This is a genomic window from Franconibacter pulveris (assembly GCF_056780215.1).
This window is the reverse complement of record NZ_CM165555.1, coordinates 2,221,840-2,676,245: the sequence shown is the minus strand read 5'-3', so window position 1 is coordinate 2,676,245 and position 454,406 is coordinate 2,221,840. Positions and strand designations below refer to the sequence as shown.

The 454,406-nt window shown below is 57.6% G+C and carries 410 protein-coding genes, 2 tRNA genes, 3 other RNA genes, 9 pseudogenes and 1 other annotated feature (1 of these 425 running past the window's edge); of the genes and pseudogenes, 210 read left to right on the top strand and 214 right to left on the bottom strand.

Annotation, left to right across the window (positions count from 1 at the left end):
* Positions 1–16: 16 nt before the first annotated feature.
* Positions 17–2,320 carry a patatin-like phospholipase family protein gene (locus ACU4F7_RS12655; RefSeq protein WP_481637051.1) on the bottom strand — a complete coding sequence of 768 codons (2,304 nt, stop codon included), beginning with the start codon at positions 2,318–2,320 and terminating at the stop codon, positions 17–19.
* Between the two features lie 363 nt (positions 2,321–2,683).
* Here ACU4F7_RS12655 and ACU4F7_RS12650 point away from each other — a divergent pair, with 363 nt between their 5' ends.
* From ACU4F7_RS12650 to narI, 4 genes are read left to right on the top strand one after another with little or no spacing between them, the layout of a single operon-like run.
* Positions 2,684–6,430: a nitrate reductase subunit alpha gene (locus tag ACU4F7_RS12650; protein ID WP_481637050.1), complete on the top strand. Its 3,747-nt coding sequence runs from the start codon at positions 2,684–2,686 to the stop codon at positions 6,428–6,430.
* Positions 6,427–7,959, top strand: coding sequence for a nitrate reductase subunit beta (gene narH, locus ACU4F7_RS12645; protein WP_481637049.1), 1,533 nt, complete (start codon positions 6,427–6,429; stop codon positions 7,957–7,959). The genes ACU4F7_RS12650 and narH overlap by 4 nt, the downstream gene beginning before the upstream one ends.
* On the top strand, positions 7,959–8,666 hold the full coding sequence (narJ, locus tag ACU4F7_RS12640; RefSeq protein WP_481637048.1) for a nitrate reductase molybdenum cofactor assembly chaperone: 708 nt from the start codon (positions 7,959–7,961) through the stop codon (positions 8,664–8,666). The genes narH and narJ overlap by 1 nt, the downstream gene beginning before the upstream one ends.
* On the top strand, positions 8,666–9,343 hold the full coding sequence (gene narI, locus ACU4F7_RS12635) for a respiratory nitrate reductase subunit gamma (protein ID WP_481637047.1): 678 nt from the start codon (positions 8,666–8,668) through the stop codon (positions 9,341–9,343). The genes narJ and narI overlap by 1 nt, the downstream gene beginning before the upstream one ends.
* Before the next feature lie 134 nt (positions 9,344–9,477).
* On the opposite strand, the gene ACU4F7_RS12630 is transcribed toward narI, so the two are convergent.
* Entirely contained in the window at positions 9,478–10,371 is an 894-nt protein-coding gene (locus ACU4F7_RS12630; protein ID WP_481637046.1) for a DMT family transporter, read from the bottom strand.
* Positions 10,372–10,474: 103 nt separating this feature from the next.
* On the opposite strand from ACU4F7_RS12630, the gene ACU4F7_RS12625 reads away from it, so the two are divergent.
* Positions 10,475–10,921, top strand: coding sequence for an Lrp/AsnC family transcriptional regulator (locus ACU4F7_RS12625; RefSeq protein ID WP_024556081.1), 447 nt, complete (start codon positions 10,475–10,477; stop codon positions 10,919–10,921).
* Positions 10,922–11,063: 142 nt separating this feature from the next.
* Here the strand turns inward: ACU4F7_RS12625 and ACU4F7_RS12620 are convergent.
* From ACU4F7_RS12620 to ACU4F7_RS12590, 7 genes are all read right to left on the bottom strand, one after another.
* A non-coding RNA gene (locus ACU4F7_RS12620) (RtT sRNA) lies at positions 11,064–11,194 on the bottom strand.
* Positions 11,195–11,240: 46 nt separating this feature from the next.
* Positions 11,241–11,371, bottom strand: a non-coding RNA gene (locus tag ACU4F7_RS12615) — RtT sRNA.
* Between the two features lie 47 nt (positions 11,372–11,418).
* Positions 11,419–11,503 (bottom strand) — tRNA-Tyr (locus ACU4F7_RS12610).
* A 70-nt stretch (positions 11,504–11,573) separates the two neighbouring features.
* Positions 11,574–11,658: transfer RNA gene (locus ACU4F7_RS12605), tRNA-Tyr, on the bottom strand.
* 24 nt (positions 11,659–11,682) lie between these two features.
* A non-coding RNA gene (locus ACU4F7_RS12600) (RtT sRNA) lies at positions 11,683–11,824 on the bottom strand.
* Between the two features lie 168 nt (positions 11,825–11,992).
* Entirely contained in the window at positions 11,993–12,835 is an 843-nt protein-coding gene (gene purU / locus ACU4F7_RS12595; protein WP_029591509.1) for a formyltetrahydrofolate deformylase, read from the bottom strand.
* Between the two features lie 52 nt (positions 12,836–12,887).
* The gene (locus tag ACU4F7_RS12590; protein ID WP_481637045.1) at positions 12,888–13,346 is read right to left on the bottom strand and encodes a YchJ family protein; all 459 of its coding nucleotides are present in this window, start codon (positions 13,344–13,346) and stop codon (positions 12,888–12,890) included.
* Positions 13,347–13,462: 116 nt separating this feature from the next.
* Here ACU4F7_RS12590 and ACU4F7_RS12585 point away from each other — a divergent pair, with 116 nt between their 5' ends.
* The 5 genes from ACU4F7_RS12585 to ACU4F7_RS12565 all read left to right on the top strand — a co-directional run bounded on the left by ACU4F7_RS12585 (position 13,463) and on the right by ACU4F7_RS12565 (position 18,331).
* The gene (locus ACU4F7_RS12585) at positions 13,463–13,819 is read left to right on the top strand and encodes a hypothetical protein (protein WP_029591511.1); all 357 of its coding nucleotides are present in this window, start codon (positions 13,463–13,465) and stop codon (positions 13,817–13,819) included.
* Positions 13,816–14,829 (top strand): two-component system response regulator RssB, encoded by a 1,014-nt coding sequence (gene rssB, locus ACU4F7_RS12580; RefSeq protein WP_029591512.1) that lies wholly within the window; start codon positions 13,816–13,818, stop codon positions 14,827–14,829. The genes ACU4F7_RS12585 and rssB overlap by 4 nt, the downstream gene beginning before the upstream one ends.
* Positions 14,830–15,031: 202 nt before the next feature.
* Positions 15,032–15,940: a UTP--glucose-1-phosphate uridylyltransferase GalU gene (galU, locus tag ACU4F7_RS12575; protein ID WP_029591513.1), complete on the top strand. Its 909-nt coding sequence runs from the start codon at positions 15,032–15,034 to the stop codon at positions 15,938–15,940.
* A 22-nt stretch (positions 15,941–15,962) separates the two neighbouring features.
* Complete coding sequence (locus ACU4F7_RS12570) at positions 15,963–17,303, top strand: UDP-glucose dehydrogenase family protein (RefSeq protein ID WP_029591514.1); 1,341 nt, start codon at positions 15,963–15,965, stop codon at positions 17,301–17,303.
* 14 nt (positions 17,304–17,317) lie between these two features.
* Complete coding sequence (locus ACU4F7_RS12565) at positions 17,318–18,331, top strand: NAD-dependent epimerase (RefSeq protein WP_029591515.1); 1,014 nt, start codon at positions 17,318–17,320, stop codon at positions 18,329–18,331.
* Between the two features lie 60 nt (positions 18,332–18,391).
* On the opposite strand, the gene hns is transcribed toward ACU4F7_RS12565, so the two are convergent.
* Positions 18,392–18,802: a histone-like nucleoid-structuring protein H-NS gene (gene hns / locus ACU4F7_RS12560; protein WP_024553058.1), complete on the bottom strand. Its 411-nt coding sequence runs from the start codon at positions 18,800–18,802 to the stop codon at positions 18,392–18,394.
* A gap of 555 nt (positions 18,803–19,357) precedes the next feature.
* On the opposite strand from hns, the gene tdk reads away from it, so the two are divergent.
* Positions 19,358–19,972, top strand: coding sequence for a thymidine kinase (gene tdk / locus ACU4F7_RS12555; RefSeq protein WP_029591516.1), 615 nt, complete (start codon positions 19,358–19,360; stop codon positions 19,970–19,972).
* 137 nt (positions 19,973–20,109) lie between these two features.
* Here the strand turns inward: tdk and adhE are convergent, their stop codons facing one another.
* Complete coding sequence (adhE, locus tag ACU4F7_RS12550) at positions 20,110–22,788, bottom strand: bifunctional acetaldehyde-CoA/alcohol dehydrogenase (RefSeq protein WP_481637044.1); 2,679 nt, start codon at positions 22,786–22,788, stop codon at positions 20,110–20,112.
* 492 nt (positions 22,789–23,280) lie between these two features.
* On the opposite strand from adhE, the gene ACU4F7_RS12545 reads away from it, so the two are divergent.
* From ACU4F7_RS12545 to ACU4F7_RS12515, 7 genes and pseudogenes are all read left to right on the top strand, one after another.
* Complete coding sequence (locus ACU4F7_RS12545; protein ID WP_024556091.1) at positions 23,281–23,907, top strand: YchE family NAAT transporter; 627 nt, start codon at positions 23,281–23,283, stop codon at positions 23,905–23,907.
* A gap of 798 nt (positions 23,908–24,705) precedes the next feature.
* Positions 24,706–26,334, top strand: a complete 1,629-nt coding sequence (gene oppA / locus ACU4F7_RS12540; RefSeq protein WP_481637043.1) for an oligopeptide ABC transporter substrate-binding protein OppA — start codon at positions 24,706–24,708, stop codon at positions 26,332–26,334.
* A 196-nt stretch (positions 26,335–26,530) separates the two neighbouring features.
* Positions 26,531–27,451 carry an oligopeptide ABC transporter permease OppB gene (oppB, locus tag ACU4F7_RS12535; protein ID WP_024556093.1) on the top strand — a complete coding sequence of 307 codons (921 nt, stop codon included), beginning with the start codon at positions 26,531–26,533 and terminating at the stop codon, positions 27,449–27,451.
* 13 nt (positions 27,452–27,464) lie between these two features.
* Positions 27,465–28,373, top strand: coding sequence for an oligopeptide ABC transporter permease OppC (gene oppC / locus ACU4F7_RS12530; protein WP_024556094.1), 909 nt, complete (start codon positions 27,465–27,467; stop codon positions 28,371–28,373).
* Positions 28,374–28,384: 11 nt separating this feature from the next.
* A complete protein-coding gene (gene oppD / locus ACU4F7_RS12525) occupies positions 28,385–29,398 on the top strand; it encodes an ABC transporter ATP-binding protein (RefSeq protein ID WP_024556095.1) in 1,014 nt (337 codons plus the stop codon).
* Complete coding sequence (gene oppF, locus ACU4F7_RS12520; protein ID WP_029591519.1) at positions 29,395–30,399, top strand: murein tripeptide/oligopeptide ABC transporter ATP binding protein OppF; 1,005 nt, start codon at positions 29,395–29,397, stop codon at positions 30,397–30,399. The genes oppD and oppF overlap by 4 nt, the downstream gene beginning before the upstream one ends.
* Positions 30,400–30,448: 49 nt before the next feature.
* Positions 30,449–31,276, top strand: a pseudogene (locus ACU4F7_RS12515) (ion transporter); the annotation flags it as partial.
* A 30-nt stretch (positions 31,277–31,306) separates the two neighbouring features.
* Here ACU4F7_RS12515 and ACU4F7_RS12510 read toward each other — a convergent pair.
* On the bottom strand, positions 31,307–31,636 hold the full coding sequence (locus ACU4F7_RS12510; RefSeq protein WP_024553069.1) for an HI1450 family dsDNA-mimic protein: 330 nt from the start codon (positions 31,634–31,636) through the stop codon (positions 31,307–31,309).
* 33 nt (positions 31,637–31,669) lie between these two features.
* Positions 31,670–33,130 (bottom strand): cardiolipin synthase, encoded by a 1,461-nt coding sequence (gene cls, locus ACU4F7_RS12505; RefSeq protein WP_481637042.1) that lies wholly within the window; start codon positions 33,128–33,130, stop codon positions 31,670–31,672.
* Positions 33,131–33,264: 134 nt separating this feature from the next.
* On the opposite strand from cls, the gene ACU4F7_RS12500 reads away from it, so the two are divergent.
* Positions 33,265–33,438 carry a YciY family protein gene (locus ACU4F7_RS12500; protein ID WP_125454196.1) on the top strand — a complete coding sequence of 58 codons (174 nt, stop codon included), beginning with the start codon at positions 33,265–33,267 and terminating at the stop codon, positions 33,436–33,438.
* Positions 33,439–34,077: 639 nt separating this feature from the next.
* Here ACU4F7_RS12500 and ACU4F7_RS12495 read toward each other — a convergent pair.
* The 4 genes and pseudogenes from ACU4F7_RS12495 to ACU4F7_RS12480 all read right to left on the bottom strand — a co-directional run.
* A pseudogene (locus tag ACU4F7_RS12495) lies at positions 34,078–34,763 on the bottom strand (transposase); the annotation flags it as partial.
* A 244-nt stretch (positions 34,764–35,007) separates the two neighbouring features.
* Positions 35,008–36,480, bottom strand: coding sequence for a glucosyltransferase domain-containing protein (locus tag ACU4F7_RS12490; RefSeq protein ID WP_481637041.1), 1,473 nt, complete (start codon positions 36,478–36,480; stop codon positions 35,008–35,010).
* The gene (locus ACU4F7_RS12485; RefSeq protein ID WP_481637040.1) at positions 36,470–37,396 is read right to left on the bottom strand and encodes a glycosyltransferase family 2 protein; all 927 of its coding nucleotides are present in this window, start codon (positions 37,394–37,396) and stop codon (positions 36,470–36,472) included. The genes ACU4F7_RS12490 and ACU4F7_RS12485 overlap by 11 nt, the downstream gene beginning before the upstream one ends.
* Complete coding sequence (locus ACU4F7_RS12480; protein WP_481638728.1) at positions 37,393–37,755, bottom strand: GtrA family protein; 363 nt, start codon at positions 37,753–37,755, stop codon at positions 37,393–37,395. The genes ACU4F7_RS12485 and ACU4F7_RS12480 overlap by 4 nt, the downstream gene beginning before the upstream one ends.
* A gap of 546 nt (positions 37,756–38,301) precedes the next feature.
* On the opposite strand from ACU4F7_RS12480, the gene ACU4F7_RS12475 reads away from it, so the two are divergent.
* Positions 38,302–39,414 carry an acyltransferase family protein gene (locus ACU4F7_RS12475; RefSeq protein WP_481637039.1) on the top strand — a complete coding sequence of 371 codons (1,113 nt, stop codon included), beginning with the start codon at positions 38,302–38,304 and terminating at the stop codon, positions 39,412–39,414.
* Between the two features lie 182 nt (positions 39,415–39,596).
* Here the strand turns inward: ACU4F7_RS12475 and ACU4F7_RS12470 are convergent, their stop codons facing one another.
* Positions 39,597–39,893, bottom strand: a complete 297-nt coding sequence (locus ACU4F7_RS12470; protein WP_024556099.1) for a YciI family protein — start codon at positions 39,891–39,893, stop codon at positions 39,597–39,599.
* A 224-nt stretch (positions 39,894–40,117) separates the two neighbouring features.
* Between ACU4F7_RS12470 and tonB the strand changes: the two genes are divergently transcribed.
* Positions 40,118–40,846 (top strand): TonB system transport protein TonB, encoded by a 729-nt coding sequence (gene tonB, locus ACU4F7_RS12465; protein ID WP_029591522.1) that lies wholly within the window; start codon positions 40,118–40,120, stop codon positions 40,844–40,846.
* A gap of 33 nt (positions 40,847–40,879) precedes the next feature.
* Here the strand turns inward: tonB and yciA are convergent, their stop codons facing one another.
* From yciA to ACU4F7_RS12445, 4 genes are all read right to left on the bottom strand, one after another.
* A complete protein-coding gene (gene yciA, locus ACU4F7_RS12460; protein ID WP_024556101.1) occupies positions 40,880–41,281 on the bottom strand; it encodes an acyl-CoA thioester hydrolase YciA in 402 nt (133 codons plus the stop codon).
* Between the two features lie 615 nt (positions 41,282–41,896).
* Entirely contained in the window at positions 41,897–42,433 is a 537-nt protein-coding gene (locus ACU4F7_RS12455) for a septation protein A (RefSeq protein WP_024556102.1), read from the bottom strand.
* A 60-nt stretch (positions 42,434–42,493) separates the two neighbouring features.
* Positions 42,494–43,237 carry a YciC family protein gene (locus tag ACU4F7_RS12450; protein WP_024556103.1) on the bottom strand — a complete coding sequence of 248 codons (744 nt, stop codon included), beginning with the start codon at positions 43,235–43,237 and terminating at the stop codon, positions 42,494–42,496.
* A gap of 25 nt (positions 43,238–43,262) precedes the next feature.
* A complete protein-coding gene (locus ACU4F7_RS12445) occupies positions 43,263–43,670 on the bottom strand; it encodes a YkgJ family cysteine cluster protein (protein ID WP_481637038.1) in 408 nt (135 codons plus the stop codon).
* 281 nt (positions 43,671–43,951) lie between these two features.
* On the opposite strand from ACU4F7_RS12445, the gene ompW reads away from it, so the two are divergent.
* The gene (ompW, locus tag ACU4F7_RS12440; protein ID WP_029591524.1) at positions 43,952–44,584 is read left to right on the top strand and encodes an outer membrane protein OmpW; all 633 of its coding nucleotides are present in this window, start codon (positions 43,952–43,954) and stop codon (positions 44,582–44,584) included.
* 64 nt (positions 44,585–44,648) lie between these two features.
* Here the strand turns inward: ompW and trpA are convergent, their stop codons facing one another.
* From trpA to ACU4F7_RS12415, 5 genes are read right to left on the bottom strand one after another with little or no spacing between them, the layout of a single operon-like run.
* Entirely contained in the window at positions 44,649–45,458 is an 810-nt protein-coding gene (gene trpA / locus ACU4F7_RS12435; protein ID WP_481637037.1) for a tryptophan synthase subunit alpha, read from the bottom strand.
* Entirely contained in the window at positions 45,458–46,651 is a 1,194-nt protein-coding gene (gene trpB / locus ACU4F7_RS12430; RefSeq protein WP_029591525.1) for a tryptophan synthase subunit beta, read from the bottom strand. Before trpB ends, trpA begins: the two co-directional genes overlap by 1 nt.
* Before the next feature lie 11 nt (positions 46,652–46,662).
* The gene (trpCF, locus tag ACU4F7_RS12425) at positions 46,663–48,021 is read right to left on the bottom strand and encodes a bifunctional indole-3-glycerol-phosphate synthase TrpC/phosphoribosylanthranilate isomerase TrpF (protein WP_481637036.1); all 1,359 of its coding nucleotides are present in this window, start codon (positions 48,019–48,021) and stop codon (positions 46,663–46,665) included.
* A gap of 3 nt (positions 48,022–48,024) precedes the next feature.
* Entirely contained in the window at positions 48,025–49,620 is a 1,596-nt protein-coding gene (trpD, locus tag ACU4F7_RS12420; RefSeq protein WP_029591527.1) for a bifunctional anthranilate synthase glutamate amidotransferase component TrpG/anthranilate phosphoribosyltransferase TrpD, read from the bottom strand.
* On the bottom strand, positions 49,620–51,182 hold the full coding sequence (locus ACU4F7_RS12415) for an anthranilate synthase component 1 (RefSeq protein ID WP_481637035.1): 1,563 nt from the start codon (positions 51,180–51,182) through the stop codon (positions 49,620–49,622). Before ACU4F7_RS12415 ends, trpD begins: the two co-directional genes overlap by 1 nt.
* Positions 51,183–51,207: 25 nt before the next feature.
* Positions 51,208–51,300 (bottom strand) — a sequence feature (Trp leader region).
* 158 nt (positions 51,301–51,458) lie between these two features.
* Between ACU4F7_RS12415 and rnm the strand changes: the two genes are divergently transcribed.
* The 3 genes from rnm (at position 51,459) to rluB (ending at position 53,929) form a co-directional block, all read left to right on the top strand.
* Positions 51,459–52,340 (top strand): RNase RNM, encoded by an 882-nt coding sequence (gene rnm / locus ACU4F7_RS12410; RefSeq protein ID WP_029591529.1) that lies wholly within the window; start codon positions 51,459–51,461, stop codon positions 52,338–52,340.
* A complete protein-coding gene (locus tag ACU4F7_RS12405; protein WP_029591530.1) occupies positions 52,337–52,957 on the top strand; it encodes an L-threonylcarbamoyladenylate synthase in 621 nt (206 codons plus the stop codon). Before rnm ends, ACU4F7_RS12405 begins: the two co-directional genes overlap by 4 nt.
* A gap of 96 nt (positions 52,958–53,053) precedes the next feature.
* Positions 53,054–53,929 carry a 23S rRNA pseudouridine(2605) synthase RluB gene (gene rluB, locus ACU4F7_RS12400; RefSeq protein ID WP_029591534.1) on the top strand — a complete coding sequence of 292 codons (876 nt, stop codon included), beginning with the start codon at positions 53,054–53,056 and terminating at the stop codon, positions 53,927–53,929.
* A 57-nt stretch (positions 53,930–53,986) separates the two neighbouring features.
* Here the strand turns inward: rluB and cobO are convergent, their stop codons facing one another.
* On the bottom strand, positions 53,987–54,577 hold the full coding sequence (gene cobO / locus ACU4F7_RS12395) for a cob(I)yrinic acid a,c-diamide adenosyltransferase (protein WP_481637034.1): 591 nt from the start codon (positions 54,575–54,577) through the stop codon (positions 53,987–53,989).
* The gene (locus ACU4F7_RS12390) at positions 54,574–55,329 is read right to left on the bottom strand and encodes a YciK family oxidoreductase (RefSeq protein WP_481637033.1); all 756 of its coding nucleotides are present in this window, start codon (positions 55,327–55,329) and stop codon (positions 54,574–54,576) included. Before ACU4F7_RS12390 ends, cobO begins: the two co-directional genes overlap by 4 nt.
* Positions 55,330–55,585: 256 nt before the next feature.
* On the opposite strand from ACU4F7_RS12390, the gene sohB reads away from it, so the two are divergent.
* The gene (sohB, locus tag ACU4F7_RS12385) at positions 55,586–56,635 is read left to right on the top strand and encodes a protease SohB (RefSeq protein ID WP_029591537.1); all 1,050 of its coding nucleotides are present in this window, start codon (positions 55,586–55,588) and stop codon (positions 56,633–56,635) included.
* 30 nt (positions 56,636–56,665) lie between these two features.
* On the opposite strand, the gene ACU4F7_RS12380 is transcribed toward sohB, so the two are convergent.
* On the bottom strand, positions 56,666–56,917 hold the full coding sequence (locus ACU4F7_RS12380; protein ID WP_029591538.1) for a YciN family protein: 252 nt from the start codon (positions 56,915–56,917) through the stop codon (positions 56,666–56,668).
* Positions 56,918–57,318: 401 nt separating this feature from the next.
* Here ACU4F7_RS12380 and topA point away from each other — a divergent pair, with 401 nt between their 5' ends.
* From topA to acnA, 6 genes are all read left to right on the top strand, one after another.
* Positions 57,319–59,919 carry a type I DNA topoisomerase gene (gene topA, locus ACU4F7_RS12375; RefSeq protein WP_481638727.1) on the top strand — a complete coding sequence of 867 codons (2,601 nt, stop codon included), beginning with the start codon at positions 57,319–57,321 and terminating at the stop codon, positions 59,917–59,919.
* A gap of 182 nt (positions 59,920–60,101) precedes the next feature.
* Positions 60,102–61,076 carry an HTH-type transcriptional regulator CysB gene (gene cysB, locus ACU4F7_RS12370; protein ID WP_024556118.1) on the top strand — a complete coding sequence of 325 codons (975 nt, stop codon included), beginning with the start codon at positions 60,102–60,104 and terminating at the stop codon, positions 61,074–61,076.
* A 339-nt stretch (positions 61,077–61,415) separates the two neighbouring features.
* Entirely contained in the window at positions 61,416–61,556 is a 141-nt protein-coding gene (locus ACU4F7_RS12365; protein WP_235470166.1) for a YmiA family putative membrane protein, read from the top strand.
* Between the two features lie 2 nt (positions 61,557–61,558).
* Positions 61,559–61,738: a hypothetical protein gene (locus ACU4F7_RS12360; RefSeq protein ID WP_481637032.1), complete on the top strand. Its 180-nt coding sequence runs from the start codon at positions 61,559–61,561 to the stop codon at positions 61,736–61,738.
* Positions 61,739–61,882: 144 nt separating this feature from the next.
* Positions 61,883–61,981: a small membrane protein YmiC gene (ymiC, locus tag ACU4F7_RS12355; protein WP_229701815.1), complete on the top strand. Its 99-nt coding sequence runs from the start codon at positions 61,883–61,885 to the stop codon at positions 61,979–61,981.
* Between the two features lie 168 nt (positions 61,982–62,149).
* Entirely contained in the window at positions 62,150–64,825 is a 2,676-nt protein-coding gene (acnA, locus tag ACU4F7_RS12350) for an aconitate hydratase AcnA (protein WP_481637031.1), read from the top strand.
* 54 nt (positions 64,826–64,879) lie between these two features.
* Here acnA and ribA read toward each other — a convergent pair whose 3' ends face one another.
* A complete protein-coding gene (ribA, locus tag ACU4F7_RS12345; RefSeq protein ID WP_029591540.1) occupies positions 64,880–65,467 on the bottom strand; it encodes a GTP cyclohydrolase II in 588 nt (195 codons plus the stop codon).
* A gap of 199 nt (positions 65,468–65,666) precedes the next feature.
* On the opposite strand from ribA, the gene pgpB reads away from it, so the two are divergent.
* From pgpB to yciH, 5 genes are all read left to right on the top strand, one after another.
* Positions 65,667–66,434, top strand: coding sequence for a phosphatidylglycerophosphatase B (gene pgpB, locus ACU4F7_RS12340; RefSeq protein ID WP_029591541.1), 768 nt, complete (start codon positions 65,667–65,669; stop codon positions 66,432–66,434).
* Between the two features lie 150 nt (positions 66,435–66,584).
* Positions 66,585–66,893 (top strand): LapA family protein, encoded by a 309-nt coding sequence (locus ACU4F7_RS12335; protein WP_029591542.1) that lies wholly within the window; start codon positions 66,585–66,587, stop codon positions 66,891–66,893.
* Positions 66,894–66,899: 6 nt separating this feature from the next.
* Complete coding sequence (gene lapB, locus ACU4F7_RS12330; RefSeq protein ID WP_029591543.1) at positions 66,900–68,069, top strand: lipopolysaccharide assembly protein LapB; 1,170 nt, start codon at positions 66,900–66,902, stop codon at positions 68,067–68,069.
* 194 nt (positions 68,070–68,263) lie between these two features.
* Positions 68,264–68,998 (top strand): orotidine-5'-phosphate decarboxylase, encoded by a 735-nt coding sequence (gene pyrF, locus ACU4F7_RS12325; protein WP_481637030.1) that lies wholly within the window; start codon positions 68,264–68,266, stop codon positions 68,996–68,998.
* Entirely contained in the window at positions 68,998–69,324 is a 327-nt protein-coding gene (yciH, locus tag ACU4F7_RS12320; RefSeq protein ID WP_481637029.1) for a stress response translation initiation inhibitor YciH, read from the top strand. Before pyrF ends, yciH begins: the two co-directional genes overlap by 1 nt.
* Positions 69,325–69,448: 124 nt before the next feature.
* On the opposite strand, the gene osmB is transcribed toward yciH, so the two are convergent.
* The 4 genes from osmB to ACU4F7_RS12300 form a co-directional block, all read right to left on the bottom strand.
* A complete protein-coding gene (gene osmB, locus ACU4F7_RS12315) occupies positions 69,449–69,664 on the bottom strand; it encodes an osmotically-inducible lipoprotein OsmB (protein ID WP_007681389.1) in 216 nt (71 codons plus the stop codon).
* Positions 69,665–69,923: 259 nt separating this feature from the next.
* A complete protein-coding gene (gene yciT / locus ACU4F7_RS12310) occupies positions 69,924–70,682 on the bottom strand; it encodes a DNA-binding transcriptional regulator YciT (protein ID WP_029591546.1) in 759 nt (252 codons plus the stop codon).
* Between the two features lie 42 nt (positions 70,683–70,724).
* On the bottom strand, positions 70,725–73,157 hold the full coding sequence (locus ACU4F7_RS12305; RefSeq protein ID WP_481637028.1) for a formate C-acetyltransferase/glycerol dehydratase family glycyl radical enzyme: 2,433 nt from the start codon (positions 73,155–73,157) through the stop codon (positions 70,725–70,727).
* A gap of 5 nt (positions 73,158–73,162) precedes the next feature.
* A complete protein-coding gene (locus tag ACU4F7_RS12300) occupies positions 73,163–74,062 on the bottom strand; it encodes a glycyl-radical enzyme activating protein (RefSeq protein WP_481637027.1) in 900 nt (299 codons plus the stop codon).
* A 134-nt stretch (positions 74,063–74,196) separates the two neighbouring features.
* On the opposite strand from ACU4F7_RS12300, the gene fsa reads away from it, so the two are divergent.
* Entirely contained in the window at positions 74,197–74,859 is a 663-nt protein-coding gene (fsa, locus tag ACU4F7_RS12295; protein WP_029591549.1) for a fructose-6-phosphate aldolase, read from the top strand.
* Positions 74,860–74,886: 27 nt separating this feature from the next.
* Here fsa and yciZ read toward each other — a convergent pair whose 3' ends face one another.
* Positions 74,887–75,069 carry a protein YciZ/DeoL gene (yciZ, locus tag ACU4F7_RS12290; RefSeq protein ID WP_029591550.1) on the bottom strand — a complete coding sequence of 61 codons (183 nt, stop codon included), beginning with the start codon at positions 75,067–75,069 and terminating at the stop codon, positions 74,887–74,889.
* Positions 75,070–75,282: 213 nt separating this feature from the next.
* Between yciZ and ACU4F7_RS12285 the strand changes: the two genes are divergently transcribed.
* Positions 75,283–76,152: a crotonase/enoyl-CoA hydratase family protein gene (locus ACU4F7_RS12285; protein WP_024556131.1), complete on the top strand. Its 870-nt coding sequence runs from the start codon at positions 75,283–75,285 to the stop codon at positions 76,150–76,152.
* Positions 76,153–76,231: 79 nt separating this feature from the next.
* On the opposite strand, the gene pdeR is transcribed toward ACU4F7_RS12285, so the two are convergent.
* The 11 genes from pdeR to pspF form a co-directional block, all read right to left on the bottom strand.
* Positions 76,232–78,223, bottom strand: coding sequence for a cyclic di-GMP phosphodiesterase (gene pdeR, locus ACU4F7_RS12280; RefSeq protein WP_481637026.1), 1,992 nt, complete (start codon positions 78,221–78,223; stop codon positions 76,232–76,234).
* Between the two features lie 316 nt (positions 78,224–78,539).
* Positions 78,540–80,474 (bottom strand): exoribonuclease II, encoded by a 1,935-nt coding sequence (locus ACU4F7_RS12275; protein ID WP_481637025.1) that lies wholly within the window; start codon positions 80,472–80,474, stop codon positions 78,540–78,542.
* A gap of 99 nt (positions 80,475–80,573) precedes the next feature.
* Complete coding sequence (locus ACU4F7_RS12270) at positions 80,574–81,728, bottom strand: CMD domain-containing protein (RefSeq protein WP_481637024.1); 1,155 nt, start codon at positions 81,726–81,728, stop codon at positions 80,574–80,576.
* Positions 81,729–81,917: 189 nt separating this feature from the next.
* Entirely contained in the window at positions 81,918–82,706 is a 789-nt protein-coding gene (gene fabI / locus ACU4F7_RS12265; protein WP_024556135.1) for an enoyl-ACP reductase FabI, read from the bottom strand.
* 388 nt (positions 82,707–83,094) lie between these two features.
* On the bottom strand, positions 83,095–85,530 hold the full coding sequence (locus ACU4F7_RS12260; protein ID WP_481637023.1) for a glucose/quinate/shikimate family membrane-bound PQQ-dependent dehydrogenase: 2,436 nt from the start codon (positions 85,528–85,530) through the stop codon (positions 83,095–83,097).
* Positions 85,531–85,791: 261 nt separating this feature from the next.
* Positions 85,792–86,598, bottom strand: coding sequence for a putrescine export ABC transporter ATP-binding protein SapF (gene sapF, locus ACU4F7_RS12255; protein WP_029591555.1), 807 nt, complete (start codon positions 86,596–86,598; stop codon positions 85,792–85,794).
* A gap of 1 nt (position 86,599) precedes the next feature.
* Positions 86,600–87,592 (bottom strand): putrescine export ABC transporter ATP-binding protein SapD, encoded by a 993-nt coding sequence (gene sapD / locus ACU4F7_RS12250; RefSeq protein WP_481637022.1) that lies wholly within the window; start codon positions 87,590–87,592, stop codon positions 86,600–86,602.
* Complete coding sequence (sapC, locus tag ACU4F7_RS12245) at positions 87,592–88,482, bottom strand: putrescine export ABC transporter permease SapC (protein ID WP_029591556.1); 891 nt, start codon at positions 88,480–88,482, stop codon at positions 87,592–87,594. The genes sapD and sapC overlap by 1 nt, the downstream gene beginning before the upstream one ends.
* Entirely contained in the window at positions 88,469–89,434 is a 966-nt protein-coding gene (gene sapB, locus ACU4F7_RS12240) for a putrescine export ABC transporter permease SapB (RefSeq protein WP_024556140.1), read from the bottom strand. Before sapB ends, sapC begins: the two co-directional genes overlap by 14 nt.
* Positions 89,431–91,068, bottom strand: a complete 1,638-nt coding sequence (gene sapA, locus ACU4F7_RS12235; protein WP_029591557.1) for an ABC transporter substrate-binding protein SapA — start codon at positions 91,066–91,068, stop codon at positions 89,431–89,433. Before sapA ends, sapB begins: the two co-directional genes overlap by 4 nt.
* A gap of 87 nt (positions 91,069–91,155) precedes the next feature.
* The gene (gene pspF, locus ACU4F7_RS12230; protein ID WP_481637021.1) at positions 91,156–92,133 is read right to left on the bottom strand and encodes a phage shock protein operon transcriptional activator; all 978 of its coding nucleotides are present in this window, start codon (positions 92,131–92,133) and stop codon (positions 91,156–91,158) included.
* Between the two features lie 176 nt (positions 92,134–92,309).
* On the opposite strand from pspF, the gene pspA reads away from it, so the two are divergent.
* From pspA to ACU4F7_RS12160, 14 genes are all read left to right on the top strand, one after another.
* Positions 92,310–92,978 (top strand): phage shock protein PspA, encoded by a 669-nt coding sequence (gene pspA, locus ACU4F7_RS12225; RefSeq protein WP_481637020.1) that lies wholly within the window; start codon positions 92,310–92,312, stop codon positions 92,976–92,978.
* Positions 92,979–93,037: 59 nt separating this feature from the next.
* Complete coding sequence (gene pspB / locus ACU4F7_RS12220; protein ID WP_024556144.1) at positions 93,038–93,259, top strand: envelope stress response membrane protein PspB; 222 nt, start codon at positions 93,038–93,040, stop codon at positions 93,257–93,259.
* Complete coding sequence (gene pspC, locus ACU4F7_RS12215; protein WP_029591559.1) at positions 93,259–93,618, top strand: envelope stress response membrane protein PspC; 360 nt, start codon at positions 93,259–93,261, stop codon at positions 93,616–93,618. Before pspB ends, pspC begins: the two co-directional genes overlap by 1 nt.
* Positions 93,619–93,649: 31 nt before the next feature.
* Positions 93,650–93,892: a phage shock protein PspD gene (pspD, locus tag ACU4F7_RS12210; protein ID WP_024556146.1), complete on the top strand. Its 243-nt coding sequence runs from the start codon at positions 93,650–93,652 to the stop codon at positions 93,890–93,892.
* A gap of 187 nt (positions 93,893–94,079) precedes the next feature.
* Positions 94,080–95,762, top strand: coding sequence for an alpha-amylase family glycosyl hydrolase (locus tag ACU4F7_RS12205; protein WP_481637019.1), 1,683 nt, complete (start codon positions 94,080–94,082; stop codon positions 95,760–95,762).
* Between the two features lie 12 nt (positions 95,763–95,774).
* On the top strand, positions 95,775–97,064 hold the full coding sequence (locus tag ACU4F7_RS12200) for an ABC transporter substrate-binding protein (protein WP_481637018.1): 1,290 nt from the start codon (positions 95,775–95,777) through the stop codon (positions 97,062–97,064).
* A gap of 24 nt (positions 97,065–97,088) precedes the next feature.
* The gene (locus tag ACU4F7_RS12195; RefSeq protein ID WP_029591562.1) at positions 97,089–97,970 is read left to right on the top strand and encodes a carbohydrate ABC transporter permease; all 882 of its coding nucleotides are present in this window, start codon (positions 97,089–97,091) and stop codon (positions 97,968–97,970) included.
* Positions 97,957–98,799, top strand: coding sequence for a carbohydrate ABC transporter permease (locus tag ACU4F7_RS12190; protein ID WP_481637017.1), 843 nt, complete (start codon positions 97,957–97,959; stop codon positions 98,797–98,799). The genes ACU4F7_RS12195 and ACU4F7_RS12190 overlap by 14 nt, the downstream gene beginning before the upstream one ends.
* Before the next feature lie 28 nt (positions 98,800–98,827).
* Positions 98,828–99,892 (top strand): D-guloside 3-dehydrogenase, encoded by a 1,065-nt coding sequence (gene ycjQ, locus ACU4F7_RS12185; protein WP_481637016.1) that lies wholly within the window; start codon positions 98,828–98,830, stop codon positions 99,890–99,892.
* Positions 99,893–99,899: 7 nt separating this feature from the next.
* Positions 99,900–100,688, top strand: coding sequence for a 3-dehydro-D-guloside 4-epimerase (ycjR, locus tag ACU4F7_RS12180; protein ID WP_481637015.1), 789 nt, complete (start codon positions 99,900–99,902; stop codon positions 100,686–100,688).
* A gap of 15 nt (positions 100,689–100,703) precedes the next feature.
* A complete protein-coding gene (gene ycjS / locus ACU4F7_RS12175) occupies positions 100,704–101,756 on the top strand; it encodes a D-glucoside 3-dehydrogenase (RefSeq protein WP_029591566.1) in 1,053 nt (350 codons plus the stop codon).
* Positions 101,753–104,008, top strand: a complete 2,256-nt coding sequence (locus ACU4F7_RS12170; protein ID WP_481637014.1) for a glycoside hydrolase family 65 protein — start codon at positions 101,753–101,755, stop codon at positions 104,006–104,008. The genes ycjS and ACU4F7_RS12170 overlap by 4 nt, the downstream gene beginning before the upstream one ends.
* The gene (gene pgmB, locus ACU4F7_RS12165; protein ID WP_481637013.1) at positions 104,005–104,688 is read left to right on the top strand and encodes a beta-phosphoglucomutase; all 684 of its coding nucleotides are present in this window, start codon (positions 104,005–104,007) and stop codon (positions 104,686–104,688) included. The genes ACU4F7_RS12170 and pgmB overlap by 4 nt, the downstream gene beginning before the upstream one ends.
* A 9-nt stretch (positions 104,689–104,697) precedes the next feature.
* Positions 104,698–105,780, top strand: a complete 1,083-nt coding sequence (locus ACU4F7_RS12160) for an ABC transporter ATP-binding protein (protein ID WP_481637012.1) — start codon at positions 104,698–104,700, stop codon at positions 105,778–105,780.
* A 54-nt stretch (positions 105,781–105,834) separates the two neighbouring features.
* Here ACU4F7_RS12160 and ACU4F7_RS12155 read toward each other — a convergent pair whose 3' ends face one another.
* Together ACU4F7_RS12155 and ACU4F7_RS12150 are read right to left on the bottom strand one after the other, a co-directional pair.
* Positions 105,835–106,854, bottom strand: coding sequence for a LacI family DNA-binding transcriptional regulator (locus tag ACU4F7_RS12155; RefSeq protein ID WP_481637011.1), 1,020 nt, complete (start codon positions 106,852–106,854; stop codon positions 105,835–105,837).
* A 142-nt stretch (positions 106,855–106,996) separates the two neighbouring features.
* Positions 106,997–107,878: an alpha/beta fold hydrolase gene (locus ACU4F7_RS12150; RefSeq protein ID WP_481637010.1), complete on the bottom strand. Its 882-nt coding sequence runs from the start codon at positions 107,876–107,878 to the stop codon at positions 106,997–106,999.
* 274 nt (positions 107,879–108,152) lie between these two features.
* On the opposite strand from ACU4F7_RS12150, the gene ACU4F7_RS12145 reads away from it, so the two are divergent.
* The 4 genes from ACU4F7_RS12145 to tyrR all read left to right on the top strand — a co-directional run bounded on the left by ACU4F7_RS12145 (position 108,153) and on the right by tyrR (position 112,983).
* Positions 108,153–108,743, top strand: coding sequence for a CGNR zinc finger domain-containing protein (locus tag ACU4F7_RS12145; RefSeq protein WP_029591572.1), 591 nt, complete (start codon positions 108,153–108,155; stop codon positions 108,741–108,743).
* A gap of 99 nt (positions 108,744–108,842) precedes the next feature.
* Positions 108,843–110,240, top strand: coding sequence for a YcjX family GTP-binding protein (locus ACU4F7_RS12140; protein ID WP_481638726.1), 1,398 nt, complete (start codon positions 108,843–108,845; stop codon positions 110,238–110,240).
* Positions 110,237–111,289: a YcjF family protein gene (locus ACU4F7_RS12135; protein ID WP_029591574.1), complete on the top strand. Its 1,053-nt coding sequence runs from the start codon at positions 110,237–110,239 to the stop codon at positions 111,287–111,289. The genes ACU4F7_RS12140 and ACU4F7_RS12135 overlap by 4 nt, the downstream gene beginning before the upstream one ends.
* 131 nt (positions 111,290–111,420) lie before the next feature.
* Positions 111,421–112,983 (top strand): transcriptional regulator TyrR, encoded by a 1,563-nt coding sequence (gene tyrR / locus ACU4F7_RS12130; RefSeq protein WP_029591575.1) that lies wholly within the window; start codon positions 111,421–111,423, stop codon positions 112,981–112,983.
* Between the two features lie 64 nt (positions 112,984–113,047).
* On the opposite strand, the gene tpx is transcribed toward tyrR, so the two are convergent.
* On the bottom strand, positions 113,048–113,554 hold the full coding sequence (gene tpx / locus ACU4F7_RS12125) for a thiol peroxidase (protein WP_024561294.1): 507 nt from the start codon (positions 113,552–113,554) through the stop codon (positions 113,048–113,050).
* A 135-nt stretch (positions 113,555–113,689) separates the two neighbouring features.
* Between tpx and ycjG the strand changes: the two genes are divergently transcribed.
* On the top strand, positions 113,690–114,655 hold the full coding sequence (gene ycjG / locus ACU4F7_RS12120) for an L-Ala-D/L-Glu epimerase (protein ID WP_029591576.1): 966 nt from the start codon (positions 113,690–113,692) through the stop codon (positions 114,653–114,655).
* On the opposite strand, the gene mpaA is transcribed toward ycjG, so the two are convergent.
* The gene (gene mpaA, locus ACU4F7_RS12115; protein ID WP_481637009.1) at positions 114,646–115,359 is read right to left on the bottom strand and encodes a murein tripeptide amidase MpaA; all 714 of its coding nucleotides are present in this window, start codon (positions 115,357–115,359) and stop codon (positions 114,646–114,648) included. The genes ycjG and mpaA overlap by 10 nt on opposite strands.
* A gap of 200 nt (positions 115,360–115,559) precedes the next feature.
* On the opposite strand from mpaA, the gene ACU4F7_RS12110 reads away from it, so the two are divergent.
* Positions 115,560–117,179 (top strand): peptide ABC transporter substrate-binding protein, encoded by a 1,620-nt coding sequence (locus ACU4F7_RS12110; protein ID WP_029591578.1) that lies wholly within the window; start codon positions 115,560–115,562, stop codon positions 117,177–117,179.
* Positions 117,180–117,398: 219 nt separating this feature from the next.
* Here the strand turns inward: ACU4F7_RS12110 and ACU4F7_RS12105 are convergent, their stop codons facing one another.
* Positions 117,399–118,334, bottom strand: a complete 936-nt coding sequence (locus ACU4F7_RS12105) for an AraC family transcriptional regulator (protein ID WP_481637008.1) — start codon at positions 118,332–118,334, stop codon at positions 117,399–117,401.
* 98 nt (positions 118,335–118,432) lie between these two features.
* Here ACU4F7_RS12105 and ACU4F7_RS12100 point away from each other — a divergent pair, with 98 nt between their 5' ends.
* Positions 118,433–119,176 carry an SDR family oxidoreductase gene (locus ACU4F7_RS12100; RefSeq protein ID WP_481637007.1) on the top strand — a complete coding sequence of 248 codons (744 nt, stop codon included), beginning with the start codon at positions 118,433–118,435 and terminating at the stop codon, positions 119,174–119,176.
* A gap of 106 nt (positions 119,177–119,282) precedes the next feature.
* On the opposite strand, the gene ACU4F7_RS12095 is transcribed toward ACU4F7_RS12100, so the two are convergent.
* Complete coding sequence (locus ACU4F7_RS12095; protein WP_481637006.1) at positions 119,283–119,501, bottom strand: KTSC domain-containing protein; 219 nt, start codon at positions 119,499–119,501, stop codon at positions 119,283–119,285.
* A 236-nt stretch (positions 119,502–119,737) separates the two neighbouring features.
* Here ACU4F7_RS12095 and ACU4F7_RS12090 point away from each other — a divergent pair, with 236 nt between their 5' ends.
* The 4 genes from ACU4F7_RS12090 to ynaL all read left to right on the top strand — a co-directional run bounded on the left by ACU4F7_RS12090 (position 119,738) and on the right by ynaL (position 122,150).
* Positions 119,738–119,923: a hypothetical protein gene (locus tag ACU4F7_RS12090; RefSeq protein ID WP_024557710.1), complete on the top strand. Its 186-nt coding sequence runs from the start codon at positions 119,738–119,740 to the stop codon at positions 119,921–119,923.
* A 295-nt stretch (positions 119,924–120,218) separates the two neighbouring features.
* On the top strand, positions 120,219–120,392 hold the full coding sequence (locus tag ACU4F7_RS12085) for a GhoT/OrtT family toxin (RefSeq protein ID WP_481637005.1): 174 nt from the start codon (positions 120,219–120,221) through the stop codon (positions 120,390–120,392).
* 343 nt (positions 120,393–120,735) lie between these two features.
* A complete protein-coding gene (gene zntB, locus ACU4F7_RS12080) occupies positions 120,736–121,719 on the top strand; it encodes a zinc transporter ZntB (protein WP_481637004.1) in 984 nt (327 codons plus the stop codon).
* A 278-nt stretch (positions 121,720–121,997) separates the two neighbouring features.
* Positions 121,998–122,150: a proline-rich small protein YnaL gene (gene ynaL / locus ACU4F7_RS12075; protein ID WP_162531810.1), complete on the top strand. Its 153-nt coding sequence runs from the start codon at positions 121,998–122,000 to the stop codon at positions 122,148–122,150.
* 49 nt (positions 122,151–122,199) lie between these two features.
* Here the strand turns inward: ynaL and ttcA are convergent, their stop codons facing one another.
* Positions 122,200–123,135, bottom strand: a complete 936-nt coding sequence (ttcA, locus tag ACU4F7_RS12070) for a tRNA 2-thiocytidine(32) synthetase TtcA (protein ID WP_481637003.1) — start codon at positions 123,133–123,135, stop codon at positions 122,200–122,202.
* 518 nt (positions 123,136–123,653) lie between these two features.
* Here ttcA and cspE point away from each other — a divergent pair.
* The 3 genes and pseudogenes from cspE to dbpA all read left to right on the top strand — a co-directional run bounded on the left by cspE (position 123,654) and on the right by dbpA (position 125,643).
* Entirely contained in the window at positions 123,654–123,866 is a 213-nt protein-coding gene (cspE, locus tag ACU4F7_RS12065; RefSeq protein ID WP_024557707.1) for a transcription antiterminator/RNA stability regulator CspE, read from the top strand.
* Positions 123,817–123,993, top strand: a pseudogene (gene ymcF, locus ACU4F7_RS12060) (cold shock small protein YmcF); the annotation flags it as partial. The gene cspE and the pseudogene ymcF, both read left to right, overlap by 50 nt.
* A 270-nt stretch (positions 123,994–124,263) precedes the next feature.
* Positions 124,264–125,643: an ATP-dependent RNA helicase DbpA gene (gene dbpA / locus ACU4F7_RS12055; protein WP_481637002.1), complete on the top strand. Its 1,380-nt coding sequence runs from the start codon at positions 124,264–124,266 to the stop codon at positions 125,641–125,643.
* A 41-nt stretch (positions 125,644–125,684) separates the two neighbouring features.
* On the opposite strand, the gene nifJ is transcribed toward dbpA, so the two are convergent.
* Both nifJ and fumD read right to left on the bottom strand, forming a co-directional pair.
* Positions 125,685–129,215, bottom strand: a complete 3,531-nt coding sequence (gene nifJ / locus ACU4F7_RS12050; protein ID WP_481637001.1) for a pyruvate:ferredoxin (flavodoxin) oxidoreductase — start codon at positions 129,213–129,215, stop codon at positions 125,685–125,687.
* 170 nt (positions 129,216–129,385) lie between these two features.
* Positions 129,386–129,601 carry a fumarate hydratase FumD gene (gene fumD / locus ACU4F7_RS12045; RefSeq protein WP_029591585.1) on the bottom strand — a complete coding sequence of 72 codons (216 nt, stop codon included), beginning with the start codon at positions 129,599–129,601 and terminating at the stop codon, positions 129,386–129,388.
* Between the two features lie 281 nt (positions 129,602–129,882).
* On the opposite strand from fumD, the gene ACU4F7_RS12040 reads away from it, so the two are divergent.
* On the top strand, positions 129,883–130,149 hold the full coding sequence (locus ACU4F7_RS12040) for a putative hemolysin (RefSeq protein ID WP_029591586.1): 267 nt from the start codon (positions 129,883–129,885) through the stop codon (positions 130,147–130,149).
* On the opposite strand, the gene hslJ is transcribed toward ACU4F7_RS12040, so the two are convergent.
* Positions 130,150–130,575: a heat shock protein HslJ gene (hslJ, locus tag ACU4F7_RS12035; RefSeq protein ID WP_481637000.1), complete on the bottom strand. Its 426-nt coding sequence runs from the start codon at positions 130,573–130,575 to the stop codon at positions 130,150–130,152.
* A gap of 86 nt (positions 130,576–130,661) precedes the next feature.
* Complete coding sequence (locus ACU4F7_RS12030; RefSeq protein ID WP_481636999.1) at positions 130,662–131,651, bottom strand: 2-hydroxyacid dehydrogenase; 990 nt, start codon at positions 131,649–131,651, stop codon at positions 130,662–130,664.
* Between the two features lie 212 nt (positions 131,652–131,863).
* On the opposite strand from ACU4F7_RS12030, the gene ACU4F7_RS12025 reads away from it, so the two are divergent.
* From ACU4F7_RS12025 to ACU4F7_RS12005, 5 genes are all read left to right on the top strand, one after another.
* Positions 131,864–134,506: a YdbH family protein gene (locus tag ACU4F7_RS12025; RefSeq protein ID WP_481636998.1), complete on the top strand. Its 2,643-nt coding sequence runs from the start codon at positions 131,864–131,866 to the stop codon at positions 134,504–134,506.
* Complete coding sequence (locus ACU4F7_RS12020) at positions 134,503–134,688, top strand: YnbE family lipoprotein (protein ID WP_024557699.1); 186 nt, start codon at positions 134,503–134,505, stop codon at positions 134,686–134,688. Before ACU4F7_RS12025 ends, ACU4F7_RS12020 begins: the two co-directional genes overlap by 4 nt.
* A 9-nt stretch (positions 134,689–134,697) precedes the next feature.
* Positions 134,698–135,018 carry a YdbL family probable chaperone protein gene (locus ACU4F7_RS12015; RefSeq protein WP_481636997.1) on the top strand — a complete coding sequence of 107 codons (321 nt, stop codon included), beginning with the start codon at positions 134,698–134,700 and terminating at the stop codon, positions 135,016–135,018.
* A gap of 74 nt (positions 135,019–135,092) precedes the next feature.
* Entirely contained in the window at positions 135,093–135,422 is a 330-nt protein-coding gene (locus ACU4F7_RS12010) for a hypothetical protein (protein WP_024557697.1), read from the top strand.
* A gap of 439 nt (positions 135,423–135,861) precedes the next feature.
* Entirely contained in the window at positions 135,862–136,836 is a 975-nt protein-coding gene (locus tag ACU4F7_RS12005; protein ID WP_481636996.1) for an endonuclease domain-containing protein, read from the top strand.
* Positions 136,837–137,084: 248 nt separating this feature from the next.
* On the opposite strand, the gene ACU4F7_RS12000 is transcribed toward ACU4F7_RS12005, so the two are convergent.
* Positions 137,085–138,269 (bottom strand): hypothetical protein, encoded by a 1,185-nt coding sequence (locus ACU4F7_RS12000; protein ID WP_481636995.1) that lies wholly within the window; start codon positions 138,267–138,269, stop codon positions 137,085–137,087.
* 234 nt (positions 138,270–138,503) lie between these two features.
* Positions 138,504–139,292 carry a sulfite exporter TauE/SafE family protein gene (locus ACU4F7_RS11995; protein WP_048887568.1) on the bottom strand — a complete coding sequence of 263 codons (789 nt, stop codon included), beginning with the start codon at positions 139,290–139,292 and terminating at the stop codon, positions 138,504–138,506.
* A 109-nt stretch (positions 139,293–139,401) separates the two neighbouring features.
* On the opposite strand from ACU4F7_RS11995, the gene ACU4F7_RS11990 reads away from it, so the two are divergent.
* Positions 139,402–140,169: an AraC family transcriptional regulator gene (locus ACU4F7_RS11990; RefSeq protein ID WP_048887482.1), complete on the top strand. Its 768-nt coding sequence runs from the start codon at positions 139,402–139,404 to the stop codon at positions 140,167–140,169.
* Between the two features lie 269 nt (positions 140,170–140,438).
* Positions 140,439–141,242, top strand: coding sequence for a DUF4225 domain-containing protein (locus tag ACU4F7_RS11985; protein ID WP_024557485.1), 804 nt, complete (start codon positions 140,439–140,441; stop codon positions 141,240–141,242).
* On the opposite strand, the gene ACU4F7_RS11980 is transcribed toward ACU4F7_RS11985, so the two are convergent.
* Complete coding sequence (locus ACU4F7_RS11980; RefSeq protein ID WP_029591602.1) at positions 141,220–141,543, bottom strand: hypothetical protein; 324 nt, start codon at positions 141,541–141,543, stop codon at positions 141,220–141,222. The two genes, ACU4F7_RS11985 and ACU4F7_RS11980, sit on opposite strands and share 23 nt — an antisense overlap.
* Positions 141,544–141,964: 421 nt before the next feature.
* The gene (azoR, locus tag ACU4F7_RS11975) at positions 141,965–142,570 is read right to left on the bottom strand and encodes an FMN-dependent NADH-azoreductase (RefSeq protein WP_024557488.1); all 606 of its coding nucleotides are present in this window, start codon (positions 142,568–142,570) and stop codon (positions 141,965–141,967) included.
* 208 nt (positions 142,571–142,778) lie between these two features.
* On the opposite strand from azoR, the gene hrpA reads away from it, so the two are divergent.
* Together hrpA and ACU4F7_RS11965 are read left to right on the top strand one after the other, a co-directional pair.
* Positions 142,779–146,681 carry an ATP-dependent RNA helicase HrpA gene (gene hrpA / locus ACU4F7_RS11970; RefSeq protein WP_481636994.1) on the top strand — a complete coding sequence of 1,301 codons (3,903 nt, stop codon included), beginning with the start codon at positions 142,779–142,781 and terminating at the stop codon, positions 146,679–146,681.
* A gap of 157 nt (positions 146,682–146,838) precedes the next feature.
* Positions 146,839–147,666: a hypothetical protein gene (locus tag ACU4F7_RS11965; RefSeq protein WP_481636993.1), complete on the top strand. Its 828-nt coding sequence runs from the start codon at positions 146,839–146,841 to the stop codon at positions 147,664–147,666.
* Positions 147,667–147,758: 92 nt separating this feature from the next.
* Here ACU4F7_RS11965 and ACU4F7_RS11960 read toward each other — a convergent pair whose 3' ends face one another.
* From ACU4F7_RS11960 to ACU4F7_RS11930, 7 genes are all read right to left on the bottom strand, one after another.
* Positions 147,759–148,412, bottom strand: a complete 654-nt coding sequence (locus ACU4F7_RS11960) for an O-methyltransferase (RefSeq protein ID WP_481636992.1) — start codon at positions 148,410–148,412, stop codon at positions 147,759–147,761.
* Positions 148,413–148,537: 125 nt separating this feature from the next.
* Positions 148,538–149,920: an efflux transporter outer membrane subunit gene (locus ACU4F7_RS11955; protein ID WP_481636991.1), complete on the bottom strand. Its 1,383-nt coding sequence runs from the start codon at positions 149,918–149,920 to the stop codon at positions 148,538–148,540.
* Positions 149,920–151,002 carry an HlyD family secretion protein gene (locus tag ACU4F7_RS11950; RefSeq protein ID WP_029591608.1) on the bottom strand — a complete coding sequence of 361 codons (1,083 nt, stop codon included), beginning with the start codon at positions 151,000–151,002 and terminating at the stop codon, positions 149,920–149,922. The genes ACU4F7_RS11955 and ACU4F7_RS11950 overlap by 1 nt, the downstream gene beginning before the upstream one ends.
* A 22-nt stretch (positions 151,003–151,024) precedes the next feature.
* Positions 151,025–152,695, bottom strand: a complete 1,671-nt coding sequence (locus ACU4F7_RS11945; protein ID WP_029591609.1) for an MFS transporter — start codon at positions 152,693–152,695, stop codon at positions 151,025–151,027.
* Entirely contained in the window at positions 152,695–153,123 is a 429-nt protein-coding gene (locus ACU4F7_RS11940; RefSeq protein ID WP_481636990.1) for a MarR family winged helix-turn-helix transcriptional regulator, read from the bottom strand. Before ACU4F7_RS11940 ends, ACU4F7_RS11945 begins: the two co-directional genes overlap by 1 nt.
* Positions 153,124–153,263: 140 nt before the next feature.
* Entirely contained in the window at positions 153,264–153,803 is a 540-nt protein-coding gene (locus tag ACU4F7_RS11935) for a hypothetical protein (protein ID WP_481636989.1), read from the bottom strand.
* On the bottom strand, positions 153,804–155,162 hold the full coding sequence (locus ACU4F7_RS11930; RefSeq protein WP_481636988.1) for a carotenoid oxygenase family protein: 1,359 nt from the start codon (positions 155,160–155,162) through the stop codon (positions 153,804–153,806). It lies immediately after the preceding gene.
* A 149-nt stretch (positions 155,163–155,311) separates the two neighbouring features.
* Here ACU4F7_RS11930 and ACU4F7_RS11925 point away from each other — a divergent pair, with 149 nt between their 5' ends.
* The 6 genes from ACU4F7_RS11925 (at position 155,312) to aldA (ending at position 160,020) form a co-directional block, all read left to right on the top strand.
* Positions 155,312–155,977 (top strand): TetR/AcrR family transcriptional regulator, encoded by a 666-nt coding sequence (locus ACU4F7_RS11925; protein ID WP_481636987.1) that lies wholly within the window; start codon positions 155,312–155,314, stop codon positions 155,975–155,977.
* 64 nt (positions 155,978–156,041) lie between these two features.
* The gene (locus tag ACU4F7_RS11920) at positions 156,042–156,524 is read left to right on the top strand and encodes a GNAT family N-acetyltransferase (RefSeq protein WP_029591614.1); all 483 of its coding nucleotides are present in this window, start codon (positions 156,042–156,044) and stop codon (positions 156,522–156,524) included.
* Positions 156,508–156,915, top strand: coding sequence for a fosfomycin resistance glutathione transferase (gene fos / locus ACU4F7_RS11915; protein WP_481636986.1), 408 nt, complete (start codon positions 156,508–156,510; stop codon positions 156,913–156,915). Before ACU4F7_RS11920 ends, fos begins: the two co-directional genes overlap by 17 nt.
* A gap of 199 nt (positions 156,916–157,114) precedes the next feature.
* Positions 157,115–157,423 carry a hypothetical protein gene (locus tag ACU4F7_RS11910; protein ID WP_481636985.1) on the top strand — a complete coding sequence of 103 codons (309 nt, stop codon included), beginning with the start codon at positions 157,115–157,117 and terminating at the stop codon, positions 157,421–157,423.
* Between the two features lie 153 nt (positions 157,424–157,576).
* Entirely contained in the window at positions 157,577–158,380 is an 804-nt protein-coding gene (locus ACU4F7_RS11905) for a YdcF family protein (protein ID WP_481636984.1), read from the top strand.
* 200 nt (positions 158,381–158,580) lie between these two features.
* Positions 158,581–160,020, top strand: coding sequence for an aldehyde dehydrogenase (gene aldA / locus ACU4F7_RS11900; RefSeq protein ID WP_029591618.1), 1,440 nt, complete (start codon positions 158,581–158,583; stop codon positions 160,018–160,020).
* A 20-nt stretch (positions 160,021–160,040) separates the two neighbouring features.
* Here the strand turns inward: aldA and ACU4F7_RS11895 are convergent, their stop codons facing one another.
* The 3 genes and pseudogenes from ACU4F7_RS11895 to ACU4F7_RS11885 form a co-directional block, all read right to left on the bottom strand.
* Entirely contained in the window at positions 160,041–160,961 is a 921-nt protein-coding gene (locus tag ACU4F7_RS11895) for an alpha/beta hydrolase (protein WP_481636983.1), read from the bottom strand.
* A 90-nt stretch (positions 160,962–161,051) separates the two neighbouring features.
* Positions 161,052–161,153: pseudogene (locus tag ACU4F7_RS11890) on the bottom strand (PsiF family protein); the annotation flags it as partial.
* A gap of 36 nt (positions 161,154–161,189) precedes the next feature.
* Positions 161,190–161,504: pseudogene (locus tag ACU4F7_RS11885) on the bottom strand (PsiF family protein); the annotation flags it as partial.
* A 239-nt stretch (positions 161,505–161,743) separates the two neighbouring features.
* On the opposite strand from ACU4F7_RS11885, the gene cybB reads away from it, so the two are divergent.
* From cybB to ACU4F7_RS11855, 6 genes are all read left to right on the top strand, one after another.
* A complete protein-coding gene (gene cybB, locus ACU4F7_RS11880) occupies positions 161,744–162,277 on the top strand; it encodes a cytochrome b561 (RefSeq protein ID WP_481636982.1) in 534 nt (177 codons plus the stop codon).
* Positions 162,278–162,412: 135 nt separating this feature from the next.
* Positions 162,413–163,738, top strand: coding sequence for an MFS transporter (locus ACU4F7_RS11875; protein WP_481636981.1), 1,326 nt, complete (start codon positions 162,413–162,415; stop codon positions 163,736–163,738).
* Positions 163,739–163,949: 211 nt separating this feature from the next.
* A complete protein-coding gene (locus ACU4F7_RS11870; RefSeq protein ID WP_024557506.1) occupies positions 163,950–164,225 on the top strand; it encodes a metal/formaldehyde-sensitive transcriptional repressor in 276 nt (91 codons plus the stop codon).
* A 34-nt stretch (positions 164,226–164,259) separates the two neighbouring features.
* On the top strand, positions 164,260–165,378 hold the full coding sequence (locus ACU4F7_RS11865) for an S-(hydroxymethyl)glutathione dehydrogenase/class III alcohol dehydrogenase (protein WP_481636980.1): 1,119 nt from the start codon (positions 164,260–164,262) through the stop codon (positions 165,376–165,378).
* A 172-nt stretch (positions 165,379–165,550) separates the two neighbouring features.
* On the top strand, positions 165,551–167,239 hold the full coding sequence (locus ACU4F7_RS11860) for a methyl-accepting chemotaxis protein (RefSeq protein ID WP_481636979.1): 1,689 nt from the start codon (positions 165,551–165,553) through the stop codon (positions 167,237–167,239).
* A gap of 194 nt (positions 167,240–167,433) precedes the next feature.
* Positions 167,434–167,931, top strand: coding sequence for a YciE/YciF ferroxidase family protein (locus tag ACU4F7_RS11855; RefSeq protein ID WP_029591625.1), 498 nt, complete (start codon positions 167,434–167,436; stop codon positions 167,929–167,931).
* Positions 167,932–168,012: 81 nt separating this feature from the next.
* On the opposite strand, the gene ACU4F7_RS11850 is transcribed toward ACU4F7_RS11855, so the two are convergent.
* The 4 genes from ACU4F7_RS11850 to pcaH all read right to left on the bottom strand — a co-directional run bounded on the left by ACU4F7_RS11850 (position 168,013) and on the right by pcaH (position 171,657).
* A complete protein-coding gene (locus ACU4F7_RS11850) occupies positions 168,013–169,068 on the bottom strand; it encodes an alkene reductase (protein WP_029591626.1) in 1,056 nt (351 codons plus the stop codon).
* A 121-nt stretch (positions 169,069–169,189) separates the two neighbouring features.
* Positions 169,190–170,113, bottom strand: a complete 924-nt coding sequence (locus ACU4F7_RS11845) for a LysR substrate-binding domain-containing protein (RefSeq protein WP_024560761.1) — start codon at positions 170,111–170,113, stop codon at positions 169,190–169,192.
* Between the two features lie 186 nt (positions 170,114–170,299).
* Entirely contained in the window at positions 170,300–170,920 is a 621-nt protein-coding gene (gene pcaG / locus ACU4F7_RS11840) for a protocatechuate 3,4-dioxygenase subunit alpha (protein WP_481636978.1), read from the bottom strand.
* Positions 170,917–171,657: a protocatechuate 3,4-dioxygenase subunit beta gene (pcaH, locus tag ACU4F7_RS11835; RefSeq protein WP_024560763.1), complete on the bottom strand. Its 741-nt coding sequence runs from the start codon at positions 171,655–171,657 to the stop codon at positions 170,917–170,919. The genes pcaG and pcaH overlap by 4 nt, the downstream gene beginning before the upstream one ends.
* 244 nt (positions 171,658–171,901) lie before the next feature.
* On the opposite strand from pcaH, the gene hglS reads away from it, so the two are divergent.
* Entirely contained in the window at positions 171,902–173,245 is a 1,344-nt protein-coding gene (gene hglS / locus ACU4F7_RS11830) for a 2-oxoadipate dioxygenase/decarboxylase HglS (protein ID WP_481636977.1), read from the top strand.
* 42 nt (positions 173,246–173,287) lie between these two features.
* Entirely contained in the window at positions 173,288–174,784 is a 1,497-nt protein-coding gene (locus ACU4F7_RS11825; RefSeq protein ID WP_481636976.1) for a carboxylesterase/lipase family protein, read from the top strand.
* Here ACU4F7_RS11825 and ACU4F7_RS11820 read toward each other — a convergent pair.
* Positions 174,771–175,631: a LysR substrate-binding domain-containing protein gene (locus tag ACU4F7_RS11820; RefSeq protein ID WP_481636975.1), complete on the bottom strand. Its 861-nt coding sequence runs from the start codon at positions 175,629–175,631 to the stop codon at positions 174,771–174,773. The genes ACU4F7_RS11825 and ACU4F7_RS11820 overlap by 14 nt on opposite strands.
* A gap of 108 nt (positions 175,632–175,739) precedes the next feature.
* Here ACU4F7_RS11820 and ACU4F7_RS11815 point away from each other — a divergent pair, with 108 nt between their 5' ends.
* The 3 genes from ACU4F7_RS11815 (at position 175,740) to ACU4F7_RS11805 (ending at position 179,957) form a co-directional block, all read left to right on the top strand.
* Positions 175,740–176,909: a pyridoxal phosphate-dependent aminotransferase gene (locus ACU4F7_RS11815; RefSeq protein ID WP_029591631.1), complete on the top strand. Its 1,170-nt coding sequence runs from the start codon at positions 175,740–175,742 to the stop codon at positions 176,907–176,909.
* Positions 176,910–176,921: 12 nt separating this feature from the next.
* A complete protein-coding gene (locus ACU4F7_RS11810; RefSeq protein WP_481636974.1) occupies positions 176,922–177,695 on the top strand; it encodes an ABC transporter substrate-binding protein in 774 nt (257 codons plus the stop codon).
* A gap of 606 nt (positions 177,696–178,301) precedes the next feature.
* Positions 178,302–179,957, top strand: a complete 1,656-nt coding sequence (locus tag ACU4F7_RS11805) for a glucan biosynthesis protein D (protein ID WP_029591633.1) — start codon at positions 178,302–178,304, stop codon at positions 179,955–179,957.
* A 58-nt stretch (positions 179,958–180,015) separates the two neighbouring features.
* Here ACU4F7_RS11805 and ACU4F7_RS11800 read toward each other — a convergent pair whose 3' ends face one another.
* The 3 genes from ACU4F7_RS11800 to hpxO form a co-directional block, all read right to left on the bottom strand.
* Positions 180,016–180,375, bottom strand: a complete 360-nt coding sequence (locus tag ACU4F7_RS11800; RefSeq protein ID WP_481636973.1) for a type II toxin-antitoxin system HicB family antitoxin — start codon at positions 180,373–180,375, stop codon at positions 180,016–180,018.
* Positions 180,372–180,647, bottom strand: a complete 276-nt coding sequence (locus ACU4F7_RS11795) for a type II toxin-antitoxin system HicA family toxin (RefSeq protein WP_481636972.1) — start codon at positions 180,645–180,647, stop codon at positions 180,372–180,374. The genes ACU4F7_RS11800 and ACU4F7_RS11795 overlap by 4 nt, the downstream gene beginning before the upstream one ends.
* Before the next feature lie 119 nt (positions 180,648–180,766).
* Entirely contained in the window at positions 180,767–181,924 is a 1,158-nt protein-coding gene (hpxO, locus tag ACU4F7_RS11790; RefSeq protein WP_481636971.1) for an FAD-dependent urate hydroxylase HpxO, read from the bottom strand.
* A 228-nt stretch (positions 181,925–182,152) separates the two neighbouring features.
* Between hpxO and rimL the strand changes: the two genes are divergently transcribed.
* Positions 182,153–182,716: a 50S ribosomal protein L7/L12-serine acetyltransferase gene (gene rimL, locus ACU4F7_RS11785; protein WP_481636970.1), complete on the top strand. Its 564-nt coding sequence runs from the start codon at positions 182,153–182,155 to the stop codon at positions 182,714–182,716.
* On the opposite strand, the gene ydcK is transcribed toward rimL, so the two are convergent.
* Positions 182,713–183,693, bottom strand: coding sequence for a YdcK family protein (ydcK, locus tag ACU4F7_RS11780; protein ID WP_481636969.1), 981 nt, complete (start codon positions 183,691–183,693; stop codon positions 182,713–182,715). The genes rimL and ydcK overlap by 4 nt on opposite strands.
* A gap of 124 nt (positions 183,694–183,817) precedes the next feature.
* On the opposite strand from ydcK, the gene tehB reads away from it, so the two are divergent.
* Positions 183,818–184,411 carry a tellurite resistance methyltransferase TehB gene (gene tehB / locus ACU4F7_RS11775; RefSeq protein ID WP_481636968.1) on the top strand — a complete coding sequence of 198 codons (594 nt, stop codon included), beginning with the start codon at positions 183,818–183,820 and terminating at the stop codon, positions 184,409–184,411.
* A gap of 200 nt (positions 184,412–184,611) precedes the next feature.
* Complete coding sequence (locus tag ACU4F7_RS11770) at positions 184,612–185,289, top strand: DUF3313 domain-containing protein (protein WP_481636967.1); 678 nt, start codon at positions 184,612–184,614, stop codon at positions 185,287–185,289.
* A 27-nt stretch (positions 185,290–185,316) separates the two neighbouring features.
* On the opposite strand, the gene ACU4F7_RS11765 is transcribed toward ACU4F7_RS11770, so the two are convergent.
* Together ACU4F7_RS11765 and ACU4F7_RS11760 are read right to left on the bottom strand one after the other, a co-directional pair.
* On the bottom strand, positions 185,317–186,510 hold the full coding sequence (locus tag ACU4F7_RS11765; protein ID WP_481636966.1) for a benzoate/H(+) symporter BenE family transporter: 1,194 nt from the start codon (positions 186,508–186,510) through the stop codon (positions 185,317–185,319).
* Positions 186,511–186,761: 251 nt separating this feature from the next.
* Positions 186,762–186,950, bottom strand: a complete 189-nt coding sequence (locus ACU4F7_RS11760) for a hypothetical protein (RefSeq protein WP_029591642.1) — start codon at positions 186,948–186,950, stop codon at positions 186,762–186,764.
* 364 nt (positions 186,951–187,314) lie between these two features.
* Here ACU4F7_RS11760 and ACU4F7_RS11755 point away from each other — a divergent pair, with 364 nt between their 5' ends.
* Positions 187,315–187,851: a helix-turn-helix domain-containing protein gene (locus tag ACU4F7_RS11755; RefSeq protein ID WP_481638725.1), complete on the top strand. Its 537-nt coding sequence runs from the start codon at positions 187,315–187,317 to the stop codon at positions 187,849–187,851.
* 246 nt (positions 187,852–188,097) lie between these two features.
* Positions 188,098–190,062: a peptidase U32 family protein gene (locus tag ACU4F7_RS11750; RefSeq protein ID WP_481636965.1), complete on the top strand. Its 1,965-nt coding sequence runs from the start codon at positions 188,098–188,100 to the stop codon at positions 190,060–190,062.
* Between the two features lie 27 nt (positions 190,063–190,089).
* Here ACU4F7_RS11750 and ACU4F7_RS11745 read toward each other — a convergent pair whose 3' ends face one another.
* The gene (locus ACU4F7_RS11745; RefSeq protein WP_029591644.1) at positions 190,090–190,320 is read right to left on the bottom strand and encodes a DUF2554 family protein; all 231 of its coding nucleotides are present in this window, start codon (positions 190,318–190,320) and stop codon (positions 190,090–190,092) included.
* A gap of 156 nt (positions 190,321–190,476) precedes the next feature.
* Positions 190,477–190,806, bottom strand: coding sequence for a DMT family transporter (locus ACU4F7_RS11740; RefSeq protein WP_029591645.1), 330 nt, complete (start codon positions 190,804–190,806; stop codon positions 190,477–190,479).
* Between the two features lie 184 nt (positions 190,807–190,990).
* On the opposite strand from ACU4F7_RS11740, the gene ACU4F7_RS11735 reads away from it, so the two are divergent.
* Both ACU4F7_RS11735 and ACU4F7_RS11730 read left to right on the top strand, forming a co-directional pair.
* Positions 190,991–192,685: an AAA family ATPase gene (locus ACU4F7_RS11735; RefSeq protein ID WP_481636964.1), complete on the top strand. Its 1,695-nt coding sequence runs from the start codon at positions 190,991–190,993 to the stop codon at positions 192,683–192,685.
* Positions 192,669–193,610: an HNH endonuclease signature motif containing protein gene (locus tag ACU4F7_RS11730; RefSeq protein ID WP_481636963.1), complete on the top strand. Its 942-nt coding sequence runs from the start codon at positions 192,669–192,671 to the stop codon at positions 193,608–193,610. Before ACU4F7_RS11735 ends, ACU4F7_RS11730 begins: the two co-directional genes overlap by 17 nt.
* 58 nt (positions 193,611–193,668) lie before the next feature.
* Here the strand turns inward: ACU4F7_RS11730 and ACU4F7_RS11725 are convergent, their stop codons facing one another.
* From ACU4F7_RS11725 to ACU4F7_RS11715, 3 genes are read right to left on the bottom strand one after another with little or no spacing between them, the layout of a single operon-like run.
* Entirely contained in the window at positions 193,669–193,803 is a 135-nt protein-coding gene (locus tag ACU4F7_RS11725) for a DUF2474 domain-containing protein (RefSeq protein WP_071788478.1), read from the bottom strand.
* The gene (gene cydB / locus ACU4F7_RS11720; protein WP_481636962.1) at positions 193,803–194,813 is read right to left on the bottom strand and encodes a cytochrome d ubiquinol oxidase subunit II; all 1,011 of its coding nucleotides are present in this window, start codon (positions 194,811–194,813) and stop codon (positions 193,803–193,805) included. The genes ACU4F7_RS11725 and cydB overlap by 1 nt, the downstream gene beginning before the upstream one ends.
* A complete protein-coding gene (locus ACU4F7_RS11715; RefSeq protein WP_481636961.1) occupies positions 194,813–196,216 on the bottom strand; it encodes a cytochrome ubiquinol oxidase subunit I in 1,404 nt (467 codons plus the stop codon). The genes cydB and ACU4F7_RS11715 overlap by 1 nt, the downstream gene beginning before the upstream one ends.
* A gap of 202 nt (positions 196,217–196,418) precedes the next feature.
* Between ACU4F7_RS11715 and ACU4F7_RS11710 the strand changes: the two genes are divergently transcribed.
* The 7 genes from ACU4F7_RS11710 (at position 196,419) to ACU4F7_RS11680 (ending at position 204,498) form a co-directional block, all read left to right on the top strand.
* Positions 196,419–197,849, top strand: coding sequence for an aminotransferase-like domain-containing protein (locus ACU4F7_RS11710; RefSeq protein WP_481636960.1), 1,431 nt, complete (start codon positions 196,419–196,421; stop codon positions 197,847–197,849).
* A gap of 397 nt (positions 197,850–198,246) precedes the next feature.
* Complete coding sequence (gene ydcS / locus ACU4F7_RS11705) at positions 198,247–199,392, top strand: putative ABC transporter substrate-binding protein YdcS (RefSeq protein WP_024557537.1); 1,146 nt, start codon at positions 198,247–198,249, stop codon at positions 199,390–199,392.
* A gap of 14 nt (positions 199,393–199,406) precedes the next feature.
* Positions 199,407–200,420 carry an ABC transporter ATP-binding protein gene (locus ACU4F7_RS11700; protein ID WP_029591652.1) on the top strand — a complete coding sequence of 338 codons (1,014 nt, stop codon included), beginning with the start codon at positions 199,407–199,409 and terminating at the stop codon, positions 200,418–200,420.
* Position 200,421: 1 nt separating this feature from the next.
* Positions 200,422–201,366, top strand: coding sequence for an ABC transporter permease (locus ACU4F7_RS11695; RefSeq protein WP_029591653.1), 945 nt, complete (start codon positions 200,422–200,424; stop codon positions 201,364–201,366).
* A complete protein-coding gene (locus ACU4F7_RS11690; RefSeq protein ID WP_029591654.1) occupies positions 201,356–202,162 on the top strand; it encodes an ABC transporter permease in 807 nt (268 codons plus the stop codon). The genes ACU4F7_RS11695 and ACU4F7_RS11690 overlap by 11 nt, the downstream gene beginning before the upstream one ends.
* 23 nt (positions 202,163–202,185) lie before the next feature.
* Positions 202,186–203,610 carry an aminobutyraldehyde dehydrogenase gene (gene patD, locus ACU4F7_RS11685; protein ID WP_481636959.1) on the top strand — a complete coding sequence of 475 codons (1,425 nt, stop codon included), beginning with the start codon at positions 202,186–202,188 and terminating at the stop codon, positions 203,608–203,610.
* Positions 203,611–203,829: 219 nt separating this feature from the next.
* Positions 203,830–204,498, top strand: a complete 669-nt coding sequence (locus ACU4F7_RS11680; RefSeq protein WP_481636958.1) for a DUF3313 domain-containing protein — start codon at positions 203,830–203,832, stop codon at positions 204,496–204,498.
* 153 nt (positions 204,499–204,651) lie between these two features.
* Here the strand turns inward: ACU4F7_RS11680 and ACU4F7_RS11675 are convergent, their stop codons facing one another.
* From ACU4F7_RS11675 to ACU4F7_RS11665, 3 genes are all read right to left on the bottom strand, one after another.
* Complete coding sequence (locus tag ACU4F7_RS11675; protein WP_481636957.1) at positions 204,652–205,788, bottom strand: HlyD family secretion protein; 1,137 nt, start codon at positions 205,786–205,788, stop codon at positions 204,652–204,654.
* Between the two features lie 3 nt (positions 205,789–205,791).
* Positions 205,792–206,118: a DUF3302 domain-containing protein gene (locus tag ACU4F7_RS11670; protein WP_024557544.1), complete on the bottom strand. Its 327-nt coding sequence runs from the start codon at positions 206,116–206,118 to the stop codon at positions 205,792–205,794.
* Positions 206,119–206,832: 714 nt separating this feature from the next.
* Entirely contained in the window at positions 206,833–207,027 is a 195-nt protein-coding gene (locus ACU4F7_RS11665; protein WP_481636956.1) for a glycogen synthesis protein GlgS, read from the bottom strand.
* A 382-nt stretch (positions 207,028–207,409) separates the two neighbouring features.
* Here ACU4F7_RS11665 and ACU4F7_RS11660 point away from each other — a divergent pair, with 382 nt between their 5' ends.
* From ACU4F7_RS11660 to ACU4F7_RS11645, 4 genes are all read left to right on the top strand, one after another.
* Positions 207,410–207,748, top strand: a complete 339-nt coding sequence (locus ACU4F7_RS11660) for an FxLYD domain-containing protein (protein WP_029591659.1) — start codon at positions 207,410–207,412, stop codon at positions 207,746–207,748.
* A gap of 123 nt (positions 207,749–207,871) precedes the next feature.
* A complete protein-coding gene (locus ACU4F7_RS11655) occupies positions 207,872–208,072 on the top strand; it encodes a hypothetical protein (RefSeq protein WP_029591660.1) in 201 nt (66 codons plus the stop codon).
* Positions 208,073–208,144: 72 nt separating this feature from the next.
* Positions 208,145–208,339, top strand: coding sequence for a hypothetical protein (locus ACU4F7_RS11650; protein ID WP_481636955.1), 195 nt, complete (start codon positions 208,145–208,147; stop codon positions 208,337–208,339).
* 171 nt (positions 208,340–208,510) lie between these two features.
* On the top strand, positions 208,511–209,866 hold the full coding sequence (locus ACU4F7_RS11645) for an esterase-like activity of phytase family protein (RefSeq protein WP_029591662.1): 1,356 nt from the start codon (positions 208,511–208,513) through the stop codon (positions 209,864–209,866).
* A gap of 87 nt (positions 209,867–209,953) precedes the next feature.
* Here ACU4F7_RS11645 and ACU4F7_RS11640 read toward each other — a convergent pair whose 3' ends face one another.
* Positions 209,954–210,775 (bottom strand): GNAT family N-acetyltransferase, encoded by an 822-nt coding sequence (locus ACU4F7_RS11640; RefSeq protein ID WP_481636954.1) that lies wholly within the window; start codon positions 210,773–210,775, stop codon positions 209,954–209,956.
* A 121-nt stretch (positions 210,776–210,896) separates the two neighbouring features.
* Positions 210,897–212,432, bottom strand: coding sequence for a methyl-accepting chemotaxis protein (locus ACU4F7_RS11635; RefSeq protein WP_029591664.1), 1,536 nt, complete (start codon positions 212,430–212,432; stop codon positions 210,897–210,899).
* A gap of 232 nt (positions 212,433–212,664) precedes the next feature.
* Here ACU4F7_RS11635 and ACU4F7_RS11630 point away from each other — a divergent pair, with 232 nt between their 5' ends.
* Positions 212,665–213,735, top strand: a complete 1,071-nt coding sequence (locus tag ACU4F7_RS11630) for a sugar phosphate isomerase/epimerase family protein (RefSeq protein WP_481636953.1) — start codon at positions 212,665–212,667, stop codon at positions 213,733–213,735.
* Positions 213,736–213,783: 48 nt separating this feature from the next.
* Here the strand turns inward: ACU4F7_RS11630 and ACU4F7_RS11625 are convergent, their stop codons facing one another.
* A complete protein-coding gene (locus ACU4F7_RS11625; protein ID WP_481636952.1) occupies positions 213,784–214,299 on the bottom strand; it encodes an anti-virulence regulator CigR family protein in 516 nt (171 codons plus the stop codon).
* Positions 214,300–214,490: 191 nt separating this feature from the next.
* Here ACU4F7_RS11625 and ACU4F7_RS11620 point away from each other — a divergent pair, with 191 nt between their 5' ends.
* The gene (locus ACU4F7_RS11620) at positions 214,491–215,267 is read left to right on the top strand and encodes an alpha/beta fold hydrolase (RefSeq protein ID WP_481636951.1); all 777 of its coding nucleotides are present in this window, start codon (positions 214,491–214,493) and stop codon (positions 215,265–215,267) included.
* A gap of 266 nt (positions 215,268–215,533) precedes the next feature.
* The gene (gene copM / locus ACU4F7_RS11615; protein ID WP_481636950.1) at positions 215,534–215,884 is read left to right on the top strand and encodes a CopM family metallochaperone; all 351 of its coding nucleotides are present in this window, start codon (positions 215,534–215,536) and stop codon (positions 215,882–215,884) included.
* A gap of 152 nt (positions 215,885–216,036) precedes the next feature.
* Here copM and ACU4F7_RS11610 read toward each other — a convergent pair whose 3' ends face one another.
* The 4 genes from ACU4F7_RS11610 to ACU4F7_RS11595 all read right to left on the bottom strand — a co-directional run bounded on the left by ACU4F7_RS11610 (position 216,037) and on the right by ACU4F7_RS11595 (position 224,166).
* Positions 216,037–217,500 (bottom strand): aldehyde dehydrogenase, encoded by a 1,464-nt coding sequence (locus ACU4F7_RS11610; RefSeq protein ID WP_481636949.1) that lies wholly within the window; start codon positions 217,498–217,500, stop codon positions 216,037–216,039.
* A gap of 144 nt (positions 217,501–217,644) precedes the next feature.
* Positions 217,645–219,804 (bottom strand): virulence factor SrfC family protein, encoded by a 2,160-nt coding sequence (locus tag ACU4F7_RS11605; RefSeq protein ID WP_481636948.1) that lies wholly within the window; start codon positions 219,802–219,804, stop codon positions 217,645–217,647.
* Complete coding sequence (locus tag ACU4F7_RS11600) at positions 219,801–222,788, bottom strand: virulence factor SrfB (protein WP_481636947.1); 2,988 nt, start codon at positions 222,786–222,788, stop codon at positions 219,801–219,803. The genes ACU4F7_RS11605 and ACU4F7_RS11600 overlap by 4 nt, the downstream gene beginning before the upstream one ends.
* Before the next feature lie 4 nt (positions 222,789–222,792).
* Complete coding sequence (locus ACU4F7_RS11595; RefSeq protein WP_481636946.1) at positions 222,793–224,166, bottom strand: SrfA family protein; 1,374 nt, start codon at positions 224,164–224,166, stop codon at positions 222,793–222,795.
* 326 nt (positions 224,167–224,492) lie between these two features.
* On the opposite strand from ACU4F7_RS11595, the gene ACU4F7_RS11590 reads away from it, so the two are divergent.
* From ACU4F7_RS11590 to ACU4F7_RS11570, 5 genes are all read left to right on the top strand, one after another.
* Entirely contained in the window at positions 224,493–226,091 is a 1,599-nt protein-coding gene (locus tag ACU4F7_RS11590; protein ID WP_481636945.1) for an ABC transporter substrate-binding protein, read from the top strand.
* A gap of 45 nt (positions 226,092–226,136) precedes the next feature.
* Positions 226,137–226,382 (top strand): DUF2526 family protein, encoded by a 246-nt coding sequence (locus ACU4F7_RS11585; RefSeq protein ID WP_029591674.1) that lies wholly within the window; start codon positions 226,137–226,139, stop codon positions 226,380–226,382.
* Positions 226,383–226,392: 10 nt separating this feature from the next.
* Positions 226,393–227,268, top strand: coding sequence for an NAD(P)-dependent oxidoreductase (locus tag ACU4F7_RS11580; RefSeq protein ID WP_029591675.1), 876 nt, complete (start codon positions 226,393–226,395; stop codon positions 227,266–227,268).
* Positions 227,269–227,452: 184 nt separating this feature from the next.
* The gene (locus ACU4F7_RS11575; RefSeq protein ID WP_481636944.1) at positions 227,453–227,995 is read left to right on the top strand and encodes a hypothetical protein; all 543 of its coding nucleotides are present in this window, start codon (positions 227,453–227,455) and stop codon (positions 227,993–227,995) included.
* Positions 227,961–228,176 (top strand): hypothetical protein, encoded by a 216-nt coding sequence (locus ACU4F7_RS11570; RefSeq protein WP_481636943.1) that lies wholly within the window; start codon positions 227,961–227,963, stop codon positions 228,174–228,176. Before ACU4F7_RS11575 ends, ACU4F7_RS11570 begins: the two co-directional genes overlap by 35 nt.
* Positions 228,177–228,227: 51 nt before the next feature.
* Here the strand turns inward: ACU4F7_RS11570 and ACU4F7_RS11565 are convergent, their stop codons facing one another.
* Both ACU4F7_RS11565 and ACU4F7_RS11560 read right to left on the bottom strand, forming a co-directional pair.
* Positions 228,228–228,677: a DMT family transporter gene (locus ACU4F7_RS11565; RefSeq protein ID WP_029591678.1), complete on the bottom strand. Its 450-nt coding sequence runs from the start codon at positions 228,675–228,677 to the stop codon at positions 228,228–228,230.
* A complete protein-coding gene (locus ACU4F7_RS11560) occupies positions 228,674–229,192 on the bottom strand; it encodes a GNAT family N-acetyltransferase (protein WP_247365292.1) in 519 nt (172 codons plus the stop codon). The genes ACU4F7_RS11565 and ACU4F7_RS11560 overlap by 4 nt, the downstream gene beginning before the upstream one ends.
* Positions 229,193–229,230: 38 nt before the next feature.
* On the opposite strand from ACU4F7_RS11560, the gene ACU4F7_RS11555 reads away from it, so the two are divergent.
* Both ACU4F7_RS11555 and ACU4F7_RS11550 read left to right on the top strand, forming a co-directional pair.
* Positions 229,231–229,806, top strand: a complete 576-nt coding sequence (locus ACU4F7_RS11555; protein ID WP_029591680.1) for a helix-turn-helix domain-containing protein — start codon at positions 229,231–229,233, stop codon at positions 229,804–229,806.
* Between the two features lie 44 nt (positions 229,807–229,850).
* Positions 229,851–230,885 (top strand): NADP-dependent oxidoreductase, encoded by a 1,035-nt coding sequence (locus ACU4F7_RS11550; protein WP_029591681.1) that lies wholly within the window; start codon positions 229,851–229,853, stop codon positions 230,883–230,885.
* Between the two features lie 47 nt (positions 230,886–230,932).
* Here ACU4F7_RS11550 and ACU4F7_RS11545 read toward each other — a convergent pair whose 3' ends face one another.
* Entirely contained in the window at positions 230,933–232,270 is a 1,338-nt protein-coding gene (locus ACU4F7_RS11545; protein ID WP_029591682.1) for a M20/M25/M40 family metallo-hydrolase, read from the bottom strand.
* Between the two features lie 728 nt (positions 232,271–232,998).
* Between ACU4F7_RS11545 and ACU4F7_RS11540 the strand changes: the two genes are divergently transcribed.
* The 4 genes from ACU4F7_RS11540 to ACU4F7_RS11525 all read left to right on the top strand — a co-directional run bounded on the left by ACU4F7_RS11540 (position 232,999) and on the right by ACU4F7_RS11525 (position 237,232).
* Complete coding sequence (locus ACU4F7_RS11540; protein ID WP_481636942.1) at positions 232,999–233,658, top strand: GntR family transcriptional regulator; 660 nt, start codon at positions 232,999–233,001, stop codon at positions 233,656–233,658.
* Between the two features lie 109 nt (positions 233,659–233,767).
* Complete coding sequence (locus ACU4F7_RS11535) at positions 233,768–233,953, top strand: hypothetical protein (protein WP_029591684.1); 186 nt, start codon at positions 233,768–233,770, stop codon at positions 233,951–233,953.
* 208 nt (positions 233,954–234,161) lie between these two features.
* Positions 234,162–236,105 (top strand): methyl-accepting chemotaxis protein, encoded by a 1,944-nt coding sequence (locus ACU4F7_RS11530; RefSeq protein WP_481636941.1) that lies wholly within the window; start codon positions 234,162–234,164, stop codon positions 236,103–236,105.
* A 137-nt stretch (positions 236,106–236,242) separates the two neighbouring features.
* On the top strand, positions 236,243–237,232 hold the full coding sequence (locus ACU4F7_RS11525) for an SDR family oxidoreductase (RefSeq protein ID WP_481636940.1): 990 nt from the start codon (positions 236,243–236,245) through the stop codon (positions 237,230–237,232).
* A gap of 1 nt (position 237,233) precedes the next feature.
* Here the strand turns inward: ACU4F7_RS11525 and ACU4F7_RS11520 are convergent, their stop codons facing one another.
* Complete coding sequence (locus ACU4F7_RS11520; protein ID WP_481636939.1) at positions 237,234–238,835, bottom strand: alpha-amylase family protein; 1,602 nt, start codon at positions 238,833–238,835, stop codon at positions 237,234–237,236.
* A gap of 250 nt (positions 238,836–239,085) precedes the next feature.
* Here ACU4F7_RS11520 and ACU4F7_RS11515 point away from each other — a divergent pair, with 250 nt between their 5' ends.
* The 3 genes from ACU4F7_RS11515 to ACU4F7_RS11505 all read left to right on the top strand — a co-directional run bounded on the left by ACU4F7_RS11515 (position 239,086) and on the right by ACU4F7_RS11505 (position 243,221).
* Positions 239,086–240,942 (top strand): bifunctional sugar phosphate isomerase/epimerase/4-hydroxyphenylpyruvate dioxygenase family protein, encoded by a 1,857-nt coding sequence (locus tag ACU4F7_RS11515; protein WP_481636938.1) that lies wholly within the window; start codon positions 239,086–239,088, stop codon positions 240,940–240,942.
* A 93-nt stretch (positions 240,943–241,035) separates the two neighbouring features.
* Complete coding sequence (locus tag ACU4F7_RS11510) at positions 241,036–242,346, top strand: MFS transporter (protein WP_029591689.1); 1,311 nt, start codon at positions 241,036–241,038, stop codon at positions 242,344–242,346.
* A gap of 41 nt (positions 242,347–242,387) precedes the next feature.
* A complete protein-coding gene (locus ACU4F7_RS11505; RefSeq protein WP_481636937.1) occupies positions 242,388–243,221 on the top strand; it encodes a shikimate dehydrogenase family protein in 834 nt (277 codons plus the stop codon).
* Between the two features lie 61 nt (positions 243,222–243,282).
* On the opposite strand, the gene ACU4F7_RS11500 is transcribed toward ACU4F7_RS11505, so the two are convergent.
* A complete protein-coding gene (locus tag ACU4F7_RS11500; protein ID WP_481636936.1) occupies positions 243,283–243,804 on the bottom strand; it encodes an SRPBCC family protein in 522 nt (173 codons plus the stop codon).
* A gap of 117 nt (positions 243,805–243,921) precedes the next feature.
* Between ACU4F7_RS11500 and ACU4F7_RS11495 the strand changes: the two genes are divergently transcribed.
* On the top strand, positions 243,922–244,824 hold the full coding sequence (locus tag ACU4F7_RS11495) for a LysR family transcriptional regulator (protein ID WP_481636935.1): 903 nt from the start codon (positions 243,922–243,924) through the stop codon (positions 244,822–244,824).
* Between the two features lie 50 nt (positions 244,825–244,874).
* Here ACU4F7_RS11495 and pqqU read toward each other — a convergent pair whose 3' ends face one another.
* The gene (pqqU, locus tag ACU4F7_RS11490) at positions 244,875–246,998 is read right to left on the bottom strand and encodes a TonB-dependent receptor PqqU (protein ID WP_481636934.1); all 2,124 of its coding nucleotides are present in this window, start codon (positions 246,996–246,998) and stop codon (positions 244,875–244,877) included.
* Positions 246,999–247,319: 321 nt separating this feature from the next.
* Here pqqU and yncE point away from each other — a divergent pair, with 321 nt between their 5' ends.
* Positions 247,320–248,375: a 7-bladed beta-propeller protein YncE gene (gene yncE / locus ACU4F7_RS11485; protein ID WP_481636933.1), complete on the top strand. Its 1,056-nt coding sequence runs from the start codon at positions 247,320–247,322 to the stop codon at positions 248,373–248,375.
* 95 nt (positions 248,376–248,470) lie between these two features.
* Here the strand turns inward: yncE and ACU4F7_RS11480 are convergent, their stop codons facing one another.
* The 4 genes from ACU4F7_RS11480 to ACU4F7_RS11465 all read right to left on the bottom strand — a co-directional run bounded on the left by ACU4F7_RS11480 (position 248,471) and on the right by ACU4F7_RS11465 (position 251,848).
* Positions 248,471–249,589 carry an MFS transporter gene (locus ACU4F7_RS11480; protein ID WP_481636932.1) on the bottom strand — a complete coding sequence of 373 codons (1,119 nt, stop codon included), beginning with the start codon at positions 249,587–249,589 and terminating at the stop codon, positions 248,471–248,473.
* A gap of 89 nt (positions 249,590–249,678) precedes the next feature.
* Complete coding sequence (gene arsC, locus ACU4F7_RS11475) at positions 249,679–250,107, bottom strand: glutaredoxin-dependent arsenate reductase (protein ID WP_481636931.1); 429 nt, start codon at positions 250,105–250,107, stop codon at positions 249,679–249,681.
* 35 nt (positions 250,108–250,142) lie between these two features.
* A complete protein-coding gene (locus ACU4F7_RS11470) occupies positions 250,143–251,423 on the bottom strand; it encodes an arsenic transporter (protein WP_481636930.1) in 1,281 nt (426 codons plus the stop codon).
* Between the two features lie 71 nt (positions 251,424–251,494).
* Positions 251,495–251,848, bottom strand: coding sequence for a metalloregulator ArsR/SmtB family transcription factor (locus ACU4F7_RS11465; protein WP_029591698.1), 354 nt, complete (start codon positions 251,846–251,848; stop codon positions 251,495–251,497).
* 179 nt (positions 251,849–252,027) lie between these two features.
* Between ACU4F7_RS11465 and ACU4F7_RS11460 the strand changes: the two genes are divergently transcribed.
* The gene (locus tag ACU4F7_RS11460) at positions 252,028–253,362 is read left to right on the top strand and encodes an HdeD family acid-resistance protein (RefSeq protein ID WP_481636929.1); all 1,335 of its coding nucleotides are present in this window, start codon (positions 252,028–252,030) and stop codon (positions 253,360–253,362) included.
* On the opposite strand, the gene ACU4F7_RS11455 is transcribed toward ACU4F7_RS11460, so the two are convergent.
* The 6 genes from ACU4F7_RS11455 to nfsB form a co-directional block, all read right to left on the bottom strand.
* The gene (locus tag ACU4F7_RS11455; RefSeq protein WP_481636928.1) at positions 253,359–254,225 is read right to left on the bottom strand and encodes an ABC transporter permease; all 867 of its coding nucleotides are present in this window, start codon (positions 254,223–254,225) and stop codon (positions 253,359–253,361) included. The genes ACU4F7_RS11460 and ACU4F7_RS11455 overlap by 4 nt on opposite strands.
* On the bottom strand, positions 254,185–255,039 hold the full coding sequence (locus ACU4F7_RS11450; RefSeq protein ID WP_481636927.1) for an ABC transporter ATP-binding protein: 855 nt from the start codon (positions 255,037–255,039) through the stop codon (positions 254,185–254,187). Before ACU4F7_RS11450 ends, ACU4F7_RS11455 begins: the two co-directional genes overlap by 41 nt.
* Before the next feature lie 11 nt (positions 255,040–255,050).
* Positions 255,051–255,932 (bottom strand): TauD/TfdA dioxygenase family protein, encoded by an 882-nt coding sequence (locus ACU4F7_RS11445; protein WP_481636926.1) that lies wholly within the window; start codon positions 255,930–255,932, stop codon positions 255,051–255,053.
* Positions 255,933–255,953: 21 nt separating this feature from the next.
* The gene (locus tag ACU4F7_RS11440; RefSeq protein WP_029591703.1) at positions 255,954–256,952 is read right to left on the bottom strand and encodes an ABC transporter substrate-binding protein; all 999 of its coding nucleotides are present in this window, start codon (positions 256,950–256,952) and stop codon (positions 255,954–255,956) included.
* 353 nt (positions 256,953–257,305) lie between these two features.
* Positions 257,306–258,799, bottom strand: a complete 1,494-nt coding sequence (gene ansP / locus ACU4F7_RS11435) for an L-asparagine permease (RefSeq protein ID WP_024557590.1) — start codon at positions 258,797–258,799, stop codon at positions 257,306–257,308.
* 269 nt (positions 258,800–259,068) lie between these two features.
* Positions 259,069–259,713, bottom strand: a complete 645-nt coding sequence (gene nfsB / locus ACU4F7_RS11430; protein ID WP_481636925.1) for an oxygen-insensitive NAD(P)H nitroreductase — start codon at positions 259,711–259,713, stop codon at positions 259,069–259,071.
* Positions 259,714–260,122: 409 nt separating this feature from the next.
* Between nfsB and ACU4F7_RS11425 the strand changes: the two genes are divergently transcribed.
* The 7 genes and pseudogenes from ACU4F7_RS11425 (at position 260,123) to ACU4F7_RS11395 (ending at position 267,724) form a co-directional block, all read left to right on the top strand.
* Complete coding sequence (locus ACU4F7_RS11425; RefSeq protein ID WP_481636924.1) at positions 260,123–261,121, top strand: LLM class flavin-dependent oxidoreductase; 999 nt, start codon at positions 260,123–260,125, stop codon at positions 261,119–261,121.
* A complete protein-coding gene (locus ACU4F7_RS11420; protein WP_029591706.1) occupies positions 261,118–262,251 on the top strand; it encodes an amidohydrolase in 1,134 nt (377 codons plus the stop codon). The genes ACU4F7_RS11425 and ACU4F7_RS11420 overlap by 4 nt, the downstream gene beginning before the upstream one ends.
* Before the next feature lie 77 nt (positions 262,252–262,328).
* Positions 262,329–264,600, top strand: a pseudogene (locus ACU4F7_RS11415) (NtaA/DmoA family FMN-dependent monooxygenase).
* Between the two features lie 9 nt (positions 264,601–264,609).
* Entirely contained in the window at positions 264,610–265,119 is a 510-nt protein-coding gene (locus tag ACU4F7_RS11410; protein WP_029591709.1) for a GNAT family N-acetyltransferase, read from the top strand.
* Positions 265,120–265,128: 9 nt separating this feature from the next.
* The gene (locus tag ACU4F7_RS11405; RefSeq protein WP_029591710.1) at positions 265,129–266,061 is read left to right on the top strand and encodes an amino acid ABC transporter permease; all 933 of its coding nucleotides are present in this window, start codon (positions 265,129–265,131) and stop codon (positions 266,059–266,061) included.
* On the top strand, positions 266,045–266,821 hold the full coding sequence (locus ACU4F7_RS11400) for an amino acid ABC transporter ATP-binding protein (RefSeq protein WP_029591711.1): 777 nt from the start codon (positions 266,045–266,047) through the stop codon (positions 266,819–266,821). Before ACU4F7_RS11405 ends, ACU4F7_RS11400 begins: the two co-directional genes overlap by 17 nt.
* A 57-nt stretch (positions 266,822–266,878) precedes the next feature.
* Positions 266,879–267,724 (top strand): transporter substrate-binding domain-containing protein, encoded by an 846-nt coding sequence (locus tag ACU4F7_RS11395; protein WP_235470168.1) that lies wholly within the window; start codon positions 266,879–266,881, stop codon positions 267,722–267,724.
* A 157-nt stretch (positions 267,725–267,881) separates the two neighbouring features.
* Here the strand turns inward: ACU4F7_RS11395 and ACU4F7_RS11390 are convergent, their stop codons facing one another.
* Complete coding sequence (locus ACU4F7_RS11390; RefSeq protein WP_029591713.1) at positions 267,882–268,778, bottom strand: dihydrodipicolinate synthase family protein; 897 nt, start codon at positions 268,776–268,778, stop codon at positions 267,882–267,884.
* Between the two features lie 115 nt (positions 268,779–268,893).
* Here ACU4F7_RS11390 and ACU4F7_RS11385 point away from each other — a divergent pair, with 115 nt between their 5' ends.
* Positions 268,894–269,445: a shikimate kinase gene (locus ACU4F7_RS11385; protein WP_029591714.1), complete on the top strand. Its 552-nt coding sequence runs from the start codon at positions 268,894–268,896 to the stop codon at positions 269,443–269,445.
* A 7-nt stretch (positions 269,446–269,452) separates the two neighbouring features.
* Here ACU4F7_RS11385 and pmrB read toward each other — a convergent pair whose 3' ends face one another.
* From pmrB to eptA, 3 genes are read right to left on the bottom strand one after another with little or no spacing between them, the layout of a single operon-like run.
* Complete coding sequence (gene pmrB / locus ACU4F7_RS11380) at positions 269,453–270,535, bottom strand: two-component system sensor histidine kinase PmrB (RefSeq protein ID WP_029591715.1); 1,083 nt, start codon at positions 270,533–270,535, stop codon at positions 269,453–269,455.
* The gene (gene pmrA, locus ACU4F7_RS11375; RefSeq protein WP_029591716.1) at positions 270,532–271,206 is read right to left on the bottom strand and encodes a two-component system response regulator PmrA; all 675 of its coding nucleotides are present in this window, start codon (positions 271,204–271,206) and stop codon (positions 270,532–270,534) included. Before pmrA ends, pmrB begins: the two co-directional genes overlap by 4 nt.
* Positions 271,206–272,843 (bottom strand): phosphoethanolamine transferase EptA, encoded by a 1,638-nt coding sequence (eptA, locus tag ACU4F7_RS11370; RefSeq protein WP_481636923.1) that lies wholly within the window; start codon positions 272,841–272,843, stop codon positions 271,206–271,208. Before eptA ends, pmrA begins: the two co-directional genes overlap by 1 nt.
* Before the next feature lie 135 nt (positions 272,844–272,978).
* Here eptA and ACU4F7_RS11365 point away from each other — a divergent pair, with 135 nt between their 5' ends.
* The 3 genes from ACU4F7_RS11365 to norR all read left to right on the top strand — a co-directional run bounded on the left by ACU4F7_RS11365 (position 272,979) and on the right by norR (position 275,523).
* Entirely contained in the window at positions 272,979–273,596 is a 618-nt protein-coding gene (locus tag ACU4F7_RS11365) for a glutathione S-transferase family protein (protein ID WP_481636922.1), read from the top strand.
* Between the two features lie 55 nt (positions 273,597–273,651).
* Positions 273,652–273,882, top strand: coding sequence for a tautomerase PptA (gene pptA, locus ACU4F7_RS11360; RefSeq protein WP_024557606.1), 231 nt, complete (start codon positions 273,652–273,654; stop codon positions 273,880–273,882).
* Positions 273,883–273,996: 114 nt separating this feature from the next.
* Positions 273,997–275,523: a nitric oxide reductase transcriptional regulator NorR gene (gene norR / locus ACU4F7_RS11355; protein ID WP_481636921.1), complete on the top strand. Its 1,527-nt coding sequence runs from the start codon at positions 273,997–273,999 to the stop codon at positions 275,521–275,523.
* An 18-nt stretch (positions 275,524–275,541) separates the two neighbouring features.
* Here the strand turns inward: norR and ACU4F7_RS11350 are convergent, their stop codons facing one another.
* From ACU4F7_RS11350 to ACU4F7_RS11335, 4 genes are read right to left on the bottom strand one after another with little or no spacing between them, the layout of a single operon-like run.
* Positions 275,542–276,966 (bottom strand): amidohydrolase family protein, encoded by a 1,425-nt coding sequence (locus ACU4F7_RS11350; RefSeq protein ID WP_481636920.1) that lies wholly within the window; start codon positions 276,964–276,966, stop codon positions 275,542–275,544.
* Positions 276,967–276,975: 9 nt separating this feature from the next.
* Entirely contained in the window at positions 276,976–277,770 is a 795-nt protein-coding gene (locus tag ACU4F7_RS11345) for an ABC transporter permease (protein WP_029591721.1), read from the bottom strand.
* Complete coding sequence (locus tag ACU4F7_RS11340; RefSeq protein ID WP_029591722.1) at positions 277,763–278,584, bottom strand: ABC transporter ATP-binding protein; 822 nt, start codon at positions 278,582–278,584, stop codon at positions 277,763–277,765. Before ACU4F7_RS11340 ends, ACU4F7_RS11345 begins: the two co-directional genes overlap by 8 nt.
* A 26-nt stretch (positions 278,585–278,610) precedes the next feature.
* Complete coding sequence (locus ACU4F7_RS11335; RefSeq protein ID WP_029591723.1) at positions 278,611–279,576, bottom strand: ABC transporter substrate-binding protein; 966 nt, start codon at positions 279,574–279,576, stop codon at positions 278,611–278,613.
* Positions 279,577–280,120: 544 nt separating this feature from the next.
* On the opposite strand from ACU4F7_RS11335, the gene ACU4F7_RS11330 reads away from it, so the two are divergent.
* Positions 280,121–281,104 carry an isopenicillin N synthase family dioxygenase gene (locus ACU4F7_RS11330; protein ID WP_029591724.1) on the top strand — a complete coding sequence of 328 codons (984 nt, stop codon included), beginning with the start codon at positions 280,121–280,123 and terminating at the stop codon, positions 281,102–281,104.
* Between the two features lie 47 nt (positions 281,105–281,151).
* Here the strand turns inward: ACU4F7_RS11330 and ACU4F7_RS11325 are convergent, their stop codons facing one another.
* Both ACU4F7_RS11325 and ACU4F7_RS11320 read right to left on the bottom strand, forming a co-directional pair.
* The gene (locus ACU4F7_RS11325; RefSeq protein ID WP_024557613.1) at positions 281,152–282,057 is read right to left on the bottom strand and encodes a manganese catalase family protein; all 906 of its coding nucleotides are present in this window, start codon (positions 282,055–282,057) and stop codon (positions 281,152–281,154) included.
* 66 nt (positions 282,058–282,123) lie between these two features.
* A complete protein-coding gene (locus ACU4F7_RS11320; protein WP_024557614.1) occupies positions 282,124–282,636 on the bottom strand; it encodes a ferritin-like domain-containing protein in 513 nt (170 codons plus the stop codon).
* Between the two features lie 506 nt (positions 282,637–283,142).
* Here ACU4F7_RS11320 and ACU4F7_RS11315 point away from each other — a divergent pair.
* Entirely contained in the window at positions 283,143–283,985 is an 843-nt protein-coding gene (locus tag ACU4F7_RS11315) for an arylamine N-acetyltransferase family protein (protein ID WP_029591726.1), read from the top strand.
* A 2,233-nt stretch (positions 283,986–286,218) separates the two neighbouring features.
* Here ACU4F7_RS11315 and ACU4F7_RS11310 read toward each other — a convergent pair.
* The 7 genes from ACU4F7_RS11310 to ACU4F7_RS11280 are packed head-to-tail and all read right to left on the bottom strand — an operon-like array spanning position 286,219 to position 292,676.
* Complete coding sequence (locus ACU4F7_RS11310; RefSeq protein ID WP_035888389.1) at positions 286,219–287,454, bottom strand: Zn-dependent hydrolase; 1,236 nt, start codon at positions 287,452–287,454, stop codon at positions 286,219–286,221.
* A complete protein-coding gene (locus ACU4F7_RS11305; RefSeq protein ID WP_024561822.1) occupies positions 287,451–287,939 on the bottom strand; it encodes an L-2-amino-thiazoline-4-carboxylic acid hydrolase in 489 nt (162 codons plus the stop codon). The genes ACU4F7_RS11310 and ACU4F7_RS11305 overlap by 4 nt, the downstream gene beginning before the upstream one ends.
* 17 nt (positions 287,940–287,956) lie before the next feature.
* Positions 287,957–289,114 (bottom strand): branched-chain amino acid ABC transporter substrate-binding protein, encoded by a 1,158-nt coding sequence (locus tag ACU4F7_RS11300; RefSeq protein ID WP_481636919.1) that lies wholly within the window; start codon positions 289,112–289,114, stop codon positions 287,957–287,959.
* Between the two features lie 19 nt (positions 289,115–289,133).
* Positions 289,134–289,856 (bottom strand): ABC transporter ATP-binding protein, encoded by a 723-nt coding sequence (locus tag ACU4F7_RS11295; protein WP_481636918.1) that lies wholly within the window; start codon positions 289,854–289,856, stop codon positions 289,134–289,136.
* A complete protein-coding gene (locus tag ACU4F7_RS11290; protein ID WP_481636917.1) occupies positions 289,849–290,616 on the bottom strand; it encodes an ABC transporter ATP-binding protein in 768 nt (255 codons plus the stop codon). The genes ACU4F7_RS11295 and ACU4F7_RS11290 overlap by 8 nt, the downstream gene beginning before the upstream one ends.
* Before the next feature lie 2 nt (positions 290,617–290,618).
* Positions 290,619–291,716, bottom strand: coding sequence for a branched-chain amino acid ABC transporter permease (locus tag ACU4F7_RS11285; protein WP_048888844.1), 1,098 nt, complete (start codon positions 291,714–291,716; stop codon positions 290,619–290,621).
* 9 nt (positions 291,717–291,725) lie between these two features.
* Positions 291,726–292,676: a branched-chain amino acid ABC transporter permease gene (locus tag ACU4F7_RS11280; RefSeq protein WP_024561869.1), complete on the bottom strand. Its 951-nt coding sequence runs from the start codon at positions 292,674–292,676 to the stop codon at positions 291,726–291,728.
* A 168-nt stretch (positions 292,677–292,844) separates the two neighbouring features.
* Between ACU4F7_RS11280 and ACU4F7_RS11275 the strand changes: the two genes are divergently transcribed.
* Entirely contained in the window at positions 292,845–293,777 is a 933-nt protein-coding gene (locus tag ACU4F7_RS11275) for a LysR substrate-binding domain-containing protein (protein WP_024561870.1), read from the top strand.
* Between the two features lie 5 nt (positions 293,778–293,782).
* Here ACU4F7_RS11275 and ACU4F7_RS11270 read toward each other — a convergent pair whose 3' ends face one another.
* Entirely contained in the window at positions 293,783–294,691 is a 909-nt protein-coding gene (locus tag ACU4F7_RS11270; RefSeq protein WP_188723513.1) for an AraC family transcriptional regulator, read from the bottom strand.
* Positions 294,692–294,814: 123 nt separating this feature from the next.
* Between ACU4F7_RS11270 and ACU4F7_RS11265 the strand changes: the two genes are divergently transcribed.
* The 7 genes from ACU4F7_RS11265 (at position 294,815) to ACU4F7_RS11235 (ending at position 300,855) form a co-directional block, all read left to right on the top strand.
* Positions 294,815–295,351, top strand: a complete 537-nt coding sequence (locus ACU4F7_RS11265; protein WP_481636916.1) for a carboxymuconolactone decarboxylase family protein — start codon at positions 294,815–294,817, stop codon at positions 295,349–295,351.
* A gap of 1,021 nt (positions 295,352–296,372) precedes the next feature.
* A complete protein-coding gene (locus tag ACU4F7_RS11260) occupies positions 296,373–296,768 on the top strand; it encodes a (R)-mandelonitrile lyase (RefSeq protein ID WP_481636915.1) in 396 nt (131 codons plus the stop codon).
* A gap of 46 nt (positions 296,769–296,814) precedes the next feature.
* Entirely contained in the window at positions 296,815–297,873 is a 1,059-nt protein-coding gene (locus ACU4F7_RS11255; protein WP_481636914.1) for an NAD(P)-dependent alcohol dehydrogenase, read from the top strand.
* Between the two features lie 154 nt (positions 297,874–298,027).
* Positions 298,028–298,351 (top strand): four-helix bundle copper-binding protein, encoded by a 324-nt coding sequence (locus ACU4F7_RS11250; RefSeq protein WP_029593043.1) that lies wholly within the window; start codon positions 298,028–298,030, stop codon positions 298,349–298,351.
* Between the two features lie 232 nt (positions 298,352–298,583).
* On the top strand, positions 298,584–299,000 hold the full coding sequence (locus ACU4F7_RS11245) for a hypothetical protein (protein WP_029593042.1): 417 nt from the start codon (positions 298,584–298,586) through the stop codon (positions 298,998–299,000).
* A 124-nt stretch (positions 299,001–299,124) separates the two neighbouring features.
* Entirely contained in the window at positions 299,125–299,547 is a 423-nt protein-coding gene (locus tag ACU4F7_RS11240; RefSeq protein ID WP_481636913.1) for a DUF2231 domain-containing protein, read from the top strand.
* A gap of 9 nt (positions 299,548–299,556) precedes the next feature.
* Positions 299,557–300,855, top strand: a complete 1,299-nt coding sequence (locus tag ACU4F7_RS11235; protein WP_481638724.1) for a PQQ-dependent sugar dehydrogenase — start codon at positions 299,557–299,559, stop codon at positions 300,853–300,855.
* A 151-nt stretch (positions 300,856–301,006) separates the two neighbouring features.
* Here ACU4F7_RS11235 and tyrP read toward each other — a convergent pair whose 3' ends face one another.
* The 5 genes from tyrP to ACU4F7_RS11210 all read right to left on the bottom strand — a co-directional run bounded on the left by tyrP (position 301,007) and on the right by ACU4F7_RS11210 (position 306,762).
* Positions 301,007–302,218: a tyrosine transporter TyrP gene (gene tyrP / locus ACU4F7_RS11230; protein ID WP_481636912.1), complete on the bottom strand. Its 1,212-nt coding sequence runs from the start codon at positions 302,216–302,218 to the stop codon at positions 301,007–301,009.
* 525 nt (positions 302,219–302,743) lie between these two features.
* Positions 302,744–304,138 (bottom strand): alpha,alpha-trehalose-phosphate synthase (UDP-forming), encoded by a 1,395-nt coding sequence (locus tag ACU4F7_RS11225; RefSeq protein WP_481636911.1) that lies wholly within the window; start codon positions 304,136–304,138, stop codon positions 302,744–302,746.
* A gap of 41 nt (positions 304,139–304,179) precedes the next feature.
* Positions 304,180–305,526 (bottom strand): glutamine synthetase family protein, encoded by a 1,347-nt coding sequence (locus tag ACU4F7_RS11220; RefSeq protein WP_481636910.1) that lies wholly within the window; start codon positions 305,524–305,526, stop codon positions 304,180–304,182.
* A gap of 257 nt (positions 305,527–305,783) precedes the next feature.
* The gene (locus ACU4F7_RS11215; protein WP_029593034.1) at positions 305,784–306,563 is read right to left on the bottom strand and encodes a hypothetical protein; all 780 of its coding nucleotides are present in this window, start codon (positions 306,561–306,563) and stop codon (positions 305,784–305,786) included.
* 1 nt (position 306,564) lies between these two features.
* The gene (locus tag ACU4F7_RS11210; RefSeq protein WP_024555644.1) at positions 306,565–306,762 is read right to left on the bottom strand and encodes a hypothetical protein; all 198 of its coding nucleotides are present in this window, start codon (positions 306,760–306,762) and stop codon (positions 306,565–306,567) included.
* A 259-nt stretch (positions 306,763–307,021) separates the two neighbouring features.
* Here ACU4F7_RS11210 and ACU4F7_RS11205 point away from each other — a divergent pair, with 259 nt between their 5' ends.
* Both ACU4F7_RS11205 and ACU4F7_RS11200 read left to right on the top strand, forming a co-directional pair.
* The gene (locus ACU4F7_RS11205; protein ID WP_481638723.1) at positions 307,022–308,098 is read left to right on the top strand and encodes a YncE family protein; all 1,077 of its coding nucleotides are present in this window, start codon (positions 307,022–307,024) and stop codon (positions 308,096–308,098) included.
* Positions 308,099–308,164: 66 nt separating this feature from the next.
* A complete protein-coding gene (locus ACU4F7_RS11200; RefSeq protein WP_481636909.1) occupies positions 308,165–310,351 on the top strand; it encodes a TonB-dependent receptor in 2,187 nt (728 codons plus the stop codon).
* An 83-nt stretch (positions 310,352–310,434) separates the two neighbouring features.
* Here the strand turns inward: ACU4F7_RS11200 and ACU4F7_RS11195 are convergent, their stop codons facing one another.
* Genes ACU4F7_RS11195 through ACU4F7_RS11185 form a run of 3 tightly spaced genes read right to left on the bottom strand, consistent with a single transcriptional unit; the run spans position 310,435 to position 313,687 of the window.
* Entirely contained in the window at positions 310,435–311,871 is a 1,437-nt protein-coding gene (locus tag ACU4F7_RS11195) for an L-fucose/L-arabinose isomerase family protein (RefSeq protein WP_481636908.1), read from the bottom strand.
* Positions 311,872–311,910: 39 nt separating this feature from the next.
* Entirely contained in the window at positions 311,911–312,864 is a 954-nt protein-coding gene (locus ACU4F7_RS11190; RefSeq protein ID WP_481636907.1) for a transketolase family protein, read from the bottom strand.
* On the bottom strand, positions 312,857–313,687 hold the full coding sequence (locus tag ACU4F7_RS11185) for a transketolase (RefSeq protein WP_029593028.1): 831 nt from the start codon (positions 313,685–313,687) through the stop codon (positions 312,857–312,859). Before ACU4F7_RS11185 ends, ACU4F7_RS11190 begins: the two co-directional genes overlap by 8 nt.
* 345 nt (positions 313,688–314,032) lie before the next feature.
* Here ACU4F7_RS11185 and ACU4F7_RS11180 point away from each other — a divergent pair, with 345 nt between their 5' ends.
* The gene (locus tag ACU4F7_RS11180) at positions 314,033–314,989 is read left to right on the top strand and encodes a sugar-binding transcriptional regulator (protein WP_481636906.1); all 957 of its coding nucleotides are present in this window, start codon (positions 314,033–314,035) and stop codon (positions 314,987–314,989) included.
* 310 nt (positions 314,990–315,299) lie between these two features.
* Here the strand turns inward: ACU4F7_RS11180 and ACU4F7_RS11175 are convergent, their stop codons facing one another.
* Genes ACU4F7_RS11175 through ACU4F7_RS11155 form a run of 5 tightly spaced genes read right to left on the bottom strand, consistent with a single transcriptional unit; the run spans position 315,300 to position 321,049 of the window.
* Positions 315,300–316,808, bottom strand: coding sequence for an FGGY family carbohydrate kinase (locus ACU4F7_RS11175; RefSeq protein WP_481636905.1), 1,509 nt, complete (start codon positions 316,806–316,808; stop codon positions 315,300–315,302).
* A gap of 57 nt (positions 316,809–316,865) precedes the next feature.
* Positions 316,866–317,960 carry an ABC transporter permease gene (locus tag ACU4F7_RS11170; protein WP_481636904.1) on the bottom strand — a complete coding sequence of 365 codons (1,095 nt, stop codon included), beginning with the start codon at positions 317,958–317,960 and terminating at the stop codon, positions 316,866–316,868.
* Between the two features lies 1 nt (position 317,961).
* The gene (locus tag ACU4F7_RS11165; RefSeq protein WP_029593020.1) at positions 317,962–319,488 is read right to left on the bottom strand and encodes a sugar ABC transporter ATP-binding protein; all 1,527 of its coding nucleotides are present in this window, start codon (positions 319,486–319,488) and stop codon (positions 317,962–317,964) included.
* On the bottom strand, positions 319,488–320,099 hold the full coding sequence (locus tag ACU4F7_RS11160) for a DUF2291 family protein (RefSeq protein WP_481636903.1): 612 nt from the start codon (positions 320,097–320,099) through the stop codon (positions 319,488–319,490). Before ACU4F7_RS11160 ends, ACU4F7_RS11165 begins: the two co-directional genes overlap by 1 nt.
* A gap of 11 nt (positions 320,100–320,110) precedes the next feature.
* Positions 320,111–321,049 carry a D-ribose ABC transporter substrate-binding protein gene (locus ACU4F7_RS11155; protein WP_029593018.1) on the bottom strand — a complete coding sequence of 313 codons (939 nt, stop codon included), beginning with the start codon at positions 321,047–321,049 and terminating at the stop codon, positions 320,111–320,113.
* A 643-nt stretch (positions 321,050–321,692) separates the two neighbouring features.
* On the opposite strand from ACU4F7_RS11155, the gene bcsO reads away from it, so the two are divergent.
* Genes bcsO through ACU4F7_RS11120 form a run of 7 tightly spaced genes read left to right on the top strand, consistent with a single transcriptional unit; the run spans position 321,693 to position 333,160 of the window.
* Positions 321,693–322,271, top strand: a complete 579-nt coding sequence (gene bcsO, locus ACU4F7_RS11150) for a cellulose biosynthesis protein BcsO (RefSeq protein WP_481636902.1) — start codon at positions 321,693–321,695, stop codon at positions 322,269–322,271.
* A complete protein-coding gene (gene bcsQ, locus ACU4F7_RS11145) occupies positions 322,262–323,062 on the top strand; it encodes a cellulose biosynthesis protein BcsQ (protein ID WP_481636901.1) in 801 nt (266 codons plus the stop codon). The genes bcsO and bcsQ overlap by 10 nt, the downstream gene beginning before the upstream one ends.
* Positions 323,063–323,078: 16 nt before the next feature.
* A complete protein-coding gene (bcsA, locus tag ACU4F7_RS11140) occupies positions 323,079–325,172 on the top strand; it encodes a UDP-forming cellulose synthase catalytic subunit (RefSeq protein ID WP_029593015.1) in 2,094 nt (697 codons plus the stop codon).
* Entirely contained in the window at positions 325,169–327,604 is a 2,436-nt protein-coding gene (gene bcsB / locus ACU4F7_RS11135; RefSeq protein ID WP_481636900.1) for a cellulose biosynthesis cyclic di-GMP-binding regulatory protein BcsB, read from the top strand. The genes bcsA and bcsB overlap by 4 nt, the downstream gene beginning before the upstream one ends.
* Positions 327,601–331,674: a cellulose biosynthesis protein BcsC gene (locus ACU4F7_RS11130; RefSeq protein WP_481636899.1), complete on the top strand. Its 4,074-nt coding sequence runs from the start codon at positions 327,601–327,603 to the stop codon at positions 331,672–331,674. Before bcsB ends, ACU4F7_RS11130 begins: the two co-directional genes overlap by 4 nt.
* Positions 331,675–331,676: 2 nt before the next feature.
* On the top strand, positions 331,677–332,156 hold the full coding sequence (bcsD, locus tag ACU4F7_RS11125) for a cellulose biosynthesis protein BcsD (RefSeq protein ID WP_481636898.1): 480 nt from the start codon (positions 331,677–331,679) through the stop codon (positions 332,154–332,156).
* Positions 332,157–332,164: 8 nt separating this feature from the next.
* Entirely contained in the window at positions 332,165–333,160 is a 996-nt protein-coding gene (locus tag ACU4F7_RS11120; RefSeq protein ID WP_481636897.1) for a family 8 glycosyl hydrolase, read from the top strand.
* Positions 333,161–333,197: 37 nt separating this feature from the next.
* On the opposite strand, the gene ACU4F7_RS11115 is transcribed toward ACU4F7_RS11120, so the two are convergent.
* The 3 genes from ACU4F7_RS11115 to ACU4F7_RS11105 form a co-directional block, all read right to left on the bottom strand.
* Positions 333,198–334,202 (bottom strand): alpha/beta fold hydrolase, encoded by a 1,005-nt coding sequence (locus ACU4F7_RS11115; RefSeq protein WP_481638682.1) that lies wholly within the window; start codon positions 334,200–334,202, stop codon positions 333,198–333,200.
* 103 nt (positions 334,203–334,305) lie between these two features.
* Entirely contained in the window at positions 334,306–334,887 is a 582-nt protein-coding gene (locus ACU4F7_RS11110; RefSeq protein WP_481638681.1) for a flavin reductase family protein, read from the bottom strand.
* A 74-nt stretch (positions 334,888–334,961) separates the two neighbouring features.
* A complete protein-coding gene (locus ACU4F7_RS11105; RefSeq protein ID WP_481638680.1) occupies positions 334,962–335,453 on the bottom strand; it encodes a DUF2938 domain-containing protein in 492 nt (163 codons plus the stop codon).
* Between the two features lie 73 nt (positions 335,454–335,526).
* On the opposite strand from ACU4F7_RS11105, the gene ACU4F7_RS11100 reads away from it, so the two are divergent.
* Positions 335,527–335,916 carry a helix-turn-helix domain-containing protein gene (locus ACU4F7_RS11100; RefSeq protein WP_481638679.1) on the top strand — a complete coding sequence of 130 codons (390 nt, stop codon included), beginning with the start codon at positions 335,527–335,529 and terminating at the stop codon, positions 335,914–335,916.
* A 52-nt stretch (positions 335,917–335,968) separates the two neighbouring features.
* Here the strand turns inward: ACU4F7_RS11100 and ACU4F7_RS11095 are convergent, their stop codons facing one another.
* Together ACU4F7_RS11095 and hprR are read right to left on the bottom strand one after the other, a co-directional pair.
* Complete coding sequence (locus ACU4F7_RS11095) at positions 335,969–337,357, bottom strand: heavy metal sensor histidine kinase (RefSeq protein WP_481638678.1); 1,389 nt, start codon at positions 337,355–337,357, stop codon at positions 335,969–335,971.
* Position 337,358: 1 nt separating this feature from the next.
* Complete coding sequence (gene hprR, locus ACU4F7_RS11090; RefSeq protein ID WP_481638677.1) at positions 337,359–338,030, bottom strand: response regulator transcription factor HprR; 672 nt, start codon at positions 338,028–338,030, stop codon at positions 337,359–337,361.
* 135 nt (positions 338,031–338,165) lie between these two features.
* On the opposite strand from hprR, the gene uraH reads away from it, so the two are divergent.
* The 5 genes from uraH to ACU4F7_RS11065 all read left to right on the top strand — a co-directional run bounded on the left by uraH (position 338,166) and on the right by ACU4F7_RS11065 (position 346,814).
* Positions 338,166–338,582 (top strand): hydroxyisourate hydrolase, encoded by a 417-nt coding sequence (uraH, locus tag ACU4F7_RS11085; RefSeq protein ID WP_481638676.1) that lies wholly within the window; start codon positions 338,166–338,168, stop codon positions 338,580–338,582.
* Positions 338,583–338,909: 327 nt separating this feature from the next.
* Positions 338,910–340,694, top strand: a complete 1,785-nt coding sequence (gene treZ / locus ACU4F7_RS11080) for a malto-oligosyltrehalose trehalohydrolase (RefSeq protein ID WP_481638675.1) — start codon at positions 338,910–338,912, stop codon at positions 340,692–340,694.
* Positions 340,691–343,222, top strand: coding sequence for a malto-oligosyltrehalose synthase (gene treY / locus ACU4F7_RS11075; protein ID WP_481638674.1), 2,532 nt, complete (start codon positions 340,691–340,693; stop codon positions 343,220–343,222). The genes treZ and treY overlap by 4 nt, the downstream gene beginning before the upstream one ends.
* A 72-nt stretch (positions 343,223–343,294) precedes the next feature.
* Positions 343,295–345,370, top strand: a complete 2,076-nt coding sequence (gene glgX, locus ACU4F7_RS11070) for a glycogen debranching protein GlgX (protein ID WP_481638673.1) — start codon at positions 343,295–343,297, stop codon at positions 345,368–345,370.
* 406 nt (positions 345,371–345,776) lie between these two features.
* Entirely contained in the window at positions 345,777–346,814 is a 1,038-nt protein-coding gene (locus ACU4F7_RS11065; protein WP_481638672.1) for a TIGR04086 family membrane protein, read from the top strand.
* Positions 346,815–347,025: 211 nt separating this feature from the next.
* Here ACU4F7_RS11065 and ACU4F7_RS11060 read toward each other — a convergent pair whose 3' ends face one another.
* Positions 347,026–347,739: a DsbA family protein gene (locus tag ACU4F7_RS11060; protein ID WP_481638671.1), complete on the bottom strand. Its 714-nt coding sequence runs from the start codon at positions 347,737–347,739 to the stop codon at positions 347,026–347,028.
* A gap of 93 nt (positions 347,740–347,832) precedes the next feature.
* Positions 347,833–348,414: a TetR/AcrR family transcriptional regulator gene (locus ACU4F7_RS11055; RefSeq protein ID WP_481638670.1), complete on the bottom strand. Its 582-nt coding sequence runs from the start codon at positions 348,412–348,414 to the stop codon at positions 347,833–347,835.
* Positions 348,415–348,559: 145 nt separating this feature from the next.
* Between ACU4F7_RS11055 and ACU4F7_RS11050 the strand changes: the two genes are divergently transcribed.
* On the top strand, positions 348,560–349,318 hold the full coding sequence (locus tag ACU4F7_RS11050; RefSeq protein ID WP_029592987.1) for an SDR family NAD(P)-dependent oxidoreductase: 759 nt from the start codon (positions 348,560–348,562) through the stop codon (positions 349,316–349,318).
* Between the two features lie 35 nt (positions 349,319–349,353).
* Here ACU4F7_RS11050 and ACU4F7_RS11045 read toward each other — a convergent pair whose 3' ends face one another.
* A complete protein-coding gene (locus ACU4F7_RS11045; protein ID WP_481638669.1) occupies positions 349,354–350,688 on the bottom strand; it encodes an aminotransferase-like domain-containing protein in 1,335 nt (444 codons plus the stop codon).
* A gap of 88 nt (positions 350,689–350,776) precedes the next feature.
* Between ACU4F7_RS11045 and ACU4F7_RS11040 the strand changes: the two genes are divergently transcribed.
* Positions 350,777–351,649, top strand: a complete 873-nt coding sequence (locus tag ACU4F7_RS11040) for a DMT family transporter (protein ID WP_481638668.1) — start codon at positions 350,777–350,779, stop codon at positions 351,647–351,649.
* Here the strand turns inward: ACU4F7_RS11040 and ACU4F7_RS11035 are convergent, their stop codons facing one another.
* Positions 351,650–352,189, bottom strand: coding sequence for a DUF924 family protein (locus tag ACU4F7_RS11035; RefSeq protein ID WP_481638667.1), 540 nt, complete (start codon positions 352,187–352,189; stop codon positions 351,650–351,652). It abuts the gene before it with no gap.
* Between the two features lie 185 nt (positions 352,190–352,374).
* Between ACU4F7_RS11035 and ACU4F7_RS11030 the strand changes: the two genes are divergently transcribed.
* Complete coding sequence (locus tag ACU4F7_RS11030; RefSeq protein WP_481638666.1) at positions 352,375–354,072, top strand: NAD-dependent malic enzyme; 1,698 nt, start codon at positions 352,375–352,377, stop codon at positions 354,070–354,072.
* Positions 354,073–354,117: 45 nt separating this feature from the next.
* Here ACU4F7_RS11030 and ACU4F7_RS11025 read toward each other — a convergent pair whose 3' ends face one another.
* The 3 genes from ACU4F7_RS11025 to ACU4F7_RS11015 all read right to left on the bottom strand — a co-directional run bounded on the left by ACU4F7_RS11025 (position 354,118) and on the right by ACU4F7_RS11015 (position 356,109).
* The gene (locus ACU4F7_RS11025; protein WP_029592980.1) at positions 354,118–354,396 is read right to left on the bottom strand and encodes a VF530 family protein; all 279 of its coding nucleotides are present in this window, start codon (positions 354,394–354,396) and stop codon (positions 354,118–354,120) included.
* Positions 354,397–354,523: 127 nt separating this feature from the next.
* Positions 354,524–354,952 (bottom strand): OsmC family protein, encoded by a 429-nt coding sequence (locus ACU4F7_RS11020; RefSeq protein ID WP_029592979.1) that lies wholly within the window; start codon positions 354,950–354,952, stop codon positions 354,524–354,526.
* Between the two features lie 71 nt (positions 354,953–355,023).
* Positions 355,024–356,109 (bottom strand): NADH:flavin oxidoreductase/NADH oxidase, encoded by a 1,086-nt coding sequence (locus ACU4F7_RS11015; protein ID WP_481638665.1) that lies wholly within the window; start codon positions 356,107–356,109, stop codon positions 355,024–355,026.
* Between the two features lie 458 nt (positions 356,110–356,567).
* Here ACU4F7_RS11015 and ACU4F7_RS11010 point away from each other — a divergent pair, with 458 nt between their 5' ends.
* Positions 356,568–358,217 carry an alpha,alpha-trehalase gene (locus ACU4F7_RS11010; protein WP_029592977.1) on the top strand — a complete coding sequence of 550 codons (1,650 nt, stop codon included), beginning with the start codon at positions 356,568–356,570 and terminating at the stop codon, positions 358,215–358,217.
* Positions 358,218–358,269: 52 nt separating this feature from the next.
* On the opposite strand, the gene ACU4F7_RS11005 is transcribed toward ACU4F7_RS11010, so the two are convergent.
* From ACU4F7_RS11005 to sad, 10 genes are all read right to left on the bottom strand, one after another.
* A complete protein-coding gene (locus tag ACU4F7_RS11005) occupies positions 358,270–360,255 on the bottom strand; it encodes an autotransporter outer membrane beta-barrel domain-containing protein (protein WP_481638664.1) in 1,986 nt (661 codons plus the stop codon).
* Between the two features lie 361 nt (positions 360,256–360,616).
* Entirely contained in the window at positions 360,617–362,068 is a 1,452-nt protein-coding gene (locus ACU4F7_RS11000) for a tagaturonate reductase (protein ID WP_481638663.1), read from the bottom strand.
* 120 nt (positions 362,069–362,188) lie between these two features.
* Complete coding sequence (locus ACU4F7_RS10995) at positions 362,189–362,716, bottom strand: GNAT family N-acetyltransferase (protein WP_029592974.1); 528 nt, start codon at positions 362,714–362,716, stop codon at positions 362,189–362,191.
* Between the two features lie 110 nt (positions 362,717–362,826).
* On the bottom strand, positions 362,827–363,792 hold the full coding sequence (locus tag ACU4F7_RS10990) for a GGDEF domain-containing protein (protein WP_481638662.1): 966 nt from the start codon (positions 363,790–363,792) through the stop codon (positions 362,827–362,829).
* A gap of 72 nt (positions 363,793–363,864) precedes the next feature.
* A complete protein-coding gene (locus ACU4F7_RS10985) occupies positions 363,865–364,857 on the bottom strand; it encodes a diguanylate cyclase (RefSeq protein WP_481638661.1) in 993 nt (330 codons plus the stop codon).
* Between the two features lie 217 nt (positions 364,858–365,074).
* Positions 365,075–366,511, bottom strand: a complete 1,437-nt coding sequence (locus ACU4F7_RS10980; RefSeq protein WP_481638660.1) for a GGDEF domain-containing protein — start codon at positions 366,509–366,511, stop codon at positions 365,075–365,077.
* A gap of 105 nt (positions 366,512–366,616) precedes the next feature.
* Entirely contained in the window at positions 366,617–366,979 is a 363-nt protein-coding gene (locus ACU4F7_RS10975; RefSeq protein ID WP_481638659.1) for a DUF4186 domain-containing protein, read from the bottom strand.
* Between the two features lie 102 nt (positions 366,980–367,081).
* Positions 367,082–367,999 (bottom strand): glutaminase B, encoded by a 918-nt coding sequence (gene glsB, locus ACU4F7_RS10970; protein WP_373289682.1) that lies wholly within the window; start codon positions 367,997–367,999, stop codon positions 367,082–367,084.
* 56 nt (positions 368,000–368,055) lie between these two features.
* Entirely contained in the window at positions 368,056–369,645 is a 1,590-nt protein-coding gene (locus ACU4F7_RS10965; RefSeq protein WP_481638658.1) for a methyl-accepting chemotaxis protein, read from the bottom strand.
* Positions 369,646–370,871: 1,226 nt separating this feature from the next.
* The gene (gene sad, locus ACU4F7_RS10960) at positions 370,872–372,260 is read right to left on the bottom strand and encodes a succinate-semialdehyde dehydrogenase (protein ID WP_029592941.1); all 1,389 of its coding nucleotides are present in this window, start codon (positions 372,258–372,260) and stop codon (positions 370,872–370,874) included.
* 102 nt (positions 372,261–372,362) lie between these two features.
* Between sad and ptrR the strand changes: the two genes are divergently transcribed.
* Positions 372,363–373,223 carry a putrescine utilization regulator PtrR gene (gene ptrR / locus ACU4F7_RS10955; protein ID WP_029592940.1) on the top strand — a complete coding sequence of 287 codons (861 nt, stop codon included), beginning with the start codon at positions 372,363–372,365 and terminating at the stop codon, positions 373,221–373,223.
* Here the strand turns inward: ptrR and ACU4F7_RS10950 are convergent.
* A complete protein-coding gene (locus ACU4F7_RS10950) occupies positions 373,195–373,668 on the bottom strand; it encodes a GNAT family N-acetyltransferase (protein WP_481638657.1) in 474 nt (157 codons plus the stop codon). The two genes, ptrR and ACU4F7_RS10950, sit on opposite strands and share 29 nt — an antisense overlap.
* Before the next feature lie 168 nt (positions 373,669–373,836).
* Between ACU4F7_RS10950 and ACU4F7_RS10945 the strand changes: the two genes are divergently transcribed.
* A complete protein-coding gene (locus ACU4F7_RS10945) occupies positions 373,837–374,781 on the top strand; it encodes an L-lactate dehydrogenase (RefSeq protein WP_029592938.1) in 945 nt (314 codons plus the stop codon).
* Positions 374,782–374,814: 33 nt separating this feature from the next.
* Here the strand turns inward: ACU4F7_RS10945 and ACU4F7_RS10940 are convergent, their stop codons facing one another.
* Positions 374,815–375,606: a PhzF family phenazine biosynthesis protein gene (locus ACU4F7_RS10940; protein WP_481638656.1), complete on the bottom strand. Its 792-nt coding sequence runs from the start codon at positions 375,604–375,606 to the stop codon at positions 374,815–374,817.
* Positions 375,607–375,832: 226 nt separating this feature from the next.
* Here ACU4F7_RS10940 and ACU4F7_RS10935 point away from each other — a divergent pair, with 226 nt between their 5' ends.
* On the top strand, positions 375,833–377,059 hold the full coding sequence (locus ACU4F7_RS10935; protein WP_481638655.1) for a sugar transporter: 1,227 nt from the start codon (positions 375,833–375,835) through the stop codon (positions 377,057–377,059).
* A gap of 251 nt (positions 377,060–377,310) precedes the next feature.
* Here the strand turns inward: ACU4F7_RS10935 and ACU4F7_RS10930 are convergent, their stop codons facing one another.
* Positions 377,311–377,976 carry a MarC family NAAT transporter gene (locus ACU4F7_RS10930; RefSeq protein ID WP_029592935.1) on the bottom strand — a complete coding sequence of 222 codons (666 nt, stop codon included), beginning with the start codon at positions 377,974–377,976 and terminating at the stop codon, positions 377,311–377,313.
* Between the two features lie 307 nt (positions 377,977–378,283).
* Between ACU4F7_RS10930 and marR the strand changes: the two genes are divergently transcribed.
* From marR to marB, 3 genes are all read left to right on the top strand, one after another.
* A complete protein-coding gene (gene marR, locus ACU4F7_RS10925) occupies positions 378,284–378,718 on the top strand; it encodes a multiple antibiotic resistance transcriptional regulator MarR (RefSeq protein WP_024558376.1) in 435 nt (144 codons plus the stop codon).
* Positions 378,719–378,736: 18 nt separating this feature from the next.
* Entirely contained in the window at positions 378,737–379,111 is a 375-nt protein-coding gene (gene marA / locus ACU4F7_RS10920) for an MDR efflux pump AcrAB transcriptional activator MarA (protein ID WP_024555053.1), read from the top strand.
* A gap of 64 nt (positions 379,112–379,175) precedes the next feature.
* Complete coding sequence (marB, locus tag ACU4F7_RS10915; RefSeq protein ID WP_024558375.1) at positions 379,176–379,391, top strand: multiple antibiotic resistance protein MarB; 216 nt, start codon at positions 379,176–379,178, stop codon at positions 379,389–379,391.
* A gap of 36 nt (positions 379,392–379,427) precedes the next feature.
* Here marB and eamA read toward each other — a convergent pair whose 3' ends face one another.
* Complete coding sequence (gene eamA, locus ACU4F7_RS10910) at positions 379,428–380,321, bottom strand: O-acetylserine/cysteine exporter (RefSeq protein WP_029592934.1); 894 nt, start codon at positions 380,319–380,321, stop codon at positions 379,428–379,430.
* Positions 380,322–380,529: 208 nt separating this feature from the next.
* Here eamA and ydeE point away from each other — a divergent pair, with 208 nt between their 5' ends.
* Positions 380,530–381,723, top strand: a complete 1,194-nt coding sequence (ydeE, locus tag ACU4F7_RS10905) for an efflux MFS transporter YdeE (RefSeq protein ID WP_481638654.1) — start codon at positions 380,530–380,532, stop codon at positions 381,721–381,723.
* On the opposite strand, the gene ACU4F7_RS10900 is transcribed toward ydeE, so the two are convergent.
* From ACU4F7_RS10900 to ACU4F7_RS10840, 13 genes are all read right to left on the bottom strand, one after another.
* Positions 381,720–382,004, bottom strand: a complete 285-nt coding sequence (locus tag ACU4F7_RS10900; RefSeq protein WP_481638653.1) for a type II toxin-antitoxin system RelE family toxin — start codon at positions 382,002–382,004, stop codon at positions 381,720–381,722. The two genes, ydeE and ACU4F7_RS10900, sit on opposite strands and share 4 nt — an antisense overlap.
* Positions 381,994–382,242: a type II toxin-antitoxin system Phd/YefM family antitoxin gene (locus tag ACU4F7_RS10895; protein WP_481638652.1), complete on the bottom strand. Its 249-nt coding sequence runs from the start codon at positions 382,240–382,242 to the stop codon at positions 381,994–381,996. Before ACU4F7_RS10895 ends, ACU4F7_RS10900 begins: the two co-directional genes overlap by 11 nt.
* Positions 382,243–382,303: 61 nt before the next feature.
* Positions 382,304–383,002 carry an urea ABC transporter ATP-binding subunit UrtE gene (urtE, locus tag ACU4F7_RS10890; RefSeq protein WP_048887877.1) on the bottom strand — a complete coding sequence of 233 codons (699 nt, stop codon included), beginning with the start codon at positions 383,000–383,002 and terminating at the stop codon, positions 382,304–382,306.
* A gap of 9 nt (positions 383,003–383,011) precedes the next feature.
* Positions 383,012–383,809, bottom strand: a complete 798-nt coding sequence (gene urtD, locus ACU4F7_RS10885) for an urea ABC transporter ATP-binding protein UrtD (protein ID WP_029592929.1) — start codon at positions 383,807–383,809, stop codon at positions 383,012–383,014.
* Positions 383,809–384,882 (bottom strand): urea ABC transporter permease subunit UrtC, encoded by a 1,074-nt coding sequence (urtC, locus tag ACU4F7_RS10880; protein WP_029592928.1) that lies wholly within the window; start codon positions 384,880–384,882, stop codon positions 383,809–383,811. Before urtC ends, urtD begins: the two co-directional genes overlap by 1 nt.
* Positions 384,882–386,447: an urea ABC transporter permease subunit UrtB gene (gene urtB, locus ACU4F7_RS10875; protein ID WP_481638651.1), complete on the bottom strand. Its 1,566-nt coding sequence runs from the start codon at positions 386,445–386,447 to the stop codon at positions 384,882–384,884. Before urtB ends, urtC begins: the two co-directional genes overlap by 1 nt.
* A 234-nt stretch (positions 386,448–386,681) precedes the next feature.
* Entirely contained in the window at positions 386,682–387,953 is a 1,272-nt protein-coding gene (gene urtA / locus ACU4F7_RS10870; RefSeq protein ID WP_481638650.1) for an urea ABC transporter substrate-binding protein, read from the bottom strand.
* Between the two features lie 35 nt (positions 387,954–387,988).
* Complete coding sequence (locus tag ACU4F7_RS10865) at positions 387,989–388,702, bottom strand: GntR family transcriptional regulator (RefSeq protein WP_029592924.1); 714 nt, start codon at positions 388,700–388,702, stop codon at positions 387,989–387,991.
* Between the two features lie 76 nt (positions 388,703–388,778).
* Complete coding sequence (gene uca / locus ACU4F7_RS10860; RefSeq protein WP_029592922.1) at positions 388,779–392,402, bottom strand: urea carboxylase; 3,624 nt, start codon at positions 392,400–392,402, stop codon at positions 388,779–388,781.
* A gap of 9 nt (positions 392,403–392,411) precedes the next feature.
* Entirely contained in the window at positions 392,412–394,229 is a 1,818-nt protein-coding gene (gene atzF, locus ACU4F7_RS10855; protein ID WP_481638649.1) for an allophanate hydrolase, read from the bottom strand.
* Between the two features lie 1,117 nt (positions 394,230–395,346).
* Positions 395,347–396,450, bottom strand: a complete 1,104-nt coding sequence (locus tag ACU4F7_RS10850; protein ID WP_481638648.1) for a cobalamin-independent methionine synthase II family protein — start codon at positions 396,448–396,450, stop codon at positions 395,347–395,349.
* 204 nt (positions 396,451–396,654) lie between these two features.
* Positions 396,655–397,422 carry an OBAP family protein gene (locus tag ACU4F7_RS10845; protein WP_481638647.1) on the bottom strand — a complete coding sequence of 256 codons (768 nt, stop codon included), beginning with the start codon at positions 397,420–397,422 and terminating at the stop codon, positions 396,655–396,657.
* Positions 397,423–397,528: 106 nt separating this feature from the next.
* Positions 397,529–397,699: a con-10 family general stress protein gene (locus ACU4F7_RS10840; protein WP_024554979.1), complete on the bottom strand. Its 171-nt coding sequence runs from the start codon at positions 397,697–397,699 to the stop codon at positions 397,529–397,531.
* 309 nt (positions 397,700–398,008) lie between these two features.
* Here ACU4F7_RS10840 and ACU4F7_RS10835 point away from each other — a divergent pair, with 309 nt between their 5' ends.
* From ACU4F7_RS10835 to ACU4F7_RS10825, 3 genes are all read left to right on the top strand, one after another.
* Complete coding sequence (locus ACU4F7_RS10835) at positions 398,009–398,173, top strand: hypothetical protein (protein WP_167541511.1); 165 nt, start codon at positions 398,009–398,011, stop codon at positions 398,171–398,173.
* 90 nt (positions 398,174–398,263) lie between these two features.
* Positions 398,264–399,181, top strand: coding sequence for a bestrophin family protein (locus tag ACU4F7_RS10830; protein WP_481638646.1), 918 nt, complete (start codon positions 398,264–398,266; stop codon positions 399,179–399,181).
* A 178-nt stretch (positions 399,182–399,359) separates the two neighbouring features.
* Positions 399,360–400,160 carry a MerR family transcriptional regulator gene (locus ACU4F7_RS10825; protein WP_481638645.1) on the top strand — a complete coding sequence of 267 codons (801 nt, stop codon included), beginning with the start codon at positions 399,360–399,362 and terminating at the stop codon, positions 400,158–400,160.
* Here ACU4F7_RS10825 and ACU4F7_RS10820 read toward each other — a convergent pair.
* On the bottom strand, positions 400,146–400,562 hold the full coding sequence (locus ACU4F7_RS10820; RefSeq protein WP_481638644.1) for a rhodanese-like domain-containing protein: 417 nt from the start codon (positions 400,560–400,562) through the stop codon (positions 400,146–400,148). The two genes, ACU4F7_RS10825 and ACU4F7_RS10820, sit on opposite strands and share 15 nt — an antisense overlap.
* A gap of 98 nt (positions 400,563–400,660) precedes the next feature.
* On the opposite strand from ACU4F7_RS10820, the gene ftrA reads away from it, so the two are divergent.
* Together ftrA and tam are read left to right on the top strand one after the other, a co-directional pair.
* The gene (gene ftrA / locus ACU4F7_RS10815) at positions 400,661–401,629 is read left to right on the top strand and encodes a transcriptional regulator FtrA (RefSeq protein ID WP_051237842.1); all 969 of its coding nucleotides are present in this window, start codon (positions 400,661–400,663) and stop codon (positions 401,627–401,629) included.
* Positions 401,630–401,795: 166 nt separating this feature from the next.
* Complete coding sequence (gene tam, locus ACU4F7_RS10810; RefSeq protein ID WP_481638643.1) at positions 401,796–402,554, top strand: trans-aconitate 2-methyltransferase; 759 nt, start codon at positions 401,796–401,798, stop codon at positions 402,552–402,554.
* Positions 402,555–402,651: 97 nt separating this feature from the next.
* Here tam and ACU4F7_RS10805 read toward each other — a convergent pair whose 3' ends face one another.
* Positions 402,652–402,813, bottom strand: a complete 162-nt coding sequence (locus ACU4F7_RS10805; RefSeq protein WP_162531812.1) for a hypothetical protein — start codon at positions 402,811–402,813, stop codon at positions 402,652–402,654.
* A gap of 105 nt (positions 402,814–402,918) precedes the next feature.
* Positions 402,919–403,797, bottom strand: coding sequence for a manganese catalase family protein (locus ACU4F7_RS10800; protein ID WP_481638642.1), 879 nt, complete (start codon positions 403,795–403,797; stop codon positions 402,919–402,921).
* A 479-nt stretch (positions 403,798–404,276) separates the two neighbouring features.
* Here ACU4F7_RS10800 and ACU4F7_RS10795 point away from each other — a divergent pair, with 479 nt between their 5' ends.
* Positions 404,277–404,402 (top strand): hypothetical protein, encoded by a 126-nt coding sequence (locus tag ACU4F7_RS10795; protein ID WP_268761139.1) that lies wholly within the window; start codon positions 404,277–404,279, stop codon positions 404,400–404,402.
* 602 nt (positions 404,403–405,004) lie between these two features.
* On the opposite strand, the gene ACU4F7_RS10790 is transcribed toward ACU4F7_RS10795, so the two are convergent.
* Entirely contained in the window at positions 405,005–405,178 is a 174-nt protein-coding gene (locus ACU4F7_RS10790; RefSeq protein ID WP_029592910.1) for a GnsA/GnsB family addiction module toxin, read from the bottom strand.
* 339 nt (positions 405,179–405,517) lie between these two features.
* Between ACU4F7_RS10790 and ACU4F7_RS10785 the strand changes: the two genes are divergently transcribed.
* Positions 405,518–405,721 (top strand): glycogen synthesis protein GlgS, encoded by a 204-nt coding sequence (locus tag ACU4F7_RS10785; protein WP_071788501.1) that lies wholly within the window; start codon positions 405,518–405,520, stop codon positions 405,719–405,721.
* A gap of 47 nt (positions 405,722–405,768) precedes the next feature.
* On the opposite strand, the gene ACU4F7_RS10780 is transcribed toward ACU4F7_RS10785, so the two are convergent.
* The 8 genes and pseudogenes from ACU4F7_RS10780 to guaD all read right to left on the bottom strand — a co-directional run bounded on the left by ACU4F7_RS10780 (position 405,769) and on the right by guaD (position 415,628).
* Positions 405,769–406,044 carry a hypothetical protein gene (locus tag ACU4F7_RS10780; RefSeq protein WP_481638641.1) on the bottom strand — a complete coding sequence of 92 codons (276 nt, stop codon included), beginning with the start codon at positions 406,042–406,044 and terminating at the stop codon, positions 405,769–405,771.
* 56 nt (positions 406,045–406,100) lie between these two features.
* Entirely contained in the window at positions 406,101–406,331 is a 231-nt protein-coding gene (locus ACU4F7_RS10775) for a DUF551 domain-containing protein (protein WP_152977135.1), read from the bottom strand.
* A 440-nt stretch (positions 406,332–406,771) separates the two neighbouring features.
* Positions 406,772–407,221 carry a hypothetical protein gene (locus tag ACU4F7_RS10770; protein WP_481638640.1) on the bottom strand — a complete coding sequence of 150 codons (450 nt, stop codon included), beginning with the start codon at positions 407,219–407,221 and terminating at the stop codon, positions 406,772–406,774.
* A 444-nt stretch (positions 407,222–407,665) separates the two neighbouring features.
* Positions 407,666–409,711: a peptidyl-dipeptidase Dcp gene (dcp, locus tag ACU4F7_RS10765; protein ID WP_481638639.1), complete on the bottom strand. Its 2,046-nt coding sequence runs from the start codon at positions 409,709–409,711 to the stop codon at positions 407,666–407,668.
* A gap of 36 nt (positions 409,712–409,747) precedes the next feature.
* Entirely contained in the window at positions 409,748–410,521 is a 774-nt protein-coding gene (gene xdhC / locus ACU4F7_RS10760; protein WP_029592905.1) for a xanthine dehydrogenase accessory protein XdhC, read from the bottom strand.
* Positions 410,511–412,874, bottom strand: coding sequence for a xanthine dehydrogenase molybdopterin binding subunit (gene xdhB, locus ACU4F7_RS10755; RefSeq protein WP_481638638.1), 2,364 nt, complete (start codon positions 412,872–412,874; stop codon positions 410,511–410,513). Before xdhB ends, xdhC begins: the two co-directional genes overlap by 11 nt.
* Positions 412,864–414,300: pseudogene (gene xdhA, locus ACU4F7_RS10750) on the bottom strand (xanthine dehydrogenase small subunit). Before xdhA ends, xdhB begins: the two are co-directional and overlap by 11 nt.
* Positions 414,297–415,628: a guanine deaminase gene (gene guaD, locus ACU4F7_RS10745; protein WP_481638637.1), complete on the bottom strand. Its 1,332-nt coding sequence runs from the start codon at positions 415,626–415,628 to the stop codon at positions 414,297–414,299. Before guaD ends, xdhA begins: the two are co-directional and overlap by 4 nt.
* A gap of 357 nt (positions 415,629–415,985) precedes the next feature.
* Between guaD and ydfG the strand changes: the two genes are divergently transcribed.
* From ydfG to ydfZ, 3 genes are all read left to right on the top strand, one after another.
* Positions 415,986–416,735, top strand: a complete 750-nt coding sequence (gene ydfG / locus ACU4F7_RS10740; protein ID WP_029592901.1) for a bifunctional NADP-dependent 3-hydroxy acid dehydrogenase/3-hydroxypropionate dehydrogenase YdfG — start codon at positions 415,986–415,988, stop codon at positions 416,733–416,735.
* Positions 416,736–416,830: 95 nt separating this feature from the next.
* On the top strand, positions 416,831–417,517 hold the full coding sequence (locus ACU4F7_RS10735) for a GntR family transcriptional regulator (RefSeq protein WP_024557089.1): 687 nt from the start codon (positions 416,831–416,833) through the stop codon (positions 417,515–417,517).
* A gap of 120 nt (positions 417,518–417,637) precedes the next feature.
* Complete coding sequence (gene ydfZ, locus ACU4F7_RS10730) at positions 417,638–417,841, top strand: putative selenium delivery protein YdfZ (protein WP_024557090.1); 204 nt, start codon at positions 417,638–417,640, stop codon at positions 417,839–417,841.
* A gap of 160 nt (positions 417,842–418,001) precedes the next feature.
* On the opposite strand, the gene ACU4F7_RS10725 is transcribed toward ydfZ, so the two are convergent.
* The 5 genes from ACU4F7_RS10725 to ACU4F7_RS10705 form a co-directional block, all read right to left on the bottom strand.
* Positions 418,002–419,468: a mannitol dehydrogenase family protein gene (locus ACU4F7_RS10725; protein ID WP_481638636.1), complete on the bottom strand. Its 1,467-nt coding sequence runs from the start codon at positions 419,466–419,468 to the stop codon at positions 418,002–418,004.
* Between the two features lie 162 nt (positions 419,469–419,630).
* Complete coding sequence (locus ACU4F7_RS10720; RefSeq protein ID WP_029592899.1) at positions 419,631–421,022, bottom strand: MFS transporter; 1,392 nt, start codon at positions 421,020–421,022, stop codon at positions 419,631–419,633.
* A gap of 53 nt (positions 421,023–421,075) precedes the next feature.
* The gene (locus tag ACU4F7_RS10715; RefSeq protein WP_481638635.1) at positions 421,076–422,095 is read right to left on the bottom strand and encodes a Zn-dependent oxidoreductase; all 1,020 of its coding nucleotides are present in this window, start codon (positions 422,093–422,095) and stop codon (positions 421,076–421,078) included.
* An 11-nt stretch (positions 422,096–422,106) separates the two neighbouring features.
* Positions 422,107–423,321: a D-mannonate dehydratase ManD gene (gene manD / locus ACU4F7_RS10710; RefSeq protein ID WP_024561095.1), complete on the bottom strand. Its 1,215-nt coding sequence runs from the start codon at positions 423,319–423,321 to the stop codon at positions 422,107–422,109.
* Between the two features lie 158 nt (positions 423,322–423,479).
* Entirely contained in the window at positions 423,480–423,806 is a 327-nt protein-coding gene (locus ACU4F7_RS10705) for a YnfA family protein (protein WP_024557094.1), read from the bottom strand.
* 121 nt (positions 423,807–423,927) lie between these two features.
* Here ACU4F7_RS10705 and ACU4F7_RS10700 point away from each other — a divergent pair, with 121 nt between their 5' ends.
* Positions 423,928–424,263 (top strand): DUF1283 family protein, encoded by a 336-nt coding sequence (locus ACU4F7_RS10700; protein WP_029592896.1) that lies wholly within the window; start codon positions 423,928–423,930, stop codon positions 424,261–424,263.
* Between the two features lie 57 nt (positions 424,264–424,320).
* Entirely contained in the window at positions 424,321–424,878 is a 558-nt protein-coding gene (speG, locus tag ACU4F7_RS10695) for a spermidine N1-acetyltransferase (protein WP_024557096.1), read from the top strand.
* 99 nt (positions 424,879–424,977) lie between these two features.
* Here the strand turns inward: speG and ACU4F7_RS10690 are convergent, their stop codons facing one another.
* Complete coding sequence (locus ACU4F7_RS10690) at positions 424,978–425,697, bottom strand: YnfC family lipoprotein (protein WP_481638634.1); 720 nt, start codon at positions 425,695–425,697, stop codon at positions 424,978–424,980.
* A 94-nt stretch (positions 425,698–425,791) separates the two neighbouring features.
* Here ACU4F7_RS10690 and ACU4F7_RS10685 point away from each other — a divergent pair, with 94 nt between their 5' ends.
* The 5 genes from ACU4F7_RS10685 (at position 425,792) to dmsD (ending at position 430,839) form a co-directional block, all read left to right on the top strand.
* Positions 425,792–426,091 carry a DUF1161 domain-containing protein gene (locus ACU4F7_RS10685; RefSeq protein ID WP_029592894.1) on the top strand — a complete coding sequence of 100 codons (300 nt, stop codon included), beginning with the start codon at positions 425,792–425,794 and terminating at the stop codon, positions 426,089–426,091.
* Positions 426,092–426,269: 178 nt separating this feature from the next.
* On the top strand, positions 426,270–428,702 hold the full coding sequence (gene dmsA, locus ACU4F7_RS10680; RefSeq protein ID WP_481638633.1) for a dimethylsulfoxide reductase subunit A: 2,433 nt from the start codon (positions 426,270–426,272) through the stop codon (positions 428,700–428,702).
* Positions 428,703–428,712: 10 nt separating this feature from the next.
* The gene (locus ACU4F7_RS10675) at positions 428,713–429,330 is read left to right on the top strand and encodes a DMSO/selenate family reductase complex B subunit (protein WP_029592892.1); all 618 of its coding nucleotides are present in this window, start codon (positions 428,713–428,715) and stop codon (positions 429,328–429,330) included.
* A gap of 1 nt (position 429,331) precedes the next feature.
* Positions 429,332–430,189 carry a DmsC/YnfH family molybdoenzyme membrane anchor subunit gene (locus ACU4F7_RS10670; protein ID WP_029592891.1) on the top strand — a complete coding sequence of 286 codons (858 nt, stop codon included), beginning with the start codon at positions 429,332–429,334 and terminating at the stop codon, positions 430,187–430,189.
* A gap of 44 nt (positions 430,190–430,233) precedes the next feature.
* The gene (dmsD, locus tag ACU4F7_RS10665; protein WP_481638632.1) at positions 430,234–430,839 is read left to right on the top strand and encodes a Tat proofreading chaperone DmsD; all 606 of its coding nucleotides are present in this window, start codon (positions 430,234–430,236) and stop codon (positions 430,837–430,839) included.
* A gap of 18 nt (positions 430,840–430,857) precedes the next feature.
* Here dmsD and ACU4F7_RS10660 read toward each other — a convergent pair whose 3' ends face one another.
* Complete coding sequence (locus ACU4F7_RS10660) at positions 430,858–431,193, bottom strand: GlpM family protein (RefSeq protein ID WP_481638631.1); 336 nt, start codon at positions 431,191–431,193, stop codon at positions 430,858–430,860.
* A gap of 400 nt (positions 431,194–431,593) precedes the next feature.
* Between ACU4F7_RS10660 and ACU4F7_RS10655 the strand changes: the two genes are divergently transcribed.
* From ACU4F7_RS10655 to osmV, 4 genes are read left to right on the top strand one after another with little or no spacing between them, the layout of a single operon-like run.
* Positions 431,594–432,307 (top strand): ABC transporter permease, encoded by a 714-nt coding sequence (locus ACU4F7_RS10655; protein ID WP_029592888.1) that lies wholly within the window; start codon positions 431,594–431,596, stop codon positions 432,305–432,307.
* A gap of 16 nt (positions 432,308–432,323) precedes the next feature.
* Positions 432,324–433,226, top strand: a complete 903-nt coding sequence (gene osmX, locus ACU4F7_RS10650) for an osmoprotectant ABC transporter substrate-binding protein OsmX (protein ID WP_481638630.1) — start codon at positions 432,324–432,326, stop codon at positions 433,224–433,226.
* Positions 433,227–433,235: 9 nt separating this feature from the next.
* Positions 433,236–433,883 (top strand): osmoprotectant ABC transporter permease OsmW, encoded by a 648-nt coding sequence (osmW, locus tag ACU4F7_RS10645; protein ID WP_029592887.1) that lies wholly within the window; start codon positions 433,236–433,238, stop codon positions 433,881–433,883.
* Positions 433,883–435,028, top strand: coding sequence for an osmoprotectant ABC transporter ATP-binding protein OsmV (gene osmV / locus ACU4F7_RS10640; RefSeq protein ID WP_029592886.1), 1,146 nt, complete (start codon positions 433,883–433,885; stop codon positions 435,026–435,028). Before osmW ends, osmV begins: the two co-directional genes overlap by 1 nt.
* Positions 435,029–435,089: 61 nt before the next feature.
* Here osmV and bioD read toward each other — a convergent pair whose 3' ends face one another.
* The 3 genes from bioD to ACU4F7_RS10625 all read right to left on the bottom strand — a co-directional run bounded on the left by bioD (position 435,090) and on the right by ACU4F7_RS10625 (position 438,147).
* Complete coding sequence (gene bioD, locus ACU4F7_RS10635) at positions 435,090–435,779, bottom strand: dethiobiotin synthase (protein ID WP_029592885.1); 690 nt, start codon at positions 435,777–435,779, stop codon at positions 435,090–435,092.
* 123 nt (positions 435,780–435,902) lie between these two features.
* On the bottom strand, positions 435,903–437,120 hold the full coding sequence (mlc, locus tag ACU4F7_RS10630) for a sugar metabolism global transcriptional regulator Mlc (protein ID WP_481638629.1): 1,218 nt from the start codon (positions 437,118–437,120) through the stop codon (positions 435,903–435,905).
* A 94-nt stretch (positions 437,121–437,214) separates the two neighbouring features.
* Entirely contained in the window at positions 437,215–438,147 is a 933-nt protein-coding gene (locus ACU4F7_RS10625; RefSeq protein WP_029592882.1) for a LysR family transcriptional regulator, read from the bottom strand.
* Between the two features lie 121 nt (positions 438,148–438,268).
* On the opposite strand from ACU4F7_RS10625, the gene ACU4F7_RS10620 reads away from it, so the two are divergent.
* Together ACU4F7_RS10620 and ACU4F7_RS10615 are read left to right on the top strand one after the other, a co-directional pair.
* On the top strand, positions 438,269–439,519 hold the full coding sequence (locus ACU4F7_RS10620) for an MFS transporter (protein ID WP_481638628.1): 1,251 nt from the start codon (positions 438,269–438,271) through the stop codon (positions 439,517–439,519).
* 72 nt (positions 439,520–439,591) lie between these two features.
* Positions 439,592–441,076, top strand: a complete 1,485-nt coding sequence (locus ACU4F7_RS10615) for a carboxypeptidase M32 (protein WP_481638627.1) — start codon at positions 439,592–439,594, stop codon at positions 441,074–441,076.
* Between the two features lie 156 nt (positions 441,077–441,232).
* Here the strand turns inward: ACU4F7_RS10615 and ACU4F7_RS10610 are convergent, their stop codons facing one another.
* A complete protein-coding gene (locus tag ACU4F7_RS10610) occupies positions 441,233–442,645 on the bottom strand; it encodes an MFS transporter (protein WP_481638722.1) in 1,413 nt (470 codons plus the stop codon).
* 227 nt (positions 442,646–442,872) lie between these two features.
* Here ACU4F7_RS10610 and ACU4F7_RS10605 point away from each other — a divergent pair, with 227 nt between their 5' ends.
* Complete coding sequence (locus tag ACU4F7_RS10605) at positions 442,873–443,742, top strand: LysR family transcriptional regulator (protein WP_481638626.1); 870 nt, start codon at positions 442,873–442,875, stop codon at positions 443,740–443,742.
* Between the two features lie 46 nt (positions 443,743–443,788).
* Here the strand turns inward: ACU4F7_RS10605 and ACU4F7_RS10600 are convergent, their stop codons facing one another.
* On the bottom strand, positions 443,789–444,520 hold the full coding sequence (locus ACU4F7_RS10600) for an SDR family NAD(P)-dependent oxidoreductase (RefSeq protein WP_481638625.1): 732 nt from the start codon (positions 444,518–444,520) through the stop codon (positions 443,789–443,791).
* 99 nt (positions 444,521–444,619) lie between these two features.
* Between ACU4F7_RS10600 and ACU4F7_RS10595 the strand changes: the two genes are divergently transcribed.
* A complete protein-coding gene (locus ACU4F7_RS10595) occupies positions 444,620–445,015 on the top strand; it encodes a winged helix-turn-helix transcriptional regulator (RefSeq protein ID WP_481638624.1) in 396 nt (131 codons plus the stop codon).
* Positions 445,016–445,475: 460 nt separating this feature from the next.
* On the opposite strand, the gene ACU4F7_RS10590 is transcribed toward ACU4F7_RS10595, so the two are convergent.
* Positions 445,476–446,054: a DUF4142 domain-containing protein gene (locus ACU4F7_RS10590; RefSeq protein ID WP_029592874.1), complete on the bottom strand. Its 579-nt coding sequence runs from the start codon at positions 446,052–446,054 to the stop codon at positions 445,476–445,478.
* Between the two features lie 348 nt (positions 446,055–446,402).
* On the opposite strand from ACU4F7_RS10590, the gene ACU4F7_RS10585 reads away from it, so the two are divergent.
* Positions 446,403–446,624: a YnfU family zinc-binding protein gene (locus tag ACU4F7_RS10585; RefSeq protein ID WP_321164467.1), complete on the top strand. Its 222-nt coding sequence runs from the start codon at positions 446,403–446,405 to the stop codon at positions 446,622–446,624.
* A gap of 325 nt (positions 446,625–446,949) precedes the next feature.
* Here the strand turns inward: ACU4F7_RS10585 and pgaB are convergent, their stop codons facing one another.
* Both pgaB and ACU4F7_RS10575 read right to left on the bottom strand, forming a co-directional pair.
* Complete coding sequence (gene pgaB, locus ACU4F7_RS10580; protein ID WP_481638623.1) at positions 446,950–448,986, bottom strand: poly-beta-1,6-N-acetyl-D-glucosamine N-deacetylase PgaB; 2,037 nt, start codon at positions 448,984–448,986, stop codon at positions 446,950–446,952.
* Positions 448,987–449,644: 658 nt separating this feature from the next.
* Complete coding sequence (locus tag ACU4F7_RS10575; protein ID WP_481638622.1) at positions 449,645–450,382, bottom strand: alpha/beta fold hydrolase; 738 nt, start codon at positions 450,380–450,382, stop codon at positions 449,645–449,647.
* Positions 450,383–450,427: 45 nt separating this feature from the next.
* On the opposite strand from ACU4F7_RS10575, the pseudogene ACU4F7_RS10570 reads away from it, so the two are divergent.
* From ACU4F7_RS10570 to ACU4F7_RS10560, 3 genes and pseudogenes are all read left to right on the top strand, one after another.
* A pseudogene (locus ACU4F7_RS10570) lies at positions 450,428–450,679 on the top strand (EamA family transporter); the annotation flags it as partial.
* A 20-nt stretch (positions 450,680–450,699) separates the two neighbouring features.
* On the top strand, positions 450,700–451,587 hold the full coding sequence (locus ACU4F7_RS10565; protein WP_481638621.1) for an oxidoreductase: 888 nt from the start codon (positions 450,700–450,702) through the stop codon (positions 451,585–451,587).
* Between the two features lie 91 nt (positions 451,588–451,678).
* A complete protein-coding gene (locus tag ACU4F7_RS10560) occupies positions 451,679–452,206 on the top strand; it encodes a hypothetical protein (RefSeq protein WP_481638620.1) in 528 nt (175 codons plus the stop codon).
* A 133-nt stretch (positions 452,207–452,339) separates the two neighbouring features.
* Here the strand turns inward: ACU4F7_RS10560 and ACU4F7_RS10555 are convergent, their stop codons facing one another.
* From ACU4F7_RS10555 to ACU4F7_RS10545, 3 genes are all read right to left on the bottom strand, one after another.
* Positions 452,340–452,750 carry a hypothetical protein gene (locus ACU4F7_RS10555; RefSeq protein WP_029592868.1) on the bottom strand — a complete coding sequence of 137 codons (411 nt, stop codon included), beginning with the start codon at positions 452,748–452,750 and terminating at the stop codon, positions 452,340–452,342.
* Positions 452,751–452,924: 174 nt separating this feature from the next.
* Positions 452,925–453,326: a hypothetical protein gene (locus tag ACU4F7_RS10550; RefSeq protein ID WP_024559266.1), complete on the bottom strand. Its 402-nt coding sequence runs from the start codon at positions 453,324–453,326 to the stop codon at positions 452,925–452,927.
* Positions 453,323–453,889: a hypothetical protein gene (locus ACU4F7_RS10545; protein ID WP_481638619.1), complete on the bottom strand. Its 567-nt coding sequence runs from the start codon at positions 453,887–453,889 to the stop codon at positions 453,323–453,325. The genes ACU4F7_RS10550 and ACU4F7_RS10545 overlap by 4 nt, the downstream gene beginning before the upstream one ends.
* 299 nt (positions 453,890–454,188) lie before the next feature.
* Here ACU4F7_RS10545 and ACU4F7_RS10540 point away from each other — a divergent pair.
* Positions 454,189–454,406, top strand: a pseudogene (locus tag ACU4F7_RS10540) (efflux RND transporter periplasmic adaptor subunit); its annotated part runs 223 nt beyond the window's last position; the annotation flags it as partial.

Below are 454,406 nucleotides of genomic sequence, written 5' to 3'. Positions count from 1 at the left end.
CGCGCTTTTTTTCTTCTCACAGGCCGCGAACGTATTTCAGCGCCGCCTCAAGCAACGCGTCATCGACTAACTCACCCGCCGCTAACCCGCACTGGTGATAAGCCTCCCACTGCTCCTCATCAAATAAAGGCCAGGTTGTGCTCTGAAAAGGAAAGCCGCGGTCGCGCTCGCTCCAGGCTACGGTATCTGGCGTGGCGTTTTTCAGACGACGAGGTTTGACCACGATAAGCGCGCCTGTTTCGCCCTGTGGATAGCGCAGGCGCGCCAGCAGCAGCGGCGAACCCGGCTCCCGGGAAAAATGCGCAGGCGTAACGAAGGGCGCGGGCGGATCGTCGTCAAACGTAATCTCCGTGTGAAGATCGATTCGCGCCTTGCGCACCAGGTTTTCCAGATCGTCCCATACAAAGTCCGGGTCCGCGCCGCACTCCGCCAGCACAATCAGGGGCAGACGGCGCTTTAAGAGCGCATAGACGCCGGTATTTTCCACATGACCGCCGTCGGAAAGAAAAGCGTAGCGCTTATCGGGACCCGGAAAGCGCGCCAGCATTTCGCCCGCCAGATAGCCGGGCGGCGCGGCGAGCGCGCGAAACACCCGACAGAGCGCGTTTTCGCGGCGCTTGCGATGCGCAGACGCGTTACGCTGCCAGTAGCCAAGCCTGGCGCCGAAGAGAAAAATCAAGAACGCCGCGCCTGGCGCGGTGCGTGAGCCTGTCCCGGCGCTGACCGCCGCGCCGGATACCGCGAGCCAGTGCGAAAGCGCGCCTGGCGGCGCATTCCCTTCAGGCTCTGCGCCGCCGCGCTCCATCCCGAGGCTGCTCACCGTCAGCACCCTGCCTTTACGATCGGCCACATAGCCGCCGGTCCGGTCGTCCAGGGTCTGGTTCAGGCAGCAGTTGATAAGATGGATGGGACCGCCGTGGCGGTGCGGTTGGTAGTCCTGAAGCGCGATATCGTCTCCCTCGAGCGCGCGGGTGACTTTCTTCACCTTAAGCGCCTTTTCCTCAGCGTAGCTATCCAGCGGGTCGCTTTCGAAACGCTGCCGGTTGCCAGGCGAAAGCCAGGCCCGCTCAAGCCGCGCGCGATAAAAATGGTGCAACGAGGCGAGGTTAAGCAGTTCCGGCATGACGCGCAGGCAGCAAAGCGTGAGCAAGGCGCAGCACCAGACCAGAAGCATCCAGGCTTCGTTGGCAAGCGACCCGAGAGCGGGCGGCAGCGCATGGAGCGCTGGGGTGAGAAGCCCGCTTTCCCCCAGGGCCAGCAGCCAGTTGGCGACCAGCGTCAGCAGCGTCGCCAGTATGAAAACGCCCGTGAGATTAAGCCAGGAGCGCCGGTTGACACTAAGGCGAATCAACAACCCTTTTTTAACCGGCAGCTTCGCGAGCAGCCCTGCCAACAGAAGAAGCTTGCCGCCTGCGAGCAGCGCTAACAGCCAGACCGTGCTCTGCCAGAGCGTTGGCAGATAGCCATGCGCCTCGCGAGCGAGCGCGCCGAGCGCCCAGAGCAGCGCCAGCAACAGCGCGCACATCAGCCAGAACCGCAGGTGAAGCGTCAGTCCCAGCCGCCAGCGGGAGGGCGAACCCCAACAGCGCCCGGCATAAGCCATCAGCAGCAGGCTGTAAAGCGTCATCGCCGCAAGCAGCCCCACGCCCGGCGACGGCGTGATAGTGGCCGGAAAACCGAGACGGTATAACCCGTATCCGCCAGCCATCAGCAGCGCCGCGCCCGCTAAAAAATAGCCGCGCAGGCTTACCGACATCCAGTAATGCAGCGACGCAACGCCTGCGGCGCTCAGGCAGATGTACATAAGATCATGAAAAAGCGTCGCGCCGCCGCCTTTTTGCGTCACCATCAGCGCGGGCAGGGTGACCAGCAGCGCAAGCCAGATGACCAGCAGCGCGTTAAGCGCAAATGCGCGCAGCATGCTCGCGCCCGCTATTTGCAGATCCCGCGAACCGACGGGTACCAGGTAACGCCCGTGGTTGCGAAGCCACCACAACAGGAGGGAGTCCTCCGCCGCCAGCCTCTCTTCAACCCTTTTCGCGTTATTTTCGTGGTAGAGCCGTCCCAGCATGCCGCCGACATAGCCGCCGCCCGAGACGGTGGAGAGATAGTCAAAGCGCGTCAGGAGACGGTTTTTGGCCAGGGCGCGAATCAGCCCCAGCGAGAAAGTGGCGCTGCGCAGGCCACCCCCGGAGAAGGCGAGCCCGCAGCGCGGAGCGGTGGGCTCAACGCCCGCTAACGCCCGTCGCGCCGCAACCCTTTGCGCCTCGTCAGGAATAGCCGAATCGGGCTTGTCAGGGCTGGGTACGTTGCGGGGCATTACGGCCCTCCTTAGGGCGACGTCAACGGCGAGATAGTATTACTGTAGAAAACCTGTCGCTTGCCGTCGTTCCTCATTTCAGCGGGCAGGCTCGCTTATCCGCTCTCTACCCCTTAATACCCACCCCGGCAAAAAAGGGCGGTCAATTTCTGCGCTATACAAATAATTTGCTTTTCAAACAACGAATTAAACGAAAGTCTCGCCTCCTACTTTGGGGGTAGTTCGCTTTTTGCGCGCCTTCTCTGCGCCGGGTCGGCTTGATCGCCGTCAATTCTGCTTATCTTACGCGGCGTTACCGTGCCGCCATTCCAGCAATGTCGATTTACCAGAAGAGCCTTAAGGCTCCCTACAGGAGAAACGCTGATGAGCAAATTTTTGGACCGGTTTCGCTACTTCAAACAGAAGGGCGACACCTTTGCCAATGGGCACGGCCAGCTTCTTGAAACAAACCGCGACTGGGAGGAGAGTTACCGGAGCCGCTGGCAGCACGACAAGATCGTGCGTTCGACTCATGGCGTAAACTGCACTGGCTCCTGTAGCTGGAAAATCTACGTGAAAAATGGTCTGGTTACCTGGGAAACCCAGCAGACCGACTACCCGCGCACCCGCCCGGACATGCCGAACCACGAGCCCCGCGGCTGCCCGCGCGGCGCGAGCTACTCCTGGTATCTCTACAGCGCCAACCGCCTGAAATATCCGCTGATGCGCAAGCGTCTGATCAAACTCTGGCGTGAGGCTAAAGCGCGTCACAGCGACCCGGTAAACGCCTGGGCCTCTATTATTGAAGACAGCGAAAAAGCGAAAAGCTACAAGCAGGCGCGCGGGCGCGGCGGCTTCGTTCGCTCCTCCTGGCAGGAGGTGAACGAACTTATCGCGGCGGCAAACGTTTATACCGCCAAAACCTTTGGCCCGGACCGTATCGCCGGCTTTTCGCCCATTCCGGCGATGTCGATGGTCTCTTACGCCTCTGGCGCGCGCTATCTCTCGCTGATTGGCGGCACCTGCCTGAGCTTCTATGACTGGTATTGCGACCTGCCGCCCGCCTCGCCCATGACCTGGGGCGAGCAGACCGACGTGCCGGAATCTGCCGACTGGTACAACTCCAGCTACATCATCGCCTGGGGCTCCAACGTGCCGCAGACCCGCACGCCGGACGCCCACTTCTTTACCGAGGTGCGCTACAAAGGCACGAAGACCGTCGCCGTCACCCCGGACTACGCGGAAATCGCCAAGCTGTGCGACCTGTGGCTGGCGCCGAAGCAGGGCACCGACAGCGCGATGGCGCTGGCGATGGGCCACGTGATGCTGCGCGAATTCCACCTCGACAAACCGAGCCAGTATTTCACCGACTACGTGCGCCGCTACACCGACATGCCGATGCTGGTGATGCTCGAAGCGCGCGACGGCTTCTATGCCGCAGGCCGCATGCTGCGCGCCGCCGATCTGGTGGATGCGCTGGGCCAGCAGAATAACCCTGAGTGGAAAACCGTCGCGTTCGATAACCGCAATGGCGAACTGACGGCGCCGAATGGCTCCATCGGCTTCCGCTGGGGCGAGAAGGGCAAGTGGAACCTGGAGCAGCGCGACGGCGCCTCCGGCGAAGAGACCGAACTGCGCCTGTCGTTGCTGGGCCACCAGGATGAGGTTGCCGAGGTCGGCTTCCCGTACTTTGGCGGTGACAGCAGCGAACATTTCAATAAGGTGAAGCTGGAAAACATCCTGCTGCATAAGCTGCCGGTAAAACGCCTGACCCTTGCTGACGGCAGCCAGGCGCTGGTGGCCACGGTGTATGACCTGACGCTTGCCAACTATGGCCTCGATCGCGGCCTGGACGACGCCAACTGCGCCGCCAGCTACGATGACGTGAAAGCGTACTCCCCGGCCTGGGCGGAGCAGATTACCGGCGTGCCGCGCGCGCAGATTATTCGCACCGCCCGCGAGTTTGCCGACAATGCCGATAAAACGCATGGCCGCTCGATGATAATCGTCGGCGCGGGTCTGAACCACTGGTACCACATGGACATGAACTACCGTGGGCTTATCAATATGCTGGTGTTCTGCGGCTGCGTCGGCCAGAGCGGCGGCGGCTGGGCGCACTATGTCGGCCAGGAGAAACTGCGCCCGCAAACCGGCTGGACGCCGCTGGCCTTCGCGCTGGACTGGAACCGTCCGCCGCGCCATATGAACAGCACCTCGTTCTTCTATAACCACTCCAGCCAGTGGCGTTATGAATCCCTGACGACGGAAGACCTGCTGTCGCCGCTGGCGGATAAATCGCGCTACAGCGGCCATCTTATCGACTTCAACGTGCGCGCCGAGCGTATGGGCTGGCTGCCTTCTGCGCCGCAGCTTGGCGTTAACCCGCTGCGCATCAAGGCGGCGGCGGATAAAGCGGGCATGAGCCCGGTGGATTACACCGTGAAGGCGCTGAAATCGGGCGAGATCCGCTTCGCCGCCGAAGAGCCGGAGAACGGTAAAAACCATCCGCGTAACCTGTTCGTCTGGCGCTCGAACCTGCTGGGCTCCTCCGGTAAGGGGCATGAGTACATGCTCAAATACCTGCTCGGCACCGAAAACGGCATTCAGGGCAAAGATCTCGGCCAGCAGGGCGGCGTGAAGCCCGAAGAGATTGAATGGCAGGATAACGGCCTTGACGGCAAGCTGGACCTGGTGGTCACCCTCGACTTTCGTCTCTCCAGCACCTGTCTTTACTCCGACATCGTGCTGCCGACCGCCACCTGGTATGAAAAAGACGACATGAATACCTCGGATATGCATCCGTTTATTCATCCGCTTTCCGCCGCCGTGGACCCGGCCTGGGAATCGAAAAGTGACTGGGAAATCTACAAAGGCATCGCGAAGAAATTCTCGGAAGTCTGCGTGGGCCACCTGGGCAAAGAAACCGATGTGGTTACGCTGCCGATTCAGCATGACTCCGCCGCCGAGCTGGCGCAGCCGCTGGAGGTGAAAGAGTGGAAAAAAGGCGAGTGCGAGCTGATTCCAGGCAAAACCGCGCCGCACATTATTGCCGTTGAGCGCGACTACCCGGCGACATATGAGCGTTTCACCTCCATCGGCCCGCTGATGGAGAAAATCGGCAACGGCGGCAAGGGCATCGCCTGGAATACCCAGAGCGAGATGGATCTGCTGCGTAAGCTCAATTACACCAAACAAGACGGCCCGGCCAAAGGCCAGCCGATGCTGAACACCGCCATTGACGCCGCCGAGATGATCTTAACCCTTGCGCCGGAAACCAACGGCCAGGTGGCAGTAAAAGCCTGGGCGGCGCTGAGCGAGTTTACCGGCCGCGACCATACGCATCTGGCGCTGAATAAAGAAGAAGAGAAGATTCGCTTTCGCGATATCCAGGCGCAGCCGCGCAAAATTATCTCCAGCCCCACCTGGTCCGGGCTTGAAGATGAGCATGTCTCTTATAACGCCGGTTATACCAACGTACATGAGCTGATCCCGTGGCGCACGCTCTCTGGCCGCCAGCAGCTGTATCAGGATCACCCGTGGATGCGCGACTTCGGCGAGAGCCTGTTGGTCTATCGCCCGCCTATCGACACCCGTTCGGTGAAAGCGGTGATGGGCAAGAAGTCTAACGGCAACCCGGAGAAGGCGCTGAACTTCCTGACGCCGCACCAGAAATGGGGCATTCACTCCACCTACAGCGACAACCTGCTGATGCTGACGCTTTCCCGCGGCGGCCCGATTGTCTGGATGAGCGAAGAGGACGCCCGCGACCTTGGCATTGCGGATAACGACTGGATAGAAGTGTTTAACGCCAACGGCGCGCTGACCGCCCGTGCGGTGGTGAGCCAGCGCGTGCCGGCTGGCATGACCATGATGTACCACGCCCAGGAGCGCATCGTGAATATTCCGGGGTCGGAAATCACCGGCCAGCGCGGCGGCATTCACAACTCGGTCACCCGCATCAGCCCGAAACCGACCCATATGATCGGCGGCTATGCGCAACTGGCCTACGGCTTTAACTACTACGGCACCGTGGGCTCTAACCGCGATGAGTTTGTGGTGGTGCGTAAGATGAAGAACATTGACTGGTTGGACGGCGAAGGCAACGACCAGAAACAGGAGAGCGTAAAATGAAAATTCGTTCACAAGTCGGCATGGTGCTGAACCTTGATAAATGCATCGGCTGCCACACCTGTTCGGTGACCTGTAAAAATGTCTGGACCAGCCGCGAGGGCATGGAGTACGCCTGGTTCAACAACGTCGAAAGCAAGCCGGGCGTCGGCTTCCCCAACGACTGGGAAAACCAGGAGAAGTGGAAAGGCGGCTGGGTGCGCAAAATCAACGGCAAGCTGCAGCCCCGCATGGGCGGGCGCGGCATGCTGTTGGGTAAAATTTTCGCCAACCCGCATCTGCCGGGCATTGACGATTACTACGAACCGTTCGACTTCGATTATCAGCACCTGCACAACGCGCCGGAAGGCAAGCATCAGCCGATAGCGCGCCCACGCTCGAAAATCACCGGCCAACGGATGAATAAAGTCGAAGCGGGCCCGAACTGGGAGGAGATCCTGGGCGGCGAGTTTGAAAAGCGCTCGCAGGATAAAAATTTCGACAACATGCAGAAGGCGATGTACGGCCAGTTCGAAAACACCTTCATGATGTATCTGCCGCGCCTGTGCGAGCACTGCCTGAACCCGGCGTGCGTGGCCACCTGCCCGAGCGGCGCGATTTACAAGCGTGAAGAAGACGGCATCGTGCTGATTGACCAGGACAAATGCCGCGGCTGGCGCATGTGCGTGACCGGCTGCCCGTACAAAAAAATCTACTTCAACTGGAAGAGCGGCAAATCTGAGAAGTGCATTTTCTGCTATCCGCGTATTGAAGCGGGGATGCCGACGGTGTGTTCAGAGACCTGCGTGGGCCGCATTCGCTATCTTGGCGTGCTGCTGTATGACGCGGACGCCATCGAGCAGGCGGCGAGCACCGAGCATGAGACCGATCTCTATCAGCGCCAACTGGACGTGTTCCTCGACCCGAATGACCCGAAAGTGATTGAGCAGGCGTTGAAAGATGGCGTGCCGCAGAGCGTGATTGACGCCGCGCAGCAGTCGCCGGTGTGGAAGCTGGCGATGGAGTGGAAGCTGGCGCTGCCGCTGCACCCGGAATACCGCACGCTGCCGATGGTCTGGTACGTGCCGCCGCTGTCGCCGATTCAGTCCGCCGCCGATGCGGGCGAGCTTGGCCGCAATGGCATTCTGCCGGATGTGGAAAGCCTGCGCATTCCGGTGCAATACCTGGCGAACCTGCTCACCGCAGGGGACACCGCCCCGGTATTACTGGCCCTGAAACGCATGCTGGCGATGCGTCATTACAAGCGCGCCGAAACGGTGGATGGCGTGACCGATACCCGCGCGCTGGAAGAGGTCGGGCTGACGCAAGTGGAAGCGCAGGAGATGTACCGCTATCTGGCTATCGCGAATTATGAAGACCGCTTCGTTATTCCTTCCAGCCACCGCGAACTGGCGCGTGACGCGTTTCCAGAGCGCAACGGCTGCGGCTTTAGCTTCGGCGACGGTTGCCACGGCTCTGACAGCAAATTCAACCTGTTCAACAGCCGCCGCATCGACGCCGTCGATGTGACCGTGAAAGGGGAGCATCTGTAATGGAACTGCTTATTCTCTCGCGCCTGCTGGAGTACCCCGACGCCGCGCTCTGGCAGCACCAGCAGGCGCTGTTCGACGCGCTGGCGGAAACCGCGCATCTCTCGCTTAAGGATGCCCACCAGTTGGGCGTCTTTATCCGCGACTTGCTAAGCGAGGATTTGCTGGACGCGCAGGCAAGCTACAGCGAACTGTTTGACCGCGGACGCGCCACTTCACTGCTGCTTTTCGAACATGTGCATGGCGAATCCCGCGACCGCGGGCAGGCGATGGTCGACCTGCTTGCGCAGTACGAGCGCGCCGGGCTTGAACTCAGCAGCCGCGAACTGCCGGACCATTTGCCGCTGTATCTGGAATACCTCGCGCAGTTGCCGCATGACGACGCGGTGGACGGGCTTAAAGACATCGCGCCGATCCTGGCGTTGCTCGGCGCTCGCCTTAAGCAGCGCGAAAGCCGCTACGCCGTGATTTTCGACCTGCTGCTGGCGCTCGCTGAAAGCCGGGTGGATGAACAAAAAGTGCAGGCGCAACTGGCTGGCGAAGCCCGTGACGATACGCCGCAGGCGCTGGACGCCGTCTGGGAAGAAGAGCAGGTGAAGTTTTTCGCCGAAAAGGGGTGCGGCGAGTCTGACATTGCCGCCCACCAGCGCCGCTTCGCCGGGGCGGTTGCCCCGCAGTATCTGACTATCTCTACCGGAGGACAGCACTAATGCACTTCCTGAATATGTTCTTCTTTAGTATCTATCCCTATATAGCGGGAACCGTGTTTCTGGCAGGAAGCTGGCTGCGTTATGACTATGGCCAGTATACCTGGCGCGCCGCCTCGAGCCAGATGCTCGACCGCAAGGGGATGAACCTGGCCTCTAACCTGTTCCATATCGGCATTCTCGGGATTTTCTTCGGCCACCTGTTCGGCATGTTGACGCCGCACTGGATGTACGAGTGGTTCCTGCCGGTGGCCGTTAAGCAGCAGCTGGCGATGGTCGCAGGCGGCATCTGCGGCGTGCTGACGCTGGTGGGCGGGCTGCTGCTGCTTAAGCGTCGTCTGTTTAACCCACGGGTGCGCGCGACATCGACCAGCGCTGATATCCTGATCCTGGCGCTGCTGATGGCGCAGTGTACGCTGGGGCTGTTGACTATTCCGTTCTCTGCGCAGCATATGGACGGCAGTGAGATGATGAAGCTGGTGGGCTGGGCGCAACACATCGTGACCTTCCGCAGCGGCGCGGCGGAGCAGCTTGACGGCGTGGCGTTTATCTTCCGCGTTCACCTTGTGCTTGGCATGACGCTGTTCCTGCTTTTCCCGTTCACCCGACTGGTGCACGTGTGGAGCGCGCCAGTGGAATACCTGACGCGCAGATACCAGGTGGTGCGCGCGCGCCGCTGAATAGCAGGCGATATGACAAACCCGGCTGCCGCCGGGTTTTTTGTTGGCGAAATGGTGAAGAATTTTTCTCCGGCGGGGAGCGTGCGGATTTCGTTTTGGCTGACTATCGCAGGGAGGCCGTTCGGGAAAGGGCGTTAACGACTCGCCGCTTGCGCAGGCGCTTTTGCCTTTTCTCCCCAGCCCAGATTATTCCCCGCCGCGGCAAGGAGGATCAGCGCGCCGCCTGCCAGCTGGTGCAGGCTCAAACTATGCCCGAAGACCCACTGATCCGCGGCAATCGCCACCAGCGGATAAATAAATGAAAGGGACCCGGTCACCGGCGTCGGCAGCTTTTGTATTGCGCCATAAAGCAGTTGATACATGACCCCGGTGTGTAACACGCCAAGCAAAACCAAAATGCTCCACTGAAACGGCGTCGGTGAGAGGCTGAAATGCGCGACAGGCAGCAGCATCAGCACGCCCACGCTCACTTGCACCAGCGCGATTTGCTGAGGCGGCACCCCTTTTAGCCGACGGGTGATGAGTGCGGTAAGGGCGTAAAAGAACGCCGCGCCAAGCGCCATGGCGATACCCAACAGCCAGCCGTCATGAGGCGACCCCGTTAACTGGCCCGCCAGCACCAGTGCCATCCCGCCAAAAGCGGCCAGCAGCCAATACCATTTCGCCCGTGTGACTTTCTCGCCCAGGAAAAGCATGCTCATCAGCACCAGCATCAGCGGCTGCGTGTTGTAAACCAGCGTGGCGAGGCCAATGGAAAGACGGGAGTAGGCGGCAAACAGCAGCAGCCAGTTAAGCACCAGCGCCACGCCGCCCAGCGCGGCGACAACGATGACCTTCAAAGTAAGATGGCTGCGCCAGTCGCCGCTAAGGCGCGTCAGGATAAATAGGGTGAGGGCGCCGACCAGGCAGCGCCAGAACACCACATCCGTCACGGGTTGCCCGCTCAGCAGCACAAAAACGCCGATTGAGCCTGAAATCAGCATGGCGGCTGTCATTTGCCAGACGCCGGTTTTGTAGTCGTTGCTCATGTTGCCCTCCTTTTGTGTTGGTCTATTTTCGACGTTTCCTGCCAGATGCGGTATAGAATTAATCAGGAGCGATGTATCTTTTGCCTTTTTTTATGAGGTCTATATGGAAAATTACTTTCTGGATAACACTGACCGGCAGATTCTGGCTTATCTGACAGAAGACGCCAGGTTATCGCTGAAAGTGCTGAGCGGCAAAATTGGCCTTTCTTCGCCCAGCACGGCGGAGCGTATCCGACGGCTGGAGGAGCGCGGCATCATTGAAGGTTATGGCGCGCGGGTAAACCTCCCGGCGGTGGGTTACGGGATGCAGGCGCTGGTGCGCGTTAAGCCGCTGCCGGGCATGTTGCATAAAGTCGAAAAGATGATTCAGGCGATGCCGGAATGTATTGAGTGCGACAAGGTCACGGGTGAGGATTGTTTCGTGATGCGCCTGGCGTTTCACTCCATCGGCCAGCTTGACGACCTGCTTGATGGCCTGGCGGACTACGCGCAGTCGAACACCTCCATTGTGAAGAGTTCTCCGGTGAAGAGAAGATTACCGCCGTTGTAAATGACAAACAGGGCGTCGTCTGCGGCAACGTTGTCTCGCTTCGCTCGGCCCGAATCTTAGTCGAAGCTTCTCATCCTTCCCCGCGTAAATGGCGTATGGAAAGTGATGGCTGATGGCAGAAGGGAGCTTGATATAAAAGGGATGGTGGTGGGGGAAGGATTACTCGGCGCGTTGCGCCTCGCCCTGCGGGCCGTTGCCTGCGGCAACGTTGTCTCGCTTCGCTCGGCCCGAACCTTAGTCGAAGCTTCTCATTCTTCCCCGCGCAGAAGCGATATGGAAGGCAGTCGGGTTGCTTAAAGGTGATTTTTATCTGAAGAGATGGTGGTGGGGGAAGGATTACTCGGCGCGTTGCGCCTCGCCCTGCGGGCCGTTGCCTGCGGCAACGTTGTCTCGCTTCGCTCGGCCCGAACCTTAATCGAAGGTTCTCATCCTTCCCCGCGTAAATGGCGTATGGAAAGTGATGGCTGATGGCAGAAGGGAGCTTGATATAAAGGGGATGGTGGTGGGGGAAGGATTCGAACCTTCGAAGTCTGTGACGGCAGATTTACAGTCTGCTCCCTTTGGCCGCTCGGGAACCCCACCAGGGGTATTCATATTGTCTGGATGATAAGCCAGCGACTTATCAGGTTAACCACATCGCTGTGGTTGAAGATGGTGGTGGGGGAAGGATTCGAACCTTCGAAGTCTGTGACGGCAGATTTACAGTCTGCTCCCTTTGGCCGCTCGGGAACCCCACCACGGGGTAAAACGTGTTACAAACATCGCGGTAAGAAGAAGGATTATTCGGAGCTGCGCTCCTCACCCTTCGGGCCGTTGCCTTCGGCAACGTTCTCTCACTGCGTTCGAGTCGAACCTTCAAGTCGGTGACGGCAGATTTGCAGTCAACTCCCTTATGTACGCTCGGGAACCCCGCCACGGGGTAATGCTTTTACTGGCCTGCTTCCGTCTCGGGAAGCGGGGCGCATCATATCAAATGAAGCGCCCCTGTAAAGCCTTACGTTATGAGAAATGTATCGTTTGCGTACTTTTTACACGTAACGCTTTAAAGCTAAGCAATTCATTTTACCCGTATTACAGGATAATCGTCCGGTTGCCATAAACGAATACGCGCTGGGCAAGAACCTGATAAAGCGCGCGGCTAAGGACATTTTTTTCAACGTCACGGCCCGCGCGCATCATATCTTCAGCGGTATAGTTATGATCAACGTGAATCACATCCTGCATGATGATCGGGCCTTCATCCAGATTGTCGTTCACGTAATGCGCAGTCGCGCCGATAATCTTTACGCCGCGCTCATAAGCCTGATGGTAAGGACGCGCGCCAATAAAGGCCGGCAGGAATGAGTGGTGAATATTAATAATTTTGTTCGGAAAACGGGCAACGAAATCGGGCGTCAGCACGCGCATATATTTCGCCAGCACTACGTAATCCGGTTCGTAATGCTCAATGGCCTGCGCCATCAGTTGATCGTGCTCTTCGCGCGTTAAACCTTCATGGCTTACCAACTGGAATGGAATATCAAAGCGCTCGACAAGCGATCGCAGCGTTTCGTGGTTGCCGATAACCGCAGCGATGTCGACATCCAGCCCGCCATAGTTGGCTTTCATCAGCAGGTCGCCCAGGCAGTGCGCTTCTTTGGTGACGAGAATGACGATACGGCGGCGTCCAGCCGGGTTGAGTTCGCGTACGGAACCTTCCGGCAGCGCGCTATCAAGATCGGCAAGCAGTGTCGCATCGTTAAAAATGCCTTCCAGTTCGGTACGCATAAAAAAGCGGCCGGTGCGGTGATCGACAAACTCATTGTTCTGGACGATATTCAGTTCGTGCTTGTAGCAAATATTGGTAATACGTGCGATCAGGCCTTTCTGATCGGGACAAATAGTGCGAAGTACTTTGCGTTGTAATGCTTGCATTGCAGGGAAGATCCTGTTGAGTGTTTGTCATTCAGCGTTGTCAAAAGGCGGTTTATTGCCCGCAACACTTTTTAAATTTTTTACCGGAACCACAGGGGCAGGGGTCATTACGACCAATTACCGGACGAGCGCCGTCAATATAATACCAGCGTCCGTGCTCTTTTAAGAACCGGGAACGTTCAATGATAGCGCCAGGTTTGCCCCGCTCGCTATAGCGCGCCACAAAACTTACGAAGCCTTCTTCTTCATTTTGCCCCGGCGCCTCTTCAAAAATAGTCAGCCCCAGCCATTCAGTATGGGCAAAGCCCGCCTCGATATCAGCCCGAAAGGCGTTTGCCTGACACGCTGGATGCCACGTATCGACAAGATAATTCGCGTCTTTCATCACAAAAGCGCAATAGCGAGACCGCATGAGATGTGACGGAACGGGCGCCGCCTTGTCGCCAGACAGATAAGGCTGGCAACATAGGCTATACTCCTGTGCGCTGCCACAAGGACAAAGTTGCGACAAAGTTGCTCCTTGAATAAAACAGGTAACGGCGTTTCGACGCCACGGCGGCATTATGTTAACCGAGCAGTGGCGATGACGCCACGGGATGTCATACCGGGGACTTCAACCGAGGCGTAATGAAAGAGCAAACAGACGGGCTGATGCGGGAAGAAAAATTCGCCATTATTAACGCCCTGCTGGACATCGACACAATTTTAGGTTTTTTTAGAATGCTATCCATGGCCGGGGTCTTTTTGATCGTAACGGCGTTACACACAGCCAGGCACTATCGCAAAGAATATATTGATAATGTGGTTTTTATTTTGTGCAAATTATGTCCCGCTTGCTGGACTTTTATCATTTATCCCGCTTTTTACCGGGCGCAATGTAACCAGAGTTCCCCCAGTGCGAGCATTCTTCAGGCGATTCTGACAGGCAGCCGTCGCTTGAACATGCCACTATTAAGTTGTCATTTGTCAGGGGGAAGAAGATGACGCAACCTTTAGCCGGAAAACAGATCCTTATCGTCGAAGACGAACCCGTTTTCCGCTCAATGCTGGATGCCTGGCTCACTGGAATGGGCGCGGAAACCGCCGTTGCGTGGGATGGGGTAGAAGCGCTGGAAAAAATGGCCCAACAGACTCCGGATTTGCTGATTTGCGATCTGGAAATGCCCCGTATGAATGGGTTGCAGCTGGTGGAGCATATCCGCAACGAAGGGGATCAAACGCCTATCCTTGTCATTTCCGCTACGGAAAACATGGCGGATATCGCTAAGGCGCTGCGTCTTGGCGTACAGGATGTCTTGCTAAAGCCAGTTAAAGATTTAAACCGCCTGCGTGAAACCGTTTTCGCCTGCCTTTACCCAAACATGTTTAACTCGCGCGTCGAGGAAGAAGAGCGCTTGTTCCAGGACTGGGATGCGCTGGTGAACAACCCGCAGGCGGCGGCAAAGCTGCTGCAGGAGTTGCAGCCCCCGGTTCAGCAGGTCATCTCTCACTGTCGCATTAATTATCGCCAGCTGGTCTCTGCCGATGAGCCGGGCCTGGTGTTGGATATCGCCCCCCTTTCTGAACAAGATCTCGCCTTTTACTGTCTCGACGTTACCCGTGCCGGCGATAACGGCGTATTGGCTGCGTTGTTGTTACGCGCGCTTTTTAATGGGTTATTGCAGGAGCAGCTTTCTCAGCAGCGACAGCGCCTGCCCGAGCTGGGGAATTTACTTAAACAAGTTAACCAATTGTTACGCCAGGCAAATCTGGTTGGGCAATTTCCGCTTATGGTTGGGTATTACCACAGCGGTTTAAAAAATCTTATTCTGGTTTCCGCTGGTCTTAACGCGACGTTAAATACTGGCGACCATCAAATTCAGGTAAGTAATGGTGTGCCTTTAGGTACGCTGGGTAATACTTACTTAAATCAAATTAGCCAGCGTTGCGAATCCTGGCAGTGTCAGATTTGGGGCGCTGGCGGCCGTTTAAGGCTGATGTTGTCTGCGGAATGAGCGTTCAGCGGGGATAAAGCAAGATAGCTTTATCCGCACGCTCTTTGCTGGTGCTAATATCACGTTGGTTTTCTTCGTATTAGTCCTAAAGTGCCGGGGCACCGCGTATTCAGCCGCTTAATACAAATCTATGCTGATATACTCGAACGCGTTTTTAATTGACGAACAAGTGTCAAACTTGAACAGTCCAGGAGAATATTCAATGGCTGCCATTAATTCGAAAGTAAGAAAAGCAGTAATCCCGGTTGCGGGATTAGGGACCAGGATGTTGCCGGCCACTAAGGCGATTCCAAAAGAGATGCTGCCGCTGGTTGATAAGCCGTTAATTCAGTATGTCGTTAACGAATGTATCGCCGCTGGCATTACTGAGATTGTTCTGGTCACTCACTCCTCCAAAAACTCTATCGAAAACCATTTCGACACCAGTTTTGAACTTGAAGCCATGCTGGAAAAACGCGTCAAGCGCCAGCTGCTGGAAGAAGTGCAATCTATCTGCCCGCCGCATGTCACCATCATGCAGGTTCGTCAGGGCCTGGCGAAAGGCCTCGGCCACGCTGTGATGTGCGCGCACCCGGTTGTCGGTGACGAGCCGGTCGCCGTCATTCTTCCGGACGTCATTCTGGATGAGTTTGAATCTGACCTCTCCCAGGAAAACCTGGCCGAGATGATTAAGCGCTTCGATGAAACCGGCAACAGCCAGATCATGGTTGAGCCTGTAGAAGATGTTACCGCGTATGGCGTGGTCGATTGTAAAGGCGTTGCGCTGAAGCCTGGCGACAGCGTGCCGATGGTCGGCATCGTTGAAAAACCGAAGGCGAACGTCGCGCCGTCCAACCTGGCTGTAGTAGGCCGCTATGTGCTCAGCGCCGATATTTGGCCGCTGCTGGCCAAAACGCCTCCGGGAGCGGGTGATGAAATCCAGCTCACCGACTCTATCGCTATGTTGATGGATAAAGAGACAGTGGAAGCCTACCACATGAAAGGCAAGAGCCACGACTGCGGCAACAAACTCGGTTACATGCAGGCGTTCGTAGAATATGGGATCCGCCACAACACGCTCGGTGAGGAATTTAAAGCCTGGCTGAACGAAACCGTGGGCGATAAGAAGTAACCTATTCAGGCAGGACAAGGCAATGAAAGTAACCGTTTTTGGTATTGGCTACGTCGGTCTGGTTCAGGCCGCGGTGCTGGCGGAAGTCGGCCACGATGTCATGTGTATCGACGTTGATGAAAATAAAGTCGAGAACCTGAAAAAAGGCGTCATCCCGATTTATGAACCGGGTCTGACCCCGCTTGTGAAGAAAAATTATGAAGAGGGGCGGCTGCATTTCAGCACAAACGCGCAGGAGGGCGTTGAGCATGGCGTAATGCAGTTTATCGCGGTCGGCACCCCGCCGGATGAAGACGGCTCTGCGGATCTGAAATACGTCACCGCTGTGGCGCGGACTATCGCTCAGCATATGACCGGCCACAAAGTGGTGCTGGATAAATCAACCGTGCCAGTGGGCACGGCGGACAAAGTCCGTAAAGTGATGAGCGAAACGCTGCAGGCGCGCGGCGTGGATATCCCCTTTGATGTGGTTTCTAACCCGGAATTCCTGAAAGAAGGGGCGGCGGTATCGGATTGTATGCGCCCTGAGCGTATCGTGGTGGGAACAGACAACGACGATGTCGTTGAACTGCTGCGTGAACTCTATGAGCCGTTTAACCGCAATCATGACCGCATGATCCTGATGGATATCCGCAGCGCAGAACTGACCAAGTATGCCGCCAACTGCATGCTGGCCACTAAGATAAGCTTTATGAACGAGATCTCGAACCTGGCGGAGCGTCTGGGCGCGGATATCGAAAAAGTGCGTCAGGGCATCGGTTCAGACTCGCGTATCGGCTATCACTTTATCTATCCTGGCTGTGGTTACGGCGGCTCCTGCTTCCCGAAAGATGTGCAGGCGTTAATCCGTACCTCTGAACAGATTGGCTATGTGCCGCGTCTGCTTAAAGCCGTAGAAGACGTTAACCACGATCAAAAGCAGAAGCTGCCAGAGTTCATTCGTCGTCATTTCGGCGAAGATCTAAGCGGTAAAACGTTCGCGCTGTGGGGACTTTCGTTTAAACCCAACACTGACGATATGCGCGAAGCGTCAAGCCGTGTACTGATGGAAGAACTCTGGAAGCGTGGAGCGACGGTTCAGGCCTACGATCCGGAAGCGATGGATGAAACGCAGCGCATTTATGGTCACCGTGACGACTTACGTTTGATGGGAACCAAAGAGGCCGCGTTGCATGGGGCAGATGCGTTAGTTATCTGTACCGAATGGCAGGCTTTCCGCGCGCCGGACTTTGACATCATTAAAAATTCCCTTAAACAGCCGGTTATCTTTGACGGTCGTAACCTGTATGATCCAGGCAGGCTCAGCAAACGCGGCTTTGTTTATTATGCAATCGGCCGCGGAGCATCCATTAACATTGCATAATAAATGAGGGTTGTATGAAATTTCTGGTAACCGGCGCAGCAGGCTTTATTGGTTTTCACGTCAGCGAGCGTCTGCTGGCAGCCGGTCACCAGGTTATCGGTATCGATAACCTGAATGACTATTATGATGTCAACCTCAAATACGCTCGCCTTAACCTTATAGAAAATCACCCCAATTTCCGTTTTCAAAAGCTTGACCTCGCCGACCGTCAGGGAATGGCGGATTTATTTGCTACAGAAAAACCTCAACGCGTTATTCATCTTGCCGCACAGGCTGGCGTTCGTTATTCACTGGAAAACCCGCATGCTTATGCGGACGCTAATCTGGTAGGGCATTTAAATGTGCTTGAGGGGTGCCGCCATCATCAGGTTGAGCATTTATTATACGCGTCTTCCAGTTCCGTTTATGGCCTGAACCGTAAAATGCCGTTTTCTACCGATGACAGTGTCGATCATCCCGTTTCTTTATACGCGGCGACGAAAAAAGCCAATGAGTTGATGTCGCATACCTATTCCCATCTTTATGGTTTGCCGACTACCGGGTTACGCTTTTTTACAGTTTATGGTCCCTGGGGCCGCCCTGATATGGCGTTATTTAAATTTACTAAAGCGATCGTGGAAGATAAGCGCATCGATGTTTATAACCATGGCAAAATGCGCCGTGATTTTACTTATATCGATGATATTGCCGAGGCGATTGTTCGTTTGCAGGACGTTATTCCACAGGCGGACCCGAAGTGGACAGTGGAAACCGGATCGCCGGCCACCAGCTCCGCTCCGTATCGTGTATATAATATTGGCAACAGCTCTCCTGTCGAGCTGATGGATTATATTTCCGCGCTTGAAAAAGCGCTGGGTAAAGAAGCGCAGAAAAACATGATGCCGATACAGCCTGGCGATGTGCTTGAAACCAGCGCGGACACAACGGCCCTGTATGACGCGATTGGCTTTAAGCCGCATACCTCAGTAGACGAGGGCGTTAAGCGCTTTGTAGAGTGGTATAAGGCGTTTTATCAGGTCGCCGGTTGATTATGTCTTATCCTCTTTAAAACAAAAAACCCGCCGAAGCGGGTTTTTTATTAAAGCGCATTAGTCTTTAATCAGGAAATCGTCCAGCTGTTTGCCTTCATCGATAGCTTTTTTGATAACTGCCGGCGTACGACCCTGGCCTGTCCAGGTTTTGCTTTCGCCGTTTTCATCAATGTAGCTATATTTCGCCGGGCGAGCAGCGCGTTTGGCTTTAGTGCCAGTTTTAGCAGCAGACATACTGTTCAGCAATTCGTTCGGGTCGATACCATCCGCGATCAACATTTCACGATACTGCTGTAATTTACGAGTACGCTCTTCGATTTCAGCTGCTGCAGCGCTTTCTTCTTCACGGCGCTCATTAACAACAACTTCTAATTTTTCCAGCATTTCTTCAAGCGTTTCAAGGGTGCATTCTCTTGCCTGCGCACGAAGAGTACGGATGTTGTTCAGAATTTTAAGTGCTTCGCTCATTGTAGTAATCTCAAACTTATATTGGGGGTGGTTTGTTGACCTAATAATAGAGCCTTAATTTCACTTCTGCAATAGGTGAGAATGTAAGGAATTCAAAATATCGGCTTATTTTGGACGTTATTAAAAAAAGCAAAGTTAAATCTACCTTTAAGAACCGTACAAAAAAAGCGGGCTTATTGCGGGCGCGACAACGATTTTATAGAGGGCACGAGATGAAACATAAGCAATGTTTTATAACGCGGGCAGGGGCGGTTGTATAAATATCATTCTTTCGCATGAACTCCGATACTCCCCGCGTGAGGGGCATTATTCTTTTATTTTTCAGTAATTTTATCAGTCTGGATAAGGGGTTAGTTAACCAGGGTTAATAATGGCAGCCGCTATTTACTGGTTCGCTTATATGGTCGTAAATGCATTATTACCGTGCGGGTAAATATAAAGCACTCTGACGCTAAATGCGCTTCGTGGATTAACGCAGCGCCTGCAGGCATGCGGTACTGGCAGGTTATGGTACAATCACGCCTATTCCGTTTCATACCATGGGGCTTGCCGCCAATGGCGCAACTTTATTTTTACTATTCTGCAATGAACGCGGGTAAATCTACCGCTTTGCTTCAGTCTTCCTATAACTACCAGGAAAGAGGGATGCGAACGGTCGTCTATACGGCGGAAATCGACGATCGCTTCGGCGCCGGGAAAGTGAGTTCACGCATCGGTCTCTCATCGCCTGCGAAACTTTTTAATCAGAGCACATCGTTATTTACGGACATTCGCGAAGAACATGAGCGTAACCCAGTACATTGCGTGCTGGTGGACGAGAGCCAGTTCCTGACGCGTCAGCAGGTTTATGAACTTGCCGGGGTAGTGGACGAGTTAGATATTCCGGTGCTTTGTTACGGGTTGCGTACGGATTTTCGCGGCGAGCTATTTATCGGCAGCCAGTATTTACTGGCATGGTCCGATAAGCTGGTCGAACTGAAAACTATCTGTTTCTGCGGACGCAAAGCGAGCATGGTGCTGCGGCTGGATCAAAACGGTCAGCCTTATAATGAAGGGGAGCAGGTCGTTATCGGTGGTAACGAACGCTATGTCTCCGTTTGCCGTAAACATTATAAAGAGGCGCTTGCCAAAGGCTCTTTACAGGCCGTACAGCAGCGTAAAGAGTGCTAGTCATAGGGGAGGCTTGGGAGGCATATAAAAACGCTGCTATGGCTTTTAAAATGCGGTCATGCTAGTTCTATAGTTACCCTTATTTTCATAATAAAAAACCCGCCATCAGACGGGTTTTTTTATCGGCTATTAACCTGTCAGGCAGGTTTTTTCGCTTTCTTGTCAGCCTTCACTACCTGAGCGACTTCTTTAGCAGCTGCCGCACCGCCTTCGGTGTATTCGCGGCCATAGAAGCTATCCAACAGGATCTGTTTCAGCTCAGAAATCAGCGGGTAGCGCGGGTTAGCACCGGTACACTGATCGTCAAAGGCGTCTTCAGACAGCTTATCAACATGCGCCAGGAAGTCCGCTTCCTGAACGCCCGCTTCACGGATAGATTTCGGAATGCCCAGTTCAGCTTTGATGCTGTCCAGCCATACCAGCAGCTTCTCAATTTTCGCTGCGGTGCGGTCGCCCGGTGCGGAAAGACCAAGGTGGTCAGCAATTTCCGCATAACGGCGGCGAGCCTGCGGACGGTCGTACTGGCTGAATGCAGTCTGTTTCGTCGGGTTATCGTTCGCGTTATAGCGGATAACGTTGGAAATCAGCAGGGCGTTAGCCAGACCGTGCGGGATATGGAACTGCGAACCCAGTTTGTGCGCCATGGAGTGGCACACGCCGAGGAAGGCGTTCGCAAAGGCGATACCCGCGATAGTCGCGGCGCTGTGAACACGCTCGCGTGCAACCGGGTTTTTAGCGCCTTCATGGTAAGAAGCTGGCAGGTTTTCTTTCAGCAGTTTCAGCGCCTGCAGAGCCTGACCATCGGAAAACTCGCTTGCCAGAACAGAGACATAAGCTTCCAGGGCGTGAGTTACCGCATCCAGACCACCGAACGCGCAGAGTGACTTCGGCATATCCATCACCAGGTTTGCGTCGACGATCGCCATGTCCGGAGTCAGCGCGTAGTCTGCCAGCGGATATTTCTGACCTGTTGCGTCATCAGTAACCACGGCGAACGGAGTTACTTCAGAACCGGTACCGGAAGTGGTGGTGACGGCGATCATTTTCGCTTTCACACCCATTTTCGGGAATTTGTAGATGCGTTTACGGATATCCATAAAGCGCAGCGCCAGTTCTTCGAAATGGGTTTCCGGATGCTCATACATCACCCACATGATCTTCGCGGCGTCCATCGGAGAACCGCCACCCAGTGCGATGATAACGTCCGGCTTGAAGGAGTTAGCCAGTTCAGCGCCTTTACGAACAACGCTCAGGGTCGGATCCGCTTCAACTTCAAAGAACACTTCGGTTTCGACGCCTGCTGCTTTCAGCACGGAGGTTATCTGATCAGCGTAACCATTGTTGAACAGGAAGCGGTCAGTCACGATCATGGCGCGTTTGTGACCATCAGTAATCACTTCATCCAGCGCGATAGGCAGAGAGCCGCGGCGGAAGTAGATAGATTTCGGAAGTTTATGCCACAACATGTTCTCAGCTCGCTTGGCAACGGTTTTCTTGTTGATCAGGTGCTTCGGACCCACGTTTTCAGAGATGGAGTTACCGCCCCAGGAACCGCAACCCAGCGTCAAAGAAGGCGCCAGCTTGAAGTTATAGAGGTCACCGATACCGCCCTGCGACGCCGGGGTATTAATGAGAATACGCGCGGTTTTCATCATTTGACCAAAGTGCGCGACACGTTGCGGCTGGTTATCCTGGTCGGTGTACAGGCAGGAGGTATGACCGATACCGCCCATCGCAACCAGTTTTTCCGCTTTCACTACAGCGTCTTCGAAGTCTCTCGCGCGGTACATGGCGAGGGTCGGGGAGAGCTTCTCGTGGGCGAACGGTTCGCTTTCATCCACGAGGGTTACTTCGCCGATCAAAATCTTAGTGCCAGCCGGTACGATGATGCCTGCCATTTCAGCAATCTTGGTGGCAGGCTGGCCTACGATAGCCGCGTTCAGGCCGCCATTTTTCAGGATGATATCCTGAACGGCTTTCAGCTCTTTGCCCTGAAGCAGATAGCCGCCATGGGTGGCGAAACGTTCGCGCACAGCGTCATACACAGAATCAACAACGACAACGGACTGTTCAGATGCGCAGATAACGCCGTTATCGAAGGTTTTGGACATCAGGATGGACGCCACGGCACGTTTGATATCGGCGGTTTCGTCGATAACGACTGGCGTGTTGCCAGCGCCTACGCCGATTGCCGGTTTGCCTGAGCTGTATGCGGCTTTCACCATACCCGGGCCACCGGTGGCGAGGATAAGGTTGATATCCGGGTGGTGCATCAGTTGGTTAGAAAGCTCAACTGAAGGCTCGTCGATCCAGCCGATAATGTCTTTTGGCGCACCAGCAGCAATTGCCGCCTGAAGCACGATATCGGCTGCTTTATTGGTGGCGTTTTTCGCACGCGGGTGCGGAGAGAAAATGATAGCGTTGCGCGTTTTAAGGCTAATGAGCGCTTTAAAAATTGCGGTGGATGTCGGGTTAGTCGTTGGAACGATACCGCAGATGATGCCAGTGGGTTCGGCGATAGTGATAGTGCCGAAGGTATCGTCTTCTTCCAGGATGCCGCAGGTTTTCTCGTCTTTGTAGGCGTTGTAGATATATTCTGAAGCGAAGTGGTTTTTAATCACTTTATCTTCGACGATACCCATGCCGGATTCGGCAACGGCCATTTTAGCGAGGGGGATGCGAGCATCTGCGGCGGCCAGAGCGGCTGCGCGGAAGATTTTATCGACCTGTTCTTGAGTAAAGTTGGCGTATTCACGCTGGGCTTTTTTTACGCGCTCGACGAGGGCGTTAAGTTCAGCGACATTAGTAACGGCCATAATGCTCTCCTGATAATGTTAAACTCTTTTAGTAAACCAGCTGTTCGAAGCGCTTATAGAGCAAGACCAAACAGCACGCGTAACAGACAGGATGTGACAACGCAATAGCAAATGACACCACGCTGATTTACTAAAAGAGCCTTACCCTCACAGCACTAAAGGTCGCTGTTATTTCCCTGGCGGCGTAATCAGGTTACTCACTTCTGAGTAGGCAAAACGTGATCAGGATCAATTTATATCCATGCTGACTCCTTTCAGCAGGCCATATTTCAGTATTACAGCATTGTGTAATAGCTTAGCTACAGCGTATATAAATTACGTTACCATAATTACAACAAATAAATAACAAGAGCGGTTCGTTTTCCTGAAAAAGGAATAAGAAGAATATTGCCCTGCGGATCAGCGTAGCGTACGTGGGCCTTTTCCTTTACATTACGCGAGTCTTTTGCATGGCTCATTTCTGGAGTTCTTGTGGCCCACTCTTTCTTAGATATGCCAACCTACTTTAAGTTCTTTATCGGGCTCTTTGCGCTGGTTAACCCGGTTGGGATTATCCCCGTCTTTATTAGCATGACCAGTTACCAAACCGCGGTGGCCCGTAATAAGACGAACCTTACTGCCAACCTCTCTGTCGCCATCATTCTGTGGACGTCGCTTTTTCTGGGCGATGCCATCCTGCAATTGTTCGGTATTTCTATAGATTCCTTCCGTATCGCGGGCGGCATACTGGTTGTCACTATCGCTATGTCGATGATTAGCGGCAAACTGGGCGAGGATAAGCAAAACAAACAAGAGAAATCAGAAACCGCGATTCGTGAGAGCGTGGGCGTTGTGCCGCTGGCGCTTCCTTTGATGGCCGGACCGGGCGCGATCAGTTCAACTATCGTCTGGGGAACGCGTTATCACAGCCTGGGTTATATGGTGGGGTTTTCACTGGCCATCGCTGTTTTTGCCCTCTGCTGTTGGGGCGTTTTCCGTCTGGCTCCGTGGCTTGTGCGCTTGCTTGGTCAGACCGGAATTAACGTGATAACACGTATTATGGGGCTGTTGCTCATGGCCCTTGGCATCGAATTTATTGTGACGGGTTTGAAAGCTATCTTTCCAGGTTTGCTTAATTAAATCGCTTTCATTTGAAAAAGCGGAGCTCCGGCTCCGCTTTTTTTTGCGACTTCATTAGCATTTCGTCTTGTTTTCGACCAAATGCAACATCGTCATAGCAAAAAAGAATGCATAAGGTTAATTATTTAAAATCAATGCCTTATTAATAATTACTCTTAACTGGCGTGCAGAAACAGAGCAAAAGGTTTGTTATTTTTCTCACATGATACTCTTGTCCTTGCTGACGGATAACTGAAATGTTATTAGTAATTTCATTCGCAAAGCAGATGAATGTGCTAAAAAATAGACAAATGTTAATTTTATGTGATTTTGCGTGACAGGGTTCAAAATGCGTAACCGCAAGCCCGTTCTTGATGTTTAACGCATTGATTATTAATATTTTTAGTGGGATTTAACTTCTCATAAAGTAGTGCTGAATATCGTTTTAGGCCTCTTTAAAAGAGAAATGGTTAACAAATTTGTAAATTCTATTGGCGCAGGATTGTCGCTTTTGATACCTTCCGGCCAAAACATTCGGCTGCAAATTATTAGTTAATGAGAATGCTTTTCGTCTGAAAGCGTTTTCTGGCGGCAGGTTCGCCATCCTCTCGCTTCTCTTCAGACAGGGGAAGAGAAGCCAGGAATCGACGTAAAGACCGCCGTACGAGTGGTCGTTATAAATAAAGTCGGTGATAGCAAGCAGTAAAAAAAAGAAAAACCTGACAGCGGCAAATCGCTCCTGCGCTGTACAGGCGCCCAAAAGGGCAGCAAGAGGCTGGCTTCAGGGCCAGTAATTATAATGAGTGGAGTATTATCACAATGACCATCATCACAAAAAAAAGTCTGGTAGCGGCGGGAATTCTTTCTGCGCTAATCGCAGGTAACGCAATGGCTGCGAATGTACCTGCAGGTGTGCAACTGGCGGAAAAACAGACGCTGGTGCGCAACAATGGTTCTGAAGTGCAATCCCTCGATCCGCACAAAATTGAAGGCGTGCCGGAATCCAATATCAACCGCGACCTGTTTGAAGGCCTGCTGGTGACTGATGTGGACGGACACCCGAGCGCGGGCGTGGCGGAAAAGTGGGAAAATAAAGATTTCAAAGTCTGGACGTTCCATCTGCGTAAAGATGCGAAGTGGTCCAACGGCGAGCCGGTAACGGCGCACGATTTCGTGTACAGCTGGCAGCGTCTGGCCGATCCGAACACGGCTTCGCCTTATGAAAGCTACCTGCAATATGGTCATATCGCGAATATCGACGACATTATCGCCGGTAAAAAGAAGCCGACCGAACTTGGCGTTAAAGCGATCGATGATAATACTCTCGAAGTCACTCTGACCGAACCGGTTCCTTATTTCTATAAGCTGCTGGTGCACTCTTCCATGTCACCGGTGCCTAAAGCCGTCGTAGAGAAATTTGGCGACAAATGGACGCAGCCTGCCAATATCGTTTCGAACGGCGCTTATAAGCTCAAAGATTGGGTGGTGAACGAGCGCATCGTGCTTGAGCGCAATACCAATTACTGGGATAACGCGAAAACCGTTATCAATCAGGTGACTTACCTGCCTATCTCTTCTGAAGTAACAGACGTAAACCGCTACCGCAGCGGTGAAATCGACATGACTTATAACAACATGCCGATTGAACTCTTCCAGAAGCTGAAAAAAGAGATTCCTAAAGAGGTGCACGTTGACCCGTACCTGTGCACCTACTATTACGAAATCAACAACCAGAAGCCGCCGTTTAACGATCCGCGCGTTCGCGCCGCGCTGAAACTGGGCCTGGATCGCGATATTATCGTAAATAAAGTGAAAAACCAGGGCGACCTGCCGGCTTACAGCTACACCCCGCCTTACACCGACGGCGCGAAGCTGACCGAACCCGCCTGGTTCAAAATGACCCAGGAACAGCGTAACGCGGAAGCGAAAAAGCTGCTGGCGGAAGCAGGTTACACGGCGGATAAGCCGCTGACGTTCGACCTGCTGTACAACACGTCAGATCTGCACAAGAAACTGGCTATCGCCGTCTCTTCTATCTGGAAGAAAAACCTCGGCGTGAACGTGAAGCTGGAAAACCAGGAGTGGAAAACCTTCCTGGATACCCGTCATCAGGGCAACTTCGACGTAGCGCGTGCGGGCTGGTGTGCGGATTACAACGAACCGACTTCCTTCCTGAACACCATGCTCTCTGACAGCTCTAACAACACCGCGCACTATAAGAGCGAAGCGTTCGATAAGATTATCGGCGATACGCTGAAGGTGACGGATGAAGGGCAGCGCACCGCGCTTTATCAGAAAGCTGAAGAACAGCTTGATAAAGACTCCGCGATCGTGCCGGTTTATTACTACGTGAATGCCCGTCTGGTGAAACCGTGGGTGGGTGGTTATACCGGTAAAGACCCGATGGATAATCTCTACGTTAAGAACCTTTATATTATCAAGCACTAATGGCAATGCGTGGGGCGAAGCGATTTCTCTTCTCGCTGCGGTAAAATTTTCCGCCGCATAACCTGCGGCGGAAATAAACGCCGTCGCGTGAATAAGAAAGTTGCACTCGCGCCACTGTGCCCTGGAGCCTCAAAGCCGTCTGGCGCAGGCTCCTTTTTCATCTTTACTTAAAGGCACATGCCAGAAGGTACGGGCAATGTTGAAATTTATACTACGTCGCTGTCTGGAAGCGATTCCGACACTCTTTATCCTTATCACGATTTCCTTCTTTATGATGCGTCTGGCGCCGGGCAGCCCCTTTACCGGTGAGCGCGCGCTGCCGCCAGAAGTCATGGCGAATATCGAGGCGAAATACCATTTAAACGATCCGATTCTGACTCAGTATTTCAGTTACCTGAAACAGCTGGCTCACGGAGATTTCGGACCGTCATTCAAATATAAAGATTATTCCGTTAACGACCTGGTGGCCTCTTCGTTTCCGGTTTCCGCGAAACTCGGCGCTGCGGCCTTTTTGCTGGCGGTCATTCTGGGCGTAACGGCGGGCGTGATTGCGGCACTTAAACAAAATACCAAATGGGATTACACGGTAATGGGCATTGCGATGACCGGGGTAGTGATACCGAGTTTCGTCGTAGCCCCGCTACTGGTCATGATATTCGCCATCACGCTACAGTGGCTTCCCGGCGGCGGCTGGAATGGCGGAGCGTTAAAATTTATGATCCTGCCGATGGTGGCGCTCTCCCTTGCCTATATCGCCAGTATCGCGCGTATTACGCGCGGTTCGATGATTGAAGTGCTGCACTCTAACTTCATCCGTACCGCGCGGGCGAAAGGGCTGCCGATGCGTCGGATTATCCTTCGTCATGCGCTGAAACCGGCGCTGCTGCCGGTGCTCTCTTATATGGGCCCGGCGTTTGTCGGCATTATCACCGGCTCGATGGTTATTGAAACTATCTATGGACTGCCGGGTATCGGCCAGCTTTTCGTTAACGGAGCGCTGAACCGCGACTATTCGCTGGTGCTGAGCCTGACTATCCTGGTCGGCGCGCTGACCATCCTTTTTAACGCCATTGTCGATGTGCTTTATGCCGTCATCGACCCAAAAATCCGTTACTGACGCTGGAGTCGCCATGATGTTGAGTAAGAAAAACAGCGAGGCGCTGGAAAACTTCAGTGAAAAACTGGAAGTCGAAGGGCGCAGCCTCTGGCAGGACGCGCGTCGTCGCTTTGTGCATAACCGCGCAGCGGTCGCGAGCCTGGTCGTACTGGCGTTGATTGCGCTGTTCGTCACGCTCGCGCCGATGCTTTCGCAATTTAGTTACTTCGATACTGACTGGGGAATGATGTCGAGCCCGCCGGATACCGAATCCGGACACTGGTTCGGGACCGATTCTTCCGGCCGCGATCTGCTGGTGCGCGTGGCGATAGGCGGGCGCATTTCGCTGATGGTGGGCGTGGCGGCGGCGCTGGTGGCGGTCATCGTCGGCACGCTTTACGGTTCGCTTTCCGGCTACCTCGGCGGCAAAGTGGATTCCGTTATGATGCGTCTGCTGGAGATCCTGAACTCCTTCCCGTTCATGTTCTTCGTTATCCTGCTGGTCACCTTTTTTGGTCAGAACATCCTGCTCATCTTTGTGGCCATTGGCATGGTATCCTGGCTGGATATGGCGCGTATCGTGCGCGGCCAGACGCTCAGCCTTAAGCGCAAAGAGTTTATCGAAGCAGCCCAGGTAGGCGGGGTTTCTACCGCCAGCATTGTGGTTCGGCATATCGTGCCAAACGTGCTGGGCGTGGTGGTGGTTTACGCCTCGCTGCTGGTGCCAAGCATGATCCTGTTTGAATCCTTCCTGAGCTTCCTGGGCCTCGGCACGCAGGAGCCGTTGAGTTCCTGGGGGGCGCTGCTGAGTGACGGCGCCAACTCCATGGAAGTGTCGCCCTGGCTGCTGCTCTTTCCGGCAGGATTCCTCGTGGTCACCCTGTTTTGTTTTAACTTTATCGGCGATGGCCTGCGTGATGCCCTCGACCCGAAAGATCGTTAAGGAGTGCCGCCATGAGCACGATTGAAATTACCGATATCACCCGCGCTGGCACGCAAACGCCATCACTGCTGGAAGTGAAAGACTTGCGGGTGACGTTTGCCACGCCTGATGGCGATGTCACGGCGGTTAACGACCTGAACTTTAGCCTGCGCGCCGGTGAAACGCTGGGCATCGTGGGGGAATCCGGCTCCGGCAAATCCCAGACGGCGTTCGCGTTAATGGGGCTGCTTGCCGCCAACGGCCGCATCGGCGGTTCGGCGACGTTTGATGGCAGACAGATCCTTAATCTGCCGGAGAAAGCGCTGAACCAGCTGCGCGCTGAACAGATTTCCATGATTTTCCAGGATCCGATGACCTCGTTGAACCCCTACATGCGCGTAGGCGAACAACTCATGGAAGTGCTTATGCTACATAAAAGCATGAGCAAAGCGGAGGCGTTTGAAGAGTCCGTTCGCATGCTGGATGCAGTCAAAATGCCGGAGGCGCGTAAGCGCATGCGCATGTATCCGCATGAGTTTTCCGGCGGTATGCGCCAGCGGGTGATGATTGCGATGGCGCTGCTGTGCCGCCCGAAACTGCTGATTGCCGACGAACCGACCACCGCGCTCGACGTTACCGTTCAGGCGCAGATCATGACGCTGCTTAACGAACTCAAGCGTGAGTTCAACACCGCGATTATCATGATTACCCATGACTTAGGCGTTGTGGCGGGCATCTGCGATAAAGTGCTGGTGATGTATGCCGGACGCACGATGGAATATGGCCGCGCGCGCGATGTTTTCTATCATCCGGCGCATCCTTACTCCATTGGCCTGCTGAACGCGGTGCCGCGCCTGGATGCGGAAGGGGAGTCGCTGCTTACTATTCCGGGCAACCCGCCAAACCTGTTGAAGCTGCCGAAGGGGTGTCCGTTCCAGCCTCGTTGCCCGCATGCGATGGAAATCTGTAATAGCGCGCCGCCGTTGATGGAGTTCGCGCCAGGGCGTTTACGCGCCTGCTATAAGCCGGTGGAGGAGTTAGCATGAGCGCCGTTGCTGAAGAGAAAAAAGTGTTGCTCGAAATTGCCGATCTGAAAGTGCACTTTGATATCAAAGACGGCAAACAGTGGTTCTGGCAGCCGCCTAAAACCCTGAAAGCGGTAGATGGCGTTACGCTGCGCCTTTATGAAGGCGAAACGCTGGGCGTGGTGGGGGAGTCTGGTTGCGGGAAATCCACCTTCGCGCGGGCCATCATCGGCCTGGTGAAAGCCACCAGCGGCCGGGTGGCATGGCTTGGCAAGGATTTGCTCGGCATGAAGCCGCAAGAGTGGCGCGACGTTCGCAGCGATATTCAGATGATTTTCCAGGACCCGCTGGCCTCCCTGAACCCGCGAATGACGATCGGCGAAATCATTGCCGAACCGCTTCGCACTTATTATCCGCAAATGCCGCGCCAGGACGTTCGCGACCGCGTGAAGGCGATGATGATGAAGGTGGGGCTGCTGCCGAACCTCGTCAATCGTTATCCTCACGAGTTTTCCGGCGGACAATGCCAGCGTATCGGCATTGCCCGCGCGCTTATCCTGGAACCTAAGCTGATTATCTGCGACGAACCGGTGTCCGCGCTGGACGTTTCGATTCAGGCTCAGGTGGTCAATCTGCTGCAAAAACTGCAGCGCGAAATGGGGCTGTCGCTTATTTTTATCGCCCACGACCTGGCGGTAGTAAAACATATCTCCGATCGCGTTCTGGTGATGTATCTGGGACATGCGGTGGAGCTTGGCACCTATGATGAGGTATATAATAACCCGCTGCACCCGTATACGCGGGCGCTGATGTCAGCGGTGCCTATCCCGGACCCGGATCTGGAGAAGAATAAGACTATCCAACTGCTGGAAGGCGAGCTTCCGTCGCCTATTAATCCCCCTTCGGGCTGCGTGTTTCGCACCCGCTGCCCGATGGCCGGGCCGGAGTGCGCGAAAACGCGTCCGGTACTGGAGGGGAGCTTTCGGCATGCCGTCTCCTGTCTGAAGGTGGACCCGCTTTAAGCGCAAGGGCTGACATCATGTCAGCCCTTTTTTATTCCGGAGGCCACAGATGACAAGGACGCATTTATCATTTCGCCGCGCGCTCTGGCGCTTTTTGTTTGATCAGCACACTCGCAGCGGGCGTTATGTCGAAGCGCTTTGCGGGTTGCTCGCTTTGCTGAGCGTAGTAGTGGTGTTTATCGAATCGGGCATCGGCACCCAGTATCATCTGAACTACAGCCAGTGGCGGCTGTTTGTGTTGCTCGAAACGGCGTTTACCCTGGCGTTCACCCTGGAATATTTACTGCGGGTTTTTACCTGGCCGCAGCCTGCGCGCTATGTTTTCAGCTTCTGGGGGATTATCGATCTCGCGACGCTGTTGCCGCTTTACATTATGTGGCTGTGGCCTGAATTCACCTTCAGCTACTTTTTCGCCTGGCGCGCCCTGCGGGCTATTCGCGTACTGCGTATTCTAAAACTGCTGCGCTTTATGCCCGCGCTCGACAGCATCTGGCGCGCCATCATAAATGCCCGGCATCAGTTGATTCTCTTTTACGCGTTTATTGGCATCGTCATGGTCGTGGCGGGCGCGCTGATGTATGGCATTGAGGGCGCCGACAGCGGCTTTACGACTCTTGGCACCTCGGTATATTGGGCGGTCGTCACGGTGACGACGGTAGGCTATGGCGATATTACGCCGCATACCGCTTCGGGACGGCTTATCGCTTCGGCGCTGATTCTGATTGGCTACTCGGTCATCGCTATCCCTACGGGAATATTAACGTCGCAGATGACGGCCGATTTACAAAGCAAACGCCACAAAAGACGATGCCCGGGCTGTCACGCAACCGGGCATGAAGATACAGCGAAGTACTGTAAAGCATGCGGCGAGCGGTTGGGGAGAAGTAGCGCGGCCAGGCCGCGCCGCTTATTCACGCCAGAGGATATGGCAAATTTTGTGATCTTTTTCGCGGCACAGCAGCACGCGGGCGAAAATATCGTTGATTTCGCCGCCGTCGGTATCAGCAAGGCCAATCACCACTTCCGAGAAGAAGTCCGGGTTTAAGTCAAAGTCGACGTGCTCGCTCCAGTCTTCAGCAGGATCAAACAACTCTGCGCCGCCGCGCTCTTCAAATTGCAGGTTAAACAGGATGATATCCGCCGGGTCGAGGTTATCTCCCGCCAGCTCCAGAAAAATATCGTAGGCCTGCTCAAGCGTTTCGTCTTCCGTAAGACGGTTGTTCAGATCCATTTCCATTGTGATACCCCACTCAATAACGTTGCGCACGTTTTACAGCAATGGACTGAAGAAGTAAAACAGTCGCTCCACGACGCGCTGCCACAGCGGCCTTTTGTTCCAGCGCGCCACATCAAGCAGCCGCGAGCGGGAGATATAGTCATCCTGCACGGCCGCCAGATCGCCGCCAAAACCAGCGTCGTCTATTACCAGTGTAATCTCGAAATTGAGCCACAGACTGCGCATATCCAGATTCACGGTGCCGACCAGGCTTAATTCGCCATCCACCAGCACGCTCTTGGTATGCAGCAAACCGCCTTCAAACTGGTAAATCTTTACGCCTGCCGCGAGGAGCTCGGTAAAAAAGGCGCGGCTCGCCCAGCCTACCAACAGCGAATCATTCTTGCGCGGTAAAATGATGCTGACATCGACGCCGCGTTGCGCGGCGGTACAAATAGCGTGTAGCAAATCATCGCTGGGCACGAAATAGGGCGTGGTCATGATGAGATATTCACGCGCAGCATAAACCGCCGTCAGCAACGCCTGATGAATCAAATCTTCCGGGAAGCCGGGCCCGGAAGCGATAGTATGAATGGTATGGCCGCTTGCCTGCTCGAAAGGCATGATATTGACATCCGGCGGCGGCGGCAGGATGCGCTTGCCGGTTTCAATTTCCCAGTCGCAAGAGTAAACCACGCCCATGGCCGTTGCCACCGGGCCTTCCATGCGCGCCATTAAGTCTACCCACTGGCCAACGCCCGCGTCCTGTTTGAAAAAGCGCGGATCGACCAGATTCATGCTGCCAGTGTAAGCGATGTAATTATCGATCATGACCATCTTGCGGTGCTGGCGTAAATCCATACGGCGCAGAAAAACACGCATCAGGTTAACTTTAAGCGCTTCCACCACTTCCACGCCCGCGTTGCGCATCATGCCCGCCCACGGGCTGCGAAAGAAGGTAACGCTGCCTGCGGAATCAAGCATCAGGCGGCAGTGTATGCCGCGCCGCGCCGCGGCCATCAGCGACTCCGCTACCTGATCCGCCAGGCCGCCCGGCTGCCAGATGTAAAAAACCATCTCAATGTTGTGTCGGGCGAGCTGGATATCGCGGATAAGCGCCTGCATGACATCATCGGAGTCGGTCAGCAGCTGGAGCTGGTTGCCTTTCACGCCCGCAATGCCCTGGCGGCGCTCACACAGCTGGAACAGCGAGGCGGCGACGGGGCTGTTCTCTTCAGCAAAAATATGCTTGCAGGCTTTTAAATCGTTAAGCCATTTGGCGGTGGAGGGCCACATCGCTTGCGCGCGCTCGGCCCGGCGCTTGCCCAGATGCAGTTCGCCGAAAGAAAGATAGGCGATGATCCCGACCAGCGGCAGGATGTAGATAACCAACAGCCACGCCATAGCGGAAGGAACCGCACGGCGCTTCATCAGGATGCGCAACGTCACGCCCGCAATCAGTAACCAGTAGCCTATAACGACCAGCCAACTCACCACGGTGTAGAAGGTTGTCATAGTTAATTAATCCTTTAAAATCCGCGTTGTAGTGAGTGTACGCAGAACCGGGCCGTCCTCAAACAGAAAAGCGCTGGTCTGGCGATGCGAAGGGGCTATAATGGCCGCTCTGTTATAAGTCAAGAGTAGTTGAAATGAGGCGTAGTAGAACGGAAGTTGGACGCTGGCGTATGCTGCGGCAGTCTCAACGGCGTAAGGCGCGCTGGCTGGAAGCGCAATCGCGACGCAATATGCGTATTCACGCCATTCGCAAATGCACTATCAATCGCCAGCGTAATGCTTTGCTGTTTGCCATTCATGACAGATAAGCCAAAGAGAAGGGCACCGTCCTGCGGTGCCCGAAAACGTTCTCATCTCATTTTCCCCTAACGCCAACAACCTGGCGGCATGCCGAGCGACGCGCCTTCAGCCTGAATGCGACAAAAAATGTATGGCTTAGCAGAAGGTCATCTTCCTTAAAATCCCTTATTCCCCACTCGACGACATTTTATAAAAGGCAGCGCGAACCAGGAACAGCTATAAAGCGCGCCAGGATTGAGCCGATAAATCCTGTACCTATACAGCATCAGCGGTTGCGCCATTAACAAAGAATCCGTCTGTTTCTATGGCGAGACGAGAAATGATGCCGGGATTTAAAGATATCTTCAGGAGAGTGCGTTGTGACGCTGGAAAAGAGTTACCAGATCGGTTGGCTGTTTCTGCTGGCCGTGATTTTCATCCGTGACTGGCTAACTTCTCGCAAGAAGAAGATTAGCGATAAGCCTGACCGTAAATAAGTGTGGCTCCTGCGCCGCGTCAAAACGGTGCGAACAGAATCACCTCGGCCGAGCCAGGTCATGGGTGCGAAAGCAAGTATTAAAGAAGGGCACAGACAGATTTTTGCTATGCTGTGCCCGTTCAATTCATCGGAAATTAAAAAATCATTTTTACTGTCATCCGGTTTTTAGGATGAGTTCCATACCAAAAAAAACTGCTACGCTAAAACCATGACGACTATAGATCAGGGCATCATGCATATAATTGACAGACCCGCTCTGGTTCTGCGCCTCCTTAGTGCCAGCGACGAGGGATTACGCACCGGGAGCAGTTATTTGCCCTTACGGCGATAATTTAGCTTCAGCAGAGAGTAAATACGGTAGATCCTTTTGTGGATCCACAAGTATCTCTGTCTCCGCGGAACATGAAAAAGCATCGGAAAATTTCCTGTTCTGCCGCCGTGTGCAATGCGGTGATAACAGGGACGTCACATATGATATGCGCACGGTAATGGTAAACCGTTCTGCTCAGATTGAGACTGCGGCAGGCCTGACGGATACTGAGTCCGAATGTGGTTATCAGATGTGACCAGTTCATGTTTAAAGTCTAGTTTTAAGGTTTTTTTCGATAACGACTTTAGCACCCAATCATAAAGGCTCAGGCCGGCAAACATCTGTTTGAGACGTTAGTTCCCTTCATCAAAATCCATGATTTTTTTAATATCAGAAGCTTTCATGCCGCCTTATTTGGACTTCCTGTTGGAGTGAATAGCTTCAGAGACACCGGTCTCCCGGCAGACATCTTTAACAGTTCGTTCGGCTTCAACCGACTTAATTACGCGTATGAGTTTATGCTCTGTAAAACGAGCTTTAGGCATACCGTTCTTCTTCATTGGCAGATAGCTTATGTCGGATAGTCGCTAAATGTGAATGACAGGATTGTGTGGCATACTTAAACAGTCATCAAATAGGTTTAAACTCTGTTTTGAAAAACGTCCGGTGCTGGATAGAAGCCAAGCTCTGTGGTAAGTGGGGCTTTCTACAATGTTCTTTAGGATAAGAGGCGGGAAACCGCCTCATTTCTTTTTTAATCTGTACGCTAAAGCTCGTACTGGATTTCTCTTACTTACATTCTCTGAACGCAAAGGAAACAACCAAATCTCCGTTGCTAAAGTATGTCTTGTACAGGCCAGCATCAGTGATTAACTGCATCTCACATATTCCAGCAACTATTTCATTTTGCCGTGCAGGCGCTGGTTGTTCTTTTCCCGAGTAAATCTCAGTCATCTTAACTATGCCCCATGCCAGCGGGCCATCAAAATAAGAAGGAATGATTTGCTTCATTAGAGGGGATTTTTGTATGGCCTTATCGGCAATAGGCGAGTAAAGCGATTTCCCGTCTATAGTAATCGTTTTGATGTTATTGTAGCCAATTTTTACGATATCATTCGTCACTCCATAAACGATCCTATCCGCCAATTTGTCCTGAGATTTCATGGCGTTCGTGAATGTGGCCATGTATGAGAATGAAACAACTGCGAGAAGGCAATAAATAACATTAAGCTTGCATTGATGTCTCGTTGAAATGAAAGAGATTAACGCCAGTAAGGTTGAAATGAAGAAACCAAAACCTACAAAAACTCTCGGACCTATAGGCATCGACTTAAGGGCTAACCCCGGGCCTGGAATACATGCCAAAATTACTGCCAGGCTTGCAATAATAAGCAGTAAGCTGACCGCTTTTCTCCCATTTGATAATGTTGATTTAGATGTAATTGTCAATAACTTTATGAGTCCAAGAGTAGCCAACAAACCAATAACGATGAATACAATCGCTATTGTGCCAGTAAAAAATGAACTCAATACGTTTATCGTCACCGATATATTGTTATACAACTCTGCGACACTACTAATTATTTGATTATAGCCATTAGCATAATCACTGGTTACAAAGAAGGGTACTATTACTTGAGAGTATATTATGTATCCAGTAACCATCCCTAAAGCTGCTATGGAAGCGTCAGCCAATATATTGTAAGGGTCTGAGCCTTTTTTAATAGAGAAAAGGGTGTACAAGCAAACTGCTGCCATAAATACGCTGAGCGAGGCCTGATACAACGACAAAGATGTAAAGGCACAGAGGGCGGAAACCGCGAATAGTTTTGCCTTTGTTTTACGCATAAAGAAAAGTGGTAAGGCTGCTATCGCCACTGACAAAGACATAGTCAGCGAGTCAAATCTGAATGCAAGATTTTGAATAAAAAACGGGCTCAGAAAAATTGGCGTGAATACCAACCACCCTAGACTATGCTCCGGGTTAAGATATCTATGAATAAAATAACACAGGGTGGTCATTATAAGTATGGCTAAAATCTGCGGGAATGGCGCAATGTCCGTTGCTGGCGACCCGAGGTCTATAGTTTCAAAGATTATATCAGAAAAAGGCCTGCCATCTATTCCCCATGAGAAATAGCCATAAACTGATCTGCCAATGTCATCATAATAAGGGCTATTTGTAATCAGTAACGGCAGTATATATATAAAGCCTATTATCCATAAATGATAAATTGGTTTAAGATCAACTTTATTTGGCATTTTTTCTTTCCTTGAGTAGATATTTTGGCCTTTGCTTTGTTTCCACATAAATCCTGCCTATATACTCACCCAGTACACCTATTCCTATAAGCTGCACGCCGCCAAGAAAAAGGATTGAAACTAGCAGAGATGGATATCCTCGCACAGGATTACCGAATGCTAGTGTATCTATGATCATCCATGCGCCGTATAAAAAAGACAAGCTTGCAACAAACAGTCCGATATAGGTCCACATCCGAAGTGGGAAAGTTGAAAAGCTAGTTATTCCTTCAAGTGCCAGGTTCCACAGCTTCCACCCATTAAATTTAGTGCTACCAGCAACCCGTTCTGCACGTATGTATTCGACAACATCAGTCTTGCCACCAACCCATGAAAGTACGCCTTTCATGAATAAGTTACGCTCAGGCAACTGCTTGATATTTTCTACCACCTCGCGACTCATGAGCCGAAAGTCACCAACATTTTCTTCAATTTTGGGATTGCTTATTTTGTTGTGGAGTTTGTAGAACCATTCAGCAGTTTTACGCTTCAGGCGCCCATCAGTTGACCGGTCAGCGCGTTTACCAAGGATCACATCCGCACCCTCCCGCCATTTATTAATCATTGGTGGGATCGCTTCAATTGGGTCCTGTAGGTCTACATCAATTGGGATTATTGCGTCTCCGGACGCATGGTCCAGACCCGCAAAAAGAGCGGGCTCTTTGCCAAAGTTTCTTGTGAAGGAAAGGGGGATAACAAGTGGGTCTGAAACAGCAAGAGCGTTTATAATAGACTCCGTTGCATCTTTGCTGCCGTCGTTTATAAAAACTATTTCTACATCATATTCCTGAAAAGCTTCATATTCACGAACAGCTGTATAAAAAATAGGTATCGAGTCCTCTTCATTGAAGACAGGAACAACCAAAGAGATTTTCATTTTTCTTCCCTAAACACGATGAACTTAGAGTAAATGAACCCGCACACCAGGCTGATTGCGGAAAACACGATTAACGTGATGATAGGGGCCATACCTGATTTGTCTGCACACCAACCGACAATGGCGCTAAGAGTTCCCATGAAGCCTGCATAGAGCATGTATCGCATGGTTGTAGTCGATGATTTGAATGTGAACCTGGCATTGGCGAAGAAGCTGAATGATACAGCCACAACGAACCCGGCGAAGTTACCGAGAGCCTGTCCTGTGTGGAATACATAGATGCAAAAAGCGAATACCACCCAGTGAATGAGCGTGTTAATGACACCTATCGACGTGTACTTGGCGAATAACTTTAACATTATAAAAATCAGCGAATTCGGAAAGGGCAGCAGTGTAGCATTACAACGGATATTGATCGACAGAACCAAAAGTAAGATGCACGCTCCGGTGGATTTTTTGCGCGCAATACCTCGCAAGTCTCCCTCTCGGTGACTGATATGTGATCGCTTTTTGATAAGTTCGCGCAATCAGCTATGGAAAGAGAATAGTGATGGGCATGATGCTGTTTGGCCTCACGGTGAAGGACGGAATGAAGGGCTTTCTCCACGAACGTGAAGGTGTTTCGCAGATCTCCATTCCCCGCTGGCTGCTCACTGAGTCTTCTCCACGTACGTGGAGGTGTTTCTGTCGAGACTGGAGTATAAACCCTGTAGCGCCAAACCCTACTGCTCCCAAAGCAAGCGGCAGTGTACTTAAAGTAAAACTGATAGGTGTTAAGGGATCGCCGACACCTAAGTTGAGTATTTCAGCAAGCGCAGACGTGCAAGAGTTTTAACTAATGTGGCGTTGACATAACCTTTCTATGAAACTAATCTGCCAGAAATATCTTATGCTCTGGCAGTGTCATGTCAAAAAATAACAATGTAATTCATAGTCTTACATCCCTTAGGATGTTCGCCGCGCTTGGGGTTTTTTTGAGCCACTTAGGGATTCTTTCGCAATCTTCCATTCCGCAATTTAACGAGACATCTAAGTACTTCTTTAATGGGTATGTAGGCGTAACTTTCTTCTATATCCTCTCCGGATTTATTATCAATTACAGTTTTAGCAGGCATTTATCCGAGGGGGGATTTAGCAACAAAGACTTTATTGTTTATCGTTTGGCTAGACTATTCCCTGTCCATATTGTCTCGCTGGTATGTGTTCTGCTTTTATTCGGTTACACAAAAAATTGGGAAGCGACAAACAAAGAAGCTTTACTCTATAATACGTTCCTGCTTCAATCTTTCATACCTGATGCGTGCTATTACTTTTCGTTTAATCCTGTATCATGGAGCATTTCATGCGAGATGTTCTTCTATCTTTGCTTTTGTCTGCTTGTTAAATGCAAAACTAAACACCTATTGTTCACCTTCTCCGCCGTTCAGGCAATCAACATTTATTTCCTTGTGTATCCACCTTCAGGAGTTTCACTCCACTGGTTGTTCTATATAAACCCCATTTTTAGGATTAGTGACTTCATGCTTGGAATTATCATATGTAGAGCATTTCTTGCAAAGCCAGTTACTCCAAAAGTCGTGGTTTGTAGCGCAATGGAGATGGGGTCGCTTTTGTTTCTGGCATTAACAATTTATGTAGCAACAAACCATGTGGCTAATATGAATGTTAAATATGACATTTTGTATATCCCTTGCATGACTTCTATCGTTATCGCGTTTGCGTTTAATGGCGGGATTATCTCTCGCATCCTTGCAAACAGATATTTAATACTCCTTGGTGAAGCGTCATTCTCTTTCTACATGTTCCACTGGATGATTGTTTCCAAGCTGATTGAAATAATGCACCCAGGTAAGGATAACCCTATTGAAGTGCTCATATACATCCTTTCATGCTTGGTACTGGCGATAGTGGTTTCAGTCTTGTCGTTTAAGCTGGTTGAGATGCCAGCTAACAGGCTTCTCAGGAGTGCCTGGGCAGCATTTAAAACTCGGGGCAAGGCAAAAGAGCATACAGCCTGAATCAGATAATCAATAGGCCGCTCCGTCTTGACCTCCACGCGCGTGGAGGCGTTTCTCTGCCAGCCATCAGTTTCAGGAATGGGCACAATTAATATCTTGTATACTCAATTGTGCCCTTAACCTGGTTATCGTTACGCTTTATCTATGATAACGCAATGTATATAAAGGGAATTACTTTAATCCTAGAAAACCTTTTTATACGGCTTTACAGCGACGGTTTTATAAACGCCTGCGGCGATATAAGGATCTGCTTGCGCCCAGGCCTGCGCGGCTTCCAGCGACTCAAACTCGGCAATGACCGTTGAGCCGGTAAAGCCCGCCTTTCCCGGATCGTTGCTATCTACTGCGGGCATGGGGCCTGCGGTAAGCAGACGGCCTTCATCATGCAGCAGTTGCAGGCGCGCCAGGTGCGCCGGGCGAACCGATAATCTTTTTTCCAGCGAATCCGCGACATCTTCAGCGTAAATAACATAAAGCACGGGCATAACTCCTAAGCAGAAATCCAGAAGAAAATTACGTTATGTGAAACCGGGCCTTACTGCAACGCAAAGTTAATAACCCCTGAAAGGCCATAACAACATTGCGGATAAAACAGGCGGTTAAACATTCCTTGCGAGCGAAGTCAGGATGCGTTGTTGAATATGATTGCTATTTGCATTTAAAATTGAGGCTTCATTCATTCACTGAAACGATTATGACTTCAATGGCCCTTGATTTACCTCGTCGCTTTCCATGGCCGACTCTGCTCTCTGTCGCTATCCATGGCGCCGTAGTGGCGGGGTTGCTGTATACCTCGGTACATCAGGTTGTTGAATTGCCTGCTCCTTCTCAGCCTATTTCGGTCACGATGGTAACGCCTGCTGAACTGGAGCCTCCACAGCCGGAGGTCGTGCAGCCGCCGCCACAGCCGGTTGCTGAACCTGAACCCGAGCCGGAGCCGGTACCGGAGCCGCCAAAAGAGGCGCCGGTGGTCATCCATAAACCAGAACCGAAACCCAAGCCAAAGCCAAAACCGAAGCCGGTGAAAAAGGTGCAGGAGCAGCCTAAGCGTGAAGTGAAGCCCGCCGAGCCGCGCCCGGCATCGCCATTTGAAAATAACGCGCCGAGCCGTCCGGTTACGGCTTCGCGACCTGCTCAGGCCGCACCAGCTAAAGCTGCGCCGAGCGGTCCGCGCGCCGTGAGCCGCAATCAGCCGCAGTACCCGGCCCGCGCCTATGCATTACGTATGGAAGGTCAGGTCCGCGTGAAATTCGACGTCGCGGCGGACGGCAGCGTGGAAAATATTCAGGTCCTCTCCGCGAAACCTGCCAACATGTTTGAACGCGAAGTGAAGACCGCCATGCGCAGGTGGCGCTATGAGCCAGGTAAACCGGGACAGGGATTGATAGTGAATATTGTCTTTCGCATGAATGGCGGAGCGACGATGCAGTAAAAAAACCTCCCTTCGGGGAGGTTTTTTATTGGCTTAACTGGCTTGCGGTAGCGGGCGGGGCTTGCCCTCCTGATCCACTGCGACATAAATGAACAGCGCTTCTGTTGCGCGATAACGCTGGCCGATAGGCTCCGACGACACCTTCTTGACCCACACTTCAACATTAATCGTTACTGACGTATTGCCCCGTTTTACACAACGCGCGTAACAGCAAACCACATCGCCCACCGCGACGGGGCGCAGAAAGGTCATGCCGTCAACCCGTACCGTCACCACGCGCCCCTGGGCTATCTCTTTTGCGAGGATCGCGCCGCCCATATCCATCTGCGACATCAGCCAGCCGCCAAAAATATCGCCGTTGGCATTGGTGTCGGCAGGCATAGCCAGCGTTCTTAAAACCAGTTCACCCTGTGGCGCTTCGGATTGTGTCGTCATTGCTCTTCTTCCGTTCGATGGCTTATCAATTTTTATTTTCAGAAGGGGCGGCGAGGCCATGCCGGTAACCGTCCTTGCGGCATCATAACATTGCGCGACGAAAAGAGGATAAAGGTGGGAAAAACAAAGAGGCGATGCGCGCCTCTGAAAATAATTAGAAAGAAAAGGGTAACGCCTGCGTAATAAGTACGATCCGCTTAGCGGCTAAAAAGGGCTTAAAGCGCAATGAATTTTTTACGAGGCGCACTACCCGCGCCGATATTACGCACCACGCGCTATGGTCATGGGCAGGCATAAGAGAATTGATAACGATGACGCCACAGAACCAGCCTTCCGCATCGGCTACGAGGGTATGCCTGTAAATATCGTCGCCCTGAAGCGTTTCCCGCAGTTTTGCGGGTTGGTAGCATAACCGAGTCGTCTGGCGGTGAGCCGAGCCGTTTTGCGAGAAGCTCGCGCTAACAGATCTCTGGACTGCAGTTCAGATTCAACGGAAAGCAATCCCCGAAAAAGGGATGAAAAAAAGCACGCTTCGTTTTTGGTAAGTGAAAGCGTGCTTTAATCATTTTTTTATGCGCTTATCTTCTTGAAGAAAAAGAGGATAAGCAGCAAGGATTATTTCTCTTCAGCAGGCATGTGGCGATACATATATACGCCGCTTAACAGGGTAAAAATCAGCGTCAGGACGGTAAGGCCGAAGACTTTAAAGTTCATCCATACGCTCTCCGGCAGCCAGAAAGCGACATAAATATTGAGCAGGCCGCAGGCGATAAAAAAGGCTGCCCAGGCGAGGTTCAGGCGCGCCCAGACGCTTTCGGGCAAGGTTATCTCTTTACCGAGCATGCTCTGGATCAGCGGCTTCTTCATAACCCACTGGCCTATCAACAGCGCACCGGCAAACAGCGCATAAATGATGGTTACTTTCCACTTAATGAATTCAGAATTGTGGAAATAAATAGTTAAACCGCCGAACACCGCAACCAACACAAAGGTCACCAGCGTCATTTTTTCGAGTTTGCGGAACTTATACCAGCTGTAAACCAGCGCAATAGCGGTCGCCACAATCAACGCGCCGGAGGCCACGAAAATATCGTAGAGCTTGTAAAAAACGAAAAAGACAATCAGGGGTAAAAAGTCGAGTAACTGCTTCATACTTCGGTTCCGTAAAAGGCGACCTCCCGACTATAACGCGCAAGCCGGGAGGGCGGAAGTTTATTGACGAATAAGCATATATAAACGGAAGAGGTAGATGAGCAACAGGGCGGAGATAAGGTTGCTCAGCGTATTGGCGATAATCGCGCCGATGTTAGGCGTCAGCGCGGCGAAAGCCGGCGCGATAAACAGCAGAAACGTTTTCGCCATCAACCAGCCGATAACCGCGGGCGCCACCAGACGCATATTCCGCCAGGCCAGGCTCATGCTGCTGCGCATGGCGGCGAAAACGCCCATTTTATCCTGCACCAGCATGACTGGCGCGAAAGCCAGCACAATCGCCAGCAATACGCCAGGCACAACCACCAGCATAATCCCCATTTGCACAAGGAAAGTCGTCAGAAAGATAAGGATAAACAGGCGCGGCAGCACCGGCGCGGCGGCGCCAATCGCCCGCAGCGCGCTGACGCGCTGGCCTGCGGAAACTAACTGGATAGCCAGCAGCACGCCGCCTGCGAGTATCGCATTGCCAAACAGCCCGGCGAACGTCGATGCCGCCGAAGTTTTCAACAGCACCTGCTGTTGCTCCGGCGTCATATTGCGCACCAGTTCAAACAAGCTGGCGCTGCCCGCCAGATTATCCCCCTCGCTCAGCACAGAGAGTTCTTCTTCGCTGGGCGTAAAAACGTGCCCGATAATCAGGGTGATAAAGGCACAGAGCAGAGCAATCAGCAGCAAAGTAACAAACTGATTACGAAAAAAATTCCCCGTGTCACGGTAAACGGACTTTGCCGTGATAGACATGCACTCTCCTTGAGTTTTGCGGATGTTAATCTGCGGGCAATTGTACCCTGGATGACTCCGCAGTGGCAGCATTGAGAGGTAAGCCGGAAAGGGACGATGTTTCGCCAAGCGGCGGCAAACCCCATGCGGCGCGTGCGCGGTTACAGGCATCGTTAACCACGCCGTTTTCGCCAGACATGGCGAATTCACGACAGGGGGTTGGCCGGTTTTCGTAAATCGTGCATCTGACCGATTCGCCAGGCGCGCCTTCCAGCGCCACGCACCGACAGGGTTTGTGCAAGGTGCCGCTCATGCAGCGTAAAAAAGGAGTAACCTGCTCGGTCAAATGGGAAGGCACGATGCCGCCGGCATCATCGCCTTCGGCCCAATAGAAAGAAACTCTAAACCAGGCGCAGCAAGCGCCACACGTCATGCACGGATTCAACTCGCTCATTTCTCACCCGCAAACACATCACGCAAATAGCCATATGGAGGAAGCAGCTAAATTAGCCAGCGCCATCACCAGCAGCAAGTGAGCACTGTCACAATTTTTTGTTAATTTTTGTTTGCCGATTACCTGCAAATCAAAAATTCGTTATCAGCGGATAACCTGGAAATTAATGCAGATCAATGAATGTTAAATTACCGCTTCGAATGTGATCTGCGGCAGATCACTTTATAACTCAATCTGGGTATATTCACCGCGCCAATAAAACCACAACAAGGGAGCGGGATATGAAAAAGTTTGCAGTGGCGTTGATTGCGTTGAGCTGTTTATCGGGCGTGGCGTCGGCGCATGAGGCGGGGGAGTTTTTTGTGCGTGCCGGTAGCGCGACCGTTCGTCCTACAGAAGGGTCTGATAATGTGCTGGGTATGGGCGGCTTTAATGTTAATAACAATACCCAGCTCGGCGTGACCTTAACCTATATGGCTACGGACAACGTAGGCGTCGAACTGCTTGCCGCCACGCCGTTTCGTCATCGCGTTGGGTTAGGGGCGACGGGGGATATCGCGACTGTGCACCATCTGCCGCCGACGTTAATGGCGCAGTGGTACTTCGGTGACGCTCAGAGCAAAGTGCGCCCTTACATCGGCGCGGGCATTAACTACACCACTTTCTTTAATGAAGATTTTAACGATACGGGCAAAGCGGCGGGCCTGAGCGATTTAAGCCTGAAGGATTCCTGGGGCGCGGCAGGCCAGGTCGGTCTTGATTATCTTATTAACCGCGACTGGCTGTTGAACATGTCCGTCTGGTATATGGATATTGATACGGAAGTGAAATTTAAGGCGGGCGGCGAACAGCAAAATATCAATACCCGTCTCGATCCGTGGGTATTCATGTTCTCGGCCGGTTATCGCTTCTAAGCATCGGCACTACCGACAAAAAGAAAAAAGGCGCGAACGTCGCGCCTTTTGCTTGTCTGGATAGTTAAGCAGGGCGGCTGGCCGCTTTCATCTGCTGCACAAACGCTTTTAGTTCATCCAGCATCGCGTTGTGGTTGTTGATATTCCGCTCAATGATTTTTACCGTGGCGGAGCCGGAAATCGCGCCGGCGGCGCCCGCCTCGACAGCGGCTTTCACCTGCGTCGGTTCGGAAATGCCGAAGCCCTGCAGCGGCGGCGCGGCGTGGTACTCAGTCAGTTTCTCAATCAGATGATGCAGCGGCAGCGCGGCGCGGTTCTCCGCGCCTGTCACCCCGGCGCGGGAAAGCAGGTAAGTGTAACCGCGGCCATAAGAGGCAATCTGGCGCAACAGGTCATCATCGGCATTCGGCGGGCAGATAAAAATCGGCGCTACGTTGTGACGCATCGCCGCCTGACGAAACGGCGCCGATTCTTCCACCGGGACGTCCGCCACCAGCACCGAATCCACGCCCACTTTTTCGCACTGAGCATAAAACGCATCGATACCGCGGCTGAAAACGAGGTTGGCATACATCAGCAGACCAATCGGGATGGTCGGGTGCTTCTGGCGAATGGCGGCCAGCATCTCAAAACACTGCCCTGGCGTAACGCCTGCGGCAAAAGCGCGCAGCGTGGCGTCCTGAATCGTTGGGCCGTCTGCCAGCGGGTCGGAGAAGGGAATGCCCAGCTCCAGCGCGTCGGCGCCCGCTTCAATCAGCGCGTCAATGATTTTCAACGACTGTTCCGGCGACGGATCGCCAAGCGTGACGAAGGGGACAAAAGCGCCTTCCTTGCGGGCTTTAAGGCGTGCGAAAAGCTGATCGTAGCGTTCCATTACATTTCCCCTCGTGCTTTGAAAATATCGTGAACGGTAAAGATATCTTTATCTCCGCGACCGGACAGATTCACTACCAGCAACTGCTCTTTCTCCGGGTTTTCGCGCATCATTTTTAACGCATGCGCCAGCGCGTGAGAGGACTCCAGCGCCGGGATAATCCCTTCGCTGCGGCAAAGCGCTTTAAACGCGTCCAGCGCTTCGTCATCGGTAATAGAGACATAGTCGGCGCGTCCGGTGCTGTTGAGATAAGCATGCTGCGGTCCGACCGACGGGAAATCGAGCCCGGCGGAAATGGAATAGGACTCCTCAATCTGCCCTTCGTCGGTCTGCATCATCGGCGCTTTCATACCGAAATAGATGCCGACACGACCATGCTTAAGCGGCGCGCCGTGCTCGCCGGTCTCGATGCCGTGGCCCGCAGGCTCCACGCCAATCAGTCCCACGTTGGTTTCATCGATAAAATCGGCAAACATGCCGATAGCGTTTGAGCCGCCGCCCACGCAGGCGATAACCGCGTCGGGCAGGCGTCCCTCTTTTTCCAGAATTTGCGCTTTGGTCTCTTCGCCGATCATACGCTGGAATTCGCGAACAATAGTCGGGAAGGGGTGCGGACCGGCGGCGGTGCCCAGCATATAGTGCGCTTTCTCATAGCTGCCGGACCAGTCGCGAAGCGCCTCGTTGCAGGCGTCCTTCAGCGTGGCGGAGCCGCTATGCACCGGGATAACCTCTGCGCCCATCAGCTTCATGCGAAACACGTTCGGCGATTGACGCTCAACGTCTTTCGCACCCATATAGATGCGGCATTTCAGACCGAGCAGGGCGCTGGCGAGCGCCGAGGCGACGCCGTGCTGGCCCGCGCCGGTTTCAGCGATAATCTCGGTTTTGCCCATGCGTTTGGCAAGCAGCGCCTGGCCTAATACCTGGTTCGTTTTATGCGCGCCGCCGTGCAGCAGGTCTTCACGCTTAAGATAAAGGGTGGTTTTCGTGCCCGCTGTCAGGTTCTGACATTTGGTTAACGCAGTAGGGCGACCCGCGTAATTTTTCAACAGGTCGGTAAACTGCGCCTGAAATTCCGGGTCGCTCTGGGCGCTGACAAAAGCCGCTTCCAGCTGGCGCAGCGCGGGCATCAGGATCTGCGGGACATACATACCGCCAAATTCACCAAAATAGGGGTTCAGTAAAGTCGTCATTCGTCGCTTCCTTAATAAGCCCGCAGCGTTCTGAAGACCGCCGCCAGCTTGTTGGCATCTTTGATTCCCGGCTCGCTTTCCACGCCGGAGTTAAAATCGAGTCCCACACAGCCAAGCTTCGCCGCTTCCACACAGTTGTCGGCGCCAAGGCCGCCCGCGAGGATGACATTATCGAGTTTTTCACCCGCCAGCAGCGACCAGTCGAAGCGCTGACCGCTGCCGCCCTGGCCGTTATCCAGCACATATTTCGCTACGTGATTAAGGTTACGCGGCGGGAGAGCCTGCGCCACGCTCAAGGCTTTCCAGATTTCCACGTTCGCCGGCAGCGCGGCGCGCAGGGTGTCGATATAGGCCTGGTCTTCGCTGCCGTGGAGTTGAACGGCAGCGAGCTTAAGCGCATTGACCGTTTCCACCACCTCATCCTGAAGGGCGTTGCGAAAGACGCCGACATAGCGCAGCGGCGCGGCGTTCTTCACAGCTTTCGCCTGTTCAATTGTCACCGCGCGAGGCGAGGAGGAGACAAAAATCAGCCCGCCGTAGATGGCGCCCGCGTCGTGGGCCGCCTGCGCGTCTTCAGAGCGCGTCAGCCCGCACACTTTGTTTGCGCCAAGCAGCACGCGCTGTACGGCTGCCGCCAGATCGTCCTCTTCCATCAGGGCGGAACCAATCAGGAAACCGTTGGCGAAATGGCTCAGTTCGCGCACCTGCGCATAAGTATTGATGCCGGATTCGCTGATAACCGTCACGCCCGGGCCAAGGCGCGGCGCAAGCTCGCGGGTGCGGTTGAGATCGATTGAGAGATCCCGCAGGTCGCGGTTATTAATGCCGACCACTTTGGCTTCCAGACGGATAGCGCGCTCCAGCTCCTCTTCGTTGCTCACCTCGGTCAGCACGCCCATGCTCAGGCTGTGCGCCACGGCGGCGAGCTGACGATACTGTTCATCATCCAGCACCGAGAGCATCAGCAGGCAAGCGTCCGCCTGATAAAAACGCGCCAGGTAAATCTGGTAAGCGTCGATAATAAAGTCTTTGCACAGCACCGGCTGTGTGACGATGCCGCTGACCACTGGCAGGAAATCGAAGCTGCCCTGGAAATATTTCTCATCCGTCAGGACAGAGATAGCCGAAGCGTGATGCTTATAAACAGATGCAATGCGCGCCGGGTCGAAGTCCTCACGGATCACCCCTTTTGACGGAGAGGCTTTCTTACATTCAAGGATGAACGCGGTGCGCGCGCCCTGCAGCGCGTCGTAAAAACTGCGCGCGCTCGGCTTAACGTCATTCTGAAAGCTCGCCAGCGGTTGCTGCTGCTTGCGGGTTTCCACCCAAATCGCCTTATCTGCGACGATTTTCGCTAAAACGGTTTCCATGCCTTACCCTCTTGCTGCCAGTGCGGTAACACGGTCATAAGCGCTGCCGCTGCGTAATACGTCAATCACCCGCCGGGCATTGGTTTTTAAATCTTCTTCGCCGTGCAGACGCATCAGCATCGCGACGTTGGCGGCGACGGCCGCCTCATGCGCAGTCTCTCCTTTACCTTGTAACAGGCGGGTGAGAATGTCACGGTTTTCTTCCGGCGTGCCGCCTGCGAGGTCCGCTTTCTCATAAGGGGATAAGCCAAAATCGTCGGCGGTCAGCTGATAGCTTTTAATCTCGCCATTATTGAGCTCCGCAACCAGCGTCGGGGCGTGAAGGGAGACTTCATCCATTCCCCCGCTATGCACGACGGCCGCGCGCTGGTAGCCAAGCACGCGCAGCGTTTCGGCAATCGGCAGCACCAGCTCCGGGCTGTATACGCCAATCAGCGCCAGCGGTGGGTGAGCCGGGTTAATCAACGGCCCCAGCACGTTAAAGAGCGTGCGGGTTTTCAACTGCTGGCGTACCGGCATGGCGTGACGAAAGCCGGTGTGGTACTTCGGCGCGAACAGGAAACAGACGCCAAGATCATCCAGCGCCTGGCGCGATGCTTGCGCGTTCATCTCCAGATTAATACCGAAAGCAGCCAGCAGGTCGGAAGAGCCCGAGCGGCTGGAGACGCTGCGGTTGCCATGTTTTGCGACCTTCAGCCCCACCGCGGCGGCGACAAATGCGCTGGCGGTGGAGATATTAATGCTGTTGCTGCCGTCGCCGCCGGTGCCGACGATATCGGCAAACAGGTAGTCCGGGCGCGGGAAGGGCGCGGCGTCTTCCAGCAGCGCGGAAGCGGCGCCGGCAATTTCATTCGGGTGTTCGCCGCGCACTTTCATGCTGACCAGCACGGCCGCCAGTTGCTCAGGTTTCAGCTCGCCGCGGACAATCGCGGAGAAGAGCTGGTGGCTCTCTTCACGGCTCAGCGTTTGCGCCTGATAAAGCTTTTCCAGAATCGGCTGCAGCGAGTTTTTCTGCTCAACCTGGGTTTGCGCCCAGGCAAGCGTCTGCTCCAGCAGGCGCGCGCCCTGCGTCGTCAGGATAGATTCCGGGTGGAACTGAAAACCGCATACGCGGTCTGCGTCATGACGCACCGCCATGACCATGCCATCGAAATGGGCGTTCACGGTCAACCCTGCCGGAATGTTGCTGCCGACCAGCGAATGATAGCGGGCGACCGGCAACGGGTTCATTAACCCGGCGAACATCCCCTGGCCGTCATGCTCGATGCTTGAAGCCTTGCCATGCAAAATTTCTCCGGCCTGGCCAACGTAGCCGCCGTAGGCTTCCACTATCGCCTGGTGGCCCAGGCAGATGCCGATAATCGGCAGCTTGCCGCGCATCCGGGTCAGAAGCTCAGGCATGCAGCCCGCTTCCGAAGGCGTGCCGGGGCCAGGCGAGAGCATCAATACCGGGTTATCCATGGTCGCCAGACGGTCAATCAAGGTCTGCGCCGGGACATGGTTGCGGTAGATAACCACGTTATGGCCGCTTGCCCGCAGCTGATCCGCCAGGTTGTAAGTGAAGGAGTCGATATTATCGAGCAGCAGAATGTCGGCCATCAGAAAATCTCCTGTGCATGATGCGCCTGGGCGATTGCGCGCAATACCGCGCGGGCTTTATTACGGGTTTCGTCCGCTTCGGACTGCGGCACGGAGTCGAGCACCACGCCAGCCCCCGCCTGGACGGTGGCGATGCCATCTTCCACATAGGCTGAGCGAATAACGATGCAGGTATCAAGGTCGCCGTGAGCGGTAAAATAGCCCACCGCGCCGCCGTAGCTGCCCCGGCGCTCGCCCTCGGCGGCGGCGATAAGCTGCATGGCGCGGACCTTCGGCGCGCCGCTCAGGGTGCCCATGTTCATGCAGGCGCGGTAAGCGTGCAGTACGTCGAGGTCCTGTCGCAGCTCGCCAACCACGCGGGAGACGAGATGCATCACAAAAGAGTACCGGTCTACTTTGGTCAGATCTGCGACATAGCGGCTGCCCGGCGTGCAGATGCGCGCCAGATCGTTACGCGCCAGATCAACCAGCATCAGGTGCTCAGAAAGCTCTTTATGGTCGGTGCGCATCTCCAGCTCAATGCGGCTGTCAAGATCGCGGTCCAGCGTGCCGTCGGCGCGGCGTCCGCGCGGGCGGGTGCCGGCGATGGGGTAGATCTCAATCTGGCGCGATGCGGCGTCATACTTCAGCGAGCTCTCCGGCGAGGCGCCAAACAGCGTGAAGTCGCTATCCTGCATAAAAAACATGTATGGGCTTGGGTTGCTCTTTTTCAGCGTATCGTAGGCGGCCAGCGGCGACGGGCAGGGCAGCGTGAAGCGACGCGAAGGCACGACCTGGAAAATCTCCCCGGCGCGAATCGCTTTCTGCATTTCGCGCACGACGGCGCCATACTCTTCATCGCTCTGGTTGCATTCGCAACGCATGCTTGCCACTTCCTGTACCGGCAACGGCGCGGCAGCCTGAGTCAGTTGCTGCTTAATCTGCTCAATGCGCGTCTGCAGGCGCTGTTTCTCCAGCGGCTGCGGCGTAAAGAGGCTCGCCTGAATGCGGCTGCTTTTTTTCTGATGGTCGATAACCAGCAGCGTTTCAGCAAGATAGAAACAGTAATCCGGGCAACGATTCGACGCTTTAAGGTCTGGCAAGTCTTCAAAGCCCGCCACCAGGTCATAAGCGAACAGACCGCCGAAAAACATCGCTTCTCGCTCATTTTCCGGTACGTCAACCAGCGTTTGCAGCAGGCGGAAGGTATCGAATACGGAAACCGAACAGAGACGGGCGTCTTCATCCAGCAACTGGCTTACCGGTGGGAAGCGAAGCACGCGGGTCTGGGGCTGACGTGTGTTCTCCACGCCGGCAGGCAAGACGCCATCCAGCAGGGCGAGCAGTGCCGCGCCGTTATCCGTTAAGGCAGATATCGTGACAGTGTCACCGATTGCGGTAATGCGCAACGCGCTATCAACCAGCAGCAGGCTTTTAAGATCGTTTTTACTGTCGATGTCCGCCGACTCAAGCAGCAGAGTCGCAGGACGCGCGCCGCAGAGTTGGTTAAACAGCGCCGTTGGGTTTTCACGGTAAACCCCTTCGCTGCTGAGTAGTTCAAGTGCTGGTTTAGCTGTTTGCATTCTCGGCTTCCCGTCTGTTCTGTTCAAAAAAAAGCCCGCTTTAAGCGGGCCGGGTATCTGATTGCGTTACGCATGCGTGAAGACACCGCCCGATTCAGGAGGTACGCCACCAGCCGCGAAGAGTCAATGTTGCTTTCATTTTCAGATACCTTTTGCAGTGAACTTGCGTACTAGTTAACTGGTTCATGACCAAATTGTCAACCCTGATTTCAGAAAAACATCAGGAATCGTTATGATGGGCGGCCTAATGCGTATTACTAACCGAGTGGAGCCGTTTTGAGCGAACCTGATTCCGCAGTCATTTACGATCTGCATAGCCATACAACGGCATCCGACGGGCTATTAACGCCCGCGCAACTGGTCCATCGCGCCGCCGGGATGCAAATCCATACGCTTGCGATTACCGACCATGACACCACGGCGGGCATTGCGCCGGCGCAGGCGGAAATCGACCGCGCAGGCCTGGCGCTGCGCCTGGTGGCTGGCGTGGAAATTTCTACCGTGTGGGAAAACCATGAGATCCACATTGTCGGCCTCGGCATCGACATTCAACATCCTGCGATGATCGCGTTCCTGGCCGAACAGGGAGAGCGGCGTATTCAGCGCGCGCGGATGATAGCGGAACGCCTTGAAAAGGCGCGTATTCCCGGCGCCTGGGAAGGGGCGCAGCGTTTTGCCGAAGGCGGGATGATAACCCGCGGGCATTTTGCTCGCTTTCTGGTGGAGGCGGGGCGCGCCACCGAGCCGGCGAAGGTGTTTAAGCATTATCTGGCGCGGGGGAAAATCGGCTATGTTCCGCCGCAGTGGTGTACAATAAAACAAGCTATTGATGTGATTCATCATTCTGGCGGCCAGGCGGTTGTGGCCCATCCCGGGCGTTATGACCTGAGCGCAAAATGGCTTAAGCGGCTGCTTCATCACTTTGCCGAGACAGGCGGAGAGGCGATGGAGGTCGCGCAGTGCCAGCAGGCGCCGAATGAGCGTACGCAACTGGCGAATTATGCGGCGCAGTTTGGCTTGCTCGCATCCCAGGGCTCCGATTTTCATCAGCCCTCGCCGTGGATTGAGCTGGGCCGCAAGCTGTGGCTGCCTGCTGGCGTTACGCCCGTCTGGGCGAGCTGGACATCGCCGGAAGAACGAAAAGAGAGGGCAGTATGAGTCAGTTTTTTTATATTCATCCGGATAACCCGCAGCCGCGACTGGTTAACCAGGCGGTAGAGATCATCCGTAAAGGCGGGGTTATTGTTTATCCCACCGATTCCGGCTATGCGCTGGGTTGTAAGCTGGAAGATAAGAGCGCGATGGAGCGGATTTGCCGGATCCGTCAGTTGCCCGACGGTCACAACTTTACCCTGATGTGCCGCGATCTCTCTGAGCTTTCCACTTACTCCTATGTCGATAACGTGGCGTTCCGGCTTATCAAAAACAACACGCCGGGCAACTACACCTTTATTCTCAAAGGCACTAAAGAGGTGCCGCGTCGCCTGCTGCAGGAGAAGCGTAAGACGATTGGCCTGCGCGTCCCCTCTAATCCTATCGCGCTGGCGCTGCTGGAGACGCTGAACGAGCCAATGCTCTCCACCTCGCTGATGCTGCCGGGCAGCGATTTTACCGAGTCCGATCCGGATGAAATTAAAGACCGACTGGAGAAGCAGGTCGATTTGATTATTCACGGCGGGTATCTGGGGCAGCAGCCCACTACGGTGGTTGACCTGACCGACGATGCGCCAGTGGTATTGCGTGAAGGGGTGGGCGACGTTAAGCCTTTCTTATAATATTGTGCAAGGCTATACTACGCCCCCAAAAATCGGGGCGCCATGCGCCCCGAATCCTGTCCGACGCCTGGGAAGGCGACACCTGAAGGAAGCTCAATGAGCGAGAAATTACAGAAAGTGCTGGCGCGCGCCGGCCACGGTTCGCGCCGTGAAATCGAAACCATGATTACCGCAGGACGCGTCAGCGTGGATGGCAAAATCGCCACCCTCGGCGACCGTGTGGAAGTCACGCCAGCACTGAAAATTCGTATTGATGGACACCTTGTTTCGGTAAAAGAGTCGGTAGAGCAGATCTGCCGCGTGCTGGCTTACTATAAGCCGGAAGGCGAGCTTTGCACCCGCAACGATCCGGAAGGCCGTCCTACCGTGTTCGACCGTCTGCCCAAGCTGCGCGGCGCGCGCTGGATTGCGGTGGGCCGTCTTGATGTCAACACCTGCGGTTTGCTGCTCTTTACGACTGACGGCGAGCTGGCGAATCGCCTGATGCACCCGAGTCGGGAAGTAGAACGCGAATACGCGGTACGCGTCTTTGGCCAGATTGACGATGCGAAAGTGCGTGAACTGGCGCGGGGCGTACAGCTGGAAGATGGTCCGGCGGCGTTTAAAACTATCCGCTTCAGCGGCGGCGAAGGCATTAATCAGTGGTACAACGTTACCCTCACGGAGGGGCGCAACCGTGAAGTGCGTCGCCTGTGGGAAGCGGTAGGCGTACAGGTAAGCCGCCTGATTCGCGTGCGCTATGGCGATATCCCTCTGCCGAAAGGTTTGCCGCGCGGCGGCTGGACGGAGCTTGATCTGGCGCAGACCAACTACCTGCGCGAACTGGTGGGCTTGCCCGCGGAGACCTCCAGCAAAGTGGCGGTTGAAAAAGACAGACGCCGTATGAAGGCGAACCAGATTCGCCGGGCAGTAAAACGCCACAGCCAGGTGAGCGGCAACCGTCGCAGCGGCGGTGGACGCAGCGGCAGCTAAATAAAAACGCCCTCGAATGAGGGCGTTTTGCTTACTGCGCCGGGATAACGCCGACGGCTAGTAGTCAATGCCGATTTGCGCCTTAATGCCTGCGTCAAAGGCATGTTTAACCGGACGCAGTTCGCTTACGGTATCGGCATAATCAAGAATATCGCGGTGACAGCCGCGGCCGGTGATGATGACCGTCTGGTGCGCCGGACGGTTTCGCAGCGCCTGCATAACCGTTTCCAGCGGCAGATAATCGTAAGCCACCATGTAAGTCAGCTCGTCCAGAATCACCATATCAAGCGCGTTGTCGGCCAGCATGCGCTCGGCATGCCGCCAAACGTCAAGGCAAGCGGCCGTATCGCTCTCGCGGTTTTGCGTATCCCAGGTAAAACCCGTTGCCATGACCTGAAATTCTACCCCGTGCGGTTCCAGCAGGTTACGTTCGCCATTCGGCCAGGTGCCTTTAATGAACTGGATAACGCCCACTTTTTTACCGTGGCCGACAGCGCGGGTGGCTGTGCCGAAGGCGGCGGTGGTTTTGCCTTTGCCGTTGCCGGTAAAAACGAGGGTGATGCCGCGCTCCTGCTGTGCGGCGGCCACGCGGGCATCGACCTTATCTTTTATTTTCTGCTGGCGTTGCTGATAGCGATCTTCGTTCATTCGGCTATTCCCGGTTTGCGGCCTGGCTGGGCATCAAAGCTCATGCCGGTTTTGCGGCGGCTGTCGTCGCCCATCAGCCAGAGGTAAAGCGGCATTAAATCCGCCGGTGTCTTGAGTTTATCGGCATCTTCCGTCGGGAAGGCGCTGGCGCGCATTTTGGTTCGCGTGCCGCCAGGGTTGATACAGTTGACCCGCAACGATTTATATTCGTCCGCAAGCACCTGCATCATGCCTTCCGTTGCGAATTTGGACACGGCGTAAGCGCCCCATTGCGCCCGCCCCTGACGGCCCACGCTTGAGGTGGTGAAGACCAGCGAGCCTGCTTCCGCCTTCAACAGCAGCGGCAACAGCGCCTGGGTTAAAAAGAAGGTGGTATTGACGTTAACCTGCATGACTTCACGCCAGCTTTCCGGCGTCTGCTCCATCATCGGCGCGATTTCACCCAGTACGCCAGCATTGTGTAACAAACCGTCCAGGCGAGGAACCTGAGCGGCGATTTCCCTCGCCACGCGCTGGCAATCTTCAACCGTAGCGCTTGCGTAATCGAGCAAAAACAGGCTGGCCGGGATGGCGCCCAGACGAGCGATGTCAGCAGCGGCCTGGCGTAATTTTTCTTCGCTGCGGCCCAATAAAAGCACCTGCGCTCCGTAACGCGCATAGGTCAATGCCGCCTCGCGGCCAATGCCGTCGCTGGCGCCTGTGACTAAAATTATGCGGTTTTGCAGCAGGTTAGTTTGCGGTTGATAGTGCACGGGCAACTCCTCGGCGCAAGCGGCGGGCAAAAGCCGACGCTTCATTTTGCATAAAAGCGCTTTATGCCTTAATCCGCTCGCTATTTCAATCGGCCGGGGGGCGATAACAACCTGAACGTAACATTTTGCAAATATTTCATCGCACAAGGAAAAATCAGGAACCTGACTCGCATGAACGAGACTAATCGCGAGACGCGCGATGAAGCGTCGGGTAGACTAACGCCGTTTTTCGAGCGTAAAGACAGAGGCGGAAACTGTGGATTTAGTTTATGAATATGGCCTGTTTTTGGCCAAAATCGCGACGGTAGTCGTGGCGTTAGTTATCGTCATCTCGCTGATTTCGAATGTCGCCCAGCGCAAGAAACATCAGCGCGGCGAGCTTCGCGTGACCCGTCTGAATGAACAATACAAAACGATGCAGGAAGAGATAGCGGTTGCGCTGCTCGACACACATCAGCAGAAACAGTGGCATAAGGAACAAAAGAAGAAAGAGAAACAGGAAGCGAAAGCGGCTAAAGCGCGGGCAAAGCGTGGTGAAAACGCGCCGTCCGGCAAGGCAACGCTTTACGTGCTGGACTTCAAAGGCAGCATGGACGCCCATGAGGTCGCTTCGCTGCGCGAAGAGATTACCGCCGTGCTGGCCGTGGCGAAGCCGCAGGATGAAGTATTACTGCGTCTGGAGAGCCCCGGCGGGGTGGTGCATGGCTACGGTCTTGCTTCATCCCAGCTTCAGCGTTTACGCGATCGTAATATTCCTTTAACCGTTGCGGTAGATAAAGTCGCGGCAAGCGGGGGGTACATGATGGCTTGCGTGGCCAACCGGATTGTAGCGGCGCCTTTCGCCATTGTCGGCTCGATAGGGGTCGTCGCTCAGGTGCCTAACTTCAATCGCCTGCTTAAGCGCAACGATATCGATATTGAACTTCACACCGCTGGACAATACAAACGCACCCTGACCCTGTTCGGCGAGAATACCGAGGAAGGGCGGGAGAAGTTTCGTGAAGATCTCAACGAAACCCATCAACTCTTCAAGCAGTTTGTGCAGACCATGCGCCCTTCATTAGATATTAATGAGGTCGCAACGGGGGAGCACTGGTACGGTCTGCAGGCGCAGGAAAAAGGGTTAGTGGATGAAATTCGCACCAGCGACGATTTGATTTTGCAGCAAATGCCGCAAAAAGAGGTGGTGAGCGTACGCTACACGCGTCGTAAAAAGCTAATGGATAAATTTACCGGCAGCGCGGCCCAGAGTCTGGACCGCCTGCTGCTCCGCTGGTGGCAGCGAGGAGAAAAACCGCTGCTGTAACCTGGAAAACGAGGCTGCGCGCCTCGTTTTTCAATCCTGCAGGTGATATTTCTCGGAAAGCTGGTGGGCGAGGTGTTTGAACATATTGAACACCGCTGTGCTTTTCGCGGTAGGTAAGCCTTGCTCGTCAAGAAAATAGTTGCCCTGAAACACCAGCACGCCATTTTTTTGCTCGACATGCGTCGCTTCCATACCCGCCAGGTAATCCTCATGCTCGCGAATGAGCTTATTGGCATGAGCTAGCAACGTTTCACGATCGATAGGCTGAGTTTTTGCTTGCATAATCCTCTCCTTAAAGACTGCGCGTAGTGTACGCCTCACAGAGGAAAGGTGGCAAATTTTCCCTGTTGCCGACAGGGGGATTAGGGGCTTTTACGTGGTAGCGTGAAACGCTTTTGCATGCTAATAAAGTTGCGTAACGAATTTTATCAGGTAGAGTGTGACCCTTTCGCAAATCTGGCAACAGAATTGCTTGACATTCAACCTGAAGTTCGTCGTGCTGGTTCAACCTGTACGAAAACCCTGTGGTCTCAACCACCTGACGCGTTTTGGGTCTCTGCGGGCTTAAGCGATTTAAGGGTTGATATCCATCGACGCTGCCGCAATATAAAAGGCTCGTCGCCAGTGGAAGGTGCAGCAACGTGCGACGTATTCTGGAAGAATCCAATCAGGTAAAGGTGAATATGGGTAAAGCTCTCGTTATCGTTGAGTCCCCGGCAAAAGCCAAAACGATTAACAAATATCTCGGTAAAGACTACGTGGTGAAATCCAGCGTAGGCCACATCCGTGATTTGCCGACCAGTGGCTCCGTCCCTAAGAAAAGCGCTGACTCCGCCTCCACCAAAAAAGCGGCCGGCAAGGCCAAAAAAGATGAACGTGGTGCGCTCGTCAGCCGTATGGGCATCGACCCCTGGCACAACTGGGAAGCACAGTATGAAGTGCTGCCGGGTAAAGAAAAGGTGGTTTCCGAGCTCAAGTCGCTCGCGGAAAAAGCCGATCATATCTATCTCGCAACCGACCTTGACCGCGAAGGGGAGGCTATCGCCTGGCACCTGCGGGAAGTGATCGGCGGCGATGACAAACGCTACAGTCGCGTTGTCTTCAACGAAATTACCAAGAACGCCATTCGTCAGGCATTTGAAAAGCCGGGCGAGTTGAATCTCGATCGCGTAAATGCTCAACAGGCGCGCCGCTTCATGGACCGCGTGGTGGGCTATATGGTTTCCCCGCTGCTGTGGAAGAAGATAGCGCGTGGGCTTTCCGCAGGCCGCGTTCAGTCAGTCGCGGTGCGTTTAGTGGTGGAGCGCGAGCGCGAAATTAAAGCCTTTGTTCCGGAAGAGTATTGGGAAGTTGACGCCTCGCTTACCACGCCTTCCAGCGAAGCGCTGTCCGTCCAGGTTACGCATCAGCATGACAAGCCATTCCGTCCTGTCAGCCGTGATGAAACCATGGCGGCGGTGGAGTTGCTCAAGGGCGCGCAATATAAAGTTATAGAGCGTGAAGACAAACCCACCAGCAGCAAGCCTGGCGCTCCCTTTATTACGTCTACCCTGCAACAGGCTGCAAGCACTCGTCTTGGCTTTGGCGTGAAGAAAACCATGATGATGGCGCAGCGTCTTTATGAAGCCGGGCACATTACCTATATGCGTACTGACTCCACCAACCTGAGTCAGGATGCGGTGAGCATGGTTCGCGGCTACATTGACAGCAATTTCGGTAAAAAATATCTGCCGGACGCGCCGAATCAGTACGCCAGTAAAGAAAACTCGCAGGAAGCGCACGAAGCCATTCGTCCTTCAGATGTAAGCGTGCTTGCGGAATCGTTGAAGGATATGGAAGCGGACGCGCAGAAGCTCTATCAGCTTATTTGGCGCCAGTTCGTGGCCTGCCAGATGACGCCTGCGCAGTATGATTCCACTACGCTCACGGTAGCGGCAGGCGATTTTCGCCTCAAAGCGCGCGGACGCACCTTGCGCTTCGACGGCTGGACGAAAGTCATGCCGGCGCTGCGTAAAAACGATGAAGATCGCACGCTGCCAGCGGTAAACGAAGGCGATACGCTTTCATTAATTGAATTGACGCCGGCTCAGCACTTTACCAAGCCGCCGGCACGCTTTAGCGAAGCGTCGCTGGTTAAAGAACTTGAGAAGCGCGGAATTGGCCGCCCGTCTACTTATGCATCCATCATTTCCACTATTCAGGACCGTGGTTACGTGCGTGTGGAAAACCGCCGTTTCTATGCTGAAAAAATGGGTGAAATCGTCACCGATCGCCTGGAAGAGAATTTCCGCGATTTGATGAACTATGATTTTACCGCGCAGATGGAAGACAGCCTTGACCGGGTAGCGAACCATGAAGCTGAATGGCGCGGCGTTCTGGACAGCTTCTTTAATGATTTTAACAAGCAGCTTGATACGGCTGAGAAAGATCCGGAAGAGGGCGGCATGCGCCCGAACCAGATGGTGTTGACCAGCATCGACTGCCCGACCTGCGGCCGCAAGATGGGGATTCGCACCGCCAGCACTGGCGTATTCCTCGGCTGTTCCGGCTATGCGCTACCGCCGAAAGAACGCTGCAAAACTACCATCAACCTCGTGCCGGAAAATGAAGTGCTGAACGTGCTGGAAGGTGACGATGCGGAAACCAACGCGCTTCGCGCCCGCCGTCGTTGCGTCAAATGCGGCACGGCGATGGACAGCTACCTCATCGACCCGAAACGTAAGATTCATATCTGCGGTAATAACCCGACCTGCGACGGTTATGAGATTGAGGAAGGCGAGTTCCGCATTAAAGGCTACGATGGCCCGGTGGTGGAGTGCGAGAAATGCGGTTCTGAAATGCACCTGAAAATGGGGCGTTTTGGCAAGTACATGGCCTGTACCAACGAAGAGTGCAAAAACACCCGTAAAATTCTGCGTAACGGTGAAGTAGCGCCGCCGAAGGAAGATCCGGTGCCGCTGCCTGAGTTGCCATGCGAGAAATCGGATGCGTATTTTGTGCTTCGCGATGGCGCGGCGGGAGTTTTCCTTGCAGCGAACACCTTCCCGAAATCGCGTGAAACGCGCGCGCCGCTGGTTGAAGAGTTACATCGCTTCCGCGATCGTCTGCCGGAAAAACTGCGCTACCTCGCTGACGCGCCGCAGGAAGATCCTGAAGGCAACAAAACGATGGTGCGTTTTAGCCGTAAGACCAAACAGCAATATGTCGCGTCTGAAAAGGATGGCAAGGCGACTAACTGGTCTGCCTTTTACGTCGACGGCAAATGGGTCGAAGGCAAGAAATAAAATATAATTAATAGCTTAAGGCCGACTCCAGTCGGCCTTTTCTTTTTATAACGCTGTTATTATTTTTTTTACATATCTATACACTAAAGCTATTAGTGATATAGTAGTTATAGCTTTCCCCTTTCTTATTATGAAATCGTCTTAAGCCTGCTTGCCGCGGGTGCAACCCTGGATGGTCAGACATGAAACTACAACAGTTGCGCTATATCGTTGAGGTGGTTAACCACAACCTGAATGTTTCCTCTACGGCGGAAGGCCTTTATACCTCGCAGCCAGGCATTAGTAAGCAGGTTCGTATGCTTGAGGATGAACTGGGCATACAAATTTTTGCGCGCAGCGGCAAGCATCTTACTCAGGTCACGCCAGCCGGTCAGGAAATTATTCGTATCGCCCGGGAAGTGCTTTCTAAAGTCGATGCCATTAAATCGGTTGCAGGCGAACACACCTGGCCTGATAAAGGGTCGCTTTATGTGGCGACAACCCACACTCAGGCACGCTATGCCTTACCGAGCGTGATTAAAGGGTTTATTGAGCGTTACCCGCGCGTTTCCCTGCATATGCACCAGGGATCGCCAACGCAGATTGCCGAAGCGGTATCAAAAGGCAATGCTGATTTCGCTATCGCGACGGAAGCGCTGCACCTGTATGACGACCTTGTCATGCTGCCTTGCTATCACTGGAACCGGTCAATTGTGGTCACGCCCGATCATCCGCTGGCTTCGAAAGAAAAGGTCAATATTGAAGAGCTGGCTCAGTATCCGCTGGTCACCTATACCTTTGGTTTTACCGGACGCTCAGAGCTGGATACGGCTTTTAACCGCGCGGGCTTGTCGCCGCGCATTGTTTTCACCGCGACCGATGCCGATGTTATCAAAACTTACGTGCGCCTGGGGTTGGGGGTAGGGGTGATTGCCAGCATGGCGGTAGATCCAATATCCGATCCCGATTTGGTAAGAATTGATGCAGATGGCATTTTCAGTCACAGCACCACGAAGATCGGTTTTCGCCGCAGTACATTCTTACGTAGCTATATGTATGACTTTATCCAACGCTTTGCGCCGCATTTGACGCGTGACGTTGTCGATGCCGCCGTTGCGCTACGCTCGAATGAAGATATTGAAGAGATGTTTAAAGATATCAAACTGCCTGCCAAATAATCACTTCAGGCATCCTCAGCGAAGCGGGGATGCCTTTATTTTCTCCCCACGTAATTGAAATAAGAAAGAGAATCATCCGCGACTTTATGCCGCCCTGCGACTTTCTCCTTATATTTCGCGTGGGTACTGTCACCAATTAGCGACAAAAATAGAAAATAATAAGCCTTAACGCAAATTCGCCACTTCAATAATTTATTTCACGTCAAAAGATTAATTATTCGATAGCAAAATGATCGTAAAGATGCTGGCTTTTCGGCTAAAGTTTATTTAGGATTTATCTCATCTGATGATTACTTGTACCAATTGTTTGGTGTAAACATGATAAGCGATGTCGATTGTATGAGGTTAGCAATGCCATCAGGAAGTGAAGAGCCGCGTAGAGATCCGGATCTGAAGCGCAAAGCGTGGATGGCCGTCTTTCTTGGCTCAGCGCTGTTCTGGGTTGTGGTTGCGCTCCTTATCTGGCGTTTTTGGGGCTAAAAATGGCTGTACGTTTACAAAGCTCAGCAGCTAAACGGAGATGTCAGCTTCGTGACAACCGTACTCGTGAGCAAGACCACAAAAATATGCCCACGGATGAGGTGTACGGACCTTGGGAATTAACAGAACAGCAGCAGGCTTTTATCGCTCTGTTTACTGAAGAAGATCACAAAAAACATTAAACGACACTTTGTGAACCTGTTTCAGGCTGTCAATTATGCATTCTTTTCATTTCTCCGGTTGAGAGAATAAACCTACACAGCAATAAGGCCGACAGATTAAACATGGTGTCGGGATGAATGGTTTATTTTATTGGTGTGATAGCTATGAATAATCAACGTACCCTTAAATACTGGTCATGGTTCGGCGCTTTTTCTGTCTCAGCGCTCTTCTGGAGCCAGATGGTCTGGATCTGCCTTCGCTAATCCCCATAATGCCCGGCCCAGCCGGGCATTTTGCTTTTTTCCTTTCTGTTTTCCTGCCGTTTAGCTTTTTGGGTTGTTATCAAATCGTTACGACATGTTTGTGTTATCTTTAAATACAGACCCTGACGGTTGTCAGGGTATCGCTATCCGAGGATTACAGGAGGAGCTATGTCGTCAACCCTACGCGAAGCCAGTAAGGACACGCTGCAGGCGCTGGATAAAACCTATCATTACTACAGCTTGCCACTGGCGGCCAGGGAACTTGGAGATATCACCCGGCTACCCAAATCTTTAAAAGTTTTACTCGAAAACATGCTGCGCTGGCAGGATAACGATACGGTTACCGTCGACGATTTGCATGCGCTGGCCGGCTGGCTGAAAAACGCCCATGCCGACCGGGAGATTGCCTATCGTCCTGCCCGCGTGCTGATGCAGGATTTCACCGGCGTGCCGGCGGTAGTGGATCTGGCCGCCATGCGAGAAGCGGTAAAACGTCTGGGCGGTGATGTTTCAAAAGTAAACCCGCTTTCCCCGGTCGATCTGGTTATCGACCATTCCGTAACCGTGGACCATTTTGGCGATGACGATGCGTTTGAAGAAAACGTACGTCTCGAAATGGAACGCAACCACGAACGCTATGTATTCCTGCGCTGGGGACAGCAAGCCTTCAGCCGCTTTAGCGTCGTCCCGCCGGGCACCGGCATTTGTCATCAGGTTAACCTTGAATATTTAGGCAAAGCCGTCTGGAGCGAATTACAGGATGGCGTCATGGTCGCTTATCCCGATACGCTCGTCGGCACTGACTCCCATACGACGATGATTAACGGTCTCGGCGTGCTGGGCTGGGGGGTAGGAGGTATTGAGGCGGAAGCGGCGATGCTCGGTCAGCCCGTCTCTATGCTTATCCCCGATGTCGTGGGTTTCCGCCTTACCGGCAAGCTCCGTGAAGGCATCACGGCGACCGATCTGGTATTGACGGTGACGCAAATGCTGCGCAAGCATGGCGTGGTAGGCAAGTTTGTTGAGTTTTTTGGCGACGGGCTGGATTCGTTGCCGCTCGCCGATCGCGCCACTATCGCTAACATGGCGCCGGAATATGGCGCGACCTGCGGCTTCTTTCCTGTCGATGAGGTGACGCTCGGTTATATGCGCCTCAGCGGGCGCAGCGAAGAGCAAGTGGCGCTGGTGGAGGCTTACACTAAAGCGCAGGGGCTATGGCGAAACCCTGGCGATGAGCCTGTGTTTACCAGTGTACTTGAACTTGACATGGGGGATGTTGAGGCGAGTCTGGCTGGCCCGAAACGGCCGCAGGATCGCGTGGCGCTGGGCGATGTGCCGAAAGCCTTCGCGGCCAGTACCGAGCTCGAGCTTAATACCGCCCAGAAAGACAAGCAGCCTGTCACGTATACCCTGAGCGGGCATCAATATGAGCTTCCGGACGGCGCCGTGGTGATTTCGGCGATTACCTCTTGTACTAATACGTCAAACCCAAGCGTATTAATGGCGGCCGGGCTGCTCGCCAAAAAAGCGGTGACGCTGGGGCTTAAACGTCAGCCATGGGTAAAAGCCTCGCTGGCGCCTGGCTCAAAAGTGGTTTCCGACTACCTTGCCCGGGCTAAACTGACGCCTTATCTGGACGAACTGGGTTTTAATCTGGTTGGGTACGGGTGTACCACCTGTATCGGTAACTCTGGTCCGCTACCAGAGCCTATTGAACAGGCGATTAAAAAAGGCGATCTGACGGTTGGCGCCGTGCTGTCCGGCAACCGTAACTTTGAAGGTCGTATTCATCCTCTGGTGAAAACCAACTGGCTCGCCTCGCCGCCGCTGGTAGTGGCTTATGCGCTTGCCGGCAACATGAACATCAACCTCGAAACCGAGCCGCTGGGACACGATCGTAAAGGCGACCCGGTCTATCTGAAAGATATCTGGCCTTCGACAAGCGAAATTGCCCGTGCGATGGAGCAAGTTTCCACGGAAATGTTCCGTAAAGAATATGCGGAAGTGTTTGAAGGCACGGACGACTGGAAAGCTATCAACGTTGAGGCTTCGGATACCTACGACTGGCAGTCAGATTCAACCTACATTCGCCTGTCGCCTTTCTTTGACGAGATGCTGGCGGAACCCGCGCCGGTGCAGGATATCCATGGCGCGCGCATTCTCGCCATGTTGGGCGATTCGGTAACGACTGACCACATTTCCCCTGCGGGCAGCATCAAGCTCGATAGCCCGGCCGGGCGCTATTTGCTGAGCCATGGCGTAGAGCGTAACGACTTCAACTCCTACGGTTCGCGTCGTGGCAACCATGAAGTAATGATGCGCGGCACTTTCGCGAATATTCGCATTCGCAACGAAATGGTGCCGGGTGTGGAAGGGGGGATGACCCGCCTGTTGCCGGGCGATGAAGTGATGTCTATCTATGATGCCGCGATGCGTTACCAGGAGAAAGGCACGCCGCTGGCGGTTATTGCCGGTAAAGAGTATGGCTCAGGCTCCAGCCGCGACTGGGCGGCAAAAGGGCCTCGTCTGTTGGGCGTTCGCGTGGTTATCGCCGAATCGTTCGAACGTATCCACCGCTCGAACCTCATCGGGATGGGCATACTGCCGCTGGAATTCCCGCAAGGCGTAACGCGTAAGACATTGGGACTCACGGGGGAAGAGCGGATTGATATTAGCGATCTGGCGAATATTACGCCTGCCGCCACCGTGCCGGTTACGTTGACCCGCGCAGATGGCGCGACTGAAGTGATTGATTGCCGCTGTCGCATTGATACTGGTAATGAGCTGACCTATTACCGCAACGACGGCATTCTGCATTATGTCATTCGCAATATGCTGCGCTGAATCGCTTAGCGTTTAGCGTCATGATAAAAAAGGCCTGCATCAGCAGGCCTTTTTTCAGGGGAGCAGATGGCCCATTTTGGCCGCCTTGGTATCGAGATAATGTTCATTGTTGGGGTTGCGCCCGACGATAAGCGGCACACGCTCGACAATATTGATGCCCGCCTCGGTGAGGATCTCAACCTTACGCGGGTTATTGGTCAGTAAACGGACTTCATCAACGCCGAGCAGTTTAAACATGTCTGCGCAAAGGGTGAAATCTCGCTCATCGGCGGCAAAACCAAGTTGATGGTTGGCTTCTACGGTATCGTAACCCTGGTCCTGCAGCGCGTACGCGCGAATTTTATTCAGCAGACCAATGTTGCGCCCTTCCTGGCGGTGATACAGCAGAATGCCCCGGCCTTCTTCAGCAATGTGCGAAAGCGCTGCTTCAAGCTGAAAACCACAGTCGCAGCGCAGGCTGAATAACGCATCGCCGGTTAAACATTCTGAATGAACGCGAGCCAGAACCGGCTCTTTGCCTGAAATATCCCCAAATACCAGGGCCACATGGTCCTGCCCGGTTGCCAGTTCTTCAAAACCCACCATCAGGAAATCCCCCCATGGGGTTGGCAGTTTGGCTTCTGCCACACGTTTAAGCTGCATGTGATTCTCCAGATTACATGACGCCTCGCGACGTCCGCCAGAACGCTGGCTTTCTGTTATCTTGCTATTTTGCCACAAGGCGGGAGTGTTCGCCTAATCACACTGTCCACGGCTGTTTTTAAGCGCACTAAAGGGTACATTTGCAAGATTGCGTGATTTTTCAGTTATTCTTGAAGGACTTTGCACAAAAGGAGTGACTATGCTGGCCATCGCTCGACGTACCGCCCTTGGCGCGCTTCTACTGCTCATCATGCCGCTGTCGACCTGGGTTTCCGGGTGGCAATGGCAGCCGGGCGACAGCTCTTTATGGCTTAAATTCTTGTTCTGGATGACAGAAACGGTGACGCAGCCCTGGGGAATAATCACCCATGTTTTACTCTGCGCCTGGTTTCTCTGGTGCCTGCGTTTCCGGCTTAAGGCAGCGCTTACGCTGTTTGCGATCCTGGGCATTGCAATTTTGCTGGGACAGTGGAGCAAGTCATTGATTAAAGAACAGGTTCAGGAACCGCGCCCGTTTGTCATCTGGCTTGAAAAAACCCACGCTATCCCGGTTGACGAGTTCTACACTTTAAAGCGCAAGGAACGAAGCGCGTTAGTGAAAGCGCAATTGCAGCATGAAACAAAAATACCGGGCTGGCTGCGCCGGCACTGGCAAAAAGAGACCGGTTTCGCTTTTCCTTCTGGTCATACGATGTTTGCCGCGAGCTGGGCGTTGCTGGGCGTCGGCCTGCTGTGGCCGCGTCGCAGAACATGGACTATTGCGTTGCTGCTGGTCTGGGCGACGGGCGTAATGGGCAGCAGGATGTTGCTGGGAATGCACTGGCCGCGGGATTTGGCGGTCGCCACGCTCATTTCCTGGCTGCTGGTAACGCTTGCGACATGGCTTGCGCAGCGGTTATGCGGGCCGTTAACCCCGCCTGTTGAGGAAAAAGTAGAAATCGACAAGCGTGAACATGACGAGAGCTGAACGGTTGATATTTGATTTTTTAGCCTTATTTAATTGGGATGTCCTGTCGCTTTGAGATTTCGCGAAGGGTGCGAAAATGGTAACTTATAACGCGTTACGCTGAAGCCTGGACTGTTTTTTATACGCACGAAGCCGCATACGGGAAGTCATGTGAAATATTTACTCATTTTTTTACTGGTACTGGCGATTTTTGTTGTTTCGGTCACGCTGGGTGCGCAAAACGATCAGCAGGTTACGTTTAACTACTTACTGGCGCAGGGAGAGTTTCGTATTTCTACGCTTCTCGCCTTTTTGTTTGCCGCAGGTTTTATTATCGGCTGGCTGATTTGCGGCCTGTTCTGGCTGCGCGTAAGGCTGCAGCTGGCTCGCGCCGAGCGTAAAATCAAACGCCTGGAACAGCAGGTCGCGCCTGTGGCCGCGCCTGGCGCAAGCGCTACTACGCCGGCCGTTAAGGATTAATTCGCTATGCTGGAGTTGTTGTTTCTGCTTTTGCCCGTCGCGGCCGCCTATGGCTGGTACATGGGGCGCAGAAGTGCGCAACAGGCAAAAGATCAGGAAACCAACCGGCTTTCTCGGGACTATGTCGCAGGCGTTAACTTCCTGCTCTCCAACCAGCAGGATAAAGCCGTTGAACTCTTTCTCGACATGCTGAAAGAGGATACCGGCACCGTCGAGGCGCACCTTACGCTCGGCAATCTTTTCCGCTCTCGCGGCGAAGTCGATCGCGCCATTCGCATTCATCAGTCATTAATGGAAAGCGCGTCGCTGACTTACGAGCAGCGGCTCCTTGCCGTGCAACAGCTTGGCCGCGATTATATGGCGGCGGGCCTGTATGACCGCGCGGAAGAGATGTTCAAGCAACTGGTGGATGAAACCGATTTTCGCGTTGGCGCGCTGCAACAACTGCTGCAGATTTATCAGGCTACCAGCGACTGGCAGAAAGCCATCGAGGTGGCAGAGCGGCTGGTTAAGCTCGGCAAAGATAAACAGCGTATGGAAATCGCCCATTTTTATTGTGAACTGGCCCTGCAGGCGATGGGCAGTGACGACATGGAACGCGCAATGTCCCTGCTGAAAAAGGGCGCCGCCGCCGATCGCAACAGCGCGCGCATCTCCATCATGATGGGCCGTATCTTTATGGCGCGCGGCGACTATGCCAGCGCGGTAGAGAGCCTGCAAAAAGTCATCGAGCAGGATCATGAACTGGTTAGCGAAACGCTGGAAATGTTGCAGGTTTGCTATCAGCAACTCAATAAGCCTCAGGAATGGGCCGATTTTCTTAAACGCTGCGTAGAAGAAAATACCGGCGCCACGGCTGAACTGATGCTGGCGGAAGTGGTAGACCAGCAGGAAGGGCAGGATACCGCTCAGGTCTATATTACGCGCCAGCTTCAGCGCCACCCGACTATGCGCGTTTTTCATCGTCTGATGGATTACCATCTGCAGGAGGCTGAAGAAGGGCGCGCCAAAGAGAGTCTGATGGTTCTGCGTGACATGGTAGGCGAGCAAGTGCGTACGAAACCGCGCTATCGCTGCCATAAATGCGGCTTTACCGCTTTTACCCTTTACTGGCACTGTCCGTCTTGCCGCGCGTGGTCAACCATCAAGCCGATTCGCGGACTGGATGGTCAATAGAACTCTTTTTTTACCCTTCATTAGTTACAACATACTTATGATGAATTTGACATCATAACCGGCAAACTCAGTTTACTGCCACTTTGCAGCGGGGCCTGCGCGATCGCGCCTGTAAATTTCATGGTTGTGCGGGTAGAATGCTTGCCGTTTATCCATCCGCGCCGCATCGGTGCCCTCTGTCAGAAGGTCTGGTCATGAAGTTAACTGCATCCTCCTCCCGTTCTGTTACTGATTCGCCGATTGTTGTCGCGCTCGATTATGACAATCGCGATAGCGCGCTTGCTTTTGTCGACCGTATCGACCCGCGAGATTGCCGTCTGAAGGTAGGTAAAGAGATGTTCACGCTGTGCGGCCCTCAGTTGATAAGCGATCTACACGAACGCGGGTTCGATGTTTTTCTCGACCTGAAATTTCACGACATCCCCAACACCACCGCGCGCGCTGTCGCAACTGCAGCGGAACTCGGCGTGTGGATGGTCAATGTGCATGCCAGCGGCGGGGCGCGAATGATGCGCGCGGCAAAAGAAGCCCTGGCGCCTTTCGGCGCCGACGCGCCACTGCTGATTGCCGTTACGGTGTTAACAAGCATGGAAGCCAGCGATTTGGCTGATGTCGGCATTACCCTGAGCCCGGCTGACCATGCGGAGCGTCTGGCGCGTCTGACCCAGGAATGCGGCCTTGATGGCGTAGTCTGCTCGGCCCAGGAAGCCGTACGTTTTAAAAATGAACTGGGCGCCGCTTTTAAGCTGGTCACTCCAGGCATTCGTCCGGAAGGGGCCGAAGCAGGCGACCAGCGTCGTATTATGACGCCGCAGCAGGCTCAACTTGCTGGCGTGGACTATATGGTTATTGGACGACCTATTACGCGTGCCGCCGATCCGGCGCAAATGCTGTGTGATATTCTTGCATCGCTTAAACAGGAGGCATAATGGGCGATAACAATAGCCGGCTGGTCTATTCCACTGAAACCGGGCGTATACATGAGCCTGACGCTGCGCCAGAACGTCCAAAAGGCGATGGTATTGTGCGAATTCAGCGCCAGACCAGTGGCAGGAAAGGAAAAGGGGTCTGTCTGATTACCGGTATTGATGCTGATGACGCCACGCTTAAAAAGATAGCTGCGGAACTGAAAGCAAAATGCGGTTGCGGAGGAGCAGTTAAAGAAGGCGTTATCGAAATTCAGGGCGATAAGCGAGATTTAATAAAAAGCTTACTCGAAGCCAAAGGAATGAAAGTAAAACTCGCTGGCGGGTAAATAAATTGGCCACGGCAAATGCCGTGGCCTTTTTGTCAGTTTTAGTCAATTCGCTTCAGCCAGACAGAATTATTTGCACTGTTATAGTTTTGGCATTTTTACATCCGTCCGCACTGGAGCGATATTAATCTACCTGATGGCCAATGATGCCGCCAACGGCTGCGCCGCCCAGCGTACCCAGCGCGCTACCGTCAGTCAGCACGGAGCCGCCAATTGCGCCCGCGCCAGCACCGATCGCGGTATTGCGGTCACGTTTAGACCAGTTTGAACAAGCACTAAGAGAGGTTGCCAGAGTGACTGCCAGCAGCGCTGCGGCCACTTTTTTGTAATTTAACGACATAATACTTTCTCCTGAATAATTGATTCACAGAAAGAAGTTGCTCTTTAAGTATAGTGGCAATCCCGCCGCTTAAAGCTTCTACGTGAAACGGTGTGGCGATACGGATAAAATAAAATCACGCTGGTGACAGTTACTTCCTGTTATATCGCTAAACATAATTTTAATTTCTTTAACGTGATCAGACAGGTAAAAAGTCTTAATTAATGGATGAGAAAACTCTCAGAGGTGGCTGCGCCAGGTTCAGCGCAGCTTAAAAAAATTACAGGGTAGGGTAATGGGGGACAATGTCGACAGTCAGCCCGCTCTGCTTTAACGTTTGATGGGCGCCTGGGTTTAATTTGTCGTCAGTGATAACACGGCTGAATTGCGCAGCGGGACCCAGCGTATAAGGATGAACGGCGCCAAATTTAGAGCTATCAGTGAGAATAATAGCCTCGCTGCCTTTCTCCAGCACGGCGTTAACGACGTCGGCGCGCATCATATCCCGTCCGGTAAAGCCGGTATCCGGTTGCCATCCATCAATACCAATAAACGCTTTACTGAAATGCACCTGCTGGATGTACTGCCTGGTCAGCGGTCCTACCATGCTTTCGCTTTTTTTCTGATAGATGCCGCCCAGTAAAATGACTTCGCAGGAGGTCTCTTTCAACAGGTGGGCAATATAGCTGCTGACCGTAATCAGGGTAATGTTTTTCTGCTCGGCCAGCGTGCGGGCCAGCAGAGCATTGCTACTGCCATTTTCGATGAACACCGTTTCGCCGTCATTGACCAGGCTTGCCGCGAATTCCGCCAGCTGACGTTTAATGGGATAGTTATTCATCATGCGCGTTTCCACGTCATCGCTGTCCAGCGGGACCGCATAGCCATGGGTACGACGAAGGTAGCTTTGTTTTTCAAGAAGGTTAAGATCCTGACGGATTGTCACCTCAGACACGCCAGTCGTTTTGGCGAGTTCGGCCACGCTGACGCGGCCTTGGTCAATTACCATCTGTAAAATAAGTTGTTGTCTGGAATTCATATCTGCCAGTTATAAGCGGTGGCCGAAGCCACCGCATGTCGGTTAGAGCGTATGTTCTGTACGCGCAATAATATCATCCTGAGCGTCAGGGGATAAGGCCGTAAAGAACGCGGAGTAGCCTGCCACACGTACAACCAGGTCACGATACTTATCAGGGTGGGCTTTGGCGTCCAGCAGCGTCTCGCGAGATACGATGTTGTACTGCACATGCCAGCCTTTATGAACCTCAAAGAAGGTGCGCAGCATCATCATCAATTTTTCCCGGTCACGCAGATTATCCAGTGTGGACGGGTTAAGTTTTTGATTCAACAGTACGCCGCCAAGAATTTTATCGGTTGGCAGTTTTCCAACCGAGCTAATCACTGCCGTGGGTCCCAGGCGATCGGTGCCGGAAGAGGGGCTTGCGCCTTCTGCCAGCGGCGTTTTCGCTTTGCGCCCGTCTGGCGTTGCCATTGTCGCCGCGCCAAACGGCACGTTGGCGGAAATAGATGACGTGCCGGCATAGTAGGTGCCCCCGGTCGGTCCGCGGCCATAACGGGTGTTATGGTATTGTTTCAGCTCATCGATATAGGTCTGATAAGCGCGGGAAAGCAGCAGATCGACATCGTCCTCGTCATTGCCATATTTCGGGGCGCTGTTAATCAGCCGCTGGCGCAACTGCTCGCCGGTAAGCCCGTCGAAATCGTTCGCCAGCGCTTCGGCAAGCTGCTGCTGGCCAATAACGCCCTGGTCGAATACCAGTTTACGAACTGCCGCCAGTCCATTGCCGAGGTTGGCGATGCCTACCTGCAGGCCGGATACCCAGTCATATTTTGCGCCGCCCTGTTTAATGCTCTTGCCACGCTCAATGCAGTCGTCCACCAGCGCTGAGCAGAGGATATCGTGGGCGTTTTCTTCCAGCACGGTGTCGACAACGCATTCGATCTCAATAGACTTCTTCGTGTAGTAACGGATTTGATTATCCCAGGCCGTCATCACCTCATCAAAAGCGCGGAAGTTGCCAGCGGAAAGCGCCTGCGTCTGCGGCAGGAAGACTTTGCCGCTGGTGGCGTCACGGCCGCCCTCAAGCGCGGCGAGCATAACGCGCGCAAAGTTAATAAAGCTCATGCCGGTACAGCGATAGCCCCATTTGCCGCCAACGGCCGTTTCGATACAGCCAATCGCGGCATAGTCGTAAGCATCTTCGCGGCTCACGCCAAGTTTGATGAATTCGCTGATAACGATTTCATCGTTATTGAACGCGGGCATGCCGAAACCGCAGCGAATCACCTGCACGCAAGCGTCCAGGAAATCATTGCTCATGCCGGCATGGTAGCGCACGCTAAGGTTTGGTTGAGTGGAACGCAGTCGGCCGCACGATTCCAGCACGGCATAAGAGAGCGGGTTAACCGCGTCCACGGCTTCGCCATTAACCAGCTTCTGGCCGCCAATCGTGACGTTCTGGTAAAGCGGGCTGCCCGCGGAGGCTTTGGAGTGAGAACCAGAGCGGATTTTGTTTACTTCCAGCAGTTTCAGCCAGCAGCTTTGCAGTAGTTCGATAGCCTGTTCGCGCGTTAGCGTCTGCTCCAGCTCTACATCGCGGCGATACCACGGGTACAGATACTGATCGAGGCGGCCGAAGGAAACGGAGTGGCCGTTAGATTCAATTTGCAGAACAAGCTGGACAAAATAGCTGAGCTGTAAAGCCTGCCAGAAGGTGACCGGCGGTTGATGAGCGATATGTTCGCAGTTCTTCGCCATAGCCAATAACTCGTCGCGGCGCGCCTGACGCGTTTCGGTTTGCGCCATTTCACGGGCAAGTGCCGTATAACGCAGAATATGTTCGCTAAGCGCCGCGAAGGTAATATCAATGGCTTTCAGGAACTGCTCTTTATGCAAATCGTCCCAGTCAGTCAGCGCCAGGCGGCTGCGGCGTTCCGCTACTTTTTCGCGCAGGCCGTCGAGCCCTTTTTCAAGCAGCAGCGGGTAGTTGACCGCAAGGTGCGCGTCGCCTGAGGTCATGTTGCCTTCAGCTTTGATAATGCCGGTCGCCAGCAACGCTTTTTGCTCATCGGTGAACATGCCGTAGCAGCGATCCTGCACCGTCTGGCCGCGCCACCACGGGCACACTTCGTGCATTACCGCTTTATCTTCCTGGCTTACGGAAAAGCCTGCGCCCGGACGGTCGCCAAGTTCATCGATTTCGTTCTCTATCCAGTTTACGGTGTATTCAGGAAAGAAAGGGGCGGCGCGCACCTGACTTGCCTGATTGCCCACGATCAGCTCGTCGTGTTTGATCCAGATAGTGCGCTCCGCCAGGTGGTGGGCCAGCGCCAGCGCGCGACGCACCGGCAAGGGTTTATCCTGGTGCTGCTGATAAACCGCGGTGTAGTGACGGGCGCGCTCGGTGCAAACCGGCGGCTTGACGATGTGGATCAACGCCTCTTTATGGGCCTTGATGCGGTTGCTTAAAAAATTGAGGTTGAGTTCGGTCATGGTAGTTATCCTCGAAGCCAGGCCGTCATCCCTTTTTGTCGGGCGTACTGCTCGGCAAAAGCCAGCAGGTCCGGTGCGTCAAGCGGGGTTTGCGCGGCCAGATAGGGTTGATTGAGCAGTCTGTATTTGTTGATGCCCAGGGTGTGGTAGGGAAGAAAATGAATCTCACGCACGCCGATTTCATCGGCGGCGAAGTTAGTGATTGCCCGGATAGAGGCTTCATCAGCATTAAAACCGGGAATGAGCGGTACGCGGACCGTCATCTTCACATTTGCCGCCGCTAAGCGGCGAAAATTATCCATAACGCGCTGCGCGTTGCCGTCGGTCCAGGCATGAAAGCGCTCGCCGTCGACATGTTTCAGGTCAGCCAGCAGAAGGTCGAGCGAGGGCAGGCAGGGCTCGATGTATTTCCATGGCACATGCAGGCACGACTCGACTGCCGTATGAATGCCCGCTTCGCGGCTGCGCTTGAGCAAGTCGCGCGCCAGCGCCGGTTGCATAAAAGGCTCACCGCCAGACAGCGTGATGCCACCGCCGCTGCGTTCATAGAACGGTTTGTCGCGCAACACTCTTTCCATAATGGCTTCTACGGTTTGTTCTTCGCCGCAAACCGTTAACGCTTGCGTAGGACAGCAGTCAACCAGCCGCTGCATGTCTTCGTTACGCAGCTTACCGCGCGCGATAACCAGCCTATCGTTCTGCCTGGTAATGGCATGCGGGCAGGTTGACTGACAAAGTTCACAGCCAGCAAGGCAAAGCCGTTCATCAAAAAGCAGATCACTTTCACGGCTGCGGCTTTCCGGATTCTGACACCAGCGGCAGCCCAGAGAGCAGCCTTTAAGGAAGACCACGGTACGAATGCCTGGGCCGTCGTGAGTGGAATATCGTTGCAGATTGAAAAGCATAAATGCCTCGCCGTAAGTTTCTTTCGTAAATTAAATTACTTTCGAATGAAAGTTTAATTGACGCAGATCAGGTAAACATACGGTGGCGGAATTATGATGACAGCTATGTGATCGACTACGTTTCAGGAGAAATCATGGAGCTTTATCTGGATACGGCTGATGTTGCCGCCGTCAAACGCCTGGCGCGCATACTGCCGCTTCAGGGCGTAACTACCAACCCTTCTATCGTGGCGAAAGGCGGCATACCGCTGTGGGATGTGCTGCCCGCGTTGCAGGAAGCGCTGGGGGGAGAAGGCAAACTTTTCGCTCAGGTGATTGCGCCCCAGGCTGAAGAGATGGTGAAAGAGGCGCAACAACTGTCTGCAAGAGTGCCCGGTCTGGTGGTTAAAGTGCCTACCACCGCTGAAGGGCTGGCGGCGATGAAGCAACTAAAAATACTGGGCATCCCAACGCTCGGCACCGCAGTCTATGGCGCAGCGCAGGGGCTGCTGGCGGCGCTGGCCGGGGCGGAATATGTCGCGCCTTACGTTAATCGTCTTGACGCTCAGGGAGGAGACGGGATAGCGATGGTGCAGGATCTCCAGCAATTGCTGACTTTGCACGCGCCGCACTCAAAAGTACTGGCGGCAAGCTTTCGCACGCCGCATCAAGCGCTCTCGTGCCTGCTCGCTGGCTGCGAAGCCATTACGCTGCCGCTGGATGTCGCTGAACAATTGCTCGGCACGCCAGCCGTCAACGCCGCTATCGCCACGTTTGATAAAGACTGGCAGAGCGCTTTCGGCTCCCTTTCGCTGTAACCGAACTGCTCCTCTCGGGAGGAGCGGTTAAATTTCCCAGGGCGATTTTTCCCCTCCCTCGGCGTTGTTATCTGCGTTTTCGCTCTGCGCCAGCAATTCCGCTTTTAAAATTTCCAGATTATTTATTGCCGAGCTGTAATCGCCCGCGACCAGAATATCCAGAACGGTATCGATGCGCTGCGCCAGAAGGCGGGGATCAAGGGAATTCATAGCACTTTCCTTTTCAATTTTGCTGTAATCGTATGATGCTAAAAAGCATCGGAAAAGAGAAGATTTCATCAGGGTTTCTGGTGAGATAGTACTAACTCCTTTTTATTAAATCATAAAGGAGCCTTATAAAACCGCTTCGCTGAATACAGAGAATAGAGGCTGTGCAGTAGTCTGATTATGCGTCTAACGCATTCACTCACATGAGGAAAGACTATGACAGTATTAAACCAACCAACTTGCAAACTCTTTACCGATACTGCTCGTTTCACCCAGTTGTCTGGTTATTATGAAGAGGAACGCCGCACCGTCTGGATGATGCTGCGCTCGCAACCGCGCCCCTGCTTTAACCATGCGCTGATAGAAGAGATCATGAATCTTGCTTATCTGGTGCAACAAGCCGGATTCCGGGTGGACTTCTGGGTGACCGGCTCGCTGGTCCCCGGCATGTACAACACGGGCGGCGATTTAGGTTTCTTCGTCGATTGCATCCAGAATGGTCGCCGCGAGGCGCTGCGGGCTTATGCCCGCGCCTGTGTGGACTGCGTGCATGCTGCATCGCGCGGTTTCGATACGGGGGCCATTTCGCTGGCGATGGTGGAGGGCAGCGCCCTGGGCGGCGGGTTTGAAGCCGCGCTGGCGCACCATTTTGTTCTGGCTCAGCGGGATGCGCGGCTTGGATTTCCGGAAATCGCCTTTAACCTGTTTCCCGGTATGGGGGGGTATTCGCTGGTGGCGCGTCGCGCAGGCATGAAGCTTGCCGAAGCGCTGATCTATAAAGGCGAATCACATACGGCGGAGTGGTATGAGCAGCATGGGCTGGTCGATGAGTTGTTTGAACCAGGCCAGGGCTACGTCGCCACGCGTACCTTCATCGATACGCTGCAGCCGCGTTTAAATGGCGTCAGAGCCATGCTGCGCGCGCGTCAGCGGGTGCTGCAATTGCCGCGTTCCGAGTTGATGGATATTACCGAGGATTGGGTAGACGCGGCATTTTGCCTGGAGCCTAAAGATATCGCTTATATGGAGCGTCTGGTGCAACTGCAAAACCGTCACACCGCGTCGGTGTTGCGTAAAGTTGGCTAACCTCATAACCCGTTCCGGGTTGCTGTAGAGTGTTAACTGGCAAAGACGTCGTTGTTTGCGACGTCTTTTATGGCGGTAATCACCCCATTTTTCGCGTCTGATAGCGCTTATACCATCGTTCAAAAGCGCTCGCAGGCATGGGCTTGGCAAAGTAAAAGCCCTGACGTTCCGTAACGCCGTTTTTGGTCAGAAAAGCATCTTCTTTAATACTTTCCACCCCTTCGGCAATAACCTGTAAATTCAGCGCCTGCGCCACGGCCACGATGGCCCGAACCAGCGATTGTGAAACGGATTGCTTGTGAATATCGCGCACAAAGCTTTGGTCAAGCTTGATGGCGTCTATAGGAAAGCGCGCCAGCTGAGAAAGAGAAGAGTAACCGGTGCCAAAGTCATCCAGGTGAATTTGCGCGCCCAACTGGCTGAACTGTTCAATCACCGACAGCGCCAGTTCTTCATTTTCAATTAAACAGCTCTCTGTTAATTCGACGTCTATCGGGCAATATTCAAAGCCAAGATCGTGCAGGGCCTGTTTCAGGTCGCTGAATATGGTTTGATCCGCCAGCTGGCGAGCAGATACGTTCACGGCTACCCGTAAATTGATTCCCTTATCGCGCCATTTCGCCACCTGGCGTACCACATCCAGCATCACCCAGCGTCCGAGCGGCACAATCAGCCCGGACTCCTCGGCGTATGAGATGAAATCGAGCGGCGGGATAAGCCCGCGCTCCGGTGACTGCCAGCGCACCAGCGCTTCAAGGCTGCGCACTTCGCCGCGCCAGGTCACTTTGGGCTGGTAGTGAATCACCAGTTGATCGTTATCCAGCGCTTTACGCAGGTTGGTATCAAGCCATAAATATTCAAACACACGCTGGTTCATCTCCGGAGAGAAGACGCAGAATTTGCCGCGTCCGCCTTCTTTTGCGGTATACATCGCGGTGTCGGCGTTACGAATAACGCTTTCCCGGTCAGTGCCGTGTTGCGGCGCCAGCGAAATCCCGAGCGAGCAGCCAGAATAAATCTCAATCAGACCAATGCGGAACGGGTTTTTCAGGCGGGTAAGAATGCGTGACGCCATGGCTTCCAGCGCGCCTTGCGACGTATTGGTCGCAAGCACGATAAATTCGTCGCCGCCAAGGCGCGCCAGCAGTTGCCCATCTTCAAGACAGCTCAGAATGGCCAGCGACACCGCCTGCAAAAGCTGGTCGCCAAACATATGGCCATAGGCGTCGTTCACTTTCTTAAAGTTATCCAGATCGAGATACACCACACCCACCTGGGTTTCGCCCCGCTGGGCGATGGCTTCGGTTATCATGTCATGAATGGCGTTACGATTTGGCAGCCCGGTGATAGTGTCGGTGTTAGCCAATACGCGTAAGCGTTCCTGCGCGCGACGCTCTTCGGTAATATCTGTGCCGGAGCAAATCAGGAATATTTCATTTTTACCGCTGCCGCTGTGCACAAATTTATTTCGGAATAAAAAAAGCCGCTGACCTTTGCGCGTTTTAATCCAGCGCTCTACCTCATAAGAGTTACCATTACGGAAAAAGCCGGAAATATTACGTCTGGAAGCTGCCGCTTCAGTTGGGCTCATAAAGAGTTTAAATACGTTCTGGCCAATAACTTCCTGCTCTTTCATCCCGGTATATTCTTCAGATAGCCGGTTGAAGCGCTGAATATTGCCAAGACGATCGAGAATAACAATGACGGAATTGGCCTCAGAAACAACCTGCTCAGCAAAGGAGAGGCCCTGCACCAGATCGCGGGCGACGGAGGAGGTGTCATGCCAGCTCGAAGCGGTACCCGCCCATTCGCGTTTCGACACTTTGCGTCCCACCAGATGCAGCGGCACTTCGCAGCCAAAAAGGGAAACCGACATCGTGACGCTGGAGGTTATCACTGTCATCGCCCGGATTTGCTCCGCCTGTTCTGGCGTAAGGGTTACAACCTGGCTGATATCGGCGTTTTCGCTTGCGGCCAATTGCAAAGCGTTGCTGTCGGCGGGTAAACGCCAGAACGGGCTGGTTGTCCCTAAATAACGATAAAGCAGGTTTTGCTCCTGTTCGTCTTTCATTCTTTCTCCCGACCCAACCAATAAGCGCACATGTTATTTCCCACAGGCAGGCTCTGGACAGCGAGCGCCTTCAGGAGACGCAAAACAACCTTGTTTTCATAAAAAGATAGTCAAAAAAACGTAATATCCGCAGCGGTTTATTTTACCACTCAGGGTCAATATTCCTTAACCAGACGTGAAGAATACCTCTTATTGTGGGCGTTTTTTGCTTTTTTTGCGTGGTCAGAAAGAGAAAAAGTGCTAATGCTCACGAAGCGGAACTAAGAAGAAGGGCTGAAGAAAGTTTCCCCGGCGAAGCCGGGGAAAAAGGGGGTAATTAAACGGCAGGACGAGCGATAACGCTGCGGGTTTCCATACGCACTTCGGCAATGGTTACGTCGATAACATCCGTCACTTTATAAACGGTTTCGCCTTTGATTTGCACGGTGCCATTTTCCTGGCTGCAAACCAGCTCGTCGCGCACGGCATGCAGGAACGGCGCCGGAATAAACGCTACGGCGCCATTATCAACAAGACGCACGCGCATGCCGCCGCGGCTGACATCGATAATCTCAGCAGCGTAACGGGTATCTGTACCCGCTTTATCATTAAGGAAGCGGGCATAGAGCCAGTCGCCGACGTCACGCTCCGCCATGCGGTTTAAGCGGCGGCGTTCAGCCATCTGTACCGTCACTTCATCCTGCGGGCGCTGCGCCGTTTCACTCTTGATGATGGCTTTTAACAGGCGATGGTTCAGCATGTCGCCATATTTGCGGATAGGCGACGTCCAGGTGGCGTAAGCTTCCAGCCCCAGCCCAAAGTGCGGGCCCGGTTCGGTGCTGATTTCAGCGAACGACTGGAAGCGGCGAATGCGGCTATCGAGGAAACCGGAAGGCTGCGCGTCCAGTTCGCGACGCAGCTTGCAGAAGCCATCCAGCGTGAGCACTTCCTGCGCGTCCACATGCATGCCGTGGCTCTTCAGCAATGCCGCCAGCTGCTCGGTGTTCGCCGGATCAAAGCCTGAATGCACGTTGTAAACGCCAAAGCCCAGCGTGTCGCGCAGTACGCGAGCGGCGCAGACGTTAGCGGCGATCATCGCCTCTTCTACCATGCGGTTGGCGATGCGGCGAGGTTCGGCCACGATATCCAGCACTTCGCCTTTTTCACCAAGAATAAAGCGATAGTCGGGACGATCTTTAAAGACCAGCGCATGGTTATGACGCCACTCGCCGCGGCGCGCGCAGACAGTCTGCAACAGACGGATCTGCTGAGCGATGGCGTCGCTTTCCGGCTGCCAGTCGCCGCTGTTTTCCAGCCAGTTGGAGACATTGTCATACACCAGCTTGGCTTTCGACTCGATAGTGGCGGCGAAGAAGTGGATATCGTCGCCGATAGCGCCATCCGCATCGATGGTCATGCGGCAGGCGAGCACCGGGCGACGCTCATTCGCGCGCAGCGAACAGAGGTCGTCAGAAAGCTCGCGCGGCAGCATCGGGATATTGAAGCCCGGCAGATAGTTGGTAAAGGCGCGAATGCGCGCGGCATTATCAAGCTTGCTGCCTTCGGCAATCCAGGCGGTCGGATCGGCGATAGCCACGGTTAACTGAATGCTGCCGTCCGCCGCTTCTTCTGCAAACAAGGCATCATCCATATCTTCGGTGCTGGCGCTGTCGATAGTGACAAAGTCAAGCGCCGTCAGGTCTTCACGCACCAGGCCTTCGTCGAGCATTTCCGTCGCCACGCCATCCGGCGCTTCGCGCTCAAGGTTATGACGAGCGAGCGTCACCCACCATGGAGCGAAATGATCGTCGCTGAAGGTGATGAAATGCGTCAGCTCAGCGTAGAAGCTGCGGTCCCCTTTCAGCGGATGACGGCGCATCTGGGCGACAGCCCAGTCGCCCTGCTGGAAGTCGTGCTCCACGCCGCGGGCGGCGCGGCAGGGGATAGCGTCTTTCAGTAGCGGATGATCCGGAATGATAGAAAGACGGTCGTCTTTTTTCTGTACCCGGCCAACAAAACGGGTGAGAAAGGGTTCGACAAGCTCTTCCGGCTCAGCGGATTCCTTTTCTTTTTCCGTGTGAATCACGGCGATGATACGGTCGCCATGCATCACTTTCTTCATCTGCGGCGGCGGAATGAAGTAGCTTTTCTGCGCGTCGACTTCGAGGAAGCCGAAGCCTTTATCCGTGGCTTTTACCACCCCTTCGGCGCGAGGCGTTTGGGAGTGAAGTTGCTGTTTAAGCTGCGCAAGCAGCGGGTTATCCTGAAACATAGTATGAATTTTCGTGGCCAAAAGAGCGGCTGACAGTTTTACGCGATTGCGCCCTTCGCGGCAAGCGCTCTTTGGCCTGAACGATGAATGTCTCAGCCCTCAACGGTTGCTGCCAAGCCCCATCCTGAGGCGGTTGATCCAGCCGCACAGTCCGCCCCAGGCGAGCAGGCGCAGCGCGGCTTCGGCGCTGTAACCTTGATCGAGCAGGGGGGTTAACTGCGCGGCGCTAAAGCGATCGGGCGCACGGGTAAGCTGCTGCACCGCCTGGATAATGGCGCGCTCGCGCGGATGATTGTGGCTCCATGCCAGCAACGCGCGTTCGCCGTTGCGTATCGCTTCCGGCAGATTGGGTTCGCCGCGCCAGCGTTGAAGCGTGTCGTTAAAACAGGCGGCGCTGCCGTTGATGCGCGCGGTCAACAACGTTACCAGCGAGCGATCTTCATCATCAAGGCCGTCGCTCAGGCGTTCGCAAAGCTGGCGCAATAAATTCAGAACTTCCGCATCATAAACCAGGGTGTGCGAAAGCTCGCGTAAAGCCAGATGCGGCTGACAGGCGGCCAGCGCTTTCAGCTGGCTTTCGCTGGCATGGCTGATAGCGACAGGCGGCAAATCGGTGCGCCAGTGAGAATCTGACAGACCGAAATGCTCAGGCGCCGCATCCTGCAGCATATCCAGCCCCGGCACCCAGCGCACCGGTTGTCCCTGCAGGGCCTGGAAAATAGCGACCACTCGCGCCTGAAAACCGATAAAGCCGATTATCTGGGTAAACGTAACCCGGTCAAACCCGGAGAGACCCACCTCATCAAGTTGCGCGCGCGCCGCGTCATCAATCACCGTAGGCGAAATGGCGAGCTGGCGGGCGAACTGGGTGATTTGGGTCAGGCGGCGGTTGCTTTCGCGCGAGGAGTCAGGGCCCGGCTGCGGAGCAAGCAGGGCGGCGTAATGGTTACAGAGCCGCTGTACGCCCCATACCTGCGCGACAGTCAACGCGGTGCTCAGACGGTCATAACTGCTCAGGGTATGCAGCCTTGTCACCGCCACGCTTTCAGGGAAGAGCAACGGAATCAGTTTTCTCGCTTCGTTAATCCATTCCAGCTGCGCAAGGGCAGGGGAGTGGGCAAGCGATAAATCAAGCAGCAGACGGTCGTCCACCCAGGCGGCTTCAGGCACCAGCGGGAGCACGTCAGCCGGACAGCGGCTGGACTGGGTTTCATGATACCAGTGGCTTTTGCCGGAAAAACGGCGTGGTTCCATGGTCGTTCCTTGGTCAAAATTGGCGACCCGGAGCACCCTGAAATGCAGCACGCCGGGACAGATCACGCTGACTTATCCTGGCGTAACCGCTGGCGGCGATAAAAGAATGTTCGGTGATAATAAATATCAGAAAGGCATAAATGAAAAGGGCAGGTTAAAAACCTGCCCTTTGCGCGAGTCAGTAGCGGATTATTTCAGTTCCAGCTCGTTCATCGCGGCGATGCTAAAGCCGCCGTCAACGTGAACCACTTCGCCAGTGATGCCGCCGGAAAGGTCGGAGCAGAGGAACGCAGCGCTGTTGCCTACGTCTTCAATGGTGACGGTGCGGCGAATCGGCGTAACCGCTTCGCAATGCGCCAGCATTTTACGGAAGTCTTTGATACCGGAAGCCGCCAGGGTGCGGATCGGGCCGGCGGAGATAGCGTTAACGCGTACGCCTTCCGGACCCATTGCATTCGCCATGTAGCGTACGTTCGCTTCCAGAGACGCTTTCGCCAGACCCATCACGTTATAGTTCGGGATAGCGCGCTCTGCGCCCAGGTAGGAGAGGGTCAGCAGGGCGGAGCCCGGGTTCAGCATCTCGCGGCAGGCTTTCGCCATCGCAACAAAGCTGTAAGCGCTGATGTCGTGGGCGATTTTGAAGCCTTCACGGGTTACGGCGTTAACGTAGTCGCCATCCAGCTGATCCGCCGGAGCGAAGCCGATGGAGTGTACGAAACCGTCAAATTTCGGCCAGACTTTGGCAAGCTCGGTGAACAGCGCGGTGATGCTTTCATCTTCCGCAACGTCACACGGCAGCACAATGCTGGAGTCCAGTTGAGCGGCAAACTCTTCCACGCGGCCTTTCAGCTTATCGTTCTGGTAGGTGAACGCCAGTTCAGCCCCTTCGCGACGCATAGCCTGTGCGATACCGTACGCGATGGACAGTTTGCTGGCAACGCCAGTCACCAGAATGCGCTTACCGGTAAGAAAACCCATAGCTTTAATCCTTATAGTCATTGCTTTTTTGGCTTAACAATCAGCAGGTTAACTCAGTTAAGCCAAAAGTATTCGAAATGAAGGCAAAATTATATCCCACTGAAGCCCTCCTGTGTCACGCTCTTTTTCCGGCGATTTTCGTGACTTAGGCTGAAAACGCGTCATCTTCAGCGCATTTTGTAACCTGTTCGCGCTAAACCAGAGCGGAGCGGACATCCCGGGACCGATAGGACGTTCTGTACAGCGGGGGCAAATAAGGGGCCCCTTGAAAGCTCTCTGCACCCGATAAGTATACCTCAGCCGCGACCGCAGACTGATCCAACCTCAGGGTGATAAAAAAAGCCCCTCGCCGCCGGGCGAAGGGCTTTCAGGGCCAGCGGATAATGCCTTATTTATCCAGGGCGTAAGCGATAACGTAATCGCCACGGTCCGGCGACTGGCGCGCGCCGCCTGCTGAAATCAGGATGTACTGCTTACCGTCTTTCGGTGAAACATAGCTCATCGGGCCGCCCTGGCTGCCGACCGGCAGACGCGCTTTCCACACTTCTTTGCCCGTAGCGCTGTCGAATGCACGCAGGTAGTAATCCTGCGTACCGGCGATAAACACCAGGCCGCCCTGCGTGGCGAGCGTGCCGCCAAGGGTCGGCATGCCTACCGGCATCTGGGCGCGCATTTTGATGCCGAACGGGCCGGTATCCTGCACGGTGCCGACCGGAACCTGCCACACCACTTTTTGGGTTTTCAGGTCAATGGCGGAGAGGGTGCCGAACGGCGGCTCCTGGCAAGGAATGCCAAGCGGTGACATAAAGCGGTTCTTGTTTACGGCATACGGCGTGCCTTTGAGCGGCACCGCGCCCATACCGGTATTGATAGCTTCGCCGCCGTTGCTGCCGCGCGAAATAGCGCTGGTGTCAGCGGGGATCATCTGCACCCACAGGCCCAGACGCATATCGTTAACGAAAATATAATGGCTATTCGGGTCAGTCGAGAGGCTGCCCCAGTTCATGCCGCCGAGTGAACCCGGGAAGCTCAGGGACTTGTCGGTACCCGGAACGGTGAAGAGGCCGTCATAACGCATCTCTTTAAACGCGATGCGGCAGGCGAGCTGGTCAAACGGCGTGGCGCCCCACATATCGGATTCTTTCAGCGTTTGCGCGCCTATCTGCGGCATGCCGACCGAGTGAGGCTGCGTTTTGGTGTACTGCTCGTTCGGGATAGTGCCTTGCTTCATCGGCAGCTCTTTGACCTCCGTCAGCGGCTTGCCGGTCAGGCGATCCAGCACGAAAATCTGGCCCGCTTTGGTGCCGAACACAACCGCAGGCTTGCTGCCGCCCTCTTTTTGCGGGAAATCCAGCAGGGTAGGCTGCATCGGGATGTCGAAGTCCCACAGGTCGTTATGAACGGTCTGGTATACCCACTTCTCTTTGCCGGTGGTGGCGTCAAGCGCGAGGATAGACGCGCCATATTTATGATCAAGCGGGGTGCGGTTGCCGCCCCACAGGTCCACAGACGAACTGCCCATCGGGATAAAGACAGTATTCATGGCCGGGTCGTAAGACATCGGCGCCCAGGAGTTCGGCGTACTGCGAGCGTATTTCTGGCCCGGCATCAGCACCGCGTTGGGGTTATCGTTGCCCGGGTCGAACGCCCAGCGCATTTCACCGGTGATGACGTCGAAACCACGCAACACGCCGCCCGGCATGTCAGTCTGGACGTTATCCGCCACGCGGCCGCCGACAACCACCGTCGTGCCGGCAAGCGTAGGGGCTGAAGTAAGCTGGTATTTAGGATCCTGCGCGTCGCCAAGGCCCGCTTTCAAATCCACCACGCCGTGGTTGCCGAAGCCTTCACAGAACTCGCCGTTATCCGCGTTAATCGCAATCAGGCGCGCATCAATGGTGTTCATCAGAATGCGGCGCTGGCAGCTGGCGTCAGCGGCCATGCTCACGGTTTTAACCGGTGTGGAGCCCGGCACGGTCGGCTGGCTCAGTGGTTTGGTCGCGTCGAAATAAGCAAGCCCGCGGCAGCGGTTCCACACTTCCGCTTGCGCATTGATTTCGCGCTTCCAGAGTTGCTTGCCGCTGTTTGCTTCAACGGCGATAACGTTATTGTGCGGCGTGCAAAGGTACAGCGTGTTGCCGATTTGCAGCGGCGTTTGCTGATCTTCCGCGCCGTTGCCGGTCGGGCTATCCGGAATATCGCCGGTATGCATAGTCCAGGCGACTTTCAGATCTTTAACGTTATCACGCGTGATTTGATCAAGGGCGACAAAACGGCTGCCGCCGGGCGTGTTGCCATAATTGGCCCAGTCAGTCTGCGCGTTGTCTTTCGCAACCGGCACCAGCGGCAGCGGTTCGCCTTTAAAAGCGACGGGAGGATGCGGCAGGAACATCTGCCAGAAAGCAGCCAGCATGCCGAGCAGAATCAGCCCGCTGAAGGACCACGCCGCGCCGCGATGGGCCGGTTTGCCTTCACGCTTGCGAAGCGCAGGCCAGGTGGCGGCGATAAGCAGCATCAAACCTGCCGGCACCATCAGGCGCGACACCAGCGGCCAGAAATCCCAGCCTGCATCGAACAGCGCCCAGATAAGCGTGCCGAAAAAGACCAGCGCGAACAGCGGACCGGCGGAAGACTTACGGCGAAAAAGCTGAATAGCCGCCAGCAGGGTGACTACGCCTGCTACCAGGAAGTAGGCGCTGCCGCCAAGCGACAGCAATTTCCCGCCGCCTATGACAAAGAAAAGGCCGATGGCAAGCAGCACCAGCCCCAGCAAAGCAGACCAGATACCCAGCGCGCGCGACGGCCGGGTGTAATTTTCAGACATAACGTTTCTCCAGATAACGCGCCAGCGGTTGGCCGGGGCGAAGTACAGCGTTGGGATGTGATGGCGAGCAGACGGGCGTCTTCTGACCAGATGAAATAATTATACCACCTGGTTCATTGATGTGAATGGTGTTCGCGAGATTTGTTACGAATGAAAGTTTAAATGTTAAATTTGAAGGGTGGTGTGAACCGATTGGGTAAGGCGAGGGTGTTGACAAAAGATAAAAAAACCCGGCGCGGGGCCGGGCTAAGCGACAGGGAGTTAGCGATCCTTACGCCAGGCGTCGGCGGTCAGCGCCTCGCCGAAATGGCTGGCGATAAGCCGTTTCGTCAGTTCATGCAGCGGCGACGCCAGCACATCCGCCGTCGCGCCGCGCTCCACAACGTCGCCCTGATGCATCACCATCACCTGGTCGCTGATGTGTTTCATCATGCCGATATGCTGCGTCACGTAAATATAAGCGATGCCCTGTTTCTCCTGCAGCTCGAGCATCAGGTTAATCAATTGCGAGCGCATCGACATATCGAGCGAGGCGAGCGCCTCGTCCGCGACAATCACTTTCGGGCGCAGGATCAGCGCGCGCGCCAGCCCCAGGCGTTGTTTCTGGCCGGGCGCAAGCATGTGCGGATAGTAGCTTGCGTGATCTTCCAGCAGCCCGACCATGCGCAGCGTTTCGATGATGCGTTTTTTTCGCGCCTGCGGCTCCAGGTCGGTGTTCAGGCGCAGCGGGAAATCAAGAATCTGCGAAATTCGCTGGCGTGGGTTAAGCGAGGTGGAGGGGTCCTGGAAAATCATCCTGATGCGCTGGCTGCGGAAAGCGTAATCGCCAAAATGCAGCGGATGATCGTCAATCATCATCTCGCCCGTCGTGGGCGCTATCATTCCGGCGAGCATTTTCGCAAGCGTCGATTTGCCCGAGCCGTTTTCGCCGATAATCGCCAGCGTCTGCCTTTCGCGCAGGGTAAAACTCAGCGGCTTTACCGCCTCTATGGTCTGACGATGGAACCAACCGGTACGGTAGCGGAAAGTTTTACTGAGATTACGGATCTGTAAAAGGGTCTCGACCATTTCACTCTTTCTCCATGTTCAGGGGGAAATGGCAGGCGAAATAGTGACCGCGCGGGCCATCGAGCCGCGGCGTTTCGATGCATTTGCGCTGAGCGTACGGGCAGCGAGGACCCAGACGGCAGCCAATCGGTAAATGCTCAAGCAAGGGAATCGCGCCAGGCAGCGTATTGAGGCGGCTTTTATGCGGCATCGGGCTGCCGAAGTCGGGGATAGCCCGGATAAGCGCCTGCGTATAAGGGTGATGCGGCATGGAAATTAAGTCTTCGCTCGGCGCGGTTTCCACCGTCTGCCCGCAGTAAAGCACATTGATGCGGTCCGCCCACTGGCTCAGCATCTGCAGATCATGACTGATAAGCAAAATCGTGGTGTTGTTGTTCTGATTAAGCCGGGTGAGCAAACGGAAAATTTGCGCCTGCGTTGTCGGCTCCATGGCGTTGGTCGGCTCATCGGCAATCAGCAGACGCGGCTGGTTCGCCAGCGCGATGGCTATCATCACCTTCTGGCATTCGCCCTCGGTCAACTCGTAAGGAAAGCTGCGCATAGCGTCTTTGTGATCTTTTATCCCGACGCGGTGCAAAAGCTCAATGGCGCGACGCTTGCGCCAGCCGAAACGTTGCCACCAGCGCCCTTTATAAGTCCAGGCGGGAATGTTTTGCATCAGTTGGCGGCCTACGCGTTCTGAGGGATCAAGACACGACTGCGGCTCCTGAAAAATCATTGATACATTATGGCCCACCAGACGGCGGCGCTCGCGCGGTGACAGGCGCAGCAAGTCAATATCGGCAAAACGCATGCGGTCGGCCGTCACGCGCCAGGAGTCTTTCGTGACGCCGCAGATGGCTTTAGCGATAAGACTCTTCCCTGACCCCGATTCGCCCACCAGCCCGCGGATTTCGCCTTCGACAAGGCTCAGGCTGACGCGGTCCACCGCTTTAACCCAGCCTTCGGCCGTTTTGAGTTCAATCGTCAGGTTACGGATATCAAGTAACGGCATTATTCCACCCCCGCATTGATGGCGCGGCGGATGCCTTCGCCCAGCAGGTTAATCATCAGGACGCTTATCATAATCGCCGCTCCCGGCAGCATGACGGTCCAGGGCGCGACGTAAATCAATTCCAGCGCATCGCCAAGCATCGCGCCCCATTCAGGCGAAGGCAGTTGGGCGCCCAGGTCGAGGAAGCCGAGCGCGGCGATATCAAGGATGGCCATTGAGAACGCGCGGGTGATTTCGGCAACCAGCACCGAGGCGGTATTCGGCAGCACGGCAAACCAGAGGATATTAAAGGTGGTGGCGCCATCGAGACGCGCCGCCACAACATACTCTTTCTCCAGTTCGTCATGCACCATGCCGTAGACCGAGCGAACGATTCGCGGCAGCAAGGCGAGCCAGACGGCGAACATCGCATGCGTCAGGTGCGGCCCGGCGAAAGCGACCACGATTATCGCCAGCAGCAGGGAAGGGATGGAAAGCAGCGTATCCAGAATATGGTTCATCACCGCCGAGCGCAGGCCGTGGGTCGCCCCGGCAAGCACGCCCAGCGCCAGCCCGCATAAGGTGGCGGCGAGCGTCACGACAAACGCGCCGCCCACGGTGGGCGCCGCGCCGCAGAGCAGACGGCTCAGCACGTCGCGCCCCAGGTCGTCAGTGCCAAGGAAAAACGAAACCTCGCCATAGCGCGACCACGACGGCGGCAGCAGTTGATAGCCTAAAAATTGTTGATCAATCCCATAGGGAGCGAAAAGCGAACCAAACAGGCAGAGCAGCACCAGCCCGGCGCAGCCGTAAAGGCCGACCATTGCCGGCGTGTCGCCGTAAAACTTGCGCCACACGGTGCGCAGCGCGCCGGGGGGGCGCTTTTCGCTATAAACATTATCGTAAGGCATACCAGTCCTTATGTTTCAGCGGATTAGCGAGCGCGCCGAGAAGATCGGAGAGCATATTAATCAAAATGACCAGTGAGCCTATTACCATCACGCCCGCTGAAATAGCGGCATAGTCTTGCTGACGAATGGCGTTAACCAGCCACCGCCCAAGGCCGGGCCAGCTGAAGACCATTTCGGTAATCATCGCCAGCGTCAGCATGGTGGAAAATTGCAGACCAAGGCGAGGGATCACCGGCGGCAGCGCGTTATGCAGCACGTGGCGGCGTAAAATGGTGAAACGAGAAAGCCCGCGCGTGGCGGCCGCTTTAATATAGTTTTGCTCAAATACCTCCATGGTGCTGATGCGCATCAGGCGCACCACCTCGGTGGTCGGCGCTACCGCAAGCGTAATCACGGGCAGCACCATATGGCGCAGCGCGCTGACCATCATTTCGTGCCGCCACGGCGAGTCGGAAAGCCAGGCGTCGATAAGCGCAAAACCAGTGACGTTTTTCACTTCATAAAGGAGATCAAACCGTCCTGAAACCGGCAGCCAGCCAAGCGTTAACGAGAAAAAGAGCGTAAAGAGCAGCGCCAGCCAGAAAACCGGAATTGAAAAACCCAGCAAGGCCAGCGCGCTAATAAATTTATCCTGCCATTTGCCGCGCATGACGCCCGCCGCCATCCCCACCGGGATCCCCACCAGCAGCGCCAGGCCGAACGCCAGCAGGCAAAGCTCCATTGTCGCCGGGAAAACTTCACGCAGCTGCGTGGTGATAAGCTGGCCGTTGATGCTCGAGACGCCAAAATCCCAGTGCACGACGCTTTGCAGCCAGAAGAGCCAGGCGTTCCAGAACGAGGCTCCCTGCAACGGGGCGTGCGGCGTGAAATAGCTCAGGCAAAATCCCACCTGGGTAAGAAAAAACAGGGTCACCAGAAGCAGCACAAGACGCCGAATGGTGTAAATAATCATGGTTTTTTTACCTCCGCGTTATCGCGGGATACGCCAGCGAAAGAGGCATTGCCAAAGGGGCTCAGCACCAGGCCTTTCATATCGTAACGGTAAGCCTGCAAACGAAGAGACGAGGCCAGCGGCAGTACCGGCAACTGGTCGGCCAGCATATGCTGCGCGGCGGTATAGGCCTCTATCCTGGAAGCCAACTGCTGCGAAGCCAGCGCTTTTTGCAGTAAGTTGTCAAACGGGCGGTTGCACCAGTGGGCATAGTTAGTTTGCGAATGAATCGCCGCGCAGCTAAGCAGCGGGCGGAAAATACTGTCCGGGTCGTTGCTGTCGGTGGTCCAGCCGGCGAGCGTTAAGTCATGCGTCATATCCATCAGCCGCGCCTCCTGGAAGCGGCCTTCCACCGGCACGATTTTCACCTCAACGCCAACCTGCGCCATATCCGCCTGGATCAGTTCTGCGGTTTTGAGCGGGCTTGGGTTCCAGGCCTGAGAGCTGGTCGGCACCCACAGCTGCAGCGTCAGGTCATGAATGCCCAGTTCGCGCAGCTTTTCCCGCGCGCGACGCGGATTGTACTCGGTCACTTTTGACTCATTGTCATAAGCCCAGGAGGCGCGCGGCAGGATAGAGGAAGCCGTTTCCGCGGTACCGTAGTAAATAGACTGCATCAAACGTTGGTTGTTGATGGCGAGCGCCAGCGCATGCCGTACTTCCGGGTTGTCCAGCGGCGGTTTGCTGGTGTTGAACGCCAGATAAGCGATATTCATGCCGGGACGCAGGTTCAGGCGCAGGCGCGGGTCGTCACGCAGAATAGTGAGCTGGCTGGCGGCGGGCCAGGCAAGCACGTCGCATTCGCCAGTGAGCAGTTTGGAAAGACGCCCGGTGCCGCCGGAGCCTAAATCCACCACCACCTGCGGCATCAGCGGCTGGCCGCGCCAGTAGCCGTCATGACGAACCAGCCGGATATACTGCCCGGCTCTGTATTCGCTCAGTTTAAAGGGGCCGGTGCCGACCGGCTCGCGGTCGAACTGCTCTTGCTTGTCGTTCGCGGTGAGTTTATCAGCGTATTCCGCAGACATGACCGAAGCGTAATGGGTCGCAAGATGCCAGAGGAAAGAAGCATCTGGCTTCGCCAGGCGAAACTCCACCGTGCGGTTATCCAGTTTACGCACGCTTTGCACGCTTTCGGCAAACTGCAGGCTGTCGAAATAGGGATAACTCGCACCGTTAACCGCATGCCAGGGATGATTGCGGTTAAAGATGCGCTGGAAGCTGAAAACCACATCATCCGCATTCAGCGGGCGGGTGGGGGTAAACCAGGCCGTAGACTGAAAGTGAACATTGTTACGCAGGCGGAACCGGTATGTCGCGCCGTTATCCAGCACCTCCCAACTTTCCGCCAGCTCAGGCACCAGGCGATAAGTATAAGGATCGACATCCAGTAAACGGTCATAAAGCTGAGCGGCGAGCGTATCGACAATAAGTCCGCTGCCCGCTTTCTGGGGAGTAAACGTATTGACCTGGCCGTTAACACAATAAACAAACCCGCTTTGACGAATATCGGCGGGCTGTTCAGCAGACGCAGCCAGCGTCTGGCCGCTCAGCATGCCAAGCGTCAAAAGCAAGGGGGGTAAAATTGCACGCATATATTTTTAGGTTATGAAGGCTCTAGCCAAAGTGTATCGCACCTGACATAGCTTCGTAAAAAAAGTCTGACTGCGTAAGCGCGCCGCTCAGGCCGTCTGGTGTTTTTTCATCAGCGCCCGCAGTTGATGGTAGGTCAGGCCGAGCAAGTCGGCGGCCCGCTTCTGGTTATATTTCGCCTGAGCAAGACTCGCTTCCAGCAGCGTCTTCTCCTGGTCGTGCTGCCACTGGCGCAGATCCAGCGGCAGCGCGGGCGCGCCAGGAGAGAGGGTGGGTTCCGGGTCCGGCGCCCGGGTGCGATTGAACGGGTCGAGAACAATATTATCCACCGGCTCTTCGCTGCTGCCGTGGCGGTATACCGACCGCTCCACCACATTTTTCAGCTCGCGAATATTGCCAGGCCAGGCATAGCCCAGCAGCGTATCTTGCGCATCGGGGCTAAAACCGGGGAAGAGCGGCAACCCAAGCTCGCGACACATCTGAATGGCGAATTGCTCCGCCAGCAGCATGATATCGCTGCGCCGCTCGCGCAGGGGAGGGAGGTGGACGACGTCGAAGGCGAGCCTGTCGAGCAGGTCGGCGCGGAATTTATCTTGCGCCACCAGGGCGGGCAGGTCTGCATTGGTGGCGCAAACCAGGCGCACATTCACCTGCAGCGGCTGGCTGCCGCCCACGCGCTCCAGTTCGCCATATTCAATCACGCGCAACAGCTTTTCCTGCACCAGCATCGGCGCGGTGGCCAGCTCGTCAAGAAACAGCGTGCCGCCGTCGGCGCGCTCAAAACGCCCCGGGTGGCGTTTCTGCGCGCCCGTAAAGGCGCCCGCCTCGTGACCGAACAGCTCTGAATCAAGCAGGTTTTCATTCAGCGCGGCGCAATTAAGCGAAATAAGCGGCCCCTGCCAGCGGCGGGAGAGGTAGTGTAGACGGTTAGCGATAAGCTCCTTGCCGGTGCCGCGCTCGCCGATGATCAACACCGGTTTATCAAGCGGCGCCAGCTGTGAAACCTGCTCCAGCACCTCAAGAAAACTATTCGCCTCGCCAATCAAATTATCTTTGTATTCTGCCATGATGAATTTCACCATTTGTTGGTGGATATCACCACTGTAGCCTGGTTTGCCGATGCGGTAAAATAATCCATATCAAGAGAAATCAAAGAGTTGTCAAGCTGGCACGCTAATTGAATTAAGCAAACCAGCAGGGCGACCGACGCCTCAATGCCTGAAAAATGAAAGAGGATTATGTTATGGGTATTTTTTCTCGTTTTGCCGACATCGTGAACGCCAACATCAACTCGCTGCTGGAGAAAGCGGAAGATCCGCAAAAACTGGTGCGCCTGATGATTCAGGAAATGGAAGATACGCTGGTTGAGGTGCGCTCTACGTCCGCCCGCGCGCTGGCGGAAAAGAAACAGCTGGCTCGTCGCATTGAGCAAGCTACCGCGCAGCAGAACGAATGGCAGGAAAAGGCCGAGCTGGCGCTGCGTAAGGATAAAGACGATCTGGCGCGCGCCGCCCTTATCGAAAAACAGAAGCTGACTGACCTTATCGCCGTGCTGGAAGAGGAAGTCACTCTGGTGGACGAAACCCTGGAGCGCATGAAGAAAGAGATTGGCGAGCTTGAGAATAAACTGAGCGAAACCCGCGCGCGCCAGCAGGCGTTAACGCTGCGCCATCAGGCAGCCTCATCTTCCCGCGACGTCCGCCGTCAGCTGGATACCGGCAAAATTGATGAAGCCATGGCGCGTTTTGAATCTTTCGAGCGCCGTATCGACCAGATGGAGGCGGAAGCGGAAAGCCACCGCTTTGGTAAACAGAAATCGCTCGACCAACAGTTCTCTGACCTGAAAGCGGATGATGAAATCAGCGCGCAGCTGGCGACGCTTAAAGCCAGAGTCCAGCGCGACGAGCAGTAAAATAACAAAAAGGGCTGCGGCAGTGAGCTGCCGCAGCGACTCACCTGTAAGGAGTACACATGAGCGCACTTTTTCTCGCCATCCCGCTGACTATTTTCGTCTTGTTCGTGGCCCCTGTCTGGCTGTGGCTGCACTACAGCAACCGCTCTACAGGGAATCTGAACGCTAACGAACGCCAGCGGCTGGTACAGTTAACGGAAGAGTCCCGCCGGATGCGCGAGCGTATCCAGGCGCTGGAACAGATCCTGGACGCCGAAAACCCCAACTGGAGAAACAGCTAATGACGAGTGCATTTAACGGCCGCAAGCTCTGGCGCATTCCGCAGCAGGGCATGCTTAAGGGAGTCTGCGCCGGGCTTGCCCACTACCTTAATGTGCCGGTTAAGCTGGTGCGGTTGATTGTTGTGCTGTCGCTCTTTTTCGGGCTCGCGTTTTTTACGGTAGTGGCTTACATCATCATGACTTTCGCGCTGGATCCCATGCCAGCCGACGCGATTGATAACGAAGCGCAGGCTACCAGCAGCGAACTGCTTGACGCCGTGGACGCCGAGCTAGCCGCAGGGGAGAAGCGGCTGCGGGAGATGGAGCGCTACGTCACCTCCGACGCCTTTACCCTGCGCGGCAGATTCCGTCAGCTATAGTATTAACAGAAGGGCTATACGAGGAGGGCCGATGAACGAGACATCCCGATGGCAAAGACTTTCGCGCTCGGCGAAGCCGGGTCTGAAGCTCGCCACTAAACTTGTAGCGCTTACGGCGCTGCGCTACGGCCCGGCAGGCATTGCCGGCTGGGCGGTAAAATCGGTTGCCCGCCGTCCCGCTAAGATGCTGCTTGCTTTTGCTCTGGAGCCGCTGCTGCGGCGCGCGGCAAATAAAATTTCTTCGCGCTACGTTGATAAACCCCGCCGCAAATAGCGGCGGTTTTTTTTCGTCAATTATTTCCTGCCTGCAATACGCCAGTAATTTGGCGTATTTCACATTTATCACCTTTTTCTTTTTTTATTTAGGTCTTATTCCGAAAATGCGGCGGAAGGCGTGTTGACAGCTAATAAGGCCGGGAGTAGGCTCACTTTCCGTGGGACCGCTACCATGGAAAAGAAAAATGGATGCCATAAAAAACTCTCTCGCCGCGATATACGGTGAAAAATTTAAAGAAGAACACTGCCTTCGCTTATCAGGAAATATGAATAACGCTCGCCGGGAAATCAACGTTTCTCGTAAAAGAGGGTGGGATGAAAGCGATGTGGTATTGATTACTTATGCCGACCAGTTCCGTTCTCCGGGCGAAAGTCGACTCGCCACGTTTAAACGTTTTTTTGATAATTATTTACGCTCGACTTTCTCGCATGTACACCTTCTGCCTTTTTATCCTTGGTCTTCGGACGACGGTTTTTCGGTTATTGACTATCACCAGGTCGACCCGATTAATGGCGACTGGGATGACGTAGCCCGCCTCGGAGAAAGCGCCCGCCTGATGTTTGATTTTGTCTGCAACCATATGTCGGCGAAAAGCGAATGGTTTCGCAATTATCTGCACCAAAAGCCAGGCTATGAAGAGTATTTTATTGCGATGGACCCGTCGACCGATCTTTCCGCCGTCACGCGCCCGCGCGCGCTCCCTTTGCTGACGCCTTTTACGTTTGCCGACGGCCAGGTCAGACACCTCTGGACGACCTTCAGCGACGATCAGATAGACCTTAATTTCGCGAGTCCAGAAGTGCTGCTGGCGATGGTGGACGTGCTGCTGCACTACCTCAAAGAGGGGGCGCAGTATGTCCGGCTCGACGCGGTCGGTTTTATGTGGAAGACGCCAGGCACCAGTTGCATTCACCTCGAAAAAACGCATCTGCTGGTGAAGCTCTTTCGCGCTATTGTGGACTATGTTGCGCCTGGTACCGTCATCATCACCGAAACAAACGTCCCGCATAAAGACAATATTTCCTACCTGGGCAACGGGCATGACGAAGCGCAGATGGTTTATCAATTCCCGCTGCCGCCGCTGGTGCTGCATGCTATTCATACGCGTAGCGCCCGCACGCTTTGCGACTGGGCCAACAGCCTTGATGCCAGCGGCGGCGACACCACCTGGTTTAATTTTCTTGCCTCCCACGACGGCATCGGACTCAATCCGCTGCGCGGCATTCTGCCGGAGGCGGAAATCCTGGCGCTGGTGGAAGACTTACAGGCCGAGGGCGCGCGGGTTAACTGGAAAAATAATCCGGACGGCAGCCGCAGCCCTTATGAAGTGAACGTCACGTATATGGATGCGCTTAACACCCGCGGCTGTAGCGACGCAACAAGGCTGTCACGTTTTCTTCTGGCTCACGCTATTTTGCTGAGCTTCCCGGGCGTGCCGGCGGTTTATATTCAAAGCATCCTGGGTTCGCGCAATGATGAAGAGGGCGTGAAGCGACTGGGTTATAATCGCGCAATCAACCGTCAAAAATATACTGAGGCTGAAATAGCGCAAGCGCTAAACAGCAAAGGCAATTTACGTCATGAAACCTGGCGGCAATTAAGTCATTTAATTAATGTTCGTCGTAATCACGCCGCATTTCATCCGGACAGTGAATTTCATGCGGAATTACTCAGTGAGCAGCTTTTCGTTATTGTTCGTCGTGCCTTAAATGGTGAAGAAATTAAGGCGATATTTAATCTGGGAAATACGGCGCAGACGGTGTTATTAACGGAAGATTGGCGTCGTGAATTAATAAGTGATGCCGTAATTAACGAGCCGGAAATTACCCTCAACCCCTGGCAGGCAATGTGGCTTAGCAAAGCATAAAAGGAACGCATTATGTGGAAAAATAAACGCGTGCTGTTATCAGCACTGGTGGCGTGCGCCCTGATTTCAGGTTGTAAGCAAGAGGATAACGCCACCACCATTGAATTTATGCACTCCTCCGTTGAACAGGAGCGCCAGGCGGTAATTAATCAACTCATCGCGGAGTTTGAAAAAGAGAATCCCGGCATCAAGGTTAAACCGGTGCCGGTGGAAGAGGACGCCTATAACACCAAGGTGACGACTCTCGCGCGTTCAGGCTCCCTGCCTGAAGTTATCGAGATAAGCCATGACTACGCCAAGGTGATGGATAAGGAACAGCTTATCGATCGCGATGCGGTGCAGCAGGTTATTGCCGGGATCGGTGAAGGCATGTTCTATGACGGCGTATTGCGCATCGTTCGTACCGAAGATGGCAAAGCCTGGACGGGGGTGCCGATGAGCTCCTGGCTGCAGGGCGTCTGGTATCGTAAATCAGCGCTCGCCGGGGCGGGGCTGAGCGAGCCGACTGGCTGGGACTCGCTGCTGAGCGCCGCCGCCAGGCTTGCTAATCCGGCGCAAAAAAAATATGGCATTGCGCTGCCCACGGCGGAAAGCGTAATGACCGAACAGGCTTTTTCCCAGTTCGCCCTTTCTAACGGCGCCAATGTGTTTAATGCCCAGGGGGAGATAACGCTCGACACGCCGGAAATGCGCGAGGCGCTCAATTATTACGGCAAACTCGCTGCGCTCTCGATGCCCGGCTCTAATGACGTTATGGAAATTAAAGACGCTTTCATGAACGGCACGGCGCCGATGGCTATTTACTCCACCTACATCCTGCCCGCCGTCTTTAAAGAAAGCGACCCGAAAGATCTCGGCTTTATCGTGCCCACGCAAAAATCCTCCGCCGTTTACGGCATGGTCACCTCTCTGACCATTACCGCCGGGCAAAGCGAGGAGGAGACCGACGCCGCGGAAAAATTTATCGCTTTTATGGAGCAAGCGCCTCACGCTGCGCAGTGGGTGCTGATGTCTCCCGGCGCGGCGCTGCCAGTGAACAAAGCGGTCGTCGAAACGCCCGCGTATAAAGAGAACCCGGTCATCCAGGCCTTTAGCGTGCTGACCAATGAACTGATCGCCCAGTATCCCAACGTGCAAGTCTTCGGCTCGGTCGGCGATAAGAACTTTACCCGTATGGGCGACGTAACGGGCTCCGGGGTCATCAACGAAGTGGTAAATGGCGTAACGGTCGGCAAACAGGAGCCGCAACCGGCGCTCGCGAAGGGGCAGAAGCGCCTCGTTGAACTGGTGCAGCAGCACTAATTTTCTGCACAGGAAGTGACGCTCATGAAGAAAGTGCTTTCCGGCCGTTCAGATATGCCGTTCGCCATGTTCCTCCTCGCACCCAGCCTGCTGTTGCTGGGGGGGCTGGTCGCCTGGCCAATGCTATCGAATATTGAAATCAGTTTTCTGCGCCTGCCGCTGAACCCAAGGTTAGTCTCGCGGTTCGTTGGCCTGGATAATTACATCAAAATACTTACCGATGCCGCGTTCTGGCATTCGCTGTGGGTGACGTTCTGGTACACCGCGCTGGTGGTGCTTGGCAGTACGACGCTTGGGCTGGCGGTCGCGATTTTCTTTAACCGGGAATTCCGGCTGCGCAAAACGGCCCGTTCGCTCGTGATCCTCTCCTATGTTACGCCGTCGATTTCTCTGGTATTCGCCTGGAAATATATGTTCAACAACGGCTATGGCGTAGTGAACTGGATCGCAGGCGACTTGCTGCACCTCTATGACGAGGCGCCGCTCTGGTTCGATAACCCCGGCAGCAGTTTTGTGCTGGTGGTGCTGTTCGCCATCTGGCGTTATTTCCCGTACGCCTTTATCTCGTTTCTCGCCATTCTTCAGACTATCGACAAATCGCTCTACGAGGCGGCGGAGATGGACGGGGCCAACGCCTGGCAACGTTTTCGCATCGTCACGCTGCCCGCCATTATGCCTGTGCTGGCGACAGTACTGACGCTTCGCACCATCTGGATGTTTTACATGTTCGCCGATGTCTACCTGTTGACGACGAAAGTCGACATTCTGGGCGTCTATCTCTACAAAACCGCCTTCGCGTTTAATGACCTCGGTAAAGCCTCGGCGATTTCAGTAGTGCTCTTCATCATCATTTTCGCTGTCATCCTCATTACCAGAAAACGGGTGAATCTCCATGGCAACAAGTAAACGTACGCTTCGCCGCGCTGGCTTTTACATCGGGCTGGCGCTCTTTCTTATCTTCACGTTGTTTCCTTTCTTCGTGATGTTGATGACCTCGTTCAAAAGCCCGAAAGAGGCGATATCGCTGCACCCGACGCTGTTTCCGCAGCACTGGACGCTGGAGCATTACGTCGACATTTTTAACCCGCTGATCTTTCCGTTTGTTACCTATTTTCGTAACAGCCTGGTGGTTTCTGTAACGGCCTCCGGCGTGGCGGTGTTTATCGGCATACTGGGCGCGTACGCGCTCTCAAAGCTGCGCTTTAAAGGGCGTATGACCATCAACGCCAGCTTTTACACGGTCTATATGTTCTCGGGCATTCTGCTGGTCGTGCCCTTATTTAAAATCATTACTGCGCTTGGCATTTACGATACGCAACTTGCCATCATCCTCACCATGGTGACGCAAACCCTGCCTACCGCGGTATTTATGCTGAAAAGCTACTTCGACACCATTCCGGATGAGATTGAAGAAGCGGCGATGATGGACGGTCTTAACCGTCTGCAAATTATCTTCTATATCACGGTGCCGCTCGCGGTATCCGGTCTGATATCGGTCTTTGTCTACTGCTTTATGGTGGCCTGGAACGATTACCTGTTCGCGTCCATTTTCCTTTCCAGCGCTGGCAATTTCACGTTGCCGGTGGGACTGAATGCGCTCTTCAGCACGCCTGATTATATCTGGGGACGCATGATGGCGGCATCGCTGGTCACCGCCTTGCCGGTGGTCGTGATGTACGCGCTTTCTGAACGTTTTATTAAAAGCGGTTCGACTGACGGTGGCGTGAAGGGCTAACCGGGTCATTTTTAATACGGAGATTGAAATGAAGAAATTGATTGCTAAAGCGCCCCGCGTTGCGGCGCTGGTGGAATACGAAGACCGCCCGGTAGCGGCCAATGAAGTAAAAATCCGCGTGCGCTATGGCGCGCCGAAACACGGCACCGAAGTGGTGGACTTTCGCGCCGCCAGCCCGTTTATCGATGAGGCGTTTTCCGCCGAGTGGCAACTGTTCGTGCCGCGCCCTGAAGGGGCTGCGCGAGGCATTGAGTTCGGCAATTTCCAGCTTGGCAACATGGTGGTCGGCGAGATAGTCGAGCGCGGTGCTGAGGTGACGGATTACGCCCTCGGCGACCAGGTCTGCACCTACGGCCCGCTGATGGAGACGGTTATCGTCAACGCGGTGAACAACTACAAACTTCGCAAGATGCCGCAAGGCGCATCGTGGAAAAACGCGGTCTGCTACGACCCGGCTCAGTTCGCCATGAGCGGCGTGCGCGACGCGAACGTCCGCGTGGGTGATTTCGTGGTGGTGGTGGGCCTGGGTGCGATAGGCCAGATAGCTATCCAGCTGGCGAAAAAAGCGGGCGCATCCGTGGTCATCGGCGTCGACCCGATTGCGCATCGCTGCGAGATTGCCCGCCGTCACGGCGCCGACCATTGTTTAAACCCGGTGGGAACCGATATCGGGCTTGAGATCAAAAAGCTGACCGGCAAGCAGGGCGCTGACGTGATTATTGAAACCAGCGGTCACGCCGATGCGCTGCAGGCGGCGCTGCGCGGCATCGCTTATGGCGGCACCATCTCTTATGTCGCCTTCGCCAAGCCGTTCCCGGCGGGGTTCAATCTGGGGCGCGAGGCGCACTTTAACAACGCGAAAATTGTGTTTTCCCGCGCCGGCAGCGAGCCGAACCCGGACTACCCGCGCTGGAGCCGCAAACGCATTGAAGAAACCTGTTGGGAATTGTTGATGAACGGTTATCTCAACTGCGAGGACCTGATAGACCCGGTCGTCACCTTCCAGCAGAGCGCTGACAGCTATATGAAGTTTGTCGACCAGCACCCGGAGCTGAGCATCAAAATGGGCGTCACTTTTTTAATTCATGGATGAACACACAATGAAAATCGCTACGCAAAACCAGGCCTTCTTTCCGCAGAATATTTTAGAAAAGTTTCGCTATATCAAAGCAATGGGGTTCGATGGCTTTGAGATAGACGGCAAATTGCTGGTTGATAACCTCAAAGCGGTGAAATCCGCCATTGTTGAAACCGGGCTGCCGGTGACCACCGCCTGCGGCGGCTACGACGGCTGGATCGGTGACTTTATTGAAGAGCGTCGCCTCAATGGTCTTAAGCAGATAGCCGGCATTCTGGAAGCGCTGGCGGAAGTGGGGGGCAAAGGCATTATCGTGCCCGCGGCGTGGGGCATGTTCACCTTCCGCCTGCCGCCGATGACGTCGCCCAGGAGCCTTGAAGGGGACCGCAAAGCGGTGAGCGACTCCCTGCGCTACCTGGACGGCGTCGCGGCGCGTACCGGCACTACCGTTTTCCTCGAGCCGCTTAACCGCTATCAGGATCACATGATTAACACCCTGGCGGACGCGCGCCGCTATATCGTGGAGGGCGACTTACAGCATGTAAAAATTATTGGCGATTTTTATCATATGAATATCGAAGAAGACGATATTAGCGCCGCCTTTCACGACAACCGCGACCTGCTCGGCCATGTGCATATCGCCGATAACCACCGCTATCAGCCGGGCAGCGGCGCTATCGATTTCAAAAAGCACTTTGATCAACTGCGGGCGGATGGCTATGACGGTTACGTCGTCTATGAATGCCGCATTCGCGCGCAAGACGCCGCGGCGGCGTACCAGCAGTCGCTGAACTTTCTGCGTCAGTGTTAAGAGGCGGCGCGCAAGATGAGTGCTAACAATCCTTTGCCGCTGCGGGTCGCCATTATCGGCGCCGGTCAGGTGGCGGATAAAGTCCACGCCTCGTTTTATAGCGCGCGTAAAGAGGTGCAACTGGTTGCTGTCTGTGACAGCAACCAGCAACAGGCGCAGGCGTTCGCCGAACGCTACGCCGTTGAACACGTCTTTACCGATGCGCAGACGCTGCTGCGAGAATGTCGCCCCGATGTCGTGAGTGTCTGTTCACCGAACCGCTTTCATTACGAGCATGTCATGCAGGCGCTGGCGGCAGGCTGTCACGTCATGTGCGAAAAACCGCCCGCCATGACGCCGCAGGAAGCAGACGAGATGCGTAAGGCGGCGCGCCAGGCAGGCAGAGTGCTGGCCTACGATTTTCATCATCGTTTCGCCCTGGATTGCCAGCTGTTGCGCGAGCGCGTGGCGGCAGGGGAGCTGGGCGAGGTCTACGTCACTAACGCCCGCGCGCTCCGCCGCTGCGGCGTGCCGGGATGGGGCGTTTTTACCAATAAAGCGTTGCAGGGCGGCGGGCCGCTTATCGATATCGGCATCCATATGCTTGACGCCGCGCTGTTTGTGCTGGGCTTCCCGCAGGTGCGTCGCGTAACAGCGCATGCCTATCAAAAACTCGGCACCCGTAAAAACAGCGGCCAGTTTGGCTACTGGGATCCGTCGGCTTATACGGTGGAAGACGCTGTGTTCGCCACCCTGGAGTTCGCTCATGGCGGCATTCTGCGCCTCGAAACCTCTTTTGCGCTGAATATCATCCCGCAGTCCGTCATGAACGTAGAGTTCTGCGGCGATAAAGCGGGTGCCACCCTCTTTCCGGCGCATATTTATGAAGATGTGGATGGCGACCTGGTGACGCTGTTACAGCGCGAAAAGGCGGATGACAAACGGCATCAGCGCAGCATGACGGCCTTTCTGGAAGCCGTACAGGGCAAACCGGCGCCCATCGCCGACGCTGAGCAGGGATATCTTATTCAACAACTTGTCGCCGCCATTTATCAGGCAGCGGAAACAGGGATGTGTGTGGAATTATGAGGGACATAAGTTCGCTGGTCGAAGCACGCTTCGACCCGCAGCGGCACAACAAGTACGCCACGCTGATGGCGGCAGGCAACGGCTACCTCGGCATTCGCGCCACGCATGAAGAGGGCTATACCACCCAAACGCGCGGTATGTTTCTCGCCGGGCTTTATCATCGCGCCGGGGAAGAGGAGCCGCGCGAGCTGGTGAATCTGCCGGATGTGGTGGGCATGCATATTGAGATTGACGGCGAGATAGTCAACCTGCTTGCCGGCAAGCTGCTGAGCTATCGTCGCGAGCTGCGCTTTGCCACAGGTGAACTGCGCCGCGAGGCGGTCTGGGAATCAGTGAGCGGTCAGCGTTATACGCTGCTCTGCGAGCGATTTCTTTCCAGCCACAATAAAGCGCTTTTTTGCCAGCGCATTTCGATTACGCCGCACAACAGCGAATGTTGCATCAGCATTGCAACGGGTATCGACGCCACGCAAACCAACGCTGGCCGCCAGCATCTGGATGAAACTCAGGTTCGCGTATTCGATCAGCAGACCATGCAGGCGATTTACCGCACCCGCAGCAAGGACGCGCACGTCGCTATCACCTGCGCCTGCCTGGTATCGCCCCGCGCTCAGGTGAGCTTTTCCGCTAAAAACCGTCGGCTGCAACAGCATAGCTTTTGCGAACTGAAGCCAGGCGAGACGCTAACGCTTAATAAGTATTGCCTGATCGAGCGGTGGCTGGATGGCGAGATGCCCAACGAGGCGGGCCAGACAAGCCTTGCGCAGCTTAGCGCCTGCATGGAGCAGGGGTATGAGGCATTACTTGGCGCCTCTGCCGCCGTATGGCAGGCATGGTGGCGTCACTGCCGGGTGAGGGTGCAGAGCGCGACGCCAGACGATCAACGCGCGCTGGATTTCGCGCTTTATCATCTGGCGGCCATGACGCCGGTTCATGATGAGCGCAGCAGCATCGGGGCGAAGGGGCTGACGGGAGAAGGTTACAAAGGGCATGTTTTCTGGGATACGGAGGTCTTTCTGCTGCCTGTCCATCTGCATACGCAGCCGGAAATCGCTCGCCAGCTTCTGCGCTACCGCTGGTTGAACCTCGCCGGGGCCCACAAAAAAGCGCAGCAGAACGGTTTTGCCGGCGCATTGTTTCCCTGGGAAAGCGGACGCACTGGCGAAGAGGAAACCCCTGCCTGGGCTGCAATTAATATCCGTACCGGGCTGCGGCAAAAAGTGGCGTCAGCGCTGGCGGAGCATCACCTTGTGGCGGATATCGCCTGGGCCGTCGTGGCGTATTATCAGGCAACCGGCGATGAGGCCTTCATGGCGAAAGAGGGTGTGGAGCTGCTGAAAGAAACCGCGCGCTTCTGGTTAAGCCGGGCGACTGAGGTCAACGGCGCGCTCGAACTGTATGATGTCATCGGCCCGGATGAATACACGGAGCATGTAAATAACAACGCCTATACCAACTATCTCGCCTGCTACAACGTGGCGATGGCCCGCCATTTCGGCAAGCGTTTTTCCCAACTCGATGAGGCTTTCAGCAACCAGCTGGACGATTTTCTCGCTCGCCTGCGGCTGCCGCAGCCACGGCCTGACGGCGTGATCCCACAGGACGATACGTTTTTCAGTAAACCGACTATCGATCTCACGCGCTATAAAGCGAACGCCGGCAGCCAGTCGGTACTGCTGGACTATTCGCGCGCCGAAGTTAACGAAATGCAGATCCTGAAGCAGGCGGACGTGGTGATGCTGCTGTACATGCTGCCCTGGCTGTACGGCGAGCCGGTGTTGCGGGCAAATCTGGATTATTACGAACCGCGCACCATTCACGACTCCTCGCTCAGTAAGGCGATACACGGGATTGTCGCTGCGCGCTGCCATGAGCCTGAGCAGGCGTACCGCTTCTGGCGTGAAGGGTGCCAGATAGATCTCGGCGACGCGCCGCACAGCAGCGACGACGGCATTCATGCCGCCGCCAGCGGCGCTATCTGGCTTGGCGCGGTACAGGGGTTTGCGGGCGTTGTGGCAATGCAGGATGAACTGCACATTAACCCGGCGCTGCCAAAGGCGTGGACCAGCGTGGCGTTTCCCTGCTGCTGGCGCGGCCGCAAGCTTTACATCACCCTGACGCATCAGCAGTTAAGCGTAGAAAGTGATGGGCCGGTCACGCTGCATGTGCACGGCAAAACGGTTGAGGTGGACGGCAGAGCCGATTTTTTTATCCCGGCGTCCGGGAGCGGTACCAGCCAGGAGGGCATATGAAACCGCAGGCAATCATTTTCGATCTCGATGGCGTTATTACCGACACGGCGCACCTGCATTTTGTCGCCTGGCGCAACGTGGCGGCGGAAGTGGGCATTATGATCGATGAAAAATTCAATGCTGAACTGAAAGGCATCAGCCGTATGGCTTCGCTTGAGCGCATTTTGCGCCATGGCGGCAAAGACGCGGCGTTCGACCTGGCGGCCCGCGAGGCGCTGGCAAGGCGCAAAAACGCGCTTTACGTCGATTCGCTTGCACAGCTTACCCCGCAATCCGTGCTGCCGGGCATGACCTCGCTGTTGCATACGTTAAAAGCGCAGGGGATTAAAACGGGTTTGGCTTCGGTGTCGCTCAATGCGCCAGCAATCCTGACCGCGCTGGGTCTGCAATCGCATTTCGATTTTTGCGCCGACGCAAGCAGGCTTAAACGCTCCAAGCCAGACCCGGAAATTTTTCTCGCCGCCTGCGAGGGGCTAAAGGTCGAGCCGGCACGCTGTATCGGAATAGAAGACGCGCAGGCGGGCATTGAGGCGATTAACGCCAGCGGCATGCTTTCCGTGGGTATCGGCGTTGGGCTAAAACAGGCGGATCTGCTGCTGGACAATACTGAGCAGCTTACCTGGCCGCGGCTACAGGCTTTCTGGGATCAACAACAGCGCGCTCGCGCGTCCAGCCACTGAGGGATAACTATGGCTCAGCTCTCCTTACAACATATCCAAAAAATTTATGACAACCAGGTTCATGTAGTAAAAGATTTCAACCTGGAGATTGCCGATAAAGAGTTCATTGTCTTTGTCGGCCCTTCTGGCTGCGGCAAGTCCACCACGCTTCGCATGATAGCCGGGCTGGAAGAGATTAGCGGCGGCGACTTGCTTATTGACGGTGTGAGAATGAACGATGTGCCCGCCAAGGCGCGCAACATCGCCATGGTGTTTCAGAACTACGCGCTGTACCCGCATATGACGGTTTACGACAACATGGCGTTCGGCCTGAAAATGCAAAAGATCGACCCGCAAGAAATTGACGGGCGAGTCATGTGGGCGGCGCAGGTTCTTGGGTTGAAAGAGTATCTCAAGCGCAAACCCGGCGCGCTTTCCGGCGGCCAGCGCCAACGCGTGGCGCTCGGACGGGCGATTGTGCGTGAGGCGGGCGTTTTTTTAATGGATGAACCGCTCTCAAACCTCGACGCCAAGCTCCGCGTTCAGATGCGCGCGGAGATCAGCAAGCTGCACCAGAAGCTCAATACCACCATGATTTATGTCACCCATGACCAGACCGAAGCGATGACCATGGCGACACGCATCGTCATTATGAAAGAGGGCATCGTGCAGCAGGTTGGGGCGCCGAAAGAAGTTTATAATCATCCGGCAAATATGTTTGTGGCGGGGTTTATTGGCTCGCCAGCCATGAACTTTATCCGCGGCGCGATTGACGGCGATGGCTTTGTCACCGAAACGCTTAAGCTGCAGGTGCCGCCGCATTTACTGAAAACGCTCAACGATCGCGGCTATCAGCGAAAAGCCGTGATGCTTGGCATTCGTCCGGAAGATATTCTGACGCAGCCCGGCAATGGGCAGCCTATCTCAGCGCATATCAGCGTGGCGGAATTAACCGGGGCGGAGTTTATGCTTTATTGCACCGTCGGCGGTCATGAACTGGTGGTGCGCGCCAGCGCAGAAAAAGATTATCAGGCGGGGGAGACGATTCCGCTGTGGTTTGATATGCAAAAAAGCCACTTCTTCGATGTTGAAACAGAATGCGTGATTAGCTAAAACCGGGCCGGGATATACCCGGCCTTTTTTAGCGCACTTCAACAGACAAATAAGTTAATTCTCACCTCTGACCGATCCGGTAAGCGTTATGCAGGTGGGAATAATCACTTCGGGCTGCGCTTTTCGTCCGGCAATAATATCAAACAGCACTTCGCTGCTTTTTTCCCCTAACGACTGCGTCGGCACGTTAATGCCGCCCGGTTCAGGCGTTAACGTAAGGGAAAGCATCTCATTGCCGTAACCAATAACGGAAAGCTGCTGCGCGATGACGATATTTTTCATCGCTGCCGCGCGATAGACGCCGACCATTTTCAGGCTGTCGGCGACAAAAATCGCGTCGGGCGGCGAGGGAAGCGAAAGCAGCGTTTCAGCCGCCGCCAGCGCGCTCTGCTGGGTATAGCCGCCATCAATCATAAGCCGGGGGTCGCAATCCAGATTGTGCTTTTCCAGCGCGGCCTTAAAGCCCGCCAGCCGATCAACGCCGACGTGGTGGTCGAGCGGCGCGTGAAGGCAGGCGAGCCGTCGATGGCCCCGAGCAATGAGCGCTTCGGTAAGCTTCAGGCTGTCGCCGAAATTATCGGTATCGACAGAATAAATATTGCGATACTCGCCCGCGACTTTACCAATTACCACCACAGGAACGGCGCATTTCTCCAGCTCGCTGTAAAAGGTGTCGTCCATGGGCGAGCTCAACATAATAATGCCTTTGATCATCTTCTGGCGGATCTTAAGCAAACATTTATTCAGCGCTTCATGGGGGTCTTTCGATGTTTGTAAAATAACGTCGAAACCTTCCTTCTCCGCCCGGGCGGTTATGGCGTGAAGCACTTCTGAGAAAAAAGGATTACCCGCTGTTGTTTTGGTTGAGCGCGTAGTGATAACCAGAATGGCATCGAAGCCTGCCGATGAAAGGGCGCGGGCCATAATATTTGGCTGATAGTTTAATTCTTCTATCGCTTTTAAAACGCGCTCTCGCGCCTGTGGAGAAATATTGGTTTGATTATTCAGCACGCGGGAGACGGTGGATTTAGAGACCTTCGCCACGCGGGCAATATCATAAATAGTGGGGGACATTGTCGACCGTGCTCCGTCACTTCGTCAAAACGGGAACATCTTACGTAAGCGTATAAAAGATGTCCATTCGCAAAGCGGACTGCCGGCAGGCAACGCGAGACATGAGGCAATAGCCGCTACGCGGGAGCGGCTATTTTGAGGTTTACCGTTGTTCGCCGCCAATCACTTCGCGAATGCGGCTGGCTATCTGCCCGACGTGCGTTTCCAGTGCGAAATGACCGGTATCCAGCAGTTCCACCACGGCGTTTGGGTTATCGCGTTGATACGCGTGCGCGCCCGGGGGAATGAAAAAGGGATCGTGCTCGCCCCAGATTATCAGGGAAGGAAGCTGGCGCTGGCGGAAAAAAGCCTGGAAATCAGGATAGCGTTTAAGGTTGTTGGCATAATCCAGAAACAGATCGAGCTGAATCTCTTTATTCCCTGGGCGCTCAAGCAGCAGGGCGTCCAGCTGCCAGGTTTCCGGCGCCACGCGTTCCGGGTTCTTCACGCCATGCAGATATTGCCAGCGGATCCCTTCCAGATTCAGCACGGCGTCATGCACAAGCTGGCGATTCTCCGCCGACGGCGTATCCCAATAAGCGCGAATCGGCGCCCAGGCGTCTCCCAGCCCTTCAAGGTAAGCGTTGCCGTTTTGTGAAACCAGACCGGTTACCCGCTCCGGGTAAGTCAGCGCCAGGCGCAACCCGGCAGGCGCGCCGTAATCAAACACATAAAGGGCATAACGTTTCAGCCCCAGCGCGTCCACGAATGCGGTAAGCGTCTCGCCGAAGGCGTCAAAGGTGTAGCGATAATTCCGCTCTGTCGGCACTTCCGTAAACCCGAAGCCAGGAAGATCGGGGGCGACCAGATGAAATTTGTCAGCCAGCAGCGGGATCAGCTCACGAAACTGATGCGATGAACTGGCGAAACCGTGGAGCAACAACAGCGTTGGGTTAGAAGGCGCACCGGCTTCTCGATAGAACACGCGAATGCCGTCTGCTTCAGTGAATTGATAACGTACCGGGTAATGGTGGTTCATCGTCATGGCCTCTTCTGTAACTGTTAAAAATCAGTTTAGTGGTTACTCAATTTCAGTATGACGAACCTTTGTAACCAGTCAAATGAATTTTTAAGGGTTTCAAAGAGGGGCCTGGCCTTATCCGGCAATAAACCAACCTGCGGCCTTACTTTTTCAGCGTGCTAATTGTTTGATACTGAACGATGTCTGGCGGGTAAAACGCCTGCGGAATATCTTGTAACTGCTAAACCAGTTTTTTGGGGTTACAATTGCCCTTTATCTATTTCGCAGGAGGTTGGCCGTGAATGCTCTTTTTCCCGCGCCGTTCGCTAACGGACCGCTCTTTCTGGCGGATCACGGCGCGCTGGATTTTCTTAATACGGTAGCGCTGGCGGAGGGGCAACGGCATGACTTCTGGCAGCGTGACGACGATGTCAAAGCCTGGCTGGCGCAATCCGGGCTGGTCGCGCTGCCGGATAAACCCCCTTTCGAACCCGGTGCGCTTTTGCATGAGGCGCGCGAGCTGCGCGAAACAATCAGAACGCTGGTGGCGCGGAAAAAGGCGGGTGAGACGGTCGATCCGGCGCCGCTTAATCGCTATCTGGCTTCAGCCAATAGTCATCAGCAACTGGTGACGGGAGAGGATGGCGCGCTGCGCATTGAGCGGATCTATGCCAGCCAGACGCCTGCGCAATTACTCGCGCCTGTCGCGGAGCTGGCGGCGTCGCTGCTGGCTGAGCCCCATTTCGAGCTGGTTCGGGAATGTGAGCATCCTGAGTGCTGCCTGTGGTTTTATGACAGAACGAAATCCCACCGCCGCCGCTGGTGCAGCATGGCGCTCTGCGGCAACCGGGCGAAGGTGGCCAGGTTCAGGCAGCAAAAGCGAGGCTAGGGCGGAACGCTGTGCGCAGCGGCGCTGAAGCGGGTTTATAACGGCCTTAGCTGTTAATATTACAGCCATTCCTGAGTATTTGCGGACGCCATAACAATGATGCAGCGATTCAGAAACGAAATGCAGTCTCTGGTTAACCGCGGCGTGGATCGCCATTTGCGGCTGGCCGTCACCGGCCTTAGCCGTAGCGGTAAAACCGCTTTTATCACCTCGCTGGTGAATCAACTCTTGTCAGTCAACAGCGGAGCCAGGCTGCCGCTCTTCAGCGCCGTGCGCGAAGAGCGCCTGCTCGGCGTAAAGCGCGTGCCGCAACGGGATCTCGGCGTGCCGCGTTTTGCCTATGACGAAGGCCTGGCGCAGCTTTACGGCGAGCCGCCCGCCTGGCCGACACCTACCCGCGGCGTCAGTGAAATGCGTCTGGCGCTGCGCTTTCGCTCGCGGGAATCTCTGCTGCGCCATTTCAAAGAAACCTCGACGCTTTATCTGGAAATTGTCGACTATCCCGGCGAGTGGCTGCTCGATTTGCCAATGCTGGCGCAGGATTACCTCAGCTGGTCGCGGCAAATGACCGGGCTGCTTAAAGGCGACCGTGAACTCTGGTCTCGCCGCTGGCGCACGCTGTGCGAAGGGCTGGACCCGCTGGCGCAGGCGGATGAAAACCGGCTGGCGGAAATTTCACAGGCGTGGACGGACTATTTGCTGGCCTGCAAGCGCGAAGGGCTGCACTTCATTCAGCCGGGGCGCTTCGTGCTGCCAGGCGACATGGCGGGCGCGCCAGCGCTGCAGTTTTTTCCCTGGCCCGACGTGGACGCCGTGGGAGAGTCAAAGCTGGCGCAGGCGGATAAATCGACCAACATCGGGATGCTGCGCGAGCGCTTCAACTATTACTGTGAGAAAGTGGTGAAGGGGTTCTATAAAAACCATTTTTTACGCTTCGATCGCCAGATTGTGCTGGTGGATTGTTTGCAGCCGCTTAACAGCGGGCCGCAGGCCTTCAACGACATGCGCCTTGCGCTAACGCAACTGATGCAGAGTTTTCACTACGGCCAGCGCACCCTGTTTCGCCGCCTCTTTTCGCCCGTGATTGATAAGCTGCTGTTCGCCGCCACCAAGGCGGATCACGTTACGGTAGACCAGCACGCTAACCTGGTGTCGCTACTGCAACAGCTGGTGCAGGATGCCTGGCAAAACGCCGCGTTCGAGGGCATCAGCATGGACTGCATGGGGCTTGCCTCCGTGCAGGCGACGCAAAGCGGGCTGGTCGATCATCACGGTGAGAAGATCCCGGCGCTGCGCGGCCACCGCTTGAGCGACGGCGCGCCGCTTACCTTTTATCCCGGAGAGGTGCCGCCGCGCCTGCCTGGCAGCGCATTCTGGGAAAGCCAGGGCTTCCAGTTTGAGAATTTTCGCCCGCAGGCGATGGATGTGGACCAGCCGCTGCCGCACATCCGGCTCGACGCCGCGCTGGAGTTTTTAACAGGAGACAAACTGCGATGAGCGACCCGATTAAACCGCGCATTGATTTTGCGCAGCCGCTGGAAGCCGAGAAGCGCGAACAGCTGAAAGCCGCCCGGGCGTTTAACGAACCGGAAGCGGAGAAATTTATCCCGGCGGCGACCGGCGAAGTGCTGGAAGAGGGGCAGGCAGAGGCGGTGGTGGAAGCCGCATTGCGGCCCCGGCGCAGCATCTGGCGGCGGATGGTGACCGCCGGACTTGCGCTCTTCGGCGCAAGCGTCGTGGCGCAGGGCGTACAGTGGACGATGAACGCCTGGCAAACCCAGGACTGGATAGCGCTTGGCGGCTGTGCCGCAGGCGGACTTATCGTGGCGGCGGGCGTCGGTTCGCTAGCCACCGAGTGGCGCAGGCTGTGGCGATTGCGCCAGCGCGCTGACGAGCGCGACGAAGCGCGGGAACTGCTGCATAGCCAGAGTATGGGCAAAGGGCGCGCCTTCTGCGAGAAGCTTGCCGCGCAGGCGGGGTTGGATCAGGGACACCCGGCGATGCAGCGCTGGTATGCGACGCTTCACGAAACCCATAGCGATCGCGAAGTGGTCACGCTGTATGCCCATCTGGTGCAGCCGGTGCTGGACAGCCAGGCGCGTCGGGAAATCAGCCGCTCGGCGGCGGAATCGACGCTGATGATTGCAGTCAGCCCGCTGGCGCTGGTGGACATGGCGTTTATCGCCTGGCGCAACCTGCGGCTTATCAACCGCCTCGCCGCCATTTACGGCATCGAACTGGGCTACTTTAGCCGCATCCGGCTGTTTCGCCTGGTGCTGCTGAATATCGCCTTCGCCGGCGCGAGCGAACTGGCGCGCGAGGTTGGTATGGACTGGCTTTCGCAGGATCTCGCCGCCCGGCTTTCCGCCAGAGCGGCGCAGGGCATTGGCGCGGGGCTTTTGACCGCCCGGCTTGGCATCAAAACGATGGAGCTTTGCCGCCCGCTGCCCTGGCTTGACGATGACAAACCCCGCCTGGGCGATTTTCGCCGTCAGCTTCTGACGCAGCTCAAAGAGACGATGCAAAAAGGCAAGGGCGGCGCGTAACGCCGCCCCGTTTACAGCCCAGCGCCCGTTTTTCCGTTACTCTGTAAATATTTGTTGACAGAATGTTCCGCACATCCTTCTTCTGAAGTATCATTCAGTTATTCGTTGCCTTTATACGTGTAGGTGCACTGATGCGTCTGGAAGTATTTTGTGAAGACCGCCTTGGTCTGACCCGCGAGCTGCTGGATCTTCTGGTGCTGCGCAATATCGATTTACGCGGGATTGAAATTGACCCTGTCGGGCGGATCTACCTGAATTTCGCCGAGCTGGAGTTTTCCGCCTTCAGCGACCTGATGACGGAAATCCGTCGCATTCCCGGCGTAACGGACGTCAGAAAAGTCCCCTGGATGCCTTCCGAGCGCGAGCACCGCTCGTTAAGCGCGCTGCTGGAAGCGCTGCCGGAACCGGTCTTTTCACTGGATATGAAAAGCAAGCTGGAGCTTGCCAATCCGGCGAGCTGCGCGCTCTTTAACCAGAATGAAGAACGGCTTCGCAACCATAACGCCGCCGCGTTGATTAACGGCTTTAACTTCCAGCGCTGGCTGGACAGCAACCCTGAGGGGTCGCACACCGAGCATGTCGTTATTAACGGCCAAAACTTCCTGATGGAAATCACCCCGGTGCATCTGGATGACGACGGCGGCGGTAGCGTACTGACGGGCGCGGTGGTGATGCTGCGCTCGACGGTGCGCATGGGGCGCCAGTTGCAGAACATTTCAAGCCAGGATCTCAACGCGTTCAGCCATATCATCGCCGTCAGCCCGAAAATGCGTCAGGTGGTGGAGCAGGCGCGCAAAATGGCGATGCTCAACGCGCCGCTGCTGATAGTGGGCGACACGGGGACCGGTAAAGACTTGCTGGCGCACGCCTGCCATCAGGCGAGCCCGCGCGCGGGCAAACCTTACCTCGCGCTTAACTGCGCTTCAATCCCGGAAGATGTGGTGGAAAGCGAGCTGTTTGGCCATGCGCCGGGCGCTTACGCTAACGCCGTGGAAGGGAAAAAAGGCTTTTTTGAGCAGGCTAACGGCGGCTCGGTGCTGCTGGATGAGATAGGCGAGATGTCCCCGCGCATGCAGGCGAAGCTGTTGCGTTTTCTTAACGACGGCACATTTCGCCGGGTGGGCGAAGAGCACGAGGTGCATGTGGACGTGCGCGTCATTTGCGCCACGCAAAAAAACCTGGTGGAGCTGGTGCAGAAAGGGGCGTTCCGCGAAGATCTTTATTACCGGTTGAACGTCCTGACTCTCAATCTGCCGCCGCTGCGCGATCGTCCGCAGGACATCATGCCGCTGACGGAAATGTTCGTTGCCCGCTTTGCCGACGAGCAGGGAATTGCGCGTCCAAAACTGGCGCACGATCTAAGTACGGTGCTGACGCGCTACGGCTGGCCGGGCAACGTTCGCCAGTTGAAAAACGCCGTCTATCGCGGGCTTGCCCAGCTTGAAGGGTATGAACTGCGACCGCAGGATATTTTGCTGCCCGATTTTGACGCCGCCGCGCTGCCGGTGGGCGAAGAGGCGATGGAAGGCTCGCTTGACGATATTACCCGCCGCTTCGAACGGTCGGTGCTGGTCCAGCTTTATCGCACCTATCCCAGCACCCGGAAACTGGCCCGCCGCCTTGGCGTTTCGCATACGGCAATCGCTAACAAGCTGCGCGAATACGGCCTGAGCCAGCGCAAAGGCGAAGAATAAAAAAACCTCCCGCAGGAGGTTTTTCTGATTAAACCCCTCTGCGAGGGGTTTTTTTATGTGGCGATTACGCCTTCAGCGCATCCAGCGCCGCGTCGTAGTTCGGCTCGTGGGTGATTTCATTTACCAGCTCGCTGAAGACCACTTCGTCGTTTTCGTTGATAACCAGCACGGCACGCGCGGTCAGGCCTTTGAGCGCGCCTTCGCTGATGCCCACGCCGTAAGCCTGCTGGAACTCCGGGTTACGCAGGGTGGAGAGGGTGATAACGTTGCTCAGGCCTTCCGCGCCGCAGAAGCGAGACTGGGCGAACGGCAGGTCGGCGGAGATGCACAGCACCACGGTATTCTCCATATCGGTCGCCAGCTGGTTGAACTTGCGTACAGAGGCCGCGCAGACGCCGGTATCAATGCTCGGGAAAATGTTCAGTACTTTGCGCTTACCGGCAAACTGGCTCAACGCGACATCAGACAGATCTTTGGCGACCAGGCTAAACGGCTGAGCCTTGCTGCCTGCCTGCGGGATCTGACCTGCTACGGAAACCGGGTTGCCCTGAAAATAGACGACTTGTGACATGATTATCTTCCTGTTTACATATAGTTAACGTCGCCGCTAGTTTAAGTCATCATTACCGCCTTGAATATAAAAAACTGAACGGCAGGGCAACTTTCTCCTCGCTATACTGAGGCAAAGCCCGATGCGAGGAAAATAATGAGAAGCGTAAAAGTCTATCAGGAAGCCTGGCCCCTGCACTCCCCCTTTGTCATTGCCCGGGGCAGCCGTAATGAGGCGACCGTCGTAGTGGTGGAATTGGTGGAAGAGGGCATTAAAGCCGCAGGGGAATGCACCCCTTACCCGCGTTACGGCGAGAGCGTGGATTCCGTCATGGCGCAGATTATGGCGGTAGGGCCGCAGCTGGAGGCGGGGCTCGACCGCGCTGGGCTGCAAACGCTTCTGCCCGCAGGGGCGGCCCGCAATGCGATAGACAGCGCGCTGTGGGATCTTGAAGCGCGGCGCAGCGGTCAGAACCTGTCTTCGCTGCTGCACATCGCGATGCCGCAGACTATCACCACCGCCCAGACCGTTTCTATCGGTACGCCGGATCAGATGGCGGCGAGCGCGGCGGCGCTGTGGGAGAAAGGGGCGCGGCTGCTGAAAGTGAAACTCGACGATCATCTGCTTACCGAACGTATCGTCGCCATTCGCGAAGCGGCGCCGCAGGCGCTGTTAATCGTCGATGCCAACGAATCCTGGCGCAGCGAGGGGCTGGCGGCCCGCTGCCAGTTGCTGGCGGATCTCGGCGTAGCCATGCTTGAGCAACCTTTGCCGGCGAATGACGATAAGGGGCTGGAAACCTTTATTCATCCCCTGCCCATTTGCGCCGATGAAAGCTGTCACACGCGAGAAAGCCTGCCGGGACTCGCCGGGCGTTACGAGATGGTCAACATTAAGCTTGATAAAACCGGCGGTCTGACGGAAGCGCTGGCGCTGGCGCAGCAGGCGAAAGCGCAGGGGTTCGGTCTCATGCTGGGCTGCATGCTTTGCACTTCCCGGGCCATCAGCGCCGCATTGCCGCTGGCGCCGCTGGTGCGCTTCGCCGACCTCGACGGTCCCACCTGGCTTGCGGTGGATGTCGAGCCATCCCTTAACTTCACGACCGGCACGCTTCATCTTTGAGGTTGCCAGTGCAGCAGCGCTGTCATAGGCGCCAGATAGCGCTCGGTGGCTTCGTCAGCGGAGATAGCCGGAAACTCCGCTGTAATGCAGGGCAGATCCATGTCGGCGCACCAGCTGCCGAACGAGCCTGGCGTTTCGTACCCGACGCTGCCTACCAGCGGCAGGGCGAAGGCGCTGGCAAGCCATTCGCCAAGCGGGCTGCGCGCCGGGTCTTCAATGCAGCCCAGCGGATCGTGAAAGGAGACTATCCACGCGGGTTTGATCTGATGAATAAGCTGACAAAGCGCGGCGGTTTCCGGCTCGGAGGCGGGTTGCTCGCCGGTGGAGAGCGTGACGTCGCGCGCGTCGGCGGCGCTGTTCCAGCGATAAACCGTCTCGCCCGGCTTCCAGTTGGCAGCGGGGAAGTTACGGTTGAGATCCACCCCGCGCGCGTTAGCGCGCAGGCCAAGCTGGCAACCGTCCGGGTTCACCGCCAGCACCACCGAATGCAGACGGTGGCTTGATTCCAGCGTGCGAAGCGCGCAGGAGAGCGTCACCATCGCCGCGTTTTCATCGCCATGCGTGCCGGCAATAATAAGCCCGCTCTGCGCGCTGGGCTGCGTGGCGGGAAACCAGAGCAGCGGAGCGCCGAGCGCGGATGCGCCGTAGCGTTCCGCGCCAGGCGGCAGTGGCCCGCGCTGCGGGCGAGGACGTATAGCGGTCATGGAGTACCTTAATCTGGTGGCGGGGTTTCTGGCAGTGTTGTGCAAAACTGCTGATAATTCAACTTGCTCCTCTATCCGGTTTCGCTTCCAGCGAACGTGCAAAAAGCGCACGCGCGGTTTGCAATTGCTGCCGATAACCCAAATAATTCGCCAACACGAAACCCAATGACGGGTTGCGCTAACTAACGAGAGGGGATCGCATGAAGTTTCCTGTTTATCTTTCCGCAGGCGCGCTCTGGGTGGCCAGTACGCTATCTGTGGCATGGGCTGCACAAGTGCCGCCTGGCGTGAATCTGGCGCAGCGCCAGGAACTGGTGCGCCATATCAAAGATGAACCCGCGACGCTGGACCCGGCAAAGGTCGTCGGTCTGCCGGAAATTCAGGTGCTTCGCGATCTTTTTGAAGGCCTGGTCAACCAGAATGAAAAAGGCGAACTCTCGCCCGGCGTGGCGACAAAGTGGCAGAGCATCGACAACCGAATCTGGACCTTCACCTTAAGAGATAACGCGCGCTGGTCCGATGGCACGCCGGTCACGGCGCAGGATTTCGTCTACAGCTGGCGGCGTCTGGTTGACCCTAAAACGACCTCTTCTTTCGCCTGGCTTGCGGCGCTTGGCGGCATCACCAACGCGCAGGCGATAATCGACGGCAAAATGCCTGCGGATAAGCTCGGCGTCAGCGCGGTGGATGCGCGTACGCTGAAGGTGCAGCTGGATAAGCCGGTGCCTTATTTCCCGAATCTTACCGCCAACGTCGCGCTTTACCCGGTGCCGGGCTCTGTTATCGAAAAGCAGGGCGCTGACTGGACTCGTCCCGGCAGCCTGGTCGGTAACGGCGCCTTTGTGCTGAGTGAACGGGTAGTGAACGAAAAACTGGTGGTCGTTCCTAATAAAAACTACTGGGACAACGGTAACACGGTGTTGAAAAAGGTCACTTTCTTGCCAATAAACCAGGAATCCGCCGCCACCAAACGCTACCTTGCGGGCGATATCGACATTACTGAGTCTTTCCCGAAAAACCTCTACCAGAAACTCTTAAAGCAGATCCCGGGCCAGGTTTATACGCCGCCGCAGCTGGGCACCTATTATTACGCCTTCAATACGCAAAAAGGCCCAACGGCGGACAGGCGCGTTCGTCTGGCGCTGAGCATGAGTATCGATCGCCGACTGATTGCTGAAAAAGTGCTGGGCACCGGCGAAAAACCCGCCTGGCGATTTACGCCGGACGTGACGGCAGGCTTTACGCCCGCGGCTGGCATGATGGAAGAGACCAGCCAGCAGGAGTTAAACCTGCAGGCGAAAACGCTGTTGCAGGCGGCGGGGTACGGCCCGGGGCGTCCGCTTAAGCTGACGCTGCTCTACAACACCTCTGAAAACCATCAGAAAATAGCTATCGCTGTGGCGTCGATGTGGAAGAAGAATCTGGGCGTTGATGTGAAGCTGCAAAACCAGGAGTGGAAAACGTATATCGACAGCCGCAATACCGGTAACTTTGACGTGATTCGCGCCTCGTGGGTAGGGGACTATAATGAACCGTCCACCTTTCTTTCGCTCCTGACCTCAACGCACAGTGGCAACATCGCCCGCTTTAAGGATCCGGCTTACGACAAGGTGCTTGAGCAGGCGAGCCTTGAGAGCGACGCAAAGGCGCGTAATGCAGACTATAACGAGGCGGAAAATATTATCGCCAGCCAGGCTCCGATTGCGCCCATTTATCAATACACCAACGGACGCCTGATTAAGCCCTGGGTAAAAGGTTATCCCATCAATAACCCGGAAGATGTCGCCTACAGCCGTACGATGTACCTTATTAAGCATTAAGCGGCAGCGCTCGAGATGAACCGTTCCTGGTGAAAGCGCCTGGCACAGGTTTGATTTAACCCCTGGCAAAGAAGATAGCGGGGAGCACGAGGGGCGATGACGCCCCTCGCGTATTTATGACGCGGTTATGTTCGCAGTGATATGCGCTTTGTTACCCATTCGCGCCTCAATGATTTTGTATGAAAAGTTCTCCTGCGCCGGAAGCCAGAAAACGCAAAATCAAACGGTAGGCTCTGAGCTGCCAACATCTGTGAGTTTCCCGCTGCGTTGTTGAACATATTTTCCTGGCGGAAGGCCGACATGGCGGGTAAACGCCACGCTGAACGCGCTGGCGGAGCTATAACCGATGCGTTCCGCCACTGCAGAGATACTGACGTCAGACCGGCAAAGCCACTGCATGGCAAGCGTCATTCGCCACGACTGGAGATATCCCATCGGCGTGATGCCCGTCATTGCCGTAAAACGCTCAAACAAGGTTGAGCGCGATAAGGCGCAGCCGCTCGCCAGTTCCTTTACCGTCCACCGGCGGGCCGGCTGCTGGTGTATGAGCCGTATAGCCTGCGCGATGCGGGTATCAGCCAGACCGCGCATCAGGCCAGGCGTGGCAAGGGTTTCTGTTGAGCGGATAGCCTCAATAAAAAGCAATTCAATAATTCGGGCAAGAATGAAATCTTTACCGGAACGCTGCGCCTGCGCCTCATCTCTGAGCAGGGCGACGAGCAGCGCCAGACGCTTTTCATCGCGCGCTAAAACAAACTCTGGCAGAAGCGAAACCAGCAGACCGGCATCCGATGAATCAGACACACAGTGTCCTATCAACGCCAGCATTTGCGCTGGCGCGTGCAGATCCCCAAGCCTGAAATGCCCGTCTGCCACTTTTACCGGGAGCGTGTCTTCAGCATCGGCAGCAGGAGGGACAATGCTGGTCAGCGCGAAATGGTAAGCCGCCGGTATCAAAACAAAATCACCGGCATTCAGCGTGAGCGGGTCATGATTTTCTAACTCAAGCCGACAGGCCCCCTCAAGAACGGCGCAGTAAAACGGCTGCCCCTGCTCTGAACGCCGCACCCTCCAGGCATCTGCACCAGTAATGGTTTTGGAGAGCGACGCCCTGAGCTTAAGCATGGCGATCACTTCCGCTAACGGGTCGGTCATTTCCGGACTCTCGCTAAAGAAACAGGGATTCCTGAATATATATCGTCCAGCGGCAGGCGTCTATTATTCGTACAGGCACATCACTGACTGGAGTACACATGAAAACGGTTATGATTACTGGCTGTTCATCAGGGTTTGGTCTGGAAACAGCACATTATTTTTTAGCGCAAGGCTGGAACGTTATCGCCACCATGCGCGAACCCAGAGAAAACCTTCTCCCCTCGGGCGATCGTTTACGTCTGCTGCGCCTGGACGTGACAAAACAGGAGAGCATCGATCGGGCTATCGCTGAGGCCGGGCATATTGACGTACTGGTAAACAATGCGGGCGTCGGCATGTTAAATGCGCTGGAGGGGGTTTCGGCAGATGCCGTGAGGGAAGTGTTTGAAACCAATACGCTTGGGACAATTGCGATGACCCGCGCCGTACTCCCGCAGTTCAGAGAGCGACGCGCAGGTGTGGTTATCAATGTGACTTCCGCTGTCACCCTCAAGCCGCTGCCCCTGCTTGCGGTTTACTCCGCCAGCAAGGCGGCGGTGAACGCTTTCACCGAATCTCTGGCGATGGAAGTCAGGCCGTTCAATATCCGCGTGGGGCTTATCCTTCCGGGACGCGCGCCAGCGACCCGCTTTGGTGAAAATGCCCAACGCATCATGGGCAATATTCCTGAGGATTACAGGGCGCTGAGCCAGCGTGTGTTTAACGGTATGGAGGAAAACGAAAGGGTGACGCATCCCGCAGATGTCGCAAAAGCAATCTGGCAGATGGCAAACGAGCCTGATACGCCGATGCGCCTGCCGGCAGGAGAGGATGCGCTGGAAATGGCTGGCCTGCTTGCATAAGTTGAGAGCGTTGAAACGGCCTGCCTGCTGTATAAACCGCTACGCAGCGCAGGCTTATCCTGCCGCGAGGTATAGCGCTAACGACAGGCCGCCTGGCGTCGTTTTTTTACCCGCCTTCGACGCGCCGGAAGGGGTATCGCTCCCTGATGGCGCGATCGAAATAGCGCCCTTTTGATGGCGCGCGCATCAGTTGCGCCCAGGTTTGCTGCGGCACATTAAGGTAGTGATAAACGGTGCCGTTGCGAAAGGCGATTTCCAGCACCCGGTTATCCATGTCATAGCCCACGGAATCAAGGCTCGAGGAGACCACATTCTCTCGTAGCAAGGTATTATCTCCAGAGGGGTAATGTAAACAGTATAAATGCAGAAAGAGGTGTCAGAAATTCATCTGGCAGGATAGTGATATGGGGATGAAATAAGCTAAAAAGAAGCGTTTAAAATAAAAAAAGTTCCAGCGTAACGAGAGAGGATTTGCAAAAAATAAATTGGACAACGTCCCGGTAAAATAACGCGCCCTGGCTATACTCAGTGCTCCTGATACAGGTTTTTTTGGGGGTGTGTATGACAGACCGTCCTGATTATGATGAGCCTTTACCGGATGACGAATCCGTACCGCTGGATGATGACGAGCCATTAGACGATCCGCTGGATGAGGATGATGACTATATCGACTCGCCAGAGGATGGCGCGGATGATATCGACCCGCTTGATGATGATGAAGATATCGATGATACGCGCCCGTTATGAGGCTTAAACGCTGAATAATCAGCCGCCTGCGGGCGGCTTTTTCATGTCGCCAGGGAAATGGCTTCCTCCGTGAAGCCGCGATCCCCTGGTGTTGGGATAAGGTCACACTCAGCAAAGTCTGATCACAATTGCGCTTCTGGCAAGCGTAGCCGAACCTTTTAGGATTTGTACCATACGGATGGTCTGAAAATTGACGAATGCAGGCGGGGCGTGGGGAAAGGTCGATAAAAAAGTTGATCTGCGTCATAAAAAGTCGCATAGTTCAGCGCCACAAATGCTTACCTTTTGCAACTCCATGACACTCTATCAACATATGCTTATCTTTTACGCCGTAGTGGCGATGATCGCTGCGGTCATCACGTTTTTCATCGCTAAAGACCGGATGCGCATCAAGCTGCTGAGCGCGGCGCTGGTAGGAGCGACCTGGCCGATGAGTTTTCCTGTCGCGCTGCTGGTAGCGTTATTCTGACCGGGCGACCTTTGCGGTTGCCTGCCGCTGACTTCCTTTTTTGCCTGTCAGTTCATCCTTAATCTCGTCCCCGTTCTCATGCCGCTGCGTAATTCTGCTGCGGTAGGGTAATGCTATTCGAAACGGTATTTTCCCTCTTTCTTTTTCTCGCCTGAATAAGCGAAGCGTAAAACCAGAAGAGTGAGTTAACTTATTTCTCCCGAGGCCTGATTTAATAATCATAAGCAAAAAGAAAGCGCCGAACAGCGTATTGACATGATGTTAAACAGTATCAGACGAAGCGGGTTGCTTCGCGACGCAAGGTGGCTAGACTGAGTGAATTGTTATTGCGTAAGGAGGCAAGGTGGACGCAATTAAAGGATCGGATGTGAATGTGCCGGATGCGGTTTTCGCCTGGATGCTGGACGGCAAGGGCGGCGTAAGGCCGCTCGACGATGATGAAATAATTGATAAAAACCATCCCTGCTGGTTGCACCTTAACTATACCAACCCGGAAAGCGCCCAGTGGCTCGCCACGACGCCCTTGCTGCCGAACGCCGTGCGCGATGCGCTGGCAGGGGAGAGCTTGCGACCGCGAGTCACGCGCATGGGCGAGGGAACGCTTATCACCCTGCGCTGCATCAACGGCAGCACCGATGAACGCCCCGACCAGCTTGTGGCGATGCGCCTGTACATGGACGAACGGCTGATTGTCTCAACGCGCCAGCGCAAAGTCCTGGCGCTGGATGACGTGGTAAATGACCTGAATGAGGGCTCCGGCCCGACGGACGGCGGCAGCTGGCTTGTAGATATTTGCGATGCGCTGACCGATCACGCCAGCGAGTTTATTGAAGAGCTGCACGATAAGATTATCGATCTCGAAGATAATTTGCTCGACCAGCAAGTGCCGCCGCGCGGTCATCTTGCGTTGTTGCGCAAGCAGCTCATCGTGATGAGACGCTACATGACGCCGCAACGCGACGTCTATTCCCGCCTCGCCAGCGAGCGTTTTAACTGGATGAGCGACGACCATCGTCGCCGTATGCAGGATATCTCGGACCGACTTGGCAGGGGGCTTGATGAAATCGACGCCTGTATCGCCCGTACGGCCGTGATGTCTGATGAAATATCCCAGCTGATGCAGGAGTCGCTGGCGCGCCGCAGCTATACCATGTCGCTGATGGCGATGGTGTTTCTGCCCAGCACCTTTTTAACCGGTCTGTTTGGCGTTAACCTCGGCGGCATTCCCGGCGGCGAATGGCATTTCGGCTTTAGCCTGTTCTGTATGCTGTTGGTGGTATTGATAGGCGGCGTTACGTGGTGGTTACATCGTAGTAAATGGCTGTAAATATTAACTATTTTAACAAAATATAAACATGAAAAGGCAGTTTAACTTGAGCCATATCAAAACATGCGCTCTCGTTTCGGGGCATTATCTCTCTCGCAGGTGAATGCAACGTCAAGCGATGGGCGTTGCGCTCCATATTGTCTTACTTCCTTTTTTGAATTACTGCATAGCACAATTGATTCGTACGACGCCGACTGAATAAGTCGGCTTTTTTTTGCCTCTTTATCCTGAGCCACTACGCTTAAAGGGACGGCATCTGCCACTTTCAGGAGGCAAGCATGAACGATGATTTTCCGCGACGCATGAGCGACCCTGTACCCACCGATCCGGTGCCCGTACCCGATCCTATCCCTAAACCGCAGCCCATTCCTGACCCGCCGCTTGAGCCAGACCCGAAACCGATTGTCGATCCGCCGCCCTATATGCGCTAAGGCTTTGAGAAACGTGCCCCGCAGAACGCGGGGCACGAAAGAGAAGAGATTATTTGATTTCGACCACGTCGAGACGCAGGGCAAGCGGATCGTTGTCCTCTTCTTCCGGCTGCCAGCCGGCTGGCTGCATCGGGATCGCTTCACGGTCGAAGGCGAGATCGCCGCCAGCCACCACTTCCGCGCCGTGCTGAAGGCCTTTGAAGTCGAAAAGCGCTGTATCGCACAGGTGTGAAGGCACCACGTTCTGCATCGCGCTGAACATGGTTTCGATGCGGCCCGGATAGCGCTTATCCCAGTCGCGCAGCATATCGGCAATGACCTGGCGCTGCAGATTCGGCTGCGACCCGCAGAGGTTGCACGGAATAATCGGGAAGCCTTTCGCCGTGGAGAACCGCTCAATGTCTTTCTCGCGGCAGTAGGCGAGGGGACGAATAACGATATGTTTGCCGTCATCGCTCATCAGTTTCGGCGGCATGCCTTTCATCTTGCCGCCGTAGAACATATTCAAAAACAGCGTCTGCAGAATATCGTCGCGGTGGTGGCCCAGCGCGATTTTCGTCGCGCCAAGCTCGGTCGCGGTACGGTAGAGAATACCGCGGCGCAGGCGGGAACAGAGTGAACAGGTGGTTTTCCCTTCCGGGATCTTCTCTTTCACGATGCCGTAAGTGTTCTCTTCGACAATTTTGTATTCCACGCCAAGAGAATCAAGGTATTGCGGCAGAATATGCTCCGGGAAGCCTGGCTGTTTCTGGTCAAGGTTCACCGCGACCAGACTAAAATTCACCGGCGCGCTCTGTTGCAGATTGCGCAGGATCTCCAGCATGGTATAGCTGTCTTTGCCGCCAGAGAGGCAAACCATAATGCGGTCGCCTTCTTCAATCATGTTGAAATCGGCGATGGCTTCGCCTACGTTGCGGCGCAGACGCTTCTGAAGCTTGTTGAGGTTATACTGCTCTTTTTTGCTAATTTCTTGATTCTCTGACATTTATTCGTTGTCCACGTTGACAGGTGACGCCAGGATAACAATAGGGCCCAGCGTGCGAGTATGGCGTTAAGCGCAGGTTCAGGCCAGTGGGCTTCACCTTTATAAGGTAAACGCCGGCGGGTTTTCGCGGCGTCCTGCTGCTGCGCTCAGTGTGGCGTGTATGGTACGGATTACGGCGACGAATGCCAGCGCGTTTTGCTGCTTAAGCAACGGCTTGTTGACCGGGAAATCAAAGTCAGCGCTTGGTTTTTTGCCTGGCGGCGGTGGTTGCGGCGAAGAAAAGCATAAAGCGAAGCGCCACAAAACAATTTAAATATAATGCTTGCGTAAAAAAGAAGGGCGTGCGTTAATAGCGTCCTCGGTTTGATATACAGACCCGATCATAAGCAGTTAGTAAAGCAGTTCTCTCTCAGGCGTTATCCTTCGATACCTCTCCTCTTTGAGTCTCCACTTAAGCTCTGATTAAATTCTGTCTCAGACCTCATTCGCCGGAAGGCTACAATCAAAAAGGTAAAATTATGTCTACTAAAATGACTGGTATCGTTAAATGGTTCAACTCCGAGAAAGGCTTTGGCTTTATTTCTCCGGTTGACGGCAGCAAAGACGTTTTCGTGCATTTTTCTGCAATTCAGAGCGACGCATACCGCACGCTGGAAGAAGGTCAGAAAGTTGAGTTCTCTGTTGAGCAAGGCCAGAAAGGCCCGGCAGCAGCGAACGTGGTCGCTCTCTAAGGACGCCACTCAGCTTATGCATTTTAAATGTCCATGCTGCCAGGGATCGCAGTACCGGACGTCGCATTTTGACGTATCGGAAAAGAATCCGTACGGCGCCAAATGTATTTTTTGCAAATCGAATATGCAGGTGAGCATGCAGCCCACGGAATATAAGCGTACTGCAATAATGCAAAACGGTTATCGCGCTGCGCTGTAAATTTATTTGCCGGGAAATAAACTCCACGTTATTTCCGCAAAATAAGTAAACAGCCACCTGTAATAAAACCCGCCCTGCGCGGGTTTTTTGCGTTTATAAAAGACCCTTTCACGTTTGAGTCCAGAGACGATTCAACGCGCAAAGCGCGACGCTTTATGCGAGGATACGCGCTTTACGCTTTCTTATGAGCAGAGATTTATGACCCAGGCTTCGTTTTCATCCCTTAACGCACTTCCCCCCGAGCAGCTTAGCAACCTTGAGGCGCTGGGCTACCATACCATGACGCCGGTTCAGGCGGCCTCGCTGCCGGCGATTCTTGCGGGCAGCGACGTGCGGGCGCAGGCGAAAACGGGTAGCGGTAAAACCGCCGCTTTCGGCCTGGGCGTGCTGGCGCGTATGGACGCCTCGCGTTTTTCCACCCAGTCGCTGATCCTGTGCCCGACGCGCGAGCTGGCGGATCAGGTGGCGAATGCGCTGCGCCGTCTGGCGCGCCATCTGCCGAACGTAAAAGTGCTGACGCTTTGCGGCGGCCAGCCGTTCAATATTCAGCGCGATTCGCTCGCCCATGCGCCGCACATTATTGTCGCCACGCCTGGCCGACTGCTGGAGCATCTGTCAAAAGGCACCGTTAAGCTGGACGAACTCCAGACGCTGGTGCTGGATGAGGCGGACCGCATGCTCGATATGGGCTTTAGCGATGATATTGATGAGGTTATCCGCTTTAGTCCGCAACAGCGCCAGACGCTGCTCTTTTCCGCCACCTGGCCTGCGGCTATCGCCGCGGTGAGCGAAAGGGTACAGCGCAACCCGGTAACGATTGATATCGACAGCGTCGAGGCCTTGCCCGACGTTGAGCAACGTTTCTTCGAAGTGACGGCGCGCGAGAAAATCTCCCTGCTGCAAACGCTGCTCAGCGAACGTCAGCCCGCTTCCTGCGTGGTTTTCTGCAATACCCGTAAAGCCTGCCAGGAGGTGTGCGACGCGCTCAACGCCAGCCAGCAGAGCGCGCTGGCACTGCATGGCGATATGGAGCAGCGCGACCGCGACCAGACGCTGGTGCGCTTTGCCAACGGCAGCAGCCGCGTGCTGGTGGCGACTGACGTGGCGGCCCGCGGCCTGGATATCAAGGCGCTGGAAATGGTTATCAACTTTGAAATTGCCTGGGAGCCGCAGGTGCACGTTCATCGCATCGGCCGCACCGCGCGGGCGGGCGAGCAGGGGCTGGCGGTCAGCTTCTGTGCCCCGGAAGAGATTTCGCGGGCCAACGCGCTGGCGGATATGCTCAAGCTTGATATCGAGTGGCAAACGCCGCCCGCGCGCCGCATCGTGAAGCCGCTGGAAGCGGAAATGGCGACGCTGTGCATCGATGGCGGCAAAAAAGCCAAAATGCGTCCGGGCGACGTGCTCGGCGCGCTGACGGGTGACGTGGGCTTAAGCGCGGCGGATATCGGCAAAATAGACGTTTATCCGATACACGTTTATGTGGCGGTGCGTCAGGCGCTGGCGCGAAAAGCGTACAAGCAACTGCAGCAAGGCAAAATCAAGGGCAAAAGCTGCCGCGTACGCTTCCTGAGTTGATACCTTTCCTATAAAAAAGGCCGCTTTCGCGGCCTTTTTGCTTACTCGGTACCGGCTTTTTCCGCCTTGCCCGCCATCTGCGCCAGGAAGTCGTAGCGCTTTTGCAGGTCGGCGGCGGCATCCTTCCACAGCTGTTCCGCCACCTCGGGCTGCTGGGCGTTCAGGCGGCGGAAGCGTTGCTCGGCAAGCAGCGTTTCCGCCAGCGCATCGGAAGGCGGACGCGAATCGAGCGCCAGCGGCAGCTTGCCCTCCTCAGCGCGGCGCGGGTCGAAGCGGTAGAGCGGCCAGAAGCCGGTCGCGGTGAGCTGGCGCATCTGGTCATGGCTCAGCGCAAGATCGTAGCCGTGCTCTTCGCAGGGGCTGTAAGCGATGATAAGCGAAGGGCCAGGGTACGCCTCCGCTTCCTGTATCGCTTTCACCGTCTGGTTAAGCTGTGCGCCAAGCGAGATTTGCGCCACATAAACGTGGCCGTACATCATCATGCTGACGCCCAGATCCTTACGGGCTTTACGCTTGCCATGCTCGCCAAATTTAGTGACGGCGCCGAGCGGCGTCGCTTTCGACGCCTGGCCGCCGGTATTGGAGTAACACTGGGTATCGAGTACGAGGATATTGACGTTTTCAGTCAGGCTCAGGACATGGTCAAGACCGCCAAAACCGATATCGTACGCCCAGCCATCGCCGCCGATAAGCCAGATTGATTTTTCCACCAGCGCATCGGCATCGGTCAGAAGCTGTTGCGCATCGACGTCATCGACATTCGCCAGCTGCTGGCGCAGCGCGGCTACCTGTTCCCGGCGCACTGGCGGCGTCGCCTCTGCGCGCAGTTGCGCGTTCAGCTCGGGAGTAAGCCTGTCGGCAAACTTATCCAGCAGGCGCATCACCCGCGCTTTGTGCTGGTCTACCGTCAGGCGAAAGCCAAGCCCAAACTCCGCGTTATCTTCAAAGAGCGAATTCGCCCATGCCGGGCCGCGGCCGTTGGCATCGGTGGTGTAAGGCGTGGAGGGCAGGTTGCCGCCGTAAATCGAGGAGCAGCCGGTGGCGTTGGCAATCAGCAAGCGGTCGCCGTACAGCTGAGTCAGCAGCTTAATATAGGGCGTTTCGCCGCAGCCGGAACAGGCGCCGGAGTATTCAAACAGCGGCGTAATAAGCTGCGAGGTACGAATATCGATGCGCTCAAGCGTTGTGCGGTCGATCTCCGGCAGGCTGAGGAAAAAGTCGTAATTCACTTTCTCTTCTTCCACATGCTCAAGGCGAGACATCATGTTGATGGCCTTAACCTCCGGGTTTTCACGATCTTTCGCCGGACACACTTCCACGCAGAGGTTGCAGCCGGTGCAATCTTCAGGCGCAACCTGCAATACATATTTCTGGCCGCGCATATCGCGGGATTTCACATCCAGCGAATTCAGCGAGGCCGGGGCGTCAGCCATCGCTTCAGGGGAAACCACTTTAGCGCGTATCGCCGAATGCGGGCAGGCGGCGACGCAGTGGTTGCACTGGGTGCAAAGTTCAGGTTTCCAGATGGGAATCGCTTCCGCGATATTGCGTTTTTCCCAGCGGGTGGTGCCGAGCGGCCAGGTGCCGTCTGGCGGCAGCGCCGAGACCGGCAACGCGTCGCCAAGGCCCGCCAGCATGGCGGCGGTAACGGTTTTGACAAAATCGGGCGCGGCGTCGGAAACAACCGGCGGACGCAGCGGGCTTTGCGGGTTCACCGCTTCACGGCTGACCTCAAACAGCGATTCGCGGGCCAGCGCCAGCGCCTGCCAGTTGCGCTCCACCAGCTCCTGGCCTTTGCTGCTGTAGCTTTTGGCAATTGCGGCCTGCAGCGCCTGCAGCGCGGCGTCGCCCGGCAGGATCTGCGTGAGGTGGAAAAACGCCATCTGCATAACGGTGTTAATGCGCGCGCCAAGGCCGCACTCGCGGGCGATTTTCGCCGCGTTAACCACGTACACTTTCGCGTGCTTATGGTTCAGTACTGCCTGCACCTCTTGCGGGAGCCGGCGCCACACTTCATCCGGCGCATAAGGCGTATTGATAAGGAAAATGCCGCCGGGTTTCAGCCGTTCGGCCATCTGGTATTTATCGATAAACTGTAGCTGGTGGCAGCCGACAAAATCCGCCTGGCTCACCAGATAGGCGGAGTTGATTGGCCGCTCGCTGACCCGCAGGTGGGAAACCGTCAGGCCGCCCGCTTTTTTCGAGTCGTAGACAAAATAGCCCTGCGCGTAAAATGGCGTGGCGTTACCGATGATCTTAATGTTGTTTTTGGTGGCGGAAACGCTGCCGTCGCTGCCAAGCCCGTAAAACAGCGCCTCCAGCCTTGCGTGAGAAGGCAGCGTGTTTTCCGGCAACGGTAAAGAAAGATGAGTGACGTCATCGTAAATCCCCACCGTAAAGCGCGCTTTCGGCTGCTGCGCCTTCAGCTCGGTAAACACTGCCAGCGCGCACTCCGGGCCGAACTCTTTCGAGGAAAGCCCGTAACGTCCGCCAATAACGCGCGGCAGGGTTTCGCGCTCGCCCGCATTGAACGCTTCGGCAAGCGCCGTCATCACATCAAGGTAAAGCGGCTCCGCCTGCGCGCCAGGCTCTTTGGTGCGATCGAGCACCGCAATGCGCTTCGCGCTTTCCGGCAACGCCGCCAGTAAATGCTTCGCGCTGAAAGGGCGGTAAAGGCGCACTTTCAGCACGCCCACTTTTTCGCCCTGCGTCAGCAGTTCGTCCACCACCTCTTCGCAGGTGCCGATAGCGGAGCCCATTACAACGATAACGCGTTCCGCCTGCGGATGGCCGTAATAATCAAACGGGCGATAGTGACGACCCGTGGCCTGCGCAAAGTCGTTCATCGCCGTGTCGACATGATCGTAAACGGCGTTGTACCACGGGTTGGTCGCTTCGCGGGACTGGAAGTAAGTGTCGGGGTTGGCGGAGGTGCCGCGAATCACCGGATGCTCCGGGTTCAGCGCGCGGGCGCGGTGGGCGTCGATCTCCGCCTGCGGCATCAGGCTGCGGATGGTGTCGTCCGCCAGCGGCACGATTTTGTTGATTTCATGCGAAGTGCGAAAGCCATCGAAGAAATGGATAAACGGCACGCGGCTTTTCAGGGTGGCGACATGGGAAATCAGCGCAAAGTCCTGCGCTTCCTGCACGCTGCTCGCGCAGAGCATCGCGCAGCCGGTCTGGCGTACCGCCATCACATCGGAATGGTCGCCGAAAATAGACAACGCATGGGTCGCGACCGTGCGCGCCGCCACGTGCAGCACGAAAGGGGTAAGCTGGCCCGCAAGCTTATAGAGCGTCGGGATCATCAGCAGCAACCCCTGGGAAGAGGTAAACGAGGTGGAGAGGGCGCCGGTTTGCAGCGCGCCGTGCACCGTGGCGATGGCCCCGGCCTCGGATTGCATCTCCACCACACGCGGCGTATCGCCCCAAACGTTTTTCAGGCCATTGCCCGCCCAGGCGTCCGCCTGCTCCGCCATGGTTGAACTGGGGGTGATGGGGTAAATGGCGATGACTTCACTGGTGCGAAACGCCACCGAAGCAACCGCGCCATTGCCGTCGATTGTGATCATAAGTGACCCTTAGAGTGCGCAAAATTGAGGGATGCGTGATACGGCGACGCACCCTGTCGTAATACCTCAATTTTAGCAAACCGCCAGGCCAGACATTTTCGCTTTTGTGTACTGTGTCAGTCAGATGGTAAAAAAAACCGCAAAATTATCAGGGAAACAAGCACGCCGCGCTAAACCTCATACCCCAACGCGCGGATCACCGCTTCCATCGCCTCTTGCGTCAGCTCAGAGCGTTTCACTTTCTGGTTCGCTAAGGCAGTACGCACGACGCCCGCAATAACAACATGCTTAGGCTCCTGGCCGAGGTCGCGCATCTCCAGCACCACTTTGCCCACCACCCGGCACATTTCCTGATACAGTTCTTCATCTCTACGTATTTTGTCCATATCCGCCTCGTTTTATGGGGGTTTACAGGCAGCATAACATCCGCGACGCGTAAAGCTAAACAGCGAAGAAATCAGCCCGTTGGCGCCTGTTCACCGCCGTGAAAAAGCAGACTCCGCCTCTCGCGCCTTATCTTGCGCGCGTGAACAAGCGAAACGGCGGAAGAAGTAAAATTGCTAAAAAATGTGTTTAAGCGGGCAAAAGCCGCGATCCGAGGCTCGACGCTGGCGGTCAAGGTGGCCTATGATGCTGGAGTTTTTCTGGTCATCGAAAGGGGAGAATCATGCGTGCAGCGTTTTTAGTGGGATGTGCCGCGTTAGTTTTATCGGCATGCAGTAGCGAACCCGAACAGCAGGCGACGGCGGCTCACGTTTCGCCTGGCCTGCGTGCGGCGATGTCCGACTCCGGGCAGGCCAACTGCGCAATGGTGGGCGGGTCGCTCTCCATCGCGCGTCAGTTAGATGGTTCCGCTATCGGCATGTGCGCGCTGCCCAACGGTAAACGCTGTAGTGAAAGCGCCCTGGCCTCAGGCAGCTGCGGCAACTACTGATTAGTTGACCAGATCCGCCAGCTTATAAGTCAGCGTATGCTGGCTGGTTTCCAGCACCAGCGTCTTTTGCGACTGGCTTACTTTGGCGCCCTGCGTCAACATTTCGCCAATCAGCGTATCCAGCTCGTTCAGGCGTGGCTCGGCGCAGAGCATCCGCGTTGAGGCCATGCCTTTCACCTTCAACACATCGCCGTGCAGTTCGCCCTGGCCCATAAAGCGGTTACACATGCTGCCTGAAACATGCAGGCTCTCGCCAAAGCTTATTTCCGGCATGCGGGTAGAGGCGTCGAGCGGCGCGCCATCTACGGTAGAAAGCACGTAGCGGTGGTGAACCAGCTGCTGTGCCGTCACTCTGGCTTTATGGCCTGGCGTCGCGCATCCCGCAAGGACAACGGCAGCCAGTGCAAGCGCAACGTATTTTTTCATATCGCCTCCCTGATATTCACATCATCAATGATTCACGCCAGTCTGCCTGCCAGCTGACGCGAAATCATCGGATATATTCTTAAAAATCAGTACAGCGCGTTTGGACAAGCTTCGCCTTTTTCCAGCTGGCGCAGGTTTTCAAGCGTAGTGCGAGAAATGCTGATTAGCGCCTCTTCGGTTAAAAACGCCTGATGGCCGGTAAACAGGACGTTGTGGCAGGCGGAGAGGCGACGGAACACGTCATCCTGAATCACGTCGTTAGACTTGTCTTCAAAGAAGAGGTCGCGCTCGTTCTCATACACGTCCATGCCCAACGCGCCGATTTTTTGCATCTTCAGCGCTTCGATGGCGGCCTGCGAGTCGATAAGCCCGCCGCGGCTGGTGTTGATGATCATCACGCCATCTTTCATCTTCTCAAACGCGGTGCGATTCAGCAGATGGTAGTTATCTTTGGTGAGCGGACAGTGCAGGGAGATAACATCCGACTGGGAAAACAGCGTATCCACATCGACATACTCCACGCCAAGCTCAAGCGCCGCCGCGCTGGGGAAAGGGTCGGACGCCAGCAGGCGCATGCCGAAACCTTTCAGGATGCGCAGCGCCGCCACGCCGATTTTCCCGGTGCCGATAACCCCCGCGGTTTTGCCGTACATCGTAAAACCGGTGAGTCCTTCCAGCGAGAAGTTAGCGTCGCGCGTGCGCTGATAGGCGCGGTGAATACGACGATTAAGGCACATCATCATGCCGACAGCATGTTCGGCAACCGCTTCAGGCGAGTAGGCCGGTACGCGCACCACCTGCATTCCCAGCTCTTTCGCCGCGTCCAGATCGACATTATTAAAGCCTGCGCAGCGCAGCGCGATAAATTTCACGCCATGCTTTTTCAGCTCTTCCAGCACCGGACGGCTGCCGTCATCGTTAACGAAAATACAGACCCCTTCACAGCCGTTGGCGGTTTTAGCGGTTTTTTCCGTTAACAGGAAGTCGAAAAATTCAATTTCAAAGCCAAACTCTTCGTTAACATGCTGCAAGTACTTTTTATCGTACTGCTTTGTGCTGTAGACGGCCAGTTTCATAAGACTTTCTCCAGTGTTGTACTGCATTCACGGTAGCATAGTTAAAATAATCTTACAAAGTTTAAAAAATAATTAATATTTCAGGCGCTTATCGCTGTTTTAAGCATAATAGTTTAGTTCAATGACGGTCGGCTTCACCTGCAGCGGCTAAACTGACACAATACGGCGCTCTGGCGCGTAATTTTATCAAAGAATCAGGATATTAACGGCCCATGAAGGGTAAATACAGAGCGGCTATCGCCTTAGCGCTATTGCTTATCTTATTACCATTAACGCTGGTGTTTACGGTGGGCTACTGGCTGCCCGGCTTTGCTGGCATCTGGCTGCCGCCGGGCACCCGCATTGCGCTGGAGCAGCCCCCGCGCCTGACCCGCCACGCCATTATCCTTCCCGACCTACGTTACCTTGCAGGCGACTGCGAACTGGCTAAAGTGGATAACGCCATTCTCACGCACCCGAGCCGCTGGCTGCTTAATGTTGATGCCTTAACGCTTAACCCGGAATGCTTCAGCGACATGCCCGCCGGCAATGAAAACCCCGCCGCGCCGCGCACGCTCGCCGAATGGCAGGCGATGCTGCCGATGAGCTGGGTCACTATCAAAAAGCTGACGCTCACGCCCTGGCCGCAGTACGCCGGCGCGCTGGAAGCAAGCCTCACGCCTGAGCGTCAGCGCCTGCGTTTCGCAGGCGATAGCATTGCGTTCGACGCGCAGTTGCAGGGGCAGGCGCTGCGCGTAACAAAACTGAACCTTCACGTGGCGGACGCTATCCCGCCGATTACGCTACTGGGCGATTTTACCCTGCCGCTGGTGCCAGACGGCCTGCCGACCCAGGGGCGCACCGTGGCCCGTCTCCATCTGCCTTTTGCGCCTCAGGAGGCCCAGGCGGAGCTGGAGTGGCAAGATAACCGCGGTCAATTGCTGATAAGCGCGGCAGGCGATGCCGACCCGCTGCTCGACCTCCCCTGGACCCTCACGGCGCAAACGTTCACCCTGAGCGACGGGCGCTGGCGCTGGCCTTACCAGGGGCTCCCGCTAAGCGGCAGGGTGGCGCTTAAGGCGGAAAACTGGCGCGCAGGGCTGGAGGGCGCGCAGCTTAGCGGGCGCATCAACGTGCTGACGGAAGGCGCGGCGGGCAAAGGCAACGCGGTAATGACCTTTGGGCCGGGGCGCTTAAGCATGACGCAGAGCGAGATGCCGCTGCGCATTACCGGCGAAGCCAAGCAGGACGCCATGGTGTTTTACGCGATGTTGCCTGCTGACCTGAGCGGTCCGCTGCTTGCTCCGCAGGTGCGTTTTCAACCCGGCGCGCTGCTGCGCTCACGCGGGCGGGTTATCGATTCGCTGAATATCGACGAAGTGCGCTGGCCTTTAGCGGGCGTAAAGCTTACCCCACAGGGCGTAGACGGCCGTTTGCAGGCTATCCTGCGCGCGCATGAGCAGGCCATGGGAGAGATGGCGCTACACCTGGATGGCCGCGCTGACAATTTCCTGCCGGACGCGGGCGTGTGGCGCTGGCGCTACTGGGGCGAGGGCAATTTCAAACCAATGCGGGCGCGCTGGGATGTGGCCGGGCGGGGCGAGTGGCGAGACAGCGTTATCGAACTCAGCGAGCTTACGACCGGTTTCGACAAGCTGCAGTACGGCGCGATGCTGATGAGCAAACCGCGCCTGCGGCTCACCTCGCCGGTGCGCTGGGAGCGGCAGGACGCCGCCACGGACTTTAGCGGCGCGCTACAGCTTGACGCCGGACCAACAACCTTCAGCGGCGGCAGCGTTTTGCCGCCATCGACCTTAACGTTCAGCGTGAATGGCAGCGGCCCGACTGCGTTTCAGTTCAAAGGCGACCTGCGCGCGCAGTCGATAGGCCCGGTGCGGGTGAATGGCCGCTGGGACGGCGTTCGTCTGCGCGGGCAGGCGTGGTGGCCGGCGCAGCCGCTGGCGGTGTTTCAGCCGCTCATTCCGCCCGACTGGAAAATGGCGCTGCGCGACGGGCAGTTTTACGCCCAGGTCGCGTTCTCCGCCGCGGGCGATCAGGGCTTTGAAGCGGGCGGCCACGGCGTGGTGAAAAAGGGCAGCGCCTGGACCACCGATAACAAAATCAACGGCGTCGATTTTGTGCTGCCCTTTCGCTACCGCGACGCCGTCTGGCAGCTTGGCGCACGCGGCCCGGTGCGGCTGCGCATAGACGACATCGAAAGCCAGGTCACGGCGCGCAACGTCACTGCGGATTTACAGGGCAGCTACCCCTGGAGCGAGGCGCGACCGCTGCTGTTAAGCAACGTCAGCGTCGATATGCTGGGCGGGCAAATCTCGCTACAGCAGTTGCGCATGCCGCAGCACGACGCGGCGCTGCTGCGCCTGCACAATCTTTCCGCCAGCGAATTTATCACCGCCACCAAAGTGAAGCAGGTCGCGCTCTCCGGCGCGGTTAACGGCGCCTTGCCGCTGTGGCTGGAAAACCCGCGATGGATAATCAAGGATGGCTGGCTTACCAGCCCCGGTCCGCTCACGTTGCGCCTCGATAAAGAGATGGCGGACGCAATGGCGAAAGACAACGTGGCGGCGGGCGCGGCGATAAACTGGCTGCGCTACATGGAGATTTCACACTCATGGACGACGCTGACTCTGGATAATCTCGGGGTGCTGTCGATGAGCGCGGAGCTGGAGGGCACCAGCCGCGTGAACGGGAAAAGCAACGCCGTGAGGCTTAATTACCGCCATCAGGAAAACCTCTTTACCCTGTGGCGCAGCCTGCGCTTTGGCGACAATTTACAGACCTGGCTTGAGCAGCACGCGCAGCTTCCCGGCGCGCCGTGTCAGCCAGCGGGTGCGGTATGCGAGGAAGAAAAATGAAAATAATGATGCTGGCGCTGCTGCCCGCAGCGCTTTTAACCGGCTGCACGCCGCGTATTGAGGTGGCGGCGCCTGAAGAGCCCATCACCATCAATATGAACGTTAAAATTGAACATGAGATCCATATCAAGGTGGATAAAGATGTCGAAGCGCTGCTGAAAAACCGCAGCGATCTCTTCTGAGGGGGCGATATGGCCAAAAAAGCGCTACTTCTGCTGGCGATGCTGATGCTCACGCCGCCCGCGTTCGCCCTGACGCTGGAGGAGGCGCGCCAGCAAGGGCGGGTGGGCGAAACGCTGAGCGGCTACCTGGCCCCCATCGCGCAGGACAGCGAAACGCTGACGCTTGTGAAAGACATCAACGCCGCGAGGGCCGAAAGCTACCAGCAGGTGGCGGACAGCAACCATCTGCCGGTGGATGACGTGGCGAAAATGGCAGGCGAGAAGCTGGTCGCCCGCGCGCGGCCTGGCGAGTACGTGCGCGGCCTCAACGGCCAGTGGCTGAAGAAATAGGCCCTTACCCCGCAGGGATAACAGACGTTATCCGCAATCTGTGTCAGGCTGAGGGCAGACAGGAGGAGACAACCATGGCAACGCAAACCTATACCCTGCCGCTTAACGGCGCGGCGGCGAACGACACGGCCTCGCTGGCGCGCTTGCTGCGCGAAAACGCGGCGCTGTTTAACAAGTTTGTCATGTCTGAATACCCGGAAGATATGCGCTATGCCTATCAGCCGGAAACATTCGACGTCACGGCGATGGACGAGCGTCGCTTTACCTTCCGCTGCATGATTCACTATTTTGAACCTTGCTGCGACCGGAACATGCACGACCCGCATACCTACACCGTGCCTTATGAAGTTCGTGATAACGCGCTGGTTTTTACGCTGGATGAAACGCCCTGGACGGTGGTGTAAGGCGGCTACCCGCTAGCAGCAAGCTGCCGCCGTTAAGGCCCAAAATCACGTTTTTACACCGCAAGCGGCGTAAAGCGCGCTCACCGGGTTAGACGGGGTTAGATAAACGTCTTCATTGCGGAACGCGGATTCAGGCTCATCAGGGCGGGGATTGGACAGGCAAAATCTTTGCACTGTAACCGGCCACGCCGGGCGTACGGCGCTTTTTCGCCAAGGCGTGAAAGGCAATATCATCTGGCCCCTGAATGCCTGTTCGTGCAGTACTAAGTAATGTCCGCTTTGTGCCAGGAGCGGACATTAATACTTGTTCCTAAGTTAATTAGGAGTCATTGGGTAAAACTCCAATCGTGATGAAGTCCTGTTATCACAAATCTCTTTTAAATTCATTATTAGTAATATACATTTATCCTGACGAACAATTTTAGGAAACAGAATACACATGGAACCTAACATAGGTAGACCGATAACAGGTGAAGGCCCATCTTGGTATAGAAATAGACCTCCTTCCTATATTGAGGATGAATTTACAAAAGAACTAGGCGATTTTGCTGATTTAATTGAAAATGAAACATGGTTTGGTGATAAAAGTAAGCATTTTCGTTACCGTGTTGATTTTATTTTGATGGATGCGCGCTTGATAATTGAATTGGATGGGCATGATTATCACTCTAGTCCAGAACAACTTGACAAAGATTCTAAAAGACAGAGATATCTTACAAGAGCTGGGTTTACTTTAATTAGGTTTACTGGACGCCAAATTGTTAATGATTGTAATGCATGTGTTTTAGATGTGAGGAACACATACATGGAGATCATGCAAAGAAAACCAGCAAAGTATCGTGTCATGTATATCGACTATCCTTTTATTTGCAGAGAAACTAGTAGCTTTTTGAGGCTACGTAAACAGTTAAAAGAAGATGGAGATGTTCCCAACAGGAATGTTTCGCCTGTTAGCCTTGATGAGCTACTCCCTCATGCCGTTGAATGGCTTCATGAAAAATCGCATATATCTGCATTGGTTTTTTATCCTCCAGAATATGAAGATGAGATTAAACACTTAGACAAAACGACTAAAGAATATGATAAAGGCGAAATCAGCATTAACCTCATTAAAGATGAATTATACTCTTTAACATTAGGCGAGCATATGGTGAATTTTTCTCACCTATTCGATGAGTTTATGTTGGTTGGGGATGACACTGTTTATATCGAACCTTTTCGCTCTGTTCTTCCTTCAACACTTACACTTGAGAAAATTGGGAGCCATGAATTTAAGAGCCTAAAAAATGGTAAGTTACTGCGACGTGGAAATGAAGATACATCATATGTTGGTAGCGAGCTTGTATATGTTCGGTGGCAAGATCTCTATTACATCATAGGTGCATCAATGGGGTTGTGTAATCACGAAATGTAATTTAATCAAGATCCTCGAAAGCTTTCGCGGATCTTATTTAAAACCCTCCAAAATAAATGATTATTAATTTTCCAATCAGAATACAAAAATATATTATGTATATCAGTTGCAGAGCATTTTCGGACTTCCGTTTCTCGCTCATAGCCGCCCTTTAAGCCCTGAGTTGGGCAGCTATGTGTCAGAACCAGCCATCCAGATTGAGCCTTCTCAGGTTTACTATGAATATGCGAATTTCTTCTGTTGGGCCCTCACGCAGATTGAGTCGGAGTAGTGGGTGAATATGGCCTCCTTAGATCGTTAGTCAACAAGTCAAAAATATTGACTTCTTGCTCCGGGGAGAGATGGTCAATGATTTCTCGAAGATAAGTCATGAAATTAGTTGCTGCTTCATTGCTTAGGTTGAATTTCCTTTCCAAGAAATTAATCAATTGCAGATCTTGTTTTTTATCTTTCAAATCGGAATGGCGATAATCGCTCAAAACTCGCTCTAGGATAAAAAGTGCAGTTTCGTCTTCCTGGAAAGAGCAGTATGCCTCCGGAGGCAAACCAGAGATTGAGTCGACAATATTGGTATATATATCAACAAGCTCTCCAGTAAATTCAATAGACTGCACCCAGTCATTGCTTTTAAGCGGCTTGCCAGGCGTCATTGAGAAATTTGTATCGTAGTAATCAACCGAGATGGGTTTTCCATGATGTACACCACCATTGTGAACTGTGTTGCGATGTATTCGGAGGAATTCTATAATCTGATTATCTTTAGAAAGATCTCGTGGATAACTGTTTGGCACAATCATCTTCAAAATAGCATTTAGCTTATCCGGGAAAGATATGTATGTACCGTGAAGTTTCAGCACGCGCTCAACAATTTTATCTTTGCATTGGTCATCTGTAGCCTTTACGTAAGCATCGAGGAGTTTTTTTGCCTTGGCTAACCTGCTATTATAATACCGCTCATCAAGTTCTGATGAGAAGCAGGAATAAAGAGTGCTGATCCATTTTTCAAAAGCCGAAAAAGCCGATATGCTAAAATCATGCATATGGCTCCCGATAATCTGATTCACACGCTCACTCATCAATTTTTGAATGTCAACCAAAGAATAGTTAAAATCCTCCGCACTGATTTTTATATTTTTTTCATTAAAACTCACTGTGTCACTAAGATGATTTTCGACTAAAAGCTCAGACAGTAAGTTTTTGCATAACTGTCCCCGAGTCGCATTAGAAATTTCTTCGTTAATCATAAAAAGGATTGAAAGGTCGCATATATCTCTCATCTCCGAATAAAAGCTATTTGCGTAAACAAATGAGAAGTCGTTACAATTTAAAACATAGAGCTGATAAAAAGTGGCTTTTTCTAGAATGGTGCATTTATTTTTTAATGTCATAAATGCAGATAATATCTTCTTGTGATTCTCATCAAAAACCCCCATTTATAGAGACTCCTATTTTTTAGATGTTTGAAAATGTATCCCAGAGCTTAGTATCGACCTAATTCCCAAGGCTTGGCTAACAATTCTATCTCCGGAGTCAGTGAAGTGACATGATAAACGTCAACTTCCGCTTTTCGCTCATAGCAGACCCGAGGCAGCGCTGCTGGGTGCCAGAAGGAGCGTTTATAGAAAATTGAAGTTATTCGCAGAAGTAGCCGAAATATGTTGATTGCTTCAAAGAAGCATCGCCAGGAATACCAGGCAAAGTAGCAGCACATATATTCGCGCATGCAAAGTATCAGGTACAGCAGGAATAGCCCTGCGACTAAAAACAATACCAGCCCAGCCCGACAGTATTAGAATGCACAGAATTTTCAGACTTATAAACCCTATAAACCCGCTTCCGGGAATAGTGTGCCAACCGATAATTGCATACATCACGGCGCCACACAGCGCCACGGGCAACGAAAGCGGATTGGCTGCGCTGATGCAGTCACGCATCGCGTAACCATGTCGTCGCAGCAGTGGTACTGTCATAACGCTGCCGCCCACGCCAAGTAACGCGGCAATCATGCCGATCGCTATTCCGCCGCCTGTTGTTATAAAAGGCGACAGGCGACGCGGTGCTGTACCACTGAAAAAACCTTTGCGCAGCAGACAATCCCCAATTGTCACTAGCATGTAAAGGATAAACAGCGCGCGAACAAGACCCTCACTCAACATTCCCGCCAGCCAGGAACCTAAAAAAGCGCCGATGGCAATAAACCATAACAACGGGAACAACGTCTGTGATGATAGTTTACCGGCCCGCCAGTTTCGATAGCTGACCCAGCCCGCGTTAAATATCATCACCGCCGTTGAGGTGGCAACAGCGATATGCATCGCGTTTCCTGTCAGTTCAGGCTGGCGCCGCAGCAACTGGTAAACAAAGGGAACCACCACGAAGCCCCCACCAAAGCCAAACAGCACCGTAGTGACGCCGGTAGTGAAGCCTGCCAGCGCAATGATTACGATATCGTTCAAGATAATGTCCCGATCTGAAAAATGAGCCAGCAGCTTATACCGCAAGCGCGTTGCTTCCCATTTGCGCTGCGCTCAATTACCTTTGCAAATCGTTCAGACGGAGGCAGATGTGCGTAACGTAAAAATTGACGAAGTGGATGAGCTCGACCGTGACGTGGTGGCGTTAGGTAATGACTATGCGCAGGGATTTACATTGCCGCCCCATAAACATCGCCGCGCACAGCTGCTGTATGGCGCAACGGGCCTGATGTACGTCTCAACCCGTAACGGAGAGTGGGTGGTTCCGCCACAGCATGCGGTATGGATCCCACCCGACACGACGCACGCCGTCCGGTTTGTGGGCGTCACTACCCGTAGCTTGTATATTGAACCCGCATGCGTGACGGGGTTTATCAAACACCGTCGCTGTGAAGTGATAAGCGTATCGCCATTGTTACGTCAGTTATTGCTTGAAGCAGTTGATTTGCCACCGCTGTATGAAAGCGCACGCGATCGTGCGCTGGTAAATCTGATGTTACTGGAACTGGCGGCAATGCCGGTTCGCGAATTCGATATTCCGCTGCCGCAGCATCCGGCCCTGTTGACGCTATGTCAGGCGTTTTTAATCGCCCCGTCTATCCACGACCCGGCTGAGCGGTGGGCCAGTGCGCTGTTTATGAGCGCCAGTACCTTTCGCCGCCATTTCCTGCGGCAAATCGGTATGTCATTTTCCGCCTGGCGCCAGCGAGCCTGTGTCGTCAGCGCATTGGCGTTGCTGATAACAGGTAAACCAGTGAATGAAGTTGCACTTTTTCTTGGTTACGACAATGCCTCATCCTTCGCAACAATGTTCCGACGCGTTACGGGCCAGCCACCTTCATTTTATCACCCGACTTAATCTCAGAAGCGCTACGCATTCATTACGTACGCTTCTCGCTCAAAGCGGACCAGCAGAGCAGGGGGTAATCGCTACAGGCTGGCGTCTTCGGCGGGTCCCGCCACGCTTTGCCCAGACTTATTTGTTCGGCATAAGCAGGTGACGGAATGCCGCATAGCGGTATTCAGTGGTTCTGTCCGCACACCTCTCTTGCAGTGAACAGACACAGCGAGGTTGTCAATTTTCCGATCGGGAATATGATTAACGAGACAAAAAAGTGAGGAGAAAAAATGGACATACTCCTGTTCCCTGGCCAGAACCAGCGCGCATGGTCAGACACAATGATTAATCTTGAAGCCAGAAAACTCGTTAACACGGCCAATACAGTGGCCGCCATACATCTGCAGGACGGGCTTTCACGTCTGCAATTTGTCGACGAAATTAAGTCCGTCATCATGAGCCAGTTTGAAGCGGCACGACGAGCGAAAACGGATGACGAATGTATGGCCTGCATAAAAGCGCTCCGGGCCGAAAATGACAGCCTTCTTGAACAATCCCGCGCGCTGAAAACAGGATATGCAAAGCTCTATGCCGAGGTAAAAATTGTCCGGGACGAGAATAAAATCGTCGGTTACATCATCTCTGCTGTAGATGTAGTTGTTTCTGGCGTGGCAATCTTTGGCGGAATTGTCATGATGTCTTCCATGAACCCCCTGGGAGTAGTGGCCGGGGCTGTTATTGTCGTTAACGGTTTTAATACTATCTCACGTGCAGTTGCCCGCACCTTCCTTGATGACAGGCAGACAGAAGGAATTTTCGCGGACGGATCGATGGAAGTGGCAGAATTTCTTGGATTCAGCCGTCAGCAGGGGCTGGGTGCCTATAAAGCAGTAACACTCGTCAGTGAAGTATACGGCGCGTATGGCCTGCGTCTTAAACCACAGGCGCAGCGGCTATGGTACTGGACCAGGCCCGATTTTTTCCGCAAGGTTTCCGGCACTCCGCGTCCTGTCATGGCCTTAAAAATTGCAGGATGGGGCATTAATGCCAGAGTGGCGCTCGATTTATTGTCTATCGATCCTGGTGGGAAATAGATTTCTGTAACCGGCTGGCTTTCATGCCAAGAGACGTTGGAAATGTAGCCCAGGTAATAGCCAGAACAATCACTGCGCTTATTCCGCCGGAGATGATATGCGTCCGGTTGCCACTGATGAGCGCAGCTGACATAACCAGAACAAGGGCGACTGTTACCCATACCGAAACCCGGAAACGACGGGAAAGCGCAGTGATCAGATCCTCCATCGTCCCGCCACCCTCGCTCAGCCTGCTACGCAGGTTTTCCATGTCGTGTTCACTGAAACCGGCATTACGTAAATCTATCTCTTTAATGGTCATCTTGCTCTCCCTTTTGTCGCAAAAGTATATACGGGGTTAATGCCCAACGGTACGAATTCAACACAGCATTAACAGACCGCCAGAATAACGGATGATATCGCAGCCGGAGCAACTCAGCTTTCCCGGAGTTCTTTTGCTGCAGATTGCCAGCTTTTGGTCCATTCCTCTTCAGGCGTCTTTCACCCACGATTTTCAGCGCGATGACATACCGTGTGCTTACCCGACAGCCACAGCGCAGGGTTATCGTTTTCGGTGTCAGGAATACCGTCAAGGGCGCGAGTCTTCTATGACTGAGCCTTCGGAAGGGGGGGCTGGTTCACGCTGCTTCACAGGGTGATAGCGAATCACCACACCATGAGATACAGGAAGGGGAGAAAACAAAAACCGCCCCGGGCGGGGCGGTTTTAAGCAGGGTTGCGGCTTATGCGGCAACCAGGCTGTCGATAGCGGTTTTTGCGTCGCTCTGCGCTTTTGCCGCCACTTCCGGGCCGTACGCCACGCCTTCGGCGAAGACAAAGTTAACATCGGTAATGCCGATGAAGCCCAGGAAGAGTTTCAGGTACGGTACCACCAGGTCGGTCGGGGTGTCTTTATGAATGCCGCCGCGGCTGGTGAGGATCACTGCGCGTTTGCCGGTTACCAGGCCTTCCGGACCGTTTTCGGTGTAGCGGAAGGTCACGCCCGCGCGGGCGACCAGATCAAAGTAGTTCTTCAGCTGCGTCGGGATGTTGAAATTGTACATCGGCGCCGCAATAACAATCACATCGTGCGCTTTGAGTTCAGCAATTAGCTCGTCAGAGAGGGCCAGCGCTTCCTGCTGACGCGGAGAAAGCGCCGCATCGCTCGGACGCATCGCGCCTACCAGCTCGCCATCCAGCACCGGGATCGGGTTAGCCGCCAGGTCGCGAACGGTAATCTCATCCGCGCCGTGCTTCTCGCGCCACTGCTCAACAAAATAGTCGGAAAGCTGGTTGGACTGGGAGTAACCTGCCAGAATGCTGGACTTCAGAACGAGTACTTTGCTCATGGGTAGTTCCTTTATTTGATTTGGTTGTCAGGGCCGTTGCCCCCGTTGCTTAAACACAACTCTATTCACAAACCGATTGCAGTGATAGCGCAATATATCGAAGTCTATGTTCGAAATTATTGAACAAGGCGCACCTGAAAGCAGTGTGGTACTCTACGCTTAATGAATTCCTTTGATTTGACAGGCCGTGCACAGGCCGCATAACCCGATGATGGAAAAACAAAATCTGACCCTTTCCGCACTCACGTCTCGTCTGGAGTCGCTGATGCTGCGGGACAAATCACGCTTCTCGCGCCGCCTGCACGGGGCAAAGAAGGTTAAAAATCCTGAATCTCAGCAGGCGCTTTTCGCCGCGCTCGCCCAGGAGATAGACGAAGCAGCAGGGAAAGTCCTGCTGCGCGAAGCGGCGCGCCCGGCCATTACCTACCCGGAAAACCTGCCGGTCAGCCAGAAGAAACAGGCGATCCTTGAGGCGGTACGCGACCACCAGGTGGTTATCGTCGCCGGGGAAACCGGCTCCGGTAAAACCACGCAGCTGCCGAAAATTTGTATGGAGCTTGGCCGCGGCCTGAAAGGGCTTATCGGCCATACCCAGCCGCGCCGTCTCGCCGCGCGTACGGTGGCGAACCGCATCGCCGAAGAGCTGCAAACCGAGCCGGGCGGCTGCGTCGGCTACAAGGTGCGCTTTAGCGACCACGTCAGCGACAACACCATGGTCAAGCTGATGACCGACGGCATCCTGCTGGCGGAAATTCAGCAGGACCGCCTGCTGATGCAGTACGACACCATCATCATCGACGAAGCGCACGAGCGCAGCCTGAACATTGACTTCCTGCTCGGTTACCTGCGCGAGCTGCTGCCGCGCCGCCCGGATTTAAAAGTCATTATTACCTCGGCGACCATCGACCCGGAGCGTTTCTCGCGCCACTTTAATAACGCGCCGATTATCGAAGTCTCCGGCCGCACCTACCCGGTGGAGGTGCGCTATCGGCCGATTGTTGAAGAGGCGGATGACACCGAGCGCGACCAGCTGCAGGCCATTTTCGACGCCGTGGAAGAGCTGGGGCAGGAAGGGCCGGGGGATATTCTCATCTTTATGAGCGGCGAGCGCGAAATTCGCGACACCGCCGACGGCCTGACGAAGCTCAATCTGCCGCATACTGAGGTGCTGCCGCTCTATGCCCGCCTCTCTAACAGCGAGCAGAACCGCGTGTTCCAGCCGCATACCGGGCGGCGCATCGTGCTGGCGACCAACGTGGCGGAAACGTCGCTCACCGTGCCTGGGATCAAATATGTCATTGACCCGGGTACGGCGCGCATCAGCCGCTACAGCTACCGCACCAAAGTGCAGCGCCTGCCGATTGAGCCGGTTTCTCAGGCTTCCGCCAACCAGCGTAAAGGGCGCTGCGGACGCGTTTCCGAAGGCATTTGCATCCGGCTTTATTCAGAAGATGATTTCCTCTCGCGCCCGGAATTTACCGACCCGGAAATTCTGCGCACCAACCTGGCTTCCGTCATTCTGCAAATGACCGCGCTGGGCCTTGGCGATATCGCCGCGTTTCCGTTCGTCGAAGCGCCGGATAAGCGCAACATCCAGGACGGCGTGCGCCTGCTGGAAGAGCTGGGCGCGATCACGACCGATGAACAGGCTTCGGTTTATAAGCTCACCCCGCTTGGCCGTCAGCTTTCCCAGCTGCCGGTGGACCCGCGCCTGGCGCGCATGGTGCTGGAAGCGCAAAAACATGGCTGCGTGCGCGAGGCGATGATTATCACCTCGGCGCTCTCCATTCAGGACCCGCGCGAACGCCCGATGGACAAGCAGCAGGCCTCTGATGAGAAGCACCGCCGCTTCCACGACAAAGAGTCCGACTTCCTGGCGTTTGTGAACCTGTGGAACTACCTTGGCGAGCAGCAAAAAGCGCTCTCCTCGAACCAGTTCCGCCGCCTGTGCCGCACCGATTATTTGAACTACCTGCGCGTGCGCGAATGGCAGGACATCTATACCCAACTGCGCCAGGTGGTGAAAGAGCTTGGCATTCCGGTTAACAGCGAGCCGGCAGATTACCGCGCCGTACACACTGCGCTGCTCACCGGTTTGCTTTCGCATATCGGCATGAAAGACGCCGATAAGCAGGAATACACCGGCGCGCGCAATGCCCGTTTCGCCATCTTCCCAGGGTCCGGTCTGTTTAAAAAGCCGCCCAAATGGACGATGGTCGCAGAGCTGGTGGAAACCAGCCGCCTGTGGGGGCGCATCGCCGCGCGCATCGAGCCGGAATGGATAGAGCCGGTGGCCGGGCACTTGATTAAGCGCTCGTATAGCGAGCCGCACTGGGAGCGGGCGCAGGGCGCGGTGATGGCGAGCGAGAAAGTGACGCTCTACGGCCTGCCGATCGTGGCGGCGCGTAAAGTTAACTACAGCCAGATAGACCCGGCGCTCAGCCGCGAGCTGTTTATTCGCCATGCGCTGGTGGAAGGCGACTGGCAGACCCGTCACGCTTTCTTTCGCGAGAACCAGAAGCTGCGCGCGGAAGTGGAAGAGCTGGAGCATAAATCCCGCCGCCGCGACATTCTTGTCGATGACGACACGCTGTTTGAGTTTTACGACCAGCGCATCAGCCATGAGGCGATTTCCGCCCGCCACTTCGACAGCTGGTGGAAAAAGGCGAGCCGTGAAACGCCGGATCTGCTCAACTTTGAAAAGAGCATGCTCATCAAGGAAGGGGCAGAGCAAGTCAGCAAGCTCGACTACCCTAACTTCTGGCATCAGGGCAACCTGAAGCTGCGCCTGACCTATCAGTTTGAGCCGGGCGCCGACGCCGACGGCGTAACGGTGCACATTCCGCTACCGCTGTTAAACCAGGTGGAAGAGGCGGGCTTTGAGTGGCAGGTGCCGGGCATGCGCCGCGAGCTGGTGGTAGCGCTGATTAAGTCGCTGCCAAAGCCAGTGCGGCGTAATTTCGTTCCCGCGCCTAACTACGCCGAGGCGTTTTTAGGCCGCGCCACGCCGCTTGAGCTGCCGCTGCTGGAAAGCCTTGAGCGCGAGTTCCGCCGCATGACCGGCGTGACCATCGACCGCGATGACTGGCAGTGGGATCAGGTGCCCGATCACCTGAAAATGACCTTCCGGGTGGTGGATGAAAATAATAAGAAGCTGCGGGAAGGGCGCTCGCTTGAGGCGCTAAAAACCGGGCTGAAAGAGAAAGTGCAGGAGACGCTCTCCGCCGTGGCGGATGACGGCATCGAGCAGAGCAACCTGCATATCTGGAGCTTCGGCCAGTTGCCGGAAAGCTACGAGCAAAAACGCGGCAACTACCGCGTCAAGGCGTGGCCGGCGCTGGTGGATGAGCGCGACAGCGTGGCGATTAAGCTTTTTGATAACCCGCTCGAGCAGCAAACCAACATGTGGCGCGGCCTGCGCCGCCTGCTGCTGCTGAATATTCCGTCGCCTATCAAATATCTGCACGAGAAGCTGCCGAACAAGGCGAAGCTTGGGCTTTACTTCAACCCTTACGGCAAAGTGCTTGATCTTATCGACGACTGCATCTCCTGCGGCGTGGATAAGCTGATTGCCGAAAACGGCGGGCCGGTGTGGACGGAAGAAGGGTTCGCGGCGCTGCACGATAAAGTGCGCGCAGAGCTCAACGACACGGTAGTCGACATCGCAAAGCAGGTAGAGCAGATCCTCACCACCGTGTTTAACATCAACAAGCGGTTGAAAGGGCGCGTGGATATGACGATGGCGCTGGGGCTGTCCGATATCAAAGCGCAAATGAGCGGGCTGGTTTATCGCGGTTTTGTCACCGGCAACGGTTATAACCGTCTGGGCGACACCCTGCGTTATTTGCAGGCGATTGAACGACGTCTTGAGAAGATGGCTGTCGACCCGCACCGCGATCGCGCGCAGATGCTGAAAGTGGACGCCGTGCAGCAGGCCTGGCAGCAGTGGCTTAACAAGCTGCCGCCAGCGCGGCGCGAGGATGAGGATGTCAAGGCGATCCGCTGGATGATAGAAGAGCTTCGCGTGAGCTACTTCGCCCAGCAGCTCGGCACCCCGTATCCGGTTTCCGACAAGCGCGTATTGCAGGCGATGGAGCAGATAAGCGGCTAGCATAGTCCGCGGTTCTGGCTTTACGGGTGGGTGGCGCTGCGCTTACCCATCCCTGCAAAACGCCCCTTAAATCGGTAAAGATTTTTCCCGCCGCGCCGATGTCACCCTGACTGGCCCTGGGAAGCGGGTTCCCGGACGGGGTCTAAAAGGAATGACTATGAACAATCGTCGCGTCCTGCTGTGGACGCTGGTGGGATGGGCTGGCATTGCGTTACAGGCCAGAGCGGAGCCTGCCTGCGATAAAACCCAGTATGCCATTAACAGCGCTAACGCTTTCATCCTCACCAATAACGCCTTCTCGCCGGACGATGTGGAAATCGCGTCGTGGGTGGTAAAAGGCAAAGGCGAGGATATTAACGCGCAAATCGAGGCGGAAATGACCTTCGAGCGCTGCAATGTGCTGACGCATACCATGGCTGACGTGCGCCGCGACGACGGCACGACGCAAATGGCCGAGCATACCGAAACCGCGTACAACGCAGGCGACTGGCAGCAAACGCAAATAACAAAGCTGGAGTTAAAAGGAAAAATATTGACCCAGGGGTCCAGCACGAAGCGGTTTATCCGGGACGAACGGGGGCGTATTACCGATGCCGTAGAGCAGTTCACGCTTGACGAACGTCCGGGCGAAACGCGAGCGCACTTTGACTATGACGATGCCAACCGGGTTGTGCGTTCCGTTGCTCACAGCACGCTGCAATTCTTTGAAGAAACCATTGAATATCAGTACGACGAGAAGGGGCGGCTGGTTCGCGCCGCCAGCGGTAAAGAAATCAGAAAAACCATCTGGGATGAAAAAGGGCTCTGGCTGCGGTCAGAGAAAGAAACCAATCACCCCTACAGCGTGCTGTTCACGGTAGATACGTGCAAAAAATGGGATGAGCAGCAAAACTGTCTCTCCGGCATCAGCCAGGAGACAGAAAAGTACCCTAAAAAGACCACGCAATACCATACGGCTTACCAGAACGAATACCGCTACTACTGAGCGCGTCGTTACAACGGCTTTCAGGGCAGGGAAGCGTCAGTGCTAAAGCAAGGCGCGACCTGCCGTTTTCAAGTGTGGCATTCGTTACAACGTCACTTTACTCTCGCCAGCGTAAACCCGTCCCACCCCTTGCTGCCCACGGTTTGCAGGGCAGTGACGGTCAGGCGAGAGTCATGGCCGAGCATCTCAATAAACTTCCGCACGCCCTGAACCCGCTCGTCCGGGCTTTCAGGGTTAGTTACTTCGCCATCGCGCACCACGTTATCGCCAATTATCAGCGTACCGGAACGGCTGTATTTCAGCGCCCATTCAAGATAGAGCGGGTTATTCGGTTTATCCGCATCGATAAAAATCAGGTCAAAGGGGGCAAGCGCGGCAAGGTCGGGCAGCGTATCCGCAGCCGGTCCCACGCGAATCTCGACGTTGTTAAGCCCGGCGCTGCGAATATTTTCCTGCGCCACGCGGGCATGATGCGCGTCCGCCTCAAGCGTCACGACGCAGCCGTCCTCTGGCAGCGCTCGCGCCATCCAGACGGTGCTATAGCCGCCCAGCGTGCCTATCTCCAGCACCTTGCGCGCGCCCGAAATTTGCACCAGCAACGCCAGCAGTTGCCCCTGATTAGGCGCGACGTCGATGGGAGGAAGACTGGATTGCTGATTGTGCAACAGAAGGTTATCTAAAACCGGATCGGCAGGTAGGAGGGTATTAACCAGGTACTCATCAACAGCAGACCATTTGGCGTGCATCGTCAGGCTCCTCGGTTGTGAATTAACAAAATCATAACATCGAAGCGGCGGAATAAGGCGCTGAAAAAAGGGGCTGCGTGTCAGGCGCGGCGAAGAATACGCGCTTCGCCGCGCCTGATGGAAAATTACGACGTCGCAAGCCCGCCCCAGCCGCCACCGAGGGAACGATACAGATCGACCTGCGCCTGCAGCAGGTTGTTTTTCACCTGCGCCAGGTTTAGCTCAGCCGAAAAGAGCGTGCGCTGGGCGTCCAGCACGTCAAGAAAAGAGGAGTAGCCATTGCTGTAGCGGTTCTGCGCGATGCGCAGCGTCTCCTGCGCCACGTCAACCTGGCCCTGCAGTTCCGTCATCTGCTCCCGGTAGCGACGAATGGCGTCGAGACTGTCGTTCACCTCCCGGAAAGCGTTGCGCACCGTCGATTCATAGCTGTAAAGCGCCTGATTGCGTTGCGACATCGCCACATCCACCCCCGCGTTAAGCGTTTCACGGTTCAGCAGCGGCGCCAGAATGCTGCCGCCGATGCTCCACAGCCGCAGCGGGTTATCAAGCAGGCCCGCCAGGGTATCGTCCTGCAGGCTGCCGCTGGCGGTCAGGTTAATGGAGGGCAGCAGTCTGGCGCGCTGCGCGGCGAGCGAGGCGTCCGCCGCCACCAGCGTTCGCTCCGCCTGGACGATATCGGGGCGGCGATTCAGCAGCGTGGAGGGCAGTTGACCAGGCAGCGCAAGCGGCGTCAGCGTGTTGATATCGCCGCCGCGCGCCACCGCGCCCGGGTTAGCGCCCAGCAGCACGCTGAGCGCATTTTCCTGGCTTGCTATCTGGTGCTGTAACGGCGGGATTTGCGCCCGGGTGGCGCGCCGCTCGGAATCGGTCTGCATCAGCTCAAGGCGCGACGTATAGCCAGTCTCATATTGCCGCTTCGCGAGCCGAAACGCCTCATCCCACGCCTTCAGCGTCTCCTCTGTGACGCGCAACTGCTCGTCCAGCGCCAGCAGGGTGAGATAGCCGGAAGCGACCGAGGAGGCGACGGTTAAATCCGCCGCCGCCGCCGCGGCTCTTTGCGCCTCAAGGCTTGCCTGGGCGGCGTCGCTCGCCCGACGGTTCGCTCCCCAGAGGTCCACATCGTAGCTCGCCGTCAGGCTGCCCCGCCAGAGCGTGCTGTGCGTCGGCAGGCCGGTGGCGGCAGACTGCGAGCGGCTGCGCGTGCCGCCCAGCTCTGCGCTGAGCGTCGGCCAGAGCGCGCTGTCGGCGGCGTTCAGCCGCGCCTGATATTCGTTCACCCGCTCGCGGGCGGTCAGCACGTCGCTGTTATAGCGCAGCGCCTGGTCCACGTAGCGGTTAAGGGCGACATCGTGGAAATTTCGCCACCAGAACCCTTCGGCGGAGGAGGATGGCCCAACGGCATCGCGCCACTGGGCCGGGATGTGCAGCGACGGCGTAGCCTGCTGCACTTCAGGGCTCTGGCACCCCGCCAGCAGAAGCGCGAGCGCAACCTGTGAGAGACGACGCATTACTCCGCCTCCTCGCCGGTGTTGATATGCACCTGTACCGACATGCCGGGGCGCAGCCGCTGGCGTTGTTCATTGTTGCCAAGCACTTCAATGCGCACCGGAATGCGCTGGGCGATTTTTACGAAGTTGCCGGTGGCGTTATCCGGCGTGATGGCGCTGAACTCCACGCCTGTTGCTGGCGAGATACTCTGTACGCGCCCCTGGAATTTCTCGCCGTGCAGCGCGTCCACGCTGAAGGTGACAGGCTGGCCGATGCGCAGGTTCGCCAGCTGCGTCTCTTTGATATTGGCGATAACCCAGTTCTGCGGCGGCACCAGCGACGTCAGATGCGTGCCGGCGGTAACATAGGCGCCAAGGCGCACGGCTATCTGCCCAAGCTGGCCGTCGCGCGGCGCGATAATCCGCGTGTTTTGCAAATCGATTTGCGCCAGCTCCAGCGCCGCTTTGGCGTTTTCCACATCCGCCTCCAGCGCGGCGCGGTTGACAATCACGCTCTGCAAATTCTGCCGTGAAACGTCGAGCTGCGCCCGGGCTTGTTCAACCCCCGCATTGCCCTGCGCGGCGCTCGCAAGCGACGCGTCGCGCTCGCGCACCGAAAGCGAGCCATCGGACGCCAGCTCCTGAACGCGGCGCAAATCCGCCTGGTTGCGTTTGTACTGCGCCTGGGCGTTAAGCAGCGTCGCTTTATTCTGGGCGATAGTCGCCTCAGCGCTGCGGCGCTGCTGAACGTTATTCGCAAGCGCCGCTTCGCGCATGGCGAGGGTCGCCTGCGCCTGATGCACGCGCTGGCTGTAGATGCGATCGTCAATGGTCATCAGCACATCTCCCTTTTTGACGACCGCGAAATCCTGCACGTTCACGGCGGTGATATAGCCATTCACCTGCGGGCTGATAAAGGTCGTCATGCCTCGCACGTAGGCGTTATCGGTAAACTCCACGTTGCGGGTGAAAGGGGGCAATTTCCAGGCGTAGAGGATAATCAACACGCCAAGAATGCCGATAGCGGCGGCGGCGAAAAAGGAAACCACGCGTAAATTGTTGCGTTCCGGGGTTTGAGCGGGCGTAGCGTCTTGCTGGCTCATAACTGCTCCATACAGGTGAACATTATGGGTTCTTCTCTTCAGGTTTAGCGGACATCGCCTGCTTCAGGGCCTTGCGCGCGGCGATGCGCAGGCGGATAAGCCGCCAGAAAATCCACAGCAGCGTTGACGCGGCGATAGTGGCGGTCAGCAGATAGGTATCGTTATAGGCAAGGATAGTCGCCTCCGTGGTGCTGACCGTCTGCAACTGCTGCGCAGCCTGTACGCTTAACAGCGCCGGGTCATTAATGCGGCTTTGAAAAAGCTGGCTGTAAAGCTGTAACCGTTCGGTCACCAGGGGGTTGAGCGTGGTGAGCTGATCGGCAAGCAGGTTTGAATGGTACTTTTCGCGCCAGGTCTGGAAAGTGCCGAGCAGCGCCGAGCCAATCAGCCCGCCCAGGTTCTGGCTCATGCCGAACAGCACCGAAAAGCTCACCAGGTTGCGCGGGTCCGCGATGACGCCGCCAATCGCTGCCAGCGTCGCGGGCCCTAAGAAAAAGGCGCTGCTGAAGCCGAACAGGAACTGGCTAATCAGCAGTTGATTCGGGCGGGTAAGGCTTGTGGAGTGGCTGTCCATCAGCGAGGCGATGACCATCAACACCAGCGACGTGACGATAGGCCAGGCGGTTTTTTGCGGATTAATAGTCAGCGCGCTTATCACGATGCCGCAAACTGTGCCGGCGAGAATAGAGAGCGCGAGCGTCGTCATCTGCTCATTCTGCAAGCCGACATACTGCAGCCAGCCGATAGCGCCGGTGTTCTGCTCCGCCAGCGCAATGCGAATCAGCACCATCACCAGCCCGAGCCGCACAATACTGCCGCTGGAGAGCCAGCGCGTGTTCAGCAGCGGGTTCGTGCGGTTATGTTCAAAGGTGATGGCGGCGATAATCAACACCACGGCGCCCGCCAGCGTCCAGCCAAGCCACGGCGTTTCAAACCACCACTCAATACGGCCTAGTGAAAGCACCGCGCAGAGCATCGCCATGCCCGGCGCCAGCAGAAAGAAGGTGAGAAAATCTTTTTTCTCAAAGACCTTGCGCCGGTCGCCTGGCGGCAGCTTCAGCGCGATAACGCAGGCGAGCGAAATCAGCGCAAGCCCCAGCTCGAAGAGATAAAGCCCGCGCCACTCGTCAAGCTCCAGCAGTTCGGAGGAGAAGAGCCGGGCGATGGGAATCGCCAGTTGCGAACCGGTGATACCAATGGTCAACGCCTTCAGGCGGTGCTTCGCGGGCCAGGCCTGGATTTGGTAGTAAATGCCAAGCGAACTCAGGGCCGCTCCCACCATGCCGTGGGCGGCGCGCACCATGAGCGCTGAGGAGAGATCGTTTACAAACAGATGGAAGAAGGTGACCAGCACGTAGAGCACCAGAAAACCTTCGGTAAACGCCCGCAGCCCGTACTGCTGGCGAAACTTCACCAGCAACAGGTTAATGGAAATATTGGTCATCACATAGACGGCGGGAAGCCAGGCTATCTCCGTCGACCAGGCGGCGAAGGTTCCCTGTAAATTTTGCAGGTTCGCCGTCACCATGGCGTTGCCAAGGCCGCCGGTCAGGCAGACCAGCAGACCAACGATGCCGTAAGCGATGCGTCTGGGCATCGGATGTACAGGCGTTGAGGGAGAGCCGAGCAGCATCGGCTTTTCGTGCGGTTGCCACTCGCGCGGCGCGTACGGGTCTGATTTCGGCAAACGCATTACTGTTTTTCCACTTCCTGCAGCAGGCGGCTCAGCACGCGGCGCGTGACGGCCTGGTCTTCGGGGCTAATCAGCGTGAGGATCTCTTCGCGCAGGCGGTCCGCCTCGACTTTCACTTTTTCATACAGCGCCTCACCTTCGGGGGTCGCCACCAGCAGGCGTTTACGTTTGTCGCCGGGCGTAATGCGCGTTATCAACCCTTGCGCCACCAGCCGGCTCAGGAGCGGCACCAGCGTGGCGCTCTCAACGCCCAACTCCTGCGCCAGCTCGCTTTGCGAGAGCGGCGTTTCGTGGCGGGCAATCGCCGAGACGGCGACCCAACTTGCCTGGCTCATCCCAAGCCCTTTAAGCCGTTTGTCAACCGCGCGGCGCCAGTGATGAGCGGTCAGATAAAGCAGGTGAGAGAAAGAAAGCCGATCGTGATCCACAGGGCAAACTCAATCGTTAGATATCTAACGAGTTTAGAGCCTGACTAATTCATAATTCAAGTGAATGATAAGGGGTATTGAAGGGTTTGGCGTGAATAGCAGACAAATCTGCCTTCCCTGGCGGCTTGTAAGTGACGTTGTCACGAAAACAGGCGTCGTGCATAACCGGGATACCACTGGGTAAATTTGATGGCTGCGACCAGCGCAATCACCGTCATGCCGACGCCTGCGCCTGCCGGTAAGCGGGGATTGACCAGCATCACGATATCGATAACGGACATCGCCGCAAACGCCAGCGCCCAGCCGCAGGCTATGCGGCTATGCACCCGCAAACCGAGCGGGCTGAGCGGCCCAACCGGGCGTGGCTGCTGATACTGCACCGTAAATGGACGACGGATAAGCAGCGAGCCAAGCGCTACCAGCATAAAAGCCGCATCGCCTGCCAGACGCACCGCGAACAACGAGACGGTTTTACCGCTCGCCAGGCTCCACCCTGCCAGCAGGGCGAAGACGGCGAAAGCGGTCCACTCCAGCGCCAAAAGCTGACGCGACGCTTTCCAGCTACGCAGCAGCGGATACACAGAGATCACCAGCGCCGCCAGCAGCGCGCTGAACACGCCCAGATGCTGCGCCAGCACCGCAAAAACAATAAACGGGACAAAAGCCATTACCATCATCATTTACGCATCCTCCCCGTCGGCAAACCAGTTGCCGTGAAAACCATCCGGTACGCGTACCGGCAACGCGGCGCGCCACAGCGGACCTTGTTCAATATTCAGCGCGTCGAAGGCGACCAGCGCGCTGGTGTTGCTGATGGCGGACCAGACGGTCATCAGCAGCGCGCCTTCGCCTTCGGCAGCCGTGTCGCTGGCCGGCACAAAGACCGGTTCCGATACGCTGACCGCTTCCGGCCACTGCCAGGTCGCGACATGGTTGCGATGGTGGTCGATATGCGCCAGCGTGTTGAAGCGCTCGGGCATCTCGCCATCTTCCGGCTGCGTGGTGACAAACCAGCCGTGGCGATAGGGTTGTCCGGTAAAACGCTCATCGATGCGGGGAAACTCGCCGCCGCGCGCATAGAGCGCCTGCTCACGGATTTCACCGTCGCCCGCAAGCGGGATTTGCCAGCGCGTCAGGCGTGAATGGGCGCCAGGGGCGCTGGCGGGCCTGCCGTCGGGCAGCGTAAACAGCGGCGGGGCGTCATATTGCATCACATCCAGCCACAGCGCCTCCTCATCCTGCCAGGCGTTCATGGTATGAAATACGTAGCCGAGCGGCGCCCGCAGCCAGCGCATCGCTTTCACGCCTTCATGGCGGGGAATAACCGCAAGCCAGCTGCCGCGCTCCGGCTCCCAGGCGAAAACCGGACCGCCTGCGGCTGCGCGTTCGCGAGAACCGACCAGCGGCATCACCGGGATCAGGGAATAATCGGTGGTAATGGCAAAGTCGTGCGCCATGCTGGCGTACGGCGCGGTAAACCGCTCACAGGAAAGCAATTCACCGGCAGGCGACAGCGCGCCGGTCGCCATGCCGGCGCTCAGCCCCTCCGGCACGCCGTAAGCAAAGAAAACCAGGTCGCCGCGGGCGTCGGCTTTCGGGTGCGCCGTAAAGCGATGCTTTAATTGACCGTTGAAATCCTCAATCCCCAGCGTCTCCAGTTCCGGCAGCGTAACGGCGACCGGCAGGTGCGCCTCTTCGAGCGCCAGCACTTTTCCGGCATGACGGATGATATTGGTATTCGCCGTGCCGCTGTCTGGCTCATCCGTTACGGCTTGCGGCTGTACTGCTTTGCGATAGCGTGAGGTACGAACCCAGCGGTTACGGTAGTAAATTTCGCCATTCTTAATCTGAAAAGCGTGCAGCATGCCTTCGCCGAAAAACCAGTGGCTGGCGGAGGCGGCGTCGACAGGGTTGGGGCCGTTGCGCACCAGCGTGCCGCGTAGAGCGGTTGGGATAACGCCTTCCAGCGGCAGCGGTCCAGTTTCGATCTCCTTATCCACCGGCGCCAGGTTAGTGGCAGAGACAAGTGCAATGTTCATGGTTGCGTTCTCCTACAGGTGAATTAATCTTTCCAGTGGAAATATACAGGTTAAAAAATGATCGTTGCAAGCTATTTTTACACTGGTAAGATTAATTTGTGTCGGCAGGAGCACGGCATCATGAAAACAGGGAAACAACAGGAGGAGTTATGCTGGATAACACAGCATCATCTGGAGCGGCAAAAAAGCCGTATCATCGGGGCGATCTGCCCGAGGCGCTACTGGCGGCAGCGGAAAATGTGCTGGTGCGCGACGGCATCGCTGGCGTGGGACTGCGCGCTATCGCCCGCGAGGCGGAGGTTTCTCATACCGCGCCCAAACATCACTTTGGTGACCTGGCGAATCTGCTGAGCGAGCTGGCGGCGAGAGGCTATCAGCGGCTGGACGAGGCGCTGCGCGACGCGACGCGCGACGCGACGGATTATGAAGCCAGACGCCGGAGAGTGGCGAAAACCTATGTGCGCTTCGCATGCGACCACCCGCAGCTGTTCGGCCTGATGTTTCGCAACGAGATAATTTCGCTGCAAAACGCAAACCTGTTAGCCGCCATCCGCAGCTCGCTGCTCGGTATGGCCGAGGCGGTGAGCGAGCGCGCTATTTCCACGGAAAGCTATGCGTCGGAGGGCATCAGCAAAGAAGAGGCGATGCGCATTACCGTCGCCTGGGCTTATCTCCACGGCCTCGCTACGCTGCTGGTGGACAAACGTCTCGGCGGGCTGGCGAAGTTCAGCGGTTTTGAAAGCGCCCGGATGCTGGTCGAGCAGATTCTGGATCAGGTCACCATAACCATGACGATGGGCGAGAAAGCAGCATAAGCCCGCTTTGGCGAGGCGTTATTTTTGCGCTATGTTCCTTGCAAACCCTGAATGAGGAGACGTGATGGCGGAGTTCACCATTGAAAAGGCCGACCCAGAACACCCGGACGCGATTGTCCTGCAGGCGGCGCTGTCAAAAACTCTGGAGGCGCTGACGGGCAGTTCCGGCGCCCAGTCGTTTAACCATCGCGACGTAAAGGTGGAGGGCGCCCGGTTTTTACTGGCGCGCGACGCCAGCGGCAGGGCGGTTGGCTGCGTCGCCTGTCGGCCGCTTGAACCGGGGATCGTTGAGATTAAACGCCTCTTCGCCTTACCCTGCAGCCGGGGCGCAGGCCGCGCGCTGCTGCGGCATATCGAAGCGTTCGCCCGGGACTACGGCTATCGCGAGGCCTGGCTGGAAACCCGCCGCAGCAACCCGGCGGCAGTCGACTTCTACCTGCGTAACGGCTATCGCATTATCGAAAATTATGGCCGCTACGTGGGTCAACAGGACGCGGTCTGCTTCGCCAGAACGCTCGGAGAGGCAGAGTATGCTGAGCGGGCTTAATCACCTGACGCTTGCCGTGCGCACGCTGGATAACAGCCTCGCCTTTTATGTCGACCTGCTGGGGCTGAAACTGCATGCCCGCTGGGATAACGGCGCCTACCTGAGCTGCGGTTCGCTGTGGCTGTGCCTTTCGCTTGACGACGCGGCGGGCGCCGCGCCCACCGATTACACGCATTACGCTTTCACGGTGAGCGAGACGGATTTTCCAGCGCTTGCCGACACCTTAACCCAGGCAGGCGTGCGGATATGGAAAACTAACCGCAGCGAGGGCGAGTCATTCTATTTTCTCGACCCGGACAACCATCAGCTGGAGCTGCATGTCGGGTCGCTCGCTTCGCGTCTCGCCGCCTGCCGCGAGAAGCCCTACGCCGGCATGCGTTTTTATTCCTGAAGCCCTCTTACAGCGGGCTGGTTTCGCTATTAAGGGCGTTTTGCGCCGATGCGGCTGGGGAAGACGAACGCTCGGGGAACGCCCCATATTTTCCGTCGCGCGCTGCGCATTGAAAAAAGATACGCCCTGTATACGGCAAAGGGGGGCTGATAAACTTACGTCAATTTTTTAATCACCAGGTGATAAGCGAAAAGGACGGATGCAAACAATAAAAAATCTGGCGACAGGGAGAATAAGCCTGGCGCAAACCTTCTGGGGTTATGGCGTCTGCGGGAATATCATTTTAGGCCTTGTCGGAACGTCGGCAATAAATAATGAATTTTTGGGATTTTTTATTCTCACGCTTATCTTAAAGTTTCTGCTATTCGCCACGGTGCTCTCGGGCATCACGTTTATTATGCGTAACGGTAAGATAACCGTCTGGCGCATACTGGCTTTCGCCGTGGTGCTTATTGAGGTTATCGTCGGGCTGATCATGGCCGCGGCGCTCGCGTCTGTCGTGTTCTGAAATCTTTTTTTTCTGTAGGTTACAGCGATTTGTTTTATTTTCCCGCCATGCGGCAGCAGTGGCTTTTCGCGCCTGCGCCTTTAAGGTTGATCCGATAGGGGAAAAGTAAAAACCTCGTTACTCTGGCGGCAGAATAGCAATTAAGGAGGCACTATGGAGCTGATGCCCATGCCAAAACTATCTGAAAGCACGCTCAATGCGATCAATACGCTGGGCCAGTGGCTGGCGCAAACCGATATGGCTTCGCCTGCCGACGCCAGCGCAGCGCAGCTGGTCGTGCTGGCGGGCAACGCGGCGCTGCCGACGCTGGAAACCGCCGCGCAGATTTCAAACGCCCACGCGCTGCCATTATTGATTACCGGCGGGATCGGCCACTCCACCACGTTTCTTTACGCCGCCGTGGCGCGCCACCCCCGTTACAACAGCTTGCGCACTACCGGGCTGAGCGAGGCGGATTTGCTGGCGTCTATCGCCAGAAAATACCTCAAAGTGCCTGAGGAGAGGCTGATTATTGAGCGACGCTCCACCAACAGCGGGGAAAACGCCAGCTTTACCCGCAAGCTGATGGAGGAGAAAGGGCTAAAGCCGCAGCGTACGGTGTTGATTCAGGACCCAACCATGCAGCGGCGCACGGCCGCCACCTTCGCGCACGTCTGGCGCGACGCGCCAGCCAGGCCGCAGTGGTTAAGCTATCCCGGCTTTGTGCCGCAGGTGGTTAACGGCGAGCGGAACCTGAAGTTCGCTAACCCCCAGGATGGGCTGTGGGAAGTGGCGCGTTATCTTTCCCTGGTGCTGGGCGAAATGCCGCGTCTTAACGATGATGAGCAGGGGTACGGCCCGCGCGGAAGAGGGTTTATCGAGCATGTCGATATGCCTGCTGACGTGCATGAAGCGTGGGAACAGGTGCAAAACGACGCGGCGCTGACGGGGCCATTGCGCAGCCGCTCGCTCATTTAATTTCCCGGCCTGCCGTTTACAGCGCGCCGCTGTAAACGGTTTTCGCGTCTTCTCTCCAGGTTTTCTGCAACAGCGTTTCTTTTTTTAGATTTCCTTCACACATTCCTCTTTTTCACCGCGCCGGGTGAGGCAATGCCGTTTAGTTTTTAACAAACTGTTTACTTCTAACACACATCAATAACCTGACAAGGGAGTAAGGCATGACAGCACCTGTGCAGCACCCGATGTATATCGATGGCCAGTTCGTCAACTGGCAGGGCGATAACTGGCTTGATGTCATTAACCCGGCCACCGAAGAGGTGATTTCACGTATCCCGGACGGCACGGCGGAGGATGCGCGCAAGGCTATCGAGGCGGCTGAACGGGCGCAGGCGCCGTGGGAAGCGCTGCCCGCCATTGAGCGCGCCGGGTGGCTGCGCAAAATCGCCGCCGGCATCCGCGAGCGGGCCGCGGAAATCAGCGCCATGATTGTCGCTGAAGGGGGAAAAACGCAGCAGCTGGCCGAAGTGGAGGTAGCTTTCACGGCGGATTATCTGGAGTACATGGCGGAATGGGCGCGCCGTTACGAAGGCGAAATTATCCAGAGCGACCGCCCTGGCGAAAATATTCTGGTATTCAAACGCGCGCTCGGCGTCACCACCGGCATCCTGCCGTGGAATTTCCCGTTCTTCCTGATAGCGCGCAAGCTCGCGCCAGCGCTGGTGACCGGCAATACCATTGTGATTAAACCGAGCGAATTCACGCCAAACAACGCCATCGCCTTTGCGGAAATCGTCCATCAGGTGGGGTTGCCGAAAGGGGTGTTCAACCTGGTGCTCGGGCGCGGCGAAACGGTAGGGCAGGAGCTGGCGGGCAACCCGAAAGTGGCGATGGTCAGCATGACCGGAAGCGTCGCGGCGGGCGAAAAAATCATGGCGGCGGCGGCCAGGAACATCACCAAAGTCTGCCTGGAGCTGGGCGGTAAAGCGCCGGCGATTGTAATGGACGACGCGGATCTGGAGCTTGCGGTGAAAGCGATTGTCGATTCCCGCGTTATCAACACCGGGCAGGTGTGCAACTGCGCCGAGCGTGTCTATGTGCAAAAAGGGATTTATGACCGTTTTGTCAGCAAGCTTGGCGAAGCCATGAAAGCGGTGGCGTTTGGCGACCCGGCGCAGCGTAACGACGTCGCGATGGGGCCGCTTATCAACGCTGCGGCGCTTGCGCGGGTGGAGCAAAAAGTGGCGAAGGCGGTGAGCGAAGGGGCGAAAGTGGTCTTTGGCGGCAAAGCGGCGGAAGGCAAAGGGTACTTTTACCCGCCCACGCTGCTGGTGGACGTCAACCAGCAGATGTCCATCATGCATGAAGAGACCTTCGGCCCGGTGCTGCCGGTGGTGGCGTTCGATACGCTCGACGAGGCGCTGAAGATGGCAAACGACAGCGACTACGGGCTGACCTCATCGATTTACACCACCAATCTCAACACCGCGATGAAAGCCATCAGCGGGCTGAAGTTTGGCGAAACCTACGTGAACCGCGAAAACTTCGAGGCGATGCAGGGGTTCCATGCCGGGTGGCGCAAGTCCGGCATCGGCGGCGCCGACGGCAAGCACGGCCTGCATGAATACCTGCAAACGCAGGTGGTGTATCTGCAAGCGTAATAACAGGGGGCCTGGCCCCCTTAGTTGTTCTCAAGCTTTCGCGCCAGCCAGCGCATCAACAGCTGCGGCCACGCCTGGGCGGGCAACCCTTCGGCATCGCGAATGCCAAAACCGTGGCCGCCTTCCTCAAAAAGATGCAGCTCGGCGGCCACCCCTTTTTCACGCAGCGCGTTAAACATCGCCAGGCTGTTTTCCACTTTCACTGAAGGATCGTCCACGGCGTGAAACAGAAACGCGGGCGGCATCGCCTCCGGCAGCGATTGTTCCGGCGAATAACGTTTGATGTGGAAGCGATCGGGATCCTCGCCCAGCAGCTGTTGGCGAGACCCGGCATGCGCAATGGCCGGAGTCATGGAGACAACCGGATAGCCGAGGGCCAGAAACGCCGGACGGGCGCTCAGGTGGTCAATGTCATCAAGCGGCGCGTTGATCGCTTCGTCATAGCGAGTCGCGAGGCTTGCCGCCACGTGGCCGCCTGCGGAGAACCCCAGAACGCCGATTTTTTCAGGCGTGACGCCAAACTCCACCGCCCGGCGGCGCACCAGCCTTAAGGCGCGCTGCGCATCGGCCAGCGGCGCATCCGCTCCTTCGGCATGGCCGTCGCCGGGCAGGCGATAGGTCATGACAAAAAGCGTATATCCGGCGTCGTTAAAGGCGGGGGCGAGCGCGCTGCCTTCTTTATCCAGCACAACGCGACGATAAGAGCCGCCCGGCATGACCAGCAGCCCAATGCCATTAGGTTCATCAGGCTGGTAAACCGTGATTTGCGGGGCGCGCACGCCGGTCACGGCCCGGTCGAGCAGCGTTTCGCCGGTGTGTTGTTCTTCCAGGGTAAAACGGGCGTGGGATTGCCGCGCCCCAGGCGCTTCGCCGTCTGGCCAGACGGAAAAGGTGTCGGCGCGGGCGACGGCCTGCGCCATACGGTCGGAGAGGTTTGTCATGTGCTTCTGCCGTTACGATAAGGTCTTTTAAACATAACCCATGCTCGCAATGTCGCAGAAAAAAACCCGCGCGAGGCGGGTTTGATGTCGCTAATCGGTCACCGTTTTAAGGCAGCCGCTCATAAAGGTTCGACGGGCATCGCCGGAGAGCGACTGGTTGGTGGCCTGGGCGTTGCAGTCTTTCATTTTCTGCTGTTGCGTCATCGGTTTTTCGTCGGGGGTCGTGGGGCTGTTTTTCAGGCAGTCGCCCATAAAAGTTTTACGGGCATCGCCGGAGAGCGACTGGGCGGCGGCCTGGGCGTTGCAGTCTTTCATTTTTTGCTGCTGAGGATTAACGCTTTTTTCCACCTTAGCCGCGGCGCTGTTTTTCAGGCAATTGCTCATAAAGGTTTTACGATCGTCGCCAGAAAGCGACTGCGTTACGGCCTGAGTATTACAGTCTTGCATTCTTTTTTGCTGCGGCGTGACGGTTTTTTCCGCCGCATGCAGCGCCGTCGCGCACAGCAGCGTGGCCAGAAAGGTCGTTGTCGTGGTGAGTTTCATTATGTCGTCCTTTTTATGTTGAGGGGCACAGGATCGGGGCGCGACGGGAAAAAAGCGATTTGCTGATTTCTGAGTTCTTTTTCACCGGCGCCTGATAGTAGTTTACTCACTGGCGGGAAAAGCGCGTTTTCAGCGATAAAACTTATTCATTTACAGGAGATTAACCAAATAAAGTTAATGAATTCTTAATCTACTCCCGCTATGGTGAGGCAATCCTCGCCTTGGTTCAGGATTTTCTTATGCGCAGCAAATACACCTCATCGCAAATTACGCTTCACTGGCTGGTCTTTTTACTGGTGGTGGTCGCTTACAGCGCTATTGAGCTACGCGGGCTGGTGCCGCGAAGCGTAGGCCGTATTTTTATCTACACCCACTTTAGCTGCGGTATCGCCATTCTGGTGTTGATGGTGAGTCGGTTGCTGCTGCGGGCGAAATATCCTGAGCCGCCTATTGAGCCGAAGCCAAAGGCGCTCTATACCGGCCTTTCCCATCTCGTTCACGTGATTCTGTACCTGATGTTTATCGCGCTGCCGCTGCTCGGCGTGGCGGCGAAATATTATGGCGGACGCGAATGGTTCGCTTTTGGCTTCAGCATGCCCGTGGCGGCGGAAGGGGATGAGGATGTCGAAATGCAGCTGCGGGCGATCCACGCATTTATCGCCAACAGCAGCTATTTTGTGGTCGCGCTACATGCCGTGGCGGCGCTGGTGCACCACTATTTCTGGCGCGACAATACGCTGCTGCGCATGATGCCCGGTAAACGCAGCCGGTAAAATGGACGCTCCGTCTCTTTTTTGAACATATTTTCTATTGCAGTTCACATTTTGCACACTGCGCATTCGTGAAATCCGCTCCGTTCAGCCTACAACTATATCTATTATAGAAACACTCAGGTGAGCGGGGGAGCTATGGCGCAGTCGATTCAACGTCCGGTAACAGAGGTAGCGATGCAGGGAGAAGCGCATGAAGCACGCAGGCTGCGCAAGGTTTTGCTGGCGACCGGCGTCGGCCATTTTGTCGAGTGGTTTGACTTCGGCCTTTACGGGACGCTGGCCGCCATTATCGGCATGCAATTCTTCCAGTCGAGCAGCCCGGCGGCTGCGCTGCTCTCGTCATTTGCGGTATTTGGCGCGGGCTTTGTGATGCGTCCTCTCGGCGGGCTGTGGTTCGGATCGCTTGGCGACCGAATCGGGCGACAAAAGGTGCTGGCGAACGTCATCCTGCTCACCTCGGGCGCCACGTTTGTCATGGGGTTGCTTCCCACCTGGCAGCAGGTGGGCTTGCTGGCGCCGGCGCTGCTGGTGATCACCCGTCTGGTGCAGGGGTTCGCCGCAGGCGGCGAGACCTCCGGCGCCACCACCTATCTTGCCGAATTCGCGCCCGCGCGGCGGCGCGGCTATTTCACCTGCTGGATAGACAACTTTGGCTTTATGGCGTTTGTTGCAGGCTCCGGCCTGGTTTTTCTGCTTACGGCTTCGCTTGGCGAAACGGCGATGAACGAATGGGGCTGGCGCATTCCGTTTCTGATTGCCGGGCCGCTCGGCGCCGTGGGGCTTTATCTGCGCACCCGGCTTGAGGACTCGCCGGAGTTCACCGCCGCCGTCCGGGCGGGCAAAACGGCGCAGGCGCCGCTGCGCACGGCGGTGACGTCCGCCTGGCGGGCGCTGCTGTTCTGCGTCGGGTTTGTGGTTATCAAAGCGGTGGGTCACTGGACGCTGCAAACGTTTATGCCAGGTTATCTCTCAACGGAGCTCCATTTCAGCAAGCTTGATTCCTACGCCATTACCACCCTTGGCCTGTTCGCTATCGCCGTGATGGTGCCGTTTATGGGCTACCTTTCGGACCGCTTCGGGCGCAAGCCGTTAATGCTGGCGGGCTGCGGCGGGTTTATTCTCTTCACCTGGCCCGCGATGATGGTGATGGCGCAGGGCGATATGCTCTCCGCCATGCTGGCGATGCTGGTGCTGGGCGCGTTTATCGCCGCCTTCGACGGCGCCTGCAGCGCGGCGATGGCGGAGCTTTTTCCCACCGGCGTGCGCTACGGCGGCATGTCGATAGCCTATAACTTCGCGGTCGCCTTTTTCGGCGGCATCACCCCCTGGTTTTCGGCTTACCTCATTACCGCCACCGGCAACCCGTTCTCACCGGCCTTTTACGTCATGGGTGCGGCGCTGGTAACCTTCCTGACGGTGATGCGGGCGAAAGAGACGGCGGGCCAACCGCTGCGGCGATAAACGGAAAAAGCGCCTGCGGGCGCTTTTTATCGCCCGGACGCAGGCTGCCGTTGAAGCTCTGGCAACAGCGCTCGGCTTCATAAGACGCCGTCAAGGCGTGGTCTTTTTACTTAAGCATCCCACCGGATTAAACAGCCTGTACGCCACTTCAGGTTTACACGGGATGATAGCGTGATATACCATACCCCCCTATAGTATATGGAGGCGTCTTATGCCGCATTCCCCTGAAGATAAAAAACGTATTCTCACTCGCGTGCGCCGTATTCGCGGCCAGGCCGAGGCGCTGGAGCGGGCGCTGGAGGCGGGCGAGCCTTGCCTTGCCATTCTGCAGCAGATCGCCGCCGTGCGCGGCGCCGCGAACGGCCTGATGGGCGAGATGGTGGAAATCCACCTGAAAGACGAGCTGGTCAGCGGCGACACGACCAGCGCCGAACGCGCGGAGCGCATGGCGGAAATCGGCCAGCTTCTGCGCGCCTATCTAAAATAACAATGACCATCCACTCGAACGGAAAAGGACAAGTATGAAATCACGTGCAGCAGTTGCATTTGGTCCCGGCAAACCGCTGGAGATTGTTGAAATTGACGTCGCGCCGCCGAAAAAGGGCGAAGTGCTGGTGAAAATCACCCACACCGGCGTCTGCCATACCGATGCCTTTACGCTTTCCGGCGACGATCCGGAAGGGGTCTTCCCGGCGGTGCTCGGCCACGAAGGAGGCGGCATTGTGGTGGAGGTGGGCGAAGGCGTCACCAGCCTGAAGCCTGGCGATCACGTCATTCCGCTCTACACCGCTGAATGCGGCGAATGTAAGTTCTGTAAGTCTGGCAAAACCAACCTTTGCCAGGCGGTACGCGCCACCCAGGGCAAAGGGCTGATGCCGGACGGCACCACCCGTTTCTCTTACAACGGCGAGCCGGTGTATCACTATATGGGCACCAGCACCTTCAGCGAATACACCGTCTGCGCGGAAATTTCGCTGGCGAAGGTCAACCCGCAAGCGCCGCTTGATAAAGTCTGCCTGCTGGGCTGCGGCGTCACCACCGGCATCGGCGCGGTGCATAACACGGCGAAAGTCAAAGAGGGCGATACGGTCGCGGTCTTCGGTCTTGGCGGCATCGGCCTTGCGGTTATTCAGGGGGCGGTGCAGGCGAAAGCGGGGCGTATTATCGCCATCGACACCAACCCGTGTAAATTCGAGCTGGCGCGTGAAATGGGCGCGACCGACTGCGTTAACCCGAACGACTACGACAAGCCGATTCAGGAGGTCATTGTCGAGATGACCGACGGCGGCGTGGAGTTCAGCTTTGAGTGCATCGGCAACGTTAACGTCATGCGCGCGGCGCTGGAATGCTGCCACAAAGGCTGGGGCGAGAGCGTGATTATCGGCGTGGCGGGCGCAGGTCAGGAGATCCGCACCCGTCCGTTCCAGCTGGTGACCGGGCGCGTCTGGCGCGGCTCCGCATTCGGCGGCGTAAAAGGACGCAGCCAGCTGCCGGGCATGGTAGAAGATGCCATGGCGGGCAAAATCCGCCTTGATCCGTTCATCACCCACCGCCTGCCGCTTTCGCAAATCAACGAGGCGTTTGATTTAATGCATGAAGGCAAATCGATTCGCACCGTGATTCACTTCGGCGACGAATAACTTCTTTTTAATGATAAAGCGGCCTCTGCGCCGCTTTTTTTTTGCGCCGTTTCCGCACGTAATTGCTGAATCTGTGAGCCAGGTAGCGATCTTTGCGCTAACCCTTCGCCGCGCTCTGCCGATGATTTTCTTACAGGCTTATTCCTGACCTACACACAAGAGAAAACTGGCCATGACTAAAACGACAACAAAGCAAAAAACGGACGTCCTGAGTTTCTGGCACCATATCCGGCTGGTTCCGCTGTTCTCAGCCATTCTTGGCGGCATTTTGCTGCTTTTTGCCCTCTGCGTAGGGCTGGCGGGTTATTTCCTCGTCCAGAGCGACAGCGCGCTCAATGATGTAAAAGAAGAAATTCAGGTGCGAAGCGGGCTTGCCGACAGCGCCAGCCTGCTGCGCACCGCGCGCATCAACATGATCCACGCCGGCGCCGCCAGCCGCGTGGCGGAAATGGAAGATATGCGCCGCAACATCAGCGATGCGGAAAACAATATCAAGCTCGCCCGTCAGGGGTTTTCCAGCTATCAGGCGCGGCAGGAGCAGACCGGCGATGCGCTGGATAACGACCTGAAAACACGTTTCGACGCCTATCTGCAAGGTTTGCAGCCGATGCTGAAGTTCGCCAAAAACGGCATGTTCGAGGCTATCATCAATCACGAAAACGAACATGCCCGCCAGCTTGATACTGACTACAGCGCCGTGCTGCAAAAAGCGGTGGCCATCCGCACCGAACGCGTGCAGGCGTTGAGCGAGCTGGCATCGCAGCGCACCCACTTTAGCCTGATGATGATGGCGGGCGCGTTCGCCGTGGCGCTGCTGATGACGCTGCTGACGTTTGTGGTGCTGCGCCGTATTGTGATTAAGCCGCTCCAGCACGCCGCCAGCCGCATCGAAACCATCGCCAGCGGCGACCTGACGCTGCCGGAAGAGCCGACCGGGCGCAGCGAAATTGGCCGTCTGAGCGAACATCTGCAACTGATGCAGCGCTCGCTGGTAAAAACAGTCGGCACCGTGCGCGAAGGGGCGGGCGCTATCTATCAGGGCACCAGCGAAATTTCCGCCGGCAATACCGATCTCTCCTCGCGCACCGAGCAGCAGGCGGCCGCGCTTGAGCAAACCGCCGCCAGCATGGAGCAGCTTACCGCCACCGTGAAGCAGAACGCCGATAACGCGCATCACGCCACGAAGCTCGCCGAAGACGCCTCCGGCAAGGCAAGCGACGGCGGGCGTATTGTCTCCGGCGTAGTGACCACAATGGGCAATATCTCCGCCAGTTCGAAGAAAATCTCTGAAATTACCGCCGTCATTAACAGCATTGCCTTCCAGACCAACATCCTGGCGTTGAACGCCGCGGTGGAAGCCGCCCGCGCCGGCGAGCAGGGACGCGGGTTCGCTGTGGTGGCGAGCGAAGTTCGCACGCTGGCGAGCCGCAGCGCCCAGGCGGCGAAAGAGATTGAAGGGCTTATCAGCGAGTCTGTGGCGCTGATTGATAAAGGCTCCACGGAAGTGGTGCACGCAGGCGATACCATGAAAGGGATTGTCGAAGCGGTGAAGCGCGTCACCGACATCATGCTGGAAATCGCCGCCGCGTCGGACGAACAGAGCCGCGGCATTGAGCAGGTGGCGCAGGCCATTGCTGAAATGGATAACGTGACACAGCAAAACGCCTCGCTGGTGGAAGAAGCCTCCGCCGCCGCCGTATCGCTGGAAGAGCAGGCCGCCCGCCTGAATGAGGCGGTCGGCGCCTTCCGCCTGCGTCAAAGCGCCCCGGCTGTCGGCCAGCGCGTTGCGCCAGTTGAACCGCGTCCGGTGGCGGCGACGCGCCCGGCATTAGCCAGCGGGGATAACTGGGAGACCTTCTGAACAGAGCGTAAACCTGCCGATCACCCTTAGCCGTCGGCAGGCTGACTTTTGTCGCCCTTCGGGGCGACTTTTTTTACTTTAGGAATATACTGCAACGTTTTCTGCCTTTGCCGCCTGGCTTATTTCCGGGTTCATCGTCCAGGCTTATCAGGGTCTGGATATGACATTCTGAAATAACTAACGGAGACAACGACATGCAGATTAAAACCGCGCAAGACCTTTTCGTTCATTTACTTTCAGACACCTACAGCGCCGAAAAACAGATTACCCGCGCGCTGCCGAAACTGGCGCGCGCCGCGTCAGATGAAAAATTAGCCGAAGCCTTCAAAATGCACCTTGAAGAAACCCATGGCCAGATTGAACGTATTGATAAAGTGGTTGAAAGCGTGCCGGAGCTGAAACTGCGTCGTATCAAATGTGTGGCGATGGAAGGGCTGATTGAAGAAGGCCAGGAAGTTATCGATGAGATCGAAAAAGGGCCAGTGCGCGATGCGGGCCTGATCGCCGCCGCGCAGAAAGTGGAGCACTATGAAATCGCCGCCTACGGTACGCTCTGCACCCTGGCGGAACAGCTGGGTTACACCGAAGCGAAAAACCTGCTTGGCGAAACCCTGGCGGAAGAAAAATCAACCGATGGCAAGCTGACGACAATCGCGGAGTCTGGCGTTAACACCAAAGCCTCGACCAAATAAGGCTGATAAGCTTTCCACCGCCATCATATAGCGTAAAAAAAACCACTCCCGCGGGAGTGGTTTTTGCTTTTTCAACGCCCGTTAAGCCAGCGCGGGGTAATCGGTGTAGCCCGTTTCGCCTGGCGAATAGATCGTGTCGGCATTAAGCGGGTTATAAGGCCCGTTCTGCGAGAAGCGCTCCACCAGATCGGGGTTGGCGATATAAAGCTTGCCGAAGGCGGCGGCATCCGCTTCGCCTTTTGCAATCAGCGCTTCGGCGCTCTCTTTGGTCAGGCCGTCGTTGGCAATCCATGCGCCCTGGAATTTATCTTTGATCTGCGGGCCGACGCGGTTCGGGAAATCAAGCGCTTCACGCGCGAAGATAAAGGCGAGGCGGCGTTGATTGAGCTGCTCCAGCACGTAGCCGAAGAGCGCTGCTGGCTGCGAGTCTTCCATCGAATAGGAGTTCGACATCAGGTTCAGATGCACGCCGATGCGGTCGGCAGGCCATTCGCCAAGCAGTGCGTCGACCGTTTCCAGCAGAAAGCGGGCGCGGTTCTCAATGCTGCCGCCATAGCGGTCGGTGCGCTTGTTAGAGCCATCATGCAGGAACTGGTCGAAAAGATAGCCGTTGGCGGCATGCACCTCAATGGCGTCGAAGCCAGCGCGCTTCGCGTTGACAGCCGCTTTGCGAAAGTCTTCCACAATGCCCGGGATCTCTTCGGTTTCCAGCGCGCGCGGCTCGCCGTAGGGGCGTTTAGGGCGCACGGCGGTGACATGGCCTTCCGGCGCGATGGCGCTTGGCGCGACCGGCTTTTCGCCGTCAAGAAAGACCGGGTCGGAAACGCGGCCGACGTGCCAGAGCTGAAGCACGATTTTGCCGCCTTTGGCGTGCACCGCCTCGACAATCTCTTTCCACGCTTCAACCTGCTTTTCAGACCAGATGCCTGGCGTATTGGGATAACCCACGCCCTGGGGCGTAACGGAGGTCGCTTCGGTGAAAATCAGCCCGGCGCTGGCGCGCTGAACGTAATATTCTTTGGTCACCTCGCCCGGCGAGCGCTCATCCACCGCGCGCATGCGGGTGAGCGGGGCCATCACGATGCGGTTGTTCAGCTCAAGCGCGCCTATCTTTACGGGATCAAACAGCGAAGGCATAACAAATTCTCCTGTCAGGAATAATGCGGTTCGGTCATTAATGCGTTATTGCGCAGCAATTCGCAAGGGCAGGGAATTAGCACTTTATGCGCTTAATTATGCCCTTACGTCATACACGCGCTCAGACAGGCATGGATTTGCGAATAGAAGCCAGCAGGGTTTGCGCGCCGCTGGAGAGCGGGCTGTCCACCCGCGTCAGGATGCCGATAGGCTCGCCCGCCCCCTGGGTGGGAACCGGCAACGCGGTCAGCGTCCCCTGGCGCAAATCCTCTTTTACCGCGCCGGAAGGAACAAACCATACGTAGTTGTAATCCACGGTGAGCTGGCGTGAGAGCGAGGCGGAAAGCGTTTCAATGCAGGTGGCGGGCAGGCGGCAGCCCTGGCTTGCCAGCAGCGTTTCGGCGTTCTGGCGCGGCACGGTGCCTTTGGGCGACACCACGGCGGGCCACTCCATCACCCGGCTTAAGGTAATGTTATCGTTCAACAGCGGGTGGCCGGGGCGCACCACCAGCTTCAGCGACTCGAGAAACAGCAGCTCATAATTAAGCCCGTTCATCAGTTCCGGGTCCGACATGCGCCCGATGCCCAGATCCAGCTCGCCCGATTTCAGTCCCGCCAGCAGCATGGTGTTATTCATGGTGGCGACCTGCAGGGTGATGTCGCTCTGCTGCTGGTGAAACTGGCCGATCACGGCGGGAAGAATGCCAAGGGCGGCGGTGGGAAGCGCGCCGATGCGCACCACGTCGACGCTGTCGTTCTCTTTGCGGGTCAGCGCCTGGCCTGCATGGTTCAGGGCGTCGAGCACCTTCACCGCGTGGGTGAGAAACTGCTCGCCGACCAGCGTCAGCTGCGCGCCGAGCCTGCCGCGTTCAAACAGGCGGGTGCCGGTGAGCTGCTCAAGTTCGTTAAGCGTTTTGGAAAGCGCAGGCTGGCTCAGGTTGAGGGTTTCTGCCGCGCGCCCCAGAGTTCCCTGCTGTGCGACGGCCACGAAGGTATGAAGATGGCGCAAGCGAATGCGCTGATTAAACAGACCATTTTTTTCCATAGCTGATGTTAAAAACAGAGCGGGAAGCGTGACAAGATAAGTTGTTTAATTTTGATAACTTGCTAGCAAAATAATATTAACAATAGGCCATTATTTTCAACATCAAGGCGCCAGAAACAGGGCAGATGTCCATACGCCGCAATAAGAATACAGAAACGGGCGCGAACAACGCGCCCGGGGGAAGGGTCAGACGTCGAAAAAGACCGTCTCTTTTTCGCCCTGCAGATGAATATCAAAGCGGTAAATCACCTCGCCGCCGCGCTGCTCGCGGACGCCGATAAGCGTGTTGCGGCGCACTTCCCATTCAATCAGGTTCAGCACCGGATCTTTTTCGTTCGCCGCCTGCTCATCAGAAAAGTACATGCGGGTGTTCAGCCCGATGTTTATCCCTCGCGCCACAATCCACAGGTTGACATGCGGCGCCATGATGCGCCCGTCGCGGCCCGTTACCGGCCCTGGCTTGACCGTCTCAAAGCGCCAGACGCCGCTGTCGAAATCGGAGCAGGCGCGGCCCCAGCCGCGAAAGTCCGGGTCGAGCGCTTTTTCGTGCTGTAAATCCGCCGGGTGGTTATAGCGCCCGGCGGCATTAGCCTGCCAGAGTTCCAGCAGCACGTCGCGCACCGGCGTGCCGGAGCCGTCAATCACCCGGCCTTCGATAACGATACGTTCGCCTTCGGTATGGCTGTTGGTCAGCACGTGGCTGAAATTTTTCTCAAAGATGTGAAATCCCGCCGCGTGCGGCGCGAGGCCGATATGCACATAGGGCCCGGCGGTCTGCGAAGCGGTTTCCGGCAGATAATCTTTCATCGGGCGGCTCCTTGCGTACGGTTTTCAAACAGCGTGGCGCGTTGGCCGCGCAGCACCAGGTCGAAGCGGTAAGCCAGGCAATCCAGCGGCACCGCCGCGTGCGTATCCAGCTCGGCAATCAGCGTGCGCACCGCGTCGTCGTTATTAATGGTGCGGACAATAGGGCACTGGCGAATAAGCGGGTCGCCTTCAAAGTACATTTGGGTGATCAGCCGCTGGGCGAACGCGTCGCCGGAAAGCGAAAAGTGAATATGCGACGGACGCCAGTCGCTCGCCTGGTTACGCCACGGATAAGGGCCGGGCTTGATGGTGCGGAAAAAATAGTAGCCGTTTTCGTCGGTCAGCACGCGGCCGCAGCCGCCGAAGTTCGGGTCGATGGGCGCCAGGTATTGATCTTTCTTGTGGCGATAGCGCCCGCCCGCATTCGCCTGCCACACCTCCACCAGCGTGTTTTTCATCGGGCGGCCGAAGCCGTCGCGCACATAGCCGTGCACAATGATGCGCTCGCCAATCGGCAGGCCCTCTTTGGCGTAATTCATGATGAGGTCGTTATCCAGCGGGCCGAGATCCTGCTCGCCGAACACCGGGCCGGTGATTTCGGAAAGCGAGCTTTGCAGCGAGATAAGCGCATTGCGCGGCGAGCGCAGCACGCTGGTTTTATAGCCCGGCGCAAAAGCGGGCGGATGTTGGTTGTAATCGCGGTGCACGACCTCGCGCGCGGGCCATTTTTCACTCATAGGGGACTCCATCAGGCAGGGTACAGGGTAAATGTTGTTTTAATCGCCTGCAGGGAGTGTGTGTAAATGCAATGTTAAATTAAAGTGAATTTATAGCGATATTTACATAACTAATAGTTATGGATAACGGCAAAGGTATCACTAATCGTCACTGCCGCTGTAGATCACAATTTACACATTGTTCCCACCAGGCGCGTAAGTCGTTCTCTACACTCACATCAATACTCACTGGAGGCATGAGAATATGGCGAACAGCATCACGGCTGATGATATTCGGGAGCAGTTTTCACAGGCGATGTCGGCGATGTACCAGAAAGAGGTGCCGCAGTACGGCACGCTGCTTGAACTGGTGGCGGACGTTAACCTTGGGGTTCTGGAGAATAACCCGCAGCTGCATGAACAGCTGGCGAACGCCGACGAACTGGCGCGCCTTAACGTGGAGCGCCACGGGGCGATCCGCGTCGGCACGGCGAAGGAGCTTGCCACGCTGCGGCGCGTCTTTGCGATTATGGGCATGCATCCGGTTGGCTACTACGATCTCTCCCAGGCGGGGGTGCCGGTGCACTCGACGGCCTTTCGCCCGGTCGACGACGTCGCGCTGGCACGCAATCCGTTTCGCATCTTCACCTCGCTGCTGCGCCTTGAGCTGATTGAAAACGAAAAGCTCAGGAAACGCGCCGCCGCTATTCTCGCGAAGCGCGATATCTTCACGCCGCGCTGCTACGCCTTGCTCGATATTTATGACGAGCAGGGCGGCTTTACGGAAGAGCAGGCGAAGGAGTTTGTGCGCGAGGCGCTGGAAACCTTCCGCTGGCACAGCCACGCCACCGTCGACGCGCAGACTTACCAGGCGCTGCATGATGAACACCGCCTGATTGCCGACGTGGTCTGTTTTCGCGGTTGCCATATCAACCACCTCACGCCGCGCACGCTGGACATTGACCGGGTGCAGGCGTTGATGCCGGAGTATGGCATCACGCCGAAAGCGCTGATTGAAGGCCCGCCGCGCCGGGAGTTTCCGGTGCTGCTGCGCCAGACCAGCTTCAAGGCGCTGGAGGAGCCGATAATGTTCGCCGGCGAAAGCGCGGGCACCCATACGGCGCGGTTTGGCGAAATCGAGCAGCGCGGCATGGCGCTCACACCGAAAGGCCGGGCGCTGTACGATGCGCTTTTGCAGGAAGCGGGCAGCGGCAAAGATAACTTTACCCACCAGTACCATCTGCAGGAGGTGTTCAGCCGCTTTCCGGACAGCGACGCGCTGCTGCGCCGCCAGGGGCTGGCCTATTTCCGTTACCGCTTAACGCCGGTGGGCGAAACGCACCGTCACGCTATTCACCCCGGCGATGACCCGCAGTTGTTGATTGAGCGCGGCTGGGTCACCGCGCAGCCCATCATCTATGAAGACTTTCTGCCGGTCAGCGCCGCCGGGATTTTTCAGTCCAACCTGGGGGCGGATAGCCGCGCCCGCAGCCACGGCAACGCCAGCCGCGAGAGCTTCGAGGCGGCGCTCGGCTGCCCGGTGTTTAACGAATTCACGCTTTATCTGGAGGCGGAAGATCGCAGCAAGCGACGTTGCGGTCTGCTCTGAGCGCGCTACGCTCTCAGCAGTGATGCTGAAAAGGAAACGTCAATGGAGAGATCGCCGGAAGTCGCAGTAGCTCAGGGGCTGCTGTCGGGCGTGGTAGAAGAGAATATAGCAGTCTGGCGCGGCATTCCCTACGCCGCGCCGCCGGTAGGCGAATTGCGCTGGCGCGCGCCGCAACCCCCGGCCAGCTGGCAAGGCGTATTGCACGCCGACCGTTTCGGCGCGGCGAGCTGGCAGAATCGCGACTTTTGTCAAAACCTCGCAGGCGGCGACCCGGGCGCCTTTTCCGAAGATTGCCTTTATCTGAATGTCTGGTCGCCGGTTGAGCGCCAGGGTGCGCTGCCGGTGATGGTCTGGCTCCACGGCGGCGGCTTCACGCTTGGCGCCGGCGGACTGCCGCCTTATGACGGCAAGCAGCTTGCCGCGCGCGGCGTGGTGCTGGTGACGGTGAATTACCGGCTGGGGCATCTTGGCTTTTTCGCCCACCCGTCGCTCGAAGAAGAGACGCCGGTTAATAACTTCGCGCTGCTTGATCAGATAGCCGCGCTGCGTTGGGTGCAGGAGAACATCGCGGCGTTCGGCGGAGATCGTGACAACGTCACCTTATTTGGAGAATCCGCTGGCGCGCGCAGCGTCCTCTCGCTGCTCGCCTCGCCGCTGGCGAAAGGGTTATTCCACAAGGCCGCCGTGCAAAGCGGCTATACGCTTGCGGATACGCCGCGCGAGCAGGCGCTGCGAAAAGGCGTGGCGCTGGCGACCCATTTCGGCCTCGAGAACGCCAGCGCGGCGCAGCTTCGCGCCTTGCCCGCCGACGCCTTCTGGTCGCTTGCCGCGCCCCATAATATCGCCCCGGTTCCCATCTGTGGCGACAGCGTGCTGCCACAGCCGATGCTGGAGACCTTCTTCGCCGCGCAGCAGCATCCCATGCCTGTGCTGGTCGGCAGCAACAGCGACGAGGCGAGCGTGCTGGCGTATTTCGGCGTTTCGCTGGAGGCGCAGATAGCGAAACTGCGTCGGGAACGGCGGCTGGGATTAGGGTTGATTCGCCTGCTTTACCCCGGCGTGCGCAAAGACAGAGAGCTGGGCCGCCAGGTCTGTCGCGACATGGCGTTCACCACGCTCGGATTTGTGGTGATGCAGGCGCAGCAGCGCATCAACCAGCCCTGCTGGCGCTACTGGTTTGACTATGTGGCGGAGGCGGAGCGGGAAACCTACGCCAACGGCGCGTGGCACGGCAACGAGGTGCCTTATGTGTTCGACACGCTGCGCCTCACCGAGCCTGCCTGCCAGTATGTCACGCCCGACGACCTCGCTTTCGCGTCGCAGGTGGCGGACTACTGGGCGCGTTTCGCCCACTATCAGCCCGGCACGCCGCCGGTGCTGGAAGGGCCGGTGCGCTGGTGGGCGAGCCTGCGCGGGCGTGAGCGGCTATTGCGCATCGGGCTTGATAAGCGGGCGGGGTTTAAGCTTGAGAACCGTTTTATGCGCGCCCGCATGCAGCTCTTTAAACGGGTGATGAAACACCACGTCAGCTTAGAGTAAGCAGCTGTTCGCGAAAGGCGAGCAGCGGCGCCGCGTCCTCTGGCTGCTCGCGGATCGCCAGCCGGTAAGCGGCACCGGTTTTTACGCTGCCAGGAAACGGGCGTAATAAGCGGCCTGCGCGCACATCCTCCTCCACCAGATTGAGATCGGCAATCGCGATGCCGAAGCCCTGGATTGCGGCGCTGATGGCGAGATCCATGGTGTCGAAGTGTTGATTTTTTCGCATAGCGGGCAGCGGCGCTGTTTGCTGAGAAAGCCACAGCGTCCAGTCGGTTTTATCGCGGGTGGGGTGCAGAAAAGTCAACGCTGAGAGGGAATCAAGCGCTATCGGGTTTTCGCCCGCCAGCGCAGGGCTGACGACGGGCGTGAGCGCCTCTTCAAACAGCAGATCGCCGCCCCGGTTGTGCGAGCCGAAAATAATCGCGGCGTCGAAAGGTTCGGTTTTAAAGCTCACGCCGTGGCCGATAGTGGTGGTGAGCGCCACCTGCGTATCGGGCAGGCTTTTTTCGAGCCGCATCAGCTTTGGCAACAGCCAGCGCATGGCGCAGGTAGGCGCTTTAAGGCGCACCACGCTCTGCTTGTGCCGCGCCTGCTCCGCCGTGCGGATGAGCTGGCCATAAGCCTGTTGCAGCTCGGGCAACAGCGCCTCGCCTTGGGGCGTCAAATGCAGGCCGCGGGCGTGACGCTCGAACAGGGCGAAGCCGAACCAGGCTTCCAGCGCGGCGATTTTTCTGCTGACCGCGCTCTGCGTCAAACACAGCTCGCGAGCGGCATGGGTGAGATTAAGAAAACGGGCGGTGACAAGAAAGGCATCCACCGCTGTGAGAGGAAAAGTGCGCCGCGACATGCTTGCTCCAGCTATGCGTTTTATGCATGGCTATTATGACAACAATTCGGTTGTGGCGGCAAACGATTCTGTTGAATAGTTATGCATATTTTGTGATTAAGCGAAGGTGTGATGATGCAAACTCCGGTACAAAGCCGCTCAAAACTGCCCGACGTGGGAACCACGATTTTTACAGTGATAGGCCAGCTTTCAGCGCAGCATAACGCCATCAACCTTTCTCAGGGGGCGCCCAACTTCCCCTGCGACCCGCAGCTCACGGCGGGCGTCACCCGGGCGATGCAAGCCAATCATAACCAGTATGCGCCGATGACCGGCCTGCTGCGCTTAAAGGAGCTGATTGCTGAAAAAGTGGCGCGTCTCTACCAGGCGCGCTATGACGCCGCGAGCGAGATTCTTATCACCGCCAGCGCCAGCGAAGGCCTCTACTCCGCGATAAGCGGTCTGGTGCATCCGGGCGATGAGGTTATCTATTTTGAACCCTCCTTCGACAGCTATGCGCCCATCGTGCGGCTGCAGGGCGCGACGCCTGTCGCCATTAAGCTGACGGTGCCCGATTTCAGCGTCGACTGGGATGAGGTGCGCGCCGCCATTACGCCCCGCACCCGCATGATAATCGTCAACACGCCGCATAACCCGAGCGGGCAGGTTTTCAGCCGTGCGGACCTGGATGAACTGGCGGCGGTAACGAAGAACACCGATATCATTATTCTCTCTGACGAAGTGTATGAGCACATTGTGTTTGACGGCGAGCGTCACCATGGGATGGCGACGCACCCGCAGCTTGCCGAGCGCAGCGTGATTGTCTCCTCGTTTGGCAAGACCTTTCACGTTACCGGCTGGCGCGTGGGCTACTGCCTGGCCCCGGCGGCGCTGATGGAGGAGGTCTGCAAGGTCCATCAGTTTTTAATGTTTTCCGCCGACACGCCAATGCAGTACGCTTTTGCCGATTACATGGCCAACCCGGAAACTTATCTGGCGCTGGGTGACTTTTATCAACGCAAGCGCGACCTGATGCAGCAGTTGTTGGCGGCGTCGCCGTTTACACTGCTGCCGAGCGGCGGCGCGTTCTTTTTGCTGGCGAGCTACGCGCATTTCAGCGACGAGGCGGACAGCGAACTGGTCAAACGGCTTATCACCGATTACGGCGTGGCGACCATTCCGCTTTCCGCGTTCTACGCCGACGGAACCGATAACAAACTCATTCGCCTCTCTTTTGCCAAAGATGAAGCGACGTTAAGGGCAGGCGCGCAGGCGCTCTGCCAGGTAAAGCCACGTTAAGAAGGGGTGAAGATGAACAAAGTGAAAGTGTTGTGCCTGACGCTTGGGATGTTTTCCTGTGCGGCCTTTGCCGCAGACGAACTGCGCTATGGCATCGAAGCCGAATACCCGCCGTTTGAAAGCCGCAACGCAGCGGGCGAGCTGGAGGGGTTTGACGTGGATCTGGGCAACGCCATCTGCAAGGCGGCCAGGCTTAAGTGCTCGTGGGTGGAAACCTCATTCGACGCGCTGATCCCGGGGCTGATGTCGAAAAAGTTCGACGCCATTAACTCGGCGATGAACATTACCGACCAGCGCCGCCAGAGCATCGACTTCACCCAGCCGATTTATCGCATTCCTTCACAGTTGGTGGGGAAAGCGGGCAGCGCGCTGGACGCCACGCCGCAAGCGCTGAAAGGCAAAACCATCGGCGTGCTGCAAGGCTCCATTCAGGAGACCTACGCCAAAGAGCACTGGGAAAAGCAGGGTGTGACGGTCATCTCTTATAAAGATCAGAATATGGCGTGGGGCGATCTGCTGAACGGGCGTATCGACGCCTCGCTGGTGATGTCCGCCGCAGGCCAGGGCGGTTTCCTCAGCAAGCCGCAGGGCAAGGGTTTTGGTTTTATCGGCAAGCCGGTAGAGGATGACAAGATCCTGGGCAGCGGCATTGGCTTTGGCCTGCGCAAAGGCGACGAGGCGACGAAAAAACAGCTCGACGCCGCTATCGATAAAGTGCGCGCCGACGGCACCATCGACCAGCTTGCGAAAAAGTATTTTCCCGGCATCGACGTCAGCGTGAAGTAACCCTCAAAAAATTAAAAACCCCGGTTCGCTGAGCGCCGGGGTTTTTTTATCGGTGTTTCTCAAAGAGAACCCGGCCAGGCCGGGCCACCGCGAGCTATCATCATTAAATTCAGGTGTTATCCGGCGAGATTTTTATTGTGGCGCCGGACCCTCCCAGCGGGAGGAATAAAAGGCATATACAGCCGGTGCGATGACGGCGCATCACGCCGGACTGCGTCGCTGAAAGTACGCCGCGGCGCTTCGTCTGGCAAGAGGAGCAGACATATTTTTTTTGAATACGTGCATGCTGCCATCGATGAGGCGCAACCAGGAGGAATCGTCTGATAACGAAGCTGGTTTTCGCGTTTTATCCGGCGCTTTCTCAGCCGTCGCGCTGTCCTGAAATTCCTTTCACAATTAATACGTTAGACTTAGCCCTCGCGGACGTTCGCTTGCCGCTTGCTGACAAATAACTTTCTGAAAAATAAAAGAAAAATAAGTTTTCGGCTGGCTATTGGCTTCATTCTGAATTTTGTCTACAGTGTGCGGTCTGATCGCTTAACACTTGCCGTGTTCTGCCCGCGGGCAGGACAACCTGTATCGACAACTAAGGACGATTTCTCAGGCATGAACCGCAGACGTTTTATCAAAGCCTCCTTCGCACTCGCCGCGGCGTGTGGCGCGCCCGGCATGGCCGGTCTCTTTTCCCGTACGGCCTGGGCGCAAGAGGCCGGTATCGCCGACGGGCAGACCCGCGCGTTTGACTTCTCCGAGTTGCAGAACATGGCGAGCAGCCTTGCAAAGAACCCCTGGGGCGGCGCGCCGCGGCCGCTGCCGAACACGCTCGCTACGCTTACGCCGCAGGCCTATAACAGTATTCAGTACGACGCGGGTCACGCCTTGTGGAACAACATCGAAGGCCGTCAGCTCGACGTGCAGTTCTTCCACGTCGGCATGGGTTTTCGCCGCCGCGTGCGCATGTTCTCTGTCGACCCGTCCAGCCGCCAGGCGCGCGAAATCCACTTCCGTCCGGAGCTGTTTAACTATCATGACGCGGGCGTGGATACCCGTCAGCTGGAAGGGCAGACCGATCTCGGGTTCGCCGGTTTTCGCGCGTTTAAAGCGCCTGAGCTGGCGCGACGCGACGTTGTCTCTTTCCTCGGCGCAAGCTACTTCCGCGCGGTGGACAGCACTTATCAGTATGGCCTTTCCGCACGCGGCCTGGCGGTAGACACCTTCACCGATCAGCCGGAAGAGTTCCCGGATTTCACCGCTTTCTGGTTTGAAACGCCGAAAGCGGATGACACCACTTTCGTGGTTTATGCGCTGCTCGACAGCCCCAGCATCACCGGCGCTTACAAATTTACTATCCATTGTGAGTCGACCCAGGTGATGATGGAGGTGGAAAATCATCTCTTCGCCCGTAAAGACATTAAACAGCTCGGCATCGCGCCGATGACCAGTATGTTTAGCTGCGGCACCAATGAGCGCCGCATGTGCGACACCATCCATCCGCAAATTCACGACTCCGATCGTCTCGCCATGTGGCGCGGCAACGGCGAGTGGGTCTGCCGTCCGCTAAACAACCCGCAGCGCCTGCAGTTCAACGCGTTTATGGATGAGAACCCGAAAGGGTTCGGTCTGTTGCAGACCGACCATAAGTTCGAGAGTTACCAGGACATTATGGGCTGGTATAACAAGCGCCCGAGCCTGTGGGTGGAGCCGCGCAACCGCTGGGGCAAGGGCACCGTCGGGCTGATGGAGATCCCGACTACCGGCGAAACGCTGGATAATATTGTCTGCTTCTGGCAACCGGAAAAACCGGTCAAAGCCGGGGACAAGCTTAACTTCGAATACCGTCTTTACTGGAGCGGCGACGCGCCGGTGCATACGCCGCTTGCCCGCGTCTACGCCACCCGCACCGGCATGGGCAGCTTCCCGGAAGGCTGGGCGCCCGGCGAGCATTACCCGAGCCAGTGGTCGCGCCGCATCGCCATTGACTTTATCGGCGGCAAGCTGAAAGAGTCGGCGCCGAAGGGCATCGAACCGGTGATAACGCTCTCCAGCGGCGAAGCGAAGCAGGTGGAGATCCTCTACGTGGAGCCTTTCGACGGCTACCGCATCTTGTTCGACTGGTATCCGAATTCCGACTCGGTCGATCCGGTGGAAATGCGCATGTTCCTGCGCTGCCAGGGCGAGGCCATCAGCGAGACCTGGCTTTATCAGTACTTCCCGCCTGCGCCGGATAAGCGCAACTACGTCGACGACCGCCAGATGCGATAAGTAGACGTTCGCGAGAATCGATTAAGGAAAAGCCCCGCCAGCGGGGCTTTTTTTCGTCTCAGCGCAGCTTCATGCGCCTCGCCAGCGTATCGACAATAAAGCTGTTCACCGACATGTTTTGCTCAGCGGCGGCCACCGCCAGACGCTCGCTAAACGAGGCGGGGTAGCGCAGCGTGAACGTTTTTAGCTTATCTTCGCGCTCATAAGGGGCGATTGAACGCGCCTCGCAATCCGCCAGATATTCAGCGAGCGAAATTTCCCCTTGCTCCTGCAATCCCTTCAGGCTGTCGGCCATAAAATCGCAGTAGCCTGTCAGCCCCAGAAAGCGGCCGCGAAACAGTCGCAGTTCGGGTTCATAGGTGATGAGCGCGGGCTGGCCCTGAATCAGCAACGTGTTGGGCGGTAACGTAGTGGTCATGGCATAACTCCTTGTTCCTGTAGCCAGTGGCGTAAACCGGGCACGGCGCCTTTGTCCGTTGTCGGGTCGGGGTGCGGCCGATGAAAATGGGCTACCGAGTCGTTGAGCAAAAAACGCACGCGCGAGCCTCGGCCCATGCTCACTTCGCCACCGAGCGCAATGATGAGCATTTCAATATCCTGCCATTTTATCGCCGCCGAAACCGGTGAGGCGAAAACCTGACATAACGTATGGTGGTGCTTTTTCCTTAGATATTCTTTGCCATAGCCCATAGATCCTTCCGTGGCGTCAATTTATGAAGTCATAGTAGCGTACAAAAAAATGACGTCAATTGCTGACGTCATTTTGCGAAGAGGATTCAGATTCTAACTACAACATGGGTGCAACGGCGTCAGGCCAGCGGTCCGCCGAGAATGGTTTCGCGCATACCCGCCAGAATGCGGTCGCCGGTTTCGCTCTTTAGCTCCTCATACCAGCCATCGGTGACGCTCATCTCTTTGCCATGCGTGACGTCGCTACGCTTGCGCGCTTTCAGCACCAGGTCTTTTACCCGCCAGGCGCGTTTATCCTGATAGCGCAGCAGCGCGTCCTCTATGCCAAGGGAGTTTGTCTGCAAGGCTATCGCCAGCACCACCGCGTCCTCCATCGCCGCGCAGCCGCCCTGGCCGATATCCGGCGTGGTGCTATGCCCGGCGTCGCCGAGCAACGCCACGCGCCCGCGCACCAGTTGCATAAAGGGTTCAATATCATGGATCTCAATGCGGTTAGTGGTTTGCGGATCGATCGCGTCAATCAGCTTTTGCACCGGCGCGGCCCAGCCGGAGAAGTACCGCTTAAGATCCTCGCGCACGGTGGCGCGATCTTCCGCCAGCCCTTGGGGCAGCGGCACGTCGAAAAAGAAATAGAAACGGTTGCCCGCCACCGGCATCAGCGAAACGCGTTTGCCCTCGCCGACAAAGGTGGTCCACTGGTTCGCCGGCGCGATGGATTCATCAATCTCCACCAGCCCGTTCCAGTTAACGTAACCGGCATAGCGACGCTCCGTTTGATGGCCCAGCACCCAGGGACGAATCACGGAATGGGTGCCGTCAGCGGCGATCAGCAGGTCACCTTCGGCGATATGTCCGTCGCTAAAAAAGGCGCGAACGCCGCCGGGCGTCTCTTCAATATGCGTAACGCGTTTGCCAAACTGCACCGCCTCGCGGCCATAGGCGGCGAGCAGCATATCCTGCAATTCCGCTCGCGCCACGGGGTAGGGGCGCTCGCCCACGCTTTTCACTAAAGGATCAAGACTAAAGCGCGTCAGCGTCTGGCCCTGGCGGAACTCCTGATAAGCCATAAACTCCATCGGTCCGCCGAGGGCGGCTAAGGGTTCTTTCATGCCTAGCCAGTTGAGGCACTTTACGCCATTCGGCCAGATGGATATGGCGGCGCCAACGGGTTTTATCTCCTTTACCGCCTCGTAAACCTCGGTGCTGATGCCGCAACGCTTGAGCGCTATCGCCGCGCTAAGGCCGCCTATGCCGCCGCCAATAATGATCGCTTTCATTTTTCGTCTCCTTCGTGGTTACGAAAACGTTAAGCAATTTCTATACCAGCCAGCCGCAGCCATAAGCGGGCGCGATAGCGGCGCAAAGGCGTCGGCGCTGCGCCAGTTTGGTGAGCGCGGCTGGTGCAGATGCCGCTTTTTACAGCAAACCATAAATTCTGGTGGTGTTGCTGCCCGCCAGGCTATGTTAACTATCAGGTTTATTCGCACGTATTCAGGAGCGCCCCCTTGCAGGACATCCCAAACTGGCAGGATGAGGTAATCGTCGTAAACGACCAGCTTAAGCTTCATTCCGTGAACGAGGCCTTTTCCGAAGCGCTGTATGACCTGGTGGTGCGCAATAAAGCCGCGCTGCAAAAAGCGATGGACTGGCCAAAGCAGGTGAAATCGGCGGAAGACACCCGCAAAACGCTTCAGGGCAACTATCTTTTGCACCACCGCGGCTATGCGAAAATGTTCATGATTCTGCAGCAGGATCGCTTGATAGGCGTGCTGTCGTTTAACCAGATAGAGCCATCCAACAAAACGGCTTACATTGGCTACTGGCTGGATGAGGCCTGGCAGGGAAAAGGGCTGCTGTCGCAGGCGCTACAGGCGTTTATCGCCCGCTATGCGGATTCGGGCGAGGTGCGGCGCTTCGTTATAAAATGCCGCGTCGCCAATGAGGCGAGCAACCGCGTGGCCCTGCGCAACGGCTTTCGGCTGGAGGGCACGCTAAAAGAGGCGGAATACCTCAACGGCCAGTTTTACGATCAGAACATCTATGCGCTGATCGTCGATAAGCGGCGCTAGAGCGCGCCCAGCATGGGGGTGCGGGTAATATGCTGGTCGCCGTTGAGGGTTCTTCGCCCCCGCAGATGCAGCGGGTCGCCGTTGTAAGCTTCGACGACGGCGTTATCAAAAACCTGCACGCCGTCCTCAATCAGCACGTTGCCTTTGATTTGCGCGTTGCCGAAAATGCGCGCGCCGTCGTCCAGCATCAGCGGGCCGCCTGAGAGCCGGGCGTGGTCAAAAACTTCCACATGGTGCTTGAGTACGCAGTTGCCTTCCACGACGGCATGTCCGTAAACCTGCGCGCTGTAGCGAAGCGTCGGCACATCCTCTTCGCCTTTTCCCGCCACAACGCGGGCGTTGCCGTAAACCTGCGCGCAGTCGCATACCCAGACATCATTCTCTTCGTTGCCTTCCAGCATGGCGTTTTCATAAACCTCCGCCCGATGCTCAACGAAGGCGTAGCTGAGCAACGCGTGTCCATAGATTTGCGCCTGATGCACCACTCGGGAGGCGTTGACCGTGGCGTGCCCGTAAATATGCAACTGCTGCTCGCGATCGGGCGTCAATCCTTTCGCCGCCAGCACCAGGCTGCCGTTCATCACCCGCGCTTCGCCGAAGATGTGGCATTCGCCCCGCACCTGGGAGCTTTGCACCATGGCGTTGCCGCTGACGTGGGCGTGGTCGCTTATTTGCGCGTGGTCAATCCAGGCGTTATCGCTGATTTTAGCGCCGTCGCGAATATCGCAGGGCTGGGTGAGGCGCGCGTTGCCGCTGACTCTGGCGCCGCCAAACACCACGCTGTTTTCATCGTAGATCCAGCAGTCGCCCTGCTGGCTGAGGCTGGCGTCATCCTCCACCCAGCCGCCTGACGCGCCGGCTTTGACATCGGCAAAGTCGCGCAGGGCGCGGATCTGGCGCAGATCAACGCTCTTTTTCTCGCCGCCTTCAGCCCAGGTAAACTTACGTATTTCGTCGCCCAGTTCATATTTGCTCATGGTTCCGCTTTCCTCATCACGCTCTGCAATAAACGTAGCAGAGTTTTTAGCGCTGGCGGCGCGCTGCCCGCTTCCTTAAAATGCAGATGAAATGCATCTTAGAAACGACGCAGGAAACCCCGTAATGACTATTCGTGACGAAAATTATTTCACTGAAAAATATGGCCTGACCGCCACCCATTCAGAGGTGCTGAACGCCGTGCGCTATGTGCAGCCGGGCAAAACGCTCGATCTCGGCTGCGGCAACGGGCGCAACAGTCTCTACCTGGCGGCGCGCGGCTTTGACGTAACCGCATGGGACAAGAACCCAGCGAGCATTGCGAATCTGCAACGCATTATTGAAGCGGAATCGCTGGCTAACCTGAAGGCGGATATCGCCGACCTGAACGCCATGACCTTTGACAGCGACTATGACTTTATCCTTTCTACCGTGGTGCTGATGTTTCTGGCGCCCGCCACCATTCCACGGCTGATAGAAAATATGCAGCGTTGCACGAAACCCGGCGGATATAACCTGATTGTGGCGGCGATGAATACCGAAGATTACCCCTGCAACGTCGGTTTTCCTTTCGCCTTTAGCGAAGGGGAATTAAAAAATTATTACGCCGGTTGGGAACTGATTAAATATAACGAGAACCCGGGAGAGCTTCATAAAACGGATGAGAAGGGCAACCGCATTAAACTGCGTTTCGCCACGCTTCTTGCCAGAAAAGCATAATGACAGGGCGGGTAGCGCTTTGCGTGCCCGCCATATTTATTTAGTGAATGTGTTTTTGTGATTTATTTAATGAACAAATCTGGCTGCGCTGAAACTATTCAGTTAGCCTGAATTTATCAGTAAACCGCATTATTACGCCGTAATGCCGCCGCGCTTTTGCTATAACGTCCCGGTTAATTCGTCACAACAGGGAACAAAAAATGCGTAATAAATGTTTTATTAAGGCGACATTGCTTTCTTCGCTGCTGGTTCTGGCTGGCTGCGCGTCAAAAGTGGCTGAGCCTGAAAACTATTCCGGTTTTTTAAAAGATTACTCCAGCCTGCAGGAAACGAAATCGGCGACCGGCAAACCGGTGCTTCGCTGGGTGGACACTGGCTTTAACAGCGCCAGTTACGACAGCATTGTTTATAACCCCGTGACCTTCTACCCCGAAGCGCGCCCGACAACGCAGGTGGGGCAGCAGGTGCTGGATGGGTTGCTCAATTATACCAACAATAAGCTCAAAACCGCCGCGCAACAGCGCAAACCGCTGGTGACAACGCCGGGCCCCCGCAGCCTTATCTTCCGCGGCGCCATTACCGGCGTGGACAGCAGCAAAGAGGGGCTTCAGTTCTATGAAGTGGTGCCGGTAGCGCTGTTGGTGGCGGGCACGCAGATGGCGACCGGTCACCGCACCATGGATACGCATCTCTATTTTGAAGGCGAACTGATTGACGCGGCCACCAACAAGCCGGTGGTGAAAGTGGTGCGCAAGGGCGAAGGCGAAACGCTGAGCAATGAAAAAACGCCGATGACCCTGGCAACGCTTAAGCAGGTGGTGGACGACATGGCCGCCGACGCCGCCCTGTTTGATACCAAAAGCGGCGACAGCCAATAAAATAAACGGGAGTCGCGGCTCCCTTTTTCATACCCGTTTCTCTTCTTTTAACGCTATGCCGCGCCGTGTCGTCGCCAGCAACGCGTAGCTTATTCCACCCGCCATCAGCCCCCAGAATGCCGAGCCGACGCCCAGTAGCGTCACGCCGCTCGCGGTCACCAGAAACGTAATAATCGCCGCGTCGCGCTCGTTTTCCCTCACCAGCGCCTGGTGCAGGCTGCCGCTGATGGCGCCAAGCAGCGCCAGCCCGGCAAGCGTCTGTATCCAGGGCAGCGGCAAGGCGGCAAGCAGTGAGGTGATTGAAGCGCCGCACAGGCCCGCCAGCAGGTAAAAAACGCCCGCCGCGGCAGCGGCGAGCCAGCGCTTGTGGGCATCCGGATGGGCGTCGGGGCTCTGGCAGATGGCGGCGGTAATGGCGGCGATGCAGATAGAAAAGACGCCGAAGGGCGACAGCAGCAACGCCAGCCCGCCGGTCATCGCCATAAGCGGCGAAACAGGCAAGCGGTAGCCCGCCGCCTGCAGGGTCGCAAGCCCCGGCGCGTTTTGCGACGCCATGGTCACCAGGAAAAAGGGCAGGCCGATGCCGGTCAGCGAAGCGAATGTAAATTCAGGCGCGGTAAAAGCGGGCGCCGCCACGCTGAAGTGCAACGCGGCGCTATCTATTTCGCCGCCAAGCCAGGAAACCGCGAGCCCCGCCAGCAGCGTAGCCACAATGGCGTAGCGCGGCATCAGCGCTTTCGCCGCGAGCCACACGGCCAGCATGCTGCCGCACAGCCAGAAATGCTCTTCCATCGCGCTGAAGGCCTGCAGCCCAAAGCGCAGCAGAATGCCGGCCAGCATCGCGGCGGCAAGCGCGGGCGGGATAATTTTCATAAGCCGCGCAAACAGCCCCGTCACGCCGCACAGCACAATCAGCAGATTGGCGAAGAGAAAGACGCCCACCGCCTCATTCAGCGTGCTGCCCTGCAGGCTGGTGGCAAGCAGCGCCGCGCCGGGCGTAGACCAGGCCGTCAGCACCGGCGCGCGATACCACAGGCTCAGGGCAAGCGTGCTGACGCCCATACCGATACCGAGCGCCGTCATCCAGCCCGCAATCTGCGCGATGCTCGCGCCCGCCGCCGCCGCGGCCTGCCAGATGATAGCGGCGGAACTGGCGTAACCGACCAGCACCGCCACGAACCCCGCCAGCGCGGTGGGAAGAGGAAGAGAAAACTGACGCATGAAGGCTCCGCTGTGCGTTATAACGTCCACGCAGAGTAGCATTGTGCGTTATAGCGCACAAGCCTGGTTGGTTTTTAGTGGCTACGCGGCGTCAGGCGTTTATTTTTAAAAAGGAATAGACGAAGCGGGAAATAAATCGAGTCGGGTACATGGCAATCTTAGGCCGGTAACGCTTTTCGGTTACGGTGAGGTTATCGCCAGGCTTATTCGGTTGAATATGAAAAATAAGGCGGGCAATCCCTTGCCGGGGTTTATTTACGCTCCTGGGGCGGATCGTTTGGCGGAGGCGTTGTCTTACCCGCTTTTTGCCCCGCATCGACCGATCTTTCATGGGTGTTTTTGTAGCCTACGCCATCTTTATTGCCGCGCCGCCCACCGGCGTGCAGCGGCAGAGGGACGTAACCGGCAGAGTTCTCTGAACTGATTCTGTTCTCAGTCATACCAGCCTCCTGAGAGTTATCGCTTCATTGCATAAACGCGCCGCGAAGAAAAAGTTATTGCGCACGCATGAGTAACTAACTATAGCAGTCGGATTATCATGCGTAAGAATAATAGCCCGCCGCCTTAAGCGGCAGAGGGAATAATTCCGCTGAAGCGTCTGTAAGGTAAAAAATATATTTTTTCGCCGTTATTATTACGCCAAAATATTTACGTTTATTGACTGGCAAGAAAAAGAGGCGGCGGGGTAAACGACACGTGAAAAATAGCGGCGCGGCGGCAAGGGTTGCCAGCGGGCTGGAAGCAGCCTGCGGCCCAGTGGTATCGTTAACGCCTCATCAATCCGCTCTGGAAGCCAGCCACCTTATGGATATCGCCACTTATCTTGCCGCCACGCTGAAAACCCTGCGCCTGAGCCGTAGCCTGAGCCTGACGCAGGCGGCGGAACTCACCGGCGTTTCAAAAGCGATGCTCGGGCAGATTGAGCGCAACGAGTCGAGCCCGACGGTGGCGACGCTTTGGAAAATCGCCACCGGCTTCAACGTGCCGTTTTCGCTCTTTATCGCGCCGCCCGCCGCGCCCGCGCCCGCCGCCTACGATCCGCAGCAGCAGGCGATGATCATCACGCCGCTCTTTCCCTGGGATGAAGCGCTGCGCTTTGAGCTCTTCGCCATTACGCTTGCGCCGGGCGCCGTCAGCGAATCCACGCCGCACGAAAGCGGGGTGATTGAGCATGTGGTGGTGATAGAAGGCGAGCTGGAGATGCAAACTCAGGGACGCTGGCGACGCCTTGGCGCCGGAGAAGGGCTGCGGTTTCGGGGCGATGAGCCCCACGCTTACCGCAACGCCAGCGCGCTGCCCGTGCGCTTTCACTCGCTCATCCATTACGTGAAAACGGCATAAAAAAAACCGCAAGCAAGCTTGCGGCAAGTGACAACGACAAACTACAACGACTAGCGATACTGAGGTGAACAATCAGGAATACCGCTTCAGCATACCCACCGCGCTTTCACGCAGGAAATAACAAATCCGCCCATGCTTTGCCGCCCTGTGCAATAGCCTGTAAAGCCAGGCGGCGAAACTATTTCTGATCTGCCGGGGTTCTGACTACAATAGCCGCCTTTCTATGACCAATAATGAACAAAATTTATGCGCCTGCAATCTCATCATCTAGAACTGCTCAGCCCCGCCCGTGACGCCAGCATCGCCCGTGAGGCCATTCTGCACGGCGCAGACGCGGTTTATATCGGCGGCCCCGGCTTTGGCGCGCGCCATAACGCCAGCAACAGCCTGAAGGATATCGCCGATCTGGTGCCGTTCGCCCATCGCTTCGGCGCGAAGGTGTTTGTCACGCTGAACACGATTCTGCACGACAACGAGCTGGAGCCCGCGCAAAAGCTGATAACCGATCTCTACCAGACCGGCGTGGATGCGCTGATTGTGCAGGACATGGGCATTCTGGAGCTGGATATTCCGCCGATTGAGCTGCACGCCAGCACCCAGTGCGATATCCGCACACCGGAAAAAGCGAAGTTTCTTGCCGATGCCGGTTTTACGCAGATTGTTCTGGCGCGCGAGCTTAACCTGAACCAGATTCAGGCTATCCACGACGCGGCTGACGCGACTATCGAATTCTTTATCCACGGCGCGCTGTGCGTCGCTTATTCCGGCCAGTGCTATATTTCTCACGCGCAAACCGGGCGTAGCGCCAACCGCGGCGACTGCTCCCAGGCCTGCCGTCTGCCTTACACGCTGAAAGACGATCAGGGCCGCGTGGTGGCGTATGAAAAACACCTGCTGTCGATGAAAGACAACGACCAGACCGCGAACCTGGCGGCGCTTATCGACGCGGGCGTGCGTTCCTTCAAAATTGAAGGGCGCTACAAAGACATGAGCTATGTGAAGAACATCACCGCCCACTACCGCCAGATGCTGGATGCGATTATTGAAGACCGCGGCGACCTGGCGCGCGCATCTGCGGGCAACACCGCGCACTATTTTGTGCCTTCTACCGAAAAGACGTTCCATCGCGGCAGCACCGATTACTTCGTCAACGCCCGTAAAATCGATATCGGCGCGTTCGATACGCCGACCTTTGTCGGCCTGCCGGTGGGCGACGTGCTGAAGGTGGGTAAAGATCATCTGGACGTGGAAACGACCGAGCCGCTGGCGAACGGCGATGGCCTGAACGTGATGATCAAACGCGAAGTGGTGGGTTTTCGCGTGAACGTGGCGGAGAAAACCGGGGAAAACCGCTACCGCGTCTTCCCGAACGAGATGCCGGAGGCGCTGAAAACCCTGCGTCCGCCTCATCGTCTGAACCGCAACCTGGACCACAACTGGCAGCAGGCGCTGCTGAAAACCTCCAGCGAGCGCCGCGTGGGGGTGGATATCGAGCTGGGCGGCTGGCAGGAGCAGCTTATCCTCACCGTCACCAGTGAAGATGGCGTGAGCGTAACCCGCACGCTGGAAGGGCAGTTCGACGTGGCGAACAACGCCGAGAAAGCGATGGCGAACCTCAAAGAGGGGCTGGCGAAACTCGGGCAGACTATCTATTACGCCCGGGATATCACTGTTTCGCTGCCGGGCGCGCTGTTTGTGCCAAACAGCCTGCTGAACCCGCTGCGCCGCGAAGCGATGGACGCGCTGGACGACGCGCGTCTGGCGAATTACCAGCGCGGGCGCCGTAAGCCGGTTTCCGTACCGCCGCCGGTCTACCCGGAAACGCACCTGACGTTCCTTTCTAACGTTTACAACCAGAAAGCGCGTGATTTCTACCAGCGTTACGGCGTGCAGCTTATCGACGCCGCCTACGAGGCGCATGAAGAGAAGGGCGACGTGCCGGTGATGATCACCAAACACTGTTTGCGTTTTGCCTTCAACCTCTGCCCGAAACAGGCGAAGGGCAACATCAAGAGCTGGAAGGCGACGCCGATGCAGCTGGTGCATGGCGACGAGGTGCTGACGCTGAAGTTCGACTGCAAACCGTGCGAAATGCACGTGGTCGGCAAGATTAAAAACCACATCCTGAAACTGCCGCAACCCGGCAGCGTGGTGGCGTCCATCAGCCCTGACGAGCTGCTGAAAACGTTGCCGAAGCGTAAAAACGCCTGACGAAAAAGCCCGCGAAAGCGGGCTTTTTTATCGCGCGTGGCGGCCAGGCTTGCGCGAGCTGAACCAGCCGTGATGCTCGCGCAGGGTATCGGCAGACTCCTGCGCGGCGGCGCGAATTTCATCGCTGTCTGCCTCATGACGCAGCTGCGAGTCGGGGTTCTTCACATTAAAAAATTCATCTGCGCCCGCGTGGGCGGCAAATTGGCCGGAAAAGAGCGCGCCGCAAAGCAGCAGAGCGCTTAACGCCTTTTTTAGCATTTCGTTATGTCCCTTTCTAATCAGCGGTGCGCGCACTATCGCAATAATAACGTCTGGTTAGTATTGCTCTTTTAAAAGCGCTGAAAAGAGGGTGTCAGGAATGCAAAGTTTCCACAGGAATCGTCTTTGTTGCATGCGGGTTTAACCGCGCTGTGCTTAGTGCGCCACGGAGCGGGAGAAGAGGTTAATCACCAGCACACCCAGAATAATCAGCGCCATGCCGATAATCGCCGGCCAGTCCAGCTTTTGCCCGAGCAGCAGCCAGCTCACCACGCCAATCAGCACAATGCCGACGCCTGACCAGATGGCGTAAATCACGCCGGTCGGCAGCGTGCGCATGGGAAAAGTCAGGCAGTAGAACGACAGCGCGTAAAAGACCACGGTGGCGATGCTCGGCAGCAGTTTCGTGAAGCTGTCGGAGAGCTTAAGGCAGGTGGTGGCAATAACTTCGCAAATAATGGCGACGCCGAGCAGTAAGTAATGCATTTCACAGGCTCCGTTGTAAGAAAGAGCGGAAAGGATAGCGGAGAGGATAAGAGCGGGGCAAGGCGAGAGACCCCGGCTGCATCGGGTGAAAACCTTGTTCGCTTATTTTCCCACCTGAATCGGTAAGTTGTTGTAGCGGGGCATCTGCAGTAGGCTTTGGCGAAACAAAACAGGGGTCGCTACCGTGGCAAAGCTGAACATTTTCTTTTCTGAAAAAACAACGCTGGCGCAAGAGGATGGTTTATATCTTGTGCCGGACAATGCTATCTCCGGCTACGCCAGACCCTGGAACGATTTTGGTCATGAAGTGCTGTTTGGGCTCTATTATAAAAAGCAGGCGTACCAGGAGCGGGTGGGCATGACGAAAATTCTGCACAGGGATAACCCCGTCACCGCAGAATACTTTCGCAGCGGTCGCGCGCAGGCGGATTCAGTCTGGAATATCACATCGCTTATGTCGTCAGACAACGTGGTCTCGCTTGGCACAAAAATCGATTTTTATAAAAACATTAATTACCTGAGAACGCATTACGCTATTTCTGCGATTCAGGTTCTGCAATCGCTCTGCGACGCCAGCTTTTTAAAAGAGAGAGGAATTCAGGGCTGGCAACAGTGGAATGGTTACGAATTAGCGCTCATGCGCAATACCACGACGGCTGAGGCGCTGCTGGATAAAGGGATGGATATCGCGCAGGGTATCGACAGCGGCCCCGCGGACATAACATTAAGCGGGATGCATTTACCTGCGTCGTTTGACTGTATTGAATTCGTTTTTGCCAGATACTTCAGCATTAACCGCAGCAATATTAATGTGCTGATTGGCAAAAATGGCCTGGGTAAAACCCGTATTTTGCAGGAAGTCATTGATAGCGCGACCGGATTAAAGCCCACGCCTGAAGTAAAAGGAAAGTTTCTGAAGGTGGTGGTGGCGGCCTACAGCCCCTTCGAGGAGTTTTATACGCAACAGCAGTATATTGACTTAAAAGATAATGCTGCCGGCGATGTGCAGGATTCCAATGAGGATAAACTCAAACGCCAGAAAGAGATGCTGGACTCGTATACCTACATCGGATTTAAAAATCCGCAGGGGCAGTTTGATAAAACCTGGCCGATGCAGCAAGCGGCGGCAGCGCTAAAAACGATCCTTGACTACGACGCCGTTAACGAATGCTGGAACCGACCCTCGCGCTTCAAACTTCTTACTGACACACTTGGCCTTGCGCTGAAATTTGACGATATCGCGTTTATCTCTACCGAAGAGAGCCTGGTTTCTGTTCAGCAACAGAATATCGATTATTCAAAAATAGATCTGACGGCCGGGTTGGTTTTTTTACGCAACGGCGAGGCGATTAAACTCAGCGCAGGGCAACGTATTTACACGTACCTCATCCCGCCGCTGATTGCGGAAATCGTTGACGAAACGCTGGTGGTGCTGGATGAGCCAGAGCTTTACCTGCATCCTGAGCTTGAGGTCGGTCTCATCAATATGCTCAAGTCGTTGCTGAACGAAACGCGCTCTTACGCGCTGATTGCCACGCATTCCGCGCTGATGGTGCGGGAAACGCACCGCGAGAGGGTAACGATATTGCAGCCGGGGCAAAAAGAGGATGAGGATACTGCCGCTACCCACGCCGTGAAACCGCAAAGCGAAACCTTTGCCGCGTCGCTGGAAAACATTATTGGCGAGGCGTTCAACGACTATTATCAGAAAAAACCGTTTGAAGACGAGATTGATAAAAAGGTAGCCGCCTACGGTTCGCTGGACGAAGCGATTGCGGAACTTTATCAAAAGGTGGGCTCTTCGGGCCAACTCTATTTATTGTCTAAACGCAGCGACACGCCGTGGGAACTGGAAAATAACGATGAAGAATCTCACTGAACTGCGCACAAATAGCGGCAGTGACTGGTTAACGCTGGCGATTGAATCAGATAAAGAGGACCGCGCAAAGCTCAAGGCTATTGAGCAACAGTTACTCACGCGTTATGGCGACTACAAGGGCATAATAGATAACTTCGATAAGCAACCGGCGAAAAGTATTTATCGCCAGGCTAACGGCGAGTTCACCGCTGAGAAAATACTATTAATGGATTTTTATAAGTCGCCGCCCGCTAAGCTTAAAGCCATATTTTATGATTTACGCAATAAAAACAAAATGAGGGAGTGCCCATACTGTGGCAACCCTGTCAGACCAAACACCCTGGACCATTTTGTTCCTGAGTCACACTGGCCGGAATTTGCGCTTTATCCGGATAATCTGGTGCCGCAGTGTCAACAGTGCGCCAGTAAGAAAAGCAATCGCTATTATATGCTGCCCGATAAGGGCTGCTTCTTTATTCACCCCAAGTTTGTCGACGCGTTATCCCGGTTGGGTTTTAAAATTGAGATGACGCCCAATGGCAATGCTATCGCCTACAAACCCTTTATTAACATCAGCGGCGCGGTGACAGAGGGAATAAAAGAGAGGATAAAGCGCCATATTACCGCTCTGGAGATCCCGGCTTATATGGCGGCCTACTGCCAAAAGCAAGAGCGTGAGTTACTCGATATGATAGAGCAGGCGAACAGTAATAAAATGCACTTCAGCGTGAAAGAGCATTGCCAGCATCAGTACAATACGCAACGGCTAATAGCAGGCCTGTCGCTTGAGGAAGACCCTGAATTTTACCCTAACTGGGCCTGCGCCTATTATTATGCATTGCTGGCTTCGCCTGGAATAATTAACAACTATCAGAAGTTGCTGAAGGCGACGCATAATCCCCCTGTCGCCAGCGCGGCTGTAGCTTCAAGCGTGCTCTTTCCCTGAGATAACCGCGCGACATTGGCCCTCTTGACAAGATGAAGGGGGCCAGGCCCCCTTCGCATTAATGTGTCTTTAACCCCGCCGCCGTCATCAGCATGCGGAACACCATCGAAACCGCCGTGAGCGCCAGTACGCTGGCGGCCCAGATTGCCGCCATCCACAGCAGGCGTTTCCATAAAGGCGTTGACGAAGCCATCAATGGTAACCCTCCCCGTGTTGCACTTTGCCGCGGAACACGTAGTAGCTCCAGAAGGTATACATCAGGATAACCGGCAGGATCAGCAGCGCGCCCACCAGCATAAAGCCCTGGCTCGCCGGCGGCGCGGCGGCTTCCCAAAGGGTAATATCAGGCGGAATGATATTCGGCCAGATGCTGATGCCAAGCCCGCTAAACCCTAAGAAAATCAGCCCCAGCGTCAGCACGAACGGCAGCGTATGGCTGGCCGGGTTGCTCAGGCGGCGCCAGAGCCCAAGGCTGAACAGCACCACCAGCACCGGCACCGGCAGCAGGAAGTAGAGGTTCGGCAAGGAGAACCAGCGCTGCGCCACGGCGGCGTGGGCAAACGGCGTCCAGGCGCTGATGATGGCCAGCACTACCAGCAGCGCCAGCAGCAGCGTTTTCGCCACGCTGCGCATGCGGCTTAACAGCGGATCTTCGCTTTTCATTACCAGCCAGCTTGCGCCCAGCAGCGCATAGGCCACCACCAGACCGACCCCGCAAAAGAGGTTAAACGGCGTCAGCCAGTCAAGCGCGCCGCCGCTGAAGCGTCGGCCCGTCACGGAAAAACCGTTCAGCACCGCGCCCACCACAATGCCCTGGCAGAAGGTGGCGAGAATCGAACCGCAAACGAACGATTTGTCCCAGAAGGCGCGGTGCGCGGCGACCGCTTTAAAGCGAAATTCAAACGCCACGCCGCGGAAGATCAGGCCAATCAGCATCAGCGTCAGCGGGATGGTCAGCGCGTCGATAATCACCGCGTAGGCCAGCGGGAAAGCGCCAAACAGCCCCGCGCCGCCCAGCACCAGCCAGGTTTCGTTGCCATCCCAGACCGGCGCCACAGTGTTTACCATTACGTCGCGGTCGTGCGGGTCGCGCACAAACGGAAACAGGATGCCGATGCCCAGATCAAACCCGTCCATCACGATATACATCAGCGTGGAGAAAACGATTATCACAAACCAGATTAAAGAGAGATCGATACCCATTACGGTTTCTCCTGTTCCAGAGATTCGCCAGCCGCAGAGAGCGGGCGCGCCGGTGTACCGGTTGTGGAAGAGGGCAGGTGATCCACAGACTCCGGGCCTTTCTTAATCAGCCGCACCATATAGTAATAACCCACCCCGAAGACCGCCGAATAGACCACGATAAAGGTCAACAGGCTCAGGCTCATCTGCAAATCGCTGTGGCCGGAGACGGCGTCCCGCGTGCGCAGCAGGCCGTAGACCACCCAGGGCTGACGGCCCACCTCGGTGGTCACCCAGCCCGCCAGTATCGCCACCAGCCCGGCGGGTCCCATCCACAGGGCGAAGTGATGAAAAGGCCTTGAGCGGTAAAGCGTGCCTTTATGGCGCAGCCACAGGCTCAGCACGCCCATCAGAATCATCAGCAGCCCCATGGCGACCATAATGCGGAACGACCAGAAAATGATGGTGGAGTTAGGCCGCTCCTCTTTCGGGAAATCTTTCAGCGCCGGCACCTGCTGGTCCAGGCTGTGGGTCAGGATAAGGCTGCCGAGTTTGGGGATCTCCAGACCGTATTTCGTGCGCTCCTCTTCCATATCAGGCAGGCCGAAGAGCAGCAGCGGCGTCGCTTCGCCCGGCGGGTTTTCCCAGTGTCCCTCGATGGCGGCGATTTTCACCGGCTGATACTTAAGCGTGTTCAGACCGTGCATATCGCCGACAAACGCCTGTATGGGGGCGACGATAAGCGCCATCCACAGCGCCATGGAAAACATTCTGCGGATCGCCGGCGTGTTGTTGCCGTGCAGCAGATGCCAGGCGGCGGACGCGCCAACAAACAGCGCGCTGCTGAGGAAAGCCGCTATCGACATATGCAGCAGGCGGAAGGGGAAGGAGGGGTTAAAGACCACCTCGAACCAGTTCACCGGCACCACCTGGCCGTTATGAATCTCATAGCCCTGCGGCGTATGCATCCAGCTGTTGGAGGAGAGGATCCAGAAGGTCGACATCAGCGTGCCGAGCGCCACCATGCAGGTGGCGAGAAAGTGCAGCCCCGGCCCCACTTTGTTCCAGCCAAACAGCATGACACCCAGAAAGCCCGCCTCCAGAAAGAAGGCGGTCAGCACTTCGTAAGTCAGCAGCGGGCCGGTGATACTGCCGGCGAATTGCGAGAAGCCGCTCCAGTTAGTGCCGAACTGATAAGCCATCACCAGCCCGGAGACCACGCCCATCCCGAAGTTAACGGCGAAGATCTTGACCCAAAAATGGTAAAGCGAACGCCATACCGGGTTATTCGTTTTGAGCCATAAGCCCTCCAGCACCGCCAGATAGCTGGCGAGCCCGATGGTAATGGCGGGAAAAATAATATGGAAAGAGACAGTAAAGGCGAACTGAATCCTTGCCAGGATAAACGCGTCTAAACCAAACATGCACACCTCATGACATAACGTTGTCTGCGACAAAGGGTACTCAGGGGCAGCAGAAACTTGCAGAAACAGAATGGCGCTATTTGACTATAACAGTTAATTAAAAAGTTGCGATTTTACGCAGCTGATCTAACCAAGCGGCAGGCAGTTGCTTTATACTCGTTAACTCTTTGTTACCACTGGCTCCCGTCGCAGGGAGGTGAGCATGAAAAAGTATCAACGGCTGGTGCAGCAGATAATCGACCAGATAGCCCTGGGCGTCTGGCACCCGGGAGACAGGCTGCCCTCCCTGCGCGAACAGGTCGCCAGCAGCGGCATGAGCCTGATGACGGTAAGCCACGCCTACCAGATGCTGGAAAGCCAGGGCGTCATCGTCGCCCGGCCGCAGTCGGGCTACTATGTCGCGCCGCAGCCCCAGGCCCGCGTGCCGCAGCCGCCCGAGCAGATACGCCGCGACGAGCAGGTGGATATCAACACCTATATCTTCGATGTCTTGCAGGCGAGCACCGATGCCTCGGTGGTGCCTTTTGGCTCCGCTTTCCCGGACCCGCGTCTCTTTCCGCTCGCCCAGCTCAATCGGTCGCTGGCGAATGTCAGTAAGTACGCCAACGCCATGAGCGTCATCGAAAACCTGCCGCCAGGCAACGAGGCGCTGCGTCACGCCATCGCCCGCCGCTACGCCCAGCAGGGGGTGAACGTGTCGCCGGAAGAGATAGTGATTACCGCAGGGGCGCTTGAAGCGCTTAACCTCAGCCTTCAGGCCGTGACGGAGCCGGGCGACTGGGTCATTGTCGAGAACCCCTGTTTTTACGGCGCGCTGCAGGCGCTGGAACGGCTGCGTCTGAAGGCGCTGTCGGTGGCGACCGACGCGGAAGAGGGTATCGACCTCGACGCGCTGGCCCAGGCGCTGAACGACTACCCGGTCAAAGCGTGCTGGTTGATGACCAACGCGCAAAACCCGCTCGGTTTCACCTTAAGCCCGGAAAAAAAGCAAAAGCTGGTGGCGCTGCTTTCACAGCACAACGTGGCGCTGATTGAAGACGACGTTTACAGCGAGCTTTACTACGGACGCGACAAGCCGCTGCCCGCCCGCGCCTGGGATGAGCAGGGGATAACGCTGCACTGCTCGTCGTTCTCGAAATGTCTGGTGGCGGGGTTTCGCATCGGCTGGGTGGCGGCGGGCAGGCACGCCAGAAGCATTCAGCAGCTTCAACTGATGAGCACGCTTTCCACCAGCTCGCCGATGCAGATGGCGCTGGTGGATTACCTCGCCACCCGACGCTACGACGCGTATCTGCGCCGCCTGCGCCGCCAGCTCGCCGAGCGCAAACAGCAGGCCTGGCAGGCGCTGCGCCGCCATCTGCCCGCCGAGGTGCGTATTCACCGCAGTGAAAGCGGCTATTTTCTCTGGATTGAGCTTCCCGCCGGGCTGGACGCCGGCGAACTGGGGGAGCAGGCGCTGCGCCACCAGATAAGCATCGCGCCGGGGCGCATGTTCTCCACCAGCGATACCTGGCACAATTTCTTTCGCTTCAATACGTCATGGGCCTGGGGCGAGCGGGAAGAGCAGGCGGCTATCCGCCTCGCCGAGCTTATTCGCCAGGCGATATCGGCGCGAACGCCGCTTAGCGCCTGACGCCGTTTATTAAATAAACCCGGTCATTATTAACCTTTCACGGCCGGGTTTTCTCATTTCATGAACAGGTTATTCCTGCTGCGGAAATAATTAAAAAATAAGGCTTGAGAGCCGTTTTATTATTTTTTTCACGCGGCTTGTTAACCCGGTCATAGGGAATTCTGATAGTTTTCTAAAAAGGCTTCACAAAGCTAACCCACTGTCTACACTCTGAAAAAGCGCCCATTTATTTCTGCAACTTTCTTCTTAGAGAACAAAGAGTGCGCGGCTTGTCACATCCTTAACAAAATTTTTACACCCGGCGAGAGAAACCTCTTCGCTACGTATATGTTTATTTCGGGAGATATTTTTACGGCAAGGCGGCCGGCTAATTAATTCAGACAGGAGTAAGAGAACCATGAGCAAATCTTTCGCGCTTAGCACGCTCTCTGCGCTGTGCCTGACCGTGCTCACCGCCCAGGCCGCAGAACCTCCCAAAGAAATCGGCCAGGGCGAGGGCCGCCTCGATATCATCGCCTGGCCGGGCTACATCGAAAGCGGGCAAACGGATAAAAATTACGACTGGGTCACCGGCTTTGAGAAAGAGACCGGCTGCAAGGTAAACGTAAAAACCGCCGCCACCTCCGATGAGATGGTCAGCCTGATGGCGAAAGGAGGCTATGACCTGGTTACCGCCTCCGGCGACGCCTCGCTGCGCCTCATCATGGGCAAACGCGTGCAGCCCATTAACACCGCGCTTATCCCGAACTGGAAAAACGTCGACCCGCGTCTGGTGAAAGGCGACTGGTTCAACGTGGGCGGCAAAGTTTACGGCACCCCTTACCAGTGGGGGCCGAACCTGCTGATGTACAACACCAAAACCTTCCCGCAGCCGCCAGACAGCTGGGCGGTGATTTTCGAAAAACAGAATTTACCGGACGGCAAAACTAATCAGGGCCGCGTGCAGGCTTACGACGGGCCGATTTATATCGCCGACGCCGCGCTTTATCTCAAAGCGAAACAGCCCGATCTGGGCATTACCGACCCTTACCAGCTCACCGAAGCGCAATACAACGCGGTGCTGAAGGTGCTGCGCGACCAGCATCAGCTCATTCACCGCTACTGGCACGACACCACGGTACAGATGAGCGATTTTAAAAACGAAGGGGTGGTGGCCTCCAGCGCCTGGCCCTATCAGGCGAACGCGCTGAAAAACGAAGGCCAGCCCATCGCCACCGTGTTCCCGAAAGAAGGGGTGACCGGCTGGGCGGATACCACCATGCTGCACGCCGAGGCTAAACACCCCAACTGCGCCTATAAATGGATGAACTGGTCGTTAACGCCGAAAGTGCAGGGGGATGTCGCCGCCTGGTTTGGCTCGCTGCCCGCGGTGGTGGAGGGGTGCAAAGCCAGCACGTTGCTGGGGGATAAAGGGTGCGAGACTAACGGCATGGGCTTCTTTGACAAAATCGTCTTCTGGAAAACGCCGGTCGCCCAGGGCGGAAAATTCGTCCCCTACAGCCGCTGGACGCAGGACTACATCGCCATTATGGGTGGCCGTTAACCCGGGAGTTTTCTATGTCGTACGCAGTTGAGTTTGATAACGTCTCCCGGCTGTATGGCGAGGTACGCGCCGTGGACGGCGTCACCATCCAGATAAAAGACGGCGAGTTTTTCTCCATGCTGGGGCCCTCCGGCTCCGGCAAAACCACCTGCCTGCGGCTCATCGCCGGCTTTGAACAGCTCTCTTGCGGCGCTATCCGCATTTTTGGCCGCGAAGCGAGCGAGCTGCCCCCCTGGGAGCGCGACGTCAACACGGTGTTTCAGGATTACGCGCTCTTTCCGCACATGTCGGTGCTGGAAAACGTCGCCTACGGGCTGATGGTGAAAGGGGTGGCGAAAAAAACGCGGCTTGCCCAGGCGCAGGAGGCGCTGGAGCGGGTGGCGCTCGGCTTCACCCATTCGCGCAAACCGTCGCAGCTTTCCGGCGGCCAGCGCCAGCGCGTGGCCATCGCCCGGGCGCTGGTTAACCAGCCGCGCGTGCTGCTGCTGGACGAGCCCCTCGGCGCGCTGGATTTAAAGCTTCGCGAGCAGATGCAGGTAGAGCTGAAAAAACTGCAGCGCGAGCTTGGCATCACCTTTATTTTCGTCACCCACGATCAGGGCGAAGCGCTGTCGATGTCCGACCGCGTGGCGGTCTTTAATAACGGCCGCATTGAGCAGGTCGATTCCCCTCGCGCGCTTTATATGCGCCCGCGCACGCCGTTCGTGGCGGGGTTTGTCGGCACCGCCAACGTGCTTGACGACGGGCTGGTGCAGCGCCTGTGTGGTACACAGGGCGCCTTTTCGCTGCGCCCGGAGCATATCCGGCTTAACCAGGCCGGAGAGATTCAGGTAAACGGCACCGTGCAGGAGATCCAGTATCAGGGCGCGGCAACCCGGCTTGAGCTGCGGCTTGCGAGTGGCGAGAAGCTGCTGGTAAGCCAGGCGAACCTGCACAGCGCGTTGAGCGAAGGGGACTTTCGCATCGGCCAGCAAGTGACCGCCTCCTGGGCGCGCGAGGCGATGATCCCGCTGCGCGGGGAGGGGTAAGATGGAGATGACCGTCATGCCCGCGACGTCTCGCGAAGGGGGGCTGCGCCGCGTCACGACGCTGCTCTGGCAGCGCCCGACGCTGTGGTTGTTTTTACTGCTGCTGCCGCCGCTGCTCTGGTTCGGCGTAATCTATCTCGGGTCGCTGCTCACGCTGCTCTGGCAGGGGTTTTACACCTTTGACGACTTCACCATGTCGGTGACGCCGGACTTAACGCTTGCCAACCTGCAAGCGCTGTTTATTCCCTCCAACTACGACATCATCCTGCGCACCCTGACGATGGCGATTGCGGTGACGATAGCCAGCGCCATTCTTGCCTATCCCATGGCCTGGTACATGGCGCGCTACACCAGCGGCAAGATGAAAGCGTTTTTTTATATCGCCGTCATGCTGCCGATGTGGGCGAGCTATATCGTTAAGGCCTACGCGTGGACGCTGCTGCTGGCGCGAGACGGCGTGGCGCAGTGGTTTTTACAGCATCTGGGGCTGGAAGGCGCGCTTAACGCCGTGCTCGGCATACCCGGCATTGGCGGCAACACGCTCTCCACGTCGGGCCTGGGGCGCTTTCTGGTCTTCGTCTACATCTGGCTGCCGTTTATGATCCTGCCGATTCAGGCGGCGCTTGAGCGGCTGCCGCCTTCGCTGCTGCAGGCCTCGGCGGACCTCGGCGCGCGCCCGGCGCAAACCTTCCGCCATGTCATTTTGCCGCTCTCCATCCCCGGCGTGGCGGCGGGTTCAATCTTCACCTTCTCGCTGACGCTGGGCGACTTTATCGTGCCGCAGCTGGTGGGACCGCCGGGGTTCTTCATCGGCAACATGGTCTATTCCCAGCAGGGGGCGATTGGCAACATGCCGATGGCGGCGGCCTTTACCCTTGTGCCGATTGTGTTAATCGCTGTTTATCTGGCGTTCGTGAAGCGCCTGGGAGCCTTCGATGCACTCTGAACGCCCGCCGCTGTTTTTGAAAATCGCCGCCTGGGGCGGAGTGCTCTTTCTCCACTTTCCGCTGGTGATTATCGCGCTTTATGCCTTCAACACCGAAGACGCCGCGTTTAGCTTCCCGCCGAAAGGCTTTACCCTGCACTGGTTCAGCGTGGCGGCAGGGCGGTCCGATATTCTCGACGCGGTGATGCTCTCCGTGAAGGTGGCGGCGCTTGCCACCGCGCTTGCGCTGGTGCTGGGCACGCTTGCGGCGGCGGCGCTCTGGCGGCGCGAATTTTTTGGTAAAAACGCCATCTCGTTGCTGCTTCTGCTGCCCATCGCCCTGCCGGGGATAATTACCGGCATCGCCCTGCTGACGGCGTTTAAAACGCTAAACTTTGAACCAGGGTTCCTGACGATTGTGGTCGGTCACGCCACCTTCTGCGTGGTGGTCGTGTTTAACAACGTGATTGCGCGTTTTCGCCGTACTGCCTACAGCCTGGTAGAAGCCTCGATGGATCTCGGGGCCGATGGCTGGCAAACCTTCCGGCATGTGATCCTGCCGAACCTCAGTACGGCGCTGCTGGCGGGCGGCATGCTGGCTTTCGCGCTGTCGTTCGATGAGATTATCGTCACCACCTTCACCGCCGGGCACGAACGCACGCTGCCGCTCTGGTTGCTCAACCAGCTTGGCCGACCGCGCGACGTGCCGGTGACTAACGTGGTGGCGCTGTTGGTTATGCTGGTGACAATGATCCCCATTCTGGGAGCCTGGTGGCTGACCCGCGACGGCGAAATGGTCGCCGGCGGCGGTAAATAACTTTTCGTTCAAAGGAAAACGCTATGCAGAATCAACTACTGATTAACGGGAAACTCCTGAGCGGCGAAGGGGAAACGCTGCCTGTCTACAACCCGGCAACCGGCGAAGTGCTGCTGGAGATTGCCGAAGCGACGCCTGCGCAGGTGGATGAGGCGGTTAACGCCGCCGACGCCGCCTTTGAGCAGTGGGGGCAAACCACGCCGAAAGAACGCGCCGAAGCGCTGCTCAAACTGGCCGACGCCATTGAGCAAAACGCGGAAATATTCGCGAAGCTTGAATCGCAAAACTGCGGCAAGCCGCTGCACTGCGTTATTAACGACGAAATTCCGGCGGTGGTGGATGTGTTTCGCTTCTTTGCGGGCGCGGCGCGCTGCCTGAGCGGCCTTGCCGCGGGCGAATACCTGAGCGGCCACACTTCGATGATCCGCCGCGATCCGGTAGGCGTAGTGGCGTCCATCGCGCCCTGGAACTACCCGCTGATGATGGCGGCCTGGAAGCTGGCGCCGGCGCTGGCGGCGGGCAACTGCGTGGTTATCAAACCCTCTGAAATTACGCCGCTTACCGCGCTCAAGCTCGGGGAGCTTGCAAAAGAGATTCTGCCGCCAGGGGTGCTCAACGTGTTGTTTGGCCGCGGCCAGACGGTGGGCGACCCGCTTACCGGGCATGAGAAAGTGCGCATGGTTTCGCTGACCGGATCGATAGCCACCGGCGAGCACATCATCCGCCACACCGCCTCGGGCGTTAAGCGCACCCATATGGAGCTTGGCGGCAAAGCGCCGGTGCTGGTGTTTGACGACGCGGATCTCGACGCGGTGGTGGAGGGCATCCGCACCTTTGGATTCTATAACGCCGGGCAGGACTGTACGGCGGCCTGTCGCGTTTACGCGCAAAAGGGCATTTACGAGCAGCTGGTGGAAAAACTGGGCGCGGCGGTGGCGAGCCTGAAGCAGGGCGCGCCGGAAGAGGAAACCACCGAACTCGGCCCGCTCAGTTCGCTGGCGCATCTGGAGCGCGTAAGCAAGGCGGTCAACGAGGCCAAAGCCTTGCCCCACGTTAAGGTGGTGACCGGCGGCGAGAAGCTCGAGGGTCCGGGTTATTTCTTCAAACCAACGGTTATCGCCGGCGCCAAACAGGAAGACGACATTGTGCAGCGCGAAGTCTTCGGCCCGGTAGTCAGCGTGACGCCGTTTGACGACGAAGCGCAGGCGCTCGCCTGGGCGAACGACTCGCAATACGGGCTGGCTTCCTCTGTCTGGACGCAAGACGTAGGCCGCGCTCACCGCTTAAGCGCGCGGCTGCAGTACGGCTGCACCTGGGTCAACACCCATTTTATGCTGGTCAGCGAAATGCCGCACGGCGGACAGAAGCATTCCGGCTACGGCAAGGATATGTCGATGTATGGGCTTGAGGACTACACGGTCGTAAGGCATGTCATGATAAAGCATTAATTTGCCCATCACTCTTTTAAAAAGGGTTTACGCCGCGCCTGAGAATAACGCCGCGCGGCGTAAGCCAGCGCCTTGTCATTAAGACAATATTATTAATGTTGTTTGTGAACTGTTACGCTGTTTCTTAAAAATATTTCTATTGTGCGCCTGTGATTTTTTATGCATCTTTTATAATTTCAAGGTGAAATAAACGCGGCAATAATATCACTCGGAGGCACCATGGTCGTCACCACAAAGTTATCGCTAAGGCTGGGCGCAATATTACTGACCTGCGCGCTCGCAGGCTGCTCATCAAAGGTTGCTGAAACTAATCAATACTCCGGATTTCTGCAAAATTATTCTGACTTAAAACCGGCGAAAACGCCTTCGGGACAAGATGTCTTACGCTGGATATCACCCGATTTTCGCGTCAGTAATTACAAAAGCGTTTATTTCGCGCCCGTTGTCTATTATCCCGCCGCAACGCCTAACAGCCGGGTTAGCGCCCAGACGCTTGAGCGGATTCGTTCCTATACCGAGCAGCGTTTGAAAACCGCAGTCGGCTCTCGCCTGCAGCTTGTCCAGCAGCCGCAGCCGGGAGGGCTGATATTTAAAACGGCCATCACTGCCGTTTCGGCAGAAAATAAAGACGTAAGATTTTATGAAGTATTGCCTGTCACGGCCGTGGTCGCCGGCACCATGGCGTTAACGGGTAAACGTTCGCAAAATGCGTTGCTGTTTATTGAGGCGGAAGCAATTGACGTTTCAACAAACAAACCGGTATTAAAAGTGGTAAGAAAAGGCTATGGCCGAACAGTTTCCAATAGCACTACGCAAATAACCGAAGCGGATGTAAAAAGCGCGATTGATGAAATGGTCGCCGACGTGGGCGCATTTCCCGCCAACTAACGGTTGAAGATTAAATTAAGCTTAAGGCGAATCCCATTATGGGATTCGCTTTTATTAGCAGGCTAGTTATTCATCCGGTCATGAATCGTTATTATTTCGCCTGCGCCAGAGCATAACCTCAATGTAAATAATACCTGTGAATGGCAATTTGTATTAATGATCAAGATACAGATAGTGCATCCAGCTGGTCATACGCAGCAGGACTTTACGCATGACGGACACATGCGTGAAATGCTGAGAATAGATAGCCACCTGGGCGAAAATGCCATCCGGCAGGGCATCCACCTCTGCATTAGGTTCAAGCTCAATCACCGCCAGCACGCCGTCGCTGCCGGGTTGCAGGGTAAGCGATTGCAGCGTGCCCTGCGCCTGGTAAGCGCCGCCGGGCACCACGGGAAGGATTTCAGTGAGTTTTCCCGCAAAGACCTGACCCGGCAGGGCGGTAAAAACCACTTCCGCTTCATCGCCTGCCTGCAAACGCAACAGCGAGTTTTGCCGGAACTGCGCGATAATTTGCCGCTTTTGCTCGGGTATGAAAACCATCACCGGACGCAGCGGCAGGGCGGCGGCATAGGTGCCGGGGCGAATTAACACCTGCGTGACGTAGCCGTCGCCAGGCGCGCGAACCACCGTCTGGTTGAGGTTATAGGTGGCCTCCGCCAGTTGCGCCCGCAGGCTTACAATCTGCGACTGTTCGCCGTTGAGCGTGCTGTCAAGCTGGCTTTGAATCTGCGCCTGTTCGGCAACGGAAGCTTTTACCAGCGCCTCTTGCGCCAGATAATTTTGGCGCGCGTTATCAATATCGCTTTCTGAGAAGGGATTCACTCTCGCCTGACTGCCCCTGACATAGCGCTGGTAATCTTTATATAAACGATCGCGTTCCGCCGTAATGCGCGACGTGTTGGCGATAGCTTCATCTAATTGTCCTTTCAGGGCGCGAATATTGTGTATTGCTGTGACCAGGTCGGCCTGTAATCTTTCCACCCGGGCCTGATATCGGCCTTTATCAAGCTCAAAAAGCATTTCGCCTTTTTTTATCAGCTTATTCTGTTTATCCGTCACTTTTGTGACGACGCCAGTAACCTGCGGCGTTATCGGCACCGAGATCACTGCTTTCTGAGCAAGGTAAGTATAAGGGTGGTTATAGTTCATTAATAAAATAAGCGCGCCAATTAAAAACACGCCGCCGAGCGCCGCTGTGGGCACGGTCCATTTATTTACCGGTATTTTGAAAATCTTAAAAATCGACCAGGCGATGGCGACATAAGTGAGAATGATGAGCAAGTCCATCTCTTACTCCTGCGGCGGTGGTGTAATATGGCCAAGCTTACGCTCCAGCTCCTGTACGCGTTGCTGCAACTGCGCAAGCTCAGCTTCATCTTTCTGCTGCATGCCCCAGCCACGCTCCGGGCGGTATAAGGTCGCCCAAATCCACAAAAAGGGCCAGATTACGTGAAGCGTAAATAAACTTACCCAGCCTGCCACATGAATAGCATCGGCATGAGGATGGTTGCGCGATTTTGCAATCAGATAGGGGATATCATGCAGGATAATAATCCCATAAAAAATAATCAGAAAAACAAAAATAAGTACACCCAGCGCAAAATAGTTAAGAAACATAGCCGCCTCGAATAAACGATGTACTGTTCGATACTAATATAGACGCTAACGCCATCGCCCTGTTAAAAAAGTACATGATTTTTGCGCTTTATCGCAGAGATTAAAATGGGTTATCAGAAACAAGCGGCAAAGGAAATAATGCATTCATGGCATTTTGCAGTGCGCCCTATTTTATTATATTGATTTTTTTAAATCAATTTTTTGCCGCTGCGAAGAGTAGGTTCTCAATGGTTGCAAAAAATAAGCGGTGGATTTGTCAATACGCCGAAAGTAGAGAGTTGCGCGCGTTTCGCTCAGCTACACCTTTTACCGGACCGGTGGCGCGGTGAAAAATTAACCCGTTTCGTTACCAGCGACGGGCGCTGAAAAAAGAAACCTCTGAAGGTAGAAATCCAGTCACCTTCAGAGGCGATGCAAAGCATCATTCGTTACCTGTGACCAACGTCACGAAGCAAAAATGTAGATAAAGGTGGGAAGGTTCTCAAGGCGAAACATTTAACATTTTGTGTGGTAATACATGTGCTTAAAATACGCCTTAGGCCCCGTCGCGCTGCGTTCTCTGCGTATCGTTGTTTTTTTAAGCGAAATGTTCATGGCGAGACAGCAACAGGGGGAAAATAAACACCGGCGCGGGTTATTCATTCATCAAGAAAAGTGATCAAGGGCGATAAACGAAACCGGGTAGCTTTCGCTACCCGGCTGGGCTTTATTCCATTAATGCTGGTTTACTAAATAGCTGAGGTAGAAATGATAACGTTTAACGAACCATACTCTACTGTCGCTATCCATATTTCCTGTGATGGTATCTATATCGAACTGCCTACCGTGAACGCACATTTGAGCAAAACTGCGTGCCAGAAAATCAAAATTACCAGATAACATAATGCTTTGTTGTTCAACAGACTGCATCAATTCCTCCTTCATCAGTGGGTGGGGATAAAGAAGAAAGGGATTCTTATCAAAAGTATTATTCAAAAGCGTTAAAACAGCCAATCCTATAATGGTTCACTTTTCAACATGTAATAACGAAACGTAAAAGAAAAAGAGGCGGGAATATTATTTTCTCGCGCAGCTCATCGCTTCGTTTATTTTTTACGCAGCGGTGCAAATTGTATGCTTAGCGCCGCAGACCGTCAAAAGGCGCAACGCGCATCATCTACACATCTGCTTACCTTTTAACGCCATAACAGGTTAAAAGCCCTGTAGTTAATCGGTTAGGATGCTAACTATGTTAGTCACGACGCGCCTGTCAGCCTCGCTGGCTGTGGCGCTTAATCTTCTTTGAGCTGCGATGAAACCTCTGTTAATCCTGGTCCTGCTTGCGCTTACCCTCTGCTGGGGCGTTGCCCGTGCTGGCGAAAAGCGGATTTCGATATCCGATCTCCATTTCGTAAAAACGGTCAAAGGGCATATGCGCATTGAGGGACTGGTCAAAAACCTGACCAACCATCCGCTGCGGCAGGTCTATGTCGCATTCAACCTGTTGAAAAACGGCATGGTGGTAGGGTACAGCACCGATATAGTCTTTAACCTGCAACCGAAGCAGGAATGGCTTATCAACGCGCGCTGCCATACGCGTATTGTCAAACCAGACCATTTCCGCCTGGCGGAGCTTTCCGCTATTCCTTAACGCCTTCAGGACGTTGAAGGCGATCGCACCGACGCGTTGTTTTATCCTTGCGCGCCGCATGCCGGCATCGTAATGCAAAAAAATACTCTACCCTTTGAGTAAACACGACTTAAAGGAGGATGTATGTCACTGTCGATCGATAAAAAGCAACAGCCGGAAGGGGAATATGTCTATACCGCAACCTGCCGCGAGGAAACTTACCACTTCACCGTCACCGGCAAAGGGGCAACCGCCACCGAGGCGGACCAGAATCTGCTGCGCGCGCTGGAGGAAATGAAACAGCGGCTGGATGAAGTCGCCCAGACCGGCAAACTCTCCGCCTGAATCTTTTCTTCCGCCTGCCGGGTCTCCGGCAGGCAAAAATGCTGTTCGATTACCGCCAGGCCACCTTACAGCATGCCGGGTTATGAGCAGGCGCTGGCGGCCCGGCAAACCGTCGATGTGATGAACTCTCTGTGTAATAGCCAGGGCGCACCGGTGAGCGCGAACGCGGTTAACGCGGCGCACAAGCTCACCGCGCGAGAAAACCATGCCAGGACGCCGGGCCGCGCTTTGCCTCTTCCTTTCGCCTGCCGTAGCCATAAAACCTGAGTTCTTTAATTAGTTACAACATACTTTAGAGCGCACATCCATCCTTAACCTCACCCTCAGCGTATTCCAGGTCTGGCAGCGCCGCACAGGCGGCATCGCCAGGCCCGTTGTCATTAATCTGTCACAGCGGCTCTTTATAACAGGGGCATCTTTAAAATGGACGCTATGCTGATGAAAAATAAACCTCTTGCTCTCCTGCTTGCTTCACTTTTTTCGTTAACCGCCAGGGCTGCCGAGCCGGAAGTGCATCGTTACGTTGTCACTTTCCCGCAGGGCGATCGCGTGGCTTACCAGGGCGACTACGCCAGCGCTTTCCCGGATGGGCTGCCCGTCGGCGTCGGCTCTGGCCTGCAGTTTCTGCGCAAAGAGGGCGACACGCTGGTTTTTGCGACCGTTACCGACCGCGGCCCGAACGCCGATTCGCCGAAAGCCGGTAAGCGTGAATCGAAAATTTTCGCAAGCCCCGGCTACGCGCCGCAGTTGATGACTCTGCGCGTGAGCGGCGACAAAGCGGAAGCGGTGGCGGCAAAACCGCTGCACGACGCGCAGGGAAATATCACAGGTCTGCCGCTGCCTGAAGGGCTGATTGGCGCGACTAACGAGCTTGCGCTTAACGACGCGCTGCAACCGCTGCCAGGCGACCGCCGGGGTCTTGATACCGAAGGCATTACCCCGGACGGCAAGGGCGGCTACTGGCTGTGCGACGAATATGGCCCGTTTATTATTCACATCGACGCCAACGGCAAGATCCTTGAAAAGCATGGGCCGCAGGCGGAACAGGGCGAACAGGCCGTCGCGAGCGGCCTGCCGAATATCGTCAAATGGCGCCAGTCTAACCGCGGTTTCGAGGGGCTGACGCGTATGCCCGATGGCCGCATCATCGCGGCGGTGCAGAGCACGCTGGATATCGACGGTAAAACCAAGAACAGCGCGCGTTTTACCCGGCTGGTGAGCTTCGACCCGGCGAGCGGAAAAACGGCGATGTACGGTTATCCGATTGATCTCGACCGCTATAAAAAAGCGAAAGACGCCAAAATCGGCGATATCGCGGCGCTGGATAACCACCGTTTGCTGTTGATTGAGCAGGGCGGCGATAAAAACAACGCCATGCGCAATCTGGTTTACGTCGTTGATTTACGCGACGCGACTGACCTTAGCCGTTTCGATAAAGAACAGCCGCCGGAATTTGACGACGCCGACAGGCTCAACGCGCGCGGCATTACGCTTGCGAGTAAATCGCTGCTGGTGGATTTGCGCAAGCTCGGTTGGCAACAGGAAAAGGCGGAAGGGTTGACGATTGTCGATAAGCACACCATCGCGGTGATTAACGACAACGACTTCGGCCTACAGGCTACGCTTGAAAAACCGCAAGGCGACAAGCAGGACGCCGATGATTACCAGGTTGACGGTAAAGGCCACCTGACGCTGGATGGCAAAAGTGTGGCCACTCGCATTGGCATCAAACCGCTGGAAAAACCGCAGTCAGAAAACGATCTGTGGGTGATTACGCTCGATAAACCGTTGTAATCTTATTTTCTCAACCGGCTTAAGCCCGGTTCTACAGGGCGGGTAGCGCAGCGCCACCCGCCAGTTCCACCTGATGATAACGCTGGCCTACAACGTCTGGCGCAGCTGATACTGCTGGATATTTTGCTCCCGCCAGCCGTTGCGCTCAAACAGGCCGCTGAGCTCGTCCGGCACCGCACAGGGGGCGATAATGCCGGGAAAAGCGGCGGCAAGCTGCGCCAGCAGGCGCGAAGCATAGCCCTGACCGCGCGCCTCAGGCGTAACATACAACGCCCGCAGCTGCGGCTCTCTGAAAAGCGTATTCACAATGGCGAACGCGCTATTTTCCAGCGCCACGCCTACGCCGGGCAGCGCCAGCGCGGTCAGCGGATGAATAAGCCAGGGCAGGGCGTGCGGCTCCCCCATTATCATTCCGGCGACCCTTTCCGGGTCGAACGGCTGTAGCGTAAGGCTTGCCGTTTGTTCAGCCGCGCCAACGCTTGTGAAAGAACGCAGGCGATACTCCCTGGTAAAGCCCACGCTTTCATACAGCCGCTGCGCCGCGTCGTTGCCCTTGATAACCTCGACAATCATCTCGTTATCGCCGCGCGCACGCGCCTCAGCAAGCAGGCTCTGCATCATCGCCTTGCCGTAACCGTTGCCGCGCCATTGCGGACGAATAGCGAACACTGCCAGGCGGGAGCGCCAGCCGCGACGCGTAATCAGCGCCAGCGCCACGGGCGTTTCGTCCGCAAGCCAGATGCGGCTGTCGGCAAGCGACAGCGATTCAGCGGCGAAGCGCGAGGCGAACATCTCGCCCTCCAGCGTAAACGGGACAAGATAGCCTTCAAAGCAGCGGTTGAGAATCGTCGCAAGCTCATGGCTGTTGAAATGGGTGGCGTCAGAAACGCGCAATTTCTGAAGGGTCATGGTGGCTCCTTTCGCGGCGGGAAGGGGCATCATAGCATGGGAACAACGTAAGGAAAGGCGGGGTAAGCCCCTGAAATCAGGTGGGGAAGCGCGGACAGGCCATGCCTGTCCGCCTGGGTTGTTAAAGCTTAAACACCGCGACCGACGTGTTCAGCAGTTGCGACTGCTCCTTAAGGGAATGCGCGGCGGCGGAAGCTTCTTCCACCAGCGCGGCGTTTTGCTGCGTGACCGAATCCATCTGCGCTACCGCCAGGTTAATCTGCTCAATACCACGGCTCTGCTCGCTGGTAGAAAGCGCAATTTCCGACATCAGCTCTGAAACATGCTTAATGGAATTGATGATGCCTTTCATGCTCTCGCCAGCGCGGCTTACCAGCGTGCTGCCCTGGTTTACCTGTTCGCCCGACAGCTCAATAAGCTCTTTAATTTCCTTCGCCGCGACCGACGAGCGCTGGGCCAGGTTGCGCACTTCGCTTGCCACAACGGCGAAACCGCGACCCTGCTCGCCCGCGCGCGCCGCTTCCACCGCGGCGTTAAGCGCCAGAATGTTGGTCTGGAAGGCGATGTCTTCAATAATGCCGATGATGTTTTCAATCTTACCGGCGCTGGATTCGATTTTGCCCATTGAGGAGATAACCTCTTCGACAATGGCGTTACCTTCCTGCGCCGCGTTGCGCATGGTGCCGGCGAGGCTGTTCGCCTCGTGGGCGTTGCTCGAGGTCTGCTTCACGGTTGCGGTTAACTGCTCCATGCTGGCCGCCGTTTCACCAAGGGAAGCGGCCTGCTCCTCGGTGCGTGCGGAAAGATCGGTGTTGCCGGCGGCAATCTCTTCGGAGGCGAACGCCACGGTCTGGCTCGATTCGCGCACCTGGCCAATTATCTCCGTCAGCGACAGGCGCATGTTTTCCAGCGCGCGCAGCATTTCGCCGATTTCATCTGTGGTCTTCGAGAGCACCGGGGTATGCAGATCGCCTGCCGCCATTTCGAGGCAGTGGGCGCGGGCGGCATCCAGCGGCTTCAGCACGCGGCGTTTCAGCAAGGCAAAAATCACGGCGATCAGCGCGAGGAACAACAGCGAGAAGAAGCCTATCAACATCAGGCCGGAAACGAAGCCCGCCTGTACGTCTTCATTCTGCTTGCGGGCATAATCTTCACGGAACGTCAGAAGCTGGTCGAGGGAAACCTCAAACTGGCGGTCCAGCTGCGGCAACGTGTCGGTCACCAGCTGAACGTAACTGGCGTTGTCGTTGCGCGCTACCGCGTCCAGCAGCGGACGCAGCCCCTGATCGCGGTAAGTCTGCCAGTTGCGGCGATACGTCTCTACGAGCGTCGCTTCGCCAGCTTGCTTGGGCGCAGAGAGATATTTGTTAAAAGCGCCGTCAGCTTTGCCTAAAACTTCACGTGCACTTTCTAAAGATTGCCGGGCTTGTTGCGACTCGCCCACCGCCTGGCTACGCATCGCTTCCATGGCACGCACGCGCAGCGTGCGGCTGTGGTTGATTGGGTCGATGACGGAAAGCACCACCCGAATCTCTTTGTTCACGCTGTCGAGCGACTGGTTGCTGCGAATAAGTGAATGGAGGTTGGACAGGGTACTGGCAAGAAAAATAATGACTAACGCGCTAAAAACAATAAACGAAAAACGTCTGACTGACATGTAAGGTCCTTACCGGGGAGAGTACACGGAAACGCCGCCAGCGCCGTGCTGGCGTTAAGAGCGTTATCGGCATAAACGGCAATGAATTTAATTTAAAACAACAAATACGTTGTAAAATGCCAGAGCGTCAGTAAAACAACAGGTTAACGAAATTTATAGGTTGCCCTTCAGCCTGCCGCGCGACGCCAGGCTATTCTTAAGCCTCAGGCATGGCGCAACAGGAGGCAGGAAGATGAAAACGCTGCAGGGTCCCTCAATTTTTCTCTCCCAATTCATTAGCGAACGGCCGCCCTTTAACGCGCTGGAGAGCATGGCCGCCTGGGCGGCGGGGTTGGGCTATAAAGCGGTGCAGTTGCCCACCCATCTGCCGCATATCTTCGATTTGAACAAGGCGGCGGAAAGCGCGGACTATTGCGCGCAGGTTCGCGAAACGTTACGCAATCTGGGCGTGCAGATAAGCGAGCTTTCCACGCATTTGCAGGGACAACTGGTGGCGGTCCACCCGGCCTATGAGCGCGCGTTTACCGGTTTTGCCCCTTCTTCGCTGCGGCTGGACAGCCATGCGCGTCAGCAATGGGCGGTCAGCGTGCTGAAAAAAGCGGCCAAAGCCTCGCAAAACCTTGGGCTAAAAGCACACGCTACCTTTTCCGGGTCGCTCGCCTGGCCTTTCTTTTATCCCTGGCCGCCGCACAATGAAGTGATGTTTGAAGAGGCGTTCACCGAGCTGGCGGCGCGATGGCGACCCATCCTTGATAGTTTTGACGAGGCGGGCGTCGATCTCTGCTTTGAGCTGCATCCAGGTGAAGACCTGCACGATGGCGTGACCTTTGGCCGCTTTCTTGAGCTGGTGAACCACCACCCGCGCTGCAACATTCTCTACGACCCAAGCCATATGCTGTTGCAGCATATGGATTACCTCGGCTTTATCGATAGCTGGCACTCGCGTATTCGCGCTTTTCACGTCAAAGATGCGGAGTTTAATCCCTCAGCCCAAAGCGGCGTCTATGGCGGTTACCAGAACTGGCCGCAACGGCCGGGGCGTTTTCGCTCTTTGGGGGATGGACATGTCAATTTCAAAGGGATCTTCAGCAAGCTTGCGCAGTACGACTACCCGGGTTGGGCGACGCTTGAGTGGGAATGCTGCCTGAAAGAGGGCGAAACGGGCGCGCGCGAAGGCGCGAAATTTATTAGCGAGCACATTATTCGCGTTTCTAAGCAGAACGTTGATGACCTCGCCGTGCAGAAGCATGAGCGCGAAGCGGCCCGGGCGTTACTTGGGCTGGACAATAAAAGCGACAAATAAAAAGGGCGGGCGCGCCATGCGCTTCCCGCCCGGTCCATAAGCAAGAAATTAATCGAACACGCCGTTAATGACGGCGGTCACCACGGCGGTACTGAGCGCAATCAGCACCAGGTCATCGCCCACCATTCGCCATTCGTAACCCGGGTAATAAGGCAGGTCGCGCAGCATGTCGGCTGGCACCGCTTTTTTCGCAATCCCTGGCGGCAACGGCTTGCCGCGCGCCAGGTTTTTAGCGATGCCCGGCGGTAATGACTCATAGCCTGTCAGCCCATAATTCACCGCCAGCTGGCGCGCGCGGGACGGGCTGATATCTGCGTCAACGTGATCCGGCTTGCCGTAGTTTTTGCCATGGGAAGCGGCTTCTTTTCCGCTTTTGCCGTTGTCGTTGTCATTACCGTGGTTACCGCTGTTGCCGTGGTTCCCGCTGTTGCCGTGGTTGCCGCTGTTGCCGTGACCGCCGCCATTGCCATTTCCATTGCCCGGGTTTGCCAGCGCCGGAGCGGAAGCCATCGCTATGCAGCCTGCCAGCAGCGCTGCTGCTGAAACCAGTTTTCTTGCTTTCATAAGGTGATCCTTACTTTTCTGGGGTATTCGAGCCTATTTCAGCACAACGGCAGCATGGTGCCATTTCCTTTAATCTGGATTTCTTTGCGCCGCTGCGTTTTCTGGAGATACCGCGCAAAAACAAGGCCTTCGCTGGCCTTCCGATAGCTAAGCCTGTATATATAATCAGTAATTAAGCGAGGAGCGCAGAGATGAAAACCTTTTATTCACGTCATGCTGACTGTTTTGTTCGTTATCACGATTTCCCGGGCGACGGCGAGCCGTTGCTGATGGTGCACGGCCTGGGCTGCGCTTCATCTTATGACTATCCGCGCGTGGTCATTGACCCGGCTTTCGGCGGACGGCGCGCTGTGCTGATTGATTTGCCTGGCAGCGGTTATAGCGAAAAGCCGTGCCATTACGCGTACGGCACGGGCGACCAGGCGCAGGTGGTGATGGAGCTGGCGCAGACGCTGAACCTGAGCGCCTTCTGGCTGTATGGTCACAGCATGGGCGGCAGCATCGCCATTGAGGCAGCACAACAGGCGGGAGAGCGCCTGCTGGGGCTGGCGGTTTCCGAGCCGAATTTCCACACGGGCGGCGGGCAGTTCAGCCGCATTATCGCGGCTTACAGTGAAGAGCAGTTCATACATGAAGAGTATCCGCGCATGATGGAGCAATATCCGCGTCTGCCCGAAGAGGAAGAGGCCGCCTGGGCCGGAAGCCTGCTCAGCAACGCGCCGTGGGCGATGTGGCGAGGCGCAACCGCGTTAGTGAAGGGTGGCAGCGTTGACTGGTATCACGCCTTTCTGTCGCTCAATAAGCCGAAACAGCTCATCTTCGGCGAGCTGTCGCTGCCGGATGACGATTTTGCCTCGCTTGCCGCCGCGGGCGTGTCGACTGCGGTTATTCCTGCAGCCGGGCACTCGATGTCATGGGAAAACCCGTCGGCGCTGGCAAAAGCGCTACAGAGGTTTTGTCAGCCGTAGCGCAGGATGGCTATCGCTTGCGAGCGGCACACTACGCGGGAAAGCGAAGTTATCAACTACATTATAAAAATGCCGATCCCGCAGAAAAAGAGAGCATAACAGGAACGTTGTTGATGACAGAGTCAGGGCAAGCGCGACCTTACAGTAAACCTTTTTGACAGGGTCCCGGTAATGCGCCGACGCTGTTTTTTCAGGCAACCTTGATCAGGTTTATAAATCGGCCCAGGAAACGTTAAAAAGTAACTCATTATCCCGAGGTGATGAACATGCAAAAGCCGCCACTCATTCTGACCTTGTTGTTACTGGCCATGCCAGCCGCCGTAATGGCTCAGCATCCGAACTCACCCATGACGCATGACATCAATATGTCAGCCGCCTCAAAAGAAAATATGGCGGCAATGCAAAAAATGCATAGCGACATGATGAACGCGATGAAGGAATCCGATGCGGATAAAATGTTTGCCAGGGCGATGCTAGAGCACCATAAAGGCGCGATAGCCATGGCCGAGACGGAACTCAAATACGGTAAAGACCCTGAAATGAAAAAAATGGCGCAGGATATTATCAAAGCGCAGAAAGCGGAGATAGAACATCTCGAAACCTGGCTGAAAAAATAACAGTCCTGGCTTTTTTACTTACAGACGGTGACCCGTGCTGGCGCGGTTTCTGTAAACCGTTTCGCTTCCCGGCCGCCGCCGCGCGTCCTTTCAGGGGGACGGCGGCCGGGAACATGATGATGTGGGATATAACCGCCAGTTTCGGGGTTGCGTCAGAAGGGTAAAGGGCGCGGCGCGGTTTGCATCGTTATCCAGCGCAATTCGGTGAACTCCCGTACCCCCGCCAGGCCGCCAAAATGTCCGTAGCCGGAATCTTTTACGCCGCCAAAAGGCATCTGCGCCTCGTCATGCACCGTTGGCCCGTTAATATGACAAATGCCGCTTTGCAGTCGCTGCGCTACTCGCCAGGCGCGCGCGGTATCCTGGCTAAAGACGGCGCTGGAAAGGCCAAACTCGCTGTCGTTAGCCACGCCTATCGCTTCTTCTTCATCGCGAACGCGAACGATGGCTTTTACCGGTCCGAACGACTCTTCATGGTAAATGCGCATCTCCGACGTGACGTTATCCAGCACCGTCGCGGGCATCAGCGTCGTTTCCGCTTTGCCGCCTGCCAGCAGCACCGCACCTTTCGCCAGCGCATCGTCAATCAGCGCGTTGCAGCGCGATACCGTCTGCCTGTCCACCACTGAGCCAAGGACGGCAGGCCCGTTGCGCGGGTCGCCGCAGGGCAACGATGCCGCTTTCGCCGCAAACTGTGCCGCAAACGCGTCGGCTATGCGAGCATCCACCACAATACGTTCGGTGGACATGCAGATCTGCCCGGAGTTGGCGAATGCGCCAAAAGCGGCGCAGTTAACGGCGAGCGTTATATCGGCGTCGTCCAGCACCAGCAACGGCGCTTTGCCGCCTAGTTCCAGCACCACCGGCTTGAGGTGGCGGGCGCAGGTTTCAGCGATGATCCGGCCGACCCGCGTCGAGCCGGTAAAGTTGACGCGGCGCACGGCCGGGTGAGCGATAACGGCTTCTACCACCGCCGCCGCCTCTTCCGGCGCGCTGGTAATGAAATTGACCACACCGGGCGGAAAGCCCGCCTCATGCAGCGCCTCAATAATAAGCCCGTGCGTCGCCGGGGAGAGTTCGCTGCCTTTAAGGATAACGGTGTTGCCGCAGGCGAGCGGCGTGGCGATGGCGCGCACGCCAAGAATTATCGGCGCGTTCCAGGGCGCCATGCCAAAAACCACGCCCGCTGGCTGGCGCACCGCCATGGCGAGGCTGCCCGGCACGTCGGAGGGGATCACTTCGCCTGTAATTTGCGTAGTGAGCGCCGCCGCTTCGCGCAGCAGGCCTGCGGCAAGATGCACGTTGAACCCCGCCCACTGAGCCGACGCCCCGGTTTCCGCCGCCATAGCGGCGACGAACTGCGACTCCTGCGCTTCAAGCCGCTCAGCCGCCTTCAGCAGCAGCGCCCGGCGAACGCCCGGGCCGGTGTCACGCCAGCGCGCAAACGCCTGCGCGGCCGCGTCCACTGCCGCCAGCGCATCCTCCGACGCGGCGGCTGGCGCCAGGGTCGCCGTTTGTTCGTCCAGCGGATTCAGCCGGGTAAACGTGCGCCCGCCCGCGGCGGCGCGGCGTTCGCCGTTAATAAGCAGGGCGGGAGTAAAAGGAGCAGCAGCCATCAGACACCTCAGTTGTTATGAAAATGTAAAACAGTGCTGAGAGTGTAAAGGGAGGAAGCGGAAAAACCAGCGGCGGGGCGGATATCGCACGCTATTTTATCGAGGTTGCGGCCGGCTCACGTTTTGCGAACCGGCCTGCGGTTTTTACTTCGCGAAGAGGTCCGCGAGGGCCTGACGATCGCGGTCGTTGACGTCCAGCGGGTGGCGATAGCCGATGTTGTCGCAGGCAAGCGCATAGAGCGCCACCAGCCAGTCGTAAACGTAGCGCGTGGCGGCATGCACCGGCTGGTCCGCCAGCCGGGTCAAGCGCTGTCGGCTGCTGGCGACCGGGGCGAAAATCGCCGCGCCTTTATTAATGCGGCTTGCGGGGCGCTGCGCCAGCGGCGTTTCGGCGTAGCCAAGCCAGCTAATGAAATTCGCCAGCGCGGCCTGGCGCTGCGCTTCATCGTTTGCCAGCGCATCGAGCTGCTCGTCAAGCTTCAGCCGGTAGCTGGCGACAGCCAGCGTTTCGCCAAGCCAGCGCAAGGTTGCCGGCTCCAGACCCAGCGCCGCCGCGTTTTCCGGCTGCTGCGCCCAGTGGCGCACATGATTCACCCAACGGCGATGCGGGTTTTGCTCGCTTTTACTCACCTGGCGATCAGGCGCCGGCGCGCTCGCGGTTTCCTCGCCAAAGAGATCAATGCTTTCGCTAAAAATCGCCTGCGTGGTTTCGATAATGCCGGGCGGCGTATCGTCATCAGCGCTTTGCGCGCGCCCGGCAGGCAGCAGTGCTTCCAGCACATCGCCGTGGCGCGAAGCCTGACGCTGCAGCGCGCGCACTTCCTGCTCCGCGCGGCTGCGGGCTTCTTCGCCGCTTTCTGTCCCGAGATAACGCTGAAACAGCGCCTGCGCAGCGGTCGTTAGCGCCGTTTCCAGCGCCGCATGGCGCGCCTGGCGGTTCTCATCGTCAAGCGCTGCGGCAAGCCACTCGACGAGGCGCTGCACGTTGCGGGCGTCCAGCGCCTGCAATGCGCCCCAGCGGGCGCCGGGTTTGCCGAGCAGCCGCTGCACCCCTTCATCAAGGTGCTCACCGCCCTGGAAACGGGCGTCGAAAGGCGTTATCGCCCAGACCAGATTCGGCTGCGTCTGCGTCTGCGTTTGCGTTTGCGGCTGCGTGTCGTCCACCCAGCGACGAAGGGCGCGGGCGGCGGGAATAATCGCGGCGCGCTCAGGGGCGGCGTTGCACACCAGCAGCACGTCCGGCTGCTGGCGCTGACGGTAACAGGTAAGCAGCCACCGCGTTTTGCAGGACGCAAGGCTGTGGTCCGGCTGGGCGCCGGGAATATCAAGCAGATCGGTATCGTGCGGCTGCGTGGCGTCCACCAGCGGCAAGACCAGCTCGCGGGTCAGCAGGGCGAGCGTGGCGACCGGTACGCTTAGCGCAGGCTGTTGGCCGTTCGTCTCAAGCGGGCAGACCTGTACGCGCTCATCCGGGGCGCCGCCCGGCAGCAAAAATCCTTCCGCAGGCAGGGAGAACGCATCCACCAGCAGGCTCAGCGGCGCGGCGACCTCTGGCGCGTTGCCAAGCTGCTCCAGCGCCTGCGCCAGGGCCAGCCACTGCTGGGTCAGCTCCTGGTTTTCTCCCCACAGCAGGGCATAAACGCGCACGCGTTCGTTAAGCGTGAGCGCCGGAAGCAGCGTCGCCAGCTGATGCCAGCTCGCCTCTGTCAGGCTCTGCTGGCGTTTCGGCGTCGTCTCGCGCCAGAAGTCAGCCAGGGCGGCGACATCATCAGCATGCACGACCGGGTGCGCCTGCGGCTGGCAAAGCGCTCGCAGCGGGGCCAGGCGCTGTTGAATCTGGGCGTCCGTCAGCGTGCGCACCGCGCCGTTGGCGTAGTAGTGAGCGATAAAAATCTGCACCAGTTCGCTTTCGCTTAACAGGCGCAACCGCAGCGCAAAACGATCCGGCAAGTCGCCCTCATCGCGGGTAAAGCGGACCGCCATCGCCGTGGCGCTGTTGCCCGGGTTGATATGCGCAAGGTAATCGAGATGCTTGCCACCGGGCGCGACGTTCAGTCGCTCCGGCTGGCTGCTGGCGAGCGTTGAGAGTAAAAACGCTTTGCCCGCGCCGGAGTAGCCGTAAAGCCCCAGCGTGCGCGGGGCGTCGCTGAGGTTCGAAATGGCGTTGGCCTTGCTCTCGAGCTGTTGCAGCCGCGCCAGCAGAGCATCGGCTTCGTCATCCAGCAGCGGCGCGCGCTCGCGGGTGCGCTCAACCCAGTCGGTCAGGGCGCTCAGGGTGCGTGAAGTGAGGTTCTGGCGACTCATTTTAAATAAACGCTCCCGCTGTCTATCCAGTAGTGGCTGCCGCTGCTGCGGCGGTCAGCCAGCGTATTGAGTTTGAAAGTAAGCTGTTCGGTGGGCACCCGCGTGCCGTCGGAAAGCCAGGCTTCCGCCAGGCTGAAGGCTTCCGGCGCGCGGTTTTTACCGCCGCCTGCAAGCTGCAGGCGAACGTTAAGCACGCCGTCGCCGGCTATCGCTTTCGCCAGCTCCGGCGCGTTCACCGACAGGGTATAGAGCGGCGTAGCGGGCCAGCGCACGTTGTCGAGCTGGCGGAAGCCGAGCGTGACGTTGCCGCGCAGCGGGAAGTGCAGGCGGGCGTCGAGCTTCTCGCCGGGGTTATCCAGGTCTATCTCGCTGTACCAGACATTTTCGTCGCTAAGCAGGTTCGCCACGCTGTCGAGCACGCCAAGGTAGCGCACGGTGGAATAGGCGCCGATATCCGCCGCCTTGAAGTTAAAGCGCGGCAGGCGTAAATCCAGCGCCAGCGCGCAGAGCATCGCGCCGACGGCGGCGGTGGCTTTCGGGTTGCCCACGCGGCCATGCTGGCTGAACGGATACCATTCGTGCACTTCGTAATTATCCAGCCAGACAATGCGGTTGACCGGCACCGGCTGAAGGTGGCGGACAAGCGCTTGCACGCCCGGCAGGCAGCCCGGGCGGCCAGTGACCAGTAAGACGTCGCAGGCATAGTGGGTGATAGCTTCGCAAAGCGCATGTAGCGGCGCGCAGAGGCTGAATTTGCCGCCCAGCATCGCCTCCTGCAGCTCGCTGAAGCGGACCTGCAAGGGCACGTCCAGCACCGTGAACGCCGCGGCGTCGCCCGGCAACGCGTGGCCAATGGCCTGGTGCAGATAGTTCAGCACGTTGGCGGTCGGCTTGCGGGTCAGCAGTTCGCCAAGCGTGGCGTGCAGCCCCGCGAGCGGATCGTTAACATCGCTCTCCTGCCAGGCCTGCAAAATGGCGTGGCCCACCGGCATCAGCAGCTGCAGCGCGGTTTGCTGGCGCAAAATCGCCTGCGTATCCATGCGGCCGGAGTCGCCGAACAGGGTGGCCATCAGCGTCACCGCATCCGGCGCGCCCGCCTTTTGCAGGCTCTCCTGCAGGGCGGGCAGCACGCAGCGCTGAATGATATCCAGCAGCAGGTCGTCGCCCGCTACCTTAAACCCTTCGCGAAACAGTAGCTCGGGCGCGATTTTGACGTTGCTGCCAACGCCGTCGTCAAGCCGGTAGTCGGTAATCGCCATGTCGGTAGTGCCGCCGCCGATGTCTATCGAGGCGACGCGAAGCTGGCGGCCCGGCTGTTCTCTGGGCGGGGTTTCGCGGTCCGGGCGGGCGAAGCTTGCGAAAAAGCGCTCGGTCTGGCCGTTGAAGCGCACCATCGCCTCGTTGTAGAGCCAGACCAGCTGGCCGCAACTCGCCTCGTCCCAGTCCATCTGCACCAGCGGCGCGGGCACAAGGCTCTTCTGCTGGCCTTTCGCGGAGGTGAAATCATCATCCTGCGGATGCCAGCCGAGCGCTTTCCAGACCAGCGCGATGGCCTCCTGCATGCGGCGGCGGAATATCTCGCGCTCCTGTTTCGGCATCGCCGAGGGGAGGGTGAGGATAAGCGTGCGCAGCTGGCGCGGCGAATGGGCGTTACCCATGCGCAGACGGCTCGCCACGCTGTTGATCTGGCACAGCGCCTGAGAGAGCAGCTCGCAGAGCATATGGGTCATCAGCGAACTGCGGCTGTACTGCGGCGAAAAGACCGGCAAGCGCTCGTCCGCTGGCAGCTCCCACAGCGGCTGGCCTTCGTCGTTCATCAGGTTCATCAGCGGGAACGCCGTGGCGAGCGGCTCGCGCTGCGTTTTCGGCGTCAGCAGGTTAAAGCGCCAGGCCTGCGAGGCGGGGGTTTCATCCCACAGATAGCGGCGCGGGCTGGAGATGCCGCTGCTGCCGTCGGTGCCGAGGCGCTGCATCGCCAGTTTTCGCGCTTCATCGCCCACGCGCACGATAGAGGGCCAGGTAAAGGCGTCGTCGCGGCCGCTTTCCACGGAGAAGTGCTGTTTGCCAAAACGCGCTTCGGCAAACGACAGGCGGCTGGTGAACATCGGTTCGTTAAGGTATTGCGGTTCGCTGAGCGAACGTACCTGCAACTCCATCGTCTGGCGCAGACCGTCGTTCGCCTCGCCGTGATCTTCGATAATGACGCCGCAGGTGTGCGTGTTGCCAACGTCCAGAATTAAATCCACCGGCACGGCCGGGGCATTAAGGGTGGCGGTAACGATTTTCAGCTCCGGCACGCTTATCTGCTCGCCAAGCATGGTCAGCAGATTCAGCCAGTGGCCCTGATACTCAAAGCCTTTCATGGCGCGGGCCAGCGCCTCTTCGCTGCGCGCGTCGTGCAAGGTGGCGTACTGGGTAAAGGTTTCGCGCAGCCAGCCGTCAACCCAGGTCTGGTCGAGAAAGTCGGCCACTTCGTCATCGCGCCAGGCGAGGGCGAAACGGGTGCCGTTGCGCACGTCGTTTGCCACCGGCGCAAGCTGTCCCTGTTGGCTTTCGTCGCTCTGGATTTGCGTATCGAAAGCCAGCGTCACGCGGTGCGTATGGCCTGCGCTGTCGGGCGTTTCGAGGCGGCGGACCTGCATTCGCGCCCAGTTATCCGGCCCCTGCACAAAGGTGCGCGGCGGGTTGAAGCGCAGCACCGGCAGCGGCAGCCAGACACCGTCCAGCGCCGCCAGCGACTGGCTAAGCGCCAGGGTGCTTTCCGGGCGCACCACCTCAGGCTGACCGCCGTTCGGCGAGGGCAGGGTAAATTTGCCGCCCGCGCTGTCGTAATCCAGGCGCAGCAGCGGGCCGTTGGCGGTTTTACGCACGAAGCGTCCGCCGTGCGGCGCATCCACAGGCGTTACGCCAAAATCTAAAAACTGCACACCGCTGTTTTCAATCAGGGTGACGCTCTGTTTGTAATCACACAGGTTTGCCAGCATAGGATCAGGCGCTCACTTTCTTAAACGTCAGGGGCAGCACGGTCTTCTCATCGTAACGGCCCGTGCACTGGGCTACATCGCGCTCGCCTGCTTTACAGGCCACTTCCGGCACCGGATAGCGGGTGCCGTCGCTGCAGCGGGCGTTGCCCCGGCTTTTGATCATCAGCGTGCCGGACTGGTGCAGCCCGGCGTAAAGCTCGGCGCGACAGCTTACGCCGCCGCGGGTAATGCGCACCGTGCCTTTATTATCGTTAAGTTCATAGCGCAGGGCGGGCGGTTTGCCGGTCACCGGATCGTTGACATCGACGGTAACGCGCCATACGCCATTCAGAAAACGGGTTGAACCAGCTTTCACCTGGCCTGGGTCCATCACCATCAGCGCTTTCGGCGGCTCGGCGGGCGCGGCCTCAGGCTTTGGCGCCTCCTCTGGCGGCGTGATTTGCGCTTGCGCAAGCGGCAGCGCGGCGGTGGGCTGCGGCTGAACCGGCGCTGGCGTTTGCGCCGCTTTTACGGGCGCTGGCGCGTCTGCGGTCTGCAACGGCGCAGGCGCGATCTCCACGGCTTTGATATCGGCGACGGACACCGCAGGTTTCACGGCGCTATCGGTATGCAGCAGTTTCCAGCCTGCAGGCGCGCCGATGGCCAGCGCCACGGCGGCGGCAAGCGGCAGCAGCCACAACGTGCGGCGTTGGCGAACCGGCGCAGGGGCGGCAGCGGCCACCGGCGCGGGTTCAGCGGCGGCAGGTTCCGCGATAAAGGGCGCAGCGGGAGCGGGTTGCGGCGCTACGGGCGCAGGGGCGACAGCCAGCAGCGGCGCATCCGGCTCGCTTAACACGATGCGGGCCGGTTCCGGCTCGTCTTCCGGTTCCTCTGGCAACATCACGATTTCCGGCTCGCGTTCTTCTTCCGCCAGGCAGTCGAGCACATCGTCGCGCACGCTCTGGTTAAGGTTCACAAAGCCCCAGAAGGTGATGACTGGCTTGCCGTCGACCAGGTAAATGTGGTTCGCGGCCGGAAACTGCAAGGCTTTGGCGAGCAGCGCGCCGAATAACTGCTGCGCGGTTTTTTCCGATTGCAGGCAGCGCTGGCTCAGCGCGCGGGCGCTGGCGACGGCGCTCTCCAGCAAGCGCCGGGCGCGACGGCGTTCCTCTTCGTCCGCCGCCGCCCAGCTCATCACCTCGCCTGTTACCGGCGCATACCAGTCTACCCGGTCGCCGTCGTCGTTAAGCTGGGGGATGGCGAGACACGCCTCCAGCGGCTGTTTGCGAAGGCGCAGGGTTTCACGGATTTGCAGCGCGGAGTCAAACACCGCCTGGCCGTTTTCGCCAACGCCCTGGAAGTCATCCAGAAAACCGCTGCGCAATAGAATTTTTGCCACGTCACACTCTCTGCAGAAAAACTTTTTTCACCGCTCCACTTTACCAGGGGCAAGCGCAAGCAAACGGTAAAAGAAAAGCGAAAAGGGGCGAATTCTCGGGCTATTGAACCTTAGGAATTTTCTTGACTTGTGGCGCAAGCGCCTGGCGGTAAAGAGGATAATGGCGAGTTGCGAAGTTTCAGGCTGGAACTGGCGGGGTATTGAGCGAAAACGACTGAAAATGCATAACCAGCCAGTTTTTTGTTATTTGCCAGTGGCATAAGCGTGTGTTGTGATTACCATTCATAATATTTACCTTAATAATAATTGGTGTTTTTATGGCAAAGATGACGACCACTAAGACGCTGCTCGGGCTGCTGCTCGGGGCGGCGCTGCTGCCGACCGCCGCGCAGGCGGCCTCCAGCGACACGATTATCTACTGCTCCGAAGCGTCGCCGGAATCCTTCAACCCGCAGATAGCCAGCTCCGGCCCGACTTTCGTGGCGAGCTCGCAGGTGCTTTATAACCGCCTGGTGACATTCGACCCGAAAACCAACACCCCGGTGCCTTCGCTCGCGACCGAATGGAAAGTGAGCGACGACGGTAAAGTCTGGACCTTTACCCTGCGCCAGGGGGTGAAGTTCAACAGCAATAAATACTTTAAGCCGACGCGCGACTTTAACGCCGACGACGTGATTTTCTCCGTGATGCGCCAGAAAGATCCGAAGCATCCGTATCACAACGTTTCGCAGGGCAACTATGAGTATTTCAACGACGTGGGGCTCGATAAACTCATCACCGACGTGAAAAAGCTCGACGATTACCACGTGCAGTTCACCCTGAGCGAGCCGAACGCCCCATTCCTGGCGGACTGGGGCATGGATTTCGCCTCGATTCTTTCAGCCGAATATGCCGACGCGATGCTGAAAAAGGGCACGCCGGAAAACGTGGATAACTGGCCCATCGGCACCGGGCCTTACGCGCTGCAGCAGTACAAAGCGGACTCCCTGATCCGCTACATCGCTAACCCTAACTACTGGGATGGCGACGTACCGACCAAGCACCTGATTTTCTCTATTACCCCGAGCGTGGAGACCCGCCTCGCCAAACTTAAAACCAACGAGTGCCAGATAATCCCGGCGCCAAGCCCGGTGCAGTTTGCGCAAATCAAAGCGGACAAAAACCTGACGCTGCACAGCGTGGAAGCGCTGAACGTCGGCTATCTCGCGTTCAACACGCAGAAAAAGCCGTTCGACAACGTGCTGGTGCGCCAGGCGCTGAACTACGCGGTGGATAAAAAAGCGATAATCAACGCCGTGTTTATGGGCAGCGGCAGCGTGGCGAAATCGCCCATTCCGCCAAACATGATGGGTTTTAATAAAGATTTGCCAGAGTACGGCTATGACCCGGAAAAAGCGAAGGCGCTGCTGAAGCAGGCGGGGCTGGAGAAGGGATTTGAAACCGATCTCTGGTCGATGCCGGTGCAGCGTCCTTATAACCCTAACTCGCGCCGTATTGCCGAGATGATCCAGAACGACTGGGCGAAGGTGGGCGTGAAGGCGAAAATCGTCAGCTATGAGTGGGGCGAATACCTCTCCGGCCTGCGCAAAGGCGAACACGCCTCCGCGCTGTATGGCTGGATGTCCGACAACGGCGACCCGGATAACTTCGCCGACGTCCTGCTGAGCTGCGACAGCATTCAGAGCGGCTCCAACGCGGCGCGCTGGTGCGACAAAAAATACAGCTCGCTGATTGACCAGGCCAAACGCGAGAGCGACTCCGCTACGCGCGCTAAGCTTTATCAACAGTCGCAGGAGATTTTCTGGCAGCAGGCGCCATGGATACCGTTGGCGAACGGGAAAACCTTCTTCGCTACCCGCAACAATGTCAGCGGCTACACCGTCAGCCTGATGGGTAGCGATTTCTCGAAAGCGAAGCTTAACTGAGGTTCACGCCGCGGCGTGAAGCCGTGGCGCGGGTAAGGAGTTCTCATGTCCCATCTGGATGAAGTAAAAAGCCGCGTCGACGCGGCGATTGGCGAGAGCGTTATCGCCCACATGAATGAACTGCTGGTTGCCCTGAGCGAAGATACGGCGCTCGGGCGCGAAGAACGCTACGAACAGCAGCAGCGGCTGCGTAACGCGATTGCTCACCACGGCCGTCAACACAAAGAGGATCGCGAGCGCGAAGCGGCGGAGCGGGTGGCGGCGTTGACCAAAGGCGGCAGCATAATTTAACGGAGGGAGCATGCATATTGCTTTTCTGGGCCTCGGCGGCATGGGCCAGCCGATGGCGAGCAATCTTTTGAACGCCGGTTATGACGTGACGGTATGGAACCGCTCGCCTGAGCCTGCGCTGAAGCTGGCGGAGCAGGGCGCGACGGTGGCGGCAAGCCCGGCGGATATCGCGTCCGCGACCGTGCTTATTACTATTCTTGCCGACGATATCGCCACCGAACAGGTGGTTTTAGGGCAGGGCGCGCTGGCGGCCCTTGCGCGCGGCGCTATCTGGATCAACATGGCGACCGTATCGGTCGCGTTCACCGAAGAGATGGAAAGACGCGCCCATGAAAAAGGCGTCTCTTACATCGCCGCTCCTGTGCTGGGCCGCGTTGACGTGGCGGCAGCGGGCAACCTGAATATTTTGACCGCAGGCGATGCAGCCCTGCTCGATAACGTGCAGGAGATCTTCGACGTGCTGGGGCAAAAAACCTGGCGCTTCGGCGACAGGCCAGCCCAGGCGGCGACGGTGAAACTGGCGGCGAACTTTATGATAGCGAGCGCCATCGAGGCGATGGGCGAAGCTTCCGCGCTGGTTGAAGCCTATGACGTGGGCAAAGCGGATTTTCTCGGCATGCTTACCAGCACGCTCTTCGCCGCGCCGGCGTACAAAAATTATGGCGCGATGATCGCCGAAGATCGCTACGCGCCGGCAGGCTTTACCATGAAGCTTGGGCTGAAAGATGTGCGTCTCGCCCAGCAGGCGGCGGAAAGCAAAAACGTGCCGATGGGCATCGCCGGCGTGCTGCGCGACAATTACCTTGATGCGCTGGCGCACGGCGACGAAAAGCTCGACTGGGCGGCGCTGGCGACCGTCAGCGCGCGGCGCAGCGGACAGCAGTAACCTTGCGCGCCCGGTTTGCGGCCGGGCGCGGTTAATTACCCTTTCGATTTTAAGCCTCCACGTTGTTTCTCTTTTATTATTCTGAATAGTTGCCTCCACTACCGATAAGCGCTTGCTCCATCTCTGCCCCCCTGTATCCTCGGCCAGAGAATATGAAAAGGCACTGCGGCAAGGAGGCTGTTACGTGGTTAACGCAATAAGCTGGCAGCATCCATTTAATGAAGCATTTGGCGAAGGCATTGTTTTTCGACTCTTTGAAACCGCCGGAATAGCCTATGCGGTTGGATTCGAGCACATTAAGACGATGCACGAGCTTTTAACGAAGGGGGTAGATATTTATCATGCCTGCCCGGATTTCCTCTTCCCTGCGAATGGGGTATGGACCGTAATTTTTGACAGGATAGATCCGCTTACACAACAACTCTACGGATATCAGCACGTTGAGCATACCGGCGTAATGGGTGGGCGAGTTTTGTTTAACGTTGCAAGCATAATTTTTGACCATTACACTGTATCCTGCGCTGCAGCTTATGTTTTTTCGGCAGCGAATGATTGCGAAAATCAACGTAAAACAGATTTAACAGAACTCTATTCCGCCTTGCTCGGTCTGGATGGACATCCTCGTAGCAGGTTATTTCAAAGGTTTGACGGCTGGTGCGCCTGGAGCGATACGGCGATAGGAGGAAGAAGTTATGTCGTCACAACAAAAAGTTATAAGTCCTTATAACGCTTCGGCTGACTGTCTGAAACTCGAAATGGGAAGACGCCTTCAGGCAGTAGCCGGGCAAGCGTTAAAAAACAAACTCGAATCGGGTGAAGTGAAAGTCACAAATGGGCGCGTAGACTTAGGCTCTGAACTGAAAGTTAAGCGTTCTGCTAATCTTCGGGCCAATAACGGCAAGTTATAAAGTTAGTGTAAAGCCCATGCTGGATGGGCTTTATTTTTTAGTCACACCGCATCAAAATTGCCGTCTTGCCACCAGCCAGGCGCCGATAACCAACAAGACCGCGCCCGCCACCGGGCCTGCGAGCGTGCGAAAAGAGAGGCCGTGGCTGCGTACAATATCTAAAACCAGGCCGCCTATCAGCTGGCTTGCGACCAGCACCGCGATAGTGGTGGCCGCCCCCACGTACTGATAGCCGCTAATGCTGGCGAACACAAAAAATGACCCCAGCAGCCCCGGGATCAGCGTCCACCAGCGCACCGTCGCAACCAGCTCGCTAAAGCCGGCCAGCCCATTTCTGAACAGCAAAATGGTGGTGAACAATACGATGCCGACCAGCGAGTTCAGCAACATGGCGATAAGAATGGTCGACGCGGACTGGGTGATGCGCACCATAATCGTGTTTTGCACCACCAGCCCGATGCCTGCGGCGGTAAGGAACAGCAGGGTTAAGGAGGCGTTCATGGCAACAGGTCCGGCTCGCTTCGGTTATCGAGTTGCAGTTGCATAAACGTGAGATCCAGCCAGCGGCCAAATTTAGTGCCGACCTGCGGCATCTGCGCGGTAATGGTAAAACCGAGCTTATGGTGCAGGGCGATGGAGGCGGCATTCTGCGACTCGATACCCGCCACCATCACATGTTTGCCAATCTGTCGCGCCTCGACGATAAGGTGTTCCATCAGCGCCCGGCCAATCCCTTTCCCGTGGTGTTCAGGGTGAACATAGACGGAATGCTCGACGGTATGGCGAAAACCATCAAACGCGCGCCAGTCGCCAAACGAGGCGTAGCCCACCACAAGGTTGTTTTCCTGCGCTACCAGCACCGGATAACCGGCATTGCCGCGCTGATAAAACCAGGCGAGACGGTTTTCCGTGTCGACCGTGGTGTCGTTCCAGATAGCGGCGGTATGCACCACCGCATAGTTAAAAATATCGGCAATTGCGGCGCAGTCTTCTGCAGTGGCGCGGCGGATTATCATCGTTGAACCTCAGCGTTCGTACACTATAATGTTCAGCTATGAATAATATCATCGACACATTAAGTCAACGGATTGGTGAGCGCATTCGCACGGAACGCGAGACGCGCGGCTGGTCGCAAAGCGAGCTTGCCGAGCGGGCAGGGGTTTCCCGCGCCATGATCCATAAAATCGAACGCGGCGACAGCAGCCCGACCGCCACGCTGCTGGGGCGCCTGTCCGGCGCGTTCGGGCTGAGCATGTCAACGCTGATTGCCCGGGCGGAAATGCAGGAAGGCAAGCTGTTGCGCTTTAACGATCAACCCGTCTGGCGGGACCCGCAAAGCCACTACCTGCGCCGGCACGTCTCGCCGCGCTCCGACCTGCCGCTTGATCTGGTGCAGGTGGAATTGCCCGCAGGCAGCGACATTCCGATGCCCGCGTCCGCTTACGCCTTCGCCCGCCAGCTTATCTGGGTGCAGTCAGGCGAACTGGTGTTTGTGGAAGGCGAGGCGCGCCATCAGATGCAGACGGGAGATTGCCTTGAGCTGGGGCCGCCTAACGAATGCCACTTCATCAATGAGAGCGAAAGCCCCTGTGTTTACCTTGTTGTGCGGCTTAACAACGCCGCGCCCTGAGGATGTTCTACTATTGGGACAGGTCTTGTCATCAGGAGAGCATTATGAGTCAACAACAAAACCGTCGCTGGGTGCTGGCTTCCCGTCCCCACGGCGCGCCGGTTGCGGAAAACTTTCGTCTTGAAGAGGACGCGATCGCCGAGCCAGGCGAAGGACAGGTGCTGCTGCGCAACGTCTACCTTTCGCTCGACCCGTATATGCGCGGGCGTATGAGCGACGAACCTTCTTATTCCCCGCCGGTGCAGATTGATGAAGTCATGGTCGGCGGCACTATCGCGCGGGTAGAAAAATCGCTGCACCCGGACTTTTCCGAAGGCGACTGGGTGGTGGGCTATGGCGGCTGGCAGGATTACTGCATCGCCAGCGGCAAAGAGCTCACGCCGCTTGGCAAGCAGCCGGAAAATCCCTCGTGGTATCTTGGCGTGCTGGGCATGCCGGGCTTTACCGCTTACATGGGGCTGCTGGATATCGGCAACCCGAAACAGGGCGAAACGCTGGTGGTCGCCGCCGCCACCGGTCCGGTGGGTGCGACGGTAGGACAGATAGGCAAGCTGAAAGGCTGTCGGGTGGTGGGCGTTGCGGGCGGCGAAGAGAAGTGTCGCCATGCGGTGGAAAACCTGGGCTTTGACGATTGTATCGACCACCGTGCCGAAGATTTTGCCAGGAAGCTAAAACAGGCCTGCCCAAACGGCATTGACGTTTATTTTGAAAACGTGGGCGGCAACGTCTTCGACGCCGTTCTGCCGCTGCTTAACACCGCAGCCCGCGTCCCGGTCTGCGGTCTGGTGTCGGGCTATAACGCCACCGATTTACCGCCAGGCCCTGACCGGCTGCCGCTGTTGATGGGGACCATCCTGAAAAAACGCATCCGCATGCAAGGCTTTATTATTAATCAGGATTACGGCCATCGTATCGAAGAGTTTCGCCACGCCATGGAACCATGGGTGAAAGAAGGCAAAATTCACTATCGCGAGCAGGTGGTGGAGGGGCTTGAAAACGCGCCGCAAGCCTTTATCGGCCTGCTGCAGGGGAAAAACTTCGGCAAGCTGGTTATCCGTATTGACGGTGAAGAGGCGTAACCGGGAGGCGGCGGCTCCCGCCGCCTTGATTTCTCACCCGGGCGCCGTTAAAAGCAGAGCAGCCAGTCGCGCAGCGAGCGTTGAAAACGCGCCAGCCCTTTTAGGGTAATAAATTCATTTACGCCGCAGGCGTTGCCGCCGCTGCCGAGACCGCCCATCACAAACGCCGGAGCGACAGGCGCGAAGGCGCTGGCAGGCGCGCACTCCGGCGACCAGGGCCAGATCTGCGCCCGCGCCTGCTGCTGTTGGTAGCTCATCAGCAGCTCCATCACCCCCGGTTCCTCCGCGCTAAAGCGCATACCCGGATAGCTTTCGCCGCAATGAAGCTCTGCGCCGACAAGGTCCGGCAGCATCAGCCGCTCGCGCAAACGCGCCAGTAAGGCTTGCGGGTCGCTGCCCGGCGGCGTGCGCAGCGTAAACGCCGCACAGGCTTCAGGCGCGATAACGCCCTGCCCGCCAGGGGTGGTTTTCAGTTCGCTTATCGTCAGCACCGCGCTGCCAAGCAGGTGCGCCAACGCTTCATAAGCGCTGGCGTTCAGCGCGAGGCGCGCGTTCTCGCCCAGGTGCGCGTCAGGGTTAAACTGCTGCGCCAGTTCATCGAGCCATTCAGCCGCTTCCACATCCAGCGGGCGCGTTTCCAGCACGCCGTTGGCCTGCGCCGGCGCGATGGCGTTCAACGCCTCAACAAGCCGCCAGGCGGGGCTGGCGACCCAGGCGGCGTGGCTTGCGTCAATCGCCGAGCGCGGGCCGCCCCAGTCGCCACCCTTAACCCGTACCGCGCCCTGCGTCATGCCGGTAAAGCCGAGATAAACCCGCGGAGCGCCGTCTTCCTGCTCGCAAAAAGAGGGGAAAAGCACCGCTTCGGCGGGCGGGATGGGGCAGGAAGCTTGCGCAAGATAGCGGCGCAGCGTAGCGCTGCCGCAGGCCTGCTCGCCTTCCAGCACAATCTCCAGGTTCACATGCAACAGCCCGTTTTGCCAGAGTTCGCGCACGGTCATTAACATGCCAGCCAGCGGCCCTTTATGCTTTTGCGCGCCGCGGGCGATAAACACGTCGCCCCATTGCGGCCAGTGACGCACGCCGCCCAGAAAAGGATCCACCTCCCAGCCTTCGGGCGCGGCGGGCGCCACGTCGTAACGGTTGTAGAGCACCACGGTCACCGCCGCGCCTGCGTCAATACGGACGTGCACCAGCGGCGGTGAGGTTAGCGGCTGGTCTGCAACCGGCAACACGACGCGCGCCTCCACCTCATCCACCAGCCATTGCTCAAGCCAGGCGGCCACATCGCGTTGGCGGGCGGGCTCGCTCGCTACGCTGCGCCACGGCGTCAGGCTCTCCAGCAGTTCAAGCGTCAGGTCAAGGGTAGGATGGGGCAGGCCGGTCATAAACGGATCCTCGGTTTCAGTACAAAATGGTTCACATATAAACGTGCTGATCGCGGCGATCAGCAACGCCAGCGGGCTAACCTACGCCCGCGTAAAACGGCAGTTCTGCTGTGGCTGTCATCTCCTGTGGCCTGTTTAATCGCGTCCGTTCGCGCGCCGCGTAAGGGTGTAAAGGTATTGCCACCGGGACGGAGGGTCAAATTTCATTTCATCTGAAACCGCCTGTTCGCCTCGGACAGCCGCCGTTCGCCGTCGCTAACGCGGCGAAAGTTTCCTATTTTTCGCTGCGTCTGAAATAAGGTCTTTTCTGATAAACACCGGAGATTACAGGTTTTCGTGCAAATTCTGTAACAACGACTTTACTTACATAAACTGGCGTAACGACATAAGCCGGACAGGAATTCGTGCGAAATGGCAATAAGGCGACCGAATGAGACGCGCCAGGCGGCTTATCGCGCGCGGAGCGGAGTACGCAGTATGCCGGACCGACAGCATACATTAGCAGCGGATAAGTAAACCCGGCGGCAACGGTAAAGGCAAAAAGCGAAGAAACATCACCCTGTGTTTGCGGCCTGCACCTGTTACAAGTGGTTATTTTTAAAGGTTATGCTATGCAATCCGGCGTCGCTACAGCAGTATGTCTCACCAGGATAGATCGTGCTTGTTATATGGCAAATAAGACGGTTAAGCCTGCTAATACTAAGAAAAATTGAAGATAGGAAATAAACATGCTTGATCTGGAAAAAGCGCAACGCATGAGTCTCACCATGCAGGTTGAAGTTAAACTTAAAAACGCGCTGATCGTCGGCAGCTTGCGTCCTGGAGCGCGCCTGGTGACCAAAGAGATTGCCGACCAGCTCGGCACCAGCATTACGCCCGTGCGCGAAGCGCTGTTGCGTCTGGTCTCCTGCGGCGCGCTTAACGCCACGCCGGCGCAGGCGTTTATGGTGCCGGAAATGAGCCTTGAGCGTTACGAAGAGATAAGCCAGATCCGCAAGAACCTGGAAAGTATGGCGGTGGAAGCGGCTATTCCGCGTCTTTCGCGCGGCCAGCTGGCGTCGCTGCGGGAAGTGTACCAGCGCTTTCACGCCGCGAAACTGGCGGGCAACGTAGAAGAGGCGCTGCATACTAACCACCTGTTTCGTTTTCAGCTTTACGCCTGCGCGGAGATGCCTACGCTGCTGGACCTGATAGAACAACTCTGGGTGCGCATCGGCCCCTGCTTTAATTTTCTCTACCCCCAGTCGCCTGACTATGTGAAAAAGCATCACGACTACGATGACCTGCTGGCGGCGCTGGAGGAGGGCGATACCGAGCGCAGCGTGCAGGCGATCCATTACGCTATCGACGACGCCACCTATATTCTCAAAAAGCAATATTTCGCCTGACGCTCCGCGGTTAGCCAATTTTTCGCTAACGACTGTTGAAATGATTGTTTCCCTTTGCGCCTCCCCGACGCTTTACTGGTTGTCAACACATCAGAAACAGGAGGAGGCGATGGCTTTATTATCCGCACAGACCTCGCGCAGGCTGACCCGGCGCATACGCCGCGCCGCCCGGGCGTTGCTGCTGCCTCGCAGCAGTAACGACAGCACCCGTATGCTCGAATCTTTTATTCCCACAGGGCATCTCTATGGCATTGATTTCGGCAATATCGATCCGGTCTGGTATCGCAATCGATAGCGCGTTGCGACGCGGGATCCGGCTGCGCTACTGGAACGAACTGTGCGCGGCGGCAAAAGGGCCTTTCTCCGACGGCGTCTGACGACGCTTTCGGGCGAAAGGCCTTTTTTTCACCGCTTTGCACGAAAGATACTCAATAATCCGGCCACGCAACCGATAACCTTTCCAGGCGCTAAAAAGCGTCCGCACAATAACAAGGAGAGGCAGGATGGCTGGTCTGGTATCCCGATTACGAAATATCCGCATCGCGCGCAAGCTGTCGCTGGGTTTCGGCCTGGTGCTGCTGCTGGTGGCGTTAGCCACGGCGCTGAGCGTGGTTCGCTTCATGGCGATCCGCGACGTCTATCAAAAAACCAACCTGGTTTATGAAATCAACATTGAAATCTTTCAGGCCAAAATTAATCGCCTGAAATACTTCTACAGCGGCGACGATAAAGCCCGCCAGACCATGGCGAACTATGTTCAGCACGCCCGCGAGCTGACCGCAGGCGCGCAGGCGCTCTCCTGGGCTGCGGATGAAAAAACAATCATCAACGACATCGACCGCGCGCTGGCGGCGTTCGACAGCAGCATTGTTGCGATGGCGAAAGCGACGGATGCGCTGAACGACGTGCGGGCGTCGCTGGATGAGATGACCTCGAAAGAAGAGGCTGAGCGCTTCGGTCAGCTTATCCGCACGCCGGTCGCCGACCCGGCGCAGTCCTTTAAAATTTATGATCTGCTGTTTGCTATCAGCAGCGTGCGCGACCACGCCCTGGCGCTGCGCCTCGGCGGCAATGAAGCCGCGCGCCAGGGGCTGGAGCAGAGCTACAATGCGGCGCAAACGCAGCTTAACACCCTGATGAGCGAGCTGGACCCGTCGCTGCAGGCGCCGTTCCAGGCCTTATGGAGCGACACCACGCGCTATCGCGATCTCAGCACGCGTTACTATGAAGGCTGGAGCCAGCTGAAAGCGGCGGAAGACACGGTGAAAACCGCAGGCGACCAGAGCAGCGCGGCCATCAAGCAAATTATCGCCCAGGTGAAAGCCCAGAACGACGAACTGGCGTATAACTCTTCCACGACCGCCATTATCATCGGCGCGCTGGCTATCCTGTTTGGCCTGCTGGTGGCGGTTTACATTATCCGTCAGATAACCCGTCCGCTGACGCATAACCTGGCGCTGGCGGAGCGCATCGCCAGCGGCGATCTGAGCTCAGACATTAAAACCGATCGCAAAGACGAGCTGGGTCAGCTTACCCAGGCGATGGGCGGTATGAACGCCCGCCTGCGGGCTATCATCGGCGATGTGCGCCAGAGCGTCTCCCTCGTTTCCAGCGCCGCCAGCGATATCGCCACCGGCAACAGCGATCTCTCTTCGCGCACCGAGCAGCAGGCGGCAGCGGTAGTGCAGACCGCCGCCAGCATGGAGCAACTGACCGCCACGGTGAAAAACAACGCCGACAACGCCCGCCACGCCAGTAAAATCGCCGCAGAGGCGTCGCAAACCGCGAGCCAGGGCGGCGACGTGGTGCGCGATGTGGTGAAAACCATGGGCGACATCTCCGCCAGCTCGCAGAAAATTGCGGATATCACCGCGGTGATTAACAGCATCGCCTTCCAGACCAACATCCTGGCGCTTAACGCCGCGGTGGAAGCGGCGCGTGCCGGCGAGCAGGGGCGCGGTTTCGCGGTGGTGGCGAGCGAAGTCAGAAGCCTTGCGAGCCGCAGCTCGCAGGCGGCGAAAGACATCGCCGTGCTGATTGATGAATCGGTCAATCGCATCAAAACCGGCAGCGAACGCGCCGCCCGCGCGGGCGAAACCATCGAGAAGGTGGTGAGTTCCGTCACCCGGGTGAACGACATTATGGGCGAAATCTCTTCCGCCTCCGAAGAGCAGAGCCGCGGCATTGAGCAGATCTCCCGCGCCGTGAGCGAACTGGACGCCACTACCCAGCAGAATGCGCAACTGGTGATGGCCTCGTCCACTTCTGCCCAGGCGCTGGAAGAGCAGGCGAGCCTGCTGGCGCAACGGGTGGCGACATTCCGTCTGGCGGAAAACGACGCGGCGGCCAGGCCTGCGCGCGCGCCAGCGCCGCAAAGCCGCCCGACGGCCCCGCAGCCTGCGGCGAAACGCGCCGCTACGCTGGATGAGGGCTGGACGACCTTCTGATCTGCCCGCCACTAAAAACGCCCGGTTCGCCGGGCGTTTTTTTCTGTTTTTTCCGCTCGCGGCGTCGCGGTTGTCCGGGGCGCGACGTCCCCTCCTGTACTAAGCTTTTGTTACCTTCAATAAATCAGGATAACGACATGACAAAAAACGCCTTTGTCGCTGTCGTGACCGGCGGAAGTTCAGGCGTCGGACGCGCGACGGCAGACTATTTTGCGGCTTCAGGCTATGACGTCGCGGTCATTGCCCGGGGAGAACAGGGTATTGCGGATACGGTAAAGGAGCTTGAGCGCCACGGCGGCAGGGCGCTCGGCGTCAGCGCCGACGTGGCCGACCCACAACAGATAAGCAACGCGGCCCAGCGCGTGGAAGAGGAGCTTGGCCCCATCGCGGTCTGGATAAACTGCGCGATGACCACGGTGCTGGCGCCGGTGGAAGAGATGAGCGCCGATGAGTATCGCCGCGTAACCGAAGTGACCTATCTGGGCACCGTCAACGGCACGCGCGCGGCGCTGCGCTACATGCAGGAGCGCAACAGCGGCACCATTGTGCAGGTCGGCTCCGCGCTGGCGCTGCGCTCTATTCCGCTGCAATCCGCCTACTGCGGCGCGAAAGCGGCGGTGCGCGCCTTCACCGATTCACTGCGCTGCGAGTTGCTGCATCAAAAGAGCGGCGTGCGGCTAACCATGGTGCAGTTGCCGGCGGTTAACACCACCCAGTTCAACTGGGCGCGTAATAAATTTCATCACCGGATGCAGCCCGTGGCGCCGGTCTATCAGCCGGAAGTGGCGGCAAGAGCGATTTATAACGCCGCCGTGGCGCGGCTTATGCCCCGCGAAGTCTGGCTTGGCAAAAGCACTATCATGTCCATTGTCGGCAATATGTTTTTCCCCGGCCTGCTGGACCGTATGCTGGCGAAAAAAGCCTGGCAGGGGCAGCTTACGGATGAGATAGAACCGGCAATGCGTGACGATTATCTGTTCCGCCCGCTGGAGAACGGGCACCAGGCCCATGGACGGTTCGACCGCCAGGCCCGCGCAAAAGCGATATCGGTAGATTCACGGATAATGGGCGTGGCGGCGGTGGCGGTAGTCGGGCTGGTGCTGCGCGGGCTTTGCCGCCGCCGTTAACTTAGCGCAGGCGCAGCCAGCGGTAGCCGTGGCCGTTTAGCGCCAGTTCACGGGAAACTGGCGGATATTCCTCGTCCGCCAGGATTTCCACCGCCTCTTGCAGATTTACCTCCCCCAGCTCTACGACAACCGGCTCAGCGCTCAGGTTGGCGAACATCAGCGTGGCGTAGCCATCGCCCTGATAGCGCGCGGCGAAAACGCTCTGCTGCGGCACGGTGAAGGGGTGATAATGGTGGTAACAGACTTCCGGCAGCGTGCGCCAGGTTTCAGCAATGCGGCGGATGCGATGCAGCAGCGAGTCTTCCCGCGCCAGCTGCTCCTCTACGTTGATTCTCTGATATCCAAACGGCCCGTCCGTAATGAGCGGCGAGACGAGGTTCTCGGGACGGGCGGTGGAAAAGCCGGCGCCGGGCGCCGCGCTCCACTGCATCGGCGAGCGCACCGATTCGCGCTCCGGCTGGTTCAGGTTATCCCCCATGCCTGTCTCCGCGCCATAGCGAACAGCAGGCGTGCCGGGCAGCGCAAAGAGCAGGGCGTGGGCCAGCGCCTGGTGGCGCTCGTCGCCTTCAAGCATCGGCGCCAGACGGCGGCGGATGCCACGCCCGTAAATGCGCATATTCTCGTCGGGAGCATATTTATCCATGACGAAGTTAAAATCTTCTTCGCTAAGATCTTCCATGTCCAGTTCGTCATGGTTGCGCAGCCAGAAGCAGTAGCCGCCATGCTCCGGCGGCAGCGGCAGCTCGTTGAGCGCGGCGACCAGCGGCTGCGCGTTTTCCCGCGCCAGCGCCAGAAAGATATTTTTGTTGATCCAGAAATTAAGCAGGGTGGTAAGACGGTCGCCGTCGCCGAAATAGTGGGTGAACTCGTCAACGTTAACGTCCACCTCACCCAGCAGCATCAGCTCCGGACGGTGACGTTCCAGCAGGTCGTGGACGTGGTTGAAAAAACGGTAGCCCTTTTCTTTATCGCCGCTGCCCGCCTGTTCCACCATGTGCGATGCGGCATCGATGCGAAAACCCGCCACGCCTTTTTCCACCCAATGTTCGAGAATGCGGTCAACCTCATGCAGCACGTGCGGATTGGCGAGGTTAAGGTCCGGCTCGTGGTGATAAAAGAGATGACGGTAATGGCTTTGCGCCTCGTCGTCCCAGTGCCAGATATGCGGCTCCACGGTGGGAAACATCGGTTTGGGCTCATCCGGACCGCCGTTTTTCGACCACAGGTAGTAGTCCCGATAGGGGCCGCTTTCGTTTTTACGCGCTTCCTGAAACCAGTAGTGGGTGTCAGAGGTGTGCTGCGCCACCAGTTCGATAATCACCCGCATATCCCGCTTGCGCGCTTCGGCCAGCAGCCAGTCGATATCCTCCGGCTCGCCAAGGCGCGGCTCGATGGAGAGATGGTCTTCTACGTCGTAGCCGTTATCCCGCCGGGGCGAGACATAAAAAGGCGTGAGCCACAGCGCCGTGACGCCGAGCGAGGCAATGTAATCAAGCTTCTGGATAATGCCGCGAATATCGCCCCAGCCGTCGCCGTTGCTGTCATAAAAGCGGCTGGGATCTATCTGATATATCACTGCGTTCTGGTGCCAGACGCGCCCCATAAGCGGCTCCTTCACAATAAAAGAGGGAAGGTTTCAGTATAGGCGGTGCTGTGAACCAGGCAGGGAAGAGGGGGAGCGACTGAACTTTCTTTACGGCCGTTTTCGCCGCGATTTCGTGAGCTGTACACCATGTGGACACAGATCTGTACAGAAAAACGGCACATTAAATCACATTTATTTAACTTTCTATTTGCACAATGTACCATTTGATACAATTCTGAATCTCACCCTGACGCTGTGAGAGATCAACATGCAACGTTCAATTGCGACCGTTTCTGTCTCCGGTACGCTGCCGGAGAAACTTAACGCCATTGCCGCCGCCGGGTTCGACGGCGTGGAGATTTTTGAAAACGACCTCCTTTATTACCCCGGCTCGCCCGCCGAGGTGCGCCAGATGTGCGCCGACCTGGGGCTTGCCATCACGCTGTTCCAGCCGTTTCGCGATTTCGAAGGCATGTCGCGCCAGCAATTCGCCGCCAACCTGGAGCGCGCGCGCCGCAAGTTCGACCTGATGCAGCAGCTGGGCTGCGACAAAATGCTGCTGTGCAGCAACGTGTCGCCGCACACCTCGTCGAGCTTTGATTTGCAGGTCAGCGATCTCGCGGAGATCGCCGCGCTGGCGCAGCAGTTTGCAATAGAAGTGGGCTACGAAGCGCTGGCCTGGGGCACACACGTAAACCGTTTTCGCGACGCCTGGGCGCGGGTGAAGGCGGTAGACAGCCCGGCGCTCGGCATCGTGCTCGACAGTTTCCATATCCTTGCGCGCGGCGACCGGCTCGGCGCCATGGAAGATATTCCGGTTGAGAAAATCACCTTTCTGCAGCTTGCCGACGCGCCGCTGATGAAAATGGACGTGCTGGAGTGGAGCCGCCATTTCCGCTGCTTCCCGGGCCAGGGCGAGCTGCCGCTGGCGGAGTTCGCCCGCGACCTCACCGCCAAAGGCTACCGCGGCCCCTGGTCGCTGGAGATTTTCAACGACGGCTTTCGCGCGTTTCCCACCGCGCCCACGGCCAAAGACGGCTACCGCTCGCTGCTCTGGCTTGAGGAGCAGACCCGCAAGCGTCTGCCGCAGAGCGATGCGCCGCTCTTTTCCTCAGCGCCGCTCGCCCGCTACGACGGCGTGGAGTTTATCGAATTCGCCGCAAGCGATGACGATGCTTGCGCCCTTGGCGCGGCGTTGCGCCCGCTCGGTTTTGCGCAGGCGGGCGAGCATCGCTCGAAAAAGGTTGAGCTGTGGCGCAACGGCGGGGCCAACGTCATTATCAACCACCAGCCCCACAGCTGGGCGGATAACTTCTACCAGCGCCACGGCGTGTCGCTTTGCGCACAGGCCTGGCGGGTGAAGGGCGCGGCGCAACTGCTTAAGCGGGCGCAGGATTATGGCTATCCGCTCTGGCAGGAGGCGCACGGGCCGGACGAGCGCGAGCTGCCCGCTATTTGCGCCCCCGACGGCAGCCTTATCTACTTGATTGAATCGGCGGGCGAAGAGGGCTGGCGCGCCGATTTTCATCTGCAACCGACGCCGAATAAAGATTTCACCGGTGTCGACCATCTGGCGCTCGGCCTGCCGGAAGGCAGCCGCGATAACTGGGTGATGTTCTTTCGCTCGGTGTTCGGTTTTGAGCTCGACAGCGAGTACAGCCTGCCGGACCCGTATGGGCTGGTGCGCAGCCAGGTGCTGCACAGCCCGTGCCGCACGATCCGGCTGCCGCTCAATATGTCCCAGAGCCGCGATACGCAGATTGCCCGCTCGGTGGCGAGTTATCAGGGCAGCGGGCTTCAGCACGTCGCGTTCGCCGCGAACGATCTGCTGACTACCGTGACGCGGCTGGAAGCGCAGGGTATGCAGCCGCTCCCGGTGCCGGCCAACTATTACGACGACCTGCTGGCGCGCTACGGCGAGAGCGGCGGGCTGCTGGCGACGCTGCCTGCGCTGCAGGCGCTTTACGAGCGCGACGATGGCGGCAACGCGTTTTTGCATATCTACACGCCGCCGTTTCGCGAGGGGCGCTTTTTCTTTGAGATAGTGGAGCGTAAAGGAGATTACCAGCAATACGGCGCAAGCAATGCCGCCGTTCGGCTTGCCGCCATGCAAACACATCAGTAGCATAACCCGCCGTGGACCAGAAGGTTCAGGGCGGGCGAGAAACAGAACATCGCATAACAATAACTCTGTAACCTGCATAAAAAGGATAACAACATGACAACCTTGCAACCGGGCGATATCGCCGCCCCGCAGGCGGCGAGCGTGAAGCGCACCCGCACCCGGCTTGGGATCCTCGCCCTGCTGGCGGTGGGGACGATGATTAACTATCTCGACCGCACCGTGCTTGGCATCGCCGCGCCGGAAGTGAGCCGCGACCTCGGCATCAACGCCGCCACCATGGGCATTGTCTTTTCCGCCTTCGCCTGGACCTATGCGGTGATGCAAATTCCGGGCGGCATGTTTCTCGACCGCTTCGGCAACAAAATTACCTATGCGCTTTCGCTGGTCTTCTGGTCTGTGTTCACGCTGCTGCACGGCATGACCCTCGGCCTGAAAACGCTGCTGCTCTGCCGCCTGGGGCTGGGTATCAGCGAAGCGCCCTGTTTTCCGGTCAACAGCCGGGTGGTGGGAAAATGGTTCCCGCAGCATGAGCGCGCCCGCGCCACGGCGGTTTACACGGTGGGGGAGTACGTTGGTCTGGCGGCTTTCGCGCCGCTGTTGTTCTGGATAATGGAGAGCTTCGGCTGGCGGGCGCTGTTTATCGTCACCGGCGTGGTGGGCATTCTCTTCGCCGGGGTGTGGTGGGTGAGATACCACGAGCCGGAAAACTCCCGCAGCGCCAACCAGGCGGAGCTTGAGTATATCGGCGGGCGCGGCGAAACCGGGTCCGAGCCGAAAATGCATTTCAACTGGAGCAACGTCGGCAAGCTGCTGAAGTGCCGCCAGATGATAGGCGCGGGCATCGGCCAGTTCGCCGGCAACACCACGCTGGTCTTCTTCCTTACCTGGTTTCCTACCTACCTCGCCACCGAGCGGCAACTGCCGTGGTTGAAAGTGGGTTTCTTCGCCATCATGCCGTTTCTTTCCGCCGCGGTAGGCGTACTGGCGGGCGGGTTTATCTCCGACAAGCTGCTTAAAGCGACCGGCTCCGCCAACGTAGCGCGCAAGCTGCCCATCGTTACCGGGCTGCTGCTCGCCAGCACCATCATTCTGGCAAACTGGATGCCGACGGATACGGGCGTTATCGCCATTATGTCGCTGGCCTTTTTCGGCCAGGGGATGGTAGGGCTGGGCTGGACGCTGGTTTCCGATATGGCGCCGAAAAACCTCGCCGGGCTGACGGGCGGCCTGTTCAACTTCTGCACCAACATGGCGTCGGTCGTCACGCCGCTGGTGATTGGTTTTATTGTCGCCGGCACCGGCAATTTCTTCTATGCGCTGATTTATGTCGGCGGCGCGGCGCTGCTGGGCGTCGTCTCCTACCTCTTTATTCTTGGCGATGTGAAACGCATCGAGCTGGACTAACGCAGTGCGGCGGCGCGCTGCGCTGCCGCGTAAGGATACTTATGATTAGTGGACACACCCGCCTGATAGCGCACCTGGGCTTTCCTACCGAGAGCTTTAAAGCGCCGATGATTTACAACCCCTGGTTTGCGGCGAACGGTCTGGACATCAACGTGATGCCGATGGGCGTTAAGCCTGAAGCCTATCCGGACCTGCTGCGTTCGCTGTTTCGCACCACCAATGTGATCGGCGCGCTTATCACCATGCCGCACAAAGTCGCCACCACCGCACTGGTGGACCGCCTTAGCCCGACGGCGCAGATAGCGGGCGCCTGCAACGCCGTGCGCGTCAATGAAGCGGGCGAGCTGGAAGGCGACATGTTTGACGGCGAAGGCTTTGTGCGCGGCATGCTGCAAAAAGGCCAGCCGGCGCAAGGCAAGCGCGCGCTGGTGGTGGGCAGCGGCGGCGTGGGCTGCGCGATTAGCGCCTCGCTGGCGGCGGCGGGGGTGGCGGCGCTGACGCTGTTCGATACCCGCCAGGAGAACGGCGAGGCGCTGGCGCAGCGCTTGCGACAGCGTTATCCGGCGCTTGAGGTGACGGTTGGCGAGCGCGACCCGCAGGAGCACGACATCGTGGTTAACGCCACGCCGCTCGGCATGCAGCCGGGCGACCCGCTGCCGCTGGATGTCTCGCGCCTCAGCCCTGGCTGTTTTGTCGGCGAGGTGGTGATGAAAAGCGCCGTGACGCCGTTTTTACAGGCCGCCCGCGAGCGCGGCTGCGTCATCCAGCAGGGCGTGGACATGCTGTTTGAGATGATCCCCGCTTACCTGGCGTTTTTCGGTTTGCCTGTGGCAACCGCCGAGGAGCTGCGCCAGACGGCGGAGATTCGCTACTAGCGGTTGCGTAAAAAATGGGGGCGCTTCGCTTATCGACCCAGCAAACCCCCGCCGCGCTTTTTTATTCCTGGTAAGCCTTTTGCGCAAGCGCGGTCTTCGCAAGGCCGTCCAGCCACGCCTGATGGGCGTTCAGCATCGGGTTTGGCGTGGCGGCCGCAAGCTGTTGCGCCGGTTTGCCTGTCTGGCTCTCCTGGGTAAGGATGCGGACGCGTGCGCCGGGTAAATCTTCAATCAGCCAGGCGTGCAGCACGTCGAGCGCCTTATCTTCATCGCCTTCCACCCAACCGCGCCAGGCAAGACGGGCGGGCTGGCCCTCTGCGGGCGGTACAAATTCAACAACCTGCGCCTCTACCGGAAAGCGGAACGTGGTGAAGCGAAAGCGGCTGTTGGCTGCAAGCCGCGGGCCGGTCGCGTCGTAAAAATGGATGTCTGACACGTTCTCGTAATAACCCGGCCACCAGCGGGTATCAACCAGATACGTCCAGACCTCGCTGGCGTGAAGATTCGCCACAATCACTTCGTTGGAAACAAAATTGTCGGTGGTGCCCGGGGTATATTTTTCCGGCCAGATAATGCTGTTCATGGTCGCTTCCTCATGTGCGTTAGAGGAGCGCATCTTAAAAATCGCTGTGATATAAAACCAATCGTCAATTTTAATATCAGGTATAACCTGAGTTTATTTCTTAAAAAGGGGCGAGCGATGCGCGACCTTCATCATCTCGATCTTAACCTGCTCAGGACGCTGGATGCGCTGCTGGATGAGCGGAACGTCACCCGCGCGGCGGACCGGCTGGCGCTGACGCAGCCTGCGGTAAGCGCCATGCTCACCCGTCTTCGCGAAAGCTTTAACGACCCGCTGTTTGTCCGCTCCCAGCGCGGCGTTATCCCCACCGCCCGGGCGCTGGAGCTGGCGCAGCCGGTGAAGCGCATCCTGCATGACATCCAGGCGCTGCTTCAGCCGGAGGATTTCGACCCAGGCACCTCCACGCTCACCGTCACGCTCGCCGCCACCGACTACGCGCTGCGCGCCATCGTCGAGCCTTTCACCCGCGAGCTGCGCAAGCGGGCGCCCGCCATGCGCCTGGCGGTGCGGCAGATAGACGAAACGAACGTGCGCCAGCTGCTGGAGAAAGGGGAAATCGACCTTGCTATTGTTACCACCCAGACCGCACCGCAAGCGCTGCACGCCCGCAGGCTTTACGACGAAGAGTATGTCTGCGCGATACGCGCCCAACACCCGGCGGCGGGCGAGAAACTGAGCCTTGAGCGCTTCTGCGAACTCGACCAGGCGCTGGTCTCTTATTTTGGCGATCCATTCAACGGCGCGACCGACCGGGCGCTGGCGGAGAAAGGGTTAACGCGGCGGGTGAGCCTGTCGGTAGACAGCTTCTTGTTTCTGGTTTCGTTACTTAAAGAGACCGACCTGCTGGCGGTGGTGCCGCGTCGGCTGCTGCGTGAAGAGGACAACCTGCTGACCTTCGCGCCGCCGCTTGCCATTCCCGGCTTCACGAAAGTCGCCGCCTGGCATGAACGCACGCATCATCACCCCGCGCACCGCTGGCTGCGGGAAGTGCTGTTTGAGGTGTGTGGGGAAGGAGAATAAAGCGAGGCGGCAGGCGCAAGCGCCGTACCGCCTCTGAGGGTTTTCGGGGGTTATTCGAAGCTGTAGGTCACTGCCGCGCCTACGCCGTAGTTACGGCCCGGAGCGGGTTCGTAGTAACGGCCGTTGCCTTCGTTCACGATAACAGAGCCGACGTAATCGCGGTCAAACAGGTTGTCCACGCGACCAAACACGTCCAGCATCCAGTTGCCTTGCTTCACCTTGTAGCCGGTATTCAGGCCAACGGTGGTGTAGGAAGGGGCTTTAGCGGTGTTCTCGTCATCGGCCATGATGCTGCTCATGTAGCGCACGTCGCCGCCCGCGTACCAGCCGGTTTCCGGCTCGTAGCCCATGGAGGCGTAAACCATATTGCGCGCAATGCCCGGCATGCGGTTGCCGTTACAGTCAACGTCGCCGTTGCACACGTCGGTGCGGTAGGTGGCGTTGAGATAGGTCCACGCCGCTTTCAGCTTCCACGCGTCGCCAAACTGCTGATCCAGCCCCAGCTCCACGCCCTGACGACGGGTTTTCCCGGCGTTCTTGTAGGTGGTGCGCCCGCCGCTGCTGGTGTCGGTCACAATCTCATTGTCGGTATCGGTCTGGAACAGCGCGGCGGTCAGCAGGCCGTTGCCGATGCGGGTTTTGCTGCCGATCTCCACGGTGTCGCTGGTGGAAGGCTTCAGATCCAGGTTCAGACCGTTGATGCCGCCCGCCCGGTAGGAGAGCTCGTTAATGGTCGGCGTTTCGAAACCGCGACCGGCGGAAACGTAGACGTTCCACGCGTCGGTGAGGGCATATTTCAGCGAGCCTGCCGGCAGCCACTTATGGTAGTTCGCTTCGCCGCTGTCGTCGCCGTTGCGGGCGGTAACGTAATTATCGTTAGAGTCGAACCAGATGTTGCTGTAACGCACGCCCGCATCCAGGCTCAGCTTGTCGGTGAGCTGCCAGCTGGTTTGCAGATACGGGTCGACGTTCCACATCAGGTTGCGCTCGTCGCGGCGCAGGCTGCCTTTTTCGCCATAAACCGGCGCGCCGTTCACCATAGAGAAGTTCTCGTAGCCTTTACGCTTCTCGATGAGGTTTTCGTAGTTAAGCCCGGTGGTGAAGCTGAAAGGCACGTCGCCCAGGTCGCCGCGGTGCGTCCAGCGGCTGTCGATCCCCTGGTAATGACGGGTGAGGTCGATAACGCCGCCAGGGTGCGTCGGGTTCAGCTGCGGCGCCCGCGGAATAGACTGATACTGCACGGTTTCACGTTCGCCGGCGTAAGCCATCACGCTGATGTCATCATTTTCGCTCAGCGCGCGATCGTAGCGCAGGCCCGCCTGGGTCTGTTTGGTGCTCTTACGCGTGTTGTACTGATCGCCGCGCGGCGACTGGCGCGGGTTCTCTTTCCACTCGTCGCGAGTCAGCCCGCCCGGATCGTTGGCCTTGATATCGACGCTGTTGAAAATCAGCGTCAGCTTGCTGGCGTCGTCCAGGCGCACGCCAAGCTTCGCGTTAGCGAGGTTTTTACGCGCGCCGCTGTGGTCGCGGTAGCCATGCGTGGTGAAACGGGTGGTGGAAACCGAGTAATCCACATCCCCCGCCTGGGTGCCATCGCCCGTCGCTCCCGTGGCTTTCAGGCCGTAGCGCACGCTGCCGTAGCTGCCGTACCAGGTGCCCGCTTCGATTTTCGGCGGCTGGCTGCCGGTTTCGGTTTTCACGTCAATCACGCCGCCGGAGGCGTTGCCATACAGCGCGGAGAAGGGGCCGCGCAGCACTTCCACGCTGTCGATGCTGTTTAAATCGAAGTTAGAGGTATAACCCTGGCCGTCCGGCATGGTAGCCGGAATGCCGTCAACATACATGCGGATGCCGCGCACGCCATAGGTGGAGCGGGAGCCAAACCCGCGCATCGACAGCTGTAAATCCTGCGCGTAGTTTTGACGGTTCTGGATTTGCAGGCCCGGCACGCTGCCGAGATTTTCCGACAGGTTGACGCGCGGCGCGGCGTGACGCAGGTCTTCGCCAGAAACCACGCTCACCGCCGCTGGCGTGTCCAGCTCGGAAACGGCGCCGGGGGCGGCGGTAACAACCATCGTCTGTTCATCGGCCGCGGAGGCGCTGGCGATAAAGCAGGGTGAGAAAACGGCGGGCAGCAGCCACAGAGGCGCTTTCGCGGCACGGGAGATTTTCATTCAACAAACCGGGTTAGGGGTTCAGGGACGAACCAGATGGAACATACGTTGCTATGTTAAACTTTATGTAAATTTTTGAAAAGCCAAACGGCACATATCGTTAACAGTTATGCGCATTCAGCAAAGTGTAGCCGAAACTTCCGCAACGGCCATTCTCGTCCGGGTTTTGTCCTGTACAGGGCGGTACGGCAGAAAAAGATCCCCTTTTAATAAAATAATGATTATTATTCTCAACAAAATAGCCCGGCGGCAGGCACCCCGGCGATCTTTATGGAAGCAATGTGACATCACCACTATCGCCTATTTTAAAAGGGAGACTTTATGCAATTACCTCATCTGTCCGCGCCGCGCGCGTTGCTGGGCGCGCTGCTGTTCGCCAGCGCCTTTACCACCTTCACCAGCCACGCCGCGGAGGCAATGCTGCGCAAGCCGGTAGGCAAAGGCGCCTATGAGATGGTCTACAGCCCGACAGAGCAGGCGCTTTATCTGGCGACGTCGCAGAGCCGCTCGCTTGATAAAGGCGGCGTGGTCTACCGTCTGGACCCCACCACGCTTGATATCACCCAGATTATTCATAACGACATCAAACCGTTCGGCGCGGCTATCAACACCAAAACCAATACGCTTTACTTCGGCAATACGGTGAACGGCGCGGTGACGGCGATTGACGCTAAAACGGCGGAGGTGAAAGGACGCCTGGTGCTCGACCCAACTCAACGTTCAGAGACGGCGCGCCCCTTGCAGCCGCGAGAGCTGGCCGTGGATGAAGCGACGAATACCGTTTATATCGGCGGTCTTGGCAAAGCGAGCGTGGTGTGGGTGGTGGACGGCGAAACGCTGACGCTTCGCACCACCATTACTGACCTTGGCAAAATGAACACCGGCCTGGCGCTGGATGCGGCGGCGAAACGCCTTTACACCACCAATGCCGACGGCGAGTTCATCACCATCGACACCAGCAACAACCGCGTCGTTTCCCGCAAAAAATTGCAGGAAGAGGGCGAGCACATGTACCTCAACCTGGCGCTGGATACGGCTAACCACCGCGCTTTTGTCACCGATGCGAAGCAGGCGCAGCTGCTGGTGGTGGATACGAAAAACGGCAACGTGATGCAGAAAATCGAGGCGCCGAAATCGCTCGCCGTGCTGTTCAACCCGGCGCGCAATGAGGTTTACGTAACGCACCGCGAAGCGGGCAGCGTCAGCATCATCGACGCGAAGCATTATAAAGTGATAAAAACCGTCGAAACGCCGACCCATCCGAACAGCCTGGCGCTTTCCGCTGACGGCAAAACGCTGTATGTCAGCGTGAAGCAGGCTTCCAGCCGCCAGAAAGAGGCGACCAGCCCGGATGATGTGGTGCGCATTGCGCTGTAAGACGGCCTGAACGGCTGCCCTGGCGCATTGTTCAGGCGCTTGCGGGTGTTCTCCCTCGCCCCGTTGGGGAGAGGGTCGGGGTGAGGGGCGACAGGCTACGCCGCGCGCCTTGTCACCCGCCACGCATAAAGCGTAAACGCGCCGCACAGCGCCGCCGCGAGCCAGGGCAAGCCGTGAGCGCCGGCGTTCATGGCGAGCCCGGCAAGCGAAGGGCCGACCAGCGCGCCAGCGCCCCACATTATCGACATGGCCGCATAAACGCCCGCCAGCGCCGTGCCGGAAAAGCGCTCGCCCACCTGCGTGATAACCAGCGTGTAAATGGCGACAAACGCGCCGCCCCAGAGAAACATCAATACCCAGGCGAGCGGCGCCACGCGCAGCGCCCACGGCCAGGCCAGCGCGCCGAGCGTCGAAACGGCGGCAAACAGCACCACCAGTCGAGCGCGATCGAAACGATCCGCCAGCCAGCCTACCGGCAGTTGCAGCACAATCGCGCCGAGCATCAGCACGCTAAGCAGCGCAGTGGCCAACTTTTCGCTCCAGCCAAGGTTCATGGCGTAAATCACCAGCAGGTTCATGCCTGCCGCTTCCAGCGCGGCATTCAGCAGCGTGGCGGCCATCGCCAGCGGCGCGAGAGCCAGGTAGCGCCAGAACGCGCCCGCGTTTTCCTGCGCCAGCGGCGGCTCGTTTCTGCGACGTAACAGGATAAGCGCCGCCGCCAGCGCCAGCAGCGCGCCATAGAAAAAGGGCAGCGTGCCGCTGCCCGCCAGCAGCAAAAACGGCCCCAGCGCAAAACCCAGCGACAGGCTCGCCATATACCAGGCCATGGTGGTCGCCCGCGCGCGCTCCACGCTTGTGTGGTTAAGCCATGTCTCGGTGACCACCAGAATAATCTCGCTGAAAGCGCCCAGCAGCAGGCGCAGCGCGAACCAGCTCGCGAGCGGCACAAAGGGAAACAGGCAGAGCGTGAGAAAAATAGCGAACAGAGAAAAGCGCATCAGCGCCTGCGGCGAGAAGCGGCGGCAAAGCGCGGGCAACAGGGGCGCTATGGCGAGCACCCCCACCGCATGCATCGCCGCGTTCAGACCAATCCACCCTTCGCTGTAACCCGCCGCGCTCATGCGCAGGGAGACCAGCGGCGCGGTTAAGCCATAGGTCAGCCCAAACACCATCACTGCGGTAATAACGCCAACTTTTCCCCGCAACGCCTGCATGATTTTCTCCCGCCGCTTTCCTTTGAGCATAGATGACAACGGCAGAGCAGAGGTGCAGCGAGCGGATTATCCGGGCCGCACGGTAAGCACTACGGGCGCACCCGTTGCCCTTTCTCATTAATCACCACTTCGCCATCCTCTTTGGTAAAAGGGCCGCGCTGCGGGTCGGGGAGAATATCCAGCACCGCTTCAGACGGGCGGCAAAGCCGGGTGCCGAGCGGGGTTACCACAATCGGACGGTTGATAAGCACCGGGTGCGCCAGCATAGCGTCCAGTAGCGCCTCGTCGTCCAGTTGCGCGCTGGCAAGCCCCAGCGTTTCATAAGGCTCGGTATTTTTACGCAGCAGGTCGCGCACGCTTATCCCCATCGCCGTGATGAGCTTACGCAGTTCATCACGCGTTGGCGGTGTTTCAAGATACAGAATGATAGTGGGCTCCACGCCGCTGTTGCGGATTAGCGCGAGGGTATTTCGTGATGTGCCGCAGCCGGGGTTGTGATAAATCGTGATGTCAGTCATGAGAACCTCTGAAGGGGGACGTCCCCGTATTGTTACTAAAGCAGACGCAGCGCCAGCGCGCTCAGCGTGACGAAAAGAATGGGCAGCGTCATCGTCACGCCCACCTGGAAATAATATCCCCAGCGGATAGTGATATTTTTTTGCGCCAGAACATGGAGCCATAGCAGCGTCGCGAGGCTGCCAACCGGCGTGATTTTCGGCCCTAAATCGCAGCCGATGATGTTGGCGTAAATCATCGCCTCTTTTATCACGCCCTGCGCGCTGCTGCCGTCGATGGAAAGCGCGCCTACCAGCACGGTGGGCATGTTATTCATTACTGATGAGAGAAAGGCGGTAAGAAAGCCGGTGCCAAGCGTCGCGCCCCAGACGCCATGCTCCGCCATGCGATTAAGGGCGAGGGAAAGCCACTCCGTAAGCCCCGCGTTGCGCAGCCCATAGACCACCAGGTACATGCCCAGCGAGAAAATGACAATTTGCCAGGGCGCGCCCTTAAGCACTTTATGGGTGTCGATGACCTCACCCCGGCGAGCCACCAGCCAGAGGATCAGCGCCGCCGTCGCCGCCACCAGGCTTACGGGCACCCCGAGCGGCTCCAGCGCGAAAAAGCCAACCAGCAGCAGAACCAGCACTGTCCACCCCATTCTGAAGGTGCGGCGGTCGCGAATCGCTTCGCGGGGCGCTTTGAGTTTCGCCATATCATAGACGGCGGGGATTTCTCGTCGAAAAAAGAGATGCAGCATCACCAGCGTCGCCAGCACGGAGGCGGCGTTAACCGGCAGCATCACCGACGCGTAATCGCTGAAGCCAAGCGTAAAGAAATCCGCGGTGACGATATTCACGAGGTTCGACACAATCAGCGGCAGACTGGCGGTGTCGGCAATAAAACCCGCCGCCATGACAAACGCCAGCGTCGCGCCCTGGCTGAAGCCCAGCGCCAGCAGCATCGCAATAACGATAGGCGTCAGGATAAGCGCCGCGCCGTCATTGGCGAAGAGGGCGGCCACAGCGGCGCCGAGCAGGATAATAAACGTGAAAAGCCTTTTGCCGCGGCCATTGCCCCAGCGGGCGACATGCAGCGCCGCCCATTCGAAGAAGCCCGACTCATCCAGCAGCAGGCTAATGATAATAACCGCGATAAAGGTCGCCGTGGCGTTCCAGACAATCTGCCAGACGGTGGGTATGTCGCCAATGCTGACCACCCCGGTCAGCAGCGCCAGCGCAGCGCCGATAAGCGCGCTCCAGCCAATGCTAAGCCCTTTTGGCTGCCAGATAACCAGGGTCAGCGTGAAAACGAAAATGGCGCCTGCCAGCAGCATAGTTTCTCCTTTGCCCGTCAAATGAACAACGCGCGCGCTATTCCATCAAATATGAATAAGTGAATGTGTTTTTATAGACAAACAGCTTTACCGTTAGTGGTGGCGTTCTCTTTTTCTGCCTGTCGGCTTAAGCGGCGAATATCCTCACGCTGACACTGGTAGGCCTGTTCTATCACGGCGGCGGCCCAGGCGGGCATGTGAGGCGAGAGCCGATAGTAAATCCATTTTCCGTCGCGCCGGTCGCAAAGCAACCCACACTCCTTCAGCAACGACAGATGTCGCGACGTTTTAGGCTGCGGCTCTTTCATCACGCCAGAGAGTTCGCAGACGCACAGCTCGCCTTTTTCTCGTAACAGTAAGACCAGCGTCAGACGCGTGTCGTCCGACAGCGATTTAAAAAGTTTCAGGGGGGTAAGTGAATTCATCGCGCCTCCGCATTCAGCGCGCCAAGTCTCGTCTTCAGGCATGATGATGTCAACATCATATTCGGATTAGTGCATATGTTAATACTGCCGCCTGCGGCAAGACAGCGAAGGCGCGCAGGCTGAGCTACGCTTGAAAAGTCAACATCTCAGGCGTAGCACAGTCCACAAAAGAGGGCGTAATGGTACGGTTGATTCTGATCCTGCTCGGCGTCGATTTTCTCCGCTCCCACTGGCGCGGCCTGCGTCGGTTCGGTGCGTTTACGCTGCTTGCCGGTATCGTGATATTTATCGATGCGCTGGATGGCGTGCTCTATTTTCCCATTGAGCCTTTTGCGCTTTTGCTGCTGATTGAGGGCGGTGCGACGCTTTTGGTGGCGGGCAGCGGCATTGGCGGTCAGAAGCGGCTGCGCTATGTGAAAGGCGCCGCCTTCGTTATCTCTGCATTGCTTATCCTTGCGGGCAACCATGAAGGCGACCTGCTGTTGTCGTTGCTATTCGGCACGCTGTTTCTCGCCGACGGCGCGCTGCAAATCGCTTCAGCCATCGTGGTGCGCTACCCCAACTGGCGGCTGGCGCTGGTTGGCGGCGTCGTGGAGGTGCTGATCGCCGTGTTCTTTTATCAACCCTGGCCGACGCATTACCAGGGCGTGGTGCCCTATTGCCTGGGACTGGGGCTTGCTTTTACCGGCTGGAACCTGATGCTGCTGGCGCGGCGGGCGAAACGGGCGAAGCGCAACCCGGCGATGGACGACCCGGCGGCGCAGGCGGGCATTCCGGGCGCGCCGCTTATCACCCAGTGGGAGGGGCCGCCCGCACCGGATGAGCCGGCGCTGACGGTGCATGTCTGGACGCCTGCCGGCACGGCCGCAGGCGGCGCGCGCCAGCGGCCGGTTATCAGCCGCTATATCGCCGCGGTGGATGAACAGGGCGTCATCTCCACAGGCCATGCCGCGCTGGCCTCGCCGGAGGGGGTTTACATTAGCCTCTATCCGGCGCAGGAGATTGACCGCTCGCCGGATGAGTTTGGCCGTCTGCTGCGCGCCACTAAAGAGAACAACGTAGCCGGGCGGTTTCTTAGCGACTACGCCAGCGAAGCGGCGCAGTGGTGCCCCTCAACGCGACAGGTGCGCATTCGCAATTACAGCCCGGCGCGGCTTGAGCGCTTCTGGCGGCGCTACCGGCAGGACAACACTTACAATCTTACGCATCGCAACTGCTCAAGCAGCGTGGCGAAGGGGCTGGAGGCGGCGCTGGAAGGGTGCGTGGGGCGGCTGTGGCAGCGTAAAGGCTTCTGGATAGCCTTCGGCAAACTGATGACCACGCCGGAGCTATGGGTGGCGCTGCAAATTCGCAAGCGCGGCCAGACGATGGCCTGGACGCCGGGGCTGGTGCTCGATTACGCCCGGGCGCTAAGCATGCTGGCGGACCCGCGCCCGACCGGGTGGATTAATACCGCCCGGCGGGCGCTCGCTAAGATATGGCGACGGCGAAAAGGCATGCGCGTCGCGAGCTAGCGCTGCATTCCCCAACGTTTTACGGTGGCTTTTTCAAGGGTGGCGAAGACCAGCCCTTCCACTAACAGGCCAATCACGATCACCGTGGCAAGTCCGGCGAACACGCGGTCGGTGAAAAGCTCGTTGCGGTTCTGGAAAATATACCAGCCCAGACCGCCGTCGCCGCTGGAGGCGCCAAACACCAGTTCGGCGGCGATAAGCGTACGCCAGGCGAAGGCCCAGCCAATCTTCAGCCCGGAAATAATCGACGGCAGCGAAGCCGGGATAAGAATATTAAGCACCAGCCGCGGGCCGCTTAAGCCATAGTTGCGCCCGGCCATGCGCAGCGTTTCCGGCACGCTGGTAAAGCCAGACCAGGTGTTGAGCGCAATCGGCCACATCACCGAGTGCACCAGCACGAAAATCAGGCTGGCCTTGCCAAGACCGAACCACAGCAGCGCCAGCGGCAGCAGGGCAATGGCGGGCAGTGGGTTGAGCATCGCGGTCAGCGTGCTCAGCAAGTCGCGCCCGAACCGGGTGGAGATAGCCAGCGCGCTGAAGAGCAGCGCCAGTACGCTGCCAATTACATAGCCCTTTAACAACGTGCCGAGGGAGTTGGCTATCTTGCCGGGCAGTTCGCCGCTTTGCATATCCTCAACCCAGGCGCGCAGCGTCTGCACCACGCCCGGCAGCATCAGGTCGTTGTTTTGCAGCCGGGCGACCACTTCCCACACCACCAGCAGCAGGGCGACGATAACCGTTTTGCGCAGCCACGTCTGGTTCCACAACCTGGTGGCGAGGGGCAGTGGCACATCCAGCCTCAAGGCGGCCGGGGCGCTCAATTCACGCTGATACTCGGGACGGACGGGCGGCGGCTGCGACATAACCAGGCTCCTTGTGTGACGTGGGCGCGTGCGGGGTAACCGCAGGCGGGAAAAGCAGATCGTGAATATGCTGCGCTGCGTGCTGAAACGCCGGGCTGCCGAAATCGTCCATGCCGAACTGGTGGCAGTTCAGCTCAGCGCGCACCTGGCCTGGGTGCGGCGAAAGCACCAGAATACGGCTGCCGACCACCAGCGCTTCTTCGATGGAGTGGGTAACGAACAGCAGCGTAAAGCGCGCTTCGTCCCAGAGCGTGAGCAGTTCTTCCTGCATTTTTCGCCGGGTCAGGGCGTCCAGCGCGGCGAAAGGCTCATCCATTAACAGCACTTTCGGCTTCATCGCCAGCGCCCGGGCTATCGCCACCCGCTGTTTCATGCCGCCGGAGAGCATATGCGGCAGGGCGTCGGCGAATGTCGCCAGCCCGACTTTATCAAGAAAGTGCAGCGCCACCTCCCGCGCTTCGGCCTTGCTTGCCTTGCGGCTGGCGACCAGCGGAAACATGACGTTCTCCACCACCGTTTTCCAGGGCGGCAACTGGTCGAATTCCTGGAAAACCATCATCCGCTCCGGCCCCGGCTGCGTGACGGTGTCACCTTCAAGCTGGATAACGCCGCCCACCGGCGACATAAAGCCGCCGATGGCTTTCAGCAGGCTCGACTTCCCGCACCCGGAGGGGCCAAGCAGAATAAACCTGTCATTGGGCCAGACGTCGAACGTGACCTCATGGGTGGCGCGCACGCGGCTTTGTCGGGTGCGGTACTCCAGATCGACATTGTTAACGGACAGCAGCGGCCCGCTCGGGTGGGTTACGGTCATGCTTGCCTCCTTCAGAACGGCGCGTCGCCTTCGATAGTGGTGCGGTAGAGCTTACGGCGCAGGTGATCCGGGCAGCCGGTGGCGAGGTGGATAAGCGAGCGGTTATCCCAGAAAACCATGTCGCCGTATTGCCAGCGGTGGCGATACAGATGCTCCGGGCGAATACTGTGGTCGTAGAGCGCCTGCAGAATGTCGCGGCTTTCGTCTTCCGGCAGCCCTTCAATGTGGGTGGTGAAGCCTTCGCTGACGAACAGCGCCTTACGCCCGTTTTCCGGGTGCGTGCGGACCACCGGATGCAACACGGCTTGCACTTCGGCGAGCTGCTGCGGGGTTAACTGCGGGCGCCACTGCGCGCCAAATTTCGGCTTGCTGTAAGTCGCGGTATAGGAGTGTACCGCCCGTTTGCCTTCCACCGCTTTTTTCAGCGCCACGGGCAGCGTCTCCCAGGCTTTATGCATATCCGCAAACAGCGTATCGCCGCCTTCTTCCGGCAGCTCCTGGGCGTACAGCATGGAGCCCAGGCTCGGCAATGCCTTGTAAGAGAGATCGGAGTGCCAGTATTTCCCGGCGTCGCCAAGGCCAATCGGCTGGCCGTTCTCAACGATGTTGGAGACAATCAGGATCTCGGGATGATTCGCCAGTAAGAACTGCTTCAGCACATGGATTTGCAGCGGCCCGAAGCGACGGCTGAAATCAATCTGCTGCTGTGGGGTAATGCGCTGGTTACGAAACACCACCAGATGATGGTCGAGATGCGCCTGCTTTACGCGGGCGAAATCCGCCTCGTTCAGCGGCAGGCTCAAATCAAGCCCGGTAATTTCCGCGCCCAGGTTTTCAAAAGGGCTAATCACAAAATCCTGCGAGCGAAGCGGGGCGTCGAGCGTCGTGGTCATGAGGTTATCCTTACAGGTGAATTAGCTGCCCGGGTTCTGCCAGGCTTCGTTAAAGAAATAGTCTTTCCAGGAGTCCGCTTTATTTTTTAATACGCCAAGCTCGTTAAGCTTTTGCGCATAAATAAAGGTGCGCTCGGGCGAGACGGTAAAGCTAATCTCCGGGTCGTTAACAATCTTTTGCACCAGCGGCAAAGGCAGGCGCGATTTTTCTGCCCGAATATAGGTTTCCGCGGCTTTATTTTTATCGGCGTTAATAATCTGCGCCGCTTCGGCTAAAGCGTCATAAAAGGCGCGATAGGTTTTCGGGTTTTCGTCATGAAATTTCTGCGTGGTATAGAGCACATTGAAGGTGGCCTGGCCGCCCAGCACGTCGTAAGAGCTTAAAATTTTGTGGACGTTTTTATGCTCCAGCGCCTGGTATTGAAACGGCGGGCTGGAGAAATGGGTGGAGATCTCCGAGCCGCCGGCAATCAGCGCCGCGCTGGCGTCCGGGTGCGGCAGGCTGACGCTGATTTTGTCAAACCGCTTGTAATCGGCGTTGCCGAAGAGCTTTGCGGTTTCAATCTGTAGCGTGCGCGACTGGAAGCCGACGCCTGCGGCAGGCACCGCGATGCGGTCTTTGTCGCTTAAGTCTTTCACGCTTTTCACCGCCGGGTTGTTGCTGAGCAGGTAGTTAGGCATGGAGCCGAGCGAGGCGATGGCCTTGACGTTCTGGCGGCCTTTGGTGCGGTCCCAGAGGGTGAGCAGCGGCGGCACGCCCGCCGAGGCGACATCCAGCGCGCCGGAAAGCAGCGCTTCGTTCATGGCCGTGGCGCCAGAGAGGGTGCGCCAGTCCACTTTAATATCCAGCCCCTGTTTCTTGCCCTGTTTTTCAATTAACTGCTGGTCGCGAACCACATCCAGGATTAAATAACCAATGCCAAACTGCTGCGCGATGCTAATTTGTCCTTCCGCCTGCGCTGCGCTCGTGGCGAATAAGAGCGCCAGCGCCATGGCGCTTTTCGTCTTCGTTATTTTCATGGTTATTCCCGCAAGTGATAAGTGAATGGTTTTATATATATCGATGACTTCATCGTGCAGGCGGAAGAAGAAAAAACAAAAGTGTTTATTGGAATAAGTTAGTCGCAATGGATAAATGCTTTTTTTTGCTTTGCTAATGCGCAGAGAGGGAATAAGAAGCGGCAAGGTGTGGCTAACGAGGATTTATGGTGGGGATGATTTTTCTGGCCAGGCTTTCCTTCCTCGCCCCTTGCAGGAGAGGTGTGAACGGCGGCGCAGGCGCTCAGGCTGTTTTGTCGTGTTTTAGGGCGGCGGCGTGCATAAAAAAACCGCCCAAAGGGCGGTTTTGCGTGGCGCTGAAGCGGCAAGAACGCTTAGCGAGAATGCTCTTCTTTCAGCGTCACCGTCTCCACGTCATCCGGGTTTTGCGGCGCGGCGCTGTGAATTTCGTTCACGCGCTTGCGCACGCCGAACCAGCCCAGCGTCAGCAGGATGGCGATAAGCGGAATGGAGCCGATAGTCCAGGTGCCGTTCGGGTAGTCGAACGCCATCAGCACCAGCACCGCCAGCAGGAACAGCAGCGTCAGCCAGGAGGTGAACGGCGCGCCCGGCAGCTTGAAGTGCACGTCCGCCGCTTTGCCTTCTTTAATCGCTTTGCGCAGGCGCAGCTGGCACACCACGATAAACGCCCAGGAGGCGATAATGCCTAACGAGGCAAAGTTCAGCACAATCTCAAACACCTGCGACGGCACCAGATAGTTCAGGAAGACGCCCACGACGTAAACGGCCATGGTCACCAGGATGCCGGCGAACGGCACCTGCTGTTTGCTCATCTTCGACATAAACTTCGGCGCGGAGCCGCCCATCGACATAGAGCGCAGAATACGGCCAGTCGAGTAAAGGCCCGAGTTGAGGCTGGAGAGCGCCGCCGTCAGCACCACGATATTCATCACGCTGCCAATGTACGGCACGCCGAGTTTCGAGAAGAAGGTCACGAACGGGCTCTGACCCGCCTGATAGGCGTTCCACGGCAGCAGCAGCACCAGCAGGATAACCGAGCCGACATAGAACAGGCCGATACGCCAGATAACGCTGTTGATGGCTTTCGGCACCATGGTTTCCGGGTCTTTACATTCGCCCGCCGCCGTACCCACCAGCTCGATAGAGGCGAAGGCGAAAACCACCCCCTGCACCAGCACCAGCGCAGGCAGCAAGCCATGCGGGAAGAAGCCGCCGTTATCGGGTATTAAGTGGAAGCCGGTCGCGCCGCCGTCCAGCGGTTTGCCGGTGCCGAGGAAAATCGTCCCCACCACAAGAAACAGCACAATAGCCAGCACTTTGATCAGCGCGAACCAGAACTCCATCTCCGCGAACCACTTCACGCCGATCATGTTCATGGTGCCGACAATTGCCAGCGCGCCGAGGGCAAAGACCCACTGCGGCACATCGCCAAAGGCGCCCCAGTAGTGCATATAGAGCGCCACGGCGGTGATATCCACGATGCCGGTCATCGCCCAGTTGACGAAATACATCCAGCCTGCGACATACGCCGCTTTTTCACCGAGGAATTCGCGGGCGTAAGAGACGAAGCTGCCGCTCGACGGACGATGCAGCACCAGTTCGCCCAGCGCGCGCAGAATAAAGAAAGAGAAAATCCCGCACACCAGATAAACAATGGCGAGGGAGGGGCCGGCCGCCTGCAGACGCGCGCCAGCGCCTAAAAACAGACCGGTGCCGATAGCGCCGCCGATGGCGATCATCTGCACCTGACGGTTGCCCATCGCTTTGTGGTATCCCTCTTCGTGGGAGTTCAACCAGCGTCGTTTCGCGGCCTGATGGTCCGCCGCGCTTTGCTTCGTTGTCTTCATTGTGTTCCTGTTATCCTGTCTTCTAACTGGGAAACCCCGTTGCTGACCAATCGTTTGCTTTTGCTGGTCTTCTGTACGGGAAATGTTCGCTTTTCCAGTGAATAGCTATGCGTTAAAAGCGAAACATGGCGCAGCATCCTACCCGCAAATTCGGGTCTACGCAAAACATACCAGTAAGGGTGTGACGCCGCCCCGGGCACGTTTCAGCGTGCCAGTACAGGAAGGAAAGGGCAGGAGGGAAAAGGCCGCCGCGAGGGCGGCCTGAATACTTACAGCAGGGTGATAACCTGGTCGGCGTCGAGGCGGGATTTCGGCAAGGCGGCGTTGAAGTCGGCGTCGCTGTGGTAACCCACCGTCGCGATCACCACGCTTTTCAGGCCTTTTGCTTGCAGACCCAGCGCATCGTCCATTTTCTGCGGCGAGAAGCCTTCAATGGGGGTGGCGTCCAGCCCAAGGCTTGCGGCGCCAAGCAGGAAGAAACCGAGTGAGATGTAGGCCTGGCGCGCCATCCACGCCTGCTGGCTTTCCACGGAGTGGCTGTTCAGGTCAACAAAATAGCGGCGGCCTTTGTCCTGGCCCTGGCGCATCTCATCGCTGATAAAACGCCCGTCCTGCTGTTCTTTATCCAGCAGCGCCTGCAGATGCTCTTCGGTTATCTGCTCGCGGATGGTGAAGACCACGACCATCGCCGCTTTCTGGATTTTACCGGCGTTCGCCTCGGCAACAGCGGGCAGCAGGCGCGCTTTGCCTTCGTCAGTGGTCACGGCGAAGAAGTGCCACGGCTGAGAGTTCACCGATGATGGGCTATAGCGCAGCACGTCGAGCAGTTGCTGCTGCTGAACCGCGGTGAGCTTGCGGGTTTCGTCATAGGCTTTGCTGGTAAAGCGCGTGCGGATAATTTCATCAAGCGTCATTATTATGTTCCTTAGTAAACGGGCGGCAGGAGAAACAGGCTTTTACCGCACCGGGAAAATTAACCGTGTGCAAGCCTACCCGATCTTAATGTCAGGACTCCACAGGGTTTGGCAATGGCGAGGGTAAGCCGCAATAAATGTGAAAGAGAGCATCGCCCCTTGCCGAGTTTTCTCCCTCGCCCTGTGGAGAGAGGGAATATTTAGCCGGGGGAATAGCATCGCCAGCCGTTATTTCCGGTTTTCCCCGCTCGTGAGCAGAAAAATAAGGCTCGCTTTTATTCATCCTTATTGATTTTGCGGTCAAAGTTGTATTTCTGTTTTTTAACTTACTTAAGGAAAATTATTTGTTTCCCGGCGCGACGCGACGACTTTAATAATGAAGCCACGTTACTCGCCAGGGGAATAAATAATGACTTACCGACTGAGCCTGCTGGATAAAAGCCCGGTGGCGGAAGGAGAAACCGCCGGACAGGCGCTTGCGCGCACGCTGGAACTGGCGCAGCGCGCAGAGGCGTGGGGTTATCATCGCTTCTGGGTGGCGGAGCACCATAATACTTCGCGCCTGGCCAGCCCCTCGCCGGAAATTATCATCGCCTGGCTTGCCGCGCAGACTCAGCGCATTCGCCTGGGCTCCGGCGGCGTCATGCTGCAACACTACAGCCCTTATAAAGTGGCGGAAAATTTCCATTTACTGGCGTCGCTGGCGCCGGGCCGCATCGACCTTGGCGTCGGCAAAGCGCCGGGCGGGCTGCCGCTTTCCACCCGGGCGCTGCAAAAAGGGATACGCCCGGAAGAAAAAGGCGATTTCGCCGCCCAGCTTGCCGAGCTGACCGGCTGGCTCACCGAGCGCGGCGGCGATGAAGATGATTTCCACGCCCTGCGCGCCACGCCGCTGCCGACCCACAAGCCGCAGCGTTTCCTGCTGGGCGCAAGCCCTGAAAGCGCGGCGCTCGCCGCAAAACTCGGCTGGCATTTTGTCTTCGCCGGGCACCTGAACGGCGATAAAGCGCTGCTGGGTGACGTCGTGCGCCTCTGGCGCCAGCGCGCCCGCGGCGAATTTTTGCTGGCGGTGCAGGCGGTAGTGGCAGAGAGCCGTGAAGAGGCGCAAACGCTCTCGCAGGCGGTTCAGCTATGGCTGGTGGAGCTGCAAAACGGCCAGAAGGTGACGGTGGCGAGCGAAGCGCAGGCAGAGGCCTTTATTCGCCAGGCGGGCAGCCCGGCGGCGCGCATTACGCCGCGTACGCCGTCGCTGCTTAAAGGCACGGCTGCGGACGTGCGCGCAGAGCTGGAAGCGCTGCATCAGCAGTTCGGCATTGAGGAGTTTGTTATCGATACCCCCTTTGCCGACGGCGCGGCGCGTCTGCGCTCGCTGGCGCTGCTGGCGGCCCCTGAGAAGGAGCTGGCATGAGCGCGTTCGCAGAACAATTAATCGCCTGGCGGCGCGAGCTGCATCAGCATCCGGAGCTTTCCGGCAACGAGGTCGCCACCACCGCGCGGCTGCGCCGCTGGCTTGAGCAGAACGGCCTGCGCCTGCCCGACCTGCCGCTTCATACCGGCGTGGTTGCGGAAGTGGGCCAGGGGGAGCCGCTTATCGCCCTGCGCGCGGATATCGACGCGCTGCCGATTGATGAGCAGAGCGGCGTGGCCTTCAGCTCGGGCAACCCCGGCGTGATGCACGCCTGCGGCCATGACATTCACGCAAGCGTGATGCTCGGCGCGGCGCAGCTTTTAAAAGCGCGTGAAAGCGAACTGCCGGGGCGCGTGCGGATTATCTTCCAGCCCGCCGAAGAGAATTTCACCGGCGCGAAGGCGGTTATCCGCGCGGGCGCGTTGCAGGGCGTCAGCGCGATTTTCGGCATGCATAACGAACCGAGCCTCCCGGTAGGCGTTTTCGCCACCCGCCCCGGCGCCTTTTACGCCAACGTCGACCGCTTCGTGATTCATATCAAAGGCAAGGGCGCGCACGCCGCCCGTCCGCAGGAGGGCAAAGACGCCATCGTGCTGGCGACGCAGCTTGTCGGCGCGTTGCAGACCATCGCCAGCCGCGACGTCAGCAGCCTGCATTCCGTGGTGGTGAGCGTTACCCGCATTCAGGGCGGCAATACCTGGAACGTGCTGCCGGAGACGGTGGAGCTTGAAGGCACGGTGCGCACCCACGACCGCGAGGTGCGCAGCAAAGTGGCCCAGCGCCTGCGCCAGCTCGCCGCCGGGTTCGCCGCCGCCTTTGATGCGCAAATCACTATCGACTGGCGCGACGGCCCGCCTGCGCTGGTCAACGATCCGCACTGGACGGCGTTTACCGAGCAGGTCGCCCGTGAAGCCGGGCTGAAAACGGAGCCTGCGGATCTGCACATGGGCGGCGAAGATTTCGCTATCTATCTGCAACAGATCCCCGGCGCGTTCATAAGCCTCGGCAGCGCCAGCGAGTATGGCCTGCACCATCCGGCCTACAACCCGGACGACGCGCTGCTGGAAGGCGCGGCGCGCTACTTCGCACGCCTTGCGGAAAAAGCGCTGCGCCAGCTAAGCCAGCATTAAACCTTTTATCGCCTTCGCCCCGCCAACCGGCGGGGTAAGGGTAGCTATGGCCTGAAAACGGGAAGAGAGGGATAACCATGACTTCAGCACGACAGCTGCGCCTTGGCACCATACTGCACGGCGCCTCAGGAAACATGTCCGCCTGGCGGCATCCCGCCGCGGTGGCGGACGCCAGCATCAATTTTGATTTTGTGAAGGCGACGGCGGAAAAAGCCGAGCAGGGCAAGCTCGATTTCCTGTTTGTCGCCGACGGCCTGTATATCAACGAAAAGTCTATCCCGCATTTTCTTAACCGTTTTGAGCCGATAACCGTGCTGTCGGCGCTGGCGACCGTCACCCGCCATCTGGGGCTGGTGGGCACGCTCTCCACCTCCTACAGCGAGCCGTTTACCGTGGCGCGCCAGTTCGCAAGTCTCGATCACCTGAGCAACGGCCGGGCGGGCTGGAACGTAGTAACGTCGCCGCTGGAGGGTTCGGCGAAAAATTTCTCCCGCGAGAAGCATCCGGATCACGCGCTGCGCTACCGCATCGCCGATGAATACCTCGACGTGGTGAAGGGACTGTGGGATTCATGGGAAGAGGATGCCTTTGTGCGCAACAAAGAGACCGGGCAGTTTTTCGACCGGACTAAGCTGCACACGCTCGACCACCACGGCGATTTCTTCCAGGTGCAGGGGCCGCTCAACATTGGCCGCACCCCGCAGGGCCGACCGATTATCTTTCAGGCTGGCGCCTCCGAGGACGGTAAAAAGCTCGCCGCCCGCCACGCCGACGCCATCTTCACCCATCAGGAGAGCCTTGAAGAGGCGCAGGCGTTTTACCGCGACGTGAAAGGGCAGCTGGAAAAATATGGCAGAACGCCGGACGAGCTGCATATCTTCCAGGGCGTCAGCGTGATTGTGGGGCGCGATGCCGATGACGTGGAGCGTCAGTATCAGACTACCGCCGCGCTGGTCTCCATCGACGACGCGCTGAACTATCTGGGCCGCTATTTTGAGCACCACGACTTCAGCCAGTATGCGCTTGATGCGCCGTTTCCGGACATCGGCGACCTTGGGCAGAACAGCTTTCGCAGCACCACCGATGAGATAAAGCGCCGCGCCCGCGAGCACAACCAGACGCTGCGCCAGGCGGCGCTCGAAGCCGCCACGCCGCGCCCGCGCTTTCACGGCACGCCAGAGCAGGTGGCGGACGGCCTGCAGCAGTGGTTTGAAGGCTTCGCCGCCGACGGTTTTATCATTCAGGGCGGCACGCCGGACACCTTCCCGCGCTTTGTCGACGACGTGGTTCCGCTGCTGCAACAGCGCGGACTGTTCCGCCGCGACTACCCGGGCGCGACGCTTCGCGAAAGCCTGGGGCTGAAAACGCCTGCTAATTCCTTCACACAACAATAAAAGAGCCGATGCTATGCAGAAAACCATGCTTATTCTGGCGCTGGCCGTCGCGTTTGGCGGCCTGAGCGCGGGCGCGATGGCCCAGGACGTGACCATCAACGGCAAAGGCGTGAGCCTGGAAGCCAACAAAACGCCCGTTAACACCGCGAAAAACGCCGAAGCCGCGGCGCAAATCCCACAAGGCTACCGCTTCGCCCAGCCAGGCAAGCTCACCGTGGCGGTGGCGGCGCTTAATTCGCCGCCGCTGACGGTCTTCGCCGACGACAACAAAACCCTGCTTGGCAGCGAGGTGGATATCGCCCGCCTGGTGGCCGACAGCCTGGGGCTTGAGCTGAACGTGGTGCCCACCTCCTGGGAGGACTGGCCGCTCGGCGTCGCTTCCGGCAAGTATGACGCCGCCATCAGCAACATTACCGTCACTAAAGCGCGCAAGGAGAAGTTCGACTTCGCGACCTACCGCAAAGACTCGCTGGGCTTTTACGTGAAGGACTCCAGCGCCATTAAATCGCTTGAGAAAGCGGAGGATATCGCCGGGCTGCGCATTATCGTCGGCTCGGGCACTAATCAGGAGGCGATTCTGCTGGCCTGGGATAAAGCGAACCAGGCGAAAGGCCTGAAGCCGTTTACGCCGGTTTACGCCAAAGATGACGCCGCGCAGACGCTGGCGTTGCAGTCGGGCCGCGCTGATGCGTACTTCGGGCCGAACGTTATCGGCGCTTGGAAAGCGGCGCTGACCGGCAAAACGCGGTTGGTGGGCAGCGTGGACGGCGGCTGGCCGAAGGCGGCGCACATCGCCGTGACGCTGAAAAAAGGCAGCGGGCTGGCGCAACCGGTGCAAACCGCGCTGAACGGGGTCATTAAAAACGGCGACTACGACAAGGTGCTGAACCGCTGGGGCGAGGGCGTGGAGCGCATTCCGTCTTCTGAAATCAACCCGCCGGGCCTTGGCGACTAAGGAGGCGAGATGAGCACTGAATTCTTTCGCGACGTCTCACCGCAGGCGCCGGAGCTGGAGCCGATTATCACCGGGCTGTTTGGCGAGTACGCCGCCCGCTATGGCGACTACTTCTCTAAAGACGCCGAAGTGGAGCTGACGGAGTGGTATCTGCCGCCGCAGGGGCTGTTTATCGTGCTGGAGCGCGACGGCGAGATTATCGCCACCGGCGCCTATAAACCGTTTGACGAAAACACCGCGGAGCTTAAGCGCATCTGGACGCGCAGCGACCTCAGGCGCCAGGGCCTGGCCTGGAAAGTGGTCAGCGAGCTGGAGCGCCGCGCGCGGCTGGCGGGCTACAGCCAGGTCTATCTCACCACCGGCTTTCGCCAGCCGGAGGCGGTGCGCCTCTATTTAAGCCACGGGTATCAGCCGCATTTCGACCTGACCCGCGATCCGGAGGAGTACAGCCTGCCGCCTTATGACGGGCGGCTGCGCTTTACCAAATCCCTTGTCGAAAACCATGCGAAAACGGCCTGAGGAGGCAACATGACTCTTCCCGCAGAAACCCCTGCCGCTACTGTTAACGTCGTGCCGGCGCGCTATCCCTGGCGCATCGTCGGGGCGGCGGTCGCGCTTTTCTTACTCGCCGTGGTGGCGCAGTCGGTCGCCTTCAACCCGCGCTGGGAGTGGGGCGTCTTCGCCCGCTGGTTCTTCGACCCGGTTATTCTCGAAGGCGTATTCCAGACGCTCCAGCTAACCGTGCTGGCCACCTTATTGAGCATTCTGTTCGGCGGCGTGCTGGCGATGGCGAGGCTCTCCGACTCGTGGCTGTTGAGCAGCCTTGCCTGGGGCTACATCTGGCTGTTCCGCTCGCTGCCGCTCATCGTGGTGCTGATTATTCTTTATAACTTCTCCTACCTCTACGACACGCTGTCGGTGGGCATCCCCTTTACCGACATGACCTTCGCCAGCTACCCGACCATTAACGTGCTGGGCCAGTTCGCCACCGCGGTGGTGGGGCTGACGCTGGTGCAGAGCGCTTACACGGCGGAGATTATTCGCGGCGGCTTTTTGGGCGTCGACCACGGCCAGTACGAAGCGGCGGCCGCGCTGGGGCTGCCCGCGTGGCGGCGCACGCTGCGCATTATCCTGCCGCAGGCGCTGCGCACCATCCTTCCGGCGGGCTTTAACGAAGTCATCAGTCTCGCTAAAGGCACAGCGATGGTTTACGTGCTGGCGATGCCGGAGCTCTTCTACACCATTCAGATGATCTACAACCGCACCCAGGAGGTTATCCCGCTGCTGATGGTGGGCGCCGCCTGGTATCTGGTCCTGACCAGCCTGCTTTCCCTGCTGCAATATGGCGTGGAACGCTGGCTTGCGCGCAGCCAGCGCCGCTCGGCGGTGGACCGCCCGGCGCGTAAATGGGCTTTCGCCGCGCCAAAAACCCAGGAGACTGTCAATGCTCAACTCCCCTAGCGCCGCGGGGCATATCGCCATCACCCGCGTCAGTAAATATTTCGGCAAACATAAAGCGCTGGATAATGTCTCGCTGGAACTTAAGCCCGGCTCGGTTACGGTAATTATCGGGCCATCCGGCTCCGGCAAGTCGACGCTGCTGCGCACCATCAATCACCTCGAACGGGTAGACGAAGGGTTTATCCAGATAGACGGCGATTACATTGGCTACCGCCGGGAAGGCGACAAGCTCTATGAGCTGAAGGAGCGCGAGATCCTGCGCCAGCGCGTGAACGTGGGCTATGTCTTTCAAAACTTCAACCTGTTTCCCCACCTGACGGTGCTGGAAAACCTGATTGAAGCGCCCATCGCGCACGGCGTGCCGCGCGAGCAGGCCGTCGCCCGGGCGTATGCGCTGCTGGAGGTGGTAGGGCTTCGCCATAAGGCGGACGCCTGGTCGCGCCATCTTTCCGGCGGCCAGCAGCAGCGTATCGCTATCGCCCGCGCGCTGGCGCTGGAGCCAAAAGTCATCCTGTTCGACGAGCCCACCTCGGCGCTGGATCCGGAGCTGGTGGGCGAAGTGCTGGACGTTATCAAAAAGCTGGCGCGCTCCGGCACCACGCTCGTGGTCGTGACGCATGAAATCGGCTTTGCCCGCGAAGTGGCGGACAACGTGGTGTTTATGGTGGATGGCAGAATTGTAGAGCAGGGCAGCAGCGAGGCGGTGTTAAACCGTCCGCAGCACCCGCGCACGCGCAATTTTCTTTCCCGGGTACTTTAAGGAGCAAGGATGAAAGCACTGCTGACGCTGCTGCTGTTCAGCGCAGGCCCCTTCGCCATGGCGGCGGGCATCGACCTGAAAGCGAATGAAACGCCGATCCACACGCCCGCCAACCCGGCGGCCATCGCGAAGATCCCGCCGGGCTACCGCTTTGTTGAACCGGGTACGCTGACGGTGGCTATCTCCGCGCTCAATTCGCCGCCGCTGGCGCTGCTGGCGAGCGATAATCGCACGCGCATCGGCAGCGACCCGGATATCGCGCAGCTGCTGGCCGACAGCCTCGGTCTGAAGGTGAAACTGGTGCCGACCGCCTGGGAGGACTGGCCGCTCGGCATTAGCGCCGGCAAATATGACGTGGCGCTGGTGAACATCGCGGTGACCGAACAGCGGAAAATGAAGTTTGATTTCGCCACCTACCGGGTGGATACGCTCGGCTTTTCGGTGAAATCGACCAGCGAGATCCAGTCAATCAACACGCCACCGGACGTGGCGGGCAAAAGGGTCATTGTAGGGTCGGGGACCAATCAGGAGAAAATTCTGCTGAAGTGGGATAAAGAAAACCAGGCGAACGGGCTTAAGCCGGTGCAGCCGATTTACCTGACCGACGATGCTTCCGGCAACCTCTACCTGCAATCGGGGCGCGCGGACGCGATATTCGGCCCGCATTCGGTGGGGGCGTACAAAGCCGCGCTCACCGGGAAAACGCGGCTGGTGGGCAAAGGGCCGCTGAAGGCATATGTCGCCACCACCACCAAAAAGGGCAACGGGTTAGTTTATGCGTTGCAGGAGGGTATAAACGGCGCCATTAACAGCGGCGCTTATCAGCAGGTGCTGGCCCGCTGGGGCGAGCAGGAGGAAGGGGTAGAGGCGTCGGTGGTCAACCCGCCGGGAATTGCGTATTAGGGGCGCGCGGTGCGGCGTTTTTCAGGGGGAGTGCTCTGGGCTTACCGCGCTCGCGGGTTTTCTTCCTCGCCGCTTTGGGAAAGGCCGGGGTGCGGGGAACCGGCGGATGAAAATGCAGGGCGAGCCACGCGCGCCCCGCCGGGGTGTGCTGGGACGCTTACGCGGCTTCCCAGGCTTCCAGTACGGGCAGCAACGCGCGGATCTGTGGTTGTTCTTGCGCGGGCAGCATTTTTAGCGGCGCAGGCAGCGGCGGTTCGTCGAGCAGGCCAGAGAATATTGCCAGCGCCGCCACCACGCGCAGGCTGCCGTGACGTCTGAAGAGTGTCCACAGCGGCTCGAGGTCTGATAAAAAGTCGGCGTCCTGCTGCCCGTCTTCTCGCGCGCCGCGAAGAAGACGCAGCGCTAAACGGGGATAAAGCCCGCCCACCACCGAATACCAGACATCGCAACCGGCGCGTAAGCCCGCCTGCGCGAACATATCGCCGCTGACGCCGAGTTTTATACGTGAAGGCAGCAGGGCGCGAAGCTTCTCCACGCGCTCGCGACCCTCCGGCGCGGCAAGCGGCGAACCGGGAAGCTTAATGGAGCAAACCGCAGGCAGCTGCGCCAGCCGCTGGTACAGCGCGTCGGTGAAGGTGAAATGAGTGGTCGCGGCGTTATCATAAATACATAGCGGCACGTCGCAATGATGCGCCACCGTCTGATAAAGCCCGAAAACTTCATCCTCCGTCAGCGGCTGATAAGACACGGGGGCGAGCAGCAGGGCGCGAACCCCGGCGCGCTGCGCGCCTTCGGCAAGCGCCAGCACGTCGCGGGTGCGAACAGCGCCCACGCTCACCATCACCGGTACGCCAGCGGCATGGTCAACCGCGATTTGGGTCATCCGCAGCCGCTCCTCCAGCGTCAGATAAGCGTAATTGCCCGTTGAGCCGAGCGCGCCGATACTCTGCACCCCGGCGTCAGCAAGCCGTTCAACCAGCCGGATAAACCTGTGTGAATCGGGGGCGTCGCCCCGCATCGGCGTTAAAGGAAAAGCGCTAAGACCTGAAAACATGCCGGCTCCCTGTCAAAAAAGGTAGTGGGTTCATCAAAAACTGTATTTTTCTGACAACCTCAATAACATAGCGGCTCGCGGAGCGTTTAAAAACAGCAAAAAGAGGTAGGAGCAGATGAAAATTAATGTGGTCGGCACCAGCGGCAGCGGCAAAAGCACCTTCGCCCGCCGCCTGGCGCAGCAGCTTAATCTGCCCTATATCCAGCTTGATGCCCTGTACTGGCGCGCCAACTGGCAAGGGACGCCGGATGAGGTGTTTATGGAAAAAATCCGTCAGCAACTGGCGGCGCAGCCTAAGGGTTGGGTGCTGGACGGCAACTATAACCGAACCAGGCCGGTGAAATGGCGGGAGGTGGAGTGCGTAGTCTGGCTTGATTATGGTTTTACCCGCACATTCTGGCAGGCAGTGCGCCGCGCAGCGACCCGCGCCTGGCGTAAAACCGAACTCTGGCCCGGCACCGGCAACCGGGAGAGCTTTCGCCAGAGCTTTTTCAGCCGCGACTCCATTCTGCTCTGGACGCTGAAAACCTGGCGCAGCAACCGGGTTCGCTACCTTGCGGATATGCAGAACCCGGCCTGGTCGCATATCCGGTTTGTGCATCTGCGCTCGCCCGCTGAAAGCGAGGCGTTTTTACAAAGCCTGAGGGAACAGCGCGCCGCCTCTTAACCCGGGTTTAGCTGTTTCCCGGGAAGCGCGCCGTGGCGCGGCTGCCGCATTCGGGCGCGCGGTTTTCAAGCAGGAATTCGCCCTTGTGTAGCTGAACGATGCGGCTGACGATATTCAGCCCCAGCCCGATGCCGCCGTAACGGCGGTCCATGCGCACAAAGGCTTTGCTTAGCTCGCCGACCTTGCTTTCATCCACGCCGTCGCCTTCATCTTCCACGATGAGTGCCGCCACGGGCGTCGCCGCCACGCTTACGGTAATCACGCTGCCTTGCGGACTGTAACGATGCGCGTTTTCCACCAGGTTTCGCAGCAGCACCTGCAAAAGCGTCGTGTCGCCGCGCACGCGCGCCTGCGGCGAGAGCCGCAGACGAAGCGTCTGATCGCGCTGCGCGAGCATGGTGCGCAGTTCGCTTTCCGTCGCCAGCACCACATCTTCCGTCAGCGAGACATCCTGATAGTTGCCGGAGGTGAACGACTGCCCGGCGCGGGCCAGTTGCAGCAGTTGCACTACGCTGCGGGTCATCTGGTCGAGCCGCGCAATCAGCGGCTGCACCTGCACATGGTTGTTGCGCTCCAGAAGTTCGAGATGCAGGCGCAGCCCGGCCAGCGGCGTGCGCAGCTCATGGGCCACATCGGCGGTAAACAGCCGCTCGCGCTCAAGGCTTGTGGTCAGACGGGAAAGCAGCTGGTTGATGGCGAGCGTGACGGCGTCTATCTCCTGCACCGAGCTGAGATACTGAATCGGCTCAAGGTTATCTTCGGTGCGGTTTTCAAGATGGTCCTGCAGCTTGCGCAGCGGGCGGGTTATCCACTTGACGGCCTGCAGGCAGAGCACCAGCGCCAGCCCGATAATCACTAAACTCGGCACCGCGAGGCTCGCTATCGCTTCGCGGATCTCGCGCTCGATATGCCGGTGGTTGTTGTCGCCGCGTACGGCGGCGTCCACCAGCAGGTGGATCTGTTCTTTGCTTTCATGCCACAGCCACAGCACGCTGATGGCCTGACAGACGAAGAGGATAAGGCCGAGGGCTAACAGCAGGCGGAAGCTCAGGCTGTTGCTGTTGCGGCGAAGGCGTTCACGCAGCGTCATTCCGGGGCGCCGTCCGCTTTAACCAGGGTATAGCCAAACCCGCGAACGGTGCGAATGGCGGACTTGCCGATTTTGTCGCGCAGGTTATGAATATGCACTTCCAGCGTGTTGGTGGAGGGCTCCGACTCCCAGTTATAGATATCCTGATAAAGGATTTCCCGGTGCACCGGGTGGCCCGCCTTGAGCATCAGCCGCGAGAGAATAGCGTACTCTTTTGGCGTCAGCTCCAGCGGCTCGCCCGCCAGGCGGATCTGGCGATGTGTCATATCCAGCGCCAGCTCGCCCACCTCCAGCAGGCTGTCTCCGTGGTTAACATGACGGCGGATAATGGCGCGAATGCGCGCCAGCAGCTCATCCAGCGCGAAAGGTTTAACCAGATAGTCGTCCGCGCCCGCATCAAGCCCGGCGATACGCTCGCTTACCGTATCGCGGGCGGTAAGGATGAGCACAGGCTGCATGCTTTTCTCGCGGCGCAGCCGTGTGAGCAATTGCAGCCCGTCTTCATCCGGCAGGCCAAGGTCCAGCACAATCAGGCTGTAAAGGCCGCAGGCCAGATGCGCCTGCGCCGCTTTCACCGACGTGACGCCGTCACACACGTAGCCTTCGCCTGCCAGCGCCAGCATCAGCCCTTCAAGCAGCAGGGCGTCATCTTCCACAACCAGTATCTTCATTACGTTTTGCTCCGACACGCTGCCAGAATATCATCGCCCGGCTTGTATTCACGGGTCTGTGTGCCGGTCATGCCGAGCACGGTGGAAAAGAGATTATCCTGCGAAAAGGCGTTCGATGCTGCGAGATGGCTCAGACAGCTCGCCTCCACACCGAACCGCTGCTGATAATCTGGCGATAACCATAACAGCATCGGCACATGTTTTTGTTGCTCCGGGGCAATGGCGTAAGGCAGTCCGTGCAGATATTCGCCGTTTTCTCCCAGCGATTCGCCATGATCGGAGAGGTAAACCAGGCTGGTGGTGAAGTTATCCTGGTGCGCCTTCAGTACGCCAATCGCCTTATCGACAATATAGTCCACATATAACAGCGTGTTGTCATAGGTGTTGACCAGCTGTTCCTGGCTACAGGTCTGGATCTCATTGGTATCGCAGGTCGGGGTGAAGACCTTAAAGCGCGGCGGATAACGATGGTAATAGGTCGGGCCGTGGCTGCCGATAGTGTGCAGCACGATGATCCCGTTGCCTTTAAGGTTGCGGATATAGTCATCAAGCCCGTGGAACAGCACTTCGTCGTAGCATTCGCCTTCCTGGCACATGCCCGGCAGGTTCAGCGCCGTCATGTCCTGATGCGGCACCCGGTCGCAGGCGCCTTTGCAGCCGCCGTCGTTTTCATTCCACAGCACCTGCAGGCCCGCCCGCTGCAGGATATCCAGCAGCCCCTCCTGGTGGCTCGCCAGCGCTTCGTCGTAGTGCGAGCGCGGCATATTGGAGAACATGCAGGGCACGGAGACCGCCGTCGCGGTGCCGCAGGAGGTGGTATGCGGGAACCAGAAAACATCGTCCTTCGCAAGTTTCGGGTTGGTCTGCCGCCCGTAGCCCTCAAGCGAAAAATTGTCCGCGCGCGAAGTCTCGCCGACGATCAAAATCGTGAGGCTCGGCTTGCCGGTCTGCCGGTTGGCAAGCAGCTTCGCGTCTTCGCCGATGCGCACCAGCGGCAGGTTCGCCTGGCGATGATGCGAATAGTAAGACCAGCTCGCCGCGATGCTGCTGGAAGGACTGAGGGTTTTTACCAGCTCGCGGTTATTACGAAACAGCGAGGCGTAATCTTTATAAAACAGCAGCGCCACGACGACTATCGCCGCGCAGCAGCCCAGCACGCTGACGAGGCGCCACAACACCCCTTTCCAGCGCGAGGCGGCGGGACGGATGCGGATCCAGAACATCGCTGCGACCGCCGCCACGCCGCTTAGCAGCAGCGTAACAACCAGTTGCGGCGTGAGCAGGGCGAAGCTTTCCGATGCGGTGGTATCGAGGATATTCGCAATCATATTGCGATCCATGATGATGCCGTAGTTCAGCATGAAATACTGCACCGCCGCTGAAACAAGAATAAACACCGCGATAACCAGCCGGGCAAGCCAGAAGAACGAGGCGAGCGTCGCCACGATAAAAATGACGCTGAAGGCCACCACCGGCATGGAGAGGAAAACCAGTGCCTCGTGAAGCGAGGTCACGGGCATGGCTTTTAGCACCTGGCGGTAATAAGCGAGGTTCAGAAAGAGCGAAATGTAGAGCGAAAAAATCGCCAGAAACGCGAGCCGACCGAGCGTCGGCCTTTTTTCATTCAGCAGAGACATAAAGCGGGCCTGATAACCAATTAGGCGCACAGGGTGACAGAGCAAAATTAGGAAAACCTTAAGCGTATCGGGGAGACGGGCATTGCCCCTCCCCGCGGGCAGCTTCTACACTTATCTCAAACCCAGGAGGTGACGATGCTTACGCTCTACGGTGTGCCCGGCTGGGGGTCGGCTATCAGCGAAATCATGCTGGCGATGACCCGTGAACCTTATGATTTTATCAACGTCGAGGGCTTTGATAAGCCCGGCCCGCAACAGGAGCAGCTGATTGCGCTGAACCCGCTCTGCCAGGTGCCGACGCTGCTGCTGGAAGAGGGTGGCGTGATGACCGAAAGCGCCGCCATCGCGCTGATGCTGCTCGACAAACACCCGCAGTTCGCCCCGCGCCCTGGTACGCCTGCGCGCGACAGGTTCTGGCGGCTGCTGGTCTGGCTGGTGGCGAACGTCTATCCCACCTTTACCCTGGCCGACTACCCGGAGCGCTGGGTTGAGTCGCAGCCCGAAGTGCTCAAGGCAAGCGCGCAACGCCAGCGCAAGACGCTCTACCAGTGGCTTGAGCAGGAGATGGGCGAGGGGCCTTATGCTTTCGGCGAAGAGATAACCCTGCTTGACGCGTACTGGCCGGTGCTGCGCTGCTGGGGCCCGGGCCGCGAGTGGTTTGCCGCAAACGCGCCGAAGCTTAACGCCATGGCGGATGCCGTGTGTGGGCGCGTGGAGCTGACGGCGGTGCTGAAAGCCAATAAGCTCTTGTAAAGCAAGGCGGGATAACGCAGGCTGTAAGCCCATTTTGTCAGTTAAGGAGCAGACCATGCCGCATGTCGACGTTAAATTTTTCCCGCGCGGGTTATCGGAAGAAGCGCAACAGGCGCTCGCCGCCGAACTGAGCGACGTTATCGTTAAGCATCTGCAAAGCAAAGAAAGCTCGGTTTCGGTGGCGCTGGAAGAGGTGCAGCCGGACGACTGGAAAGCGCAGGTTTGGGACAAAGAGATTGCGCCGAACCTCGATAAGCTCGCGAAAAAACCGGGCTACAGCATGTAATGCGAAAGAGGGGGTTTAAGTCATTCAGCAGGGTTATCGCTGTCCTTTTGACTATTCACCCGCCTGCCGCTGTGGCATCCTTTGTGGTCTGCCTGGCCACAAAGGAGCGCCTTAATGAGCCTGTCGGTCAATCTTCTCGCCTCCATTGCCATCGCGCTGCAAAGCGGCATCAGCCATCAGGATCGCTTTCAGCGGCTTATCACCACGCTTCGCCAGGTGCTGCGCTGCGACGCCTCGGCGCTGCTGCGCTACGAACAAGGGGCGTTTCGCCCGCTGGCGACGGACGGCCTTTCCCCGGATGTGCCCGGACGGCGCTTCGCCATTAATGAACATCCGCGTCTCGAAGCGATAGCCCGCGCGGGCGACATCGTGCGTTTTCCGGCGGACAGCCAGCTTCCGGACCCCTATGACGGCCTGATCCCGGGCCACGAGCAGCTAAAAGTGCATGCCTGCGTCGGTCTGCCGCTGTTCGCCGGGCAGACGCTCATCGGCGCGCTGACGCTTGACGGCATGGACCCTGACCAGTTCGATAATTTCAGCGATGAAGAGCTGCGGCTACTGGCGGTGCTGGCGGCGGGCGCGCTGAACAACGCGCTGCTGATTGAGCAGCTTGAACGCCAGAACCCGCTTATCGCCCCGCAGCGGTCGGCCGCCGCCGACGGCCCGGCGGGCGAAATGATTGGCGAATCGCCGCCGATGCGGGAGCTTAAGCAGGCGATAGCCATTGTTGCGCCCTCCGATTTAAACGTGCTGATAAGCGGCGAAACCGGCACCGGCAAAGAGCTGGTGGCCCGCGCCATTCATGAAGGCTCGCCGCGCGCCGCGAATCCGCTGGTCTACCTCAACTGCGCCGCGCTGCCGGAGTCAGTGGCGGAAAGCGAGCTGTTCGGCCATGTGAAGGGAGCCTTTACCGGCGCTATCAGCAACCGCAGCGGCAAATTTGAAATGGCGGACAACGGCACGCTGTTTCTGGATGAGATTGGCGAGCTTTCGCTGCCGTTACAGGCAAAACTGCTGCGCGTGTTGCAGTATGGCGATATTCAGCGCGTGGGCGACGACCGCAGCCTGCGGGTGAATGTGCGGGTGCTCGCCGCCACTAATCGCGATCTCAAAGCCGAGGTGCTGGCGGGGCGTTTTCGCGCCGACTTATACCATCGTCTGAGCGTTTTTCCGCTGATGGTGCCGCCGCTGCGCGAGCGGGGCGAAGACCGCGTACTGCTGGCGGGCTTTTTCTGCGAACAATGCCGCGCGCGCCTGGGGCTATCCCGCGTGGTGTTAAGCCCCGGGGCGCTGGCGCCGCTGCGCGCGTACCGCTGGCCGGGCAACGTGCGCGAGCTGGAGCATGCGATTCACCGCGCCGTGATCCTCGCCCGCGCGACCCAGACGGAGCCGGATGTGGTGCTGGAGGCGCGCCATTTCGCTCTTGCGTCCGCCCCTGACGCTGACGCGCCGCCGGTCGCCCGGCAGCCCGATGCGCCGGTGGACGCGGCAAACCTGCGCGCCGCCACCGAGGACTTCCAGCGCAAGCTGATTGGCGAAACGCTGCTGCGCCATCACCACAACTGGGCCGCCAGCGCCCGGGCGCTGGCGGTGGATGTGGCGAACCTGCACCGGCTGGCGAAACGGCTCGGCCTCAAATAGCCCGGGCGCGGCCCTGCCTTAACCGCGCACTCCGGCGCGGCGTTGCAGCGTCAATACCGCTTCCTGCGCCTGACGGCCCAGCGCCGCGAGGTCGAGACCCGGAACGCGGTCCTCTTCCACCGCCACGCGACCGCCGACCAGTAACGCTTTTAAATACGCCCGGCCGCCGCAGGCCACCGGGCCGATAGCGATGTCGTGCAAGCCGAAGTAGCGCGGGTCGTCGAGCCGGTAGAGCGCGATATCCGCCGCCTGGCCGGGGGCGAGGGTGCCCGTGCCGGTTAAGCCGAGCACCTGCGCGCCGCCTGCGGTGCCCCAGCGCACCACATCCTCGATGGTCGCCGCATCGCCACCGCCTTCAAATTGGCCGCCCTCATAACGCGGCTTGGCCAGCATTCCTTTGCGCGCCCGCTGCAAAAGCCAGGCGGCGTGAGTTTCGCTCTGCATATCCGCCGCCTCGTTGGAGGCGGCGCCATCCACGCCAATCGACACTTTCACGCCCGCCGCCTCCAGCGCCACGAGATCGGCGATGCCGCTGCCAAGCCGCCCGTTGCTCTGCGGGCAGTGGGCGATGCCGCTGCCCGTCTCGCCAAGCAGGCGGATCTCTTCTGGCAATAGCTTCACCAGATGCGCGAACCAGACATCCTCGCCGGTCCACTCCTGCTCAGCGCAGAACTGCAGCGGAGTCATGCCGAATTTCGCCCGGGCGGCGTCCAGGTAATCCACCGTTTCGCTCAGGTGGCTGTGCAGCCGAATGCCGAGGCTTCGCGCAAGCCGGGCGCTTTCGCGCAGCTCCTGCGGCGTGGTGGAGTGCAGGGTGGTGGTCGGCGCCATCACCACCTGGCGAAAGGCGTGCGCTCCCGGCTGATGGTATTTCGCCGTCAGCCGCTCGACGTCCGCCATCCAGGCGTCGAATTTTTCCGGGCGCAGGGCGGTTGGCAAATCGCTCTCCAGCCCCCGCGTCTGCGTGGCGCCGCCCCGGCACAGCACAAAGCGCATGCCAAGCGCGTCGGCCTCTTCAAAGAGAACGGCCGCGCCGTCGAACGGCATGTCCGGCCAGTAAAGGTAGTGGTGATCCGCCACCGTGCCGCAGCCGGAGCGCAGCAGCTCCACCAGCCCAATGCGCGCGGCGATGCGAAACGTCTGCTCGTCAAACACGCCGCGAAAGCGGTAGGGCGTGGCGGCAAGCCACGCGGAAAGGCTCTGGTTGAGCCCCTGCGGCTCGCCTTTCAGCAGCGACTGGAACAGATGATGATGGGTATTCACCCATGCCGGGTAGGCTACGCAGTCGCGGGCGTCGATGACCCGCTCGTCAGCCTGCGGCGTCAGTTCGCCCATTTCGCGAATCACGCCGTCGCGGATGCGAATATCCCGCGCCGGGCTGCGGGGGGCATGGCGCTCGCCGGTCAGCATCGCCGTGCAGTTTTTTATCAGAATGGCGCTCATGGGATCTCCTTATGCCAGCGCGCTGTCGTGCCAGCGGCGTAAAAAAAGGTGGCTTAGCAGCGACATCAGGCAAAAGAGCGCCAGCCCGCTGCAGGTAATGAGGAACAGGGCGGCGAACATCAGCGGCAGGTTGAGCTGAAAGCCCGCCTGCAAAATTTGCCATGCGAGGCCCGCGCCGCTGCCGCCGGTCCCGGCGACAAACTCCGCCACCACCGCGCCAATCAGCGCCAGGCCACTGGAGATGCGCAGCCCGCTGAAAAAGTACGGCAGGGCGTTGGGCAGCCGCAGGCGCAGCAGGATCTGCCAGCCGGAAGCCTGGTTAATATGAAAGAGGTTCAGCAGCCCCGGGTTTACGCTGCGCAGGCCGAGGGTGGTGTTAGTCAGCACCGGAAACACCGCCACCAGCATCGCGCACACCACCAGCGCAAGCGTGGTGTTGTGGATCCAGATGATCACCAGCGGAGCGATGGCTACCACCGGCGTAACCTGAAACAGAATGGCCCACGGCATCAGGCAGGACTCAATCAACCGGCTTTGCACAAAGAGAAACGCGATTAGCGTGCCAATGGCTATCGCCATTAAAAACGCGAGCACGGTGACCTTCAGCGTGGTGAGCAGGCTGCCAAACAGCGCGTCGCGCTGGCTGATAAGCGTGGCAAAAATATCGCTCGGCTTCGGCGCCAGATAAACCGGCACCGCGAACTGGCGGAACAGCAGCTCCCAGAGCAGCAGCAGAGCAAGCGCGGACAGCAGCGGCCACACCGCGCGCTGCGCCTGCGGGTAGCTCATCAGCGGTTTACGCATGGTCGCCTCCTGCGCTCGCTTTTTCGAGCAGGGTTGAAAGGGCGGCGCACTGGCGGATAAAGGCATCCGAGGTGCGAAAGCCGTTATCCCGCGCCTGCGGGCCGTCGATGGCGACATCCGCCACCACGCGCCCCGGACGCGCGCCCATCACAATGACCCGGGAGGAGAGATAAACCGCCTCATAGATGCTGTGGGTGACAAACACCACCGTCAGCCCGCGCTTCGCCCACAGCCTGCGGATATCGCTGTCGAGCTTGTGGCGGGTGAACTCATCCAGCGCGCCGAAGGGTTCATCCATCAGCAGCAGGTCGGGCTCGGTCACCAGCGCCCGGGCCAGCGACACGCGCATCTGCATGCCGCCGGAGAGCTCGCGCGGCATGGCGTGAAGAAAATTCTCCAGCCCTACCGCCAGCAGCGCCTGCATCACCTGCGGCGCGCTCGCTTTTTTACTCACGCCGCGCAGGGTGAGCGGCAGGCGGACATTTTCCTCCACGGTGGCCCAGGGCATCAGCGTCGCCTCCTGAAAGACCATCGCCATGCGGCATTCCGCCGCCATCTCCGCCTTGCCATTCCAGCGCACCTGGCCCGCCGTCGGGCGCTCCAGCGTGGCGAACATTTTCAGCAGGGTGCTTTTGCCGCAGCCGGAGGGGCCGAGCAGCGAGACTATCTCGCCGCGGGCGATATCCAGGTTCAGCCGCTGCAGGGCCAGCGTGCCGTTGGGGTAGACTTTCTCCACGCCGCGCGCCATTAAAAAACGCGGCTGCTGGCTTTCCTGCGCCGGGGGAACGGCGTCAAACGACAGTACAGTACTCATAATGCGCTCCAGGATAACGGCGGCTCTTACATGGCCGCTTTAGGGTAGAACTGCGTGGTGAAGGCGGCTTTATAGTCCGTGGCGGGGTTAAGCAGCCCCGCGCTGACCATAAAATCACGCGTCGCTTTCCAGCGCGGGTCGGTCATCACGCCGAGCCCTTTTTGCGCCGCGTCGCCGCCGTCAATCAGGTGCAGCGCTTTAAGCTGCGCCACGCCGAAGGCGAGCACCGCGTCGCTCATCTGCGGGTTCTCCTGTTTGATGAGTTTGTTGCCCGCCGTTGGGTCGGCCAGATAGCGTTGCCAGCCCTCCATGGAAGCGTCGACAAACCGTTTCAGCACGTCCGGTTTTTCCGCCAGCAGATCGTTTCGCGTCACCAGAATGCCGCCGTAGGCGGGGTAGCCGTGCTCGGCAAAGAGGAAGAAACGGCTGTCGGGCTGCGCCTGTTTCGCCTGCTGCACTTCAGAGGTAGCGTAAGCCTGCTGCGCCGTGTTGTTGTCGGCGAGGAAAGGCTGCATGTTGAAGGTATAAGGGCGCACCTGGCTGTCGCTGAGCTGGTATTTCGCCTTCAGCCAGGGCCACCATGACGCCTGGCCGCTGGCGGAGACCAGCACCGTTTTGCCTTTCAGCCCGGCGAGATCGGCGACGTTGCCGTGAGTCAATATCCCCTGCGGGTCGAACTGGAACGGCGCGGCGATGGCTTTCAGCGGAAAGTTCTGCTCAATGCCTTTCAGCACCTGCAGGTCGTAACTCACTATCACATCCGCCCGCTTCGCCAGCAGCAGCGTCATGTTGTTAAGCTGCGGGCCGCCGGAGCGGACTTCCACATCGAGGCCATATTTTTTATAGATGCCTTCTGCCACGGCCTGGTAGTAGCCGCCCTGTTCGGCCTGCGCCACCCAGGTGGTTTGCAGAATGAGTTTATCGGCGCCATGCGCGGCGCCGCAGAGCAGCAGGGAGGAGAAAAGCGCGGTAAAAGCGGTGCGAGATGCCATAAAACCCCCGGTTAAGCGTCAGTTTGGTCTGCCATCAGGGGGTGAGCGGTTCTCCCGACGCGGTGTACGGCGTCGTCCCCTGACGAGGAACAGCGTTGCGCTGTAGAGCAATGTCCCACGCGAGGCCGAAGCCAGCGCGCTAACCGCTTATACTCTGCCGTGGGTTTTGCAAAGGCTGTGCCAGCCCGCTTCTCTGTGCGTTGCTGGCCTGACAGCGCGGTCTGCCGCGCGGACGCAGGCATCATGAGACAATAAAATGGCGCGGCGTGATGCACAATTGTGAAGCATATGTAAAATTTTTGCCCGAAAGCGGCACGTCCGGGCGTGGCGCCGCCACTCGGTCTTCGCCGCCTCCGCTGTATTCTGCGCGGTTTATGATTCTGGTACGGCGATTGCTTAAGAGAAAGCGAGTAGAAGCGTTCAGCCATTCTTTACCGATGGCGGGTCATTGCTCATAGGACAGGCGCCCTGCGCGCCTGCGCCAGTGACGTGGCCCGCCGCTGTTGTCGGGCCACCCGTTTATCAGCAAGCAAAAGGGTGAACCATGACCATCGCAAACACGGCATTTTCCCTGCACGAACTCACGAAAGAATCCCGCATGGGCGCGACCGGCACAGAGACCAGCCGGGAGGTGCGCATCATTGATATTTCCGACTTCGCCAACCGTAAAGAGGAGATTGCCGGGGCGCTCTGGGACGCGGCGGTAGAGATTGGCTTCTTTCAGGTTTCCGGCCACGGCATCGCGCCACCGGTGATTACGGATGCCTTCAGGCGTGCAGAACAGTTTTTCGCGCTGCCGGATACCGTTAAAGCGCAGTACCCGCTTAACCGCAACGCGGGGTGGGAGAAGCGCGCGCAAATCCGTCCCTCTACCGGCACGCCGGATGAAAAAGAGTCTTATCAGATAACCCGGCCGCGGATGGCGGGGCTGTGGCCGCAGGAGGCGGAGCTGCCCGGCTTTCGCGATGCGATGCTGGGCTTTGAGCAGCAGTGCTGGCGGGTGGGCATGCAGATCCTCTCCTGCTTCGCCTGGAAGCTCGGCTTTGCCGATGACTTTTTCACCAACGCGCACGACCCGGCGCAACCGGCTTATCAGAGCACGCTTCGCATGCTGCACTACTTTGCGCTTAAAGGCGAAGCGCAGGGGCCGTGGCGCGCAGGAGCGCATACCGATTTTGACTGTCTGACGCTGCTTTTCCAGCGCGAAGGTCAGGGCGGGTTGCAGGTTTGCCCGGGTAAAGAGATGGAGGAGCAGGAGTGGACGAGCATTGAGCCGCATGACGAACTCATCACCTGTAATATTGGCGATATGTTAATGCGCTGGAGCGACGACCAGCTCCCTTCTAACTTTCACCGCGTGCGCAGCCCGCTGCCAGGGGAATGCGTGGGAGATCGCTACAGCCTCGCTTTTTTCTGTCAGGCCAATGAGGATGTGGTGATTGAGGGACCGGCCAGGAAGCACCCGCCCATCACTGCGAAGGACTACCTGCACCAGCGCATCAGCGCTAACTTTTCCGGTAAATATTAATGCAAAAAGCCCTGCCGGAAGGCAGGGCTTTTTTTCTCAGGCCGGGCTTATTTCTTGCCCGGTTTGCCCTTAGACGGGCGTTCAACCGGCGGCACTGACGCGCCCATTTCGGCGCCGGTCACCGGGTCGATATCCGGGTTAGACTGGGTGCGCTGCGCCATCGCCAGCACGGTAGCCTGCTGGTCGGACGGCAACTGAATATCCGCCAGACCGTCGCCGCCGTCCACTGCCGGTTGCGGGTCAGCCACGTACTCGAAGTTTTCGTCGCTGTTCCAGCTGCCGCGCAGGTCGTCGCCTTTCGACATGTTGTAGTAAACGTTCGCGTACTGTTCCACCGGCGGCAGTTTGCCCGGCGGGAAGTTATTACGAATGGAGTAAAGCGCTTTTTCAAAGGAGATCTGGTGCGCCACTTCGCGGGTCATCAGGAAGCCCAGCGCATCTTTCACACCCGGATCGTCAGTCACGTTAATCAGACGTTCGTAAATGATTTTCGCCCGCGCTTCGGCGGCGATGTTGGAACGCAGGTCAGCGGTGATTTCGCCGATGGTGTCGATGTAGGCTGCCGTCCACGGTACGCCCGCGGAGTTAGTGAGCGCCGGGCCGCCGCCATAGAGCAGGGCGGTCGTGTGGCTGTCGTTGCCATGACCGGTGAGAGAACGATACAGTTCCGCTTCTTGTTCAACGCCTTCGGCGAGATCGCCTTTCGCGCCTTTATTCAGCATGCCGACCAGCGAACCGATTATTTCCAGGTGACTTAATTCTTCGGTGGCAATATCCATCAGCATCTCTTTGCGCGCCGGATCTTCATCACCCAAACCCTGGGTGAAATAACGGCACGCGGCGGCTAATTCGCCCTGCGGGCCGCCAAATTGCTCCAGCAGTAAATTCGCAAGACCCGGATTCGGTTCAGCTACGCGAACCGTATATTGCAGTTGCTTAACATGACGGAACATAAATTTCTCCTGCTCACAATTTCTGAAAAGAACCTGCCATTGCTGGCAGGTTAATTGAGATTCACTTTATTTTTTAGCTTCTACGCCCGGCTCGGCGGAGCGCGTCAAATATTGCTGAGTCACATCCGGCAGATGGTCGATACACCATTTCGCCATGGCTATCTCTTGCTCGCGGATCTGCTCGAAAATTTTCGCACCATGCTCATCGCCAGCCGCTTTGGCTGCCGCAATCAGCGAGGTGTAGCAGGCGATTTCGAATTGTTCGAAAACGTAGCCGCTGATAGCGCCTTTCACCACTTCGTCCGAGGCGAACATGCCGCCCATCGCCTGACCCATGGCGGTGACTTTGCTCACGGTGTCTTTCAACACGGAACGAGAGATGTTGAGGTTATCGAAAACCGAGTCCAGAAGCTGTTGCTGCTGGCGGGTCTCTTCGATGTGCTGTTCGATACGCGCTTTCAGATCCGGATAGTGCTCAAGACGAGAAGCCTGGGCCTGCAGCATCTTTTCCGCCTGTTCTTCCATGGCGTGAGCGTCGCGTAGCCAGTCGTGATAATTCTCTTCGTAGGATGTCGCCATAATTTACCTCTTCCGGAATAAATAGTTATATGAGTCGGTAGTCACGTTACGATAATGTAAAAGCCATAATTGCAAATTGCTTTAGCTTTAGAAGCTTAGCAGAGAATTCCGCTCAGGCCGGGTAAAAATAAGATTATTCGATTTTAAGATTTGTCCTAGCTAAGCGAATCGCGAAGCGTCGACCAGTGCAATAAATAGTTTTTGTGACCGGCTTGATTAATTTTGCGCCATCGCGAGGGTGGGCGATTTTTAATTATTTATTCACCGTTTCGCTTACTGAAAATAAATGTCAGTAAAACGCCGCTAGTTTATTTTTTTAATTTTAACAAGCGAAGCGGTAATACAGGCTTGCTATTTGATCATTAAAGAAAACTTTATGACGGCTAATTCTTTTCTGCGGTGACTATTGCTTTTGCAACGTATCAGGGCGTGCGGCACAATCCGACATCCGCCCTGGTGTGAAAAAGGCTATATAAAGAAGGGAAACCTCTGGAAGGAAAATGGCTATGGCTTTTACGCTTGAACACTACCTGGCTCGCATTGGTTTTAACCGCGAGGCGCGCGTTGATTTCTCGACGTTACAGTCGCTGCACCGTCGCCATATCGCGGCTATCGCTTTTGAAAATCTGGATGTGCTGCTGGGGCGTGAGATCCTGCTTGATGACGACAGCATTTTTGAAAAGCTAGTGACCGCGGGGCGCGGCGGGTACTGTTTTGAGCACAATGCGCTTTTTACCCGCGCGCTGAATGAAATTGGCTTTGAAACACAAAACCTTGCGGCGCGGGTGCTGGTGGCGAAACCCGATGAGATGCCGCCGCGCACCCACCGGCTGGTGATGGTGAAGCTTGAAGAGGCGACGTGGATAGCCGATGTCGGTTTCGGCGGCCTGACCTTAAGCGTGCCGCTTCCCCTTAAAGACGGCGCGGAGCAGGCCAGCGCGCAGGGGCTCTACCGGCTGGAAAAGAAGCAGGACGAATTTTTACTGCTGCTGCGCCAGCACGATCACTTTCAGCCGCTCTACCGGTTCGACCTGGAAAAGCAGTATCCGGCGGATTATCTGATGGCTAACCACTTCATCGCCCACTGGCCGGATTCTCATTTTCGCCATCACCTGCTGGCGGCGCTGCATCCCCTCGACACCTGTCGTCTGACGCTGGTGAACCGACGCGAAACGGCGCACGAGCGACCGCCGCGTCAGGCGGAGCTGAAAGATAACGACACGCTTTACGATAGTCTGCAACAGCGGTTCAACATCCGACTCGATCACCCACGCCACGGCGTTACGCGGGATTCGCTGAGCAAAGTGATGGAAAGGGTTATGGCGGAAGAAGGGGCAGAGAGTAAGTAGCGGCGCGTGGGCTTTATTTCTATGGCTGGGGGAGAGGGTACGTTCGCCAGGGCGTTGTTTTTATTTTTATGGCAGGGCGGTGAAAGGTTACGTTCGCCGAAGTGTTGTTTTTATTTTTATGGTAGGGCGGTGAAAGGTTACGTTCGCCGAAATGTTGTTTTCATATGTCATTTCCTCTCACGCGAACGTGCCAGGGGGCTCAAAGCCAGCCCCCTGGCAACCCCGGCTCCCGGCGCGCAAAATCGACCCCTTCGGGGCAGACCTTCCGTTCTGTCATCTGGCTTCGGGTCGGCAGGACGGTGTTTACTCGGCCCATCCATGGGCCTCGCCCCTTCGGGGCCAACGCTTTGCGTTGTTCAAAAACGCTCCCGGCGTTTTTGTCCCTGTGCCGACCCGCCTCTGGCCGTTCCCGACGGCCAGCCCCGGCCATCTGCCCGCCCGGAAGGCGATTTTGAGGCCGGATAAACGTCATCGCTGACAGGTTAATAAAATAGTCATGGTGGTATTGCTGTGAAGCAGAATGCGTTTTGGTGGTTCAGGAGGCGAGCAAGCGCAGCGCCACTCGCGGAGATTTTTCCCTCGCCCCTTTGGGGAGAGGGCTGGGGTGAGGGGCGCAGGCGCTGAGTTTTACTGTTCCGGGATATATGTTCGGGCGGTGAAAGGTTACGTTCGCCGAAGTGTTGTTGTCATATGTCATTTTCTCTCACGCGAACGTGTTAAGGGGGCTCGCCGCCGCCCCCTTAACAATCCCGGCTCCCGGCACGCAAAATCGACCCCTTCGGGGCAGACCTTCCGGTCTGTCATCTGGCTTCGGGTCGGCAGGACGGCACATCCCTGTGCCGACCCGCCTCTGGCCGTTCCCGACGGCCAGCCCCGGCCATCTGTCAGCCCGGAAGGCGATTTTGAGGACGGATAAACGTCATCGCTGGTGGGCTGCCGAAAATAATCATGGTGGTGTTGCTGTAGGGCAGGACACGTTTTGGTGGTTCGGAGGGTGAGCAAGCGCAGCGCCACTCGCAGGTTTTTGGGGAGAGGGCTAGGGTGAGGGGCGCGGGCGGCTCAGGCGCTGGGCCTTACTCTTTCAGGATATATGAACGGGCGATGAAGGGTTACGTTCGCCAGAGCGTTGTTTTTATATGTCACATTTCCTCACGCGAACGTGTTAAGGGGGCTCGCCGCCGCCCCCTTAACAATCCCGGCTCCCGGCACGCAAAATCGACCCCTTCGGGGCAAACCTTCCGGTCTGTCATCTGGCTTCGGGTCGGCAGGACGGCACATCCGTGTGCCGACCCGCCTCACGCCGGTTCCCTCCGGCGTGCCCCGGCCATCTGTCAGCCCGGAAGGCGATTTTGAGGCCGGATAAACGTCATCGCTGACAGATTAATGAAAATAGTCCTGGTAACGTCGCTGTAAAGACGGAACAGTCTTCGTGGTTCGCAGGGTAAGCAAGCACAGCGCCACTCTCCGGTTTTCTCCCTCGCCCCTCGGGGGCAAGGGCCGGGGTGAAGGGAAATGACGGCGCAGCCGTATCACGTGAACAAGCAAGTGGCACTTTACTGACCTGCTTTGAACATGCCCTGTATAGCCGTCAAAGCGAAGCATCTCCTGTAGCCAGAATCAGACGCTGAAGCAAGGGGTGAAATCCGGCCTCAAAATCGCCTCAGCTTTTTCACGGTGGCCGGGGCGCACCGGTCGGACCCGGTGCGAGGGCATGTCGGCACAGGGACGTGCCGTCATGCCCGACCCGAAGCCAGCGGGGAAAAGATGAGGTTTCCCGCTCTAGCGGGCGATTTTGCGAGCCGGGAGCCGGGATTGTTAAGGGGGCGGCGGCGAGCCCCCTTAACACGTTCGCGTGAAGGAAGGGTACATATGAAAACAACATCCCGGCGAACGTAACCCTTCACCTCCCGCACATATATCCTGAGGGAGTAAGGCTCAGTGCCTGAGCCGCCTGCGTCCCTCTCCCCAGTGGGGCGAGGGAGAAAACCCGCGGGCTGGCTTTGAGCACCTTAACACGTTCGCGTGAGAGGAAATGACATATGAAAACAACATCCCGGCGAACGTAACATTTCACTGCCCGTGCATATATCCTGAAAGAATAAGGCTCAGCGCCTGCGTCCCTCTCCCCAAAGGGGCCTGGGGGAAAACCCTTGAGCGGCGGCGGTGAGTCCTGAAATGTCCGCGTGAGAAGAGACGCCAACGCGGGTGCAGGGCCGCCACCCGCCTGCCAACATTACTTATCCTGCGCCGCGCTCACTAACGCATTAAGCAGCACATTCGCGCCGTGCTCTGACCACGTCGGCGAAATCGCTTCCTCTTCGTTGTGGCTGATGCCCTTCACGCAGGGAATAAAGATCATGCTGGTTGGCGCTACGCGGTTAACGTAACAGGCGTCATGACCCGCGCCGGAAACCATCCTGGTGTGAGAGTAGCCAAGGGCGTTTACCGCCTGCTCTACGCGGGCGATGCACCCGGCGTCAAAATGCACCGGCGCGTAATCAAAGATGCGCCGCAGCTTCACCTCCAGTAGCCGCTCAGCCAGCTTTTCCACGGCGGCTTCGAGCGCCGCTTCCATCTTGACCAATGCCTCCTGCTGCGGATGGCGGAACTCCACGCTGCAAAAAACAGCGCCGGGAACGACATTGCGCGAGTTTGGCGTGACCTGCGCCATGCCGATTGTGGCGCGGCCGTCCGGCGCGAAATCGAAGCCGATTTGCTCCACCGCCAGCGCCAGCTCAGCAAAACCGCACAGCGCGTCGCGGCGGTGCGTCATCGGCGTGGTGCCGGCATGGGCGGCGAAACCCTGAATGTCGACCTCATACCAGCGTTGCCCGGCGGCGGCATGCACCACGCCGATGTCGATGGCTTCGGCTTCCAGCAGCGGGCCTTGCTCGATATGCGCTTCAAAGCAGGCGTGCACCGCAAAGGCTTCAGCAGGCTTTTCGCCGCGGTAGCCAATGGACTGCAACGCCGAACCCAGCGTTACGCCGTCTTTATCTTCGCGGGAAAGGGCGAACGCCTCGCTAAAGACGCCTGTCCAGACCCCGGAGGCGAGCATCGCCGGGGCGAAACGCGCCCCTTCTTCGTTAGTCCAGTTCACCAGCAGCAGGTCGCGCTCGGTCTCGATATCAAGATCGTTCAGCGTGCGCAGCGCTTCCAGACCCGCCAGCACGCCGTAGATGCCATCATAGCGACCACCGAGCGGTTGGGAGTCGCCATGAGAGCCGGTCATGACTGGCGCGAGCGCGCCGTTGCGCCCCGGGCGGCGAATAAACATATTGCCCAGACGGTCCACTTCGCAGTGAAAGCCCGCCTCCTGCGCCCAGCCGCGCAGCCTGTCGCGGGCCAGTCGGTCCTCTTCGCTAAGCGTCAGGCGCGTGACGCCGCCGCGAGGCGTGGCGCCAAACTGCGCCATCTCTTCCAGCGTCCGCCACAGCCGTTCGCCGTTAACCTGCAACGGTTGGCTCATGGTTTATCCTGTTTTTTTACGTGGTAGCGAAAATCGCAACGCGGCGCGCCGGACATAATGGTGGTGGTGCGCTCCAGCTCCACCTCCGGCGCGTAGCCGACGATAAATTTGTCGTCGCGGGCGCAGGAGAGCAGGTGACCAATCTCGCCAAGGCCCATCTCGTGGTACATCTCGGCGTAGCGGCAACGGGTTACGTCGTAGTTATACTGCTGCTCGTCGCTGTCGATGACCTTTACATCCAGCGCGTTGTCTTTTTCCCACAGGTATTGCAGGGCGACGAAGCTTTGCAGGTTCGCCCCCTGCGGCTCCTGCGCGGCGAAGTCGCGTCCGGCCTGAATGGCGGCCTGTTCGATAGCTTCGCCGATGATAGCCTGGGCGCGCGCTTTGCCTATCTCGCGCACCATTACGTCGTAAATGGGTTTAATGATTTCCGCTTCGATGCGGCGGCGGGCCAGAATGCCCATATTGTTATTGTCACAGCTCATCACATTGCCTCACTCGGTTACTGCTTAGCGCCGCCCAGCACGGTCTGCGGCTGCCACTTGCCGTCCACCACTTTGTAGACGGTAAAGCTTGGGTTCTTCAGGTTGCCTTCTTTGTCGAAAGCGATATTGCCGGTGACGCCGGAGTAGCTAATGGCGCGCAGTGCGGGCAGGTAGTCGCTGGCGTCGACGGAATCGGCTTTTTGCATCGCGGCGACCAGCACGCGGGTCGCGTCATAGGCGAACGGCGCATGCAGTTCAATGCCATGTCCCCAGCGCGCCTGGTAGGCCTGCTCGAAAGCCTTACCGCCCGGCATCTGCTCGACTGGCAGGCCTGGCTCCAGCGCCACCACGCCTTCGCCTTCTTTCTGCGCAAGCTTGAGGAAGGTCTGGCTGACAAAGCCGCCTGCGCCCATCAGCGTGGCGTTAATGCCAAGCTGCTTAATACGGCGGGCGAGTGGCGCCGCCTGGCTGTCCACGCCGCCAAAGAAGATAAGATCCGGATTTTTACTGCGAATGGCGGTCAGTACCGCGCTGAAATCCACCGTTTTCTCATCGACGTACTGGCGATCGATGACTTTTACGCCCTGGCTTTCCAGCGACGCGATAAATTCGTCCGCCAGCCCCTGGCCGAAGGCGGTGCGGTCATCGATAACCGCGATGCGTTTGGCTTTAAGCTGCTGCACCGCATACTGGCCCGAGTAGTTGCCGCCATCGTCATCGTGGCCCATCACACGGAAGCTGGTGTCGAAGCCCTGCTTCGTATAGGCGTGGCCGGTGGCGACGGGGGCGACCTGCGCAATGCCTGCATCGTGATAAATGCGCGCCGCCGGAATGCTGGTACCGGTGTTCCAGTGGCCCACCACGCCCGCCACGCCGTTATCCACCAGGCGCTGCGCCACGGCGACCGCGGTGCGCGGGTCAGACTGATCGTCTTCCGATTCCAGTTTGAAGGTCACCGCTTTGCCGCCGATAGTCAGATGCTGCTTGTTCACATCATCAATAGCCAGCTGCGCGCCGTTTTCCAGATCTTTACCGATACGGGCGGACGGGCCGGTCAGCGGGCCGGCCAGTCCTATTACCACGGTTTCGCTTTCCGCCGCGAGGCTCTGCGCACCAGCCATCAGGCCAGTGAGCAGAAGGGCGGCATGCAATGCGTTCTTTTTCATTATTTTCATCGTGTTTCCCTGGTGTTGGTTATACGGGCGCTTCGCCCAAATAGATGTGTTGTATGGCGTCGTCGGTCAGGAGTTCTGCCGACGGGCCGCTGTGAACCAGATTGCCGCTGTCCATGACCCACGCGTGGTCGGTCACTTCCAGCGCCAGTCTGGCGTTTTGTTCTATCAGCAGCAGTGTTACCTGCGCTTCGCGAAGCTCCGCGATAACGCTGAAAACCTGCTCGACCATTACCGGCGCAAGGCCCATGGAAGGCTCGTCAAGAATGAGCAGGCGCGGCTTGCTGAGCAGCGCGCGGTTAAGCGCTAAAAGCTGCTGCTCGCCGCCGGAAAGCAGGCCCGCCAGCTGATGCTGGCGCTCGGCAAGACGTGGGAAACGCTGAAAAATGGCGTCGATTTCAGCGCGCACGGTGACACTGTCACGACGAAGCCAGGCGCCCATTTGCAGGTTTTCCAGCACCGTCAGGCGATGAAAAATGCCGCGACCTTCCGGCACCATAACGATGCCGTCGCGCAGCAGCGCTTCGGGGCTGCGCTTTTTGATTGAACGGCCCTGGTAGCGGATATCGCCGCCAAAAGGTTGCAGGCCGGTGATGGCCCGCACGGTGGAGCTTTTGCCCGCGCCGTTGGCGCCAATCAGCGTCGCCTGTTCGCCAGGCGCCAGCGAGAAATCAATCTGGCGTACCGCCTGGATGCCGCCGTAGTGCACATCCAGTTTTTCAACGCAGAGTAAGGGTTCAGACATGGGCAGCGCCTCCCAGATAAGCCCGGATAACTTCGGGGTGGCGGCGCACCGTTTGCGGGTCGCCCTCAGCCAGCACGCGGCCATAGTCGAGCACCGTCAGGCGATCGCAGGCGTTCATGATGAGCTTGACGTCATGTTCGATAATCAGAATGGTTTTGCCGTCGTCGCGAATGCGCTCCAGCAGCCCCTGCAGCGCCACTTTTTCCGCCGCGTTCATGCCGGCCGCGGGCTCATCCAGCGCCAGCAGTTTCGGGTCGGTGGCCAGCGCGCGGGCGATTTCCAGCCGCCGCTGGTGGCCATAGGCCAGGTCGACGGCGCGGTAGTGGGCGAATTTAGCGATGCCGACATACTCAAGCCAGCGCCAGGCCTGGTCGCGGGTTTCCGCCTCTTCACGCCGGGCGCGGGCGTGGCGGGTAATGGCGGCCCAGACGCCGTTGCGGGTGCGCACGTGGCGGCCTACCATCACGTTTTCCAGCACGCTCATCTCGTTAAACAGACGCAGGTTCTGAAAGGTACGGGCGATGCCCGCCCGGGTGACGTTCTCTATCGCCTGCGGCGAATAGGGCAGCCCGTCGAGGCGGAACTCGCCGCTGTCGGCGCGGTAAAGCCCGGTAATCAGGTTAAAACAGGTGGTTTTACCTGCGCCATTCGGGCCAATCAGGCCGTAGATCTCCCCGGCGTTAACGGTAAGCGACACATCGTTTACCGCCAGCAGGCCGCCGAAGCGCTTGCTGAGGTGTTGCACGCTAAGCAGAGACATCACTATTTCTCCTTACGGGCAGGCCACAGGCCGCCGGGGCGATAGAGCATTACCAGCACCAGCGCGAGGCCGTAGAAAAGCTGGCGCAGCACTTCCGGGTCCACTACCACTGAACCAAACAGCGCCTGTTGAATCGGCGCAGCCTGGCTGCGTAAAAATTCGGGCAGGGCGCAGAGCAGCACCGCGCCCAGTATTACCCCCGGGATATGCCCCATGCCGCCCAGCACTACCATCGCCAGCACGACGACAGACTCCTGAAGAGTGAAGGATTCCGGCGAAACGAATCCCTGGAAAGAGGCGAACAGCGCGCCCGCCACCCCGCCAAAAGAGGCGCCGAGGGCGAAGGCCAGCAGCTTAAAGTTACGTACGTTAATGCCCATGGCCCGCGCCACGTCTTCATCTTCGCGAATGGCGTGCCAGGCGCGGCCGACGCGGGAGTCCTGCAGCCGCACGCAGAGAAAAATAATGGCGATAATGATGGCGGCGAACAGGTAGTACCAGAGATAAAGGGAGGAGAACTTCACGCCAAACCAGGTGTGCATGCCGCTGAACTTCAGGCCGAACAGCGAGAGTGTATCAACGCCGGAAATGCCTTTCGCGCCGTTGGTGATGTTCACCGGGCGGTCGAGGTTGCGCATCAGCACGCGAATGATTTCGCCAAAGCCGAGGGTGACGATAGCCAGATAGTCGCCGCGCAGCCGAAGCGTCGGCGCGCCGAGCAGAATGCCGCAAAGGGCCGCCGTCAGCGCGGCGAGGGGCAGCAGCAGGGGGATGGAAGCATGCAGCCCATCCGGGAAATAGCTAAGCAGCGCCGGAAACGCCTCCGTCAGGTGCGGCGAGGCGAGCAGCGCCGTCAGGTAGGCGCCCACCGCGTAAAAAGCGATAAAGCCCATATCCAGCAGGCCGGTAAAGCCCACCACAATGTTCAGCCCCAGCGCCAGCATGATATAGAGCAGCGCGAAGTCGAACACGCGCACCCAGTAGTTGCCGCCTACGGCGCCCGCAAGCCAGGGCGCTATCAGTAGACCGGCGATAAACAACGCCATGCCGGGCCAGACGCGCTTCACCGGCAAAGACGTTTGCAACGTTGTGTCAGTCATGATTGCTCCTTATGCCCGCTGCGCCACGCGTTCGCCCAGCAGACCCGCCGGACGGAACACCAGCACCAGAATCAGCACCATAAACGCGAAGACATCCTGATAGTTGCTGCCGAAAACGCCGCCAGTCAGCTCGCTCAGGTAACCTGCGCCGAGAGATTCGATAAGGCCGAGCAAAATGCCGCCGACCATCGCGCCGCGCAGGTTGCCGATGCCGCCCAGCACCGCGGCGGTAAACGCTTTGATGCCCGGCAAAAAGCCCATGGCGAACCCGGCGCTGCCGTAGTTGCTCGCCATCATCACCCCGGCAAGCGCGGCGAAAGCGCCGCCGATGGCGAAGGTGAGGGTGATTATCTGGTTCGGGTTAACGCCCATAAGGCGCGCCACCTGCGGGTTTTCCGCCACCGCGCGCATGCCGCGCCCGAGCCGGCTGTATTCCACCAGCAACCACAGGCCGCCCATCACCGCCAGCGCCAGCGCGACGGTGACAATGCCCGTGACGGTAATAATGGCTGGTGGGTGTTCCGCGCTGCCCGCCGTGACCGCGATAGGATCCATCGGCAGGATTTGAGGGAACATCAACGGGTTGCGCGACCAGATGAGCATGGCGACGGTTTGCAGCAGCACCGAGACGCCAATGCCGCTAATCAGCGGCGCAAGCCTTGGCGCATTACGCAACCGGCGATAGGCGAAACGCTCCACCGCCATCGCCAGCAAGGCGCAAACCGACATCGCCGCCAGCAGGGCCGCCAGCAGCTGTGCGAGAAGGGGAAGCCCGGGGAAATGGGCGCCGAGCGCGTTCAGCGCAGATAGGGTGGTCAGCGCGCCGACCATCAAAATATCGCCGTGCGCGAAGTTAATGATGCGCAGAATGCCATACACCATGGTGTAGCCGAGCGCGATCAGCGCGTAGATGCTGCCAAGCATTACGCCATTTATCAGTTGTTGCAGGAGTGTATCCACGGTGCTTTTCCAGCAGGTTACATTTCGGCACTACCATCCAACAGGCTGATATCTTTGTAAAATACTCAATATTTATTTCTTATTATCAATCCGCTGTTGACTAACTTATTGAATTGATGTGATTTTAAAAATCATAACGTTCTAATTTTACGGCAAACAGATCAACATATGAGAAAAACAGAACAATCAGAGGCGCTGGCGGCGGGTGAAAGCAGCCTGCCGAACGATCCGCCGCTGCGGGCCGTCCGCGCTTTTGAAGCCATCGCCCGACACGGCAGCGTGACGGCGGCGGCGCAGGAGCTGGCGATTTCGCCCTCCGCCGTCAGCCATCAGTTGCGGGTGCTGGAAAGCTACCTGCAGGTGCCCCTGACCAGCCGACAGGGGCGCAGGCTGGTATTGAGTCCCGAAGGGCGCGACTACTACCGCTCTATTCGCTCGGCATTCTCCGTTTTACGGCGCGCAACCGAGCATTTGCTGGATCAGTCTCACTCCCGGCAGGTGACCATCAGCCTGATCCCGCTCTTTGGCATGGGCTGGTTTATTCCGCGGCTGCCGCGCTTTATGCGCGCCAATTCGCAAACGGAAATCAACGTGCTTTACGCGAACCACCGTAATTACCTGAGCGACGCTTCGGACATGTCGATTCGCTTTGGCAAGGGGCAGTGGACGGGTTATCAGACGGAGAAACTCATTTCCGGGCGTATGGCGCCGGTTTGCAGCCGTGCGTTTCTGCGCCTGCACGGGCACATCGACACCCCGCAGCAGCTGGCGCAGATGCCGTTGCTGCATGACGAGGAGCGCAGCACCTGGACGCAGTGGTTTGAACAGCAGGGCGTGCGCAAGCCGCTGCGTCACGGCGGGCCGATGTTTGAGGATGGGCTGCTGACGCTTGCCGCCGTGCAGGCGGGCATGGGCTGCGCGCTGATGCGCGAGCCGCTGATAGCGCCTTATCTGCAAAGCGGCGAACTGGTAAAAATCTTCAATGAAACGGTGGATGACGGCCGCGATTATTATCTCTGCGTGCGCTCGGACAGCGAAATGTCAGAAGCAGGCCGCCTGCTGCAACGCTGGCTGCGGGAAGAGGCGGCGCAAGAGGGGTAAATGCGTTACGCCGCCTCTTCCCGCAGGCGGAACTGGCCGGGCGTAACGGCGTAGCAGCTTTTAAACGCCCGCGTAAAGGCCGCCTGGGTCTGGTAGCCGCAGGCTTCCGCCACGCGGCCTACCGCCATGTCGCCGTTTGCGAGCAGACGGGCCGCCAGCGCCATGCGCACCTGCGTCAGCCAGACTTGCGGCGTGACAGCGTAACGGCTGGCGAAGTGGCGGGCAAAGGTGGCGCGGGAGAGAAAACAGCGCTCCGCCAGCCCTTCCAGCGTCCATGGCGCGGCGGGCTCGCTGAACACGGCCGCTACCGCCGGGGCGAGGCGTTTGTCCGCCAGCAGCGCCAGCATGCCGGGCGCGTTCTCGTGAAGCAGGGCGCGCAGCAGCAGCGTCAAAAAGGTGGCGGTGAGCTCGCGCACAATGGCGGCGGCGCCCGGCTTGCCGCTGAGACTCTCTTCACCCAGCATCGCCAGCAGGGCGCGCAGCGAACCGCAGTCGTCGCGCGCTGCGGTTTCCACCCGCACTACGCCGTCTGCGCCATCAAAAAGCAGCGCGCCGTTTACCCCAAAATGAAATTCGCCGCAGAGCAGTTCTAGCTCGCCGCCTTCGCCTTCGGTCATCACTTCGGTAAGCGTGCCGTTGTGCCGCCGGGTTTTTGTCGCAAGCGCGCCTTGCCGCGCCAGGCTGCTGAGTAAATGCGGCGAACCGTGGGGCAGCAGTAAGACATCGCCTGCTTTAACCCTGATGGTTTGACCCTTCGTCTCCAGTAGCGCTTCACCTGCAAGGATAGCGTGCCAGGGCATAACCCCTGCGGGCGTTTGCGGGTGGTCGGCTTCCCAGTGCCCGGCGAAGCGGCAGTGCTGGTCCACGGCGCCGTGTGGCGCAAGCAAGGCAATAAGCTGACTGAGCGTATCCATAATCCTTCCTGAGACGATAAGACAAAAAGCTAAGACGATGGGCGGCAGAAGCACGCGGGCGGCAGGGGTACTCTACAGCCATCGCCAACAGGGCGGAAACCAACAACTTAACAGGAGCATATCATGAGCCGTTTACAATCCATCAACCCGGAACAGGCCACTGGCAAAACCGCGCAGCTTTTCGGCGCCATTAAATCCGCCATGGGCAAAGTGCCGAATGCCTATGTGACTATCGGCGCTAACTCGCCGGAAGTGCTTTCCCAGGCGCTGCAACACAACGCCGCGCTGCGCAAAGGGGCGCTGAGCGCGAAAGAGCTGGAGGCGATTAACCTTTCGGTAAGCGAAGCTACCGGCTGTGATTATTGCCTGGCGGCGCATACCCTGATGGCGAAAAAAGCGGGCTTTATGCCTGAACAGATTAAAGCGCTGCGGGCGGCTGACTACTCTGAAGACAGTCACTTCGACGCGCTGACCCGTTTCGCCCGCACCGTCGTCACCACCCGCGGCACGCTGCCCGCCGCAGACGTGGACGCCCTGCGCGCCGAAGGGTTTACCGATCAACAGGTGGTGGAAATTATCAGCGCCATCAGCGCGATTTTGTTCACCAACATGATAAACCGCGTGAACGACACGGTGGTGGATTTCCCGAAAGCGGATTGAGTTGCCTGCGGGGTGCAGGTGCTGGCTTTATTGTTCTGGGATATATACGGGCAGTGAACTGTTCCGTTCGCCGGAGCGTGAATTTTATTTGTACCCTTCTTTCACGCGAACGTGTTAAGGGGGCTCGCCGCCGCCCCCTTAACAATCCCGGCTCCCGGCTCGCAAAATCGCCCGCTGAAGCGGGAAACCTCATCTTTTCCCCGCTGGCTTCGGGTCGGGCATGACGGCACGTCCATGTGCCGACATGCCCTCGCACCGGGTCCAACCGGTGCGCCCCGGCCACCGTGAAAAAGCTGAGGCGATTTTGAGGCCGGACTTGCCTCCGCTTCAGCGTTTGATTCTGTTGCAGGAATTGTTTCGCTTTAACGGCTATGCGGGGAGTTTGCAGGGCCAGTCAGCAAAGCGCCACTTGCCCTGCAATGTGATACGGCCATGCCGTCATTTCCCCATACCCCGGCCCTCGCCCCCGAGGGAGGAAACCCCGCGAGTGGCGCCGCATTTGTTCACCAATGAACCACCAAAACGCATCCTGCCTTATAGCGACAACACTATGACTTTTTTCATCAGCCTGTCAGCGGCGGTGTTTATCCGGCCTCAAAATCGCCTTCCGGGCGGGCAGATGGCCGGGGCACGCCGGTCGGACCCGGCGTGAGGTCATGTCGGTGCAGGGATGCACCGTCAGGACCGACCCGAAGCCAGATGACAGACCGGAAGGTTTGCCCCGAAGGGGTCGATTTTGCGTGCCGGGAGCCGGGGTTGCCAGGGGGCTGGCGGCGAAGCCCCCTGGCACGTTCGCGTGAAGGAAGGGTACATATGAAAACAACATTCTGGCGAACGTAACCTTTCACCGTCCGAACATATATCCCGGCACAGAAAACTCAACACCTGAGCCGCCTGCGCCCCTCAATCCCCTCCCATTTATAAAACCAGCTCATAAGACTATGCGAATTTATCGGTCTAATTCTGCAGGCCCGGCTTTGTTAGGGTAGAAGAGTGTTTAAGCGCTTATAAGGAGCAGAAAATGAAAATTACCCACAGCGGTTCACAACCCTCCGCGCGAGGCCCGGAAGAATGGTTTACCGGCCAGGTGCGCATCGACTCGCCATTCCAGGCGCCAGAGCCTGCCCGGGTAGGCGGCGCGACGGTTACCTTTGAGCCTGGCGCGCGCACGGCGTGGCATACCCATCCGCTCGGACAGACGCTTATCATCACCCAGGGGCGCGGCTGGCTGCAGAAGTGGGGCGAGGAGATTGTTGAGATGAACCAGGGCGACATCGTCTGGATCCCGCCGGACGTGAAGCACTGGCACGGCGCGACGCCCGAAACCGCCATGACCCATATCGCTATCGCAGAAAAAGTAAACGGCAGCCCCGTAGAATGGATGGAAAAGGTCAGCGCCGAGCAGTATAAGAAATGAGCAGTATAAAAATTAATCATCGTCTCGTTTCCTGGAGAAGAAGGCCATGACTAAGAAAGTGCTCAGCTACGCTGTCCGGACTGCAAAAAGTCCGCTCGTACCGGTTGAAATCACCCGTCGCGATCCGCGCCCTGATGATGTGGCGCTGGAAATTCTCTACTGCGGCGTTTGCCATTCGGATTTGCATCAGGCACGCAACGACTGGGGATTCAGCCACTATCCCCTCGTGCCCGGACATGAAATTATCGGCCGTGTCAGAGCGGTGGGTAGCGACGTGTCTAAGTTCAAAGTAGGTGAGTACGCTGCTATTGGCTGCATGGTCGACTCCTGCCGCGATTGCGAGCCCTGCCAGAGGGGGCTTGAGCAATACTGCGTAAAGGGTTGTACCCAGACCTATAACGGTTTCGACAGGCATGACCACCAGCCGACGTATGGCGGTTACTCTCAGTGCATCGTCGCCTCCGAAGCGTTTGTGCTGAAGATCCCTCCCGGGATGAACCTGAAGTCGGCCGCGCCGCTATTATGCGCGGGCATTACCACCTGGTCGCCGCTGCGGCACTGGAACGTGGGCGAGGGCAGTAAAGTCGCGGTGATAGGGCTTGGCGGCCTGGGACATATGGCAATAAAGCTCGCACGCGCGCTGGGAGCGGAAGTGACGCTGTTTACCCGTTCGCCCGGGAAAGCAGATGACGCCCGCCGCCTCGGCGCGCAAAACGTGGTGCTCTCCACTGACCCGGGGCAGATGGAGTCGGTGTGGGGGGCGTTTGAGCTCATCATCGACACCGTGCCTTATGAGCATGACGTCAATCCCTATATCATGACCCTGCAAATAGACGGCACGCTGGTCTTTGTCGGTCAGTTAGGCAACATCAACCCCACCGCCAATACGGTGGCGATGATCACAGGGCGACGGGCGCTGGCGGGCTCCGCCATCGGCGGCATTGCGGAAACCCAGGAGCTGCTCGACTTCTGCGGCGAACACGGCATTACGGCGGAGGTGGAGATGATCCGCATCCAGGACATTAACGAAGCGTGGGTCCGTATGGAGAACAGCGATGTGAAATATCGCTTCGTCATCGATATGGATACGCTGAAAATCCCCTGATTTACTCGTTTCCTTCAGGCCCCGCGCCGCGCGGGGCTTCCTGTAATCGCCTTGTCCCCGTTATATCCCTTCGCTATAAACGTCGGCTGCGCTGGCATATCTTCCTCCTGGCGTCCAGGCTTAAGGGCGTGTTCAATCACAACAGGAGAAATGTATGTCCTTACAATATGCTGAATGTATCGAAGCCTGTTACGACTGCGCCGCGGCCTGCGACTATTGCGCCGCATCCTGCCTGAAAGAAGAAGACCCGGGCATGATGCGCGACTGCATCCGTCTGGATATGCAGTGCGCTAACCTCTGCCGCCTGGCGGCGCAGTTTATGGCGATGGGAAGCACCTGGGCGAAATCGGTTTGCCAGCTGTGTGCCGAGATTTGTGAAGAGTGCGGCAAAACCTGCCGTCAGCACCCGATGGAACACTGCCAGAAGTGCGCCGACGCCTGCCTGCGTTGCGCCGAAACCTGTCGTGCCATGGCCTGATGGACCTGCGCCCCCCTGCGGGCGCGTTTTCATTGCCTCCGCCTGCGCCTCACGCCTTGCGAAAAGCGGCCGTGGTTTTAGTTTTTATCTGTTAAATCAGCCAAATGTCTTAAAGCGCGCGCCTTGCGTTCGGTGCTTTACTTCCTCTTGCCCCTGAAAAACACAGTCGACGTGATTAACCCTCACCGTATGCGGCTGGCTGCGATTACAATGAATAAAAAAGGAAGCGAAGATGAGCCGAAGCCGAGCTGATGTCATTATTGATCGCATACATAACGCGCTGAGCGGCGACCCGCTCTATGCCACCAATTTGCTTTACCAGAGCCTGGAGTCCGCCTCTTTCGGCATGGTGAAGGTGGTGGTGTTTTTCTTTCAGGTGGCGGACAACGATCTGAGCGCCGATATGTCCGCCCGTGAAGTGCTGGCGCGACTGCATGACGAGGGGATTTTTGTGGCGTTTCACAAGACCCGCCGCCGCGAGGGCGAGCGGCTGCTCACCGTCAGCAAAGCGCTGAACACGGAAAACCTCAACTACACCTACGGCAACTTACAGGGGTTTACCCGCCTGTGGCTTATCAAAACCACCGAGGCGGAGAGAACGCTGCGCGACATGAAAGCACAGCAGAAAAACGTGGTATTCAGACACTAATCGTTATTAAACCGCGATCGGTTCGGCAATCTTTTACTACGCTATTTCAGGCACCTTTGCGGTTGCGTGGCCCGGGAGGAAGCAGGCGGCGCAACGGCTCTCCTTCATTCCACTGGAGCCTGATATGGAAAGAGACGCACCGCCACGTCGTTCAGTGCTTGCGCTGACGCTCTATGAGCTGCTCAACCCGCTGCCGCTGGGTTTTTTCGCCGCCGCCTGGCTATTCGACATCCTCTATATGAAAACCTTTCAGGTGTTCTGGACCCAGGGCGCCAGCTGGTTAATTCTGTTTGGCCTGCTTATCGCCATTCTTCCCCGGCTGATTAACCTGGTGCAAACCTGGTGGGGCCGCAACGGCGCTTATGTGCGCGCTTACCGCCTCGACTTCTGGCTAAATCTGCTCGCCATCCTGCTCGCTATTCTCAACGCCTTTATTCATAGCCGCGACGCGTATGCCGTGGTGCCGTTGGGCGTTATTCTCTCCACGCTGGTGGTGCTGCTAATCAGCATCGCTAATGTTCAACTGGCGCTGCGCACCCGCGCATAAGGAGCAATGATGAGAGCGTTAGCGATTGCAGTGCTGTCCGCGCTGCTTGTGGCGGGCTGTAATGATGATTCCGCCGTCGACCCGGCAAAGCAAATCGGCCCGAACCCGGCGCTGCCCGAGGCGAAGAACTTTCTGATGCCGCCGATGCAGGTGCCTGAAGGGGTGCCGTGGAAGGCGGGCGAGATGCCGAAAGTTGCCGAAGGGTTGAAGATTGAAAAAATCGCCGAGGGGCTGAAGCATCCGCGTCAGGTTTATGTGCTGCCGAATAACGATGTGCTGGTGGTGGAGGCCAACGCGCCGAAAGGCAAACCGGTGGGATTCCCGAAATCGCTTATCATGGGCATTGTGCAGAAGTCCTCCGGCAAAGGGGGCGAGGGCGGCGACAGCATCACGCTGCTGCGCCCGACGGCGGGCGGCTGGGAAAAACATCGCTTTCTTGAAAACCTGCATTCGCCTTTTGGCGTGCAGCTTATTGGCAACACGCTGTATGTGGCGAACGCCGACGGGCTGATGACGTTCCCTTATCAGACTGGCCAGACGCGTATTACCGCGCCCGGCGCGCTGCTGACGGAACTGCCCGGCGGGCCGATAAACCATCACTGGACGAAATCGCTGCTGGCGAGCCCGGACGGCAGCAAGCTTTACGTGGGCGTTGGGTCGAACAGCAATATCACCGAAAACGGCATCGGCGCGGAGTACCGGCGCGCCGCGGTACTGGAAGTGGACGCCGCGACCGGCGCAAGCCGGATTTACGCCAGCGGCCTGCGTAACCCAACCGGCCTGCAGTGGGAACCGCAAAGCGGCAAGCTGTGGGCGATTGTCAACGAGCGTGATGAAATTGGCTCGGACCTGGTGCCCGATTACCTCACCTCCGTGCAGGAGCATGGCTTCTACGGCTGGCCGTGGAGCTATTTCGGCCAGCATGTCGACGAGCGCGTACAGCCGCCGCGTCCCGATATGGTGGCAAAAGCGATCAAGCCCGATTACGCCATCGGCTCTCACGTGGCGCCGCTGGGGCTCGCTTTTTCCGGCGCGAACGGCCTGCCGGGATATGAAAACGGCGCTTTCATCAGCGAGCATGGCAGCTGGAACCGCAAGCCGCTCAACGGGTATCGGGTCATCTGGGTCGCGTTTCGCGACGGCATGCCGGTGGGGACGCCAAAGACGGTGGTCTCTGGTTTTCTTACCGATGACGAAAAAGAGGTGCGCGGTCTGCCGGTGGGGCTGGCGATGGACAGCCGCGGCGGATTGCTGATTGCGGATGACGCCGGAAATATCGTCTGGCGCGTGAGCGCGGCGGGCGGCTAAACCCGGTTTCGCCGCTAACGTCTGCCATAGAATAAACTGACCGGGTGCGGGGGAGGGGAGGGGGCGCGCAAGGCGGTCCCGCCGTTAACACACCTGTGCGCCCCTGGCGGGCAAACATAACGCAGCCCGCCAGGGGCGCTGCTTGTTCGGCTTAGCCTACCTCGGGCAGCAGGCCGCCCGCCATTAGCGCCTGGATGGCGATGATGCCCACGCCGCACGCCACGACCAGCGCCAGCAACGGCTTACCCCCCGCGACTCGCCATGGCTGGCGCGGCGTCTGCTCGCGGCTTTTCCAGACCAGCAGCGCCGGGATAATCAGCGCCAGTATGGCGAGCGCAACCCCGGCGTAGCCGAGCGCCATCACAAACCCCTGCGGATAAAAGAGCGCAAACGCGAGCGGCGGGAGAAACGTAATCAGTCCGCTTTGCAGTCGGCCGCCCACTTTACGGCTGCGCTGGAACATGTCGCTCAGGTAATCAAACAGCCCGAGCGATACGCCAAGGAAAGAGGTCGCCAGCGCGAGATCGGCAAACAGATGCACCGCCAGCTCCACATGCGCGGAGGCCACTACCTGACGCACCGCCTGTAAAAGGCCGTTAAGCCCGGCATGGTTCGCCAGCAGGTGGTTGAAGGTCGCGGAGTCGATGGCGCCAAGGGTCGCCAGTTGCCAGAAGATATAGGCGACGAGCGGAATGGCGCTGCCGGTAATAAAGACCAGGCGCAGCTTGCGAATATCGCCGTTCAGATAGCTGACGATGCTCGGCACGCTGCCGTGAAAGCCAAAAGAGGTAAAAATAACGGGGATAGCCGAAAAGGCGAGGCCTTGCTCAAGCGGCATCGACAGCAAGTTCGCCCGGTGTACATGCGGCATCAACAGCGCCAGCATGACCAGCAGCAACACAATTTTGGCGCTGAAAAGCAGACGGTTAAACAGGTCGACCATGGTGGTGCCGATACAGACTATTGCGCCAGCCACTACCGTGAAAAGCAGTACGCCTGTGGAGGGCGAGAGCGAAATAGCCAGCCAGTCGCTAAAGCTTGCCGCCAGCAGCTCGCCCGCGCCGCTGATATAGGCGGCGGTCAGAGCGTACATTAAAAACAGCATACTGAAGCCCGTCAGCCACTGTCCGGGCCGACCGAGATAGCGCCGCGCCAGCGAGCCAAGGCCCGTATCCGCTGGCACATGCTGATACACTTCCACCAGCAGCAGGGCGGTGTAGCACATCAGCGCCCACATGCCGACCAACAACAGCAAAGTAATACCCATTCCTACCCCGGCGCTGGCAAGCGGCATTGCCAGCATACCGGCGCCAATAGTGGTGCCCGCCACGATAAAAACACTGCCAAGAGTGCGATTCTTCACGCTTCCCTCTGAAACTACGCTCACAAAAAATAATGGCGCGAAGGGTAAGGGATTAACGTCCGGGCGTCAAACCGCAGTGACAAGTATTGTCACTCCAGCTTTACAGCTATAAATGGCGAACCAGGTGGAACAGGGAAGGGGAATGCGGTAATCTGTGCGGCGTTTACGCTTCGTTAAAATCACTACTTTCCTGATAAACCTGCCGCTTCGTTAAATTAACCAACTTTCACAGTAGCGGGATGTCACTTTTTTGCCATCCGCGTAATCCACAACGATCCAGCATGCGGCCAAAGCCCGCCGTCTGCACCGTGCAGGGATCAAAGAAGATCCAGCTCGCCGCTTAAGCGGTTAAAAAGTAGCCCACCGGATCTGTTAGATAACAGCCCTGACTGTGGATAAAGTGTTGGTAAAAGCGCCTGTGGATAAACTGTGTTGAAAATTTGCGCTCGGGAAGCGGCAGAGAGAAAGGTGCAACCCCGACGTCGCCGCCAGGGTTGTTCAGAAATCGGTACAAACCAGAGGCTGTCAGTAACGGCCCGGCGCGGTGAAAAGACGCAAGGGCGAGCTTAACCATCGCCCCGGGGTTTGCGTACGGTCATCTTTTAGCGCGCTGAGAAAGGCGTTAGCCCACCAGTGATGGTTGTAATGGCAAACCTGCTGGCGCAGCTGCTGGTGGCGTCTTTTGCGTTCCGCAAGCGGCATGGAGAGCGCGGAATGCAACGCGTCGCAAAGTTCGCTGGGGTCATAGGGATTAACGAGCAACGCTCCGCTAAGCTGTTCGGCGGCCCCGGTAAAGTGCGAAAGGATAAGCACGCCGGGGTCCGCCGGGTTTTGCGCCAGAATGTACTTTTTCGCCTCCAGCGACATCCCTTCGCAAAACGGCGTAAACAACGCGACGCAGGATTGCGCGTAGAGCGTTTCCCGCCACGCCGGCGCCAGCGGCTCGTTATGCAAATAGTTAACCGGCGACCAGTTGAAATCGCCGTAGCCGCCGTTGAGCTCGCCGCAGAGCCGTTCAAGCTGCTGGCGCAAACCTGGCGTGAAGCAGGGCAATTCCCTCGCCGGGTCGCAGACCTGAACCAGCGTAACGTCATGCAGATATTGCGGGTGCTGCTCCAGCAACTGACGCAGCGCGGCAAGCCGCCAGGCGATGCCGCTGGCGTCGCTTATCACATCGGTGCTGACTATCCAGCGGGGTTTATGCTGTGGCGCCAGCGCGGGCGGCGCTGACAAAGGCGCTACGCCGCAGGGGAAAACGCCTACCCGCAGCAGGTGGCCGTTTACGCGAAACAGCGTCTCCGTCACCTTTTCCGTGCGGTAACGGCGGGAAAGCCAGGTAATGAAATGGCTGGCGTCGTTACGGGACTGAAAACCCAACAGGTCGTAATAAAAGAGCGACTGCATCAGCCAGTCATGCTCCGGCAGGGCACGAAAAATTTCGCCAGGCGGGAACGCATGGTGCAAAAAGAAGCCGCAGCGGTTTAAGTACCCTGCTTCCTTCAGATTTCTCGCTACCGCCATCAGATGATAGTCGTGCGCCCATACCATGTCGTCCGGGCAGAGGTGCTCCGCTATTCGTTCCGCCACCCTTTCGTTGTAGCTGCGATAAGCCTGAAAGGCGCCGGGCTGATAAACCGCAAGATCGGGGCGGTTGTGAAATACCGGCCACAGCTGTTTGTGCACGTAGCCGTGATAATAATCGCCATACTCCTGGTCCGACAGGCGCCAGCTAACCAACTCGCAGTCCGCCAGCTCACGCTGGCTGACGTCGTTTTGCTCATCTTTGCCTGTCTCGCCATTCCAGCCCAGCCACAGCGCGTTATGCTGTTTCGCCACGCCATAGAGCGTTTCGGTTAACGGACGGACGGGCGCCTGGCGCATCACGTCGCAATGGTTGCTCGCCATAATAAGTCGGGACATAACCTCTCCTGATGATAATCTCGCGCCGCGCAGGCGACGGTTCAGAGCCGCCAGGCTTTTTCCGCCTCGGTGACTTCATGTTCAAAACGCGCCAGCGCTTCCCGCTTGCTGGTCAGCCACAGGCGGGCGAAATCGTCGCCCAGCTGTTCACGCAGCCAGGGCGAGAGCGCAAAAAGCATCAACGCGTGTGGCTGATTGGTTGGCAGCGGCGGCGGGGCGGCGTCCGCTGGCGGCAGGCCGGGCGTCTTATCAAGCCCGTAGAGCATGGCCGCGAGCAGCGTGGCGACAACCAGATACGGGTTAGCGTCCGCGCCGGCAAGGCGGTATTCAAAACGCCGGGCCTTAGGAGACGAGCAAGGGACGCGTATCGCCGTGGCGCGATTGTTATGCCCCCAGCCCGAAAATCGCGGTGTGGCTAGCATCGGGCGCAGGCGCCGCCAGGCGTTGACGTTGGGCGCGATAAGCGCCAGCGAAGCGGGCATCAGCGCCAGCACCCCGGCCATGGCGTGCAGCATGATTTCAGGTAACGCCTCCGGCGGCCCGGCGAAGAGGTTCTCGCCCCGGGCGTTATTCAGGCTGATATGAAAATGCATGCCGCTGCCCGCTTTGTCGCTATGGGGTTTGGCCATAAAGGTGGCGCTATGGTGGTGCGCTTGCGCAAGCTGGCGAATCAACCGTTTCATCGCCAGCACGTTATCGCAGGCGGCGAGGGCGTCATCGGTATGGCGAAAGTTAAGCTCATATTGCCCGCTTCCCGCCTCGGCCACGATGCCGGTCAGCCCGCGGGCCTGTAACCCGGCATGACGTTCAATATCGGCAAGCAGGGCGGCAACCGACGGCGCGCCGTCAATCTGGAAGAAAGGCCAGGCGTCGGCCGCCGTCTCTTCCGGCGTTTCGCTGAGATAAAACTCCATTTCAGGGGCGATGACCGGATAAAGCCCGCGCTGGTGAAACGTCGCCAGCACCCGCTGGAGGATAACCCGCGGCTCCAGCGGGCAGGGCGCGCCATCCTGCTCACGCATGCTCAGCTGTAACTGTGCGTAGCGTTTCGGGTCTTTCGCGCAGGGTTTTAACGTGCCCGGCACCGGCAGGCACAGGCGATCCGGCTCGATGGCGGAAAGGGCGTCATCGCTGGCATGAACAATCTGGCCGTCAATCTCCGTGGCGTAGAGCGAAAGCGGGAAGTAACACCCCTCCTCAAGAGAAAACAGCGCCTCGACGCCGATTTTTTTGCCGCGCGGTCTGCCATGACAGTCGTACAGATAGATGTCGATGAATTCGGTGTCCGGGTGTTCGCACAAATAGGCCTTTGCCTCCTGGGCGAAAGTGACAGTGGGCGGCGCGTAGTTTTCCGCCAGCAGCCTTGAATGAAATATCATGGAGAACATGGCGGGCTCCGGTGAAGAGGGCGTTTCAGCCGCGGCAGCAGGTTTTCGAAAGCGGCCTCGCACGATTTTTGTCGTCATAGCTGGGTCTTTAGGTGATGCCTTTCGGCGGTAAAACTAGTCTGGCGTTTTCTCAGGCAGCTTGTTGTAAAAAAAGCATAAAAAGCGCGCGCGGGAATATAAACGCGATATAAACGCGGCGGGAAAAAGGCGAAAAAAAAGCGGGCTCGTGTCGCGCGCCCGCGTAAATAAAGGGATGTTTAACGTTGCGGCGCCTCGTCTCTTTCATCGCGCATGGCGAAAGAGAGCGTCTGGGACGGCTCAAAAAGCGACAGGCTTTCAATCTGGTCGAGCAGGATGACCTTACGGAAATCCAGCGCGGTGCGCGGTTGCGAGGTCAGCGTAATATTATGACGCTCGTACCAGGCGCTGTAGTTATGCTCCACTCTCAAATCCAGCGTCTGGTGGTCGCGGTAGCCGCTCAGCATCGGGATTAACACGATGTTGTTGGCGTCTTCGCGGTCAAACGTCGCGGTGTGGATCATTCCAATGTAAATGCGCTGCGATTTCATCGTCACCCACGCCAGTTCGCCTTGCTCCATACACTGATAGAGCAACCCTTCCACGCCGTTCGCCCGGGACAGGTGCTTGTAAAGCTCCCGACGCCCGGCGCTATCGAGCCTTGCGCTGCGCGCCCAGTTTGAGCGGTAAAGGCAAAACAGAATGGCGAAAGCGAGCATGATAACCACGGGCGCCTGGATGCCAAGAAAGCTCCAGTTCATAAACGTCATGTGGTAACGATGATCTTCAGGACCGAACCATTGCGGAAGCTCGTTCATCGTCATTGACGTCAGCAACAGCAGCAGCCAGAGAATGGCGGTGGCCAGAATACCCTGAAGCACGAAAATACAGCCGTTCAGCGCCACCAGAAAGTAAACGTCCCAGCCGGACGTGCGTTTAAACTGAAACCGGGTAGAAAGATCCCGGCTGGTGTACCAGTAGCCGCACACCATCAGTACCATAAAAATTGCTGTTCCCATCTCAGGCTCGCTTTAGTGCTTCAACATGACGGGCAAAATCATCCTGCACCGCCTGACAATGAATATTCACCGACGCGTTGCCGTCTTCATCGATAAGAATACGATCGCCGTCATCGATAGAGTCCTGTATCTCCTCGTGACTGATGACCTGCAGCAGTTTTTCCGGGCTATTAAAAAGCGATAAAAATAGTCGTTTCATCATTTCCTCCGACCAAAAAGTATAGAGAGCCTGCATTAAGCAAGGGAATGGCCAGTCTGCTTTTTAAGAGATATCTCCGTCCGTCGGGCTTTTTCCCGCCTGTTTTTACGCTTTTAATAGTTAATGATTATGAGTATGATTCTCATTTTGATGTGAAAAGCGGTTTCACTTCCGTTTTGTAGTGCGCTAACAACAACGAACGCCGCGCTGGCGGCGAATAAGGCACGCTGTGCCGCTATTTAAAAAGGAAAAAGCTGTGATGACCATGAAACCCTGCGCGCTCGCGCTGCTGGCGGCGTTTGCCCTTGGCGGCTGCGCGGCGCAAAAACCGGCTCAACCGCAGGCTGCCGCCGTTCCCGCCGCGCAGACTTCCCAAAAAACAGATTTACTCCAGCGTGAGCTGGCCTATGGCGTTTATGAGCTGGTGGAAAACCCGCAAAACCACGCGATTTACGTGGCGACGGCGCAATCTTTCAAAGAGGTGCAGGGCGGGGTTATCTACAAGCTGGACCCGAAAACGCTTAACACCCTTGGCGAATCGCATACCGATCTGAAAAACTTCGGCGCGGCGCAGGATGCCGAAGGCAAAACCCTGTTTGTCACCAACTCGCTTGATGGCGGCATTAGCGCTATCGATACCGCTAACGGCAAAGTTAAAGGCCGACTGCTGTTCAGCGAGCGCAACGAGAAAGGCTTCCCCTACGGCGCGCGTGAAATCCTCTGGCGCGACGGGCTGCTTTATGTGGGCGGCGTGGGCGACCCGGCCGTTATCTGGGTAGTGGATGCCGACACGCTGAAGCTGAAAGCGCGCATTAAAAACGCCGGCAAATGGGTGACGGGCCTGCACTTCTCACCCACCACAAACCGCCTTTATGCGGCTAACGGCGGCGGTGAAATACTCGTGATTAACCCGCGCACCAACCGCATCGAAAAACGCTGGAAGCCGCTTGGCGAAAAAGAAGCCCTGCTGCTGAATATGGCGGAAGACCCGGCAACCGGTCGCCTCTTCGTCACCGATAATTCCAAAGCGAAAACCACGCTGGTGCTGGATATCCGCACGGGCCATCTCATTAAACAACTCGATACCGGCGACTCGCTGGCGGTGAAATTCAACGCTAAGCGTAACGAGCTTTACCTTACCCAGCGCGAATCGGGCAAGCTATTGAGCCTCGACGCCACCACTTATGCGCTGAAGCAGAGTTGGGATTTGAAGCCGAACCCCAACAGCCTGCTGGTTTCCGCCGACGGCCAGACGCTTTACGTCACCGTAAAACAGCCGTTTAACAAAGACCACTCCACCAAAGGTCTGGACCGCATCGTTCGCATTTCGCTTTAAACCGTCATTTTTTCGGCCCGGCGACGGGCCTTTTTGCGCACTTTTACAGCAAGGTAAACACCAGAAATGAAACGCACACCGTTACGTAAAACGCTGCTGGCGCTGGCTATCGGCGCGGCAACCCAGACGGCGCAGGCCGCTGCCGTTACAAATGAAGCAAATAATCAGGAAGATACGGTGGTGGTGCAGGCCGCGCCAAAAAGCGATTTTAAACCGGGCGGCGATACCCCGGTGCCAGCTTATCTGGATGGACAGGTCGCCCATGGCGGGCGCGTCGGGATGCTCGGCGAGCAGAACGCAATGGATGTGCCTTTCAACGTCATCAGCTATACCTCGAAACTGATTGAAGATCAGCAGGCGAAAACGATCGCCGACGTGGTGCGCAACGACGCCAGCGTGCAGAACGTACAGGGCTTTGGCAACTTCCAGGAAACCTACCGCATTCGCGGTTTCCAGCTCAACGGCGATGACATCACTATTGGCGGTCTGGCGGGCGTGATTCCGCGCCAGGTGGTGGGGCTGTCGATGATCGACCGGGTGGAGGTCTTTAAAGGGGCGAACGCGCTGGTCAACGGCGCCGCGACATCCGGCGTGGGGGGCATGATCAACCTTGAGCCGAAGCATGCCGATGATTTACCGCTCACCCGCGTTGGCGTGGATTACACTTCGTCATCTCAGGTCGGCGGCTCGCTTGACGCCGGTCGCCGCTTTGGCGATAACAACCAGTTCGGCGCGCGGGTCAATCTGGTTCATCGCGAGGGCGACACGGCCGTTCATGGCGAACATCGTCGCACCACCCAGGCGTCGCTGGGCCTGGATTATCGCGGCGACCGGTTGCGCACTTCGCTTGACGCGGGCTACCAGAAGCAGACGTTTCACGGCGGCCGCCTGGGCGTCAATGTGAGCGGCGTTAATTTTATCCCTGAGGTGCCGGACGCCACTCATAATTACAGCCAGCAGTGGGCTTACAGCGATATCGAAAGCGAATTTGGCCTGGCGCGCGCGGAATATGACCTCGTCGACGGCTGGACGGCGTACGCGGGCGTCGGCGGCCAACACTCCCATGAAATCGGCCTCTACGGCGTGCCGAAAATCACTAACGCTGATGGCGACGCTACCATCAGTCGTCTGGATACCAACCGGATTATTGATAACTTCAGCGGTATGGCGGGCGTACGCGGCAACTTTGATACGGGGTTTGTCAGCCATAAGACGAATGTCGGTTACTCGGCGATGACGCACCAGGATAAAATCGCCTGGCGCTCTTCGAAAGTGAACCCGACTACCAACATTTATGATACCAATCCGGTAAACGTGCCTGTTAACGCCTCTTTCGCCGGCGACTATGACGACCCGCTGACAACGGGCCGCACCCGCAGCCAGGGCTGGTTGTTGAGCGATACGCTCGGCGTGCTGGACGATACCGTTCAGCTCACCTTAGGCGCGCGTTATCAAAAAGTGGTGGTGCGCAGCTACGACAACAACACGGGAGCTGAAAAGCAAGATTCGCGCTTTACCGAAGATCGCTGGATGCCGACCTACGGCATTGTGTATAAGCCCTGGCAGGAAGTTTCGCTCTACGCTAACCACACCGAGGCGCTACAGCCTGGCAGCAGCGCGCCGCAGGGCGCCGCTAACTATGGGCAGAGTACGGGCATCATCCATTCGAAACAAAACGAAGTCGGCGTGAAGGTCGATTTCGGCCGCGTTGGCGGGTCGCTGGCGCTGTTTGAAATCAAGCAGCCTTCCGCTTTTCAGGACAGCGTCACCAAAATCTATGCGCTGGATGGCGAACAGCGTAACCGGGGCGTTGAGTTTAACCTGTTCGGCGAGCCTGTGGCGGGCCTGCGCCTTAACGGCAGCGCCACCTGGCTTGATCCGCAGCTGACCAAAACCAAAGATGGCCTGAACGACGGCAACGACGCGGTAGGCGTACCGAACTTCATCGCAGCGCTGGGCGCGGAATATGACATCAAGCCAGTGGAAGGGTTAACGGCCACCGCTAACCTCAACCACAGCGGTTCGCAATATGTGAATGCCGCCAATACCAAAAAACTCGACAGCTTCACCACGCTCGACCTCGGGATGCGCTACACCATGCGTCTGAACCAGGAGCAGAACGACCTGGTCTGGCGCGTGGGGCTGGATAACGTGACCAACGAGAAGTACTGGTCGAATGTGGAAACCAACGGTTTTTATATCTATCAGGGCGAGCCGCGAACGCTGAAGGTGTCGATGAGCTACGACTTCTGATAAAAAAGCTCCCGTCTGCGGACGGGAGCAAAACGGCCTTACTGGTGGAATCAAACGTCAGCACGCCGGGCCGCGCTTGTGCGTTACCTGAGAAGCGTAGCCGGCTGGTGATAATAGGTTGTGATGCCAAGATAGCGGGTGAAGGCTTCATGCAGCACTTGCGCCGTGGAGGAGTGGTTCATGGCCACGTGGTGCTCAAAACCGTTATTGCAGATCCACGCCAGTAAGTTCTCCAGCTGCGGCACCTGAACCACCGCGCGGCAGCCTACCGTATCAAGCTCGTCGTCCACCGATTTCCCTTCGCCCACGTAGGCGCGTATCTCACCCGTTAAGTCGTCCGTGCTCAGGCGGAAGTAGGTCATCGGCCCGCTCTTCAGGCGACCATGCACCGCACCGCAGGTGTTTTCTTTACCCACCGTGGTGCCAATGATATCCGCTGTGCCCATCGCCGGGCTTTCCAGGCTGGCGCTCGGGAAGTTTCCGCAGTGGAACAGCACGCATTTGTCGCGCTCCTCGCCGAAGTTATTGTTCCAGTCGGCAATAGAGGCGGGGTTGAGCGAACAGCTCGCCAGCGCGTACATGGAAAGCGCGCCCATGACATCCACTTCGCAGGCGCTCGGCATCAGCTGGCCCGACATCACGCTCATAATGGAACAGACGTTAATGCCGAGGTTCTCCTGCAATGAGGTCCAGCACTGGATTGCGGTGGTGTCGATATCATTGGTGATAACCCATTCGCTTATCACCACGAACAGCTTCGCCATCGTCACCACTTTTTCCGCCGGAATGGCGCTGGCATCGGCGTTATCCAGCAGCACGCGGCGCTTTTCTTCCACGCGAATATCGTCATCGCGCAACAGCTTCACGCGGGTGAACACTTCTGACAGATCCAGGGTTTCCACCGCCACGCCCATTCTTTCCAGCAGTTTTTCGCTGTAGCGCACGGTATTAAAACCGGCGGGGCGCGCGCCGATAGCGCCGACGCGAACGCCGCGCATGGCTGTCACCACCCGGCAAAGCTGCTCGAAACGGCGTAAATCTTTTTCAAACACGTCGCTGGTCAGAGCGCAGACGTGCTGGGTGGTGAGGGTAAAAGGAATGCCGTACTGACGAAGGTTATTGCAGAGCGATATTTTGCCGCAGAAGCTATCGCGGCGGGTTGCAAGGCCCATTTTGTCGAGGTTGTCTTCTTGCGCCTGCACCAGCACCGGGACATTCAACCCGGAAAGGCGAATGGCTTCCGCCACCGCTTTTTCATCGCCAAAGTTAGGCAGCAGCACCACAATGCCGTGGATACTGTCGCGATGCTGGCGAAAAAGCGCGGCGCATGTTTTCGCTTCCTGCCGGGTTTCCACGCCGCCAAGCTCGGTCTGGTTTTCATCCACCATCACCGTATTAATGCCCAGACGGTCGAAAAGCGTGATCGCCTGCTGGCGGGCTTCGGCCACCAGATAGCTCGGGAAAAAGCCCCGGTTGCCGATAATAATGCCCATGGTCAGTTGTTGAGGGATACGGGTCATAACAATGCTCCAGTAAGGGGTTTCGCTTTCTACTGCCTGTTATTCTTGTTCTGCTTTCGCGCACAGCTGTTCGGCATGTCGCGCAACGCTTACGGCGTCGATTTCATGGCGCTTGCGCGTCGCCGCGCGGTCGGCGGCGATAGCATATTCGCCGTCGGGGATGCCGAGCCGACGCAGCGGAATTGCGCAGCCAGCCTCAGCCAACACTTCCGCCACCAGGCTGCCTACGCCGCCGTTGACGTTGTGCTCTTCCACGCTTATCACCGCTTTGCTGCGCTTAAGCGCAGCAAGCAGCCTTTGCGTATCGCAGGGGCGTATTGACGGTACACTGATTACCGCGGCGCTAATACCTCTGTCCGCCAGGTGTGCGGCGGCGTCGACAATTTCATGCACCGTAGAGCCCATCGCCACCAGCGCAATGTCTTCGCCCTCACGCAGCACATCGATATTGCCCGGGACGAAGCGATAACTTTCGTCGTGCAAAAACGGCAGCGCTTTACCATCGAGCCGGATGTAGACCGGTCCCTGGTGTTCCAGGGCGTAATCGATTATCTGACGGCATTCCACCGGGCAGGAGGGGGCGTAAATTTCAATATTGCCGAAGCCGCGCATGATGGCGATGTCGTCAATGCTGTGATGGGTGCTGGCGAGCGGGCCGTAGCTGGCGCCCGCGTTCAGGCCGAACAGCTTCACGTTGGTGTTGTTGTAACAAACGTCAACTTTGATCTGCTCATTGGCGCGCGAAATTAAAAAGGGCGCGGCGTTGCAGGTGACGGCGATTTTGCCGCCGATGGCGAGCCCGGCCGCGGCACCTACCAGCGTCTGCTCAGCGATGCCGACGTTGACCAGCCTGTCGGGGAACCGCTGAATAAAGGGCGAGATTTTGGCGGTGGAGGTGGAGTCCGCCACCACCGGCACCAGATCAACGCCGCGTTCGACGGCGTCGATAAAGGCGTTAACCATGACCGTTGCGAGATGTTCGCTGTTACTCATCTTTCAGTTCCTCCAGCGCCAGTTCCACTTCATCCTCTTTCGGCACGCGGTGATGCCACTCCGCGCGTCCCTGTATAAAGGAGACGCCCGCGCCCTTGGTGGTGTGCGCAATAATCACGTTAGGCTTGCCGTTCGGCTTCAGGTTTTCCAGGGTATCGACAACGTCCTGCATGCTGTTGCCGTTGCATTCGGTCACCGCCAGGCCGAAGGCGCGCCATTTGGCGTCCAGCGGGTCGGTGTTCATAATCTCTTTCGTCGGTCCGGCCAGCTGCAGGCTGTTTTTGTCGTTGATAATAATCAGGTTGTCGAGCTGATAATGGGCCGCGACCAGCGCCGCTTCCCAGTTGCTGCCTTCCGCCAGCTCGCCATCGCCAGTCACCACAAAGACGCGACGCGAGCTGTTGCTGCGTTTGGCGGCAAGCGCGATGCCGACCGCGACCGGCAGGCCATGGCCGAGCGCGCCGGTGTTAAGCTCAATTCCCGGGGTTTTGTGACGCACCGGGTGGCCTGGGAGGTGAGAATCCGCGTGCTGATAAGTAGAAAGCCACTCGACAGGAATAAACCCGGCTTCCGCCAGCACGCAGTAGTAGCCGCCAACCGCGTGGCCTTTGGACTGAATATAAATATCCCGCTCGTCGCTCGCCATGTTCTGCGGCGAGCAGTTCAGGATGCGAAAGTAAAGGGCGGTGAGCAGCTCGACCTGCGAGAGGTCCGCGCCGGTGTGTCCGCCGGCAGGGCTTTGCGCGTTCAGCACGATGATACGGCGACGAACCGCGCGGGCTTTCTTTTCAAGCTCAGCGACCGTGAGCATAAAAGGATTCATAACGGCACCTCGGGTGAATTCCTCGTGAATTTAAAATCCACCTTGAATATATATTCAGGTGGGGTGTAAAAGCGCGACATCGTCCAGCGGCCTACTTTTAGCAGCTTTACTGGCTTATCTAAAAAGGTAGGGAGCTTTGTTTGCCTGCCATTGAATATATATTCATATATGATTTTATATTCATGTGGTAAAAATATGCCCCTCAGGCGCGTTTGTCTACCTTCGTTAAGGCAATTTTGAGAAAAAGCGACCAGGCTCACATTCGGCTGGCGCAGCGGTAAAACCTTGCCTTGTTATCTATTCACTCATGAATAAAAATAACAAAGACACATCAAGGGGCACATTATGTCAAAGCAGGATGAGCAGCGTTTACTGGTTAAGATAGCCACGCTTTATTATATGGAGGGCAAGAAGCAGTCCGATATCGCGTCGCTTCTTCATCTCTCGCAATCTTTCGTCTCGCGCGCGCTCACTCGCTGTCAGAAAGAGGGGCTGGTCAAGATAACGGTCGTGCAGCCAGGCAACATTTTCGTTTCGCTGGAAAAGGCGCTTGAGCAGCAGTATGGCATTCGTCAGGCGATTGTGGTTGATGTGGGCGATAACCCCAACAGCGCGCAAATCAAGCATGCTATCGGCAGCGCGGCCGCGCATTATGTGGAAACGCGCCTGCGGCCTGAAGATATTGTCGGCATCTCCTCCTGGAGCAGCACCATTCGCTGCATGGTGGATGAGATGCATCCGCAGAACATCCGCGCCCGCGGGGTCATTCAGCTGCTGGGCGGCGTAGGGCCGAACGGCAACGTGCAGGCGACTATCCTTACGCAACAGCTGGCGGCGCACCTTGATTGCCCGGCCTGGCTGCTGCCTTCCCAGAGTATCGAGCGCTCCGTGGAAGAGAAAAAACGCCTGCTTGAAAGCCCGGAAGTGGCTGACGCGGTTTCGCGTTTTGCGCAGGTGGACGTGGCGATTGTGGGGATAGGGGACCTGGAGCCTTCGCAACTGCTGAAAAACTCCGGCAACTATTACGATGAAGAGATGCTGAAACTGCTGGCGAAGCGCGGCGCGGTAGGGGATATCTGCCTGCATTATTACGATGCGCAGGGCAAACCAGTGCTGAGCCGGGAAGAAGATCCGGTTATCGGCATGGAGTTGCAGCAGATCCGCGATTGTAAACATGTTATCGCGCTGGCTGGCGGCGAAGAGAAGCGCAACGCCATACACGGCGCGCTGGTGGGCAATTATATCGACGTGCTGATAACGGATTACCCGACGGCAAGAAGCCTGGTGAAAAGCGAAGCGTAAAGCAGGGCGGATTGCGGTCCGCCTTGTTTTTACATCCACTTTAGTTACAACATACTTATTGTTTTTTAATTAAACACATAGTTTTACCTCAGCGCTACACATCGCCTGACAGCGAAAAAAGGCGCGGTAAAACAGCAGGCTCCGCCTTGCCTGGCGTGCCGTCTGGCTTGTTAAGCGCGGCAGCAATCCGTTGCGCATACAGCGTGAAAAAAAGCGCGGTGAAAGCCGCCTGCTGGCGAATACAACCTTCAACGTCCTTGTCTTCACGGTGGAGGGCCGTTCGCCATTCGGGTCAGGGCGGCGTCAGGCTTCAGTTTTGCCCGTTACGCACCTTCTCGACTGCCGCCTGCCATTCCTGCCAGCGCTTCTGCAGCCGCCCGTGGCGCTCCATGTTCGGTATAAAAGCCGTATGGTGAGCGCTAAAGCGCGTCAGGTCGTCATCGCCCGCAGAGTTAAGCGCTTTGCGGGCGAAAATCGCCGCGCCCATGGCGGAAAGCTCCGCTATATCGCTACGCATAACGGTACAGCCGAGCAAATCAGCCTGATACTGCATGAGCCAGTCGTTGCGCGTAGGGCCGCCGTCCACCATCAGGGCGGAAAGTTCAAAGTCAGCGTGCTGGCGCATAGCGAGCACCACATCGGCAATCTGATAGGCAATCGCTTCCAGCGCGGCGCGCACCAGGTGCGCCCGCTTGACCCCACGGCTCAGGCCGCTGATGCTGCCTCTGGCCCGGTCATCCCACCAGGGGGCGCCAAGCCCGGTTAGGGCAGGCACAAAATAAACGCCGAGCGTCGAGTCAACGCTTGCAGGCAGGGTTGAAAGCGCCGTCGCAAGCGCCTCTGGCGCAAGTTCGCCAAGCCCGGTGCACTCCGTAAGCCACGCCACGGCATCGCCCGTATGGGGAATATTTCCCTCAAGGCCGTAAACCAGCTTTTCGCCGTCATGCCACGCGATGGTGGTGGCAAGGGTGGTGATCTCCGCCTGCGCAGTCGAAACCGGCGCCATTACCGAAGAGCCGGTGCCATACGTCGCCTTCACGCAGCCGGGTTTGCCGAGCGCATGTCCAAACAACGCGGCGTGAGAATCGCCCGCCATCGCCAGAATCGGGATGCCGTCAGGGATTTGCGCAAGCCCTTGTGTATAGCCGAACAGATGGCTGGTCGGGCGCACCTGAGGAAGCGCGGCGAGGGGAATGCCGAAGAGACTGAGCAACGCGTCATCCCAGCGCCCTTCATGAATATTAAAAAGCTGGGTGCGCGAGGCGTTTGAGTAATCACAGCAAAACGCTTCGCCTGCCGTCAGGTTCCACAGCAGCCAGCTGTCGATTGTCCCAAGACAGATTTCGCCGCGCTCCGCCAGCGCCCGGCCCTCCGGCACGCTGTCGAGCAGCCAGCGCATTTTGCTGCCGGAAAAGAGCGGGGCGACAGGCAAGCCGGTCAGTTTCTGAATATGCTCACGTTCGCCACGCTGGCGAAGCGTTTCGCAAAAGGGGGCGGTGCGGGAGCATTGCCAACTGATTGCCGGGCCTAACGTTTTCCCGCTTTGTCGATACCAGCCAATAGCGGTTTCACGCTGGTTGCTGATGGCGAGACCCGCGACCCGGTGCGCGCCCACCGCGCTCACGGCCTGTCCGAGCGCCTGCAGCGAGGCATGCAGCAGCATTTCCCCCGGCTGCTCTACCCAACCCTCGCGCGGTGTTTGCACCGTAAGCGGCTGTGAGAAGCGGGCGATGATGCTCCCCTGGCTATCAAGAGCGATAGCCTTGGCGTTCGTGGTGCCTTCGTCCAGGGCGATGATGACGTCTCTGTCTGCGGCCATGATTCCTCCGGCTGAAAAGTGATATCCCGTTATTCCCGGCAGTTGCGGTGAGGCCGCTTATTTATGGCCTTCAATCGCCGCTTTCTGGGCCATCACGGCGGCTTTTTGCTGCATCCGGTTCTGTAACTGGTCAATGATGACGGCGACAATAATGACGATGCCTTTGATAACCATCTGCCAGAACTCGCTCACGCCCATCATCACCAGCCCGTCGGCCAGAAAACCGATGACGAAAGCGCCGATAAGCGTGCCGAGGATCGTGCCGCGTCCGCCGGCAAGCGACGTGCCGCCCAGCACCACGGCGGCGATGGCGTTCATCTCAAAGGCGGTGCCGTTCGCCGGGTGGCTCGCCACCAGTTGCGCCGAAACCACAATGCCCGCAATCGCCGCGCAAAATCCGGAAAGGGTGTAGACCCATACTTTCACCTGCTTTACCTTCACGCCGGAGAGCTCCGCTGCGCGTTCATTATCGCCGATGGCGTAAACATGACGGCCGAACGGCAGCCGACGGGCCACATAAGCGATAGCCAGCGCCAGTACGATCATCATCCAGATAGCCCAGGGAATGCCGAACAGGGTGCCGGAGCCGATTTCATCAAAACCGGTGTTGCCAAGCTGCGGATTGCCGGAAAGGCCCGGAAAGGTTTCGCCGCCGGAGGTGAGCATGGCCGCGCCGCGCAGCACATACATGGTGCCGAGGGTGCAGATAAACGGCGCGACGTTATAGCGCGTAATGATCCAGCCATTCACCGCGCCAATAAGGCCGCCAATCAGCAGCACCAGCGGCACAATGACCCAGACGCTCGGGAAAATGGCGATGCCGAACATTGGCAAGACAATGCCTTTGGTGATCAGCCAGCCAGCTATCATGCCGCACAGGCCGAGCGTGGCGCCAATAGAGAGATCGATGCCCGCCGTGATTATCACAAAAGTGATGCCCAGCGCCAGAAAGGCGTTGATGGCGATGTGCTTAATCATGATGACCATGCTGCCCGCCGACAAAAAGCCCGGCACCATCACCGTGAAAAAGCCGACAATCAGAAACAGCGCAATAAAGGTGCGAAGCTTCAGCAGCAGCAACAGAACGCTTTCTTTCGACCCCAGCCAGGCGGAGGGACGCGGCATGAAAGCCAAGGAATCGGTCGTTTTCATATCAGAACCCCTGTGCGCTTGCCGTAACCAGCGCCGACTCTTCGGCCTGTTCACGCGTAATATCAGCCGTCAGTTTGCCGCCGGACATCACGAGGATCCGGTCTGAAACCGCCATAATTTCTTTTAAATCCGAGGTGGAGAAGACCACCGCGATACCCTGTTCGGAGAGCGTAACCATCATGCGGAAGACGTCCGCTTTCGCGCCTACGTCAATGCCGCGGGTCGGTTCGTCCAGAAACAGCACTTTGGGATTGGTCAGTAGCGAGCGGCCAATCACCACTTTTTGCTGATTGCCGCCGCTCAGCGCCTGAATCTCCACCTCCGGCGACGAGACTTTTATCGACAGGTTGCCGATAGTCGTCGCCACCACCGCGTCCTCTTCTTTACGGGCTATGGCGAAACCGCGTTGCAGGCGTCGCCAGAGGCTGGCGATAGTCAGATTGCTGGCGACGGACGAGACGGGGAAAATGCCGGTGCGTTTGCGATCTTCCGGCACCAGGCTCATCCCCATGCGGATGCGCTCGGCGGGGATCAGCCGTTGCGGCACCGGTTTGCTGTCGAGCCAGATTTTGCCAAGATAGTTACGTTCAGTGCCGAGCAGGCATTCGAACAGTTCGGTGCGCCCGGCGCCCATGAGCCCATAGATGCCGACAATTTCTCCGGCGTGGATGTTAAAGCTGACATCATTCACCACATTCACGCCTGCGGCGTTAACGCAGGTGATGTGTTCCGCCTCCAGCACCGGCGCGCCAAAGGTGCGGCCTGGGGCAAGGAAAGTCGAGACCGGGTCGCTGCCGAGCATCTCCCGTACGATCCAGGGCACGTCGATATCGGCAACCTTCGCCTCGGCCTGAAATTTGCCGTCGCGCAGAATGGTTATCACATCGCCAATCGCCATCAGCTCTTCGAGCCGGTGAGAGATATAGATAATGGACACGCCCTGGCGCGTGAGCTCGCGGATCACGCGAAAGAGAATATCGACCTCCGTTTTGCTGAGCGCGGAGGTCGGCTCGTCAAGGATGAGAATGTCGGCGTTCTCCGCCAGCGCTTTGGCAATCTCCACCAGCTGTTGCTGGCCCACTTTGAGGTTGCCGACCGGCTCGCGAGGCGAGATGGGCTGATCGAGTCGTTTCAGAAGCGCTGCGGTGCGCTTTTCCTGTTCCGCTTCGTTGATGGGCGCCACGCCGTGCTGGAGCTCGCGGCCAAGAAAAATATTCTCAGCCACGCTCAGGTTCTCAAACAGATTCAGTTCCTGGTGCACCATGCCGATGCCGTGCCGGGCGGCGTCACGCGTGCTGCTGAAATGCACCGGTTCGCCGTTGAGGTGAATTTCGCCAAGGCTCGGCTGCTGGACGCCCGCCAGGATTTTCATCAGCGTGGACTTGCCTGCGCCATTCTCGCCGATAATGACATTGACCTTGCCGCGCCAGACATTGTAGTCGACGTTGTCGAGCGCAACGGTGCCCGGGAACAGCATCGAGATCCCGCGGGCGCGCAAGATAATCTCATCCTGCCGTGGGTCGCTCATTATTGCGCCTCCTGTTTGAGATCGAGCGCCGCCGCGTCCACCATCTGGCCATCTTTCAGCGTGAGGGCGGCAAGCAACGTCACCGGTTTGCCCGTCCAGCTTGCATCGACCGGCGGCAAGTGTTTCACCGCTTCGCGGTTACAGGCGCGGGAAAGCTGGGCGAACTGCACCTGGTTGGTAAAATCTTCAAACTTAAAGCCGGCGGCGTCGCGAATGGCGTTGCCGCGCATCACCGGCCCAGCCTGCACGGTGAGCGGCTGGCCGTTGACGTTAAGCACCAGCTTTTTCTCGCGGGCGCTGCTGTCATCCACCTGTTCCACCTTGCCGCTCAGGCGCACAAACACGCTTTCGCTTTTGCCCGGCGGCTGGGTTTTCAGCTGCGAGGCGAGGGTAGCGGCGTCCAGCGCATGGCTCTGCGCCGCTTTTTGTACTTTCTCGTTCCAGGTTTGTTGCGCGATCTGCTGTGGCGTCTGATTCTCATAGCTCACTTTGGCGTTTGGATCGGCGGGAATGATAGGTTTGCCATTCTCGTCCAGATCCACCACCCGGCAGGCCGTAAGCAACAGGGTGGCGCAACACGCTATGCCGACACCCCATTGTTTTAAGCGCATAACGCCTCCGCTTATTTGCTCAGGTTGAAGACTTTCAGCTTGCTTGCATTGGAATCGTCAATCAGTACGCAGTCCATAAGCTGTTTTTCTTCTTTTTGCGCTTTGCCGTTTTTCAGGTAGTAATCCGCCTGCTCAACCGCCATCTGCGCCTGCTGCCAGCCAGGCTGAAGCACGGTGGCCTTGATGTTGCCTTTATTGATGATGGAATCGCGCACGTAATCGCTGCCGTCAAACCCCACCACGATGACGTTGGTTTTACCCGCCGCCTTGAGCGCCGCTTCAGCGCCGAGCGCCATGGTGTCGTTTCCGGAAATCACGCCCGCGATATCGGGATTGGTTTGCAAAATCGCCTCCATCCGGTTGAACGCCTCGGTCTGACTCCAGTTGGCGGTTTGTTGCGCCACCATCTGCATATCCGAGTAGTCGTCCAGCACGTCGTGGTAGCCCTGCGAGCGCACATGGGCGTTGGTGTCGGACTGGCGGCCAAGCAGCTCCACATATTTGCCTTTGCCGTTAAGTAATTTTGCGAACTTCTCCGCACCGAGTTGCGCGCCCTGATAGTTGTTGGAGACGATCTGCGCCACGGCCACGCCGGTTTTGTTGATTTCACGGTCAATAAGGAAGGCCGGAACGCCCGCCGCTTTCGCTTTTTCCAGCGGCCCGACGGTTGCGTCAGCCCCGGCGTTGTCGAGGATTATCGCCTTCGCTTGTCGGGCAATAGCGGTCTCTATCAGCTGGTTTTGTTTGTTTACGTCATCATCGTGAGAGGCCACCAGCGTGGTATAACCCAGCTCTTTGGCTTTCGCGGCGGCGCCATCGGCTTCAGCTTTGAAGAAAGGGTTATCGTGAGACGGGGTAATAATGGCTATCAGCCCGCTATCCGCATAAAGGGGCGAAGAAAGGGCGATTAATGAAGCAAGCAGGGCGGTTTTGCAGAGGGTCGGTCGCATTTTTTGTTCCTCATTGAATATATATTCAACACCGATTTATTATTCAATATAACCATAAGTCGCCCTGTTTTCTCTGTCTACGCCTTCACCGAGGGAAATTCTGAAAAAGAGAAAATGATCACGATCTGCGCGAGTACGCCATTATGCGCATGAAAGCAGAGCGCATGGCGTCATTACGCGTCAGCAAGGAATTGCGCCTGCCCCCCCAAATCCTGGCGGTTGAAGGAATTAAAAGGCGACATAAGTGAAACAGAATGGCATTGTTCTTATTTATTCGCTCAACAACAAAAAAGCGTTACATTTAGATGCTTAACATTAAGCAGTGAGAAAAAAAGCACAGCGCGGTATGATCAAAATAACACTGCGTGACAGATAAAATAGTGATGCTTAAAATCATTACAGCCTGAGTAAAATTATTTTGTGGAATAATCCCACTTAGGGTTCAGTAGCCGGGCGGTCTGACGTTCCGGCACAGGGGATGTTTCGTTAGGCTCGCGGACTCATCTGGCGCAGCCTGCTCCCGAATCTCACCGCACACCGTAGGATAAAACATTAAAACAAGAACAGAATGATTCCTTTTTTAGATTTATTTTCATTAACTTACCTTAATTATCAGCGCCATGTGAAAGCGGGTGATCTATAGATGACGCATTATGATGATTTGCAGCGTTTTAAGGATAAAACGCAAACGCAGTCTGTCGCTTTTAAAGATATGTCTGCCCAGCGCCATGCGCATGAGCAGGGAAACTGGGCGATTCTGAATCAGCTTGCGCCAGTTGAAGAGAACGCGGCGCTTTCCGGGGCGGGCCACGTTTCCCGCAGCGTCGAGGCGGTTTCGCCGGGCGCGTTTAATGCCGCCCAGCCAGCCGCTTCGCCTTCACAAGCGTTGCCCGCTGCAGCGACCGCGCCCGCTTTGCTGCGCGACGTCGCGCAGCAATTGCCTGCTACGGCGCCGACCGTTTCTGCGCAGCCTGAACCCGAACCGGTCGCGGCAATCGTCAGCGAACCCGCTTTCGCGCCAGACGCGAACGCCCTCAGCACGCCTGCGCCCGTCGCGGTGGAGAAACCCGCCGCGATCGCCGTCGCGCAGGCCGCGCCTAAACCCTCTGACCCCGTCAATTACGCTCAGCTGTTCGCGCCTAAAGCACCGGAAGCGCCGCGCAGTGAGGATAAAAACCAGCCCCTGCAGGGTTTGTTTGAAAGGATTGCTTCATGCCGTTAATTTGTGTCTGTTCACCGAAAGGCGGGGTGGGCAAAACCACGCTGACCGCCAATCTTGCCTATGCGCTCTCCCGCGCCGGCAGTAAAGTGCTGGCCATCGACTTCGACGTACAGAATGCGCTGCGTCTGCATTTCGGCGTACCGCTGTCCGATACGCGCGGCTTTGTCGCGAAAGCCACTGAAAGTGCCGACTGGAGCCCATTTGTGCTGACGACTGGCGGCAATCTTTTCGTCTTACCCTATGGCGAGGCGACGGAGTCGCAGCGTGTGGCCTTTGATGAACGTCTGACGCAGGATGAACATTTTCTTACCCGCGGATTGAGCACGCTGCTTAATTATCCCGGTCTGGTAATTATCGCCGATTTTCCGCCAGGCCCGTCGCCTGCGCTGAAAGCCATCTCCCGGTTGGCCGACCTGCACCTGATCCCGCTGATGGCGGATACCGCTTCGCTTTCCCTGCTGCCGTATATTGAAAATCACCGACTCACGGGCGACGAGCTCAATCACAAAGCGGGGCACTATTTCGTGGTTAACCAGAGCGATAACCGTCGCCAGATTAGCCGCGACGTTACCGGCTTTATGGAACAACGCCTCGGCGACCGCCTGCTTGGCGTTATCCATCGCGACGAAAGCGTGGTTGAAGCCAACGCTTCCCAGCAATCGATCTTCGACTTCAGTCCGGTCTCCGCCGCCGCCTTCGACATTGAGCTTATCAGTAAAAAAATCGCAGGCATTCTGGGTGTGAACGTGGGCGACGGGGTGGTGCATAACGACCTCCGTTCGGGTTTCTGATTCCGTCGGGACAACTATGAAAAAATTTTTGTTAATCGTGCTGGCGCTGGCGCTGCTGCCGGTTGCGGCTTTAGTCATCATCACGCCGATGGACAGCCAGAAGCAGTATATTTTCGGCCTGTTGAGCATCGGCATTCTGTTCCTGATGGGGCTAAGTAAAAATCGCACCGTTTCTGTGATTATGGTCGTCATGTCGGTGCTGATGTCTACGCGTTACATGTATTTTCGCACCACGCAAACGCTGCATTTTAACTCTGAAATCGAGGCTATTCTCGGCATCGGGCTGTTCATGGCGGAAGTGTACGTCTGGATAATGCTGTTGCTGAGCTATTTACAGACCACGTTCCCGCTCAAGCGCACCATCGTTCCGCTGCCGGATGACACCTCGCTCTGGCCTACGGTGGATGTCTATATTCCCACCTATAACGAATCCCTGGATGTGGTGAGGGACACGGTGCTGGCGGCGCAGTGCATTGACTATCCGCGCGACAAAGTAAAAATTTATATTCTGGATGATGGCAAGCGCCGCGAGTTCGCCGCTTTCGCCACCGATGTCGGCGTGGGATATATCACCCGTAATGATAATTCGCACGCCAAGGCGGGGAACCTCAACCACGCCATGAAGATAACCCAGGGCGAGCTGATTTGCGTGTTTGACTGCGACCACGTCGCCACCCGCATTTTCCTGCAGGCCACCGTCGGCGCGTTTTTGCAGGATCCGAAGCTCGCGCTTATCCAGACGCCGCACTATTTCTATTCCCCGGACCCGTTTGAGCGCAACCTGTCGGTAGGGCGAAATATTCCCAACGAGGGGATGCTGTTTTACGGCCCGATTCAGCAGGGCAACGATAACTGGAACGCCACCTTTTTCTGCGGCTCCTGCGCCGTTATTCGCCGAAGCGCGCTGGAAGAGATTGGCGGTTTCGCGGTAGAAACCGTGACGGAAGACGCCCATACGGCGCTGAAAATGCAGCGTCGCGGCTGGAACTCGGCGTTTCTGGATATTCCTTTGGCCGCAGGGCTTGCCACCGAGCGTCTGGTTCTGCATGTGATCCAGCGTACCCGCTGGGCGCGCGGCATGACGCAGATTTTTCGTATGGATAACCCGCTGTTCGGACGCGGGCTGACGCTACAGCAACGCCTCTGTTACCTGAGCGCCATGCTTTATTACCAGTTTGCGTTGCCGCGCATCGCTTTTGTCACGGCGCCGCTGGCTTATCTGCTGTTTAACCTCAACATCATTCACTCCTCGGCGAGCCTGATTTTCGCCTACGCGCTGCCGCATCTGTTCCTGGCGATTTACGTGAACTCGCGCCTTAACGGCCGCTACCGTTACAGCTTCTGGGGCGAAATTTACGACCTGGTGCTGGCGTTCCATATCGCGCTGCCGACCGCCGTGACGATGCTCTTCCCGAAACGCGGCAAGTTCAACGTCACCGATAAAGGCGCGCTGCTCGATGTCGGCTATTTTGATTTCCGCGTGGTGCGCCCGCACCTGATTGTCGCCATTCTGCTGGCCGCAGGGGTGGTCGCCGGGATTGTGCGCGCCTGCGCGCATGACTATTTCGGCGTCGACCCGTGGGTTATCGCCCTGAACGTGGGCTGGGGCATTTACTGCCTCATCTTCCTGCTGGGGGCGATTGCCGTTGCCAGAGAGACGCGCCAGGTGCGTAAAACCATTCGTATCGACGTAGAAATTCCGGTGTTGCTCCATTACGCCAGCGGCATCGTTTCGCGCACCACGACGCAGGATCTCTCCATGGGCGGTTGCCGCATCGCCGCCCCGGACGACCGTCACCTGAAGGATGAAATAGAAGAAGTGGAGCTCTTGTTACAGTCCGAAGCCATCACGATTCCGGTGCAAACCGTGACGGCGGATGAAAATACCATCCGCCTGATGTTTGAAGAGATGCCGCTGGCGCGTCGTCGCGAGCTGGTTCGCGTGGTGCTGGCGCGCGCCGATGCGTGGGTCAACCCGCCGAAACCGCAGGACAACCCGTTCCGTTCGCTGTTGACCATTCTGCGCAGCGTGTTTGAACTCTTCTGGCTTAGCTGGACGCAGCGCCGTAAAAACCGCCGCCTGGCGGAGCAGGAGAATCGCGCAGCATGAAACGACTAACGCTTGCGATCCTCATCGGCTCCCTGTTTGTCGCGCCGCTGCGCGGCGAGGAGCCTGCAACCTCCGGCGCGGCGCTGCCTTTTGACCTGCCGGCGCCGACGCCAGACGCGGCGGCGGCAGAAGCGACACCGCCCGCGCCGGACGCCGGGCAGACGACCGAGCCGCCGTCCGCTACGCCGGAAGCGGTGCCCGACACCGCGCCGCAAACGATGCCGGAGATGGGCGGCGCGCCAGATGCCGCCGACGTGTCAGCCACCTCCACGGCGGGCGCGTTTGTGCCCTCGACCGTTTCCAGCATTACCGTGGCGCAGATGGGACAGCCGCAGGGCGTTTCGCTGAGCGGCGGGCAATTACAGGGTGGAGTAACCTTCACGCTGCCCACCGATCAGGTAATCACTAACGCGCAGCTGGCGCTTAACCTGCGCGTTTCGCCCGCGATGGCGGCCCGAAACGCCACGATGCAGCTGATGCTGAACGGCCAGCCGCTCGGCACCGTGCCGCTTGGCGCGGCGCAGACGGATGTCTCGCGCTTCCAGCTCGACGTGCCGGCGGCGCTGATGGTGTCGAACAACAACATCAGCTTTAAAATTATCGACGGCGACGCGCAGCTCTGCCAGCGGGATCTCACCGACAAATACCGCGTGACCATCCTGCCGGATTCGCGTTTCGACCTGGAAGGCCAGCAGCTCAATATCGGCGCCGATTTAAGTCATCTGCCGCGGCCTTTCTTCGACGATATGCAGATGACGCCCGCCTCGATTGAGTTCGCCTTTCCAGCGAAGCTCTCCACCGACAGCCTCAGCGCCGGGGCGCTGGTCGCCTCCTGGTTTGGCATTCAGGCGGACTACCGCGGCATTAACTTTAATGCGCTGCATGACCGGCTGCCTGAGAAAAACGGCATTCTGATAGGCCATCCCGGCGAGCAGATTGGCGGCCTCAGCCTGCCGCAGGCGGACAAGCCGACGTTGCAGATTATCGATAACCCGGCGAACCCGGTTTATAAGCTGCTGTTGATTGTCGGCAAAGATGAAACCGCGCTGCGCAGCGCCGCATGGCGAGTGACGCGCGGCGGTTTCAACCCGCAAAGCGCAAGTGACGTTGTCACGCCTGGCGCCATCCCGGCGAGCCAGCCTTATGATGCGCCGCGCTGGATAACCACCGACCGCCCGGTAAAGCTCTCCGAACTTATCCGTAAAGATCAAAGCCTGACCACCACCGGCATCTGGCATGAGCCGCTGCGCGTGGCGTTTCGCGCCGCGCCCGATCTCTTTCTGTGGGATGGCGACACTATTCCGCTGCGCATCAACTACCGTTTCCCTTCGGAGTCCTGGATTGATGAAGATAACTCGTTTTTGAGCATGACGCTCAACAACACCTTTTTGCATAACCTGCCGGTCAACAAACAGGGAATTCTGGAGCAGCTGTGGCATCGTCTGGGCGGCGACGCGCGCCAGGAGCAGTACAACATGCCGCTGGAGCCGTACATGATTTACGGCGACAACCAGCTACAGCTCTATTTCAACATCAAGCCGAAAGAGAGCGCGCCGTGCAGCGTACTGCTTAACAACAACATCAAGAGCATGATTGACGACAGCTCGACGATAGATTTGAGCCATACGCGCCACTTTGCGCTGTTGCCGAACCTTTCCTATTTCGTCGGCGCCTCGTTCCCGTTCTCCCGTCTGGCGGACTATTCCCAGACCGTACTGCTGTTGCCGGAAAACCCGTCGGAAACACAAATAGCGACCTTGCTTGATCTCGCGGCGCGCTCCGGCAACGCCACCGGCACGTCGCTCAACCATAACCGCGTCGTGTTGGGCGTGCCGGCAGGCGGGGCGGATTTGGACGCGCTGCGCCATCGCGATGTGTTGGTGGTTAGCGGTCTGGAGCAGGCTGCCTTCAACCGCACCGTGCTGAACGGTTCGCCGTTTGAGACGCAGGCGCAAAGCTTCGGCGTGCGCACGCCGACGACCTGGCAGAAGGCGCAGCGCTGGCTGCTGGGCGACTGGAACGCCGACGGCCTTGAGGCCGACCGCTATTTCTCTTCCAACGAAGCCTGGCGCGGTTTCGTCAGCTTCCGTTCGCCCTGGAACGAAGATCGCCTGGTGGTGATGGCCATCGGCAGCAATGACGACCAGCTTTCACGGCTGCACAGCGACCTGGCATCGGCGCGCATTAATGCCGCCATTCGCGGCGACGCCGCGATTATCACTAATGAAAACGGAGTACGCAGTTTTCGCGTCGGCCCGCAGTTCCCGAGCGGCCAGATGCCGCCCCATATGATGATAGTCTGGTACGCCAACCAGCACTCCGGGCTGCTGGCCGCGCTGGGGCTGGGCTTCGCGATTGTGGCAGGGCTTGTGTTGACCGCCATCATGAAACGGCGCGCAAGAAAACGCCTGTATCTGGATAATAAAAAATGAAAGCGCAGACAAAATTGACACTCAAGAAAGGCCGCCGCATATCGACATTGTGCCTGACCGGGGCTATCGCACTCAGTGCCTCTTTCGCCACGCAGGCCGCGCCCGCCAACGACGCCGCGCTGAAGGCGCTCTTTGACCAGGCGAATTACTGGCATGACAAATCCAACGATCAGCTGGCGATGAGCTCGCTGCAAAAAGTGCTGATGGTGGACCCGGGCAACACACAAGCACTCTACCTGATGGCGCTCTGGTCGCAGCAGAGCGGCGATTTGAAAGCCTCCGCCAGCTGGCGCGCCCGCCTGGCGCAGGTTTCACCGGGCGATGCGAAACTTCAGTCGCTGGATAACGCCAAACAGCTAACGCAGGTGCCGCAGGGGCAACTTAACCTTGCCCGTCAGCAGGCGCGCAGCGGCAACGTGCCCGGCGCGCTCGCTACCTGGCGCAGCCTGTTTAACGGCGCTACGCCGCCCGCAAGCCTCGCCCCTGAATATTATCTGACGATGGCGGGCGACAAGGCGCTCTACCCGCAGGCGATAAGCGAGCTTCGCAGCTTCGTGGCGCAAAACCCGCAGGATAACGGCGCCCGCGTGGCGCTGGGCAAGGCGCTGACCTGGCGTGAGGAGACGCGTCGCGAAGGCATTGAGATGCTGGAGCCGATGGCCGCCAGCAATAAAGAGGCGGACAGCGGCCTGCGTCAGGCGCTGCTCTGGCTCGGCCCGGCTTCCGGGGATGAGCATTACTACGAAACCTGGCTGCAGCGCCATCCGCAGGATAGCGAGGTTCAGGCTTATTACCGCAAAAATATCGGCGGCGCGGCGAAAGGCGAAGGCTACACCTCACTTAACAGCGGCAATCTGGAAAACGCCCGCCGTCAGTTTGAACAGGTGTTACAGACCAACCCGGAAGATGCCGACGCGCTCGCGGGCATGGGGTATATCGCGCAGCGCAGCGGCGATTATCAGGCGGCGGCGCAGTACCTTAATCGTGCCGCCGCGCTGGGCGGTGACGCCTCCGCCGAACGCAAAGCGCAGGCGGAAGACGCTTCCTTTTACAGCCAGTTGGCCCAGGCGCAGCAGGCGCTGAAAGCGGGCAACGTCAGCCAGGCGCTGGCGATCTCCGCGCCGCTGGCGCAGGCGAGCGGCGAACGCGGCGCGGCGGCGAAGCTTTTCCGCGCCGACGTGCTGCGCCATAACAAAGATTACGCGCAGGCCGAGCAGACGCTGCGCTCGGTGCTGAACGACCAGCCGGATAACGCGTCGGCGCGGGAAAATCTCTACTACGTCCTGCGCGAGCAGAATAAAACCGCGGAGGCGCAGGCTGTGCTGAGCACATTGCCAGCCAGCCTGCAGTCCCGTTTGCAGCCGCGGACGGTCGCAGGACTCCCGGGCGACCCGATCCGCCGTCAGGCGCAGCAGGCGGCGGCAAACGGCAATACGGCGCAGGCGATCTCTCTTTTGCGTGACGGTGTCACGCGCTTGCCGAACGACCCGTGGCTGCGTCTCGATCTGGCTCGTCTGTTGCAAAAAAGCGGCAACGAGAGCGAAGCGTCCGCGGTGATGGCTCCGGCGTTTCGGACCGGGGCGAGCAACAGCGAGCTTTATTCCGCCGCGCTCTTCTCCAGCGAGAACGGCGGCTGGCAGCAGGCGCAGCAGTTGCTTTCCCGCATTCCGTCCGGCAGCCAGAACCGTGAGGTGCGCGAACTGGCGCAGCGGGTGAATTACAACCTGCAAATGACCACCGCCGAGCGCTATCTGGCGCAGGGCAACAGCATCGCCGCCGCCAATACCTTAAAAGCGCTGGCCGCCACGCCGCCGCAAAGCCCGGCGGACGCCGGCAAGCTTGCGCGTCTGCTGGCGCAAAGCGGCGATTTAACGGGCGCGGTCGCGGTGGTGCGCAACAACCAGCGGCTGGGAATCAAAGGCAATGCGGGCGATTACGCCGACCAGGTGGCGGTGCTCAACCAGGCGGGACTGACCAGCGAGGCGCAGACGCTGCTAGCGAACCCTGAAGTACAGGCGAGCAGCACGCCGACGCAGCTCGCGGGTTTACGCAACGGCTATGTGATTAACGACGCTGACCGTTTACGTGAGCAGGGTAACTACGCCGCCGCCTACGACAAGCTTATCCATGCGCTGCAAAACGATCCGCAGAACACCGACCTGATGTTCGCCATGGGCCGCCTCTATCAGAGCGGTAAAATGAACAAGGAAGCGGGTGTCGTTTATGACTACCTGATGACCCGCGACACGCCGGACCAGGCGGCGCGGGCAGGCGCTATCGACGTGGCGCTGGCGCAGGACGACGTAAACAAAGCGCGCTCGCTCGCCGCAGGCCTGAGAAACGACAATTCGCCGGAGAGATTATTGCTGCTGGCGCGTCTTGAAGAGGCGCAGGGCAATCATCAGCAGGCGATGACCTATCTGCGCAGCGCGCGCGGCAGGCTGCTTGGCCTGCAGGAAGGCAGCGGCGGCACCCCGGTTGTGGGCGGCCTGCTGGCCTCCGACAACCCGTTTTTGAAAAACAGCCGCGGCGCGGAACGCACGGCCTCGCCGTCGCTGTATGGCCGCGCCATGCCGTGGCAGGTCGCGCCGACCACCGTCGATCCGGCCGGCTCGCTGCCAGGCACCTACCGCACTGATATGCCGGTGGATACAGCGCAAAACCGCACGCTGCGCCAGATTGACGAGATGATGCAGACGCTCGACGACCAGACTGGCGCCTGGCTGCAGGGCGGCGTGCAGGTGCGCGGGCGCGACGGCGAGTCGGGCCTCAGCAAGCTTACCGAGGCGAAGGCGCCGCTCACCTGGTCCAGTTCGCCGTTTGGCGAGTCGCGCTTTGAGTTTACCGCCACGCCCGTCACCCTTAGCGCAGGCAGCGCGGGGGGCGACGCCTGGCGTCGTTATGGCTCGAACCCGCTCTCGAACGGCGTAACAAGCCTGGCGACGACGATTGTCAGCCAGCAGAACGCCATCAAAACCGCAACGGCTACCATGACTGACGAACAGCGGGCAGCGTATTTCGCGGCGAACCCGGGGGCCTCGGAAATCGCCGCGCTTGATCTGACGGATGTCAATCTGAACGACTATAACCCCACCGGCGCAGCGGGTCTGGAAAACCTGGCCGCTTTTGCTGAAGGGTTGAGCCAGGACGCCAGAAATTACCTGATTGCCTCCGGCGTGAAGCCAAACGTCAACGATCCGGGCGATGTCTCCACCGATTCGCAGCGCGCCGACGGCGTGGAACTCAACATGGCGCTGAGCGGCAAGGATTATAAGCTCGACATCGGCACCACGCCGCTCGGCCAGGATCTGAGCACGCTGGTCGGCGGGGTGAAATGGTCGCCGAAACTCACCGACTATCTGACGCTTATCCTCACCGGCGAGCGCCGCGCGCTCACCGACAGCCTGCTTTCTTATGTCGGGCTGAAAGACAGCTATTCCGGCAAAACCTGGGGCCGCGTGACCAAAAACGGCGGCAGCGTGATGCTGAGCTATGACGACGGCGACGCGGGCTTCTATGTGAGCGGCGGCGGCTACAGTTATCTGGGCGAAAACGTCGCCAGCAACACCAGCATGAACGCCAGCGCGGGGGTCTATCTGCGTCCTTACCACGACGATTACCGCGAGCTGAAAACCGGCCTGAATACCTCGTGGATGGACTACTCAAAAAACCTGAGCCATTTCACTTTCGGTCAGGGCGGCTATTTCAGCCCGCAGAATTACGTCAGCGTCTCGTTGCCGGTGGATTACACGCAGAAATTCGACAGCTGGAAGCTGAGCCTCGGCGGTTCGGTGGGCTATCAGTCCTACACCCAGGACGGCAGCGACTACTTCCCGACAAAGTCTGACTGGCAGTCGACGCTGGAAGATTTCGCACAGGCAGGCTTTACCAAAGAGGCGCATTATAAGAGCAGCTCGGAAAACGGCATCGGCTATACCTTCCGTGCGGCAGCGGATTATAACGTCAATAAACAGATGACCATTGGCGGCCAGGTAGGCTATGACACCTTTGGCGATTACAACGAAAGCACGGCAGGGCTTTACTTCCGTTATATGTTAGGGAACCACTGATTATGGCACTCGATACGAGCAACTCCGTCCTGATGGCTTATTTTCAGCAGCAGCAAACGCCGCCAGGCTGGTTTGATTTGCTGACCATCATGGTAGACGGCATGGTCACCAACGTGGGGGAAACGGAAAGCCAGCCTTTTCTGAAGCAGATGGGCGAAACCATGGCGGATCGTTTTCCGCTGCCCGTTTCGCAAACGGTGGGCGAACTGGAGACGGCGATGAATGCGAAGCTCGCCGCTTTCGGCTGGGGCGTGGTGGATATCGCCGCGAACGACGACGGCATGCTGCTGCGCCACCAGGCGCTGCCGGTTTACCGCGACGCCGCCGGGCAAACCCGCTGGTGCAACGCCCTGTGCGCCATACTGGAAGGGCTTTACGGCCGCTGGCTCTATGCCCAGGGCGGCGAGGCGAAACTGGTGGTCAAACGCCATCGTCACTTTTCCGTTTCGGACGTGCAGTTCCGTTATTTCAATCCACAGTGAGAACGCTCATGGTTAAACAGCTTTTCGCAGGGGCGGTGGTTATCGCCAGCCTGCTTTCCGCTCCGTTGGTCCACGCTTCCGTCGCCTGGGAGAGCTACAAAAGCCGCTTTCTGATGGCGGATGGCCGGGTGGTGGATACCGGCAACAAAAACGTATCCCATACCGAGGGGCAGGGATACGCCATGCTGATGGCGGTGGCGAATGACGATCGCGCAAGTTTTGACAGCATGTGGCGGTGGACAGAAAAAACGTTAAAAGACAAAAAAACCGGTCTGTTTTACTGGCGCTACAACCCGGTCGCGCCCGACCCGGTGGCAGATAAGAACAACGCCTCCGACGGCGACGTGTTGATCGCCTGGGCGCTGCTGAAGGCGGACCAGCGCTGGCATGACCCGCGCTACAGCGCCGCTTCCGACGCCATCGCTAAAGCCATCATCGAGCATAACGTTGAAAACTTCGCCGGTTACGACGTGATGATGCCGGGGGCCAGCGGCTTTAATCACAACAGCTCCATGGTCCTTAACCCGTCCTATTTTATCTTTCCGGCATGGCAGGCGTTTTCCGACCGCAGCCACCTGGTTGTCTGGCGCAACCTGATCCGGGACGGTGAGAAACTGCTGGCGAAAATGGGCTGGGGCGAGTCCCGGCTGCCGACCGACTGGGTCGCGCTTGCCGCCGACGGCTCGGTGTCGCCAGCGAAAGAGTGGGCGCCGCGCTCAAGTTACGACGCGATTCGCATTCCGCTGTATGTCAGCTGGTATAACCCGCAAAGCCCGCTGCTCACGCCGTGGCGCGCCTGGTGGCAGAAGTTCGACCGCAATCAGACGCCCGCCTGGGTGAACGTAACGACCAATGAGCGCGCGCCTTACAACATGCAGGGCGGCCTGCTGGCGGTGCGGGATTTAGCCACCGGCCAGCCTCAGGGCGAGCCGCAAATCACCGACCAGGATGATTACTACTCCGCCAGCCTGAAAATGCTGGTCTGGCTGGCGCAGCAGCGCTGATTCGCCGTGACTAAAAAGGGGCCATCCGGCCCCTTTGTTATTTCAGCGCGCTTAACCCTTCAAGCAACGCGTTATGGAACCGCACCGGGTCCTGAATTTGCGGCGCGTGGCCCATATCGTCAAACTCCACCAGCGTGGCGTGCGGAATGCGCTTCGCCGTCTCTTTGCCTAACACCGCGTAATTGCCCAGCGTTTTCTGCACGTCCGGCGGCGCGGCGTCTTTGCCGATGGCGGTATTGTCTTTTGTGCCGATGAGCAACAGCGTCGGCATCTTCAGGTTGCCAAACTCATAAACCACCGGCTGGGTGTAGATCATGTCGTAGAGCAGCGCGGAGTTCCACGCCACCTGCTTTTTCCCGTCGCCGTTGTTCAGCCCGGCGAGCATGGTGACCCAGCGGTCATATTCCGGTTTCCACTGCCCGGCGTAATAGGTTTTTTGCTCGTAGTTGCGGATGCTCCGGGCGCTGGTTTTCAGCTCTCGCTGATACCACTGGTCGACGCTCAGATAAGGCACGCCTTTGCTTTTCCAGTCCTCAAGACCAATCGGGTTGACCATCACCAGCTGTTCCACCTGGTCCGGATAAAGCAGGGCGTAGCGGGTGGCGAGCATGCCGCCGGTGGAGTGGCCAATCAGCGTGATTTTATCAACGCCGAGCTTTTCGATGAGCGCATGCGTATTGGCAGCAAGCTGCTGAAAGCTGTACTGATAATGTTGCGGCTTGGTGGATTTGCAAAAACCTATCTGATCCGGCGCAATCACGCGATAACCCGCGCGGCTCAGCGCCCGGATGGTCTCTTCCCAGGTGCCGGCGCAGAAGTTTTTGCCATGCATCAGCACCACCGTGCGGCCGTTGGCTTTTGCTGGCCGGACATCAATATAGGCCATCTCCAGCGGCTGGTTTTGCGAGGTAAAGGTAAAACGCGCCGCGGGCCATGCATAATCAAAACCTTCCAGCTGCGGGCCATAGTTGGGTTCGGCGGCGAGCGAGGAAAACGAGAGCGCCAGCAGCGAGGCGGCGCAGGTCAGACGGCGTACAGACATAACGGTCTCCTGAGGTGAAAGCAGTCAACGTCAAACTGTAGAGCAACGCGCCGGGCATGGAGGTAAAAGCGTGTAAAGCGGGCAGGTTTGCCCGCAGAAAGGTTCAGGAATCGATGTTCAGATTCAGCGATTCGCCGGTGGCGTAAAACTGTCCGCCTGCGACGTAATGCAGGCTGCGCAACGACGCGGGCGCCTGCTCAAACCGCCAGTGGCCGTCCTGAAAGACGCGGCTGTCAGCCCAGGCGGCGGTCACTTCACCGATAAACAGATCGTACTGCTGCTGGTTGTGCGGTTCCGGGATGAGCCGGCACGCCAGCCACGCGGCGCACCCCGCCACCAGCGGCGCGTCGACGTCGGGCAGGGAGAAAAGCTCAACGCCTGCGCGCTGAAGCTTGTCCGGCTCTTGCGCCAGCGTATGCGTGCCAAGATAGTGGGTGAGCGCAATCTGGGCCGCCGTCGGTACCTGAATCACAAACACGCCGCTCTGTTCGATGAGCGACCGCGTTTTCGCGATTTTATCGATTACGACCGTCAGTTTTGGCGGCTGAAAATCGAGCCCGCAGACCCAGGCGGCGGACATCACGTTCGCAACGCCGTTCGCGCGGGCGGAAACCAGCGCCGTCGGCCCGTGGTTAATTAAGCGGTACGCCTTTTCTAAAGGCACGCGGGTAACATACTCGTTCATCTTATCCTCATCGTCTGAACTGAACCCGCCTATCATGGCGTGAAAGGCGCCGCCGGGGAATGGCGAGAAGAGCTTTAGCGTAAAAGCAGGTTGATGCTCGCCGCGCTGATAAACAACCCCACGCCATAGGCGCTGTGGGCCAGAAAGCTGAACAGGCGGGCGCGGGCGGGAAAGGGCGTTTTCGCCGCCGCGATGCCGAAACCGAACGCGGGTTGCAGGATAAAAAACGGCGCGCTGAGGCTGATTACACCGCTGAACCAGGCGGTGACGAAATCTGGCGTAACCAGCCAATTTTTGCCCGCCAGCAGAGAAGGGATAGCGGCGAATGCGATACCGATGAGGTAGTGCGCCGCCCAGCCTGTGGGCTTTTCGCCCCGGGCCGCTGGAGTCCGGGCGATGGTGCGGTGGCGAAACCGGCCTTTGCGCATCCATAACAGCCAGCGGCCAACCAGCGCGTAATCCAGCGAATGAATGCCAAAAACGATTCTGAGCGTTAGCGCCCAGAGATCCATTATCGCCGTCGCGCCAGCGCCCGCCAGCAGCGTGCGCAGTAAAAAGTCGTACATGGATAGTCTCCTTAAAGGGAAAGGTGTAAGGTTGCCGCACAGTCTGCAACTTCAAGCCAGCTTTAAGTCAACCATGAAAATACTGGATATTGGCGAGGTGGCGCGCCTCGCGGGCGTCGCGCCTTCGGCGCTGCGTCACTATGAACAGAAAGGATTGATCCGCGCTATCGGCCGCAACGGTCTGCGGCGGCAATACAAAGAAGAGGTATTGGACCGGCTGCGGTTTATCGCGCTTGGTCGCGCAGCGGGCTTTACGCTGGATAATATCGCCGCCATGTTTACCGCGCAGGGAAATATCGCGCCAGACCGCGCCGCCCTTGCCGCGAAGGCGCAGGAGCTGGATGAGGTGATTGAACAGCTTCAGCGAACCCGCGACGGGTTGCGCCACATGGCGAACTGCCCGGCGCAGACGCATATGGCCTGCCCGGAATTTCAGAAGATCCTGCACAGGGGCGCGTTCTGAGGCAGGTCCCTCGTTGCCATTAAGCGCGGGGGATGCATCAGCCCGCAATATGTTACGTTGTCACTTCTGTCTGCGCTTCGGTGTCAGCCGCAGGCAGAGAAAGGGTAAAGGTATTCCAGCCCTGCCGGTGATGAAACGCGATTTCCCCGCCGTGCAGTTTGACAATAGCCTGCGAGATGGCGAGTCCCAGCCCGGCGCCTGGCGTCTGGCGCGCGTTATCGGCCCGCCAGAAACGGCGGAACAGTTGTTCCGGTTCGGTTATCGGCTCGCCGGGGTTCGCCACGCTGAGCGTCGCCGTTGCACCCGTGCTGCGGGCAGTAATGTTGATTTGCCCATTATCCGCCGTGTGGCGCAGCGCATTGGTCAGCAAATTGGTTAAGGTTCGCTGGAGCAGAAGCCGGTCGGCGCAGAGTTCGCCCTGCGCGTCAATCTCTACGCGGATATGCTTCTCCTCGGCCAGCGGCTCCAGGAAATCGACCGTTGACTGGATAAACGCCTGCGCGTCAAGCCGCTGTTTATCCAGCGCCACGTTGCGGTGGTCGGCCCGGGAGAGAAACAGGATGTTTTCAATAAGCCGGGTCATCTGCTCCAGCTCTTCGATATTGCCCGCCAGCAGCGCCTCATACTCCTGAGCGCTGCGCGGGCGCTGGAGCATCACCTGGTTTTGTCCCAGCAGAATATTGACCGGCGTGCGCAGCTCGTGGGCGAGGTCGTCGGCGAATTGCGTAAGCCGGGTGAAATCTTCCGCCAGCCGCTGGCGCATAATGTTCAGCGAGCGCCCGAGAGGCAGTAATTCCACCGGCAGGGTATCCAGCGGCAGCGGCTCCAGCGCCTGGCTGTGGGTTTGCGCGGTCTGCTGGCTGAGCTTTTTTATCGCCCCGAGGCTTTTACGAATCAGCAGCGGGCTGATTATCACCGCCAGTGCCATCGCCGTCAGGCTGATAAAGAGGCTTTGACGCCGGTACGCTTCCAGAACCTGCTCTCGTTCGGCGGCGACGCGCGCCACCATAATGATGACCGGCCCCTGCGCGTCGCGCCCGGTCAGCGCCATGCCTGTCGCCGTCACGCCTTGCGGCGTTTGCCATGCGTGGAGCAGCGCATCCGACAGCGCGGCGCCGGGTGCCGAGGCGGCTATCGGCGGCACGCGGACGTTCGCCTGGTTGATATCCACTATGACGCTGCCGTCCGGGCGGCTGATACGCAGAATATCCTGACGCGTGTCCATCATCCGGTTGAAATAGAGCGGCAGCGAGCGCGGCTCCGCGCCATCAAGCAGCAGCTGGCGCAGCTGGGCGCCGCGGTTAAGCAGCGTCTGGTTATCGCGCCAGATCAGTTCGCCGGAAAGGGCGCGGTAGAGCGAAACGCTGACCAGCGCGCTGCAAAGCGCAACCAGCAGCGTGAAGGCGAGGGTGAGACGCAGCGTGAGCGAAGGGCGGCGCATATCAGGCGTCTCCCGTGTTCAGGCGATAGCCCATGCCGCGCACCGTTTCCACAAGCTTCAGAGGAAACGGATCGTCAATTTTTCTGCGCAGGCGGCGGATAGCGACATCCACCACGTTGGTCTCGCTGTCGAAGTTGATGCCCCAGACTTCGCTGGCAATCAGCGTGCGCGGGAGGATCTCCCCGGCGCGGCTTGCCAGAAACCAGAGCAGCGAAAACTCCTGCGGAGTCAGCGCTATCTCCTCGCCGCCGCGCTTCACCTGATGGCGCACCGCGTCAAGCTGGAGATCCGCGACCTGCAGCAGGTTCGACGCGCTGTTGTGGCGGCGCAGCTGCGCGCGAACGCGGGCCAGCAGCTCGGCGAAAGAGAAGGGTTTTATCAGGTAGTCATCCGCGCCAAGCTCCAGGCCTTTCACCCTGTCGCTCACCGCGTCGCGGGCGGTGAGGCAGAGCACCGGCGTCGCTTTGGCGGTGCGCAGCGCGCGCAACACCTGCCAGCCGTCCAGGCCCGGCAACATAATATCGAGCACGATCAGCGCATATTCTTGCTCCAGCGCCAGGTGCAGGCCGTCACGGCCATCCGCGACGGCGTCCACTACAAGACCCGCCTCCCGCAGGCCTTTCACCAGCCAGGCCTGGGTCTTTTCGTTATCTTCAATCAGTAAAATTTTCATCCGGCGATTTTGACAGAGTTACAGGCATGGGTGACAGCGCAAACTGGCAACATGACAACATTGTAATCTGCCGGTCAGCTTTTTTACGCCTGCGCCGGGCGAGGATAGCGTTCATTAACCCAGAAGGAGAACGCAATGAACATGAAAACCCTGACGGCGATGAGCGCCGCCCTGATCCTGACCGGCGCTTCGCAGGTTTATGCCGCCGAACCCGCCAACCTGCTGAGCGTCCACGTGCTGAATGAACAGACGGGTAAACCTGCCGCAGGCGTGGGCGTCACCCTTGAGCAAAAAACCGAGGGGAAATGGGTGCAGCTCAACCATGCCACGACGGATAACCAGGGACGTATTAAGGCATTATGGCCCAACAAGCCGGCGGCCAGCGGCGATTTCCGCGTCGTGTTTGAGACCGGCGCCTGGTTTGCTTCTCAGAAACAGCAAAGCTTCTTCCCGGAGATTCCGGTGATGTTCCACATTGATAACCCGCAGGAGCACTACCATATTCCGTTGCTGCTGAGCCAGTACGGCTATTCTACCTATCGCGGCAGTTAAGCTATCCCCGGCAACCGGCCCTGAAAGGCGGGGCAGGTTGCCGGAGCGCGCCTCGCTTAAACTTCCCGCGTCTCGCTGCTTTCTTTGCGCGCCCCGCCAATCCTGCATCCATGGTCTATGATTGATGTTCGTATGCTGCCTGGATCCGGACAGTCGGGCACCGCTTCAACACCACTTCTCCAGGGAACCGCTTCCTTAAAGGCAACCCAGGGGGCGACGCCCCGTTACGGCATCCGGATCGCACTACACGTTTACGCTACTGGAGCTCGGCATCCCGCACCCGCAGATGTCGTGCATTGCTCACTTTTGGGTTAAACGAGGCACTGAATGGAGTCCAGATCATTCCTTAAGAGTTGGGGGGCCGACTACGAGGCCGACGGTGTGGTGCGCTTTCGTCTGTGGGCGCCAGGCCAGGAGAGCGTCACGCTCAGGCTCGCCGGTACCGACCACACCATGCGCAAAAGCGAAGAGGGCTGGTTCGAGGCGCGGGTGACCGACGTTGAACCGGGCACGGAATACCATTATGTGCTGGCCGACGGCATGGCGGTGCCAGACCCCGCTTCCCGTGCGCAGAAGGCGGATGTCAACGGGCCATCGCTGGTCATCGACCCGGCCCGCTACGAATGGCAACACCGCCAGTGGAAAGGGCGTCCGTGGGAAGAAACGGTCGTCTATGAAATGCATATCGGCACCTTTACCCCTGAGGGAACCTTTAAGGCCGCGATGGCGAAATTGCCTTATCTGGCGGAGCTTGGGATAACCATGATTGAAGTGCTGCCGGTTTCCCAGTTCGGCGGTGAACGCGGATGGGGGTATGACGGCGTCTTGCTCTACGCGCCGCATTCCGCCTACGGCACGCCCGATGATTTTAAAGCGTTTGTCGATGCCGCCCACGGCTACGGGCTTTCCGTGGTGCTGGATATTGTGCTTAACCACTTCGGCCCGGAAGGAAACTATCTGCCGCTGCTGGCGCCGCAGTTTTTCCATGAAGAGCGGATGACCCCCTGGGGTCCCGGCATCGCCTATGACGTGGACGCCGCACGCCGCTATATCGCCGAGGCGCCGCTCTACTGGCTGAAAGAGTACTACCTGGATGGCCTGCGCTTCGACGCCATCGACCAGATTGAAGACACGTCGGAAAAGCATGTGCTGATTGAGATTGCCGAACGCATCCGCGCGGCCGCCCCCAATCGTTACATTCACCTGACCACCGAAGACAGCCGCAACGTAACCTTCCTGCATCCGCGTGAAGAAAATGGCGCGGTGCCGCTCTTTACCGGCGAATGGAACGACGATTTCCACAATGCTATTCACGTACTCGCCACTGGCGAGACGCAGGCCTACTACCAGGACTTCGCCGAAGAGCCGGAAAAGCTGGTGGCCCGCATTCTGACTGAAGGGTTTGCTTATCAGGGCGAAGTCTCTCCGCAGACGGGTAAAAAGCGCGGCGTAAAGAGCGCCGGACAGCCGCCGGTCGCCTTTGTCGACTTTATTCAGAACCACGACCAGACGGGCAATCGCGCGCAGGGGGAACGTCTGATTTCTCTCGCCGGTCCTGACCGCACCCGCGTGCTGCTGGCCACGCTGCTGTTCTCGCCGCATATCCCGCTGCTCTTTATGGGCGAGGAGTATGGCGAGACGAACCCGTTCCTCTTCTTTACCGATTTTCACGGCGAGCTCGCTAAAGCGGTGCGGGAAGGCCGCGCGAAAGAGTTTGAGGGCCACGGCGATTTTGAAGACGAAAGCGTGCCGGACCCGAACGCGCAGAGCACCTTTATGGCCTCGAAGCTCGACTGGCAGAAGCCGAATGGGGAAGGGAAAGCCTGGCTCGACTTCACCCGCCAGCTGCTGGTGCTGCGTCATCAGCATATTGTACCGCTGCTGGTCAGGGCGGGCGCTCATTCCGGCACGGTGCTGAAAACGGCGAAAGGCTTTGTGGCGGTTAGCTGGAGCTTTCCGTCAGGCACGCTCTCGCTGGCCATGAATATCGGCGAACAGCCGCAGCCGCTGCCCGAGATGCCTGGAGAGACGATTTTCGCCTGGCAGGCTTCGGCAAGCGAACTGCCGCCGAACGCGATTATTGTCCGCCTTGCTTCGGGAGACGCCGCATGATCCCAACCTCTACCTATCGTATTCAGTTTCGCAACGGCATGACGTTCGACCGCGCCGCAGCGCTTGTTCCGTATATTAAACGGCTCGGCATCAGCCATCTTTATGCTTCCCCGGTTTTCACGGCCACCTCCGGCTCCACGCATGGCTATGACGTGACCGACGCCAATGAAATCGACCCGGCTATCGGCGGCCGCGAAGGGTTTGACCGGATGGTCAATGCATTGAAGGCGGCGGGGCTGGGGCTGATTCTCGATATCGTGCCGAACCATATGGCCGCCTCGCTTGAAAACCCGTGGTGGCGCGACGTTATTGAAAACGGGCAGCAAAGCCGCTACGCCCGTTATTTTGACATTGACTGGACGCGGCGTCTGACGCTGCCGTTCCTTGGCGACACGTTTGAGGCGGTGCTGGAAAACGGCGAAATCAGCATTAAGCCCGACCGGCAAACCGGCAAACCCGCCTTCGCCTACTATGAAAGCTACTATCCGCTCACGCCCGCCAGCTGGCAGGGTCGCGAAGAGACCGTACTGAAGATGACGGATAAAGCGCAGCTCGCGGCGCTGCATGACCAACAGCCTTACCGGCTGATGTCCTGGCGCGACGCGCCGCGCGAGCTTTCCTACCGTCGCTTTTTCGAAATCACCGGGCTTGCCGGGGTGCGCGTTGAAGATAAAGCGGTGTTTGACGATTCGCATCGGCTGATTCTTGAGCTGGTGCGCTCCGGCGCGGTGGACGGTCTGCGGGTGGATCATGTGGATGGTCTGGCCGATCCGAAAGGTTATCTGGAGCTGCTGCGCCAGGAGGCGGGACCCGACTGCTACATCACGGTTGAGAAGATCCTGGGGGAGGGCGAACAGATCCCGTCCGACTGGCCTGTCTCCGGCACCACCGGCTATGAGTTTATCGCCGCGCTCTCCGACGTGCTGGTGGATGGCGATAAGCTTGGCGAACTGCGCAAGGCTTATGAAGAGGTAGTGGGCAAGCCGGTGAATATGAAAGCGGAACTGCGCGATGCGAAACTGCTGATGGCGGACCGCAATTTCGAAGGGGAATTCACCACGCTGCTGAAGCTTGCGCTCGCTATCGGACAAACCGAGAGCGTCCCGCTGGAGGAGCAACCGCTACGCGCGGCGCTGCGCGAATTGCTGGTGGCTTTCCCGGTCTACCGCACTTACGGCACGGTGAATGGTCTGCCGGCTGAAGGGCATGCGCTGTTGCAAAAAGTGGTCAACAAGGTGAAGGCGAGCGAGAACGCGCCACAGCCCGCCGCACTTGATTTCATTACCCGTATTTTCAAAGGCGAGGTGGCTGAAGCGGCGGTTAACAGCGCCGCCACGTTCCGCACCCGCTTCCAGCAGTTGACCGGCCCGCTGATGGCGAAATCGGTGGAAGATACGCTCTTCTTTCGCCAGAACATGGAGCTGGCACTGAATGAAGTGGGCGCCGAGCCGCTGCCGCGCACCTTTTCCGTTGAACGTTTCCATAAGGAGATGACAACGCGGCTGGTGCATCAGCCCGATGCGCTTTCCGGCACCTCGACCCACGACACCAAACGCGGCGAGGACGCGCGAGCGCGGCTTTACACCTTAACCGAAGCGCCGGAGCGCTGGGCCGACTGCGTCGCCCGCTGGCGGCAGATGAATCAAACCAAAGTGGTCTTCCTGAATGACGGCACGGCGCCGAAAGGGGTGGATACCTGGATGCTCTACCAGGCGCTGGCGGGCGTCTGGCCCGCAGCGCTTGCGCCTGACGATGAGGCGGGGCTGAAAGCGCTTGAAGAGCGGTTCCTGCAGTTTGTGGAAAAGGCGCTGCGGGAGGCGAAGCTGCGCACCGACTGGGTGGACAGCAATGACGCCTATGAAAACGTAGTGCTGGATTACGCCCGCCACCTGTTGTCGCCAGCGAATCAGGACTTTTTACAGGATTTCGCCCGCTCGCTGCAGCCGTTCATCAACGCCGGGCTGGTTAACAGCCTGACCCAGACGATGATCAAGCTGACCGCGCCCGGCGTACCGGATATCTACCAGGGCAGCGAAGGGCTCAATTTCAGCCTGGTCGACCCGGATAACCGGCGCGAGCCGGATTTCGCCGCGCTGACGCAATGGCTGGATGAAGAAGCCAGCGCCTCCTGGCTTAGCGAAGAGGCCTGGCTTAGCGGCGAACTGAAGCAACATGTCATCGCCAGAGCGCTGCGCTTGCGGCAACAGAAACCCGCGCTGTTTCGTCGTGGCGACTATCTGCCGCTTTCAGCGACGGGCAAGCGCGCGGAAAACGTTATCGCTTTTGCACGCGCAAGAGAGAACGACGCGCTGATTGTCATCGCGCCGCGGCTGGTGCTGGGCGTGCTGCAAGGCCGCCTTGCCGCGCCGCATGCGGAGCTGTGGGCGGATACTGAAATCGCTTTGCCCGCTACGCTCGCGAACCGCCGTTATCACGACATCCTCAGCGGAAAAGAGGTGGTTGTAACTGACCGGATAGATGTGCAAACCCTCAACGGTTACGCTTCTGCCATACTTATAACTGTCTAACTTTATTGCTTTTAAAAATGTCATGTATCGCTGCTGTATATGAAAGCTCTGCACATCCATGGAGAAGAATGCATGTCACACGGTAAGCCTTTTGAAATAACGTCAGGGTATAGCCATCGTCTCGGCGCCAATTACGATGGCGAAGGGGTGAATTTCGCGCTTTTTTCAGCGCACGCGGAGCGCGTTGAGCTCTGCCTGTACGCGCCGGACGGTAAAACTGAAATCGCCCGTCTTGAGCTTCCGGAATATACCCACGAGGTGTGGCACGGCTATGTGCCAGGGCTGAAGCCCGGCGCGCTTTACGGCTATCGCGTTCACGGTCCTTTCGATCCGGAAAATGGCCACCGCTTTAACCCTAATAAACTGCTTATCGACCCTTACGCGCGCGAACTGGTTGGCGATATCGAATGGAATGAAGCCCATTTCGCCTATGATTTGTTGCATGAAGATAAGGACTTAACCTTTGATACCCGCGACAGCGGGCCTTTCACGCCGAAGTGCCGGGTTATCGACCCACAAGCGTTTGACTGGCAGGACGACAACCGTCCCTCCATCCAATGGCCGAACACAGTCGTGTACGAGACCCATGTCAAAGGCTTCACGCAGCTTAACCCGGCTATTCCGCCAGAGTTGCGCGGCACATTTGAAGGCATGGGGCACAACGCTTCCGTTGATTACATTAAAAGCCTCGGCATTACGTCCGTAGAACTGCTGCCGGTGCACTGGTTTCCGGACGATCAGCACCTGCTTGATAAGGGGCTGAAAAACTTCTGGGGCTATAACTCGCTCGGCTTTTTCGCGCCAGCTTCACGCTATTACGGCCCGCGAGGCATTCAGGGTTTTCGCGACATGGTGCGCGCTTTCCATGATGCCGGTATCGAGGTTATCCTGGATGTGGTTTATAACCACACGGCGGAAGGCAACGAGCTTGGCCCGACGCTGTCGTTTAAGGGGATCGATAACTACTCTTACTACCGCACCATGCCCGATATGCACCGTTATTACATTAATGACACCGGCACCGGCAACACCGTTAACACGTCGCATCCGCGGGTGCTGCAAATGGTGATGGATTCGCTGCGCTACTGGACCGAGTCAATGCATATCGACGGCTTCCGCTTCGACCTTGGCACCATTCTGGGCCGCGAGCCGGAAGGCTTTGACCAGCGCGGCGGCTTTTTTGACGCCATCACGCAGGACCCGGAGCTTTCACGCGTGAAACTGATAGGCGAGCCCTGGGATATCGGTCCGGGCGGCTATCAGGTGGGCGGCTTCCCGCCAGGCTGGGCGGAGTGGAACGACAAATACCGCGACACAGTGCGCGAATACTGGAAGGGGGACAATGTCTCTTCCGAATTTGCCGCACGTCTGCTGGGGTCTGGCGACCTCTACGACCAGCGCGGTCGCCGCCCGTGGGCAAGCGTCAACTTTATTACCGCGCATGACGGCTTCACGCTTAACGATCTGGTCTCTTATAACGAGAAACATAACGACGATAACGGCGAGGACAATAACGACGGCCATAACAATAACCGGTCATACAATTATGGCGTCGAAGGTCCAACCGATGATGAAGGCATCAATGCGGTGCGCGAACGGCAAAAACGTAATTTCCTCGCCACGCTGTTCTTCTCACATGGCACGCCGATGCTGCTGGCGGGCGATGAATTCGGCCGCAGCCAGATGGGTAACAATAACGGCTACTGCCAGGACAGCGAGATTTCCTGGGTTCACTGGGAAAACCTGCCGGAGAGCGCCGAAACGCTGCGCGAATTTACCCGCCAGGTTATCAAGCTGCGTGCCGAGCAGCCGTTGTTGCGGCGTGAAAACTGGCGCGATGGGATGGTAATCGAATGGTTCAACGCGGGCGGCGGCTATCAGCAGGCTGAGCAGTGGGATGAAGGCTCGACGCTTGGCGTTTATATCGGTCGGCCCGATCTGCAAAAAGAGGAGGGCATCTGGCACGATGTGCTGATGCTGATAAACCCGTATGAAGGCACCGTGCCGTTTCGCATTCCTCAGTTTGGCGAAGGCGGTTGGGTGCTGGAGCTCAGCACCTCAGATAATGCGAAACGCGGCATCGTCATTAATAAAGAGAAAGATTTTGAACTGGAAGGCCGCAGCCTGGCGCTATTCAGAAGACCATAAGTAAACGATAAAAACAGGATGCCAGATAATGCTAAGACAGATTATCTGGCTTTTTTTCGTCTGCTTCATCCGTAGCAAGTAAATAATAAAGCGCGTCAGGATAATATTTGCAGGTTACCACCACAAATTTATCATTATTTTTAAACGCCAAAACAGAAACGCGTTCGTAAAACTGGATTTTAGTCTGTCCCTCTTAAAAAAATGCTTTTAAATACAATGTATAGCGACGCAAGGAAACGTCTCTTTAAAAAACAAAGCTACAAAGCGCTTTTTCCCGAATAATACGAAGCGCGGGCCATGTCTCGCTTATCATTTTATTCCGACTACTATTGAATAGGGTTGCTCTTCTTTAATAAACGAATCGCGAACGTTTTTTTAACCGTACGTGAAGAAGTGGAGAGTCATTATGTTCGATAAACACACACATTCAGCCAGAGAACCAGACGGCGAATATCGGGTGGATAATTACGGCGTTCCGTTGAAGCGAATTTCCTGGAGCGCGGTTTTTGCCGGCGTGATCGTTTCCATCGTTATTTACCTTTTACTCGCTATCCTGGGTACGGCAGTGGGCACAACCACCATCGATCCGATGGAGGAACAGAATCCCGTAGAGGGCATCGGCATGGGTGCGGCGATATGGGGCGGGGTAAGCATGCTTATTTCTATCGCCGTCGGCGGCTATGTGAGCGGCAGACTGGCGCAGCGTGAAGGCGCGTTGCACGGGCTTTTAATGTTTGGCGTGAATACGCTGATTTTTACCTGGCTGTTAGTGACCATCGCCAGCAGCGCCGTGACCGGCACCATGAACGTGCTTGGCACCGGATTACAGGCGGTAAGCAGCGGGGCGAAAGCGCTTGCGCCGCAGGCGGTTGAAATGGCGAGAGACAAGCTCGCTGAAAACAATATCAACCTGGACAATCTGCAAAACGAGCTTGAAACCACGCTAAGGCAAACCGGTAAGCCTGAGCTGCAGCCGGAAGCCTTACAAAACCAGGCGCAAGGAGAAGTGAACAACGCGCAGAACCAGGCGGCGGGCGCGGCTCAACCGCAACAACAAGCGCCGGGCGCAGGCAACACCGATCTGGCGAGTTTCTTTAAAGGCCTTGTGGAAAGGAATCAGGCGACATTCCAGGCCGCCGATCGCGAAGCGCTGAAAAATATCATTCAGGCGCGCACGGGTAAAACGGATGCCGAAGCGGAACAAATCGTGAATCAGACCGAGCAAAACTATCAGGCTGCTCGCGCGAAATATGAAGAGCTGAAACAGCAAGCCGAACAGAAAAGCCGTGAAATAGGTGAGAAAGCCGCTGCCGCCACAGCCAAAGCGGCGTGGTTTGCTTTCTTTATGATGATTGTCGAAGCGGTGCTGGCGGGCGTGATGGGCATGGTTGGCCGTCGCACGCAACCGCGTGCGGTAACCAGCGATCAACGTCCAGGCAGATAAGGCGCTGTGAATGGCTACGCCGGAGAGAACGCCGGCGTAGTCAAAGAGGTGAGGTGATAGCGGGTGTATAAAGGGAAACAAGCCGTTGATTATAAAGGAGCAATGCGGGCCTGTGGTTAACCCGGTTCTCATTTAACATAATATACATTATGCGCACTAAGGTTATCTTTGCGTAAATTGGCGCTCTTCGCGGATAACTGAACTGACCACCTTACTGCATTCGTGCTTGCGCCTCTAAAACCTGCCTAAGGATTTCTTCTTCGCTGCGGTAACCCGTAATGACCTTTTGCATGACCCCAGACTTCTCTACAAGGATGCTCGGGAACGCGTTTACGCCATACGCTCTGGCCTGCCTGAATTCGTTGTAGGTTTCCAGCAGCGCAGCCTTCGATTCAAAGACCTTTTTGAAATCGGCAAAATCGATGCCGCTCTCTTCACAAATGCTCTGATAAAAGCCCGGTAATTTTGGGTCAGCAGATTCGGTGTAAAACTTCTTTTGCGTTTCGTGGAAAAAATGAAGCTTTGATTCCGGGCGTATCAACGATGCGCTAACCACCGCCCGGCATGCAGGCTCGGTGTCATAATTAAAAAACTCCAGCTCCAGCAGCGAATAGCTGAACGGTTGTCCGGTCACGAGATTAATCTGCTGCCATTCGTGGCGAAGGAAATTACGGAAAGCCGCATTCCATTTATCTCCGCCCCCCGCCCGAAGCCCTCCGTTCGTTAATACAAACTGAAAGCCGCGTTGCTGACACAGTTGCGCCAGCGACCTTACCGAGTTTGCTATTCCCCAGCACCATGAGCACATCGGGTCTCCTACATAATGCACGGTGACCAGGCTATTTTTCTCGCGCTCAGGCAGCGCGCCTTTGGTATCAGCGCCAGGCGTTATCAGGCATTGGCCGGTTTCGTTATCGCAGATCATTACAGACCCTCATCCATAAAGTGGCTATGTTATTCATGACGTGATTTCATTCGCATCCGCTGCGTGCGAAGGCTGCATTTAATCATGCTGAATTTACGATGGCCAACCCGCTAATGTCTGATTAATTATCGCTTCGAGCTTGTCGCGTCCGAATCCCGCTTTTGCCTGAATGGCCATGCCGTGCAGCACGGCGCAGATAAACGCCGCCAGGGCGGCGCAGTCTACCGTCTGCGGCAAATCGCCTTCCGCTTTCGCCCGTTCGAATCGCTCACGCAACTGCGTTTCGCCATCTTCACGTGCCGCAATCAGCGCTTTTTGTATCGGCTGCGCGTCATCTGAACACGCCAGCGCCCCGTTGATCCCAAGACAGCCGGTATGTTCCGGATAGCGGGTATGCAAATCCGCCGCGGCGCGCAGAACCGAGGCCGCGACAGCTTTCGCGGTTGGCTGCGCCAGCGCGGCGGGAAAGAAATCCAGATAATGCGCGTAATAATGATCAAGCGCGCGCAGGAACAGCGCCTCTTTGTTGCCGAAAGCGGAATACAGCGCAGGCCGCTCCACACCGGTCGCTTTGGTTAAATCAGAGTATGACGTCCCTTCATAACCCTTACTCCAGAACACGCCCAGCGCGGCGTTCAGCGCCTTCTCTACATCAAACTCGCGATTACGTCCCATCACCTGACCTCATTATTTCATAACGATCGATATTAAATCGCTTGACGACGTAAGTCTAATTCCATAACGTTCATTACGGTAATGGTCATTATGAAATTCTCACTCTCCCCGGCTGGGGTAACTTATTAACAGAGAGACTGTGGTTATGCAGAAATCGTTAGCAGGTAAAGTGGCGCTCGTTACAGGCGGTTCTCGCGGGCTTGGCGCTGTTATTGCTGAGCAGTTCGCAGACCAGGGCGCGGATGTGGCGATTACGTATGTGGCCTCTGGCGCAAAAGCCCAGGCCGTGGTGGAAAAACTGCAGGCTAAAGGCGTACGGGCCATCGCGATTCAAAGCGACCAGGCGGATATGAGCGCCGCTAAGCCGCTCATTAATGACGTTATTTCTCACTTCGGCAGGCTCGATATTCTGGTGAATAACGCCGCCATAGCGGTTCAGGGCAAAACGGTGGACGACCCTGAACTGGATACGGTCAACCTTGACCGTCAATGGCAGACCAACGTCATGGGGCCCGTCGCCGTAACCCGCGCCGCCGCCCAGGTTTTATCCCAGGAAGGCCGGATTATTTTCATCGGCTCGCTGCTGGGCGGCCATGTGCCGTTTGCGGGCGCCGCTGATTACGCAGGCAGCAAAGCGGCGATCGTCGGCTATGCAAAAGGCGTGGCGCGCGATCTTGGCGGGAAAAATATTACCGTAAACGTTATCCAGCCAGGCGTGATGCCAACGGATATGTCCCGTGAAGCATTAGGCGAATCGGTTCCAGACGCGCTGATGGATCTTCACACTATCCGCCGCATCGCCACGCTTGAGGAGGTCGCGGCGATGGCGTCGTTCCTGGCGGGCCCCCAGGGCGGCTATATTACCGGCGGCGTGATTGATATCGCCGGCGGCCTGAGCATTTAACTCCCCTCCTCGGCCGGACAGCGTTCCGGCTGAGGTTATAAATCGGTGAAATGCTCGATTGTCGCCCTCACCGTTCTCAGCCCCGTTTCCAGGTTCGCCATGCTGACGGAGCCAAGCGCCAGACGAATGGCGTGAGGAACAAAAGGCGAAGTACAAAACGGTTCCGCGGTGGAAACGGAAATACGCTTTTTCAGTAGCTCGCTCACTACACGCTCCGCGCGAATCTCTTCTTGCAAAGCTATCCAGCCAAAATACGCATTCGGATGCGCCTGCCAGGCCATTTTGCCGAACACCTCCCTTGCCAGCCGCTGGCGCTTATGCGCATCCTCTCTTTTTAACGCTTCGAGGCGCAAAACCGTACCGTCGCGCAGCCAGCCGCAAATCAGCGAGGTCAGCACGGCAGGCGTGTTCCATGTCGTCGCCCGAATGGCTCTTTCTACTCTTGCGCGTTGCTTTTCCGGCGCCACAACCATGCCGACCCGTAACCCCGTAGCCACGTTTTTCGAAAAGCCGGAAACATAGACCGTATGCTCAGGGGCATAGTATCTGAGCGGTTTCGGCGGTTCAGCCTCAAGCCATGCATAGGCCGCGTCTTCAATCAGCGCTAACCCGTAGCGTTCCGCTAAAGCGGCTAGCCGGGCACGCTGCGTCTTGTCCATCACCCAGCCCATCGGATTATGCAGCGTCGGCATGGTATAGACCGCCTTAACCCGGCGTGACTGACAATATTTTTCCAGCGCATCCAGATCCATCGCGCCAGAAGCCGCAGGGATAGCCAACAGTTCAAGGTGAAGCTGCTGCGCGAGAATCTTAAAGCCGGGATAGGTCAGCGCATCCACCGCCACCACATCGCCGGGCTGCAACAGGGCCATCAACGTCACGGCAAGTCCATGCTGCGCGCCGCTGACGATAATCACCTCTTCGTCGCCGCACGCGACGCCTTTGCCGGCAAGATAATGGGCGAAGGCCTCGCGCTCATGCGCTCTGCCCGCGTGCGGCTGATAGCGCAGCAGCGCGTCGATCTCCCCTGACGTCGCGAGCTGTTTCAGCCCCTCTCTCAGCAGCTCGGCCTGTTCGGGCAACGCGGGATAGTTAAAGTTGAGATCCAGCACATCGGAGGCGACGGCGAGCTGATCGACGCCCAGCCCCGGCGGCAGCGTCTGTTCCCGCACAAAGGTGCCTCGCCCCGTTTCACCGCTGACCAGCCCCATCGCCTCCAGTTCGGCATAAACCCGCGTTGCCGTGGCAAGAGAAATACCGCGCTGCGCAGATAACTGTCGGTGCGTAGGCAAACGGCTGCCCGCAGCCTGCTTACCGGTCCGGACCGCCTGGGCGAACTCATCAACCAGGGTTTTATAACGCGCTTTCATACTATGTATCTATGACAATAATTTGATTGTCATAAATGTGCGCCGTAAGGTTTTGCCCGTCAACGCTCATTTATACGAGGTGCGGTTCATGCAGGGATCAAACAATGTGGTTAACGGCTGGGTAAATGGTTTTCTTGGCGTTCTGATTTTTAGCGGCTCGCTTCCGGCCACGCGGGTGGCGGTGATGGATTTCGATCCGCTATTTCTTACCGTCGCGCGCGCTTCGATAGCGGGCATACTGGCGCTGGCGCTCGTTGGCTTTCTGAAAGGCGCCAGACCGCATAAATCCCACCTGCTCGCGCTGGGGTTGGTCTCTTTTGGGGTGGTGATTGGCTTTCCGCTGCTGACCGCCCTCGCCCTTCGTCATCTGACCTCGGCGCAGTCGATTATTTTCCTCGGCCTTTTGCCCTTAGCCACGGCGCTGTTCGGCGTGCTTCGCGCGAACGAAAAACCGCGTCCGCTGTTCTGGCTCTTTTCTCTCGCTGGCAGCCTGCTGGTTGCAGGGTACGCGCTTTCACAGGGAATCGATGTTTCGTCCGTCGGGGGGCTGTATATGCTGGCGGCGGTGCTTGTCTGCGGACTGGGGTATGCCGAAGGCGCCCGTCTTACGCGCACGCTTGGCGGCTGGCAAACCATCAGCTGGGCGCTGATCCTCGCCTTACCGCTCATGCTAACGCTCACTTTTGTTACGCGCCCGGTGAGTTTTAGCCATATCAGCACGTCCGCATGGTGCGCCCTGGGCTACGTTGCGTTGTTCAGCATGCTGATTGGCTTTATCTTCTGGTACAGAGGTCTGGCGCAGGGCGGCATTGCGAGCGTAGGCCAGCTGCAACTGTTACAACCCTTTTTGGGCCTGGCCATTTCCGCCACGCTGCTCGGGGAAGCCGTCAGCCTTACGATGCTCGCCGTTACGCTCGGCATCCTTCTTTGCGTGGCGGCGTCCCGGCGGTTCGCCCGCTGATTAAAATCGCCCTTTGCCGTCGCGTAAGAAAGCCAGTTCCGCTTCGGTGCTCTCCCGGCCTAACGCTTTGTTGCGATGCGGGTAACGGCCAAACCGGTCGATGATGGCTTTATGCTTGCGTTCTGAATCGCTAAAAGCGGGCTCATTGAGCGTTTCAAACAGTTTTAGCGCCTGCTCATGAATACGCGGCGATTCTGAATGCGTCCAGGGCATCAGGCTGAAGGCTTTTTCCGTTACGTTCAGGGCGCGCCAGTCTGGCTGGCGGAGGATCTCTTGTGATAGAACCAGCGCCATGCTGTCCTGCGCATAAGCCGCGGCGCTTTCACGATGCAGGTTGCGGGAAAACTGATCGAGCACGATTATCTCCGCCAGTCGCCCTCTGCTGTTCTGCCGCCAGGGGTAAAGCTCGCCGCGACAGGCCGCCTGCCAGGTGTCGTAAAAGGTTTCGCGGATCTGCTTATCAAGCGCGTCGTCCTGCTTAAACCACTGCGATGAGGGTGTCTTTTCAAACCAGAACGCAAGCACCGTGTCGTATTCCATTCTTTCCCTCGCCAGTTTTCAATGAATTAAAGAGAACTCATTACTTATATGTATCGATTTTATGTCGATTGCCGTGGCGTTGTGCAATACCATAGGCAGACGTGGTGTTTCGCGTGCGGTCACAGCCCGGACAGTTGCGTGCAGGCGGTGTCAGCGCAGTAAAAAAATATAACTGAGTAAGCCAAATGGACATGAAGCAGAAAAAAAATCGCTCCCTTTATATTCCCTATGCCGGTCCGGTACTGCTGGAGTTTCCCCGCCTGAACAAGGGCAGCGCCTTTAGTATGGAAGAGCGCGCCAACTTTAACCTTATTGGTTTGCTGCCTGAAGTGGTGGAAACCATCGATGAACAGGCAGAGCGCGCCTGGCGACAGTATCAGGAATTTAAAACCGATATTGATAAGCACATTTACCTGCGCAATATTCAGGACACCAACGAAACCCTCTTCTACCGGCTGGTGGAAAACCATCTCGACGAGATGATGCCGGTTATCTATACCCCAACCGTCGGCCTCGCCTGCGAACGCTTCTCTGAAATCTACCGTCGTGCGCGCGGCGTCTTTATCTCCTGGCCTAATCGCCAGTATATGGACGACATCCTGCAAAACGTGCCGAACCACAATATCAAAGTGATTGTGGTTACCGACGGCGAGCGCATTCTGGGCCTTGGCGATCAGGGCATCGGCGGCATGGGCATTCCTATCGGCAAGCTTTCGCTTTACACCGCCTGCGGCGGCATCAGCCCCGCTTACACGCTGCCGGTGGTGCTGGACGTCGGCACCAATAACCAGCAGCTGCTGAACGATCCGCTCTACATGGGCTGGCGTCATCCGCGCATTACCGATGAAGAGTATTACGCCTTTGTGGATGAGTTTATTCAGGCGGTGAAACATCGCTGGCCGAATGTGCTGCTGCAGTTTGAGGACTTCGCGCAGAAGAACGCGACTCCGCTGCTCCAGCGCTACCGCAATGAAATTTGCTCCTTTAATGACGATATCCAGGGCACAGCGGCGGTAACCGTAGGCACGCTGATTGCCGCGAGCCGCGCGGCGGGCAGCCAGCTCAGCGAACAGAAAATCGTCTTTTTGGGCGCAGGCTCCGCAGGCTGCGGCATTGCCGAACAGATAGTCGCGCAGACTCAGCGTGAAGGGCTCACCGAGGAGCAGGCGCGCCAGAAAGTCTTTATGGTCGACCGTTTCGGCCTGTTGACCGATAACATGCCGAACCTGCTGCCGTTCCAGACTAAGCTTGTGCAAAAGCGCGAAAACCTGCAGGGCTGGCAGACGGAAAGCGACGCGATCTCCCTGCTGGATGTGGTGCGCAACGTCAAGCCCGATATTCTTATCGGCGTATCCGGCCAGACGGGACTCTTTACTGAAGAGATTATCCGCGAGATGCATAAACACTGCCCTCGCCCGATCGTTATGCCGCTCTCCAACCCGACTTCCCGCGTGGAAGCGACGCCGCACGATATTATTCACTGGACCGAAGGCAATGCGCTGGTGGCGACCGGCAGCCCGTTCCCGCCAGTGGTCTGGAAAGACAAAACCTTCCCTATTGCGCAGTGCAACAACGCTTACATCTTCCCGGGCATTGGTCTTGGGGTGATTGCGTCCGGCGCGTCGCGCATTACCGACGAAATGCTGATGGCGGCGAGCGAGACCCTGGCGCAGCATTCGCCGCTGGTGAATACCGGTTACGGGCTGGTGCTGCCGCCGCTGTCGGAAATTCAGAATGTCTCTCGCGCTATCGCCTTTGCCGTCGGCAAAATGGCGCAGGCGCAAGGCGTGGCGGTGGAGGTCTCCGCCGAGGCGCTCGAGCAGGCCATTGAAGATAACTTCTGGCTGCCGGAGTACCGCAACTACCGCCGCACCTCAATCTGATAGCGGCAGACAAAAAGCCTCGCGGTTAAACGCGAGGCTTTTTTGTTATTCGTCGCCCTTCTTGCTTCGCCAGTTGCTCCAGGGACCCTCTGCGGGCGGCGGGTCGTCCTGCTCGTTTAACGAATCAAGGTAGAGCGCTTCCACCTCTTTTCGCGCCCAGGGCGTGCGTCGCAAAAACTTCAGGCTCGATTTCACGCTCGGGTCGGTTTTAAAACAGTTGATGTTGATGCGCCGGGCCAGCTCCTCCCAGCCATAGCGGTTAACTAACGCGGTAACCAGCGCTTCCAGCGTTACGCCATGGAGCGGATCTTTTGATGCATGCATGTGAAGGTCATCCCTCAGCCTGAAAATTTTGCCCACACCATAAGCGTTTTTTGGCTTTACGTCGCCTGTTTGCGCAGGAAAAAGAAAAGGCCCGTCTTGCGACGAGCCTTTTGCGCTGCGGAAATACTCAGTTGAGCTGGTAATCGAGCGTGATTTCCGCTTTCAGCACCTGGGAAACCGGGCAGCCCGCTTTCGCTTTCTGGATAATTTTGTCAAAAGCCGCCTCTTCGATGCCCGGCAGTTTCACCGTGCTGTTCAGGGCGATTTTGGTAATGGCGAACCCGCCTTCAACTTTATCCAGCGAAACATCGGCTGTGGTATCGATGCTTTCAGGGGTATGACCCTCTTCACCCAGCATCAGCGACAGCGCCATGGAGAAGCAGGCGGCGTGCGCCGCGCCGATAAGCTCTTCCGGGTTGGTGCCCGGCGCGCCTTCAAAGCGGGTGTTAAAGCCATAAGGCTGCTGCTTAAGCGCGCCGCTCTCGGTAGAAACGGTGCCTTTGCCGCGTTTGATATCGCCTTCCCAGTGCGCCTGGCCTTTCTTATGAATGGTCATCGTTTTCTCCTCTCTGTTAACTGCAAAGTTTTCAGTATAGAAAAGAATTCAGTCTCTTACCGGCTTGCGGCTCAGACTGAGAATAGTCCGCGAAGGTGATGCGGCTCGCTGCGCTGGTACTGCGGCGCCACGGCAATCTTGCTGCCAAGCTTCGCCGCAGCGTGCCACGGCCAGCGAGGGTTAAAGAGAATGCCGCGCGCCAGCGCGATAAACTCCGCCTGGCCGGTAGCGATAATCGCCTCCGCCTGTTCCGGCTCGGTGATAAGCCCTACTGCTATCGTCGGAATAGACACCTGATGTTGGATCTGCTGCGCGAAAGGCACCTGGTAGTTCGGGCTGACCGGGATCTTCTGCGCAGGCGTCAGGCCGCCGGTGGAGACGTGAATATAGGCGCAGCCGCGCGATTCAAGCGCTTTTGCCAGCTGAATGGAGCCTTCAATATCCCAGCCCCCTTCCGCCCAGTCGGTAGCGGAGATGCGCACGCCCACCGGCAGCGAGACCGCATTTTTTACGTCATCGAAAATCTCAAGCACCAGGCGCAGGCGGTTTTCAAGGCTGCCGCCATATTCATCGGTGCGCTGGTTGGCGAGCGGAGAAAGGAACTGGTGCAGCAAATAGCCGTGCGCGGCGTGCAGTTCGATAAGATCAAACCCCGCTTTTTGCGCGCGCCGCGCGCCGTCGACAAACGCCTGCCTGATGTGGACGATATCTTGCGCGGTCATGGCTTTCGGCGTTCTGTCCTGACCGAAGGCCAGCGCAGAGGGCGCGATGGTTTCCCAGCCGCCTTCGCTGTCGGAAAGCGATTTGCCGCCCTGCCAGGGCGCGCTGACTGACGCCTTGCGCCCGGCATGGCCTAACTGAATGCCAAGCTTGATGGGCGACCAGTGGCGAATCTTTTCTACTTCTTTTTGCAGGGCATCGCCGAGCTCGTCGCTCCAGATCCCCAAATCCCCGGGGGAGATACGCCCTTCCGGCGTGACGGAGGTCGCTTCGACAATCAGCAGCCCCGCGCCAGACTGCGACAGCGTGCCCAGGTGGACGCTATGCCAGTCTGATGGCGCGCCGTTCGTTGCGGAATACTGGCACATCGGCGCGATAATAATGCGGTTAGATAGTGTCAGCTCACCGAGGCGGCCTTCGGAAAACAGGTGACTCATTTTTACCTCCTAAGCGTGATATCCCCAATGCGGTGAAATCTGTTGCCAAGTATAGAAAGGAACTGCCTGTTTCTGTTGGCGATTTCTGCTGCTAACGCCCCTGACGCTTGTTTTCCCGTAACTTTATGTTTCCGGTCATCGAACTAATTTTACGAATTTATAAGTGTTTGTAGAAAAAGTTGCTTGATTTTCCACCAGGCAACGGCGTTACAATTATCACCTTACTTGAAACGCCCGTGCGAGCGGCCGGGTGAGCCAGGGTCGATTATCAGATTATTTCCCCACGCAGAGAAAAAGTGGCGGAAGGTACTGAATTGCGGCCCTTTTTTATTTATGACGCACCAGTAATTTCGGCTTTAGCGCCCTGAATTCTTGCCGCTTCCCGGCCCGACGAACCCATTTTGCTAGACTAAAGAGTAACGCTTTAACCAAAGGCGACTCTGGAGGTTTTTATTAGTATGCTTAATCAGACATCTCGACTCACAGTACCGGAATCAGAAGCTTACGACGAAGAAGTTCGGTATGAGCTCGATCCTTGTGAGCTCAAGCTGGATGAGATGGTCGAAGCGGAACCGCTGCCCGAAATCATCGAGGGTATGCCTGCTTCCGATGCGCTGACCCCGGCCGATCGCTACCTGGAGCTTTTCGAACATGTCCAGTCGGCGCGAATTTTTCCGGACAGCAAAACCTTTCCTGACTGCGCGCCGAAAATGACGCCGTTGGCGATCCTGCTGAACTATCGCCGGGCTAAACGCTACCCGGGTTTCGACTTGAAAGCCTTCGTGCACGATCACTTCTGGCTGCCGAAGGATTACAGCAAAGAATATGTCGCCGACCCGAACCGTAGCCTGAAGGATCATATCGACAGCCTCTGGCCGGTGCTGACCCGCGAGCCGCAGGAGCATATTGAGTTCTCTTCACTGCTGCCGTTGCCGCAGGCTTACATTGTTCCGGGGGGACGATTTCGCGAAACCTACTATTGGGATTCGTATTACACCATGCTGGGGCTTGCCGAAAGCGGCCGCAACGATCTGCTGCGCTGCATGGCGGATAACTTCGCGTGGATGATTGAAAATTACGGTCACATCCCTAACGGCAACCGGACCTATTATCTGAGCCGCTCGCAGCCGCCTGTCTTTGCGTTGATGGTGGAGCTGTTTGAAGAAGACGGCGTTCGCGGCGCACGCCGTTATCTTGATCACCTGCTGATGGAATACGCCTTCTGGATGGACGGCGCTGAGAGTCTGGATATGAACCAGGCTTACCGTCATGCGGTGAGAATGCCCGACGGCGCGTTGCTTAACCGCTACTGGGACGACCGCGACACGCCGCGTGATGAGTCCTGGTATGAGGATGTGGAAACCGCCAAGCTTTCGGGCCGACCGGCAAGCGAGGTGTATCGCGACCTGCGCGCTGGCGCGGCTTCCGGCTGGGACTACTCTACCCGCTGGTTGCGTGACGCGGACCGTCTGGCGAGCATCCGCACGACGCAGTTTATCCCGGTGGATCTCAATGCGTTTCTCTATAAGCTCGAGACGGCGATTTCCAACATCGCCGGGTTGAAAAAAGATGCGGCGCTTGCGGCGCAGTTCCGGGAAAAAGCGTTCGCCCGTCGCGCGGCGATGAACCGCTACCTGTGGGACGAAACCTCCGGCACGTTCCGCGATTATGACTGGCGTCGGGAATGCCTGGCCTCTTTCTCCGCCGCCTGCGTGGTGCCGCTGTATGTCGGCATGGCGACGCATGAACAGGCGCAGAAAATCGCCGTGAACGTCCGTGAACGGCTGCTCACTCCGGGCGGCATTCTGGCGACGGATGTCGAGAGCGAGCAGCAGTGGGATAAACCCAACGGCTGGGCGCCCTTGCAGTGGATGGCCATCCAGGGGCTGAAAACCTATGGCGAAGATTCGCTGGCCGATATCATCGCCCATAACTGGATGCGCACTGTGAAGCGCGTCTACATGGAAGAGAACAAGCTTATCGAGAAATACCACATCGCTGATTATGCGCCCAAGCCGGGCGGCGGCGGCGAGTATCCGCTGCAGGACGGTTTTGGCTGGACCAACGGCGTTACGCGCCGGTTAATCAGTCTGTATGGCGAGCCATAATTAAGCGATAACGCATGAAGGGCTGGTGGCTGATGCCGCCAGCCCTTTTTTATTAAAACGAGGCGCTAATACCGAGGTTATAGCGCGTCTGCTCGCCGCTGCTTAAGCCGCCCGTTTGCGACACCGCGGCGAATGCGGAGACTTGTTCGCTCAGCGGCAGGCTGGCGCCAATCGTGGTATCCACCCAGTTGGTATCCTCTTTCGCGCCGTCGCGGCTAAAGGTCAGCGAGGTATTTTTCAGTCCGCCCTGACCCACCCAGACATCATCACCAAACTGGTGGCGATAATTCACCTCGGCCCAGGGCTTCACCACGCCGAAGCGGCCATCGATGCGCCAGCCTGCGCTGCCAATCTGCGAATGATAATTCTGATCGCGATAGCGCATCGCCGTGCTGTCGTCGCCCTGCTCGCGATAACCATCGACATGGCTGTAGTCCCAGGCGTATTGCAGCGTCGGCCCGGTGGTTATTTCGGGCGTCACGGGAATGTTGAATCCGGCCGTCAGGCGCGCGCCCCAGAGGGTCGCGCTGGTGTCGCCCTTCTCAGTGCGCGTCAGCGGGCCAAGCTCAACCTGGCGCTGGATGTCATTATAATCCGCCGTTAAGTAATGCACGTCGGCGCTAAGCCAGGCGGGACCGTACTCCAGCGCGCTGAACAGCCCCACCTGGAAGGCGTCGGCATCGTACTGGAAATTGTCAGTCGGATAGTGCTTATCAAGCGAACCGGCAATCAGGCCGCCAACCAGCCAGTTCTCTGTCAGCTGATAATCAACGCCAATAGTCAGGTTATTGGTATTGGCGCGCCCATCCCCGCCGGAGGCGTTATCTGAATATTCCCGGTATTGGCCGCTGTAGCCGCCAAACACCCCAACGTTGCCCACTTCTTTTGGCCCATTGCGCAGCTGGTTGTAACGGCTGTCGAGCGTGGCCCGGCTGTCCTGCACGGCGGCCAGCGTCCCTTTGTTTAAGGTGGAAACCTGCGCGGGCGCCGCAATAATCGACTGAATATAGTCGGCGATTAACGCATGGACCGCTGGCGAGGGGTGAAGGTGATCGGCAAACAGCCACGCCTGGCTTGCATTGAAGCCGGGACTTTGTGACGTGCAGTCCGCGGCGGAAAGCCCGGGCGGACACGCCATTCCTGCGGTATTGGTAATGCCGAACGGCGCCGGGTTGGCGAGGATCTCCTTAAAAATACCGTTAATATCCGCCCGGACGATATTGCCTCCCTGCTGCGCCAGCGACTGCTCCTCGGTCATGTTGTACAGCGTCGTTAACTGCGAAACCTGGGCGGCCAGCGTGTCATAGGCTGTAACCAGCTGAGCGCCAATCGCCTGCTGAATCGCCGGGATGGGGCTGGCGGCGGAAGCGGCGGCGTACAGCGCCTGGTGAATGGCCTGCTGGCGCGCCGCGAGACCCGGCGTCTGCACGCTGTTGAGCGACGCATACGCCGCCTGCAATGCGCTGACGGCTACAGGCGCAAGCCCTAACACAATAACCGACTCCATCATGGTGGGCGTCGCGCTGACATCCGGCACCGTCGGGACAACAACCGTCCCGGCGCCAGCGTTAAGCAGCGTTCGCACCTGCCCCGCCGCCGCCTGGGCGCTGTTGGTGACAATAGCCGTCGCCTGCAACGGATTGATCGCGGCGATGCCCAAATCGTTTCCGCCTACCCAGTGAATATAAAGACCGCTGCCCTGCGCCACGCCGTTGACCCGAGCGAGATAGCTCTGCACCTGTTCCTGCGTATTCGCCTGCGGGTTTATCTCGGGTATCGCCATCGCGCTGCCGGCGGCGTAATTAAACCCTCCGGTGCTGGAAGGCGCGAGCGTCAGGCCATAATCGCGGGCCAGGATTTCATCGTAAATTGCGTTTTGCGCGCTGTCCCAGGTATAGCGACCGTTGTTGCCGGTATCGCTGAGGCTGTCGCCAAAGACATAAAGGCTGCTGAATTCCGCCGCCTGCGCGCCACAGGCGCACACAATGCCCAGCGCAAAGCCAACCTGACGTGAAAGACGAGAAAGCTTATAAGACATGTAGAGCTCCTGATGGCGAGTTTTTTATTGTCGCGCTTTCAGTGTAGAAAACTTCAGCAAGAGCAAAAGAGTTTGGTTCCGCTTATGCGAGGTAGACCGTATGTCGCCCCTTGTGGTATCGGCTCGAAATGTGAAGCGAATAATAGCGAGACGGCCTGGAGCGATGGCGCGAGCGCGTCGCTAACCTGCGCCAGGGACGATTACCCTCGCGAGGCTCCGCCATTTTCGTCCTGTATGGCAATGATTAAACTGACGCCGAGTTATCGTAATAATTCAGCATAAAATGTATGTTGTAACTAAAGGAGGATAATAACCATAAAAAACCCGGCGCAAGGCCGGGCCTGGTGATAACACTGCGCCATTAGCAGAGCGGTTTAACCGCCTCGCGCATCCCTTTTTCGAGAATAGCGGTTAAATCCGCGGTGACCTGCTCGACCAGACCGCTGACCTGGGTCAGGTCCTGCTCCCAGTGTTCAGCGTCAGCCAGTACGGTCTCAACCAGTTCACGTACGCTGATTTGCTGGTCGCGCTGCTTCGCCCATAACTGCTGATAACGCTCAAGCCAGTGCGCGTCATCCTGCAGCGGGTAATTTTCGCCGTTGCGCTCGCCACGATAGAAAGCAATCAGCGACGCCAGCGCGAAAGTCAGGCGCGCTGGCAGCTTGCCGCGGGCCTCCTGCCCTGCCAGCAGCTGCGGCAAAATGCGGGTGCGGAACTTGGTCATGCCGTTAAGGGCGATAGAGAGCAGTTGGTGTTTGATGTAAGGGTTGCGAAAGCGGCTTACCACTGCGCTTGCGAAGGACTCCAGCTCGTCGCGCGGCAAATCCAGCACCGGGATTATCTCCTCATGGATTGCTTTTTCTACGAAAGCGCAAACCTGCGCGTCATCCATCGCCTCGCCCACGGTATTCAGGCCCGCCTGGAAGGCGACCGGCACCAGAGCCGTATGCGCGCCGTTCAGAATGGCCACTTTACGCGCTTTGTAAGGTTTGATGTCATCGACGATAAGCACATTCAGCGCCAGCTTATCGAGACGTAACTCCTGCGCCAGCCACTGCGGCCCCTGAATCACAAACAGATAGAAATGCTCGGCGGTGTCCAGGAAAGCGTCATGGTAGCCGAGCTTTGCTTCCAGCTCCGCCACTTCGTCACGCGGATAACCGGTAACGATGCGGTCAACCAGCGTTGAGCAGAAGGTGTTGGCGCTGTTGAGCCATGCAACAAACGCCTGCGGCAGCGCCCATTCCTGCGCGTAACGCAAAACCAGCTCACGCAGCGCGTCGCCGTTGTAGTCAATCAGCTCGCAGGGGATCAGTACCCAGCCTTTATCCTGCGCGCCGTTAAAATGGGTATAGCGTTCAAACAGCAGGCGAGTCAGCTTCGCCGGGTAGCTTACCGCCGGCGCGTCCTCAAACTTATCCCCGGCGTGGAAGCTAATGCCCGCTTCAGTGGTGTTGGAGAAAACAAAGCGGATATCCGGGTTATGCGCCAGCTTCAGGAACTCATCGTATTGCGCGTAAACGCTGATTTCACGGTTAACTGAACGGATTAGCCGCGCGTCGCTCACCGCTTCCCCTTTTTCATTCAGGCCACGAATGATAGTGGTGTACAGCCCGTCCTGGGTGCTGAGCGATGGCGGGAACATACTGTCGATGGGGCGAACCACAACCACGCCGGCGTTAAGGTCCGTATGTTCATTGAGCAGATCGATCTGCCAGTCGACAAAAGCACGCAGGAAGTTTCCTTCACCAAACTGGATAATGCGATCGGGAAAGCTGGCCCCGGGAAAATCACGACGATTCAATGTGTTCACAATAAGTTCCTTGGTGGATTTTTATCAGACAACCTGTTTTCGCACTGCCTGTTCACCGTAGCAGAAACTTTTTTTATGAAACCCCGTTTTGATCAATTTGGGCCGATTTATTAAAAAATTTTATAGTTGCTTAAAAAAGTATGTAGTCGCGCAATAACTGCCGTCCGGATTCAGCGCGTAACGGGGGATTTCCCCTACTCGCTGCCATTCATGGCGTAGATAAAAACGCTCAGCGTCGCTGCCCGTCGCGGTATCCAGAACCAGCACGTTTTTGCCGCGTTTGCGCGCCTCGGTTTCCAGTAACCCCATTAGCTCGCGGGCCGCGCCGCCGCGCCGCGCTTGCCGGTGCACCAGTAGCTTCGCCACGTCTGCGCGGTGCGGCTGATTGTCCGGCTGCGCGGTAATAAGCTGAACGGTGCCGACAATCCGCCCCGCGTCGTTTTCAGCAACGAAAACGATACGCTCTTCCCGCGCCGCGCTTTGCGCCACGCCATGCCAGAAATCCCGCGCGTCGTCATGCGAAAACGGCAGCATAAAGCTGACCGACGCGCCGCCCTGCACGCAATCCACCAGCACCTCCGCCAGTTCATCAATGCGGCTGGCGAGCGAGGCTGCGCTCAGGAGAGAAACTCGAAAGGGAAACGTCATCTGATCTTTCCTTAAGTCGTTATATGACAGAAGGAAATATCATGAATGTAACAAAGAAATAACACAACGCGGCGGGTCAGAGGAAAAACTGATGACCCGCCGCTGAATAATCAATGCCCTTTGGGAGGCTTAATGGCGTATGTTCGCTTATCCGCGTGCGCAATAAGCTGCGCCAGCGACCCGCGTTCTTCGTCATACTGGGCGACGCCCCAGGAGACAGCCAGTATCCAGCCCTTCTGGCGACGGCTGTTGAACTGCTCCACCAGCTCCGCCAGATACTGCATCGCTATCCACGCGCCCTTCTCATCGGTATCGCCAAACAGGATGGCAAACTCGTTATGATCGAGCCGCGCGAGCAGATCGCTGCCGCGAAATGCACCCTTCAGCATGCTGGTGAGATCGCGCAGCGCACGCTCTCCCTCTTCTACGCCGAGGCTCTCGGTGATTTGCGGGAAATTATCCAGCGTAATAAAACCAAGCGTCATCGATTCGCCGCGGCGGCGATGGGCAGAAAGCGCATAATCCGCCAGCGCATGGAAGCCGCGGGTATTCAGCAGGCCCGTCAGTTCATCGTGAGTCGCCGTATTAAGCAGCGCAAACTCATCTTCCACAATGGCGGCGAAATCGCCCAGCAGCGTCAGCTGTTCGTCGGTAAAGTCGCGCGGCTCGGTATCCATCAGGCAAAACGCCCCCGCCTGAGACCCATCGGGCAGCTTCACCGGGTAACCGACGTAAAAGCGGATGTGCGGCGCATTCACCACCAGCGGAAGGGTCTGAAACCGCGTATCGTCATGGGTATCGCGGATAATCAGCGGCGCTTCCTGTAATAAGGTATGGGTGCAAAAAGAGGTTGCGCGAGGCATCTCCCTTTGCGAGGCGTCCAGCCCGTCGCAGGATTTGAGCCAGAGCCGGTTTTCATCCACCAGGCTCAGTTGCGCGACCGGAACGTCAAAAAGGTGTTTAGCAAGGCGCGTCAGACGATCAAAACGCTCGGCGGGGCCGGTATCCAGCAAGCCAGACGCTTTCAGCGAGGCGAGGCGCTCGGTTTCATTGGGCGGGGTTTCGACTATTTTCATCACACTACCTGTATGGCAAGTCACAATTAGAGCATAGCGTAACGGAGTCCAGTTGGTAGCCCCGCCGCGCCGTCAACACGCAAAGATCCGGTTTTTCCCCTCTCGTTTTGCATTATAGAGCGCGTCATCAGCCGCTTTCAGCCAGTCCGTTACCGAGGCCATCTGGGCGGTGGCGCAGGCGATGCCGATACTGAGCGTACAGTTCAGCGCGTTATCCGGAAAAACGCGCACCTGGGCCGCCCGATCCATAATCGTCCGGGCGATGGCGCTGGCCTCCTCGGCGGAGGTATTGGGCAGCAACACCACAAACTCGTCGCCGCCAAGCCGCGCGGGCGTGCCGTTATCGCGCGTGACGTAACGCAGGATATCGGAAACCGCCACCAGCAGCGTATCGCCCGCCTTATGGCCGAAGCGATCGTTTGCCTCTTTAAAATTATCGATATCAATAAACATCAGCGCGGATTTATGACAGCTATCAGTGAGCTTACTCAGCTCATTGTGAATACGCAGCTCCAGCAGTCTGCGGTTAGCGATATCGAGAAAAGGATCGGTCATGGCGATGCGTTCAAGCTCGCGGGTTTTGCGGCTAAGCTGACGAGATATGGCGTTGGTCAGCAAGCTCAACGCCAGAATATAGATAGCGATAAGCGGCAGCGTGGCGTAAAGGGTCGTGACGCTCACTTGCGGGCGAAACGGCATTCCCTGGGCAAGCCAGGTCACGAGAAACGCCGCCGTCATGGCCAGCAGCGCTTTACGCATTAGCTTTATGCCGCCAGCGGAAAGGCGGTCGCATACCAGAATGGTGGCGATAACCACGCTTGGCAACGAACAGAGCGCAATGGTGGCTATCCAGAACCCGCCTGCGGCGGCATCCAGCACCAGATGCCGATGCTCTCGCTTCTTTGGGGTAACGGCGCGGCGGGCGCGAAGAAAAGCGACCGTCGGCCAGACAAAGGCGTTGGCGCTAAGCAACAACAGCCACACCGGCGAGCGCTGCTGTTCAAGCAAAACAGAGAGGATAGGCGAAAAGCAAAGCAAGGTGCCCAACATGCGCATTAAATACATACGCCTGGCAAACCTGAGGCCAGTCAGAGGTTGGCTACTTTTCAGCTGCTCAGGTAAGCGTCTCATTCAGAATTTCCGGTGATAAAACCCCGCCATCTTATAAACCACTAAAATGAGTAGCAAGGGATTTAATCAGCCTTTTTAATGAATAGCTTGCTTTATGAAAACAACGCGCTAAAACCCCCTGGAATTGGTAGTGAAAACGCGCGCGACAATCTCACCTGTCGGCCCGAATAGCCTCTCCTGATTGCTCCGCTTCGCCATACGCCCGGCAGGAGGTGCGGTTACGTCCGGCGCGTTTGGACTGGTAGAGAAAGCTATCCGCTTCACGCATCAGCGTATCGAAGGTCTCCCGCATCGCCGTTACCGGCGCCTCGTCAAACCCCATCCCGATACTGACCGTAAGATGTAGCTGCTGCCCCTGCCAGTGAAACGGCTCAGCGGCGAGCGTGGTGCGCAGCATTTCGGCAAAGCGCAGCCCCTCGCTAAAAGCGATGCCGGAGCGGATCACCACAAACTCTTCGCCGCCCATTCTCGCCGCCATGCCATTCATGCCCACTAGCGCCCGCAACCGTTCGCCAAAATTGGCCAGCGCCGCGTCGCCGCACTCGTGGCCGTAGTTGTCATTAATGCTTTTGAAATAGTCGATATCAATGAGCAGAACGCAAAGCGGGGACGGCGCGCGCGGCCCCTGGCTTAGCGCCTCATAAAGCCCGGAGCGGGAATAGACGCCGGTGAGATGATCGTAATCTGCTCTGCGCGAGACCTGTTGCATCACCGCATTCAGCGCCGCGACGCTTGCGCCCACGATGAGCGGACATATCGCAAGCGTGGCGATGCCAAGGCGTGTGGAAAACATCTGGTTTGTGCCGAGCGGCGAGACAACATTCATATCAATAACGCCATAGGCCACCAGCACAATTTCCATCGCCCCGGTGCAAAAGGTAATAAAAGCGCTGGTTGAGAATGAATAGCGCAGGGCGCACCAGATAAGCCCAATCAGCGGAAAGGCAAGGCTTCCCGCCCCGCCTACCAGCACCGAAACGCCCAGCGCGACAATCACCGCCAGCAGGGGCCAGAGATCGTCTTTCGCCGGCCAATGGCGGACGCGCGGCCAGCTAAGCGTTAAAACCCAGGGCACCAGCAGTACGCCCGTTGAGAACTGTTCGCTGAACCAGTCGGCGTAAAGCGGCATAAGCTGCCTTTTATCGATGCCGACCGAACCGACCGCGCCGCACAGCGCGCAAAGCAGCGCGGCTATCAGGCAGTAGCCAAAAAGCCGCAGCGCGAACATCGCCTGGGGCAACGGCGGCCGACGCGATTTATCGCGCAGCACCAGCATCGCCACGGTGACGATAAAAATCAGGTTCGACAGGTTAATGACCAGCGACGCCACTCCCCAGGTCGTGGTCACCGCGTCCCAGGCGAGCATCGCCACATAGCAGATAGCGTAATAGAGCGGTTTGTTGAGAAAGGCGTGTCGGGCAAAGACGCCCGCCATTATCCCGTTCAGCGGCCAGAACAGCGACAGCTCGTCCACCAGCCGCAGGGAGGCGCCGAACGTATAAAAAATCGTGGTAAGAATAAAAACGCCCAGCGCATTGGAGAGCGTCTTATCTTCGCGGAAACAGAACAGCGTTGCCGGGTTAGCCATAACGATTCGCTTAAAACTGACATTACCTGCGGCAATGTTCGGCGTGACAAAAAGTGTCCTCAGCTTAACACGAATTTATCCGGTGTTCATAAATGGACATTTCACTTAACGCGGCGGATTCATCTCCGCCACCAGCCAGCGATGAATGACCGCAACCACATAAGCCTGCTGCTCTGCAGTAAGCGCAACGCCTGCGGGAATCGCGTGCCATTTAGCAAGGCACCCCCGACAGCAGGTGGCCGTGGCGTGCTGGGCGATAAAGACCGGGTGGCCGCGCATCGGCGTCTGTTTGCCGTCATTCTTCGGCTCGGCAGGCGCCAGCCTTCTGGCGATAAAATCCGCCGCATGGCTGTCTATCGTCTCCGGCCCCTTATCCAGGCAATACTGCCGCTCCTTAGGCCCCAGATGAAAGCGGCTGCGGAACGTGGAGCGTTTAAGCCGGGCTAAAAGGTCATCGGTAGGTTGCATACGTCTTACCTGTGTTGATGGTTTACAGCGTTGCGGACTGTCTCTGGCTTCTGGCGGGCGACGCTGGCCCGCCCTGCTGCGACGCTGCAAAGCGTAAAACGACTAATAAACCGAGCGGCCAATCTTCTGCGCCAGAATCTCCAGCGCCGCCACGCCCGCAAGCGAATTGCCGGCATTATCCAGCGCCGGGCTCCAGACGGCTATCGACATCTCGTGCGGCACCACCGCCACAATACCGCCGCCCACCCCCGACTTCCCGGGCATCCCCACCCGCCAGGCAAACTCGCCGGCGTTTTCATACATGCCGCTGGTCGCCATCAGGGCATTGACCTGCCGCGTTTGCAAGGGAGAAATCACCGGTTCCGCCAGATGCGGCGCGCGCCCTTGCCGCGCCAGAAACAGAAACGTCTTCGCCAGCTCCGCGCAGCTCATTTTCAGCGCGCAGTAATGAAAGTAGTTTTGCAGAACGGTGGTGACATCGTTATGGAAGTTGCCAAAAGATTTCATCAGCCAGGCGATAGCGGCATTGCGGGCGGCGTGCTCGAATTCAGATCGCGCTACGCGAGTATCGTAGCTGATATCCTCCACCCCGGAGAGCTGGCGCACCCACTCCAGCATGCGCTGCCTCGGCGCGCTCAGGCGGGTTTGCAGCATATCGCAAATCACCAGGGCGCCAGCGTTGATGAAGGGGTTGCGCGGTTTCCCCTGCTCAAGCTCAAGCTGCACCAGCGAGTTAAAGGGTTGCCCGGAGGGATCTTTGCCCACGCGCTGCCAGATCTCCGCCTCGTCATAGCGGCCCATCGCCAGCACCAGGCTTAAGACTTTAGAGACAGACTGGATGGAGAAGCGTTCATGGGCGTCCCCTGCGGCGAAGCAATCCCCGTCCACCGTACATACCGCAATGCCAAGCTTATCGCCTGCGACTTCAGCCAGCGCGGGAATATAGTCCGCCACCTTTCCCAGGCGCGCCAGCGGCCGCACCTCGTCGAGAATGGAACTCAGCAAAGCATCATCAAGCATTAACGCCACAACAGACTCCCGGAGCGTAAGGAAAACCGGTCCGGGAGTATACGCCGTCAGGCTGGCAGGCGAAAGCGCGCCACCGCGTCGGTGAGCCGCTGCGATTCCTTACTGAGCCGCAGTGAAGCGCGGGCGGTTTGCTGGACCAGCGCGCCGGTCTGTTCCGCCACCTGGTTGAGCGCGCCGATGCGGCGCGTCACCAGATGAATGCTCTCCCCCTGGCTGACCGTAGCGTGAGAGATTTCGCTGAGCAGCCCCGTGAGATGGCTCACCAGCGCCATTACCTGCCGCAGGTTCTCTTCCAGCCGCGCCACCGCCTGCGACCCCTCCTCAATGCCGGAAAGCGAATGGTGAATCAGCTGCTGAATGGTATGCGTGGACTGGCTGCTCTTGCGCGCCAGCAGCCCCACCTCTTTCGCCACCACCGCAAAGCCGCGCCCGTGGTTGCCCGCATGCGCCGCTTCAATGGCGGCGTTAAGCGCGAGTATGTTTGTCTGGAAGGCAACGCTATCGATAAGCGCCACGATGCCGCGCATTTCCGCTGATCGGGAGACAATATCCTGCATCGAGTGATTTACGGTCTGCATCATCTGGTCGCCGCCTGCGGCTATCTCCCGCGCCTCGTCGGCTCGCTGGTTGGCCGCTTTGGCGTATTCGCTGTTTTCGCCTACGTGCGCTTCCAGGGTTTCGATATGCGAGGTGACTTTACGCAGCTCATTCGCCTGCAAATCAGACTGGCTTGAGAGCTGTTCGTTGCCCTGCGCCAGACGGTTGATATTGGCGACCATCGCGCCGGTGGCGTCGCGCACCTCATTGACTAACTGCTGTAACCCGCTCTGCATCGCCCCGATGCTGCGGGTCAGCTCATCCACCTCCCGATTCACCTGCCTTTGCGGCTCCGGCGTAACGGAAAGATCCCCGGCGGCGAGCACATTAATATGGTTGATAAGCCGACGCAGCGGCGTAATGACCCAGCGCGCTACGCCGCGCCAGACCGCGACGGCGATAATCAGCAGCACCGCCAGCGCGCCGATAAACAGCGTTTGCGCGCGGGAAAGCCCCGCCATCAGCGCCCGGCTGTCGGCATCGGCGCGCTGCTGGTTGCCCTTCTGCCAGCTGGCGAAATTATCATTGAACTCCGCCTGAAAGGCCTGCACCGGCACCGCGAAGAAGGCGTCGATGCTGTTGGTTTTCACAAGCCCATCCGCCTGCTCTTTCAGCGCGCCGTAAAAGTTCTGGTAGCTGCCTTTCAGCGGGTCGTTTTTATCCGCAGAAAGCGAGCTGTAGCGCTCAAACGCCTGGTGCGAACGTTTCAGCGCCGCCTGGGCCTCATCCATCAAGCTGTTCCAGCTTCCCACCGAGCCGGTTTCCTTATCCTGCATAAAATAGATGCCTGCGCGGTTAAGCAGGTCGCTCGCCATCAGCAGCGTCACGCGCGCTTCGTCCATATTGAGCTGCCGCTGTTGCTGTTGCTCGCGGCTTTGCACGCTGTGCTGGGTGTCGCGCAGCAGAGAGGAGAGCATCACGGTGGAGAGAATTTGCAGTGCGGAGAAAAGCGCGATAACGCAAAGGATGCCCGCCAGCAGGCCAAACTGCTTTTGCAGCAGGCGCCGACGCAAAGCGGAATAAATTTTACTTAGGTTCATGTTTTTCTTCAGTAAACAGCCTCAACCGGGGCGAGTCTACAAAGCACGGATGACAGAAATATGGCGGGAATATGACAAAGGGGAATGAACGGCGCGGCCGTAATGCGGGTCTGCGGCGACAGGACGCTATCCCCCCCTCGCCCCGCTGGGTTGGGGTGAGAGGCGCGGGCGCTGAGCCTTACTCTCTCGGGATATATTCGATGGGCAGTGAAAGGTTACGTTCGCCGGAGCGAGGGTTTTATCTGTGTCCTCCCTTCACGCGAACGTGCCAGGGGCTCAAAGCCAGCCCATAGGTTCCCCCCCCTCGCCCCGCTGGGTTGGGATGAGAGGCGCGGGCGCTGAGCCTTACTCTCTTGGGATATATTCAATGGGCAGTGAAAAGTTACGTTCGCCGGAGTGTTGTTTCCATATGTCATCTCCTCTCACGCGAACGTGTTAAGGGGGCTCGCCGCCGCCCCCTTAACAATCCCGGCTCCCGGCACGCAAAATCGACCCCTTCGGGGCAGACCTTCCGGTCTGTCATCTGGCTTCGGGTCGGCAGGACGGCACATCCCTGTGCCGACCCGCCTCTGGCCGTTCCCGACGGCCAGCCCCGGCCATCTGCCCGCCCGGAAGGCGATTTTGAGGCCGGATAAATGTCATCGCTGACAGGTTGATTAAAACAGTCGTGGTGGTGTCGCAGTAAGGCAGGACACGTTTTGGTGGTTCGCAGTGTAAGCAAGCGCCGCGCCGCTCTCCGGTTTTCTCCCTCCCCCTCGGGGAGAGGGCCGGGGTGAGGGGAAATGACGGCGCGGCCGTACCCCGGCCGTTAAAGCGAAGCATCTCCTGTAACCAAAATAAAAATCCCGCAGCGGAGGGTTTGAATCCGGCCTCAAAATCGCCTCAACTTTTTCACGGTGGCCGGGGCGCACCGGTCGGACCCGGTGCGAGGGCATGTCGGCACAGGGACGTGCCGTCATGCCCGACCCGAAGCCAGCGGGGAAAAGATGAGGTTTCCCGCTCTAGCGGGCGATTTTGCGAGCCGGGAGCCGGGGTCGCCAGGGGGCTGGCGGCGAAGCCCCCTGGCACGTTCGCGTGAGGGGAGATGACATATAAAGACAACGCTCTGGCGAACGTAACCGTTCACTGCCCGTGCATACATCCTTAACCGCCCATGCATATACCCTAAGAGAGTAAGGCTCAGCGCCCGCGCCTAACTCCCCTCAGGAACGAAGAAAACCGCTCCCCTAGCGACGATCCTTCCACACCGTCTGCACATTACAAAACTCGTGCAAACCGAAGTGCGAAAGCTCGCGGCCAAAACCGCTCTTCTTCACGCCGCCGAAGGCCACGCGGGCGTCGCTGGCGCTGTAGCCATTAATAAACACCCCGCCGCACTCAAGCCTTGCCGCCAGCGCCTGCGCGTTGGCTTCATCCGCGGTGTAAATCGTGGCGGAAAGCCCGAAATCGCTGTCGTTAGCCAACGCCAGCGCATGCTCTGCATCGCGCGCGATGGTGATAGCCGCTACCGGGCCAAACATTTCCTGACGGAAGGCCGTCATCTCCGGCGTGACGTTCGCGAGCACGGTCGGCGCGTAGTAGTTGCCCGCGCCAGCCACTTTTTCGCCGCCGAGCAGCAGCGTGGCGCCCTCTTTCAGCGTTGCCTGCACCTGGCTATCCAGCTCGTCGCGCAAATCGAAGCGCGCCATCGGGCCAAGATAGGTCTTCTCATCCGTTGGATTGCCCATCGCCAGCGCCTGCGCGGCCGCGACAAATTTTTCCGTGAAGGCGTCGGCAATGCCCGCTTCAACAATGAACCGCTTGGCCGCAGCGCACACCTGTCCGGTGTTCTGGTAACGCCCCGCCACGGCGGCTTTCACCGCCTCATCCAGATCGGCATCGTTGAGCACGATAAACGGGTCGGAGCCGCCCAGTTCCAGCACGCATTTTTTCAGCGACGCGCCCGCCTGCGCGCCAATCGCCGCACCGGCGCGTACGCTGCCCGTTACCGTCACCGCCGCAATGCGGCTGTCTTTAATAACCGCGCTGACGCCTTCGTTAGTTGCGTTCACATAGTCGAACACGCCATCCGGCAGACCGGCGTCTTCGAAAATCTCGCCAATCAACGCCGCGCAGCCCATCACGTTCGGCGCGTGCTTCAGCAGATAGGTGTTGCCCGCGAGAATAATCGGCACCGCGCCGCGCATAACCTGCCACAGCGGGAAGTTCCACGGCATCACCGCCAGCACCGGGCCGAGCGGCCGGTATTCAATTACCGCGTTGTTGTTCTCAACCAGGGTCGGCTCGGTGGTCAGCATCGCCGGGCCGTGCTCAGCGTACCAGTCGCAAAGGCCTGCGGATTTCGCCACTTCGCCGCGCGCCTGGGCGATGGGTTTGCCCATCTCGGCGGTGATCATCTGCGCCATCTCTTCAGCGCGAGCCCGCAGCGCGGCGCCAAGGTCCCGCAGCTTTTGCGCACGGTGTTCCACGCTCACGGTGCGCCAGTAGCGCCCGGCGTCCGCCACGCGGGCGATGGCGTGCTCAACATGTTCGGCAGTGGCGAACGGATAAGCCGCCAGGGTTTCGCCGGTCGCCGGGTTAACAGAAATCGCATGGGTTGCAGGTGAAATGGTCATAGGAACCTCGTTTTTATCATCAGTGTGGTTATATCCTGACCACTTCCGTTATTTCTGAAAAGTGAATAATATTGACGACTCCTTTCACTAAACGAGAATACCATGGACCTGACGCAACTTGAGATGTTCAATGCGGTCGCCGAAACGGGCAGCATTACCGCCGCCGCGCAGCGGGTGCATCGCGTGCCCTCTAACCTCACCACCCGCATTCGCCAGCTGGAAGAAGATTTGGGCGTCGAGCTGTTTATCCGCGAGAACCAGCGCCTGCGCCTTGCGCCTGCCGGGCACAGTTTTCTCGCCTACAGCAAACGCATTCTCGAGCTGGTGGCGGAAGCGCGCGAAGTAGTGTCGGGCGATGAGCCGCAGGGCATTTTCTCACTGGGGTCGCTTGAGAGCACCGCCGCGGTGCGTATTCCCGACGTGCTGGCGATGTTTAACCAGCGCTACCCGAAGATCCAGTTCGACCTTGCCACCGGCCCCTCCGGCACCATGATTGACGGCGTGCTGGAAGGCACCCTGAGCGCCGCGTTTGTCGATGGCCCGGTGGCGCACCCGAGCCTCGAAGGGATGCCGGTCTACCGGGAAGAGATGATGATTGTCGCCCACGCCGGGCATGAGGAAATCCGCCGCGCGCAGCAGGTAAACGGCGCGAGCATTTACGCGTTTCGCGCTAACTGCTCCTATCGCCGCCATTTCGAAAGCTGGTTCCAGGCGGACCACGCCATGCCGGGCAAAATTCATGAGATGGAGTCTTACCACGGCATGCTCGCCTGCGTGATTGCCGGCGCGGGTCTGGCGATGATGCCTAAACGGATGCTTGAAAGCATGCCAGGCAGCCACCAGGTGCAGGCGTGGCCGCTTGGCGAAAAGTGGCGCTGGATCAACACCTGGCTTATCTGGCGGCGCGGCGCGAAAACCCGCCAGCTGGAGGCGTTTACTGAGCTGCTGCCGCGCTGCGAGTGAGCGCTTTGCGCATAAACAGGCTCAGGGGGTCGGGCTGATAAGGCGCGAACGCCTCGGTAAGCTCATAGCCGCAGCGGCGATAGAGCGTAATAGCGGCGGGCTGCTTGATGCCCGTTTCCAGACGCAGCGTATGGCAGCCCTGAGCGGCGGCGGCCTGCTCAAGGGACGCCAGCAGCCTTTCGCCCAGCCGCTGCCCGCGATGGCGAGGATCGATATAAACCCGCTTAATCTCGCCGAACCCTTCGCCAGAGACTAACACCGCGCCGCAGCCCACCGCTTCGTCCTGCGGTCCGCGGATGAGCTTGAAGATAAGCCCCTGCGCGTCGCTAAGGTCGGTCAGATGGTTGCTTTCCGCCGGGTAAAGCTCGGTCTGCCAGGCGTCCAGGGCGGCGATAAGCGCCTGGCTTTCAGACTGGGTCACTTTTGCAGGAATAATGCGGTACATACGATCACCTTTCTAGTTTTTTCAGCAGATTACGAACCCTTCCCTCTTTGCAGCAAGCCCTGGACCATAGCGTTTTCTTATCTTTGCCTTAAAGGCGCAATCAGCGTTTTTCCCGCGCCGACGTTAAGGGTAATCTTGCCGGTAATCCCCCTTCAATCAGGAAGCATCATGAACACAAAACCCCGTAAGGTGATGATTATCGGCGCCGGCAATGTCGGCACCGCCGCGGCCTGGGCCTTGCTCAACCAGACAATTTGCGAGGAGCTTATCCTGGTGGACCTGGATAAAGAACGTGTTGAAGGTCATCGCCAGGACTTAAGCGATGCCGCAGCCTACATGCCGGGCATGATAACCGTCTCCACCCGCGAAGCGAGCGACTGCGAGGATGTGGATATTGCGGTGCTCACCGTCTCCGGCGGCCCGCTGAAGCCGGGCCAGACGCGCCTGGACGAGCTGACCAACACGGCGCGCATTATTAAAAACATCGTGCCGACGATGATGGCGAACGGCTTTAACGGCATCTTTCTCATCGCCACCAATCCCTGCGACATTATTACCTGGCAGGTCTGGAAGCTCTCCGGGCTGCCGCGCGGCCAGGTGCTGGGCACCGGCGTCTGGCTCGACACCACCCGCCTGCGCCGCACCCTTGCCGAGGCGCTGGATATCGGCCCGCAGTCCATCGACGCCTTTATCCTGGGCGAGCATGGCGACACGCAGTTCCCGGTCTGGAGCCACTCTTCTGTTTATGGTTCGCCGATAGCCGATGTCTACCAGCGCAAAACCGGCAAGGCGCTGGATAAAGCGGCGCTTGCGGATTATGTGCGCCGCAAGGGCTTTGAGATTTACGCCCGCAAAGGCTGCACCGAGTTCGGCATCGCCGGCACCATTGCGGAAATCTGCCGCAATATCTTTACCGGCAGCCACCGGGCGCTGGCGGTCTCTTGCGTGTTGCAGGGGGAGTATGGCGTGGATGAGGTGGCGACGGGTGTGCCCGCCGTGCTGGCGCAAAGCGGCGTGCAGCAGATCATTGAACTGAAGCTCGCGCCGGACGAAGAAGAGAAGTTTCGCCATTCAGTGGAGGTCATTAAGGCGAATATCGCCCGCCTGCCGTAAGAAAACGCCCCGCCGGGTTGCGGGGCGGTTTTATTAGCGCAGCATCACCTTGCCGATAAGATAGGTCGCCGCCTGGCCGCCAATCAGCACGCGGTCGCCATTCCACTGGCAGCGCAGCTCGCCGCCCCGCGCAGAGACCTGCTTCGCGAGCATTGTGGTTTTGCCAAGCTTGTCGCCCCAGTACGGAATAAGCATGCTGTGAGCGGAGCCGGTCACCGGGTCTTCCGCCACCGCCTCTCCCGGGCAGAAGAAACGGCTGACGAAATCGTACTGTTCGCCAGGCGCGGTGACGCAGACCATTTTTTCAAGCGGCAGCATGGCGTGAATATCCGGGCGCAGGTTACGCACCTGCGCCTCATCTTTCAGCACCACCAGATAGTCGCGCCCCAGACGCACTTCTTCATACTCGTTAATGCCGAGACACTCAAGCAGCAACGGCGGCGGCGCGGCGACGGGCTTTGTCTCCCAGGCGGGAAAGTCGAGCGTCAGCCATTCGCCATTGCGCGTCACTCTCAGCTCGCCGACAAAGCGCGTGGAAAAACGAATTTCGGTGTGCGGGTAGTCAAGGTATTCAAAAATAACGTGCGCGGCGGCAAGCGTGGCATGGCCGCACAGGTTAATTTCATACTGCGTGGTAAACCAGCGCAGCTCAAAGCCGCTGTCGGTCCGCACAAAAAACGCGGTTTCCGACTGGTTATGCTGTTTCGCCATCGCCAGCAGCGTGGCGTCCGGCAACCATTCCACCAGCGGGCATACCGCCGCCGCGTTGCCGCCGAAGGTTTTCTGGCTGAACGCATCCACCATATAAAAGTCGATAGCCTGCATCGTCGTCTCCTGTTGTTATTCTGTTTGCCCTCTGAACATGACATGCCGCAACAGGCGAGGCAAAAAATTCTTTTAGCCGGGCATTTTGCTGTGAAGCTCCGTCCCGCGCCGCTTCGTCTGCGGTAAAAAATTGCGATCTATATCACAAAAATATTGTACTGCCCGCCGTGAAGGTTTTAAGATCGCCCTCTCTTCTTTGTTAACTTCAACCAGCGCGATATTTCCTATGACGATGAACAACACCGTTTCACGCAAAACCGCGTGGCTGCGCGTGGTTACGCTCGCTGTCGCGGCTTTTATTTTCAACACCACCGAATTTGTGCCGGTCGGTCTGCTTTCAGACATCGCGCACAGCTTCGGCATGGAATCCGCCCAGGCGGGCATCATGTTGACCATCTATGCGTGGGTGGTGGCGCTGATGTCGCTGCCATTTATGCTGCTGACAAGCCAGGTTGAGCGTCGCAAGCTGCTGATTGCGCTGTTTGCGGTCTTTGTCGCAAGCCACCTGCTGTCGTTCCTCGCCTGGAACTTCACGGTGCTGGTGATAAGCCGCGTCGGCATCGCCTTCGCGCACGCTATTTTCTGGTCGATAACCGCGTCGCTCGCTATCCGCCTGGCGCCGCCGGGCAAACGCGCCCAGGCGCTGAGCCTGATAGCCACCGGCACGGCGCTCGCCTCGGTGCTCGGGCTGCCTATCGGGCGCATCATCGGGCAGTACTTTGGCTGGCGCACTACCTTCTTCGCCATCGGCCTTGGCGCCCTCGTCACCATGGTCTGCCTGATGAAGCTGTTGCCGAAGATGCCGAGCGAACATTCCGGCTCGCTGAAAAGCCTGCCGGTGCTGTTCCGCCGCCCGGCGCTGCTGTGCATCTATGTGCTGACGGCGGTGGTGGTGACGGCGCATTTCACCGCCTACAGCTACATTGAGCCGTTTGTGCAGAACATTGCCGGCCTGAGCGAAAACTTCGCCACCTTCCTGCTGCTGGTGCTCGGCAGCGCGGGGATTATCGGCAGCCTGATCTTCAGCAAGCTCGGCAACCTGCATGCCTCCACGCTTATCAGCAGCGCCATCGGCGTGCTGGTTATCTGCCTGCTGTTGCTGCTGCCTGCGGCCACCAGCGCGGTGAACCTGACGGTGCTGAGCGTCTTCTGGGGCATCGCCATTATGCTGATAGGCCTTGGCATGCAGGTGAAAGTGCTGGCGCTGGCGCCGGACGCCACCGACGTGGCGATGGCGCTCTTCTCCGGCATCTTTAACATCGGCATTGGCGCAGGCGCGCTGGTGGGCAACCAGGTGAGCCTGCATCTCTCGATGTCTTCCGTGGGCTATATCGGCGCCATCCCGGCGCTGGCCGCGCTGGCCTGGGCCGTGGTGATTTTCCGCCGCTGGCCGGTGGTGCTTGAAGAACAGCCTCCGCACAGCCACAGCGCGAGCGAATCAGCCCGCGTTTAAGGGCTCGTTTATCACGCCCTCCTGCCAGCGGAACCACGGGTTCCCTGTCGGGCGGGCGTGAATTTCCCTCCCTCGCGCGGTATCCCCCACGCGTGACACGCCCGCCACTTGCCGGGCGCGGCGCGCCGTAGCAGGTAACGCGGCAGGTGGGATGGGTAAAGCATTTATCCAGGTTATCGCCAATCCAGCGGCGCGCTCCGCTGCTGACACCCCGCGAGAAAAGCCAGGATTAGGCTTCGCATCCTTGCTCCTTAATGATACGTGGAGATAAGCTCCAGCACGCCGTTAATGATGAACTGCACGCCCATGCAGACCAGCAGAAACCCCATCAGCCTTGAGATAGCCTCGATGCCGCCCTTGCCCACCAGCCGCATCACGCCGCCGGAGCTGCGCAGGCAGATCCACAAAATGAGGCTCACCACGAGGAAAATCAGCGGCGGCGCGACGCTAATCACCCAGGCGGGAAACCCTTCGCCGTGGCGCACGGTGGAGGCGGAGCTGATTATCATGGCGATGGTGCCAGGGCCTGCGGTGCTCGGCATCGCCAGCGGCACAAACGCGATGCTCGCTTCAGGCTCCCGCGCCAGCTCTTCCGATTTGCTCTGCACTTCCGGCGCGTGGTGCCCTTTCTGCGGCGGAAAGAGCATGCGAAAGCCGATAAACGCCACAATCAACCCGCCGGCGATACGCAGCCCCGGAATGGAAATGCCGAACGTGTCCATGACCAGCTGGCCGGCATACCATGCAACCATCATTATGATGAATACATAGACCGAGGCCATCTTCGCTTCACGGTTGCGCTCTTCACGGCTCATGTTGCCTGCAAGCCCAAGGAAAAGCGCGACCGTCGTCAGCGGGTTCGCCAGCGGCAGAAGCACCACCAGCCCAAGCCCGAGCGCCTTAAATAAATCCACCATGGTTACTCTCCTCTTCTTTTTGTGCGGTGTCGTCAGCAGGCGAAGCCACCGCAGGCAGCGCCCCGGTTTCACCCGTCTGGCTTTACAGAGAAATTCACTGCTTAAACCTATCACAACGATACGGCAAACCCATTAAAGCCGTTCATTTCAGTGAGTAAGCCTCATTTTTCACCCGCACGCAGCAGCAAAATGGCGACAAAATGAGTCGTTTTAACAGATCGTGTGATCGGTAAATTCATTCGTTTGACTTATGCTTGCCTGGGCAATAATATCTGCCGTGACTAATCTACTTGCCTGAGCAACTATCGTGAAAAACACCAGCGATCTGTTTAACGACATTATCCCTCTTGGGCGTCTGATTCACATGGTGAACCAGAAGAAGGATCGCTTGCTCAACGATTATCTCTCTCCGCTGGATGTGACCGCGACGCAATTTAAAGTGTTGTGCTCCATTCGCTGCGAAGTCTGCATCACGCCGGTAGAGCTGAAAAAAGTCTTATCCGTGGACTTAGGGGCGCTCACCCGCATGCTGGATCGTCTGGCGTGCAAGGGCTGGATAGAGCGCCTGCCCAACCCCAATGACAAGCGCGGCGTGCTGATTAAGCTTACGCCGGAAGGCGCATCGCTGTGCGAAACCTGTCATCAGCTGGTTGGGCTTAACCTGCATCAAGAATTAACAAAAAACCTGACGGCAGAAGAAGTGGCAACCCTTGAATACCTGCTCAAAAAGGTACTGCCTTAACAAAAAAGAGGTATGACGATGTCCAGACGCAATAATGATGCCATTACTATTCATAGCATTTTGGACTGGATCGAAGAGAATCTGGAAACCCCGCTGTCGCTGGAGAAAGTCTCCCAGCGATCCGGCTATTCCAAATGGCACCTGCAAAGAATGTTCAAGAAAGAGACCGGCCATTCGCTCGGTCAGTACATTCGTAACCGCAAACTGACGGAAATCGCCCGTAAGCTTAAGCAGAGCAACGAGCCGATACTCTATCTGGCGGAACGCTATGGGTTTGAGTCGCAGCAGACGCTGACCCGGACGTTCAAAAACTATTTCTCCGTGCCGCCGCATAAGTATCGTGTGACTAACATGCCGGGCGAAGCGAAGTATCTGCATCCGCTAAATCATTAACAGCGACAGGCGTGAGCCTGCCGGTTTTATCATCGCCGTCTGAGAAGACGTAACCGAGGAAATCATGAAACGTATTGCAAGCGCTACTCTGTTTTTGCTGGCGCTGGCCTCTGCTGGCGCCATGGCGGATCAAAACACCGCGCTGAGCCATAAAACGGACCGCGATGCGATGGTCCTGCCTTCCGCCACCAACCAGTCGCCCTTTGATTTTAACCATCGGGGCGCCGGCAGCGATAAATCCGACGAGTTAGGCGTTCCCTATTACAACGCCTCTCGCTAAACCCCTTGCCCGGCTGTCGCCGGGCTTTTTTTATCCTTACGCCCGCGCCGCCCGCCGAACGCGAAAGCCGAACACATTAATGTACAGCCCGGCCATAATCAGCAACGCGCCGAGCAGCTGCAAAAGGCTTAGCGTTTCGCCAAGCAGCAGCGCCGCGCTGGCAAGCCCCACGACGGGCACCAGCAGCGAGAGCGGCGCCACGCGCCAGGTCTCATAGCGCCCGAGCAGCGTGCCCCAGATGCCATAGCCCACGATGGTGGCGATAAACGCCAGGTAGACCAGCGAAAGCACCGTGGCGACGTCCAGCGACACCAGGCTTTGCAGCATCACCGCCGGGCCGTCGAAAATCAGGCTGGCGACGAAAAACGGGACGATGGGCACCAGCGCGCTCCAGACCACCAGCGACATGATGGCTGGCGGTTGCGGCAACTGCATAATTTTCTTGTTGAAGATATTGCCGCAGGCCCAGCTCAGCGCGGCGGCGAGCGTCAGCATAAAGCCCAGCAGCGCCACATGCTGGCCGCTCAGGCTGCCTTCAACCAGCACCAGCACGCCAAACACCGCAAGCGTTATCCCCGCCACCTGCTTCAACTGCAGTCGCTCCCGAAAGACAAACGCGCCAAGGATGATGGTGAAGAACGCCTGCGCCTGTAACACCAGCGAAGCGAGCCCGGCAGGCATGCCGAAATTAATGGCGCAGAAGAGAAACGCGAATTGGCCGAAGCTGATGGTCAGGCCATAGCCCAGCAGCAAAGAGAGCGGCACTTTCGGGCGCGCCACAACGAGCAGCGCAGGAAACGCCACCAGCAGAAAACGCAGCCCCGCCAGCATCAGCGGCGGCATCGAGTGCAGCCCCACTTTTATTACAACGAAATTCAAACCCCACGCCACCACCACCAGCAACGCCAGCAGCCCGTCTTTACGCGTCATACCCCTGCCCCTGTCTTTATTAAAATTTTGTTAATACTTCACCATACCGGAATCGGATGATGAGAGACAGATCACTAATTTATGGGAGGCAAAAAGGCGCGGCAGAACGCGTTTTGGGGTGTACAGCCTTAAAAGCGCATGTTATTGCTTAAAAAAACGAATCATGGCTTCTGCAGCCGCTCCCTCCTCCCGTTAAAAAGATAAGAAAATGCTCTCGAAAACGAACCGTTCGACCGCCACGCTGCTTTTCTCTTCGCTGTTGCTGACTATTGGACGCGGCGCCACGCTGCCCTTTATGGCGATTTATCTGTCGAAGGCTTATCAGATGTCTGTCGATGGCGTGGGTGCGGCGTTGAGCCTCGCCATGACGCTCGGCGTGCTGTTCAGCTTAGGCTTCGGCGTGCTGGCGGACCGCTTTGATAAAAAGCGCTATATGCTGATAGCCATCGCGATATTTATCGCAGGCTTCGCCGCCATTCCGCTTGCGGGCAACGCCACGCTGGTGGTCCTGCTCTTCGCGACCATCAACTGCGCTTACTCGGTGTTCTCCACCGTACTGAAAAGCTATTTTTCCGACACCCTGAGCGTGAGCGCCCGGGCGCGGATTTTTTCCCTTAACTACACCTTCGTCAATATCGGCTGGACCATCGGCCCGCCGATAGCCACCTGGCTTGTACTTTACGGGTTGAATATGCCCTTCTGGCTGGCTGCGTTCACCGCGACGATGGCGTTGGTAATGATTCTGCTGTTTGTGCTGCGCGTCTCCTCAATGGCGGGCGCCAGCTCCGCGCCTGCGGCTGCGCCGCCGCTTTCTTTGCTGTGGCGCGACCAGCGGCTGCTGTGGTTTACCGGCTCGGCGTTTCTGGGGTCGCTGGTGGCGGGGTCGTTCGCTATCTGTATTTCCCAGTACGTCTTAACCTTTTCCGACAGCGCGCTGGCTCAGCAGGTGGTCGCCGTGGTGCTGCCCGTCAACGCCGTTCTGGTGGTTTCGCTGCAGTACTTCGTGGGCAAGCACATTCGCGCCGACAACATTCGTCGGCTGATGTTTTACGGCACGCTCTGCTTCATGCTGGGGCTGGTAGGGTTTCTCTTTTCCGGCACGTCGCTCTGGATGTGGGGGCTGGCGGCAGCCATCTTCACCGTGGGCGAAGTGATTTATGTACCGGGCGAATACATGCTTATTGACAATATCGCGCCGCCGGGCCTGAAAGCGGGCTATTTCTCGGTACAGTCGCTCGGCTGGCTGGGGGCTGCGTGTAATCCGCTCTTTACCGGCGTGATGCTGACCAACTTTCCCGCCTGGTCGCTGTTTGCGGCGCTGATGGTCTGCTCGTTAATCGCGTATCTGATGATGCTGAAAGGCATGCGCGTGAAGACGGTGGGGGTAATGCAGGCGGGCTAGATCCGTTTATCAATTTGATTATAAACGGCATTGCGTTCTCTTTTACCAACACTCAGTACCAGGACGGTAATGGTTTCATCCTTAACCTGATAAACCAGCCGATAGCCTGAAGCGCGTTGTTTGATTTTGTAGCAATCTTTGTAGCCATGCAGGCGGGCGGCAGGAACACGGGGCTGTTCCAGCCGCTTCGCCAGCGCTTTTTTAAACTCTTCGCGGACGTTATGCCCAAGCTTCTTCCACTCCGCCAGGGCATGCACTTCAAAAAATAACTTATAAGTCATCCAGGTTGACCTCAACCGTATCGCCGTTTTTACGCGCCTCGACAATTTTCGCCAGTTCCGCGTCTTCAGCCAGCTCCATCAAATACGCGTAGAGCGCGGGCGGCACGCAATAAAAGGCAGGCTCATTACGGTTAAGGATAACGACAGCATCTCCTTCCCCTTCCTGCACCGTACCCATCGGGTTTCGCTTGAGATCGGTGATGCTGGCGGCGGTGTGGGCCAGAATTCGAAAAGGCATAGTCACTCTCCTCTTAAAGCACTCAATATAACACTTTAAGAGAGGCTTCAAAAAGCACCTTTTAAATCGCCACCAGCCCTCGCACCCCGTCGGTTTCCATATTTTCACCCTGCCCGCGCTGGACTATCGCGCCGCGGGACATCACCAGATAGTTATCGGCAAGGCCGGCGGCGAAATCATAAAACTGCTCTACCAGCAAAATAGCCATATCGCCCCGTGAAGCGAGCTGGCGGATAACCGCGCCAATCTCTTTAATAACCGAAGGCTGGATCCCTTCGGTTGGCTCATCAAGGATCAACAGTTGCGGACGGCAGGCGAGCGCGCGACCGATGGCGAGCTGCTGTTGCTGACCGCCGGAGAGATCGCCGCCCCGGCGCTGCTTCATCTCCTTTAGCACCGGAAACAGCGCGTAAATCTCCTCCGGCACCGCTTTCGCCTGCGCGCCGTTAAAGCGCGACAGCCCCATCAGCAGGTTCTCTTCCACCGTCAGGCGCGGGAAAATCTCGCGCCCCTGCGGCACATAAGCAATGCCTGCCTGCACGCGCTGGTGCGGCTTGTATCGCGTAATGGCCTTGCCCTGCCAGTTCACCGCGCCGGTGCGCGCCGGCACGAGCCCCATCAAACATTTCAGCAGCGTGCTTTTGCCCACCCCGTTGCGCCCGAGCAGGCAGGTTACTTCGCCGATGCGGGCCTCAAACGAGACGCCGCGAAGGATATGGCTGCCGCCGTAATACTGGTTTATTTCACTCACTTCTAACATCGCGGCTCCTTAGCGTCCGAGATAGACCTCAATCACCTGCTCGTTCTGCTGCACCTCTTTGAGCGAACCTTCCGCCAGCACCTGCCCCTGATGCAGCACCGTCACCCGGTCGGCAATGGTTTCAACAAAACCCATATCGTGTTCCACCACCATCAGCGAGTGTTTGCCGGCCAGCTCGCGAAACAGCTCCGCGGTGTATTCGGTTTCCGCATCTGTCATGCCTGCCGCAGGCTCATCGAGCAGCAGCAGGTGCGGATCCTGAATCAGCAGCATGCCGATTTCCAGAAACTGCTTCTGGCCGTGGGAAAGCGCCCCCGCCTGTCGGCCCCGCTCCGCGCCAAGGCGAAGCGTGGCGAGCATGGCGTCGATACGGTCGCGCTGTTCGCCGCCAAGCTTCGCCCGCAGGCTCGCCCAGACCGACTTGTCGCCCTTTTGCGCAATCTCCAGGTTTTCAAACACCGTGAGCGCTTCAAACACCGTCGGCTTCTGAAATTTTCGCCCGATGCCTTTCTGCGCGATGGTGATGGGGTCGAGCGAGGTTAAATCGCTGGACTGATCGTAAATCGCCCTGCCGCTTTGCGGCCGCGTTTTCCCGGTGATGACATCCATTAGCGTGGTTTTCCCCGCGCCGTTTGGGCCTATCACACAGCGCAGCTCCCCCACGCCGATGTTCAGCGTTAAGTTCGTCAGCGCCTGAAAACCGTCGAAGTTGACGTTGATGTTCTCAAGCTGCAACACCGGGTCGGTCTGTTCCCGGAAGCGATCCGTCAGGTGCTGACGGGTAAAAAGCCCTTCATCCGGCTGCATTATTTTTCTCCTTTACGAAGCAGGCCAATCACCCCGCGCGGCAGAAAGAGCGTGACGAGGATAAAAATCAGCCCGAGAAAGAGCTGCCAGTATTCCGGCATCAGCACGGTGAAAAAACTCTTCGCGCCGTTAACCGCCAGCGCGCCGATTACCGGCCCCACCAGCGAGCCGCGCCCGCCGAGCGCCACCCAGATGGCGGCTTCGATAGAGTTGGTCGGCGACATCTCGCCGGGGTTGATTATCCCCACCTGCGGTACATAAAGCGCGCCCGCAAGCCCGCAGAGCACGGCGGAGAGCGTCCAGACCAGCAGCTTGAAGCCGCGCGGGTCGTAGCCGCAGAACATCAGCCGGTTTTCGGCGTCGCGCACCGCCGTCAGCACGCGGCCAAACTTGCTGCGCGCAAGCGTAAACCCCACCGCCAGGCTTAACAGCAACAGCAGCACGGTGGCGATAAACAGCGCGATGCGCGTGCCGGTCGCGGTAATGGAAAAGCCAAGCAGCGTGGTGAAGCCGGTAAAGCCATTGTTGCCGCCAAAACCGGTCTCATTGCGAAAGAACAGCAGCATGCCGGCGAAGGTCAGCGCCTGGGTCATGATGGAGAAATAGACCCCTTTGATTTTGGAGCGAAAGGCGAACCAGCCGAAAAGCAGCGCCAGCCCGCCCGGAATGAGCACCACCAGCGCCATCGCCCAGGCGAAGTGCTGCGTGCCCCACCAGAACCAGGGCAGCTCGCTCCAGGAGAGAAACGACATAAACGCAGGCAACCCTTCGCCCGCCGCCTGACGCATCAGGTACATGCCCATCGCGTAGCCGCCCAGCGCGAAGAAAAGCCCATGGCCGAGCGACAGCATGCCGGCGTAGCCCCAGACCAGATCCAACGCCACCGCGACGGTGGCGTAGCAGAGCATTTTACCAAGCAGCGTCAGCGTATAGGTGGAGAGGCTCAGCGGGTGGCTTGCGGGCAGCAGCGCCAGAAACGGCAGCAGCAACAGCGCCGCCAGCAGCAGGCCGCCAAGCCACAAGCTCAGGCGCGGCGCCTTACGCGCAAGTGTTAACGTAAGTGGCTGGCTCATTAGTCGATGACCCTCCCTTTCAGGGCGAACAGCCCCTGCGGACGCTTCTGAATAAACAGCACGATCAGCACCAGAATCAGGATTTTGCCAAGCACGGCGCCGGTCTGCGGTTCGAGAATTTTATTGAAGATGCCAAGGCCGAAGGCGGCGGCCACGCTGCCGGCAAGCTGGCCGACGCCGCCCAGCACCACCACCAGGAACGAGTCGATGATATAGCCCTGGCCGAGCTCCGGCCCGACGTTGCCAAGCTGCGAGAGCGCCACGCCGCCGAGGCCCGCAATGCCGGAGCCAAGGCCAAAGGCCAGCATATCGACGCGCCCGGTGGGCACGCCGCAGCAAGCGGCCATGGACCGGTTTTGCGTCACCGCGCGCACGTTCATGCCAAGGCGGGTTTTGTTAAGGATGAGCCAGGTAAAAAAGAGCACCAGCAGCACAAAGCCAATCACTGCCACGCGGTTCCAGGGCAGAATGAGGTTCGGCAACAGCTGCACGCCGCCCGAAAGCCACGCCGGGTTCGCCACTTCGACGTTCTGCGCGCCAAAGGCCATACGCACCAGTTGAATCAGCATCAGGCTAATGCCCCAGGTGGCGAGCAGCGTCTCCAGCGGGCGGCCATAGAGATGGCGAATGACGGTGCGCTCAAGCGCCATGCCTACCCCAGCGGTCACCAGAAAAGCGACCGGCAGAGCGAAAACCGGATAAAGAAAAAGCCACTGCGGCGCAAGCTGCGCAACGGCGTTCTGAACAAGCCAGGTGGAGTAAGCGCCGAGCATCAGCATCTCGCCATGCGCCATGTTGATAACGCCAAGCAGACCATACGTGATGGCAAGCCCCAGCGCCGCCAGCAGCAAAATGGAACCGAGCGAAAGCCCCATAAACCCCTGGCCGAGCAGCTCCCCCAGCCACAGCCGATGCTGAATGCTGCGCAGGCTTTCCGCCGCCGCGTCGCGCACGCGGGCGTCCGGCTCGCGGCTGGCGTCGGTGAAGGGTTGCAGCCGCGCCTGGGTTTCCGGGTCGGCCGACTGTCCCAGCAGCGTGACGGCATTGAGACGCACCGCGGCGTCGGGGCTTGCCAGCTGGAGCGCGGCGAGCGCCCCTGCCAGCGCCGATTTCACACGCGCATCGGTTTCTGTTTTGTAGCGCGCCGCCAGCAGCGGCAGCATGTCAGGCGTCGCATCGCGGCCCAGCGCCTGCGCGGCCTGTAATCTCTGCGTGACGTTGTCACTCACCAGCCGGTGGCTTGCCAGCGCGCCCGCCACCAGATTGCGCAGACGGTTTGTTAAACGCAGCTTTTTAACCTCACCCTGCGGCGCTTGCGCCGAACCGAGCGGCGTTAACGCATCGCCGGTTTGCACGAAAGGGTGTTTTTCGCTATCCAGCACCACGCTCTCCTGCGCCAGCGCGTCGAGCAGCGGAATACGGGCGGCGTCCGGCGCGGCGGCCCAGCGCTCCAGCAGCGTCGTCTGCTGCGAACGGCTGGCGGCGGCGAAGGCGTCGGCATCCGCGGCGCTGGCCAGACAGGGCAGCAGCCAGACGGCCATTATCAGCCAGCGTATCAGTTTCATAATGGTCTCCTTGTGAGCCCGTGTGATGTGCAGTGCCTGTGGCGGGCGAGCTTTGCTTACCTGTCCACTGGCGCGGCGGCGTGAAAATCGCCCTTCAACCCGGACCTCTCCCCAAAGGGGCGAAGGAGAAAAACGAGCAGGCCAACGCCGTCCCGCCCCCCCTTCGCCGACCGCTTCCCTCTCCCCGCTGGGGAGAGGGTCAGGGTGCGAAGAAGCCGCCCTGTAAACGGCGAATTAGTTGCTGGCGGTCTTGATAGGCTGGTCCGATTTTTTATCGTTGCCCGGGATGTACGGGCTCCAGGGCTGGGCACGAACCGGCTCGTCGGTCTGCCACACCACGTTAAACTGGCCGTTGCTTTCAATTTCGCCAATCATGACCGGCTTATGCAGATGATGGTTGGTGGCGTCCATGGTCAGGGTAAAGCCCGAAGGCGCTTTGAAAGATTGCCCCGCCATCGCCGCGCGCACCTTGTCCACATCCGTCGTGCCCGCTTTTTCCACCGCCTGCGCCCACATATGGATGCCGACATACGTCGCCTCCATCGGGTCGTTGGTCACCACGGTATCGGCGTTCGGCAGCTTGTGCGCTTTCGCGTAAGCCTTGTAATCCGCCACAAACTTCTGGTTCGCCGGGTTATCCACTGACTCGAAGTAGTTCCAGGCCGCGAGGTTGCCGACCAGCGGTTTGGCGTCGATGCCGCGCAGCTCCTCTTCGCCTACCGAGAAGGCCACCACCGGCACGTCGGTCGCCTTCAGCCCCTGGTTGGCCAGCTCTTTGTAGAACGGCACGTTAGAGTCGCCATTAATGGTGGAAACCACGGCGGTTTTGCCGCCTGCGGAGAACTTCTTGATATTGGCGACGATGGTCTGGTAGTCGCTGTAGCCAAACGGCGTATAGACCTCTTCGATGTCTTTATCCTGAACCCCTTTGGAATGCAGGAAGGCGCGCAGGATCTTATTGGTGGTGCGCGGGTAGACATAGTCGGTGCCGAGCAGGAAGAAGCGCTTCGCGCTGCCGCCATCTTCGCTCATCAGGTATTCCACCGCCGGGATAGCCTGCTGGTTCGGCGCGGCGCCGGTATAAAAGACGTTGGGCGACATCTCCTCGCCTTCATACTGCACCGGGTAGAACAGTAAGCCGTTCAGCTCTTCGAACACCGGCAACACCGATTTGCGGGAAACGGAGGTCCAGCAGCCGAAAACGGCGGCGACTTTATCCTGCGTCAGCAGCTGGCGGGCTTTTTCGGCGAACAGCGGCCAGTTGGAAGCCGGGTCGACCACCACCGGCTCGAGCTTTTTGCCCAGCACCCCGCCTTTGGCGTTGATCTCATCGATGGTCATCAGCGCCACGTCTTTCAGCGGCGTTTCGGAGATGGCCATGGTGCCGGACAGTGAATGCATAATGCCGACTTTAATGGTGTCGGCGGCCTGCGCGCTGAAGGCAAACCCCATGCTGACCACCGACGCGGAAAGGGCGAAAGCTTTTAACAAGGTACGACGATGCATAATGATGACTCCCATAATGTGTGCTGTGTGTACGGTTAATCTCGCGTCTCCCGCCGCGCCTGATGCAGCGCGTGGAGCGTAATCTTGCGAACCTCTTTCTGGCTTTGGGCGATATGGTCGTGCAGCCGGGTGCGGGCCTCCTTCAGATTGCGTTCGAGAATGGCGAGCAGGATCTGGCCGTGCTCGGCGTAAGTGGCGCTGATGCGCGACGCCTGGGTGAAATCCATGCGGCGCACGATGCGGATTTTCTCGGTCACGTCGCGATGAACCCGCGCCATCTCCGGGTTACCCGCCGCGTCCACCAGCGTCATATGAAACTGCTCGTCAAAACTCGCGACGGTCGCCCAGTCGGCGAGCGGCGGGCTCTCTATCCAGACGTGCCTGAGCATCTGCAGCGGCAGCGGACGCACGTCGGCGGGCAGCGCGCAAAGCCGCCCGACCGCTTCCATTTCCAGCACCACGCGCAGGTCGTAGAGCGCCTCAAGATGGTCGAAATCAATGGGCCGCACCTGCCAGCCGCTGCGCGGCTGCACGTCGAGATAGCCTTCCTGTTCGAGCCGGTGCAGCGCCTGGCGCACCGGCGTGCGGCTCGCGCCCATCCGCGCCGCGAGGTCGTTTTCGCTGAAGCGATCGCCCGGCAGCAGCAGGAACTCGAAAATCTCCTGCTTCAGCAGCCGGTAGATACGCTCGCCCTGTCCTTCCGCGCGGCGTTTACCGGGTTGTTCTGACGTTTGCAGGGTTGGCTGCATGTGCGTTCTCTCTGTTTGTGCTGGCGGGGGGGCGTTGCCCGCCCGCCCTCGGCCTGTTCGGGCTTCGCATTCACTATCAACTTGCGATATCGAGCCACAGCAGCGCGTCGCCGGGACCCACAGGCCGCCCCTGCTGGCAACTGATGCGCGAGACGGTGCCGTCGCAAGGCGCATGGACCATCAGCTCCATTTTCATCGCCTCCACGACCACCAGCGGCTCGCCCTGACGCACACTCTGGCCCGGCTCGACGAGGATCTTCCAGATATTGCCGTTGAGATCGGCGCTCACCAGATGACCGGACTGATCCTCTTCAATCACCTCCTCGGCCTGCAGCGCCCGCTCCACCGCCGCGCTCTCCTGCGCCTGCCAGTGCGCCACTTCGGCGCTGAAGGCCGCCTGCTGGCGTTCGCGGAACGCGGCGATGTCGTCTGCATTTTCATCAAGGAAGCGGCGGTACGCGGCGAAATCGAATTCGCTCTCTTCGATGCGGATCTGCGCGCGGCCTTCGCGGAAAGCGTCGCGCAGCGCCGTTAGCTCCGCCTCGCTCACCGGGTAGAAGCGCACCTGGTCGAAAAACGTCAGCAGCCATGGCGCCTCGCCAAACTGGGCGTTTTTCAGGAATTTGTTCCAGATAGGCAGCGTGCGCCCCACCAGCTGATAGCCGCCGGGGGAGTCCATGCCGTAAATGCACATATACATGCCGCCGATACCCACGGTGCCTTCGGCAGTCCAGGTACGCGCCGGGTTGTATTTCGAACTGAGCAGGCGGTGGCGCGGGTCAACCGGCACCGCGCAGGGTGCGCCGAGGTAAACGTCGCCAAGCCCCAGGACAAGATAGCTCGCGTCGAAAATGATCCGCTGCACCTCATCACGGCTGGACAGCCCGTTGGCGCGGCAGATAAAATCGGCGTTGTTGGGCAGCCACGGCGCTTCGCTTCTCACCGTTTGCTGATAACGCTCCACGGCGGCAAGGGTCGCGCTGTCTTCAAAGGCCATTGGCAAATGGACGATGCGCGAGGGGATTTTCAGCTCGCTGACGTCGCCGAGCTGCTTCTCAAGGCCAAGCAGCAGCGTCATCAGTTGCGTTTGCGAAATGCGCTGGCTGTCGTAGCGAACCTGTAAAGAACGCACGCCCGGTGAAAGCTCCTCGACGCCCGCCACGCCGCTTGCGCGGATCGCCTGCATCAGCAGATGCACCCGCAGGCGCAGCGCCAGATCCATCACGTTGTCGCCGTACTCGATCAAAATGTAGTTATCGCCCGCCTGTCGCCACACCGCGGCAGGCAGCCCGTTCTGCGCGGGCACTTCGGCTAAAATCGCCGCGCTCGAGGTGGCAAAGGGGGTCGTGGAAATACGGCCATCCGGCAGCGCGCCCACGGCGCAGAGGTTGGTTACCGCCACCTGCTGCGCTATCTCCAGCGACTGGGCGTGCTCAAAGCTGACGGGGTGAAAGCGAATGCGATCGCCAGGCTTTACCTGCCCCACCTTCCACAGCTCCGCTTTCGCGATAGTCACCGGACAGACGAAACCGCCGAGGCTTGGGCCGTCACGGGTGAGGATCACCGGGAAATCACCGGTAAAATTGATCGCCCCGATGGCGTATTCGCAGTCATGCACGTTTGACGGGTGCAGCCCCGCCTCGCCGCCATCCGCCCGGGTCCACTCCGGCTTCGGCCCCACCAGCCGCACGCCAAGGCGGTTAGAGTTGTAGTGCACCTGCCATTCGGCGTCGAAAAAGGCGTTCATTGATGCCGGGGTAAAGAAATCCGGCGCGCCGTGCGGCCCGTAAAGCACGCCGATATCCCACACCTCGCCATAGTGCGGCAGCAGCGCCGGTTCCGGCTTTTGCGGCAGCGCGATGGGCGGCGGCGTGGTGCAGGCGGCGAGTTCCGGGCGCGAGATAGCCAGAATGTCCGCCACCTTCAGCGTGCGTCCGGCGTGGCCGCCAAACTGCCCAAGGGCGAAGGTGGAACGGCTGCCGAGGTAAACCGGCACGTCGATGCCGTTGCGCACCGCAAGATAGGTGCGACAGCCCGCGCGGGCGCGACCGAGCGTCAGCGTCTGCCCCGCTTTCACCACTACCGGCTGCCAGTACTCCACCGGCTCGTCATCCAGCGTCGCCGGGCAATCGGCGCCCGTCAGGGCGATGGTGGCGTCGCTGTGAAAACGCAGCGTCGGCCCCTGCAGGGTAAATTCCAGCCCGGCGGCGTGCGGATGGTTGCCGACAATGCGGTTAGCCAGCCGGAAGGCGAAATCGTCCATCGGTCCCGAAGGCGGCACGCCGATATCCCAGTAACCGGTGCGGCCCGGATAATCCTGCACGCTGCTCCAGGTGCCCGGCTCCAGCACTTCGATGGCGTGGGCCTTATAGCTCACCTCATCGAGCAGCCGCGTCCACATGACGCCCGCGTTGAACTCCGGCAGCGTCACAATCTGGCGCAGGTAATCGAGGTTGGTGGCGATGCCGTGCAGGCGGGTGGCGTTAAGCGCGGCGTTGAGTTTTTCAAGCGCCTGCTGGCGGTCTTCGCCGTGCACAATAATTTTGGCGATCATCGGATCGTAAAAGGCGCTCACCTCCGAACCGGTTGATACCCAGCCGTCCACCCGCACATCGGGCGGGAAATGCACATCGGTCAGAACGCCTGGGCTTGGCTGAAAATTTTTCAACGGATCTTCTGCATACAGGCGCACCTCAATGGCCGCCCCCTGCGGCGCGCGGCCGAGCGCCGCCCACGCCAGCGGTTCGCCCGCCGCGACGTTAATCATGCATTCGATAAGATCCAGGCCGGTGACGCACTCGGTCACCGGGTGCTCCACCTGCAAACGAGTATTGACCTCAAGGAACCAGAACTCATCGCTACGCGCGTCGTAAATAAACTCCACGGTGCCTGCGCTGCGGTAGTTGACCGATTCGCCAAGGGCGACCGCCGCCGCGTGCAGCGCGTCACGCGTCGCCTGCGGCAGGCTGGGCGCCGGGGTCTCCTCCACCACTTTCTGGTTGCGGCGCTGCAGCGAACAGTCGCGCTCGCCGAGCGCCGCCACGCGTCCTTTACCATCGCCTAAAATCTGCACCTCAAGATGACGGGCGCGATCGACGAAGCGCTCAAGGAAGACGCCGTCATCGCTGAAAAACTGCTGCCCCTGGCGCTTCACGCTTTCCCACGCTTCCCGCAGCGCAACGTCATCGTCGCAGCGGGTCAGGCCGATGCCGCCGCCCCCGGCGGTGGTCTTCAGCATCACCGGATAACCTATCTCCGCCGCCGCAAGGCAGGCTTCTTCCAGCGTCTGCAAAAGCCCCGTGCCGGGCGTCATCGGCACCCCGGCTTTGCTGGCAAGCGCGCGGGCGCTGTGCTTTAAGCCAAAGTCGGCAATCTGTTGCGAGGTGGGGCCGATAAAGACCAGCCCGGCCGCCTCGCAGGCGGCGGCGAACTCTGCGCGTTCAGAGAGAAAACCGTAGCCGGGGAAAATCGCCTGCGCCCCGCTCGCTTTCGCGGCGCTGAGGATTTTATCGACGTCGAGATAGCTTTCGCTCGCCTTCTCGCCGCCCAGCGCGATGGCGACATCGGCATCGGCAACGTGTTGCGCGTTGCGGTCCGCATCGGAATAGACCGCGACGCTTTTGATGCCCATTTTCTTCAGGGTGCGAATGGCGCGACAGGCGATTTCGCCCCGGTTGGCGATTAAGACGGTGGTAAACATAAGCTCTCCTCAGGCGCTCTGGTGACGGGCGAGCCAGGCTTTCCAGCCGCCCCAGGGGGTGATATCCGCGGCGTCAGTCAGCGCCTGCGGCTCGCAAATAAACCCTTTCACCAGGCGTCCGTCGGCAAGCGTGAGCGTGCCGATGCCAAGCGGCGCGGGGATCTCCGCCACAAATTCCCCAAAGCGGGCGAGCGGAATGTCCCACAGCTCCACCGCAATCGGCGCCCCCCCGGACATGCGCGCAAGGCCTGGCTTCGGCGGCGTGGTATTGGCAAGCGCATAGAGCCGGTAGCTGGCGTCGGTGGTGGTCTCTTCAATAAAAACCGCGTCGCGGGTGGTGAGCTGGAAATTAAGCGGCATGCCGCGCAGGTGCGCGCCGACCACCGCCAGGCGAACATGCGCGTCGCTGCGCAAGGCGGGCTGCGGCGCGGGCAGCGCTTTGTTCGTCGCGCCGAGCGGCAGCATCACGGCCTGCTGCCAGAGCATGCCGAAGTGGGCCAGCGCCGCGTCGCGCCAGGCAGGGGCAATCAGCGTGATGCCCGCCGGCAGGCCGTCATCGCGGAAATCGCCCGGCAGCGCCAGCGCGCAGAGGTCAGCAAGGTTGGTGAAGTTGGTGTAGTAGCCAAAATGCGAGTTGTAGCGCACCGGCTCCTCTTTCATCTCTTCGAGCGTATGGATGGTTGGCGATGTCGGCACCACCAGCGCATCGAAACCGGAAAGCTGCGACTGAATGAGGCGTGAAAGCGCTGCACGGGCGTACTCGGCCCGCCAGGCGTCGCAGGCGCTATAGCGCAACCCGCTTTCCACAATGCCGCGCACTGTCGGGTCCATCGCCTCTGGCTGGCTTTGCAAAATGGAGCCTACCGCCACGGTGCGCTCCGCGACCCATGCGCCGGCGTAAAGCTGCTCCGCCAGTTCGCGAAACGGCGTAAAGTCAATCGGCACCAGCTGCGCGCCAAGCGCTTGCAGACGCGCCACGCTGTTTTCAAACGCCGCCTGACTCTGGCTGTCGCCGTAGAACTCCAGCGTATCCGGGATGGCGAGACGGGGCGTGGCGGCGAAACGGGCGGGCGCCGTGTGCGGGTTGGCGCGGGAATAGGCATCCTGCTCGTCGTAACCGCCCGCAATGCGCGCCACGGTATAAGCATCTTCAACGGTCAGTGCAAAGACCGAAACGCAGTCATTCAGGCGGCAGGCGGGCACCACGCCGTGGGTGGAGAGCCAGCCTTTGGTGGGTTTTAGCCCGACAATATTGTTAAAGCCCGCCGGGACGCGCCCGGAACCGGCGGTATCGGTGCCCAGTGCGAAAGCCGCAAGGCCGCGGGCGACGACCGAAGCGGAGCCGGAACTGGAGCCGCCGCTGACGTAATCGGCATTAAACGTATTCGGCACCGCGCCATAGGGCGAACGGGTGCCGACCAGCCCGGTAGCGAACTGGTCGAGGTTGGTTTTGCCAATGGCGATGGCGCCTGCGGCCTTGAGCTTCGCCACGACGGTCGCGTCCTGCTCTGCCAACCGGGTAAAGGCGGGGCAAGCCGCGCTGGTGGGCATATCCGCGACATCAATATTATCTTTCACCGCGAAGGGCACGCCGAAGAGCGGGAAATCCTCCAGCGTTTTTTCACCCGACGCCAGCGCCGTTAACAGGCGCTCAATCTGGCTTACGATAAGCGGCTGGGTGGCTTTGAAGATCCACGCCGGATCGTTATTTTCTTCGGTTGGATTAAAAGCGGCGTAGATTTCCGTAATACATTTTGGGTCGTGAAGAAATTCCTTGCGCCATTCAGTAAGGGTTAATGGCGAAAAAAGCGGTTGCGCGATTGTCATCTGCTGGCATCCCATCTGGTATACAAGATGAGATAGCTTTAGCAATTACAATGCCATAATTAATAAAGCAATATTTTTCAATCAGATATACAAATCCAATGAAAACGTAGATTTATTTATTTTTATTACAAAGCATGAATGAAAAGGAATCAGGTGCGGCAATAGTGCAGCGGTGCTTCATAAACGTGCAAGGTATTCAAACACAGCAAAGCGACATGGATTGCCACGCCTACGAATAACTTTTTCTTAGCGAAGAGGGTGCGAAGGAAATATAAACGCTATGGCTGAAATGATGTATTCGTTGAGAAACAGACGACGCGGCGTTTAGTCCCTCTGGCAGGCGAGTTAACCCACCGGCAAATCCGCCTGTTTCCCTCACCCCAGCCCTCTCCCCAACGGTGCGAAAGGGAAAACCCGGCGACTGGCGCTGCATTTGCTTATCCTGCAAATCGTGAACCTTTTCCCTGCCTGCAGCCATTTTTAACCTCAATGAAATATTTACATCACAGCGAGGTTTTTAGTCCGGCCTCGAAATCGCCTTCCGGGCTGACAGATGGCCGGGGCTGGCCGTCGGGAACGGCCAGAGGCGGGTCGGCACACGGACAAAAACGCCGGGAGCGTTTTTGAACAACGCAAAGCGTTGGCCCCGAAGGGGCGAGGCCCATGGATGGGCCGAGTAAACACCGTCCTGCCGACCCGAAGCCAGATGACAGGCCGGAAGGTTTGCCCCGGAGGGGTCGATTTTGCGAGCCGGGAGCCGGGGTCGCCAGGGGGCTGGCGGCGAAGCCCCCTGGCACGTTCGCGTGAGGAAAGGTGACAAATGAAAACAACCTTCCAGCGAACGTAACCTTTCACCGCCCGCACATTTGCACGTTGTAAAAAGCCAACCCGTCCCGGGTAACCCAACGCCTGAGCCACGCCTCCTTGTTCCCCCCACCCCAACGGGACGAGCAAGACCCCCCCAGCGAGTAGCGCTGCGCTTGCCCACACTACGGTACTCTCCCTGCAACAGCCCGAGCCAGCCAGCGCCGACCGTTATAAACAAAAAAGGCGAATAGCTCACGCTATCCGCCTTGCAAAACGCTTTATCTGATCCTCCCGCGGGAGAACGCGCCCCTTACCAGACCTCGCTCGCGATGCCGGTCACCAGGCGCACTTTATCCCACTGCTGCTCAACGCTCAGGCTGTTGCCCTCTTCGGTGGAGGCAAAGCCGCACTGCGGGCTCAGGCACAGCTGGTTGATGTCCACATACTGCGCCGCTTCTTTCAGACGCGCCTTCACCAGCTCCGGGTTCTCCAGCTCGCCGTTTTTGGTGGTAATGAGGCCCAGCACCACCTGCTGCTTGCCCGGACGGATAAAGCGCAGCGGCGCGAAATCGCCGGAACGGTCGTTATCGTACTCAAGGAAGAAAGCATCAATGTTCACCGTGCCGAACAGCACCTCCGCCACCGGCTCGTAGCCGCCTTCGGAGATCCAGCTTGAGCGGAAGTTGCCGCGGCATACGTGCAGGCCGATGGTCAAATCTTCCGGTTTGCCCTCCAGCGCCTTATTGAGCACGCGGGCGTAAATCTTCATCAACTCGTCCGGGTCTTCGCCGCGTTCGCGAACTTTGGCGCGCTGCTCATCGGAGCAAAGGTACGCCCAGACGGTGTCGTCCAGTTGCAGGTAACGGCAGCCTGCGTCATAGAACGCGCGGATGGCGTCGCGCCAGGTGGTGGCGAGGTCGTCAAAATAGTCGTTGAGATCCGGGTAAACGGTGCGGTCGATGGCTTTCGCGCCGCCGCGGAAATGCAGCACGCTCGGGCTCGGGATGGTCATTTTCGGCTCGGCGTTGCCGCTTACGCTCTTCAGGTAACGGAAATCTTCCAGCATCGGGTGGTTGCCGAAACTGACCTTGCCCACCACGCGCACGCTTTGCGCTTTGGTCTGAATGCCATTGAACTGAATGCCCTGCTCCACCTCATAAAGCTCCACGCCCTGAAGTGCTGCGAAGAAATCCATGTGCCACCAGGCGCGGCGGAACTCGCCGTCGGTCACCACGTGCAGTCCGCAGGCGCACTGCTGGGCAACGCTTTCACGGATAGCCTCATCTTCCACTTTACGCAGCGCAGCGGCGTCAATCTGGCCGGCGGCGAACTGCTGACGCGCCTGTTTGATGGCGTCCGGGCGCAGAAAACTGCCGACTACATCGGCGCGAAACGGGGCGTGTTGACGTTGCATTTTTTTCTCCCAACCCTGGCTTACTTAGTAACGCAAGGTGATAGTTGACTATTTGAACTTTTGGCCGTCTGGATGGCTATATGTCCAAAGAATGACATGCGCGACGCGCATGAGCAAACGAGGAAATTTCATGGGTGTTGAAAAAAATTCATCTAAAAAAATCCCCACCGAAGTGGGGAAAAAGAAGGCACATAACGAGAGAAATTAAGGATTGGGTTTCGCATCGCTGTCGGTTACGCCAGGAATGGGCTGCGTCGGGCGCTTGTACTGGCCATTCAGGGCGTCAACGCCGCTCTGCGGCTTCGCTATTTCCCGTAAGTCTTCACGGGATTTGCGGATCTCCTGAGTATTGACATTAAGCTTTTTATCGCGCTCGCTGACCAGTTCCGGCTTCGCTTCGCCGTCGCGGCTGAACGACCAGGCAAGCATCGGCGGCCCCAGCGGCAGCGCCGTGCCCTGTTCGCCTGGCGCGCCGGTATGCCAGACGTGCCAGGTTTTGCCGTAGCTGTTCATTTTATCTTTCATCAGACGGTGCTCGGCAAGTTTAGGGATGCCTGGCGCGATAAGCTGCCCGCTGAGAATTTCGCCATTATGCGGGTGCCAGTACTGGCGCTCTTCCTGCGGCAAGGTCGCGAAAAGTTTTTCCGAGATAATATATTCCACGCCGGTCATATTGGCGTCTTTGGTATTGCCGTCAAATAAAACGCACTGGGCGAAATCCTGATTCACCTGATGGCAATAATGATGCGCTTCCATTTGATTTTCAGGGTTATCTTTCATGGGATGAAAACCCACCAGATAAATATCGAAATCGCTTAACGGCGATTTACTTTGCAGCAGCGCTGCCCCGCTTTCCAGCACATGGGTGGTGGTGCTTTTATTTTCACCCGGCGGTGAGGTTTTTTCTGCGAACCCGGAAAAGGAAACGGCAAATAAAGTTAACGCGCCGTACAGAGGCAAATAAGTTTTCATCGTTATCACTGTCTGTATAAGTAAGGGGCTGCTGAACGTAAACGGCCTCCGGTATGGGCAGACCCATACCGGAGGAACGTTAAGCCAGTCCAGACCGGCTCAGGCTTCAGGATGAAGAACGGCTGCTGTTCTTACCACCTTTACGGCCTGCTTCCGCGGCGCGCTCGCGGTCGTTTTTAAAATTCCCGCCGCTATTCTGCCCGCCTTTACGGCCTGCTGCAGATGCACGCTCACGATCTTGCGCAAAATTACCTGAACCACCACGATGCTGAGTCATAATATCTCCTCCTGGATCATCAGAATTAAATTCGCGTAAGCACTATTGCGTAACGCAGAAATAACTATAGGTAGGCTTCCCCGTTTCGCAAGTTACATAAGCCAGCGAAATCTTTTTCCAGGACTTTTCCCTAATACCCGCACCCTAAACTTTTTCATGGCTCATGATAAATAACGACATTTCTCATACTCTTTACTTAAATTAAGATTGTTCCTAAAAGCAAATCTTAATTATCTGGCGCTTCCCTTAGTGGCTATTATTAATGCCGACGTCATCTCGTTGCGTTAATTCCCGTGAAAGGAGCGATTAATGAAACAGAAATGGTATTGTTGCCCCGCATTGCGTCGCAAAGACTGTTTTATGGTGATGGCTATGGGTCAGGATGTTTTTTTGCTGTTTAAGCGAGGCGGTTCGCTGCGCCGGTCCCGCGAATGGCTGTCGCGGGTTAAGGAGAAGTTTATCCGGGTGGGCTGAGCAGTGTGGATAACCCTGCTTTCTGCGGGGTTGCAGGCAAAAGCGCTATCTCGTTTAATGCATAGCGCTTTTGTTAACTCAGTGACTATTATGATCGTTCGTCCCCACCAGCACTGGTTCACCCGCCTTTTTGTCTGGCACGGTTCCGTACTGGCTAAAATTTCTACCCGACTGCTGCTTAATGTTGCGCTTTCCGTCACCGTTATCTTTTTTCTACCCTGGTATGAAGCCCTTGGCATTAAGCTCACCATTGCCCCGTTTAGCATTCTTGGCGTCGCTATCGCCATCTTCCTCGGCTTTCGCAACAGCGCCTGCTATGCGCGCTATACCGAAGCGCGCCTGATCTGGGGGCAATTAGTGATTCAGAGCCGTTCGCTACTGCGTGTTTCCCGCACTCTGCTGGCGGCCCACCCGCAGGAAATCCGCCATCTGGTTAACCTGCAGATCGCTTTTTGCCACTGTCTGCGTCTGACGCTGCGGCGCAAAAAGCTGGATAACGTGCTCGATCGCTACTTAAGCCAGGCGGAACTGAATGCCGTGCTGCACAGCCACTCCCCCTGCAACCGCATCATTTTGCTGATGGGCGAATGGCTCGCCGCTCAACGGGCCCGCGGCGCGCTGTCGGATATTCTGTTCCAGAGCCTGGATAACCACCTGAACGAGCTTTCCGGCATTCTGGCCGGCTGCGAGCGCATCGCCAATACGCCGCTGCCCTTCGCCTATTCGCTTATCGTGCACCGTACGGTCTATCTGTTCTGCATTCTGCTGCCTTTCGCGCTGGTGACCGACCTGCACTTCATGACGCCGTTTGTCTCGGTCTTTATCTCGTATACTTTCCTTTCGCTCGATACCCTGGCGGAGGAGCTGGAAGATCCCTTTGGCATGGAAGATAACGATCTGCCGCTCGATGCGCTGTGCAATGGCATAGAGATAGATTTGCGCGAGATGATAAGCGACGAGCACAAGCCGGAAAAAATGCGCCCTGACCGCCGCTACCTGCTCACCTGATTCATCATTACCAGTAATAAGTTACCGGCAATTATAGTTAGCAAGTTATAAATTCTGTGCTACTTTCCTCCTTCACTTCCTGAGAAGTTGTCTGTAAACCCCGCCCTCCTTGCACCGCAAAGACCGGTGCAAGGAGACATTGCTCTCTCTTGATTTTTCGGCAGTTTAAGGAATCGACATGTCGCATTTCACGATTGAAATGTTGTCCGATCAGTGCGGTGTTACCACGCCCAACCTGCGCGCCTGGCAGCGCCATGGCCTGCTTAAGCCCGCCCGGGCCAGCAACGGGAAACGTTATTATGACTACAGTCATTTGCTGCGTATTCAGCTTATCCTCAAATGGCTTAATGAAGGGGTGCCGATAACGGAACTGGCTCGCCTGCTGAAAGGCGAACACGCGACGCTGAGCAGCCAGTGGGAGCTCTATCAGGAACATCTGCTTTCCGCGCTGGAGAACCCCGGAACGGAAAAGTTGCGCGCCCTGTTGCGCCGTTATGGCCGGGAATTGCCCGCGGGCGCGCTGCTGGATAAGGTGATTTGCCCGTTGCGCCTCTGGCTGCGCGAAGGCGCCAACGCCACGCAGATGACGCGCCGCGCGCGGTTTGATACCCAACTGGTAGAATACGCCGCCTTTGTCTTACAGGGATTGCGCAAGCGCCCGGCGGATACGCTGGTGATGATCCCGCTGAATATGGAAGACTCGCTCGCTATCTGGCTGGAGGCGATTCGCTTCTCCGGCGAAGGCTTTCGCATCGACCTGCTCGCGCACCCGGTCGCCCAGCCGGATCTTGATGAGTTTCAGGCTGAACACTATCTCCTGTGGAGCGACGCGCCGCTCACGCCGCTACAGCAGGTGCTTTACCAGCAGTGGCAGAATGAAGGGCGCCCGCTCTTTACCGCAGGCGTCGGGTTTAGCGCCCCGGCGCAAGCCGAAGCGCCAGTCAGCGAAGCGCAAGCGGATATGTCAGACGCAGGCTGACATAGACTCCTCGCCGGCGAAGGCGTACCCTTCGTCGGCCCAGCCCGTAAGCCCGCCAATCATTATCTTTACCGGCAGCCTAAGCCGCGCAAGCCGCAGCGCCGCACGGTCAGCCCCGTTGCAGTGCGGACCTGCGCAGTAAACCACAAACAGCGTGCCTTCCGGCCATTCCGCCATGCGTTCCGCCGTCATCGCTCCCCACGGCAGGTGTTCTGCGCCAGGAATATGTTTACGGGCAAAGCCCGCCTCGCTGCCTACGACATGCAACAGGACAAAATCTTTTTCGCCCATGCGCATCGCCGCATGCACATCGGCACAGTCGGTTTCTACGCTAAGCCTTGCCAAAAAGTGGGCTTCGGCACTGGCGGAAGGGGCGGCGGAAAACTCGGTTACATAGCTCATTGTCTGCTCCTGCTGGTTTGTGTTAACAATACCTTAACTCGCAGGCGCGACGATGACCGCCCTGCCCGCTGCCAGAAATCGCAAGGATTTTGACAATCATGCACCAACCTTTAACCAACCCGCTGGTCGTGGCGCTCGCCTATGACGGACTCTGTACGTTTGAATTCGGCGTAGCCGTGGAAATTTTCGGTCTGCCGCGCCCGGAGATGGGGCCGCAGTGGTATCGGTTTGCGGTGGCGAGCGTCGATGAAGGCCCGCTTCGCGCCACGGGCGGCGTCAAAATCATGACCGATGGCGGGCTGGAGTTGCTGGCGCAAGCGGGAACCATCGTCATCCCCGGCTGGCGCGGCAGCGAGGCGCCGGTGCCGCAGGCCTTGTGCGACGCGCTGCAGCAGGCGCACGCTCGCGGCTGCCGGATTATCTCTATCTGCTCGGGCGTGTTTGTTCTGGCGGCAAGCGGGTTGCTTAACGGTCGGAAAGCGACCACCCACTGGCGTTATCTCGACGCGCTAGCCCGCCGTTATCCGCAAACCGACGTGGTGCCGGATGTGCTCTATCTCGACCAGGGGGATGTGCTCACCTCCGCAGGCAGCGCGGCGGGCATCGATCTCTGTCTGCATCTGGTGCGGCGCGACTTCGGACGCGAGGCGGCAAACAGCGTGGCGCGACGCTTAGTGGTGCAGCCGCATCGCGACGGCGGCCAAACGCAACATCTGGAACGCCCGGTGCCGCGCGCCCGAGAAAGCCAGCGGCTCGGCCTGCTGTTTGATTTTCTCCACCAGCAATTAGCGCATAACCACACGGTGGCGGCGCTGGCGGAAAAAGCGGGAATGAGTCCGCGCACCTTTTTACGCCGTTTCCAGGAGGCGACCGGCACCACGCCAGGCCGCTGGCTGCTTAACGAACGCCTGCTGCGCGCTCGGGAGCTGCTGGAAACCACCCGCTTCTCGCTCGAGCAGATAGCCGGTGAAGTGGGATTCGGCAGCGCAACCACCCTTCGCTACCACTTCCAGCGTCAGTTCGCACTTTCCCCGATGGGCTACCGTAAACGATTTGCCGCCCGTTAAGGCAAAAAAAAACCGCCAGCGAAACTGGCGGCAATGCTTGCATGGATAAATTTATTATTACCGTGTGCATGAATCGGCTACGGTTTGAGGTGACGATCTAACCTCTGGATCCTCACTCTGACACAGTTTTCCTTAACCGCAGCTAAACGAACCTGATGGAGGCCCCATGCAGGACTGGAACCCCGAGCTTTATATGCAATTTTCAGCCGAACGCACCCGTCCGGCTCAGGAGTTGGTGGCGCGTATCGCCGCGCGGCTTAATGTTAAGCAGGCGTACGATCTGGGCTGTGGGCCTGGCAACAGTACAGAATTGCTGCGCAAAGCCTGGCCGCAGGCGAACATTACCGGCGTCGACACCTCACCCGCGATGCTTGCGAAAGCCCGCCGGGCGTTGCCGGATTGCCACTTCGTCGAACAGGATGTGCTGCGCTGGCGGCCCGACGGGCCGGCTGACCTTATCTATGCGAATGCTTCGCTGCAATGGCTGCCCGATCACGCCTCGCTGTTTCCCCGGCTCGCCAGCCTGCTGGCGCCGCAGGGGGTACTGGCGGCGCAGATGCCCGACAACTGGCAGGAACCTACCCACGCCGCTATGCGGACCGTCGCAAAGGCGATGGGGATGACGGTAAAAGAGCGAGAGCCCCTGCTTGCCGTGGAAGCCTATTATGATTTGCTGAGCCAGGCGGGATGCGAGCTGGATATCTGGCGCACCACCTATTTTCATCTGATGCCCTCTGTCGACGCGATAGTGGAGTGGCTGCGCGCAACCGGCCTGCGCCCTTTCCTGGACGCGCTGGATGAGACCGGACAGCAACATTTTCTTGACCGCTATCGCCTGCTGCTCTCTCAGCACTATTTGCCGCGCGGCGATGGCCGGTTATTGCTCGCTTTCCCGCGGCTGTTTATCGTCGCCCATAAGAAATAGCCTGTCGTTCAGGCAATAAAAAAGACCCCGCAGGGTCTGCTTTTTCCTTTTCGGTTTCGGTGCGCTTCGGCGCACCGTTACGTCAAGCCGCTGTGGATTAACCGTGTTTATACGGGTCCACTTCATCATCTTTACTGTCGTCCCGTTTACGCGGAATCTCCCCTTCCTGACCGGGGTTATCCCGCGTTTTCTTCACCGATTCGGGAGCGGACGGCGCCTTCTCTTTATCTCCTTGCGGGGAGTTTGCACGTTCAACCATAAACACCTCCTGACTCGTTATGTTGTCCTGTAAGTGTAGGACAAACTTACCGCTTATGCGGCCAGACGCCAGGCGCTGTATAAAAGAAGGCGACGGCGCTCAGGCTTATGAGCCCGTTACGGAATCATTGCCGGAGCTGGTGGTGGATGACATCGACGTGCCTATCTGTTCAGCCTGCGCGCCGGACCCCGGACGGGCTTTGCCGAGCATCGGCTCTTCGCCCAGCAGGTCTGGCTGCTCTTTGGCGGTGAACTGGCCTTTACCATCAAGCGATGGGCCGTCGCACCAGCGGCCCTGCGGCAGCGGTTTGTCCAGCGACGTGTTAAGGCAGTAATAGGAATGCTCGTTTGCTTCCAACTCCTGCGGGAAGCTGTTCGGGATGGGCAGCGAGGCAGAAAGCCCGCCCATATCTTCAATTACCGCCAGCCACTGCTGCTGATGCATGGTGTCGCGGGCTATCAGGAAGGAGAGAAAATCTTTCATCCCTTTATCTTCCGTCAGGTTGTAGAGACGGGTCGCCAGTACACGGCCAGTCGCTTCTGCCGCGACGTTGGAAATCATATCCGCCGCCACGTTGCCGGATGCGTAAACATGGCTCATATCAAACGGCACGCCGTTGGCGTTAACCGGCAACGCCGCAAGTCCTGACGAGAGCACATGGCGCGGGTTCATGCCGCCCAGAATGGCGTTGACCACCGGATCTTTGGCTGACGCTTCCTGATAAGAGAGCGGCGCGCCTTCCAGGTTCAGCGCAACCGCGTGGCCAAGCATTTCAATGTGCGCCAGCTCTTCGGTCGCGGTCGAGATCAGCAAGTCTTTGATGCGAGCGTCGCCGCGGGCGCCCATCGCCTGAAAGAAATACTGCATAGCGACGCGAATCTCCCCTTCAACGCCACCGATAGCCTGCTGCAACAGCATGGCGAATTCCGGATCGGGTTTTTCCACGCGAACGGGATACTGAAGTTTCGAAGAGTGATGAAACATACTACCTCCTGTCTGTGGTTATTGATTTTGAGAAACAACTCCACAAGCCTGGAAGCGCCCTTATGAATTAGCAAACACAGATGAGAACTATTTTCATTAACGAGGCGGCGGCGCGGCACGCTTTAACCGGGCGTCGCTATGCGTTTTTTGTCTGATAGTTAACAGATTTTTTTGAAACGAAACGCTTAAAAATTTAGTAACAAAAAAGAGGCGATCTCATTGCGAAACAACAGCCGAACCAGCAGTTTTCGTTATGTTTTTGGGCCGGTAGCGCAGAAATCGCGCGCTGTACAGCCGAATCACAGTTGCGCCTGAATGTCACCGGCTCCCGCCATTTTTGAGCAAAATTCCTAAAGCAGAGCGGCATTCTGTGACCAAGACTTATTACTACAAAACGAAGAGCAGGCAGCAAACGACATGAACTGATGCAATGTGACCCGTGGATTCCGGCAGGATCCCGCCAATGGTGGAGGTGAAGAATGATGAACCAACATCTGATGAAAAAAGCCCGTCGCGCCGCGCGCGAAGCGATAACAAAACGTAACTCCCGCAAGTGGGATGAGGCGAATCGTATGATGCGCCAGGCCGCCGCCGGGGCTTTCTGAAGCCTGAAAAATGAAACGCCGAAGGGCGGCGCTCTGCAAAACACGGTTGAGGCGATACGCGTTTATCCGTTACAGAGCATCAAAGCATAAAAACCGGGCTGCACGCCCGGTTTTGCTTTATCTGATTCTTTTTTAATACTTTTGGCGGATATCCGAAATTTGCCGGTGCGGTAAAGTGGCCTTCGTAGCGATTTTGCATTTGCATACCCCGGAGCCGGCGGATTTCACTGCTCCGGGGCCTTTTCTCTCGCGCATGGTGCGATGTCGCCTCCCCTGCTTCGCAGGCATAAAAAAACCCGCCTGTCAGCGGGTTTGAGGTTTTACCCCTCCCGGCGCTTATCTCCGGCACTCACTTAAGTGGCTTAGCTCTGTAAGGGGTGAAGCAATAGTGCCAGATAAGATTTATCCGAACAACGCTCATGTTTTCGTATTACTACCTGGATCACGCTTCATACTGCAAACAGCCTGCTTCACTTCAGTAAAAAGCGTTTTCTGCGATGAAATCGGCTTAAGTAAGCAGACTCGTGCGATAACCGGAAAGCATCCAGAGTGACACGTGCATAAAAAAGCCACCCGAAGGTGGCCGTTTGCTCTGGTGAGGGTTAAATCAACTTTATTTTTACGTCATAACCTGCAAGGCCAGTCATCGTCTCACGCGGGATCAGTTCAATCTCGGAGACTTCTTTTGCAGAATGCTTACGCAGCTCGGCTATTTTCTCGGCGATCAGCGCCGAGATCTCCTCTTCAGCCTGCCGTTTAAGTTCGTCAATATTCATTTTGACCTCGTCTGGTTATTCATCAGAATCAATGCGCCAGTACGGTGTAGATTCCTTTATCTCTTAAAATGCAACCGCTTATAAAGTATAGACGATTGCCAGGGGTGCTGTTTGCCAAAGGCTCGCCTGGCGCAGGATAAATATTTTTTGCGTGATAACGCCGCTGCCGCCTGCGGGATTTTCTTAACAGTTTCAGGCATTGAGGGTACGGGGGAGAGATAGCGCGACGCTTGTTGGCGGTAACTTAAGCATATTCTGTAAGCCGCATTGATGCTGATGAACCATACTTAATGCAAACGGCATATTTCCTTTTCACCCATTTTAACGAAGGAGGAAGGTATGCAGTCTGTGAAACAACAAGATGTGATGTCATTGCAAAATTTCGATTTTCTGGCGCTAAGCTTCGCCCAAATGCAGTCTCAGGGGAGACGTGTGGATACGGAGGCCATAACAGGCAATATGGACAGGGATGGAAAAACGTGGTTTCTGAAGCGTTACAATTACTATCTCAACCATTTACGTAACGAAGCGCTGACGGAATAACACCCGGCGGGTAGCGAAAGCTGCCCGTTTTTATATCTGACGCTCGCTCAGTCATCCCCTTCAATGAGAAAACCCGCCTGCCGTATCGCCGTTTTACAGTCACTGACGCCTGCGGCGTACCCCGCCTCGATTTCACATACCGGGCTTGCGCTGATGAATGGCAGCTTAACGGGCGTCATCAGTTGTTTCTCAAGCGCGGCTATTTGCCGTCGCGCCTTCAGCAATTCCGCCGCCATCGCCGCATAGTCAGCAAGGCCTGGCGCGGCGGCTTCTGGCTTCGCATCAGCTACCGCTTGCAAACGTTCATTACTCAAAGCAGCCATCGTCATAGCCTTTGCGTGTGGGTAGGTTTTATCTGCGTAACGGCCTACGTTTTATGTCAGCTTCCCCGTAAGCGCGGCTTTTTTTCCTGCATGGGCGGAGGCGGCATAGGCATCCAGTGCGTCACCTCAAGCCCGTAGTAGTTCAAACCGCCTATCAGTATAGGATCGCAGAAGCCGCTTTTGGGGTTATATTTCGCCACGCCGACCCCTTCAATCGTGTTCACTATATAGCTGAGAATGTGTTCCGAAACGTCAGGCAATCTGTATCTTACCGGTGTCCACTGCATGGCCTCACCCCCGTCATTTCTGGCTCAGAGGGAAGTATAAAATTGCATTCCGGCCCGCCCGATTCATGCCTTTGTATTAGTTCTGCTAACCTGTGAGTCGTATCGCTTAACCGGGGTAATTATTGCATTCCTGCATAGTAAGCCTGAAAGCAAATTTTATCGCGACACCGTGACCCGCGTCGTTTTCATTGCCAGAGCATGGGGTTTAATCGCTCCCGGGAGCGGACAAATCGGTCTCAGCCGCCCTGGAATGAGTATCTGTGGAGGCGGGTATCATGCGTTATTTTTTAACAACGGTAACGCTCTATAAAAGCAAATAACCCTGACTTAAAGACCAGGGTGTTGCTGCCGATTTCTTTTAGCAACAATATTGCGGCGCTGAGTATAAAGATATCACCCGCTTTTCTTTATAAAAGTCCGCAACGGATATGTTAAAAATGTCAGAAAGGCGAACCCATGCCGTATCTCGGCGTTCTTATATTACTCGCCAGAACTTTAATATCCTTTTGCAGAAGGATATAAGCGTTTGTATTAAGTTTTTTTACCAGTGAGTTTACGCACCCTGCATCCCCGACAAGGAAGTGCTCTATTTTTTCCTGTCCTTGTTGTGAGCATACATAGCGGGAAGGAATTTGCCGCCTGTCGACGTGAAGCTGGATTGGCTCTGCCGGGCATTTGCCTGATGATATATAAGAGATAGTAAGGTTTGCAGTCTCAAATCCGGGCTGTGAGATACTTACCATAACCGGGCTACCGTCAGCCTTTTCGGTAACATTATATAAAACGGCATCTTTTTCATACCATACATTGTATTCATGGTCTTGTGCGGTAGCGTTAAAAGTGTGGCTTATCAATAAGGCGAAGCCAAACAGTTTAAATAAATTTATCATTTTTTATAATTGCTGTTTAAGACTGGCTAATCATTAAAAAAGCACTGCTAACATTCAAGCAAATAAGATGCTTCCTACCATTTTTTGTAGCCCGGTCAGCATAGTGATTTACCCGGCATAACGATTTAGCTGCCCTGCTTTAGATGATGCCCGCATGCTGGTTTAAAAATAGGATTAACTATTTAATAACGTGAGCATAACAGCGTGCATGGACAAGAGGAGATCCTGAGAGAGTAGCGGGTGATTGCCGTGCGCAGAGAAGTATATAAACTGTAATTTATGCCAGCGTCTTATTGATTATACATTGGGTAGAGGTGTGAATAGCTGCCTTTATTTTTCTCGGCCTGGTTCAGTATTGTTCGCCTTTTTACTGGCTGGTGGCCGTGCAAATACATAAAAAAACCGGGCATGACGCCCGGCTTATCATTTCGCTTAAAACGGAATTTACTCGCTCAGCCCACGGTTTTTCAGCATCGGCTCGATAAGCGGATCGTGGCCGCGCCAGTCGCGATAAAGCGCCTCTAAATCCGTGCTGTTGCCGCGAGATAATATCGCATCGCGGAACCGCTGGCCGTTCTCAGGCGTTAATCCGCCCTGTTCCACAAACCACTGGTAGCCATCGTCCGCCAGCATTTGCGTCCAGAGATAGGCGTAATAGCCCGCCGCATAGCCGCCGCCGAAGATATGCGCGAAATAGCTGCTGCGATAGCGCGGCGGGACGGCGGGCAGCGCCACCTGCTCTTTTTCAAGCGCAGCAGCTTCAAAATCCGCTACATCGCCCACCTTCGTTTGCGGCGCAATGCCGTGCCAGTTCATATCGAGCAGCGCGGCGGCCAGCAGCTCGGTCATATCGTAGCCCTTGTTGAACTGCACGGCGCGCAGGAGTTTTTCCCGCAGCGCCTCGGGCATCGGCTCGCCGGTCTGGTGATGACGGGCATAGCGGGCGAAGACCTGCGGATGACTCGCCCAGTGCTCGTTGATTTGCGACGGGAACTCGACAAAATCCCGCGGCGTGTTGGTGCCGGAGAGCGTGGCGTAGCGCTGGTGGGCAAACAGACCGTGCAGCGTGTGGCCAAACTCGTGGAACAGGGTGATAACATCATCCCAGGAGATAAGCGCAGGCTGCCCTGCGGCCGGTTTCTGGTAGTTACAGACGTTATAAATCACCGGCCGGGTAGCGAACAGGGTGGATTGTTCGACAAAGTTGCCCATCCACGCCCCGCCGCTTTTGCTGTCGCGGGCAAAGAAATCGCCGTAAAAGAGCGCCAGCCCCTCGCCGCTTTTATCGAAAATCTCCCAGACCCGCACATCCGGATGATAGGGCGGAATGTCGAAACGCTCGGTGAAGGTGATGCCGAACAGATCGCTTGCCGTGCGAAATACCCCTTCGGTGAGCACGCGGTTCAGCTCGAAGTAAGGCTTAATCTTCGCTTCATCGAGATCGTATTTCGCAAGACGCACCTGCTCAGCATAAAAGGCCCAGTCCCAGGCCTGCGCCTGAAAACCGCCCTGCTGCTCATCAATCACCTGCTGAATGTCCGCCAGCTCCTGGCGGGCGCGGGCCGTGGCGGCAGGCACAATGCCGCGCATAAAGCGCAGCGCCGCTTCCGGCGTTTTGGCCATCTGGTCGGCGATTTTCCAGCTGGCGAAATCGTCGAAGCCCAGCAGTTGAGCCTGCGCGGCGCGCAGTTCGGCAAGGCGGGTAACGATCGCCCGGGTGTCGTTAGCGTCATTTTTTTCGCTGCGCGACCAGCCCGCCTTAAACAGCGCTTCGCGCGTCGCGCGATTTGCCAGCGACTGCAGCGCCGGCTGCTGGGTCGTATTTAGCAAGGGAATGAGCCATTTATCCTCCAGCCCTTTCTCTTTCGCCGCCTCCCGGGCCGCGAGTATTTCCGCCTCGCTTAAGCCCGCCAGCGCCTGCGCATCGTCCACTATCAGTCCACCCGCTTTGGTGGCGGCAAGCAGGCGGTTATTGAACTGGCTGGTGAGCTGCGCCGCTTCTTTATTAAGCGCCTTCAGCTGCGTTTTTTGCTCCTCGCCAAGCGTGGCGCCCGCGAGCATAAACTGCTGCCAGACGACCTCCAGCAGACGACGCGATTCCTCATCCAGACCCAGCTCATGCCGCTGCTGGTAAACCGCATCAAGGCGGGCGAAAAGGCGGGCGTTAAGGTGAATGTCATCGGCCAGCTCCGCCAGCTCGGCGGAAAATTCTTCATCCAGCTTTTGCAGGTAGTCGTTGGTGTGCGCCGAGGTCATGGCGAAAAAGGTGCTGCTGACGCGCCCGAGCATGCCGCCGCTCTTCTCAAGCGCCAGGCAGGTGTTTTCAAATGTCGGGGCATGCGGGTTCGCGGCGATAGCGGCGACCTCCTGGCGCTTGCGCCGCACCGCCTCATCAAACGCCGGGCGGTAGTGCTGATCGGTTATCACATCGAAACGCGGCGCTTCATAAGGCAGCGTGCTTGTTTCAAAAAAAGGGTTTTGCTCCAGCATGGTCACTCCCGTTTATGCAGTGAGGATTAAGCTAGCTTATGCATCCCCCTGATAAACAGCAATGATTTCTCCGGCGATAGCGACCGCTATCTCCGCTGGCAGCTTGCCTTTCACATCCGGCAGCCCCACCGGGCAGCGCAGCTGTGCAAGCTGCGCCTCGCTGACGCCTTTGCCGGCGAGGCGATAATCGAAACGCTGGCGCTTCGTCTGCGAGCCGATAAGCCCGACATATCTCGCGTCGCCGCGCTTCAGAATGGCTTCGGTGAGTTCGAGATCGCGTGGGTGAGAATGGGTCATCACCACGTAATAACTGCCCGCCGCGCTTTGCGTTACCGCATCAACAGGCTCTTCCATCTGGCGTGTCGCCACGCCTGGGGGGATATGACTGAACTGTCCTTCACGCTCGTCCACCCAGCTGATGCGTAGCGGCAAGGTGGCGAGCAGATTCACCAGCGCCTGGCCGACGTGGCCCGCGCCAAAAACGATAACCTCGGGCTGCGGGCGCAGCAGCGGTTCGAACAGCACGGTGGTCATGCCGCCGCAACACTGCCCCGCCCGGGCGCCAAGCTGGAACGGCTCGCAGCGCGGACGCGTTTCGCGGTTCGTTAACATTTCGCGGGCAATCTGCACACACTGGTGCTCCAGATTGCCGCCGCCGATAGTTAAAAAGCAGCCGTCGCGGGTAACCACCATTTTGGTGCCGCCGCTGCGCGGCACCGATCCTTTCTCGTCCAGCAGCGTGAGTAAAACACACGGCTCGCGTTTTTTTCGCAGGTCGGCCAGCACCTCCAGCCAGTCGTCAAAATGCATCTGTCTCCTCCCGCTGCGCCTGCACAGCCCAGAAGACGCGCTCCGGGGTCGCCGGGGTATCCAGATGAGGGTGTATGTTGTAACTACTAATGCTTGATATCGCGTCCTGTATCGCGCACCAGACAGAAATTCCCAGCATAAACGGCGGCTCGCCTACCGCTTTTGAGCGGTAAACCGTCTCCTGGGCGTTAGCATGGTGCGCCAGCAGTTGAACATTCAACACAGGCGGCACGTCGCTGATGGCCGGAATTTTGTAGCTCATCGGGCTGTCCGTCACCAGTCTGCCTGTATCGTCCCATACCAGCTCCTCGGTAGTGAGCCAGCCCGCGCCCTGTACAAATCCGCCCTCAATCTGGCCGATGTCGATAGCCGGGTTCAACGAGTTGCCCACATCGTGCAGGATGTCGGTGCGCAGCAGCCGGTACTCGCCGGTCAGGGTGTCGATGAGCACTTCTGAACAGGCCGCGCCCCAGGAGAAGTAATAGAACGGCTCGCCCTGCCCAGACTGGCGGTCGTAATGAATGCCCGGCACCTTGTAAAACCCGGTGGCGGAGAGCGGCACCTGGTTGAGCCAGGCAAGGTTCGCCACCTCCGCAAAGCTGAAGTAACACCCCGCCGCGCTCACTACGCCGTTGCTGAAATGCACTTCCTGCGGCTCGCAGCTATGCAGGCGGCAGAGCATCTCCACCAGCCGGGTTTTAAGCGTCAACGCGGCTATCTCCGCCGCTTTGCCGTTGAGATCGGCGCCTGAAGAGGCCGCCGTAGGCGACGTATTGGGCACTTTGCCGGTGCTGGTGGCGGTCACCTGAATGTTTTCCAGCGGCAGCTGCAGCACATCCGCCACGACCTGCGCCACTTTGGTGTTCAGCCCCTGACCCATTTCGGTGCCGCCGTGGTTAAGCTGTACGGTACCGTCGGTATAGATGAGGATCAGCGCCCCGGCCTGGTTGAGAAAACTGGAGGTAAACGAGATGCCGAATTTCACCGGCGTAAGCGCCAGCCCGCGCTTCAACACCGGACTGTGGGCGTTAAACTCGGCGATGCGCTCGCGGCGCGTAACGTAATCAGCGGATTGAATAAGCTGCCCGGTGATCGTCTGCAGTAAATTTTGCCGCACCGTCTGGCCGTAGTGGGTGACGTCGCGGCCCTCGCCCCCGTAATAGTTGCGCAGGCGCACCGTTAACGGGTCAAGACGCAGCGTGCGGGCGATACTGTCCATAATCTGTTCAATCGCCACCATGCCCTGCGGCCCGCCGAAGCCGCGATAGGCAGTATTAGAGGCGAGGTTGGTTTTACAACGGTAGCCCGTCACTTTCGCGTCGCCCAGATAGTAGGCGTTATCGGCATGAAACATGGCCCGGTCGCAAATAGAGCCGGAGAGATCAAGCGAGTAACCGCAGTTGGCGGCAAGTTCGATTTTCACGCCGTGCAGCACCCCTTCGTCAGTAAAACCGACCTCATAGCGAACAAAAAACGGGTGGCGCTTGCCGGTGATGCGCATGTCGTCACGTCGGGCGAGCCGCAGCTTTGCCGGCCTGCCGGTAAGCGCCGCCGCCAGCGCCGCGTGACAGGCGATACCCGCCGCCTGGGTCTCCTTGCCGCCGAAGCCGCCGCCCATACGGCGCATATCGACCGTTACCTTATTCATGGTAAGGCCCAGCACCGAGGCCACCAGCTTTTGTACCTCCGTCGGGTGTTGCGTGGAGGAGAAAACCTGCACGGCGCCGTCTTCGCCGGGCAGCGCCATGGCGATTTGCCCTTCCAGATAAAAATGCTCCTGGCCGCCGATATGAAACGCGCCCTGAAGGCGGTGCGGCGCCCGCGCCAGCGCGCTGTCAGCGTCGCCGCGCTGCTGCACGTGCGGCGCCTCCACATAGCTTTCCCGCGCCAGCGCGGTTTCAACATCCAGCACTGCCTCAAGCGGCTCGTAATCAATCACCGCGGCCTGCGCCGCCGCTCTGGCCGCCTGCGGGGTTTGCGCGGCCACCATTAATACCACCTGGCCGTGGTACTCCACTTTTTCTCGGGCGAACAGCGGGTCGCCGGGCGCCAGCGGGCCGATATCCAGCTCGCCCGGCACATCCTGCCAGCTAAAGACCCGCACCACGCCCGAAACGGCGTAACAGGGCGCCGTGTCCACATGCAAAATTTTGGCGTGCGCATGCGGGCTCAGCACCGGGCACAGGTGAAGCAGGCCAGGCGGCGCAAGCTTATCGTCGATATACTCCGCCTGGCCGCACACCTGTTTATCCGCGCTTTCATGCTTGCGGCTGCGTCCGACGCCGCCCGCCAGCTCGCGCCGGAACTGTTCGATAAGCGCCTGTTCCGAAAGCCGCACAGGGTTAGTAGACATAATCGGAGACCTCCAGCGCAGCGGGTTGCGTTTGTTGCAGGTAAAAGCGTCTGAGCAGGTTTTGGGCGACTGCCAGGCGGTAAGCGCCGCTGCCGCGAAAATCGGTCAGCGGCTGGAAATCAAGACTCAACGCACGCCCGGCGGCGTCAAGAGATTCACGCGTGAACGGCTGGCCGATAAGCGCCGCTTCGGCGTTCAGCGCCCGGGCAGGCACGGCGGCCATCCCGCCAAAGGCAAGCCGCGCGGCAGTAATCACGCCCTCTGCAATATGAATGTTGAACGCCGCCGAGACGGTGGAAATATCATCCTCATGCCGCTTAGAAACCTTCCATGCGGCAAATAAAGGTGACACTGTCACCAGAGGAACGGTAATCGCTTCAATAAACTCGCCAGCCTGCAAGGCGGTTTTGCGATAGCTCAGGAAGAAATTATCCAGCGGCAAACGACGCTGCGTCTCGCCGCAACGCAATAGCAACGTGGCGTCGAGCGCCAGCAGCAGCGGCGCGATGTCGCCGATGGGTGAGGCGTTAGCCAGGTTGCCGCCTGCGGTGCCCTGATTGCGCACTGGCTGAGAAGCAAAGCGTTCCAGCAACTGACTAAAAGCCGGAATGATATCGACAAGCCGTTCGCGGCAGGCGTTGAGGCTTGCCGCAGCGCCGATAACAACTCTCTTATCGTCAATCTCGATGCGCCTGAGTTCCGCCACCTCGCCCAGGGAGATCATGAGCGGCAGCGTCTGGTGCTGCTGCGTAATGGCGAGCGCCAGGTCGGTGCCGCCTGCCAGCAGACGAGCCTGCGGATGGCGTTGATAGAGCGATGCCAGCTCATCCACCGTTTTGGGCGCAAGCACGCGGTTGCGCCAGGCCAGTTCATCTGTGGCGTGGGAAGCTAAGGCTTACAGCCGCGCCACGGTCTGCGCTTCCTGCTGCGTGAAGATATCGGGCTCGCTGAGCGCGCAGGCGCGCTGCGCGGCTTCGATAATCGGCCGGTAGCCGGTGCAGCGGCAGAGGTTGCCGCCGAGGTGCTGCTCTACGGTGCGACGGTCGCTCCCTGCCCTTGATTTTTGCAGCGCAAAGGCGGACATCACAAAGCCCGGCGTGCAGAAGCCGCACTGCGAGGCGTGATTATCGGCAAAGTGCTGCTGAACGGGATGCAGCGCGCCGTTGTGCGCCAGGTCTTCCACCGTCAACAGCTGTTTGCCGTTGAGCTGGCTTACCAGCAGCAGGCAGCTGTTGGCGGTTTCATAGCGCATCCGTCCCGCTTCCACACGCCCGAGCGCCACGGTGCACGCGCCGCAGTCGCCCGAGGCGCAGCCCTCTTTGGTGCCGCTGCGCCGGGCGGTTTCCCGCAGCCAGTTGAGCACGGTGGTATTCGGGTCAGTCTCTTCCAGCGTAACGAGCGTCTGGTTTTGCAGAAAACGGATCATGCCGCCACCTCCAGCGCGTCACGCTGCCAGACGCATTTGCCGTTCACCCAGGTGCGCCAGATGTTGCGGTCGTCGCCAAGCGTCATCAGGACGAAGAGCTTCTCGTAAATGTCGCGGCTGTTGTTAAAGCGCAGCGTTTGCAGCGGCGTGACGGCCGGGTCGAGCACCACGAAATCCGCTTCTTTGCCAGGCTGGAAATTGCCAATTTTGTCATCCAGATCCAGCGCATGCGCTCCGCCGAGAGTCGCATGGTAAAACGCTTCGCTGGCGCAGAGCCGGTAGCTTTGCAGCTGCGCCACTTTGTAGGCTTCGCCAAGCGTTTGCAGCATGCTGAACGTCGTGCCTGCGCCGACATCGGTGCCGATGCCCATACGCACCCGCTTTTGCTGACAGGTCTGCAGGCGAAACAGCCCGCTGCCTAAAAAGAGATTAGAGGTGGGACAGAACGCCACCGAAGAGTCCGTGTTGCGCAAGCACTCCCACTCCTGCTCCGCTAAATGAATGGCGTGGGCGAAGACGCTGCGTTTGCCGGTGAGCTGGTAATGATGGTAAACGCCAAGGTAGCTTTCATGCTCCGGCCACAGCGCCTGCACCCAGGCGACTTCGTCCAGGTTTTCGCTTAAATGGGTATGCAGCCAGGTGTCGGGGTACGCTTCGCGCAACGCCTGGACCGCCGCCAGCAGCTGCGGCGAAGACGTGGGCGCAAAGCGCGGCGTCAGCGCATAGCCAAGCCGTCCGTTATTGTGCCAGCGCTCAATAAGTTCACGCGTTTGCTGGTAACTCTGCTCTACGCTTTCCGTGAGATAGTCCGGCGCGTTGCGGTCCATCATCACTTTGCCGGCGATAAGGCGCATCTCCAGCCTCTGCGCGGCGCTGAACAGCGCATCCACCGATTGCGGATGCACGGTGCCAAAGACCAGCGCGGTCGTCGTGCCGTTCGCCAGCAGTTGATTCAGGAAAAAAGCGGACATCCGCGCCGCGTGATCCGGGCTGTGATACTGCCCTTCAACCGGAAACGTGTAATTCTCAAGCCACGTCAGCAGCTGCTCGCCGTAGGCGCCAATCATTTCGGTCTGCGGGTAGTGGATATGGCTGTCGACAAACCCCGGCACGATCAGCTTGCCGCGATAGTCGAGATAATCCTGCTCATGGCGCAATTGCGCGCGCGCCTCTTCCCAGGGCAACAGGCTGACGATGCGCCCTTCGTCGAGCAGCAGCAGGCCATCCTCTATATTGCGGGCGCGTTGCGCAATCGCCTCCGCCCCCTCCGCGACGGCGGTAATATCGAAAAAGTGGCCGCGAATGGCCGTGGTCCAGGGCATCGCCATAGCAATTCCTCATCGAATGCGTTTTATGTTTACGTCGCAGGTGACTTGATAAGAAAGCTTTTGCAAAGTCGATGCCAGTTTTGTTTTTTATTAATATCCTTACATAACAATAACATGCCTCGCTTTTCTTTTCGTTGCGCAACAAATCCCAGTGCAGAAAGGGTGGCAAACGGTTGCGAAATTAAGCAATCGGTTTCGATTTAACATTCCACGCTGACGCTGCACCATTGCTCTGCGCGTTAAGCGCGCATTTGCACCATCGCAATGCAAGACACGGGGAAACATAAACTTCCTTGACCGACAGCGGAATGGGCGTGCTAAGGTAATACGACACAAAAAGCGTTGAGGAACAGAGAGATGATTATTCTGGTTACCGGTGCGACGGCGGGTTTTGGCGAGTGCATTACCCGTCGTTTTATTCAAAATGGTCATAAAGTCATCGCCACGGGGCGCCGCCAGGAGCGGCTGAAGGAGCTGAAAGACGAGCTTGGCGATAACCTCTTTACCGCGCAGCTCGACGTGCGCAACCGCGCCGCCATCGAAGAGATGCTGAGCAGCCTGCCGCTGGAGTGGCGCGAAATCGACGTGCTGGTGAACAATGCGGGTCTGGCGCTGGGTCTCGAACCCGCTCATAAAGCGAGCGTGGACGACTGGGAAACCATGATCGACACCAACAACAAGGGGCTGGTCTATATGACCCGCGCAGTGCTGCCGGGCATGGTGGAGCGCAACCGCGGCCACATCATCAACCTGGGTTCGACGGCGGGCAGTTGGCCTTATGCGGGCGGCAACGTTTATGGCGCGACCAAAGCGTTTGTTCGCCAGTTCAGCCTTAACCTGCGCACCGACCTGCATGGCACGGCGGTTCGCGTGACCGATATTGAGCCGGGTCTCGTGGGCGGCACCGAGTTCTCTAACGTACGCTTTAAAGGCGACGACGATAAAGCGGGCAAAACCTATGAAAACACCAACGCCCTGACGCCGGAAGATGTGACCGAGGCGGTCTGGTGGGTTGCTACCCTGCCTGCGCACGTTAACATCAACACGCTGGAAATGATGCCGGTCAGCCAGACTTACGCCGGGCTTAGCGTTCACCGCAAGGCATAAATCGCTTTCCCTCCCCGGCCGCGCGGGCCGGGTATGGGCGGGGTAATAAAAAAATGGTAAATTGAATCGGTTACTCGCTGAAAAAGTAGAAATCGATGGCCGCTGAAACCCCGCTTAACCCCACCCAACCGGTGAACCAACAGATCTATCGCATTCTGCGTCGCGATATCGTCCACTGCCTTATTCCCCCCGGTACGCCGCTTTCGGAAAAAGAGGTTTCGGTGCGCTTTGATGTTTCGCGCCAGCCGGTGCGTGAAGCGTTCATTAAGCTTGCGGAAAACGGCCTGATTCAAATCCGCCCGCAACGCGGCAGTTTTGTGAATAAAATCTCGCTCTCCCAGGTGCGCAACGGCTGCTTTGTCCGCCAGGCGATTGAGCGCGCGGTCGTGCAGCGCGCCGCCACCATGATTACCGATGCTGACCTCTACCAGCTGGAGCAAAATCTCAACCAGCAACGCACCGCCATCGACCGCAAACAGCTTAACGATTTCTTCCTGCTTGACGACGAGTTTCACCATAAGCTTGCCCAGATGGCGGACTGTCAGCTCGCCTGGGATACGGTGGAAAACATCAAAGCGGCCATCGACCGGGTGCGCTACATGAGCCTTGACCATGTTTCCCCGCCGGAAATGCTGCTGCGCCAGCACGCCGATATCTTTCACGCCCTGGAAAAACGCGACCCGCAGGCCGCTGATGACGCCATGCGCGTACATTTGCAGGAGATAAGCGAGTCGGTGCAGTTAATCCGTCAGGAAAACCGCGACTGGTTTAGCGAAGAGTAACGCCTGTGATGTTCATCACACAAATGCGTCGGTTTTGATCGAGATTAACGTTTTTCGCCGCTCGCTTTTTAAAATGGGGCTCGTCTGAATTGCCGACAATCGTTCAGAGGAGAAACCACAATGATGACATACGATCGTAACCGCAATGCAATCACCACCGGCAGCCGCGTCATGGTAAGCGGCACCGGCCAGACCGGCGTGATTACCGCCATTCACAGCGAAGGCCTGAGCGCCGAGCAGGTTCGCCGCGCCAAAACGGTGGAAGTGGAAGGCTGTGAAGGCAAATTTGAACCGGTTGAGCTGATTCGTCTTGGTTTGCATTAATCGTGGTAAATGCCGCTGCGGCGGCATTTTTTCTCACGCTCCCCGCTCCCTTTTATCCGCTATTTCCGGATATTGGTCTTACGCTGTGTTCAGACGCTGAATGGTAGGCAGCGCGACGCGTAAAATACAATGCCGCCCAAAGACGGCATTGCCAACGGCCTCAGAAAAGCGGTTTCGCGTACTGCGCCACCGTGGCTTTCGCCCCTTTCTGCAGCAGTAACTTATAAGCCTCGGTGACCTGCGCAACAAATTCCGACTGCGTCGCCAGATCGTCGCCGAAGATAGCCTTCAGCCCCAACAGCGCCTTAACGCGCGCGTCGCCCTCGTCGCTGCCGCGCACGGCCTGCTGAATGGCGTCAAGCAGCGGGTCGCAGACCTCTATCGCCTCTCCCTGCTCATCCACGCCGCCGACGTAGCGCATCCAGCCCGCCACGCCGAGCGTCAGCAGATCGTGGCGGCTGCCGTTCGCCCGGTGCCAGCGAATGGAATCGAGCCAGCGCTGCGGCAGCTTCTGGCTGCCGTCCATGGCGATTTGCCAGGTGCGGTGGCGCAGCGCCGGGTTGCTGTAACGTTCAATCAGCAGACGGGCGTAGTTCGCCAGATCAACCCCCTGCACATTTAAGGTCGGTGCCTGCTCTTTGAGCATCAGCGCGTGCGCGGCGCGGCGGAAATTATCATCTTCCATGCAGGCGTTAATGTGCTGATAACCCGCCAGGTAGCCAAGGTAGGCCAGGAACGAATGGCTGCCGTTGAGCATGCGCAGCTTCATCTCTTCAAACGGCACCACGTCGCTAACCAGCTCCGCGCCGGCTTTTTCCCACGCCGGACGGCCCGCCACAAAGTTATCTTCAATCACCCACTGGCGGAACGGCTCGCAGGCAACGCCCGCCGGGTCGCGCACGCCGGTGAGCTGTTCGATTTTATCCAGCGTTTCGGTTGTGACGGCGGGAACAATGCGGTCCACCATCGTGGAAGGGAACGTGACGTTCTGTGCAATCCACTGGGCTAAATCCGCATCCAGCGCGCGGGCGTAAGCCAGCACCACGTTGCGGGTGACATGACCATTTTCCGGCATGTTGTCACACGACATAACGCTAAAAGGCGCAAGGCCCATCTTCCTGCGCGCCGCCAGCGCGGCGACGATGACGCCCGGCGCAGATTTCGGCTGCTGCGGATTTTTAAGATCGGCGGCAATCAGCGGGTTATCCAGCATCAGCTCCCCCGTTGCCGGCGCGTGGCAGTAACCCTTTTCGGTAATGGTCAGCGAGACGATAGCGACCTGCGGCTCGCACAGCGCGTCCATGACGCGCGCAAACCCGTCGGCCTGCGCATGCAGCGCTGTTTTCACCACGCCAACGACGCGGGCGCGCCAGGCGTCGGCCGACATCTCCGCCACGGTATACAGGCACTCCTGATGATTCAGATCCGCAATCTGCTGCTCGCCGCCGATTAAATTGACCTCGCAATAGCCCCAGTCACTGTTGTGCTCCGCCGCAAGAATATCGGCGTAAACGCCCTGATGGGCGCGATGAAATGCGCCAAAGCCGAGGTGCACAATGCGCGCCTGTAATGTGCTGCGGTCATACGTCGGCACCGCCGCTTTCGCAGATAAAAGTTGATTTTTCATGGTTAAAACTCGTTTTTATGAAGAGAAATCGTCATGACGCAGAGTACGCTGCGGGGCGTTTCGCTCTATGATTTACGACAGTGTTTTAAGACTACCCTGACTAGAATGGTAACAAAATATTTCTGCGGATAACCAAAGCCGGGGTTATCCCCGGCTTTGGATCTATTTACCGTTTACGGTAACGGCGTGTTTTACGCGCTTCGCCACGGCCGGGCTTGCTATCGCGTCATCAAGGATAGCCAGGTCGCGGTCGCGTACTTCCGGCATCAGCAAGGCCGCCGCCAGTCCGGTAATGGAATACGCGATAAGCATCGCCACGACAGGCCACCAGGCGCCGGTCATGTTGCAGAAGATCCCCGCCAGCAGCGGGCCGAAGCCGACAGCGATAAGCCCCGCCGCCTCTTTCGCCATCGCCATGCGGGTGAAGCGGTTACGCGCGCCGAACAGCTCCGCCAGCGTAATGTTTTCCAGCGCAAACAACCCCAGCACGGCAATGTTATGAATCACGATAAGGCAAAGCATAATGGTGCCGGGCGCGTAGGTTTTATCCACGATGATGGCGATCATCGGGTACGCCAGCACAATGGCGGAGATATTGAGCACAATATAGGGCAGACGGCGCCCGACTTTATCCGACAGCCAGCCCAGCAGCGGGATGGTAAGAAAGCCGATAAAAGAGCTAATCATCAGCGCATCGGTGGGGATGCTTTTATCAAACAGCAGCGTCTGCACCAGATAGCCTGCCAGGAAGGTTTGCAGCAGGCCGGAGTTGCCCGCCTGGCCGAAGCGCAGGGCGCTGGCAAACCAGAAGGCGCGGCTTTTGAAGATGGCGGAGAAGCTGCTATCCGCAGCGTGCGGCGCCGGTGTTTCGTTGGCCTGCTCAAATACCGGGCTCTCTTTGAGGTGCATACGCAGCCAGATAGCAAACCCCATCACCACCACGCTAGCCAGGAACGGGATACGCCAGCCCCACGCCACCAGCGACTCGCGGTCAAGCGCAAAGAACATGACCGCCCAGATAGCCGTAGCGCTCAGCGTGCCGCAGTTCGTCCCCATCGCCACCAGCGACGAGATAATGCCGCGACGGCCTTTGGGCGCATATTCTGCAAGCATGGTGCCCGCGCCGGAAATCTCTGCCCCCGCGCCGAGCCCCTGCACAATGCGCAACGTAACCAGCATCAACGGCGCGAAAATGCCTATCTGCGCATAGGTCGGCAAAACGCCGATAAGCGTAGTGCAAATCCCCATCATGGTGATGGTAATAAACAGCACTTTCTTACGTCCGATGCGGTCGCCCATGCGGCCAAAGAAGAGCGCGCCGACAATGCGGGCGACATAACCCGCGCCGTAGGTGCCCATGGCGAGAATAAGCGCCATGGCGGCGGACTGTTCAGGGAAAAAGATTTCATGAAATACCAGCGCCGCGCCCAGCGAGTAAAGCTGGAAATCCATAAACTCCAGCGCCGTGCCTAGCCAGCCGGAAACCGCAGCTTTCACCAGATCGGCAGTGCTTCTTTCATTACCCGGGGCGTGCGCCTGTTGATATTGGCTCATAATCGTACTCTCTTTAAGGTCCCCACGGACAACCGACTCGCAGGAAGACGGGGTTATTCACTGAACTTCAACAACACCTTGCAGCAGGATTTCTGGTCTTTTTCGAAGACCGTCATCGCCTCGCCCACCTGCTGGTAAGGGAAACGGTGGGTGATCAGTTTCTCCGGCGCGATGCGCTTCTCCTGTAGCCATTTGATCACTACAGGAAACTTGTTGGCATTAAGCCGCGAGGAGAAAATCGACAGCTCTTTGCCGGTAATGCCTTGCTGCACCACCTGGCTTGGTTCGCTGGAAAAGCCCATGATGACGATGCGCGCCGCAGGCGACGCCAGAGCGATCGCCTCCTGCAGGATCGAGGGATGACAGGCGGCGTCGATAATCAGCGTGGGCTTAATCTGCGCTCGCTCAAACCAGGCGGAGAGCGGCGCCTTGCCGTTATCCACGATATGATCCGCACCACAGTGTTTCGCCATCTCCAGGCGTTCCGCAATACGGTCCGCGACAATCACCCGCTTCACGCCGTATACGCCTTTCAATGCCTGCAGAGTGGTAAGCCCCATTGGCCCGGCGCCGAAAATCAGCGCAATATCCTCTTCACGCGGTTGCACCTGGGCGGTGACGTTAGCGGCGATGGTGAATGGCTCCACCATTACGGCGCTCTCGTCGGGCACCTCATCAGGAATGCGGTGGGCGTTTTTAGCCGGGACCACCGCGTATTCGCTAAAGCCGCCATCACGATGTACGCCCAGCACCACCAGCGCAGCGCAGACGTTGGGTTTACCTACGGAACACGGGTAGCAGTGGCCGCAGCTAATGACCGGGTCGACCGAAACGCGCTCGCCGATGCGTGACGTTGTCACACCCTCGCCCACCGCATCGATAACGCCAAAGAATTCATGTCCAATAACGCGCGGGTATTTAGCAAAGGGGTTGTGGCCGTGAAAGATGTGGCTGTCGGAACCGCAAATCCCGGCGAGCTTAACCTTTACCCGCACTTCCCCTGGCGCAGGCTCGGGCAAAGGCCGGTTTTCGATAACCATCTGTTGCGGTTGCTGTACCGTGATGCTTTTCATTTTCGCTCTCCTTACCAGTTCCACAGCGTGCCGTCTTCAAGGCGGGCGACAGGCAGATAAGCCGGGTCGTAGGGGTATTTCGCCGCCCGCTTTTCGTCGAATTCGATCCCCAGGCCCGGCTTCTCGCCCGGATGCATATAGCCGTTGTCGAAGCGCCAGCTGTGCGGGAAGACTTCCAGCATTTGCTCGGAGTACCCCATGTACTCCTGTACGCCAAAATTCGGCACCCACAGGTCGAAATGGAGCGCGGCGGCATGGCAAATCGGCGACAGATCGGACGGGCCGTGCGAGCCGGTGCGCACCTGGTAAAGCGAGGCGAAATCGGCGATGCGGCGCATGCCGGTAATGCCCCCCGCGTGGGTAATGGTGGTGCGAATGTAGTCGATAAGCTGCTCTTCAATGAGTTGCTTGCAGTCCCAGATGCTATTAAAGACTTCGCCCACCGCAATCGGCGTGACCGTATGCTGGCGAATCAGGCGGAAGCAGGCCTGGTTTTCCGCAGGCGTTGGGTCCTCCATCCAGAACAGGCGGTAATCTTCAATGCTTTTGCCAAAACGCGCGGCTTCAATCGGCGTCAGGCGGTGGTGCATGTCGTGAAGCAGGTGCTCATGGAAGCCGAACTTGTCGCGCACCGCAGCGAAGAGTTTCGGCGTGAAGTCGAGGTATTTTTCGCTGGACCAGAGCTGCTCTTCCGGCCACTCGCCTTTCGTGGCGGGCTCGTACGCCAGCCCTTTGCCTTTCGCCATGCCGTAGGTGGTTTTCATTCCCGGCACGCCGCACTGTACGCGAATCGCCTTAAATCCCATCTCTTTGTGGCGCGCGTAGTCATCCAGAACTTCATCAATGCTGTGGCCGGTGGTGTGGCAGTAAACCATTACGCCCTCGCGCGAAGCGCCGCCGAGCAATTGGTAAAGCGGCATATTGGCGGCTTTGGCTTTGATGTCCCACAGCGCCATATCAATGGCGGAGATAGCCGACATTGTCACCGGGCCGCGACGCCAGTAAGCGCCCTTATAAAAAAACTGCCAGATATCTTCGATGCGCTGCGCATCGCGCCCCACCAGCTGCGGACAGAGGTGATCGCGCAGGTAGCTGGCGACAGAAAGCTCGCGCCCGTTGAGCGTGGCGTCGCCAAGCCCCGTCAGGCCATCTTCGGTGGTGATTTTCAACGTGACGAAGTTGCGGCCCGGGCAAGTGACAAAGACTTCAGCCTTACTGATTTTCATGAATACCTCGTTCTGAATGGCGCATTCAGGCCTCTTCTGAATACGCAATGAGCAACTGACCTAACTACCATACAAGTTATATTAAGAAAAAAATGCGTCCCGGCTCACAAAGCAAAAAGGCGGATGACGCGCAGAGGCGTCCCCCGCTGCGCCTTGTTTCAGGCTCGCCCCCAGCCTGCGACGATAATCAGCATGCCGCACAGCGCCACGCCTGCGCCCAGCCAGTCGTAAACGCTGAGCCTGACGCCGTCCACAACGCGCAGCCATAACAGCGCGGTCATGACATAGACGCCGCCGTAGGCCGCATAGACTCGTCCACTCGCCGCCGGATGCAGCGTAAGCAGCCAGACAAACAGCGCAAGTGAGAGCGCGGCAGGCAGCAAAAGCCACGACGACGCGCCCTTTTTCAGCCACAGCCACGGCAGAAAGCAACCGACGATTTCCGCCAGCGCGGTGACGAAAAAAAGCAGCGTTGTTTTGATCATATTGAGGTCCATCATGGATAATTATCACTATCGCCGGGCGCTGTGCGCGCTAAAAAGGCGGTGATATAGTAAAGCCTGCCGGTTAACCGGCAAGTGTTGCTTCATATAAAAGGAAACCGCAATGAAAACTCTCCTTCGCCACTCCCTGCTGATGGCGCTGGTGGCCGGCGCGTTCAGCCTGGCGTTACCGGCGCAGGCGGAAACCAGCAAGCTGATTATCGAATCTGGTGACAGCGCGCAGAGCCGTCAGAACGCCGCGATGGACAAAGAGCAATGGAATGACACCCGTTCTTTACGCCACAAAGTGAATACCCGCGCCGAAAAAGAGTGGGATAAAGCCGATGTCGCGTTTGATGGTCGCGACAGGTGCGAGCAAAGCGCCAACCTCAACGCCTACTGGGAGCCTAACACCCTGCGTTGTCTTGACCGCCGTACCGGTCGCCCGCTCGCGCCCTGACGCCAACGCCAAAGGCTTCCGCCCGGAAGCCTTTCTCTTCGCTAAAAAGGATTTGTCATGTCTGAACTGACTGTGAAACTGCGCCCGCTTGAGCGCGAAGATCTTCGCTTCGTTCATCAGCTTGATAACAATGCGAGCGTTATGCGCTACTGGTTTGAAGAGCCGTACGAGGCCTTTGTCGAACTCTCCGATCTCTACGATAAACATATCCACGACCAGAGCGAACGGCGGTTTGTGGTGGAGTGCAACGGCGAGAAAGCGGGTCTGGTGGAGCTGGTTGAAATCAACCACGTACACCGCCGTGCGGAGTTTCAGATAATTATTTCGCCCGACCACCAGGGCCGGGGGCTTGCTTCGCGCGCCGCGAAGCTTGCCATGGATTACGGCTTTACGGTGCTCAATCTCTATAAGCTGTACCTGATTGTCGATAAAGAGAACGAGAAAGCGATTCACATCTATCGCAAGCTGGGTTTTCAGGTGGAAGGCGAACTCATCGACGAATTTTTTATCAATGGCGAATACCGCACCACTATTCGCATGTGCATTTTCCAGCATCACTATCTGGCGAAACATAAAACGCCCGGCAGCAGCCTGCTGAAGCCCACCGCGCAATAAAGCCTGCCGCGTTGCGGCGGGTCGCGCTTCGCTTCACCGCCCTGCGCTTCTTTCGAAGCGCGGGCAAGCACAACGACACCTGCCCGCGAGACGCCAATCTTAATAATACTCAATGGTGTTTTCGATGGTGTACTTATGGTGCACCGGCGGGGTGGCGCTCTCGTCAGTAATCTCCAGCTCGCAGCTCACCGGATTAAAATGGTTGTCGTAATCGCAGGTCTGCTTTACACGCCCCATGGTCTTATCGTTAAGCGTGCTGACAGCCGTGTAATCGAGCTTTTTACGGTTATCGGCAACGGTGGAAGCCACCGTCAGCCTGAGTTTATCCGCCACGGTCGTTTTGCCGAGCGGGTAGCCTTCCGCATCGTAACGGTAATCGATGGTTGTGCCTTTACCGCGCGCCTTCACTACAAAACCGCTGTCGTTAGTGTCGTAAACGACGCCCGCCGCCGGCAATTCCGCCAGCTGGCATTTACCCTGCAGCTTTACCCGCTTCTCCTGCGAGGCGGCGTCAAGGTAGTAGTTCGCGTTCAGCACCAGCGCCGCGCCGGAGTTATCTTCAAGGTTATGAAACTCAAGCGTGTCGAAGCACCCCTCCTGCGAGAGCGTGCCGGTTACCCGCTTCGCCACCTCGCCTTTTTCATTCATTAGCGTCTGGCTGAAATCTTTAACCGGGCCGCGCAGAGGATCAAAGTCAAATTCATTCGAAAAGCTCGCCATTTCCGGCGTAAAGGCCTGCGGGGTGGAAGCACCGTCGCAGCCTGCCAGCAGCCAGAGGGCTGAAAGCGTTATCAGGGCTCGTTTCACGCTAATATCCATTCGTCCTGTCAGGGGGTTACATACACGTTAATACAAGGATTTACGTTCTGTCTGCTATGCTTAGTTTAACCGCTTTGCACAGAAGGAGCGCAATATGAAACGTCACGTTCTGGCCAGCACTGTTCTGCTTATCGCCGCCGCGCCTGCGCTGGCGCAGCAAAATTCTTGCGAACGGGTCAGAGATGAAATCCAACAGCGAATCATCAATAACGGCGTGCCGGAGTCGGGTTTCACCCTTTCCATTGTGCCTAACGATCAGGCCGATAAGCCGGATGCGCAGGTCGTCGGCCACTGCGCTAATGATACACAAAAGATCCTCTACACGCGCACCAGCAGCGGCAACGCAGCGAGCGCCGCGCCAGCCCAGGAAGGCGCCCCCAGCGAACCGCAATAACGTTCCGGGCGCCTGCGCGCCCTTTTTGTTTTTTAATTCCTCCCTTCTTTGACCATCGTTAATACTCCCTACCCCATAATGGTTAATACTCCCGCCGCGCGTCGCAGGTGCTGACGTCATTAATAACGCTAAAAACGCCTTCACACCTTCCTTTTGCAGGAAGCACTAAGGAGTGAGCATGTCGAACTTTCAACACCCCGGCGGGATAAGCCGCCGTACCCTTGTAAAAACCACCGCCCTCGGCGGCCTGGCCCTCGCCGCTGGCGGATTTCCACTTCCCTTTATCCCGAAAAGCGGCGCGGCGCAGACCAGTCCGCCGCCTTCGTCGCCCGAACGTATTGTCTGGAGCGCTTGCACAGTCAACTGCGGCAGTCGCTGCCCGCTGCGCATGCACGTTGTTGATGGCGAAATACGCTACGTTGAGACGGACAACACCGGCGACGACAACTACGACGGCTTGCATCAGGTGCGCGCCTGTCTGCGCGGTCGTTCGATGCGCCGCCGGGTTTATAACCCCGATCGTCTGAAATACCCGATGAAACGGGTGGGTAGACGCGGCGAAGGCAAATTTGTCCGCATCAGCTGGGAGGAGGCTTTCGATACGCTCGCCAGAGAAATGCAGCGTATCATCCAGACTTATGGCAACGAGGCCATTTACCTGAACTACGGTACCGGGACACTCGGCGGCACAATGACCCGCTCATGGCCGCCCGGTAAGACGCTGATAGCGCGCCTGATGAACTGCTGCGGCGGCTATCTCAATCATTATGGCGACTACTCTACCGCGCAGATTGCCGCCGGGTTGAATTACACCTACGGCGGCTGGGCGGAAGGCAACAGTCCCTCTGATATTGAAAACAGCCAGTTAGTGGTTCTGTTCGGCAACAACCCCGGCGAAACGCGCATGAGCGGCGGCGGCGTGACGTACTATCTTGAACAGGCGCGTGAGAAATCCAACGCCCGCATGATAATTATCGACCCACGGTACACCGACACCGGCGCCGGGCGTGAAGATGAGTGGATCCCCATTCGCCCGGGCACCGACGCCGCGCTGGTTTCAGGACTCGCCTGGGTGATGATTACCGAGAATCTCGTCGACCAGGCCTTTCTTGATAAATACTGCGTTGGCTATGACGAAAAAACGCTGCCTGCGGGCGCGCCCGCCAATGGCCATTACAAAGCCTATATTCTCGGCCAGGGCGACGACGGCATCGCGAAAACACCGCAGTGGGCCGCCGCGATTACCGGCATACCGGCCGCGCGCATCGTGAAGCTTGCGCGAGAAATAGCCGGCGCGAAACCCGCTTTTATCTCTCAGGGCTGGGGCCCCCAGCGCCACTCAAATGGCGAACTGGTCTCCCGCGCTATCGCCATGTTGCCTCTTCTCACCGGCAACGTCGGCATTCACGGCGGCAACAGCGGCGCGCGGGAAGGCGCTTACGCCATGCCGTTTGAACGTATGCCGACGCTGGAAAACCCGGTACAAGCCAGCATTTCGATGTTCATGTGGACAGACGCCATTGTAAGGGGACCGGAAATGACCGCCCTGCGCGATGGCGTTCGCGGTAAAGCGAAGCTGGATGTGCCGATTAAAATGATCTGGAACTACGCCAGCAATTGCCTGATTAACCAGCATTCGCAAATCAATCGCACCCATGAGATTTTGCAGGACGACAAACTGTGCGAACTGATTGTGGTTATCGACAATCACATGACTTCATCGGCGAAATATGCCGACTTGCTGCTGCCCGACTGCACCGCCTCTGAGCAGATGGATTTTGCCCTGGATGCCTCCTGCGGCAACATGGATTACGTCATTTTTGCCGATCGGGCCATCACGCCGCGCTTCGAGTGTAAAACGATTTATGAGATGACCTCTGAGATTGCTAAACGCATGGGCGTTGAGCAGCAGTTCACCGAAGGACGCACGCAGGAAGAATGGCTTCGTCATCTTTACGAGCAATCCCGCGAGGCGCTGCCGGAGCTGCCGGGCTTCGATACGTTCCGTCAGCAGGGCATCTTCAAAAAACGCGATCCGGACGGTCATTTTGTCGCTTACAAAGCGTTTCGCGACGACCCGCAGGCCAACCCGCTGAGCACGCCCTCCGGCAAAATTGAAATTTACTCCAGCCAGCTTGCGCAGATTGCCGACAGCTGGACGCTTGAAAAAGGCGACGTTATTCATCCTCTGCCTGTTTATAGCCCCGGTTTCGAGCACTACGACGACCCGCTGCGCGAGAAGTACCCGCTGCAGTTGACCGGCTTTCATTACAAAGCGCGAACCCACTCTACCTATGGCAACGTCGACGTGCTGAAGGCGGCCTGTCGCCAGGAGATGTGGATGAACCCAATCGATGCGACACCTCGCGGCATTATCAGCGGCGATACGGTGCGTATTTTCAACGATCGCGGCGAGGTGCGTATTGAGGTGAAGGTCACGCCGCGCATTATCCCGGGGGTCGTGGCGTTGGGCGAAGGCGCATGGTACGACCCGGACGCGCAAGGCATTGACCATGCGGGATGCATTAACGTTCTCACTACCCAGCGTCCCTCGCCGCTCGCCAAGGGCAACCCTTCGCACAGCAATCTGGTCGAAATCGAGAAGGTTTAAGGAGTAACCGATGACTACCCAGTATGGCTTTTTTATCGATTCCGCCCGCTGCACAGGCTGCAAAACCTGCGAGCTGGCGTGCAAGGATTACAAGGACCTTACCCCGGAGGTGAGCTTTCGCCGCATCTATGAGTATGCGGGCGGCAGCTGGCAGGAGGATAACGGCGTCTGGCGCCAGGATGTGTTCGCCTACTACCTCTCGATTGCCTGCAACCACTGCGCCGACCCGGCCTGCACGAAAGTCTGCCCGAGCGGCGCGATGCACAAGCGCGACGACGGCTTTGTGGTGGTGGATGAGGATATCTGCATCGGCTGTCGTTACTGCCACATGGCCTGCCCTTATGGCGCGCCGCAGTACAACGCGCAGAAGGGCCACATGACCAAGTGCGACGGCTGTCATGAGCGGGTGGCGCAGGGGCAGAAACCCGTCTGCGTGGAATCCTGCCCGCTGCGCGCGCTCGATTTCGGCCCCATCGACGCGCTGCGCCAGAAGCACGGCGCGCTCGCGGCCGTCGCGCCGCTGCCCGCCGCGCGCTTCACGCAGCCGAACATTGTAATTAAACCCAACGCCGGCAGTCGGCCCTGTGGCGACGCCACCGGCTACCTGGCCAACCCGAAGGAGGTGTGAGATGGGCAACGGATGGCATGAATGGCCGCTGGTGCTGTTTACGGTGCTCGGCCAGTGCGTGGCGGGCGGGCTTATCGTGAGCGGCTTCGGCTGGCTGGCGGTGGCGCGCGAGCGCCCGGCAAGAACCCGGCTGGCGCGGGCGATGTTTCTGCTGTGGCTGTTGATGGGCGTGGGCTTTCTCGCCTCGGTGATGCATCTGGGCTCGCCGCTGCGGATGTTCAACTCCCTTAACCGCGTCGGAGCGTCTGCGCTGAGCAACGAAATCGCCGGCGGCGCGCTCTTTTTCGCGGCGGGCGGGTTGTGGTGGCTGGCGGCGTTTCTGGACAAACTGCCGGCGGCGTTCGGCAAAGCGTGGCTGGTTATCAGCATGGCGCTGGGGCTGGCGTTTGTCTGGATGATGAGCCGGGTCTACCAGATTGAGACGGTGCCGACCTGGCGCAACGGCTATACCACGGTTGGATTCTTCCTCACCGTCCTGCTGGGCGGGCCGCTGCTCGGCGCGCTGGTGTTGCGCCTGGCGCGGGTGCGCGTCAACCCGGTGGGTTTCGCAAAGGTAAGCGCGGCGGCATTGTTGCTCAGCGTAGCGGTCATCGTGATGCAGGGCCAGACGCTTGCCGCCATACACAGCTCGGTGCAGCAGGCGGCGACGCTGGTGCCGGATTACGCCTTATGGCAAACCGCACGCCTTGCCATGCTTGCGCTGGGTTTGGGCTGCTGGCTCTGCCCGCTAATCCGACGTACTGAGCCGCGTACCCTTTCCCTTATCGCAGGCTTCGTGCTGGTGTTAACCGCAGAGATAGTGGGCCGCATTCTGTTTTACGGGCTGCATATGACCACAGGCATGGCGATCGCAGGATAATTCTGGCGCGGGGCTAACCCGCGCCGCTTAAGAAGGTAAAAGCAGTGAAGACGACGCTGAACGACATCGCCCTTTGCGCCCGCGTACTCGGCGCGCTTTTTTATTATTCACCCGCTTCGGCTGAAGCCGCGCCGCTGGCGCAGGCATTGCGTCACGAGAACTGGCGCGCGCAGTGGCCCCAGGCTGTACCACAAGCAATAACCTGTGGGTTTCGCGCGCCGGAAAGCGAAGAGACGCTCGAGCAGGCCTGGCAACGGCTGTTTATTGGGCCGTGGGCGCTGCCCGCGCCGCCCTGGGGCTCGGTCTGGCTTGACCGGGAAAGCGTGCTGTTTGGCGACTCTACCCTCGCGCTGCGCCAGTGGATGCGGGAGAACGAAATAGACACCGGGGCGGCAAGCAACGAGCCCGAAGATCATATCGGTCTGCTGCTGCTAATGGCGGCATGGCTTGCAGAAAACGGCAGAGCGGAGGCGCTGGAGCAGCTGCTGGCCTGGCACCTGCTGCCCTGGGCGGGCCGCTTTCTGCAGGTGTTTTGCGAAAACGCCGGTCACCCTTTTTACACGGCGCTTGGCGAATTGACGCGCCAGACGCTGGCAGGCTGGCGCGAAGGGCTGGTCACGCCCGTAGCGGTAAAACCGCTCTACCGTTGAGCGCATGGCGGCCTTAACTCAGTGAAAGCGCGTCCAGAGCGCAATCAACAGCCAGGCGCTCAGGCACCAGAGCGCCACGGCGCCTGCCAGCGCCAGCGGCGCCCGCATCATGGCGCTGAAGACCCACAGCGAAGCCAGATAGACAAAATAGGGGATAATCGACCACATGCCGAAAATCACGGTGGCGCGCAGCGCTTCCACGCCGCGCTCTGTGACGACGATATAATGCGCAATCAGCGCGAAGGTCGGAAAAAGCGGGATCAGTCCGGCAATATAATAATTTTTCGTCTTCGCCAGGATCCCAATCACCACCACCACCAGCGCGCCAATCAGCGCTTTTATCAGTAAACCCATCGCCCGCGTCCCGGCTTTAATCTGTAAGAGACGTGAAACTATCACACCTTACAGGCCGCAGAAAAATGAAACCTTTTCTGCTGCTTATGCGATGCGCTTTCTCATTATGCTTGTTTATTTATTCAGCAACTTTATTGTTACTAATATAAATTACTTTTCCCGAACTGTTACGGTGTCACTTTGGCCTGCCGCTTTTTAAGATAATTCTACTCATAAGGAAATAAGCGAGACGACATAAGGTATAACGCTTATTACTACGGAGAATATACGCCTGGAGCGCTCCCGCTCCGACTGGAATCCTTCCCATTGCATTGCTATAGCACTTTACACCGTGGTGAAACACGGGATAACAACAGGCAATACTTTTGTTGCCCTAAAACGTGCATACAGGGAGCGCGCCATGCAAACGGCTTCACTTGCTAAACGTACTTTTCTCGCGGTCGCGGGATTGCTTATCGCCGTCGGGTTGCTGGTCTGGGGCATTGGCCTGGACGTTATCAAAACCCGTCAGGAAGATTTGCTTTATCTGGGTAAACAGCATCTGTGGCTGGTTTTTAGCTCCATGGCGCTGGCATTGCTGGTCGGCATTCCGAGCGGGATAGCGTTAAGCCGACCCGCCGCGCGTCGCTGGGCGGAATATGTCATGCAGATTTTTAACGTCGGCAATACCCTGCCGCCGCTTGCCGTGCTGGCGCTGGCGATGGTGATTATCGGCATTGGCGACAAACCGGCCGTTGTGGCGCTGTTCCTCGCCTCGCTGCTGCCTGTCGTACGCAACACGTACGCGGGGCTATGCGCCGTGCCGGGTTCGCTGATTGAAGCGGCCAACGGCATTGGCATGACCAAACGCCAGCGCCTGTTGCAGGTCGAGTTGCCGAACGCCTGGCCGGTTATTCTCTCTGGCGTGCGCATCGCGACCGCCATTAACGTCGGCACCGCCCCGCTCGCCTTTCTTATCGGCGCCAGCAGCTACGGCGAGCTTATCTTCCCGGGAATTTACCTGAACGATTTCCCGACCCTTATCCTTGGCGCGTCGGCTACCGCCCTCTTCGCCTTGATCCTGGATATGGCGCTGGCTGCGCTGGGCCGCCTGCTCAGTCCGCACACCGCCTGAAATAAGGAGCGTTGAGATGAAACTACCCCGACTGTGCGCCCTGCTGGCCGCCGCCATGCTCTTTACCGGCGCGGCGGCGGCGGCCCGTCCGCTGGTGCTGGCGTCGAAAGGCTTTACCGAACAGCATATTCTTTCCGCCATGACGGTGGAGTACCTGCAAAAGAAAGGCTTCCAGGTGGAGCCGCGCACTAACATCGCTGCGGTGATTTCCCGTAACGCGATGGTCAATAAACAGGTGGACATGACCTGGGAGTATACGGGCACCTCGCTGAGCATCTTTAACCGCATTAAGGAGCCGATGACGGCGCAGCAATCTTACGACACCGTAAAAAAGCTCGATGCGAAACTGGGGCTGGTCTGGCTGAAGCCCGCAAAGATGAACAATACCTACGCCTTCGCCATGCAGCGTAAGCGCGCCGAAGCCGAGCAGATAACCACGATGTCGCAAATGGTGGAGAAGATTGAGCAATTGCGCAAAACCGACCCGGATAATAACTGGCTGCTGGGGCTGGACCTGGAGTACGCCGGGCGCAGCGACGGCATGAAGCCGCTGCAGCAGGCCTACAACATGCCGCTTGACCGCTCGCAAATCCGCCAGATGGACCCGGGCCTCGTCTATAACGCCATTCGCGACGGGTTTGTCGATGTCGGTCTGGTCTACTCCACCGACGGGCGCGTGAAAGGGTTTGATCTGAAAGTGCTGGAGGATGACAAGGGGTTCTTCCCAAGCTATGCCGTCACGCCGGTCGTGCGCAAAGAGGCGCTGGAGGCTAACCCCGGCCTTGATGAGGCGCTCAATACCCTTTCCGGTCTGCTTGATAACGACACCATCACTACGCTCAATGCGAAAGTGGATATCGATCACCAGTCGCCGCAGCAGGTCGCCCACGACTTCCTGCGCAGCAAAGGTCTGCTTTAAGGAGAGCCGATGGATACCCTTCATTACATGATTGATAACGCAGGCTACCTTGGCATGCTGACGCTGCAACACCTGTGGCTGGTGCTGCTCGCGGTAGGCCTGGCGATTCTCACCGGCGTGCCGCTTGGCATCCTCATTGTGCGTCATAAATGGCTGGCGACGCCGGTGCTGGGTCTCGCCACGCTGCTGCTGACCGTACCCTCCATCGCCCTGTTCGGGTTGATGATCCCGCTTTTCTCGATGATAGGCCAGGGGATCGGCGCGCTGCCCGCCATCACCGCCGTCTTTCTTTATTCGCTGCTGCCGATCGTACGCAATACCCATACCGCCCTCGACAGCCTGCCGCCGGGGCTGCGTGAAGCGGGCCGCGGCATCGGCATGACTTTCTGGCAGCGCCTGCGCTGGGTGGAAATTCCCATGGCCCTGCCGGTGATTTTCGGCGGTATTCGCACCGCCGTGGTGATGAATATCGGGGTAATGGCTATCGCCGCCGTGATTGGCGCGGGTGGTCTTGGCCTGCTGCTGCTCAACGGCATTGGCGGCAGCGATATCCGCATGCTGATTGCAGGCGCCTTAATGATTTGTCTGCTGGCGATTGTGCTCGACTGGCTGCTTCACCGCCTGCAAGTAATGCTTACGCCTAAGGGGATTCGATAATGATAAAGCTGGAAAACCTCACCAAACAGTTCACGCAGAAGAACGGCCAGACCGTGAACGCGGTCGACAACGTTAACCTGAACGTGCCCGAGGGCGAAATGTGCGTGCTGCTCGGCCCCTCCGGCTGCGGCAAAACCACGACGCTTAAAATGATTAACCGTCTCATCGCCCCTACCAGCGGCAAGATCCTCATCAACGGCGAAGACACCACCGATCTTGATACCGTGACGCTGCGCCGCAACATCGGCTATGTCATTCAGCAGATCGGTCTGTTTCCCAACATGACCATTGAAGAGAACATCACCGTGGTGCCGCGCATGCTGGGCTGGGATAAGGCGAAGTGTAAAGCGCGCGCCACCGAGCTGATGTCGATGGTGGCGATGGACCCGAAACGCTTTCTCAACCGCTATCCGAAAGAGATGTCCGGCGGGCAACAGCAGCGTATCGGGGTGATTCGCGCACTGGCGGCGGATCCGCCGGTGTTGCTGATGGATGAGCCTTTCGGCGCGGTCGACCCTATCAACCGCGAAGTTATCCAGAACCAGTTTCTGGAAATGCAGCGCCAGTTAAAGAAAACCGTGATGCTGGTGAGCCATGATATTGACGAAGCGCTGAAGCTTGGCGACCGCATCGCCGTGTTCCGCCAGGGAAGAATCGTTCAGTGCGCCAGCCCTGACGAGCTGCTGGCGAAGCCGGCGGACGAGTTTGTCGGCTCTTTCGTCGGCCAGGACCGTATCCTGAAGCGTCTGCTGCTGGTGCAGGCGGGCGATGTGACGGAGGCGCAGCCGACCATCACCGTGCGCCGCTCCACCTCGCTTGCTGAAGCCTTCGCCCTGATGGATGACAACGATATGCGCTCGATTACTGTGGTGGATGAAAACGACAAGCCGCTCGGCTATGTCAAACGCCGGGAGGCGCGCGGTGCGACCGGCGTATGCGCCGACCTGCTGCATCCGTTTCGCGTCACGGGCAAAGCGGAAGATAACCTGCGCGTCGTGCTCTCCAGACTTTATGAGCACAACACTGTCTGGATGCCGATTGTGGATGAAGAAGGCCGCTACAGCGGAGAGATTTCGCAGGATTATATCGCCGATTACCTGAGCTCGGGCCGCACCCGCCGGGTGCTGAACACCCCTGCCGGCTAAGCGACGTAGCCCCTAAAAAAAACGCCTCCCACGGGAGGCGTTTTTTGATGTCGGAAACAGGTCAGACGGCTTTCGCGCACGCCGTCAGCCCCAGCGCGGAAATATCCACATAGTGGCTCAGCTCGCGCTGCTCGGCGCGCGGCAGATAAGGCAGCTCGCCCACCAGCGGACCAGGCAGCTTTTTGCTCAGCACGTCGATGATTTCCGCGTAGTGCGCCAGGCCTGGATTAATACGGTTCGCCACCCAGCCGATGAGCGGCAACCCATCGTTAGTAATGGCCTGCGCGGTTAACAGCGCGTGGTTGATGCACCCTTCCTGAATGCCCACCACCATCAGCACCGGCAGCTGTTCCTGCACCACCCATTCCGAAAGCGGCCGCAGATCGTTCATCAGGCTGCGCCAGCCGCCGGTTCCCTCTATCACAACATGGTCGGCCTGAATGCTCAGGCGCGCCAGGCCGTCGGAAAGCAGGGTGTAATTAATCGGGCAACTGTGCGCCACGCTGCTCTCATCTTCGCTCAGGGCGATGGGGTTGATGGCGTGGTAAGGGAGATCGAGGGTTGAGACGCTTTGCAGCACCAGGGCATCCCGGTTGCGTAATCCTTCCGGCGTCTCTTTGCTGCTTTTGGCGACAGGCTTAAACCCCACCACGCTTTTGCCGCTGGCGGCCAGGGCCTGCAGCAGCGCGCGCGACACCACTGTCTTCCCGACAGAAGTATCCGTACCGGTTATAAAGAAACGCTTAAGCATCACTGACTCCACGGTTATGCTCAGATAAATACAAACGAGAATAATTCAGTGGCGAAAGTGTAAAATAAGACGGTTGGCCTCAGATTGAGGTAGCGCAATTTTTGGTGGATGAGGTAAAAATTGTTACCCCTGCAACAGACGAATCAATAACGAACCGTTATACATCGCATCTTTCACCAGCGCGGCGCCCGCCATGGTGCCCCGGTTAGAGAACTGCGTGCTCTCTACGCTGATATGGCTGCTGTAGGCTGGCAATGCCTGCTGGCGAATGCAGTTTTCAATGGCGGGAAAGAGAATATCGGCCGCGCGGTTTAGCGGCGAGCCGATGATTATCTTCTGCGGATTAAACAGGTTGACCATAATGGCCAGAATGCGCCCGACGTTGGTGCCGACGCCGAGGATAATGTCGCGGGCCAGCAGGTCGCCGTGCAGCGCCGCGTCGCAAAGCGATTCCACGCTAAGCGGCTGGCCATGCAGCATAGAGCCCATCGACTGATTCATCCGCTGCTGCGCCAGCTCCAGCACGCTGTCGATGCTGGCGATGGTTTCCAGGCAGCCGTGGTTGCCGCAATAGCAGCGTTTGCCGTAAGGGTCTACCTGAGTGTGGCCTATTTCGACCAGCGAACTGCTGCCCGCGTGCAGCAATCGCCCGTCGGTTATCACCCCGGCGCCCACGTTGTGGTCAATAACCACCTGAATGACATCCCGCGCGCCGCGCGACGCGCCAAACAGCGCCTCGGCCATAGTCCAGGCGCTGATATCGTGCTGAATAAACACCGGCACGCCGGTATGCGTTTCCAGCGCCTCGCCGAGCGGCATATCGGTGATGTCATAGAAAGGCATCTGTCGGACCAGGCCGCTTTCGGTATCAATCACGCCCGGCAGCGTAATGGCGATGGCGGTAAGCCGCTCCAGCTTCTGCTGGTGACGAATGAAAAAGGTATCGACATGCTGGATGATACGCGCAAGCAGCGGCGCTTCGGCCGTCAGGGGCAAATCGAGCTGCTCTTCCACCACCAGCTTGCTGCTTAAGTCACGCAGCGCGAGGTTGATTTCGCCGCGGTTGATGCGCACCGAAAGGTAATGCCAGGCCTCGGTTTCCACCGCCAGCCCAACGGCAGGCCGTCCGCGGCTGCCCGGCTCCTGAATTTCCGTCTCCTGCACCAGATGCGCTTCGAGCATCTCACGAACAATTTTGGTAATGCTGGCGGGCGCGAGTTGCGCGAGGCGAGAGAGGTCGATACGTGACACCGGGCCGAGCTGATCGATCAGACGATAAACTGCGCCTGCATTGGTTTGTTTTATTTGATCAATATGGCCCGGCTGGCTATCAGCAACCACGTCTTGCTTCCTTATTTTCACGCTGCGAAATAAACCTTCGGCTATGGTGAAGCACTTATACACATATCGTCAAATATTTCACCATGCTTGTGATTTACCGCACATTTTTGAGCGCCCTCGCCGTGGGAGCGAGCGTTAATGCCGCTTCGCTGACCAGCGTTATGAAGCGCTCGCTGGCGGCGCTTATCTCATGGTGCTTCGACCAGACCAGCCACATCTCCGATACCGCGTCCGGCTCTTCAATCGCCACCCAGCGCATCTCCTCCAGCCGCACCCGCTGAAACGAGGCGGGCAGAATGGAGACGCCAAGCCCCGCCGCCACCAGCCCGATGATGGTCATCGCCTCCCCCACCTCCTGGGTTATCTGCGCCTTCACGCCGTAGCGGCGCAGCAGACCGATAATGTCGTCATAAAGCCCGGTGCCGACGTGCGGGTCAAAAAAGACGAACGGCTCATCCGCCAGCTCGCGCAGCGAGATTTTCTCCCGGGCGGCCAGCGGGTGTTCGCGGTGGAGCATCGCCATCAGCGGCTCGCGCAGGATGAGCTTCCAGGCCAGCGTATCCGGCAACGGCGTGTTGCGCATCAGCCCGACATCCAGCGCGCCTTCGTTAAGTGGCGCTATCTGCGCGCGGGTGTTTATCTCCAGCGTCTGCAAATGCACGTCCGGATAACGCTTACGAAAAAGCGAAAGGCTGTCTGAAATGGCGCGGATAAAAGGCGCGGAGGAGGTAAAGCCGATGCGCAGCTCGCCCGTCTCCCCCGCGTGCAGACGTCCGGCGCGCACGGCGGCGGCCTCCACCTGGCTTAAGATTTGTCGGCTGTCGGCCAGAAACTGCAGCCCCGCCGCCGTTAAGCTGACGCTGCGGTTGGTGCGCGCCAGCAACCGGGCGCCAATCTGCGCTTCCAGCAGCTGGATCTGCTGGCTCAAAGGCGGCTGGGAGATATTCAGCCGGGCGGCGGCGCGGCCAAAATGAAGTTCTTCGGCGACTGCAACGAAGTAGCGTAAATGACGCAGTTCGATATTCATATTTTTAAAATATCATTTGAGATTATTAATATATTAGACAGAAGATTACCCACTTTCTACCCTGAAAAGAAGGCGATACCCGTGGCCTGCAACAGCGGGGATGATGATTCAGGACATAACTTTGAGCCGTACCACTACAGCCAGCGAACTGACCCCCGCTCGCGCTGACGTTCAGGGCGTGAAAACGCCGGTCACCCACATCAAGCGCGGCACGCCGCTGTTTATGCGCGTCACGCTGGCCCTCTTTTCGGCGGGCCTCGCCACTTTCGCCCTGCTCTACTGCGTACAGCCTATTCTGCCGGTACTCTCGCATGAGTTCGGCGTAACGCCTGCCGAGAGCAGTATTTCGCTTTCTATCTCCACCGCCATGCTCGCCGTCGGCTTGCTCTTTACCGGCCCGCTGTCCGACGCCATTGGCCGTAAAAATGTGATGGTGACGGCGCTGCTGCTCGCCTCGTGCTGTACGCTGCTTTCCACCCTGATGACCAGCTGGCATGGCATTTTGTTAATGCGCGCGCTGATTGGCCTCTCCCTGAGCGGCGTGGCGGCGGTGGGCATGACCTATCTTTCTGAAGAGATCCACCCAAGCGTGGTCGCCTTCTCGATGGGGCTTTACATCAGCGGCAACTCCATCGGCGGCATGAGCGGACGACTGCTGAGCGGCGTGGTGACCGATTTCTTCGGCTGGCGCGTGGCGCTCGCCGCCATCGGCTGCTTTGCCCTCGCGGCGGCGCTGATGTTCTGGAAAATCCTTCCCGCCTCGCGCCATTTCCGCCCCTCTTCCCTGCGCCCGAAAACGCTGTTTATTCACTTTCGCCTGCACTGGCGAGACGAAGGGCTGCCGCTGCTTTTCGCCGAAGGTTTTTTGCTGATGGGCGCGTTCGTCACCCTTTTTAACTACATCGGCTACCGGCTGATGCTTTCGCCCTGGCACCTGAGCCAGGCGATGGTGGGGCTGCTTTCTGTAGCCTATCTCACCGGCACCTGGAGTTCGCCTAAGGCGGGCGCGATGACCGCGCGCTTTGGCCGCGGCCCGGTGATGTTAGCCTTTACCGGCATAATGCTCTGCGGCTTGCTGATGACGCTCTTCTCCTCGCTGTGGCTGATTTTCGCAGGCATGCTGCTCTTTTCGGCGGGCTTTTTCGCCGCCCACTCGGTCGCCAGCAGCTGGATTGGCCCACGGGCGAAGCGCGCCAAAGGCCAGGCCTCTTCGCTCTACCTTTTCAGCTATTACCTGGGTTCAAGCCTCGCCGGCACGCTGGGCGGCATGTTCTGGCACGCCTGGGGCTGGAGCGGCGTGGGCGGTTTTATCGCCCTGCTGCTGGTGATGGCGCTCGGCGTCGGCGTACGTTTGCACCACCGCGCCCATTAACGGGCGGCGGGCCTCGTGTTTCAGCGTGGTTAATGGTAGTTTCTTGCTTTGCCCATTCTGTCACGAGGCCTTATGAAAATGACAAATTATCAGCAGCTTACCCGCACTTTCCTGCGGCTCTCCCGCTTCTCTCATCTCTCCTCCATCGCCAGCTGGGATATGTTCGCCATGATGCCGCCCGGCGGCAGCCAGGCGCGCGGCGAAGCGCTGGCGGAGATGAGCGTGCTTACGCACCAGATCCTCACCGATAAACAGGTTGGGCAGTGGATTGACGGCGCGGAGCAGGAAAACCTCAACGACGTTGAGCGCGCTAACCTGCGGGAAATCAAACGTCATTACGAGCAGGCCTCGCTGCTGCCGGAAGCGCTGGTGGAAGCGAAATCGCTGGCGGGCAGCCGCTGCGAACACGCCTGGCGCACCCAGCGTCCCAATAACGACTGGGAAGGCTTTTCACAAAACCTGAAAGAGGTAGTGAAGCTGAGCCGCGAAGAGGCGAAGTTGCGGGCTGAAGCGAAAGGCTGCTCGCGTTACGACGCCCTGCTCGATATCTTTGAGCCGCAGATGACCAGCGCGCGCCTCGACGCGCTTTTCGGCGATCTCAAAAGCTGGCTGCCGGACCTGCTCGCCCGGGCCACAGAGAAGCAGGCGCAGCGCGCGCTTATCGCCCCTGAAGGGCCTTTCCCCACCGCCACGCAGCGCGAACTGGGGCTGGAAGCGATGAAGATGCTCGGCTTCGATTTTAACGGCGGACGGCTGGACGTGAGCGCGCACCCTTTCTGCGGCGGCGTGCCGGAAGATGTGCGCATCACCACCCGTTATAATGAAAACGAGCTTTTCAGCGCGCTGTTCGGCGTTATCCATGAGACCGGCCACGCCCGCTATGAGCAGAACCTGCCGCGCGAATGGCCGGGCCAGCCGGTACAGCTGGCGCGCTCCACCGCGATTCACGAATCGCAAAGCCTGTTCTTTGAGATGCAACTGGGCCGCAGCGAGGCTTTCCTTACGCGTCTTTTACCGCACATTGTTCAGCGCTTTGGCGACCAGCCCGCTTTCGCGCCGGAAAATTACGTGGCGTGGAACCAGCGCGTGAAGCTAGGCTACATTCGCGTGGACGCCGACGAGGTAAGCTACCCGGCGCACGTCGTGCTGCGCTATGAGATAGAGCGCGCGCTGATCGACGGCGATATCGAAGTGGAAGATATTCCGGCGCTGTGGGATGAGAAAATGCAGGCGTGGCTGGGGCTCTCCACCAAAGGCAACTACCGCGACGGCTGCATGCAGGATATTCACTGGACCGACGGCGGCTTCGGCTATTTCCCGTCGTACACGCTTGGCGCCATGTATGCCGCCCAGCTGTTCCACGCCGCCCGCGCCGCGCTGCCGCAGCTTAACGCCGATATCGCCCAGGGCGATTTCAGCGCGCTGTTCGACTGGCTGCGCCAGAATATCTGGCAGCACGGCAGCCGCTTCTCCACCTCGCAGTTAATTACCAACGCGACGGGTGAAGACCTCAGCGCACGTTATTTCCGGGCGCATTTAGAGTCGCGCTATTTGTAAGCGTTGTACCTGGCGGGTGGCGCTGCGCTTACCCGCCAGTTGCAATCCCTCCGGCCTCATCAAGCTATGACGTTACATGCCCACACTAAAACGCAAACACCCGCACGCTAACGGCAATCCAGTGAAAACTCGCTCAGCCGATTGACCTTTGTCGCCTTACTTGAGGGAAAGGCTGGCTGGCGCTGAAGACAGCGCAGAGGAGCGCCGGATAAGCCGGACACTTAGCCCGGCGCCGCTGGCGAGGCAGACCGACATCGCCAGAAGCGCGACGATAAAGGCATGGGTAATAGTGGCGCCGCTTTTACCGTTGTCCAGTAGGCTGTAAAAAATGCCGCCGATTACGGCGACGCTCAGCGCAGTGCTGATTTGTAGCGCCGAGCTGGTCACGCCGGCAATCATGCCTGAAAACGCTGGCGCAACGCGGCCGGTCACCATCCGCACAAGCGTAGGCATCGCCAGCCCCTGGCCAAGACCGGTAACAAAAAGCAGTACGGCGAGCGGCAGCGTAGCCGGCGGGTTGCCCGCCTCGGTATTGGCAATCAACCATGCCATGCCTGCTAACCCCAGGGTCTCGCATCCCATTCCGATTGCGCTCAGATAATTTCCGACAAAACGCCTCAGGTAAGGCGTCAGCAACGGTCCTATCAAAAAGCCGACGCCAAAGGGCAGAAATACCAGGCCCGCGGTCAGGGCGTTTAGCTGCAACGCGCCTTGCAGATAAACAGAAAATAAAAGAAAGAAGGCGCCGATGGAATAAAGCAGCAAAACGATCGCCAGCCCCTGGCCCAGGCCCGGCGCGCGTAACACGGTCGGATCAAGCAGCGGCGAGCCGCCCTTCTGGCTAAGACGACCTTCATAACGCCATAACAACGAGGCCAGCAGCGGGAACGCAAGAAATGACAGCCACGTCCACCAGGGCCATCCCGCCTCACGGCCTTCAATCAACGGCACAATCAGCGCGCTCAGCGTAATGGTCGCGAGCAGCATGCCGACGGGGTCCAGTTTCTGTGCAGATTGCGCCCGCGTCTCTTTCAGCAGCGGCAGGCCAAACAGAATGACCAGCAGCGCCACCGGCAGGTTAACGAGAAAAATAGCCCGCCACCCCAGGTGAAACAGGTCCGCTGAAATCAGAATGCCGCCCAAAACCTGTCCGATAACCGAGGCCAGGCCAAACACGGCGCCATAGATACTCAGCGCTAACGGTTTTTCCGCTTCCGGGAAAATGGCCTGTACGGAGGCCAGCGCCTGGGGCGCCATAATCGCGGCCGTGGCGCCCTGTAAGATGCGTCCGGTAATCAGCACCCACGGTGACCAGGCTAAACCGCACAGCAGCGATGCAGCGGCAAAACCGATAAGCCCAAGAAAGAACATTTTTCCGCGACCATAAATATCGCCCAGCCGACCGCCGGTAATTAATGTCACCGCATACACGGCAGCATAGGATGAAATGACCAGCTGTTCAGCGGAGGAAGAGGCGCCCAGCTCGCCCTGAATGGCAGGCAGCGCAACATTGACAATAAAAAAATCGAGCGGCGGCAAAAATGCGCCGACCAGTAAAATGACAAACATTGCCCAGCGACGCGGCTCGGCTTGCGGACGGGCAATGCCTGCCCCAGTCCCGCTGGAGCCGCCGGTCACAATGGCAACGTTGTCTTTTGATTTGTTCATCTCTTCCGCTTCCTCTATTGCCGCCCGGGGCGCCTTAGTTGAGGAGGCTATAGTGATATCGACAAAGTTGTTTTGGAACTGACACTTTTGTATATTCGATGTTCATTTTTGAACGGCGAGACGATGGCATGGAATGGAGCGACGTCCGGGTATTTCTTGCAGTCCTTCGCAAGGGCTCTTTCGGTGAGGCAGCCCGAAGCCTTGGCGTGAGCCATCCGACCGTTGGACGCCGGATAAAGGCGCTTGAGGTTGAGGCGCAGCAAGCGCTATTTCGCCGGACAAGGGATGGTCTGGTGCTGACGGACGCCGGCGACAGGGTTCTTGCGCTGGCAGAAGCGGTGGAAAACTCCGCGCTGGCGATGGAACGTCGCCTGGCAGGTAATCACGAACGTCTGGAAGGGATATTGCGGATATCTTCAGCGGAGTGGTTTGCTAACTATGTTCTGGCGCCTGTCCTGTGCGAGCTGACGCGCCGCCATCCGGCGATTGTGCCGGAAGTCATCGCAAGCTACCGCTTGCTCAATCTGTCGCGCCGTGATGCCGACATCGCGTTTCGCATTGTTCCCTTTACCGAACCGGATATTGTCCAGCGCCGCCTGATGAGCATCCCCTATGCGCTGTATGGCACGGCGGAAACCGCGCATATTGCGCAACAGAACCCGGCCGCCGTGGGGCTTATTCTCATGAACACGGCGCAATCCCACTTTTCTGACGTCGCCTGGCTGCTCGACAGGTTCCCTCTGTCACGACGTGTGTTCACCAGCACCAGCCGGGCCGTTCAGGCGCAGATGTGCCAGCGGGGAATGGGGATTGCCGTGCTGCCGCGGCCGATTGGCGACGCCATACCCGGCTTGCAGAGCATTCCCATGCCGGAGCCGCCGCCATCCAAAGATATCTGGGTGGGCTATCACTCTGACCTCCGGCATATGGACCGCCTGCGGGTCATGCTGGATATCGCCGATGCGATGCTTGCCGATCCCGCGACGGCAGCAACGTGAACCTGTCGCACGCGCGGCCATCCCGGGATGGCCGCCGTGTCATCCCTTAAACCTGTGTCATTCCTCCATCAACACAAATCTCGGCGCCTGCAATATAGCTGCTCTCATCACTGGCGAGGAAAAACGCCGCGTTTGCCACCTCTTCAGGCCGGGCCATTCTGCCCAGCGGTATTGCGCTGGTTAACCCTTTACGCACATCATCAGAGACAGCGGCCATCATGTCCGTGTCTACCGGACCTGGCGCGACTACGTTAACCCGGATGCCGCGCCCGGCAAGTTCACGTGTCCAGGTGCGGGCAAAAGAGCGCAGTGCAGCTTTGCTGGCTGAGTAGACGCCATATCCCTGCGTGCCGATAACATCAGCAATTGAACCGATGAGTACGACACTGCTGCCGGGTTTCAACAGGGGCAATGCTGCCTGCAGGGCAAAGACGGGCGAGCGAACATTCAGGCCAAACGTCTTATCAAAATGCGGCTCATCGATTTCTTCAAGCGTGGCGTATTCCGAGATGCCAGCGTTGATGACCAATATATCTATCTGACCCGATTTTTCTGCAATCGTCTGCATGATACGGCTCAGTTCGTTCTTCTGGCTGACATCTGCCCGCAGTGGCATCGTGGTACCGGCTATTTTGCTTTTAGCGGTTTCAAGCTCTTCATCTCGTCTTGAGGTGAACCAGGTGACCGCCCCCTCGGTTGCGAAACGTTGGCTAATAGCCAGCCCAATTCCTTTCGCGCCGCCAAGCACCACAGCGACTTTTTTTTCAATGTTGCCCATCTGTTTTCTCCGCTTCAGGTCGAAAACCAATGGTATAAAATCTATACTTAATATCAATTACGCACTTTGCCTATACCAACGATAAGTGACTATATCGCCATGCCAGAGATAAATAACAACTGCCTGAAAGACATAGGAAAAACCCGCCCGGTTTTAGAAAACATCACCAATAAATGGTCGATATTAATTCTTACGGTGCTGTGTACTGAACCTTGCCGGTTCAATGAAATTCGCAGACGCCTGAACGGGATTACCCATAAAGCGCTGGCCGATGCGCTGAAACGCCTGGAGCGCAACGGTTTAGTGAATCGTCAGGTTCTGCCAAGCTCTCCTGTGAGTGTGGAATATTCTATTACGCCACTGGCGCAGTCATTGCAGCAGCCTTTTATGGCGCTGACGAATTGGGCGCTGGAGTTCGGTCCGGCCATGGAATTAGCCCAGGTTGAGTACGATCGTGCTCATGCAGATGAAAAATTGCTGCGCGATTCCGCCTGAACCTCTGAATCATCACAGGGGCAGCGGTGGCCCGCCACGGGAGTGATGAGAAATCATCAAGGCGCAGATTTATGATGAGCAAGGGCTTCGTCGGTTACTGCTGCGTTGAGACAACGCGGGCCGCCAGGATCAGGACGTACTGCGCAGTCACCCTGCCGTTGTCATTCCGGCAATGCAAAAATCGGTGGCGCCAGGGCGCCAGAAATGCGGGCTGTCCGTTTTGCGCCAGAAGCGGTCCTTCGCACTCTCTGCGCCATGCAGCCTGTCGAACCTGCCTGCGTTAATTCCAGTGCGGCAGCGTGTGACGGCCCACAGGCGAGCAGCGAACGGCACGCTTACCGTAAAGGTCGTCGCCCGTTCTTCAGCACGCTCAACAGCGACACTCCCGCCGTGGTTTTCTGCAACCCTTTGAACAAAGGGTTGCCCGGGCGCAGAACCCTGATCCCATCGAACAAGCCGGTTACTTACCGGATTGCGTCGACATCTGCTGGGCGGACTTCAGGTGCTGCTCAACGACCGGCGTATGCGCGTCGGCCAACGCCTTCACGTCCGAATCCTTAATACTCCCGGCGTCACGCTTAAGCGTCGACAGCACCATCTGGTGGTCCTTCATGCCGGCGTTTTCCATATACATCTTGTCAAAGGCGTCGCCGCTCTGTTTTTCCAGCTGGGCGGCCATGGCCTTGTGACTGGCGTCCGGCTCAGTCGGCAGCGTCACGCCTTTTTGCTGTGCGACCGCCTGTACTTTGGTCAGAGCGCCGCCATGGTCGTCAACCATCTTCTGCGCGAAGGCTTTGACGTCGCTGCTTTGGGCCTTGCTCAGGGCTATCTTCGCAGCAGCGATTTCATTGATATTGGCCTGCGCCATGTCCTTCAACGCTTTTTCGTCGCCGGCGCTGAGCTTAGCGCCCGATTCGCTCTGGCCTGCAGCGCTATTTTGCGCGGCGCTCGTCGCCTGGGCTTGCACGCCGACAGTGCTGAACATTGCTACAACTGCCGATACGGCCAGCAGCCCTTTTAACGTTTTATTCTTTTGCATTTTGTTCTCCTGAGGGTCATAGGTAAGGTTGGCGTCAGGTTAGTCACCGCGCGCAGCCTCGTCGATAAATGACAACTGCAATGGTCAGTATAGTGCATCAACAATTCGAGGCAGCAGGTTACGCCAGGTCTTCCACGGAGGGCGACAGGAAATAACGGCGAAAGCGAAGCGGAAATTACATAATGCGGCGTTTAAGACGAAGGTCGGATTTTGGGCATCCCGCGCATGAACGCGTGCCACTTATCCGGTGGATACGAGAAGCCATAAGCGCCGACGCACGCCTGCTTTCCCGCCTGTCGGGGCGCGGAAGCTTCAATACCTGCAGCGCCAGGAGAAGCATTACGGGCTATGTGCGGAGGAATCGTGTATGGTGGCTGCCCCTCCATCAGGAATTATTCAATGTCACAACGCAAAGACGCAAAAAATAGCCGTAATTATCTCGTGAAATGTACCTGCCCTCATTGCAATCAACAGTCAGAACACAGTTTCTCCCGGGTCCAGAAAGGCGCAATGCTCATGTGCCCTCGCTGCAGTAAGCTTTTCAGTCAAGGTAAAACTGCTTTCGCTTAATCCCCTGTCGGGTCATTAACGCCCGGCTACAGCACAACGCGCCCTGCCCCCTGAACGTAGTGTGAGTCACAGTGACCTGAGGCTCAGGCAGGCGCTGGTGCTGAACGCCCACAGCAGCCTGGCTTGTGGGTTTCGTTGCGGGAGTTTGAAAAGCGTTGCGCACGAATTGTCAGAAAAAACCGGGCTATGCCCGGCTTTTTATTTTCGCCCTCTCCTGCTTACTCCCTAAGCGCCTGGTTTTCAGCCCTGGCTTGATAAGCGAAGGGTGACTGCGCCCGCTCAGTGAGGCGAAAACGCGCGTTAAGCAACCAGTCAGTCAATGCGCTTAGTTACCCGTCAGAACGGCCGTTTTTTGTGGATACCACCAGGCGGAGAATGAGGGCCGAATCTCATCCATGCCTGGCTGACCATTAATAAAATCGTCGGGATAGTAGCCAAGGCTACTGGCGCCGCTTATCTCCAGTTGGTCCATCCATTGCGCCAGCTGTTTGCCACTTATCCTTCCCTGGTTTTCCGCCTGCCGCCAGTTTCGCGCCTGGAGTTCAAAAATGGTTTTGCGCAGCGCATCAGGGTGCCGATTCACGGCCGTCACCAGACTATCAAGCCAGGCGCCGCTTTCGTTAAGCGGCACGCCTTCCCTCAGCGGCATCGCCATCGGCGCCGTCCAGTCGTAGGTGGTCAGATAGTCGTTGAGGTTTTGCGCATACCGGGATTCGCTCTGCGGATCGAGCACCGGCGTGGCGTAGATGTTGCGCGCCGTTCTGACTTGCGGACCGCGAATCGCATGGACGGTCTCTGTTAACGATTTCGTGAAATCGATAAGCTCCCGGCTCTTGAAGCGCGTCCAGCGCGCAAACTCCTGCGGGTTGTTGCGAATGTCGGTGATGGAGCCTTTAAAGCCCGCCTGATGATAGGCGGTCATGGCGTCCGGGCTGGCGTCTTCAAATTCCGTCAGCAGCGCATCGTCATGGAAGAGAACGCCGGCAAAGTTGGAATAGCGGGCCAGGTCTTCATAGATTTCAGTGATTCGCTGGCGCGCCACGGCGTTAAAGGGCGACAAGCGTTGGTACTCTGTTGGGTCCATTTTCACCGTACCGGTTTTCGGGTCCCAGACCTGCACACGCGGCAACGACTTGTCCAGATTGAAGGCCAGCACCGGCATCGAGGCATAGACTTTCGCCCCGGCCCGGGTTTGCAACTGCCACGCCACAAAGTTAAAGAGGTCGGAGCGAACCGGCAGCCAGCGGTTCTTAAAATAGACCTCTCTGGCCGTACCGTCGCCCGTCGGGTCGGCGTACGCCTGGAGAAAAACATGTGACGCTCTCATGTCATAAACGCGCTGGATAAGCTTGTCGATGTTCTTTTTCTGCTGCGCCGGGTTCGGGTCGTATACATCATCCAGATCGATATGCATCACCCGCATGGAGTTAGGCTCGCGAACGCTTATTATCCCCTCGGCGAAGTTTTGGAGCGAAGGATTGCCGTTAATAAGCTGGCGAGGAATGCTGTCCAGATGGTTCACATTGCCAAGACCATCCTCAAGGGTAAAGGCCATCTGGTAGCCATGCTGTTTAATTATCGACAGCGACACGCCGTTGGCCGCGCCATAAGGCCAGACCCAGGCGCGCGGCGCTTTACCGGTCACTTCCTCGATTTTGGCGGTGATGGTGGCTACATCCTTATCGATACGCGCCTGATACTCTTCATCCGTCTCATACTGGCCGGTCTTTTTGTTGAACATGCGGTTCGCGACCGCAGGCTGCGAACTGCCCTGCGGGTTAGCCACGCCGCCATAGTGCGAAGCCCAGGTATGCGAACCGATTTCCACCAGCGGCGAGCGGCTCACTTCACGCACCATATCCCAGGTGGCGAACTTCTCGCGGGCGGTCGGCAGGCCGCCGAAGTCGACCTTTTTGTTCTCCGGCGTGCTGACCCAGATGCCGACCGGCGCCCACAGGGCGGGCCAGTTATAGGCTTTCAGCAGCGGCCAGACGCGGGTATAGAAACTGCTGTAGCCGTCATCGAAGGTCAGCAGCACCGCTTTTGGCGGCAGGGGTGCGCCGCCGTTGCGGGCATCGAGGATCTGCTGCACGCTCACCGGCCGGTAGTCGTTGCGCTTAAGCCAGACCATCTGATCGTTGAGCGCGCTGGTGCGCACTGACATATAACGCTGGTCCGCCCCGTCATCTTCCACATCGTGATAGGCAATGACGAGGAAACTGTTAGGCGGCCAGGGCCGGGACGCTATCGGCGCAGGCCTCTTCGCCGGGGCGATAAAGCGCGAATTACCCGAATGGCTACAGGCGGTGAGCAGCACCCAGGCCGCAATCAGCAGACTCGTAAGCAGTAAATATTTGAGCATGATAACGCCCTCAAACCTGATATTTGTATCAACGGATACGGGCTGCTGCATTCACTTGCGACGCGGCGGCACAGTGTGCTCTGCGAGGGGCAGCTTCGTCGTTAGTTGCGTTAAAACCGGACGTGGCGCCCGGCTCCGGAGGTTGTAAGTCTCTGCTTGCGCGTTATTCCGTACGCAGCAGCCTGCATTTGAATGGGTAGACAGCTCAGGAGGATGTTGTGATGGCGAATGTCTTATCGTTTTACGGCCAGAGCTGGGTCTGCGACACACCCGCCAAGCCAGACATCATCAAATATGACAGGGCTTGAGGGTGTATTCAGCAAGTGAAACTGGCTGAAGAATATGCGTTGCTAACCGGAGTGGCACTAATAGAAACGTCTTATTCAGGGCAGGCTCCACCCAGGAGAAAAGTCTTACCCGGTAGTTTCATTAGCGGAGTTCATTGTCGATGACGGTTTTGCGACGGTCTGAACGCCGCCCCCTGGTTTCGCTGCAACATGTTTTCCAGGATATTAAAACTGCGCGGCGCATTGCTTATTAAATGATGTACATACGAAGATATTGCTTTTCAATTGCTGCTGACAGTGAGCTAACGGCCATGCGCCAGAAACGGACAAGGCGCAACTCAACAATATTACGCGCTGAGCAACAGGTTAATTCAAAAAGACAAACACCGTTCAAACGCAGAACATGTTTTTTTATATAACGCTTGTGAACGCATTACGTTTTCCCAAATAGTATTATGGCCAGCCCCGGAAATAGTCAGCAGTTCCTTTCTGCAAGCGCGAGATGCGCAAGCCACGAGTTTATCGGGTATTTCAGCCGGAATAATTGCGTCATTCTCTGCGGCAATCACAAGCAAATTCCCGGTGAACTCTGCGGCTATCGACCAGGCGTCCGTTTCTTCCCAGCTTCGGAACTTGCGTATAATTTCAGAAAAATCAGGACCGAATTTAACCTTACAGGCTAACGTTGAATAAACGCCAGGGACCATGAGGATAAGAGAGTGGAGTTTGATTGTTTTACTAAGATGCAGAGCGTTATAGGCTCCCATGCTTACCCCCATACAGCCTGTAATAGGTTGATCATGAAAAGCAATAACCGCTTTTGCCTGCATAGTACGGCTAAAAAGAGAAGACGCATGAATATCACCGCCTGTCTCACCATGACCTATAAAGTCAAATAGCGTCGTGCCAAAGCCTAACGTGTCCATCAGAGCACGATATTTATAGAAAATCTTTCTGTCTTTACCGCCGCCATGGAGCATCAGGATATGTCCATTACGCCCGAAAGTACTTTCAGCACAAATCGTCGTCCCCTGGAAAGGCACCTTGAAAGAGCGGCTTAACATCATAAAGGGATATTTTTTGAAGTATTGATTTCTTTGTTTTATCAAACATGATAGTCAACTGCAATCCAGCGCCAACCGGAACCGTCTGCCGACGCCAGCAGCCTGCTGCGCTGGCGGCCAGGGCTTATCGCTGCGGCGGGCGGCGGCCTGATTTCGCTGCTGGCGTACGGCATTATTATTTACGCCATGGCGAGCGCGCCGCTGGGGGCCGTGTCGGCGCTGCGTGAAACCAGCGTGCTGTTTGCCGCGGCACTGGGTTAGCTGGTTCTCGGCGAAACGCTGACGTGCAGAAAAATAGCGGCGTGCACAGTGATTGCCGCTGGCACACTGATAATGGGTTAAGTCAATCAGGAGAACTAACGATGTCACATCCGACAATAGCGTTGATTGGGCCTGGGGCGATTGGCACGACCATCGCCGCGATGCTGCATGAAGTGGGCCGCACGCCGTTACTTTGCGGGCGTTCCGCGCATCAGCGCTTACTTTTGCGTTACGACGAGGCCGACATCGTTGTTCCAGGCCCGGTGTTAAACTCTCCGACAACTCTCAACTCGCCCTGCTTTCTGGTCTTTGTCGCCGTGAAAACCACGCAAAACGCCGACATCGCCGGCTGGCTAAGCGCGCTGTGCGATGAAAACACGGTCGTCTGCGCGCTGCAAAACGGCATCGAACAGAAAACCCAGCTTGAGCCCTGGGTCAATGGCGCAACGGTGTTGCCGTCAGTGGTCTGGTTCCCGGCTCAGCGCGAGCCGGATGCGTCGGTCTGGCTGCGTGCCAAACCGCGTCTGACGCTGCCGGATCTCCCGCAGGCAAACCGTGTAATTGATGCACTGAGCGGCTCGCGCTGCGCAGTCGAGCTGGCGGCGGATTTTTCCTCCGTCGCCTGGCGCAAGCTGCTGCAAAATGCCGTTGCTGGTCTGATGGTGCTTGCGAACCGCCGTGCCGGCATGTTCTCACGTGAAGATATCGCCGGACTGGCTCGGGCGTATCTGTATGAGTGTCTCGCTGTCGCCCGTGCCGAGGGGGCGGTGCTGGACGACGGGGTGGTGCAGGAAATCATTGTGAATTTGCAGCGTGCGCCTGCGGATTTAGGCACCTCGATTCTCGCCGACCGTCAGGCCAACCGCCCACTGGAGTGGGACAGCCGCAACGGCGTGATACAGCGCTTAGCTCAGGCGCGCGGCATCGCCGTACCCATCAGCGATGTGCTGGTTCCCCTGCTGGCGGCTGGCAGTGAAGGGCCGGGTTAACGCGCAGAAGCAGCCGGTTCATAAACCGCTATCTGTCAATAGCATCTTTAACCGGGACTGTTGGCGCTACTACAGTTAAATAGAATATCCTATGAAAGAGCTTATTAAAGCGCGTTTACTTCTGGCGGACCTGAAAGAAATCGATAAGCATTATGAAGAGACAGGTTTTAGCACTATGACAAGTATCGTCATGTTTAAACAGGTGCTTATCGCTACGGCCAACCTGGTTGATTTTGAACAAACAATCAAGCCGCTTTATGCTAAGCATCGCCACCTGTCAGCCTCATACAGCGACACAGCCAGAGAGTTTGAGTTTGCTAAGTACCTAAGAAATAAATTTGTCGGACACATCAAGCCCGAGCTTATTGAAAAAGCGGTAGAATGGCGGCCTGAACTAAATTACCTGCTCAAGAGAGACGATGCGCAGAGCATGTATTTCATGAATTTATTTGTCCTGGAAACAGCCATAAATACCTATGTTAACGTTGATGGAACCCATAAAGTTTTTGATTCCAACATAGACCTGATTTACACGCCCGATCTGGACAGGTTCGTCGTTTTCCTGACTGGTATTGTCAAAGCGGGTATAGCCTATCTTCAAAGCTCATCGCGACACTGAGCGAAGACATTCAGTTCCCTGATGAAAATAAAATGGATTTGAAACTATGGGTTGCCGCAGGCAGGACGGAGTTCAAGTTCATCAGAAAATAGACTTGCCATATAATAACTTCCGATATCCATACTGATCCTTATTAGCGCTGGCCTGGGAATAACGGATATTGCGGGCCGTATTCGTAGTCGTGCGGGCCTGGCTCAACTGTCCAAAAAGGACGCCCGCTAATGGTCTTCGGGCCGCGCTCGTTTACGATGTCCTCTACGTCTTGGATATGATCCGGCATTGTTGCCAGTAAAATTTGATCTTCGGGTGTCAGCGTCACAGTTGCACCGTTGAGACGGCTATAAAGATCGGCAAACTTTTTACCCGTGCCGTGTAATCGGTGCTCCGCTACGCTGCGAATTGCATGCAAGTCCAGCTCCGCCGCTTCCATGCGATCCATGTATAACTGCATTTCCTTACGTAGTGCGCTCAATTCGCGGGCTTTAATAAATCCGTATGCGTACCCGCTCAGGGCGATAACTACAATGATTGCTGAAACTGCCATTTGTTTACTCTCCAGTGGTAGCTGTCTTTTCGGCTCTGCGTCTCGTTGATGTGGTAACAGGGCGCAGTTTGGAGGTGTGCTAAACGTATAATAATTTGCGATATCCAAACTGCCCCCCAAATAGTGCCTGAACAGCATAAAGCCGCTTGTATACCAAACACACTTAAGGCCGGGTTATTCCGTAAAGGTCAGCAAAACCGAGCTGTCCGTTTTAGCTATAAAGGCGCTTATTGAACTTCCATCCTTAACCCAGCGTTTACCGAAAACAGGATCGTCGGATTGACGGTAGCCTAACGATATCAGGTAGTTTTCCAGCGCGCTGGTGGCAACGTCCGGCTTATACTCAATTTCATCAACTTGCGGTGAGTTGCCGTCGGCAGCACGGTAATGAATAACGCGAGCGTCATCCAATTGCGGCGCACTTTTGATTGAATCCGGCGCAAGTAATTTGAATTTCAGCCAGTCCGTCTTTGTGTAATCGGCACTGTCAGAAAGCATCACTGAGCCAATCTGGTAGAGTGGAACCATAAGCAGAATGATAACGGCTATAAGTGCGCCCTTTAACTTTATGCTCATTTATATTCCCTCATGGGCGCATTCCCAATATTCATATGCGCCCCGTTATTGGTTATCACCTTCACCGCACCGCCAGAAAAGCTATTGTAAGGGGTAATAGAGGTCATAAACGCAGGGAGTGAACCAAAATAAGGTTTAGCGTTGTTGCCTGCTGTTGGGGCCGGGAAAAGGAGCGGGCGAAACATCTTATTTTTGTAATTCCCGATAGGGCCATAGTGATCCCATCGCTTGAGCGCGTCCTCTTTGCTGACAATCCGTAACTGCGCGAAATAATTCATTGGCCGTACTACGCGGTAAAACCCCAGCAGGTCCGATACCAGGTCTTCTGCGCTGTATCCGCTATCCGTTGTCCAGCTAAAGGGTAAAGACGCCTGAAGAGATTCAAATTGCGTACCCGTTCGCATCATCATTGCCAGAACTATGCTGTGTTTGACCTGTTGGCTTAATCCTTTTCTTACCGACCAGCGGATATGGCGCCCTATCCCCACTGCGTGACGAAACTTATACATCGACTGCGAATAAATCACCTCGTAGTCGCTTGCGCCTTTCTCGCCAGCCTCCATTTACGCTAGCGTCCTGCGAATGTCTTCCCCACCATCATGACCTAAATCTATCCAGCCCAACACTTCCGAATATACCAGGCCGAATTTGGCTACTGGCAGCTTAGAAAGCTCAATGATATCCCCTCTTTTACTCACCGGTTTTCATCCATTATCGCGGTTGGTTTATTGTACGTTTGCTCGGATTATAAAGAATGCAACCCGCTCTATTTCAGATAAATCTCACCTATGGTGTAAGTGCTTTACCGCAACTGTTTGCTGGTAAAGCAGCGTTAACTTCTGCGCTGGTTAGCCGTGTTCCGGCGGCGCTGGAACTGGCGCAGCTTAATTTAGCGCATGCCACCGTTCGGTCGCCGGTTGCGGGCTATGTCACCCATCTTCGGCTGCGCCCTGGCGACTACGCCACGGCGGGAGAAACCAAAGTCGCCATCATTGATGCGCACAGTTTCTGGGTAGTGGGCTATTTCGAAGAGACCAAACTGCGTCATATTCGCGTGGGCAACACGGCGCACATTTCGCT

Bases quoted from the DNA above. Each gene is read 5' to 3' on its own strand.
- ACU4F7_RS12655 (WP_481637051.1), bottom strand. From the start codon at position 2,320: ATGCCCCGCAACGTACCCAGCCCTGACAAGCCCGATTCGGCTATTCCT.
- ACU4F7_RS12650 (WP_481637050.1), top strand. From the start codon at position 2,684: ATGAGCAAATTTTTGGACCGGTTTCGCTACTTCAAACAGAAGGGCGAC.
- narH (WP_481637049.1), top strand. From the start codon at position 6,427: ATGAAAATTCGTTCACAAGTCGGCATGGTGCTGAACCTTGATAAATGC.
- narJ (WP_481637048.1), top strand. From the start codon at position 7,959: ATGGAACTGCTTATTCTCTCGCGCCTGCTGGAGTACCCCGACGCCGCG.
- narI (WP_481637047.1), top strand. From the start codon at position 8,666: ATGCACTTCCTGAATATGTTCTTCTTTAGTATCTATCCCTATATAGCG.
- ACU4F7_RS12630 (WP_481637046.1), bottom strand. From the start codon at position 10,371: ATGAGCAACGACTACAAAACCGGCGTCTGGCAAATGACAGCCGCCATG.
- ACU4F7_RS12625 (WP_024556081.1), top strand. From the start codon at position 10,475: ATGGAAAATTACTTTCTGGATAACACTGACCGGCAGATTCTGGCTTAT.
- purU (WP_029591509.1), bottom strand. From the start codon at position 12,835: ATGCAAGCATTACAACGCAAAGTACTTCGCACTATTTGTCCCGATCAG.
- ACU4F7_RS12585 (WP_029591511.1), top strand. From the start codon at position 13,463: ATGAAAGAGCAAACAGACGGGCTGATGCGGGAAGAAAAATTCGCCATT.
- rssB (WP_029591512.1), top strand. From the start codon at position 13,816: ATGACGCAACCTTTAGCCGGAAAACAGATCCTTATCGTCGAAGACGAA.
- galU (WP_029591513.1), top strand. From the start codon at position 15,032: ATGGCTGCCATTAATTCGAAAGTAAGAAAAGCAGTAATCCCGGTTGCG.
- ACU4F7_RS12570 (WP_029591514.1), top strand. From the start codon at position 15,963: ATGAAAGTAACCGTTTTTGGTATTGGCTACGTCGGTCTGGTTCAGGCC.
- ACU4F7_RS12565 (WP_029591515.1), top strand. From the start codon at position 17,318: ATGAAATTTCTGGTAACCGGCGCAGCAGGCTTTATTGGTTTTCACGTC.
- hns (WP_024553058.1), bottom strand. From the start codon at position 18,802: ATGAGCGAAGCACTTAAAATTCTGAACAACATCCGTACTCTTCGTGCG.
- tdk (WP_029591516.1), top strand. From the start codon at position 19,358: ATGGCGCAACTTTATTTTTACTATTCTGCAATGAACGCGGGTAAATCT.
- adhE (WP_481637044.1), bottom strand. From the start codon at position 22,788: ATGGCCGTTACTAATGTCGCTGAACTTAACGCCCTCGTCGAGCGCGTA.
- ACU4F7_RS12545 (WP_024556091.1), top strand. From the start codon at position 23,281: ATGCCAACCTACTTTAAGTTCTTTATCGGGCTCTTTGCGCTGGTTAAC.
- oppA (WP_481637043.1), top strand. From the start codon at position 24,706: ATGACCATCATCACAAAAAAAAGTCTGGTAGCGGCGGGAATTCTTTCT.
- oppB (WP_024556093.1), top strand. From the start codon at position 26,531: ATGTTGAAATTTATACTACGTCGCTGTCTGGAAGCGATTCCGACACTC.
- oppC (WP_024556094.1), top strand. From the start codon at position 27,465: ATGATGTTGAGTAAGAAAAACAGCGAGGCGCTGGAAAACTTCAGTGAA.
- oppD (WP_024556095.1), top strand. From the start codon at position 28,385: ATGAGCACGATTGAAATTACCGATATCACCCGCGCTGGCACGCAAACG.
- oppF (WP_029591519.1), top strand. From the start codon at position 29,395: ATGAGCGCCGTTGCTGAAGAGAAAAAAGTGTTGCTCGAAATTGCCGAT.
- ACU4F7_RS12510 (WP_024553069.1), bottom strand. From the start codon at position 31,636: ATGGAAATGGATCTGAACAACCGTCTTACGGAAGACGAAACGCTTGAG.
- cls (WP_481637042.1), bottom strand. From the start codon at position 33,130: ATGACAACCTTCTACACCGTGGTGAGTTGGCTGGTCGTTATAGGCTAC.
- ACU4F7_RS12500 (WP_125454196.1), top strand. From the start codon at position 33,265: ATGAGGCGTAGTAGAACGGAAGTTGGACGCTGGCGTATGCTGCGGCAG.
- ACU4F7_RS12490 (WP_481637041.1), bottom strand. From the start codon at position 36,480: ATGCCAAATAAAGTTGATCTTAAACCAATTTATCATTTATGGATAATA.
- ACU4F7_RS12485 (WP_481637040.1), bottom strand. From the start codon at position 37,396: ATGAAAATCTCTTTGGTTGTTCCTGTCTTCAATGAAGAGGACTCGATA.
- ACU4F7_RS12480 (WP_481638728.1), bottom strand. From the start codon at position 37,755: ATGTTAAAGTTATTCGCCAAGTACACGTCGATAGGTGTCATTAACACG.
- ACU4F7_RS12475 (WP_481637039.1), top strand. From the start codon at position 38,302: ATGTCAAAAAATAACAATGTAATTCATAGTCTTACATCCCTTAGGATG.
- tonB (WP_029591522.1), top strand. From the start codon at position 40,118: ATGGCCCTTGATTTACCTCGTCGCTTTCCATGGCCGACTCTGCTCTCT.
- yciA (WP_024556101.1), bottom strand. From the start codon at position 41,281: ATGACGACACAATCCGAAGCGCCACAGGGTGAACTGGTTTTAAGAACG.
- ACU4F7_RS12455 (WP_024556102.1), bottom strand. From the start codon at position 42,433: ATGAAGCAGTTACTCGACTTTTTACCCCTGATTGTCTTTTTCGTTTTT.
- ACU4F7_RS12450 (WP_024556103.1), bottom strand. From the start codon at position 43,237: ATGTCTATCACGGCAAAGTCCGTTTACCGTGACACGGGGAATTTTTTT.
- ACU4F7_RS12445 (WP_481637038.1), bottom strand. From the start codon at position 43,670: ATGAGCGAGTTGAATCCGTGCATGACGTGTGGCGCTTGCTGCGCCTGG.
- ompW (WP_029591524.1), top strand. From the start codon at position 43,952: ATGAAAAAGTTTGCAGTGGCGTTGATTGCGTTGAGCTGTTTATCGGGC.
- trpA (WP_481637037.1), bottom strand. From the start codon at position 45,458: ATGGAACGCTACGATCAGCTTTTCGCACGCCTTAAAGCCCGCAAGGAA.
- trpB (WP_029591525.1), bottom strand. From the start codon at position 46,651: ATGACGACTTTACTGAACCCCTATTTTGGTGAATTTGGCGGTATGTAT.
- trpCF (WP_481637036.1), bottom strand. From the start codon at position 48,021: ATGGAAACCGTTTTAGCGAAAATCGTCGCAGATAAGGCGATTTGGGTG.
- trpD (WP_029591527.1), bottom strand. From the start codon at position 49,620: ATGGCCGACATTCTGCTGCTCGATAATATCGACTCCTTCACTTACAAC.
- ACU4F7_RS12415 (WP_481637035.1), bottom strand. From the start codon at position 51,182: ATGCAAACAGCTAAACCAGCACTTGAACTACTCAGCAGCGAAGGGGTT.
- ACU4F7_RS12405 (WP_029591530.1), top strand. From the start codon at position 52,337: ATGAGTCAGTTTTTTTATATTCATCCGGATAACCCGCAGCCGCGACTG.
- rluB (WP_029591534.1), top strand. From the start codon at position 53,054: ATGAGCGAGAAATTACAGAAAGTGCTGGCGCGCGCCGGCCACGGTTCG.
- cobO (WP_481637034.1), bottom strand. From the start codon at position 54,577: ATGAACGAAGATCGCTATCAGCAACGCCAGCAGAAAATAAAAGATAAG.
- ACU4F7_RS12380 (WP_029591538.1), bottom strand. From the start codon at position 56,917: ATGCAAGCAAAAACTCAGCCTATCGATCGTGAAACGTTGCTAGCTCAT.
- topA (WP_481638727.1), top strand. From the start codon at position 57,319: ATGGGTAAAGCTCTCGTTATCGTTGAGTCCCCGGCAAAAGCCAAAACG.
- cysB (WP_024556118.1), top strand. From the start codon at position 60,102: ATGAAACTACAACAGTTGCGCTATATCGTTGAGGTGGTTAACCACAAC.
- ACU4F7_RS12365 (WP_235470166.1), top strand. From the start codon at position 61,416: ATGAGGTTAGCAATGCCATCAGGAAGTGAAGAGCCGCGTAGAGATCCG.
- ACU4F7_RS12360 (WP_481637032.1), top strand. From the start codon at position 61,559: ATGGCTGTACGTTTACAAAGCTCAGCAGCTAAACGGAGATGTCAGCTT.
- ymiC (WP_229701815.1), top strand. From the start codon at position 61,883: ATGAATAATCAACGTACCCTTAAATACTGGTCATGGTTCGGCGCTTTT.
- acnA (WP_481637031.1), top strand. From the start codon at position 62,150: ATGTCGTCAACCCTACGCGAAGCCAGTAAGGACACGCTGCAGGCGCTG.
- ribA (WP_029591540.1), bottom strand. From the start codon at position 65,467: ATGCAGCTTAAACGTGTGGCAGAAGCCAAACTGCCAACCCCATGGGGG.
- pgpB (WP_029591541.1), top strand. From the start codon at position 65,667: ATGCTGGCCATCGCTCGACGTACCGCCCTTGGCGCGCTTCTACTGCTC.
- lapB (WP_029591543.1), top strand. From the start codon at position 66,900: ATGCTGGAGTTGTTGTTTCTGCTTTTGCCCGTCGCGGCCGCCTATGGC.
- pyrF (WP_481637030.1), top strand. From the start codon at position 68,264: ATGAAGTTAACTGCATCCTCCTCCCGTTCTGTTACTGATTCGCCGATT.
- yciH (WP_481637029.1), top strand. From the start codon at position 68,998: ATGGGCGATAACAATAGCCGGCTGGTCTATTCCACTGAAACCGGGCGT.
- osmB (WP_007681389.1), bottom strand. From the start codon at position 69,664: ATGTCGTTAAATTACAAAAAAGTGGCCGCAGCGCTGCTGGCAGTCACT.
- yciT (WP_029591546.1), bottom strand. From the start codon at position 70,682: ATGAATTCCAGACAACAACTTATTTTACAGATGGTAATTGACCAAGGC.
- ACU4F7_RS12305 (WP_481637028.1), bottom strand. From the start codon at position 73,157: ATGACCGAACTCAACCTCAATTTTTTAAGCAACCGCATCAAGGCCCAT.
- ACU4F7_RS12300 (WP_481637027.1), bottom strand. From the start codon at position 74,062: ATGCTTTTCAATCTGCAACGATATTCCACTCACGACGGCCCAGGCATT.
- fsa (WP_029591549.1), top strand. From the start codon at position 74,197: ATGGAGCTTTATCTGGATACGGCTGATGTTGCCGCCGTCAAACGCCTG.
- yciZ (WP_029591550.1), bottom strand. From the start codon at position 75,069: ATGAATTCCCTTGATCCCCGCCTTCTGGCGCAGCGCATCGATACCGTT.
- ACU4F7_RS12285 (WP_024556131.1), top strand. From the start codon at position 75,283: ATGACAGTATTAAACCAACCAACTTGCAAACTCTTTACCGATACTGCT.
- pdeR (WP_481637026.1), bottom strand. From the start codon at position 78,223: ATGAAAGACGAACAGGAGCAAAACCTGCTTTATCGTTATTTAGGGACA.
- ACU4F7_RS12275 (WP_481637025.1), bottom strand. From the start codon at position 80,474: ATGTTTCAGGATAACCCGCTGCTTGCGCAGCTTAAACAGCAACTTCAC.
- ACU4F7_RS12270 (WP_481637024.1), bottom strand. From the start codon at position 81,728: ATGGAACCACGCCGTTTTTCCGGCAAAAGCCACTGGTATCATGAAACC.
- fabI (WP_024556135.1), bottom strand. From the start codon at position 82,706: ATGGGTTTTCTTACCGGTAAGCGCATTCTGGTGACTGGCGTTGCCAGC.
- ACU4F7_RS12260 (WP_481637023.1), bottom strand. From the start codon at position 85,530: ATGTCTGAAAATTACACCCGGCCGTCGCGCGCGCTGGGTATCTGGTCT.
- sapF (WP_029591555.1), bottom strand. From the start codon at position 86,598: ATGGTCGAGACCCTTTTACAGATCCGTAATCTCAGTAAAACTTTCCGC.
- sapD (WP_481637022.1), bottom strand. From the start codon at position 87,592: ATGCCGTTACTTGATATCCGTAACCTGACGATTGAACTCAAAACGGCC.
- sapC (WP_029591556.1), bottom strand. From the start codon at position 88,482: ATGCCTTACGATAATGTTTATAGCGAAAAGCGCCCCCCCGGCGCGCTG.
- sapB (WP_024556140.1), bottom strand. From the start codon at position 89,434: ATGATTATTTACACCATTCGGCGTCTTGTGCTGCTTCTGGTGACCCTG.
- sapA (WP_029591557.1), bottom strand. From the start codon at position 91,068: ATGCGTGCAATTTTACCCCCCTTGCTTTTGACGCTTGGCATGCTGAGC.
- pspF (WP_481637021.1), bottom strand. From the start codon at position 92,133: ATGGCAGAATACAAAGATAATTTGATTGGCGAGGCGAATAGTTTTCTT.
- pspA (WP_481637020.1), top strand. From the start codon at position 92,310: ATGGGTATTTTTTCTCGTTTTGCCGACATCGTGAACGCCAACATCAAC.
- pspB (WP_024556144.1), top strand. From the start codon at position 93,038: ATGAGCGCACTTTTTCTCGCCATCCCGCTGACTATTTTCGTCTTGTTC.
- pspC (WP_029591559.1), top strand. From the start codon at position 93,259: ATGACGAGTGCATTTAACGGCCGCAAGCTCTGGCGCATTCCGCAGCAG.
- pspD (WP_024556146.1), top strand. From the start codon at position 93,650: ATGAACGAGACATCCCGATGGCAAAGACTTTCGCGCTCGGCGAAGCCG.
- ACU4F7_RS12205 (WP_481637019.1), top strand. From the start codon at position 94,080: ATGGATGCCATAAAAAACTCTCTCGCCGCGATATACGGTGAAAAATTT.
- ACU4F7_RS12200 (WP_481637018.1), top strand. From the start codon at position 95,775: ATGTGGAAAAATAAACGCGTGCTGTTATCAGCACTGGTGGCGTGCGCC.
- ACU4F7_RS12195 (WP_029591562.1), top strand. From the start codon at position 97,089: ATGAAGAAAGTGCTTTCCGGCCGTTCAGATATGCCGTTCGCCATGTTC.
- ACU4F7_RS12190 (WP_481637017.1), top strand. From the start codon at position 97,957: ATGGCAACAAGTAAACGTACGCTTCGCCGCGCTGGCTTTTACATCGGG.
- ycjQ (WP_481637016.1), top strand. From the start codon at position 98,828: ATGAAGAAATTGATTGCTAAAGCGCCCCGCGTTGCGGCGCTGGTGGAA.
- ycjR (WP_481637015.1), top strand. From the start codon at position 99,900: ATGAAAATCGCTACGCAAAACCAGGCCTTCTTTCCGCAGAATATTTTA.
- ycjS (WP_029591566.1), top strand. From the start codon at position 100,704: ATGAGTGCTAACAATCCTTTGCCGCTGCGGGTCGCCATTATCGGCGCC.
- ACU4F7_RS12170 (WP_481637014.1), top strand. From the start codon at position 101,753: ATGAGGGACATAAGTTCGCTGGTCGAAGCACGCTTCGACCCGCAGCGG.
- pgmB (WP_481637013.1), top strand. From the start codon at position 104,005: ATGAAACCGCAGGCAATCATTTTCGATCTCGATGGCGTTATTACCGAC.
- ACU4F7_RS12160 (WP_481637012.1), top strand. From the start codon at position 104,698: ATGGCTCAGCTCTCCTTACAACATATCCAAAAAATTTATGACAACCAG.
- ACU4F7_RS12155 (WP_481637011.1), bottom strand. From the start codon at position 106,854: ATGTCCCCCACTATTTATGATATTGCCCGCGTGGCGAAGGTCTCTAAA.
- ACU4F7_RS12150 (WP_481637010.1), bottom strand. From the start codon at position 107,878: ATGACGATGAACCACCATTACCCGGTACGTTATCAATTCACTGAAGCA.
- ACU4F7_RS12140 (WP_481638726.1), top strand. From the start codon at position 108,843: ATGCAGCGATTCAGAAACGAAATGCAGTCTCTGGTTAACCGCGGCGTG.
- ACU4F7_RS12135 (WP_029591574.1), top strand. From the start codon at position 110,237: ATGAGCGACCCGATTAAACCGCGCATTGATTTTGCGCAGCCGCTGGAA.
- tyrR (WP_029591575.1), top strand. From the start codon at position 111,421: ATGCGTCTGGAAGTATTTTGTGAAGACCGCCTTGGTCTGACCCGCGAG.
- tpx (WP_024561294.1), bottom strand. From the start codon at position 113,554: ATGTCACAAGTCGTCTATTTTCAGGGCAACCCGGTTTCCGTAGCAGGT.
- ycjG (WP_029591576.1), top strand. From the start codon at position 113,690: ATGAGAAGCGTAAAAGTCTATCAGGAAGCCTGGCCCCTGCACTCCCCC.
- mpaA (WP_481637009.1), bottom strand. From the start codon at position 115,359: ATGACCGCTATACGTCCTCGCCCGCAGCGCGGGCCACTGCCGCCTGGC.
- ACU4F7_RS12110 (WP_029591578.1), top strand. From the start codon at position 115,560: ATGAAGTTTCCTGTTTATCTTTCCGCAGGCGCGCTCTGGGTGGCCAGT.
- ACU4F7_RS12105 (WP_481637008.1), bottom strand. From the start codon at position 118,334: ATGACCGACCCGTTAGCGGAAGTGATCGCCATGCTTAAGCTCAGGGCG.
- ACU4F7_RS12100 (WP_481637007.1), top strand. From the start codon at position 118,433: ATGAAAACGGTTATGATTACTGGCTGTTCATCAGGGTTTGGTCTGGAA.
- ACU4F7_RS12090 (WP_024557710.1), top strand. From the start codon at position 119,738: ATGACAGACCGTCCTGATTATGATGAGCCTTTACCGGATGACGAATCC.
- ACU4F7_RS12085 (WP_481637005.1), top strand. From the start codon at position 120,219: ATGACACTCTATCAACATATGCTTATCTTTTACGCCGTAGTGGCGATG.
- ynaL (WP_162531810.1), top strand. From the start codon at position 121,998: ATGAACGATGATTTTCCGCGACGCATGAGCGACCCTGTACCCACCGAT.
- ttcA (WP_481637003.1), bottom strand. From the start codon at position 123,135: ATGTCAGAGAATCAAGAAATTAGCAAAAAAGAGCAGTATAACCTCAAC.
- cspE (WP_024557707.1), top strand. From the start codon at position 123,654: ATGTCTACTAAAATGACTGGTATCGTTAAATGGTTCAACTCCGAGAAA.
- dbpA (WP_481637002.1), top strand. From the start codon at position 124,264: ATGACCCAGGCTTCGTTTTCATCCCTTAACGCACTTCCCCCCGAGCAG.
- nifJ (WP_481637001.1), bottom strand. From the start codon at position 129,215: ATGATCACAATCGACGGCAATGGCGCGGTTGCTTCGGTGGCGTTTCGC.
- fumD (WP_029591585.1), bottom strand. From the start codon at position 129,601: ATGGACAAAATACGTAGAGATGAAGAACTGTATCAGGAAATGTGCCGG.
- ACU4F7_RS12040 (WP_029591586.1), top strand. From the start codon at position 129,883: ATGCGTGCAGCGTTTTTAGTGGGATGTGCCGCGTTAGTTTTATCGGCA.
- hslJ (WP_481637000.1), bottom strand. From the start codon at position 130,575: ATGAAAAAATACGTTGCGCTTGCACTGGCTGCCGTTGTCCTTGCGGGA.
- ACU4F7_RS12030 (WP_481636999.1), bottom strand. From the start codon at position 131,651: ATGAAACTGGCCGTCTACAGCACAAAGCAGTACGATAAAAAGTACTTG.
- ACU4F7_RS12025 (WP_481636998.1), top strand. From the start codon at position 131,864: ATGAAGGGTAAATACAGAGCGGCTATCGCCTTAGCGCTATTGCTTATC.
- ACU4F7_RS12020 (WP_024557699.1), top strand. From the start codon at position 134,503: ATGAAAATAATGATGCTGGCGCTGCTGCCCGCAGCGCTTTTAACCGGC.
- ACU4F7_RS12015 (WP_481636997.1), top strand. From the start codon at position 134,698: ATGGCCAAAAAAGCGCTACTTCTGCTGGCGATGCTGATGCTCACGCCG.
- ACU4F7_RS12010 (WP_024557697.1), top strand. From the start codon at position 135,093: ATGGCAACGCAAACCTATACCCTGCCGCTTAACGGCGCGGCGGCGAAC.
- ACU4F7_RS12005 (WP_481636996.1), top strand. From the start codon at position 135,862: ATGGAACCTAACATAGGTAGACCGATAACAGGTGAAGGCCCATCTTGG.
- ACU4F7_RS12000 (WP_481636995.1), bottom strand. From the start codon at position 138,269: ATGGGGGTTTTTGATGAGAATCACAAGAAGATATTATCTGCATTTATG.
- ACU4F7_RS11985 (WP_024557485.1), top strand. From the start codon at position 140,439: ATGGACATACTCCTGTTCCCTGGCCAGAACCAGCGCGCATGGTCAGAC.
- ACU4F7_RS11980 (WP_029591602.1), bottom strand. From the start codon at position 141,543: ATGACCATTAAAGAGATAGATTTACGTAATGCCGGTTTCAGTGAACAC.
- azoR (WP_024557488.1), bottom strand. From the start codon at position 142,570: ATGAGCAAAGTACTCGTTCTGAAGTCCAGCATTCTGGCAGGTTACTCC.
- hrpA (WP_481636994.1), top strand. From the start codon at position 142,779: ATGATGGAAAAACAAAATCTGACCCTTTCCGCACTCACGTCTCGTCTG.
- ACU4F7_RS11965 (WP_481636993.1), top strand. From the start codon at position 146,839: ATGAACAATCGTCGCGTCCTGCTGTGGACGCTGGTGGGATGGGCTGGC.
- ACU4F7_RS11960 (WP_481636992.1), bottom strand. From the start codon at position 148,412: ATGCACGCCAAATGGTCTGCTGTTGATGAGTACCTGGTTAATACCCTC.
- ACU4F7_RS11955 (WP_481636991.1), bottom strand. From the start codon at position 149,920: ATGCGTCGTCTCTCACAGGTTGCGCTCGCGCTTCTGCTGGCGGGGTGC.
- ACU4F7_RS11950 (WP_029591608.1), bottom strand. From the start codon at position 151,002: ATGAGCCAGCAAGACGCTACGCCCGCTCAAACCCCGGAACGCAACAAT.
- ACU4F7_RS11945 (WP_029591609.1), bottom strand. From the start codon at position 152,695: ATGCGTTTGCCGAAATCAGACCCGTACGCGCCGCGCGAGTGGCAACCG.
- ACU4F7_RS11935 (WP_481636989.1), bottom strand. From the start codon at position 153,803: ATGATGATGGTAATGGCTTTTGTCCCGTTTATTGTTTTTGCGGTGCTG.
- ACU4F7_RS11930 (WP_481636988.1), bottom strand. From the start codon at position 155,162: ATGAACATTGCACTTGTCTCTGCCACTAACCTGGCGCCGGTGGATAAG.
- ACU4F7_RS11925 (WP_481636987.1), top strand. From the start codon at position 155,312: ATGCTGGATAACACAGCATCATCTGGAGCGGCAAAAAAGCCGTATCAT.
- ACU4F7_RS11920 (WP_029591614.1), top strand. From the start codon at position 156,042: ATGGCGGAGTTCACCATTGAAAAGGCCGACCCAGAACACCCGGACGCG.
- fos (WP_481636986.1), top strand. From the start codon at position 156,508: ATGCTGAGCGGGCTTAATCACCTGACGCTTGCCGTGCGCACGCTGGAT.
- ACU4F7_RS11910 (WP_481636985.1), top strand. From the start codon at position 157,115: ATGCAAACAATAAAAAATCTGGCGACAGGGAGAATAAGCCTGGCGCAA.
- ACU4F7_RS11905 (WP_481636984.1), top strand. From the start codon at position 157,577: ATGGAGCTGATGCCCATGCCAAAACTATCTGAAAGCACGCTCAATGCG.
- aldA (WP_029591618.1), top strand. From the start codon at position 158,581: ATGACAGCACCTGTGCAGCACCCGATGTATATCGATGGCCAGTTCGTC.
- ACU4F7_RS11895 (WP_481636983.1), bottom strand. From the start codon at position 160,961: ATGACAAACCTCTCCGACCGTATGGCGCAGGCCGTCGCCCGCGCCGAC.
- cybB (WP_481636982.1), top strand. From the start codon at position 161,744: ATGCGCAGCAAATACACCTCATCGCAAATTACGCTTCACTGGCTGGTC.
- ACU4F7_RS11875 (WP_481636981.1), top strand. From the start codon at position 162,413: ATGGCGCAGTCGATTCAACGTCCGGTAACAGAGGTAGCGATGCAGGGA.
- ACU4F7_RS11870 (WP_024557506.1), top strand. From the start codon at position 163,950: ATGCCGCATTCCCCTGAAGATAAAAAACGTATTCTCACTCGCGTGCGC.
- ACU4F7_RS11865 (WP_481636980.1), top strand. From the start codon at position 164,260: ATGAAATCACGTGCAGCAGTTGCATTTGGTCCCGGCAAACCGCTGGAG.
- ACU4F7_RS11860 (WP_481636979.1), top strand. From the start codon at position 165,551: ATGACTAAAACGACAACAAAGCAAAAAACGGACGTCCTGAGTTTCTGG.
- ACU4F7_RS11855 (WP_029591625.1), top strand. From the start codon at position 167,434: ATGCAGATTAAAACCGCGCAAGACCTTTTCGTTCATTTACTTTCAGAC.
- ACU4F7_RS11850 (WP_029591626.1), bottom strand. From the start codon at position 169,068: ATGCCTTCGCTGTTTGATCCCGTAAAGATAGGCGCGCTTGAGCTGAAC.
- ACU4F7_RS11845 (WP_024560761.1), bottom strand. From the start codon at position 170,113: ATGGAAAAAAATGGTCTGTTTAATCAGCGCATTCGCTTGCGCCATCTT.
- pcaG (WP_481636978.1), bottom strand. From the start codon at position 170,920: ATGAAAGATTATCTGCCGGAAACCGCTTCGCAGACCGCCGGGCCCTAT.
- pcaH (WP_024560763.1), bottom strand. From the start codon at position 171,657: ATGAGTGAAAAATGGCCCGCGCGCGAGGTCGTGCACCGCGATTACAAC.
- hglS (WP_481636977.1), top strand. From the start codon at position 171,902: ATGGCGAACAGCATCACGGCTGATGATATTCGGGAGCAGTTTTCACAG.
- ACU4F7_RS11825 (WP_481636976.1), top strand. From the start codon at position 173,288: ATGGAGAGATCGCCGGAAGTCGCAGTAGCTCAGGGGCTGCTGTCGGGC.
- ACU4F7_RS11820 (WP_481636975.1), bottom strand. From the start codon at position 175,631: ATGTCGCGGCGCACTTTTCCTCTCACAGCGGTGGATGCCTTTCTTGTC.
- ACU4F7_RS11810 (WP_481636974.1), top strand. From the start codon at position 176,922: ATGAACAAAGTGAAAGTGTTGTGCCTGACGCTTGGGATGTTTTCCTGT.
- ACU4F7_RS11805 (WP_029591633.1), top strand. From the start codon at position 178,302: ATGAACCGCAGACGTTTTATCAAAGCCTCCTTCGCACTCGCCGCGGCG.
- ACU4F7_RS11800 (WP_481636973.1), bottom strand. From the start codon at position 180,375: ATGACCACTACGTTACCGCCCAACACGTTGCTGATTCAGGGCCAGCCC.
- ACU4F7_RS11795 (WP_481636972.1), bottom strand. From the start codon at position 180,647: ATGGGCTATGGCAAAGAATATCTAAGGAAAAAGCACCACCATACGTTA.
- hpxO (WP_481636971.1), bottom strand. From the start codon at position 181,924: ATGAAAGCGATCATTATTGGCGGCGGCATAGGCGGCCTTAGCGCGGCG.
- ydcK (WP_481636969.1), bottom strand. From the start codon at position 183,693: ATGAGCAAATATGAACTGGGCGACGAAATACGTAAGTTTACCTGGGCT.
- tehB (WP_481636968.1), top strand. From the start codon at position 183,818: ATGACTATTCGTGACGAAAATTATTTCACTGAAAAATATGGCCTGACC.
- ACU4F7_RS11770 (WP_481636967.1), top strand. From the start codon at position 184,612: ATGCGTAATAAATGTTTTATTAAGGCGACATTGCTTTCTTCGCTGCTG.
- ACU4F7_RS11765 (WP_481636966.1), bottom strand. From the start codon at position 186,510: ATGCGTCAGTTTTCTCTTCCTCTTCCCACCGCGCTGGCGGGGTTCGTG.
- ACU4F7_RS11760 (WP_029591642.1), bottom strand. From the start codon at position 186,950: ATGACTGAGAACAGAATCAGTTCAGAGAACTCTGCCGGTTACGTCCCT.
- ACU4F7_RS11755 (WP_481638725.1), top strand. From the start codon at position 187,315: ATGGATATCGCCACTTATCTTGCCGCCACGCTGAAAACCCTGCGCCTG.
- ACU4F7_RS11750 (WP_481636965.1), top strand. From the start codon at position 188,098: ATGCGCCTGCAATCTCATCATCTAGAACTGCTCAGCCCCGCCCGTGAC.
- ACU4F7_RS11745 (WP_029591644.1), bottom strand. From the start codon at position 190,320: ATGCTAAAAAAGGCGTTAAGCGCTCTGCTGCTTTGCGGCGCGCTCTTT.
- ACU4F7_RS11740 (WP_029591645.1), bottom strand. From the start codon at position 190,806: ATGCATTACTTACTGCTCGGCGTCGCCATTATTTGCGAAGTTATTGCC.
- ACU4F7_RS11730 (WP_481636963.1), top strand. From the start codon at position 192,669: ATGAAGAATCTCACTGAACTGCGCACAAATAGCGGCAGTGACTGGTTA.
- ACU4F7_RS11725 (WP_071788478.1), bottom strand. From the start codon at position 193,803: ATGGCTTCGTCAACGCCTTTATGGAAACGCCTGCTGTGGATGGCGGCA.
- cydB (WP_481636962.1), bottom strand. From the start codon at position 194,813: ATGGGTATCGATCTCTCTTTAATCTGGTTTGTGATAATCGTTTTCTCC.
- ACU4F7_RS11715 (WP_481636961.1), bottom strand. From the start codon at position 196,216: ATGTTTGGTTTAGACGCGTTTATCCTGGCAAGGATTCAGTTCGCCTTT.
- ACU4F7_RS11710 (WP_481636960.1), top strand. From the start codon at position 196,419: ATGAAAAAGTATCAACGGCTGGTGCAGCAGATAATCGACCAGATAGCC.
- ydcS (WP_024557537.1), top strand. From the start codon at position 198,247: ATGAGCAAATCTTTCGCGCTTAGCACGCTCTCTGCGCTGTGCCTGACC.
- ACU4F7_RS11700 (WP_029591652.1), top strand. From the start codon at position 199,407: ATGTCGTACGCAGTTGAGTTTGATAACGTCTCCCGGCTGTATGGCGAG.
- ACU4F7_RS11695 (WP_029591653.1), top strand. From the start codon at position 200,422: ATGGAGATGACCGTCATGCCCGCGACGTCTCGCGAAGGGGGGCTGCGC.
- ACU4F7_RS11690 (WP_029591654.1), top strand. From the start codon at position 201,356: ATGCACTCTGAACGCCCGCCGCTGTTTTTGAAAATCGCCGCCTGGGGC.
- patD (WP_481636959.1), top strand. From the start codon at position 202,186: ATGCAGAATCAACTACTGATTAACGGGAAACTCCTGAGCGGCGAAGGG.
- ACU4F7_RS11680 (WP_481636958.1), top strand. From the start codon at position 203,830: ATGGTCGTCACCACAAAGTTATCGCTAAGGCTGGGCGCAATATTACTG.
- ACU4F7_RS11675 (WP_481636957.1), bottom strand. From the start codon at position 205,788: ATGGACTTGCTCATCATTCTCACTTATGTCGCCATCGCCTGGTCGATT.
- ACU4F7_RS11670 (WP_024557544.1), bottom strand. From the start codon at position 206,118: ATGTTTCTTAACTATTTTGCGCTGGGTGTACTTATTTTTGTTTTTCTG.
- ACU4F7_RS11665 (WP_481636956.1), bottom strand. From the start codon at position 207,027: ATGCAGTCTGTTGAACAACAAAGCATTATGTTATCTGGTAATTTTGAT.
- ACU4F7_RS11660 (WP_029591659.1), top strand. From the start codon at position 207,410: ATGAAACCTCTGTTAATCCTGGTCCTGCTTGCGCTTACCCTCTGCTGG.
- ACU4F7_RS11655 (WP_029591660.1), top strand. From the start codon at position 207,872: ATGTCACTGTCGATCGATAAAAAGCAACAGCCGGAAGGGGAATATGTC.
- ACU4F7_RS11650 (WP_481636955.1), top strand. From the start codon at position 208,145: ATGCCGGGTTATGAGCAGGCGCTGGCGGCCCGGCAAACCGTCGATGTG.
- ACU4F7_RS11645 (WP_029591662.1), top strand. From the start codon at position 208,511: ATGAAAAATAAACCTCTTGCTCTCCTGCTTGCTTCACTTTTTTCGTTA.
- ACU4F7_RS11640 (WP_481636954.1), bottom strand. From the start codon at position 210,775: ATGACCCTTCAGAAATTGCGCGTTTCTGACGCCACCCATTTCAACAGC.
- ACU4F7_RS11635 (WP_029591664.1), bottom strand. From the start codon at position 212,432: ATGTCAGTCAGACGTTTTTCGTTTATTGTTTTTAGCGCGTTAGTCATT.
- ACU4F7_RS11630 (WP_481636953.1), top strand. From the start codon at position 212,665: ATGAAAACGCTGCAGGGTCCCTCAATTTTTCTCTCCCAATTCATTAGC.
- ACU4F7_RS11625 (WP_481636952.1), bottom strand. From the start codon at position 214,299: ATGAAAGCAAGAAAACTGGTTTCAGCAGCAGCGCTGCTGGCAGGCTGC.
- ACU4F7_RS11620 (WP_481636951.1), top strand. From the start codon at position 214,491: ATGAAAACCTTTTATTCACGTCATGCTGACTGTTTTGTTCGTTATCAC.
- copM (WP_481636950.1), top strand. From the start codon at position 215,534: ATGCAAAAGCCGCCACTCATTCTGACCTTGTTGTTACTGGCCATGCCA.
- ACU4F7_RS11610 (WP_481636949.1), bottom strand. From the start codon at position 217,500: ATGGCTGCTGCTCCTTTTACTCCCGCCCTGCTTATTAACGGCGAACGC.
- ACU4F7_RS11605 (WP_481636948.1), bottom strand. From the start codon at position 219,804: ATGAGTCGCCAGAACCTCACTTCACGCACCCTGAGCGCCCTGACCGAC.
- ACU4F7_RS11600 (WP_481636947.1), bottom strand. From the start codon at position 222,788: ATGCTGGCAAACCTGTGTGATTACAAACAGAGCGTCACCCTGATTGAA.
- ACU4F7_RS11590 (WP_481636945.1), top strand. From the start codon at position 224,493: ATGACGACCACTAAGACGCTGCTCGGGCTGCTGCTCGGGGCGGCGCTG.
- ACU4F7_RS11585 (WP_029591674.1), top strand. From the start codon at position 226,137: ATGTCCCATCTGGATGAAGTAAAAAGCCGCGTCGACGCGGCGATTGGC.
- ACU4F7_RS11580 (WP_029591675.1), top strand. From the start codon at position 226,393: ATGCATATTGCTTTTCTGGGCCTCGGCGGCATGGGCCAGCCGATGGCG.
- ACU4F7_RS11570 (WP_481636943.1), top strand. From the start codon at position 227,961: ATGTCGTCACAACAAAAAGTTATAAGTCCTTATAACGCTTCGGCTGAC.
- ACU4F7_RS11565 (WP_029591678.1), bottom strand. From the start codon at position 228,677: ATGAACGCCTCCTTAACCCTGCTGTTCCTTACCGCCGCAGGCATCGGG.
- ACU4F7_RS11560 (WP_247365292.1), bottom strand. From the start codon at position 229,192: ATGATAATCCGCCGCGCCACTGCAGAAGACTGCGCCGCAATTGCCGAT.
- ACU4F7_RS11555 (WP_029591680.1), top strand. From the start codon at position 229,231: ATGAATAATATCATCGACACATTAAGTCAACGGATTGGTGAGCGCATT.
- ACU4F7_RS11550 (WP_029591681.1), top strand. From the start codon at position 229,851: ATGAGTCAACAACAAAACCGTCGCTGGGTGCTGGCTTCCCGTCCCCAC.
- ACU4F7_RS11545 (WP_029591682.1), bottom strand. From the start codon at position 232,270: ATGACCGGCCTGCCCCATCCTACCCTTGACCTGACGCTTGAACTGCTG.
- ACU4F7_RS11540 (WP_481636942.1), top strand. From the start codon at position 232,999: ATGCTTGATCTGGAAAAAGCGCAACGCATGAGTCTCACCATGCAGGTT.
- ACU4F7_RS11535 (WP_029591684.1), top strand. From the start codon at position 233,768: ATGGCTTTATTATCCGCACAGACCTCGCGCAGGCTGACCCGGCGCATA.
- ACU4F7_RS11530 (WP_481636941.1), top strand. From the start codon at position 234,162: ATGGCTGGTCTGGTATCCCGATTACGAAATATCCGCATCGCGCGCAAG.
- ACU4F7_RS11525 (WP_481636940.1), top strand. From the start codon at position 236,243: ATGACAAAAAACGCCTTTGTCGCTGTCGTGACCGGCGGAAGTTCAGGC.
- ACU4F7_RS11520 (WP_481636939.1), bottom strand. From the start codon at position 238,835: ATGGGGCGCGTCTGGCACCAGAACGCAGTGATATATCAGATAGATCCC.
- ACU4F7_RS11515 (WP_481636938.1), top strand. From the start codon at position 239,086: ATGCAACGTTCAATTGCGACCGTTTCTGTCTCCGGTACGCTGCCGGAG.
- ACU4F7_RS11510 (WP_029591689.1), top strand. From the start codon at position 241,036: ATGACAACCTTGCAACCGGGCGATATCGCCGCCCCGCAGGCGGCGAGC.
- ACU4F7_RS11505 (WP_481636937.1), top strand. From the start codon at position 242,388: ATGATTAGTGGACACACCCGCCTGATAGCGCACCTGGGCTTTCCTACC.
- ACU4F7_RS11500 (WP_481636936.1), bottom strand. From the start codon at position 243,804: ATGAACAGCATTATCTGGCCGGAAAAATATACCCCGGGCACCACCGAC.
- ACU4F7_RS11495 (WP_481636935.1), top strand. From the start codon at position 243,922: ATGCGCGACCTTCATCATCTCGATCTTAACCTGCTCAGGACGCTGGAT.
- pqqU (WP_481636934.1), bottom strand. From the start codon at position 246,998: ATGAAAATCTCCCGTGCCGCGAAAGCGCCTCTGTGGCTGCTGCCCGCC.
- yncE (WP_481636933.1), top strand. From the start codon at position 247,320: ATGCAATTACCTCATCTGTCCGCGCCGCGCGCGTTGCTGGGCGCGCTG.
- ACU4F7_RS11480 (WP_481636932.1), bottom strand. From the start codon at position 249,589: ATGCAGGCGTTGCGGGGAAAAGTTGGCGTTATTACCGCAGTGATGGTG.
- arsC (WP_481636931.1), bottom strand. From the start codon at position 250,107: ATGACTGACATCACGATTTATCACAACCCCGGCTGCGGCACATCACGA.
- ACU4F7_RS11470 (WP_481636930.1), bottom strand. From the start codon at position 251,423: ATGCTGCTGGCAGGCGCCATTTTCGTTTTCACGCTGACCCTGGTTATC.
- ACU4F7_RS11465 (WP_029591698.1), bottom strand. From the start codon at position 251,848: ATGAATTCACTTACCCCCCTGAAACTTTTTAAATCGCTGTCGGACGAC.
- ACU4F7_RS11460 (WP_481636929.1), top strand. From the start codon at position 252,028: ATGGTACGGTTGATTCTGATCCTGCTCGGCGTCGATTTTCTCCGCTCC.
- ACU4F7_RS11455 (WP_481636928.1), bottom strand. From the start codon at position 254,225: ATGTCGCAGCCGCCGCCCGTCCGTCCCGAGTATCAGCGTGAATTGAGC.
- ACU4F7_RS11450 (WP_481636927.1), bottom strand. From the start codon at position 255,039: ATGACCGTAACCCACCCGAGCGGGCCGCTGCTGTCCGTTAACAATGTC.
- ACU4F7_RS11445 (WP_481636926.1), bottom strand. From the start codon at position 255,932: ATGACCACGACGCTCGACGCCCCGCTTCGCTCGCAGGATTTTGTGATT.
- ACU4F7_RS11440 (WP_029591703.1), bottom strand. From the start codon at position 256,952: ATGAAAATAACGAAGACGAAAAGCGCCATGGCGCTGGCGCTCTTATTC.
- ansP (WP_024557590.1), bottom strand. From the start codon at position 258,799: ATGAAGACAACGAAGCAAAGCGCGGCGGACCATCAGGCCGCGAAACGA.
- nfsB (WP_481636925.1), bottom strand. From the start codon at position 259,713: ATGACGCTTGATGAAATTATCCGCACGCGCTTTACCAGCAAAGCCTAT.
- ACU4F7_RS11425 (WP_481636924.1), top strand. From the start codon at position 260,123: ATGACTTACCGACTGAGCCTGCTGGATAAAAGCCCGGTGGCGGAAGGA.
- ACU4F7_RS11420 (WP_029591706.1), top strand. From the start codon at position 261,118: ATGAGCGCGTTCGCAGAACAATTAATCGCCTGGCGGCGCGAGCTGCAT.
- ACU4F7_RS11410 (WP_029591709.1), top strand. From the start codon at position 264,610: ATGAGCACTGAATTCTTTCGCGACGTCTCACCGCAGGCGCCGGAGCTG.
- ACU4F7_RS11405 (WP_029591710.1), top strand. From the start codon at position 265,129: ATGACTCTTCCCGCAGAAACCCCTGCCGCTACTGTTAACGTCGTGCCG.
- ACU4F7_RS11400 (WP_029591711.1), top strand. From the start codon at position 266,045: ATGCTCAACTCCCCTAGCGCCGCGGGGCATATCGCCATCACCCGCGTC.
- ACU4F7_RS11395 (WP_235470168.1), top strand. From the start codon at position 266,879: ATGGCGGCGGGCATCGACCTGAAAGCGAATGAAACGCCGATCCACACG.
- ACU4F7_RS11390 (WP_029591713.1), bottom strand. From the start codon at position 268,778: ATGTTTTCAGGTCTTAGCGCTTTTCCTTTAACGCCGATGCGGGGCGAC.
- ACU4F7_RS11385 (WP_029591714.1), top strand. From the start codon at position 268,894: ATGAAAATTAATGTGGTCGGCACCAGCGGCAGCGGCAAAAGCACCTTC.
- pmrB (WP_029591715.1), bottom strand. From the start codon at position 270,535: ATGACGCTGCGTGAACGCCTTCGCCGCAACAGCAACAGCCTGAGCTTC.
- pmrA (WP_029591716.1), bottom strand. From the start codon at position 271,206: ATGAAGATACTGGTTGTGGAAGATGACGCCCTGCTGCTTGAAGGGCTG.
- eptA (WP_481636923.1), bottom strand. From the start codon at position 272,843: ATGTCTCTGCTGAATGAAAAAAGGCCGACGCTCGGTCGGCTCGCGTTT.
- ACU4F7_RS11365 (WP_481636922.1), top strand. From the start codon at position 272,979: ATGCTTACGCTCTACGGTGTGCCCGGCTGGGGGTCGGCTATCAGCGAA.
- pptA (WP_024557606.1), top strand. From the start codon at position 273,652: ATGCCGCATGTCGACGTTAAATTTTTCCCGCGCGGGTTATCGGAAGAA.
- norR (WP_481636921.1), top strand. From the start codon at position 273,997: ATGAGCCTGTCGGTCAATCTTCTCGCCTCCATTGCCATCGCGCTGCAA.
- ACU4F7_RS11350 (WP_481636920.1), bottom strand. From the start codon at position 276,966: ATGAGCGCCATTCTGATAAAAAACTGCACGGCGATGCTGACCGGCGAG.
- ACU4F7_RS11345 (WP_029591721.1), bottom strand. From the start codon at position 277,770: ATGCGTAAACCGCTGATGAGCTACCCGCAGGCGCAGCGCGCGGTGTGG.
- ACU4F7_RS11340 (WP_029591722.1), bottom strand. From the start codon at position 278,584: ATGAGTACTGTACTGTCGTTTGACGCCGTTCCCCCGGCGCAGGAAAGC.
- ACU4F7_RS11335 (WP_029591723.1), bottom strand. From the start codon at position 279,576: ATGGCATCTCGCACCGCTTTTACCGCGCTTTTCTCCTCCCTGCTGCTC.
- ACU4F7_RS11330 (WP_029591724.1), top strand. From the start codon at position 280,121: ATGACCATCGCAAACACGGCATTTTCCCTGCACGAACTCACGAAAGAA.
- ACU4F7_RS11325 (WP_024557613.1), bottom strand. From the start codon at position 282,057: ATGTTCCGTCATGTTAAGCAACTGCAATATACGGTTCGCGTAGCTGAA.
- ACU4F7_RS11320 (WP_024557614.1), bottom strand. From the start codon at position 282,636: ATGGCGACATCCTACGAAGAGAATTATCACGACTGGCTACGCGACGCT.
- ACU4F7_RS11315 (WP_029591726.1), top strand. From the start codon at position 283,143: ATGGCTTTTACGCTTGAACACTACCTGGCTCGCATTGGTTTTAACCGC.
- ACU4F7_RS11310 (WP_035888389.1), bottom strand. From the start codon at position 287,454: ATGAGCCAACCGTTGCAGGTTAACGGCGAACGGCTGTGGCGGACGCTG.
- ACU4F7_RS11305 (WP_024561822.1), bottom strand. From the start codon at position 287,939: ATGAGCTGTGACAATAACAATATGGGCATTCTGGCCCGCCGCCGCATC.
- ACU4F7_RS11300 (WP_481636919.1), bottom strand. From the start codon at position 289,114: ATGAAAATAATGAAAAAGAACGCATTGCATGCCGCCCTTCTGCTCACT.
- ACU4F7_RS11295 (WP_481636918.1), bottom strand. From the start codon at position 289,856: ATGTCTGAACCCTTACTCTGCGTTGAAAAACTGGATGTGCACTACGGC.
- ACU4F7_RS11290 (WP_481636917.1), bottom strand. From the start codon at position 290,616: ATGTCTCTGCTTAGCGTGCAACACCTCAGCAAGCGCTTCGGCGGCCTG.
- ACU4F7_RS11285 (WP_048888844.1), bottom strand. From the start codon at position 291,716: ATGACTGACACAACGTTGCAAACGTCTTTGCCGGTGAAGCGCGTCTGG.
- ACU4F7_RS11275 (WP_024561870.1), top strand. From the start codon at position 292,845: ATGAGAAAAACAGAACAATCAGAGGCGCTGGCGGCGGGTGAAAGCAGC.
- ACU4F7_RS11270 (WP_188723513.1), bottom strand. From the start codon at position 294,691: ATGGATACGCTCAGTCAGCTTATTGCCTTGCTTGCGCCACACGGCGCC.
- ACU4F7_RS11265 (WP_481636916.1), top strand. From the start codon at position 294,815: ATGAGCCGTTTACAATCCATCAACCCGGAACAGGCCACTGGCAAAACC.
- ACU4F7_RS11260 (WP_481636915.1), top strand. From the start codon at position 296,373: ATGAAAATTACCCACAGCGGTTCACAACCCTCCGCGCGAGGCCCGGAA.
- ACU4F7_RS11255 (WP_481636914.1), top strand. From the start codon at position 296,815: ATGACTAAGAAAGTGCTCAGCTACGCTGTCCGGACTGCAAAAAGTCCG.
- ACU4F7_RS11250 (WP_029593043.1), top strand. From the start codon at position 298,028: ATGTCCTTACAATATGCTGAATGTATCGAAGCCTGTTACGACTGCGCC.
- ACU4F7_RS11245 (WP_029593042.1), top strand. From the start codon at position 298,584: ATGAGCCGAAGCCGAGCTGATGTCATTATTGATCGCATACATAACGCG.
- ACU4F7_RS11240 (WP_481636913.1), top strand. From the start codon at position 299,125: ATGGAAAGAGACGCACCGCCACGTCGTTCAGTGCTTGCGCTGACGCTC.
- ACU4F7_RS11235 (WP_481638724.1), top strand. From the start codon at position 299,557: ATGAGAGCGTTAGCGATTGCAGTGCTGTCCGCGCTGCTTGTGGCGGGC.
- ACU4F7_RS11225 (WP_481636911.1), bottom strand. From the start codon at position 304,138: ATGTCCCGACTTATTATGGCGAGCAACCATTGCGACGTGATGCGCCAG.
- ACU4F7_RS11220 (WP_481636910.1), bottom strand. From the start codon at position 305,526: ATGTTCTCCATGATATTTCATTCAAGGCTGCTGGCGGAAAACTACGCG.
- ACU4F7_RS11215 (WP_029593034.1), bottom strand. From the start codon at position 306,563: ATGGGAACAGCAATTTTTATGGTACTGATGGTGTGCGGCTACTGGTAC.
- ACU4F7_RS11210 (WP_024555644.1), bottom strand. From the start codon at position 306,762: ATGAAACGACTATTTTTATCGCTTTTTAATAGCCCGGAAAAACTGCTG.
- ACU4F7_RS11205 (WP_481638723.1), top strand. From the start codon at position 307,022: ATGACCATGAAACCCTGCGCGCTCGCGCTGCTGGCGGCGTTTGCCCTT.
- ACU4F7_RS11200 (WP_481636909.1), top strand. From the start codon at position 308,165: ATGAAACGCACACCGTTACGTAAAACGCTGCTGGCGCTGGCTATCGGC.
- ACU4F7_RS11195 (WP_481636908.1), bottom strand. From the start codon at position 311,871: ATGACCCGTATCCCTCAACAACTGACCATGGGCATTATTATCGGCAAC.
- ACU4F7_RS11190 (WP_481636907.1), bottom strand. From the start codon at position 312,864: ATGAGTAACAGCGAACATCTCGCAACGGTCATGGTTAACGCCTTTATC.
- ACU4F7_RS11185 (WP_029593028.1), bottom strand. From the start codon at position 313,687: ATGAATCCTTTTATGCTCACGGTCGCTGAGCTTGAAAAGAAAGCCCGC.
- ACU4F7_RS11180 (WP_481636906.1), top strand. From the start codon at position 314,033: ATGTCAAAGCAGGATGAGCAGCGTTTACTGGTTAAGATAGCCACGCTT.
- ACU4F7_RS11175 (WP_481636905.1), bottom strand. From the start codon at position 316,808: ATGGCCGCAGACAGAGACGTCATCATCGCCCTGGACGAAGGCACCACG.
- ACU4F7_RS11170 (WP_481636904.1), bottom strand. From the start codon at position 317,960: ATGAAAACGACCGATTCCTTGGCTTTCATGCCGCGTCCCTCCGCCTGG.
- ACU4F7_RS11165 (WP_029593020.1), bottom strand. From the start codon at position 319,488: ATGAGCGACCCACGGCAGGATGAGATTATCTTGCGCGCCCGCGGGATC.
- ACU4F7_RS11160 (WP_481636903.1), bottom strand. From the start codon at position 320,099: ATGCGCTTAAAACAATGGGGTGTCGGCATAGCGTGTTGCGCCACCCTG.
- ACU4F7_RS11155 (WP_029593018.1), bottom strand. From the start codon at position 321,049: ATGCGACCGACCCTCTGCAAAACCGCCCTGCTTGCTTCATTAATCGCC.
- bcsO (WP_481636902.1), top strand. From the start codon at position 321,693: ATGACGCATTATGATGATTTGCAGCGTTTTAAGGATAAAACGCAAACG.
- bcsQ (WP_481636901.1), top strand. From the start codon at position 322,262: ATGCCGTTAATTTGTGTCTGTTCACCGAAAGGCGGGGTGGGCAAAACC.
- bcsA (WP_029593015.1), top strand. From the start codon at position 323,079: ATGAAAAAATTTTTGTTAATCGTGCTGGCGCTGGCGCTGCTGCCGGTT.
- bcsB (WP_481636900.1), top strand. From the start codon at position 325,169: ATGAAACGACTAACGCTTGCGATCCTCATCGGCTCCCTGTTTGTCGCG.
- ACU4F7_RS11130 (WP_481636899.1), top strand. From the start codon at position 327,601: ATGAAAGCGCAGACAAAATTGACACTCAAGAAAGGCCGCCGCATATCG.
- bcsD (WP_481636898.1), top strand. From the start codon at position 331,677: ATGGCACTCGATACGAGCAACTCCGTCCTGATGGCTTATTTTCAGCAG.
- ACU4F7_RS11120 (WP_481636897.1), top strand. From the start codon at position 332,165: ATGGTTAAACAGCTTTTCGCAGGGGCGGTGGTTATCGCCAGCCTGCTT.
- ACU4F7_RS11115 (WP_481638682.1), bottom strand. From the start codon at position 334,202: ATGTCTGTACGCCGTCTGACCTGCGCCGCCTCGCTGCTGGCGCTCTCG.
- ACU4F7_RS11110 (WP_481638681.1), bottom strand. From the start codon at position 334,887: ATGAACGAGTATGTTACCCGCGTGCCTTTAGAAAAGGCGTACCGCTTA.
- ACU4F7_RS11105 (WP_481638680.1), bottom strand. From the start codon at position 335,453: ATGTACGACTTTTTACTGCGCACGCTGCTGGCGGGCGCTGGCGCGACG.
- ACU4F7_RS11100 (WP_481638679.1), top strand. From the start codon at position 335,527: ATGAAAATACTGGATATTGGCGAGGTGGCGCGCCTCGCGGGCGTCGCG.
- ACU4F7_RS11095 (WP_481638678.1), bottom strand. From the start codon at position 337,357: ATGCGCCGCCCTTCGCTCACGCTGCGTCTCACCCTCGCCTTCACGCTG.
- hprR (WP_481638677.1), bottom strand. From the start codon at position 338,030: ATGAAAATTTTACTGATTGAAGATAACGAAAAGACCCAGGCCTGGCTG.
- uraH (WP_481638676.1), top strand. From the start codon at position 338,166: ATGAACATGAAAACCCTGACGGCGATGAGCGCCGCCCTGATCCTGACC.
- treZ (WP_481638675.1), top strand. From the start codon at position 338,910: ATGGAGTCCAGATCATTCCTTAAGAGTTGGGGGGCCGACTACGAGGCC.
- treY (WP_481638674.1), top strand. From the start codon at position 340,691: ATGATCCCAACCTCTACCTATCGTATTCAGTTTCGCAACGGCATGACG.
- glgX (WP_481638673.1), top strand. From the start codon at position 343,295: ATGTCACACGGTAAGCCTTTTGAAATAACGTCAGGGTATAGCCATCGT.
- ACU4F7_RS11065 (WP_481638672.1), top strand. From the start codon at position 345,777: ATGTTCGATAAACACACACATTCAGCCAGAGAACCAGACGGCGAATAT.
- ACU4F7_RS11060 (WP_481638671.1), bottom strand. From the start codon at position 347,739: ATGATCTGCGATAACGAAACCGGCCAATGCCTGATAACGCCTGGCGCT.
- ACU4F7_RS11055 (WP_481638670.1), bottom strand. From the start codon at position 348,414: ATGGGACGTAATCGCGAGTTTGATGTAGAGAAGGCGCTGAACGCCGCG.
- ACU4F7_RS11050 (WP_029592987.1), top strand. From the start codon at position 348,560: ATGCAGAAATCGTTAGCAGGTAAAGTGGCGCTCGTTACAGGCGGTTCT.
- ACU4F7_RS11045 (WP_481638669.1), bottom strand. From the start codon at position 350,688: ATGAAAGCGCGTTATAAAACCCTGGTTGATGAGTTCGCCCAGGCGGTC.
- ACU4F7_RS11040 (WP_481638668.1), top strand. From the start codon at position 350,777: ATGCAGGGATCAAACAATGTGGTTAACGGCTGGGTAAATGGTTTTCTT.
- ACU4F7_RS11035 (WP_481638667.1), bottom strand. From the start codon at position 352,189: ATGGAATACGACACGGTGCTTGCGTTCTGGTTTGAAAAGACACCCTCA.
- ACU4F7_RS11030 (WP_481638666.1), top strand. From the start codon at position 352,375: ATGGACATGAAGCAGAAAAAAAATCGCTCCCTTTATATTCCCTATGCC.
- ACU4F7_RS11025 (WP_029592980.1), bottom strand. From the start codon at position 354,396: ATGCATGCATCAAAAGATCCGCTCCATGGCGTAACGCTGGAAGCGCTG.
- ACU4F7_RS11020 (WP_029592979.1), bottom strand. From the start codon at position 354,952: ATGACCATTCATAAGAAAGGCCAGGCGCACTGGGAAGGCGATATCAAA.
- ACU4F7_RS11015 (WP_481638665.1), bottom strand. From the start codon at position 356,109: ATGAGTCACCTGTTTTCCGAAGGCCGCCTCGGTGAGCTGACACTATCT.
- ACU4F7_RS11010 (WP_029592977.1), top strand. From the start codon at position 356,568: ATGCTTAATCAGACATCTCGACTCACAGTACCGGAATCAGAAGCTTAC.
- ACU4F7_RS11005 (WP_481638664.1), bottom strand. From the start codon at position 360,255: ATGTCTTATAAGCTTTCTCGTCTTTCACGTCAGGTTGGCTTTGCGCTG.
- ACU4F7_RS10995 (WP_029592974.1), bottom strand. From the start codon at position 362,716: ATGACGTTTCCCTTTCGAGTTTCTCTCCTGAGCGCAGCCTCGCTCGCC.
- ACU4F7_RS10990 (WP_481638662.1), bottom strand. From the start codon at position 363,792: ATGAAAATAGTCGAAACCCCGCCCAATGAAACCGAGCGCCTCGCCTCG.
- ACU4F7_RS10985 (WP_481638661.1), bottom strand. From the start codon at position 364,857: ATGTATTTAATGCGCATGTTGGGCACCTTGCTTTGCTTTTCGCCTATC.
- ACU4F7_RS10980 (WP_481638660.1), bottom strand. From the start codon at position 366,511: ATGGCTAACCCGGCAACGCTGTTCTGTTTCCGCGAAGATAAGACGCTC.
- ACU4F7_RS10975 (WP_481638659.1), bottom strand. From the start codon at position 366,979: ATGCAACCTACCGATGACCTTTTAGCCCGGCTTAAACGCTCCACGTTC.
- glsB (WP_373289682.1), bottom strand. From the start codon at position 367,999: ATGCTTGATGATGCTTTGCTGAGTTCCATTCTCGACGAGGTGCGGCCG.
- ACU4F7_RS10965 (WP_481638658.1), bottom strand. From the start codon at position 369,645: ATGAACCTAAGTAAAATTTATTCCGCTTTGCGTCGGCGCCTGCTGCAA.
- sad (WP_029592941.1), bottom strand. From the start codon at position 372,260: ATGACCATTTCACCTGCAACCCATGCGATTTCTGTTAACCCGGCGACC.
- ptrR (WP_029592940.1), top strand. From the start codon at position 372,363: ATGGACCTGACGCAACTTGAGATGTTCAATGCGGTCGCCGAAACGGGC.
- ACU4F7_RS10950 (WP_481638657.1), bottom strand. From the start codon at position 373,668: ATGTACCGCATTATTCCTGCAAAAGTGACCCAGTCTGAAAGCCAGGCG.
- ACU4F7_RS10945 (WP_029592938.1), top strand. From the start codon at position 373,837: ATGAACACAAAACCCCGTAAGGTGATGATTATCGGCGCCGGCAATGTC.
- ACU4F7_RS10940 (WP_481638656.1), bottom strand. From the start codon at position 375,606: ATGCAGGCTATCGACTTTTATATGGTGGATGCGTTCAGCCAGAAAACC.
- ACU4F7_RS10935 (WP_481638655.1), top strand. From the start codon at position 375,833: ATGACGATGAACAACACCGTTTCACGCAAAACCGCGTGGCTGCGCGTG.
- ACU4F7_RS10930 (WP_029592935.1), bottom strand. From the start codon at position 377,976: ATGGTGGATTTATTTAAGGCGCTCGGGCTTGGGCTGGTGGTGCTTCTG.
- marA (WP_024555053.1), top strand. From the start codon at position 378,737: ATGTCCAGACGCAATAATGATGCCATTACTATTCATAGCATTTTGGAC.
- marB (WP_024558375.1), top strand. From the start codon at position 379,176: ATGAAACGTATTGCAAGCGCTACTCTGTTTTTGCTGGCGCTGGCCTCT.
- eamA (WP_029592934.1), bottom strand. From the start codon at position 380,321: ATGACGCGTAAAGACGGGCTGCTGGCGTTGCTGGTGGTGGTGGCGTGG.
- ydeE (WP_481638654.1), top strand. From the start codon at position 380,530: ATGCTCTCGAAAACGAACCGTTCGACCGCCACGCTGCTTTTCTCTTCG.
- ACU4F7_RS10900 (WP_481638653.1), bottom strand. From the start codon at position 382,004: ATGACTTATAAGTTATTTTTTGAAGTGCATGCCCTGGCGGAGTGGAAG.
- ACU4F7_RS10895 (WP_481638652.1), bottom strand. From the start codon at position 382,242: ATGCCTTTTCGAATTCTGGCCCACACCGCCGCCAGCATCACCGATCTC.
- urtE (WP_048887877.1), bottom strand. From the start codon at position 383,002: ATGTTAGAAGTGAGTGAAATAAACCAGTATTACGGCGGCAGCCATATC.
- urtD (WP_029592929.1), bottom strand. From the start codon at position 383,809: ATGCAGCCGGATGAAGGGCTTTTTACCCGTCAGCACCTGACGGATCGC.
- urtC (WP_029592928.1), bottom strand. From the start codon at position 384,882: ATGAGCCAGCCACTTACGTTAACACTTGCGCGTAAGGCGCCGCGCCTG.
- urtB (WP_481638651.1), bottom strand. From the start codon at position 386,447: ATGAAACTGATACGCTGGCTGATAATGGCCGTCTGGCTGCTGCCCTGT.
- urtA (WP_481638650.1), bottom strand. From the start codon at position 387,953: ATGCATCGTCGTACCTTGTTAAAAGCTTTCGCCCTTTCCGCGTCGGTG.
- ACU4F7_RS10865 (WP_029592924.1), bottom strand. From the start codon at position 388,702: ATGCAGCCAACCCTGCAAACGTCAGAACAACCCGGTAAACGCCGCGCG.
- uca (WP_029592922.1), bottom strand. From the start codon at position 392,402: ATGTTTACCACCGTCTTAATCGCCAACCGGGGCGAAATCGCCTGTCGC.
- atzF (WP_481638649.1), bottom strand. From the start codon at position 394,229: ATGACAATCGCGCAACCGCTTTTTTCGCCATTAACCCTTACTGAATGG.
- ACU4F7_RS10850 (WP_481638648.1), bottom strand. From the start codon at position 396,450: ATGCAACGTCAACACGCCCCGTTTCGCGCCGATGTAGTCGGCAGTTTT.
- ACU4F7_RS10845 (WP_481638647.1), bottom strand. From the start codon at position 397,422: ATGAAAACTTATTTGCCTCTGTACGGCGCGTTAACTTTATTTGCCGTT.
- ACU4F7_RS10840 (WP_024554979.1), bottom strand. From the start codon at position 397,699: ATGACTCAGCATCGTGGTGGTTCAGGTAATTTTGCGCAAGATCGTGAG.
- ACU4F7_RS10835 (WP_167541511.1), top strand. From the start codon at position 398,009: ATGAAACAGAAATGGTATTGTTGCCCCGCATTGCGTCGCAAAGACTGT.
- ACU4F7_RS10830 (WP_481638646.1), top strand. From the start codon at position 398,264: ATGATCGTTCGTCCCCACCAGCACTGGTTCACCCGCCTTTTTGTCTGG.
- ACU4F7_RS10825 (WP_481638645.1), top strand. From the start codon at position 399,360: ATGTCGCATTTCACGATTGAAATGTTGTCCGATCAGTGCGGTGTTACC.
- ACU4F7_RS10820 (WP_481638644.1), bottom strand. From the start codon at position 400,562: ATGAGCTATGTAACCGAGTTTTCCGCCGCCCCTTCCGCCAGTGCCGAA.
- ftrA (WP_051237842.1), top strand. From the start codon at position 400,661: ATGCACCAACCTTTAACCAACCCGCTGGTCGTGGCGCTCGCCTATGAC.
- tam (WP_481638643.1), top strand. From the start codon at position 401,796: ATGCAGGACTGGAACCCCGAGCTTTATATGCAATTTTCAGCCGAACGC.
- ACU4F7_RS10805 (WP_162531812.1), bottom strand. From the start codon at position 402,813: ATGGTTGAACGTGCAAACTCCCCGCAAGGAGATAAAGAGAAGGCGCCG.
- ACU4F7_RS10800 (WP_481638642.1), bottom strand. From the start codon at position 403,797: ATGTTTCATCACTCTTCGAAACTTCAGTATCCCGTTCGCGTGGAAAAA.
- ACU4F7_RS10795 (WP_268761139.1), top strand. From the start codon at position 404,277: ATGATGAACCAACATCTGATGAAAAAAGCCCGTCGCGCCGCGCGCGAA.
- ACU4F7_RS10790 (WP_029592910.1), bottom strand. From the start codon at position 405,178: ATGAATATTGACGAACTTAAACGGCAGGCTGAAGAGGAGATCTCGGCG.
- ACU4F7_RS10785 (WP_071788501.1), top strand. From the start codon at position 405,518: ATGCAGTCTGTGAAACAACAAGATGTGATGTCATTGCAAAATTTCGAT.
- ACU4F7_RS10780 (WP_481638641.1), bottom strand. From the start codon at position 406,044: ATGGCTGCTTTGAGTAATGAACGTTTGCAAGCGGTAGCTGATGCGAAG.
- ACU4F7_RS10775 (WP_152977135.1), bottom strand. From the start codon at position 406,331: ATGCAGTGGACACCGGTAAGATACAGATTGCCTGACGTTTCGGAACAC.
- ACU4F7_RS10770 (WP_481638640.1), bottom strand. From the start codon at position 407,221: ATGATAAATTTATTTAAACTGTTTGGCTTCGCCTTATTGATAAGCCAC.
- dcp (WP_481638639.1), bottom strand. From the start codon at position 409,711: ATGCTGGAGCAAAACCCTTTTTTTGAAACAAGCACGCTGCCTTATGAA.
- xdhC (WP_029592905.1), bottom strand. From the start codon at position 410,521: ATGCATTTTGACGACTGGCTGGAGGTGCTGGCCGACCTGCGAAAAAAA.
- xdhB (WP_481638638.1), bottom strand. From the start codon at position 412,874: ATGTCTACTAACCCTGTGCGGCTTTCGGAACAGGCGCTTATCGAACAG.
- guaD (WP_481638637.1), bottom strand. From the start codon at position 415,628: ATGGCGATGCCCTGGACCACGGCCATTCGCGGCCACTTTTTCGATATT.
- ydfG (WP_029592901.1), top strand. From the start codon at position 415,986: ATGATTATTCTGGTTACCGGTGCGACGGCGGGTTTTGGCGAGTGCATT.
- ACU4F7_RS10735 (WP_024557089.1), top strand. From the start codon at position 416,831: ATGGCCGCTGAAACCCCGCTTAACCCCACCCAACCGGTGAACCAACAG.
- ydfZ (WP_024557090.1), top strand. From the start codon at position 417,638: ATGATGACATACGATCGTAACCGCAATGCAATCACCACCGGCAGCCGC.
- ACU4F7_RS10725 (WP_481638636.1), bottom strand. From the start codon at position 419,468: ATGAAAAATCAACTTTTATCTGCGAAAGCGGCGGTGCCGACGTATGAC.
- ACU4F7_RS10720 (WP_029592899.1), bottom strand. From the start codon at position 421,022: ATGAGCCAATATCAACAGGCGCACGCCCCGGGTAATGAAAGAAGCACT.
- ACU4F7_RS10715 (WP_481638635.1), bottom strand. From the start codon at position 422,095: ATGAAAAGCATCACGGTACAGCAACCGCAACAGATGGTTATCGAAAAC.
- manD (WP_024561095.1), bottom strand. From the start codon at position 423,321: ATGAAAATCAGTAAGGCTGAAGTCTTTGTCACTTGCCCGGGCCGCAAC.
- ACU4F7_RS10705 (WP_024557094.1), bottom strand. From the start codon at position 423,806: ATGATCAAAACAACGCTGCTTTTTTTCGTCACCGCGCTGGCGGAAATC.
- ACU4F7_RS10700 (WP_029592896.1), top strand. From the start codon at position 423,928: ATGAAAACTCTCCTTCGCCACTCCCTGCTGATGGCGCTGGTGGCCGGC.
- speG (WP_024557096.1), top strand. From the start codon at position 424,321: ATGTCTGAACTGACTGTGAAACTGCGCCCGCTTGAGCGCGAAGATCTT.
- ACU4F7_RS10690 (WP_481638634.1), bottom strand. From the start codon at position 425,697: ATGGATATTAGCGTGAAACGAGCCCTGATAACGCTTTCAGCCCTCTGG.
- ACU4F7_RS10685 (WP_029592894.1), top strand. From the start codon at position 425,792: ATGAAACGTCACGTTCTGGCCAGCACTGTTCTGCTTATCGCCGCCGCG.
- dmsA (WP_481638633.1), top strand. From the start codon at position 426,270: ATGTCGAACTTTCAACACCCCGGCGGGATAAGCCGCCGTACCCTTGTA.
- ACU4F7_RS10675 (WP_029592892.1), top strand. From the start codon at position 428,713: ATGACTACCCAGTATGGCTTTTTTATCGATTCCGCCCGCTGCACAGGC.
- ACU4F7_RS10670 (WP_029592891.1), top strand. From the start codon at position 429,332: ATGGGCAACGGATGGCATGAATGGCCGCTGGTGCTGTTTACGGTGCTC.
- ACU4F7_RS10660 (WP_481638631.1), bottom strand. From the start codon at position 431,193: ATGGGTTTACTGATAAAAGCGCTGATTGGCGCGCTGGTGGTGGTGGTG.
- ACU4F7_RS10655 (WP_029592888.1), top strand. From the start codon at position 431,594: ATGCAAACGGCTTCACTTGCTAAACGTACTTTTCTCGCGGTCGCGGGA.
- osmX (WP_481638630.1), top strand. From the start codon at position 432,324: ATGAAACTACCCCGACTGTGCGCCCTGCTGGCCGCCGCCATGCTCTTT.
- osmW (WP_029592887.1), top strand. From the start codon at position 433,236: ATGGATACCCTTCATTACATGATTGATAACGCAGGCTACCTTGGCATG.
- osmV (WP_029592886.1), top strand. From the start codon at position 433,883: ATGATAAAGCTGGAAAACCTCACCAAACAGTTCACGCAGAAGAACGGC.
- bioD (WP_029592885.1), bottom strand. From the start codon at position 435,779: ATGCTTAAGCGTTTCTTTATAACCGGTACGGATACTTCTGTCGGGAAG.
- ACU4F7_RS10625 (WP_029592882.1), bottom strand. From the start codon at position 438,147: ATGAATATCGAACTGCGTCATTTACGCTACTTCGTTGCAGTCGCCGAA.
- ACU4F7_RS10615 (WP_481638627.1), top strand. From the start codon at position 439,592: ATGAAAATGACAAATTATCAGCAGCTTACCCGCACTTTCCTGCGGCTC.
- ACU4F7_RS10610 (WP_481638722.1), bottom strand. From the start codon at position 442,645: ATGTTTGTCATTTTACTGGTCGGCGCATTTTTGCCGCCGCTCGATTTT.
- ACU4F7_RS10605 (WP_481638626.1), top strand. From the start codon at position 442,873: ATGGAATGGAGCGACGTCCGGGTATTTCTTGCAGTCCTTCGCAAGGGC.
- ACU4F7_RS10600 (WP_481638625.1), bottom strand. From the start codon at position 444,520: ATGGGCAACATTGAAAAAAAAGTCGCTGTGGTGCTTGGCGGCGCGAAA.
- ACU4F7_RS10595 (WP_481638624.1), top strand. From the start codon at position 444,620: ATGCCAGAGATAAATAACAACTGCCTGAAAGACATAGGAAAAACCCGC.
- ACU4F7_RS10590 (WP_029592874.1), bottom strand. From the start codon at position 446,054: ATGCAAAAGAATAAAACGTTAAAAGGGCTGCTGGCCGTATCGGCAGTT.
- ACU4F7_RS10585 (WP_321164467.1), top strand. From the start codon at position 446,403: ATGTGCGGAGGAATCGTGTATGGTGGCTGCCCCTCCATCAGGAATTAT.
- pgaB (WP_481638623.1), bottom strand. From the start codon at position 448,986: ATGCTCAAATATTTACTGCTTACGAGTCTGCTGATTGCGGCCTGGGTG.
- ACU4F7_RS10565 (WP_481638621.1), top strand. From the start codon at position 450,700: ATGTCACATCCGACAATAGCGTTGATTGGGCCTGGGGCGATTGGCACG.
- ACU4F7_RS10560 (WP_481638620.1), top strand. From the start codon at position 451,679: ATGAAAGAGCTTATTAAAGCGCGTTTACTTCTGGCGGACCTGAAAGAA.
- ACU4F7_RS10555 (WP_029592868.1), bottom strand. From the start codon at position 452,750: ATGGCAGTTTCAGCAATCATTGTAGTTATCGCCCTGAGCGGGTACGCA.
- ACU4F7_RS10550 (WP_024559266.1), bottom strand. From the start codon at position 453,326: ATGAGCATAAAGTTAAAGGGCGCACTTATAGCCGTTATCATTCTGCTT.
- ACU4F7_RS10545 (WP_481638619.1), bottom strand. From the start codon at position 453,889: ATGGAGGCTGGCGAGAAAGGCGCAAGCGACTACGAGGTGATTTATTCG.